Below are 450185 nucleotides of genomic sequence, written 5' to 3' on the forward strand. Positions count from 1 at the left end.
GTCCTGGTCGTCAAACCCGCTGGCCTGTTCGGCCGGCACATCGTCAAGCGAGTTTGATCATGAGCGCTGCAGAAGAAGTCGTTGCAGAAGGCCACCAGGCGGTCGAGGCGGTTCCGAAGCGGGCCATGACCTTGGGCACCGGCACCTCGCTGGTGGTGCTCGCGGCGCTTTTGATCGTGCCGATGTTCGTCAAGAACTTCGTCATCTTCCAGATGACGATGCTCCTGATCTACGGGCTCGCCGTGCTGGCGCTGAACATCCTGACCGGCGGCTCCGGCCAGTTCTCGCTCGGCCAGAGCGCCTTCTACGCCGTCGGCGCCTATACGTCGGCGGTGCTGATGGAGCACGCCAACATCAACTACGCGCTGACCATTCCGATCTCCGCCGTGGTCTGCTTCGGCTTCGGGTACTTGTTCGGCAAACCGGCGCTGCGGCTCTCGGGCGTCTATCTCGCGCTCGCGACCTTCGCACTCGCGACCGCGATGCCACAGCTGCTGAAGCTGAACTTCCTGGAACACTGGACCGGCGGTGTGCAGGGCCTCGTCGTCACCAAGCCGGACGCGCCGTTCGGCCTGCCGATGTCGCAGGACACGTGGCTGTACTACTTCACGCTCATCGTCACGCTCGCGATCTACATCTTCTCGGTGAACCTGTTGCGCTCGCGCTCCGGCCGCGCCTTCATGGCGATCCGCGACAACGAGATCGCGGCGTCCTCGATGGGTGTCAACGTGGCGCTGTACAAGACGCTGGCGTTCGGCGTGTCCGCCGGCATCACCGGCGTTGCCGGCTCGCTCGGCGCCATCGCGGTGCAGTTCGTCGCGCCCGACAGCTACACCATCACACTCGCGATCTCGCTGTTCCTCGGCATGGTCGTCGGCGGCGTCGGCTGGCTGCCCGGCTCGTTCGTCGGCGCGGCCTTCATCATCTTCGTGCCGAACATGGCGGAGAGCATCTCCAAGGGCCTCTCCGGGGCGGTGTTCGGGGTGCTGCTGTTCCTCGTCATCTACCTCGTGCCGCACGGCGCCAGGCAGATCGCGATCCTGGGCCAGCAATTCGCCGGCAAACTCAAGAAAAACTGAAGATTGTTGGACTAAAGAAGGAGATCGAATTGTATTTTGGAAGAACACTGCGAGCCGCCGCGCTGGTCACGGCAACGGCGGCCATTGCCCTCACCTCCGGCGCTGCACTGGCCCAAAAGAAATACGACACCGGCGCGTCCGATACCGAGATCAAGATCGGCAACATCATGCCGTACAGCGGTCCGGCGTCGGCCTATGGCATCATCGGCAAGACCGAAGAAGCCTATTTCAAGATGATCAACGACAAGGGCGGCATCAACGGCCGCAAGATCAACTTCGTCACCTATGACGACGGCTATTCACCGCCGAAGGCAGTCGAGCAGGTCCGCAAGCTGGTCGAGAGCGACGAGGTACTGGCCGTGTTCAATCCGCTCGGCACGCCCTCGAACAGCGCGATCCAGAAGTACCTCAACGCCAAAAAGATCCCGCAGCTGTTCGTCGCCACCGGCGCCACCAAGTGGAACGATCCGAAGAACTTCCCCTGGACCATCGGCTGGCAGCCGTCCTACCAGAGCGAAGCCCAGATCTACGCGAAATGGCTGATGAAGGAGAAGCCCGACGCCAAGGTCGCGATCCTCTATCAGAACGACGATTTCGGCAAAGACTACCTCAAGGGCACCAAGGACGGTCTCGGCGCCAAGGGCGCGTCCATGATCATCATGGAAGAGAGCTATGAGGTGTCCGAGCCGTCGATCGACGGCCATATCGTCAAGATCAAGGCCGCCAATCCCGACGTGCTGCTGATCTATGCGACGCCCAAATTCGCGGCCCAGACCATCAAGAAGACGGCCGAGCTCAGCTGGAAGCCGCTCCAGATCCTCACCAACGTCTCGATCTCGGTCGGTAGCGTGATGAAGCCCGCCGGCTTCGAGAATGCACAGGGCGTGCTGTCGGCGGCCTATGCCAAGGACTCCACCGATCCGCAGTGGGCCAACGACCCCGGCATGAAGAAGTGGAACGAGTTCGTCGACAAGTACATGCCGGGTGCCGACAAGTCCGACACCAGCATGGTCTATGGCTACGGCGCGGCCTCGACCCTGGCCAAGGTCCTGGAGATGTGCGGTGACGATCTCACCCGCGCCAATCTCATGAAGCAGGCGGCTTCGCTGAAGGATTTTGCGCCGGATACGCTCCTGCCCGGCGTCAAGATCAACACCGGCGCTACCGACTTCGCCCCCATTGCGCAGCTGCAGATGCAGCGCTTCAAGGGTGAGAAGTGGGAACTGTTCGGCGAGATCATCAGCGGCGACGTCGCCTCTGAGTGACACGCTGACGCAATAGTCCGACCCTCGAGAAGCCCCCGCGAGCGATCGCGGGGGCTTTTTGTTGACGGCAGGCGCCAATCTTGTTCAATGCGGCGCCGATCCAACTCGGGGCAGGAGAACAATGTCCGCCGTTCGTTTTCAGGTTGCGGCCCTCTGGACCGCGCTCGCTTTGTGCACTGCGATGAGCAGCCCGGCACTGGCGCAGAAGAAGTACGACAGCGGCGCATCCGATACCGAGATCAGAATAGGCAACATCATGCCCTATAGCGGCCCGGCCTCGGCCTACGCCGCGATCGGCAAGGCCGAAGAAGCCTATTTCCGCAAGGTCAATGCCGAGGGCGGCATCAACGGGCGCAAGATCAAGTTCATCTCCTATGATGACGCCTATTCACCGCCGAAGACGGTGGAGCAGGCGCGCAAGCTGGTCGAGAGCGACGGGGTGCTGCTGATCTTCGGCTCGCTCGGCACGTCCACCAACGGCGCCATCCGCAAATACATGAACGAGAAGAAGGTGCCGCAATTGTTCGTGGCGAGCGGCGCCTCGAAGTGGAACGATCCCAGGCAATATCCCTGGACCATGGGCTGGCAGCCGAGCTACGCGAGCGAGGCGCGCATCTACGCCAAATACATCATGAAAGAGAAGCCGGACGGAAAGATCGGCGTGCTCTACCAGAACGACGATTTCGGCAAGGACTATCTGAAGGGGCTAAAAGATGGCCTCGGGCCCAAGGCCTCGATGATCGTGCTGGAAGAGGCCTACGACACGTCGGAGCCCGCCATCGACGAGCACGTCGTGAAGCTGAAGGCCTCGGGCGCCGACGTGTTCATCAGCATCACCACGCCGAAATTCGCCGCGCAGGCGATCAAGAAGGCGGCGGAGATCAACTGGCATCCGGTCCACATCATCTCCAACGTCTCGGCTTCGGTCGGCGGCGTGATCGAGCCCGCAGGGCTCGAGGTCTCGCAGGGCGTCCTGTCGGCGAGCTACACCAAGGACGGCTCCGATCCGCAGTGGAATGCCGACGACGGCATGAAGAAATTCTATAACTTCCTCGCGCAATATGATCCCAAGGCCAACAAGCTCGATGCCGGCGTCGTGTTCGGCTATGCCGCCGCGCAGACCATAGTGAAAGTGCTGCAGATGTGCGGCGACGACCTCACCCGCGAGAACGTCATGAGGCAGGCAGCCTCCTTGAAGGATTTCGAGCCCGACACGCTGCTGCCCGGCATCAGGATCAACACCGCGCCGGACAATTTCGCGCCGATCGAGCAGCTGCAGATGATGCGCTTCAAGGGCCGGAAATGGGAGCTGTTCGGCGACATCATCTCCAGCGAGATGGGCCACTGAAGCGGCGCAACCCAAAATCGTTCGCTGATTGGTTAAACAACCCAAGACAGCCGGACCTTCTCGCAGTCGCACACGGGCGCCGGCGGCCCCTGACTACTAAAGACGCAGCCCCTGCGACGCCGTCGCTGGGGCTTTCTGTTGAAGGCACCAGCCAAATCGTATTGAATTGCGGCAGCGTCGCCAAAAAAATCGAGACAAGAAAAGGGGCGCACACACATCAAGAAAATAGGGAGATAGGAATGCCCGCTGTCACCGGCAAGCTTGCAGCCGCATCACTGGCGCTTGCGCTCATTGCGGCCTCGGCCTCCACTGCATCGGCCCAGAAGAAATACGATACCGGCGCGACCGACACCGAGATCAAGATCGGCAACATCATGCCCTACAGCGGACCGGCCTCCGCCTACGGCATCATCGGGCGGACCGAAGCCGCCTATTTCAAGAAGATCAACGAAGAGGGCGGCATCAACGGCCGCAAGATCAATTTCGTCTCCTACGACGACGCCTATTCGCCGCCGAAGACGGTGGAGCAGGCACGCAAGCTGGTCGAGAGCGACGAGGTCCTGCTGATCTTCAATTCACTCGGCACGCCGCCGAACTCGGCCATTCAGAAATACATGAACTCAAAGAAGGTGCCGCAGCTGTTCGTCGCGACCGGCGCCACCAAATGGAATGATCCGCAGAACTTCCCCTGGACCATGGGCTGGCAGCCCAATTACCAGAGCGAGACGCAGATCTACGCGAAATACATCCTGAAGGAGATGCCGAATGCCAAGATCGGCGTGCTCTACCAGAACGACGATTACGGCAAGGACTACCTGAAGGGCCTGAAAGACGGGCTCGGCGCCAAGGCCGCGAGCATGATCGTGCTGGAGGAAAGCTACGAGACCTCCGAGCCGACGATCGACAATCACATCGTGAAGATGAAGGCGACCGGCGCCGACGTCTTCATCAACATCACCACACCGAAGTTCGCGGCACAGGCGATCAAGAAGATCTCCGAAATCGGCTGGAAGCCGACCCACTTCCTCAACAACGTCTCGGCCTCGGTCGGCAGCGTGATCAAGCCCGCCGGCTTCGAGAATTCGCAGGACATCATTTCGGCTGCCTACCTGAAGGACGTGTCGGATCCTCAGTGGAAGGACGACGCCGGCATGAAGGCTTTCCTGGAGTTCATGACGAAATACTTCCCTGAAGGTGACAAGCTCGACGGCGGCACCATCGTCGGTTACGGCGTGGCGCAGACGCTGGTGGAAGCGCTGAAGAAGTGCGGCGACAATCTCACGCGCGAGAACGTCATGAAGCAGGCGGCGAGCCTGAAGGACTTCCGCACCGAGGTGCTGCTGCCCGGCATCAAGATCAACACCGGCGCGAACGACTTCGCACCGATCAGCTCGCTTCAGCTCATGAAGTTCAAGGGCGAGAAGTGGGATCTGTTCGGCGACGTCATCAGCGCTGACGCCGGCGGCTAGCCTCCAGTCGGATCGCAATGTTCAAAAGGGCCCTCCGCGAAATCATCGCGGAGGGCTTTTTGCTACGCGGCGATTATGATCACGCGATTGCATATTCGAATGATGACACAGCCGGCTTACGCTTTGGCCGCCGATGCGCTAGGCAGGGGGAACGGCGGCGTGTGTCGCCAGTTTGTTCCGTCTGCCGAAGGCCATCGTCATGACCGACCGCCGTCCCCTGCTCCGCGCGCTGTACGACGCCGCCGTTGCCGCCGCCCATCCCAATGTGGTGCTGGCGCCGCACCTGGGGCCCGCGCCGAAAGGACGCGTGATCTGCCTCGCCGCCGGCAAGGGCGCCGGCGCCATGGCCGCAGCGGCCGAACGGCATTATCTCGACACGCTCAAGCTGGCGCCGGAGCGGCTCGTCGGCATCGCCACCACGCGCCACGGCTACGGCGTGCCGACGCGCAGCATCCGCGTGGTCGAGGCCGGGCATCCCGTGCCGGATGAGGCTGGCCTCAAGGGCGCGGCCGACACGCTCGCGCTCGCAGGCGAGGCCGGGCCGGACGATCTGCTCCTGGTGCTGCTCACCGGCGGCGGCTCGGCGAACTGGATCGCGCCCAGCAACGGTATCAGCTTTGCGCAGAAGCAGGCGGTCAACAAGGCGCTGCTGCGCTCGGGCGCGCCGATCGGCGAGATGAACGTCGTGCGCAAACACCTGTCGCGGATCAAGGGCGGCCGTCTCGCACGCGCCGGCAAGAATGCCGCCAAGATCGTGACGCTCGCGATCTCGGACGTACCGCATGACGATCCTTCCGCGATCGCCTCCGGTCCGACCGTGCCTGATCCGACCACGCTGGCCGATGCGCGCGCCATCGTCGCGAAATACCAGCTCGACATCGACGATGCCGTGCGCCGCGCGCTCGACGATCCCGCCAATGAAAGCTGCAAGCCCGGCGATGCCGCCTTCGCGCGCGCGCATTTCGAATTGATCGCGCGGCCCAAGCAGTCGCTCGACGCCGCGGTGAAGCTCGCGCGCGAATCCGGTTACGAGACCATCGACCTCGGCGCCGATCTCGAAGGCGAGGCACGCGAGGTCGCGGCCGCTCACGCCAGGCTGGCGCTGCAAGCGCGCGCGCAAGGCAAGCGCCTCGCGATTCTCTCCGGCGGCGAGCTCACGGTGACCGTGCGCGGCAATGGGCGCGGCGGGCCGAACCAGGAATACGCGCTGGCGCTCGCCGCCCTGCTCAAGGACACGCCTGACATCTCGGCGCTGGCCGGCGACACCGACGGCGCCGACGGCGGCGCCGGCAACCCCACCGACCCCGCCGGCGCGCTGATCGACGCGACGACGTTCGCGAAGATGAAGGCGCAGGGGCTTCAGCCGCAAGCGTACCTGGACAACAACGACGCCACGACGTTCTTCGAGGCGACCGGCGACCTGCTGCTGCCGGGCCCGACGCTGACCAACGTGAACGACATCAGGGTGATTTTGGTGGATTGAGGCGCCTGCCCCAGCAACGGTGTCATTCCCCGCGAAAGCGGGGAATCCAGTACGCCGCGGCTTCTCGATTCCAGCCGCGCCGTCTCTGGAATACTGGATCGCCCGGTCAAGCCGGGCGATGACAGCCGAGTTCAGAACTCGCTCGCGACCTTCGCGAGCATCGCGATCAGGGCTTCGCGATTGGCCTGCCCGAGCAGCTCGTTCAGCCGGGCCTCGTGCTTGGTGGCGACCAGCTTCTTGGCGCGGGCCAGCACCGCCTTGCCCTTGTCGGTCAGCACCAGGATGTGCGAGCGGCGGTCGTTGGTGGAGCGGATCCGCGCGCAAAGGTCGCGGCTCTCGAGATTGTCGAGCATGGCCACGAAGTTCGGCCTGAGGATGCCGAGGGTGGAGGCGATCTCGGTCTGGTTACGGCCCGGATTCTTCTCGACGAGCAGCAGCACGGAGAACTGCGCCGGCGTGAGCTGGAGCGAGGCCATGCAGCGCAGGAAGTTCTCGAACACCTTGAGCTGCGCCCGCTTCAGCACATAGCCGAGCTGTTCCGAGAGCTCGCCGAGCTGGAGCGCTTCGCCGGCCCCCTGACCTTGCACCTCGGCCGCGTCCTTGCGGCCCTTGGCCGTGTCGGCAGGCTTTTCAGCGGACTTTTCAGCGGCTTTGGAAACGGTCATCGCCTCGTGCTCATAATCCCGCTAAATTCGGGAGGGATCGTTCCCGCCCTTGATGTTATATTTGATAATTGTTATGGACCATATCAAATATCGCATGCGGTTTTCAATGGCTGTGAGCGGACCGTCCACCGCGATCGAGGGGACCGGTCCGTAATCTTAAGGGGGAGCGTCCGGTCTTGAATACCACCATCATGCTGTTCCTGGTGCAGGACGGCATCACCAATGGCGCGATCTATGCGCTGCTCGGCCTGGCGCTGGTGCTGGTGTTCGCCGTCACCCGCGTCATCCTCATTCCCCAGGGCGAATTCGTCACCTACGGCGCGTTGACCTATGCCTCGCTGGCCGCAGGCCAGATGCCGGGCACGGCAAAGCTCGCGCTGGCGCTCGGCATCGGCGCTTTCGCCTTCGACCTGTTCGTCGCACGCAAGGCGCTGCACGGCCGTCTGATCGCTCGCAGCGCCCTCACCAATATCGTGCTGCCGGCCATCGTGCTGGCGCTGACGATTTACTTCGCCGCCCAGAAGCCGCCGGTTGCAGTTTCAATCGCGCTGTCGCTGGTGATCGTGGCGATGATCGGCCTCTATCTCTACCGCGTCGCATTCCAGCCGCTGGCACACACCTCCGTGCTGGTGCTGCTGATCGCATCCGTGGGCGTCCATCTGGCACTGCAGGGCCTCGGCCTGCTGTTCTTCGGCGCCGAAGGCCAGCGCGGACCTGCCGTACTGTCCGGCGCGTTCACCGCGGGCTCGCTGCGCTTCACCGGCCAGAGCCTTACCGTCTACGGCATCACCATCGCCTTCATCGTCGCCCTCTGGCTGTTCTTCGGCCTGACCCTCTACGGCAAGGCGCTGCGCGCGACCGCCGTGAACCGGCTAGGAGCGCGACTCGTCGGCATCCGCACCACGCTGTCGGGGCAGATCGCCTTTCTGCTGGCATCCGTCATCGGCGCGCTGTCGGGCATCATGATCGTGCCGATCACGACGCTCTACTATGACAGCGGCTTCCTGATCGGCCTGAAGGGCTTCGTCGCCGCGATCATCGGCGGCCTCGTCAGCTACCCCCTCACCGCCGCCGCGGCGCTGGTCGTCGGCCTCGTCGAGGCGTTCTCGTCCTTCTATGCCTCCAACTACAAGGAGGTGATCGTTTTCATGCTGCTGATCCCTGTGTTGCTGCTGCGCTCGCTCGCCGCGCCCGCCGTCGAAGAAGAGAAGGACTGAGGCTGAAATGCAGAGCCGCCTTCCCATCATCGTCTTCGCAGCCGTCATGGCCGTGATCCCGTTCGTCCCCGGCATGCCTCCGTTCTGGATCGTGCTGCTCGACAATATCGGCCTGGCCGCCCTCGTCGCGATGGGCCTCGTGCTGCTGACCGGCGTCGGCGGCCTGACCTCGTTCGGACAGGCAGCCTTCGTCGGCTTCGGCGCCTATACCACCGCGGTGCTGTCGACGGCCTACGGCCTGTCGCCCTGGCTGACGCTGCCGCTGTCGCTATTGGTCAGCGGATCGCTGGCAGTGCTGCTCGGGCTGATCACCGTCCGCCTCTCCGGCCATTATCTGCCGCTGGGCACGCTCGCCTGGGGGCTCGGGCTGTTCTATCTCTTCAGCAAGCTGGAGTTCCTCGGCCGTAACGACGGCATCTCGGCGATCCCGCCGCTGTCGATCGGCACGTTCAAGATGCTCTCGCCCGGCTCGATCTATTACGCGATCTGGGTCGCCGTGATCCTCTCGGCCCTGCTCACCATGAACCTGCTGGATTCCCGCACCGGCCGCGCCATCCGTGCGCTCCGGCGCGGCCATGTCGCCGCCGAGGCGTTCGGCGTGCACACGCCGCGCGCCAAATTGCTGGTGTTCATCCATGCCGCAGTGCTCGCGGGCCTCTCGGGGTGGCTCTACGCCCATCTCCAGCGCGCGGTGAACCCGACGCCGTTCGGCGCACAAGCCGGCATCGAATATCTCTTCATCGCGGTGGTCGGCGGCGCCGGCTATGTCTGGGGCGGCGTGCTCGGCGCGGCGATCGTCGTGGTGCTGAAAGAGGTGCTGCAGAGCTATCTGCCGCTGATCCTGCCCGGCTCCGGACAGGTCGAGACCATCGTGTTCGGCATCATGCTGGTGGCGCTGCTGCAACTCGCGCCCGGCGGCCTCTGGCCCTGGCTGATGTCCTTCCTGCCCGAGCGCTCCGGTGGCAAGAAGCCCGACACCTCGCTGAAGCTGGAACAGCGTCCCCGCGCTCCCGGCCACTCCAGCATCCTGCTCCAGGTCGACAAGGCACGAAAGCAGTTCGGCGGCGTGGTCGCGGTCAACAACGTCTCCTTCGACGTGCAGGCCCGTGAGATCGTCGCGCTGATCGGCCCGAACGGCGCCGGCAAGAGCACGACCTTCAACCTGATCACCGGCGTGCTGTCGGCCACGTCAGGCTCGGTCTCGGTGCTCGGCAAGAAGGTCGACAAGGCGCCGCCGCAGGAGATCGTCAAGCTCGGCATCAGCAGGACCTTCCAGCATGTGAAGCTGGTCCCTGACATGACCGTGCTGGAGAACGTCGCGATCGGCGCGCATCTGCGCGGCCATTCCGGCCCGATCGCCTCGATGCTGCGGCTCGACCGCGCCGACGAGGCCAAATTGCTCGCCGAGGCCGCCCGCCAGATCGAGCGTGTCGGCCTTGCCGACCAGATGCATCAGCTCGCAGGCAGCCTTTCGCTCGGCCAGCAGCGCATCGTCGAGATCGCCCGCGCGCTCTGCGTCGACCCGATGCTGCTGCTGCTCGACGAACCGGCCGCCGGCCTGCGCCACATGGAGAAGCAGCAGCTCGCCAAGCTGCTGCGTGACTTGCGCGATGGCGGCATGAGCGTCCTCCTGGTCGAGCACGACATGGGCTTCGTCATGAACCTCGCCGACCGCATCGTGGTGCTCGATTTCGGCACCAAGATCGCCGAGGGCACGCCCGCCACGATCAAGACCAATCCCGAAGTGATCAAGGCCTATCTCGGAGTGGCGGCATGAGCGCGCTGTTGTCCGTCACCGACGCCCATGTCGCCTATGGCAAGGTCGAGGCGGTGCGCTCGGTCTCGCTCGAGGTCGGCGCGAATGAGATCGTCACCATTGTCGGCGCCAACGGCGCCGGCAAGACCACGCTGCTGTCCGCCATCATGGGCATCCTGCCGCTGAAAGGCCGCGTCACCTTTGCCGGCCAGGATCTCGCCCGGCTCGACATCGAGGATCGTGTCGCGATGGGGCTTGGCCTCGTGCCGGAGCACCGCGAATTGTTCGTGACCATGAATGTCGAGGACAATCTCGAATTGGGTGCGTTCCGCATCGACCGGAGCAAGGCGAAGGCCTCGATGGAGCGCGTCTACACGCTGTTCCCGCGGCTGAAGGAGCGGCGCAAGCAGTTCGCCGGCACGCTTTCGGGCGGCGAGCAGCAGATGCTCGCGATGGGCCGCGCGCTTATGGGCGAGCCGAAGCTCCTCATGCTGGACGAGCCGAGCCTCGGCCTCGCGCCGATCATCGTCGCCGACATCTTCCGCATCGTCACCGAACTCCGCGCCAGCGGCGTCTCCGTGCTGCTGGTCGAGCAGAACGCCCAGGCCGCGCTGAAGATCGCGGACCAGGCCTATGTGATGGAGCTCGGCGAGTTCGTGCTCTCCGGCAAGGCCAGCGACATCGCCGCGAACGAGCGGGTTGCGGCGAGCTATCTTGGCTTCCAGCATGAAGGCGAGAGCGCGATCTGATTTCTCTTACCCTCCCCTGGAGGGGGAGGGTCGCTTCGCCACGAGCGTAGCGATGTGCGAAGCGGGTGGGATGACGGTCCCTCCGCGTAGAACACTGCCCGTGTTGAGAGATCACCCCACCCCGCTCGCGCTCCACGCGATCGACCCTCCCCCTCCAGGGGAGGGTAAGCAAGCGCCGCGTTTACGAAGCTACCCCGCCTTCTCCTTCAGCATCGCGACCTCCGCCTCCAGCTCCGCGATCCTCGCATCCCTCGCCGCCAGCGCGGCCGCCACATCACCCGCATCGAATTTCTGCGGAATGTGCTGTGGGCAGTTGGTGTCCCAGGCTGCGATCTTGAACATAATCACCTGCTCCGGACGGGCGCGGTAGCCCTTCGGCATCAGTGACGTGGTCAACGCCTCGTCGTCCTCGACCACGCGCGCCTCGCCCCAGATCTTCACGCGGCGGCGATGGGCGTAGTCCATCACGAAAATGTAGGCCTTGGGATTCTCCGACAGGTTACCCTGGGTGATGTACTGCCGGTTGCCGGCATAATCGGTGAAAGCCAGCGTCTGCTTGTCCAGCACCTTCAAGAGGCCCTTCGGGCCGCCGCGGTGTTGGATGTAAGGCTGGCCATCGGCCGAGGCGGTCGCAAAGTAGAAGCTGCTGGCGTCAGCCAGGAATGCGGCGAGGTTCTCGTCGACCTCAGTGCGCCATCCACGCTGCTCGGCGTGGGCATAACCCCCGCGCGAGCCCTTGCGGGCCTGGATCGTCTTCACCGCCGGCGAGAACGCGACATCGCTGGCATAGGTGTGAACTGCAGTCATCGGAACATCTCCTGAAGATTCCGGCGCATTGCTGCGTCTTTCGACGACTAAAGTGGACCTCACGGCAGCTAAAACAATCTACGCGCTTGACACTTCATCATTGCGATATATGCAATAATGACATGGACCGCCTCGAAGCCATGCACGCCTTCGTCACCGTCGCCGATCTCAGCGGCTTCGCGCCGGCGGCGCGCAAGCTACACCTGTCGCCCTCGGCGATAACGCGGCTGATCGCGGCGCTGGAGGAGCACCTCGGCGCCCGGCTGCTGCAGCGGACCACCCGGCAGGTGAGATTGACCGACGTCGGCACGCGCTATCTGGAGCGCGCGCGGCGCATCCTCGCCGATGTCGAGGAGGCCGACGGCTCCGCGCGGGAGGAGCGCAATCGGCCGAGCGGACGGTTGGTGGTATCGGCGCCGGTCGGCTTCGGCCGGCTGCATGTCGGGCCGGTGATGACCGACTATCTCAAGCGCTATCCCGAGGTCAGCGGGGAATTGCGCTTGTCCGACCATCTCGTCAATCTCGTGGAGGACGCCGTCGATGTCGCGGTGCGGATCGGTCATCTCGCCGATTCCTCGCTGGTGGCGCGCCAGGTCGGCGAGATGCGACGGATCGTGGTGGCGACGCCGGGCTATCTGAAGCGCCACGGCGAGCCGAAGGCGCCGGACGCGTTGCTCGAACACCAGACCATCCAGTTCGGCCCCTCCGCCAGCTGGCACTTCGTGCAGGACGGCCGCGACATCGAGGTCACGCCATCGCCCCGCTTCATCAGCAACAGCGCCGACGCCGCCCTGCAATACGCGGAAGCCGGCGGCGGGGTGACGCGCGTGCTGGCCTATCAGGCCGCCGAGGGGCTGAAGCGCGGACGGCTGAAAATCGTGCTGGCGAAGTATGAGCAGCCGGTGCTGCCGATCCACATCATCTACCCGACTTCGCGCCTGCTCTCGGCCAAGGTGCGCGCGTTCGTCGATCTCGTGGTGGAGACGGCGGAGTGGAGGTTTGCCTAGACGTGTCCCGGACGCGCCGCGGAGCGGCGCAGAGCCGGGACCCAGAAGGCGGCAGATGTCGAGACATGGGTCCCGGCTCTGCGCAGCAGCGTTGCACGCTGCAGCGCGTCCGGGACACGGAGAGATCACCCCTTCTTCGGCACCACCCGGAACGTGCCGCTCGCCCGCGCGATCACGGTGTCGTCGGCTTTGACAAGGCACTGCCCAAAGCAGATCGTCTTGCCGGTCTTGATCACGTCGCTCTCGATCGAACACCACTGGCCGATCTCGGCGGAGCCGGCAAAATCGACCGAAAGCGAGACCGTCACGAACGACGTGGTCCAGTTGGTCACCAGCGCACAACTATAGCCCATGGCATTGTCGGCGAGCGCCGCGATGAGGCCGCCATGAATCAGGCCGCGGCCGTTGGTGTGGGGCCTGGCCAGCCGGAGGCCTATGATGACGGCCTTGTCGGTGTTCTTGGAGTAAAGCGGCTCCCAGGGTTCGGTGAGAGGACTCTTGCGAAAGAGCGGCTCGAAGCCGGCGGGAATGTCGGTGGCGGTCATGGTTGTCTCGCGTTGCCGTGTCGTCAGCATTGAACGCGATCGCGATGACGGTTGCATCAATTACAAAGTTTTAAACGGGATTTGCTCGCGTGTTTGAAACACGGGTGGCGCCATAATGACCGAGCCGTAGGGTGGGCAAAGCGAAGCGTGCCCACGCCCTTTCGCAATTATGGGAAGATGGTGGGCACGGCGCAAAGGCGCCTTTGCCCACCCTACGGCACCGTCGGCGCCGTCTTAAAACGGCAGCCCGACATAATTCTCCGACAGCGACGTCATCGCGGCCTGCGACTGCGTGACGTAGTCGAGCTCGGCGAGCTGAATGCGCGCGCCGATGGTGCCGGTGTCCGGGAATTTGTGCAGCATCGAGGTCATCCACCAGGAGAACCGCACCGCCTTCCAGACCCGCGCCAGCGCCGTGGTGGAATAGGCGTCGATCCCGGCGCTGGATTTCTCGTCGTAGAATTCGCGCAGCGCGCCCGACAGATAATGCGCATCGCTGGCGGCGAGGTTCAGTCCCTTGGCGCCGGTCGGCGGCACGATATGGGCGGCGTCGCCGCACAGGAACAGCCGGCCGAAGCGCATCGGCTCGGCGACGAAGCTGCGCAGGGGCGCGATGCTTTTCTCGATCGAGAGGCCGGTGACGAGGCTATCGGCCGCCTCCTGGTCGAGCCGGCGCTTCAATTCGTCCCAGAAGCGGTCGTCCGGCCATTGGTCGACATGGTCGTCGAGCGAACACTGCACATAGTAGCGGCTGCGTTTGGTCGAGCGCATGGTGCAAAGCGCAAAGCCGCGGGCGTGGTTGGAGTAGATCAGCTCATGGCTGACCGGCGGCGTCTCCGACAGGATGCCAAGCCAGCCGAACGGATAGACCCGCTCGAACTCCTCGATCGCCCCGGCCGGGACGCTGGCGCGGCTGACGCCGTGAAAGCCGTCGCAGCCGGCGATGAAGTCGCAATCGAGCGTGTGGGTGACGCCGTCCTTCTCCCAGGTTACGCGCGGGTGACTACCGTCGAAATCATGCGGCTGAACGTCCTTGGCCTCATAAACCGAGATCAGACCGGCGGCTTTGCGCGCGTTCATCAGATCGAGCGTGACCTCAGTCTGGCCGTAGATCATAACCGTCTTGCCGGTCGCCGCCTTCATGTCGATGCGGTGACGGCGGCCGGAAAAGGCCAGCTCGATGCCTTCATGGACCAGGCCCTCGGCATGCGCCCGCGCCCCGGCGCCGATCTGGTCGAGCAGCGCGACGGTTCCCTCCTCGAGCAGACCGGCGCGGATGCGACCGAGCACGTAATCCGGGCTCTGCCGCTCCAGAATGACATTGTCGATGCCGTATGCGTGCAGCAGTTGCCCAAGCAACAATCCGGCCGGTCCGGCCCCGATGATTGCGACTTTTGTCCGCAATACTTGCTCCTTCCGATCCTGTAGGCTTTGCTCGTGGCTCGCTTGTCGCGTTGCTCCGCGCACGATAATTATATCATATAACGGTTGGGCAAAAGGGGAGGGCCGTCGCCGGGCAGCGACAAATCCATGCAGCATGGCTGACGCAGACGGCGCGGCGAAGTGCGCGCCAGTTCCGGCTTGAACGCGCCGGCCGATTAGATAACATGTTAATTAACGAGACCGGGCCATCGAAGCCCGCCGTCGAAAACAGGGAGAGACGTGTGATGAGGAAAGCCTGTCTGGCGTTGCTGCTGGCCGCAAGCGTGACGCCTGCCTTCGCGCAGGACAAGACCTTCGATTTGAAGATCTCGCACTGGGTGCCGGCTTCGCATCCGCTGCAGAAGTCGCTGGAAGACTGGGCTGCCGCGGTCGAGAAGGATTCCGGCGGCACCATCAAAGGCAAAGTGTTTCCGGCCCAGCAACTCGGCAAGGCGTTCGACCATTACGACATGGCGCGCGACGGCATCGCCGACGTCACCTACGTCAATCCCGGCTACCAGCCCGGCCGCTTCCCGATCGTCGGCGCCGGCGAACTGCCGTTCCTGATCTCGGACGCCAAGGGCGGCTCGATGGGGCTGGACGCCTGGTATCGCAAATATGCCGAGAAGGAGATGAAGGACGTCAAATACTGCCTCGCCTTCGTCCACTCACCCTCCTCCTTCCATTCCAAGACCAAGAAGATCGTGCTGCCCGAAGATGTGAAGGGCATGAAGATCCGCCCGGCGCACGCCACCATGGCGAACTTCGTGACGTCGCTCGGCGGCACCAATGTGCAGTCCTCGGCGCCTGAGGTCCGCGACATCATCGAGCGCGGCGTCGCCGACGGCGTCACCTTTCCCTGGGGGTCGCTGGTGCTGTTCGGCATCGACAAGGTGACCAAATACGACATGGAGGCGCCGCTCTACACCACGACCTTCGTGTTCGTGATCAACAAGGACAAGTACAACGCGATGTCCGACAAGCAGAAGGCCGCGATCGACAAGAACTGCTCGGTCGAAATGGCGGGCGTGGTCGGCGAGCACTGGGGCAAGTTCGAGGATGCCGGCATCGACAAGGTGAAGGCGGAATCCGGTCACGAGGTCTACAAGCTGACATCCGAGCAGACCGCTGCCTGGAAGAAGGCCGCCGAGCCGCTGGTGAAGACCTGGTCCGAGGGCGCCAAGAAGGCCGGAGCCGATCCGGACGCCGCACTCGCGGATCTCAAGGCCTCGCTGAAGAAGTACAACGCGCTAGCGGAGTGAGGCCCAACGGCGCCCGCACACTCGCTCCACCTCTCCCGCTTGCGGGAGAGGTCGGCGCGTCCGGGCGATGCGAAGCATCGTCCCGCGCGCAGGGTGAGGGCTCTCTCCCCTTGGGGAGTCTCTCTGGAGGCACCCCCACCCCTCCCCCGCAAGCGGGAGAGGGAGCCCAGCACCGTCGTGGATGCAACGCACTCATCTTGAACAGGACCACCCCATGAAGCGCTCCTGGATGGACCGCATCATCGACACGATCGAATGGATCGCGGCCGGCTTCGTCGGCATCGTCGCGCTCGACATCTTCTTGTCGGTGCTGCTGCGCAACACGCTGAATTATTCGATCCCCGATTCGTTCGACATCGGCCGCATGTTGCTCGGCATCCTCATCTTCTGGGGCATCGCCGCGACCTCCTATCGCGGCACCCATATCACCGTGGACCTCGTCTGGGGCAATGTCGGACCGCGCCATCAGCGCTGGATCGACGTGTTCGCAACCCTCGTGCTGCTGTTCGTCGTGACGGTGCAGACCTGGACGCTGTTCGACAAGGTACGCGGCACCTACAACGACAATGTCCTGACCTTCGACATGCACATGCCGACATGGCCGTTCTTCGCGATCGCCTGGGTCGGTGACGTCTGCGCCGTGCTGCTGATCGCGATCCGCACCTACCGCCTGATCTTCCACCCCGAAGACATGCACGATCCCAAATTGAAGGCGACGGAGTAATCATGAGCACCGATGCCGTCGCCGTAATCGGCTTCGTCTCCCTGTTTGTCCTGATGCTGCTGCGCGTGCCCGTCGGCATGGCCATGGGCCTCGTCGGCGTCTCCGGCTTCGCCTATCTCGTCAACGGGACGGCGGCCCTGAAGCTGGTCGGCCAGACCTCGATGCGCACGGTGACCGACTACACCTTCGGCGTCATCCCGATGTTCCTGCTGATGGGCTCGTTCGTGTCCAATTCCGGCATGAGCCGCGAGCTGTTCCGCGCCGCCAACGGGTTCGTCGGACATTTGCGCGGCGGCCTCGGCATCGCCACCGTTGGGGCCTGCGGCGGCTTTGCCGCGATCTGCGGCTCCTCGGTCGCGACCGCCGCGACGTTCTCCGCCGTCGCTTACCCGGAGATGCGCCGCTTCGGCTATCCGCAATCGTTCGCCACCGGCGTGATCGCCGCCGGCGGCACGCTAGGCGCGATGCTGCCGCCCTCCACGGTGCTCGCGGTCTACGGCATCATCACCGAGCAGGACATCGGAAAGCTCTTCATCGCCGGCATCATCCCGGGCCTGCTGGCGATGAGCATGTACATGATCACGATCTTCCTGATCGGTTATTTCCGCCCCGACTTCCTGCCCAAGGGCAAGGTGACGCCGTGGCGCGAGCGCTTTGCCGGCCTGAAGGAGATCTGGGCGCCGGTGCTGCTGTTCGTGTTCGTAATCGGCGGCCTCTACGGCCTGCCCTATTTGCCGCGCTTCACGCCGACGGAAGCCGGCGGCGTCGGCGCCGCCGGCGCGTTCATCATCGGCGTGCTGACGGGCCGGCTCGACCGCGAGAAGATCCTGGCCTCGCTGCTCCAGGCGACGCGCACCGCCGCGGCGGTGTTCACGGTGCTGATCGGCGCGCTGATCTTCGGCTATTTCCTCACGGTGACGCAGACGCCACAGAAAGTGACCGAATTCCTCACCGGCCTCGGTCTCGGCAGCTACGGCGTGCTGGCACTGATCATGGTGATGTATCTCGTGCTCGGCTGCCTGATGGATGCCATGGCGATGATCATCCTCACGGTGCCGATCATCTTCCCCGTCATCACGCATCTCGGCTTCGACCCGATCTGGTTCGGCGTCATCATCGTCATGACCGTCGAGCTCGGCCTGATTCACCCGCCGGTCGGGATGAACGTCTTCGTCATCAAGAGCGTGGTGAAGGACGTCTCCTTCTCCACGATCTTCAAGGGCGTGATTCCGTTCGTGGTCACCGACCTGATCCGCCTCGTGATCCTGATCGCCTTCCCGCTGCTCGCGACCTGGCTGCCGACGCGGATGATGGCGCATTGACAGGGGGAAGCATGACGACACCGACGCTCAAGACGAAGTACGTCTTCACCATCACCGCGTGCATCGGCGACGTCGTCACCGCCGGCGAGACCGGCATCGGTGTCCGCCGCATCATCCCGATCATCGGCGGTGAGGTCACGGGTGCGATATCAGGCAAGGTGCTGCCGTTCGGCGCCGACTTCCAGACCATCCGACCCAACGAGCTGATCGACCTGGAAGCGAAATACGCCTTCGAGACCGACGACGGCGCCATTGTCTATGTCGAGAACAAGGGCATGCGTTTCGGACCGGTCGAGCTGCTGCAGAAGCTCAAGCGCGGCGAGCCGGTCGATCCCAAGCTGATCTATTTCCGCACCGTGCCGCGGTTCGAGACCGGGCACGACAAGTATCGCTGGCTGATGGAGCACATTTTCGTCGGCTCAGCCGCGCGCCACGCCGACCGCGTCGTGATCGACGTGCATCAGGTGATGTGACCATACGCTCTGCTGTCGTCCCTGCGAACGCAGGGACCCATACCGCGGAATCTATCGATTGCGGGCGGTGGGAGTACCGAACGGCAAGTCTTCGCCAAACTCCTCCCTGGGGTTATTGGTCCCTGCGTTCGCAGGGACGACATCGAATTTGGGGAAGGATTTTGCCCCTAACCGGTTAACTCCACGCGTCAGCCCAAGCTTGACTCCCCCAAAATTCGTTATACAACATAACTATTCTGACAAGGACGCAAATGACACAGGGAAACGCCGAGACCGCTGACGCGGGTGCCTCCGGGCTACTCCGGATCGAGAGGGCGGACCGGGTTCTGACCGTGGGTCTGAACCGGCCGGCCAAGCGCAATGCGCTCAACGATGGCATCATCCTGGAAATCGGCGAGTGTTTTGCGTCCCTGCCCGAGGATATCGGCGCGGTCGTCATTCACGGCATTGGCGATCATTTCTCCAGCGGCCTCGACCTCTCCGAGCTGACCGAGCATGACGCGACCGGCGGCCTGCTCCATTCCCAGATGTGGCACCGCGTGTTCGACCGCATCCAGTACAGCCGCGTGCCCGTGATCGCGGCGCTGAAGGGCGCTGTGATCGGCGGCGGGCTGGAGCTTGCCTGCTCGGCGCATATCCGCGTCGCCGAGCCCTCGACCTATTTCGCGCTTCCGGAGGGCCAGCGCGGCATCTTCGTCGGCGGCGGCGGCTCGGTGCGTCTGCCGCGATTGATCGGCGTCGCCCGGATGATGGACATGATGCTGACGGGCCGCGTCTACAGCGCCACCGAAGGCGCCTCCTACGGCTTCGCGCAATATGTCACGGAGGCCGGCAACGGGCTCGGCAAGGCGATGGAGCTTGCGACCAAGGTCGCCTCCAACGCTCCGCTGACGAACTTCGCCGTGCTCCAGGCGCTGCCGATGATCGCGGAGGCCAATCCGCAGACCGGCCTGCTGATGGAATCGCTGATGGCGACCGTCGCGCAGAGCGACAAAGAGGCAAAGCGCCGGATCCGCGAATTCCTCGAACACAAGACCGCAAAGGTAAAGCCCAAGTCATGAGCGCGCAGCCGTCCTCTTCCAGCATGGAGCGCGGCGCGAGCACTTTCCCGCTGCGGCCCATTTCGTTCGGCGATCCCGTCGTCGACATCGAACGCCGCGACGACGGCACGATCTACCTCAGGCCGAAGCAGCCGCTCGGCGACTATCCCGTCCGCATCACCGATCGCCTGCATCATTGGGCGGCGACGACGCCGGACCGCGTCTTCATGGCCGAGCGCGAAGGCGGCCGCGGCTGGCGCAAGATCACTTACGCCGAGTTGCTCGTCGCCAGCCGTCACATTGCGTCCGGCCTGATTGCGCGCGGCCTGTCGGCGGAGCGGCCGGTCGTCATCCTCTCCGGCAATTCGATCGATCACGCATTGCTGGCGTTCGGCGCGTTCTATGCCGGCATTCCGTTCTGCCCGGTGTCGCCGGCCTATTCGCTGGTGTCGAAGGACTACGGCAAGCTTTCTTACCTGATGAAGCTGCTGACGCCCGGCCTCGTCTTCGCCGAGGACGCCGACAAGTTCGCCGATGCGCTTGCCGCCAACGTCTCGCTCGGCACCGAGATAGCCGCGTCCTACGGCCAGGTGCCGGGCCGCGACGTCACCACGCTCGCCGACCTCATAGCGACGCCGATCCGCAGCGATCTCGACGAGGTCCACGGCAAGATCGGCCCCGACACGATCGCGAAATTCCTGCTGACGTCGGGCTCGACCGGCAATCCCAAGGCCGTCATCAACACCCAGCGCATGATCTGCGCCAACCAGGTGATGTTGCGCGAGACGCTCGCCTTTCTGAAAGACGAGCCGCCGGTCATCATCGACTGGCTGCCCTGGAATCACACCTTCGGCGGCAACCACAATATCGGCCTGACGCTCTACAATGGCGGCTCGATGTATCTGGACGCCGGCAAGCCGATGCCCGGCGGCATCGAGGAGACCGTGCGCAATCTCCAGGAGATCTCGCCGACGGTCTATTTCAACGTGCCGAAGGGCTATGAATCGCTGCTGCCCTATTTGCGCGACGACCAGGGCCTGCGCGCAAAATTCTTCGACCGGCTGCATGCGATGTTCTTCTCCGGCGCCGCGCTGTCGCCATTCATTTGGGACAGCCTCGACGAGCTCGCGGTGAAGGAAAAAGGTTATCGGGTGCCGATGCTGACCGGGCTCGGTGCGACCGAGACCGCGCCGTTCTTCATGTCGGTCAATCCGCGCACCAGCCGCTCCGGCCATGTCGGTCTGCCTGTGTCAGGCAACGACGCCAAGCTGGTGCCGAACAACGGCAAGCTGGAAGTGCGCGCCAAGGGGCCGAACGTGATGCCCGGCTACTGGCGCCAACCCGACATCAGCGCGAAATCCTTCGACGAGGAGGGATTTTACAAGATGGGGGATGCGCTCAAGCCCGCCGATCCCGATGATCTCAACGCAGGCTTCGATTTCGACGGCCGTGTCGGTGAAGACTTCAAGCTCGCCAGCGGTACCTGGGTCAGCGTCGGCCCGCTGCGCGCGCGCCTCACGGCGGCCTGCGCCCCGCTGGTGCGCGACGTCGTTATTGCCGGCATCAATCGCGACGAGGTCTCGGCGCTGGTTGTGCTCGACCTCGACGGTTGCCGGCTGATCAATCCGACGCTGCCGACCGACGATCTCGTCGTCGCGACACGCGACCGGCTGGTGCGCGAGGCGTTTCGCGAGCGCCTGGCCGGTTTCCTCAGCCAAGCCACGGGTTCCTCGACCCGGATCACGCGCGCGATCCTGATGGACGCGCCGCTCTCGATCGACAAGGGCGAAGTCACCGACAAGGGCTCGATCAACCAGCGCGCCGTGCTCGAGCATCGCACCGAATTGATCGAGGAGCTCTACGCTGCCAATCCGTCGGACCGTGTGATATCGGTCGGGTAACCCGGACATAAGCTACAGGAGAACGCCATGTTGTTGAAAGATCAGGCAGCCATCGTCACCGGCGGCGCATCGGGACTGGGCGCTGCAACCGCGCGAAAACTGGCGGCGCAGGGCGCCAAGGTCGCGGTGTGCGATCTCAATGCCAAGCTCGCGGAGACGGTTGCCGCCGAGATCAAGGGCGTGGCAATCACCTGCGACGTCTCCGATGCCGCTTCCGCTGAGGCTGCGATCGCGCAGGCGACCAAGGCTCTTGGCGCGCCGCGCGTGCTGGTCAATTGCGCCGGCATCGGCGTTGCCAAGCGCGTCGTCGGCCGCGACGGCCCGATGGCGCTCGCCGATTTCGACAAGGTGATCAAGGTCAATCTGATCGGCACCTTCAACATGCTGCGCCTGGCCGCGACCGAGATGTCCAAGCTGGAGCCGCAGGCGACCGGCGAGCGCGGCGTCATCATCAACACCGCCTCCGTTGCCGCTTATGACGGCCAGATCGGGCAATCAGCCTATTCGGCTTCCAAGGGCGGCATCGTCGGCATGACGCTTCCGATCGCGCGCGAGCTGGCGCAGTTCGGCATCCGCGTGCTGACCATCGCGCCCGGCCTGTTCCTGACCCCGCTGCTCGCGAACCTGCCGCAGGAAGCCCAGGACTCGCTCGCCGCCGCCATCCCCTTCCCGCGCCGGCTCGGCCACGCCGACGAGTTCGCCGCGCTCGCGCTGCATATGGTCGAGAACTCCTACCTGAACGGCGAAGTGGTGCGCCTCGACGGCTCGCTGCGCATGGCGCCGAAATAAGGCGCGCGACACATGTTCGTGAACCGGCGCGACGTACAGATCCAGTGGGGCGATTGCGACCCCGCCAACATCGTCTACTACCCGCGCTATTTCGCGATGTTCGACGATTCGACCTCGACCCTGTTCGAGGTCGCCGGATTCTCCAAGCAGGACCTGGTCCGCAAATACGGCCTGGTGGGAATCCCCATGGTCGACACGCGATCCAAGTTCTACATCCCCTCGACCTATGGCGACTGGATCACCATCGAGACGAAGATCGAGAGCATCAGGCGCTCGAGCTTCGAGGTGAAGCACAACGTCTACAAGGGTGACGCGCTGGCTATCGAGGGTTTTGAGACCCGCGTCCTCGTCGGTCGCGATCCCGTTAACCCCGACAAGCTGAAATCGGCACCGTTCCCGGCGGAAATGGTAGCCAAATTCACGGGGAGTTAAGTCCGGAGCTAATCGCCGCATCGCCAAAAGAGGGGGCTGAATTACCCCCCGATTTCTGCTTTCAAAGAAACACGTAAAGGGAGGAATAGATGAAACGCTTTTACTTGACCGCCGCCATCACCGCGGCGACGCTTGCCCTGCCGGCGCTGCCCGCGCTGGCCCAGACCAGCGAAATCACCATCGGCATCACCACCACCACGACCGGCCCCGGCGCCGCGCTGGGCATTCCCGAGCGCAACGCACTGGAATTCGTGCCGAAGGAGATCGGCGGCGTGCCGCTGAAGGTGATCGTGCTCGACGACGGCGGCGATCCCACCACCGCAACCACCAACGCGCGCCGTTTCGTGACCGAATCCAAGGCCGACATCATCATGGGCTCGGCGCTGACGCCGCCGACGATCGCGGTCTCCAACGTCGCCAACGAAGCCGGCATTCCGCATTTCGGCCTGGCACCGTTCCCGATCACGCCCGAGCGCATGAAGTGGTCGGTGGCGATGCCGCAGCCGATCCCGATCGTGGGCAAGGTGCTGTACGAGCACATGAAGAGCAAGGGCGTGAAGACGCTCGGCTATATCGGCTATTCCGACTCCTATGGCGACCTCTGGTTCAACGATTTGAAAGCCCAGGCCGTGCCGATGGGCATGACCATCGTCGACGAGGAGCGCTTCGCCCGTCCCGATACGTCGGTGACCGGACAGGTCCTGAAGCTCGTTGCCGCCAATCCCGACGCGATCCTGGTCGGCGCGTCCGGCACCGCAGCCGCGCTGCCGCAGACCGAGCTGCGCGAGCGCGGCTATCAGGGCCTGATCTACCAGACCCATGGCGCAGCCAGCATGGACTTCATCCGCATCGCCGGCAAAGCGGCCGAGGGCGTGCTGATGGCGTCGGGTCCGGTGATGGACCCCGAGGACCAGCCGGACGAAGCCGCCACCAAGAAGCCGGGTCTCGCGCTCAACGCCGCGTATGAGGCAAAGTACGGCCCGAACAGCCGCAGCCAGTTCGCTGGCCATTCCTACGACGCCTTTGAGATCCTCAAGCGCATCATCCCGACCGCGCTGAAGACCGCAAAACCCGGTACGCCGGAATTCCGCGAAGCGATCCGCCAGGCCTTGCTGACGGAGAAGGAACTGGCGGCAAGCCAGGGCGTCTACAACTTCACCGAAAAGGACCGCTACGGCCTCGACGAGCGCTCGCGCATCCTGTTGACGGTGAAGAACGGCAAGTACTCGCTGGTGAAATAGACGCAGCGAGAGCCGAGAGACGACGAGAGCCGGCCCGATGGGCCGGCTCTTTTGTTTGGGCGTTTGAGATCGAGTGCCGCGAGCGGGAGATCAAATCGTATCCAGGCCAACAACACCGCTCTCACCCTTCCCTCCCCCCTTGTGGGGGAGGGGCAGGGAGGGGGGTGCCACACGGGGATTCCTTCCGTCGTGCGCCGGCCTCCATGCACCATCACCAAGCAGCACCTTTTGCTGGGCTACCCCTCTCCCTAACCCTCCCCCACAAGGGGGGAGGGAACGCACCTCCTTCGGAGCACGAGAGGAGATTCATCACATCAGGCCCTAAGCCGCCTGCCGCAGCGGGGTCCAGGCGAACTCCGGATAGTAATTGTCCATCATGCGATCGACATAGGCGGTGAGGTTCGGAAAGCCCTCGGCGCGCTCGCGCAGGGCCGATTCGAAGAACGGCGAGAGAATGCCGGCGAGCATCCCGAAGGCGGTGGCATCGACGCCGCAGGGCTTTTTGCCCATCAGATAGGACTTGTCGCCGAGCTGCACCGAGAGCGCGAACAGCGAGCGCACGGCGAGCTCGACATCGTCATCGGGACCATGGCGGCCGAGGCCCGAGAGCAGATAGTTCTCGGCGACGCGGAATTGCGCGTCCTCGCGCAGCTTCTCGCGGTTGTGCTCCGGCGCGCCGTCGAAGAAATGCGCAGGCCCCTTGGCGAAATTGACGGGATCGACCCAGCGCGCCCCGACCAGCCCCCAGTAGATGTGGTGCTCGATCATGCGCTCGAACGCCCAGGCCTGCGCACGCTCGGTGAGCGACAGCCCGGCATCGAAATCGAAGCCGTAGCGGCGCTCGATATGGGCGCGAATGAAGGTGGAATCGGCCACCGCCTCGCCGCCATCGTCGATGAAGGGCAACTGCCCCTTCGGCGAGGCCGGCGGCATCGCCCGCTCCTTCCGGTAGGGCAGTCCCGCCATCTTGAGCTGCACTTCCGTCTTGGTGACGAAGGGGCTGATTTCCGGCAGGCCGAAGCCGGTGCCAAATCCGTAGAGCGTGATCATGAAAGCTTCTCCTGAACCACCGAAAAAGTTGACGGAACCTAGTGCCGGGCTGCTGCCACCATGGTGGCAGCAGCCGTGATATCTTCTGCGAAACGGGCCCCCCGCCAGGCACGGCCCATCACATGGCGGACCAGCGCGTCCGCGGCCTGGATCAGCGGGCGTGCCACCACGCTTGCGAGGGCAAACCGGAGGTCGACGGCCATGAGATCGAGCGAAACGAGGCGACCGAACGCCGACGCGGACCACGCCTGTGCCCGCAACATCGGAATAGCCGGGCCGAAATGGGTCGGAATGATCATGGACAAATCCTCTTCAGTCGATGTGTTGTCCCGGTATAGAACCCCCCTGCTGCCAACATCCTGTCAGCAGCCGCGCGCCGCTTTCTGAAAAGACCACAACAAGAGACCCGTCATGAGACGCGCCGACCGGCTGTTTCAAATCATCCAGGTGCTGAGGCGCACGCGTAAGCCGCTGACGGCGGACGCCATCGCGGCCGAGCTCGAGACCTCGAAGCGCACGATCTATCGCGACATCGCAACGCTGATCGGCCAGCGCGTGCCGATCCGCGGTGAAGCCGGCATGGGCTACATCCTGGAAAAGGGATTTGATCTTCCGCCGCTGATGCTGACGCCCGACGAGATCGAGGCGGCGGTGCTGGGCGCACAGTGGGTCGCCGGCCATGCCGATTCGGCACTGGCGCGCGCGGCCGAGGATCTGATGGCCAAGATCGCGGACACCGTGCCCGAGCGGCTGCGTCCGTTCGTGCTGGAGCCCGCGAGCCGGGCACGGCCGAGCTGGAACAGGGAGCCGGACCGCCTGGACATGGTGCGCACGCGCACCCAGATCCATGAAGGCAAGAAGATCATGCTGCGCTATCGCGACGAGCAGGGCCGCGCCAGCGAGCGCATGATCTGGCCGATCTCGGTCGGCTATCTCGAAGCCGTGCGCCTGCTGGCAGCCTGGTGCGAGCTACGTGGCGACTTCCGCAGCTTCCGCACCGACCGCGTGGTCGATGCCAACTATCTCGACGAGAGATATCCGGAGCGGCGCGACGTGCTGCGCGCGAGATGGCGGCAGAGCCTGGTCTGGGGCCCGCCCAAAGACACCTGACAAGGACATTTGAGGACGATGGAAGAGAGCTCCCCCGTCGATCTGTCGAGCTGTTGCCAGAGTTGCGGCGCCTGCTGCGGCTATTCGGCCAACTGGCCGCGCTTCTCGATCGAGAGCGACGAAGAGCTTGCCGCGATTCCGGAGGCGCTGGTCAACGACCGCCAATCCGGCATGCGTTGCGAGGGCGACCGCTGCTCAGCCTTGCAGGGGGATATTGGAAGAGCGACCGCGTGCGGCATCTATGCGGTACGGCCGGAGGTGTGTCGCACCTGCATGCCGGGCGACACCGAATGCGCGATGGCGCGGCGGAAGTTCGGGCTTCCGGCTATCGAAGCTAGTTAGGCCGGAACGGCTTCGCCGATTTCGTCGTCGATCTCGTCGTCCAGCGGTGCGAGCACCGAGAGCGGCTTGGTCGACAGCGTGATCGGCTTGCGTCCGCCCGACAGCGACGGCGAGGATTTCGCCGTGCCTTCGCGCGACAGCGCATAGAGCGTCGAGCCGACGCGGCCGCCGTTTTCGATCAGGTCGCGCTCGTTGCAGCTCGCTGCGATCGCGACCGCCAGCGAGTGCAGATGGCTGCGGCGATAGCAGAACAGCGCCAGCCTGGCGCGCGCGTCAGGGGAAACACTCTCAACCAGCCTCGGCAGGCCACTCTCGCTGGCGCGATACATCTCGCCAAGGAGCTCGTCGCGAACCGGGCAGAAATCGCTTTCAAAAGTATCGCGGCTTGAAAACATTGCAGTTCTCCCTCGTGTGCGGAAGATGCAGCGCAATTCTCTAATGAAAGGTTAACCACGCTGCCCGGTAGTCACCCGGGGTGCTTGCGCGCTCGCGGCGAATCGGAAGGTGGCGGTGGGACCGGGAATTACCGCGCTGGCTGGAGAACGGGCGGCAGCGCCTCCACGGCGTCATGGCCGGGCTTGTCCCAGCCATCCACGAACGGCCAAGACGCAGGAAGAACGTGGATGCCCGGGACAAGCCCGGGCATGACGACCTTTAGTGCCGATGAAGGCTTGCCCACTCAGAGGGCCGTCAGCCCTCAGTTCGCCGCCATGAAGATGGACAGACCGAAGCCGGTGAGATGGTGCAGCGCCTGGTCGACGCCGATCAGGGTCCAGAACCAGGGATGTGCAAGGTCGACGCCGAAATTGGCCGAGACGAACCCCTTGGCGCGGTCGATGGTGATGTGGATCACGAAGTCGATGAAGGCGACGAACCAGAATTTCGGCGCGACGATCATTATCAACGGTAGCGCAACCGCAAGGTGAATCAGGCAATGCACCAGCAGCGGCAGGGCCCAGCCGTGCTTCTGGTCCTTGCCGTGCGCCATCCAGGCGGTCTGAAGAACGAAATCGGCGATGATGTGCTTGAAGGTGAGCAGCAGCATCCAGCCAATGAGCGCTTCGACCGGAACCGCCGATGACATGGGTGGAAACGACAAAGCCGACGCCCTCATTGAGGTGACAAGAAAAATTGGAGCGTTCAGCGCAACTTCTTCTTGGACCGGTCAAATCGCCGGGACCTTCGATTTATGACATCTCCCGCGGCGGAATGCAGCCGGGGGAACCGGAAAATCGCCAAGTGTGGCTAACTGGTGATAGGATGACCTTTCGCCGCGGCCACGTCGAGTAAAGGTTACCCTCGGCTCGAAATTTGCTTTCCGGTCCCGGCGCGTTATCATTGCCGGCACAGAATATCGTTCTTTTTTCAGATGTTTAGGAATTGCAGGGCGCCCGCCGCGATCACGTCCGCGAGCCGCCCGTGACCCGGGAATAAGGCCAGAGTGCTGCCATGAGTACTGAAGGCCCCACCACATCCCCGATCGAGCCGCCGCCGCGGCGCCCGAAGGTGATCAAGACCAATCAGCAGCAGGTCTTCCTCTACGTCGTGCTGACCCTGCTGCTGTCGCTCGCCACCGTCTGGGGCGGCCGTGCCATGCTGCACAATTCGGAGACGCTGACCTTTGCCGTCGGCGCTCCCAACAGCGACGAGGCGCTGTTCGCGGCCAAGCTTGCTGCCGTGCTTAAGACCAACGCCTCGCGCTTCCGGATCAAGATCGTCAACAACGCAGACAATGCCAAGGCGCTCGCCCAGTTCGACCGCAAGCAGGCCGATCTGGCCGTGCTGCGCACCGACGCCAAGGTGCCACTGCGGGCGCGCACGCTCGCGATCCTCGAGCACGATCTCGTGCTTCTGCTCGGTCCCGGCAACAAGAAGATCAAGTCGATCGCCGAGCTGAAGAAAAAGAAGGTCGCCGTTCTCGCCGAGAACGAATCCTCCCTCGCCTTCGTCCGCAGCATCCTCGATATCCCCGACGGTCCGGACGCGGCCAAGATCCAGATGGCGCCGCAGGGCACGACGCTCGACAAGCTGTTCGCGCCGTCAAACGGCTTTGGCGCGGTGATCGCCATCGTTCATGCCTCCAGGGCAGTGCGCGACAAGGCCTATGAGCAGGTCGCCAAGCGTGGCGGCTTCACGCTCAACACGATCGACGAGGCCAAGGCGCTGGCGCGCAAGCTCCCGGGCATTTCCAGCGAGACGCTGACGGCGGGCACGCTGTCGACGTCGCCGCAAATCCCCGATGACGATCTCGACACGATCGGACTCGAATGGTTGCTGGTCGCGCAATCCAGGATGTCGCCATCCACGGCGGGCGAGCTGGCGCGCACCATCTACGAGAACAAATCCGCGCTCGGCCTCGACAACGGCTTTGCCAGCAGGATCGAGCCGGCCTCCGTCGAGAAGGACGCCTTTGTGATGGCGCACCAGGGGGCGGCCGATTACATCAATGACGACACCAAGTCGTTCATGGATAAGTACAGCGACTTGATGTATCTGGGCGCCGCCGCGCTCAGCGTCATCGGCTCGATCTTCGCGGCGATCTACGCCAAGATCACCCGGATCGCGCCGGAGAAGGCCAGCGAGCTCTCCACCGCCATCCTCGACATCGGCGAGCGGATCGAGCACGCCCACTCTCTGGATCAGCTCGAATGTCTCCAGGACGAACTGGAGGGCATTTTACGCGGGGCGGTCATCGGGCTCAGAGACGGCACGATCAGCACCGACGGCCTCGACACCTTCAAGCTCGGCTACGAATTCGTCCGCGACGAGATCGGCATGCGTCGCGACTATCTGAAACGCCATGCCGGCGAAACCGAGAAGACGGTGCAGGACGGCGGCCCTGCCCAGCACGACGACAGCAATGTCGTGGTGGTGAAGACCGCCCAGAGTGCCTGACGGCCGCCCGATTGGGCCGCCCATCAATCTCTTGTCCCGGACAAGCCGCAATGCCGAAGGCGTTTGCGGCGCCGAGCCGGGACCCAGGAACCGCAGCTTGCGCTGCTGGATGGGCCCCGGCTCTGCAGCGCATCACTCGGTGCTGCGCTGCGTCCGGGGCACAAGAGGGAGATCGTGACGGCCGGCCGTCTGGAACCCAGCCCACCTGCAACCGTTGGTTCGCGACTACAACCGGAGACCGCAGCATGCGTGCACTCCTCATCATCCTCCTTCTGGGAATGCTGGCGGCGGCCGGCTACTTCGCCTATTCCGCAATGGCGGTCGAAGGTGAGCCGATCCCGACGGAAGGCTATGTGGCGCTGGCACTGGGCGCAGGGTTTTCCGTCATTGTCGGCGTCGGGTTGATGGTGCTGCTGTTCTTCAGCAGCCGCCGTGGCTACGACGAGCCGCCGCATTTCAGGTAAGGCATTCCGCCAACGATGGCGGCACGGACCGGCCGCCCGGCGCAGCAGCGCCGATCACGCCGCCTGCCTGTCGTTGACGGCCCTCGCCCAGGCGGGCACTTTGGCGCCGGCGTCCCGCCGGGACCCGAAGACTTGTCTCAACACCGAGCCGCCTGCCCGCATGTCCAAGCCGCTGATTTCCGCTCTGGCCCAGTTCGCGGCCGCCACGGCCGGCCGCAACATGACCAAGGCGGCCTATGTGGCTGTGACCGTCGGCGTGCTCAGCATGGTGTTGCTGTCGGACAAGCGCGCCCAGGAGGCGCATGGCTGGATCAACACCCTGCTCTGGACCTGCCTCGCCTATTTCGTGTTCGAATGGCTGGTGCGGCTGCGCCACATGACGCAGCAGGGGCGGCTCTCGCTGTACATGTCCTCCTCCGCCGGGCTGGTCGACGCGATAGGGGCGCTGGCGGTGCCGGTCGCGCTTCTCCTCGGTGCCGAGCCGAAGACGGCCTGGCTGCTCAGCGTGCTCTGGGTGTTGAAGGTGGTCCCCGGCATCCCCGGTCTTCGGCAGCTTCGCCGCGTGCTGGTGCTGGAATCGGGCCCGCTGCTCAGCGTGCTCGTGATCTTCCTGATGGTGGTCTTCCTCGCCTCCGTCGCCGAATATTTCCTGGAGCGGGACGTGCAGCCGCAGACTTTTGGCAGCGTCCCCGCTGCGCTGTGGTGGGCCGTCGTCACACTCACGACCACCGGCTACGGCGACGTCGTGCCGGTTACGCCGCTCGGCCGCATCGTGGCGGCCGCGGTGATGATCTCCGGCCTCGGCGTGTTCGGCCTCTGGACCGGTATTTTGGCGACCGGATTTGCCGCCGAGACGCGGCGCGACAATTTCCTCAAGACCTGGGAATCCGTCAGCAAGGTACCGTTCTTCGCGGCGCTCGGCCCCGCCGCGATTGCCGACGTCACCCACATGCTGCGGACCATGGAGCTGCCGGCGCGCACCATGATCATCCGCAAGGGCGCGCAGGGCGACTGCATGTATTTCATCGCCGCCGGCGAGGTCGAGGTCGAGCTGCCCGGCAAGAAGGTGCAGCTCGGCGAAGGCGCCTTCTTCGGCGAGATGGCGCTGCTCGGCAACAACATGCGCGGCGCCAACGTCTCGACCACGAAAGTGTCGCGGCTTCTGGTGCTCGACCTCGTCGACTTCCGCGTGTTGATGGCACGACATCCAGATCTCGCCGAGACCATTGACGCCGAGGCGAAACGACGCGCACTCGAAAACAGATAAAAGGAGACAAGATGTCGGACATCACCGACGCAGCCACCGGCCCCGTGCTCGAACGCGACGGCGCCCGCGCCACCATCCGCCTCAATCGGCCGAAGCATCTCAACCGGCTCCAGGCCGAGGACCTCGACGAGCTCGTCAGACTGTTCGATCTGGTCGAAGCCGATCCAGCCATCCGTGTGCTGGTGCTGACCGGCACCGGACGCGCCTTCTCAGCCGGGTATGACCTCAATTCGGTCGCCGAGCGCGCCGTCAGCGCCAACGAGCAGCAGAGCGCGGGCTCTGCATTTGAGGTGGTCGTCAACCGGCTGGAGGATCTGGGCGTGCCGACGATCTGCCGGCTCAACGGCGGCGTCTATGGCGGCTCGACCGACCTCGCGCTCGCCTGCGATTTCCGCATCGGCGTCGACACCGCCGAGATGTTCATGCCGGCAGCGCGCCTCGGACTGCATTATTACAGGAGCGGCATCAAACGCTACGTCACCCGGCTTGGCGTCGACAACGCGAAGAAGCTGTTCCTGACGGCGCAGAAGATCAGCGCGCCGGAGATGCTGCGCATCGGCTATCTCACTGCGATGGTACCGGTGGAATTCCTCGACGAGGAGGTCGACAAGCTCGCCGGAATCCTCGCCGGCAACGCGCCGGAGGCGATGCGCGGCATGAAGCGCGCGATCAACGAATTCGCCCGCGGCGAGCTCGATGACCGCGCCGCCGACCAGCGCCACCGCGACAGCATGCGCGGCGACGAGATCAAGGAAGGCATCAAGGCGTTCGCGGAGAAGCGAGCGCCGAGGTTTTGAAATTTCTCTCGCTGTCGTCCCGGGACGACACCGAGTGTGGGGCTGACCTACACTCCCGCCGCCTTCGCATGCAGCGCCGCCATCTCGTCGTCCGCCGCATTGATGCGCTGGAACGCAGGCCGCGCGGTCATGCGCTCGGCATAGCGGACGAAGACGTCCTTCTTCGGCACGATGCCGAACATCATGGTCCAGCTGAACGCCACGCCCCACAACACATCGGCAGCCGTCATCCGCTCGCCAAGCAAATAGGGCCCCTTCGACAGCTGCGCTTCGAGCGCACCTAACATGGTGTCGTAGTCGGCATAGGGCGACTGCGTGATCGGCGCCGGCTCACGCTGCATGAACTTGTCGATCAGCGCCGGCTCGAAGGATGAGCCGTAATAGGCGATCCAGCGCAGATAAGGACCGCGCAGCGGATCGTTCAGCGCGGGCGTCAGACCGGCCTGCGGGAAGAGATCGGCGAGATGGATGGTGATCGCGACCTGCTCGGTCACCAGGGCATCGCCGTGGCGGATCGCCGGGACCTTGCCGAGCGGATTGATGGCGAGATAAGCGGGCTGACGCTGCTCGCCGGCCTTCATGTTGAGGACATGCAGGTCGTAGGGCGCACCCAGCTCCTCCAGCAGCACCCGCGTGCCGGTGGCACGGCTTTGCGGCGAGTAATACAGCGTGATGCGGTTCGGATCGGTCATGGCAGGTCTCCATCGGGCCAGCGGGCGGTGGCGCAGCTTGTAGCGGGCCATACCTGACATCCTGTGTCAGGTATGGTTTAAGCAATCATGCGCGCGAGCCGAATGTTGTCGATCCTCACCACCCTCCAGGCCAGGGGGCAAGTCACCGCGCCCGAGCTCGCGGAGGCCTGCGAGGTCTCGGTCCGCACGATCTATCGCGACATCGACGCGCTCGCGGCATCAGGCGTTCCCGTTTACGCCGACCGTGGCGCGGAGGGCGGCTATCGGCTGCTCGACGGCTATCGCGTGCGGCTGAACGGCCTGTCGCAGAGCGAGGCCGAGACGCTGTTCCTGGCGGGCTTGCCGGGCCCGGCGGCGGCGCTGGGGCTGGATGCGGCAATGATCGCCGCGCAGAACAAGCTGATGGCGGCGCTGCCCGTCCATCTGCGCCAGGACGCCAGCCGGATGCAGGAACGCTTTCATCTGGACGCGCCGGGCTGGTTCGGCGAGGCCGAAGAGCCGAGGCATCTGCGCACGATTGCCGGCGCCGTGCTGCGCGGAACACTGATCAAGATCCGCTACCAGAGCTGGCGCGCGGAAAAGCAGCGTCGCCTCGCGCCGCTAGGTCTCGTGCTGAAGGGCGGGAGCTGGTATTTCGCCGGCCAAGTCGACGCCAGCGTGCGCACCTATCGCGTCGCGCGCGTGCTCGACTGCACGGCGCTCGACGACGGCTTCGATCGGCCGGCCGATTTCGATCTTGCCGCCTATTGGCAGGCCGCGACGCTGCGTCTCGAGGCGGAGATGCATCCCAATGTCGCGATCGTCCGGTTGTCGCCGTTCGGCGTCAAGCTGCTCGATGCGCTGAGCCAGCCCTACATCAAGGCGCGTACGGAGATTGAAGAGGCCAGCGATGCAGACGGCTGGCGCATTGCGCGCGTGCCTGTCGGCAAGACGTCCTGGCACGCCGCGGCCGAATTGTTGCGGCTCGGCCCCGAGGCCGAAGTGCTGGAGCCCGCCGACCTCCGCGACAAGATGGCGGAGCTGACGCAGGCGATGGCCGCGCGCTATCGCGCGGCGCGGAAAACATAAGGCCGGCATATTTCGCCGCAGCCCACGAAACACTCCTGAAACACGATTCTCCTCCTCCCGGGTGAACTCATTCGCGTCTCGGCCCGACCGAGATGCAGGGACACAACAACGGCCTTAGCGCCACACTGGAGAATGAAGATGTTTCGTAAGCTTGCTCTCGGTCTGATCGCCGCCGGTTCGCTCGGCGTTGCCGCTCTCGCGCCCACCGCCGCCTCGGCTGGCGGTTTCCACCATCACCATTGGGGTCATGGCTGGGGTCCGGGCTGGGGCTTCGGCGGCGTCTACGTCAACACTGGCGTCAGCAACTGCTACCAGGAGCGCCTCGTTCAGACCCGTCACGGCATGCGCGTCCGCATCGTGAATGTCTGCGCGTACGGGATCTACTGATATCCCGCCTTCCGACAAAGCTCCGGTCGCGCCGCGACCGGAGCTTTTGCGTTGAGTTAGCCGGCCTGCCGCTGCCGGCGAAACCAGGCCCAGGTTTCGCGCGTCGTCTGGATGTAGCCGCGGCCGCGATAAACGATCTCACCGTCGACGATCTCGTTCAGCTTCGGCAGCGCGTGAAACGGGATCGAGGGATAGGCGTGGTGCTCGACGTGGTAGGGCATGTTCCACGCGAACCATTTGACCACCGCAGCGGTGTAGGTGGTGCGGGTGTTCTGAAAAGCGCTGCGAGTGCGCTCGCAGCCGGTATGCTCGGCATAGAGATAGGGCCGCAGGAACAACTGTCCGATGACGAGCGGGACGAGCCAGACCCAGAGCAACAGCGCTGACGAGAACCACAGCGAGAGCGCGAGCAGCAGGACATAGACCGCGACATAGGCACGCGCCTCTCTCACGATGACGGCGCGTCTGTTTTCGGGGATCCATGGCACGGTGACCTTTCCGGTGACGGCATGGCCGAGCATCAGCCGAAGCCGGCCGGCGACCTGGAGCAGGCCGCTATAGGCGATCGCGAGCTGCGTGTCGGAGGCCGGCTTCACGCCGACGATCAGCTCCGGGTCCTTGTCCGGATCCTGGGTGTAGCGGTGATGGTCCCAATGAAACAGGCAGTAATATTCGTAAGGCAATCCGATCAGGAAGGCCGAGAGATGACCGACGACGAGATTGAGGCTGCGGCTCCTGAACGCGGTCTTGTGCGCGGTCTCGTGCACCGCCATGAACAGGAAGGCGACGACATAACCCTGCACCACCATCAGCGGCAGCGTCCAGAGCACGCCCCACGTCGAAGAGACCTTCCAGATCAGCGCGCCCACCAGCACGATCACGCCATAATGGCCAAGGCTCTGCGCCGCGCCTCTGAGATCGGAGCGGGCCGACAATTCGCGCAGCAGGGCCGGCGTCAACGGCTTCAAGCGATGGCCGGACTCGGAAACGGCTGTGTCGGTCATGATCGGTTGCCTGCCTGCTCGCCGAGTAATTCCGCGATTTCGGCCTTGATGAAGGCCTGGTCGCGCGCATTGCCGACGGGGTTGCCGGCGCGATGGCCATGTAGCGACGGGATCGGATGCAGCACCGCGGATTTCGCGTTGACCAGCCGGCCGAGCTCGTCCTCGTTGTCGCGGACGTCGAAATAACGGTCGGTCGCCCCGGGCATCAGCAGCATGTGCGCCTTGATCGCCGCCAGCGCGCGATTGAGATCGCCACCGAACGCCTCGCAGCGGCTGATGTCACCCCGCTGCCAGATGCCGATCTGCGCCAAGAGATCATTGGCGTCGCGCCGGGCAAACGTCGCGTCCCAGACGCGGACGAGATAATCCTCCAGCGAGGTGAAGCCGGCCTCGCGCCAGAGCTCGTCGCGATAGAAGCCGTGCGACATCGCCCAGCCGGCATAGACGCGCCCCATGGCGCGATAGCCGGCAACGGGCTTGTCTGCGAAGCGGCCGTCGCGGAAGGCGGGATCGGCGGTCAACGCGGCCTTCACGCTCTCCAGGAAGACATGGTTATAGGGCGCGCAGCGGGCACTGCCGCAGACCACGGCTGCACGCTCGACCATATCATGGTGCAGCGCCGCCCAGTGATAGGCCTGCATGCCACCCATCGACCAGCCATAGACGAGGGCCAGCTTTGAAATGCCGAAACGCTCGGTGAGGAGCCGATGCTGGACCGCAATCGCATCGTGATAGGTCACCTCGGGAAACGGCGCTGCGGTATTCGACGGCGAGGACGACAGGCCGTTGCCGAACAGGTTCGGGATGACGATGAAGTAGCGCGTGGGATCGAGCACGCCGTCGGGCCCGATCAGCCACTCGGTGTCAAAATGCTGCGCGCTGAACGAGGTCGGATAGAGGATGACGTTGTCCTTTGCAGCGCTCAGCGTGCCATAGGTCTTGTAGGCAAGCTTCAGCGAAGGAAAAACGGTCCCGGACTGGAGGACAACGTCGCCAGCCTCGAAGATCTCGTAATGCGCCGTCATGAACCGAACTCCGTTTACGCGGCCGCACAGCGCCGCAGCTTCCACGATGCATCGATCATGCCCGGCCTGCAGCTGCGTCACTGCAGCAGATTTATAACTGTACTTATAGTACAGTTATTCGAGGCCGGCAAGATAAATCAGATCCGCTCGCCGGCTCAGCTGATGGCCGCGATGTAGCGCTCCACCGACGCCGCAAAGGCGGCCTTGGCGCCGCCAGCGATGTTGCGGCCCCACCAGGCGCCATAGATGCGATCGAAGGCAAGCGGCTCGACAGCGGCCGCAATCCGCCGCACCGCGGCGGCGTTGAGCGGCATGTAGTTGGGGTAGGAATACATGAAGCTGACGAAGCGGCGGTCCATCGTCACCTGGGCGATGTCGCCGGTGAGCAGCGCGCCCCTGCCCTCGGCACCGCGTTGCCAATGCAGCATGGTGGCGCCGGCGAAATGACCGCCGGTGCGTAGCAGCAGCACATCGTCTGAGATGCGGTGGCTCTCGCCGGTCCAGTGCACGATCGAGGGATGCGGCCGCGTGACGAAAGCGCGATCGTCGGCATGCAGATAGACCGGCACGCCGCCAAAGGTATCGCTCCAGTCGGCGACCGCGCCGTAGTAATGCGGATGCGAGATCGCGATCGCCTTCAGTCCGCCGAGCGCTGCGACGTATTCGATGGCCTCATCGGTTGCGAGCGGAATGCAATCCCACATCACGCAGCCGTCGCCCTGAGGCACCAGCAGCGCGCGCTGTCCGATGGCGAAGCTCGGCTCCAGGGCGATCCCGGTGAGGCCAAGATCGTCGCGTCCCACCAGTCGGTGCCCCCGCGCCAGCTCCTCGCGCGTGAGAAAGGTCTGCCCTTTCCAGTTCACGAACTGCCGCTCGTCCTCGCAGATCACGCAGGAGGCGGGCGGATTTCCGCCGTTCGGGAATTGCGCACCGCAGGTTTCGCAGGTCCAGAGAGGCATGACCAGAGCTCCGTGGGAAGATCGCAGGATGACATTGCGACCGCGCTTTCGGCAAGATCGATGAGCGCAAGGACAGACTGGAACCAACGCGGCGAGCGCCCGTTACGTTCAGGTCCACGCCGGAAGGATTGGTCAAGAGGATCGCGACACACGAAGAGCATGTTTGGGTATCGATGACATCGCGGCCTTCCTCCTCGTCCCGTATCTGGCCTCTGTTCGCGCTCAACTTCTTCATGGCCGACATGCAGTCGGGCATTGGGCCGTTCGTCGGGGTCTTCCTCCAGGAGCGCGGCTGGGCGACCGGGCTGATCGGCACCGCAATGACGATCGGCAATGTCGCGGGCATGCTGGTCACGACGCCGATCGGCGGCTTCATCGATTCCAGCCGCAACAAACGGCTATGGGTCGTCATTCCCGGCATCTGCGTCGTTCTTGCCTCCGCGATCATCCTGATCTCGCAGAACTTCTGGGCGGTGACGTTCTCGCAAGTGGCGCAATCGCTGGCGAGCGCCGCCATCGTACCGGCGGTAACGGGCATCACGCTCGGCATCGCCAAGCAGAAGGGATTCAACGCGCTGAACGGCCGCAACCAGGCGTTCAACCACGCCGGCAACATGGTCGGCGCGGCATTGTCTGGCTATCTCGGCTACAGGTTCGGCTATGTCGCCGTGTTCGTGCTGGCGGCCGTGTTCGGCGCCATCGCGATCGCCTGTGTGATGATGATCCCCGCCAAGGCGATCGACGACCGTGCCGCGCGCGGCAGCAAGGAGGACGATTCCAAGGCTCCGCCGGATGCGATGACGATGCTGCTCAAGCACAAGCCGCTGCTCGTCCTGGCACTTGCTCTCGCCCTTTTCCATCTCGGCAATGCCGCCATCGTTCCGCTCTACGGGCTTGCGGCGGTGGCCGAGGGACAGGCCAACGGCCCGAGCTTCGTCGCGACCACCGTGGTGATCGCGCAAGGCGTCATGATCGTGACGTCGCTGATCGCGATGAAGGCCGCGAGCAAGCGCAACTACTGGCCGGTGATCCTGGTGTCCTTCATGTTCTTGCCCATCCGCGGCGTGCTGGCCTTCTTCGTGACGGGATGGTGGGGCGTCATACCGATGCAGGTGCTCGACGGTATCGGCACCGGCCTGCAGACGGTCGCCGTTCCCGGCATGGTCGCGCGCGCGCTGAACGGCAGCGGCCGCATCAATCTCGGCCAGGGCGCCGTGATTACGGTGCAGGGCATCGGCGCCAGCCTCAGTCCGGCGCTCGGCGGCTGGATCGCGCAATGGATTGGCTACGGGCCGACCTTCCTGCTGCTCGGCGGCTTCGGCCTCGCATCGATGGCGCTGTGGTTCGCGTTCGGGTCGACGGTAAAGAAGTATTGAGCTTCATCGCCGTGGCCGACCTCACGGCGTAAATTGCCGGTTCAGGCCGACCCTGAAGGTGTGAAGCTCGATGTCGCCGGCGGGCATGCTGCTCGCAGGGATAGACAAGGAGAGCTGGCGGCCAAGGTTGAGATACAGATACTCCGCCTTGAACGACCAGTGCGGCGCGAACGCCCATTCGCCGCCGCCGCCGACCGCATAGCCGATATTGTAGCCGCTTGCGGAGGCATGACCGTCCAGTGCGCCGGGAAAACCGGGAATCGGGAAATTATTGGTCAATCTGACATGAGAACTGTCGAGGCTTGCCTTGACGTGGGCCCAGGCGAGACCGCCCGTGGCATAGAGCAGCCAGTTGTTGCTGGCATAGCCGATACGTCCGCGCAGCGTACCGAGATAATCGATGTCCTGGGTCACCCTCACGGTGCCGGTGTAATTGTCGAAATCGCCGACCAGGAAAACGGGACGAAACGCATATGAGCCCGATGCCCGCTCGCCGAACCCGGCAGCGCTCACATCGGCTTCGACGCCGGCGACCAGATGCCCGCTCTGCCAGTTGTAGCCTGCCTGCAGTCCGCCCAGCCAGCCGGACTGATCGACCCCCAGCGTGAACGACGCCGATGCCGTCGACGTGAGATTGTTCACGCCGGGAAACAGCGCCGGCAGCGCACCGGGATCGACCCTCGCGGCGTTGCCATCGCCGGTGCCATAGCCGGCGTGAACACCCGCATAGAACCCCGTCCAGGTGAAGCCGACCGGCGGAGGCGCAGGCGGAGCCTTGAGCGCGATGTCGGCAGCCGTTGCATCAATGGCACAAGCCGCGCCAAGGCCAAGCACCAGCAGAGCCGGCAGCAGATCGCGCACACGAGGTGTCATCCGGTCATTCCCTTCCAATCGGTCGATCACTCGCTGGCCACGATAGGCGGGAAGCGATCCGCGTTCGTGGCAGGGCGCGAACCACCGAATGGACTGAGCTGAAACGCAGCGACAGCGGCTGCGCCTGTTGCGATCCGGGCACACCGGACTGCGGCACCTGGTCGCGGTCGCAGCGCGTCATCGCAAGTGGCTTATCACGCAATTTCCCGCTTTTGCCGTTGCGGAGCAGCAGCGTGACGATACAACCTGCCGTAATCGCCAACAGACCTGCCCTTCCCGATCGATGATCCAGCCTCAACTCTCCTTTGATGGCGACCCGAATGGCCCGGCCTATGAAAGATGGCGCGAGCAGTTTTGCCGTCAGGTGGCCAACGTCGATTTCGTGCCGGTCGGGGAAGGGCGAGTCCACCGAACCATTGCGCCGGCCATTCTTCCCCGCATCAGGCTCTCGGCCTCGTTCGGCTCGCCGATATCTTTCGTGTCGTTGGGGACGAACGACGAATTGGTGATTACGACGTCGCCCAATTCGGCATTGAGCGGGACCATGGGAAAACGCCCGCTGGAGATCGCGGCGGGGGACGTCACAATTGGCGATCCCTCGATCAAAGGCGCCTACATCACTCAGACCGGGAATGGCAATTTTCGGACCGCGCTGCTGCCGCGCAAGGCGCTGCTACGCGTTTGCCCGAATGCCGAGGACCTGATTGCGCGGTCGATCCCCGGCGCCAATCCGATCACGTCGATGTACCTGCGATATTACGATCTCGCGCATGCCTATGCCGACAAACTCGCCCCGGCGGAACTTGACGCGGTCTCGCAGCACCTGTTCGACCTTTCGGTGCTGATGATCGGAGCGCGCGGCGATGTCGCCGAGCAGGCTCGAATGCGCGGCCTGGCGGCAGCGCGTCTCGAAACCCTCAAGTCCGACATCCTGGCGCAGCTCGACAGCCCTGCACTGTCGCTCACCCTGCTTTCAGCCGCGCACCGCGTCAGCCCGCGCACGATCCAGCTGCTGTTCGAGCAGGCCGGCATCACCTATAGCGGCTTCGTGCTGGAGCAGCGCCTGCTGCGTGCCGAACGTCTCCTTCGAAATCCGAGCCTGCGCACACGCAAGATCATCGAGATCGCGCATCTCGCCGGTTTCCACGACGTCTCCTACTTCCATCGCGCGTTTCGCCGCCGGTTCGGGCAGACGCCGGACGACGTCAGGAAGCTGGCCGGCGACGCCGGCTAGCGAACTCGATCACGACGCAGCCAAAAGCCGCCCGGCCTTACGCGCCAAAATTCTTCTGGATCGCCTTGTCGAGCGTCTCGCCGCCGACGAAGCGCTGGCGCAGCTCGCGCTTGAGCAGCTTGCCGCTCGGATTCTTCGGCAAGGCATCCACGAAGATGACGCGCTTGGGCACCTTGAAATGCGCCATCTGGCCGGCGCAGTGCTTGATGACGGCGTCCTCGTCCAGCTTTTCGCCGCTCTTGACCACGACGATGGCGGTGACCGCCTCGATCCAGCGCGGATCGGGCAGGCCGACGACGGCGACCTCGGAAACCGCCGGGATACGATACACCATCTCCTCGACCTCGCGGCTGGCGACGTTCTCGCCGCCGGTCTTGATCATATCCTTGACCCGGTCGACCACGGTGATGTGGCCCTCTTCGTCGACGGTGGCGAGATCGCCGGAGTGAAACCAGCCGCCGGCAAACGCTGCCGCAGTCTTCACGGGATCGTTGTAATAGCCGGACAACAGATGCGGCGAACGGTGCACGATCTCGCCGACCTCGCCGACCTCAACGTCTTCCATTGACGTGTTGACGACGCGCGTCTCGACATTGAGCACGGGCTTGCCCGCCGATCCAGCCTTGCGCAGCTGGTCCTCCGGCCGCAGCACGGTCGCGAGCGGCGCGATCTCGGTCTGGCCGTAGAAGTTCCAGAATTTTACGGCGGGCAGGCGACGCTGAAGCTCGAGCAGAACTTCCACCGGCATGATCGAGGCGCCGTAATAGCCCTTCTGCAGGGACGACAGGTCGGACTTGTCAAAATTCGGCGAGCGCAGCATCGCGATCCAGATCGTCGGCGGCGCGAAGAAGGAGGTAATCTTGTGGGCCTGGATCAGGGCCAGGATGTTGTCGGCGGTCGGCTTGCCCGTGATGACGCCGGAGGCGCCGAGATAGATCTGTGGCCCGAGGAACACGTCCAACTGGGCGCAGTGATACAGCGGCAGCGCGTGCAGGAACTTGTCGTCCACGCTCATGCCGCCGTCGATGATACAGCTGACATACTGCCACATCACGGCTTCGTGGGTCAGCATCGCACCCTTGGGCAGCGATTCGGTGCCTGAGGTGTAGACGATCTGCGCGAGATCGCGGCTATCGACCGAGGCATCCAGGAACGAGCCCTCGGAATGAAGCAGATCGTCGAAGGTGGTGAGGCCCGCCGGCGCCGACGCGGGATCCTCGCCCGGCAGCCAGATCATTTTTTCGACCGCACAGTCTTTCGCGCTGGCGGCCTTCGCCGGCTCGACGAAATCGGGACCGGTCGCGAGCAACTTTGCGCCGGAGCTTTTCAGGATGAAATTGATCTCGTCCGGATTGAGCATGAAGTTGATCGGCACCAGAACCGCGCCAATCCGCGCCACCGCGAAGCGCAGCGCGGCGAACGCGTGCGAATTGCGCGACAGCACCGCGAGGCGGTCGCCCTTCTTCACGCCGAGCCCGAGCAGACCACGGCCGAGCCGGTTGCAGATCGCGTCCATCTCGGCAAAGGTCCAGCTCACATTGCCGCAACTCACCGCGAGCTTGTTCGGTTCGCGCCCTGCCGAGCGGCGCAGGAGATCGCCGATGGAATGTTCGCGTGCCTTCGCGATGGTGGCTGCGGTCTCGCTCATGTGTCCCTCCGGGTGATGTCTTTGTTTGTTGGATTTCTTGCTTGATATCTTGCGTCTTCTCTTTTGCGCATGATCTTGCCGGAAAACCGCTTCACACTTTTCCGGATCATGCGGCGTTATCTTCGCCGGGCCGCCTGCGCGTGCTCCATGTACATGTGCTCGACCGAGCGATCGAGCGAGGCGATCTTCTCGAAGCCGCGGCGCCAGTCCTGTAAATGCCGGCGCGTCCAGAGCACGCCAGCCTCGCGATCGCGGCGGCGGATCGCGTCGATGAGATGGCGGTGCGCCGCGACGAGACGCGGGCCGCCCTCGGCGACACCCGTCACGATCATCTCGGTGGTCGGATAGAACAGCTGCGCCGCGGGCTCGCGCGCGAGCTGGAGCACGCGGTTCTGCGAGGCTTTTGCGACCAGCACGTGGAATTCGGCGTCACATTCGGCCAGCATCGCGGGATCGCCGACCACGGCCTCGCTGCGCAGCAGATTGGCGTCGAGCTCGGCGAGGTTCTCGTCCGTCGCGCGCTCCACGGCGCCCTCGATGCTGGCGACCTCCAGCGTCATCGAGGCTTCATAGAGCTCGCGGAAGGTGACCTCATGCAGCACCAGCGCGCGGCTGAGACGGCTTGCGAGCTTGCTGTAGCGCGGCAGGCAGGCGTGCAAGCGGCGCGAGGAATCGCGCCGGATCAGCCCGCCCTCCTCCAGCACACGGATGCCCTCGCGAATGGTCGAGCGATTGACGCCGAACTGGCGGACCAGATCGTGCTCGGTGCCGATGGGATCGCCGGGCTTGATGCGGCCATTGACGATCTCGCGCTCGATGGCGTCGGCGACCTTCTGATAGGCCGGCGCGACATCGATCGGTCGGAACAGCGGCGCGATGGGCAAACCGGCCTCCAATGGCGATTGTCGGACAAAGTATAGGCACCGACGATGGGTGCGTCAAACTACATCATTCATAACATCCGCCGAGGAAATTGACTCCGCCGGAACCCCACTCTAGCTTTGTCGGACAAAGGGACAGAATAGTCCCGCTCAAGAGGAAACGTATCCATGAGACCCATCGCAGCACTCGTGTCTGCGGCCGGCTTGCTGTCGGCTGCCCTGATCACCCCTGCCTCGGCCCAGCAGGCGCCGCTCAAGATCGGCGTGCTCTCCGACTTCTCCTCCGTCTATTCCGACATCGGCGGCATGGGGAATGTCGAGGCGACCAAAATGGCAATCGAGGATTTCGGCGGTCAGATGTTCGGCAAGCCGATCGACATGGTCTCGGCCGACGTGCTCAACAAGCCCGACGTCGCCTCCACCATCGCGCGCAAATGGTGGGAGACCGAAGGCGTCGACATGATCATCGACCTGCCGACCTCGGCGACCGCGCTCGCGGTGATGGAGCTGTCGAAGCAGTACGAGAAGATCATGATCGTGACGGATGCGGCCAGCTCCGACATCACCGGAAAATCCTGCTCGCCCTACACCGCGCACTGGACCTACGACACCTATGCCAACGCGCACACCGTCGGCAGCGCCATCGTCAAGAACGGCGGCGACACCTGGTTCTTCCTCACCGCCGACTACGTGTTCGGCCATTCGGTCGAGCGCGATACCGGCGATGTCGTAAAGGCTGCGGGCGGCAAGGTACTGGGCAGCGTCAAGCATCCGCTCAACACCGCCGATTTCTCCTCGTTCCTGCTCCAGGCCCAGGCTTCCAAGGCCAAGATCATCGGCCTCGCCAACGGCGGCGGCGACACCATCAACGCGATCAAGCAGGCCGGTGAGTTCGGCATCGTCGCCGGCGGACAGAACCTGGCGGCGATCGTGATGTTCATCTCCGACGTGCACAGCCTGGGCCTCAAGCTCGCGCAAGGCCTGATCATCACCGAGGCCTATTACTGGGATCTCAACGACAAGACCCGCGCCTTCGGCAAGCGCTTCCTCGAGCGCGTCAAGCGCATGCCGACGATGAACCAGGCCGCGACCTACAGCGCGACGCTGCATTACCTCAAGGCCGTGCAGGCGGCCGGCACCAGGGACACCAAGACGGTGATGGCGAAGATGCGCGAGCTGCCGGTGAAGGACGCCTTCACCGACAACGGCGTGCTGCGCGAGGACGGCCGCATGGTGCACAGCATGTACCTGTTCCAGGTGAAGAAGCCGGAGGAATCGAAGGGGCCGTGGGATTATTACAAGCTGCTCGCCGAGGTGCCCGCCGATCAGGCGTTTCGGCCCCTGAAGGATGGCGGCTGCCCGCTGGTGAAGTGAAGCGGCCTGGATCGCGGATGGTCATCTGTTCAGCAAGCCTCGCTCGTCCGCTTGGGCAATCTGTGCGGACGAGCGGCGACGATGGCGCGCCGCCCAAACATGAGGCACGGGTGCAGCGCGCCGCCGTCTGATCTGCATCAAGTTGCGATGCAAAATTCGCTGCAATGTTGGGCTCGCCCTTCCGCGCCTTCGGCGGCCGGGCGTTCGTGTCTCAACAGTGGGCGCCGCCTCACGGCGTTTTGAACAGATGAACTTCACCCCGGGTCGCGTCATCGCCGCGATCGCCGTGCTCGTTGCTGGCGGCGGCTATTACTATTGGCAGCACCGCGATACCAACACACTGCCGGCAGGCTTCGCCCGCGGCAACGGCCGCATCGAGGCGGTCGAGATCGACATCGCGACCAAGACGCCGGGCCGGATTCGCGAGATCCTGGTCAACGAAGGTGACTTCGTGCGCGCGGGCCAGGTTCTGGCGCGTATGGACACCGAGCAATTGCAGGCCCAGCGCCGCCAGGCCGACGCGCAGCTCAAGCGCGCGACGATCAATGTCGAGACCGCGAAGAGCCTGGTGAACCAGCGTGAAGCCGAACGCAGGGCCGCCGAGGCCGTGGTCGACCAGCGCATCGCTCAGCTCGACACCACGAGCCGCAAGCTCGATCGTTCCGAGCAACTGATCAGAACCAGTGCGGTATCGCAGCAGGTGCTGGACGACGACCGTTCCGCCAACGCCACGGCCAAGGCGGCGCTCGCCGCGTCCCACGCTCAGGTCGCCGCATCCGAGGCCGCGATCAGCTCCGCCCGCGCCATGGTGATCGATGCCGGCGCCTCGGTCGACGCCGCGAAGGCCGCGATCGAAAGCATCAATGCCGACCTCAACGACAGCGTCCTGAAGGCGCCGCGCGACGGCCGCGTGCAGTATCGCGTGTCGCAGCCCGGCGAAGTGCTCGCCGCCGGCGGCCGCGTCCTCAACATGGTCGATCTCGGCGACGTCTACATGACGTTCTTCCTGCCGACGGCCGATGCCGGGCGCGTCGCGATGGGCGCCGAGGTTCGCCTCGTGCTCGACGCCATCCCGCAATATGTGATCCCTGCCAAGGCCACCTTCGTCGCCGACGTCGCACAGTTCACGCCCAAGACCGTCGAGACCGAGGAGGAACGCCAGAAGCTGATGTTCCGCATCAAGGCACATATCGCACCCGAGCTGCTGCGCCAGCACATCGAGCATGTGAAGACCGGCCTGCCCGGCATGGCGTATGTGCAGCTCGATCCGGCCGCGCAATGGCCCGGCAATCTCAACATCAAGCTGACGAGATGAGCACGACGGCCGCAGCCGAGCTGCCTGCCGGGCGCGGCAGCGTGGTGCATCTCGAAGGCGTGGGCCTGAGCTATGGCAAGGCCCGGGCGCTCGATGCCATCACGCTCGACCTGCCGTCCGGCTGCATGGTCGGACTGATCGGCCCCGACGGCGTCGGCAAATCGAGCCTGCTCTCGCTGATCGCCGGGGCCCGCGCGATCCAGCAGGGGCGCATCAACGTCCTCGGCGGCGATATGGCGAGTTCGCGCCATCGCCGCAACGTGTGCCCCGACATCGCCTACATGCCGCAAGGCCTCGGTAAGAATCTGTATCCGACGCTGTCGGTGTTCGAGAACATCGACTTCTTCGGCCGCCTGTTCGGACACGACAAGGCCGAGCGGCACCGGCGGATCGCCGGCCTGCTGCGCGACACCGGGCTCACGGCTTTCGCTGACCGGCCCGCAGCAAAACTCTCCGGCGGCATGAAGCAGAAGGTCGGCCTGTGCTGCGCGCTGATCCACGATCCCGAGCTCTTGATCCTGGACGAGCCGACCACCGGCGTCGATCCGCTGTCGCGCCGCCAGTTCTGGGAATTGATCAGCTCGATCCGCGACAGCCGGCCCGGCATGAGCGTGATCGTCTCGACCGCCTATATGGAAGAGGCCGCGCAGTTCGATGTCCTGATCGCGATGAACGCTGGCCGCGTGCTGGCGACCGGAACGCCCGCCGAGCTCAAGCGGCAGACCGGGGCCGACACGCTCGATGACGCGTTCATCCGCCTCTTGCCCGAAGCGGATCGCGGCGACCATACCGATGTCGTGATCCCGCCGCGGAGTGAAGGCCACGACGAGACAGCGATCGAGGCCGACCACCTGACCCGACGGTTCAACGGCTTCGTCGCCGTCGACGACGTCAGCTTCCGCATCAGGAAGGGCGAGATCTTCGGCTTTCTCGGCTCGAACGGGTGCGGCAAGACCACGACCATGAAGATGCTCACCGGCCTCCTGCCCGTAAGCGAAGGCACCGCGCGGCTGTTCGGCAAGACCATCGATGCCGGCGACATGTCGGTGCGGCGGCGCATCGGCTACATGTCGCAGGGCTTCTCGCTCTATTCGGAGCTCACGGTCGCGCAAAATCTCGACCTGCATGCGCGGCTGTTCGAGCTGCCGGCGGACACCGTCGCCGCGCGCATCAAAGAGATGATCGGCCGGTTCGACCTCGCCGACGTCGCCGACGCCCTGCCCGATGCGTTGCCGCTCGGGCTGCGGCAGCGATTGTCGCTGGCGGTGGCCATGATCCATGCGCCCGACATCCTCATCCTCGACGAGCCGACCTCCGGCGTGGACCCGGTCGCCCGCGACCGCTTCTGGCAGATCCTCGCCGAGCTCTCCCGCAAGGACAACGTCACCATCTTCGTCTCGACCCATTTCATGAACGAGGCCGAGCGCTGCGACCGGGTCTCGCTGATGCATGCGGGCAAGGTGCTGACGTCGGACACCCCCGCCGCGATCGTGGCGGCGCGCGGCACCGCGACGCTGGAGCAGGCCTTCATCGCCTGCCTGGAGGAGGCGATCGCGGATACGGCGGAGCCGGCCGGCCAGCCTGCGATCGCATCGCCTCTACCGGCCGCGACAGCGGAGCCGCCGCGCAAGCGCGGTGCGAGGTTCAATCCGACGCGCATGCTCGCCTATTCCCGGCGCGAGGCGCTCGAACTGCGGCGCGACCCGATCCGCGCCACGCTCGCAATCCTCGGCAGCGTGCTGCTGCTGTTCGTGCTGGGCTATGGCATCAGCATGGACGTCGAGAACCTGACCTTCGCCGTGCTCGACCGCGACGACAGCGCGATCAGCCGCGACTACAGCCTCCAGATCGCGGGCTCGCGCTATTTTACCGAAAAATCCCCTATCACCGATTACGCCGATCTCGACCGCCGCATGCGCGCCGGCGAGATCGGGCTCGCCATCGAGCTGCCGGCGGGCTTCGGCCGCGACGTCAGCCGCGGCCGCCATGTCGAGATCGGCGCCTGGGTCGACGGCGCCAATCCGACCAGGGCCGAAACGCTGCGCTCCTATGCCCAGGCGATCCACGCCACCTGGCTCGCGCAGAAGGGCCGCGAGCTCTATGGCGAGGCGGCAATCGCCGGCTCCTATCAGCTCCAGCTGCGCTATCGCTACAATCCCGATGTCATCAGCGTCGTCGCCATGGCGCCGGGCATTATTCCGCTGCTGCTGGTGATGATCCCGGCGGTGCTCGCGGCGCTCGCGGTCGTGCGCGAGAAGGAGCTCGGCTCGATCGTCAATTTCTACGTGACGCCGGTGACGCGGATGGAATTCCTGCTCGGCACGCAGCTGCCCTATGTCGTGCTGGCGTTCGGAAACTTCCTCCTCCTGGTCGGCTTTGCCCTCGTCGTCTTCCGCGTGCCCTTCACTGGGAGCTTTCCGACCTACGCGCTCGCCGCGCTGCTTTACGTCACGGCGACGACCGGCATGGGGCTGGTGATCTCGGCCTTCATGAACAGCCAGATCGCGGCCCTGTTCGGCACGGTGCTGATCACGCTGATTCCGGCCATCCAGTATTCCGGGCTGATCGACCCGGTGTCGTCGCTGCAGGGGGCCGGCGCGCTGATTGGACGGCTCTATCCCGCCACCTATTTCGTCACGATCTCGCGCGGCACCTTCTCCAAGGGCCTGGCGTTCGACACCCTCCACAACGATCTCCTGGCGCTCGCAGTCATGGTGCCCGTCCTGGTGATCGCCGGCGCGATGCTGCTGAAGAAACAGGCCCGCTGACCATGCGCTTCGACAACGTATTCCAGCTCGGCATCAAGGAATTGCGCGGCCTGGTGCGTGACCCCACGCTGCTCGTGCTCATCGTCTATTCCTTCACGCTGGCGGTTTATGCCGGCGCGAAGGCGCTGCCGGAAACGTTGAACCGCGCCGCGATCGCGGTCGTCGACGAGGACCATTCGCCGATCTCGACCCGCATCGAGATGGCGTTCACCGCGCCCTATTTCTCCGCGCCGCGCCTGATCTCGCAATATGAGATGGACCGGAGGATGGACGCCGGCCTCGACACTTTCGCACTCGACATCCCGCCCGACTTCCAACGCGACCTGCTGGCGCGCAAATCGCCCACGATCCAGCTCAACGTCGATGCGACACGCATCTCGCAGGCGTTCAACGGCGGCGGCTATGTCGAGCAGATCGTCAGCGCGGAAGTCGCGGAGTTTTTGGCGCATACGCGCGATGCCCAGGCCGCGCCGATCGAGCTGGCGCTGCGGGCGCGGTTCAATCCGGAGCTGAAGAAATCCTGGTTCGGCGCCATCGACCACGTGATCACCTCGATCACGATGCTCTCGATCATCCTGACGGGTGCGGCGCTGATCCGCGAGCGCGAGCACGGCACCATCGAGCACCTCCTGGTGATGCCGGTCACGCCGCTGGAGATCATGGTGAGCAAGGTCTGGTCGATGGGGGCCGTGGTGCTGGTCGCCTCTGGGCTGTCGATCGCCTTCGTCGTCAAGGGATGGCTAGAGGTGACGATCGACGGCTCGCTGGCGCTGTTCCTCGTCGGCGCCGCGCTGCAGCTGTTTGCCACCACCAGCATGGGCATCTTCCTCGCCACCGTCGCCGGCTCGATGCCGCAGTTCGGGCTGCTGCTGATCATGATCCTGCTGCCGCTGCAGACCCTGTCGGGCAGCATGACGCCGCGGGAGAGTATGCCGCAATTCGTCCAGGACATCATGCTGGCGGCGCCCAACACGCATTTCGTGATGCTCGCCCAGGCGATCCTGTTCCGCGGCGCGGGCCTGGAGGCGGTGTGGCCGCAGCTGGTCGCGCTCGCCGTGATCGGCGGCATCTTCTTCCTGATCGCGCTGCGGCGGTTCCGCGCATTCCTGGCTTAGCGCGCGACTCTACAGCTTGTGCCCCTTCTGGCGCAGCGCCTCGATCAGGCGCTGCTTCAGTTCGTCGGCGGCCTTCTGGCTGACGTCCTGGCCGATTTGCGCACTCGCCTGCGCCAGCGCATCCGACTTCTCCAAAAACTTCTTCCCGGCCGGCTGGGCATAGAACGCCTCGATCTGGCGCAGCTCATCCACCGTGAAGCTCTGGGCATAGAACGCCGCGATCTGCTCGACCATGGACGCTACGAACGGAGCATAGATCTCTGAGCCGGGTGCCGTCACCGCATCGTAGTCGCGCTCGATCTCCGGCCTGTCCTGCGCGACCACGGGCCGAAGCTTGAGCAGGAGCTGCGGCAGCAATGCGCGGTACTGATCGGCGATCTTCAAGGTGACGACGAGCTTGCGTGCCGCGCTCATCGCCTCCGGCGACGGCGCCTGTGCCGATGCACCGCAGGCGAGAAACAGGAGAGTGCCGGCGATCGTCAACAAACGTTTGGACATTGGGCTCTCCCGGAAATGCGGACGATGCTTCAGCGGCTCGCGGGAGCCGCGCCGGCGGTCGCGGCCTGCGCGCTCTCGACCATCTCCGGCTCCTCGACCTCGGTCACCTTCACGAACAGGTTCGGCACGCGCTCGGCGCGGTTGAGCAGCCAGGCCGCGCCGACCATGATGACGATGCCGACGATGGAGACGGCGAACTGCTCCCAGACGCCCTTGGTGTATTGCGTCAGGATCCAGTGCGCCGAGAACGACAGGAACACACCGAGACAGAAGATCGGCAGCGAGTGCTGGCCGCAGAGGATCACGGGGCGCAGCCAGACCCCATGCAGCGCCCGCCATTTGCGCGAGAGGAAGTGGGTGACCCAGATTGCCAATGCCAGGAAATGCGTGAAGCGCAGCATGTCGAGGTCGGTCTTGTCGATCGGGTAGATCGCCTTGATCATCCATTTCGGGATCAGCGCCTCGAGCGCGGGGACGTGCCAGGTCATCACGATCAGCAGCGCGAACACCAGCCAGGCCGCGGCCAGACCCATCGCCGCCCTCGACCACACCCATCTGGCGACCTTGTCGATCTGGCCGACGCCGCACCAGGCCGCGAACACGAACATCAACTGCCAGCAGAACGGATTGAAGTACCAGGTCGTGCCGGGCGGGTAGGAAGCGATGTTCCAGTTGAACCAGCGCGCCAGCACGTAGAGCACGACCGAGGCGGCGAGCGTCAGGTTCGGCCGGCGCACCAGGCACCAGACGATGAAAGGTGAGGCGAGCACCAGCGTGATGTAGAGCGGCAGCACGTCGAGATTGACCGGCTTGTATTTCAGCACGATCGCCTGCCCGATCAGCTCGTCCGGATGCGCCAGGAAGTTGAACACGTTGAACTCATGCTGGTACATCGGATTGTCGAAGCGGCGCGCGGTGCGGGCGATCTGCGCGGTGAACAGAAGGAACAGCATGATGTGCGCGACATACAGCTCGGCCGCACGCCGCCACAGCCGCTTCATCGCGGCGAGAAACCAGCCGCCGGCGACGATCGGTCCGTAGATCCAGCCGACCAGATAGCCGGAGATGAAGACGAAGAATTCGGCCGCATCGCTGAAGCCGTAATTGCGCAGCGTCAGCCAGGCCACGACGTCGTGCGGGATGTGATCGAGGAAGATCATCCACAGGCCGATGCCGCGGAAGAGATCGAGCCTGAGGTCGCGCTCGACCGGCGCCAACAAAGCTGACTGGTCCCGTGTGATCATGGCCCCGCCTCATCCGGTAGGCGTCGCGCCATGGCGGCGCCGGCAAAATGCGATGCTAAAAAATCGAGATCAAAAGTCACCTGGCCCTGCGGCTAGTCAACGACGGTAGCCCACCTTGGCGTCGGTGCAAGGGGTTCGTCACTGCGGTGAGCGAGGCTGCCTCTCGCAGCCGTCTGGAGGCAGCGCCCGACCAATTATGTCGAAAACAACCCCATGCACAGTAGCTAACCCCTTGTGCTGCCTACGAGATTCGTTCGGCATTTTGGGCCGGCGGTTTGGTGAGGCGCAGACCTTGCCGGGCGCGGCGTCAGATCAGCTCGCTGCCCTGGGCGAGCACCTCGGTCAGCATCGCCTCGGCCTTGCGCTGGAGCGGCCCCGCGCCGCTTTCGGAGGCGATCGCGATGGCGGCGCGCAGCGCGGTAAGGATGGCCGCCCTGCTCTCGGTACTCGAGGCGGGCGTCACAACGGCTTCGCCGAACAGGGCCTCGGCCTCAAGGCCCGAAAACCCCTGCTGGCGGGCGGTGTTGCGCGCCTCGCGCAGCATGTTCTGCGCGGTCCTGACATCGCCGAGGCGGCAGGTCGCGAGTGCAAGGTAGATCGAGCTGCGCAGCACCGCCGAGGTGTAGCCGACCGCCTTGGCCTCCTCGCGCGCCTCGGTCAGCATGCCGCGCGCCCGGTCGAACAGCCCCTGCTCCAGATAGGCCATGCCGAGGTGGCAGGCGAGCACCGGCACGAACAGGCGGATGCCGTGCTTCTGCGCCAGCACAAACCCGTCTTCGAGAATGGCGGCGGCCGCCGCCGGGTCGCCCCGGCCGAGCATCAGGCAGCCGCCGCTATAGGCGGCGGCGACGCGGTCGTAGGGACGTCCGGTCTCCTCCGCGATCGCAGCCGCCTGTTGCTGAAGCTGCTCGGCGGTGTCGAGCTCGCCCATGACGGTGTGAGTGATGGCGTTCATCATGCAGCAGAGGAGGAGCAAGGATCGTGGAGTCGTGCCGATCGGGGCACTCGATGCCGAACCCACGAGACCGGCACGTGCCGCGGCCAGCATCTTCTCGGCGCTATGATAGCGGCCGCAGAGAAAATAGGCCTGCCCAAGACCATATTGTGCGAGATTACGCCAGCCGGGATTGCCTGAGCTTTCCGCCAGACGCACGACCTCTTCCCCGATCGCGACAGCTTCGACCGGCGTTCCGTAGAAGTTCTGCGCGCCCGCTCTCACGGTCATGGCCGCGATCTTGCGCCCGATGTCGTCGATTGCATCGGCGCGCCGTTCGGCTTCGCGTCCCAGATCCAGGGCTTCGGCGACGCGCCCCGATCCGGCAAAGGCCAAACGCGCCTCCATCCGGAGATCGATGGCGTCTGCTTCTCGCGCTTGCGTCACCGGGGTCTTGTCGAGAGACCCCATCGCGATCTCGAAATAGTCGACCGCGTCGGCATAGGCTGAGCGCACCAGACATTTTCGAGCGGCGCTTCTGCCATGGTGAAACGCCTTCTGCCAATCCTTCGCCCTCGTCGCGTGATAGCAGAGCGCGTCCGGCCCGTCGTTCGATGCCTCGTCGTCCTCGAGCGCTGCGAGGATGCTGGCATGGATGCTTTCGCGCACCTTTTCGACCATGGAATCGTAGGTCACCTGCCGGACCATCTCGTGCCGAAATTCGAGCGAGTCCTCCAACTCGCTATCGATCCTGACGAGCAGTTCGGCCCGGTCGAGCGCGGTGAGGCAATCCTGCAGCACGCCTTCCGGCAAGGCCGCGATCTTCCGAAGCAGGGCCTGGTTTGTCCGGGGACCAAACGCCGCGGCGATCTGCAGGAGCGACCGTTCCTGTCGTGACACGCGATCGAGCCGCGCCGCGATCACACCTTGAATGCTGGTGGGAATGCCGAGCTCTTCCACGGGACGCGCAAGAGACAGGTCGCCCCACTGACCGAGGAGCAAGCCGCTGTCCTTCAGACTGCGGCAGACTTCCTCGATGAACAGCGGGACGTTTGCGGTGTGGGAGATGATCCGGTTCTTCAGGTCCGCGTTGGTGGTGGCGGGGCCGAGCATTTCCGCGAGCATGGCCAGGCCCGAATCGTCGTCGAGGGGCCGCATCGCCACGATCTCTGCGTGACAGCGCGCAATCCACACCGGCATCCCGTTGGGCCGCGTGGTCAGCAGCACGAGCAAATCGGGACATTGCAGCGCGGAGAGAGTGGCCATGACCGTATCGCTGGCCCGATCGATCCAATGCAGGTCTTCGATCAGAAGGATCGTGCGCTGACGACGGGCGATGCTCTCGACGATCGCGCAGCTCGCATCCGAAATCGCGCGACCGCGCGCGTGCGGCTCCAGTTCGTCCCATTGCGGATCGGAGATCGGCAGGTCCAGGACCGCGTCGATGGCTCGCTGCTGCACGGCCGGCAACGCCCCTCTGGGATCATCCGTCCTGACCTGATCCCTTGCGGCCAAGTCGAAGATCGACAGCAACAATCGCTTGAGGGCGCTGTACGGCGCGCCCTGGAGATTCGGGCTGCACTCGGCATCGATCAGCCGCCAGCCGCTGGCGCGAAGATCCTGCGCGAACTCGTGCGCAAGCCGCGACTTTCCGATGCCGGCGTCACCCATGAGCAGAACGGTCTGGCGGCTGGCGCTGACCCTTTCGGCCGCACGCCACAGCAAGGCCCGCTCCGTCGTGCGGTCGACAAATCGGGAAACACTGCGCGCACGCCGGACCCGCCAGCTCGAAAGATCGCTCGCGCCCATGACCCGGTACACGGGCATCGGCTCGCCGAAACCGCGGAGCGTCTTGCGACCCAGGAATTCGAAGCGGACATGCCCGTCCGCCAGCTTCTGACAGGCCTCAGAGACGTAGACCTGGTTCGCCTCGGCCGCCGCTTCCAGCCGCGCGGCCAGATGCTGGGCGGCCCCGCCGATCTCATAAACCTTGGAAAATTCGCTGGCGACCATGTAGGCGACCACATGCCCCGAGTGGAGCCCGACCCGGACCTGAAGGCCGGGATCGCCCAGGCTGCCAACACGCCGAACGAGCTCGATGGCCGCGTGGCAGGCGAGCGGCGCGTGGTTGTCGTCGGCGATCGGGGCACCGAACACCGCGGCCAGCCCGTCCCCGAGCTCCTTGCTGACGATGCCGCCAAACTGGCGCACCGCGCCTCTCATCGCCGCGAGAGCCGGCTCAAGGCGCGACACCGCCGCCTCCGGCTCCAGCTCGGCAACAAGTCCAGTGGAATCGACGACGTCGGCGCGCAAAATGGTCACGAACCGCCGTTCGCTGTCGGGCTCAGCGCGCTCGCGGACCGCCGCTCCGCATTTGGAGCACCAGCTATCGCCCGGACCGATCGCCGACTGACACGCGAAGCAATGCATTCCAGCGCCTTCAAACGACTGCCTCAGCAGTCTTCGCTACCCGCGCCCGCGAGACCTTCAGCTTACATTACCAATAGAGGACTACATGGCAATTAGGCTTGCGGGATACGCGACCTTACCGGATGGTAGCTCGCTGGACGAAGTGCAGTCGTGGATGGTAGCGTGCCTGCACACAACAAATTGTGTGATCGGCCGCCGCATCGCGCGTATTTGCGGCCAGACGCTACGGTTTTTGACAATCAGACATATCGAGGAAAGAGGCGATGGCCGGACTGGTATATAGCGGCAAGGCATTTCGAGACTTGATGAACGCCAATTACTATCCCCTGGCGAACATGAAAAAGAGTGTCGCCAAGCTCAAGGCATCCGATGACATCGACCTGCCGACCCTGGAATACGGCCAATACCATTTGATCTTGAACCCGCCGTCGATATGGCCGCAGGGCAGCGCCAAGTACTGGCACAAGGAGAAGGGCCGGGCTCGGGTCGACCTGAGCACCCAGCCGAACACGGTCCCGCTCTCCAAGGACGAGCCCGGCGTCATCCCGCTGACACGATGTGACCTGCTCGATGCCTGCGTGCGGAAATGCTTCAACTCGGAGCCGCCGATCCCGATGAAGACGAAGATCATCAGCCACGCGGCAAGCGATGCCTATGCCCATCGGCACGAGATCCGGTTGGAGTGGGAGTACAAGAAGGGCTCGGACAAGCCGACGCTGCTGAATCTGACGATGGTCTGTCCGCACAGGTCTTGATCTGCAGACGCAACCGGCTTCGATCGTCGCCCGCGCACTTGAGGTGCGCGGGCGTTTTGTTTGCCAGGGTCGCGCGCGCGGCGCGCCCGTCCCCACGCGGGGGGCGCCGCCTCAAGGGAGCGACCGCGCCGGTTTGAGAGGAGCGGTCGATGCCCCGTTGGACTCTTGGAGGTCGAAGGCACCATCGTGGTCGGCCAGTTTTGGCCGGAGGGGCGGTCGGATGCCGACAGCACCAAGATCGTGGCGAGCATCGCGCCGGATGCGAGCGAGCCATCTTCGCAGGTTGCGAACGCGCAACTAGCTATCGCTCCCGAAGAACCGATTCAGCTCAAGGGCCGTCTGCTGCGGAATATCCTCCGGAAAGAAATGTCCTCCATCGAGCGGCTTTCCTTGCACGTCATCGGCCCAGGTCCGCCATAGCCCCAAGGGGCCGCCCTCGCTCGCATACCAGGAATTCAACGGGCCGCGGCGGCTCCAGAGGATCAGGACAGGGCAATCAATCCGGCGGCCGGAATTGCGATCCGCCAGATCATGCTCATGATCGATCGTCGCCGCCGCGCGATATTCCTCGCAGATCGCGTGAACATGCGCCTCATCGCGCAACGCCTCGACATAGGACGTCCGGACGGACTGACTGAAACTGTCTGCTCGCGACCCCCAGCCATGGAGCGCATTGTCGATGACGGCATCGGGGGCTGCGGACAATAGCCGCTCAGGGAGAGGTTCAGGCTGCGCGAGCAACGACCAGGGCCAATAGCCGACCGCCAGTTCTTTGTCGGCACGCTCCCAGGCATCGGCGATCGGAACGACGTCGAGGACGGCGAGCCGCTCCACGCGGTCGCCATGGTCGAGCGCGAGCCGGTAAGCGACACGGCCACCGCGATCATGGCCCGCAACCGAGAAGCGATCGAAGCCAAGCTTCGTCATGACGGACACCATGTCCCTCGCCATCGCCCGCTTCGAATAGGGCGCGTGGTCCGGGCTCGAAGGCGGACAAGCGCTGCGACCATATCCGCGAAGATCGGCGCAGACGACGGTGAAGTCTTGCGCGAGCAACGGCGCAACGTCTCGCCACATCAGATGCGTCTGGGGAAATCCGTGCAGCAGGAGAATCGCCGGCCCCGAACCGGCCCGACGGATGAAAATCCGCGCTTCCTCCGCCTGAACATCGGCGGCCTCGAAATCCTCGAACTTCATTGGACCAGCCCTTCCGAGCGACGGCGAACCAAGCAAGTCCGCAATTGCATATCGACGCCCGGATCCAAATTGGGTTCCGGCCGTAACGGCGTGTCGTTCGGGCTATGTCAAATAAGTGAGCGTAGGTGTCGGAACGAGGGGCCGCCGGACGTCTTCACGGAGAGGCCCCAACCAGAGGTCACGCCATGAATAGTTCCATACTGAAGCCTGCTTCCGAGCTCGCTCGCACGAACAAAGCTCATTTTCCCAACGAAAGCGCCGACTACCGCCGCACCCGCCAAAGCCTCCTGGCCGAGGAGATCGAACTGCGTCGTCATATCGAGCGTGTCGCTGAACTGCGCCGGTCCCTGCCGCCCGGGGGCGAGGTGAAGAAGGACTACGTGTTCGAAGGCGAGAACGGCAAAGCGAGTTTCGCCGATTTGTTTGACGGCAAGCAGACGCTCGCGATCTACAGCTACATGTTCGGGCCGCAGCGGCAGACGCCCTGCCCGATGTGCACCTCATTCATGAGCACGTGGGAACATAAATTGCCCGACATCGAGCAGCGTATCGCCTTCGTCTTCATCGCGCGATCGCCGATCGCGCGGTTGATCGAGGCAAAGAAGGCGCGCGGCTGGACACGACACAAGATCTTCTCCGACCTCTCCGGCGATTACACGCGCGACTACGTCAGCGCCGAGGACGCCGACGTGCCCGGCTACAGCGTGTTCACGCAGCGCGACGGCACGATCCAGCATTTCTGGTCCGGCGAGATGGGTGCCACGATGGCTGACCCCCAACAGGATCCCCGCGGCGCGCCCGACTTCGATCCGCTCTGGACCATCTTAGACACCACGCCAGAGGGGCGCGGCACCGACTGGTATCCAAAGCTCGCTTACTGAAGGCTTCTGTTGTCATTGATCATGCGTGCTCGCGGCTTCGCGGGCATGTCGCAATTGTTCATGGCAGTCGGCGGCCTCGGCCGTGCACGATCGCTCGATGCGGATTGACCTCGATCGCTGGCGCCCCTTGCGCGGGGCGCTCCCATCACCAGGAGTACCGCAGCGCCACTGTGCCGGCGTAGAGGTCCGAGCGCTTGGCAAATTCACCATCGAATTTGGCAAGCAGTTTCCAGTTCTGGTTCAGATACCAATCCGCACCGATCGAGGCGAGGCCGGAGTCGTGCGGGATCGGTGCGCCGAACACCGTGAAATTCGAGAGCGGCAGCGTCTGAAACGCCGCATTGAGCGAAGACGTGTCAACGAAATCGTGTGCCCAGGCCAGCCGCGCGCGCACGATCAGCGGCGTGCCGCCGAGCAGTGTCGGATGATCAAAACGGGCCCCGAGCTCGGTGCGGACATCGGTGGCTTGCTTGGCTGCATAGGTCAGGCCGAAGCCCAGATTATTCACGTCGGTCTCGCTGTAGGCGCCGGAGCGAAATGCCTGCGCCTGCGCCGCCGCATAGGGCGTGATCCCGAAGTTGGGCGTCACGGCAAGACGGTAACCTCCTTCGATGCGCGCGCCGATGCTCTGGCCGGTGAAGGTCGCGCGCAGATTGCCGCCGAGCGCGGTTCGGTCGGTCGTGAACCAGTGATTGGCAAAGGCGATCGACTCGGCGATGTAGGCCGGACCGATCACCGTCCTTGCATAGGCGCCGATTTGCGCGGACTCGCTGCGGCCGCTGCCCAGGCTATCGGACAATCCCCAATTGGTGCCGCCGCCGGCCGCAGCCAGGCCGATCACCGTCGAGGGCGAGAGGCGATAATCGATACCGCCGGCGACCCCATAGGTGCTGAGCCTGGTGTCGGTCGAACCGATCACGGGATCGCCGCTGGTCTTGCCGCTGCCGCCGAACGCAGCATTCCACAGGCTCCAGCGCTGCGCGAAGCTTGCAGGTGGCGGCGCCTTGAACACCGATGCGTAGGCCTGCGCCAAGTCCGGCGGCAGGTTGGCCTGCTCCTCCGGCGCAAAGCCGGTGACACCACCGCCCGTGGCGGCGCCGAAATGGCCGTCGACAAAGGGGTTGAGCATTAAATTGAGAAACTGGTCCATGAAGCGGAAGGAGGCGCGCTGCGCCCCTGTCGCCGCTTCGCCGTCAAGGGACGTGAATGCGGCACGCGCCTGCACAGCGGAAAGGCCCACAAGGGCGTTGAAGAGCGGTCCGCTGAAGCCATTGGCGTTGCCCGCCGCGTTCAGCGCGGACGCGACGTTGAACTGATTGACCGTCTGCGTGACCGTCGTGAAGTCCACATTACCGCCAGCGCCGTTGCCGGTAATGTTCAGGTAGACGTGCGTCGCATCGTACGACAGCGATTCCTGCAGGAAGGCTGACGTCGATGACGCGGAGAACGAGGCGAACGTGCCGCTGATCGCGCTGGCCGTGATGATGGTGTGCTGGCCGAAAGGACTGCCCGAACCGCCGGAGATCGTCGCCGACACGGTTGCGCCGGACACCGTCGCAACGCCGGTTGCGGTGATGGAATCGTTGGCTGCGCCACTGAGGCGGATGGTGTAGGCCGAACCTGGCGCCAGGAACGTCGGACCGTTGACGTTCAGCGTTGCGCCAACCGTCGAGCCGGGCAGCGCCGGCATCAGCGAACCAGCCTGCAATTGGATTCCGCCGGTGATAGTGCCGCCCGGACTGATGGCATTGGAGCCACCGGTCAGCTCGATCGCAAATTGCCTGACCGTTCCGCCGCCATCGAGACCGCCGCTGATCGTGCCGCTGTTGGTGATCGTGAGGCCCGAGCCGATGACGCCGGCGCCGCCCGCACCTTTGTTGACGCCGAATGAGGCACCGCCATTGCCGCCGGAAATCTGGCCGGAATTGATGAATGTGGCTCCGGAAGCTGCAAATTGCACGCCCGCCCCGCCTTGCCCCCCGGCGCCGCTCGCCAAACCGCCTGCGCCACCTGCGCCTCCCGCGCCGCCGGCGACCGACCCTGCGTTGTTGAAGAGCGAGTTCGTGCTGCCAAACAGAACACCTGTTCCGCCGGCGCCGCCAGTGCCCCCGGCGCCTACGTACCACGAACTGGATCTGATGAGACCAGCTATCGTATACGCGCCCCCGCCGCCGTTTCTGCCAGCACCACCGCTTCCGGCGATCACGCTACCGAGATTGGTGAAGCTGACGCTCGAACCGGTAAACACTGCACCGGCGCCGCCGATGCCTCCTTTGCCACCGTTTCCGCCGGTTGAGACAACAGTGGCGAATTCGCCCGATGCAGTGGCATCAGCGTCACCGCCATTACCTCCAGCGCCGCCGTTGCCGCCGGTTGAGGTCGCCGCATTGAGCACGGTCGCATTCGAGCCCGTGACTTCAAGCCCTGCACCGCCGTTGCCTCCGGTGCCGCCCATCGCACCAGTCGCTATCGAGAGTGCGCCACCGTCGATCAGGTTGGCAGTCGCCGTCGCGGTGGCGTTGCCGCCGGTCCCGCCCGCGCCGCCGGCGCCGCCGATGCTGTTGGCGTTGAAGGTAAAGGACCCGGCTTGCAGATTTCCGATCCCGCCATCGCCGCCGTCGGCGCCGTTGCCTCCAGTTCCGGTCGCATTCGCAGTTGCTCCCGAACCGGTCACCGTAACATCAGCGATGCCCTGGCCGCCTACTCCGCCCGCGCCTCCAGCGCCACCGACGCTGCTGGTGCTGAACGATCCGCCATGCAGATTGCCCACACCGCCGTCGCCGCCGTTTCCGCCACCGCCACCGCCGACGATGATAGTCACAACATCGCCGGCACCGTTGGACGTCGTGAAGGCCTCCGTGGCGGCGCCTGCACCGCCTGCACCGCCTGAACCGCCTGTGCCGAGGCCGAAGCCACCGCCCCCGCCACCGCCGCCGCCGGCTCCGCCCAAGGTGGTCGTACCAGACCCCGCTCCGACGCTGACGCCAGCCGCATCGCCACCGGCCCCGCCGTTACCCGCCACCGCGCCGTTAAAGCCGCCGCCACCGCCGCCACCAAGGACCCCCGCGGCTCCATCTGGAGAGCCGGCCGTGCCCCCCGCACCGCCGCCGCCTACCGATGCTCCGCCCCGGTTACCGCCATTGCCGCCACCACCCGCACCTCCGCCTCCCCCGCTGCCCCATAGGCCGAGGAAGCCAGTAGCGGTGTTCGTCGTCCCATCAGCTCCAGCCGCACCAGAATCACCGATGCCCCCCGCGCCGCCTGCAACCGGCCCGGACGCACCGCCGGTACCGCCGTCGGCGCGTGCCGCCGTCGTGAGGCCGCTTGCCAGAATCAAGCCGAGAGCCGCGCCGGCCAGCAATGCGTTTCGCCTGCGATCGAACAACGTGCTGAAATTCATGACCCCCTCCGAGGGAAACGCATTGGCGTCCCATTCCCTGCTGTCAGCGCGGCGTGCTGCGCTGCCGACAAACCCGTAACTGCGGCGCGCTCGGCGTTGAATCGAGCGCTCGGGACAATCTGGCATGGTTGGCGCGGGTGGGCTGTCGTCGAGGCGCAACATCGCTTTCCGCACGCTTGATCTAAGGCGCGACGGGCTTTGCAAATTGCGAGTCGGCGAGGGACGGGCGGCGCCGTCTCAACAGCATTGCAACCCATGAGACGAGGATGTCCACGCTTGTGCACGCGCGTCGCATGAGGAGTCGGGCGTTCGGCGCGATGGCTGGTCGTTGATCTATTGCGAACTCGCTCTTTTCTTTTTGCGAACACTTCCCCGCGCCAGCGCCGAAAAAAGCAGCATAACACCGTCGCTATGCACGTTGCCGTACTTAAGCCGAATGGTTACGGTTGCCGAAATTTCCCGGTGCCAATCGCCATGCATGTCGATGACATTGACCCAAAGCCGACGCGGTTTACGACGGACGAGCTTCCCGAACGTGACAGGCTGACCCGCTGGCGGGAGGAGTTCGGCAGGACCATCGTCAGTGTCGATATTGCGCCGTTGGCGCCGGAGGTCCCGTTCCGCGCCGAGGCCATGTTGCAGAGATTGCCGGGCGTGCGAATGGCGCTGTGCGACGGCACAGCGGCGGCGCTCGAGCGGACGCGCGCGCAGGCGGCGGCCAGTGACGACTCCGTCGGAATGATCGTCAATCTCGGTACGTCGGCACTGGCGTTTCAGCGTGGTACCGAGGTGACGCTGAACCTCGGCGACGCGGTACTCGTACGTCCGGACGAGCCCGGCCGGCTGTGCGGGACAACTCACCTCGCGCTGCTCTTTCCGCGAACGCCGCTCGCCGAGCGCCTGCATGATGTGAGCAGCGTTTTCATGAAGCCGGTGTCCGGCCGCCAGCAGGCGCTGCAGCTGTTTCTGCGCTATCTCCGGATGATCCAGGCCGATATGGAGCCGACCGATCCTGCCTTGCAGCAGGTGATCGTCAATCACATCCACGACCTTGCCGCGCTCGCCATCGGCGCGAACCGCGGCACGCTCGAGCAAGGCAAGGGCGCCGTTGCCGCGGCGCGACTTGCATCGGCCATCGAGCATATCGGCAAGCACTTCGCCGATCCTGCGCTTTCGGTCGCAAGCGTCGCGCGCCAACAGGACATTTCGCCGCGCTACCTGCAGGAATTGCTCGAGCAGTCCGGCGCATCATTCGTCGCGCGCGTCAACGAGCTGCGGTTGAAGCGCGCCTTCGCGCTGCTCACACGGTTTCCGAACCGGCCCATCGCCGAGATCGCCGCGCAAGTCGGATTCTCCAGCGTGTCGCATTTCAACCGCCTGTTCCGGTTGCGGTTCGGCGACAGTCCGAGCGGAGTGCGCAGCCGGGACTAAAGCGCGATGAGCCTGGAATGAATCGTCATTGCGCTGACGGCCCGAGACAGTTCGACGATCCGTCGCCCAAAACAAAAATGGCCCGCTTTTCGCGGGCCATTTTCGTATCGGATCCGGTGAAATCCGAATTTGGTTGCGGGGATAGGATTTGAACCTATGACCTTCAGGTTATGAGCCTGACGAGCTACCGGGCTGCTCCACCCCGCGTTAAACACTTGCTTTGCCTTCAGTTGGATCCCGGGGACGGTCGGTTGAGGCCTGCGCTGTTCGCGTGGCTTTTCTCGTCCGTCCCAAAGGCTTCCTTGGAAGGCAACCCGGGGCAAAGCCCGTCGGGTGCGGGGCGTATGTATCAAGGCGAGCTGCCTTTGGAAAGGGCTGCGGGAACGTTTTTTTCGACTTTATGACAGGGGAAGCGACCGATTTTGGCTGCGTTCCCTGTGCTCTTGCCAGAAGTTCCACAAAGGGCCAGCTTGCGGCAACAAGATTAAGGCTGAAACGCCGGTGAGGGAGGATCGCCGTGGACAAATCCCTGACGAGCGCCCCGGTCGGAGCGCTGGAGGAGGCCTTCCACAACATGGTCGTGCCGTCGCGGGACGAGCCGCCGGCCGGCCTTGCCGAGCGGCTTGACCGGCTGGCGCGGCTGCGCGCCGTGATCGCCGACAATGAGGAGCGCTTCCGGCAGGCGATCTCGGCCGATTTCGGCCACCGCTCGGCGGTCGAGACCACCATCGCCGAGACGATGTTGCTGTTTTCCGAGATCCGGCACGCCACAAAGTACCTCAAGAGCTGGATGGCGCCGCAGCGCGTCGCGACCGCGCTGCAATTCCTGCCGGCGCGCAACCGGCTGATGCCGCAGCCGCTCGGCGTCGTCGGCATCATCGCGCCCTGGAATTATCCGCTCCAGCTCACGCTCGCGCCCGCGATCGGCGCGCTAGCCGCCGGCAACCGCGTCCTGATCAAGCCGAGCGAGCTCACGCCGCACTTCGCAGGCCTGCTGAAGGAGACGGTCGCCGCGCGATTCGATGCGACCGAGCTGCTCGTCACCGGCATCGAGGGCGAGATCGCAGAGGCGTTTGCGCGCCTGCCGTTCGATCACCTCGTGTTCACCGGCTCGACCCGGGTCGGGCGGCTGGTCGCGGAGGCCGCGGGGCGTAACCTGACGCCGGTTACCCTCGAGCTCGGCGGCAAGTCGCCTGCGATCATCGACGCCTCGGCCGACCTCGATGAAGCGGCCGAGCGCATCGCCTACGGCAAGTTGCTCAATGCAGGGCAAACCTGCATCGCGCCGGACTATGTGCTGGTGCCGGAGCGCTCGTTGCAGGCCTTCGCCGAGAACGTGCGCGCCCAGATGCGGCGGATGTTCGGCACCGATCCGGCGAACAAGGACTACACCTCGATCATCTCGGACCGGCATTACACCCGGCTCGAAGGCCTCGTCGCGGACGCGGCAGAGCGCGGCGCCAAAATCCTGCAGCCGGCGAAAGCGGACGATCCGAACTGGAAGGCGCACCGCAAATTCCCGCCGACGCTGATCGTCGGGGCGACCGACGCGATGGCGGCGATGCAGGAGGAGATTTTTGGGCCGGTGCTCCCGATTCTCGGCTATCGCGATCCCACTGACGCCATCGCCTTCATCAACCATCGCGACCGGCCGCTGGCGCTGTACTGGTTCGGCAAGGACGGCACCGCGCGCGACGAGGTGCTGGCCCGCACCATCTCCGGCGGCGTCACCATCAACGACTGCCTGTTTCACTTCACGCAAATCAACCAGCCGATGGGCGGCGTCGGCGCATCCGGCACCGGCGCCTATCACGGCGAATGGGGCTTTCGCACGTTCAGCAAGTTGAAGCCGGTATTCTATCGCTCCAAGTTCAACCGCCTCGCCGATCTCTATCCGCCCTATGGCGGCAAGATCGCGCGGTTGGAGAAGTTGATGCGGTTCATGTCGTAGGGGCAGTCGTTCCGGGGCGCGAAGCGCGAACCCGGAATGACGATAGGGGGAAACAAGTGACCGATACATTCGATTTCGTCGTCGTGGGCGCGGGCTCCGGCGGCTGCACAATTGCGGGGCGGCTGTCGGAGGATGCGGCGACGTCCGTGGCGTTGCTCGATGCGGGCGGGACGAACGACAATTGGCGCATCACCACACCGTTTGGGATTGCTCTGCCCTACAAAACGGCCAACTGGGCCTTCGACACCGTGCCGCAGAAGGGACTGAACGGCCGCATCGGCTATCAGCCGCGCGGCAAGGGCCTCGGCGGCTCCTCGGCGATCAACGCCATGGTCTACATTCGCGGCCACAAATGGGACTACGACCACTGGGCTTCGCTCGGCAATGCCGGCTGGTCGTATGCGGACGTGCTGCCGTATTTCAAGCGCTCGGAGAACAACTCCGATTTCGACGGCGAGTATCACGGCAAGGGCGGCCCGCTGCATGTCAACCGACTGCGCGCGGACAATCCGATCCATGATGTCTTCCATCAGGCCGCACGCGAGGCGCAGTTCCGCATTCGCGAGGACTTCAATGGTGAGGATCACGAAGGGCTCGGCAGCTATCAGGTGACGCAGCACAATGGCGAACGCTGGAGCGCAGCGCGCGCCTATGTGCATCCCCACATCGACAAGCGCACAAATCTGCGCGTCGAGACGGGGGCACACGCCACGAAAATCCTGTTCGAAGGAGGGCGCGCAGTCGGCGTCGAATATGTGCAGGGCAAGCAGACGAAGCAGCTGCGCGCGCGCCGCGAGGTGATCCTTGCCGGCGGCGCCTTCCAGTCACCGCAATTGCTGATGCTGTCGGGCATCGGCGATGGCGATGCGCTTCGAACGCACGGCATTGGCGTGCTCCATCATCTGCCCGGCGTCGGGCGCAATCTGCAGGACCACCCGGATTTCGTGTTCGTCTACGCCTCCGACTATCCGCACTTCGTTCATGCCTCGCTCGGCCGCTTGCCGTCCCTGCTCCGTGCCATCCAGCGCTATCGCCGTGAACGGCGCGGCCTGATGACCACCAATTTCGCCGAGTGCGGCGGCTTTTTGAAAACCCGGCCTGACCTCGACGTACCGGACATCCAACTTCACTTCGTCATCGCGATGCTCGACGACCACGGCCGCAAGAAGCACAAGGAGGCGGGCTTCTCGTGTCACGTCTGCCTGTTGCGGCCGAAGAGCCGCGGCAGCGTGTCGCTGAAGAGCGCCGATCCGCTCGCAGCGCCCATGATCGATCCGGATTTTTTGGGCGAAGCGGAGGATCTCGAGGCGATGGTCGCGGGCTTCAAGACCACGCGGCGGCTGATAGAGACGCCGGCGCTGCGCGCGCTGCAGAAGAAGGACATGTTCACGTCCGACGTGAGAACCGACGACGACATCCGCAACATTTTGCGCAATCGCGTCGACACCGTCTATCACCCCGTCGGCACCTGCAAGATGGGGACGGATGCGATGGCCGTGGTCGATCCGGCACTGAAGGTACACGGCGTCGAGGCCTTGCGCGTCGTCGACGCCTCGATCATGCCGACGCTGATCGGCGGCAATACCAACGCGCCGACCATCATGATCGGGGAGAAGGCGGCGGATATGATCCGGGCGGGTTAGTCGGCCGCTGCGGTTATGTATCCCGGATCTGCGCGCGCTTGAGGCGCGCTTGTCCGGGACGCCAGTGAGACTTAGTTCAACAGGAAACCACCGTCGACGGTAATCACACTCCCCGTCATGTACCGCGACGCCTGTGACGCCAGCAGCAGAATCGCGCCGTCGAGATCGGACTCGGCGCCGACACGACGCTGCGGGATGCGCTTGGCCAGGCGCTCGCCTGCGGGGGTCGACCAGAAGGCGTGGTTCATCTCGGTGTCGATATAGCCGGGCGCGAGCGCGTTGATACGGATGTTCTGGCCGGCGAGCTCCAGCGCCATCGCCTTGGTGGCCTGGATGATGCCGGCCTTGGAGATCGCGTAAGGCGACACCGCCTTCAGGACGCCGGTGCCGAGCACGGAGGCGATGTTGACGATGTTGCCTGACTGCTTGCGCGCGATCATGCGCCGCGCGACTTCCGTCGCGAGGAAATAGGCGCCCTTGAGATTTGCGCCAATCACCGCGTCCCAATCCGCTTCGGTCTGCTCGGTGGCGAGCTTCTCGATGGCGATGCCGGCATTGTTGATCAGCACCGTGACGGGACCGAGCGCAGCCTCTGCCGCATCGACGGCCCGCGCGATCGAGGCCATGTCGGTGACGTCGAGCGCGACCGCGGCGGCGCGGCCGCCCTTGCCGCGGATTTCCTCCTCAAGACTCTTCAGCTTGTCGGCCTGACGCGCCGCGAGCGCGACGGCCGCCCCGTGGGCGGCGAGCACCCGGGCAAATTGCCGCCCCAGCCCCTGGCTCGCGCCCGTGACGAGGATGGTTTCTTTACTGACGTCGAATAGGCCTGACATTGGCGTAACCCTCGAGCTTTTGGAGCCATCAATACAGACGATTTTAGCGATCTGAAACCGGAATGATCGGTCCGGCGTTCATTCGTTCCATTGAGGCAGTTTGCTCATGAACAATTTCGATCTCGCCGTCTATGCCGCGCTCGCCATCGCGGCCGGCTTCGGCTTCAGGACCGGCCTGCTCCGCAGCGCCATGACCATCCTCGCCTATCTCCTCGCTGCGCCGATCGCGGTCGCGCTGATGCCGCTGATCGCGCCGCAAATCGCCGGCAATCCGAATGCGCCTCTGCTGCAGAACTGGATCTGGCTGTTCGGCATCTTCGTGGTGGTCGGCATGCTGTTCGGCTATATCGGCCGCCTGGCGCTGAACGACACCATCCGCGACGCCGGTATCGGCGACCGGCTCGGCGGTGCCGCGCTCGGCGCCGTCAGGGTCGGTCTCGTCGCCACCACGCTGGTCCTGGTGTTCGACCAGATCGTGCCGGCCAACAAACAGCCGCCGTTTCTCGCCGGCTCGCATCTGCGGCCGCTGTTCTCGACGGCGGGTCAGATGGGCTTCAAATCGCTGCCCCCGGAAGCGAGCTCCGCGATCGACCGCCTCAAGCAGGAGCGGCGCATCTGACGCGCGAGAAGATCGCGCCTTTGTTGTTTGGGCATGAACTTTTCGGAAAACCGATACGCACTTTTCCGGATCATGCCTGCGCATTTGCATCGCCGCGCGGACGCGCCATGCATTTTGATGCGAGCCCATGCCTTATCAGCGGCACCGATGTTGGCTAGAATAGCGGCATCCAAAACCTGCCTGACATTACGGGAGTGAAACAGTGGATCTTGGGATCAAAGGTCGCCGCGCCATCGTCTGCGCATCCAGCAAGGGTCTCGGGCGCGCCTGCGCCATCTCGCTGGCTGATGCCGGCGTTGACGTCACGCTGACCGCGCGCGGCGCGGAAGCTTTGAAGAAAACGGCGGACGAGATCCGGAAGGCCTATCCTGATGTGAAGGTCACCGAGATCGTCGGCGACATCACGACGCCGGCCGGGCGCGAAGCCGTGCTGAAGGCCTGCCCCGAGCCCGACATCCTGATCAACAATGCCGGCGGTCCACCGCCCGGCGATTTCCGCAACTGGACCCGCGACGACTGGATCAAGGCGATCGACGCCAACATGCTGACGCCGATCGAGCTGATCAAGGCGACCGTGGACGGCATGATGGCGCGCAAGTTCGGCCGCATCGTCAACATCACCTCGGCCGCGGTGAAGGCGCCGATCGACATCCTCGGCCTCTCCAACGGCGCGCGCGCCGGCCTCACCGGCTTCATCGCCGGCCTGTCGCGCAAGACCGTGATCAACAACGTCACCATCAACGGCCTGCTGCCCGGCCCGTTCGAGACGGATCGCCTGACCGGCACCGCAAAGGCCGAGGCCGACAAGCGCGGCGTCTCGGCCGAGCAGATCCTGACCGAGCGCGCCAAGCTCAACCCCGCCGGCCGCTTCGGCCAGCCCGACGAATTCGGCTATGCCTGCGCCTTCCTGTGCGGCGCCAAGGCCGGCTTCATTACGGGGCAGAACATCCTGCTGGATGGCGGCGCGTTCCCGGGGACGTTGTAACCCATCATCGCATCCGCAACGGCGCATTCCACGAAAGATCGTCATGCCCGGGCTTGTCCCGGGCATCCACGTTCTTTGTGCGGCAAAGTACGACGTGGATGGCCGGGTCAAGCCCGGCCATGACGATGCGGAGGCGTCAGAGCCCGATCATCACCGCTGCTTCGTCGGCTCGTCTTCGTCCTGCTGGCTCGGACCAGACGAGTCGGCCGTCGTGCGCTCGTCGGTCCAGTCGATGCCGAATTCGTCGAGACCATCGGCGAGCAGATCGCCCAGCATCGGCTCGCCAAGCAGATAATGCACGGTTTCGCGGCGCGGGCTGCGATATTCGGTGCGCGCCTCCACCGCGCGGGCGCGCAAATCGTCCCACTCGTCGATCGTGCCGTCACCGCGACCGAGCCATGTCAGCGCGACGAGATCGAGCTGCTCGTCCTCGTTCAGGGCGATCATGAAGCTTCCGAGTTCTTGGACGACAGGATCGGAGCCGTCATCCTCGAGAACATCGAGCGCGTCGTCATCGCTCGCGTTCGAGCCGGAATCCGGATCGGAATCGCCCTCCTTGACGTCGAATTCACGCGCCTTCTCGATGATGAAGGCGACCTTCTCCGCGGAAATCGCAAGCTCTGGCATGGCTTCCTCTTCGGCTTTTTCCTGGGGTTCCCGCGATAACGCCGCACCGCGTCAGATGATCCATTGCGCTTGATGGCGGAAACGGCGCATCTTTCGGCATCAAGGCAAAAACATGGGAAGGCGCCGGATGCAGTGGAAGGTCGGCCAAGTCAAAATCACCAAGATTGTGGAGCTGGAGACGGTCGGCTCGACCCGCTTCATCCTGCCGCTCGCGAGCAACGCAGAGGTTCAGAAGCTACCCTGGCTGATCCCGCATTTTGCCACCGAAGAGGGCCGGCTGAAAATGTCGATCCATTCGCTGGTGGTGGAGACGCCTTCGCGCCGCATCGTTGTCGATACGGGCCTCGGCAACGACAAGCAGGGCCGCAATGTTCCGACCTGGAACAACCGCACCACGCCGTTCCTGGCGACGATGATGGCGGCGGGCTTTGCGCCCGACAGCATCGACACGGTGCTATGCACGCATCTTCATGTCGATCATGTCGGCTGGAATACGCGCCTGGTCGACGGCCGATGGGTGCCGACATTTGCCAAGGCACGCTACGTCTTCGGCAAGACCGAATACGAGCATTGGCTGGAACATTCGACCGAGCCGGACAAGCGGGCCGTGTTCGAGGATTCCGTGAAGCCGATCGTCGATGCCGGCCGGGCCGATCTGATCCCGAGCGATCACCAGCTGTGCGAGGAGATCAGCATGGTCCCGACCCCCGGCCACAGTCCCGGCCATATGAGCATTCTCATCCGATCGGACGGCGAGCAGGGTCTGCTCACGGGCGACGTCGCCCATCACCCTTGCCAGATGGCGCATCTCGACTGGTCCTCGACCGCGGATTCCGACCAGAGCCAATCCGCAAAGACACGGCGCGAATTGTTCGGCCGCTTTGCCGACACGCCGACGCTGGTGATCGGCGGGCACTTTTCGGCCGGGCATATCAGGCGGGATGGAGAGGCATTCAGGTTTGTGGCGCTAGCCTAAGTCTCGTGCCCCAGATGCTGCGCAGCACGAAGTGATGCGCTGCTAAGCCGGGGCCCATGTATCTGGATCCCGGCTCTGCGCCGCGTCATTTCATGCCGGGCCGCGTCCGGGACACAAGAGCGCCGTCCGCCCATCGAATCCAGAGGGCTGCAATGCGCCCCGCTCTGGGCGGTTGAATTTCCCGCCGCCCTGTTCCATGAAGCTGTTTAACCGATCGGTCCATTCCTAGGGAGAAACGAGAATGAAGCTTGTTCGTTATGGCGAAAAGGGCGCGGAAAAGCCCGGCCTGATCGACAAATCCGGCCAGTTGCGCGACTTGTCGGCGCATCTGAAGGACCTCACCGGCGAGGCCTATTCGCCCGAGAACCTGAAGAAGCTGGCAGGCCTCGACCCCGCCTCGCTCCCGGCGGTCTCCGGCAAGCCGCGGTTCGGCGCGCCCGTCACCGGCATCTCGAAATTCGTCGCGATCGGCCTCAACTACTCCGACCATGCCAAGGAGACCGGCGCCGATATCCCGAGCGAGCCGATCATCTTCATGAAGGCAAACACATCGCTGTCCGGCCCGAACGATGCGGTCGAAAAGCCGCGCGGCTCGACCAAGCTCGACTGGGAGGTCGAGATCGCCGCGATCATCGGCACCCGTGCGAAATATGTCTCGGAAGCCGACGCGCTGAATCACGTCGCCGGCTACTGCGTCTGCAACGACGTCTCCGAGCGCGCCTTCCAGATCGAGCGCCTCGGACAGTGGACCAAGGGCAAGTCGCACGACACATTCGGCCCGCTCGGTCCGTGGCTCGCCACCAAGGACGAAATCAAGGACGTTCAGAACCTGTCGATGTGGCTGGATGTCAACGGCCAGCGCCGCCAGACCGGCTCGACCAAGACCATGATCTTCTCCATGGCCAAGTGCATCTCCTATGTCTCGCAGTTCATGACGCTGCTGCCGGGCGACGTCATCACCACGGGCACCCCGCCCGGCGTCGGCCTCGGCATGAAGCCGCCGACCTTCCTCAATGTCGGCGACGTCGTCAGCCTCGGCATCGAGGGTCTCGGCGAGCAGAGGCAGGAGATTATCGCGGCGTAAGCCGCCGCCCTCATCCTGAGGAGCGCGCAACGCGCGCGTCTCGAAGGATGCGCCACAAGCACGGTTGCCCGGCGTTCGCGCCGGGCGACGAAGAGAGCGTCCCTCGTTGTCCATCCTTCGAGACGCGCGCCAAGAGGCGCGCTCCTCAGGATGAGGACTGTGTGCCTGGATAGAGGTTATTTCCAATGAAACTCACCTTCTCCCCCGCCTCGCCCTTCGCCCGCAAGGTGCGCATCGCCGCGATCGAGCTCGGGCTGATCGACAAGATCGAGCTCGTGCCCGCAAGCGTCGCACCGGGCACGGCCAATGAGGACTATTCGAAGATCACGCCGCTGAAGAAGCTGCCGGTGCTGATCACCAATGATGGCGACGTCATCCTGGATTCCTACGTCATCGTCGAATATCTCAACGAGATCGCCGGCGGCAGCCTGATCCCGGATTACGGCCCGCGGCGCTGGAAGGCCAAGACCAATCACTCCCTGATCAACGGCATGCTCGATTCCATGCTGCTGTGCCGCTACGAGAAGATGGTGCGGCCGCAGGGCCTGCAATGGCAGGCGTGGTCGGACGACCATTGGAACCGCGCCTGGACCGGCATGGCGCGCTTCGAGAACATGCCCGAAGTCCTCAATGGTCCCTTCGACATCTCGCAGATCGGCCTCGTTTGCGTGCTCGGCTATGCCGATTTCCGCTTCGCCGATTGCGGCTGGCGCAAGGCCTATCCGAAGCTCGACGCTTTCCACCAGAAGATGTTGGAGCGGCCCTCCGTGAAAATCTCGGTGCCGCCGGCCAGCTAAAGCGCGATGATCGTCATCGCGCTTTAGCTTGATTGTCTGAGCATGATCCTGTCGGAAAACCGCTGCACACTTTTCCGGAATCATGCTGTACAACCGGAGTTCTCATGAGCCTGAAGTTCTCGGTCGGCGATCTCACCATCCATCGCGTCATTGAGCAGGAAACCTCGTTCGTCCCGGCGCTGGAGATGCTGCCGGGATTGACGGCGGAGGTGCTGGCCGAGAACCGGGCATGGATGCGCGAGAGCAAGGCGCTGGATGACCAGGACGTGCTGCTCCTGTGCTTTCAGTCCTATGTGGTGAAGACGCCCCATCACACCATCCTGGTCGACAGCTGCATCGGCAACGACAAGCCGAGGCCGCGGCCGAAATGGAACATGAAGACCGACGACACCTATCTGCGCGGGCTGGGCGCCGCCGGATTTGCGGTCGAGGACATCGACTTCGTGATGTGCACGCATCTGCATGTCGATCACGTCGGCTGGAACACGCGGCTGGAAAACGGCCGCTGGGTGCCGACCTTCCCCAAGGCGCGCTACGTCTTCGCCAGGCAGGAATACGACCACTGGTTCGCGGAGAATGCGAAGACGGAGATTCCGCCCTTCGCCGACAGCGTGCTGCCGGTGGTCGAGGCTAACAGGCACGAGCTCGTCGGCAACGATCATGAGATCGGCGATCACGTCCGCATCCTGCCGACGCCGGGCCATACGCCGGGTCATATCGCCATCACGATGGGCCGCGGCAAGGACGATGCCGTGTTCTCCGGCGATCTCATGCACTCGCCGCTGCAGACGCTTTATCCGGAGCTGTCGATCAAGTTCGACGTCGATCCGGTCGCGGCAGCGAAAACGCGCCGCAGCTTCCTGGAACGCTATTGCGACACCGACACGCTGTGCTGTACCGCGCATTTCCCCTCGCCTTCGGTGGGGAAGATCCGGCGCAAGGGCAGTGCATTCGTGTGCGCGGCTGTTTAGCGAGATGCCGTAGGGTGGGCAAAGGCGCGCGCTTCGCGCGCCGTGCCCACCACTCTTTATGGTGGGCCCGCTCCGCTTTGCCCACCCTGCGATTCCACCCGAGTGGAGAGACACGATGCCCGCACTCCCCGACATCCCCCTGCCCGCCGGAATCCGCTCGCGTTATGTCGACGGCATCAACGGCTTGCGCATGCATGTGCTGGAGGCCGGGTTCGAGACCAAGGGGCGGCCATGCGTCCTCTTGCTGCACGGTTTTCCCGAGCTCGCCTTCTCCTGGCGCAAGGTGATGCCGACGCTGGCTGCGGCCGGCTATCACGTGATCGCGCCGGACCAGCGCGGCTATGGCCGCACGACGGGATGGCGCGCGGAATACGACGGCGATCTCGCGCCCTTCTCGCTCTTCAACCTGGTGCGCGATGCGCTCGGACTGGTGTCGGCGTTCGGTTACAAGCAGGTCGATCTGGTCGGGCACGATTTCGGCAGCCCGGTCGCATCCTGGTGCGCGCTGATAAGGCCTGATGTGTTTCGTTCGGTGACGATGATGAGCGCGCCGTTCGGCGGGCCGCCGCCCCTGCCCTTCAATACCGTCGACACACCAGCAAAGCCGCCCGCCGAAGACTCCGTGCATCGCGAGCTCGCCGCGCTGCCGCGGCCGCGCAAGCACTATCAATGGTACTATTCGATACGCGAGGCGAACGCCGACATGCAGCACGCGCCGCAGGGCGTCCATGATTTCCTGCGCGCCTATTATCATCACAAGAGCGCGGACTGGACCGACAACAAGCCGTATCCGCTGAAGTCCTGGTCGGCGGATGAACTCGCGAAACTGCCGACCTACTATGTGATGGACCTGAACCAGACCATGGCCGAGACGGTGGCGAAGGAAATGCCCTCACCCGCCGCGATCGCCGCCAACCAATGGCTGCCGGACAGCGACCTCGCCTATTACAGCGCCGAATATGGCCGCACCGGATTCCAGGGCGGGCTGCAATGGTATCGCTACGGCACGTCGGGCATGCTCAACAGCGAGATGCAGCTGTTTGCAGGACGCAGCATCGACGTGCCCTCATGCTTCATCTCAGGCAAGCAGGATTGGGGCACTTACCAGCGTCCGGGCGTGTTCGAGACGATGCAGGGGCGCGGCTGCACAAGGATGCTCGGCTGCCATCTCGTCGACGGCGCCGGACATTGGGTGCAGCAGGAGCAAGCCGCGGAGGTGAGCGGGCTGCTGCTGGAATTCCTCGCCAGAACCCGCACCGCGTGATTTGACCCGGGAACCCCGGCCCCTTATATAGTTTAGAATAGTTCTAAACTATCGATACAGGGCCACCGTGAAGAATTTTGCCGATCTGACCGAGCGCGAGGTGCTTGCGGTCGCGATCTCCTCCGAGGAGGAGGACAGCCGCATCTACATGACCTTCGCCGAGGACCTCCGCGAGCGTTACCCGGACACGGCAAAAGTCTTCGAGGAGATGGCCGAGGAAGAGCGCGGCCACCGGCACATGCTGCTGGAATTATACGAGCAGCGCTTCGGCAAGCATCTGCCGCCGATCCGGCGCGAGGACGTCAAGGGATTCCTGCGCCGCCGCCCGGTCTGGCTGACCAAGAACCTGTCGCTCGACGCCATCCGCAGGGAAGTCGAGACCATGGAGATGCAGGCGGAGCGCTTCTATGTGAAGGCCGCCGAGCAGGCCCAGGACGTCGGCGTGCGCCGGTTGCTCGGCGATCTCGCCGAAGCCGAGAAAGGTCACGAGGAGACCGCCGCAAAGCTGACGGGCGAGATCCTGAATTCCGACGTCCGCGCCGAGGAGGATCGCACCAACCGCCGCATGTTCGTGCTGCAATATGTGCAGCCGGGCCTCGCCGGATTGATGGACGGCTCGGTCTCGACGCTGGCGCCGCTGTTCGCGGCGGCCTTCGCCACCCACCAGAACTGGCAAACGTTTCTTGTGGGCCTCGCCGCATCGATCGGCGCCGGCATCAGCATGGGCTTTGCCGAGGCGCTGTCCGACGACGGATCGCTCACGGGGCGCGGCTCGCCCTGGCTGCGCGGCATCACCTGCGGCGCGATGACGACGCTCGGCGGGCTCGGCCATACCGCGCCCTATCTGGTGCCGGATCATTGGGCCAATGCGTTCTGGATCGCAACCGCGGTCGCCTGCGTCGTCGTGTTCTTCGAATTGTGGGCGATCGCCTTCATTCGCTCCCGCTATATGGACACGCCGTTCCTCCAGGCGGTGTTCCAGATCGTGCTCGGCGGCGCGATCGTGCTCGCGGTCGGCGTGTTGATCGGGGCGGCGTAAGCCCCCACCCTCGCTGTCATGCCCCGGCTCGACCGGGCATCAATCGCGATCAAACGGCGGTTGCAGCATTCGGGCAAACTGCGCATCATCCTCCGACAACAAGAGCAGGAGAAGCGCCGTGGCCAGATCGGAATGGAGTTTCAAGAGCGCGGTCGAGCTGTCGGCCGCATTGACCGCAAAGAAGGTCTCCGCGGTCGAGCTTACACAGGATGCCATCGACCGCATCGAGCGTCACGACGGCAAGGTCAATGCGATCTGCGTGCGGGATTTTGATCGCGCCCGCAGTGCGGCACGCGAGGCGGATGTGGCGCTGGCGCGCGGCGAGAAAAAACCGCTGCTCGGAATTCCGGTGACGGTGAAAGAATCCTTCAACATCGCGGGCCTGCCCACAACTTGGGGCTGGACGCCGCAAAAGGATTTCAAGCCAACGGAGGACGCGCTGTCGATCTCCCGGGTGAAGAACGCCGGCGGCGTCATTCTCGGCAAGACCAATGTTCCCGTGGGCCTGGGGGACTGGCAGAGCTACAACGACATCTACGGCACGACGAACAATCCATACGATCTCGGCCGCACGCCCGGCGGCTCATCAGGCGGCTCGTCGGCAGCGCTTGCGGCCGGCTACGGACCGCTCTCGCTCGGATCCGACATCGGCGGCTCGCTGCGCGTGCCGGCATTCCATTGCGGCGTCTATGCGCACAAGCCGACATACAATCTCTGTCCCACGCGCGGCCATACGCCGCCGCCATTTCCGGCGGTCCCGATGGAACGCGATATGGCGGTGATCGGCCCGATGGCCCGCAGTGCAGCCGACCTGACGCTGTTGCTGGACGTGATGGCCGGTCCCGATCCGGTCGACCTCGGCATCGGATACAAGCTGGCGCTGCCGGACGCACGCCACGACAGGCTGAGGGATTTCCGCCTGCTCGTGATCGACAGCCATCCGCTGCTGCCTGCGAATTCCGACATTCGCGGCGCGATCGAGACGCTGGCCGGGCGATTGACGGGCGCCGGCGCGAACGTCGCGCGCGAAAGCCCGCTGTTTCCGGACTTCCGGGAGGCCTCGCGTCTCTACATGCGCATGCTGATGAGCTTCCTTGGCGCCTTCCTTCCGCCGGACATTCTCGCCGGCGCGCGGGCCGGCGCGGCGCAACTCTCGCCCGACGACAAGAGTCTTGCGGCCGAGCGCCTGCGCGGCATGACCTCAAGCCATCAGGCCTGGGTGTTCGACGAAGGCGCGCGCGCCGGGCTGCGTGCGCAGTGGCGGCAATTGTTCAGGTCATTCGATGCGCTGATCTGCCCGATCATGCCGACCCCCGCCTATCCGCATGATCATTCGCCGGAGCAGGAGAAGCGCCGGATCAATATCGACGGCAAGGACCATGTCTATCCGGACCAGCTTGCCTGGCCCGGCATCGCCACGCTGACGGGCTTGCCGGCCACGGCCGTTCCGCTCGGCCTGTCGAAGGATGGTCTGCCGGTCGGCGTCCAGATCATCGGCCCTTTCCTCGAAGATCGCACGCCGCTCAGGCTCGCTGAACTGATTGAGCGTGAGTTCGGCGGGTTCCAGCCGCCGCCATTATTCAATGACTAGTTCTTCCCGTCATTGCGAGCGAAGCGAAGCAATTCAGGATTTTTCGAGGCGACAGTCCGGATTGCTTCGTCGCCAGCGCAAAATTGCTTCGCAATCTTGTCGCGGGCTCCTCGCGATGACAGAGGACGACAACGTCGCGATTTCTGGGCTCGCGCGTCGGGCGCCACGGAATGACGGAAAGGAAGCGGCATGAGCCAGGACCTCGACCAACTCACCGCCCTCAACCGTGACTACGTTGCCTCCGTGCAGAACTGCGACGTCAAGCGTTTCGACGAAATCCTGGCGGCGGAGTTTTATTGCTCCAATCCCGACAAGACGCTGGTCGACCGTGCCGCCTTCCTGGAGCAGACGGCGCGGCCGATCGCTATCCGGAACTTGAAAGAGCGCGACGTCATCATCCGCATCATGGGCGACTTCGCCGTCATCCACGCCGCGACGAGCTACACCACGGCGGATGGCCAGCAGGCGACGGGGCGCTACACCGATTGCTGGGCGAAGCAAAATGGCAAGTGGCTCGCGGTGTCGGCACACGTGTCGCGGTGAGGAGGGGACGCTGCCGTTCCCCCCTCGCACCGCGGGATTCGACGACTGCCATAAAGCAATCGCTAACCAAACAATCTTTTCCCGAGCAATGGGCAAACCGCTCATCTGAGATTTATCCAGCTGGCAATCGTTCGCCCGTCAAAATTGCAGGCGACGAGAGGTCCCCTCAGGGCATCGATCTCGAGCATGTCACGAGGACGCGTTGCGAAGCTCGGGGTGCTTCTGGGCCCCGGCGAGGGTACTGCTCAAATCCGGCGAGAGTGATTGCGTGACAAACGATACAATTGAGATAGGCGCGCTCCGCGACACCTATCGTCGCGTCAATCAAGAGGAGACGCTGCCTCAGAGATGGCGGATTCCGATTGCGGTAGCGGTCGGGTGCGGGCTCGTGGGCCTTGTGCTCCGTTACCTCGCGCGGGAACACGCGACCGCCGACGCCGCCGAGTACATCACCTGGTATAGCTTTGCGCGAGATCACGGCATTGGCGGGCTGGCCGAGGCTTTCACCAACTACACGCCGTTCTACAGCTACCTGCTGCTGATCGCCACGCAGTTCGATTGGCTAGGCCAGCCGCTTTCTCTCGTGAAGATGATCTCGGCCATATTCGAGTTCGGCTGCGCGATCGTCGTGGCCCAGATGGTCTGGCGCGTGACAAGTGTGCCGTTGCGCGCCTCCCTGGCCTTCTGCGCGGTGTGGCTTGCGCCGACAGTGCTCTTCAATGGCGCAATGTGGGGACAGGCCGATTCGATCTGGACCTTCTTCGCGCTGATTTCCGTGGCGATGTTCATGCGGGACCGAAACGGCGTTGTGCCGTTCGCAGTGGCCTGCTCGGTGAAAGCCCAAGGCGTCTTCCTGGGGCCGTTCGTGCTTGGAATGATCCTGCGCCGCAGGATCCACCTGGCATGGCTTGCCGCTATTCCGGCAGCCTATGCGATCCTCGCCATTCCGGTTCTCATCGCCGGCAGGTCCCTGGTCTCCGTATTCGGGATCTATCTCGGCCAAGCCAACACATTTCATCACCTGACCATGAATGCAGCGAATATCTGGGTGTTCGCGGGAGGAACGCCGTACACGGTCGGCGTCGCCGCCGGCCTCGTGCTCGCGGCGGCGAGCGGGCTTGCCCTATCGATCTTCATCGCACAGTCCAGGCGGACGGGGCCGGAGTTCATTCTGCTCGTCGCGTGCGTATCGCTCATCCTCATGCCGTATTTGCTTCCGAAGATGCACGAGCGCTATTTCTACGGGTTCGAGCTTGCGGCGATCGCCCTGGCCTGCCTCAATCTGCGCTATCTGCCGTTCGCGGTGATTGCCCAAGTCGATGGCGTGCTATCCTACCTCGCATTCGAGAGCGAGATCGTCATGGGCCTGTTGCCGGCGGCGCTCTGCAACACCCTTCTCGTGTTCTACCTCGTGCTCGATCTCCGCCACGGCGAACGTGGATTTCGCCTTCCGAGGTCTGCCTGGCTTGGCTTCACCGCGTCGACTGCGGGATTGTTCTCCTATCTGCTGTTCGCGGGTCCCGGCTTGAACGTATCCCTCGCGTATATGCTCGTCGCGGGTCTCGCCACGGCCATGACGCTGCTTCTCGTCAAGGAGACACGTTGCGCCTCGGCCGATGGGCCGGCCGCGTCGCGTTGACTTGATTTTCGAGCGACGACGGCGTCCGTGGCGCTAGCTGTCGAACACGATCACGCTGCGCAACGTCTTGCCGGCTTTCATGTTGGCAAAACCCTCGTTGATCTCGGACAGCTTCAATTTCGCCGAGATCCAGTCCTCCAGATGCAGCCGTCCGCGCAGGTAGAAGTCGACCAAGCGCGGCATGTCGACGCGAAAATGGTTCGAACCCATCGAGGAGCCCTGGATCCTGCGCTCGCGCAGGAAATCGAAACCGTGCAACTCGATCTTCTGGCCGAACGGGATCATGCCGACGATGGTGGCGGTGCCGCCGGAGGCGAGCATGCCGAACGCCTGCTCGGCGGTCTCCTTGCGGCCGAGCACCTCGAAGGAATGATGCACGCCGCCATTGGTGAGATCGCGCACCTGCTTCACGACGTCGCCGTCGGCGGGGTTGATGATGTCGGTCGCACCCAGCTTGGTCGCCAGCTGGAGCTTGGCCGGATTGGTGTCGATGGCGATGATGCGGCCGGCCCCGGCGATCTGCGCACCATTGATTGCGGCCATGCCGACGCCGCCGCAACCGATCACCGCCACGGTCTCGCCGGCCGTCACCTTCGCGGTATTCACCACCGCGCCATAGCCGGTGATGACGCCGCAGCCGATCAGCGCGGCGAGATCGAGCGGCATCTCCTTGCGGATTTTGACGATGGCGTTCTCGTGCACCAGCATCTGTTCGGCAAAGGACGAGAGATTGAGGAACTGGTGCAGCTTCTCAGGCTTGGACCACTGCATCCGGTTTGAGGCGCCCGGCAGCAACTTCACGGTGGTGTCGGTGCAGAGCACCGTGCGGCCCGTGGTGCAGTTGTCGCAGGTGCCGCAGAACACCGACAGGCAGGTGACGACGTGGTCACCCGGCTTGACGTAAGTGACATCGGAGCCGACCTGCTCGACGACGCCGGCGGACTCGTGGCCGAGCACCGCGGGCAGCGGATGCGGATAGAGCCCTTCCATGAAATGCAGGTCGGAGTGACAGAGCCCGGCGACCGTGGTGCGGATCAAGACCTCGCGCGGGCCCGGCTTCGGCAGGCTGACGTCCTCGATGACGAGCGGCTGGTTGACTTCATAGAGGACGGCGGCCTTCATCGAGCTCTCCCTGTCGCGTTTCTTGGTTTGATCGTGGCGTGCAGCCTACGCTGCCAGAACCAGTTCGCCAACCTCGCTCATGCCGGCGGAGCTGTCGCCGAGCAGCAGCGCGGCGATCCTGGCTTGCGTCGCATTTTCCGTCAGCCGGAACGGATCGCTTGGCGCCACCCGATGATCGATGACGAGCCGCGACAACAGCAACCGGCGCGCATCGCCGCGCATCTCGTGGATGCGATGTGCCTCCCAGGCGAGCGCGACGGCGCTGGCGACATGATAGAGCAGGCTCGTCGCACGACGCGCATCGGCCTCGTTCTCGGATTTCGCCGCGACCTCACGCGCGAAGCCGACGGCGCGATCGACGAGGCCACGTAGATTGTTGCGCCAGGCCTGCGGCACGGATGCACTGTCATCGAGCCGCGCATGCAGATCGGCCGCCAACGCGGACTCCGCACCGTGGCGGCCGACCGCGCGCCGGAGCGCATCGATCGCGACGATGTTGCCGGTGCCTTCCCAGACCGAGCCGAGATGCGCATCGCGCAGCAGGCGCGGCGTCGCGAATTCCTCGATATAGCCGATGCCGCCGCGCATCTCGAGCGCATCGCCGCAGACCTTACGCGCATCGCGCGTGGCGCGGAACTTCAGCGTCGGGGTGAGGATGCGCAGCAGCGCCGCGGCATCCTGGCTGCCGGCCTCGGCGCGGTCGAGCGCGTCCGCAGTGAGAAAGCTCATCGACAGCGCCTGCTCGACCGGCAGCATGATCTTCAGCATCTGCCGTCGGCCGAGCGGCAGGTCGATGATGCGATTTCCGAACACGACCCGATTTGTCGCAACCGTCATCGCGTCGTGATAGGCGCGGCGCATCAGCGCGGTCGACTTGACGCCGTTGGAGAGCCGCGACGAATTCACCATCTCGGCCATCTGCACGAAGCCGCGGTCGAGCTTGCCGACCGCATAGGCGATCGCGCCTTCGAGCTTGATCTCGCCCGAGGCCATCGAGCGTGTGCCGAGCTTGTCCTTCAGACGCACGATCCGGTAGTGGTTCTGCGAGCCGTCGTCGAGGAAGCGCGGCATCAGGAACAGGCCGACGCCGCGCGTGCCGGGGCCGGCGCCTTCGGGGCGCGCCAGCAGCATCACGACTTTGGCGTCGGCATTCGAGCAGAACCATTTCTCGCCATAGAGGCGCCAATGGTCGCCCTCCTGCACCGCGCGCGTGGTCAGCGTGCCGACGTCGGAGCCGCCCTCCTTCTCGGTCATGAACTGGCCGCCTTGCGTCAGCTTGCTCATGTCGGTCTGGGTCAGGCCGTCCAGATATTTCGCCTTCAGCGCCTCGCTGCCGAAATTCGCCAGCAGCTTTGCGCAGCCGTCGGTGACGTTGATCGGACAACCCATGCCGAATTCGGTCTGGTTGAACAGGAAAGTAAAGGCGTGTTTGGCCACCACGGGATATTTGTCCGGCCAGCCCATGATGCCCTTGCGGATCGAGAGCGCATGGATGCCGAACTCGCCGAACGCCGCGTTCTCCAATTCGCGATAGGCCGGGTGATATTCGATCCACTGCACGTCGCGGCCGAACTTGTCGCGCTGGTGCAGCACCGGTGTATGACGGTCGGCGAGCCGCGCGCAGTCGTCGAGCCGGCCGCCGGCGAGTTCGCCGAGACGATCGAGATGCGGCTCGATATGGCGGAACAGATTTTCCGGGAGATGGATGCGGAGCAGGTCGGTCAGCGCGGGATCGGCGCGGTAGAAGTTCATCCCCGTGGTGTCGGGCGCCAGCAGTCCGGATGATGCGGCCACGACATTCTTCGGCTGCGCTGGGGCCGGCTTGGGCATAATCGTCCTCTTGGTTTCCGTCGTGCGGACATTTTGCGCTGATTTGGCGCTTGCCGCTTGGGTTGATGTCGATCATGCTCCAGCGGCGGATGCGGATAAAGCCGCAAATCGTCAGGGCGGCATGATCGCCGCGAGGGAGCAAACTCGCCCTGCGGAATTGTGAACGTCCCGGCTGGTTGTCCGCGCGGACCATGCATAGATCAACGGCTTCCCGTCTGCGAGAGATCACGCCATGGAACATCCGAAATACAAGATCGCCCTCATCGTCGGTGCCGGCGAAGGCCTGAGCGCTTCGCTGGCGCGCTTGCTGGCTGCGCAAGGCATTCGGGTCGCGCTGGCGGCGCGCAAGATCGAGAAGCTGGGCGCGCTCTGTAGCGAGACCGGTGCGAAGGCCTATGCCTGCAACGCGGCGGATCCGGAGGAGGTCGAGCGGCTGTTCGGCCTCGTCGAGCGCGAGATCGGCACTCCCGACCTCGTGGTCTACAATGCCAGCGGCCGCACGCGCGGGCCGTTCGTCGACCTCGTCCCTGCCGACGTCGCCAACGCGATCGCGGTCAGCGCCTATGGCGGTTTTCTGGTTGCGCAACAGGCTGCAAAACGCATGCTGCCGAACAAGCACGGCGCGATCCTGTTCACCGGCGCCTCCGCCAGCGTCAAGGGCTACGCGCAGTCGGCCTCGTTCGCGATGGGCAAGTTTGCGCTACGCGGCCTCGCGCAGAGCCTGGCGCGCGAATTGTCGCCGCAAGGCATTCATGTCGCGCATTTCGTGATCGACGGCGGCATCCGTAGCGCGGCGCGGACGGAAGCCGAAGACAAGCCGGATTCGATGCTCGATCCCGACGCGATCGCGCAGAGCTATTGGAACGTGTTGCAGCAGCCGCGCAGCGCCTGGAGCTGGGAGCTCGAGCTGCGGCCCTGGGTGGAGAAGTTCTGAGGCGAGATGCCGTAGGGAGGGCAAAGGCGCAACGCGCCGTGCCCACCATCTCGGACGCGAAAAGCAATGGTGGGCACGCTTCGCTTTGCCCACCCTACGAGAGTGGGGAGGAATAATGAGCAGTGAAACCACCATCGACACCGGCACCAACGAGCTCCTCTGCGTCATCCGCGACCGCGTCGCTGTCATCACACTTAACCGGCCGGAGGCGCGCAATTCGCTGTCGGATACGCTGACACCGGCGCTGCGCACGATGATCCGCAGCTGCGGCGAGAACCCCGGCGTCGGCGCGCTGCTGATCACCGGCGCGGGCGAAGCGTTCTGCGCCGGCGGCAACGTCAAGGGCATGGGCGCCCATCGCGACAAGGCAAAGCTCGAGATGCCGCTGGAAGATCGCATCGCCGATCTGCAGGAACGGCAACGGCTGCTCACCGGCGCGCTGGTGTCGGTGCGCAAGCCGACCATCGCCGCCCTGCCCGGGCCCGCGGTTGGCGCCGGACTCGCCATCGCCATGGCCTGCGATATCCGCATCGCCGCGCAATCGGCCTTCGTCGCCACCGGCTATGCCCGCATCGCACTGAGTGGTGACTACGGCATCGCCTGGCTGCTCACCCGCCTCGTCGGCACCGCGCGGGCGCGCGAGCTGATGTTCACCGGCGACCGTGTCGATGCCGCGCGCGCCGAGGCCATCGGCCTCGTCAACCGCGTCGTGCCCGATGACAAATTGCAAGCCGAGGCCTTCGCGCTGGCCAAATCGCTCGCCGAAGGCCCCCGCCTCGCGCTGCGCTACATGAAGGATAATCTCGACGAAGCCGTGCTGTTCGACTTCGAAACCGCGCGCGACCACGAAGCCGAACGGCTGATCCGCCTTACCACGACCGCCGATCACAAGGAGGCGGTGCAGGCCTTCATCGAGAAGCGGAAAGCGGTGTTCACGGGGAAGTAGGCGCCGTAGCCCGGATGGAGCGCAAGCGTATCCGGGGAAGCCTGCCGAGCGCGAAAAGAATCCCGGATTGCGCTTTGCTCCATCCAGGCTACGAAGAAAAAAAGCCCGGCGCTGGATGACCAGGCCGGGCTTGCAGTGTTGTCAAACCGAGGCTGAGGGGCTTTCGGCCTGACGGGAAAGGGCGGCAAGGCGCCAGCTCGCGCAGGGAATATCCTTTGCTGCGACGCTGATCTCCTTGTCGAAGCGCACCAGCTTCCAATCATCAGGGTGATTGACGAAGGCGAAACCGGATTTGCGGGCGAGCGAGACCATGGCCTCGTTGGAGCGTAGCGTGTCGCCAAAGATGTGCTCGGCGCCAAGCGCGGCCGCGCGGCATTCGAGATTCTTCAAAAGCGCTGTGGCGATGCCGTGGCCCTGCCAGCGATCATGAACCGACAGGCCGAATTCAAGCGTCGCGGTTTCGGCCTGCAGCGCATAGCGCGCCTCGGCGACGATGGTCTCGAAGCCGTCGACCATCATGGTCGCGACCACGGTGAAACGTTCGCGCTCGCCGATCTGAAGGAAGTCGTGCAGCAGTCCGTTCGGCAGCTCGCTGATCGCGCCGAAGAAACGGTTGTAGCGGGAGGGGGTCGAGAGCGAGCGGAAATAGTGCTGAAGCTCGTCGGTATCGCGCGGCTCGACGAAGCGGACATTGAGCGCCTCACCCCGCCGGGTGCGCAGCGTGTCCGAATATTGCTTCAAATCTTCGAGGCGAAGAGCGGTCATGACACATGCTCGAGACAAAAAGGGACCGCCGGCGCCCCAACAGTCAGGCGGCGCCGGCCTGGCGGCCAATCAGGCCCGCCAGAAGGGTTTGTCGGCCTCGTAGGCGATGTCACTCCAGGACAACCCGACGTCCTGAAGGTCGCGCGCGGTCCATTGGGTGAGTTCGCGCCTGTTACGGTAGCGCTCGTGCCAGACATGGAGGGTCTCGCCGATCTGCTGGACCAGGCCGGGCGCATGATGATTTGTCATCGAATTGTCAGTCAAAGTAGACATTTTCAGCTCCTGGAGCTAAGTTGACTGCTAATATCTGCTTCCTGGTGCAGTGCGACAAACGACAATTTGTACCTTTTCGCATGAATTAACGTCATGTATCCTGCTGCCAAATGACTGCCAGATTGCCGTCCCTGAACGGATTGCGGGCGTTTGAGGCCGCCGCGCGCCATCTCAGCTTCACGCTGGCGGCGGCCGAGCTGAACGTGACGCAGACCGCGATCAGCCATCAGATCCGAAGGCTCGAGGAGGAGCTCGGCATCCGCCTGTTCATCCGGCAGAACCGTGCGCTGGCCCTGACCCCGGAGGCGCGCGACTACCTCCCCGGCGTCCGCGCTGCCTTCAACGACCTCCGGCTTGCGACCGACCGGTTGCTGCGCAAGGACGACGACAAGGTGCTGACGGTCTCAACGCTGGCCTCGCTCGCCGCAAAATGGCTGTTGCCGCGGCTGACGGATTTCCAGGAGCAGCATCCCGGCATCGACGTTCGTATCACCACCTCGACCAGCTTCGTCGACTTCCAACGCGACAATGTCGATGCCGCGATCCGCTACGGCCGCGGCCAATGGCCGGGCCTGCGCGCCGACTGGCTGATGGCGGATGAGCTGTTTCCGGTGTGCAGTCCGTCGCTATTGCGTGGCGACAAGCCACTGCGCCGGCCCGAAGATCTGGGAAACCATCCGCTGTTGCACACCTCAAGCGCCAACAGCGACGATTGGCGGCTTTGGCTGACCGCGGCAGGCCTGCCGGCCGACATCGCGAGGCACCCCGGTATCACCTTCGACATGATCTTCATGACCATCCAGGCCGCGATCGACGGCATTGGCGTCGCGATGGGACGGACCTCCTACGTCCAGGACGACATCGCCAAGGGCCGCCTCGTGGTGCCCTTCAAGATCGCGCTACCGGCCGACGCCGGCTTCTACCTGGTCGCGCCCGAGGGGCGCCGCGAAGCACCGAAGCTAACCGCATTCCGCCATTGGCTGCTTGCTGCAACGCAAAATAAAGCCTGAAAAATCAGCAGCTTCCTCCGCAAAACGGATTGACTCGCCCCGCCTCGCGCGGGAAGAGGCGTGGCAGATTGTCGCAGTCTCTGTCGCCTTGCCGTGGGATGATTTCCCGGTCCGGCCAGACCTTTCCAAGGGGAGCAACGCCATGGCTGGACCAGCCGCATCGACCAATCCACCCGCGATCAAATCCCGCATCGGCGCCATCCTGCGCGCCACGTCAGGCAATTTTCTCGAGCAGTTCGACTTCTTCCTGTTCGGCTTCTATGCCGCCGCGATCGGCAAGGCGTTCTTCCCCTCCTCTGATGAGACCGCATCGCTGCTCAACACCTTCGGCGTGTTCTGGCTCGGCGCGTTGATGCGGCCGGTCGGCGCGATCGTGCTCGGCGCTTACATCGACCGCATCGGCCGCCGCCAGGGCCTGATCGTCACGCTCGCCATCATGGCTTTCGGCACCGTCGTCATCGCATTCTGCCCGAGCTATGCGACCATCGGCATCGCCGCGCCCATCATCGTGCTGGTCGGACGTCTGCTGCAGGGCTTCTCCGCCGGCGTCGAGCTCGGCGGCGTGTCGGTCTATCTCTCGGAGATCTCCACGCCGGGCAATCGCGGTTTCTACACCTCCTTCCAGTCGTCGAGCCAGCAGGTCGCAATCTTCGTCGCCTCGATCCTCGGCTACATCCTTTCGGAGGTGATGCCGGCCGACACCGTCGCCGCCTGGGGCTGGCGCATTCCCTTCTTCGTGGGCTGCCTGATCATCCCCCTGATCTTTGTCCTGCGGCGGACGCTGGAGGAGACGCCGGCCTTCCTCGCCATGAAAAAGCATCCGACGGCCAGCGAGGTGTTCGCCTCCGCGCTCGCCAACTGGCGCATCGTCATCCTCGGCATGATGATCGCGATCCTGACCACGACGACGTTCTACTTCGTCACCGTCTACACGCCGACCTTCGGCAAGACCGTGCTGAAGCTGTCGACGCAGGACGCGTTGCTGGTCACGTTGCTCGTCGCCGTGACCAACTTCTTCTGGAACCCGGTCGGCGGCGCGCTGTCCGACCGGATCGGCCGCAAGCCGGTGCTGATCGCGATCGCCTGCATGTCGCTCGCCACCGCCTACCCGGCGCTGCACTGGCTGGTGACGGCCCCGAGCTTCGGCAAGCTGCTCGCGGTCGAGATGATGTTCTCGTTCTATTTCGGCGTCTACAGCGGCACCATGCTGGGCGCGCTGGTCGAGATCGTGCCGGCGCATGTGCGCACCACCTGCTTCTCGCTCGCCTTCGCGCTCGCCGCCGCCCTGTTCGGCACCTTCACGCCGTTCGCCTCGACCTTGCTGATCGAGCATACCGGCGACAAGGCCTCGCCCGGCTTCTGGCTGATGCTCGCTGCACTGCTCGGCATCATCGCGGCCTCGACGGTGTACCGCGGCGGCGGCAAGGCGGTGCCGACATATGATGCGGTGGCCGAGCCTGTGGCGGGGCGTTGATGGTCGCTTCGATCATCGCCGCCTCTTACCCTCCCCTGGAGGGGGAGGGTCGGCTCACATTGAGCGCAGCGATAATGTGAGACGGGGTGGGGTGAAGGTCCCTCCGCATCGAACGCTGCCCCTGGGGAGAGATCACCCCACCCCGCTCGCGCTCCGCGCGATCGACCCTCCCCCTCCAGGGGAGGGTAAAGAGATGGGGCTACAGCTCCACCACCACGTAATCGCTCTCGACTTTCACCGGGATCGTCTCGGCCACATATGGCCCCTTCACCACGCTCGCGCCCGGCTCGACATGCGCCGGATAGGCCTTCACGCGGAAGCGGCGGGGATCGCAATAGGACTGGCCGGTGCGGATGTCGAACTCCCAGCCGTGCCAGGGGCAGCGGATGATCTCGCCGAGCCTGGTGTATTCGATTTCGCCGGGCTCCTTCGACTGCGCAAGACCGATCAGCGGGCCCTCGCACAGCGCCGCGCCCTGATGCGGGCAACGGTTCATCAGGCCGAAATATTCACCCTTGATGTTGAAGACCGCAATCGGCCGCCCGTCGATCTCCAGAAATTTTCGCGTCCCCGGCGGCAGTTCATCGACCGGCGCGATCACATGCCGCGCCATCAACCAATCCCGTACAGCGCGCGCGCATTGCCGAGATAGAACGCCTCGCGATTGGCCTCGCTGACGCCTGGAGGCAAGACGCGGGAGGGCTCGTCATAGTCCCAATGCGGATAGTCGGTGGCAAACAACAGGCGATCCCAGCCGATCCAGTTGATGACATCGAACAGATCCTCGCGGCTTTCAGGATCCTCCATCGGCTGCGTCGTCCACCATACCTGCTCGCGGATATATTCCGACGGCGGCCGCTTCACATGCGGCACCTCGCTGCGCAGGCGCTGCCAGGTCTTGTCGAGCCGCCAGGCCAGCGACGGCGCCCAGCCGAAGCCAGCCTCGATCATCACCATCTTCAGTTTCGGGAAGCGCTCGAACACCCCCTCCAGCACGAGACTCGCCAGCGCCGATTGCTGGCATTGCGAGTGCCCCACCATCTCCTCGATATAATAGGACGGCCAGCCGGACGGCGTAATCGGATTGCCGCCGAAGCCGAAGGCGTGGACGCCGACGGGAAGGCCGGCTTCCTCCGCGGCCTGGTAGATCGGCCAGTAACGGCGCTGGCCGAGCGGCTCGACATTGCGGCTGAGCAGCAGCACCTGCACGAAGTTCTTGTCGCCGGCGCGCTCGCGGATTTCGGCGGCGGCCGACAGCCCGTCCTCATTGCCGACGACGATCGAGGCTTTGAGCCGCTTGTCCTTGCTGGTCCATTTGTCGATCTGCCAGTCGTTGATCGCCGAACACAAAGCGGCCGAGAGTTCGTGATTGCGGATGCCCTGCCCGGTGTTGAGCGGATTGAGCACGCCCAGCTGCACGTTGTTGGGATCAAGCAGCTGCTTCTGCATGAACGACAGCGAGGAGCCCTGCGGGCCGCCTTCGGGCGGATAGGCATCGCGGCGCGAGGCGTTGGGCTGGGCCTTCGGATAGGGCGGGCCTTCCATCATGCCCTGATAGGCATGGACGCCGTAGACTTCGAGATGATGCTGCCAACGTTTGGCGAGATAGGGATAAAGCTCGGTGCGGGTGGCGCGTGCCGGATGGATGTCGCAGTCCGCGATCGCGGTTTTGACGGTCAGTGGGGAAGCGGCTTCTTGGCTCTCGCGGAATTGGATATTCATCGCCTTGCCTCCTTTGGCAGCGGGCTCATTTCAGGCGGGGATAGGTCGCATGTGGATTTTCGATCATGATCTTGCGCACGAGATCGGGGGTGAGACCTTCGGGCAGCGCGTCCTGGCCGTCGAACTGCCAGTGCGGATAGTCCGTGGAGAATAGGACCAATTCGTCGGACTGCATATGATCAAACAGGCGAATTAATGTCGCCTCGTCTGGCGGCGCATCAAATGGCTGTAAGGAGAAGCGGATGTTGCTGCGCACAATATCCAGCGGCGCGCGATCAACCCAGGGCGTCTCCATCCGCACCCCGCGCCAGAACTTGTGCAGGCGCCAGAGATAGGGAGAGATCCAGGAGACGCCGGATTCCAGCATCACCATTTTCAGCCGCGGATATTTGGCGAACACGCCCTCGACGATCAGGCTGGTGAGCTGGGCCTGGAACGCCTGGGCCTGCCCGACATAGTCCTCGATGTGGTAGGAACCCCATCCCACGGCGGTCGGCGGATTGTGATAGGCGGAACCCGCGTGAATGCCGACGGGTAGTTCCAGCCGTTCCGCGGCTTCATAGATCGGCCACAGCGCGCGCTTGCCGAGCGGCGAGTCGCCCATCACCAGCATCAGCACCTGGACGAAGCGCTTATCTTGCGCGCAGCGCTCGATTTCTGCCACGGCCTTCTCGACGCTTTGCGTCGGGATCACGATCGAGCCGCGCAGCCTCTTGTCGCGATCGAGCCACTCCTTCAGCAGCCAGTCGTTCAGCGCGCGGCAGAAGGCGGCCTGCAAATCTTCCGAAAACACCATCTGCACGCCGTAGAGTGGATTGCAGATGGCGTAGCTGAGCTGAAACGGATCGAGCACATGGCGCTGCATGTCGTCGAGGCTCTCGCCCGGCTTGCCGCTCTCGGGGCGCCAATCAGGGCGCGCCACGATCGGCGAGTTCTGCGGGTAGGATTGCGAGACGAGATCGACCATGCCGCGCGTCGTCACCTGATCGCGCCAATAGTCATTCAGGTAGGGCAGCAGGCTGGTCAGATGCGGCACGGCCGGATGCACGTCGCAATCCACCCCGCCGGCGATCAGGGACGCCATGACGTCTCCCTTCTCACGTTCCCTCGCATGTCTCTTCTTGTACCCGCCATTCAAGCAGGCCTGCCCGTCGCCCGCAACTCAGCCAAGCGTCCTGTCATATGCTAGGAAGGCTGAGCTCGGTTGCGAAGGAATGAGGGGTTGCGGAATGAAAGAGCTCGTCGGCATTGCGGAACAGGTCGCAGCCAAACTGATCGCGCGCAAACAGACCATTGCTGTCGCGGAATCTTCGACCGGCGGCCTAATCGCGGCCAGCCTGCTCGCGGTGCCCGGCGCGTCCGCCTATTTCCTCGGCGGCGCGGTCGTCTACACCCGCGATGCCCGGCGCGTGCTGATGGATATTTCGGACGAAGGCATGAAGGGCTTTCGCTCCTCGTCGGAGCCCTACGCGCAACTGCTGGCGAAGCAGATGCGAACGCGCTTTGGCAGCGACTGGGGCCTGTCCGAGACCGGCGCAGCCGGCCCCACCGGCAACCGCTACGGCGACGCCGCCGGCCATAGCTGCATGGCGGTGAGCGGACCTGTGGCGGAGGTCATGACGCTGGAGACCGGCAACAACGACCGGCTCGGCAACATGCAAATGTTCGCGGCGACGGCGCTGAAACTGTTGTTGAGAAAATTGGAGGGGTGAGCTGCTTCTCGAATGAGTAAGAATAGTCTCGCCGCAAATACCGCTGTCATGCCCCGCGGAAGCGGGGCATCCAGTACGCCGCGGCCCATCGATTTAATATAACTGTCTCGGAGTGCTGGATCGCCCGCCTGCGCGGGCGATGACACCGGAGTATGTGGCATCACCGCCCCAGATGCCGCATGAAGATCCGCACCACATATCCCTGGAATCGCGGTGCTTCGTCGTAAAGATCTGACGCGATCCGCTCGATGGTCTCGCGCAACGACAGGAACTGCGCCTGCCGCGCGCTGCTTTCGGTGCCCTGCATGCCCGCGAGCTCGTCCATCGCGGCGTCGCTGATCTGGCACTGCACGACCTCGTCGCCGCTCAGCATGGTAAAGCGAAAGGCCAGCCGTTCGAGGTCATGGCCGATGATCTTGTCGCGCGTCAGCGGCATCCAATTGTCCCGTTCGCGCCCCCGAACGGGACAATGCTGAAAATCTGACGCCTTGTCACTATCCGCGCCGAAGGACGTGGCGGTCATCCGACGCCCATCAGCAGCGGCTCGACGAACCGGCTGCTCTCCAGCTTCAGTAGACGAGCGCCGTGCCGGTCGGCCTGTCGAGCGCCGCGGCCAGCGACCGATACTCCTCGCAACCGGTCCCGCAGATGGAGGCAATCCGGCTCAAATGATAAAGCGCCTGCTCGCGATTGCCCCGCTCGAGCTGCCACAGCCCGTAATATTGCCACGTCAGCACGTGGTTCGGATCGGCCTTCAATGCGCGCTCATACCAGACCTGCGATTGCTCGTAGTCGCCGAGCTTGCGATAGGAGTAGCCGATGAGGTTGGCGACATTCGGATGATCGTCATGCCCGAGCGACTTCAATTGCGCGATCGCGGCCGCGTAGTCGTTGCGCTCGTAGATCGTGTCATAGGCCACGCGGTAGCCGGCCGCGAATGCGGGATCGCCGATGCTGGACTGATTGTTCGGCTTCTTGCCTTTCTGGGTCGCCTTGGCGCCCGGGCGCTTCGGATAGGTCGGCTGCGACTTCTGATCCGAATAAGCGCCGGCGTAGGGATCCGTGGAACTGACGCCGCCCCCGCCTCCGCCACCGCCGCCTCCGCCCGCGGCAAATGCCGGCGAGCACAATAGGGCTGCCGCGAACGTACCCAACACGACGCGCCTGATCATCGCTGCGCTCATGTCTGCCTCCTGTGTTTCAAGCGGCCCCGGACCAATTGATAACCCTGCCTCGGCGGCAATATTCCGGGACGCTGCGCTCACGGAGGCGTCAGCATGCGTACGACAGTTCCAGTGTCCTTTACTGGAAGGCCACCTCGGCAAAGCTGCGCAGCTTTCGCGAATGCAGCCGCTCCGATTCCTGCTGCTTGAGCCGTTCCAGCGCCTTCAGGCCGATCTCGAGATGCTGGCCGACGCGGCGGCGGTAGAATTCGCTGGCCATGCCCGCGAGCTTGATCTCGCCGTGCAGCGGCTTGTCGGAGACGCAGAGCAGCGTGCCGTAGGGAACGCGGAAGCGATAGCCGTTGGCGGCGATCGCGGCCGATTCCATGTCGAGCGCGACCGCGCGCGACTGCGACATGCGTCGGATCACCTCAGGCCCGGAGATCTCCCAATTGCGGTTGTCGACGCTCGCCACCGTCCCCGTGCGCATCAGGCGCTTGAGCTCGAAACCTTCGAGGCCGGTAACGTCCTCAACCGCCTCTTCCAGCGCGACTTGCATCTCGGCCAGCGCCGGGATCGGGACCCATAGCGGCAATTCGCGATCGAGCACATGGTCCTCGCGCACATAGCCGTGCGCGAGCACGTAATCGCCGAGCCGCTGCGTGTTGCGCAGGCCCGCGCAATGGCCGAGCATCAGCCAGGCATGCGGGCGCAGCACCGCGACATGGTCGGTGACGTTGCGCGCGTTGGACGGACCAGTGCCGATGTTGATCAGCGTGATGCCGCGGTAGTCCGGCATGACCAGGTGGAAGGCCGGCATCTGCGGCATGCGCGCGGGCGCAACGCCACCGGTTGCGCCGCCGCTGCGCGTGATGACATTGCCCGGCGCGACAAAGGCTTCAAGGCCGGCCTCGCCGGACTGGAGCCGCTGCTGACAGAGCTGCGCGAAGGCGTCGACATAGAACTGGTAGTTGGTGAAAATGACAAAATTCTGGAAATGTTCGGGGTCGGTGCCGGTGTAGTGATAGAGCCGGCGCAGCGAGTAATCGACGCGGGCAGCACGGAACAGCGACAGCGGCTCGGGCGCGCCGGGCCGAAGCTCGAAGGTGCCGTCGGCAATCGAATCGTCCATGGTGGCGAGATCGGGCACGTCGAACGCGTCGCGCAGCGATCGCGCGACAGGGGAATTCTCGCTCGTGGTGATCGCAGCTTCGATGTTGATGTCGCGGCGATAGGCGAAGTGGATCGGGATCGGCTCGGCGGACTCGCCGATCTCGACGGGCACGCCGTGATTCTGGATCAGGAGGCCGATCTGCTCGATAAGGTAGCTCCGGAACAAATCCGGCCGCGTCACGCTGGTTTCATGCACGCCGGGCCCGGCGACGAAGCCGTAGGCGAGACGCGAATCCAGCCGCGCATGCGTCGCGGTGGTGAGGCGGACGAAGGGATAATAGGCGCGCACCCGCGTCGTGATCGCTTCGCCGCCGACATACGCCTCGAACCGGTCGCGCAGGAACTTGGTGTTGCGCTCATAGATCTCTTCGAGCCGCGCGACGGCGAGGGAGGCGTCGGAGAAGGATTCGGTGGCGATGGAGGATGGGGATTGCATTGTTCGACCGCCGGGTTGCTGGGGCTTTGAGTCGAACTATAGCAAAGAAGGCGGTGCCGTAGGGTGGGCAAAGCGACTTGTCCGCCGTAGCTCGAAGAGCGAAGGCGGAAGCGTGCCCACCAACTTGTTCGTGGGAAAGATGGTGGGCACGGCGCGTTGCGCCTTTGCCCACCCTACGAGACCGCGTGTGCCGCACGAGAACCCGGATGCGCGCTAAGCGCGCTCCGGGATGACGCGCTTTCGCGCGTCACTTCTCCCGGAACGCCCGCATCAGCTGGTCGTGCAGCGGCTTCATCAGATAGGACAGCATGGTGCGGTCGCCGGTCTGGACGAAGGCTTCCACCGGCATGCCCGGGATCATCTTGACCTCGCCGAGACGGGCGATCTCCTCGGCCGGCATCGAGACGCGGATGGTGTAGTAGCTCTGGCCGGTGCGCTGATCGGTGGTGACGTCGGGTGAGACACGGCTGACGAGGCCGTTGAGCTCCGGCGTGGTGCGTTGATTGAAGGCGGAGAGGCGCAGCAGCGTCTTCTGGCCGATCTGGAGCTTGTCGATGTCGACCGGATTGACCTTGGCCTCGACCTGGAGATCGTCGGCTTGCGGCACGATCAGCATGAGCGCGTCGCCGGCGGTGATGACGCCGCCGACCGTGTGCACCGTGGATTGCAGCACCATGCCGTCCTGCGGCGCGCGGATGTCGATGCGGCGAAGCTGGTCTTCGGCGGCGACCTTGCGCTCGATCAGCTCGCCGATCTTGTCGTTGGTCTCGCGCAGATCCTTGGAGACCTCGCTCACAACGTCCTTGTCGACCTGGATGATCTGCAGCTCGGTCTCGGTGATCTTGCCCTTGGCCTGGGCGCGCGAAGCGATGTATTGCGCGCGTTCGCCGTTGAGACGGGCCGAGTCGCGTTCGAGCTGGGTCAGGCGCGATATCTGCACCAGACGCTTGTCGTAGAGCTCGCGCACGCCGGTGAGCTCGTTCTGCACCAGCGCGATCTCCTGATCCTTGGCCTTCTCCTGGGCGCTGAGGCCCGCGATCTCCTCGTTGAGCTGCGTGATGCGCTCGCGAAGCTGGGCCTTCTGTCCGGTGCGGCCGTTGACGCGGACGTCGAACAGCTTGGTTTCGGCGGAGAGCAGCAGCTTGACGTCGGGATCGCTGGCCCGCTCGAGCAGGGATGGCGGAAATTCGATCCTGTCGACCCCGCGCTGCTCGGCCTGCAAGCGTGCGGCACGCGCCTGCGCGGCGTCGAGATTCTTGGTGACGATGGCAAGGTTGGCCTTGGTGACGGTGTCGTCGAGCCGCACCACGATATCGCCGGCCTTGACCAGGTCGCCGTCGCGGGCGCGCACCTCGCCGACCACGCCGCCGGTCGGATGCTGCACCTTCTTGACGTTGGATTCGACCACGATCTGGCCCGGCGCGATCAGCGCACCCGAGATCAGCACGGTCGAGGCCCAGCCGCCGAGACCGACGACAAGGACCAGCACGATCACGAAGCCGAGGATCAGGTGAAACTTGATGGATTCGCGTACGGTCTTGTTCGCGGCCGGCTTCGGGCCGCCGATGGCCATCGTGCTCATGGCTTGGCAACTCCGCCTTCGCTGACGATCTTGATCGGGGCCGGCGGCGTCACACGCGGCTGCAGAACCTGGGCGAGCACCTGCTCCTTGGGTCCGAACGCCTGCATGCGGCCGTCGCGCAGTACCAGGACCTGGTCGACCGCCTCGACGCCGATCGGGCGGTGCGCGACCACGACGACGATGGCGCCGCGCTCGCGGGCGGCGCGGACGGCGCGGGTCAACGCCTCGTCGCCTTCGGTGTCGAGGTTGGAGTTGGGCTCATCGAGCACGATCAGGAAGGGGTTGCCATAGAGTGCGCGCGCCAGCGCCACGCGCTGCGCCTGGCCGGCGGAAAGCGCCGTGCCCTGCTCGCCGACTTGCGTGTTGTAGCCCTCGCGCATCTTGATGATCATCTCGTGCACGCCGGCTTCTTTCGCCGCCGCGATGATGCCCTCGGATGTCGCCTCGGGATCGAACCGGCTGATGTTCTGGGCGATGGTGCCGCCGAACAATTCGACGTCCTGCGGCAGATAGCCGATGTGCCGACCGAGCATGTCGGACGACCATTGGTCGAGCGCCGCGCCGTCGAGCCTCACCTTGCCGCGCACCGGCTGCCAGACCCCGACCAGCGCGCGGATCAGCGACGACTTGCCGGAGCCGCTCGGGCCGATCACGCCGAGGCCGTTGCCCGCGGCGAGCGCGAAGGTGATGTCCTGCACGATGAGGCGCTGGTCGCCGGGCGGCACCATGGCGACGCCTTCGACCGAGAGCCGGCTCGTGGGCGCCTGCAGCTGGGTCGGCATCGTCTGCGCCGGCATCTGCTCCAGCAGGCGCGTGAGGCGGTGCCAGCTCTGGCGCGCCGCGACGAAGGATTTCCAGTGCGCAATGGCGAGATCGACCGGCGCGAGCGCGCGGGCGGACAGGATCGAGCCGGCGATGATGATGCCGGCGGTCGCCTCCTGGTGGATGACGAGATAGGCGCCGACCGCCAGCACGGCCGATTGCAGCATCATGCGCAGCACCTTTGCGACCGCGCCGAGACCGCCGGCGACGTCGCTCGCGCGCTGATTGCCGGCGAGATATTTTTCGTTGGCCTCGCTCCAGCGCTGGTTCATCCGGCCGGCCATGCCCATCGCCACCATGACTTCGGCGTTGCGGCGGCTGGCCTGGGCGAGATCGTTGCGCTGGGCGGCAAGCCCCATCGCCTCGCGCGCCGGCTGGCGGGACATGAACTCGGTGACCAGCGTCAGCCCGACCAGGATGATGGCGCCGGCCAGGGCGGTGACGCCGATCATGACGTGGAAGGCGAAGCAGATGGCGAGATAGAGCGGCAGCCAGGGCAGGTCGAAGAACGCGCTCGGGCCCATGCCGCCGAGGAAGGAGCGGACGTTGTCGAGATCGCGCAGCGGCTGCAGGCCCTCGTTGCGGCTGCCGACCAGCAGCGGCAGGCGCACGATGGTGTCGAACACGCGCTTGTTGAGGGCTTCATCGAGCGCGGTGCCGATCCGCCCCAGGATCCGGTTGCGGATCATGTCGAGCACACCCTGCGCCATGTAGAGGAAGCTGGCGAGGATGATCAGGCCGACCAGGGTAGGGACGCTGCGGCTCGGCAGCACCCGGTCGTAAACCTCCAGCATGAAGATCGACCCGGTCAGATAGAGCAGGTTGATCATGCAGCTCATCAAGCCGACGCCGATGAACGCCGTGCGACAAGCGCGCAAGGCGTCACCGAGTTCTGAACGGCGGACGCCAGGACCGGCTGCCATCAGTCTGATCTCTTTCAGGTGGGGGCCAAGGCCCCTGATTTCACGGGCAATTCAGGATACTCGCCCCGGATTAACATCATGTTCGCGCTGCGTCCAACGCAGCCGGGTTCATCCAAAACCCTGATAGCCCACATCTACCCCTGATGGCCCCGCACGCAAGTCCGGTAATTCACAGTCTTTGCGGCTTTTTGGTGCAGTGGCCGCCGCCGCCTCCCCGGTCCTGGAGAGGCGGCTAGTTCCGATCGATCGAACCGGGCGGTTGCTAGAACCGGCCGCCGCCCCGCACCAGCCGCACCACCAGCAGCAGGATGACCGCGCCGATGGCGGAATAGACGATCTCCGAGACCAGGCCTGTGCCGAGGCGAATGCCGAGCTTCGGAAACAGGAAGCTCGCCACCAGCGCGCCGGCGATGCCGACCACGATGTCGCCGATGATCCCGAACCCCGTTCCGCGCACCACCTTGCCGGCGAGCCAGCCGGCCACCAGGCCGACGAACAGGATGACGAGCAGGCCTTCGTTGGAAATGTACATAAGTCTGGTCCCTCTCCATGAACGGCCGCATGGAACGGGAACCGGGATGAATGGGGTGTGAATGCTAGCCGCTTCACCCGCTCCGGCAAAAAGTCGAAAACAACCCCATGCAAAGTAGAACGGCTCTTGCCTGCGGTCCCCGGTGAACTGTGACAACTAGGTGTTGCCGTGGAGGAATTTCAAAGGAAGGAGCGCTGCTGCAGCGCCGCTCGAATATTATGACAGCGCCGCCGCGTGCTCCGCCAGCACACATCGCGCCGCCCGGCCCGGCCCGACCGGCACATTGGCAGGCAATTGCTCCAGGCAACGGGGCTGCGCCACGGCGCAGCGCGGGGCGAAGGAGCAGTTGTGGGGTTTCTCGGCCAGCGAGGGCGGCGTGCCGGGGATGGTTTCGAGCCGGGCGCCACGCTTGGCGCCGTGAATAGTCGAGGCGAGCAGGCCCTTGGCATAGGGATGCACCGGGCTGCGGACGATGTCGCGCAGCGTGCCCTGCTCCACGATCTGGCCGGCATACATCACTGCGACACGGTCGCAGATCTCGATGGCGACGCCGATATCGTGGGTGACGAAGATGACGGACATGCCGAACTCGCGCTGCAGCTCGCGCAGCAAGAGCAGTATCTGGATCTGCACGGTGGCATCGAGCGCGGTGGTCGGCTCGTCCGCGAGCAGGATTTTTGGCCGGCAGGCGAGCGCCAGTGCGATCATGGCACGCTGACGCATGCCGCCGGACATCTCGTGCGGATAGGCGTCGAGCCGGCGTTTTGCGGAGGGAATGCGCACAACCTCGAGCATTTCGAGTGCGCGTGCCCTGCCCTCAGCGTAGCTTTTGCCCTCGTGGCGCACGACGCTTTCGGCGATCTGCGCACCGATGGTGTAGACCGGATCCAGCGCCAATGCCGGCTCCTGGAAGATCATCGACACGGTCTGGCCGCGGAAGGACGACAGCTCCTCGTCGTTCATGGCGAGCACGTCGCGGCCCATGACGTTGACGGCGCCGGAAATCTGCGTGCGCTTCTTCGGCAACAGCCGCATCAGCGCACGCAGTGTGACGCTCTTGCCCGAACCGGACTCGCCGAGCAGGCCCAATACCTCACTGTTACCGAGCGAGAGACTGAGATCGTTTACGGCATAAACCGTGCGCTCCCCGGTGAAGCGGATGTTGAGGCCTGAAATCTCGACGAGCTTTGTCATGACGGCAGTTTCGGCAATCGATCGTGATAGTCAGTGACGCGCTGGAAGGCGGCGCCGATGGTGAGCAGGGTCGCTTCGTCGAAGGAGCGGCCGATCAGCTGCATGCCGACCGGCAGGCCGCTCTTCGTGAAGCCTGAGGGCACGGTAAGCGACGGCAGGCCGAGGAAGTTGACCGGGCGGGTGAACAGCGTCAGCCGCTGCACCATGGCCGGTGCGTTCGGCCCACCGCCGACATCGCTCTCTTCGATCGTCGGCGCCGGCACTGGTGAGGCCGGTGCGATCACCGCATCGACGCCGGCGGTGGCCGCATGGTGCGCAGCGAGCGCGGGGCCGCGCCAGCGCATTGCCTCGAGATAGGTGATGGCGGGAACCGCGAGACCGTTCTGCAGCCGCATCAGGACCTGCGGGCCATAATCCTGCGGACGCTCGATCATCCAGCGCTTGTGGAATGCCGCAGCTTCTGCGGCGAGCACGAGCTGGCTCGCCGAGGACAATTGGCGCTGGTCCGGCAGCTCAACCGTGACGATGTCGGCGCCCTCGCGCTTGAGCACGGCGATAGTCTCGTCCAGCACGCGCGCGACCTCGCTGTCGAGATCGTCGACATAGAACGAGCTGGGCACGCCGATCTTCAGGCCCTTCAGCGAGCCCTTGGTCGCGCCGACATAGTCCGACAGCGGCTCGTGGCTGCAGGTGGAGTCCGCAGGGTCCGCGCCGGCCATCAGCGCCAGCAGTAGCGCACAATCCTCGGCGGTGCGGGCGAGAGGGCCGACGGTGTCGAGCGACTGCGACAGCGGCATCGCGCCGGCCCGGCTGACGCGACCGACCGTGGTCTTCAATCCCGTGACGCCGCAGAAATGCGCGGGCATGCGGATCGAGCCGCCGGTGTCGGAGCCGAGCGCCGCATAGGTCAGCCGCGCCGCGACCGCCGAGCCGGAGCCGGACGAGGAGCCGCCGGTGATGTGCGCGACGTTCCAGGGATTGCGCACCGGACCGTAATGGGCGTTATGCCCGGTCGGGCCATAGGCGAATTCGGCCAGATGCAGCGTGCCGAGGCGGACCTGGCCGGCGTCCTTCAACCGCTGCAACGCCGTGGAGGTCACGGTCGGCACGAAATCACGGCGGATCAGCGAGCCGCAGGTCGCGACGTGGCCGGCATCGTAATACATGTCCTTGTGCGCGAGCGGCACGCCATGCAGGGGACCACGGACATTGCCCTTGGCGAGCTCGGAATCGGCGGCCTCCGCCGCTTTCAATGCAGCCTCGGCCTCGATCGACATGAAGGCGTTGAGATGCGGCTGCCACTGCGCGACGCGCTGCAGCAGCGCGCGCGTCACCTCTTGCGAGGATAGCTGCTTCATCGCGATCGCGCGCGCGACCTCGGTGAGCGTCATCAATGCAGGCTCAGCGCTCATTTCGACACCTTCTGCGTCTGCGCAATCGGATAGAGCGCGGGCTCGAGGTCGAACGGCAGCGTGCCGGCAATGGCTGAGAAGCCTTCGAAGGCAGGCCCAATGGAATTGGAGATACGCGTCGCGATCTCGTCGTCCACGGGGACGCCGGCGATTTGCGCGATGGGCTTGATCTCTTTCGGTGTCGGTCTCGTCATGCGGTCTTCTCCCTGGGCGCGCGGCTATGGCCTGAACCCGGAATCGCCATGTAGCACGCGGCCTCGTGGCCCATATTATCGAGCGCGGTGAGCTTTGGTGTCGCATTTGCGCAGAGCGGCTCCGCAAACGGGCAACGGGTGTGGAAGCGGCAGCCCGGGGGCGGGTCGATCGGATTGGGCGGATCGCCGGTGATCGGCGGCTGCTCGGTGCGCCGGTCGGGGTCGGACGACGGCATCGCCGCAAGGAGCGCGCGCGTGTAGGGATGCGCAGGACTATCCCAGACCTGGTCGACCGGGCCGAGCTCGACGACTTCGCCGAGATACATCACCAGCACGCGATCCGAGATGTAGCGCACGACGTTGAGGTCGTGGCTGATGAAGAGATAGGTCAGCCCGAACTCGCGCTTGAGGTCGGCGAGCAGGTTGAGCACCTGCGCCTCGACGGATTTGTCGAGCGCGGAGACCGCTTCGTCCAAGATCACAAGTCGCGGCGACAGCGCCAGCGCGCGTGCGATATTCACGCGCTGGCGCTGGCCGCCGGAGATCTCGTGCGGATAGCGGTTGGCGAAGTTCTCCGGGCGCAAGCCCACCTTGCCGAGCAGCTCGCGCGCCAATGCGCGTGCCGCGCCATCGGCCATGCCGTGCACCTTCGGGCCGAAGGCGATCGATTCCTCGATCGTCAGGCGCGGGTTGAGAGAAGCGTAGGAGTCCTGGAACACCATCTGCATGCCGCGGCGCAATTCACGCAGCGACAGCGACTGACCGACGGTCATGCCGTCATAGATGATGTCGCCGGTGTCGCGCGGCATCAGATGCATCAGCAGGCGCGCGGTGGTGGACTTGCCGCAGCCGGATTCACCGACGATGCCGACGGTCTCGCCCTTGGCAACGGCGAAGGAGACGTTGTCAACGGCGCGCACGGTGCGCTTGGCGGCGAACAGGCCGCCGCGTACAGGGAAGTGCTTGGTCAGCCCGTTGACCTGCAGCAGCGGCTGCGCGACGCCGCCGCGGTCTTCGACCGGCTCCAACTTTTCGACGGATGTGTTGGTTTCGCTCATGGCCTAGTTCCTGATGTCCATGGCGCTGCGCAGGCCGTCCGAGAGCAGGTTGAAGCAGATCGAGACCGCGAAGATCATCGCGCCCGGCAATGCGGCGACCCAGGGATTGACGTAGATCGCGGTGCGTAATGTGTTGAGCATCAGGCCCCATTCCGGCTCCGGCGGTTTTGTGCCGAGACCGAGGAAGGAGAGACCGGCGGCGAGGATCATCGAGACCGAGATCAGGCTGGTGGCATAGACGAAGATCGCGCCGAGAACATTGCCGAGGATGTGCACGCGCATGATGGTGATGGGTCCGGCGCCCGAGGCACGCGCGGCCTCGACGAAGTCCATGTTGCGCACGCCCGTGGTGACGCTTTCGGCGACGCGGGTGATCTGCGGCACGAACACGACCGTCAACGACACGATGGAATTGAGGATGCCGGCCCCCAGCGCGCCGGAGATCGCGATCGCCAGCAGCACCGAAGGAAAGGCGTAGAACACGTCGATCGTGCGCATGATCGCGGTGTTGAGCCTGCCGCCGACATAGCCGGCGACGAGGCCGAGCGAGGTGCCGATGCAGAAGGCAAGGATCACGGGCAGAATGCCGATGACCAGCGACAGCCGCCCACCATAGATCAGCCGCGCCAGCATGTCGCGGCCGAGCTCGTCGGTGCCGAGCGGGTAGCCAACGGTGCCGATGTGGCGCAGGCGGCGGATCATGGAGCCCTTGTAGGGATCTTCCAGACCCAGCCAGGGCGCGAGGATCGCGGACAGGAAGATCAACAGCAGCACCAGCGCGCAGGCCATGCTGACCTTGTCACGCCGGATGCGGCGGCCGACGGTCGCCCAATAACCCCGCGCCTTGGTCGCGGGCGCGGCCTGCAGCGCGGCATCGGCGGTGGCGGACAACGGAAGCTCGCTCATTGGCTGGCTCCCAGTCGTTGGTACGATCGATGCGAGCCAAGGAGGTGGTGCACCTCTCCCGCTTGCGGGAGAGGTCGGCGCTCCGGGCGATGCTAAGCATCGTCCCGCGCGCCGGGTGAGGGTTCTCTCCTCTTGGGGGTCCTCGATTGCGGAGACACCCCCACCCCGCCCCTCCCCCGCAAGCGGGAGAGGAGGAGCACCTTTTGCGTGGCGACAGCTGAACTCATTATCAGCCCCGCTTGATGCGCGGATCGATCGCGGCTTGCGCGATGTCGACCATGAGATTGAGGAAGACGAAGAACAGCGCCAGGATCAGGATCGTGCCCTGCAGCAGCGGCAAATCGCGCTGGAAGATCGCCGAGTTGAGCAGGAAGCCCGAGCCCGGCCAGGAGAACACGGTCTCGATCAGGATCGAGCCGCCGAGCATGTAACCCAATTGCAGCCCCATTACCGCGAGCGCGGTGGGCGCGGCGTTCTTGATGACGTGGCGGAACACGCCGCGCTCGTGCAGACCTTTGGCGCGCAAGGCCTCGACGAAATCCTGGCTCAGGATGTCGCCGGTCAGCGCGCGCACGGTGCGGGTGACGATGCCCATGGGAATTACCGATGTCGTGATCGCGGGCAGCACGAGGTATTGCAGGTGTGCCCAGTCCCAGGCCCAGGTGGCGGAGCCGCCGGGCCCGGCGCCGACCGCGGGCAGCCAGTTCAGCTGCACCGAGAAGATGATGACCATCACCATGCCGAGCCAGTAGTGCGGCACGGAGACGCCCGCAATGGCAAAGGACGTCGCGACCTTGTCGATCCAGGTCTCGCGGAAGTAGCCGGCGATCAGGCCGAGCAGGATGCCCATGGTGAAGCCGATGATGGCGGCGGCAATCGCCAGCGTGACGGTATTGCTGACGGCGCGCATGACTTCGGCGAGCACGGGGCGCCCCGTCGCAATGGAATTGCCGAGATCGCCGTGCATGGCGCGCATCAACCACAAGCCGAACTGCACCGGCAGCGGGCGATCAAAACCATAGGCGGCACGGAGCTGCGCGGCGAGCTCCTGCGAGGCATCTGCGGGGAGCACGGCAACGAGCGGATCGCCCGGTGTAATGTGCACGAGCAGGAAACACACCAGCGCGACGCTGATGACGATCGGAACGACGTAGACGATGCGTCTGGCGATATAGGCGAGCACGTTTGGTTCTTTCTTCCTTCTCCCCTTGTGGGAGAAGGTGGCATAGGCCACCTCCGGCGGCCGTTTTTAAGTCGACGCCGAAGCGAAGCTTCGGCTACGGCGCCGGATGAGGGGTTCTACCCGCGGATACAGCGTTATCGAATGAGAGAAAGGGTCACTCGCGGAGAGAGTCCCCTCACCCGGCTTCGCTGTCGCGAAGCCCCCTCTCCCGCAAGGGGAGAGGTGCACTGTTCGTGTGATGCGAACTACTTCATCGACACCAGCGAGAAGTCGATGAACCAGCTCTTCGGCTGCACGACGCCCGTCACCTTCGGGCTCATCGCGCGGGGGCCGACGTCGTGGGCGACATAGAGGAAGGCGGCATCGTCGACCGAGGCCGCGTGCAGCTCGGCGAGCGCGGCGTCACGCGCGGCGGGATCGAAGGTCTGTCGCGCCTTCTTCACCAGCTCGTCGAACTTGGGATTGTTGATGAAACCCCAATTGTTCGAGACCGGCGGCGCCATGCCCGATTGCAGGAAGCGCACCAGCGCGAAGAACGGATCCATCGCCGCATAGGTCACGTTGGTCGCGTGCGAACCGTTGGCCGACGGATCCTTGGCGCCGCGGCGCCAGTTGGTGAACAGCGTATTCCATTCGATGACGTCGAGCTGCACATCGAAGTAGCATTCGGCAAGGGCCTGCTGGAGATACTCGTTCATCGGCAAGGGCTGCATCTGGCCCGAACCCGAGGCGGAGGTCTGCGTCTTCACCGTCAGCTTCTTGTTGGGGCCGAAGCCGGCCTCCTGCATCAGCTTTTGCGCAGCCGCCTTGTCATACTTGATCTCGAAGCTCGGCTTGCCGCGCCAGGGATGGCCGGGCTCGAAGGTGCCGGTCGCCGGCACCATCAGGCCGGCGAGCAGGCCGTCCTTGAGGCCTTCGCGATCGACGCAAAGGTTGGCGGCCTTGCGCACGCGGATGTCGTTCCAGGGCGAACCCTCGACGCGGGAGAACTGCCACGGCCAGACATGCGGCTGCTCGTTGGCGTAGAGCTTGAAGCCGCGCTGCTTCAGTTCGGGCAGCGCGTCCGGCGCCGGCGCCTCGACCCAGTCGACCTGCCCGGAGAGCAGCGCCGCGGTGCGTGCGTTGGCCTCCGGCATAGGCAACAGCACCATCTTGTCGACCTTGGGCACGCGCGCCTTGTCCCAATAGCTCGCGTTCTTCACCAGCTCGAGCCGCTCGCGCGGCGTGAAGCTAGCCATTTTCCACGGGCCGGTGCCTGCGGCGTCCTTGGCGAAGGCCGTCCACGCCGCCTGCGATTTGGCCTTGGCGTCGGCGCCTTCGGCCTTGTCGTAGAAATGCTGCCACTTCGCCGGGCTCGCCATGAAGAGATTGGTGAGGTTGATCGGCAGGAAGCTGTCGGGCTCCTTGGTGGTGAGCTCGACCGTCATGTCGTCGATCTTCTTCGCAGAAGCCAGCGTCGGCATGCGCGAAGCCGTGACGCCGACCTGGCTGGCGTCGAACTGCGGCGCGTCCTGCTTCAACACCTTCTCGACGTTCCACACCACGGCATCCGCATTGAACGGGGAGCCGTCATGGAAGGTCACGCCAGGGCGCAGCTTGAAAACCCACTTGGTCTTGTCGGCATCGTCGACCTTCCACTCGGTGGCAAGGCCGGGAATCACCACGCTCGCCTTCTCGGCGGAGGACAGGTCCCAGCCGGTCAGCGCGTCGTACATGGTGAGGCCGGTGAAGCGGTTGCCTTCGAAACCCTGATCCGGCTGGCCCAACGTGCGCGGAATATCGGCAGCGGTCATGCCGATGCGCAGCACGGTTTCGGCACTGGCCTCACGCGGCCATGCGGCCGCCGTCGTTAGAGCGAGCACCGCGATCAATGCCGCGCGCGTGTTCTTCTTCTTAGTAAGCATCGCCTCAATCCTTTTCCGGCTTCGATGACTATTTTTGATGCAATCGTATGCAATGGCTATGCCAAAGAGAAACTTATTCTGCGATTTGGCCCTGCGACGACAAGTCCTTGTAGGCCGCGGGCGGGTGCACGCGCCGCGCTGCCTATTCTGGCATCAAGATTGCAAGTTCGGTCCCGAAATCCCCTGGGAGCTTTGGGCCATGCGTGTTCGTCTATCGATTTGTCTCGCCGTGCTTGCGCTGGCGTTGTCCGCAATCTCGGCGCGCGCCGAAACGGTGGTGCGCTACGGCATCTCGATGGCCGACATTCCGCTCACCACGGGTCAGCCCGATCGCGGCGCCGGCGCCTATCAGTTCATGGCTTACACGATCTACGATCCCTTGGTCGCCTGGGAGATGGATGTCGCCGACCGGCCTGGCAAGCTGGTGCCGGGGCTCGCCACCGAGTGGAAGGTCGACGATGCCGACAAGACCAAATGGCGCTTCACGCTTCGCAAGGGCGTCAAGTTTCACGACGGCAGCGAGTTCAACGCCGACGCCGTGATCTGGAATCTGGACAAGGTGCTCAACGACAAGGCGCCGCAATTCGACAAGCGGCAGAGCGCGCAGGTGAAGACCCGCCTTCCCTCCGTTGCGAGCTACGCCAAGGTCGACGATTTCACCGTGGAGATCACCACGAAGACGGTCGATTCCTTCTTTCCCTATCAGATGCTGTGGTTTCTGGTGTCGAGCCCTGCGCAGTACGACAAGCTCGGCAAGGATTGGGACAAGTTCGCCAGCCAGCCCTCCGGCACCGGCCCGTTCAAGCTGACCAAGCTGGTGCCGCGCGAGCTCGCAGAACTCAGCAAGAACCCGGACTATTGGAATAGGAAGCGCATCCCGAAGGCCGACAAGATCGTGCTGGTGCCGATGCCGGAAGCACTGACCCGCACCAACGCGCTGCTTGCGGGACAGGTCGATCTGATCGAGACGCCGGCGCCGGATGCCGTGCCGCAGCTGAAAGCGGCCGGCATGAAGCTCGTCGACAACGTTACGCCGCATGTCTGGAATTATCATCTCAGCGTGCTGCCGGGCTCGCCCTGGACCGATATCCGCCTGCGCAAGGCGCTGAACCTCGCGATCGACCGTGACGCCGTGGTCGGGCTGATGAATGGCCTTGCCAAGCCTGCCAAGGGCCAGGTCGACCCGTCGAGCCCGTGGTTCGGCAAGCCGGGCTTCGAGCTGAAATACGATCTGGCTGCAGCGAAGAAGCTGGTCGAGGAGGCCGGCTACTCCAAGGCCAAGCCACTGAAGGCCACCTTCATCATCGCGCAAGGAGGCACCGGCCAGATGCTGTCGCTGCCGATGAACGAATTCCTGCAGCAGTGTTTTAAAGAGATCGGCATCGACATCGACTTCAAGGTGGTCGAGCTTGAGACGCTCTACACGCACTGGCGCAAGGGCGCGGCCGACGAGATCAACGCCGGCATCACCGCCAACAACATCGCCTACGTCACGTCAGACCCGCTTTACGCTATCGTCCGCTTCTTCCATTCGGGCCAGATCGCGCCTGTCGGCGTCAACTGGGGCGGCTACAAGAATCCGAAGGTGGATGCTCTGATCGACGAGGCCAAGCAGACGTTCGACAGCGCCAAGCAGGACGAGCTGCTGGCACAGGCACACGCGCTGATCGTGGACGACGCCACGCTGGTCTGGGTCGTGCACGATACCAACCCGCACGCGCTGTCGCCGAAGATCAAGCAGTTCGTGCAGGCCCAGCACTGGTTTCAGGATCTGACGACCATCGGGATGGAGTGAGGGGAACACAGGTGTCGCAGGGTGGGCAAAGCGCAAGCGTGCCCACCATTTCTACATTGCCGAGCAAGATCGTGGGCACGGCGCTACCGCGCCTTTGCCCACCCTACGAGAGTTGATATTTGGTGCTCACGCATCAAAACTCAGCTGTCGTCCCGGGCAAGCGCAGCGCAGACCCGGGACCTATAACCACAGGGAGTGGTTTGGCGAAGACTCGGAGTTACCCGCTCGCTGCCGTAACCACTCCCTGTGGTTATGGGTCCCTGCGTTCGCAGGGACGACAGCGAATGTGAGGCGTTAGCCGGGACTACACGCTCGAAACACTACTTCGTCAGCAGCGCATAGGCCCCGGTCCAGCCTTCCGGCGGCGGGTTGAACTGGAAATCCTTGATCCTCGCCTCGTAGAGCCCGAACAGCTTCTCCAGCGTATCGGCGTCTTCGCTGTGACGGCCGCGTTCGATCGCATCGAGTGCGCCCTGCCAGTCGCGGCCGCGATAGCAGCTGAGCATCTCGATGGTGATGTTGCGCAGGCGCTGGAAGGCGCCTGAGTGCATCACGTCCTCGCGCCCGGCGATGGCGTAGATCACCTCCGGCTCGGTCTTGCCCTTGACCATGATGAAGTCGAGCTCGAGGATCGCGAACCTGTCCTTGGCGGCGAGCGCGGTGCGAGAGCCGACGATGATGGGAAAGCCGTATTCCTTGGTTTGCCCTTCGAGACGCGATGCCAGGTTTACGCTGTCGCCGAGCACCGAGTAGTTCTTCTTCAGGTCGGAGCCCATGTTGCCGACCACGCCGATGCCGGTGTTGAGGCCGATGCCGACATTGAGCGGGATGTAGACGCGGCCGCCCTCGGCGGCTTCCTGCTCGCGCTCCTTGTTGACCGTGTCGATCTGCTCCAGCATCTGGATCGCGGCCTCACAGGCGTTGATCTGGTGCTCGGCATCGTCGAGTGGCGCGTTCCAGAACGCCATGATGGCGTCGCCCATATATTTGTCGATGTAGCCCTTCCGCTCGATGATGACGTCGGTCAGCGGCGTCAGGAAGCGGTTCATCAGCTCGATGAGCCCTTGTGGATCGTGCTTGTAGCTCTCCGAGATCGTCGTGAAGCCGCGCACATCGGAGAACATGATCGTCATCTCGCGCTCCTCGCCGCCGAGCACGAGCTTCTCCGGCGATTGCACGAGTTGCTCGACCAGCACCGGCGACATGTATTGCGCAAATTGCCCGCGAATCTGCACGCGCTGCCGCTGTTCGCGCACGAAGCTCGCAAAGATCAGCGTCAGGTAGACTGCGGTGGTCGACAGCAACGGGTAGGTAAAGTCGATGAGATAGCGGTATTGTGCGTAGAAGAACCAGGATACGCCGACCAGGATCGCGGCGAAGGCCCCACCCGCAAGCACCAGCCGCACCGGTCCGAGATTCGGCGTGAATATGATCACCAGCAGGCCGATGATGAGCGCGGCGAGCAGCTCGACGCCGAGTGCGTAATTTGGCTGCGAGATCGCCGCGCCGCTCAGCACGCTCTCCAGTACCTGGGCGTGGATCTCCACGCCCGGCATGGTCGAGGATACCGGCGTGGTCTTGATGTCGTTGAGCCCGGCCGCGGAGGTCCCGACTAGTACCAGCTTGCCGGCGAATTTGCTCGGCGACGCGCTGTTGTCGAGCACGTCGGCCGCGGAGACGTAGATCGAGGGATCCCGGCGGGCGTAGTGCACCCAGAACTGGCCGTTCTTGTCAGTGGGGATCTCGACGCCCTTGAGGCGCACGGCCCGCACGCCAGTCTTGTCGGTCCTGACCAGCAGCGTCGGCGTGCCCGTGACGACCCGCAGGATCTCGAGGCTGAGCGAGGGCATGATGTTGCCCTGGGCGCGCATGATCATCGGCACGCGGCGGATGAACCCGTCCCGCTCTTTCCTGATCGAAAATAGGCCGCGGCCGGCAGCAACCCTCTCGATGATCGGCACGTTGCGCAGCAAGCCTGGAAATTCGAACAGGAAGCGTTCGGCGCCCTCCTCGCCGACGGTCGCCACCCCCGTGAGCGGAAGTGATTTATCAAGCTCGGTCAAAACCTCGGGAAGCCCGGTCTCGCCCAGCACCACGCGCGAGCGCTTGATCGCATCGGAGAGTATCTGGTCGTTGCTCGGCAGCTCGCGCAGCTTGGCGCGGGTGGCATCGTCCAGATAGCGCATGTGGCTCGCGACCAGGTCCGGGTTGAGCCGGTCGGGTTCCGAGAACACGACGTCGAAGCCGATCGCCACCGCGCCATTGTTGGTGAGGTTCTGGATCAGGTCGGCGATGCGCGTGCGCGGCCACGGCCATTGTCCGAGCCTGGCGAGGCTCTTGTCGTCGATGTCGACGATGGTAACCGGCCGCGCCGTCTTATGGCGAGGATCGATCAGCTGGAACATGTCGAAGGTGCGCAGCCGCAATTCCTGGATCGGCGGCGGGTCCCACAGCCGCGCGCCGGCGAACACGACCAGCAGCGCAAGGCACATCAGCCGCGCAAAGCCGAACTTTCGCGCAAACCACCGTCGCAGGATCTTGAGACGTTTCATGCTGGTGGAATATCACGCTTTGACGACGAGCGGCAGCTCCGACCTGGTGTGCCAACGATCGGCTTCGCCCAGGGGTGTCAGGAATGCACTATGAAGTCGCTCGCCTGAAGACTGACACCCTTGACGAGGATGGTGTTCGCCGCATCGAGCGTGATCAGAGTATCCGTTCCAGACGCAGCTACGTGCTGAGCCATCCAGTCGGACACGCTGGCGGTGGTCACGACGGCCGACAGGTCGATGTGGTCCTGATTGTGCGTGAAATCCAGAATGATGTCGCGATTCGAATTGGCCGCGAACACGAATTGATCCTGATAGCCCGTCCCGAACAACACATCCTTGCCATCTGTGCTGGCGAGGGTCACCGGGCCTTGTTCGGCCAGATTGAAGATCAGGTTGACCGTATCGCTCGCACCGTGGCTGTCGGTGACGGTGATCGTCAGCTTATCCGTCGCAGGCGCACCCTGGCTCGGCTCGGCGTATGTCAGATATTGAAGGGCCGAATTGACGCTCGCCAAGGTATCGGACGCCGATGCTGGCTCCACATATGTGCCCGAATCCGCCGCCGCAGTGAGTATGAAGGTTTCATCGGGAGCAGCGTCGGCGTCGGCGACGGTGATGCCATGGACGAACACCATGTCGCCTTCCTGCGTGACGTAAATCTGGTCGACGTCGATCACCGGAGCGTCGCTCTCGTCCGCGCCGGTCACGTCCACGGTGAGCGTGGCCGTGCCGGTTGCACCGTGCACATCTGTGGTCTGGACCGTGAAAATATCCGCGTAGGAGCCGTCGGCCAGCGCGTTGATCGCGGCGGCGTTCGGAACGTAGCTGTAGCTGCCATCGGGATTGACCGTCAGCGTCCCGTAGAGTCCGCCAGCTGTCGTCGCCGCGTGGTGATCCGCGTTGATGACGGCATAGGTCAGCGTCGCCGTCTCGCCGGCATCGACATCGTTGCCCGCCAACGTCCCGGTCAGATCGCAGAAGGTGTCGTCGGCCGTCGTATCCTCGAGCGGTCCGATGTGGAGATCGGCCAGCGTCGGCGCGTCGTTGCTGCCGGCGATGTTGACGGTAACGACTGCGCTCGTGCCAGCGCCCTCGGCATCCGACGGAACGATCGTGTATTGCAGCGACAGCGTCTGGCCGGCGGCGAGGAAATCGAACGCCTGCCCGTGCGAATTGAAGGTCCAGGTGAACTGCGTATGAGTCGCGGTGCCGTCGAGGATATCACCCGAGGGGACAGTGAGATCCGCGAGGAGGTCGGCATTCGACAACCCGCCGACGCTGCCCGTTTGCAGCACGCCGTCGAGCGTAACCTGCACCTCGCTAACCGCCACCGTGACGTGATCGGTCGCATCGACGTCGGAGACCACCAGCACGCCATGCGCAAGCTGGCCGGCATTGGTTTCCACCAAATCGGCAACGGCGCCGCCCGGCCCGGAGGTGCTGCTTGCCCAGTCCGGATCGCCCGCGATGGCGAGGCTCTTGGCGGGGTTGACCGCATTGGAGGCCGTGGTCCCACCGCCGTCGGCGAGCTGGTAATACGCGGCCAGATTGGCCTCGTTGCCGGTGAGCGCGGTGAAGTCGATCGACTGGATCTGAGCTTGCGTCAGCGCGGTGGTCCAGACGCTGACATCGGCGATCGAGCCGGTGAAGCCCTGCGCCCCGAAGCCGGGGGCGTACCTGTCGCTTGCGGCCCCGATCATCATGTAGGACGGATCCTGGCCGCTGCCGACCGCGTTCACGCCTCCACTGTGGGAGTAGACGGCGTTCCCATCGACAAAAAGCGTGAAGGTACCCTGATCGCGCGTCAAGGCGAGGTTATGCCATTGCCCTGCAGTGAGCGCGAAGCCGGTATCAAGGATATCGACGCCTCCCTCGAGAATTTCGATCTCCAGATTGCCGCTGACGACGGTACCGATAAGACCGAAGCCGGCTGTCGAGGTATTGCCGTTGTAGAACAAGACCTGGCCGTCGGGCGCAGCGGCTCCGTTCCAGTTTACCCAGCCATCCAGCGTAACCCCATCGGACGCGACGGTCGGCACCTCGCCGACCGCGATGGTCTGGCCGTCGAAGTTCATGTAGTCCGACGTGACATAGGACACCGCCGGCGCATCATTGGTGCCGGTGATCGTGACGGTAACGTCCTGGCTGATCTTGCCGCCATGCTGGTCGTCGAGCGTAACGGTGTAGACCTGGATGATGGTCTGCCCTTCCGCCAGCGACTGCAGCACGGGATCGTTGTTGTCGAGCGTGAAGTGCCAGCCCAACGTCGCACCGTCGTCGTTGTCGCTGCCGGATTCGGACACCGCATCGATCGTGAAGGTGCCGATATGCGAGCTGGCTCCGAAGCCCGGCAGGTCCGAGCTGACGGACGAAGATTTGAACGACCATGCCGCCGTGTGGGTGTCGGTCAGGTCCAGATCCTGGATCGCCAGCGTGCCGTCCGCCGTGAGCGAGGCGCACTCATCCTCGGTCACCGCGCCCGTCGCTGCGGCGGCATCGCTCGTGATCGTCGGTGCATCATTGACGCCCGTGATCGTGACGGTGACGTCTTGGCTGACGATACCGCCATGATGATCGTCGAACGTAACTGTATAGACCTGCGTGATGGTCTGGCCCTGCGCCAGCGACTGCAGCATTGCATTGCTGTTGTCGAGGCTGAAATGCCAACCCAGCGTCGCGCCATTGCTCGTGTCGGTATTGTACTCGAGCACCGACTGATCGATCGTGAACGTGCCGATGTGCGTGCTGTCGGCATCGAAGCCCGGCAGAGCCGAGCTGATGGACGACGACTTGAACACCGCCTGCGCCGCATGGGTGTCGATCAGATCGAGGTCTTGAATCGCCAGCGTGCCGTCGATCGACAGCGTCAGGCCCGCGTCCTCGACGACATGACCTGTCGCCGCCGCGGCACCGCTGGTGACGGTCGGCGCGTCGTTCTTGCCGGTGATGACGACCGTGACGTCCCGCGTGACGGTCCCACCGTGATGGTCGTCGATCCTGACGGTATAGACCTGCGTGATGGTCTGCCCTTCCGCCAGCGACTGCAGCACCGGGTCGTTGTCGTCGAGCGTGAAGGTCCAGCCCACTGACCCGCGGGAGCTGGCGCCCGGGCTTTCATTCACTGAGCCGAGGCTGAACGTGCCGATATGCGAGGTGCCGTCGCTGAAGCCCGGCAGATGCACGCTCGAAATCGTCGACTTCAGCGAAAAACTCGCGGTGTGGGTGTCCGTGAGATCAGGGTCGTTGAATGTGATGGTGCCGTTGGCGGCGAGCGTGGCCGCCGTATCCTCGGTCACCGCACCGGTCGGCGTGGTCAGATCTTCGACGATCGTCGGCACGTCGTTGGTGCCCTCGACATTGACGTCCGCACCGTCGATGGACACGGTAACCGGCGTGCTGACGACACCGCCATGCCCGTCATCGACTTGCACCACGTAGTTGAGGGTCAGCTTCTCGCCTTTGGCGAGGAAATCGAACAGATGGTCGGGAACGCTGTAGGTCCAGGTGGCCGAACCGTTATTGCTGTTTCCCGCGCCCTGTACCACGGTCAGCGGCACCTCGACGGCGGCGATCGCCGCGAGCTGCTGCGGCGTCAGCGTCGACGTGATGTCGTGGCCTTGCGCATCGAGATATTTGAACGGCTGGGTCGACGAGAGCGCCGCGCTCACGATCGGGCGGTCGGTCAGATCGACGTCGGTGAAGGTGACGGTGCCCGTGATGGTATCCAGAGTCTCGTTGCCGGTCCCGACCTTCTCGATGACGGTTCCGCCCAACGTCGTGACGGTGGGCTTGTCGTTCGTTCCCGTGACCGTGATGGTGATCGGGATGAACTTGGACTCGGGATTGACTGCGAAATTGGTGTCGACGCGGACCATATAGGTCAGCGTCAGCGTTTCGCCGGCCGCGAGGAAGTCGAAGACTTTGTCCGGGATCGTGTACGTCCAGACCGCCGAGCCGTTGTTATTGTTGCCGGCGTCGGGGGCGACGTTGATCTGGATCTGGGTCGCCGCGATGTCCTGCTTCTGGAGCGCCGAGAGCGAGCCGGTGACGTCGTGCTGGCCGGCGTCCTTGTAGACATAGTTCGGCGCTTCGGCGAGGCTGATGCTCACCGTCGGCCGGTCGCCGAGGTTTTGATCGACGAATCTGATCAAGCCGGAAATCGTATCGGAATGCGTGTCGCCGGTCGCGTCAGCACGCTCGGTCAGCGCGAACGCCGACTTCACATTGCCGCCGGCGTCGAAGCTCTGCACAATCGGCTGGCCGGGGATACGCACGATGGGCGGCGTGGACGTGCTGGGCGCCTCCGATCCCTGCGGATTGAGATTGACGAATGTCGCGGTCGCGACGGCGCCGCCGCCCGACTTGAACACCACGTCCAGGCTCATCGGCGTGAGCGTGTCGGTGAAGTTCGTGGTCAGCTTGGTGTTGGTGTTGTTGTCGGTGAACTTCAGCGTGAAAACGTCCGTGATCAGCTTCTGAACGTCCGGCGACATCAGCGCATTGGAGATCGAGACGTTGCCGCCGCTGATCTGGATCATCTGGCCGGCCTGGTTGACCGTCGCGATCGGCAGCAGCGTGACCTTGTCAAACAGGATGTAGGAGCCCGTCGTGCCGTTCGGTTCGACCAGCACCTGGAAGCTCGCCTGCGGCTGCGGATCGCCGCCACCGGCGGGAACGACGAAGTTGATCTGGGTCAGCACGGCGGTGCCGCGGATGCCCATGGTGGCAACCGGCGTGTCGATCTTCATGTCACCGTGCTTGGCGGTCTCGCCGGCGACGAAGGTGATGGTGCCGGCGACGAGGCTCAGCAGCGAGGAATTGCTCGACCCGTTGGGGTCGTAGACCATCTCGTTCAACACCATCCGCGCATTCGAGGACAGGCCGAACACGGTGCCGTCGATGAAGGTGATGCCGAGCGTGGAATCCGCGCCGGTCGAGACCACGTCACCCTTCTCGACATTGTCGCCGTTGTTCAGGATGACCGAGACGCCGTTGCGGATCGCCGTCGCGCTGCCCACGAGCTTGGTGACATGGCCGATGACCTGGGCTGCGGCCGCGCCGCCGGGCGCGGCTTGAGCAACCTGGACATGGCCCGTGAGCGCGTTGACGATTTCGCCGGTGAGATGGGCGCCGTCGGGGGAGGCGAGCGCGGCGCGCTTGTCGCCCCTGAAATAATCGTGAACGACGAACTCGTGCCCCTCGTGGGACAGCACGAGATCGAGACCCGCGCGCTTGAATTCGCCGTTGAAGATCAGGTTGGGGTCGGGAACAACGAACGCGCCCTCGGGCACGTGGCCCTGCGCTTTCGCCGTAAAGGAATCGACATGAGCGCCGCCGGGCGAACGGGAACCCTGGCCGTCCAAAGGAATCGCGGCGTCAAATTGGCCAGCGTAATTCAACCGGTCACCGTATAAAGGGTTAAAATTTAGGTAAGTATCAACTGCCTAAGCTTGCATAGCATTAGCCAGTCCTTAGCGATACCATCTATTGCTTGTGTGATTTCGCATCACTTGGCCCCAGGAGGCCCCACCGCCTGGCGCTGCTGCAGAGAAACGAAAGTAATCGTTGAAATACTCGGAAGTCGAATCTGGCCTGTTTCCACGCATTTCCAGTCATCCAAAGTAATCTGCCGTATAGTGACGGAACAGATACTTGCGCTATCTTTCCTTCGCGAGGTCCCGCTGCATCCTGCGGCAAATACGGAGTTAAATCTGTGACCTAACTAACAGAACCCCATGAAATAGGGGGTCGGTAAAGCCATAGGGCCCAGATTCGGCACTGCCACAACTTGTGTCTGCAATTGGCTCGATTTCGCGGCGGCCGGACACCTCTAGCCGGCGAATCGTAAAATTTTACGCAATTTGGACGGGCCCGTTTCAGCCTGTTCCCCGGTTTTGGAACCCCAGCCGGGCGCGTTAAGCAGAACAAAACGGCCCGTCTCGCACTATCTCCGCGAAAGCAACAAAGCCCGGCACGTTCAGGTCGAGGGGGATCTGGCGAAGCTGGAAGGGGATGTCAGATGGAGACCGCTGCTCGCTCGCGCGCCTGGCGCGCAATCCTTGTCCTGTGCGGATTGGTCCTGTGTGGGTCGGCCGCCGAGCTTCGCGCCGGCACGCTGCTGTCGCCGGGCGCAGGCCTACTCGTGCGCAAATCCGCCGAGCCGTTCGGCGTGTTCGCCTTCGCCATCTCCGCCGGCAGCCTGCAACAGAAATGGCTCCTGCTGAAGGACAAGCTCGACGGCGACATGGTGCAGCTCGCGCTATGCGACGGTGACCGCGACAATTGCGCTTCGCCCGCGGCCCTGAAGCTGCTTGCCATCGTCGACCAGGCCCGCGCCCGCGACGGCCGCGCCCGGCTCGGCGAGACCAACCGCGCCATCAACCTTGCCATCCGGCCCGCCAATGATGGCATCGACGACGTCTGGAGCTCGCCGCTGGCGACCTTCGCGCGCGGCGCGGGAGATTGCGAAGACTATGCCATCGCCAAGCTGGCCGCGCTGCGGCTGGCGGGCGTGGCCGCCGAGGATCTCCGCATCGTCGTGGTGCGCGACGTCAGGGCCGGCGAGGAGCATGCGGTTGTCGCCGCGCGCCTCGATGGCCGCTGGCTGATGCTCGACAACCGCCGCATGGCGATGGTCGAGGACGACGCTGCGCGGAGCTACCAGCCGCTGTTCGCGCTCCATCGGTCGGCCGTGATGAAATATGTCGACGAACCGATGCAGGTCTCGATGATGGCCGTCGAGGCGCGCTGAGCCATCTTGTAGTGCGGATGGAGCGCAGCGAAATCCGGGGCGCGGTCGCTTATCGCTCGAATCCCGGATTACGCTTCAGCCGGGCTACGAACCTCGGTTCACCAAAAACCCATTCCACGACGCGATCCGGACGGCTAGCATGGCCACGGCTTTGCGGGGGCGACGGGAATGCGGTTCATCGTGCTGACTGTGATTGCGTTGCTGGCGCTCGCCTCACCCGCGTCAGCGCAGTCCGACCGCTCCATCGCCGATCGGCTGCCGCTGTTCGCCAAGAACAATTGCCAGCAGATTCGCGACCCCGGCAATCAATTGTTCTGCGGTGATGCCGCGCTTGCCACCGCCGCCGAGAAGCTGAACACCGCGATCGAGGCGCGGCTCGCCCGGCTGCCCGATCGCCTTCCCGCGATCGAGGAGAATGCGATCTGGATCCGCCAGCGCAATCTCGGCTGCGGCATCGTCGGCCAGGCCGCGATCCGCCCCGACGATTTCGAGCGGGTAAAGGCGTGCCTGCTCAAGGTGACAGAGGAGCGCGCCGCGATCCTGCGCGATCCGGATTTCGACTGCCTCGCTGCCAACACCGCGGCGGGCGCGGTGATCTGTGCGGACCCGTCGCTGGCACTCGCCGAAACGGAGCTCAATGGCCAGGTGCTCGGCCTGATCGGCAAGCTGGACCCGACCGCAGCGCGCTTTGCCTTCGCCGAATATGGCAGGTGGACACGAGAGCGCGATCGCAAATGCAATCTGGTCGGCAAGGAGAACGTGCCGCTCCAGGAGCTCGAATCCGCAGAGGATTGTCTCTCCGACCATCTAAAGCACAAGGCCGACGAGATCCGCACGGCAAAGGGCGACCCCAGAAAGGTGTTCGGCCGGCAGGTCGCGGCCCGCATCCCCGACACCGACGCGGTCGACTTCTGCGCGGCGCGGATCCATGCGGCCAATTCGTGCGGCAGCTTCCTCCGCATCAACCGCGTCTACGCGCTCGACAGCCAGGTGACCGAACAGGAGGCGCAGGTCACCGGCGAAATCGAGATGGCGGTGCTGGCGCCCTTCACCATGTGCAGCAAGGTCGCATCCAGCTGCACCGGCACCTGCTGGGACGCTAGGACGGGCCTCCCGCAGCCGAGCGCCGCCAACAAGGAGCGTTCGGCAGAAGCCTTCAACGTGACGCGCCGCCTGAGGATCCAGCGCACTTTTGCGTTCGTCAAAGCCGCCGACGGCTGGCGCTGCCGCGAGGACGAGTTGGCACCGGTGAATTCGGGGACGGCGAGCGGGGGATCTTGAGTTTCGCTCAGCTTGGCGAGCTTCTTCCTTCTCCTCTTGCGGGAGAAAACGCCGAAGCCAAGCTTCGGCTCTGGCGCCGGATGAGTTGTTTTTCCGCTCGCTAGGCTATTCGTGAGGATAGAGACCCCTCACCCGGCTCGCCGCTTTGCGGCGATCCACCCTCTCCCGCAAGGGAAGAGGGTGCACCGTTCGTGTCGCGAGAGCCGCCCTTCATCAAAACATCAGATTGTCCTTCACCAGCACCCAACGGCCGTTCTTCACCTGCTGCACCTGGGTGACGGTGGTGGCGAGATGGTTGGTCTTCGAGAACACGGTCGGCGGCGAATTGAAGATATCCTGGAACTTGTCGCCGGACTCCAGCGCGTCGAGCATCTTCTGGCCAGTGAGATCCTTGCCAGCCTTGTTGGCATAATGCGCGAACGTCATCACCGCATTGTAGCCGATGATCGCCTGAGTGTTGGCGTCGGCGTTGAACATCTTCTTGTAATTGACGAGCCAGTCCTTCACCTTTCCCTTCGCGGTGTCTTCGTAGGGGATTTCGAAGTTCGAAGCGGCATACAAGCCTTCCACCACTTCCTTGCCGAGCGCCGGCACTTCGAGCACGTTGACGGGCGTGGCACCGAGGAAGGTGACCTCCCAGCCAAGCTTCCTGGCCTCGGTCATGGTGCCGATAGGCTCACGGAGGACCGCGCCGAGCACGACGAGGTCGCAGCCGTCGGACTTCATCTTGGCGACCTGCGCCGAGAAGTCGGAGGCGCCGCGCTTGTAGCTCGTGATCGAGGCCGGCTGCACCTTCATGGCGGCGAGCTGCTGGTTAAAACCATCGAGCACGTTTTTTCCGTACTCGTCGTCCTGATGCATGATGCACGGCTTCTTGAAATTCTTTGCCTCAATCATGTATTTGAGCGCTGCGCGCGTGCTCTCGACATAGGGCAGGAGGTTGTTGAACTTCAGCCGCTCCTGCGGCTTGGCCGCATCGAACTTGAAGGTGAACTCGGCCGCCGTCAGCGGGAAGAGCTGAAGCACGCCGGCGTCGAGCAGGATATCCTGCGCAGCGAGCACGGTCGGCGATCCCATTGGTCCCACCATCGCGAAAATCTTGTCGCGCTCGATCAGCTTTTGCGAAGCCAGCACAGCTTTCTTCGGATCGTAGCCGCTATCCTCGACGACAAGCTTGATCTTGCGACCCTGGACACCGCCCGCCGCGTTGATCTCCTCGACCGCCATCTTCATGCCGTTGGAGACCGGCACGCCCCAGCCCTTGATCGGGCCCGACAGGTCCTGATGCGTGCCGATGACGATCTCGGATGCCGAGATGCCTTCATTGGTGACCTTGGTTTGAGCGGCGGCCGGCAGACAGGTCAGCGCAAGGGCGCTCACCGCCAGGCCCAGCGCCTTCAGCGATTTCGACATTGCAGTCCTCCTTCAGTGGCCCGTGTTGAGCGAAGGATCGGGCCTCTCAAGCCTTCGCCGTTTTCTCAAATCCATCTCTCTTGAGCATGATCCTCCGGATCTTGCTCAAGCAACCGCGCGCTCGCGATACATCGCCTCGATCTCGGCGGCGTAGCGCTTGTTCACGAAGCCGCGCTTCAGCTTCATGGTCGGCGTCAGCTCCTCGTCCTCCGGTGTGAGCTGGCGTTCGATCAGGTAGAACTTCTTGATGGTCTCGACGCGGGCAAAATTGCCGTTGACCTGCTCGATCTCGCGCCCGATCAGGTCCTGAATCTCGGTCGCCCGGCACAGGCTCGCGTAATTGGTGAAGGGAATGTCGTGGTCCTGGGCGAACTTCTCGACGTTCTCCTGGTCGATCATCACGAGGCAGGTCAGATACGGCCGCTTGTCGCCGATCACGACCGCATCGGAGATGTAGGGCGAGAATTTGAGTTGGTTCTCGATCTCGGACGGCGTGATGTTCTTGCCGCCGGAGGTGATGATGATGTCCTTCATCCGGTCGGTGATGCGGACAAAGCCTTCATTGTCGATGGTGCCGACGTCGCCGGTGTGCAGCCAGCCGCGCTGATCGATTGTCTCGGCGGTCTTCTCCGGCTGGTTCAGGTAACCCATGAACAGGAAGTCGCCCTTGATCAGGATCTCACCCTCGGGCGACAGCGTGACCTCGCCCCAGGGCACGGCGGTGCCGACCGAACCGAGCTTGATCCGCTCCGCCGGCATCATGGTGGCGACACCGCAATTCTCGGTCTGGCCGTAGAGCTCGTGCATGTCGATGCCGAGCGCGAGATACCAGCGGATCAGCTCCGGCGCGATCGGCGCTGCGCCGGTGAAGGCGACGCGGCAGCGATCGAGCCCGATCATGCGGCGGATGTTGCGGAATGCGAGCCGGTAGGCGATCCGGCTTGCGAGGTGCAACGACAGCGGCGGCGGCTTGCCTTCGATCCGGTAATCGACCATGCGGTAGCCGATGCCGATGGCGCGGCGATAGACCCATTGCTGCAGCGGGGTCGCATCCTTCAGCGCGATGGTGATGGCGGAGTAGAATTTTTCCCAGATGCGTGGGACCGCGAGGAAGACGGTTGGCTGCACCTCGCGCAAATTGTCCGGCACGGTTTCCGGGCTCTCGGCGAAATTCATCACCGAGCCGAGTGCGACCGAGATGTAGTAGCCGCCGATGCGCTCGGCGACGTGGCACAGCGGCAGGAAGATCAGCCTGTCCTCGTCCTCCTGCGCCGGAATGAAGTCATTGGCGTGACGCATCTGGTGCGTGACGCTGCGGTTGGCGTGCATCGCGCCCTTGGGGGGACCGGTGGTGCCGGACGTATAGACCAGGATCGCGAGATCGCCGGCGCCGCGACTGTCGATCATCTCCTGCCACAGCGCCTCGCGGCCGACCATGTGATTGCGGCCGAGCGCGCGAAACTCGTCGAGCGACATCACCATGTCGTCGGAGAAGCCGCTGAGGCCCTCCATGTCGAACACGATGATCCTCTGCAGGCTCGCGCAGCGCGAGCGGCAGGCGAGGATCTTGTCGAGCTGCTCCTCGTCCTCGGCGAAGATCACTTTGGTCCGGGAATCGTTGATGAGATATTCGACCTGGGACGACGCGTCGGTCGGGTAGATGCCCGAAGCGACGCCGCCGGCGCACAGGATGCCCATGTCGGCATGGACCCATTCCGGCACGGCGTTGGCGATGATGGAGGCGACGTCGCCGGGCATGAAGCCGGTCGCATGAAGCGCGTAGGCGATCTCTTTCGATATCGCCAGCCATTCGCGCCAGCTGGTCGGCTGCCAGATGCCGAATTTCTTCTCGCGGATGGCCGGCCGATCGCCCCGCGTCTCCGCAGCGCGCAAGAAGCTCTTCGCGATCGTATCAGCGACCGTCAGCACCGCCGGTCGGGCCATGCACGTCTCCTCCTTGTCGCCTGCCTCCGCTGCCTGCCTTGCCGGCGGTCTTGATTGCGGATGGCAAGCTCATCTTACTGCCAGCTCTTCCTCACCGCCACGTCTTCTTCTTTTTCCAGCGCCGCTCGCCTCGCGCACCCGCTTCCTTGGCGCCAAGGTAGAACTCCTGGATGTCCTGGGAATGCATCAAGCGGTCGCAGGTGTCGTTCATCACGATACGGCCGATCTCCAGCACATAGCCGTAATGCGCCGTCTCCAGCGCCACCTTGGCGTTCTGCTCGACCAGCAGGATCGACATGCCCTGCTCCTCATTGACGCGGCGGATGATGGTGAAGATCTCCTTCACCAGCAGCGGCGACAGGCCGAGCGAGGGCTCGTCGAGCAGCAGCAGCGTCGGCCGGTTCATCAAGGCGCGGCCGATCGCCAGCATCTGCTGCTCGCCGCCCGAGAGCTGGCCGGCCGGCTGGTTGATGCGCTCCTTCAGCCGCGGAAAGTAACCATAGACGCGCTCGAGATCCTCCGCGACACCGGCGCGGTCCTTGCGCGGATAGGCCCCCATCATCAGGTTCTCGCGCACGGACAGGAACGGAAACACCTCGCGTCCCTCCGGCACATGGCTGAGGCCGAGCCGCACGATCCGGTCGGCCTCCATGCGCTGGATCGGCTTGCCCAGGAATTCGATCGAGCCCTTCTGTGGGTCGAGAATGCCCGAGATGGTCTTCAGCACCGTGGTCTTGCCGGCGCCATTGGCCCCCAGCAGGGTGACGATGCGCCCGCGCGGCACTTCCAGCGAGATGCCGCGGATCGCCATGATCGGCCCGTAATAGCTCTCGATGTTGGAGAGTTTTAAGATGATCTCGGGCGTGACGGCGGCAACCATGCGTCAAGCTCCCAGATACGCAGCGACGACGTCGGGATGCTGCTGGACTTCGGCGGGCGAGCCCATCGCCAGCACGCGGCCGTAGTTGAGTGCGATGACGCGATCGGAGACGCGGTTGACCAGCGACATGTCGTGCTCGACCATCAATACGGTGACGCCGAGCTCGCTTTTCATGTCGCGGATCCAGAACGACATGTCGTCGGTTTCCTCGACATTGAGGCCGGACGATGGCTCGTCGAGCAGGATCAGCTTCGGCTCCGAGCACAGCGCGCGCGCCAGCTCGATCACCTTGCGCACGCCGTAAGGCAGGCCGGAGATCAGCTTGTCGCGATAGGGTTCGAGGTCGAGGAATTCGATGACCTGCTCGACCCTGCGGCGATGAACCTTCTCGTTGGCGCGCACGCTCGGCAGGAACAAGAGCTCCTGCCAGAGCTGCGTGGTCGAGTGCCGGTGACGGCCGACCAGGAGGTTCGACAGCACGGTCGCATTCTCGAACAGCTCGATGTTCTGGAAGGTGCGGGCAATGCCGAGCTTGGCGATATCGTAGGGCGGCTCTTCGGTGATATCCTGATCCTCGAAGAAGATGCGGCCCGAGGTCGGCCGGTAGATCCGCGAGATCAGGTTGAAGATCGAGCTTTTGCCCGCACCGTTCGGCCCGATGATCGAGAGGATCTCGCCCTTCTCGACCGCGAAGGACACCGCATCGACGGCCTTGAGGCCCCCGAAATGCAGCGACAGATTCTCGGCGCGGAAATAGCTCATCGATTCCGCTCCGACTTCACGTAGATCTTCTGCCGCTTGAAGGTGGCGCGCTTGTAGAGCGGGAACAGCTGGAAGAAGAGTTTTATCTTCAGCCAGCGGCCGTAGAGACCGAGCGGCTCGAACAACACGAACAGCACGATGATGATGCCGTAGATCGCGCCTTTCAGGCCGTTGAGCGAGGCAAAGGCCGCGACCTTCGACTGGATGTTGCCGGCGGTGGCCGGGCCGGCGCCGAACGTCGCCGCAATGCCCGCGATCAGGCCGGGCATGTCGTCCTTGAGATAGGTCAGGAACGGATCGATCATCACGATGAAGATCGCGCCGAGCACCGCGCCGTGCAGGCTGAAGGTGCCGCCGATCAGGATCACGATGATGAATTCGATCGAGAGCTGCAGCGTGAACATCTCCGGCGAGATGAAGGAGAGCTTGTGCGCGAACAGCACGCCGGCAAAGCCGGTGATTGCCGCCGAGATCGCAAAGGACTTCACCTTATAGAGCGCGACATTGACGCCCATGCTGCGCGCCGCCGTCTCGCTGTCGCGGATCGCGACGAAGGCGCGGCCCGTCGGCGAGCGCAGCAAATTGAGCGTGCCGACGATGGTCAGCACCAGCACTGAGAGGCAGAGGAAATAGAAGGTGGGGCTGTCGCGCGGGACGGTGACGCCGAGCAGCGACAACGTCTTCACCCGCATGCCCTCGTTGCCGTGGGTGACGCTTTCCCAGCGCGCCAGGATCTCCTCGACGATCAGGGCAAAGGAGATGGTGGCGATGACGAGATAGATGCCGGTCAGGCGCAAAGCGGGAAAGCCGACCATCGCGCCGATGATGCCGGTCAAACCTCCGGCGGCGAGGAAGTAGATTGGGAACGGCACGTTGTACTTCTGCAAATATGCCGCCGTGTAGGCCCCGATGGCGAGGAATGCAGCGTGGCCGAGCGAGGCCTGGCCGGTAAAGCCGGTCAGGATCAGCAGCGCGACGCCGACGATCGCATAGATGCAGACGAAGACGAGCTGGCTCATCAAATAGCTGGAGAGCACATAGGGCGCGATCAGCAGCAGCGCGAGCAGGATGCCGTACGAGACCAGATAGCCCGAATGCGGGAACAGCTTGATGTCGTCCTCATAGTCGGTCTTGAACAGGAAGCGCATGGCGTTCAGACCTTCTTGCGGACGTGGTGGCCGAACAGGCCTTCGGGCTTCAAGAGCAGCACCGCGAGCAGCACGAGATACGGCGCGACATCCTTCCAGCCTTCGGGCAGGTAGAAGCCGGCCATGCTCTCGATCACGCCGATCAGGACGCCGCCGACCACGGCGCCCGGGATCGAGCCGAAGCCGCCGAGGACCGCAGCGGGAAATGCCTTGAGGCCAAGCACGAGGCCGACATTGGAATGGATGAAGGTGATCGGCGCCAGCAGCACGCCGGCGCAGGTCGCCACCGCCGCGCTGATCGCCCAGACGATCGACACCACGCGCTTGACCGGAATGCCCATGTAGTAGGCCGCGAGCATGTTCTCGGAACTGGCGCGCATCGCGGTGCCGAGCGTGGTCTTGTTGAAGAACAGATAGAGCAGCGTGCACAGGATCATCGTCGCCGCGATCACCGACAGCTTGTCGTAGGCGAGCACCAGCGAGCCGATGCGGAGCACGCCCTGGCTGAACGGCGTTTCGATCTTCAGATCATCGGTGCCCCAGATCATGCCGGCGACCGAGCGCAGGAAATAGCCGAGGCCGATGGTGGCCATGATGATGGAGAATTGCGGATAGCCGAGGATCGGCCGCACCACCACGCGCTCTGCCAGCATGCCGAACAGCGCCATCGCGGCCACCGCACCGGCAAAGCCGATCCAGTAGTTCAGGCCCATCATGCCGATGAAGGTGAAGGCGAAGAAGCCGCCGAGCATCATCAGATCGCCCTGGGCGAAATTGACGACCTCGGTGGCCTTGTAGACGAGCACGAAGCCGAGCGCGATCAGGCCGTAGACGCAGCCGAGCGCAACACCGCTGACCAGCTGCTGAACGAAATCCAGCATTGACGCGCGTCCTCCCGATACAGCCGGCGGCTCTTCCCGACCGCCTTGCCGCATCTTGTGTCCAGTCACTACGCAGTCGTTTCGCTGCGTTAGCGCCCTTTGTCCGGAACCAATTCAGCCTGAACCGCTCCGTACTGTCAACAAACGGTGACTTGCCATTAGTCGAAACCGGATGGCGGAATTTGTGGGCCGTAGATTCACGGTGCCGAAACATCTTGGGATCATGGTCGCGAGCGATGCAAAACCGGATAGTGTGGGCGTCATGAAGCGGGACAAGTCGGCGCTGGAAGTCCTGGGGTTAACGAAGCGTTTTGACCGTCTGGCGGTCGACAGCCTCGATCTCACCATCCACGCCGGCGAATTCTATGCGCTGGTCGGTCCCAACGGCGCCGGCAAGACCACCACTTTGCGCATGGTCGCGGGCCTGCTGCGGCCCGATGCCGGCGCGGTCTCGATCTTCGGCATCGATGCGCTCGAAAATCCCGTCGCCGCCAAGCAGGTGATGGCGTGGGTCTCCGACGAGCCGATGATCTACGACAAGCTGACCCCGCTCGAATATCTCGAATTCGTCGCCGGCCTCTGGGGTATCGCGCCGTCGGTCTCGGAGCCGGTCGCGCAGGACCTGCTCGGCTCGCTCGGCCTGGAGCCACATCGGCACGAGCGCTGCGAGGGCTTTTCCAAAGGCATGCGCCAGAAGGTCGCGCTCGCCGGTGCGCTGGTGCACGATCCCCGCCTCATCATTCTCGACGAACCGCTGACGGGGCTCGATGCCGTCTCCGCCCGCCACGTCAAGGGCCTGCTCGGCGAACGTGTCCGCGCCGGCTGCACCGTCATCATGACCACGCATATTCTCGAAGTCGCCGAGCGCATGGCCGACCGCATCGGCGTGATCGCCTCGGGCCGCCTGGTGGCCGAGGGCACGCTGACCGAGCTGCGCCAGCAGAATGGCCATGCCGATACCAGCCTGGAGGATCTCTTCATCGCGCTGGTGACGCTTCCGGAAGCCGCATGAGCTCGGCCACCGCGCTCTCCTGGTTCGCACGCCACGAGCTCCGGCTCGCCTGGCGCGAATGGTTCGCCATGATGACCGGCGGACGGCGCAAGCGGGCGCGCGCCGCCGTCATCGGCCTCATCTGCTTCGCCGCGCTGCTGCACCTGCCGGCCTGGGCGGTGATCGGCCGTTTCGCCGATCTGCAGCTGCCGCTCGACAAATCCTCGCTGATCGTGATCTCGGCGACGATCTTTCTCGCCTGGACCTTGATGCTGTCGCAGGCGATCGAATCGGTGACGCGGGTGTTCTACGCCCGCGCCGATCTCGACCTGATCATGTCCTCGCCGGCGACGCTCGCCAATCTGTTCTCGGTCCGCATCGCCGCGATCGCGCTGACCGTCACCGCGATCGCGCTGCTGTTCTCGACGCCCTTCATCGACGTGCTCGTGATCGGCGGCGGGGCGCGTTGGCTCAGCGCATTCGGGGTGGTCGTCGTCATGGGCCTGTCGGCCGCGGCGGTCGCGATCGCCGTCACCATCCTGTTGTTTCGCCTGATCGGCCCGGCGCGCACGCGCCTGATCGCCCAGATCCTCGCCGCGATCATCGGCGCCGGCTTCGTGATCGCGCTCCAGATCGCGGCGATCATGTCCTACGGCACGCTGTCGCGCTTCACCATCCTGACCTCAGGCAGCGTGGCCGCCCATGCCCCCGATGTCGAGAGCATCTGGTGGTGGCCGGCGCGGGCGGCGATGGGCGACAGCGAAGCGCTGCTGCCGCTCCTGGCGCTCGCTTTGGTGCTGCTCGGAAGCGTCATGGCGATCTTCTCGCACCGCTTTGCCGACACGGCGATCGATGCCGCCGCTTACGGCACCTCCGGCAACAGGCGCGCGAAGGAGCGCCCGTTCCGCGCCGGGTCGCGGCAGCAGGCGCTGCGGCGCAAGGAGTTCTCGCTGCTCTGGCGCGATCCCTGGCTGATCTCGCAGACCCTGATGCAGCTGCTCTATCTGGTGCCGCCGGCGCTGCTGCTCTGGCGCAATTTTGCCGACAGCTCCGCGGCGCTGACGCTGATCACGCCGGTCGTGGTGATGGCGGCCGGACAGCTTGCCGGCGGACTGGCCTGGCTGACCATCTCGGGCGAGGACGCCCCCGACCTGGTCGCGACTGCGCCGCTGACGCCATCCGCCGTTATCCGCGCCAAGATCGAGGTGGTGCTGATCGCGATCGCCGTCATCTTCTGCCCGCTGATTGCCGCACTGGCCTTCGCCGCACCGATCCAGGCAGCAGTGAGTGCCGGCGCGATCATCCTCAGCGCGGCCTCCGCGACCGCGATCCAGCTCTGGTTCCGGGTGCAGGCCCGGCGCAGCCAATTCCGCCGCCGTCAGACCTCGTCGCGGCTCGCGACCTTCGCGGAGGCGTTCTCCTCGATTGGCTGGGCCGCAACCGCGGCACTGCTGCTTGCCCTCCCCATCGCCGGCCTCATCAGTGGCCTGATCACCGCCAGCCTCGTTGCGATCACCTGGAAGTTCAGCCCAAGGCGGGACAAGAAGGCGTGAGAGGCGCCTTGCCTGCCTCACTTGAAAGTAAGGCTAAATTACCTTACCTATCGGCTATCAAGAATTGAGGATCCCATGGGCACGCTTACTGTCACGGCAAAGGGGCAGGTTACGCTGCGGAAGGATCTCCTGGAGCACCTCGGTGTGCATCCCGGCGACAAGATCTCGATAGAGAAGCTTCCTGGAGGGCGGGTTGAGGTGAAGGCAGCTCGGCCCGTCGGAAAGATTTCGGACGCCTTCGGTTTCCTGAGAGGAAAAACGAACGGTCGATCATTGTCGATCGAGGAGATGAACGAAATCATCGCTGACGGCTGGACCGGCAAGCGATGAAGATAACGCCCGACACCAACGTGTTGGTGCGCGTTCTGGTCGGGGATGACGCCGAACAGAGCAAGGTGGCCGAAGCCCTTCTCAAGAAGGCAGACCTCATAGCCATCTCGATTCCCGCACTGTGCGAACTGGCCTGGGTTCTCTCTCGAGGCTACAAAACTTCGGCTGAGAATATCTCGGCTTCGATCCGGCATTTGATCAATGCCTCCAATGCGGTCGTCGATCGGCCGGCAGCCGAGGCTGGATTGTCGTTCCTCGATGCCGGGGGCGATTTCGCCGATGGCGTCATCGCCCATGAAGGCAATTGGCTTGGAGCCGACACTTTCGTGTCCTTCGACAGGAAAGCCGTGAAACTGATCGAGGCAAGCGGCGGATTGGCGCGGCTGGCCGGCACCACATGACGCGAGGATGATTCGTCGATACACTCAGCAGATCGTCGATGAGCGGCGGACGGTTCTGCATGTTTCGACCATTGCTGACGGCTCTTGCGTTTCTCAGTTGGCTGGCCGCCCCTGCCCTCGCCCAGCAGCCACAGCGCAGCGAATGCCTGGCGATGGCCAACGCGGCCCCGCGTATCCTGCCGGTGGCGTTCCGGCCGGCGGCCGGCACAGGCGGGGTCGAGATCACCTATGCCGGCCATTCCACCTATTTCATCGACACCCCCGGCGGCCTGCGCATCGCGACCGATTATAGCGGCGCCTATCAGGTCGGACGACTGCCCGACGTCGTGACCATGAACCGGGCCCACAGCACGCACTACTCGCTGTTTCCCGATAAGCGCATTCCTCACGTGCTGCATGGTTGGGGCGAGGACGGCAAGCCGGCGATCGTGTCGGAGCGCATCAGTGACGCCTTCATCCGCAATGTCACGACCGACATCCGCCGCTATTTCGGCGATGATGCCGGCGCCGACATGATCCGCGACGGCAATTCGATCTTCATCTTCGAGGTCGCGGGGCTCTGTATCGGCCATCTCGGCCACCTCCATCACAAGCTCGACGACAGCCATTTCGCCCAGATCGGACGGCTCGATATCGTGATGGTGCCGATCGACGGCACTTACACCATGTCGCTCGAAGGGATTTCTGACATCACCAAGCGCCTGCGCGCCTCCGTCGTGCTGCCGATGCATCGCTTCGCTACCCCGCTCGACGATTTCATGCGCCGGATCGGCCAGCAGTTCGAGATCGACCGGCGCTCCGAGCGGTCGTTCCGGATGTCGCGGGATGCGCTGCCGTCGAAGCCGACGGTGATCATCCTCGACGGGGTCTGACGCGCAATTTTCTCCAAGCCGGCGATCGGCCGGTCGTGCTGATCTGTCTGAAACAGGAGATCGACATGACCGACTTTGCCAGACTCTTGCACGCGGATGGACCGAACCCCGAGCACGCGGCGGCGCTGCAGCTCTATGGCCGCTTCGTCGGGGATTGGGTTGCCGAGATCACCGCCCATGGGCCCGGCGCAGCGAAACACACGGCAGCCGGCGAGATCCATTTTGGCTGGGTGCTGGAGGGCCGCGCCGTCCAGGACGTCTGGATCATCCCGCGCCCCGCAGGCAGCCCCGACTTTCCGATTGCGGGCAATTGGTACGGCACGACGCTGCGCGTCTACGATCCGACCATCGCTGCGTGGCGGATTTCCTGGTTCGATCCCGGACGCAGCGTCTTCCGCCAGCAGATCGGCCGGCCGCGCGGCGCCGACATCGTGCAGGAAGGCACAACGGAGGCCGGCGAGCTGACGCGCTGGAGCTTTACGGAAATCACCGACGATTCCTTCCACTGGCTCGGCGAGGCCAAGCCGGCCGATGCAAGTGATTGGCGGCTAATGGTCGATGTGAAGGCGAAGCGGCGGAAGGGCTTAGGCCGATTGGATTTTGATTGAAACGATCCGGCGTCAAACTCGCTGCAACCTCTCCCGCTTGCGGGGGAGGTCGGCGCGTAGCGCGGGTGGGGGCTTTCTCCGCATCGGGAATGTCCCATTGCGGAAGCTCCCCCACCCCAGCCCTCCCCGCAAGCGGGAGAGGGAGCGCACCTGCTCCACCGCTGCGTGGGGCTCTGAGCAATGCGCGCTGCTGTGCGTGCGCGTGAGATGCTAGGCTCCCGACACAAAATTTAGAGGGAGCGAACACGCGATGGCTGCAAGCAGTGTGCCCGCGAATACGAGCGGGCTGTTCGTCGAGCCGCGCGAGGACTGGCTCGCGCTGCATCAAGAGGAGATCATTGATCCCTTGCGGCCGATCGTCGATCCCCATCACCATCTCTGGAATCGCGGCCACCGCTATCTGATCGAGGAAATGGTGGCCGACATCGCCTCCGGCCACAACGTCATTGCCACGGTCTATGTCGATTGCCGCTCGATGTATCGCGCGCACGGGCCGGAGGCGTTCCGGCCCGTCGGCGAAGTCGAATTCGCCAACGGCGTCGCCGCGATGAGCGCGAGCGGCGCTTACGGCAAGGCGGCGATCTGTGCCGGCATCGTCAGCCACGCCAATCTGCTGCTCGGCGACGCCGCAAGGACGGTGCTGGAAGCCGAGATCGCCGCCGGCAATGGCCGCTTCCGCGGCATCCGGCATTCCTCGGCCTGGGACGAGGATCCTGTCGTCGCCGGCATGTATGCGAACCGACCGAAGGGCCTGTTGCAGGATCCCGCTTTCCGCAAAGGCTTTGCCTGCCTGGCACCACTCAACCTCAGCTTCGATGCCTGGCTGTTCCATCCACAGATCGGCGAACTGACCGAATTGGCGCGCGCCTTCCCCGACACCAGGATCGTGCTCGACCATTGCGGCGGCCCGGCCGGCGTCGGCCGCTTTGCGGGGCGGCGCGAAGAGGTGTTTGCGCAATGGCGCGCCTCGATCCGCGAGATCGCGACATGTGAGAACGTGGTGGTGAAGCTCGGCGGCCTCGCTATGTGCCTGCTCGGCTACGACTTCCACATGCGCGACAAGCCGTCGTCATCCGAGGAGCTTGCTGCGGCCTGGCGCCCTTACGTCGAAACCTGCATCGAGGCGTTCGGACCCAAGCGCGCGATGTTCGAGAGCAACTTCCCGCCGGACAAGGGCCAGTGCAGCTACCAGGTGATCTTCAACGCCTTCAAGCGCATCGCCGCACCCCTGAGCGAGGCCGAGAAGACCGCGCTGTTCTCGCAGACCGCCATCGACGTTTATCGGCTCGAGCTGCCGTCATGACGAGAAAAGGGGCCGGGATGTTGATCCCGACCCCTCTTCCGTCGTGGCCGCTGGGAAGCGTTCTTGAACTGAGACTATTGTTTGAGCATGATCTTTTCGGAAAACCGCTGCACACTTTTCCGGATCATGCTCTAGCCGGCGCCCATCAGCGAGGCCGGACGGCGCTCGCCGGTGGAGGTAAAGATCTTCTTCAGCTTGTTGACGACGCGGATCAGGAAACCGATCATCACGGGATTGGTCTTGCGGCAGAAGGCGATCTTCTTGACGTGGCCTTCGACATGCCATTTGGCATGCGCGCCGTCGCGGAAGAAGATCACGTCGCCGGGTCCGTAGCGCTTGGGCGGCATGCCGTCGCTTTCAAGCACGATCGATCCTTCCATGATCATGATCGTCTCGTCGATATCGTAGTACCAGTTGAAGCGGCCTTCGGTGCACTGCCAGATAATGGTCGAGGCGGTGCCGTCGGCGCTGGTGGACAGGATATGCGAGCGCGACACGGGATTGCCTTCGATGATCCAGGATGGCTCGATCGGCCGGAGCTCGAGATCCACGTTACAACTACCGATTTCAATCAATGAGCGCGACATCTTCTTCCCCAGGGGATATAATTAAGTATGGCCGGGTCTCGGCCCGCATTGTTTCGAAAGATGTCGGGAACGCTAGTCATCCGTTTTTAATTCTTTCTTACGCAGGCCTCGAAAATCAGCCGCAAGTTGCAGGCGCGAAACGGTTAACGTCGGGATTTCCCTGCAAATTCGCGCACATGAACCGATCCTTTTTGGGGTGCGACAAAGTGCGCGGAAGCATAAAACGGAGCCACGCCGATGCCCCTCACGCCCGAGGTTCTGACAGCCAATCGTGAGGCCGTCGCCTGGCTGTTCAGCCTCGATGTCTCCTTCGCGCCCGACGAGGAGCCCTGGTTCACCATCGACGGCATCGAAAGCCCCCGGCAGGTCGGCAGTGACGGCTCCGGCGGCACCTTCGTGCTGCTGCCGTCGCAGAACGTGCTCTACGTCTCATCGGAGGGCCGCGCGGGAATTATCGCCGATACGTTCGAGGCGTTCGTCCAGCTCGTCGTCGCCCGCCCCTATTGGCTCGACATCCTCAAGTTTTCCGGCGGCGGCGACCTCGCGGAGATGCGGCGTGCGGCGGAGGCGCTGGAGGCGACACTCGACGACGAGGACGAGATCAACGAGGCCCGCGAGGAGATCCGCATGAACCTCGCCCTGGGCGAGGCGGACGATCCCGTCGGCGCGCTCTACGAGGCGATCGCCGCTTCCGACGCCATCGTGCGGGCCACGGACGGCAGCCCGTTCACGACATTGTTCAACCGCTTCAGCATCGACAACAATCCGATGCTGCGCAACGCGGCTGCGTGAGGCGGTTCGTCAGAGGCCTGAGCGCGCGCCTCGTCCTTCGAGACGACCGCTTCGCGGTCTCCTCAGGATGAGGCCGATCGACTTCGGTGCCCGCTGGAGCGACGGCCGCGCACTCCGTCCTCATCCTGAGGAGCCCGCCAGCGGCGGGCGTCTCGAAGGATGGCCGCAAGACGCGCTACTTCGCCCACTCGCCCTTGCGGAATACGGGTACCTTGCTGCCATCGGGCAAGATGCCGTCGATATCGGTCTCGGCCGAGCCGATCATCCAGTCGATATGGATCAGGCTCTGGTTGCCGCCTTGCGCGGCGATCTGCTGCGGGGTGAGCTGCGCGCCGTTGACGAAGCATTTCGAATAGCACTGGCCGAGCGCGATGTGGGAGGCTGCGTTCTCGTCAAACAGCGTGTTGTAGAACAACAGCCCGCTCTGCGAGATCGGCGAGGAATGCGGCACCAACGCTACTTCGCCGAGGCGGCGGGCGCCCTCATCGGTGTCGAGCACCTTGTTCAGCACCTCCGCGCCGCGCGAGGCTTTTGCATCGACGATCTTGCCGTCCTCGAAGCGCACCGCGATGTTGTCGATCAGCGTGCCCTGATAGGACAGCGGCTTCGAGCTCACGACATGGCCGTAGACGCGTCGGCAATGCGGCGTGGTGAAGACCTCTTCGGTCGGGATGTTGGCGTTGCAGCTGATGCCGTTCTTGGAGAGCGAGGCGCCGCCCTCCCATTCATGGCCGTCGGCAAGGCCAATGGTGAGGTCGACCCCCGGTCCGTTGTACTGGAGCGCACGGAAGCGCTGGCCGTTGAGCCAGTTGGTACGCTCGCGCAGCACCGCATTGTGGCTCGCCCAATTGCCCATCGCATCCTCGCGATCGACGCGCGAGGCCGCGAAGATCGCATCCGCGAGCTTGCCGATCGCAACGTCCTCGGGATCATCAGGGAATACCTGCCTGGCCCAGGACGGGCTTGGGTAGGCGATGATGTTCCAGTTGGTGTCGAAATTGACGATCTTTTCCAGGGCGGGCTGATAGGCCATCGAGTTCGCCTTGCTGGCGCGCGCCACCTTGGAAGGATCCTCGCCCGACAGCAGCATCGGATTGTCGCCGACGATGGCGAGCCGCGCGGTGTTGTCGGAGAACGCCTTGGCCATGCCCTCGTAGAGCCAGCCGGCGGCACGATCGAAACTGCTGTCGTGACCGTGGCGGTAGCGCGCCAGCGTCATCTCCTCGTCCGACAGGATCGGTGTCACGATGCCGGCGCCGGCCTTGTAGGCATGCACGGCGATCCGCCGCACCAGCGGCAGCGCGATCGCGGGCGCCGTCAGAAGCAGATCCTGTCCCGGCCGCAAGCCCAGGCCCACCTTCACCGCCACCTCGGCCAGCCGGTCGAGCTTCACGGGATCGATGGAAGTGGCGGAATTGCGGTGATCAGTCATGCGGGGCCCTCTGCCGAAGTCTGTCGTTCAATCTAAGTCTAGCATCGCGGGACGCAAGTGCGCGAGCACCTTGCGACATGGAGAAGATACGCAGTTTCACGCATTTTGGTTTTCAACGCGTTGCCGATTTCAGCACCCGGTCAACCATGGCGGGCGCGAGCCCGAGGTAATTTTTCGGTGAGGTGAGCGCCTCGATTGTGGCGCGATCGATGCGGCTCGATATCCGGGAGTCCACGGACAGCGCGTCGGCCAGGCTCATGCCCTTCTCGTTGGCCTGACGGCAGGCGTCATAGACCACATCATGGGCCTCCTGCCGGCCGAGCTGCGGCGCGAGCCCCATCATGACCGCTTCGGCCACGATCAGGCCGCGGCTGATCGCGAGATTATCGTTCATCTTCGCCTCGTCGACGATGAGACCTGCGAGTGCGAACTTCGCCTGGTGCAGCGCGCCGGCGGTCAGCACGAAGCTTTCGGGAATCGCCATCCATTCGGCGTGCCAGGGGCCCGTGGCGCGCTCGAAATCCTGTACCATGGCGTCGAGCATCAGGCCGGCGTGCTGGCGCACCGCCTTGGACGCCGCCAGCATCAGCTCCGACGAGATCGGGTTGCGCTTCTGCGGCATGGTCGAGGAGGCGCCGCGTCCCTTGACGAAAGGCTCATAGACCTCGGCGAACTCGGTCGAGGCCATGATCATGATGTCGAGCGCGATCTTGCCGAGCGAGCCGGTGACGAGCGCGAGGAAGTTCACGGCCTCCGCAAAGCCGTCGCGCGCGACGTGCCAGGTCGAGGCGGGAACGCCGAGCTTCAGCTCAGCACACAGCGCCTCCTGGACCTCAAAGCCCTTGTCGCCGAGCGAGGCCAGCGTGCCGGCGGCGCCGGCGAACTGGCCGACCAGCACGCGCGGCTTCAATTGCGTCAGCCGCTCGGCGTGGCGGTCGAACATGGCGAGCCAGATCGCGGTCTTGTAGCCGAAGGTCACCGGCAGCGCCTGCTGGAGATGGGTGCGGCCCGCCATCGGCGTGTCGCGGTAACGCTTCGAGAGGTCGGCGAGGATACGGCGAAGTTCGGCGATGTCGCGCTCGACGATCCCGAGCGCGGCGCGCAGCTGCAGCACCACGGCGGTGTCCATGATGTCCTGCGTGGTCGCGCCCCAATGCACGTAGCGGCCGGCCTCACCGCACTGCTTCACCATCTGGTGCACCAAAGGGAGGATCGGATAGCCGACGATGTCGGTCTCCTGCCTGAGCAGATCGAAATCGAGCGCGGCGACGTCCGTCCGCGCCGCGATCTGCTCGGCCGCCTCCCGCGGGATCACGCCGCGATTCGCCTCGGCCTTTGCCAGCGCCACCTCGACCTCGGCATAGCGCGCCACCAGCGCGACGTCGGAAAACACCTCCCGCATCTCGGGCGTACCGAAGGCGTCGCGGAACAGCATGGAATCGAGCACGGTGGTGGAGGCAGGAAAAGCAGGCATCGGCGTTTCTTCGTGGTTGGTGTTTGTGTGGGCGACAGCTTACGCAGGGCACACGGTCCGGCAAAGGACATTCGCGGCTCGTCGCACATTCGTCCCGCACGACGACATACGGCGCACTCGCACGATCGCCCCTCATCCGCAGGTGCCGGAGCGAAGCGGAGGCCTCGAAGGATGACGGGTCGATTGCGGAGGGAGATATCCGGTCAACACGTCACCCCCAGCGATCTGACCCCAATCGCACGGCATGGCTGCCATCACGCGATCGCGATGAACCAAACGTCCCCTTCGGCAGACTCACAGTTTTCGACCCAAATTTTCATTTTGTCGTTTGCTACCCAAATTCGTAATGAGGCCTGAGTTTCGACGTGCAGTTTCTGTTCCGGGATCACCTTCTCGATACCGACCGGCGCGAGCTGAGCCGCGAGCAGGTTCCCATTGCCGTGGAGCCACAGGTTTTCGATCTCGTCGTCCACCTCATGCAGAACCGCGACCGGGTGGTCAGCAAGGACGAGCTGATCGACAAGATCTGGCACGGGCGCAGCGTCTCCGAATCCACCTTGACCAGTCGGATCAACGCGGCACGCAAGGCCGTCGGCGACAGTGGCGCGAACCAGGCCCTGATCCGCACCATCGCCCGCAAGGGCTTTCGCTTCGTCGGCGATGTCGAGGCCAAAGGTAGCACGATGGGTGGCGCGATCGCGCCGGAGCCTGGCTACGCCGCACGGGTGCAGCGCGCCGCACTCGCGCTTCCCGAGCGGCCCGCGATCGCCGTGCTGCCCTTCACCAATATGAGCGGCGCGGCCGAGCAGGACTATTTCTCCGACGGCATCAGCGAGGACATCATCACCGCGCTGTCGAAGCTGCGCTGGTTCTTCGTCATCGCGCGCAATTCCTCCTTCGTCTACAAGGGCCGCGCCGTGCACATCCGCGAGGTCGCGCAGGAGCTCGGGGTTCGCTATGTGGTCGAAGGCAGCGTGCGGCGGAGCGGCGAACGGGTGCGCATCTCGGCTCAACTCAACGACGTCTCGACCGGCAGCCATCTCTGGGCCGAGCGCTACGACCGCGAGCTCGCCGACATCTTCGCCGTGCAGGACGAGATCACCGAGGCGATCGTCGCCGCGATCGAGCCGCAGCTCTACGCCGCCGAAAGTTTTCGCGCCGAGCAGAAGCCGCCGGGCAGCCTGGATGCCTGGGACCTCGTGATGCGCGCGCTGTCGCATCACTGGCGCAGCACGCGCGAGGACAATGCCGCTGCGCAAGGGCTGCTCGAAAAGGCCGTCGCGATCGATCCCGCCTATGGCAAGGCGCTGGGCCTGCTCGCGACCAGCCATATCTTCGGCGCGCATATGGGCTGGGCCGACATGGCCGCGACAGTGCCGATCGCCGAACGCGCGGCGCTCGCGGCGGTGGAGGCCGATCGCGAGGATGCCTGGGCCCATCACGGCCTTGCCTACACCTACCTGTTCCGCCGCCGCTTCGACGACGCACTGGCGGAGTTCGAGCTGGCGCTGACGCTCAACCCGAACTTCGCGATGGCGCATGCCTTTTACGGTGTGACGCTGTGCTACGCCGGACGATGGCAAGAGGGCGATGCCGCCGCACGTCGCGCACTGCGGCTGAGCCCGCGCGATCCGCTCGCAGCGATCTATTGCGGGGTTGCGGCCTATGCCCGGTTCGTCGGCCGCGACTATGACGGAGCCGTGCAGATGGCGCGGGAATCGATGCGACAGCGCGGCGATTTCGTCGGCGCGCACCGTGTCTTGACGGCGGCGGCCGGAATGTCAGGAAATCCGGCGCTCGCAGCGTCCGCCCTGGAAGGCCTGCGCCGCGCCCAGCCCGAGGTCTCGCTCGGCTGGATCACGCGCGAGCTGCCGATGCTGCGGGATGAGGATCGTGCGCATTATCTCGAAGGATTGCGGCGCGCCGGAATGACGTGACGATGCGCGCGGACATTCTCCCAGCGCAAGCCGCGATCGCGGGCTCGGCGCTAGTCGTCGTCGGGCCCGAACAACCTGATCTGCGGGAAGCCGCCGCGCGGCCGGCTGGCGTAATCACGCACATCGGAATCTTCGCGAATGTTGCGCGCGACGTCGTCCCAATCGGTGCGGTCGCGCAAGCCGCGCTGCTCGCGGGAATCGTAGTGGCGGCGCTCGGTCCAGCGCTCGCGGCGCTCCATCCGGCGCCGCTCGGACGCAGCGCGCTTCGCGTCGGAGTCCCTCGCCTTGGCATAGGCGTTCTCGGGTGAAGAGGCCGGCTCGGTCGAGGCCTGCTGCTCAGCCGGCTTTGCGGCTTGCGGAGGCGATGCGATTGCTGACCTCGACTGTTCCTTGGACTGTTCCTTGGGCGGCTCAACCGCGGCCGCTTGCGAAGGCGGCGGCGCCGGCGGTCCGGCATTCGCCTGAGTGGTCTGCGTGTCGGGCTTTACAGCTTCCGGCTTCGCTTCGGCTTGCGCCGGCGCGGCAATCATTGCGCCGAAGGCTTGCGAGCCGGTGAGATAATTGACGCGTTCCGACGGCGCGCTCGTCTGTGCCGGCGCGCCCGCGGACTCCGCGCGCTGCGCCATCTTGCTGGTGTCCGGGCCCTGTTTGGACGCGACCGGATTCATGATGTTGCCGGCAACGATGCCGCCGCCCAAACCAATGGCAATGGCCGCGACAATGGTTCCGGCACCGACGAAATAAGCTGTCGTGGCGCGCATTAACCCACTCCCTGTTTGGAGCGAGCAACGCCGTGGGATTACCGGATGTTCCTGATGGCGAGCGGTTCCTGGGAAGGAACGCCGCGTCAGATCTGCTGCGCGACTTTTTCGAGCCCGATGAGGCGGGCGAGCTTGCGCACTTCTTCCTTCTGATCGTCACGCAGCTGGAACAGCAGCGGCATGGCGGCCGACTTCAATTGCTGGACCTCGTCGCAGTTCGGATCGATCTGCGCGCTGGGTGGCGCGTTCGGATTGGAGAGCTTGTTGGCCGAGATCTTGCGGACAACGTTGCGCAGCGCGGTCTCGACCGAAGGCCAGTAATATTCCTGCGATGAGGACAGCTTCAGGCGATCCCGGATGCCGGAGATCTGTGCGTCCGACAGCAGGGTATAGTGTTTCTGCGGCTGCGGCTTGGCCACGACCTTCGGCTTGGCCGGAACTTCGACGGCAGGAACTTCAGCCGCCGCGGGCGCTTCGGAGAGGCTCGACGCCTTGGGCATCGGGAAATCGGATGGCGTGGCGGCGGCAAAGGCCTGGCGCAGCGGCTCGGCCAGCACGGGCGCCCGCGAAAGCCTGTCGGCCGGCACCTGGACCGGCTCGAACGCGGCCGAAGCCAGGGCCAGGGTCGGAACCAGACGGTCGGCCTTGGCGGCGCGGTTGGTGGAGAGCGGCTTGGCCGGAGGCGTCTGCGCGATCATCTCTTCGCTGACGCTGGGCACGCTGTCCCGGCCAAGAATGGCGGTGGTGGCGGCGCCCAGGACGAGGAAACAGGTCAGCACAACGATGGTGATGGCTTTGGACAAACGTCTCTCCGCGCCCAACTTCAAGTCCACGTGATCACTGCCCGACAACTGGGCGATAATTAAGGCTTAACCGTGCCATCGCGGCGGCAATCGCGCGGACTGCGGCGACATCGCCCGGAAAGTTCAAGGAAATCAGGCAGCTGCCGAAAGGTCGTAGGCGTCCTGGATATCGGCGACGATCTCCGAGGCCTCCCATACCGCGCGCGGCTCGACCGATTGCAGCGTCACCGTCCAGTTGCCGCCCCGACGGGTGCGGGGGACGCTGACGATGTCGAAACGGACGTTGCGGCACAGCGGGTGTCGCGCCAGGGCATGAGCGACGCGGACGCGGATTTCGTCCAGCGAAGCCGCTGTCTTGCTGTTGAGAAAATCGAAGTCCATCGCCTGTCCCTCTCGGCCCTGATTGGCGGCCGTGAGGGGATTCTTGGCCGGCGATGGTTAATCTGCCGTTAAATAAGGGGGGCGGACGAGCCCGGGATTAACCGTGACCCACACCGTCGTGGCCGGGCTCGACGGGCTGCGCCTACGGCCCGCCCGCCGCACGATATTCGGCGAGCGTCCGCGCAACCAGCTCGTCAACCGCCGGCACGTCCGTCACCCCCGAGGTCGAGTGCCCGCCGCTCCAGATGTCGCGCCAGCGCTTTGGCCGGCTCTCGCGCGCGGCAACGTCGATATCCTCAGCGATGTCGATCGCCCCGCGTGCCGGGAGATCGTCGGGATCGAGGCCGGCGGCCACGATCGACGGCCTCAGCATGCTGGTCTGCAGACCCGTGAACGCAGTGGCGAGCAGAATGTCGTCGGCGCAGCTCTCGACCAGCATCCGCTTGTAGCGATCGTCCGCCATGCTCTCGCGCGTCGCGATGAATTTCGTGCCCATATAGGCGAGATCGCAGCCGAGCACTTCGGTCGCGTGCAGCGCACGGCCATCGCTGATGCCGCCGGCGAGCACGATGATGCCGTCGTAGAATGCACGCACCGCGCGAACGAAGGCAAACGGGTTGAGCCAGCCGGTCTGCCCGCCCGCCCCCGCCGTGAGCAGCACGAGCCCATCGGCACCTGCCTCCGCCGCCCGTTCGGCGTGGCGGATGGAGGCGACGTCCGCCAGCACCAGCGCACCGGCGTCATGCAGCGGCTTCAGCACGGGCGCTGGCGAGCCGACCGAGGTGATGACGATCTCCGGCCTGTGCCGCAGCAGCACGGCGAGATCCTGCGCCAGCCTTGCATTGGAGCGGTGCACGATCAGGTTCGGGCAGAGCGGCGCGACCTTGCGGCCGGTTTGGTCTTCGTGCTGCCGCAGCCGCATCGCGATCGCGGAGAGCCATTCATCGAGCTGCTCCGTGCTGCGGCAATTCGCGGTGGGGAAGCTGCCGATCACGCCGTTGCGGCAGGCCGCGACCATGAGCTCGACGCCCGATACCAGGAACATCGGCGCTGCGATCAGCGGCAGAGCGAGACGATCGCCGAAGCGTTGCAGTCGATCTGATGGCACGCAAATCTCCTCGTCACGCTTGCCTCCCGTGCGGGCTTTGTCGTTTCCTCCCGCAGTCTCTGTGCTAGCGTCATCGGCAAACATTGGCACGCCAGAAGCCGGTGACAAAGCAACGAGGAAACATATGTCCGATCCGCTCCACGCATCGTCCCCGACTTGTGCGCAGACGCTACGGGCGCTGTCGCGCTATCCCGGCCGCACTGCTTTCGCATGGCCCGAGGGATCGCTGAGCTATCAGGGCACTATCGACCTGATCGGACGCATCCAGGGCGTGTTCATGCGGCTTGGCCTGCAGCCCGGTGCGCGCGTCGCTTTCCTCACCGCGAACCGCGCCGACACCTGGTGCGCCGGCGTCGCCGCGCAATTGTCGCGGCTGTGCATCACCTGGCTTCATCCGCTGGGATCGCTGGAGGACCAGCTGTTCCAGCTCGAGGACTCCGAGGCCGAGATGCTGGTGGTCGATGCGGCCGCCTTCCGCGACCGCGGCGGCGAGCTTTCCGCAAGGGCGACCCGGCTGAAGGCGATCTTCACGACGGGACCAGCCGGCTACGGTGTCAATCTGCTGGCGGCCATCGAGAGCGCGGGACACGCCAGCGCGCAGTGCCTCGCCGGCCTCGATGATCTCTCCACGCTGAACTACACCGGCGGCACCACCGGCAAATCCAAGGGCGCGCTGCGCTATCACCGCGAGAATGCCGGAGCAGCCGCCGCGATCCTCGCCGATTTCGAGATCCCCGACGCCGCCCGCTACCTCACGGTCGCCCCGATCAGCCATGTCGCCGGCACGAAAGTGCTGCCGACCCTGATGCGCGGAGGCACCGTGCACATGCTGAAGGGATTCGATCCCGAGGCCGTTCTGACCACGATCGCGCGCGAGCGCATCAACTTCACGCTGTTCGTGCCGACCATGATTTACGTGCTGCTCGACCATCCTGCGCTTGATAAGACCGACCTGTCCTCGCTCGAGCTCGTGCTCTATGGGGCGTCGGCGATGTCGCCGAGCCGGCTGGTCGAGGGCATCGAGCGCATCGGACCGGTGTTCTCGCAGCTTTACGGGCAGACCGAATGCTATCCGGTCTCGGTGCTGCGCAAGGCCGATCACGATCCCAAGACGCCGGAGCTGTTTTTGTCCTGCGGCTTCCCGATCGCGGCCTGCGAGGTCAGGATCCTCGACGACGACGATCAGGAGGTGAAGACCGGCGAGGCCGGCGAGATCTGCGTGCGCGCCCCGCATGTGATGGCGGAATACTGGAAGCGGCCCGACATCACCGCCGAGACGCTGAAGAACGGCTGGGTCCACACCGGCGACATCGCGCGCAAGGACGAACGCGGCTACATGTTCATCCTCGACCGCAAGAAGGACATGATCGTGTCCGGCGGCTTCAACATCTTTCCGCGCGAGGTCGAGGACGTGCTGTCGCAGCACGCCGACGTCGCCATGGTCGCGGTCGTCGGCATCCCCGACGAGAAATGGGGCGAGGCCGTCACCGCCATCGTCGTGCCGCGCGAGGGCGCAAGGCCCGATCCGGACGAGCTGATCAACATGGTGAGAACGCGAAAGGGTTCTGCCCATGCCCCGAAGCAGATCCAGTTCGTCAAGCAATTGCCGATGACCGGCGTCGGCAAGGTCGACAAAAAGGTATTGCGTGCGGGGTTCTGGAGCGGGCGGGACCGGATGGTGGGGTAAAACCCCGGGATTTTACGGTGTGATTGTGGCCCCGGCACCACAACGAGCAACGGAGTATGCGCCGGCGATAGCCGCCCGATTGCCGGCGAATCAGGGAATCACCTAGACCGCTGATGGGGCTGGGAAGCGGAGTAAGACATGCGAGTCGCTTCCCTGGAAAGTGCAGTCGCCGCGGTCACGTTGATCACGGCTATCATCGTGGTGCTGTGGGAGATCAAGATCTTCTACGGAATGTGAACTGGCAGGATGCTCTGGTCGACACGACCAAACATCCCTTCCGCGGCGGCGGAAGCCTGCCGTTCATTCGGAAGGAGCCATCGCGGCCCCGCCGTCACGCTTGCCGCTTCTCGATCACCAGGCTCTGCACCGCGCGGCCGAAATAGCCTTGCCGGTCCGCCAGCCGCGACATCGCGAGCCCCGCGCCGTCGGGGCCGATCCAGGAATCGCCGTCGAGCAGAATCCAATCACCGATGGGCTGGCGCGAAAAGTTCACGGTGAGATCGGCGTTGATGTAGGTCCAGGCGCGGAAGTCGAGCGTCGAGGCGGTGCCGTTGGAGAAATCGGCGGCGACCACGGCACGCATGGCCTGTGAGATTGCTTCGCCGGCAATCAGCGGATGGTCGACGCGAAACCAGATCGCGCCGGCGCCGGCCTGGCCGAAGCGGCCGCGCGCGGCGCGCATCGAGACCGAACGCACGAACGGGCTGGTGGCGGCGTGGCCATCCTCGGCCAGCGAGTCCTCCGGCATGGGCAGCGTCACCGGCAGCGCCTTGACGTCGTCGGGCAACGACAGCGCCTGGCGCCTGATCTTGAGCACGGTGGCGCCGACGACCTGCACACCGTCGGCGAGCAGCTTGATTTCGCAGAGCTGAATCTTGCGGCCCTCACGCAAGACCGCAGTCTCAATCGTCAGCGGCGCCACCGGCACCGGGCGCATGAGATCGATGGTGACGCGCGCGATATCCATCGGAGCAGGCGTCGGAATGCGCTCGGCCGCCCATGTCACCAGCGACGCCGGCGCCGAGCCGTGCTGCATGCGCCGGTCCCAGGGACCGGCGGCATCCGGGCTGGTGACGACGCTGTTGCCGTCGACGCGGTAGATGGGGGGCATCGCTCAAATCTCTGTTGGCTTGGACAATCGGAATTCAGCAAAAAGTGTCGTCCCTGCGAAAGCAGGGACCCATAACCCCAGGAAGAAGTTTTGACGCGAGACTTACTACGAGTTCTTCGCCAAACTGCTCCCTGTGGTTATGGGTCCCAGATCTGCGCTTCGCTTGTCCGGGACGACGGATGAGGGATTCGCGCGCTACGATAACCGCCGCTTACAACGGCGGATCGATCGCCTCGTCGTATTCCTTCTTGAAGCGCGCGATCAATTCGGCGGCGGGCAGGATGGCCTCGACGCTGCCGATGCCCTGGCCCGAGCCCCAGATTTCCTTCCAGGCCTTCGGCTTGGCGCGCTCGCCGGAAGCGTCGGTCCCGAAATTCATCTTGGAGGGATCGGAGGTCGGCAGGTTTTCCGGATCCATGCCGGCGGCGAGGATCGAGGGTTTCAGATAATTGCCGTGCACTCCGGTGAAGAGGTTGGAATAGACGATGTCGTCGGCGGTCGATCCCGCGATCATCTCCTTGTACTTCTCCACCGCGTTGGCTTCCTTGGTCGCGATGAAGGCCGAGCCGATATAGGCGAAGTCGGCCCCGAGGATGCGCGCGGCGCGGATCGCCTTGCCGTTGCCGATCGCCCCCGACAGCGCGATCGGGCCATCGAACCATTTTCGTGTCTCGGCGACGAAAGCCAGCGGCGAAATGGTACCGGCATGGCCGCCGGCGCCGGCCGCGACCAGGATCAGGCCATCGGCGCCCTTCTCGATCGCCTTGTGGGCGAATTTCTGGTTGATCACGTCGTGGAAGACGATGCCGCCCCAGCCGTGCACGGCCTGGTTCAGCTCCTCGCGCGCGCCGAGCGAGGAGATGATCATCGGCACCTTGTACTTGGCGCAGAGCTGCATGTCGTGATCGAGCCGGTTGTTCGACTTGTGCACGATCTGGTTGACCGCAAACGGCGCCGACGGCTTGTCGGGATGGGCGCAGTCGTAGGCCGCGAGCTCCTCGGTGATCCGCGCCAGCCATTCGTCGAGCAGCTCCGGCGGCCGCGCGTTCAATGACGGAAACGAGCCGACCACCCCCGCCTTGCACTGCGCGATCACGAGATCGGGCACCGAGATGATGAAGAGCGGCGAGCCGATCACGGGGATCGACAGGCGTCCTTTGAACAAGGCAGGCATGGACATTGCGGGACGATCCTCTGTTGGCAAGTCAATGGAAGGTTGACCGCCATACCAACAAGGCAATCTTTCCACTGTCAAGTATTGCGTTTTGTCGCCGTGGCGGATGCCTGGGCAGCAATTTCCAAGCAGCGGAATTCCTTCCCATCTTCTCCGTCATTGCGAGCGCAGCGAAGCAATGCAGGCTGTCTCCGCGAAGGTCCTCTGGATTGCTTCGACGCAAGAGCTCCTCGCAATGACGAGGCGAGAGTTGCGGATGACGGCCGCCTACCCGATCAGATCCGGATTGATCAGCCGCTCGAACGAGAACATCTCGTCCCACTTCTCCTGCATCAGCAGCTTGCGCTCGACCACCACGATCTGATGCAGCGACTTGCCGCTCTTGTAGCCCTCGCGCGCGATCTCGGCGCATTGCTTGTAGCCGAGCAGCGGCTTCAGCACCGTGACGATGCCGAGCGAGTTGAGCACCATGTTGCGGGTGTGCTCCTCGTTGGCGGTGATGCCGACCACGCAATTCTCGCGCAGGCTGTTGACCGCGCGCTCCATGGTGCGGATCGAGAAGAACAGCGCGAACGAGATCACCGGCTCCATCACGTTGAGCTGGAGCTGGCCGGCGGATGCCGCGAGCGTCACCGTGGTGTCGAGCCCGATGACGAGGAAGCTGGTCTGGTTGACGACCTCGGGGATCACGGGATTGACCTTGCCCGGCATGATCGAGGAGCCCGGCTGCAGCTGCGGCAGGTTGATCTCGTTGAAGCCGGCACGCGGCCCGGAGGCGAGCAGGCGGATGTCGTTGCAGATCTTGGTCAGCTTGCTCGCGGTGCGCTTCAGCACGCCCGAGAGCTGCACATAGGCGCCGGTGTCCGAGGTCGCCTCGACGAGATCGCCGGCGAGGATGAAGTCGACGCCGGTCAGCGCGCTGAGGTGCCGGACCGCGAGCTTGGGATAGCCGATCGCAGCAGTGACGGAGGTGCCGATCGCGGTGGCGCCGAGATTGATCTCGCGCAGCAGCGCACGCGCTTCCGAGATGCGATCGACCTCCTCGCCGATCGTGGTGCCCCAGCCCCGGAATTCGGCCCCGAGCGACATCGGCACGGCATCTTGCAGATGCGTGCGGCCCATCTTCAGCACACGGTCGAACTCGCGACCCTTGGCGAAGAAAGCTTCCTGGAGCTGACGCAGCGCGGTCATGTAGCTCTCGAGCCGCAGGATCAGCGCGAGACGAAAGGCGGTCGGATAGGTGTCGTTGGTCGACTGACCGTAATTGACGTGATCGTTCGGGCTGACGTGCTGATAGTCGCCCTTGCCGAAGCCGAGCGATTCCAGCGCGAGGTTCGCGATCACCTCGTTGGCGTTCATGTTGGTGGAGGTGCCGGCGCCGCCCTGGATGAAGTCGGTGACGAACTGGTCCATCATGTCGCCGGCGATGACGCGATCGCAGCCGAGGATGATCGCGTCCGCGACCTTGGCATCGATCGCGCCGAGATCGCGATTGGCCATGGCGGCTGCCTTCTTGACGTAACCGAGCGCCTTCACGAAGTAAGGCTCCTGGTTCATCGGAATGCCGGTGATGTGGAAGTTTTCCTTACCCCGGATGGTCTGGACGCCGTAATAGATGTCGTCGGCGATCTCACGCTGTCCGAGGAAGTCCTGCTCCGTACGGCTCATGGGCGCTCCTTGTTGCTGCGCGACGTCCTTTAGTTCTGGCACAGCGCGCTGGTCACGAAAGTATCGGTGCGGCAGTCGTCCGGCTTGCGAGCCCTGCCGGGAATCAGGACCTTGGCCGAGCATTTTTCCGCGGAGTCGGCATTCAGGCTCTTGCCGTCCTTGTAACCCTTGCTCTGGCAGAGCTGGTCGGCGGCCTGCTTGCAATCGGGCGCACCGTTGGACGAGGCCGGACAGGCCACCCGGCCCGACACCATGGTCGAGGGCTTCGCCAGCCGCGACAGATCGTTCATGGTCTCGTTCGGGCTTTTGATCGGCGGCAGGATCGAGGGCAGCTTGTCGAACAGCTTGCCCATTTCATTGATCAGCCCGGGATTTTCCGCTGCCGCCGGCGGCGCCGATGGAGCGGGTGTCGACGGCTGAGGCGCAGCCTGCGGCCCCTGCTCCTGCAAGCCAAGCGCCGGCGGAGCGGATTTCGGCCATCCGGTCCCGGCGGCACCGAGCAGGACCAGCAGCACTGCTGATATCAGCGTCCCGAGCCGCAAGGCCGGATTGCCGGATCGAACCATCATGGCGGCAACCGTAGCCGAACCCGGCCCGGCGGCAAAGCGCGGGTTACCAAGTGAGCATGATCTTCTCGGAAAACCGCATCACACTTTTCCGGATCATGCTCTAGATCAGCTTGATCGCCACCACGAAGCCGAGCACCAGCAGCGCAGCACCGATCGCCACCCACAATCCAAGACGCTCTTCGAGCTTGTGCCGGATCCAGTCGCCATAACGGTTGAGCAGGATCGCAACGACGAAGAATCGTCCGCCGCGCGCGACGATCGAGCAGATCGTGAACAACAGAATGTTGTAGCCGGCAAAGCCCGAGGTGATCGTGACGAGCTTGTAGGGGATCGGCGTCAAACCCTTGAGCAGGATGATCAACGCGCCCCACTCCGCATAGGAGGCACGGAAGGCGTCGACCTTGTCGCCGAGGCCGTAGACCTGGATCAGCCAATGACCGACCGAGTCGAACAGCAGCGCGCCGATGGCGTAGCCCAGAATGCCGCCGAGCACCGAGGTGATGGTGCAGACGGCCGCGTAGAGCCAGGCGCGCTGCGGGCGCGCCAGCGACATCGGGATCAGCATCACATCCGGCGGCACCGGAAAGAAGGAGCTTTCGGCGAAAGACACCGCTCCCATGATCCAGAGCGCGTAGGGCTTGTGAGCGGCGTCGATGCACCAGTCGTAGATACGTTTCAGCATGGCGCCGCGATGAAGCACCATGGGACGGATTTGTCCATGCCGAGATTGAGGCGAATTATGACGTTTCGAGCATGATCCGGAAAAGTGTGCGGCGGTTTTCCGGAAAGATCATGCTCAAACAAGAGGCTAAAGCGCGATGAACCATTCACCGCGATCCCATCGCGCTTTAGTGGCGCTTGCGCGCGGCACGCCCCTCGAGCGCGACAATTGGCCGCCTGGCGGCCACGCGCGGTGACGCGACTTTGGGCAGCTTCATCGACGATTTCGGCAGCTTCTCGGCGATGCCGAGCATGTCTTCCCGCCGCGCCATCTCGCGCCAGACGTCCTCGGGACGCACGCCCGCAGAGGCCCAGAGCACGGTGAGATTGTACAGGAGATCCGCGCTTTCCCGGATCACGGCGTCGGCGTCGCCATTGACGGCGTCGATCACGACCTCGATGGCCTCTTCGGCGAGCTTCTTTGCCATTTTCGAGGGCCCGCGCTGAAACAGCCGGGCCGTACGCGATGTTGCCGGATCAAGATCCCTGGCCGCGAGCACAGCCAGATATAGCCGCTCAAGCGAATCACTCATGGTACTCAAAACTACTCTAAACAAATGGCGGGCGTGTTAACGCGCGGCAATAAAAGCAAAAAACAGGCCGGCGCAGCAAGCGCGACGGCCTGTCATGGTGAACTCCAGCTGCCAGAGCTAGTAGCAGTTCTGGTAGTAACCCTGGCCGCAGAACTCGGACGGAGCGGTGCCGCCATAGCGCTGATATTGGAAGTTCGGGCCTGGACCATAATAGGGCCCGTAGGCTGGGCCGCTGTAATAGGCGGGACCGCCGTAATAGCCATAGCCCGGACCGTAGTCATAGGCATAGGAGTCACGGGTCGCGGCGATGGCAAGACCGGTGCCGATGGCCGCGAAAGCCGCAGCTGCGGCCGCGCCGCCTCCACCACCATGCCAGTGACGGCCGCCTGCATAGGACGCGGTCGGGGCAAGCGCGGTCAGCGCCAGCACCGCGGCGGTGGCCAGAACGGCCTTTCGGCCCGCAAACTTGGAGAATCGCTCGAACATGTCTTGGGCCCTCCTTGGGACCTGGAATGGACGCCTGCGGACAGGCTCATGCCTTTAAAACCCGCACAGCCTAAGTTGGGTTCCCCAACCCCAACACAAGCTGAACGGGGTTGCGTAATCGTGCCGCAACCGCCGCTCATCTGCCGTTCATGTTGGCGCGGAGAGACTGGCCGCAGCCGGGCGCCGCGAAGCGTCACGAAACCATAACAATGCGGAACCGGCGCGATCGATGTCAGGATTTAAGACGACCGCCCTCCGTTGCCTGCTGGCTCTCTCGATCTCGCTTGCAACGCTCGTTGCAGGCGATGTCAGTGCGGCCGAGACCGCTGCGCCGTCCGTTGCGATTCACTTCACCTTCGACCGCCCGTTGGACGCGAGCATGGCGCCGTTCTTCCTTGCGGCGAAGGACGGCAGGTTCAGCGCCGAACGTCTCAACGTGTCCTTCAACAGTGCAGCCGGATCGCCGGAGGCGCTCGCACGCGTCGCCAAGGGCGACAGCGAGCTTGCGCTGGTCGACATCAACGAGCTGATCCGCCTTCGCGACAAGGAGGACTCGGCGCCGGTCAAGGCGGCGTTCGTGCTGTTCAACCGCGCGCCCTACGCGATCGTCGCGCGCAGGAGCCGCGGCATCCATGTCTTGCCCGATCTCGACGGCAAGACCGTCGGCGTTGCCGACGGCGATCTGTCGATGCGACTGTGGCCGGCGCTGGCGCAGCAGAACGGTATCAAGGCATCGCGCGTCAAATTCCACAAGATTGGCGCTGCGGTCCGCGAGCCGATCCTGTCCGCGGGACAGGTCGATGCGGTCGCAGGCTTCAACTATCTCTCCGCGGTGAACCTGCGCGACCGCGGCGTGCCCGGCGCCGATCTCGTCGTGCTGCGTTATGCCGACTATGGCTGCGAGGCCTATGGCTTCGCCGTGGTGGTCAATCCCGCCTTCGCCGCGGCGAAGCCGGACGCCGTGAAGGGCTTCATCCGCGCCTTGATCGCCGGCATCAATGCGACCATCAAGGAGCCGGCACGCGCGGCGGACGAGGCCGCGGGCCGCATCGACGACGGCGACCGCGACCTGGAGCTGGAGCGCCTGCGCACCGTCCTCGTCGACAACATCCTGACCGATGAGGTCAAGCGCAACGGCCTCGGCGGCGTCGAGCCCGCGCGCCTGGAGCGCTCGATCGACCAGATCGCGCAGGACTTCAAATTCCGCAAACGGCCCACGGCTGGCGACATCTTCGACGACCGGTTCCTGCCGCCGGTGGCGGGGCGGCTGATCAACTGAGAAAAACTGACAGCTTCCGCTATATCTCCCGCGCGATCCCTGCTTAAAATACGGGCTCCGTTATCCGCTCGAGTTCGTCGCCCGCATGCCCATCCTCCGTCTCTATACCCGCGTTCTCGAGCTGCTCGGCAAGGAGGCGCGGCTGGGCTGGCTGCTTGCGGTCGCCAACCTCCTGCTGGCGGGCTCGCAGTTCGCCGAGCCCGTGCTGTTCGGGCGGATCGTCGACGTGCTGTCGGGCAAGACCGTGGCCGGGTCGAGCTCGGCCTGGCCGTTCCTGGTAGCCTGGGTCGCGTTCGGGCTGTTCACCATTCTCTGCAGCGCGCTCGTGGCCTTGCAGGCCGACCGGCTCTCGCACCGCCAGCGCCAGGCGGTGCTGACCGACTATTTCGAGCACATCCTGCAATTGCCGCTGACCTTCCACTCCGGAACCCATTCGGGCCGGCTGATGAAGGTGATGCTCAACGGCACCGACGCCTTGTGGCGACTGTGGCTCGGCTTCTTCCGCGAGCACTTTGCCGCGATCCTCTCGGTCGTGGTGCTGCTGCCGCTGTCGCTCTACTTGAACTGGCGATTGGCGATCCTGCTGTTCGTGCTCTGCATCGTCTTCACGGCATTGACGACCTTCGTGGTGCGCAAGACCTTCGGCATGCAGATGGCGGTCGAGGAGCAATATAGCGAGCTGTCCGCGCGCGCCTCCGATGCGCTCGGCAATGTCGCGCTGGTGCAGAGCTTCGTCCGCGTCGAATCCGAGGTGAAGGGACTGCGCTCCGTCGCCGACGAGCTGCTCGCCGCGCAAATGCCGGTGCTGTCGTGGTGGGCGCTCGTCACCGTCATCACGCGCGCCTCCACCACCATCACCGTGCTCGCAATCTTCACGCTCGGCATCGCGCTGCACGACCAGGGGCTGACCTCGGTCGGCGAGATCGTGATGTTCGTGAGCTTTGCGACGCTGCTGATCCAGAAGCTCGAGCAGGTGGTGAGCTTCATCAACAACGTGTTCATGGAAGCGCCCCGCCTGCGCGAGTTCTTCAATGTGCTCGACGCCGTGCCCGCGGTGCATGACCGGCCCGACGCGATCGACGCCGGCAGGCTGTCCGGTCTCGTCGAGTTCAACGACGTCACCTTTTCCTATGACGGCAAGCGGCCGGCGATCGAGGACCTCACCTTCACCGCACTGCCCGGCCAGACCATCGCGCTGGTCGGCCCCACCGGCGCCGGCAAATCCACCGCGATCGCGCTGTTGCATCGCGCCTTCGACCCGCAGTCGGGTTTCATCAAGATCGACGGCATGGACGTGCGCGGCGTCACGCTGACCTCGCTGCGCCGGAATATCGGCGTCGTGTTCCAGGAGGCGCTGCTGTTCAACCGCTCGATCGAGGAGAATCTGCGCGTCGGCAAGCCGGACGCGACCGAGGCCGAGATGCGCAAGGCGGCCGAGCGGGCGCAGGCGCTCGATTTCATCGAGCGCAGCGGCGGCTTCGAGACCAATGCCGGCGAGCGCGGCCGCATGCTGTCCGGCGGCGAGCGGCAGCGGCTGTCGATCGCCCGCGCGCTGTTGAAGGACCCGCCGATCCTGATCCTGGACGAGGCGACCAGCGCGCTCGACGCCGTCACCGAGGCCAAGGTGAATGCCGCTCTCGACGAAGTGATGAAGGGCCGCACCACCTTCGTGATCGCCCACCGGCTCTCCACCATCCGCAACGCCACGCGGATCCTGGTGTTCGAGAACGGACGGGTGATCGAAAGTGGAACTTTCGATGAACTGGTGGCCAAGAGCGGCCATTTCGCCGAGCTCGCCAGGGCCCAGTTCATGGTCCACGAGACCACACGGGCCAGTGTGACAGCCGCTGAGGCTGCTGCGACTGCTGCCAAATCCCCCTAGCAAGTCCCCACAGGATCGTCGAAATTCGGCCTATTTCATTGCGGAATACCCCGTTCATGCCCCTGTTCTCGACGCACCAGCCGGTATAGGTTTGCGGCGCCGCAAGCGGCGGCGCTGGATTTCAGAACCGACACTCAGATCACGAGCACCGCCCGGAACTGGCGGGTCTCCAAGGACCGGAATCGGATAGTGCACGCCCTACGCCCGCTGCTTCGCAAATCCCTGTTCAACCTGTTCGCTGCAAGCCTCGCATGTGCCGCGCTGCTGGCGCCGCGCGCGGTGAGCGCCGAAGCGCTGCTGCTGATCGAGGCCGACACTGGCAAGGTGTTGCAGGCCGAGAACGCGACCATTCCCTGGTATCCGGCCTCCGTCACCAAGATCATGACAGCGTATGTGACGTTGAGGGCGGTCAAGGACGGCAGGCTGACGCTCGACACGCTGCTCACGGTTTCGCCGACGGCGGCCTCGCAGTCGCCCTCGAAGATGGGGTTCCGTCCGGGAACGCAGCTCACCGTCGACAACGCTCTGAAGATGATGATGGTCAAGTCGGCGAACGACATGGCCGTGGTGCTCGCCGAAGGCGTCGGCGGTTCGATCGACGGCTTCTCCGCGATGATGAACGACACCGCGAAGAAGCTCGGCATGACGCAGACCAGCTACGTCAATCCGAACGGCCTGCCTGCCGACGGCCAGATCACGTCGGCGCGCGACCTCGGCATCCTCGCCCGCTCGTTCCTGCGCGACCTGCCGGAATACGAATACTTCGTGCACATCCCGGCGATCCGCTTCGGCAAGCGTACCACCGGCAATTTCAACAAGCTGATCGGCCGCTATCCCGGCGCCGACGGTTTCAAGACCGGCTTCATCTGTGCCTCCGGCTACAACCTCGTCGCCTCGGCCACGCGCAACGGCCGCCGGCTGATCGCGGTGGTGCTCGGCGCCAATTCCGGCACTGCGCGCGCGGTGAAGGCGGCGCAGTTGCTGGAGCGCGGCTTCGGCCAGGACAATCTGACGTGGCTGCGCCCCTCGCTCGGCACGGTCGATAACCTCGTGCCGGTCGACGCCTCGCCGCCGAACCTGCGCGACGAGATGTGCGGCGGCCATCGCAAGCGGCCGGCCAGCGACGACGACGATGCGCTGATTGCGGCCAATGGCGGCACCAGCGGATCGGCCTCGGCCACCGGCGGCGAAGCCCAGGTGACCTTCTTCACCGCCGGCCTCCAGCCGCCCCTGATGAAGGCCTCCGAGCTGATGGCCTCGGCTCCGGCGGCGACCGAGCCCGTGCTGGTCTATACCGGCCCGACCCGCACCGGCACCGCCCTGATCGCGGCGGTCGCGGCCGATGCCGACCAGCAGACGGCGTCTAAGCCGCGTGGCAAGAAGTCGCGCGTGGCCAAGAAGCCTGACGCGGCCGACAAGCCGAAAGACGTGGGCAAGGACGCCGCGAAGGACACCAAGACGGCGGCCGTGAAGCCTGTTGCCAAGCCGGCTGAGGCCAAGAAAAACGATAAGAGCAACGATAAGAGCGACACGAAGACTGCGGCTAAGCCGGCGGCGCCCAAGCATGCCGCCGCCAAGCACGATGCGGCAGCAAAACCCGCCGAGAAGCCTGCGGCAAGCAGCGAACCGAAGCCCGCCAAGCCCAAGGCCGCAACCAAGCCCGCGGCCAAGCCGGCCAACAACAGTTAACGGCGCGCCGAACCGGGCCCCCCCGCGCTTCGCACCTGCGGCAGCGCGGTATCGACGATTCCAGTAGCCACTTCCTGACCTATGTCTTAAGCCTCGACGACTTGCCACCCGTTCCGGCAGGCTCGATACTGGCGGCAATGAGGCAAGCCCGAGACACAACGGGCTCTGGTAGATGAGGGGAGTTTTCCATGGAGCGCATCTGGCTCAAGCAATATCCGCCCGGCGTGCCCGCCGATATCGAGCCGACCCAATACGCATCGCTGGTCGATCTGCTGGAGGAGAGCTTCACCAAGTTCGCCGACCGCAAGGCGTTCATCTGCATGGACAAGTCCATCAGCTACCGCGACCTCGACCAGATGTCGGTCGCGCTCGGCGCCTATTTGCAGGGCCGCGGACTGCAGCGCGGCGCCCGCGTCGCCATCATGATGCCGAACGTGCTGCAATATCCGATCGCGACCGCCGCGGTGCTGCGCGCCGGCTTCGCGGTGGTCAACGTCAATCCGCTCTACACGCCGCGTGAGCTCGAGCACCAGCTCAAGGATTCCGGCGCCGAAGCCATCATCGTGCTGGAGAATTTCGCCCACACCGTCGAGCAGGTGATCGCCAAGACGCAGGTCAAGCACGTCATCGTCGGCAGCATGGGCGATCTGCTCGGCTTCAAGGGCGTGATCGTCAATCTCGTCGTCCGCCGCGTCAAGAAGATGGTACCGGCATGGTCGCTGCCGGGCTCGGTCTCTTTCAACGATGCGGTGTCGGCCGGCCGCGGCATGACCTTCAACAAGCCAAAACTCTCGCCGGGCGACGTCGCCTTCCTGCAATATACCGGCGGCACCACCGGCGTCTCCAAGGGCGCCACCCTGCTCCACCGCAACATCGTCGCCAACGTCCTGCAGAACGACGCCTGGCTCCAGCCGGCGCTCGCCGCGCCGCCGCATGTCGACCAGCTCATGATCGTCTGCGCGCTGCCGCTCTATCACATCTTCGCGCTGACGGCCTGCTACCTGCTCGCGGTGCGCGCCGGCGGCTGCAATCTCCTGATCCCCAACCCGCGCGACATCGCCGGCTTCGTCAAGGAGCTGGCGAAATACCAGGTCAACAGCTTCCCGGCCGTGAACACGCTCTACAACGGCCTGATGCACCACCCTGATTTCAAGAAGCTCGACTTCTCCAAGCTGAAGATCTCCAACGGCGGCGGCATGGCGGTGCAGCGCCCCGTGGCCGACCAATGGAAGGCGATCACCGGCTGCTTCATCGCCGAGGGTTACGGCCTGTCGGAGACTTCGCCGACGCTGACCTGCAATCCGGCAACGGCAACCGAGTTCACGGGGACGATCGGCATTCCCGTGCCGTCGACCTACATCTCGATCCGCGACGACGACGGCAACGAAGTGCCGCTCGGCCAGGCCGGCGAGATCTGTGCCAAGGGTCCGCAGGTGATGTCGGGCTACTGGAACAGGCCCGAGGAGACCGCGAAGGTGATGACCGCGGACGGCTATTTCCGTACCGGCGACATCGGCATCATGGACGAGAAGGGCTACACCAAGATCGTCGACCGCAAGAAGGACATGATCCTGGTCTCAGGCTTCAACGTCTATCCCAACGAGATCGAGGAAGTGATCGCGAGCCATCCGGGCGTGCTCGAATGCGCCGTGATCGGCATCCCCGATTCCAAGTCGGGCGAAGCGGTGAAGGCTTTCGTTGTGAAGAAGGATCAAAATCTCACTGCCGAGGCCGTGATCAAATTCTGTCACGAACAGCTCACCGGCTACAAGGTGCCCAAGCACATCGAATTCCGCAGCGACCTGCCCAAGACCAATGTCGGCAAGATCCTGCGACGCGAACTGCGCGACGAGAAGAAAGCTCAGGCGGCGTAAGCGCGTCTGCGGTTCATGACTGTCGTCGACGATATCGCGCCATCAGGCATTCTCGCCTTCTGGCGCGAGGCCGGCCGCGAGCGCTGGTACAAGCGCAACGACGCCTTCGATGCCGAGGTCAGGCGCCGCTTCCTTGCTTTGTGGCAGAAGGCGGTCGCCGGCGAGCTCGCGTCATGGGAGGCAAGCGATGACGGCGCACTCGCGCTGGTCATCGTGCTCGACCAATTCCCCCGCAACATGTTCCGCGGCACGCCCCAGGCCTTTGCCAGCGATGCCCAGGCCCGCGATGTCGCCCGCCGGGCGATCGATCGCGGGGTCGATGGCAGGATCGATCCGGTCCTGCTCGAATTCCTTTATTTGCCCTTCATGCATTCCGAGCACCTGCCCGACCAGCTGCGTTGCGTCGCGCTGTTTCAGAACACCGAGAATGCCGAAAACCTGAAATACGCCCGGGAGCACGCCGACATCATCCAGCGGTTCGGCCGGTTTCCCCACCGCAACCGCCTGCTCGGCCGCGACAGCACCGAGGAAGAGCAGGCCTTTCTCGACAAGGGCGGCTTCGCCGGCTGATGACATCACGGTGAAAGGGGCCCACCCTCACCGCTTCGCCCGCCGGCAATATTGTGCAGGCCCTCCGCACGGTCTAATAAGCGGGATCGATATTCAGGGAGACCGACAATGGCGATCCAGACTGGCGACAAGCTGCCCGAGGCGAAATTCCGCGTGATGACGGCGGAAGGCCCGCAAGTGAAGACCACCGACGATATCTTCAAGGGCAAGAAGGTGGCGCTGTTCGCGGTGCCCGGCGCTTATACCGGCACCTGCCACAAGATGCATCTGCCGAGCATCTTCCTCAACGCCTATGCCCTGAAGGACAAGGGCGTCGACAGCATCGCAATCGTCTCCGTCAACGACGCCTTCGTCATGAACGCCTGGAAGCGCGACACCGACCAGCGCGACGAGGCCATCTTCCTCGCTGATGGCAACGCCGATTTCACCAAGGCGATCGGCATGGAGCTGGACGCCTCCGCCAACGGCCTCGGCATCCGCTCCAAGCGCTATTCGATGCTGGTCGAGGACGGCGTGGTCAAGAAGCTGAACCTCGAGGCAATGCCCGGCAAGGTCGAGGTCTCCGGCGGCGATACGCTGCTCGGGCAGCTCTGAGCCGCGGCGAAAGTGCCGTAGTGCCGTAGGGTGGGCAAAGCGAAGCGTGCCCACCGACTTCCCATGAGAGAAAGGTGGTGGGCACGGCGCTGACGCGCCTTAGCCCACCCTACGAAACCTGAGAATGGAGCGCCGACAACGCGTCGCTACTCCGCCAGCCGCTGCTGCAACCGCGCCTTCACGATCCCGTCGCGCGCCAGCTGGTCCGCGCGCTCGTTCTCGGGATGGCCGGCATGGCCCTTGACCCAGTGCCAGCGGACCTCGTGCTGCTTCAGCGCAGCATCCAGGCGCTGCCATAGCTCGACATTCTTCACGGGCTTCTTGTCGGCGGTGCGCCAGCCGTTGCGCTTCCAGCCGAAGATCCAGCCGGTGATGCCCTGCCGGACATACTGGCTGTCGGTGTAGAGATCGACCGTGCACGGCTTCTTCAGCGCCTCGAGCGCGGAGATCGCCGCCATCAGCTCCATCTGGTTGTTGGTGGTGTGGCGCTCGCCGCCGTTCAGCTCTTTTTCCTTGTCGCCGAACTTCAGGATCGCGCCCCAGCCGCCCGGCCCGGGGTTTCCCGAGCAGGCGCCATCGGTATAGATCGTGACGATGGGCTTTTCGCTCACGCGACCAATCCTGACGGCATCAGCCCGTAATCGCGTACGCTCGTCACGCTCTGGTGGAAGCGCAGCTTGCGAAAATATTCCAGCGGGTCCTTCGGCTTGACCAGCGCGCCGGGCGGCACGTTGAGCCAGTCCACCAGCCGCGTCAGCAGGAAGCGGATCGCAGCGCCGCGCGCCAAGAGCGGCAGCGCGGCCTCTTCCCCCTCCGAGAGCTTTCGCACGCGGCCATAGGCGTTGAGGAAGGCACGCGCCTTGGTGACGTTGAAGGAATGATCCGGCTCGAAGCACCAGGCGTTGAGGCAGATCGCGACGTCATAGGCCAGCATGTCGTTGCAGGCGAAGGTGAAGTCGATGATCCCCGAGAGCTGGTCGCCAAGGAAGAAGACGTTGTCGTTGAAGAGGTCGGCGTGGATCACGCCCTCAGGCAGATTATCCGGCCAGATCCCGCTCGAGAGATGGTCGAGTTCGGTCGCGAGAAAGGCGCGCAGGCCCGGCTGCACCTCATCGGCACGGTTCGAGGCCGCATCGAACAGCGGCCGCCAGCCCGCGACCGACAGCGCGTTGGCGCGCCGAACCGCAAAGTTCGCGCCGGCCAGATGCATCTTCGCCAGCGCCGCACCGACGCCGGCGCAATGGGCGACGTTCGGCTTGCGCGGCCACATGCCTTCGAGAAAGGTGATGATCGCCGCGGGACGCCCCGACAGCTCGCGCAGCGCCTCGCCGTCTCTTCCCTTCACCGGCAGTGGGCAGTTGATGCCGTGCTCGGCCAGATGCGTCATCAGCGCGAGGAAGAACGGCAAATCGTTCTTCGCCACGCGCTTCTCGTAGAGCGTGAGGATGAACGACCCCTGGCTGGTATGCAGCAGGAAGTTGGTGTTCTCGACGCCCTCGGCGATGCCCTTGTAGGAGAGCAATTCGCCGAGCTCGTATTGCTTCAGGAAATCCGCAAGCTCGTCGGCGGCAACGTCGGTGTAGACCGCCATAAAAGTCTACTCGGCGGCGGCTTCGGGGCGCACCTGACGCGGCAGCGGGAAGAACTCGTTCTCCTCAGCGGCCGAGACCGTCTCCACATGCAGCGTGTAGCGCTCGGCGAAGGCGTCCATGATCTCTTCGACGATCACTTCCGGCGCGGAGGCGCCCGCAGTGATGCCAAGGCTCGAAATGTTGCCGAACTTGTCCCAGTCGATGTCGGTGGCGCGTTGCGCCAGCACCGCGATCCGGCAGCCCTCGCGCTCGGCGACCTCGCGCAGGCGCTGCGAGTTCGACGAATTGGGAGCACCGACGACGATGAGCGCGTCGACCACCGGCGCCACCTTCTTCACCGCGAGCTGGCGGTTGGTGGTGGCGTAGCAGATGTCTTCCTTGTGCGGCCCGTTGATGTTCGGGAAGCGCTCCTTCAGCAGCGCCACGATCTCCGCGGTGTCGTCGATCGACAGCGTGGTCTGGGTCACGAAGGCGAGGTTGTTGGGGTCCTTCGGGGAGATCGTCTTGGCATCCTCGGCGGTTTCGATCAGGGTCACGGCGCCGGTCGGAAGCTGGCCGAGCGTGCCGACCACCTCGGGATGATGGGAGTGGCCGATCAGGAAGATCTCGCGGCCACGCTTGAAGTGGATCGCGGCCTCGCGGTGCACCTTGGTGACCAGCGGGCAGGTCGCATCCAGCGAGAACAAATTGCGGGACTGGGCGTCGGCCGGAACCGATTTCGGCACGCCGTGGGCCGAGAATACCACCGGCGCGGTGGTGTTTTCCGGGATTTCGGCGAGCTCCTCAACGAAGATGGCGCCCTTTTTCTTCAACCCGTCGACGACATATTTGTTGTGCACAATCTCATGGCGAACATAGACGGGGGCGCCGTACTTATCGAGCGCCCGTTCCACGGTGTCGATCGCCCGGACCACCCCGGCGCAGAAGCCACGGGGAGAACAAAGCACGATCTTGAGGTCTGGTTTGGCTGACATTGAGCGATCTCGGGACCGAATCACCTCGCCAAATGGGCGGGAAGCGGTCGATGAATGGAATAGGGCTTGGGTACGGGCTTACAGGGAATTGGGCCCCCTTTCGGGCGCTGTCAAGGCACTATCTATAGCAGAACCATTGCGTGGCTACCCCCTCCGGGCTTATATAGCGCGAATTCCCAGTCATCGCTGATGACCACCGGTTTCGCCTCCAGAGGGGTGGGCGAAGCACAAAGGAGATTTGCCATGAGCAACGCACCTCTGATGCCCAAGGCGACCGCCGTCTGGCTGCTCGACAACACCGCGCTGACCTTCGATCAGGTCGCCGATTTCACCAAGATGCATCCCCTCGAGGTGCGCGCGATCGCCGACGGCGATGCTGCCCAGGGCATCAAGGGCATGGATCCCCTCTCCAACGGCCAGCTGACCCGCGAGGAGATCGAGAAGGGCGAGCGGAATCCGGATTATCGGCTCCGCCTCCAGGAGAGCAAGGTGGTGCTGCCGCCCCAGCCCAAGCGCAAGGGCCCGCGCTACACCCCGGTCTCGCGCCGCCATGAGCGTCCGAGCGCTATCCTCTGGCTGCTGCGCAACCATGCCGAGCTCAAGGACGCCCAGATCATGCGCCTGGTCGGCACCACCAAGAGCACCATCGCGAGCGTACGGGACCGCACCCACTGGAACACCTCCCAGCTGACCCCGATCGACCCCGTCACCCTCGGCCTCTGCTCGCAGATCGAGCTCGATTTCGAGGTGGCGCGCGCCGCCAAGGAGAAGCCGATCGACGCAGCCTATGGCGGCGCCACGCTGCTGCCGGCTTCCGAGACCACCAAGAAGGACGAGTTCGAGCCGGCCGAGCGATCGAGCGACGACCTCAACCTCGACGCCGTGTTCGCCAAGCTGAAGACGCTCGGCGGCAAGAAGCAGGAAGACGAGGAGGAGTAAGGCTCCGCGCCTCGCGCCGAACGTCCAAATCGATTCGAACGCGGCGGAGCCATCCGCCGCGTTTTTGCTTGATGGCGGGACGACCCGGCCCGGACAGTCGAGCCCCAGGACGAAAATCAGAAGGGACGTGGAGCGGATGGCACGCAGGAGCTCAGCCGAGCTCGATCACGTCGTCGACTTCGTGGACGAGTCCGACGCCATCGATGGTCAGCACCATCTTCGTCTTGAGCTTCTCGTGTCCCTTGATCCGGCCGGCGGCGATCGCATCGCGCACGGCCTTCTCGATCTCGCGCTGAGAGGTGACCCCGACCTGCTTGAGGAATTTGCGCAAAGACGTGTTGAACTGGTCCTCGTTCATGAATCCCTCCGTTAACCGGGCGACCTACGGCCGCTCGGGATGGTTCAACATGTATTCGCCGAGGTCGCGCTGGCGGCGATCGGCACGGGCGGTGGCGGCGTTGCGCTGCACGTCGCGATCCTTGCGGCAGGCCACGTATTCCGGCGAGCCCTGCGCATTGCCCCGGCTCAGGCAGACCGCATCGTCATCGTCGCCGCCCACCGCCACCGGCGTCTGGTAGCGCGCGGAGCAGGCGGAGAGAGCGATGGCGAGAGCTAAGGCTGCAAGCAGGCGCGGCGCGGCGGCGAGTGGCATACGAGGTCCCCTGTTGGCCGGCCCTGTTTAGCGCGGAATGAGGAGATTGTAAGTCGGCAACACCGTCATTCCGGGGCGGTCCGCAGGACCGGAATCTCGAGATCCCGGGTTCGGTCCTGCGGACCGCCCCGGGATGACGCTTCGCGTCACACCCGCCCCTTCAGCGCCTCCCCGATCTCGTCGAGCGTCTTGGGATCCTCGATCGTCGCCGGCATGGTCCAGGACTCGCCGTCGGCGATCTTCTTGATGGTGCCGCGCAGAATCTTGCCGGAGCGCGTCTTGGGCAGGCGGCCGACGGTGATGGCGAGCTTGAAGGCCGCGACCGGGCCGAGCTTGTCGCGCACCAGCGCGACGATCTCCTTCTCGATCTCGGCGGGCGCACGCTTCACGCCGGCCTTGAGCACCAGGAAACCGCAGGGCACCTCGCCCTTGATCGCATCCTTGACGCCAAGCACGGCACATTCGGCAACATCGGGATGCGAGGCCAGGATCTCCTCCATGCCGCCGGTGGAGAGCCGATGGCCGGCGACGTTGATGATGTCGTCAGTGCGGCCCATGACGAAGACATAGCCGTCCTCGTCCTTGTAGCCGGCATCCGAGGTTTTGTAATAGCCGGGGAATTCGCTGAGATAAGCCTCCCTGAAGCGCGCATCCTGATTCCACAGCGTCGGCAGACACCCCGGCGGCATCGGCAGCTTGATGACGATCGAGCCCATGATGTTGGGCCCGACCGGCTTTGCCGCCTCGTCGACCACGTCGACCTGGTAGCCCGGCATCGGCACCGTCGGCGAGCCGTGCTTCACCGGCAGCATGCCGAGCCCGACCGGATTGCCGGCGATGCACCAGCCGGTCTCGGTCTGCCACCAATGGTCGATCACCGGCACCTTCAGCTGCTGCTCCGCCCATTCGACCGTCGGCGGATCGGCACGCTCGCCGGCGAGGAACAGGGTGCGGAATTTCGACAGGTCGTATTGCCGGATGAACTTTCCTTCCGGGTCCTCCTTGCGGATCGCGCGGAACGCGGTCGGCGCGGTGAAGAACGCGACCGCCTTGTGCTCGGCGATCACGCGCCAGAATGCGCCGGCGTCGGGCGTGCCGACCGGCTTGCCCTCATACATGATGGTCGTCGCGCCGTGCAGCAGCGGGCCGTAGACGATGTAGCTGTGGCCGACCACCCAGCCGATGTCGGAGCCGCACCACCACACCTCGCCGGGCTTGACGCCGTAGAGGTTGAACATCGACCATTTCACCGCGACGAGATGGCCGCCATTGTCGCGCACGACGCCCTTCGGGATGCCCGTCGTTCCCGAGGTGTAGAGGATGTAGAGCGGATCGGTCGCGGCAACAGCCGCGCATGCGGCCTTCTTGCCGTCGTTCATCGCCTTGCGGCGCAGGCTCGCCCAATCGTAGTCCCGCCCCGGGGTCAGGTCGCAAGTGAGCTGCGGACGTTGCAGCACGATGCAGGCCTTCGGCTTGCTGCCGGCAAGCCTGATCGCCTCGTCAAGCAGCGGTTTGTACTGCACGATGCGGCCGGGCTCGATGCCGCAGCTTGCGGAGAGAATGAGTTTCGGCTGCGCATCGTCGATGCGGGTGGCAAGCTCCTTCGCGGCAAAGCCGCCGAACACCACGGAGTGCACCGCACCGATCCGCGCGCAGGCGAGCATGGCGACCACGGCCTCCGGCACCATCGGCATATAAAGGATGACGCGATCGCCCTTGGCGACGCCGAAATCCTGCATGATGGCGGCGAGCGCCTGCACCTCGTTCAGCAGTTCGGCATACGTGAATTTGGTGACGCTGCCCGCCAGCGGGGAATCATGGATCAGCGCGACCTGGTCAGCGCGGCCGCCTTCGACATGGCGGTCGAGCGCGTTGTAGCAGGTATTGACGACGCCCCCCGTGAACCAGCGGCCATAGGTTCCCTGCGAGGGGTCGAAGATCAATTTGGGCGGCTCGATCCAGTCGATCTCCTTCGCCGCCTCGGCCCAGAAGCCTTCGGGGTCGGCCAGCGAGCGGGCATGGACCTCGTCGTAATTGCTCTTGCCCTGGATGTTCATTCCCGCGCTCCCGTTACCTTTATCAGCCTGACCTTGAACCTTGCGGCAGGACGGGTTGTCCCGCCATGACCCGGATCAAGTGCCAGCCTTGTTTGAGAGGTATTTTCCCGGGAACGGGCTGCGGTTCAAGCTGAAAAGGATGGGCCTCGTCGAAGCGACAAGCGAGCCGTGGAGATCGAGGCAAACTAGCGCGACAGCATAGGTGGGCTCTCTCCCCCTTGTGGGGGAGAGCCGGAGAGGGGGGTAGCCACGAACTCCGCTCCGAGTTCGTGGCTACCCCCCTCCCTAACCCTCCCCCACAAGGGGGGAGGGAACGTCTTGTGGGCGTGGCAACGACTAGCTCTCCATCGCGTTCAGCTTCTGCAACCGGTCCTGCATGACCTTCCTCAGATCATAGCCCGGCCGGCCGAAGCTGACGTTGCGGAGGCTAAGGAAATCGCGCTGGGTCTTGCGCAGCTCGCCGGCCGAGCGCTTGCCCGCCGACTTCAGCACGCGCTCGTAGGTCTCGGCGATCTGGCGGTCGAGCACGCCCAGCTGCGGATCGGCGCAGATCACCTTCTCGACCTCGCGCCTGGCCGTCGCGCATTCGAAGGACGGACCATTGCCGGACGCCGCATTCAGCGCCCGCGGCGGCTCACCGCCGAATTTCGCGATCTCCGCGATCGTGCTGCGGCGGCCGTTGGCAGCATTCTCGTTACCGGGATCGAGCTTGAGCGCCGTCTCGTAATCGGCCAGCGCCTTCGTGCGCTCGCCCATCTTCTTGTAGAGCACGGCGCGGTTGTTGTAGGTCTGCGCGAAATTCGGATCGAGCTTCAGCGCAGCGTCGTAGTCGCTGAGCGCCGCTCCGAACTCACCCTTGGACTGATAGGAATCGCCACGGTTGGTGAAGAAGTTCGGCCGGGGCGCCAGGCGCAGCGCCTGGTCGTAATCGGCGATCGCCTTGTCGTACTCTTTCATGGCGGCATAGGTGAGCCCGCGATTGTCAAAATATTCGGGCACCTTCGGATCGAGCCTGATCGCCTCGCCGTCGTCGGCCACTGCCTTGTCGAGCTGGCCGAGCTTCTTGTATGCCGCGCCGCGGTTGGTGTAGGTGCGCGGACGGTTGGGATCGAGCCGCAGCGCCTCGCTGAGATCCTTGATCGCCTTCTCGTTGTCGCCGCCGAGATAGTAGTTCACGCCGCGGTCGGACCATGCCTGTGCATCATCCGGCTTCAGCTTGATCGCCTGGTCGTAATCGGCGAGCGCACGGTCAAGCCTGCGCTGGGTGGTGTACACGACACCGCGCAGCTCGTAAGCCTCCGCATCGTGCGGATCGAGCTCGATCGCCTTGCTCAGATCCGCCGCCGCGCGGTTGAGATCGCCGCCGGCCTCGCGCAAGAGGTCGCCGCGCAGGCGCCAGGCCCTTGCATTCTTGCCGTCTATTGCGATGGCGCGGTCGATGTCCCGCAGGGCTTGGGTGAGGCCGCCCGAAGTCCGCGCATTGGCGTCGGCACGAACCAGCAGCGCCGCGGCGCGGTCGGACGCGGGGCTTGCGCTCTGGTCGATGATGACGGTGCAGGCCGGGATCAGCTCCGCGGGAGCAGCCTTGCTGCCCATCACGCAATCGGTGCCCGCCGAGGCAGGGGCTGCAAGGACGAGGCTCATCGCCGCCCCGAGAAGAAGGGCGCGAAGCGAGGTTTTGGGAAGCGAAGGCGCTTGCGCGGAAGAATGCGTGCCGCACATGGCATAGGGCTCCGTGGCGTCGGGTTCTCACCGTTGTCGCGGCAGAAAGAGGGTGGGTTCAAATCGGGCCTGTCAGGGACGCACGGGCCCGTGTACTCCCTCGCCCCGTTCTTACGGGAGAGGGTGGGGTGAGGGTGACGCAAATTCCGGCCTCTTCCCGTACGCGGGGAAAGGCGAAGAATCGTCAATGCCCGTCCACGCCATTCAGTCGCTGCAGTCGCTCCTGCATCGCCTTCTTCAGATCGTATCCTGGCCGGCCGTACCCTGCATTGCGGCGGGCGATAAACTCGTCCTGCTCGCGCTGGAGGTTCTTTGCTTCCGCCGGATTGCGCGCCTCCCGGATCACCCGGGCATTGGAGGCAAAGATCTCGCGGTCGAGATCGGCGAGCTCGCGGTTGCCGCAGATCGCCTTCTCCACGGCACGGGCCGCACGCCTGCAATTGAAGCTGGGCTTGCCGGCGACCGCCATCTGCGCGCCGATCCGCTCCAGCTCGCGCGCCATCGCCTTGTGATTGGCCTTGGCCTTCTCGTGGTTCGGGTCGATCTTCAGCGCCGCGCCGAAATCCTGCACCGCCTTGGGCTTGTCGCCCTTCTTCAGCCAGAGCTCGCCGCGCGCATTCCAGATGTCCGCGAGCCCGGGGTCGAGCAAAAGTGCGCGGCTGTCGTCGGCGATGGCGCGGTCGACCTGATCGTGCCGCGCATAGAGCGCCGCGCGCGCGATCAGTGCCTTGATCAGATCGCCCTTCGCCGTCTTCTCATTGTCGATCACGGCGGCACAGGCCGTGGCGGCCTTGTCCATGTCGTCCGCCGCGGTCGCCGCGAGGCATGAGGCGACATCGACCTGTATCACCGCAGCCGGCTCACCGCCGGTCGCAGCCCGGGCGGCATTGAGCGACAGCGCGCAAAACAATACGGCACCTGACGATTGAATGAGTTTTCGAAAACGCATGCTCGTTGCTGTCGGACGTCTGCTTTCGGTCTTGCCCTGAGCCTTGCCTTAAGTCTTGCCTTAAGTCTTGCCTTAAGTCTTGCCTCGCGGCCGTACTATCCGTCATACGGCCGGATTGGTGCTAGCTTGTGGCGCCGCGCAAACCGGCTTCGGGGATCATCGTGTCGACATTCGAATGGATCATCGCGCTTCTGCTCGGCGCCGTTGCCTTATCGGCGCTGGCGCGGCGGATCAAGGTCCCCTACCCGACCTTTCTCGCCATCGGCGGCGCGCTCATCGCCTTCGTGCCGTCCAGCCCGTCCTGGACACTGGAGCCGGACCTGGCCTTGGCGCTTTTTGTCGCACCGGTGCTGCTCGATGCCGCCTTCGACACCTCGCTGCGCGATCTGCGCAACAATTGGGTTCCGGTCTCGACCCTGGTCGTCGCCGCGGTCGGCCTGACCACGGCCGGCGTCGCCTTCGTCGCGCACCGGCTGATGCCCGATATGCCGTGGGCCGCCGCGGTCGCGCTCGGCGCCATCGTGGCGCCGCCCGATGCGGCCGCTGCGGTCGCGATCCTGAGCCAGGTCAAGCTGCCCCACCGCATGGTGAAAGTCCTGGAGGGCGAAAGCCTGCTCAACGACGCGAGTGCGCTTCTGATCTACCGCATCGCGGTCGGTGCCATCGCCACCGAGCATCTGACATGGAGCCAGGTCGCGCCGACGATGGCGCTGGCACTGGTCGGCAGCGTCGTCGCCGGCCTGCTCGCGGGCTACATCATCCCGCTGCTCCTGGAGCGGGTCAAGGAAGCACCGAGCGCGATCATCGTGCAATTCGCCACAACCTTCATGGTCTGGATCGCCGCGGAGCATCTCGGCCTGTCCGGCATTCTCACCATCGTCGTCTACGCCATCACCATGGCGCGTACGGCGGGGGCGCGCATGCCGGCACGTTTGCGGGTGCCGTCTTATGCGGTGTGGGAAACCATGGTGTTCGTGCTCAACGTGCTCGCCTTCATGCTGATCGGCATGCAGATGCGGCCGATCTGGACGCGGCTCGATGCGGACGTGCGCTGGGAATATTGCGTGGCCGCGGCCTGGATCCTGCTGACGGTGATCCTGGTGCGCCTCGCCTGGGTGACGTTCTATCGCACGACCCTGCGAGTGCTGGTCGCGCAGGGGATCTATCATCCGAACGATCCCAGGGCCGTCGCCTCGCCCAAAGGCGGCCTCATCATCTCCTGGTGCGGCATGCGCGGCCTCGTCACGCTCGCCACCGCTTTCGCCTTGCCGGAGAACTTCCCGTATCGCGACTTCATCGTCTTCATCGCCTTTGCGGTGGTGCTGGGATCGCTGGTGATCCAGGGCCTGACGCTGCGGCCGCTGATCCTGGCGTTCGGCCTCAGGGACGACGATCCCGTCGGCACCGAGGTTGCGCGCGCTCGCGCCGTCGCCTATCGCGCCGCGCTCGATGCGATCGAGAGCGATCCCTCGGAGGAGGCGGAGATCCTGCGGCTCGAATATCGCGCCATCCTGATGCAGGCCGGGAGCGATCCCAACGGCGGCATCGCCAATGGCGAGCTGCCCGCCGATCCCCTGCGCCGCCGCGCCATCGCGGCCGCGCGCAAATCGATCTTCGACCTCCGCGCCACCGAAGTGATCGGCGACGATGCCTTCCACCGGCTCGAAGAGGAGCTCGATCGCGCAGAATTGAGCGCGGGGGGATGAGGCTAGCGGAAGCTACAAACTCCGGTGTCGTCCCGGACAAGCGCGCTTAGATCGAGCTTGTCCGGTACGACGACGGTTTGAACCAAACCCCACCTTCCCAGACTCATTCCTGATGACGACTCTGACCGACGACCGTCGTGTACGCGCGCGAGATGCGTCGCCTGCGCGATATTTTTATCTGCATATGGCCCTGGCCTGCGCGGCCACCGCATTTCTCGGCTTCGCACCGACCTATTGGGTTCCGCTCGCCAACCGGACGCTGTCCGCAAGCCCCGTCATTCACTTTCACGGACTGTTGTTCTTCACCTGGTCTGTCTATTTCGTGCTTCAGACCTGGCTCGCGGCCTCGGGGCGCGTGGTCAATCACCGTTCACTCGGCATCGCCGGCGTGTCGCTCGCCACCGCGATGACGATCTTCGGCTTCCTCGCCTCCGTGCACGTGATGCAGCACTCCGCCGCGCTCGGGCAGAAAGAGGCCGGCATCGGCTTCTCGATCGTGCCGATGAGCGGGATTGCGTTCTTCGCCATCGTGTTCGTGCTGGGGATCGTGAACACGCGCAGGCCCGAGATTCACAAGCGCCTGATGCTGCTCGCCGCGGTCTCGATCCTCGATGCCGCGATCGCGCGCTGGTTCCTGACGTTCCTGGCGCCTCCGGGACCGCCCGGCCCGCCGCCGGTGCCGGTGACGATCGCGCCGGCCGTCGTCGCATCGCTTCTGCTCGTCGTCGCCATGGTGCGCGACTGGCGCAGCGAAGGCCGCGTGCATCCGGTCTACATCTACGGCACACTGGCCCTGCTGGCGGTGAAGGTCCTGAACTGGCCGATCAGCGAGAGCGCCGCGTGGCATTCGTTCGCCGGCGGAATTCTGGCACTGGCGCAGTAGGCGCTTTAGCCGCAACATCCATGTAACCCCGTCACCCTGAGGTGGCCGCTTCTTCAGCGGCCCTCGAAGGGCGACGGCCCGGCTGCAGCGGGGCCGCTCATCCTTCGAGGCTCCCGGCGCGATGCTTTTGCATCGCGCCACTCGCACCTCAGGATGACGGGGCTAGCCGGAATAAAATCACGCCCCCGCCTTGCACGTGATCCCGCCATCGACCACGAGCTCGATCCCCGTCACATATTTCGACTCGTCGGACGCCAGGAACAGCGCGGCGTTGGCGACGTCGAAGGCATCGCCCATGTGACCCATCGGCACCTGCGCATCGCGCGCGCGCCACATCGCCTCGACATCGCCCTTGGCGTAGCTGGCGGCAAGGCCGGCAGAGTGTTCGACCATCGGCGTCTTCATCAGGCCGGGCAGGATCGCGTTGACGCGCACATGGTGGCGCGCAAACTCGATCGCGGTGGTGCGCGTCATCTGGTTCATCGCCGCCTTCGAGGTGCCGTAGGTGACGTAGGAGATGCCCATGTGGCGGATCGAAGCGATCGAGGAGATGTTGATGATGGAGCCGCCGCCCTGTTTCACCATGACAGGGATGACATGCTTCATGGCGAAATAGGCGCTCTTGAGGTTGACGCTGAAGACGCGGTCCCAGCTCTCTTCGGTCACCTCGACCACGCTGCCCATCTCGGCGATGCCGACATTGTTGTCGAGCACGTCGATGCGGCCATAGGCCTTCAGGCACGCCGCCACCATCGCCTCGATCTCGGCAGACCGGGACACGTCGGCCGTGAACGCCGTCGCCTTGCCGCCTTCGCCGGTGATGATCTTCGCGGTCTCCTCCGCGGCAGCACCGTTACGGTCGACGCAAAACACCTGCGCGCCCTCGCGCGCAAAGGTCACGGCGGTCGCCTTGCCGTTGCCCCAGCCGGGTCCGATCGAGCCGGCGCCCACCACCATCGCAACCTTGCCCTTGAGCCGATCCATCGTGTGTCTCCTTTATTGTTGTTCTTGTTGTAGCCCGGATGGAGCGTAAGCGTAATCCGGGGCCACTGTCCCGGATTACGCTGCGCTCCATCCGGGCTACGGATCGTTGCAAATCTTCATCGTGGTGACGTTAGCACCAATGGGATGCCCGACAATCTCCGACAGCGTCTGGCATTGCCCATCATGGCACAGCCGCCATTCGCCGGCCGCGCCCGAATTGCCGAGCACGACTTCCTGCATCGGTGCCTGCGCGGGCTGCCACTGAAACCAGCCGTCGATCAGCCGCGCCTCGGGCGGCGGCTCCATGCCGGGGCCGGTGCCCTTGACGCGGGCCTGCACCAGTTCGAGACCGGCGGGGGTGACGCGCCAATCCTCCTGCCAGTCGACTTTCGCGATCGAATGCGTCCATGCAAGCGTGAACGCGGACAGCGCCAGCGCCTTCACGCCGAAAGCCGTTGCGAAGCAGAGGCTCACGCCGCCTCGACCGTTACAGGCGGGCGCTGCCGCCATTGCCACAGCACGACCCCCGCGGCGAGCACGAAGCCGGCGGTGTCGCTGAACGCGAATTCGCCGAGCAGGCAGAATGCAGCGCCGAGTGCGACCAGGCGCTCGATCAACGTCAGCCGCGTGAACAGGAAGCCGATCGCCACCATGCCGAACAGGCCGATCGCCACCAATGCCTTCAGGCTCGCCAGCGCCACCGCACCGTAGAAGCCGAGCTTTGCCGCCATGGGGTCGCCGGCCTGGAGCATCAGGGCTGGCGAGTAGACGAAGATGAACGGAATGACATAGCCGGCGAGCGCGATGCGCATCGCCTCCCAGCCGATCTTGTCCGGGTTCTCCTTGGCGATCGGCGCCGCCGCGAGCGCGGCGAGCGCCACCGGCGGCGAGAGGTCGGCCATGATGCCGTAGTAGAACGCGAACATGTGGCTCGCGATCAAGGGCACCCCTAACTTGGCCAGCGCCGGCGCGGCAAGCGCGGCGGTGATGATGTAGGTCGGGATGGTCGGGATGCCGGTGCCGAGCAGGATCGACAGCAGCATGGTCATGATCAGCGCCAGGAACAGGCTCTTCTCGCCGAGACCGATCACCCAGCCGCCGAAGATGGTGCCGACGCCGGTCTGCGACATCATGCCGATGATGACGCCGACGATGGCGCAGGCCATGCCGACGGTGATCGCGGATTTGGCGCTCTCGGCCAGCGCATCGCGGCAGGCGCGCAACGCCGCAAAGCCGCCGCGCACGAAGGCGGTGATCACGATCAATCCGACCACGACGCTGGCGACCGGCACGATCTTGAGGCCGTCACGCGAGAGCGCGGCGACGACGAGCGCAAGGCCGATCCAGAAGATGGTGCGGATCACATTCGAGGAGGCGCCGGTGGTGATGGCGGTGCCGAGAATCAACGCCACCGTCAGCGCGAGGCCCATGCTGCCGGCATAGAGCGGCGTAAAACCCTCGAACAGCATGTAGACGAGGGCGGCAAGCGGCAGCACGAGGTACCAGCGCGTCACCAGCGCCCTCCAGGCGCTCGGGATCTCCGAGCGCTTCATGCCGACGAGGCCGTGCTTGCCGGCCTCCAGATGCACCATCCAGAAGGCGGACGCGAAATAGAGGATGGCGGGAATCGCGGCCGCCTTGACGATCTCGGAATATTGCACGCCGAGCGTCTCGGCCATGATGAAGGCGACCGCGCCCATCACCGGGGGCATGATCTGCCCGCCCATCGAGGCCGTGGCCTCGACGCCGGCGGCGAAGGCGCGGCGATAGCCGAACCGGATCATCAAGGGAATCGTGAACTGGCCAACGGTCACGACATTGGCGACGCCCGAGCCGGAGATCGTGCCCATCATGCCCGAGGCGAACACCGCGACTTTCGCAGGTCCCCCGCGGGTGCGGCCGAACAGGCCGAGCGAAACGTCGGTGAACAGCTGGATCATGCCGGCTCGCTCCAGGAACGAGCCGAACAGGATGAACAGGAAGATGTAGGTCGCCGACACGTAGATCGGCACGCCGTAAAAACCTTCGGTGCCGAACGACAGATGCGTGATGATCTGGTCGAAGTCGTAGCCGCGATGATTGAGCGGCGACGGCAGGTACTGGCCGAAGAACCAGTAGACGAGGCACGCGCCGCACATCAGCGGCAGCGCCGCGCCCATCAGGCGCCGCGTGCCCTCGAAGATCAGCACCGCCAGCACCGTGCCGACCACGAGATCAAGCCGCGTCGGATCGCCGTCGCGCGCGATCAGGTCGGCGTAGAAGATCCACTGGTAGAGCCCGCACAGGAAGCCGGCGCCGCCGATCACCCAGCCGAGCGCGCGGCCGGCGTTGCTCTTCGCGGTGAAATTGGCGATCAGGCCGAAGGTGAGCAGGACGAGGAAGCCGACATGGACGCCGCGCACCACCTGGCTCGGCAGATAGTTGAAGGCGGCGACATAGAGCTGGAAGGTGGCGAAGGCGATGCCGATCCAATAGGCGAGCTGTCCCCACCAGCGAGGGCCGAAACCTTCCGGGAAACCGTGCTCGAAATTGTCGAACTCGACCTTGACCTTGTCGGGCGCCGTCGCCGTGCCCTCTGCCTTTTCCAGCATCTTATTCGTCCTCAGCCCTGTGGCTTATAACATCGAGGCATTGCTCACCACACCGTCATGGCCGGGCTTGTCCCGGCCATCCACGTCTTACGGTGTCTCCAAGAACGTGGATGCCCGGGACAAGCCCGGGCATGACGTTCGCGGATAGAGCGCGTCTTACTTGATCAGCCCTTTTTCCTTGTAATAGCGGATCGCGCCGGGGTGCAGCGGAACCGGGCTGCCGCTGGCCGCGGTCTCGAGCTTGATCTCCTTGCCGGCCGCATGCGCGTTCTGCAATTCCGGCAGCGATTCGAAGACCAGCTTGGTCATCTGATAGGCGAGATCGTCCGATACGGCGGAGCTCGTGACGAGATAGTTGATCACGGCCGCCGTCGGCACGTCCTTGTCCTGGCCGGTATAGGTGTTGGCCGGAATGATCGCGGAGACGAAGGGCGGGCCGATCTTGTCGACGGTTTCCTTCGGCACCGAAACCACCGTGATCGGGCTCGAGGTCGACAGATCCTTCAGCGAGGCGACGCCGAGGCCGGCCGATTGCAGCGTGGCGTTGAGCTGGCGGTTCTTCATGAGGTCGACGGATTCGGCGAACGGCAGATATTCGACCTTGCCGAGGTCCTTGTAGCTCATGCCGGCGGCGGCCAGGATCGCACGCGAATTCAGCTCGGTGCCCGACTTCGGCGCGCCGACAGAGAGGCTCTTGCCCTTGAGGTCGGCCAGCGTCTTGATGCCGGACTCGGTGGTCGCGACGATCTGGATGTAGTTCGGATAGATCGCGCCGATGGTCCTGAGCTTGTCGAGCTTGGTCTTGAAGCCCGCTTCCTCCTCGCCGTCCCAGGCGGCCTTGAGCGAATCGCCCAGCGTGAACGCCAGCTCGCCGCGGCCCTGCTGCAGCAGGATCAAATTCTCGACCGACGCCTTGGTGGCCTGCACCTGCGTCTTCACGTTCGGAATCTTGTCGCCATAGATCTTCCCGATCGCGACCCCGAGCGGATAATAGACGCCGGAGGTGCCGCCGGTCAGCACGTTGATGAAGGATTGCGCCTGCGCGCAAGGTGCCGACGCCGCCAGAGCAAGAGCCGCGGCCGCGCCGAAAATGGTCCGTTTCATGGTTGTTGTTCTCCCCAAACCGGCGGCGAAATTGGCCGGATGAGGGATGCGGGTCAACCCATCCAAAAGACAAAACAGGACTGCGGTAAACGGCCGATCCGGCTGGGTTTTTGGGAACCTGTGGGTGCGGCGAGGTGGCGCAGCCGTAGTCCGGAGCGGCGCCATCGCCATCGACGTTTCACTGGAACGTCATGTCCAGGCACTTGGAGATGTCGGAACCGAGGCCGGAGGAGATGATGATGCAGCCGCGCACCTTCTGCGCGCTGACATCGGCCGCCCACACCGAATAGCCGCCGGGGCCGAAGAACGAGTTGGTGTTCGGCGGCTCGGTCTCGGTCGCGTCGAAATCATACTTCCCATCGGTCTCGAAGATGCGCGGCTTCTTGATGCAGCCACCGTCGGTCTGGACGTTGATGACCTCCTTGTTGTCGCGGGTCAGCGCCAGCGAGACCTGGCAGCGGAAATATTCCGAGGTCTTGGTGTTGAACAGATAGGTGTAGGACTTGCAGGTCGCCGTGTTCAGCTTGCCCGGGGCAAGGCCGCGGCTGCACGAAATGCGCTGGTTGTGGCTGAGCTGATAATCATCGGCCCGGGCTGCCGGCGCCAACGCCGTCAACGACAATACAGCAGCCCAGCAAAGTTTAATCACATGGCGCATCCGAATCATCCCCACCAATAATTTTGTCGAGTTGCGTTCTAGACGGAAAGCGGAACATAGTCGCGAGGGGACGAAGGGAAAATCACAAACTGCTGGGCAAGACGTGATGCGCTGCGGCGCTTTCGCAAATTGACCCGGATACGCCGTTCGTGATTTGTTCAAGCCGGGTACCCCAGCGACGGGGAGGATGGATGATGGCATTTTCAACCAAGACATTTGCACTTGTTTCGGCTGCACTCGTAACGGTGCTCGGCGCATTCGCCGCGCCCGCATGCGCACAAACCCCGGCAACGCCGTGGGAGCTCAAGCCCGACACGGGCTACGCCTATGACAGGGAGGGCAAGACCTTTTCCTACAAGATGGGCACCAGCAACGCCGGCGAGCTCTTGAAGGGCGCCAAGAAGGTCCCGAAGGGCACGCTGTTCTTCATCGGCCATAACGGCCAGCTCTACATGCGCAGCGGCCCCTATCTGGAAGGCGACGGCAAGTTCAAGTTCGGCCCGGATCAGTAGGAGCGGCGGCTCTCGCCACGAACGAAGCTGCCGTAGGGTGGGCAAAGGCGCGTTAGTGCCGTGCCCACCATCTCTCCCTATCGCAAAAGGTGCGTGGGCACGCTTCCGCCGCCGCTCTTCGAGCTATGGCGGACAGGTCGCTTTGCCCACCCTGCGGCAGCTCGCCAGCTCCCTAAAACGCCCCCGCCAATTCCCTTGCGCCGGGTTTGCTGCTGTTCGAATCCATCCGATCGTCCGTCACCGCCAGCAGCTTGGCCACCGTGTTGTGGCGGATCGCGACCGGGTTGCGCTCGTAGCCGCCGCGCTGGAAGAAGTTCGAGGTCGGCACCTGCTCGCGCATCGCCTGCGGCATCGTCACCATGTCGAGCCCGGTGCCGTCGCCGGTGAGGTTCATCATCTCGAGCTCTGCCGCGGTCAGCGGACGGGTGTAGCCCTTGGCGCGGGCGAACAGCACCGAGGTCAGGAGCTTGTGGGTCTGCAGCATCGGACCGACGTCGATGTCGAGCACCATCGCGTGCATGGCCCAGCCCTGCGCGGTGTTGCCGATCTTCTCGTGCTCCGACCAGGTGTCGGGCACCGACTTCGCATGCGCCACCATTTTCTTCAGCACGACGAGCTTGTGCTCGAGCGACTGGCGCGCCGATCCTGATGTCCGCGCCACCTTCTCGGAGAGCGCGCGAATGAGTTCGTGGCCCTGCTCGGCCAGCAGCTCGACGCTGTTGGTGGTCAGGAGCTGGTTGTAGCCCATCGCGGTCGAGATCGCGCGCTTGCCGCCATGCTCGATTCCCGCCTGCACGTCGTGGCTGCCGGTGCCGCCGGTCTCGAACGAATAGACCCGTACGGCCTGCTCGCGCGTCAGCCCGGAGGCGAGCGCATAGCGCGCATAGGCGCGCTTGAATTCGATCTCGCTCGCCGGGCGCTGCGGTGTGAACTGGTAGAGCTCCTGCGCCGCGCGCAGGAAATCGGCAACCACGGGAATCGGTTTTCTGGGGGGGCGGTCCGGCGTTTCCTCCGGCTCCGGATTCACCGGCTTCTTCGGCCCGTTATAGAGCGGCGGATGCTCCAGCACGTAGTCGTCGAGCGTCACCTGCTGCCCGCTGCGCCGCTTGGCATTGCGGCCTTTCCGCTTCTCGGAGATTTGGCTCCAATAGGCGCCAGCCTCGGCGTCGAAGGCCGCGCGCGCCGCCTGATATTCTGCGAGCTTGCGGCGATATTCGAGCACCGCCGGGGACACGCCGCCTTGCGCGAAGAATTGCGACAGCAACTGGGCGTTGGCATCGCGGACGGCAGGCGGCAGCGCGTCGATCTCGCCGCCACGCGCGGCGGGCGCGAGCAGGACGAGTGCGAGTGGAACCAGCGCAAGGCAATTTCGAGAGAGGCTGTTTCGAATCGAATGATGCATGCTGCCCTCTTAGCAGGCATCCGGTAACCGTCACGTTAACGCGCCGTTTACCATCGTCACTTCCAGGCGAACACCGGTTGTTCCAGCTCCGCCACGCGGGTGTGCCGGCCCGCAAGCACCTCGCGGAACTGGTAGATCAGGGCCGCGGTCGGCGCGTGGATCAGGCTTTCCTGATGATGGAAACGGATCACGCGGCGCGCGCTTTCGGGGATGGCGACGAAATCGAAGGCGTCGTCGCGCTCGATGGTGTCGAGCGCAATGCGATGGACCGAAGCCACCTCGTCCGGGTTCGGCCTGATCGCGGCACTGTCGGCGGCCCAGACCACGACGGGCGTGATCAGATAGCCGGAGCGGGTCGGGTAATCGTCGAGCGTACCGAGCACCTGCGCGCCGGTGAGGCGAAGGCCAAGCTCCTCGTCGAGCTCGCGCAGCGTCGCCTCGACCGGCGTCTCGCCGGCATCGCAGCGGCCGCCCGGCAGCGCCCATTGGCCGCGATGGGCGCGCAGATGCGATGCGCGCAGCGTGAGCAGGAATGCGGTGTCATCGCCCTCGCTCGCGGTCAGCACAACTGACACCGCGGCACGCTTCAGCGTCGTCGGCACTTCACCCGCCGGCAGCCGCATGAAGGCCGCGCAGGCATTCGCGATATTCCGCCGTGTGGCATCATCGAACGGTCTCATGATGCTTGACTACACCACGTCCGGCCTCGATGAAACGGGATCGCAAGGCCCGCACCGGAATGGACGACGAGATGACCAACAAGGCCGCCGCAAGGCTGAAATCAGACGGCTGGAGCATCCTGGAGACCACGGGCTTCATGCACCTGATCGGCCCCCTGTGGGAGCGCAAGGTCGACGGTCATTACGAATTCGCGCTCGCGACCGAGGACAAGCACCACAATCGTCGCGGCATGGTCCAGGGCGGCGTGATGATGACCTTTGCCGACCGCACCTGCGGCATGACCGCCCGCTATGTCTCCGGCAAGGAGTTCATGGCCACGGTGCAGCTCGACACCCATTTCGTCGAGGCCGGCCAGATCGGCGACATCCTGATCTCCCGCCCGCGCGTCGTGCGCTCGACGCGCAGCCTGATCTTCATGAGCACGGAAGTGACGGTGGATGGTCGCTGCATCGTGATGGCGAATGGCGTGTTCAAAATCTTGAAGGGGCCGGGGTAGCGCGCCGTCGGGCCGCCCCCGCAGCCCTCCACACACTCCGCCGTCGTCGCCCGGCTTGACCAGGCGACCCAGTACGCCGCAGCCTCTCGGCTCAACCATAGCCGTCTCTGGAATACTGGATCGCCCGATCAAGTCGGGCGATGACAGTTGTGAGGATGGCGGGCAGTTTCCGCCACGCGTCATTGCGACGAGCTCTTGCGACGAAGCAATCCAGCATCTATCCGCGGACGCATCTCTGGATTGCTTCGCTGCGCTCGCAATGACGACTGTAGCTGGCTATGCTGATCTCCATAAAGAAATCGAGGACCCGCCCATGCAATACCGTCAGCTCGGCCGCAGCGGCCTGAAAGTGTCGCCGATCTGTCTGGGCACCATGATGTTCGGCGGCCCCACCGATGAAGCCACGTCAAAGCGGATCATCGACAAAGCGCATGGCGCCGGCATCAACTTCATCGACACCGCCGACGCTTACTCGAAGGGCGGCTCCGAGGAGGTCGTCGGCCGCGCGATCGCGGGCAACCGTCACGCCTGGGTGCTCGCCACCAAACTCGCCAACCCCATGGGCGACGATCCCAACCGCAGCGGGCTGTCACGGCGCTGGGTACTGCAGGCCGTAGACGAAAGCTTAGCGCGGCTCGGCACCGACCACATCGACATCTACTATCTGCACAAGGAAGACCATTCGACACCGCTGGAAGAGACGGTGCGCGCGATGGGCGATTTGATCCGCGTCGGCAAGGTGCGCTATTTCGGCGTCTCGAACTACCGCGCCTGGCGGGTCGCCGAGATCTGCAACATCTGCGACCGTCTCGGCATCGACCGTCCCGCGGTGAGCCAGCCCTATTACAATGCGATGAATCGCATGCCCGAGGTCGAGCACTTTCCGGCCTGCTCCTATTACGGTCTCGGCATCGTGCCCTACAGCCCGCTGGCGCGCGGCGTGCTCACCGGCAAGTACAAGCCCGATTCCGCCCCGGACAAGGAGACGCGCGCCGGCCGCAACGACACCCGCATGATGCAGACCGAATGGCGGCCGGAATCGCTCCAGCTTGCGCAGGAGATCAAGACTCACGCCGAGAAAAAGGGCATCACCGCCGGCCAGTTCGCGGTTGCCTGGGTACTCAACTCCGCCTTCGTCTCCTCGATCGTCGCAGGTCCCCGCACCGAGGAGCAATGGGACGGCTACATCAGCGCGCTCGACTACCGCTTCACTGGGGATGACGAGGCGCTGATCGACCGGCTGGTCGTGCCGGGCCACCCCTCGACGCCGGGCTACAACGATCCCGCCTACCCGATCGAAGGCCGCCGCGCGCGGACGGCGTGAAACCGGGAGACGACGATGGCGCTCGAAGACCGCTACGGCCTGCCGCTCTCCACCACATCCGATGCGGCTGCATCCGCCTATCGCGAAGGCGTCGATCTCATGCTCGCGGGCTGGACCGGCATGGCGGAGATGCTGGAGCGCGCGATTGCGACTGATCCGGATTTCGCGCTTCCCCATATCGCCCGCGCCCGCGTGCACGCCTTCTACCAGCAGGGCGATCTGGCACGGCAAAAAGCGGCGCTAGCACGCGAGCTGGTCGCAAAGCGCGGCACCGAGCGCGAGCGCTCGCATGTCGAGACGCTGGCGCGGGCGATCGAAGGCCGGCTGCTAGAAGCCATCGCGTCGACGCTGAGGCATATCGAGAGCTGGCCGCGCGATGCACTGGTGCTGTCGCTGCCGCTCGGCGCGTTCGGCCTGTTCGCCTTCTCCGGCATGGCCGACCACGACCGCGCCCGGCACGAGCTGTGCGAGCCGCTTGCGCAGCATTATGGCGAGGATTGGTGGTTCCTGACCATGGCCGGCTGGGCGATGACCGAGAACGGCGACGTCGCACGCGGTCGCGCCATGACCGAGCGCGGCTTCAATTTACGCCGTCAGAATGCCCACGCCGCACACGCGGTGCTGCATGCAATGTTTGAGGACGGCTCGATCGAGGCGGCCGACCGCCTCGTCGACGACTGGATCCCCTCTTACGACCGCGCCGGAATTCTGCACGGCCATATCAGCTGGCACCAGGCGCTCGGCGCGCTCGAGCATGGCGATGCGGCTCGCGCGCTCGCGATCTATGCCGACGTGCTTCAGCCATCAGTCACGCAGGCGCCGCCGCTCAACGTCATCACCGATGCCGCCTCGCTGCTGTGGCGCCTGTCGGCTTACGGCCATTCCGTGCCGAGGGAGCTGTGGCTCGACGCCGACGCCAGCGCGCAAAAGCTGTTTCCGAAGTCGAGCCTGTCTTTCGCCGACATCCACATGGCGCTGTTCGCGGCAGCGACGCAGAATCACGCGGCGCTCACCACGCGCCTTGCGGCCATCGAGCAGCGCCTCGCCGAGGGCAAGCTGCCGGCCGGCCCCGTGGTGCCGGCGATCTTCCGCGCGCTGGCGGCCTTTGCGGATGAGGATTACGCCTCATGCGCGCAAACGCTGGCGCCGGTCCTCGGCGAGGTCGTACGGATCGGCGGCAGCCATGCCCAGCGCGAGCTGGTCGAGGACACCTACATCGTCGCCCTGATGCGCAGCGGCGAGCTGGCCCGCGCCCGCGCCGTGCTGGACGCCCGCCTGCACCGCCGACCCTCACTTCGCGATGCGCGCTGGCAGGCGGCAATGGCCTGAGTTCCGCCACGAAAAAAACACCGGCCTGACGGCAAGTGCCTGCGGGACGGTTTGGGCGATGTGGACGCCGTCGGGGGTGGCGCGGTGGTATTCCTTACGGGACTTGCAGGACAAACGGGATCGCAACCAATTTGCGGTTCGATCGTTATGGTGCGGAACCCGACCGTGGTTCCCTGGCACGTGAGCCTTCCGATGCGCCTCTGCCGACCGCTTCTGGCCGCCACGCTAGTCTTCGCCGCGCCCCTTGCCGCGTTGGCAAGCCCTTGTTTTGCCGAAACTTCCAAGCCGATCCCGGTCAACAACCCGCCGGCGCCGCAGAATGCCTTCATCGACCTGCTGGCGCTGATGTCCGGCCACTGCAAGACCTTCAAGGTTGCCGGGCGCACCTTCGCCTGCAAGACGGTGGCCTACGCCCACGGCGACAAGGGCCGGGTCAATTTCGCGGTCGCGGTCGACGATCCCTCCGACGACAGCCACGTCGTGTCGTTCTCCGGCGAGAACGGCAAGCGCGCCGACGACAATTCCTACGAGCTGCCGATCGACCGCATGCTGCTCAACTCCAAGGACCGGCCCAGGGTCGACGGCCTGCCGGTGCCGGCCGAGCAGACCTCCACCGGCCTCTGCCGCCAGACCGGCAATTTCGCCGCCAGGAAGGTGACCGACGTCACTTGCTCAGCCACCGACAGTGAGGGCCGGCGATATGAACTGCTGTTCGTCTCCGACGGTACGCCGGTGAGCGTGCGCCGCATCCGGCAATCGCTGCCCTCGATCCAGGACCCGTTCAAGTAGCGGCACTTCGTCTCGCCTGCTGTGTCAGCGAAGTGAAAGCGCATCCTTCCGTTTGAAACTCCAGGTCCGGCTTGTATGCTCTCGCGCGCGTCCTCACCGAGGAAGCCCGATTGCAACTGGAGGCGGGGCCGAGAGCCCGGCAATGCGTATGATCACCGGGCTCATGCGCATCCTGTTCATCTTCCTCCTCGCAAGCCTGTCGCGTGAATGCATCGCGGCCGACGGCAAGCGGCAGCGTTCGATCCTGGTTCTGGAAGAGGCTGATTTTCGCTCACCCTTCTATTCCGAGATATTTGCCGGCATCCGCGCCGTCGCAAAGCCGAACGGGACGAGTCACACGGTGACGTACGGCGAGAGCCTCGATCTCGCCCGCTTCCCGGGACCGGACTACGAAGAGAGCCTGGTCGGTCACTTCAAGACCAAATATGCGCGGCAGCCGATCGACGTCATCGTTTCGATCGGAGTTTCATCGGCGAAATTCCTTCGGAAGCGCAAGCAGGAGATCTGGCCAGATGCGCCGGTCGTCTACGGCTTCGTGCCCGATCTGCCCGAGACGCGCGCGCTGTTCCTGCCCAACACGACGACCGTCTTCACACGGGTGAGACCGGCGCAGCTGCTGACCGCAGCCCGCGCTGTCGTTCCCGACCTCAACCGGGTCGTTCTCGTCGGCGAGGCCTGGAAGAATCCGCTGACATACGGACACTGGAAGCAGGACTTCGCGGCGGCAATGCCCGACCTCGAAGTCACCGATCTGTCGGGCGCGGTGCTGCGCGAGGTCCGCGCTCACGTCGCGTCCCTGCCCGCCCGCTCCGCGATCTTGACCTCGGCGATGTATTCCGACGGCGAAGGCACCTATTATTCCCCGGCCGCCGCGCTCGCACGCATCGCCGAGAGCGCCAACCGCCCGATCATCATCACGTCCGATACGTTCCTCGGACGCTCGGGCGTGGGCGGCTTCCTGCTGCTGCCCGAAATGATCGGACGGGAAGCCGGCGAGGTCGCCATGCGGATTCTCGGCGGCGAGGCCCCGTCGAGCATCGTCCCCTTCGGCGGGAATAACGTGAAGCCGATCTTCGACTGGCGGGAGCTGAAACGCTGGAACGTGGACGAGGCCCATCTGCCTCCCGGCAGCGAGGTGCGTTTCCGTGAACCAACCTTCTGGGAGAGGTATCACTGGCACGCCACCATTGTCGCCAGTGTCGTTCTGGTGCAGGCGCTGATGATCGCCATTCTGCTGCGCGAGCGCCGCTTGCGCTTCGTGGCCGAGGTCGAGGCGCGGCAACGCATGTCGGAACTCGCCCACATGAATCGCCGCGCCACCGCGGGTGAGATGTCCGCCTCGCTCGCCCACGAGCTGAACCAGCCGCTCGCCGCCATCCTGATCAATGCCGAGACGGCCCAGCAGATCTTGCGGAATCCGGCGCCCGACCTCGGCGAGATCGGGGACTTATTGGACCACATTCGCCGGGACGATCAGCGGGCCGCCGACGTCATCAGCCGGCTGCGCTCGTTTCTGAAGCGAGACCCGACCGAACGGCGCGAGCTCGATCTCAATGCGATGGTTGGCGAGGTGTTTCGATTCCTCTCCGTGCAGGCCCTGACCCACGACGTCGAACTCATGACCGAACCCTCATCCGCGGATATCCGCGTTAAGGGCGATAAGGTTCAGCTCCAGCAGGCCATCCTGAATCTCGTCGTGAACGGCATCGATGCCGTGGCGCATCTCCCGGACAAGCGGCGCCGCGTCATCGGCCGAACCAGTCTTGCCGACGGTAATGTGGCCCTCGTCTCGGTCGCCGATGCCGGCGACGGGATCCTGGCGGAGAAGATGACGGAGATCTTCGAGCCGTTCTTCACGACCAAGACCCAAGGCATGGGCATCGGCCTCTCGATCGCCCATACCATCGTCGAGGCGCATGGCGGGCGCATCTGGGCAGAGAACGCGCCGTCAGGGGGCGCCGTCTTTCACGTTAGCCTGCCGCTGGCAGCGTTGCGATAGCTCCTATCGCAGGCGCCAGCGACGCTGGCCAGCCGTCACGCGAACGCCTTTTCCAGCGTCGCGAAGATCACCGCGAGCGATTTGTCGTGACGCGTGACCGGCGGTACCGGGCGATCGATCTTCATGAGCTGATAGACCGCCATCTGCGCCGCGCGCACCGAATATTCGACCGTGAACACGACGTCGTCGGGGATTTCGACGAACTGGCTGACGAAAGCGAGGTTGACCGAATTCTTCGGCACCGGCAGCGGCCGGTCGGCCAGATTGCGCGGCATGAACATGCTGGTGATGTAGGGCATGCGGCAGGGAACGCAGATCGCATCCGCGAACACGCTCGAATCGAAATTCAAATGGCCGCACAGCTCCTTCAGGATCTCCGCGCCGCCGCAATCGGACATCGGCTTGGCAACGAAATTGCCGACGCGGTCGGGATGTAGCGCATAGCCCCAGAACACCTGCACATTCTTCGGCTGTCCGGCGAAATGCGGCTGGTGATAGAGCACGACCGACATCAGCCAGTTGGAATCCTTGAACGTGACGAGGCCGCCGGTGCCCGCCCGGTTGCCGGAGAACGCCTCCATCTTCTCGAAGAAGAGTGGATCGCGGCAGGTGACGGTGAAGGACAGCCAATAGGATTCGGGGATCGAGCTGTTGAACGCGGCGGGATTGCCGAATTCGGGACGCTCCTTCGCGATCGTCTCCCACAGCGCCCACCCCTGGCTGTCTTTCTTGGTCAGATGCGGCGGCGGCTCGGTCATGGTGCCGAGGCTCGAGGCGTCCGTCATCGAGCCGTTCTGGAAAAACACGAGATCGCCGTCCTCGAGCCGAACGTTGGCGATGCGGCCGTCGCGATCGAGCACGAGCTGGCGCACCCGCAACCGTCCGTCCACGCTCTCGATCGCCATGTCGGTGACGCGGGTGCCGCGCACGAATTGCACGCCCTGCCGCTTCAGCCAGTCGGCAAGCGGCCGCACGATCGCATCATATTGATTGTAGACGGTGCGCTTGACGCCGGCGAGCGTCTCGATGCGCGGAAATTCGTTCATGAAGCGGTGCAGATAGCGCTTCAGCTCGACCGCACTGTGCCAGGGCTGGAACGCGAAGGTGGTCTGCCACATGTACCAGAAATTGGACTCGAAGAATTTTGGCGAGAGCCAGTCGGTGATGCGGCTGTTGCCGAGCGTCTCCTCCGAAGCCTCGGTGAGCCGCAACAGCTCGAGCCGGTCGCGCGCGGAAAAGCCCATATGCGAGACGTCGACCTTGAAACGGTTGCGATCGACCAGCCGCGCCTGCGAGTGCGCCGGGTTCTCCAGGTTGAACGCGATGGTCTCGTCGCGCACGCTGCGGCCGGGATGCTCGAGCGAAGGGATGCTGGAGAGCAGATCCCAGGTGCATTCGTAATGGTCGGTGGTCAGCATGCGTCCGCCGCGCAGCGAATAGGCGCCGTTCGCGAGCAGCGCGCCGTCGAGGCTGCCGCCGACCAGCGGCTGCGCCTCGTAGATCACGATGTCGCGCCCGGCCTGTTGCGCGTCGCGGATCAGGAACGCCGCGCCCGCGAGCGACCCAATGCCACCGCCGATGAAATACGCCTTCATGACTTGCCTCGACTGCCGTTCGAATTCACGAGCGACATTGCATTGCGAGGCAGCGGCCGAAGTTGCGCTGGATCAAGCGGGGGAGGAGACGAAATCACGTCGGCGTTATCGCCGCGGGCTTCTTCGCATAGACGTGTTCGATCTCGTCTGCGAAGCGGCGTTCGAGTGCGGGCCGCTTGTTCTTCAGTGTCGGCGTGAGCAGGCCGCTCGCGATGGTCCACGGATCCAGCGTCCACCACACCGCGCGCGGTGTCGCGTAGGACGGATAGGCCTTCACGGCCGCGGCGATCCTGGCCAGCAGGGCGGCCCGTTCCGCCGCGCCGCCTTGCTTGCCGCTGGCAGCTAACCGTTCCTTCTCCTGCACCCAGGCCTTGGCATTCAGCACGACCAGCGCGGTAAGGAACGGCCGCTGCTCGCCGACCACCAGCGCCTGCTCGAACAGGGGATCGGCGAGGATCGCGGTCTCCAGATCCACCGGCGCGATCTTCTCGCCGGTCGACGTGACCAGGATGTCCTTGATGCGGCCGGTGATGGTGATACGCCCGTTCTCAATGCGGGCCTGGTCGCCGGTGTGCAGCCAGCCGTCGGCGTCCTTGACGCGGCGCGTCTCGTCCGGCTTGTGCCAATAGCCGAGCATCACACTGGGGCCGCGCACCAACAATTCGTCGTTCTCGCCTAGCCTCGCCTCGACGCCGTCGAGGACGTGGCCGACCGAGTGCGGATCATTGTCATCGATGGTGTTGACCGACACCACCGGCGAGGTCTCCGTCATGCCGTAGCCCTGGAGGACGTCGAGCCCGAGCGCGAGAAACAGGCGAATGACGGGCTGCGCGATCGGCGCCCCGCCCGAGACCGCGACGCGCAGGCGGCCGCCGAGCCGCGCCAGCACCTTATCGGCGACGAGCCGCTTGAGCAGCGGCCAGGCCAGCCGGTCCAGCAGCGACGGCACGCCATGCCGCTGCCGTGCATCGAAACGGCGCCCGCCGACGGCTATGGTGAGGTCGAGCAGCGCGCGTTCGATACTTCCAGCTGATGCGCGATGCTGCATGATCAGCGCGTAGATGCGCTCGTAGATCCGCGGCACCGAGATCAGCACCGTCGGCCGCACACGCTTCAGGTCCTCCGAGAGTTGCGGCACCGAGCGGGCATAGGCGACGCAGGCGCCGGCCGCGATCGGATAATAATAGCCGCCGGTGCGCTCGAAGGTGTGCGAGAGCGGCAGGAAGGACAGGAAGACGTCGTGCGGTTCGGCGGCGATGCGATGCGCGATCGCCTTCACATTGGCGACGACATTGCCGTGCGACAGCATCACGCCCTTCGGCCGCCCGGTCGTGCCCGAGGTGTAGACGATGGCGGCGAGATCGTCCGGCTGGATCACGACATCGGGCAGCGGCGCGGTCGCGCCGGCTGCTTGTGCGAGCCAGTGGTCGAGCCCGACGATGCGCGCGTCCGGCGTGATGAGCCCGCCTGCGTCCGCGCAGACGACGCGCTTGAGATGGTCGAGCGGCTGGCCGGTCGCCACGATCGCCTGCCAGCGCTCCAGTGTATCGACGAACAGGAGCAGCGCACCGGAATCGACGAGGACGTAGGCGATGCTGTCGGGGTTGTCGACGGCATGCATCGGCACCGGCACGAGGCCGCGCGACAGCGCGGCCTGGTCCATGGCGATATGCGCAATGCCGTTCGGCATCAGGATGGCGACACGCTCGCCCGGCGCGAACTCCTCCGCGGCGAGCGCGCGCCGCCACAGCTCGAATCCCGCATCGATCTCGCGCCAGGACTGGCTGACCCAGCGCTGCGCGGTCGCATCGAAATGGCGGTAAGCCTCCGCCGCCGGCGTCGCCTTGACGCGCCAGCGCAGCAGCTGCGGCAGCGTCCTGATCCCGGCAAGTCCGTCCGGTTGACTCGTCGGCCCCGGCATGGCGTCCTCTCGCATCTCATCGATTCCCAACCATTTGGTGCCTCGACACTAGGCCGGCCAGCCCTTGCCGCTTTGATCCTCAGCAAGGCGGCCATGCAAGGACGCGTTCCTCGCGGCGCTCTCCGAACGCCACGGCTTTCCCAATCCGCATCCGGGCTACGGGGCTCGAAACGAGGGAAGATTGACATTGCCCGTCGTCGTCTTCGCCTCGCATAATTGACTCAGCAATAGAAACCGAAAGCACCTCCATGCCTCGCTCCCTCCCCGCCCTCATCGTCGTCGACGTCCAGCGCGCGTTCGACGAATGGGAGGCGGCGGGACAGCGGCGCAACAATCCGGATGCGGTGGCGCGGATCGCCAGTCTGCCGCAGGCATTCAGAGCGCGCGGCGCGCCGATCTTTCATATCCGCCATGAAGGCACCAAGCCGAATTCATCGTTTCTGCCATCGCGTTCCGGCTACGCCGTCAAGGACGAGGCGCGCGAGCAACCGGGCGAGACTGTCATCATCAAGCGCGTCAACAGCGCCTTCATCGGCACCGACCTGGAACAGCGCCTGCGCGCGGCCGGCATCGGCACGCTCGTGATCTGCGGCGCCACCACCAATCATTGCGTGGAGACGACGACGCGGATGGCCGGCAATCTCGGGTTCGACGCGCACCTCGTGCGCGATGCGACATGGACGTTCGACCGCGTCGGGCCCGACGGCGACAAGCATTCCGCCGAGCAAATCCATGCAATGACGTTGTCGAACCTCAACGGCGAGTTCGCGCGCATCGTCACCAGCGACGACGTGCTCGCCTCGTTCGCGGCCAAGTGATGGCAGCAATGCGATCAATGCGGATGTTGCGACAATAAATCTCACGATGTGCGTTCACGCGCGCGAATCGGACGTCGCGATACTGCGTCGTTTCGACGCCCGCACTGGCCGGAACGCAGCCGACGCCCATCTGTTGTCACACGACATTCAACTGGAGTGATGACACCATGAAGTATCTCATTGTCGCGATGGCGGTCGGTGCTGCGGCGCTTGCCGGCGGATCGGCGGCGAACGCGGCCAATAATCCAGGCGCGAAGCAGAACGCGCCAGCCGGCCAGTCGACCGACATCAGCGCGCAGCACCGGCACCATGGCCACCGCCATCACCATCACTGGCGCCATCATCACCACCATCACGGCTACTATCGTCCGCACTACCGGAGCTACGGTTATTACCCGCGGCACCACGGCTATTACGGCGGCGGGCCGTACGGATATTACGGCGGCGGCGGTCCGGGCGTGACGTTCAGCTTCGGCGGCGGACGCTGGTAAAAGGAAAGGCCCGCGATGCGCGCCTTTTACTTACCCCCGCAAAATCATCTCTGCCGTCTCCTGGCCGCTCGCCAGTGCCGCTTCCACCGTGCCCATGTCACGGCCGCGATAGAGAGCTTCGCCGGAGAACAGCACCAGGCCATCGGCACGCGCGAGGACCACTTGTGCCGCGCGCGTCCGCGGCGTCGCCCAGGAATAGGCGCCGCGGGCAAAGGGATCATGCGCCCAGTTGGTCGCCGTGGCCGCCACAAGCTCGCGCGCGACGTCCTCGCGCGGCAGCTTGAAGATGGCAGCGAGCGAATCGAGCCCGGCGGCGATCAGTCCTTGTGGATCGAGGCTTTCCAGCTCCGCCGTGCGCGGGCCGCCGAACCAGCCGGTGAGCACGGCCTGCCCGCTCGGATATTGCGTCCACCACACCGGGATGGTCCGGTCGGACAACAGAAAGGTCATGGCTGAGAGATCCTGGTGCCGCTCGCGCCACCACGGCCGCGCAAACCGCAGCAGGATCTTGATGACGTTGCCGAAGCCGATGTCATCAGCAGCAGCAAGCTTCGCGCGCGCACTCGCCGGCAGAGCCATCTCGCGCAGCAGCGGCAGGGGCACGGTGAGGATCACGCGATCGCAGGCGTGTACATCGCCGCCGCCGCAGCGAACCGCCGCCGTGTCACCGTCCTCCTCGATCGCCGACACGACGGCGCCGAGATGGATGGTCACGCCAGACTTGCGGCAATCGGCGGCCAGAAAGTCGATCAGCGCGCCATAGCCGCCATCGATGCGCGCCTGCGGCGCGTGTCCGCCATCCATCCATTCCTCGCGCAGCGCCAGCGTCGAGGCGCGCTCGGGGTCGGCCGCGTCATAGCCCTCGACCATCCGTTCGATCGATTGGCGCATCGGCGCATAGTCGTCCCCGGCGAAATGCCGGCGCAGGAATTCGGCGACCGAAAGATCGTCCTTCAAGTCCTTCAGCACGGCCTGAAGCTCCGCCTCGTGCGGATCGTCGCGCTCCTCGCGCAAGAGCGCCGTGCCGTCAAAGCTCCACTGCTCGCCTGCGATCTCGTGAAGGGACAGCCCGGCCTCGCGCAGCAATCCGCGCGTGACGGGCGCCTCGCCATGGACAAATTCGGCGCCGCCCGCGGCGGGGTAGCCGAACTCCGAGACCGGCAGCGGAAGGATGCGGCCGCCGCAGCGCTCGCGCGCCTCCAGCACCGTCACCCTGCGGCCGGCCCGCGCCAGCTCGCGCGCCGCCATCAGGCCGGCCGCGCCGGCGCCGACGATGACGATATGCTCTGTTGTCTCGGGCATGGCCGCGCGTTACCGGCTCGCGGCTTGCGGATCGTTCGTGATCAGATAGCGCAGCAACAGGACGCCGCCGCCGAGCTGGCGCGTACTCTCCAGCGTCATCGCCGTGATCGGTGCGCGCTTGTCGCTGTCCGCCTCGGTCGAAGAGAACACGAAGGGCGCGCCCTCTGCGCCATCGATCGCTGGGCTGAGAATCAGGTTGAACTCGTCGATCAGACCGGCACGCAGGAACGCGCCATTGGCGACGCCGCCGCCCTCCACCAGCAGCCGCTTCACCCCGAACTCGCGGCTGAGAATGTCCAGCGCCAGCGCCAGATCGAGCTCGGACTTGCCGGCGAAAATGTAGGACACGCCCTCGCCGCGCAGGCCGGCGAGATGCGAATCCGGCACGCTCTCGGTCAGCACGACGACGATGGGATCGCCACCGATGTCCGAGCGGCCCCAGCCGATCTTGCCCTGCGCATCGAGAACGATTCCATAGGTTTTCGCATCACGCCGCGCGAACCAGTTTTCACGCGGCAGCTTCGCATTCGTCGCGGGATAGGGCTGGCCCTTGGCGAACTCCGAGCCGGTAACGCGGCCAATCACCCAGGCATCGCCGCCGAGCTCGTCATGGATCTTCTCGAACCAATCCGTGCCCGCCCCCTTCGGGCGCCAGCGGCTGGGATGCGTGCGGCCGTCGAGGCTGGAGTGCATCAGACAGATGACATAGGGCTTCATGCGATTCTCCGACGCCGCGCTTCACACTGCCGACCCATCGCCCTTCTCATCGCTCCTGGCGCGATCGTTGACGATCACCGCGAGCGGATTGAGCTTCGGCGGCGCGACGAGCTGCAGCGTGTTGGTGTCGCGATGGTCGAACGGCGCGCCGCGGACGAACAACTCGGTCTGGATCAGATAGGTCCAGCTGCCGTCGTCGTTGAAGGTGATGTCGCAGCGATAGGAGTCGGTGCGGAAGGCCTGTTCCAGAAAGTCGGTCGAGCAGATCCCGTAGGCGGTGTCGCCGCGCTTTGCGGTGACCGAGATCGTCTTGTCGTCGAGCCCGGCCTTGCCCGAGGCCAGCAGCACCTGCCCGCGCGGAATCGCCAGCGTCTGCATGATCAGCCCGGTCGCGGGCTCCCACAGCCAATAGCCGACCTGGTCGTGGAAGGTGATGTCTTCCTCGGGCGTGTTGATGTGGATGTGATAGCGCAGCCCGTACAACAGCTGCGGCCCGTTGGCCTGCGGATCGATCGGATCCATGCGGATGCGCTCGATGAAGGTCCGCCGCTCCGGCCCCTCCGCCTTCGGATTGATGTCGATGCCCTTGTCCGCCTGCCAATGCCCTGCGAGACGGCGGAGCGGGCCGAGATTGGCGAGGCCGTCGGGCGAGACGTCCTCGGGCTCGGTGAAGATATCGGCGGGAATGGGGAGCATGGCGGCCTCGCGGGAAGTTGCGGAGGCAGCAATAGCATGGGAGCGCGGGCGTGGCTCGTGCTCAGGCCTCACAATCGCGAATGGACACCGGCGTTGTGCGCGGGACGATTGTCGGGCTTTTCGACAAGACGACGAAGCCGAACCCGTTCGGTTCGGCTCCGCCGCCGGAACGTTAGTGGCGATGATCGCGGACCTCGGGTTGAGTGCGGTGGTCCCTGACGATGGTCTGATTGCGATGGTCGCGCACGATGGGCGGGTCGCGATGATCGCGGACGATGGTCAGCGCGCTCGCGGGTGTCACCACGCTTGCCAAGGTGATCGCTGCGAAGGCCACAAGGATGGTATTGCGCATAAGTCTTGTCCTCTTCCCGGTGGATCACTGCGAACCACCTGACCGCAAGCTAGATCGACCCGCGAGGAAGATATGTGTCACCGGTCACGCGATGATCATCGCTCCTGCTGGTGACCGTGCGTCGTTCGATCGGAGGAAGAGGCACGAGAGGAGCCGCCGCGACTTCAACGCCGGCCCGCAGCGAGTGCCACGCTGCTGCAATACGCTGGGCGTGTCCGTCAGCACGGTGCGAGCCACCTTCTTCATTTCTTCGAGAAGACCGGCTGCCAGCGCTCGGTCGACCGGGAGAGGCTGGCGAAGTCGCTGACGTTTCCGGTGAAGCGCGAATCCTTGTCGGAGGCCGCTATGGAGCTTCCCCTCCTCGATGTCGGCGCGTCTCCGCCTCAACCCAGCGCTTCAGTTGCGCGGTCGAAGAGGGTCGGATCGCCCTGTGCGCTGGCCATCAGGATCGCGCCTTCGAGCGTCGCGAGCACCTGGGTCGCACGCTGTTCGGTGAGGCCGCCGGCGACGAGGCTGGCGATGCCCGCCTGGAAAAACTGCCGAACCTCATGAGCCACGTCCGGCGCCAGGTCGGGGACGGTAGCGCCGAGCGATCCGCAGAGGCACATCTTGGCGCCATCATCGAGGGCGCTGCGAAACACCGCCCGCCAGGCCTGGACCACATTCTGTCCGGTGGCGACCCCGGCATCGGCGGCCGCGACCACGCGTTGGTTGTAACGTCGAGCCACAGCGGCCGCGAGCGCGCTCTTGGTTGGGAAATGATAGTAGATGCTCGCGCTCTTCACCCCGACGTCGGCGGCGACCTCTCGAAAACTGAAGCCGCTATAGCCAGCCTCCCGGATTCGTCGCTCCGTCGCGTCCATGATTGCTTCCACCGTGTCGGTCATAGCCTTCCAGTCTGCCAAGTCGTTCACCTACCTGTTAACAGGTAGATCTTGCTATCGGGCCTGACAAGCTGTATGTGCGTGATCCATTATCTACCTGTCGACAGGTAGATATCGCAATCTCTGATCACCCTGAAGGAAAATTTATGGGCACTGGCAACCGACAAAAGCGCATCCTCCTCATCATGTCGTCGGTCGACGAGATGGGGATCAGCGGCAAGCAGACGGGCACCTGGTTCCACGAACTGGCGGCCCCCTATTACATCCTCACCAAGGCCGGCTTTGAGGTCGTCTTTGCTTCCCCACGGGGCGGCGAAGCGCCGATCGACCTCCTCAGCATGAAGTCGCCGTTCACCACCGAATATACCGAGCGCTTCCTCGCTGATCCGGTCGCAATGTTCGCTGCCCGCAACACCCGGAAGCTGCGCAATATCGACTACCGCACGTACGATGCCGTGTTCTTCCCCGGTGGCTATGGCCTGCTCTGGGATCTCGCGTCGGATTCCTACGCGATCAAGCTGATCCGTGACTTCCACAATGCGCAGCGTCCTATCGCGATGGTCTGCCACGCGCCCGCTATCCTGCGCGACGTCAAGAAGGACGATGGCCAATATCTCGTCAACGGCCTGAACCTGACCGGCTTCAAGAACGCGGAAGACACCGAAATCGAGCTGTTGCACCATCTTCTGTTCTCGCTCGAGGACGAGCTCAGGAATCGCGGTGCCAAATATCAGAGCAAGGCCAATTGGGAGCCGAACGTGGTCGTCGATGGCGTGCTGATGACAGGTCAGAGCCCCGCCTCCGCCGTGCCGCTTGCGGAAGCTCTCGCGAACCGCCTCGCCTGAATCATCGAAGGGTGCTCTCGGGAGCACCCTTCAACATGATCGTCACAGCGACACACGTGGACCGCACACGAGTTGCGAAAAATGAGCATGCGAACCAAGGTAGCCATTGTGGGCGGCGGTCTTGCCGGCCTTTACGCCGCGCGTCTGCTCGATGCGGCCGGCATCGACTTCCATCTGCTGGAGGCGAGAGATCGCTTTGGCGGGCGCATCCTCTCCGTCGACAGTGCGGGAGCGATCTCTGACGATGGCTTCGATCTCGGCCCGTCCTGGTTCTGGCCCGGCTTGCAGCCGGCGATGGCAGAGCTGATCCATGAGCTTGGACTGAGCGCTTTTCCGCAAAACGGCGACGGCGACGCTCTGTTCGAACGCATGTCGAAGGAGACAGTCCAGCGCTTCAGCGCGATGAGACAGGAGCCGCAATCGATGCGGCTGACTGGCGGCACCGGAGCGCTGATCCGTGCGCTGGTCGCGGCCCTGCCGCCGCGGCGCCTCCAGCTTCGATCGGCAGTGACCAGTATCGCACTGACGCGCGACGGGGTGACCTTGGCGATGAAAGCGGCGGATGCGTCTTCTGCCATACTGGTTGCCGATCAGGTGATCCTCGCGCTGCCGCCCCGTCTCTTGGCACGGACGGTTTCGTTTCAGCCAGGCCTCGAGCCTGCGACCGCATTACTTTGGCAGAGTACCGCGACCTGGATGGCGCCGCACGCCAAATTCTTCGCGCTGTACGATCGACCATTCTGGCGAGAGAGGAGTCTCTCCGGCACCGTGCAGAGCATGGTCGGCCCGATGGCGGAGATCCATGATGCGACGACCGCGTTCGGATCGGCCGCGCTGTTCGGCTTTCTCGGTGTCGCCGCGGATCAGCGCCTCGCCGTTGGCGAGGATGTGCTGGTGCAGGCCTGCATTACCCAGCTCGAGCGTCTGTTTGGACCTGAAGCGGCGCAGCCTCGTGCCACCTTGTTCAAGGATTGGGCCACCGATCCGCTGACCGCAACCGACGCCGACCGCATCGGCGGAGCGCATTTGCCTCCCGTCCGAACGTCCTGGGTGAGCGGCGCCTGGGCCGACCGGATCTCGCTCGGCGGTAGCGAGACTAGTGCGACCGAACCCGGGTATCTCGCCGGCGCGATCGATGCTGCGGCTCGCGCCGTCGCCGAGGTCCTCGCCCGATTGATCGATGCACAGGAGACCATCACATGCTGAACGGAAAGACCGCGCTCATCACTGGCGGCAATAGTGGCATCGGCCTTGCCACGGCCAAGCGGCTTCGCGCTGAGGGCGTCCGCATCGCCATCACCGGCACTGATGCGGCCAAGCTGGAGGCCGCGCGTCAGGAAGTCGGCGGCGATACGCTCACGATCAGCGCCGACGTGCGCTCCCTTGCCGATCTGAAGGCGATGGTGCAGATCGTCGGCCACGCCTTCGGCAAGCTCGACATCCCCTTCGCCAATGCCGGCGTCGCCTATGGAACGCCGATTGAAACGACCGACGAAGAGAGCTTCGACCGCCTGATGGACATCAATGTGAAGGGCGTATTCTTCACGGTCCAGGCAGTGCTTCCGATCATGGCCGATGGCGGCTCGATCATTCTCAATACCTCATGGCTGGGTCAGGTCGGCACGCCGGGCCGGGCGGTCTTGTCTGCCTCTAAAGCGGCCGTACGGTCCTTCACACGCGTGTTGGCGGCGGAGCTTGTCGCCCGAAAAATCCGCGTCAATGCAGTCAGCCCAGGTCCGATCGACACGCCGATCCATCGCGCACCCGGGCAGACCGAAGAGGAGTTCAGGGCTTATGCTGATAAGGTCGGCTCCAAGGTTCCAGCCGGCCGCATGGGTAAACCGGAGGAGATCGCGGCGGCGGTGACATTCCTGGCCGGCGACGATTCGCGCTACCTGCTTGGAGCCGAGATCAATGTCGACGGCGGATTTGCGGAGATCTGATCATGCGCATCAATGACGACCTTTCTCGCCCTGTCATCGCCCACGCCTCGCAGGAGGACTGGATCCCGAGTCCGGCGCCCGGCGTCGACCGCCGCATGCTGTTTCGGATCGGCGAGGAGAAGGCGCGCGCCACCTCGATCGTCCGCTATGCGCCCGGCAGCGCCTTTGCGCGCCATGTGCATAGCGGCGGGGAGGAGTTTCTGGTGCTGGAAGGCGTCTTCCAGGACGACGAGGGCGATTATCCAACCGGGACCTATGTGCGCAATCCGCCGGGCACCTCGCATGCACCCGCATCACAGGGCGGCTGCACGATCTTCGTGCGGCTATGGCAGTTCCGCGCTGACGACAGGGCGCAGACCGTCCGCCTGCCGGGCGAAGGTCAGCCCGCGGAGCCGCGCCCCGGCGCAAGCGCCGCAACAGTGTTGTTCGATGATGGCCATGAAACGGTTCTGCTGGAGGACTGGCGGGCGACCGCGACCGTCATAGTGGAGAATTCGGGCGGCTTGGAGTTTCTGTTGGTGTCGGGCGGCCTCACGGTCGACGGCGAGGCGATGAGCCCGCAGGATTGGGGGCGTCTGCCGGCGGGCGTGAATCTGCATGCGCAGGTTGGCGCGGAGGGCGCCCGCGTTTGGATCAAGCGGGGACCGCTATTGCATCCTGACGTGTGCGAATTCTAGATCATGATCCGGAAAAGTGTGCAGCGGTTTTCCAAAAAGATCATGCTCAAACAATAAACTGAAGCGCGATGATGTTTCATCCTAATCTCATCGCGCTTTAGCACGGCCGTCGCGATGAGCTTGCGGCGGAGAACGGCGGAAGCACTTCGCCCCATCATTACGATGGCGAGGAGGTGTCGATCGCCCGGCTGATGCCGTCGCGATCGATCGCCGCCATCAATTGGTGGCCGCTCTCAAGCCGCTTCCGACACCGACTTCGCACGCTGCTCGAGCACGCCGATCGTGGAGACCAGATTGTCGCGCCGCGCTCGGAGGTTGAGTGCAAGCAGCGGATAGGTCGGCTGCTGCACGTCAAACACCCCGGCTTTGGCTTCCTCCTCGAGAATGTCGGTATTCAACAGCCGAACGCGCCACCACAAATCGGCGATCAGCGCATCGAGCCGGAGTTCTCCGGCAGTACCAGAACGGGACATTTCTTGCATCGCATGCCTCAACCTGAAACGGGCCTCCCTGCCGAGGCCCGGCTTTGGTCATGACTCAGCAAGTGGAGTGCCAGGATCGGCGGGTGCGATTGGGCTCGGGAATTGGTTCCGCGCGGTGCGGTCCTTCGCCTCTCAGCGGAAGCTTAACGTGCCAGGGAACCACCAAATCTTCCCCCTTCCAAGCTATTCAAAGGGAGCCTTCACCTGCTCAGCTTTCCTGCTCTTGGGCGGCGGGCGATGATGGCAAACGCCGGAGGCATTCAGCTCACGCCGCCCGCCGTTTCCGTCGCGCCGGGGGGCTTTGCCACGAGAGGCCGGCGAACGGCACGGGCTTGCTGAAGTGAAATCCCTGGCCGAGCGGGATGCCGAGTGACTGGAGCCGTTTGACCTGCTCGAAGGACTCGACCCCCTCGGCGACGATCGAGAGCTTCAACGTCTTCGCGAGCTGCACGATGGACTTCAGCACGGCGACGGTCTCGCAGCGATCGATCCTGTCGATGAACGATTTGTCGATCTTGACCTTGTCGAAAGGAAAGGCCGTCAAATAGGACAAAGACGAGTATCCGACACCGAAATCGTCGAGGGCAATTGAGACGCCGAGCGCCTTGAGGCGCTGGAGCGTCTTGAGGTTCTCCTCGGTGTCGGCGAGAAATACGCTCTCGGTGATCTCGAGCTCGAGCCGGGTTTGCGGAAGGCCGCTCTGCGCCAACGCAAACGTCACGGTGTCGACGAGATTGGTGCCGGCAAATTGCAGGGCAGAGAGATTGACAGCGACCTTGACGTCGGCCGGCATGCTCATCGCATCGCGACAGGCCCGGGCCAGCACCTGATTGCCGAGCTCGACGATCAAGCCCCCCGCCTCCGCAACCGCAATGAACTCAGCCGGAGGAATGTAGCCCCTGGTGCCGTGATGCCAGCGCGCCAGGGCTTCGACCGATTTTACCCGACCGGTGCCGAGCTCGATCACGGGCTGATAAAACACCTCCAGCTCCTCGCGCCAGATCGCTTCGCGCAGCTCGATCTCGAGCACGTTGCGCTGATCCGCTTCCGCCTTGAGCTCCGCTGAATAAAGGTGGAAGCAGCTTCGGCCGGCATTCTTCGACCTGTAGAGCGCAAGATCGGCGTTGCGAAGGATCTCATCGACCCGCGTGCCGTGCTCGGGCACGAGCGCAAGGCCAATGCTACAGCCGATCACGACGGGATGGCCATCGATGTGATAGGGCTCGGCAATGGCCTGGACCAGCCGCTCTGCCAGGCTTGCAGCGCCGTCGCGCATCGCGGCCACGATCACGGCAAACTCGTCGCCGCCAATTCGCGCCGCCGTATCGGCATCACGAATCTGCGCCTTGATCCGGTCGGCGACCTGCTTCAGCAACGCGTCGCCGCATTGATGGCCGAGCGCATCATTGACGGACTTGAACTTGTCGAGATCGAGCAGGAGTACGGCGAACCCAGGCTCCAGCCGGCGCGAGCTGGCCAGCGCCTCGTCGATGCGCTCCTTGAACAGGTTGCGGTTGGCAAGGCCGGTCAGGCTGTCGTAATGCGCCAGCCGCTCGATGCGGTCCGCCGACGCCTTGCGCTCGGTGATGTCCTCATGAGTAGCGACCCAGCCGCCACCCTCGCGCCGGCCGTAGGAGATGTAGACGACCCGTCCATCGGGAAACTGCACGGTGTTCGAGATCTGCTCCGACCGGGCGAGCCGGTTCTTCAAATCGACGAGATAGGTCTCGACGTCGAGCACGGCGGTCTGTTTTGCGAATATATCCCGGAAATGCATGCCGATCCGAATGTCTTCCGGCAGGAGGCCATAGAGTTCGAGCCATTGCGGGTTGAATGCGATCAGGCGGTCGCGGCCATCGAACATGCTCAAGCCCTGGGGAAGGTTCCGGAGCGCATCCTCGAACTTGCTGGCAAAATCGCGCCGCTCGCGGTGAGCGCGATCCAGCGCCTGCTGCCGTCGCCAATGGAATGTCGTCGCGGCGAGGATAATGAACGTCAGCAGCAGCGCGCCGCCGAGATAAACCTTCTGCCGGACGGCGGAGCGGGAATAAATCTCCTGCCCCGAAATGCCGACGGTGAAGATGAGCGGAAACGCACGCGACCTGCGCGCCGTGGTCAACCGGTCGCTGCGGTTTGGTCGGTTCTCGTTCCAGTATTGCACATAGAAGCCGTCACCCAGCTCGCCCTCGACGCGGCTGGGTGCGTGTTGTCCCAGCACGGAGCCCTGGTCCACGCCCCGGGCGGCGAGCACGACGTAATTGGCATTTCTGAGCACCAGCGTTCCGCCGACGCCGAGCTTTGCCGTGTCGTAGAACCTGCCGACCACGTCGACGCTGATCGAGCCGACGACCACCCCGGCCGGATTCCGCGCGAGGTCGAACACCTTTCTTGCGAGCTGGATCGTCCATTTGTTCGAGGCCCTTCCCAGCACCGGCTTGGCGACGTAGAGGCGATCGTCGGCTTGCGCCATGACATTGATGAAGTGCTCGCGATCGCCAAGATAAAGCGGCGGGCCGGAATAGCCCGCGGTCGTCTCGGTCATGTATCCGTTCGATCCGATCAGTGCGAACTGAACCACGTCGCCGGTCGCAATGCGGGCTTTGTCCGACCATGACTTCAAGCTGAAGGTGAGCGGATCCTGGGCGTAGAGCGCTCGCACCACCAGCAATGACTGATCGACGCGCTCGAAGATGCGTTCGGTGTTTTCCTCGAACAGTTCGGCGACGCTGTTGCCGTGCGACCGCGCCTGCTCGACCGCGTCCATCCGCTCCGACGCGGTGATTGCGAAATAGCCGATCCAGACCAGGGGCAGAAAGAACAACGCGATCTGCAGCGGACCATTCCGCAGGATCGTTCTTCCGGCTTTGCGGACTGCCCCTGCGGGAATCACGACGCGCACCCCCGCTTCGGCCGCCAGGGCAGAACTGCGCTCGCCCGCAGTATTGGCATCGCCTTGTCTCCGCCTCGACTGCACAGGGACACCCGCGGCCGAAAGCGGCGCGCGGGTGCTGTTCATAGCGCAAAGGTAGCTGAAACAGCCTTAAGTTTGTGTTTGGGTAAAGCTCAATTCTTCAGATTAAACCATCCGTATCATCACGGAGGTCGGCTGGCCTTGAGCAATCAGGCACATGGGCATGTCGAAAGCCGCACATTTTTGGCCGCCTTTGGGCCTTTTCAGATTGCGCGCGCAAGAACGATCGCGCCGGACAGGATGAGGACCCCGCCTGCCGCATAGCTCAATCTTCGGCCGAACGGCAGCAGCTTCTCGCCGGCGACATAGAGCGCGATGCCGATGATCCAGGCCGGGTTCATCACGCCGCCGACGAACAGCAATACCATCAGAAACCAGCAGCAGCCGACGCAGTAGCTGCCGTGGCGAAGTCCCATTCGCAATGCGCCGCGCGTGCCGGGCCGCCAATGTCGGCTGAGAAACAACAGCGGGCTCTCGCAGTAGCGCAGGCACGCCTGTTTGAAAGGTGTGAACTGATATACCCCTGCTGCAATCAGAATGCCGCCACCCAGAATCGCGCTGGTGCTTGCCATCGCCATCGACAGCAATCCGAAGCGTTCGAACGCTCCCTGCACCACCACCGCCGCGAGACTGAACCCCGCCCACGTCACGAGATAGCCGGCGAGAAAGATCCAGGTATCGATTGCGGCGCGGGAGGCAGTCTCCTGTTTGCGCTTGACGGTCGCATACAGGAGAACGGTGGGCACCGCGCTCGGCGCCATCATCGCGACCATCATCACCCACCACATCACGAACAGCAGCACGCCATAGAATGGCGTCCACGGCATCGGCGCCATGTCCGGCATGTCGGCCATCATCTCGGTGTCCATGCCGGCGCCCGCGGCGAGATAGGCCCAGGCGAGCGCCACCACTGCGGCGGTCCCGATCGCGACGATCAGCCGGTCGCGGTGGAGCAAATGTTCCAGTATCGAGCGCCCCTGCATCGACTTGTCCATGGCGATGAGGAGCTGACACCGAGGTTTTGTCTCGGTGTCAGCGCCGCATCATGCCGCTACGCCCTCGGGCGTCTGCACGACATTGGCGAGCGAGCTATGCGTACCGCGGGTCTCGAACGGGATCGCGCCGGTCGAGCGGATGTTGGCGGATGCGACCTCGGCCGCCCGATGTTCGAACCCCTCGGGCATGACCACTTGGATGCGGTGCGGATCACCGGTCACCGGATTCTTGATCGGCTCGACATCGGTCTCGAGCACGCCCCTGGCGATGAGTTTTGCGACGCGTCCTTCTTTGTCGAAGGAAAACTCGAACGGCGCAAACACCGGATCGTGGATCTTGGTCACGATCATGCTGACGATCTGAAAAAGCGTGCCTTCGGCCGAATGCTTGCCGGAAAAGATATCGAACAACGCCTGCCGCTGCTCCGCCGTGGCGCGTTCGTCGATGATGGGCTGGATTGTCCCGTTGCCCTCATGAAGTGGCCCAGGGAAATCGACCGTGATCGCAAAGCAGAGACCATCGAGCCTGGTCCCTTCGAAATGTCCCTTGGCGATCCGCATGGCGACCATTCCCTTGCAATAGCCTTGGGTCGGCCGTGCGTTGAAATCGCAGGGGCAGCCAAACGCGCAGGTGCAGTTCTTCATCCATTCGCCTTCGAGACGCCAGTCCGATGCAGCCATGGCACATCTCCCAATGTGAGCGGGGACGCGGCAGCCGTTGACAAATTTGTTCAGCGTTCTTGTCGAAGCAAGGCGAAAAGGCGCGAGCGGGATCGAGGTCCGATCAGAAGGCCGGCATCGCAGAAAAAGTATGGTGGCGAGCTGCCGTTTACCCAATGGCGAAAAGCATATCAGCTGTGGCCCTACGCGTACAGCGAACGCATGCGGCGAAGCTAGGGGGCGTCCGAAACTGAGAGGGATGGTGCGCCACTCCGAACAAAACTGAGAACTCGTATGCCATTGAATACACTTATGATTTCTCGTGGCATCTGCGACCCGGCCGTGTCGTAGGCCTTTTTGCCGCGGTTCCGCGCGCCTTGGCCGCCGGAGTGGTAAGATCAGGTGCCGAGGGCAGATTTCGCGGCGCCGGATCTCGGTCAAGATAACGGCGCTCGAAGCGATGAAACTCCAGAAGCAAACTGATGATCGCGGTTGCGATCGGACGATGCGAGAGATGGAGGACGTTATGGAAGCGTGGCGTGACGACAAGGCCCGGTCGACCCTGATTCGCAATGCTGCGGCCAACGTGCAGCTAGGCAACGCGCCCCGGACTTTTGCCGAACTCCTGTTCGGCCACACCAATAGCGAGGATCTCGCCAACCACGACGCCGCTTCGCTGGCCTTCCTGGCCGAGCAGGCCTGGGAACATGTACAGCGGCGCACGGCGGGGCACGCCGATATCCGCATCGTCAATCCGACGATGCCGGATGGCCGCGAGATCTCCGTGCTCGAAATTCTCAACGACAACATGCCCTTCCTGTTCGACTCCACTTTGGCCGAGCTAGCCGAGCAGGGCATCGAGGTCGCCCTGGTCGCCCATCCGATCATCGCCGTGGAGCGCGACGAGCAAGGCAAGCTGATGCGCTTCCATGGCGAAACCCTGCCGGCGGGAGCAAGGGGCACGCGCGAAAGCCTCATCCATCTCCACATCGCCCGCATGGACGTCGACGCCGACCGCCAAAAGCTGGTCGATGGGTTGACCATGGCGTTGAACGACGCGCGTGCCTGCGTCACCGACTGGAAGCCCATGCGCGCCCGCATCGAGGAGGCGATCAAGATCTTCTCCACCAATCCGCCGCCGCTGCCGATCGACGAGATCGCCGAAGCCAGCCAGTTCCTGCATTGGCTATGCCTGGACAATTTCACCTTCCTGGGCGTGCGCGAATATCGCTTCTCCCCCGACGGCGATGCGTCGGATGACATCACGACCGGCGAGGGCCTCGGCATCCTGCGCGATCCCGAGGTGAAGGTCCTGCGCCGCGGTCGCGAAATGGTGGTGATGACGTCGGAAATTCGCGAGTTCATGCGGGAGCCGAGCCTTCTCATCGTGATCAAGGCCAACGTGTCCAGCCGCGTTCATCGCCGCATCCGGATGGATTATGTGGGCATCAAGCTCTATAGCCCCGACGGCCGGCTCGAAGGAGAATTGCGCCTCGTCGGTCTGTTCACGTCCGGCGCCTATACCCGATCGGTCAAGCAAATCCCTTACGCCCGCCACAAGGTGGCGCAGGTGCTACAGCGCGCCGGCTTCGACCCGAACAGCCATTCGGGCAAGGCGCTGACGCATATTCTCGAAGATTATCCGCGCGACGATCTGTTCCAGATCGACGTCGACACGCTCTACAATTTCGTCATGGAGATCCTGATCCTCTATGAGCGCCCCCGGGTCCGGGCGCTGGCACGCGTGGACAAGTTCGATCGCTTCGTCTCCATCCTCTGCTTCATTCCGCGCGACAAATACGATACCGACGTGCGCACGCGCGTCGGCGCCTTCCTCTCGCAGGTCTACAAGGGGACCCTGTCGGCCTCCTACGTGTCCTTCCCCGAAGGATCACTGGCGCGCGTCCACTACATCATCGGGCGATATGAAGGTAAGACCCCGGTCGTCGAGCGCGAGACACTCGAAGCCGGGATCAGCGCCATTGCCGAGACCTGGGCCGACAAGTTGAAGGTCGCGCTCGCAGCGTCTGCCGACGGCATGCGGGCGCGCATGCTCGCAAGCCGCTATGCCCAGGCCTTTTCCGGCGGCTACACCGAGATATTCAGCGCCGAACAGGCGATCGCCGACATCACCACCATCGAAAAGCTCACCTCAGCCCGACCGGTGACGATTTCGGTTTACCGCCTCGCGGGGGACGACGATCCCAGACGATTCGGCCTGAAGGTCTTCTCGGATGCCGCACCGCTGTCGCTATCCTATCGCGTACCGGTGATTGAAAATCACGGCTTGAACGTGGTCAACGAACGCACCTATCAGATCGTGCCGCGCACCAGGCAGGCGCCGGTATGGCTGCACGATATGACAATCGAGACCAGCGACGGCAAGCCGATCGCAATCAGCCGTGAATTCAACCACCGTCTGGAAGCCTCGATCATGGCGGTGGTCCGCGATCGCGCCGAATCCGACGGGTTCAACGCACTGATCCTGCGCACAGCCCTGAGTTGGCGGGAAGTATCGACGATCCGCGCGCTGTCGCGCTACCTCCATCAGATCCGCGCTCCGTTCACCCAGGACTATATGTGGGAGACCCTGCGCAGGAACGCCGCGATTACCGCCAACGTCGTCGCCCTGTTCCAGGGCCGCCTCGATCCGCGCCTTGGACTCACGATTGCGGAGCGCTCGGCGCGCGAGATGGCTCTCGTCGCCGAGATCGAGGAGCAGCTCAAATCCGTCGCCTCGCTCGATGAAGATCGCATCCTACGCCGCTTCACCAATCTCGTGCAGGCAACCATCCGCACCAATTTGTGGCAGGTCGGTCAGGATGGACATCCGCATCCGGTGATCTCCTTCAAGTTCGACGCCCGCAAGATCGAGGCCCTGCCGGCACCGCGACCACTGTACGAGATTTTCGTCTACTCGCCCCGCGTCGAAGGCATTCATCTGCGCTTTGGCAAGGTCGCGCGCGGCGGTCTGCGCTGGTCCGACCGGCCGCAGGATTTCCGTACCGAGATCCTGGGCCTCGTGAAGGCACAACAGGTGAAGAATGCCGTGATCGTGCCGGTCGGCGCGAAGGGCGGCTTCGTGCCCAAGCGCCTGCCGTCACCCTCGGGTCGCGACCACTTCATGGCGGAAGGCACCGAAGCCTATCGTATCTTCGTTCGCACGCTGCTCGAACTCACCGACAATCTCGACGGCGACACCATCGTGCCGTCCGACTCGACTGTGCGGCATGACGGCGACGACCCCTACCTGGTCGTCGCCGCCGACAAGGGCACCGCCACCTTCTCCGACATCGCTAATGCGATCTCGGCCGAGAAGCACCATTGGCTCGCCGATGCCTTCGCCTCCGGCGGCAGTCAGGGCTATGACCACAAGAAGATGGGGATCACGGCGCGAGGCGCCTGGGAGGCGGTCAAGCGTCACTTCCGCGAGCTTGGCGCCGACATCCAGACCAAGCCGTTCACGGTTGCCGGCGTAGGCGATATGTCGGGCGATGTCTTCGGCAACGGCATGCTGCTATCGCCGGCGACGAAGCTCGTCGCGGCGTTCGATCACCGCGACATCTTCATCGATCCCTCGCCTGATCCGGCGGTCAGCCTCGCCGAACGCAAGCGCCTGTTCAGCCTGTCGCGATCGAGCTGGCAGGACTACGACAAGTCCCTGATCTCGCAAGGCGGCGGCGTGTTCTCGCGCTCGCTCAAGGCGATCCCGCTTGCGCCGGAAGTGCGCACACTGCTTGATCTCGACAAGCCGCAGGCCACGCCTTTCGAGGTGATGACAGCGATCCTCAAGGCCCGCGTGGACCTCCTGTGGTTTGGCGGCATCGGCACGTATATCCGCTCGTCCTCGGAAAGCGATGATCAGGCCGGCGATCGCGCCAACGATCCGATCCGCATCACAGGCGCCGATGTCCGCGCCCGGGTGATCGGCGAAGGCGCCAATCTCGGCGTCACCCAGCGCGGCCGTATCGAGGCGGCACAGAAGGGCGTGAAGCTCAACACCGACGCCATCGACAATTCGGCCGGCGTGAACACGTCCGACGTCGAGGTCAATATCAAGATCGCGCTGGCGCGCCCCGAGCGCGAGGGGCGCCTCAGTCCAGGCGACCGCAACAGCCTGCTCGCCGCGATGACCGAGGAGGTCGGCGCGCTGGTGCTGCGCAACAATTATCTTCAGACGCTGGCGCTTTCGCTGGCCGAACGGAAAGGGGTGGCCGAGATCAGCTTCCTCACCCGACTGATGCAGTCGCTAGAGCAGCGCGGCCTGCTCAGCCGCGCCGTGGAGTTCTTGCCCGACGATGCGGCGATCACTGAGCGTACGAGACGCAGCCAGCTCCTGACGCGGCCCGAGCTTGCCGTGTTGCTCGCTTACGCCAAGCTGACGCTGTACGACGACCTGCTTGCGACTGGCGTACCCGACGATCCCTATCTCGCCCGCGAACTATCCCAATATTTTCCGCGCCAGGTGCAGGAGCAATTCCCGACAGCGGTACAATTGCATCGGCTCCGGCGGGAGATCATCGCCACCAGTCTCGCCAATGCCGTGATCAACCGGGGCGGCCCGGCCTGTGTCGTGCGCCTGACCGACGAGACCGACGCCGATATCGCCACCATCGTCATGGCCTTCGTGGCGGTGGACGAATCCTACGGCCTCAAGCGGCTCAATGCCGGGATCGATGCACTCGACACCCGCATCGACGGGCAATTGCAACTCGGCCTCTACGCGGCGATCCAGGATCTCCTGCTCTCACGCATGGTCTGGTATGTGCGCAATGCTGATTTCAAGGCCGGTCTGGACGCCGTGATCGCACGCTTCGGCCCCGGAATCCAAGAGATCGCCGCCGGGCTCGACAAGACCCTGCCGCAGGATTCGCAGGCTGGGCGCACCAGGCGGCGGCAGGATCTGATCGATGCCGGTGTCCCGGCGGGCCTTGCCGCAGAACTCGCCGATCTCGATGCGCTCCTCTCCGCACCGGATATCGTCACCGTCGCGGAGCGCACCAACCGGGCCATCGGTGACGCCGCCACGACCTTCTTCGCCGCCGAGGCCGAATTCAGACTCGATCGGATCATCGCCGCCGCGCGCAGCGTGCCGGCCAACGATAATTACGAACGTCTCGCCATCGATCGTGCCGTTGGCCAGATCGCGGCCGCGGAAAGAGCACTGGTCGCCAACATGCTGGCAAACGGCGAATCCGGCCAGCAGGCCACCGGCGACTGGCTTGCGGCTCATCCTGAGGCGATGCGCGTTCGCCGCTTGGTCGAGGAGATCGCGGCCAGCGGCTTGACGCTCGCCAAGCTGACGGTGGCAGCCAATTTGCTGGGAGACCTCGTCCAGGCCTGAGTCCCGACGGCCGACCTCACTCGAAGTGATAGTCTGTGATGTCGACGCCAACGAGGCCGCCATGGGCCTCGATTGCCTGCTGCTGAAGATCACGCGTCTGTCCCCTCCCTCACTCGTCCAGGGTCGCGATCTCTGCCGGAAATCGCACCGCAAGGCGGCGCCAGTCGCCGCTATCGGTCGGCCAGGGCTCCAGTTCCTCGGTCTCAACTCTCGGTCAGGCGAGCAGGAACGGCATGTTCAGATAGGTCTACATGGCGCAGCCGGCGAAGTAGGCGAGTTGCAGTTCCGTCCACGGCGTTTGCAACTCATGGCCGGCAAAGCTCGCCCGCGGTTCAAGCAGCTCTTCGAGCACCGTTCCGTCGTCAGCTTCCAGAGCCACCCGGCTTGGCTCAAAGCGCGAGCGCCGATTGTCAGCGCCGAACGGAGCGTGTGACGCCCACTCCCTCTTCAGACCCGCGGTGACCTTGGTCCGCTCGAGGGTGACAGCCTGTCCCTTCAAGGACCACAGGACGCCGCCCTGCACGAGATCCGCCGACACCTGCTCGAACTGCCGCCACCGATCGAGGCCTCCATGAGCTTCGATGGCAATATCTTTGAGTTGCTTCATTATTGGGCTCCTGCGGAAGCCGCGCGCGATCGCGCGGCCTTTGTGGCGGGAGCCTAGGCGGTCGGCCAAGCCTGCCGAACGACTTAGATGCCTTGATTCCAGACACCGCCGCGAGCCGCGGTTTTCCAAATGCCTCTTCCACGCGTCGCTGCTTTGAAGGCGCCGGTACGATGCCGTTTCGAGCTGGTCGACGGTCAACAGATAGTGTCGATCGCGGAGGCCGGCGTGGAAGGGCGTGCGGAAGCGTGGTCCTGAACGCTGGATTTGACGTACATAGACTTAGCGAGCCCTAGGAAGAGAAATACGCGAGCGCGCTTCGCGCCGATCATCTGGCGAGGCGCAATCGTACAAGATCGTGCTCCAGCGTGGAAAAGCGTAGATTTGGTGCGCCACTCAGAATAAAATTACGAACTCCTATGCCGTTGAAATTGCTATATAATGCCAACAGTCAGGCCTTTGGCTATCCGCCGATGTCCGCAAGTTGCCCTCGCCGCTCACCATGCGTACCGCACCACGCCCTTGCCGGCATAGGAGTGGGTAACGGTGGAGAACTCACCTTCGAAGGTGCCACCCAGCGAAAAGCCATTCAGCCATTTGAGTTCGGCGGACGCCGTGGTGAGCGTGCTGTCATGCGCCGGCGCGGCGCCATTGACCACGAACGATGCACCCGGCAGGGTCTGGAATGTCGCGGCGACGCCGCGCTCGGTATTGAAGTCATGTGCCCAGGCGGCGCGACCGCGCAGGGTCAGGATTGCATCCTGCATCGCGAAGGATTTGTCGGCGCGAAGGCCCAGTTCGGTGCGGGTTGCAGTCACATCCTTCGCAGCATAGCCCAGCGCAAATGTGCCGGCCCCGGTTGACGCTCGTTCGGCATAGGTCGGCAGATCGAACCGTGTCACTTGTGCCGCAGCATAGGGGGTCAGCCCCATCCAGGGAGCCACAAAATGCCAGCCGCCCTCGAGACGGCCCGAGAGCGCGTTAGCGTTGAACTTCGCGCGCAGTTGATCGGTGCCGATGGCTCGATCAGTCGAGACGTCCTGCCAGCCATAGGCAAGCGCGCCGGAGAGATAGGCATTGCCGGCATTGTGTCGCACGAACGCACCGGCCTGAAACAGATCCGATGACCCCCGACCGAGGCCATTGGCAATGCTGAATGAAGTTCCGCCGCCAGCGAGCGCGAAGCCGACGAGCGTCTCGGGGGAGAGTCGGTAATCCGCGCCGACTGCGGTGCCGTAAATGCGATTGGTCGCGGTATTCGATCCGGTACTCACGCTGCCGTTCGTGGTCTGCGATCCGCCGTAGCCTGCGGCCCAGACACTCCAGCGGTTGACGGGCTGAGCCGACAAATATGGGTTGCCCGCCCCCGCCTTGACCGCCGCTGCATAAGCGTCTGCATTCGACCTCGGGCGTGTCGGATTCGGGGCTGGCTCCTCCGCAAACGAATTTGCGCCGGCGTGCGACGCGATGGCGGGACGGCGACCCTCGATGAACGGGTCACTCAACACGCCCATGAACTGGTTCATTGCATTGAATGTGCTCTGTTGCGCACCGGTCGCCACCTCGCCGGAGACCCGCGTCAAGCCGGCCGGATCCAGCGCACCGAACATCATCGGAATGCCGCCGCTCGTGTTGAAGAACGTGGTCAGCGCATTGGCGACGTTGCGCTGGTTGACGTTGAGGCCGGATGACGGCGAACTGAAGTTCAGCGCCAGATCGAGATAGACGTTGCTGGTATCGTAACTCAGGCTGGATCGAAAGCCAGACGGCAGATTGGTGTTGGCGAGCGCGCCGAACGTACCGCTAACACCACCCGCTGCGTTAAGGATCGTATACCGCTTGGCGACATAGGTCCCCGAGGCGAACGACGCATTCACCGTGGCGCTGCCCAGCGTCGCCGTTCCCGTGACGTTGGTCCGGTCCGCCGAAGCAGGCGACACCTCGACCATGTAGCTTGATGCAGCGGCGAAGGTAAGACTGCCCGCAACCTTCAGCGTTCCGATCGAGTTGCCTGGCGCCAGCGCGCCGCCGCCGTTGATAACCGTGTTTCCCACGGTGCCGGTGCCGCCGAGTGTGCCGCCGGCATTGACCGTCGTCAGCAACGACGATGCGATCGAGCCGTTCACCGACAATGTGCCGGCACTTACTGTCGTTGTGCCGGTATAGGTGTTGACACCGCCGAGGATGAGCGTACCGAGGCCCTGCTTGATAAGGCCGACCTGTCCGGCATCGTCTACGATGCGGCCCGCGAAATTACCCTCGCTTCCGACGGTCACATAGGAGGTCGTGTCGCCCGCGGTATTGGTGATGACGCCCCCGCCGAACAGAGAGAGGGCGCTGGCGCCGGCACTGTTGCCGTTAAGGTCGTAGGTGGCGCCCGGATCGACCTCCAACCCGCCGCGGCTGCTGGAGAGACCGAATTCGCTGGAGCGCGCCAAACGCACCGTGCCTGCCCGAACGTTAGTCGTGGACTTTTCGCCGACGAACGCCGCCGAGTCGATTTCGATCGTACCGCCGAAGCCATTGACGCCGAGGTACAGTATAGACCCTTTCCCCGCTCCGAAGGAGCCGCCATTGGCGATCTTCAGGCGCAAGGTCTCGCCGTTACTGACCATGAACCGGCTGATTATCCTATCATCCTGGCTCATGCCGCTGATGGTCAGGCTGCCCCCGGCCTTGAAGCCGACGTCTCCTCCGGAGAGAATAAGCTTGCCGCGGCCCAGCGCACCTTGCGCGCCGAACAGGAGGAACCCACCGGCTAGCCGAGTGTCACCAACGTAGTCGCTTACGCCGGACAGCACTAGGGTCCCAGACCCGGTCTTGTTGATGCCGTTAGCGCCAATCACGTCGCCGGATTGAAATGCGGGGTTCCCGGGGGCGACGTTGAGTGTGACGTCGCCCCCATCCAGGTCGATCGGAATACCGCGGACCTCGCCGCTCGCATAATCGATCGTCTGGGCGCGCGCTGCGGGGCTGGAGCTCAGCGCGGCGGTAACGAGTGAGCTCGTGGCCAAGAGAAATCGCACGAAGGTCTTTGGTCTGAGCACGGCTGTCCTCGCAATTTGCAAATCGCAGGCACAGGCATGCTCATCCGGTCGCGCGAAAGCGCGCTCGGGTTCACAGCGAACCTTGCGGTGGATCTGGGACCTCTCAATGAGGTCTGGTGTTGTCCTATACCGAAGACAGGACGCGACCAGCAGCCTGGATCAATTGCAATTTTTTGGTCGACTCACGTTCTGGACGCAAAGACGCAATGGCGATGACCGGCGCCACGATCAGACGGCAAGCGGTCTAGTCGCACGTTGCTTCGTCGTGGTCGATCGCCTCGGTCGGGCAGAAGACGAATCCATGCTGGCGCGCGATGTCGACCCGTGCCTGCAGAAAGGTGCGGCCGATCTCGGCGAGGCGCTCCGTAGGCACCAGCAGCAACCGCCGCCGATCCTTTGCGTCGGGAATACGCCGCAACGTCCCCGCTGCCTCCATGTCGTCGATATGGCGGCTTACGGTCGCCTCGGTGGCGAACAGCTGGAAATGGGTCGCCAGTTCTTTCAGCGTGATGGGATGGTTCTCGAGCCAACGAACAGCGACCATGCTGAAGATCATGTCGGCTTCGAAAACGCTGCGCCAAGGGTGTTTCAGCACGCCTTCCCGGATCATGCGCCGGCGAGCTCGGTGCGCCAGGCTAACCAGGCAACATCGAGGGCGAGTGCTGCCCGCTGCTCCCGCGTTAACGCGGTGTCGGGGTCCTGCACCAGAGCCGTATCCTCGTCCTGACCAACACGCTTCGGAGACTTCACGACGCCGCCGTCGGTTGTAAGATTCGGTTCAGGCCGATCCGCAGAGCCCTCGATCATATCGTCTTATTACCGGCCAACGGGACGCCATTTCTTGGCTGGGAGGGACCGCCCCCTTTGCCGAGAGCGACAATAATGGTTTCGGCCTCCTCTCGGCTCTGCGATATTGGCCTCGCAAACGACAATCATGGCTTTCATGACCACACCCGATGACATTGGCCCGTTGCGCCTCTCCACCGCTGACATACCTGAGCGCGACCGGTTCGCGATCTGGCGCGAGGTCTATGGGCGCTTGATCCACCAAGTCGAGATTGAGCCACTGGACGGCGAACCTTTTTGCGCCGACCTCACGCTGAGGCTGTTACCTGGCCTCGGTGTCGCTTCCGGCCCCTGCTCGGCTGCCAATTATCGCTCGACGCCGCAACTAATCGCACAGAGCACGGACAGTATTGGCCTGCCTATTCTGTTGAGTGGCTTCGGAGTGATCCAGCAGTGCGGCCGCGAGACCAAGATCGGTCCCGGCGAAACTGTTGTCAGCACGACGGTCGACCCAGGCGTGTGGGCACTGCCGGAAGGAGGCTCATTCACCGTCATTCGCATTGCCCGTGACCTGATCGCGCCGCTGGTGCCCGATTTGGACGCAGCCGTCGGCCGCCCCATTCCGCATGATACGGATGCCCTCCGATTGCTGATCAATTATCTGAGCCTGTTTCGGGACCACGCCACCATCACCGACCTCGCGGTCCAGCGCGTCGTCACAACGCACATCGTCGATCTTGCAGCACTCGTGATCGGGGCTCGCCGTGATGCCGCGGAGGTCGCCGGGCATCGCGGCATGCGAGCGGCGCGATTGCGGGCGATCAAGGCCGACGTCATGGAGAACATCGGACAGCTCGACTTTTCGGTCACTGCGGTAGCAGCACGCCACCACGTCACGCCGCGTCACATCCACAGGCTGTTCGAAAGCGAAGGAGCCAGTTTCACCGAATTCGTCAACGGCCAGAAGCTTGCACGCGCGTATCGCATGCTGGTCGATTGGCGCTATCGCGCGAACCGCATCAGCGACATTGCCTACGATGCCGGATTCACGGACCTTTCGGCCTTCAATCGCATGTTCCGCCGACGCTATGCCACCACGCCGTCTGATGTCCGAAACCGGTCGCGCAAACCGTGAGACGGACCGGCTACAGCATGATCCGAAAAAGTGTGAAGCGGTTTTCCGAAAAGATCATGCTCAAAACAATAACCTAAAGCGCGATGACGATTCATCCCAATCTCATCGCGCTTTGGAGCATCAGCTCAGTTTCGTACAAATCGCCACGTGATTGCCGCTGCAACAGGCGCGACCACCGATCCGGAATTATGAGAGACGCTGCCTGCCTTTTCGATGCGCCCAGCACCTTGCCATGAGCGGGCCTGCGGATCGATCTTCTGATCCAGTATCTCCAAGTCGCCACCACCTTCGCGGAACGGTACCGAAGTCTCGTTGGTAAAGGCCTGGCCTTCGAGGCGGACAGGCACAGGTATCGCACCTGCCCCCACTCTCAGACTCAATAGGCCGCTCTGGCGGTCGACAGTGACATCGGCGCGGCAGAGTCTTTCGATCACCACGGCGGTCTCGACGGGCAGGGTAAGCTTGCCGCTGCGCCTGAAGCGATAGGGTGCAGCAGGTGCGGGAGGCGCAATGTTGACGCCGTCGCCCTCGTCTTCCACCGTGATTGTGCCAGTGGCGCAGACGCCGCGACGGTCGGGTATCCAGTTCTCGTAGCGTGTATCGTCCTGCTTCAGCTCGCCAAGCGCGCCGGGATTTCCTTTCAACCGTTGGCCGATCACCGTCATTGCCCGCGCGCGACAAGACTCATCCTCCCCGCACGCTGCGATAACTTTCCCGATCGCTTGCATACCGACGGGTATTTGTACGTCATCCCTCGTTATGCCGCCGACCTTGACCGCGGGTACCGTGCTCGCCCCTGGGACCAGCATGGCGAGTTCCACCTCGAGCTTGCGGCCGACCTTGAGGCGCGACCATTCAACCTTGTTCGGCAAGTCGCGGCGGCCTGCCCCCTTGAGCTCCACGGAAATCGAGAGGCGCCCCGTTGGGGCATTGGCAAACGGGTCTCGCATCTTCTCCTGCGAAAATGCTGATCCGACCGAGATGCCAATCGAAATGGCGAGTGCAATAGCGGTGGCAGAACATCGACAGACGCTCCGCTGCAATAGTTTCTTCGACATCTCGTTGCGTCCCGCCCACGCGCATTCGGGCTTGTCTCGAAAAATTTCCTCGGATCTTTTCGAGCTATCTCGTTCCGCAGGCCAGACAAATCGGTTGCAAAAATGAGGTCAATCTCCAGGTAGCTTCGGAACCTTTCGATGAGACCGAACACGATGGCCTTATGAGATTCGCAACCTTCCCCGTAATTGCCGCTTGGGAGGAAGGATCGGCGGGGCGCCCGATTCTGAAGGGCTTTTCAGAGGACGTCGACGTCCAGCGGATGGCAGGAACGGCGGACTGACGTTCAAGAGGCTATAGGCGCTCAAGCCAGGTATTCGGACCTAGCGTCGCGATTCGCGCTTCTCGCTCTGAATAAGAACAATTGGTGCCCAGGGGCGGAATCGAACCACCGACACTGCGATTTTCAGTCGCATGCTCTACCAACTGAGCTACCTGGGCGTGCTCCAAGAGAGGGGCCAAAGCCCATCGAGCGGGCGGTTTATAGTGGGCCGGAAGCGGCCTGTCCACCCGGCTTCGCCAAGAGGCTTCGCCGGGCGCGGCCCGGCTGTGCACAAGCTGCCGCCGCTGGCGCGCGGCGCGTCGACCGGCCGCATAAGCCCATGAAATTATTTACTTATTCCACGTCATCCACGTCGTCGTCGCGGCCGGGGATGACGTAGGAGCCTTTCAGCCAGCGGTTCAGGTCGACGTCGCGGCATCGCGAGGAGCAGAACGGACGGGTGGCCTCGGACTGCGGCTTGCCGCAGATCGGGCAGGTTTTGAGCGGGCTGGCGGGCTTTTTGACGTGGTCGTCCATGATGTCGGCGGCTTGCACGGGGTGAAGGGGTTCAAGAGCCTGTCGGCACACGGGTTCCTCGTACCGGCGGCGCATGCGCCCCGTCAGGCCATTCTACTGTGCATGGGGTTGTTTTCGCGATTTTGTTGGGCCGCGGCTGGTCGGCTCACACCGCGGTGGCGTTGAGCCAGCCGAAGCGGATCGGAAAGCCCTCGCCGCCGAGCAGCGTGGTGGTCTCGTAGAGCGGCAGGCCGACGACGTTGCTGTAGGACCCCACCATCTTCACCACGAAGGAGCCGGCGATGCCCTGCACGGCGTAGCCGCCGGCTTTGCCGCGCCATTCGCCGGAGCCGATATAGGCCTGGATGTCGTCTTCCGAGAGGCGCTTGAAGCGGACGCGGGTCTCGACCAACCGCTGGCGGAACGCCTCGCGCGGCGTCACCAGGGTGATCGCGGTGTAGACGCGGTGGTTGCGGCCCGACAGCAGCCGCAGGCACTGCGCCGCCTCGTCCACGAGATTCGCCTTGGGCAGGATGCGGCGGCCAACCGCCACCACCGTGTCGGCGGAGAGGATGAAGGCGCCGCGCAGCTCGTCATCCAGCTGCACCGATTTGAGCGCTGCGTCCGCCTTGGCCCTTGCGAGGCGATTGGCACAGGCGCGCGGCAGCTCGCCCCGCTTCGGCGTCTCGTCGACGTCGGCCGGCCGGAGCGCGTCCGGCTCGATGCCGGCCTGGTTGAGCAGCGACAGGCGCCGCGGCGAACCGGAGGCAAGTACGAATTTGGGGCGGCCAAGCATCAGGTGATTTGGGGGATGAGCAGGGGGTGAATTGCGCGCGGAACCTATCGGAAGGGGGCTGATTTCACAACCCGGGAACCCGAGCTTTGGTGATTCGAGGCTTCCGACAGCATGTGCCCACGGTGTGTGCCGGCGGTGTTACGGGTGCCGAATGCTACCCGCTCGCCGCGCCCACCTTGGCAAAACGCCGGCGGATGCGCATCAACAGCTGGTCGCAGACGTCGCGATAGGCTGCCAGCTTCTGGTCGCGGCTGCCCTCGATGGTGGTGGGATCCTGCGTCGGCCAATATTCGACGTCGGCCGCCAGCGTCCGCGTCAGCTCCAGCGCCTTGTGGTGCGCCTCGGGCGAGAGCGTGATGATGAGATCGAAATTCAGCCCCTCCCAATCCTCCAGCTCCTCGAAGGTCTGCGGCTTGTGGGCGGAGATGTCCTGGCCGAGCTCGGCCATCACGGACACCGCGAACGGATCGAGCTCGCCGCGCCTCGCGCCGGCCGATTTCACGTAGAGGCCCTGCGGAAACATGTGCTGCAACAGGCTCTCGGCCATCGGCGAGCGCACGCTGTTCATCGCGCAGGCGAACAGCACCGATTGCGGATCGCGTGCGCGTGGCGGACCCGCCATCGCGCTTAGCCCTTCCAGTGCAGGACAGTAATGAGCGTGAACAGCCGGCGCGAGGTCTCGAAGTCGACCCGCACCTTGCCCTTCAGCCGCTCCTGCAGCGTACGCGATCCCTCGTCATGGATGCCGCGCCGACCCATGTCGATGGCCTCGATCTTGTCGGGGGTCGCGGTGCGGATCGCCTGGTAGTAGCTGTCGCAGATCATGAAATAGTCCTTCACGATCCGCCGGAACGGCGTCAGCGACAACAGATGCGCGACGACAGGCGTGCCGTCGTCGCGGCGGATGTCGAACATCAGCCGGTTGCCGGTGATGCCGATATGCAGCGTGAACGGGCCCTTCCCGTCGGCGCCATCGGGCGCGAACAGGTTCTGCTCGATCAGGTCGTAGATCGCGATCGCGCGCTCATGCTCGATATCAGGCCCGGAACGGCCGATCGATTCTTCGTCGAGCGTGACGCCGACGATGCGATTGGTCGAGTCGTCCTGTTCGGGCAGCACTGTCATGACAGATTGAGACGCAATCCAATCGAACGCGAATGGGCGTCCAGCCCCTCCGCTTGTCCGAGCGTCATCGCGGCAGGTCCGAGCGCGCGCAGCTGATCCGGGCCGCACTTCAGGATCGAGGTGCGCTTCGTGAAGTCGTGCACCGACAGCCCTGAGGAGAATCGCGCCGAGCGCGCCGTCGGCAGCACATGATTGGAGCCGCCGACATAGTCGCCGATCGCCTCCGGCGTGTGGGGCCCGAGGAACACCGCGCCGGCATTGCGGATCTTCGCAGCGAGCGCATCGGGATCAGCCGTCATGATCTCGAGATGCTCGGCGGCAATCGCATCCGCGAGCGGAATACTGTCGCTTAAGTTCTTCACCATGATGATGGCGCCGAAATCGGCCCAGGACGCGCCGGCAATCGCGGCGCGCGGTAGCGTCTTCAACTGCGCCTCGACCGCCCTTTCGACGTCGGCGGCAAGGCGCGCCGAATCGGTGATCAGGATCGACTGCGCGCTGGCATCGTGCTCGGCCTGCGCCAGGAGATCGGCGGCGATCCAGTCGGCATTGCCGGTGTCGTCGGCGATCACCAGCACCTCGGAGGGGCCGGCGATCATGTCGATGCCGACCTTGCCGAACACCAGCCGCTTGGCGGCGGCGACATAGGCATTGCCGGGGCCGACGATCTTTGCGACCGGCGCGATCGTCGCGGTGCCGTGCGCCAGCGCCGCCACGGCCTGCGCGCCGCCGACGCGGTAGATCTCGGTGACGCCGCCGAGCGAGGCCGCCGCCAGCACCAGCGGATTGAGCTTGCCGTCCGGCGACGGCACCACCATCACCAGGCGCGAGACGCCGGCGACTTTTGCAGGCACCGCGTTCATCAGCACCGAGGACGGATAGGCCGCGGTGCCGCCGGGCACGTAGAGGCCGGCCGATTCGATCGCGGTATAGCGCCAGCCGAGCTCGACGCCGAGCGGGTCGGTGAAGCGCTCGTCCTTCGGCAACTGCCGGCGGTGATAGATTTCGATGCGGTCACGCGCGAGCTTGAGCGCATCCAGCGTCGCAGGCTCACAGGCCTTGTTCGCGGCCTCGACTTCGGCGGCCGAGACGCGCAAGGAGGCCGCATCCAGCGTCAAGCGGTCGAACTTTGCGGTGGCCTCGAGCAGCGCGGCATCGCCCCGCTTTGCCACGTCGTCGACGATGGCGCGCGCGGCGGCTTCGACGTCGGCCGAGACCTCGCGTTTGGCGGCGAGGAAGGCCGCGAATCGCTGGTCAAAATCGGCGCTGCTGCGGTCGAGGCGAACGGGCATATCTGGCTTGGCTTCTGGCTGGTCTTTGGGGCGGATTGGCGCACCAGGTCCCCTGCTCAATGGCGCGGCGGGGAAGCGGCGTCAACCCTCGCAAGCCGCCGTTCTGGCGCAGGCGTGAGCCGGTGCGGCTGGTATACAGGTCACCTCATCCCTCCCCTTCGATCTCCAACCCCGTTCCCAGCGTATCGGCGCCGAGGTCGGTCAGCTCACATTCCAGGCATTCGACGTCGAGCCGGATGGCGCCGCCCTCGGCGAACAAGAGCAGGGCGCTGCCGCCGGGCTCCTCGTCACGCCCGTCCCGGGGATGAAATTCGATGCCGACGAGGTCCAGGACCTTGTCGGGAGCCGCGAGCTCGATGTTGCGCGACTTGCAGGCGAGCACGCGGTCGAAGCGGAGCGCGGCGACCAGCCGGCGCGGCTCGGCCTCGCCCTCCAGCGTCTGCTCCCAGTCCAGCCGGCTCATCCCGACCACAAGCCGCTTCTCGCTCTGCCGCCAGATGATGTCAGAGGCCTGGACACGGGCGTCCTGGACATGGGTCGAGATCACGGCGAGATCGTCGGCGTCGAGGGCGATCAGTTTGAGCTGGGGCGACATCGCCGACGCTTCTCCTTCGAAATGGACAGGGTTTAACGCGCACAGGCCCCGAAATTTCCGCTCAAACTAACGGGCAGGCAGGCTAGAGGCTATTGATATCCTCCATCTCGAGAACCTTCCGCGGATACCCCTCCCGGGCGACGCGGATCATGGCGCGGCCGATCTGCTCGGTCGAGGTGACGAGCCGCGGCGAGAGCCGGCGCAGCACCGACCAGAGCGGCCAGGTTGCGGTATAGACCGCCTGCACCCAGGCGGTCTTGGAACGGGCGCCGTGCAGCGGCTGGATCGCGCCGGGCCGGAACATGTAGGCGGCCCGGAACGGCAGCTTCAAGAGATCGTTCTCGGTCTTGCCCTTGATCCGTGCCCACATCCGCGAACCCTGCTCGGTGGAATCGGTGCCGGCGCCGGTGACGTAGGTGAAGACCATCTGCGGATTGAGGCGCGCCAGCGTCGTCGCAGCCGCAAGCGTGAGGTCATAGGTGAGATGGCGGTAGCGATCTTCGCTCATGCCGATCGAGGACACGCCGAGGCAGAAAAAGCAGGCATCAAAGCCGGTGAGCTGGGGCTCGATCGTCGAATAGTCCAGAAAATTGTCGTGGATGATCTCGGTGAGCTTGGCGTTGCGCACGCCGGTTGGGCTGCGGCCGACCACGAGCACGCGGGCGATGCCGGTGTCGACCAGGCATTCGCGCAGAACGCCCTGCCCGACCATGCCGGTCGCACCGAAGATGATGACTTGCATCGGGATGTCCCTGGCGGGCTCGCGGCTCATGCCGCGGCCGCGATCTCGTCGAAGGATACACCGGTCAACGTCGCCGAGACATCCCACAGCATGGCAGCGGTGGCGAAATCCTTCGCGTATGGCATCATCCGCGCTGGCGCTGGCGCCCCCTTCATTTCGTAGAATCCGTTCGGGCCGTAATAGCTGCCAGGCTCTGCCGCGGGCGAAGTCGCGGCGAGCAGCGTCGGCAGCGCACCCTCGGCGGCGGACTGGCTGAACAGCGGCTGGAGCAGCCGGCCGATCCGCCACTGGAACGTGTTGGCGCCCGGCCCGTTCGCAATCAGGTCGGTGCGCGCAAAGCCGGGATGCGCGGCAATGCTGCTCACGCCCCAGCCGGCCGCGTCGCTGCGACGTTGCAATTCGAGGGAAAATATCAGCATCGCCAGCTTGGACTGGCAATAGGCGCGCCACGGACGATAGGAATGCTTGCTCTGCAGATCGTCGAAATTGATCGTGCCGGAGCGGTGCGCAAGGCTCGAGAGATTGACGACACGAGGCGCCTTCGCGCGGCGAAGCTGCGGCAACAGTTGCGCCGTCAACGCGTAGTGACCGAGATAATTGGTGCCGAGCTGCATCTCGAAACCATCCTCGGTCTGCTGCCGCTTCGGCAGCGCCATCACGCCGGCATTGTTGACGAGGAGGTCGAGCTGCTCGTTGCCGGCGGCAAAGCGCCTGGCGAAATCGGCGACGGAGGCGAGGCTGGCGAGATCGAGAGGCTCAAAGGCGATCAACGCATTGGGAAACCGCTCGCAGATGCCTTCGATCGCCCGCAGGCCCTTTGCGTCGTTGCGTCCGGTGAGTATGACAATGGCACCGGCGCCTGCCAGCGCTATCGCCGTCTCGTAACCGAGGCCACCCGTCGCCCCCGTCACGACGGCCGTCTTGCCGGCGAGAGAGGGGATGTCTGCCGTGGTCCAGTCGGTCATGCCATGTCTCCGTTCGGGGCTGGAACGAGGCCCGCGACCGGTCTAAATGTGCACTTAGTGCAATTTTGCAAGAGGTGAACCGATTTGAAGGCTTCGAAGGTGGTCCGGAAACGCGTCAAGTCATTGTCCGGGGGCGGAAAATCCCCGGCCGCGCCCGGCCTGCGCCAGCGCAAGCGGCAACAGACCCGCGAGCGGTTGACCCGCGCGGCGATGGCGCTGTTCCTGGAGCGCGGTTTCGAGGCCACGACCATCGACGATATCGCGGCAGCGGCGGACGTGTCGCGCCGGAGCTTCTTCCACTATTTCGCGTCCAAGGAGGACGTGGTGGCGGCCTGGCAGGAGAATGCCGCCAGCGCTCTGGTCGCCGAGGTCGTCGCGCGGCCCGCGGACGAATCCATGCTGACGGCGGCGGAGAATGCGATCGCGGCGGCGGTCAAGCGGCTCGATCCGGCGGAAGCGGCGGCGATGTCGCGGCTCAAGCGCGACAATCCCGCGCTGCAGGCGCGCGATCAGCTCAAATACGAGAAGCTCGAGCGCGCGCTGGCCGAGGGCCTTGCCCAGCGCGGGCGAACCAAATCCGACCGGCTGCAGGCCCGGCTCGTCGCCATGATCGCCACCGGCGCGATGCGCGTCGGCGGCGAGAGCTGGATCGGCGAAGGCGCGCGGGAGAAGCCGGAGGCTTTCGTCAAGCGCACCTTCGATGCGATCAGGGCGATCCTGAAGTGAGTGATGCGTTCACCCTCCAGTATCGTAGCGTGGGCAAAGCGACTTGTCCGCCGTAGCTCGTAGAGCGAAGGCGGAAGCGTGCCCACGTTTTCTTCGTAATCGATGGCAGGTGGTGGGCACGGCGCAATTGCGCCTTTGCCCACCCTACGTTTTCGGACTTGCGAAGAGAGACCCCTCACCCGTCTCCGCAAGGAGAGGGGGTAGGAGTCATCCTGCTCACTCCCTGAAAAACGCCAGCAGGTCCGCGTTGATGGTTTCGGCGTGCGTGGTCGGCATGCCGTGCGGGAAACCCTTGTAGGTTTTCAGCGTGCCCTTCTTGAGCAGCTTGGCCGACAGCGGCGCAGAATCGGCATAGGGCACGATCTGGTCATCGTCGCCGTGCATCACCAGCACGGGCACGTTGATCTTCTTCAGGTCCTCGGTGAAGTCGGTCTGCGAGAACGCGACGATGCCGTCGTAGTGGGCCTTGGCGCCGCCCATCATGCCCTGGCGCCACCAGTTCTGGATCACCGCTTCCGAGGGTTTTGCGCCGGGACGGTTGTAGCCGTAGAACGGGCCGGCGGGGAGGTCGCGATAGAATTGCGTGCGGCTGGCCGCGAGCTGCTTCTGGAGATCGTCGAACACGCTCTTGGGCAGGCCACCGGGATTGGCCGCGGTCTGCACCATTAGAGGCGGCACCGCGGACAGGATCGCCGCCTTCGCCACCCGGCTCTCGCCATGGCGCGCGATGTAGTGCACGACTTCGCCGCCGCCGGTGGAATGGCCGACATGGATGGCGTTCTTGAGGTCGAGATGCGCGGTGACGGCCGCGAGATCGTCGGCATAGTGATCCATGTCGTGACCGTCGGAAACCTGCGACGAGCGGCCATGGCCGCGGCGGTCATGGGCGATGACGCGATAGCCGTTATTGACAAAGAAAATCATCTGCGCGTCCCAGTCGTCCGCCGACAACGGCCAACCATGGCTGAACACGATCGGCTGGCCACTTCCCCAATCCTTGTAGAAGATCTCGACGCCGTCTTTGGTGGTGATGGTGGGCATGGATTGCTCTCTTTCGGTGAGGATCAGTGACGCTGCACGTGCGCAAGCACGCGCCGGTGATGCGCAGATAGTCGCGCGAGACCGCGAATGCGATGCCGGGCATCAACAGGGAATGTTGAGAATCCTGTGATCAGGCAAACGCCATCGGCTTGAAGCGGCGCCAGGCGCCGATGGTGAGCACGACGAAGAACACCAGCACGATGCCCTGCACCGCCGCGAACACGGGGCCCGACGGCGGCGCCGGCGCTACGGCCGGCGCGAGCGCGGCAAGCGCCGGCACCTTGAGGAACGACTGGATCACCAGCACGAAAACGTTGAAGTAGAGCGAGATCATCGCGGTCACGACATAGACCGGGCGCCACGCGCCCGCGAGCTTCATGCCGTACAGCGCGAAGCAGGCGATGGCGAGCAGCACCAGCGAGATGATGCCGATGATGTGCGAGGGCAGCAGCTTCTCGAACGGAAACAGGAAGCCGGTGGCGCTGGTCAGGATCGTGAACAACAGGAAGATCGCGGTGAGGCCCGGCATCGACTTCGACCCGAGGAGGCCGAACATCACGACGAGGCCGGCGGCGATGGCGATCAGGCTGATGACGACATGGACCAACGTGAGGGCGGGCAAGCTCAAGCCGAGGACCATGACATCTCTCCTACTCGTCTGGCGTCAAGATTCAGGAGAGTAGTATTACGACCCTCATGGGATTGCCACCTGCGTTGTCGTCACATGCATGTGCGAAGCCATGCGTCATCGTGCGAATCGACAAACGCATGGCTGAATTTTTTGCACCGCTGTCACAAGCGGCGGCAGTTTGTGGTTCGTAGCGCGAATTTTGTAGCCCGGATGGAGCGCAGCGTAATCCGGGAATCGTGCCACAGGAAAGCAGGTCCCGGATTACGCTTCGCTCCATCCGGGCTACGAGATCTTCAACGAAAGTCGAATCGAGTCTCACACTTCCTTGGTGTCGAAGATCAAGAGATCGGCACCTCCGCTGGCGAATTTCGGCACGTCGGCGCCGGTGGCCTTGCCTTCCGGACTGCCGAAGGCCGCCTGGATGTCGCCCACGCTGTCGAAGGTGAGAATGGCAACGAGATGGATTCCGGAAGGACCTGCGGGAGATGCGACCGGTCCCTTGCTGACGGCGTATTTCTTCAGGCCGGGAAGTTTCTTGGCGAGCGGAATGTGCGTCTCGGCGTAGTACTTGTCGAAAGCCGCAGCATCCTTGGGTGTCTTGTAGAGCACGACGACTTCAGCCATTTAGTCCTCCCGATTGATCTCTTGTTCGTTCCGCGGGCGATACGCCTCGCGGGTGCCGCGATAGTCCGCAGGACGCGGCACGATGGCAAGCCTCATTCGACTTGCCATTCGCTTGTCTTGTCCTTGACTAAAGCGCCGGTTTTGCGGCGTCGCCGAGATAGCCGTGCAGGGAGGCCACCACCTGGGCGCCCTCGCCGATGGCGCCGCCGACGCGCTTGACCGAGCCGGAGCGGACGTCACCGACGGCATAGACGCCGGGCACGGAGGTCTCCAGCGGCGCCACCAGCTTGCCCTGGTTCTGCTCGGACTGCGCGCCCGTGACGACGAAGCCGCCGCGATCGAGCGTCACGCCGCAGCCGTCGAGCCAGGCGGTGGCGGGATCGGCGCCGACGAACAGAAACAGATTGCGGATGTCGGCAGAATCCTCGTCATCGGACAGCCGGCTCTTCCAGCGGATGCGCCGCAGCAGCGCGGCCTCGTCGCCCTCCAGCGCGGTGATCTCGGTGTTGAACATCAACTCGATGTTCGGCGTCGCTTCGATGCGCTCGATGAGATAGCGCGACATGCTGGCCCCTAAGCCACCGCCGCGGATGATCATCAAGACTTTCTTGGCGTGCCCCGACAGGAACACGGCCGCCTGGCCTGCCGAATTGCCGGCGCCGACCAGCGCCACCTCCTCGCCGGCACACAGCCGCGCCTCGACCGGCGAGGCCCAATACCAGACGCCGCGCCCTTCGAACTTGTCGAGGTTCGCGATCTCCGGCCGGCGATAGCGCGCGCCGCTCGCAACCACCACCGCGCGCGAGCGCAGGGGATCGCAGCCGTCGAGCGCCACCGCGAATGCGCCGTCCTTGCGCGTGCAATCGAGCGACTTCACCGTCACGGGAATCATGATGTCGGCGCCGAATTTCTGCGCCTGGGTGAAAGCGCGCGCTGTCAGGGCCTGGCCCGAGATGCCGGTCGGAAAGCCCAGATAATTTTCGATGCGCGCGCTGGCGCCGGCCTGGCCGCCGAAGGCGCGGATGTCGAGCACCGCGACGGACAACCCTTCGGACGCCGCATACACGGCGGTGGCAAGCCCGGCCGGCCCGCAGCCGACGACCGCAACGTCGTAGATGCGGCCGTCCTTGGCGCCGCCGATCATACCGATGGCGCGGGCAAGCTCGGTCTCGCTGGGGTTGCGTAGCACCGCACCGCTTGCGGCGACGACCAGCGGCCAGTCTTCGGGTTTGGGCGAATAGCGCGCGATCAATTCGGCCGCGTCGGAATCACGATCGGGATCGAGCAGATGATGCGGCTGACCGTTGCGAGTGAGAAAGCCCTGCAACCGCACCACGCCGGCGGAGTTCGACGGCCCGATCAGCACGGGGCCGCCGATGCCGCCCTGGATCAGATTGACCCGGCGCAGGATCAGCGCGCGCATGATGCGCTCGCCGAGATCAGCCTCGGCGACCAGCAGCGCGCGCAGCCGGTCCGGCGGCAACAGCAGCGTCTCGACATCACCCTCGGCGCGGCCGTCGACCAGCGCCGGCTGGCCCGAGAGCTGGCTGAGCTCGGCCAGAAATTGCCCCGGCCCCTGGTCGATCACAGGGGTGACGTGGCCGAGGCCATCGCGCTGGGTGATGGCGACATGGCCCTTCAGCACGACGAACATGCCGGGCCCGGGCTTGCCGGTCTCGAACAGGAACTCACCGTCCGCATAGCTGCGGACCTCGCCGAAATGCCTGATCCGCTCGATCTCGGCCGGCGTCAGCGTCGGAAAGGTCTGCTCGGGGCGGGTGAAGCGCGACATCAGCGCCTCATCACCGGTTGGTTGCTGTCCGTTCTGCCCCATCGTCATGCTCACTCATTCCAAATTCTTAAGTGCCGGCTTTCCCGGCGGCCCCCTCATTTAGGGAACCATCGTCGTTCTGCGAGGGGTCCGTGCTTGCGGCGCGTTCGCGCGCCTGCAGCTTCCGCCGCTTCAGGTTTTCGCGCAGCGCCGATTTCAGGCGGTCATCCCGGGACGTCCTCGCCTCGTTCGTGCTCTTGTCGGTCTCGTTAGCCATCACGGGTCCATCACATCGATCGGCGGCAGGATGCCACCGAATGGCGACAGCTCAAGAGGCGAGCGCGATCCATTCGTGCGAAACGCGAAATGGATCGAATCCGAGGCCTGGGGCAACTGGCCAGTTGGCGGGGGATATCGGGGCCCGATTCGGCGGGAAGTCGGTGATTTTGCGTCAAAATGGGCATTTTGGCCGCGATATCGGCCCGATTTTCTCGGTTTGACGGGCCTAGCAAGCTTGCACAGGAGGGGGGCTTGTGGCAGATATCGGCCCGCTTGGTAGCGCCCCTCGGGCGCCCGATTCTTCACCAGCACATGCTGCCGTAGCTCAGTGGTAGAGCACTCCATTGGTAATGGAGAGGTCGACAGTTCAATCCTGTCTGGCAGCACCATCCATCCTATTGGATGCATTGATTTTCTTGGAAATTCGGTCCTGAGTGCCACACGAAAGTGCCACACAGACCATGGTTTCTCTGAAGTTTGCAATGTCCAAGCGTGCCGGTTCGACCGTTCCCCAATTCCGAATTCGTGTTCCCACCAAGATCGTCGATCGACTACGCGGCAAGCGCGTGTTGCTTAGCATCAGCACACCAGACGACTATCCATTCGTCCGGACGGTGACGATCGGAAACGACGTAGCGTTTAGCCTCGGGACGAACGACAGGACCATTGCCGAGGCGCGACAGGCCAACGCTCTAGATCATCTTCGCCGGTTGTTTGATCTGACCGAAGCGGCTCCGATCAGCCTCAGTCACAAGGACATGGTCGCGCTGAGCGGCGAGACGTACCGGCTGTATCAGGAAATCCACCGCGACAACCCCGGCGAACCGGACGCATGGATGTATCACAAGGCGCTCAGTCGCGCGGCGCTTGAGGGTCGCATCAAGAGTCCACCGCCGGCAGCCTTGATGCCGAACGAGGCGAGCACCGCGACGGAGCTGTTTGGGACTGGTGATCTGACTGCGGCTGTCAACGCCTTCCCGGCCGATCAGTATGACGTGCTCGAAGATCGGTTCGGGCTTCTCGCGGATTGGGTTCTGATCCGACAGCGCATCCACCTAAACCCAAGTGATCGGCGACGCTTCCTGCGCTTTGTCGGAACGGCCAGCCTCGATGCGGGCTGGCAGCTACGGCGCAATGCGGAGGGTGACTACAGCCCTGATCCGAAGGCGCAACGCTTCCCGGCGATCGAAAGCGTAGCAGCGATCAAGCCGCGGCAGACGATCACCGGCCTGCTCGACCTGTGGTGGGCTGAAGCCAAAGCAACTGGCCGGAGTCGGACCACCTATGACACTTACAAGGGCGCCGTTGATCGACTGGTCAAGCATCTTGGTCATGACGATGCCAACCGCGTGACCGAGCAGGACATGCTTGCATTCAAGGATGCCCGTCTGAAGGTCGTGACCGCCAAGACCTTGAAGGATGGCGATCTGCCGGGGATCAAATCCATTTTCGGCTGGGCCGTAGACAATCGGAGGCTGACGAAAAATCCGGCCGACGCAGTCAAGGTCAAGACAGAGAAGAAAATCCGGACCCGTCCGAAGGGCTTTACAGATCAGGAAGCCGGCTCGATCCTCGAGGCCTGCCGTTCATACGTGCAGAAGCCGAAAGAGGACCCGATGACTGCCGCCGCCAAGCGGTGGGCTCCGCTGATCGCCTGCTACACCGGCTGCCGTATTGCGGAGGCTCTACAGCTTCGGAAAGAGGATATTCGCACCGAGTCAGGCCACCATGTTTTTGATCTCAATCCACTTGCCGGGAGCATCAAAACAGGCACTTACCGGCTGGTCCCTGTTCACCCACACCTGATCGAATTGGGGTTGTTGCGCTTCGTCGCTAACTCGGGAGACGGCCCGCTGTTCGCGAGAAGCAGCTACAAACGTGTTCTTGATTTTGTTCGGGCAGTGGTAACCGACGAACGGGTCCAGCCGAACCACGCATGGCGGCACCGCCTCAAGTCAGTCAGTCGTAACCTTGGATTCGATCCACGAGTCGTCGATGCCATTCAGGGCCACGCGGCCCGAACATCTGGCGAGGACTATGGCGACGTGTCGGTGTTCGCTATGGCCCGCGTGATTAATGCCATTCCACCAGTTACGCTTCCCGCACCCTCAAACGGATCCCACGATGGATGATCGCGCGGGACCGTCAGGTCCTACTGCGAGTGGAGCGCCTGCGTGTCGATGAGGCTCGACGATCAGGATCATGCTTTCCCGTGAGATTTCGGCGAGGAACTCTTCGGTTTTGTTTTGAGGCTTCGCTCGAGTCTCGCCCGCAACACTTCCCGAGGAGACCAGCCTGCCACTGTCACACCTCTCACCGTCACGCATGACACAGACGGCGCGCGGACCTTAGCCTCGATGCGACACCGCTTTCTCATTTCGTCGATATCAGCAAGCGTGGTGTATTGTTTTCCGGCGATGACTTCGTAGGCGAGGCGGCCACGGGCAATTTGTCGGCGCAGCCCGCGTATCGTTATCGACCCATCGGGAAACGCCAACCTTGCAGCGACCTCAAGCCGAAGCGGTGACGTTGGCGAAATGTTGCGTAAGTCATCGTTTGCTGGCTTGAGAGCTCTCTTACCACTTTTAGCCATGTTCCGCTTATACCGACTGAGTGGGTGCGGTTGAAGCCGATAGGATGGAAACACCAGCGTGTCGGTTTCGGTACGCGAGATGAATGTGAAGAAGTCCGCGTTTGCTTTCAAGGCTCTTGCATTTTTGCAGTCGAGCAAACGAGAAGCCGGCCCGCGAAGGCCGGCTAATGCTTACGTGTACTCTGACTCGCTGTCGTGAGCGCGCCAGTTCATAGACTCGTCGACGCGGCGCTGGACCAACGTGGCGAGGGCTTCCGGATCGTGGCTGTTGCCGTTGATGTGGATCGCGACAGAGCCGCGGCCACCGCCGCCGAAGTCGCCCCTCATCGGGACGCCGGACTGCGGAGCAGCAGGTACGTTCCTGATCGTGTCGGCCTGCGCGGGGACCTGACCGATGGGATTGCCGCGGCGAACCATCAAGTTCCTGTCCGCGTCGATCCAGTGCTCTCGCACGGAGTCGTCGTCGTTGCCGGCCAGCATCTTGATTTGCAGCCGGCCGTTGACCATGCGCGTCTCTCCGGTCGCGAAGCCAACATGACCACCGGTCTGCATGTAGCCTTTACCGCCCGTCTGGAGCAGAACGTCATTGCGCATGACGTCGGGCGGTTTGATCGCGGAGCCCCACTTCTGGAAGCTGTTCGCCACCGCGCTGCCCGAGCCCTTACCTCCGGCCGCGTCCAACGCCTTGTTGACGAAGCGAGCACACCAAGCATTCGACTTGCCGCGCACGTCGCCGCCAAGGGCTGCCGCCAACACATGGTTGTCGGTATATTCGTTCATGCCCTTGTACTTTTCGGCCCACGCCACAGCATCGCCGCTGCCGGCTGATCCACCGCCGGACAGCGCGCTCATCTGCTTGCGCACGCCGGCGGGCCAGCCACCGTTCAACCTACGTGGATCATTCGCGGCACCGACCGGTGCATAGCGCTCTCCCATCTTGTCGAGGTCTCCACCGGCCAGACGGTAGTTCTTCGCGACCACTTGGCCCGCCCGGCTGATCCCCCCATCGAGGCTGGCGAATTGCATCTTCTTCGCCATACCGGTTGCGGGGTCCATCAGGCCGGCCACGTTGTTCCCCGACAGCACATGACCGTTGCCGGTTTCGTGTGCGATCACGCCCGCCAGCAGCGCAGGCGAGATGCCGTTGGCTGTGGCTGCCGCCACGATCTGATCGTACTTGCCTGCGAGAGGAGTGCCGGCGAACTTCTTATCGAAGGCCGACCTGCTCATTTCGTCAACGCTGCCACCTCCGCCGTTGAAGGAAGGGATGTTGCTGCGCTTGATGATGCCGCCAGAGCCAACACCGAAGTTCGGAAGGGTGCCGCCCGGTGTTACGTTCTTCCACAGAGCATCGGGAGTGCCGACGCCGCTGACGATCCGGTTCATGTTGGCGCCGATCGCCGTGCTGCCGCTCAGTCCTCCGCCGCTGTAGGTGCGACCGCGGGAGCTGAAGTCAGTGCTCATGAACGAGGCGCGTTCGATCTTCCCACCGAGATTGTCCAGCTTGTTCCCGATGAAGCTCATCGGGTGAACGTCCGCGGGGTTGAAACCATCGCCACTCTGCTTTTGGTACAGGTCTTTCCTGTGCTGGCGTTGACGCTCTCGCCATTGGCTTGTCGTCTCGCCCGGTCGTTTCTTTGCGGCATCCGATAAGCCGGTGTCGTTGTTCTCCGCGAGGAGCCACGCGAGGGCAGCAGCGGTGCCAACAGGGTTGGCGCTGGCGGCACCGAGTAAAGCCCGACCACCGAGCAGGCCCGCGATGCGGCGGATGATGCCCACCAAGCCGGCGAACACGGCCATGACCGGGGCGAGTGTTCCGAGCGCGACGGACAAGGCAACAATCTGCCCGGTCAGCCTCCCCAGGACTTCAGCGCTGTTGCCGTCCTTGCCCATCGCGGTGGCCACGCCCTTCAGCAGCGTGGTGATGGTATCGAAGACAGACCTGAGCCCGCCCGCGAAGCCCGACACGAAGCCGATGATCTTGTCCACGTCTACGAACGACAGTTTCGCGGCGATCTTGTCGAGTGCGTCGCCCATGTTGGCGACGCCAAAGGCCTTCTTCAGCCGATCGACAAGGTCTCTGGACTTTTCCGCGATCTTGCTGGAGGTGAAGATGCCGGTATGTCGATCGAACCAATCGGAGACCTCTATGAAGCTCTGCTCAAAGCCGCTCCCGAATTTCTCCCATGCGAGCCCGAACATGGCCTTGATGCGGTCCCAGCGCTTCTGAAGCGAGTTCAATTTCGTCGCTGAGAACGCGGACGCCGCGTTGCTCTTTTCGTCGATCTCCTTCAGCGTCTCCCGGATTTGAACGCCGGCCTTTGCCATCTGGACCAGTTCATCGCGCCACTCGCGCATGCCGGCCAAGTTTGCAAACTTCGCGCGGGTCTGCTCGGTCATGTTCCGCATCTTCTCGAACATGCTCAACATGAACTCGGTGGGTGCAGATGCCATGCTCTGAGCCATCTGCGCTCGGCCGCCGTACCCGATCATCCGCGCAGCCTGATCCAAATCTTTCCCGCGCTGCCCGCGAGCGTTGCCGGCGTTTGCAAATTCGGAGGTCAGGAAGCCTAGGAACGTTCCGGCCTTGTTGCTTTGCAGGCCTGCCGAGATGCCGACCGACGTGAACGCGGACAGGTCGGTTTCCTTGATTTTTGTGGTGCTCAAGGCGGACAGAGCGCGCTTGTTCGCTTCCACCACTTCGTTCGGGTCAGCGGCGGTCGCAGCGGCGGCCACAGCGACCGAGGTCATCATTCGCGCCACGCGGGCAGGATCGGCGTTGCGGACGTTGCCATAGAGAGCGGTTGCGGTCTTACCGGCCAACTTCATCAGTCCGCCGATGTTCATTTCGAGCGCCGATGACGCTTCCAAGGCGTTCTCTGTGACCTTTTTTGCTGCCGTGGGATCGAAGCCTTGCTTGAGCGCCTCGGTGTAGCTGTCCAGCACCGCGGCTGCGGACTCGCCGAACTTGATCGCGACTTGGTCAGACCAGTCACCACGCAGCCGCTTCACCTCAGCCTGCGACAGCCCGCCGAAGATTTGGGCCTTGGTCTCGGCGACGTCGGCTTCCATCCGTTTCTTAAAGGCAGATGCGACGCCTGAAATGGTGATGCCCCCCGCTATGAGCGCGGTGGTTGGCGACGTGCCACGGGGCAGCGCGCCCCGACCGCCGGAGCTGACACCACGACCAACGGTGCGTTGCTCAGCCTGCCGGGAGGTCTGCCGGTCGAGGCGGTCCAGCTCACGATGGAATGCCCGCGCGTCACGCAGGCTGTCTGCGTAGGCCGACTTCCATTCAGTGCGATAGGTCGCAGCGGCCTTCCGAGCGTCGTCGGTGATCTTCTGGAGGCCGGCTGAGACACTGTCGGGAAGCAGCTTGGATGCTGAGATGCCGTTGATGGACTTAACTGCGGCCTCAAGCTTACGAACGTTCCGGAGGAGTCCGGCGATGACGGGGCTCGCGCTGTCGGTCGCCGTCAATGATGCGTGGACGCTGATGATCTCTGACATGTTTCTCTTCTTGTTGGCGCGGCTGGCGCGCGGACCGTGACGGCTTAAGCCGCCTTTTGGAAAATGCGCTCATACGGCGCGGAAAATGGTGACGCCCGATTATTTCGGGGGGTGGGGTCATGATGATGCGTGAACCTCCCGAACCGAGTGGGGTACATCGCAAAGGGCGGGGGTCGGAAGTCCGCTTTTTGTTGGTGGCTGCGGAGCTGGCGCCTCTCACCCGAGTCCCATGCCGCATAAAAAATCACGGCTTCACCCCTCCCGCGCTCGCGACCGCTAGGAAACCTTCGCTGCCGGTGGCAACAGGATGATGCTGAGACCGATGATGCAGGCGGTGGCGGCGTCCTGCCGTCCTGATTCGTTGACCTAGATCAACGTGGCTGTGCAACCCGTCGGAGCGCCAACCTCAACCAGTCCAGACCGGAGCACTGCCGACGCAAGAGCCTGCGCCCTCGGAAGAGATGCTGCGAACGATCCATGAGTATGCAGAGGACTTGCGGGTGATCATCAGGAGGCTCCGCCGCCTGAACTAGGGCCGCCAGCGGCGCCTCTTGGTTCACATTTCATTCGCTCAAGGCCAGAGGACGCAGGCGACGCAGCCGCCACGAAAACGCCGCTTGCGATCAGGTGCGACCCCCCTGTATAAGATCAATACGTTCGATTTGAACTTATATTTGAGGCACTGAGATGACCGAAGCCCCCGCAAAAGCCCCCCTGATCGGTTACGTTCGCGTGAGCACCGGTAAGCAGGCCAAGAGCGGTCTCGGCAAGGCGGCACAGGTCGCGGCGATCCAGCGCTTTGCTGACGCCGAAGGATTCGAGATTATCGGCTGGCGTGAAGAGACAGAGACCGGCAAGGGTCATGACGCTCTTGAGCGCCGTCCGCAGCTTGCGGCTGCCCTGCGTGATGCACGGCGCGCCAAGGCGATGGTCTGCGTCGCGAAGCTGTGCCGGCTGTCACGCGACGTTGCCTTTGTGAGCGGCCTGATGGCTCAGCGGGTCTCGTTCGTGGTCGCTGAACTGGGGAAGGACGTCGACCCATTCATGCTACACGTCTACGCCGCCCTCGCGGAAAAAGAGCGCAACATGATCGCTATGCGGACCCGTGAGGCCTTGCAGGCGAAGAAGGCGGGCGGAGCCAAGCTTGGCGGCCCCAAGCTGGCAGAGGCCCGCGTGGCCGCGATGGCTGCGAAGAAGGAGGAAGCGGACCGGTTCGCTGTGAACATCCTTCCGAACATCGAGGCAATTCGGAAGGCTGGCGCAAAGACCTTGCGCGAGATCGCGGAAGCGCTCAACGCCAAAGGGATTCACACCGCGAACGGCGGTGATTGGCATCCGACGACGGTCAAGAACATCCTAGACCGCGCGGCGTAGGATCATCGGAGCGCTTTGCAGTAGTCCCCGCTGGCGAATGTGGCAGCCGGACAGGGAGCTCCCTTGATCTTTGGGTAGGCCCGCGGTGTGTCCTGGTGGAGCGCCTCGCACTTGTTGCCCAGGCCGACGTACCCGGTCGGGCAAGCCCCCGTGCGCTGGATGCGTTCACGGCCATCGCGGGTCGGCGTTGTATAGGAGCTATCAGCCTTAGCCAGCCAGAGGGATGGAGGCGTGGCGGAGAGAGCCGCGAACGCCATGATCAGGGCTATTCGAGCATCAATCATCCACCACGCCTCCAATGGACCGCAGGACTCAGGGAAAAGCTGAAACCGCGGTTCCGAACATCTAAGCAGCCGGCGTCGCCGCTGCTACCTCCCTTTCGACTGCGTCGAACTTTGCGCGGGCGGCCTTGAGATCGGCCTCGGCCGCCGGCACACTGGCCAGGGCTCGCTCATGCGCCTCAAGCGCGGCTGCCACGGCGGCCTGAGCGGCGGCAAGTCGCTGGCCTCGTTCGCGGGCCACGAGATGCTGAGCCCGTTGCTCCCGCGCATCGGGCGGAATCGCTTCGATGGCTTCCCTGGTGGCAACTGCACTTCGTAGTCTTCGATAGGTCATGCGCGGCTCCTCGCGATTTCGTCCATATGTTGTGCGGTGACGCCAGAGACTTTGGCGCGGCGGTCATGCCAGGCGGCGTCGAGCGGTCGCTTCCGGCGAAGCTCCGCGACGGTCCGTTCGGCGACCTGTTTGTCTGGCTGTTGCAGTCGGCTGAACCCGGAAGGTGCACGGTCACGCAAGTCGCGAACATAGTCCTGGACGGACAGCGAGCCCTTGCCGGGGATCGTGATGAGGTCACCGTCCAACTTGCTTCCGGCGAGGTCAATCGCGACCGTCGCCATGGTCGTGGAGTTGATCGCGTAGCCCTTGGCGCGTGCGGCAGAGACGACGGCGTCCTCAATTGGGTCGGTGGTCATTTCAGGCTGCCTCATGTTCGCGGCGAAGGCCGGCGATCAGATATCGGCGCATCTTCGAACTTCGGTTCGCGCATGACGGATCGTCTTGCCGGGCGGCGGCATCGATTTTCTCGAGCAGAATCTTGGGCAGCTTCAGGGCAACGTGCACCATCGGCGAGCATACAAGCTCGTCCGGGGCGAACGGGTCGGTTTTCTTCATGGTGTTCTCCAAAGAAAAACCCGCCGCGCCAGCGAAGGCGACGACGGGTGTTGGCAGATATGACAAAGGGCCCGCTGGGGGGCCCTTCTGGCAAATGCTAGGATCAAACCCAGCGTTTAATCGTATGGCATTCTGTTGGATTTAGTACTCCCATATGGCCTGGACGTCAACGAATTTTAGGTTGTGTTTTCCGATTCTGTCGATAAGTAATTGCGTCTTTTATGGACCGTGTAATCCGCGAGACGACGGACGTTTTCATACTCCGACGGCAGTCGGGTACAGCGGCTCCGTACAGCGCGCTTCCCCAGCGAGAGCTACGCGGTACCTCCCTCTAGAAAAATGCACCAGCGATCGTTACCCGCTACGTCTGGTCACGGCTCTGCGGTGGTGGTCGCCACTCAGAAACCGGTCCCTTTGTTTGGTCTTCCCGAACGTCGAGTTTTGGGAGTGCGCCCACCCTGCCGATGCGGCGAAGGCATCAGTTAGATCCGCGTGACGCATCTCGACAACGGCGGAAGGGTTCGCACCTTCACTGGGCAGGTACCGAGCCGTGGATAGGAGAGGCATACTAGAAGCCGGCAGGGTCGATCCATCTGACAGAGTGGCTTCGGCCATGCCGGTCATCAGCCTCGCGGATGGTGATGTGGTGGCCAGCGAGTTTCCCTGAACGCCGGGAAAAGGTGACGCGGCCGGTGGGCTGGTCAAGTGAAGTCATCATCACAAACGCCTTCGGCCGGTGACGCGCTCTGGCGACCCAGCACGGAGATGACGGGGATAGGGAGCCGGCGGCGGCACCGGCTGAGGGACCACGAAGGGACCGGCAGAGTGCCGTTGTGCTGCTGCCGGTCGCTAAGCTGAAGCTAGATCGCCATCGCCATCTCTGGTCGGCGTCGGTTGTCGTGCTGGAAGCCAGTCCAGAGTCGATTTCTCAGGAAGTTTTCCGGGTTCTTGATCCACTGTGGATCGGTGCTGGCATTCTCGCGTTTGTAGTTGCTCGCTCCCCTCAGTATGTCCCGAAACTCAGTTTTTCCTTCCCGCCGGATCTCCTCTAAGGCTTGGGCGATTTTGGTACGGTCGCCTCCCTTCGGGTAGTACGACAGGAATTTGTCCACCATGACGTTGATATCATCCGGCCATGGCTCGATCTTGGCATCCTCGGTCGCTGGCTTGGACTGACGATCATCATCAAGCGAACCAACAGGCCCGCGCTCGCCGGACGCGGCCGCAGCTTGAGGCGTGTCTTTCGGTGGGGTCTTTGAGAAGGGTGCATCAGCAGAGTCGTGTGCAGCGGGCGCACCCTTTTCCGGTGCCGGCTGCACCGTTTCCGGAGCTGACTGCACCGTTTCCGGAGCCGGCTGCACCCTTTCCGATTTACCAGAGGGTGCACCGCGCTCACCATTTTCCGACTCATCCACCGCGCCAAACTTGTTCCAGCCGGGCAGCCAGTATTCATTGACATTGGACCGACCTCCCTTCGGCCGGCCATCATCCGTCAAGTCGCGCCTCACCTTCACGATGCCGGCGGCTTCAAGCAAAGGCATGTTGTTCTGCACCGCCCTCTCAGAACAGCCGGATTCTTTTGCCAGCGTCTCGACCTTCATCCAGGCCTTTCCCCACAGTTCTGAGTCCTCGTGCGTGCCTTCATTCGACATGTCGACCAAGGGCACCAGCATTCGAAATTGAACGTGGGTGATCTTTTCATTCCGGCATAAATCTCGGATGAACTGCATCTTATTGCCGCCTCGATTGATCTGAATGAGGTCTCCATCCGGCGACTTGAAAGCCGGATTGTCTTGCTTGTTTTTTTTGAACGGACGCTTCATATTGTGACTGTCATATCTAGAGTGAATCTCTCTCTCAGCCCCGGCGCTCCAACGCTGGGACTCTCGCTTTATGGTGCTAGTTACTTCGCAGCGGCTTAGAGACGTTGCAGACGCTCCTCGATGGCCTGCCTCACGAACTTCGACCTGCCCTGACCTAGGCTCAGGCGTGCGTCATCCAGCGCGGCCAGTTGGTGCGCTGACAACCGGAAGCCGACGTATGGCCGTGCGGTGTTAGGGTCGTAGAAAGGCGGTTGCTCATGGCTCCTCCAAAAAAAAAGCCCCGGCGGAATTGCCGAGGCGCGGATAGGATCACGCAAAAAACCCCACCTACGGCGGGGCTTTTCTCTGCGAAATAATCGACGATGTAGGGCTTTGTTGCACAAAACGAGAACGACGTCAAATGTTTGAGCAGTGTGGCGGACTGCCGATAGAGCAGACCGATATTTTCCCGGGTGCGTGAAGCCCGAGTCCTTCTGCCCTTACCCCATCATAGACCAATGTCTCACTTCAGCAGGCTTCAACTCAACGAGACCGTGCAGTATGCAGGAAGCACAGGAGTAAGTGGCGATGTAGGTTTGGTAGGGCTGCGCTATAGAATAAATTTGCTGGTGCTCGACAAGGCCGCAAACGGCTTGCTCGGCACCTGAGGATAGCAATTCTTGCAAGTGGTATTCCGAGCGGGCTGATGCCTTCAGGCAGCGCAGATGCGCAGACCCAAAGTGATCTCGAGGCGGAGATCAGCGAGCTTTCAGCTGCTATTTCTCGCAATCCACGTGACGCCAAGGCCCATCGCCGCCGAGGCCTCCTCAAAGCCCGATGTCAGAGATACGACGACGCGCTGGTGGACTTGGAGCGAGCGCTGAAGCTCGCGCCCGACGACGGTCACGCGTATGGCCTCAGAGCGCTGGTCTGGGAAAAGAAAGGCGACCGTGAGCGCGCGCTCCGCGACTTCGACGAGGCGATCCGGCTCGCCCCGCGCGACGCGATCCTGTTCCGGTCCCATCGCGAACGCGTGCTGTCGGAGGGGCGCGGCGGGCCGATCGCGGGAGGCGACTTCAATCTCCTCAAGAATCCCTTCGTCCTCCTCGGACTGCCGCCCGACGCCAAGCCCGCGGCGGTCAAGGAAGCGTACGAAGACGCGGTCGAGGATGAGGCGGACGAGCCGGACGTCCTGATGCGCGCGCAGCAGACGCTCCTGACGCCGAGGCTCCGGATCGAAGCTGAAGTCGGCGGCTTCCTCGACGTCGATCCGAGCCTGGCGACCCAGATCGTGTCCGATATCCGCACCGGAAGGCCGATCGGCGAGATCAAGGAGCGTCTGACGCGCCTCCACTCCCTCCCGAGATCGAACGTCATCGCCCATTACGGGTCGGCCGGGCCGCTCGGCCTCGATCACCTCCGTGATCTGATCGAGGCTCAGGCCGCCGTCGCGCCGGGCGCCGTGTGCGACGCCATCAACGACGTGCGCCAGGAGATCGCATTGGGCCGCGTGGACCGCGACGCTGTCAGCGATGCGCTGTCCAAGCTGTTCGACCAGCAGACCAAAGCGGTGATCGAGGCCTTGGGCTTCGGCGACCAGGCGGTAGCACTCTTCGATCTGTTCGTCTCGAGGATTGTCGCCGGCGGCGACAGTGCGGCGGTCTTCAGGCTCGACGTCTACGTCTCGATGTTCCGCCAGGCCGTGGCAGCCGAGCTCTCCAAACGCAGCGAGGCCGTGGTCGCGGCTTGCGACGAGATCCGCAAGAATCAGAAGCCAGATGCAGCGTACCGCAAACTCGACAAGGCACTGCGCTTCTGGATGGCGCTGGTTCGGCCCGTCCAAACCTACGAAACGCACCGCCAGCGCGAGGACACCGCGACTCGGGAGATGTACGGGACCGTCCGGCAGCTTGCTCTCGATCTTTCAAACGATCAGCGCGAGTTTGAAGGCGCGGAAAAGGTGGTTTCCATCGCGTCCGGGGTGTTCGGCCATCTGCCGCGCGCCGCAGACCAGATGGCCGAAGACACGAAACAACTCGCCGAGCTCCGCAACGACAAGCTGGCCGACGAGCTGCTCACGCCGCTGCTGCAGGCCTGCGAGCAGGCCAACAATTCGCACCGCGCGATCGAAGGCGAATTGCTCAAGGGCGGTTTCGGCCCCGGGTCCGTCGGAAGCGTGAGGTCCATCTTCGACAAGTTCGCAGCCGCGGTCGATGCGTGCGCCAAATTGCCATTCTCGGATGCACCTTGGCGCCTGATCCGCTCGATCGCCATTTCGCTGAACAACGACTCGTCGTCGCCGCAAGCTGCGGACAGGATCGTCCAGGGACTTCTCGACCACGCGATGCATAAGCCGCCCTCGCCGGATATGCTCGCGATGCTCCGGGAAGACCAGCGCGCGGCCCGCAAGATCCTTGTCGAGAACGACCTGACGAAGAATTTGCAGGCGCAAAAGTGGAAGGAGACGGAGCAGCTCGCGGAGAGGCTTCTCACGCTGGAAACGGACGAAGAGAACCTGAGCGCCGTGCGGACCATTCGGGATGCCGCGGCCGCCAAGCGCAAAGCCAATACCCGAGTCATGTGGTTCTGGGGCATCGTGGTCGTAGGCGGCGGGCTCTGGGCGATTCTGGCCAACGGGGGAAGCAACTCGGGATCCCAGACGACCCAGTATCGGCCGCCATCCTCTTCCAATACGCAGACGTGGCCGCAAACCCCGGCCCCGTCTCAGACGACTACCCCGGCTCCACAAAGGACCGAAAGCTTCGATACCGGCGAGACGATGCCGTCGGTCGGCACCGGTCTGGCGCTGACCCGGGCGAACATCCGTTACTGCGCCTTCCAGCGCGTCCGGATCGAGGCCGCCCGGCCCCTGATTCAAGCCGGCGTGCAGGGCCAGCGCTTCAGCGCGGCGGTCGACGACTACAATACGCGCTGCAGCGACTATCGCTATCGGCAGAGCGACAAGGATGCCGTCGATGCCGAGCTGATCGGCAAGCGGTACTCGCTGGAATCCGAGGGACGCGCTCTCGCGGCGTCATGGCGACCATCCGGTCCGCCGGCGACGCGGCGATGAGCGAGCAGGAAAGCAATGCGCGCGAACGAGGGGCGATCATGACGGACGGCGAAGATACGATGGCGCGGCTCGCGGTCGAGTATTGGAAGCTGCTGCGCGTACTTGAGAGGGCCCTCGACAGCGTTCCCGAGGACCGGCGCGAGAGATACGCCTCGCAGGGGCGCTACGCGGCCGACCGCCTCGACGAGCTTCTCCGAGATCGAAAGATGTTGGTTCAGTCGTTCGATGGGATGGACTTCGAAGTCAACCTGCCCGTATCCCCCGTCAACGGGGACGAGTTTCAGGGACGCACCGACGTCGTGGTGGCCCGCACCATCGAGCCCGCCGTCATCGCGGACATGCGTCCGGTTCTGATGGGCAAGGTCTATCTGGCGAGCAAGGAGTGAGCATGTATCTCGGCATCGATTTGGGAACGTCCAATTCGGCCATCGTCGGCAACGACGGTCGGGAATTGCGCCTCTACAAGACGGTGGACGGATCGGACGTGCTTCCCAGCGCGATCATGATCGACCGGCGGGGCGGATTGTTCGTCGGCAAGCGGGCCTACGAGCAGGATGCCTTCTCGCCGGAAAATGTAGGCAAGAAGTTCAAGCGCCTCATGGGGACCTCGAGCCCCATCGAGTTCAGAAGCGCGGACCGGTCGATGAGCGCCGAAGAGGCGAGCGCCGAACTGCTCAAGACGCTCCTGGCGCAGGCCAAGCTGGCGGCAGGTCAGTTCGATCTTGAGGGCACCGTCATCACGATCCCGGCGGCGTTCAACCAGATGCAGTGCGAAGCGACCATGCGGGCGGCGCAGGCCGCCGGCATCGGCCGCGTCGGCCTGGTCCAGGAACCGATCGCAGCCGCGATGGCGTCGATCGCCGATCGTCAACGACGCAATTCGGCGCTGAAGGACGGTCAATTCCTCGTCTACGATCTGGGAGGGGGTACGTTCGACGTCGCCATCGTGCAGAGCGTCGGCAGTACGATCAACGTCGTGGGTCACGGCGGCATCAACATGCTGGGCGGCACCGATTTCGACCGCCGCGTCGTGAACGAGATCGTCCGGCCCTGGCTCATGGACCAGTTCGATCTTCCGGACGACCTGCAGAAGGATCCGACCTATCAGCGCGTGCTCAGGATCGCGGCCTTCTATGCGGAGAAGGCCAAGATCGAATTGTCGGCGCAGCCCGCCACGCGCATTTCCGCCGACGAAAGCCAACTCGCGTCCCGCGACATGGCCGGGAAGGAAATCTACCTCGACATTCCGTTCGACCGACGGCAGCTCGAGGATCTGGTCTCCGATCAGGTCGACCGATCGATCGACGCGTGCCGGAAGCTACTCAAGGAGAACGGCTACCAGAGCGGCGACATCGATCGCGTCGTGTTCATCGGCGGTCCGACGCGCATGCCGATCGTGCGTTCGCGCGTGCCGGATCAACTGGGCATCACCGGAGACCTCGATTCCGATCCGATGACCGCGGTCGCGTTCGGTGCCGCGATCTTCGCCGAGAGCCGCGACTGGTCCGGCGAAACCGTGACAGCCAAACCGACGCGGGCGACGGCCAAGGCGGGTGGGGCGGTCAAGATCGAATACGGCTATCCGGAGCGCACTTCGGATGCGCGGATTCGGATAAGGGTCAGGCCGCAGCCGGAAGCGCAAGGCCAAGGCTATCGCCTCCAAATCGACAGCGACATGGGTTGGACCAGCGGGCAGCTGCCTCTCGACGGCACCACTTCCGTCAACGACGTGCCCGTCGCGCGCCGGGGCGACAACCAGTTCCGGGTGATGGTGTTCGACCGATCCGGAAATCCCGTGCAGGAGGCCGAAACCAGGCTCGTGGTGAAACGCACGGACGCGTCGTCTTCAGGCACGCCGATCACCCACACCATCGCCGTCAAGGTGGTGGTCGAGGAAGGGGGTCTCCCCAAGAATACGCTCCACGAACTGGTGGCGAAGGGACAATCGATTCCGGCGTCCGGCACCGAGACCTACCGAGCCGCGAACGATCTGAAGGGTGGAGAGAAGGCAGGGCTCGATTTCGAGGTCTACCAGATGGAGGCGGGCGTGACAGATCCGGCCCTCAATCTCCATGTCGGAAGCTTCCGGGTCGAGGGCTCCCAGCTGGAAATCGGCGATATCATCCGTCGCGGCGACGTCGTCCGCGTGCACTGGAATCTCGACGAAAACGGCCTCCTGAACTGCGCGCTCGAAGTGCCCTCGATCGGTCGTCGCTTCGACACCGGCAAGATGTTCACGGACCACGGGGCCAGAAAGAGCTTCGAAGGGCAGGAAGGCGAGGAGCTCGCCAACTCCGTCCTCGACACGACCGCGACCGAACTGGAAGAACTCGAGCGCGCCCTCGGTGCGAAGCGCAGCGCCGAGACGCAGGAACTGAACCGGCGGCTGGACGAGCAACGCGAGAATCTGAGGACGTCCTTCGAAGCGGATACGCGGCGGTCGATCGCCGAGGAGGGCCGCGCCATCAGGCAGGAAATCTCCCGCATCAAGAACCGTCCCGAAAACGTAGGCGCCGTTGTGACGGAAGAGACGGATCGTCTGGTCCAGGACTACGATTCCATCGTCCGGCCCCACGCGCCCAAATCCACGAACGATCGGTTCGACGCGCTGCTCGCGCAGGTTCGGGAGGCGCTCCGCCATGGCCGGCCCGACGACGCGCGAAAGTCTCACTCCGAAATGTTCGCGATCTTCATCAATGGCGCCAAGGAGCATCCTGGCTTTCAGGTCGACTTGTTCCTCGCCTTCTCCCGCGAACGCCACCTGGCCATCGACAAGGCGCTGCACGACAGGCTGGTCGCCGACGGACAGGCAAGCATCGACCGAAACGATCTGGACGGATTGCGCCGGACCATCGGACGAATTCTCGAGAACCAGATACCGACCACCGCCAAGAACGCGGCAAGCGCGGCTCTGGCCGGCCTGATGAAGTAGCATGTCCGGCTTTCCTTGGTTTCCGATCGGTCACAAGCTCGTATCCGGAACGGTCGGCAGGCTGCGGGCGGAAGGGCCGGGCTATCAGGTGCTGCAGGAACAGACGGGCGACGCCCTCATCCTCGTTCTCGCCGGCGGTGAGCCGCCCGCGGATGACGCGGCCCGGATCGACGGTGCCTCGCAGTTCGCCGAGTTCGAGTTCGGCGGCCGCCGCTTCCTGACCATGCCGGTAACGAAGTCCTCCGAGCCCGTGCCGTTGCTTCACTGGCCGAAGCGTTTTGGACTTCCCACGACCAGCGACGTCAGAGCCCTCGGCAAGGCAATCGCCGACATGCGCCGGCGCGCTCCGTCGGCCGAGGTGGCGAGCGCCCTGTTTCTGCCGGCGCTGGAAGCGTGCCTGCCGGTGAAGGACGCCGAGGCAGCGGAAGACATGAGGCAGGTAGCCGGGCAGATACTTACGGCTTCGCGGGCATCCGCCCTGGACGTCGGATCGGTGCGCGGCGCCAATCCTTGGGTCTCCGCCGACGACATCTCCTTCTTCCTGTCGGCACTCGGTGTTTCCGAACTCGCGGAGCCGGTCGCGCCAGAAGCCTTCGCCTTACCCGGTCGCCCTTCCCTCGAGGCTTTCTTTCGCGAGTACGTCATCGAGCCGAGCGCCGATCCCGATAGGTATCAGGCGCTGAGGGTGCAGTTGCCGAACGGAATTCTGCTCTACGGACCACCCGGATCAGGCAAGACCCACGCGGTGGATACGCTGGTCGCCGCGCTGCGGCGGCCGACCTTCAGGCTGGATCTCGGCGAGATCGGAAGCCCCTTCATCCATCAGACGACCGTCGCGATGCGGCAGGCCTTCGAACAGGCCAAACGCAGCGCCCCGTCGCTGCTCGTCCTGGAGGAGATTGACGCTGTCGCGTCGGCGCGTGGGCCGATGTCTCAGGACCACAAGGTCGAGGAACTGACCGAGATCCTCAGAATGATCGAAGCGGCCGCCAAGAACGGCGTCCTGGTCCTGGCAACGACGAACAGGAAGGAAGCGCTCGATCCCGCCGTCTTGAGAACTGGACGGTTCGACCACTCGGTGCTTGTCGACTACCCCACGAAGGAGGAAGTCGAACTTGCCCTGAAGGGCATGCTGAAGGAGCGGCCGCACGACGCGCTGGATCTGTCAAAAACCAGCCAGGCGTTGGCGGGGCGCCCGATGAGCGACGCCGCCTGGGTCGTGAACGAAGCCGCACGGCTGGCTGCCCGCGCTAAACAAGATAGGATCAGCGGCGTCTTTTTGAGCGAAGCACTCACCCGTCTTCGCTTCAGCACTTCGATCACGTAAATGTCTGGCGCACCACCGTCGGTCGATAGCAGCCAATCCTACCCGAGCACGCGCTTGACACAATGCCTTTCCGAGCTGACTTGCAGCATGGTCGCCCAGCAGGTCCCTCTTTTCACCTGCCTATTGCCCGTTTAGGCTAGGGTGATGGGGCTTTTCAAAAACCTTGGACTTTCAATCAAAACGTCGGCTGGCCGATCACTTTCGCGCGCCGACATCTACAGCTATTGCGACGGTTTCATAAAAGAGCCGCCCGTACCTCCAGAGTTGCTTGCTACCATGGGCCGAACGCTCTGCAACGTGAACGGCGTGCCGACGACTGTCACGGAGTATTATCGCGAGCAATTCCTCAAGCCATCTCTCGACAGGATCGCCGAGGGCGCAACTGTCTCAATGCAGCGCGCGGCCTGCCTCACCGAGATCATGAACCAGATCATTTGGCGCACTATGTATGTCTGCCTTCACAAGGCGAAGACCGACATCGGCGCTCAGATGATCCGCAACCGCTACCTCCAAATATTTCCCGAGGCCACAAACGATCATCTTGCGTTCCTGTCTGTTGGCTTTTACGTCGTCTCAGTAACGACAGACGCTTGTCTCTCTACGCTTGGAAAGAGCTTGCTTGGTATTGGCGAACAAACAGAGAAACAGATCGATCTCTGCCGCTCGTACGCTGAAGACATCATGATGCTCGACGTGAACATCATGGACTACATTTGGGATAACCATAAAGACAACCCAGAGTATGCAAATGACCTCGCGGGTTGGAAGGACGATAATTTAAATCCGATCACTTCCCGCATGAGCCAGCTCCTCGAAGCGTCCAAGAACCACGTTGTCTATGGGACGTTCGATCTTGCCGACTTCAAGCGCAAGTCGAAGGAGCTAGATGACGAACGCGCCGAGCTGGTTGGGCTGCTACCATAGGGCAACCAAGCCGCTCGATCAGCTCCGTCAGCACGTACGGTGCGAGCGTGTTGATCGACAGCGTGCTGCATGGTCTTTCGGAGTCGAGGCACTGCCTGGCTGCGTGTATACACCGGCGTAATAGATCACTGCATCATGCGCTACTGGCGTTGACCTGATCCGCCACGCTTTTCCCGCCCAGCGGCTCCCGGGAGCTCATGCGCCGCGCAATCGGCCTTCACTTCCTTCGCCTGTAAGACCACGAGGTATCCTTCTCCTCCATCATCTCCGCATCCGTGAAGGTGAGCAGGGTGAGAATTTCGTCGTTCGGCAAAGGAAATGTGTGCTCGAGCATTTGATAGCGCTCCGCGCCGCGGCGGTCGAACCAGGCATCGGCATCGATCTTTCTCGGATGGGTTTGCTCGACCTTGGAGCCGTAGAGCGTCTCGAACGCGTAACTTTCTCGATCGAGTTCGTCGCGCGGAAACCAGTGATCGGGAACGCAGGGAGGTCTGAGAAACCAGCGCCGCCCCTTCTGGCCATGACACACAAGCATGGCGTGAAATTTGTTGCTCTGAACTAGGCGAATGGCGGTGGCGGTGCGGCTCGCGCCGAAGGCGGTCGAAATTTCGCCGACGGTCTTGAGGTTCAGGGTCTTATACTGAGCTATGATTGGCCGGAGTATGTAGGCGGGCAGAAGCAACTCAGAAGCAAACTGATCGGCTACGAATTCCGGATCGGTCGCCCCCTTACGGAACCCACCGAAGCTCCCGATGTCTCTCGTCCTACAGACCAGAAGCTGACCGCGGTGGTAGGTCCAATGCCCGATCTCGTGAGCGACCGAGAATCGTCGCCGCTGCGGAATCTTCGTGTCGTCGACGGAGATGATCGCCTTGTCGCCGCACCCGCAGATGCGCGCCTCGCACGATTTCAGGGGACGATATTTGACTTTCGCGCCGATGCTCCAGGCGACGGCCTCCAAGTCAATTTCTTCGGGTTTTTCTATCCCCAATGACCGCAACAAGCGCTCGGGCGCCGAGTAACTCATTATGTCTCTCCTTCGCCCTCCCCGGTAACGGCTCCCAATTCTATGAAGTCGGCCAATATTCCTTCGGCGTCGTCGTCCAACGAACCTGATTCGTTGCGGGCCGCCATGGTCAACTTGCTGGCGGCTTCCCGGTTGCGCGCTAGGATGCCCTGAAGATCGGCTTGGGACGCGCCACGTACGGGCTTTAACGCGGGCTTCCGGGCGTCGAGCTCCATCTCTCGCCTTATGACCGCCATGCGCCGCTTTCCGACCATCAGCTGCGCCCGCTCCAGCGATGCAAGTCCGGCCTCGCCCACCGCAGTCAGGTCGACACCGTCTTCCATCGCTTCCTTCAGCAGATCCTCGTCCGAAATAGAAAAGATATCCTCCAACACGAAGTCGTCCATCCGTTCGACCCGAACTCTCGCCTTCTTGGTCCCGTCATCCGACATGGGGATTCCTTTCGGCATAGTTGTTCAAACGGCGCCGTACGAGACGCCTTTTGGAATCGAAGTCCTTTTGCGGAAGCTCCAAAAGCTCCCTAAGTTCCTGTCCTTCAATTCCATCGATCATCCCCTCGAATAGCATCTCGCTCGTTACGTCTCCGTCAAAGACCGAGATCACTTCGGCGAGGATCTTCTGGGCATCCATGGTCGAGGCGGCAGGATCGGCCGGCTTGGTCAAATCCGTCAATCCCGACGGACCACTCTGCTGCGCCTCCAACTCTTCGGACAGGTGCACGTGGCCGTCGGCTCCATGGACCTCGGACGCGATGCTGCGGATGACATTCCCGAGAAATGTCGTCACCGCGACGTCCCTAGGACAATTTCGACGGCCGTCCAGGCTTCTGACCAGTGCCTCGTTCTGAAGTTCGCTCCATTCGACGCGGCAGCGCTTGGAGAAGTACATCGCGGCCTTCCTGACGCGCAGCCAGTCCAGAGGGGTGAAAGCGGCAATCAACGCCCGAAGCTCGTCCGGCGAATAGGTCTCGCCGGCGGGCCGATCTTCCGTCGATTCCTCCGTCACGCTCGTCGTCATCCAGTCCCCGGCATGTCGTCACACTGGCTTAGGCGCGGCTCGCCGCCCACGCGGACACGGAAAATTCGTGTCCGCGTGGGCGGGCAGGGTGCGCCTAAGTGGATGATGACACAGTTCCCGCCGCCTACAACCAGGGAGTTCAAATGACCGCGAAAATTACTTTCTTTCCTCTCGGCAATGCCGATACCACCAGGATCGACCTGGCCAACGGCCAGACGATCCTGGTCGACTATGCCAACATGCGCTGCGCCGAAGACGATACGGACCGCCGGTGCGATCTGCCGGCGCTTCTCCGGCAGGCCCTCAAGGATACGAACCGGGACGATTACGACGCCGTCTGCTTCTCACATCTCGACAGCGACCATGTGAAGGGGGCCGCGGACTTCTTCTGGTTCAGGCACGCGTCGAAATACCAGGGCTCCGACCGTATCAAGATGAACGAGATGTGGGTCCCCGCGGCGGTGATCACCGAGGAGGGGCTCGACGGCGATGCCCGCATCATCCGGCAGGAGGCCCGGTACAGGCTGGAAAAAGGCGAAGGTATCAAAGTCTTTTCCCGCCCGGCGCGCCTTCACGATTTCCTTGCCTCCCGCGGGCTGACCGTCGCCGACCGCGCCCATTGCATCGTCGACGCTGGCCAGTTGGTGCCGGGCTTCAGCAAGGTAGGCAGCGCAAAGGCCGAATTCTTCGTGCACTCGCCGTTCGCCTGGCGGGTCAACGACCGGGAAGTCGAAGACCGCAACCAGGATTCGATCGTGTTTCAGGTCACCTTCGACGAGGGCGGCAACGAGACGTATGCGATCTGCGGATCCGACGTCGACTACGACACCCTGTCGAAGATCGTCCAGACCACGAAGCGGCACAGCCGCGAAGATCGTCTGCTCTGGGACATCCTAAAGCTGTTCCACCATTGCTCCTACCTGTCCCTCGGACCGGATCGCGGTATCGACGAAACGGTCGCCGTGCCCGACGTGAAGTGGCTGTTCGAGAGCCAGAGCCGCGAAGGATGCATCATCGTGTCGCCGAGCTACCCGATCCCGGCCAAGGGCACGAGCGAGGACAAGGATGTGCAGCCGCCCCATCGTCAGGCCGCCAATCATCACCGCCGGGTCGTCGACGACAAGGCAGGCGACTTCAAGGTCACGATGGAGTCGCCGAATGCGGCATCTCCCAAGCCCCTCGAAGTCGAGATCACCAGCCGGGGCACCCGGCTGAGCATCGTGGCGCCGACGGTTATCGGCACCATCACCTCGACCTCCGCGCGGGCCGGCTGACATGTTCCACCCGTGGCTCGGTCAGTGGGGCGAGGCCTGCGATCCGGCCGATCTGCAGATACTGGTCGCGTCGCAGCTCGTCCGCCTGCTTTCGACCCACGGCGCCGGCGTCGCCGGGATCCTCGGCGCGCGCCGAGGCGGCGCCGCCGAGGTGCTGGTGCTCGAGGTGCAGACCGCGCGACCCCAGCGTCCTGCCTATCCCCTGAACCGGTCGGAGCCCGTCGCGATCCTCTTTCCGCAAGAATGCGCAGCGCCGATCGTGCTGGCGTTGCGGCCCGACTTTCCGGACACCCCCCATCAGAACTGGGTGCCTGAGCAAATCCCCGCCTGCCTGTGCGTCGACGACCGTCCTTGGGTGGAGGCCAGACTGACCTACACCGCGGGACAGCTGCTCTTCCGGATCCTGAACTGGTTCAAACTGGCCGGGATGGGCGAGCTGCACGAGACCGGACGCGCGCTCGATCCGCACTTCACCGGCGTAACCTTCGAGATCATCCTGCCTGCGTCGGTGTTCGCTCAGGGGCCGGCCGGCAGGGCCGATCTCGTCGGCTTCATCCAGGCCGGCAAACGGCATCCCGTCATCATCGCCGAGACATACTCGCCCGAGCGCCACGGCGCGGCCTCCGTCGGCGGCATCGTCATGACGACCTACGAGCTACCGCCCCAGAACATGAGGCGGCTCCGTCACGTCCCGACCACGCTCGCCGAACTGGTGCGCGAATTGGCCGATCACGGCATCGACCTCGTGGCCGATCTCGGCGGCAAGATCGACAGTTGGGCGGGCATCCAGCGAAGGGACGTCTTCCGCCTCACGTCGCGGCTCGCGGTCGCGCTGAAGGTGCCGGTCATCGACCCGGCGACCGGCACCGTCACGCGAACGGACAACCTGGCATTCGTGACCGATCAGTCTCTCGGCGAGGTCGGCGTCGCACTGGGCCGCCTGCTCGAGAACCGGTCAGACGTCGGCATCCAGCAAGGGTTCGTGCGCCAGATCGTGCCGGCCGCGCCCGACCCGCTGCGGCTCGCCTCGATCTCGCTCGGTACGGCAATCGCCCACGTCGAATTCGATGCGGAAACGGCCGCCACGATGTCCGGCCTCGCCGCGCCCGACCGGCGCAAGGCCGTGATCGTGGGGGCCGGATCCATCGGATCGAATCTCTCGGAGGCGCTCGTCCGCGAGGGGCGCTTCGATTGGACCGTTGTCGACAAGGACTATCTGCTGCCGCACAACCTGGCGCGGCACACGCTGACTCTGCAATCGGCCGGCGCGTTCAAGGCGGATCACGTCGCCGCAAGGCTGCGGACGCTGCGATCGGGCGTTTCATGCGAGGCGATCGTGGCGGATTTTCTGGACGTCCACGACGACGAGATGGCCGCCGCTCTTCGCGCAGCCGACGTCATCATCGACACTTCCGCCTCCATCCCCGTGGCCCGGGCGATCGCCGACCTGGACATCGGCGCGCGCCGGGTCAGCGCGTTCTTCAATCCGGCCGGCACAGCGGCCGTGCTTCTCGTTCAGGACCGGGAAGGGAAGACCGATCTTCGCGCGCTGGAGGCGGCATATTACGCGCAGATCCTGACGAAGGAGGAACTCGCCGACCATCTCTCCCAGTCGGCCAACGCGATCCCCTATGCGGGTGCCTGCCGCTCAGTGACCAATCGCATTCCGGCGGCAAGGGCCGTAGCCTTGAGCGGGCTGGTCGGGATGGGGCTGTCGAAAGCGATCGATCGCGACGAAGCGCTCGTTCAAATCTGGTCGCTCGCGGAAAGCGGTGCGGTCGGAGTCTGCGCCCGGCACGTGGAGCCGCCACGGGTCCACCCTTCGCTGTGGCGCGTCTTCATCGATCCCGGCGTCGAACGTCGTCTCAAAGGCATGCGGGCCGAGCACCTTCCGAACGAGACCGGCGGCGTGCTGATGGGCGTGGTCGACGTCGCGGCCATGCGGATCGACGTCGTCGATGCGTGGGACCAGCCGCCGGACAGCCGCGGCTCGCCCGCGATGTTCGAGCGCGGGACAGGCGGCCTCAAGCAGCGCGTGTTCGACGCGATGGAGCGCACGCTCGACCAGGTCAGGTACGTGGGCGAGTGGCATTCCCACCCCCGGAACCATTCCACCAACCCTAGCCACATCGACGTCGCCCAGATCGCCTGGCTGACGGACAGCCTTGCATCCGACGGCTGCCCCGCGTTGATGATCATCGTCGGAGACGACGACATCCGCGTCTGCATGGGTACGACGGTGGAAGCCCTCAAGGCGGATCTGTCGAAATAGGCCGCATCTGGGCTCAGCGCGGCCAGGACCTCTTGGCGCCGTAGCGCTGGCGAAGCGTGTCGCCGTTGGCGTCGAGGATGCCGCTCTTCTTGGAGTACAGGCCTTCGACCCGCGACGATTCCTTGGTCGACCTCCCGATCAGATTGATCACCTCGTACCCGCCGGTGTGTTCTCCCGTGGATCGGATGATGACGTCGCCGGTCTTCGTCGTCTTCAGGTGGATGCCCTGCTCGTGCAGCAGTTCGCAAATCTCCTCGCGGGGATGATCGTACATGTTGTCGTGGTCCGACGAGCAGATCGCCACGTCCGGTTCGATGTGATTCAAGAATTTCTTGGTCGTGAACCCGTTGTCGGCGCCGTGATGAGCCAGGATCATTACGTCGACCTCGCTTCTCAGCACGCGCTGCCGGCGAAGCCTCGCGCCGATGAGCGGCGACTCCACGTCGCCCAGACTGAGCACGTTGAAGCTGCCCTTGCGGAACAGCTTGACGGTCGAGTTGTCGTTGGCGTTGTCGCTGATGTGCAGGGGGTTGTACAGCGTGTCCCGGAAGGCCTTCTCCGACGCATGCTCGAGGCCTTGGATGTATTTCGGAGTGATGTGCCGGATGATCGGGGTGCTGCCCGTGTTGCGGCGCCTCGCCCGGTATTCGGCGATCATCTCCAGGCATTCCTCTCCATGACCGTAGTCCTTGTGCGGGTCGTAGCCGGGGCACTCGATCTTCATCGGCCTAATCAGGTTCAGCAGGTCGGGGAGCTCGAACTTGTTGCAGTGGTCCGCATCCCAACTGGTGATGTGCAGGACGTCGGCGTGTTCGACGCCGCACTTCTCGAACATCTCGCGTTCGACCTGTGCTCGGCTCTCGTCCGTCAATCGCGCCTCGATCATCGTGAAATGACCGTCGGCGAAATATGAGAACGACGACCCCGGATTTCCGAGATGATATGCGCGGAAGCGCGTCCTGATTCCTCTCATGCGCGGTCACCCCAGCAGTGCGATTTCGGAAAGCCTGTCGCGGCGTAGGTCGTGAGCGTTGCGTCGGCGATCTCGAAGCCGTGCCGCGCCAGATCGTCGAAGGCAGTGAAGGAAAGGGCCTTCAGGTCGGTGGGGTGCCGCAGCGCCATCGTCGCCTGCTCGTCAGTCTGAAAGCGGTCGTAATAGCCGACGGGCCGGACAAGATCGTTCTTGACGTCAACCGCGCGTACCGAGTTGCCCATGCGCAGCAACACGCCGTCGATCGTCTTCGATGCGATGTCGGCGATCAGCACCCTCGAGCGCAGCGCGCGGATCTGGTCGCCTGCGACGTCGAACAGGCGCGGACTGGTCAGCCCGCCGCCGAACAAGGCCGCCAGCGGCGAACGGCCTGGCGCAGCGAGCGGGCCGGAGGCGTCGCTGCAGATCAGGAAATCGCAATGCCGCAGACCCTTGCCGGGCTTGGTGACGGCCTCAAGTCCCATGTTGTCATAGGCGCCCCCATCCCAAAGCCGCACCTCGCGTCTGGCAGGTTCGCGAGAGCGTACCTGCCTGCCGGTCGCCGGATCGGTTTCCCACCAGCCGGCGGCCGGCAACGACAGCCGCATCGCGCCGATCACGTAAGGGACTGCCGCGGAGGCGGCCGCCGCGACCGACAGCGCGACCTCGGGTGCATAGTGTCGCCCGAAGCTCCAATCTCCCATCTCGCGCTTGGCAAACCGCCAGTTCTTGCCGGTGTCGAAACAGGTCGTGTTGATCAGCCAATGCGGGGCATCCGGCAAGTCGGCAAGCGTGCCCGAGACGCCCCAATTCCGCTCCAACAGCCTGGCGAGCACGGACGCCCGATTGCGGGCGAGATCCATGTTGAACTCGGCAAGCCCGCGCCAACCGATGGCCTCGAGGCTGAACAGGTCGCGCGACGTCATCCTGCTCCTCATCGCAGGATAGACATCCTCCATGAAATCTTTCGAGGACGGCCATTTCATTCCGGCTGCCGCCACGACCGCAGCCGTCACGAGGCTTCCGCCGGAAACCGTTGACACCACGGAAACCCGTTCCAGCGCACCTTCCGCAGCGAGACGTCTGAGGACACCAAGGTGGAAGGTTGCGGCGCGGACGCCGCCGCCGGACAAAGCGAGACCGATGCGCCGCGCGCCACCATCCGGAACGATCGACGTTACCGTGCCATCGCCAACCCTATTCGTGCTCACAACGGACGTTCTCCACGGCTCCAAAATCGTCAAAGGCTTAGGCGCGCGGCGTGGGCGACGCGGACGAGAAATCTCTCGCCAGGCCCGGAAACGACTCGACATATGTTCTTGATATGTTCTAATTCGACATGACCGACCGCCCCGCCAGCTGGCGCATGCCGACCCGACGACAGATGGAACAGATGGCCTCCGCCGTCGGCAGGAGGGCCCCTCCCGCGCCCGGACTGGCTCCGGACGCCGACCTGCCGCCGGAATACTGGCAGGCACTCCTGGATGACCCCCGCGCCGACGCTGGGGAGGCGGGCCCCGGCGCGTCCGGACGCCTACAGCAGCTAAGCCAAGTTCCGCAGCATTTACTGAGGGTGTCCTGCCGACGCTGCGCCCGGACCGTCGAGATCCAGAAGGTCGACGTGATCAGACTGTACGGTCAGAACGCGATCTGGCGGGACGTCGGCCAGCGCCTGCTGAACAACACCTGCATCAACCGGACCGGGCGGCATGAGGAAGACGGCTGCTGGCCGTCGTACGAGACGCCGTAGTCGATGGGACCGGCCGTGGCCCCAAAGCACCACCCGACCCCTCTCTCTGGCGGCGACCGCAAGGCGCTGCATAAGGAATTGGGGAAGGCCCGCGCGATGACGACGATCCTCGCCACTCAGGCAGCCGAAGCCCGGGCCAAGGGCGAGGCCCTGATCAAGCAGGCCGACCGTCTCCTGTGCGAGTCCTGGAACGAACGCATGTGGGCCGACGGCGAGCCCATCGACCCGTCTCCGACGATCGACGAGGCGATCAATGGCGGCTACGCATGGCTCGAGATCGAATGCTCGCGCTGCAAGACACGGCGCGACGTCGATCTCGCAGCCTTGCGGCACCCTCCGACGACCGCAGTCCATGACCTGGCGAGCCGGCTCCGCTGCAGCAAGTGCGCCAAGGCCAATCGCAGGCCGGCGGCCACGCTGCTACAGTTGGTGCAGCGCCCTCGCCAGGCCGCTCCGGAGACCTGACGATGTGCAATCTCTATTCGATCACGACCAACCAGGTCGCCATCAGTGCGCTGTTTCGCGTCGTCAACCAGTACGTCGGCAACCTCGCCCCGATGCCCGGCGTGTTTCCGGATTACAAGGCGCCGATCATCCGGACCGGCGCCGACGGCCGGGAGCTCGCGCTTGCCCGCTGGGGCATGCCGTCGTCGTCGAAAGCGCTCATGGACGCGACGAAGAAGCGGGCCGAGAAGCTACAGGCCAAGGGCAAGACCGTCGATTTCAAGGAATTGCTCCGGATGGAGCCGGACAGCGGCACGACTAACATCCGGAACGTGAAGTCGAAGCATTGGACCCGCTGGCTGGGTACGGAGCACCGCTGCGTGGTGCCGTTCAGCTCGTTCAGCGAGTTCAACAAGGCCGAGGGTGGCGACATCTGGTTCGCGCTCGACGAGGCCCGCCCGCTCGCCTGCTTCGCCGGCATCTGGGCCAACTGGACGTCGGTCCGAAAGGTCAAGGAAGGCGAGACCACCAACGACCTCTTCGCGTTCCTGACGACGGAAGCGAACGCGGAGGTTGGCGCGATACATCCGAGGGCGATGCCGGTGATCCTGACGACGCCAGAAGAGGTCGAGACCTGGATGACCGCGCCCCCGGACGAGGCCCTGAAGCTGCAACGGCCGCTACCCGACGGGACGCTTCGCATCGTCGCCCGCGGCGTGAAGGAAGACACGGCTGTCGCGGCCTAGGTCTCAGTCGCTGTCTTGGCACTGCTTGAGCTTGTCCACGACCGCCGAACTCTCGACCACCTTGCCGTCGCGGCTGAGCGGCACGTATGCGGCCTTCCGGCCCTCGGCGTCGGTGACTTCGATGACTTGCGGCATCGTGTCGGGGTACTCGCCGGCGTGCTCTTTGGTCTCCACACGGAAGCCCTCGAAGCGCATGTCGCTGCCGTCCATGCCCGGATCCTGCGGCCGCTTCTCGGGTGGCATCGGCGGCAGGTCGGGATCGGCCGCATTCCGGGGCGGAGAACTCCATGAAGGCGGACTTCGGTCGAGAAGGCGCCGAAGCTCGTTGACGGCCTCCCCGCGCCGTTCGAGCTCCTCCACCGCGGCGACGACCTCGTCGCGATCGAGAACGTCGAGCAGGTCGTTGATCGTGCGCTCGCAGTCCCGCTCGCCCGGTTCCACGTAGCGCGCCAGGATGGCCTGGGCCCGCTCGACGGCGTCCTGCACCAGCTTCTCGGCGGTCATCGACCAACTCCACGCAACTCGCACTCGCCGATTCAATGGGCGCGCCGGGCGCCTTGTTCCTCGGTCAGCACCGGGGGAACACGTGGAAAAGCGCGGTGCCGCGATTTCGAATCCCTGGGCTGTGGTAGCAGCGCGGAACGCACGGTGGCTGACAAGGATTCGGTCGAAGGCCAAGGAGCGATTTCGATGCTGATGTTCAAGGAGAGGCGGCCTACGATCCGGACGCTGCGCGGCTGGGCGATCTCGGTGCTGCAGGAGGCAGGCGCCATCCGCGAATGCGAGGAGCACGGCTGGATGCAGGACCGCGCCGACCCCCATGCCCGCCAGAGAGCAGTCGACCTCGCCTGCAAATATCCGCCGGCAGGCATCTCGACCGATCATGCCGTCGCGGCGATCCTCGAAGTGCTCGATTCCATCGGGGACACGTGCCCGGAGTGCCCCGCGAGCGAAAGGGGTCCGGAGGACTGAGCGAAGCGGTTCCGACAACTCGGAACGACTTCACCTTAGCGCCGGCGCGCGACCCAGACTCCAACCAAAAAGGCGGCCAAGAGCGACCGCAGCGGGGCATTCATCGCTGTCTCGCGCAAGCGATCCGCCAAGCGCAGGGCGACGTCTTGAGATGGGCGCGGTCGTCGCAAGTCGGCGGCCGTTTTCGCTTCGGCATTCAGCCTGGCCGCAACAGCCAACTCCGCGCCTTCTGGGTCGTTCACCAGGCCGGAGGCTTCCGTCATCGCTGAGGCTTCCTTCATGTCCATGCGAACCTCCTACCACTAGTTTCAGGCCGACTTCTGCTGCGGCCTGGCGGCGGGTTTCTTCGCGGCCGCCTCCTTCGCAGGCTTCTTGCCGGCGATGGGCATCAGCATCTCCTTCTGGCCCGCGGACGCCTTCTTCGGCTTCTTGGCGGGCTTGGCCGCGTTCGCAGGCGCGGCCTCCTTGCCGACTGACCGGCGCAGCGCCTCCATCAGATCGACGACGTTGCCCGCCGCCGGCTTGGACTTTGGCGTGATCGGCTTGCCGGCGCGCTTCTGGTTGATGAGATCGATCAGCGCGCTCTCGTAGTGGTCCTCGAACTTCTCGGGATCGAACTGCCCCGCCTTCTGGTTCACGATGTGCCTGGCGAGGTCCAGCATGTCCTTGGTGACTTTGACATCCTGGATCTCGTCGAAATATTCCTGCTCGCTGCGTACCTCGTACGGATAGCGAAGCAGCGTGCCGACGAGTCCCTTGTCCATCGGCTCGAGCGCAATGATGTGCTCGCGGTTGGTTAGCACGACCCGACCGATCGCGACCTTGTCCATCTCGCGGATGGTCTCGCGGATCACCGCGAAGGCGTCATGCCCAACCTTGCCATCGGGCCGGAGATAATAGGGCCGGATCAGGTAGCGCGGGTCGATGTCGGATTTGTCGACGAATTCGTCGATCTCGATGGTTCGCGTCGATTCCAGCGCGATCTCCTCGAGCTCCTCCTTCGTGACCTCGATGAACTGGTCCTTCTCGAACTGGTAGCCCTTGACGATGTCCTCGTTGGGCACCTCGTCGCCGGTGTCCGCGTCGACCTTCAGGTACTTGATGCGATGGCCCGTCGCCCGGTTGAGCTGGTTGAACGAAATTTTTTCGCTCTCCGACGTGGCCGGGTAGAGAGCGACGGGGCAGGTCACGAGGGACAGACGCAGGAAGCCTTTCCAGTTGGCACGCGGCGCCATGGTACGCAGAACTCCGTTTGGGTTGGCCTGGATTCAAGACGAACGGCAGATGCCAGTTCCGACAGGCCAGCCTTTCCGGGCGAAGATTCATCCGCACGGTCCCTCGCAACAAGCGGAATCCAACGGAGAGCCATTGACTCATTGGAACAAATGAAGAACATGGAAGCATGTCCGCCGCTTCCGAACCTGCTGCGCCCGCCGAGGGCGATCTTGAGCTCGCCGCCGATCAGGCCATCGAAGCCTGCGGCGGAGATCCCCGGGAGGCGGTCAAGGCGTTGTTGATCGCCATCGACTTTCTCGAGGCCGAGGCCAACGAGCTACGCGCGGCGGTCTCGAAAGGATATTCACGCGGGCGGCATAGCCCGCAGCGCGAACGCAAGGAGTGACTGCGATGGACGTCACCTACTACGTGGCATTGCCGTTCGTCATGGCCGACGACGGGGTCGCGCCCGGCGAGGCGATAGAGTGCCTCAGCGCCAACGCCGCCGTCATGCGCGCCGAAGCGCTCTCGCGGAAACCAGGCTGCGCCGGCGCCGTCGCGTTTTCGCGGACAGGAGACCCGTCCAGCGGCGATTTCAGCGACGCCAAGCTGATCCGGAAGTTCGGCGAGGTGCCGGACGATCTCAGCGCCCTATGAAACTCCACTGGATCCGGAACGAGATCGCCCGCATGCGCGGCCAGATACCCGCCCAGGAGCGCGAACCCAGATGCTGCAGCGCGCGGGCATCGGGACGGCGTCGGCCGAGCTCATGCTCACCCGGAGGCGGGTCAGGGCCGCGAGCTTTGGCATGAGCTGGATCGGAGCAGGCCTCGCCGGCTACCCTCCGATCTTGCTTCCTACCCGTTTCGTTGCGCGGTCCAATATCCCGAGCAGCGCCCCCCTGCTGCGTGGCCACTCCAGCTCCCGCGACCGGCGTCTCGCGTCAGTCTCCCGGACCCTGCTGCGTATTTGTCGTGGACCGTAACCGACGCGTGAACCGCGCCCGAACGTCCGACGTGGCCGGCAAACTTCACCAGATTGGGATGCGTGACGAATCCGTCGTTTATGTTCACGGAAAAGCTGTAGGTCGGATCACAGCTGCCGCGCTGCGTCACGAAAAGAAGATTCCAGGATCCATCGTAAGAGGTTCGGGCCTCGGCGGCCGTCGCCAAGGTAAGGCAGGCACAGCCAACGACAGTCGCGAGTAGTCGCTTGTTCATGATCTTCTCTCCAGATGTTGGTTGATGTTCGGTACTAGGGGGTCGCAGCTGGGAGCACCGTCGCTTGATCTAGCGCAGGTGTTCGCGAGCAATTCTTTCGCGGTCCGCTTCCCAGTGTCTGATGTTTCGGCGACTACGCGGCCGTCCAGCCGCCGTCGACGGAAAGGTTGGCGCCGGTGATCTGGGCGGCGTCCTGGCTGCACAGGAACAGCGCCAGCGAAGCTACCTGTTCCACGGTGACGAATTCCTTCGTCGGTTGGGCCGCGAGCAGGACCTCGCTGATCACCTCATCCCTCCTCATGTTGCGCGCCACCATCGTGTTCGGGATCTGCTTCTCCACCAGCGGCGTCCAGACGTATCCGGGGCTGATGCAGTTGCAGGTGATCTTGGACCGGGCGAGCTCCAGCGCCACCGTCTTGGTGAGTCCCACGATGCCGTGCTTGGCGGCGACGTAGGCCGACTTGAAGGGCGAAGCGACTATCGAATGCGCCGAGGCCGTGGTGATGATCCGGCCCCAGCCGCGCTTCTTCATGCCGGGCACGGCTGCACGGATGGCGTGGAAGGCGGACGACAGGTTGATCCCGATGATCGCATTCCACTTGTCGACCGGAAACTCCTCGACAGGGGCGACGTGCTGGACGCCGGCATTGTTCACGAGGACATCGACGCTGCCGAAGGTGCTTTCCGCCAGCGCGATGAGCTCGGCGATCTGGTCCGGGCTGTCCATGTCCGCAGCCGAATAGACCGCCTTGACGCCAAATTCCCTCTCGATCGCAGAGCGCTCGTTCTCGACATCGGCCCGCGCCCCCATTCCATTGAGCACGACGTTGGCCCCGGCGCCCGCGAAAGCACGAGCATAGCCTAGACCGATGCCGCTGGTTGAGCCGGTCACGACTGCGACTTTACCTTTCAGTATACTCATTTGGTCTTTCCTTCTTGTGAGGTGCTGCGGCTCCACGCCGCGGTGTTTCCGGACCTACGCAGCCCGTCGAGACCGTCACTCAGGTGACAAGGGCTCGCTCGTAGCTCCCGACCGGGCGCCGGATCGACTGCTGCAGATAGTCGTGAACGACCTTGCCCAATCCCAGCGTAAGGTCTGCGCGGATGTGAACCGCGGACACGATCTCGAGCACCGGCAAATCGGACACGGGAGCGAGGGCGTGAGGCGTCAAGGAGAGCGCGGCGGGGCCGGTCCACGCGCCCTTCAGGACGAGTTGCTCGAGGTGATATTCGACGAGCTCGCAAATCCGCGGAGTGCCGTCCACGTGCGGGATGATCTTGAGCAGGAAGTTCGGCTCCTCCAGAGCGGCCTTGACCTGCGCCAGGTCGGCTTCGCGGTGCTTGTATCCCATCGTGCCGGTCGCCACCCGCAACGGACCGTAATCCAGCGTGCCGATGAGCGTATCGAGTTCGGTCCGCAGCGTCGGCTGGCCGAGCTTTTTCGGAAAGCCCCAGAGCTCCCGGCCGCCCGCGATCGGTCCCTCATCGTTCAAGAACATGCAGTGGGTGTAGCCGCCCTTGCGCCCGCGGAACGACACGGGGATCACCTGGCCGCTCTCGGTATAGTCGCCGAATCCGTTGGAATCCGGCATGCGGATGAATTCGTACTTGACCAGCGCTTCGTGCTCGTCAAGTTCGAGCGGAGCCGGGATGACCGATCGCAGCTTCGCCGGATCGGTACGATAGGTGATGATCAGGTATTCGCGGTCGACGAAACGATACGGTCCCGGCGGATATGCCGGATTCGTCAGCGGCATGGCGAACGCACGCCTCACGACTTCACTCTCGCGCATTTGAATTGTCCTGTGATTGGGAAGAGCCGGCCTATTCGCGACCGTCGTGCTCAAGATCGAACGTGGAGACGCCGTCCGCACTCGTCGGGCGGGCCAGCACCTCGGGATGCCGAAGGGTGCGCAAGGCGTCGTGATAGCCGGCGCGCCAATGATCCTGCATCGACAGACGGGAAAACTCGTAGTCCTTGGAGTGGCCTTCGTAGTCCCGCGCGCGATAGATCAGGTGGACCAGGCTATGCACGTTATTAGAGGCGGCGGTCCTGAGCAGCTTGACGTCCTCCTGATCGCGCAGGTCTTCCGGCAGCCTGCTCAAGAGAGCCGCCAGGTCTCGCTGCAACCGGTGCAGGCTCTTGAACTGGTCCGTGCTCGCCCGCGTGCGACTGGAGTATTGGATTTCCTTCTGGCGAGTGATCACTTCCGCCATGTTGCCCGGAATCTGGCCGCGCGCGCTCCAGAGATCGACCTGAAACACAAGCGTGTCCTGTCGGGCGCCGCACTCGATCACCCACTGCAACGGAGTGTTGGATACGAGCCCGCCATCCCAATACTGTTCGCCATCGATTTCGACGGCCGGAAAGCCCGGCGGCAGCGCACCGCTCGCCAGGATGTGCTCCGGCCGGATGGTATGGGTGGCAGTGTCGAAATAGACCATATTGCCGGTCCTCACGTTCACGGCCCCTGCGCTGAACCGCGTCAGACCGGCGTTGATGCGATCGAAATCGACCAGGCGCTCCAGCGTCGTCTTCAGCGCGCTGGTGTCGTAGATGCTGGTGGCGGCAAGCGTTCCACCCGCTTGCAGCCAAGGCGCGAACGGCCGCGCGGAAAAAAATCCGTTCGCCCCGAACACCGCCGCAAAGCCCGCATTCACCTGATTGAGAAAATTGCGGTTGTGATCGCCGTTCATCAGATCGGTGAACGGCGCGTCCAGCGTCACCTGCGTCCAAAATTCGCGGAGCCGGTCGACCCGGGCGTTCGGCGGATTGCCGGCGATGATCGCGGCATTGATCGCCCCGATCGAAATGCCGGCGATCCAGTCTGGATGGATGTCGGCTTCGGCCAAGGCCTCGTAGACGCCTCCCTGGTATGCCCCCAAGGCGCCGCCGCCCTGCAGCAGCAGGGCGATGCAATCGAACGGCAGATGCCGGTCGGCGGTCGCGAGATTTTGTCGAGGCTGAAAGTTCATGGTTCTTGCCCTTGATTTGCGGTTGTTCAAGCCGGCGGCTCGTTCCGCCGGCCGGCCCGCATAACCAACTATTTAATGAACTATACGGTATAGTTTATTAAATAGTCAAGACACTCGCGTTCACATGCGCGTGCTGCAGCTGATAGGTCCCGGGTGCGGAGTCGTCAGCCACGCCGATCTGTTCGGCGGGCCGACGCGACCCCAAAGGACGGACTTTCGTGGTCGTCAGTCGCAGACCAGAACGCGACGGTGGCGCGTGTAGGTGTAGTAGCAGTCGCTATCGGACGAGTAGCCGCGTCCATACGCGTAACCCGCAGCGGCTCCCGCGTAAGCGCTCGCCGCATACGCACCGCGATAGCCGTACCGCGATCCATCGTAACGGGCGTAGCCGCCGAAGCGGCCGTTACCGACCGACGCGCCTCGGGTGGCGTTCGCCGGTCCGCCCCTTCCGACCCCTGCGAGATCGCCGCGCGCCGCGGGTCCGGCACCGAGACGAGGCGCCCCGCCGGCGAGGCCGGCACGCGGCGCACCGCCGCCGGGTCCCATCGCAGGACGAGCCGCAAAGGCCGGAGGGCCCCCGCCTGCGAGCGGCGGCTGACCGCCGGCTACAATCGGCGGAGGTCCGGCCATCGGAGGCGGCGGCGGAAACTGCGCGAATGCGGCATGCGGCGACAGCGTCGCTGTTGCGAGCGTCGCGGTGAGCGACAGCATCAGTGTCTTTCGTGTCATGGTGTTCTCTCTCTCAGGACTGGGTTTCGAGGACGGGCGTCGGCTTGGACGCGGGAACGTGTGCCGGCGTCGGCGCCTCCGGACGGGGGGCGTCGTGCGCTGTCACGGCAGGCTCCTCCGCGGATGTTTCATGGTCGAGATCGGGCTGAATGCGGAACCAGGCCACATACAGCGCCGGCAGGAACAACAGCGTCAGCAGCGTGCCGACGATGATGCCGCCCATCATTGCGTAGGCCATCGGGCCCCAGAAGATCTCGCGCGCGATCGGAATCAGAGCGAGACTTGCGGCGGCGGCCGTCAGCAGAATCGGTCGCATGCGATGCTCGGTCGCCTCCACCACGGCGTTCCAGGCCGGGCGTCCCTCCTTCCTGAGGTCCTCGATCTGGACGATCAAGATCACGGAGTTTCGGACCAGGATGCCGATCAGGGCCAGCACGCCGAGGATGGCGACGAAGCCGAGGGGCGCTCCGCTCGGCAACAGAGCCATGACGACGCCGATCACGGCGAGCGGGGCGACCGCGAACACCAGGAACAGGCGATGGAAGCTCTGCAGCTGGATCATCAGCACCGTCGCCATGACGAACAGCATGAGCGGAACGATGGCCACGATCGGCGCCTGGCTCTTGGCGCTCTCCTCCACCGAGCCGCCGATATTCACCGAGTATCCCGCCGGCAGCTCCTTCATGAACTCCGCCACCTTCGGCGCGAGCTGATCGACCACGGTCTTGGGCTGCGCGGTGCCGACGATGCCCGCCTTCAAGGTGATGGTCGGGATCCGCGCGCGCCGCCAGATCGTCGGCTGCTCGAGCTCGTAGCGCAGATTGGCCACGGCCCCGAGGGGCACGGACTGACCACCGACGCCCGTCAACTGCAGATCGCGCAGAGTATCGATGGACGCTCGTTCCGCCGCGGTCGCCCGTCCCGTGACATTGACCAGGTAGATGCTGTCGCGCACCTGGGTGATCGGCGTGCCCTCGAGCACCGAATTCAGGGTGGTGGCGATGTCCTCGGAGGTCACGCCGAGTTGGCGCGCCTTGTCCTGGAGAACGTCGACCTTGACGACCCGCGCCGGCTCCATCCAGTCGAACACGACGTTGCCCAAATCGGGGCTGCTCCGGACGATCCCGGCAAGCTTCTGCGAAAGATCCCGCAGCTTGCCAATGTCAGGCCCGCTCAAGCGGTACTGCACGGGACGCCCCACCGGAGGACCGACCTCGAGCAGCTTGACGTAGGTGTCGGTGCCGGGGAACGTCTTCTTCAGGTACGCCTCGAACTGCGCCTTGACCTGGTCACGCGCCTTGATGCCGCCCTTGGTCACGACCACCATCTGGCCGAACCAGGTGTTCGCCGTCTGCACGTCGAAAGACAGGACGAAACGCGGCGAGCCGGTCCCGACATAGGTCGACCAGTGATCGACCGAATGGTTGTCCTGAAGCTGTTCGCGCTCGAACCGGGCCATCTGGACGTTCGTGTCGGCGATGGAGGCGTTCTGCGGCAAGTTCCAGTCGATCACGAGCTCGGCGCGGTCCGAGGACGGGAAGAACTGCTGCTGCACGAATTGAAGACCGAACAAGGCGACGAGGAAGGCTGCGGCCGTCACCGAGATGGTCGTCCAGCGATGATGCATGCAGAACAGAAGCAGACGCGCAAACAACTGCGCCACGCGGCCCTTCTCTCCATGATGGCCCTTCATTTTGGCGGGCAGGATCGTGACGCCGAGCAGCGGCGTGAACAGCACCGCGACGATCCAGGACACGATCAGGGAGACGGCGATCACCACGAATAGCGTGAAGGTGAACTCACCGGCATTGCTGCTGTTGAGCCCGATGGGGATGAACCCCGCCACCGTGACCAGCGTGCCCGTCAGCATCGGAAACGCGGTCGACGTATAGACGTGGGTCGCGGCCTTCTCCAGGGGTTCGCCGATCTCTAGCCGCGCCACCATCATTTCGACGGCGATCATGGCGTCGTCGACCAGCAGGCCCAGCGCGATGATCAGCGCGCCAAGCGAAATCCGCTGAAGCGAGATCCCGGCATAGGCCATCACGACGAAGGTGATGGCGAGCACCAGCGGGATCGCAACGGCAACCACCAGGCCTGCGCGCAAGCCCAGGCTGAGAAAGCTGATGCCGAGCACGATGATCACGGCCTCGAACAGCGCTTCCGTGAAGCCGGAAACGGCATGCTCGACGATGACGGGCTGATCGGCGACCTGGTGAACGCCGACGCCGACCGGCAGGTCGGCGATGATCTTGGTCATTTCCTCCTTCAAGCCCTCGCCGAAGTGAAGCAGGTTTGCGCCGGACTTCATGCCGATGGCCAGCGCGATCGCCGGCTCGCCGCTGTACCTGAACAGCGTGCTTGGCGGATCGGCATAGCCCCGCGTGATGGTTGCGACGTCGGTGAGGGGAAAGAAGCGATCGTTGATGCGAAGGTTGACCGCCTTCAGGCTTGCCTCCGAGGTGAACTGGCCGTTCACCCGCACGCTGATCCGCTCCGGCCCTTCCTGGAACACACCGGAGGGCGCGACCGCATTCTGCCCCTGCAGCGAGGCCATGATGGCGTGGACGTCGAGGCCAAGGGCCGCGATCTTCCGGGTCGAGAATTCGAGATAGATCACCTCGTCCTGCGCACCGAGAATGTCGACCTTGCCGACGTCCGGCACGGTCAGCACCTTGGCGCGGATGTCTTCGACGTGATCGCGCAGCTGACGCTGGCTCAAGCCGTCGCTGGTGAAGGCGTAGATGTTGCCGAACACGTCGCCGAAGCGATCATTGAAGCCCGGGCCGATCACCCCTTGCGGAAACTCGCCCTTGATGTCCGCGATCATGTTGCGGACCCGGATCCAGGTCGGCTTCACGTCGGCGGCCTTGGTGGTGTCACGCAGATAGACGAAGACGGTGGTCTGGCCGGCGACGGTGACGCTCTTGGTGTAGTCGAGCGATTCCAGCTCCTCGAGCTTCTTCTCTATCCTGTCGGTGACCTGCCGGGTCATTTCCGCGGGCGAGACGCCCGGCCACTGCGCCTGGATCACCATGGTTTTGATGGTGAAGTCTGGGTCTTCCTGCCGGCCCAGCTGAAGGTAGGCAAACAGGCCCGCCGCCATGAAGGCGATCATGAAATACCAGACGAGCGAACGATGACCGAGCGCCCAGTCGGAGAGGTTGAACGACTTCATGGCTTCTGATCCTGTTCGATGCGGACTTGCTGTCCTTGCTTGAGGCTGTGGATTCCGGCGGTGACGACGCGGGCGCCGGGGGCGAGACCGCCGACGACGCGGAGACCGGTTGGATCGGCAACGACGTCGACTTTTTGCAGCGAGGCCGTGTTGGCGGTCTGATCGACCACCCAGACGAAATTTGCGTCTTCCTTGGCGAGCAGCGCCGAAGCAGGCACGTGCAGGGCCCGGGGTTGAGCCCTGTCGAGCTTGGCGGTCACGGTCGCGCCAAGCCGAAAGCTGTCGGGCGGATTGTCGAGGGCAATCCGGACGCGCCGCAGTCGGGTGACCGCATCGGCTTGGGGCGCAATCTCCCGGACGGTCCCCTGCACCTGAACAGCGGGAAGAAGCTGCAGCGTGACCGTGAACGGGAGCCCGATCTCCAGCGCTAGAGGAAAGTCCTCGCCGATATCGACGACGGCTTCGCGAACGTCCGGCCTTGCGATCGTCACCACCGTTTGACCAGGGGACACCACCTGGCCGACTTCCGCGCCGATCGCGGTGACCACGCCGGCGAAGTCGGCCTTGATCTGCGAATAGCCGAGCTGCTCCATCGCTTTGGTTAGATTTGCCTGTTCGCGCGCTACCGTTGCTTCGCCGCCGGCGCGCGCCTGCTCGGCATTGTCCAGAGTCTGCTTCGTGGTGGCGTCGGTGGTGATGAGCGTCCGCTGCCGTTCCTCCGTCGCTCGAACCGTCGCGAACTGCGCCTCGGCCTTGGCCAGCTGCCCTTTGGCGGCGCGAACGGCCAGTTCGAGGGCCGTCGCGTCGATGGTGCCGATCGTCTGTCCCTCATTGACGAGATCACCGACGTAGACGGGACGGCTCGTCAGGCGTCCCAGCACGCGGAAGCCGAGATTGGTCTTGTAGCGCGGCTCGATGACGCCCACCGCGACCGTATCGGCGGAATGATCGGCCTGGAGAAGCATCGATTGGACGGGACGCGTGGGCTGAGGCGCGTTCGCCTCCGGCTGACATCCGGCAAGCGCAAGCGCGCATGCCAGCGTGCCGGCGATGGTCACGGGGCTCGTCATGAATGATCTCCTTCGTAAGTCACGGGCTGGCCCACGCTCAGGAGTTTGCCGCCGTCCACCACCACGCGCTCGCCGGGCTCGAGACCCGCCTTGATCAACACTTCCCCGGCCTCGTAGCCACCGACGATCACTGGCTTCAGGGAGGCGATCCGCGTCGCCGGATCGACGGTCCAGACCGCGGGTCTGGTGCCCGCCGCCATCAAGGCGCTCCATGGCAGGGCGACCTGCCGCTCGGCCTTTACTTTCACCGTTCCCGCGACGGCGCTTCCAAGCGTCATCGTGGGGGGCGGAGCCTTGATCGCCACCTTCACCCGAATGGTCGAACTCCTCGGATCGACGGCCGGAGAGATCTCTCGAACCTCGCCGTTCGCGGTCACGCCCGAGTCGGCCACCAGCCTCAACGAAACGTCGCCGCCGTCGGCATCTCCAAGAAACATCGACTCGTACACATCGAAGACCGCGTCCCGTTCGCCGTCTTGCGCCAGCGAAAAGACCGGCTGCGCCGCCTGTACGACTTGACCGGTTTCGAGGTTGCGGGCGGTGACGACGCCGTCTGCCTCGGCCCGCAGCGCGGTGTAGCCGAGGGCGTCTTTCGACGTCCCCAGCAACGCTCGCGCCGATTCAAGCGCACCTTCAGCGGTTCGCAATCCTTCCTGCGCCTGGTCGTAGGCCGTGCGCGTGGTGAAGCCGCTTGCGATCAGCGACTTCTGGCGCTCGAAAGTCGTCTTCGCCACACGAAGCTGGGCTTCGGCCGCCAGCACTGCGGCCGTCGCGGCATCGACATCGGCCTCCTGTTCGGCCGGGTCGAGCAGTGCCAACACTTCGCCCGCCTCGACGTGGGTCCCGACTTCGACGAAGCGCGCGATCACACGTCCGCTGACACGGAACGACAGATCGGCGCGGAAGCGAGGCTGGACCTCACCAGTCAAGGTGATCGAGGCTTGCCGATCCTTCGGCTGCACGATTTCCGTGCGCACGAAGGCGGCGCGGGCAGCGGGAGCGGCCGCGTGATCGTCGCAGCCTGCGAGCGCGGCGGCAACGAGCGCGAGTGTCAGTCCGCTGACGGGCCTCATCAAGCGCTTGTCACGGACGAATTTGGGACAGGGAGGTTTCATAGCGCGACCATGCGGTTGGGGGATGCGAACAGCTGACCCAAGGCATCGGACGGTTTCGGATCCGGCTTGGCTGCAACGGGTTGATTGGCTTGGTGCGAGACGGGGGCAGGCGAAGGAACAGGCGCGGGGTCGGCCGCCTTGGCCTTGACGGGCCGAGTCAATCTCATGCGCCGCGTCGCCATCCCCCAATTCGTCTGCCGCTCGCGTTCGGTCAGCGGAAACGAGAGAACGATCGACGTGAACTCGCTGCCAAAACCCTGTTCGATCCGACCGCCCAGGCTCCTGGCCAGGTCGTTGTCGGTCCGAACGCGCCGTCCGGCATCCGACCGCACCGAACGCGAGCCGTTGTCCAGCACGACGCAGTTCACCAGTGCGCCGCGACGGGTCAGCTTGACCTTGATCTCACCGGCACGCGCATCGAAACAGGCGTGTTTGGCCGCCGTCGCGATCAGGTCATGGACGATCAGACCAAGCCGCCAGCACCGCTCCGACTGAAGGGGGACGCACTCGGTGTCGAAGATCAGCTGGATCTTCATGCCGTCCAGTCGAGACCGGCGCATCGCGCAGCCCAACTTGCGGACGTGCGCTGCGGCATCGACGAGGGCTTCGCCTTGAGGCCGCGCGAGCATCAGATGCACTTCGGCATGTCCGTGCAGCAGGGAGGCCACATCGCTCAAGGCGGCCTTCGCTTCGGCCCCCTCGGCCCGGACGATCGCAGCCGAGACCAGATCGAGCGCCGAGGCGACGCCGTCCGAGACCCTGTGATGCGACTCCCGCAACAGGACGCCTTCCGGCAGACGATGCGAATCTTGGCTCAAAAACGGCACTGCGTTCTCCTGAAGTGGATCGGATGATCGGCCGCGGCGCGAAGGCTCTTGCGGCCCCGATCACCCGAAGGCGCTGCAAAGCGTTAATCAAACTATACCGTATATTTTCTTTTTCTTGCCTTTCCGTGCCGCCTATGTCAAGTGGCTTCTGCGTACGCACAGACTCGTGATTGGGAGACCGTCGATGACGAAGAAGACCACCCCGAAACGGGGCCGGCCGCCGAAGGAATTCGCCGGCGACGTCCAGGCCCGGATCCTCGATGCGGCCCAGCAGCTTTTTCTCGACAAGGGCTATCGCAGCGCCAGCATCGACGACATCTCCGAGCTGGCCCCTGCGAGCAAGCCGACGATCTATGCGCATTTCCAGGGCAAGGAGGCGCTGTTCGCGGCGGTGGTGGCCCGGACCATCAGCGGCCTGTCGGATTTCGAAGGCTTCGAGCCGGAGGGCCGCACCCTGCAGGACAAGCTCATGAGCCTGGGCACCGCGATCGTGGAGAAGGTAATCGAAGAATCTCTGGGGATGGTTCGCGCCACCATCGCGGAAGCGCAGCGTTTCCCGGAGTTGAGCCGCAACGTCCACGACGCCGCGCGGGATCGTTCCGTCGGCGCCATTTCTCAGCTGCTGAACGAGACGACCCAGAAGGTCGCGCGCGCACCGAAAGGTCCCTTCACCGGAAAGCGCAGCATCGCCACCGCTCAGATCTTCCTGGATCTGATCCTGCTACCGATGCTTTTCCGTTCGCTGGTGGGGGAAACGCCGAAAGACCTGCGACGGGAGTTGCCGTCTTTCGTGCGGGAACGCGTCCGGTTTTTCCTGTCAGCGTGCGAGGCGGATTGGACGCCTTGAAGCGGGCCTCCGCCGGACGCTAGGCCCGGCACGTCGCGCGGTAGTGCAGCGGCTGGCTGGCGACCTGCGCCGGCGCGGCGCTGCGGAGCGCGCCCGAGCAGAAGCTCATCATCTCTTCGAAGGCCGTCCTACCAGCCACCGTTCTCATGCGCGACGGATCGAGGTATGCACCCATTGCCTCGCACGTGCAGCGAGCCAGCGCCGTCGCGCTTCCTGCCCGGAATTCGCCACTCGCCTGCCCGGCCGCGATGATCGACCCGACGAGGCCGCGGACCCTCTCGCCGTAGGACAAGACGACCGGCCAATTCGCTTGTCCTGCGGCAACCACCAGTTCGTGCAGCCTCGAATCGTGCGCCAGCCTATGTTCATGCCGCTGGCAGATCGTCCAAAAAGCGGCGTCCAGGCGCTCTTCGCCCGAGACATTACTGCGGGCCTCGATTCCCGCGCCGGCGCACACCTCGCCGAGGAGTCCTGCCACCACGGCCTCCTCGACCGCTTGGCGGGAAGGAAAGAACCGATAGATATTCGCCGGGGACATGGAGGCGCTGCGGGCAATGTCCGCAACGGTCGTCTTCCGATAGCCGATGGCCCGGTACAGTCGAATGGCGGCCTGCACGATTCTTTCGCGAGGGCACGGCGATCCGCCCGGGGATACCTGGGTCTTGTTCATCTTCGGGCTCAATGCGGCGGAATTGCCTGCACCTCGCGCCGGCAAGCCTCGCCGAATTCACGCAGCGGATCCATCTCCTCGAGGAAGCCCGGCAGGTCGACGAACGAGGTGTTCGGTGCCAGGTAGGTCTCGATGATCAGCCGTCCCGCCCGCTCTGCGGCATGGACCACCTCGTCGTCCGACAGTATCCGCATGCGCCCGATCAGCGCATAGAGATTCACCAGTGCCGGAATCTCCGATTTGTCGCTGGTCAGCGCGTCCGCATACAGCCGGGACGCCTCCTCGATGAAGCATCGATACAGCTTTTCACGTTTGACGAACGCGTGAGCATGATGGCGTTCGCGGACCCTCCGACGGCGGGTCGCCCACCCCGTCACGATCGTGGAAATCGCTCCGAAGGCCGAGCCTCCGAACGCGGCGAAAGCGGGGAAATAGATCGTGTTCATGCGATCACTCCTCATCTTTTGCGCCGCGATGCCGACGCGCTTCCATCGTTCTGATCGAGGCTGCGGCGGCGGCTGCCTGGTCGAAGACGGCCCCGCAAGCTTCGCTCAGGTCCGACCTTCTTTGCCGGAGACAGGCTTCCACACCGGTGGGGTCGGGAATGTAGCCGATGCACAGGCGAAACGCGTCAGGCGCGCAGGCGGCCCTCTGCTCGGCCGTGCCCCGGCCCTCCTGCGCGAACGCCGCACTGGCCACTGAAACTAGCGTCACACCGACGAGCGCTGCTCGCTTCCTAAACATATCCGATCCCTTTCACCGGTTGATTCATTCGACGGCGCAGCGTCGCTCGGCCCGAAGTCCCGCGGCCGAGCAGCGCGAACACGCGCTTGTGAGTCTCTGCACTTGACACTTTCGCGACCCATGCGGTATGCGAAATATACGGTATAGTTTATTTAATGGTGGAACGATGTCAAGCCTGCTGTTGACGCTCGCAAGGGAAAATCCCTGGCCCGGAATCGCACTCGCATCTCTCAATTTCATGGTCGCCTTGTCGCTCGTGGGCATGAGCCTGCTGCTGACGGTGACCATCGGGGCACTCGCCTGGCTTCACGAGCTTGCCGACCGGGAGCCCGCGCCCCTGCGATGTGGCGAGCCGACCGGGCTCCGGATGCCTTCGACGACGCTCGGTTGCACCCCACGACAATCCTGGCGGAAATTCTGACATGCTCGGCGTGATCGAAGTCTTCGACGTCATGCACCCGGATCCGGCCACCGGCCATCCAGTGTGGACCGGCCTCACGGGCACGCGCACAGCCCTCAAGCGGGACGGGCACGAGATCGATCCGAAAGCCATGGCCTATTGCCCGGTCGAATGGATCGACGAGCGCGGGTATCTCGATGCCCAGCTCGCGCGCCGGCATCCGCGACCCTGGGGCATCTGACAATGAGAAGGTCTCGTGCCATGTCCAGGATCGAGGTGCCATGAGCAGGCAATCCATGCTGCCACGAAGTGCGAGCGGCCTCGTCGAACCGGAGCTACCCCTGCGGGGCTATTTTCTCTGGGTCGGAGGCGCGCTGCTCTTGCTGCTTCTCGCAGCCGGTTGGGCGCTGCCTGCTCCTGCGCCGAGCCCACTCACGGACTCGCGTTCTGCGCTGCCGCCGATCCGGATCCGCTCCGACACCAAGGCACCGGAGGCGGTCGTCATCGATACCAGCGGGTTCGGACTGCGCGCGAGGGCTGCCGAGCATGACATCGCTGCCGAAGCTCCATCCCGGCTGCCCGAAACTCACCTCGAAAGTAGTGACGGCAGTCCTACACAGCCGACTGATCTGCGCCTTCGGCAAAGCCTAGCGCAGTCGCAGCCCGACGTTCACGACCACGCAGGCCAAACCGCCGGTCGAGAGGAGATCGGGGCGCGAGAGCGTAAACTCGCTCGAGCGCATCCCGTAAAGCGGCGGCACGATCTGCATCCTGCTTTCGCAAACGGGCTTGGTGCCTGCGGTTCATCGATCCGCGAGCGCCGCCATTGCCGAACCGCATGGTCGCGGAACTATCACCCAGCCATTTTTGAATGAACACGAAAGGACTATCCGATGCCAAAGATGCAGTTACTTGCCCTCATGGTTTGCTCCGCCGCCCTGACCGGGACGGGAGCGATGGCCGACATCACCCAAGCTACCCAAGCTCCTTCCGACGCTGCACAGCAAAGCGCTGCCGCGCAGGACGATGTCGACGAAGCGGCCATCCGCCGAGTGATCGAGCAGTTCCATACCACCCGCGTGCCGCTGGATCAGGCGATGACGATCGCCGAGCGCTTGCACGACGGCTCAAGGACCGCTGACGTCAACTTCGAGATATCCGGTCCGCCCGTCTACCGCGTACGCACGGTCAAGAACGAGCATATCTACGAGAACGTGATTGATGCGAGCACCGGGAGCGTGTCGCAGCGCGAGATTGCATCGTCATTGAAGGAACTCGATCGAGAAGATCTCGCCAAGGTCGTCGCCCTGAAGTGGATCAAGCAGGAGCTGTCGGATGCGGTGCGGGTCGCGGAGAAAGCGGCGGAGGGAAAAGCGCTCGCTGGCGGACTGGTGAAGCAGGACGGCAAACTCAATTTCGTTGTCGTCGTCGCCACCGGGGACCGCTTGAAGGAAGTGCTGCTCGAGCCGCCCAAGATCGGGCGCCGGGAGTCAACGCACCGCTAGGCCGCTGCACCGGGGTGGCATGCGATCGTCGACGGCGCGCCTGCGCCTCGCGCGGCTTGTACTTACTGATCGCTTTCGCCTTCGCCTCAGTAGCCGTCGCGAGGCCGCTCTCGCTTCGCAAATCACCCCGAGGGTAGGGGTAGCGATTTCGCCTTCGATGGAGTAGCCTTCGGCGCGCGGCGCCACTCAAGAGTGCCACACAAAAACAGATCATCGGACTGAAAAACGAAGTAAAATCAATACCATTTAGGATTGATGCCTCAGTTCAATCCTGTCTGGCAGCACCATTTTTTCCCATTGCAGCGAGCCCGCAACACCCACGGATACGATCGTGATCACACGTTCCCTGCCCTATGAAGGATTGCTCCACGAGATCGTCGAGCATAATGGCGTGCTTTATCTCGGCGGCATCGTCCCCGAAGATGCGGGGCTCGATATGACGGGCCAGGCCGACGATGTGCTGCGCCAGATGAAGACCCTGCTCGAGGGGGCCGGCTCCGATCTCTCCCGCGTTCTGCAGGTGACGATCTTTGTGGCTGATCTCGCCGACAAGGCGGCGTTCAACCAGGTGTGGAAGCGCTATTTCCCCGCGGACCATCTGCCGGCGCGTGCGGCCGTTGGCGTTGCGGATCTCGGCCCGGGCGTCAAGCTGGAGCTGACGGCGATCGCCGCCCGCCGCTGACTGGAGCGACACGGGCGAGGCGAGAGCGCGCGGTCATTCCAGTGTTCACACATCGAGCAGCGTTCTCGCGGCGCGAAGCGTCCGAGTTTTGCTGTTTTCCTTGACCCTCTTCCTTGAAGAGGGCGCAGGGAAGACCGGGTGCCGGCTGGCACCCATGACCCGCTGCGCGAAGAATTTGCACACGCAAATGCGCAAGCGGACAACAGGTGGGCCGGAAAACACCCGGCCTTCCCTGCGCGATGGGTTGACGGCCTATGCCTGCTCTCCCCGGAGCCGAATTCCTTCTGGCCTCCGTCACCTCGCGAAAACCGATGCACCGCGTCCGGTCGGCCGATGCATCTTCGCGAAAGCTTGGCTGTAGCAACGACAGCCAGGACCACATGGTTTAGCCGTACGCGACTGCTTCGTTCGTCACACGGAGAAGGACCTCACGAGGTTCACCCGCCCTGGTCCCGCCTTCCCGTGCCCGACGCAGCCGCGTCCACCGCACCCCGGCCCACGTTCGTTGCGACGTACGATCGCCCCTCTCCTCGGGCCGGGATGGCGGGAATATGCCGCAATTCCGAATTTCGGTAAAGTGGAATCTATTTGCGGGAAGGGGTTGACGGGATTTGGGGTGTTTTGCCCGACGGGTCAGAAGCGTTGCGGTCAATATCGGGTTTTGACCCGATGCAGGAATCCCAACCACCGGCCATGGCGTCCTAGATCACGTGGTATTTAGACCATTGTTGGGGTAAATTTCTGTTGCGACTGATAACCGCGAGCGGTTCTTCGCCGCGACATCGAGGGAGGACGATCATGACCTTCCGCGCACGAAGCCATCTGGCTCTCTTCGCTTCATTCCTGCTCCTGACTACGGCTGACGCGGTTTGCGCGGGCAGCGAGGACGAGGTGAAGGCTCTTTTCGCAAGATTTGTTGCCGCACAAAACGCTCATGACCTCAAGGAGGTTGGTGAGCTTTTGCAAGATTCAGCTCAGTTCTTGTGGATCACCCGTGGCGCCCCTGTCTGGGGTCACGCCGCAGCCATCAAGCGCTTTGAGACCCTGTATCAAGGCACTTGGTCCCTCGACCCGAAAATGGACGAACTGAAGGTCATCGAATTGCAGACGGGGGTGGCGCAACTCTATGTGCCGGTGACCTTTATGATTTCACCGCCTGGGCAGGCTGCGCAGCCGACACGGTTCCTGATGAATCAAGTGCTGGTGAAAACGGGCGACGGTTGGAAGATAACAAGCATCTTTCCAATTCCTGCGCCTCAGCCATAGACCAAATTCATTTGCCGAATGCTTCGGAACAATGGCGCCAGTTGGTTCGCATCGCATCAAGCGAGCCACAAGAGCTGATGGCTCTGCGTCCGATTGGGCGCGGCCGCTCGGGGTGAACCGGGCGGCTTATAAGATGCCGTTGCACTGCACGTTGACCCCTCGTTTCATGGTGATAATCTTTGGCTCGCAGCCTGTCCGGGAGGACACAATGGGATGGTTCGACCGCCTGTTTGTAAGGATGTCGGAGCCGACGACCCCTCTCTTTGCGAGATTTCGGCGGAAATCGAAGGCACCGACCGACCCTGATCTTCTGAAAATCGCCAAGGACCGGAAGGGACATATTTCCCGCAGAGCCGTCAGGGACGAGTATAATCGGCTGGTCTTGGAGAAGTACGCGCACGACAAGTCGTGACTGCCAAGATCCGTCGAGGCCGATCTCAGCGGCGAAACATGATGGTTTCGCAACGGCTCTGCCCCCTGCGCACCATCCATTTTCGGCCATTCATCTGCAGTGCCGCGAACCGCTCATCCGCCCGCGCAGCCGTTTGTTCGGGCCAAGGCACGATGGGTTTCGCTGCGCCCCGCCCATCCTGCGCGCTGATACCGGGCTCCGGCCGGTTTGGCTGCGCTGGTAAGGTTAATCCTTCCTTTCGATTGTCGGTAAAGTTTTATCTATTATCGTCTTTGTCGTGGATGACGAACCAGAGGCTTCGATAGTGTTTGCGTGCTGCCTGATCGTGACCGGGATTGCGTTGCTTCTCTCCGGCATTGTTGCCTTCGGCTTTCATAGAAACTCACTGCACGCGATGGCGTTGCTGTAGCCGTATCAGGGCATACCCATCCGACGCACCATCAATTGTCGTTACCCGCTGCACGTCGGGCAAACCGCTCATCCGCCCGGCGCAAGCGCCGGCATAGCTCACGATTGATGTTCTGCAGGACGATCACATAGGAGTGGATGTCGGCCTTGTAGCAGGCGTAGAGATTTTGGGCGGTCAACTCGTACAGCACCGTCGGCACCTCCGCGACCACCGTTGCCGAGCGGTTTTGCATTTCGATCAGCGTCATCTCACCGAAGAAGTCGCCGCGCTCCAGTACCGAAATCGGGATGACGCTGCCCGCATTCGCCCGCTTGCTCACCGCGAGCCGGCCGGATTTGACGATGAACATCGAGCGCCCCGGCTCGCCTTCCGCCACGACGGTTGCGCCGGCGTCGAAGCTGCGCTCGACCAGCATGGACATCAGGAGGTCGAGACCTGGCTCCGGAAGACCGCCGAAGAACGGCGTCGCGAGCAGGAACGCTTCCAGATCGGGAGCACTGACAGCCATTGCGCAAGGATACGCCCCGTCGCCATCAGCGGCAAGCAGAGCGCCGTAGCCGAATAGAGCGTTAGAGTAATCCGGGGCCCTCGGCCGCGGACCGCGCGCCACTCTCCCCGCGCAGCGTCCGTCGCTTTCGCCAAACCTGCAGGTCGATCATGACTTTCACAGTCACCGCAAGGACCAACACGCACAGCACGACCTTCGAGATCGTCTCCATCGTTCCCTCGATCAGGAGGCAATGGACCACGCTGCCCGCGACGATGACGATCGCCAGCGGAATATGAATGATGCGCCAGGTTCGCGGTCGCAGCTCCAACCGCCGGCGCAGGGACGCCAGCAGCGCAACAATGAAGATGGCCCACATGGCGATCACGCCGAAGGGGGAGAAAGGCGTCGGCGATGAGAAGGTGAGAGCGTCGATCATGTCGGGCGGGCTGGTGATCCAGAGGCCGGCAACGTGGATCACCACCGCGAAGGCGAGCGTGCCGCCGATCCAGTGATGGGCACGCCGCCCGCGATAGGCCGACAGCGGCGCCAGATATCCGCCGATCAGCAGCGGCTGAACCAGCACGAGACCGAGCGCGATAATCCCGGCGAATCCGGCGAGGATATAGACCGGTCCACGCCATGCGAGTTGCTCGCTCGTCGCAGCAGCTGCGATCGGAACGCCGATGGCCAGGGCGAGGGCAACCCAGATCAGGATCGCCCGGGCCAATCTCCACCCCGTCATTCGCTGGCCCGATCAGGCCGGCTGCAGGACGAAATGCGCTTCGAGGCTGGTTTCCTTGGCGCTGCGCATCACCGGCCGCAGGAAGACGGTTTTGAACTCGCCGCTGTCATAGGCGAGGTGTCCATGCGGCTGGCCGAAGATCGGAATGATCTGCGGCATCTCGAGCCGGAACTTGCCGTCCTTGTCGGTGAGGGTGGCGCCGTGGCTCTGCGGCTCATGCTCCTGGCCTTCGACCGTGTGCGCCCAGATCTGGATGCGCTGCCCGGCGAGCGGCGCGCCGTCGCCGGCGCGGCGGACGGTGCCGCTCATCCAGAATCCACCCTTGCCGATGCGATCCACGATCGCCGCGCCCTTGCGGTAGTTGTTCGCACCACCCGACATCGTTTCAGTCGGCGCGAGGCCTGCCGCACGGGCCGGCAGCAGGAGGCCGGACACGCCGGTTGCCAGAACGGCGCCGCCGGCGGCGAGAAGATTGCGGCGGTTGAATACGACCGTGGTCATGTCAGTTCCTCCGGGCGGTCGGCGCGATGGCGCGCCTTACGATGATTTCTCTGCCCCGGACGCGGTGCAGCACGCAGTGATGAGCTGCAGAGCCGGGGCCTAGCCTGATGGGTTCCGGCTCTGCGGAGCAGCGTTTCACGCTGCACCGCGTCCGGGACACGCGACTACCGGGCAATTGCTGCTTCAACGATACAACAACAGGCCTGAAACGCCCAGTTACGACGCAGGGCGCAACGGGTCGCAATAACAGTGTTGTGAACGGGTGCGCGGCCGCTCGAACAGCTTCGTAGCATGGGTCAAGCGGAGCGAAACTCATCTGGCTCGTTCGGCGGCGAAGGATGATGGGGTTCGCAAGTGCTCTACCCTTCCTGCGCACGGACACTACATGTGGTGGAACAGCTCCTTCTCGCCGGTACCCTCCTCATGATCCCCTTCTCCGTGCTCGACCTCGCGCCGATTTGCCAGGGCGGCGACGCCGCGCAGGCGTTCCGCAACTCGCTGGATCTCGCCCGGCACGCGGAAGGCTGGGGCTTCAAGCGGTTCTGGCTGGCCGAGCATCACAACATGACGGGCATCGCGAGCGCGGCGACGTCGGTGGTGATCGGGCATATCGCGGGCGGAACGAAGACGATCCGCGTCGGCTCTGGCGGGATCATGCTGCCGAACCACTCGCCGCTGGTCATTGCCGAGCAGTTCGGCACGCTGGAATCGCTCTATCCCGGGCGGATCGATCTCGGGCTTGGGCGCGCGCCCGGCACCGACCAGTTCACCGCGCGGGCGCTGCGGCGCGACCTCGCCACCAGCTCCGAGAACTTTCCGCATGACGTGCTGGAGCTGCAGGCGCTGCTTGGCGACGTGCAACCGAACCAGGCGATCCGCGCCGTGCCCGGCATGGGGACCAGGGTGCCGCTCTGGATTTTAGGATCGAGCACCTTTGGCGCGCAGCTTGCCGCGATGCTGGGCCTGCCGTTCGCCTTCGCCTCGCATTTCGCGCCGCAGATGATGATGCCGGCGCTGCGCGAATATCGCGCGCGCTTCGAGCCATCGGCGCAGCTCGACAAGCCCTATGCGATGATCGGCGTCAATTTGTTCGCGGCCGATAGCGACGCCGAGGCGCAGCGGATGTTCTCCTCGCTGCAGCAGGCATTCATCAACTTACGCCGCGGCACGCCGGGGCCGCTGCCTCCGCCGGTGGACGACATGGACGCGCTGTGGTCGCCGGCGGAAAAGGCCATGGTCGGCCAGTCGCTGTCCTGCTCCGCGGTCGGCTCCCCCGATGTGATTGAGGCGAAGCTGAAGGCGTTGATCACTGATACCGGCGCGGACGAGCTGATCACCACCGGGCAGATCTACGACCACACCGCGCGGCTGCGCTCGTTCGAGATCGCGGCCGAGGTGCGGGACCGGCTGGCGAAGCAGCCGGCGGCGTGAGCCCTGCGCGCCGCGAGCGTCGCGGCGGCTTAAGGGACCGCGCAGGTGAAGTTCTCGGCCTGCTCGATGCTGCCAGTGCCGAGATAGCGCGCCTGGCGCGGATAGGGGCACAGCGGCCGGCTGCGCTCCGGCCAGGGCGTCTTCGCGCCCGCGCGAGCTTGGATGCGCTCCGGCGCGCGGCCCTGCTCGACCCAATTCACCAGCGGGGTCAGCACGTCGAAGCTGTCGGTGGCAGGCCCTCCCGAACAATGGTTCATGCCGGGCACGAGGAAGAGGCGGGCGAAGTCGGCCGTTTCTTTTTCTCCGCCCACCGCATTCGTGAGGCGCTTGTACCAATCGAGCGTATCCAGCGCGGAGAACGTGGGATCGCTGACGCCGTGATAAAGCAGCAGCTTGCCGCGCCGCGCACGGAAGCCGGAGAGATCGACTGCGTTCGCCGAGATCGTCTGCACGGAGCTTTCCGGCATCGCCGCGCTCGTGCCGAAGATTTTCGCGTGGGCTTCCGTCACATCCACGGAGCGATAGAAATCGTAGACGGCGTCCGCTTCGCTCGCCAAGGGCGCGTGGGGCGGCGTCATGTAGAGATAGGCCAGCGTCGCGCCAAAGGAGACGTTGAAGGCGTTGACGCGGCTGTCGGGTGCGTTGCCGAGAATCCAGCGCCGCCATCCCTCCGTGGCGATGCCGGAATCATAGGGATAGGGCGCATAGATCCGGCGGCCCTGTGCCGTGGCCGGTCCCTCGAAATAGTTCTCGACCGCTGTGACCTGCGCGGCGGAGAGACAGCTCGCGGTCTTCTCGGCGGAACACTGCAGCGTGCGCGGCGAAAAACGACAGGCCGGCACATTGTCGATGATGCCGTCGGCAAGCCCGTCGGCTGCATCGCAGGACTGAACGATCGCCTTGGAGAGCAAGTCCATATCGGCCTGGGACAAGGCCTGCGCCAGGATGGGGCGGCCGTCCGGCGCCTTCGGTGCGATCGCCGCAAAGGCTTGCGTCACGGCGGCGCCCGAGAGCCCCTTCTCGGGCATTCGAAACGCCGGCGCACCGGCCGCCACGCCATCGAAATGGTCGGGGAAGCGCTGCGTGATCGCCATGCCGTGCCGTCCGCCATTGGAGCAGCCCAGGAAATAGGAGTATTTTGGCAAGCGGCCGTAGTAAGCCTGGATGAAGTGCTTCGCCCGCCGTGTCACGACATCGTCGGCGCGGTAGCCGAAATCGATCCGCGCCTGCGGATCGAGGCCGAAGCTGGCGCCGCCGAGAGGGCCCGGCGCGTTGCTGTGTCCGGCGTCGGTCGTAACCGTCGCGTAGCCCTGATTGAGCGCACTCGGCTGTCCGCCGCCGGGCTGTGCATCGCCGCTGCCGAGAATGCCGTCGGTGCCGCCCTGCCCCTGGAACACGAAGCGGCCGTTCCATGCGTCCGGCAATCGGAGATGCAGGCCGATCGCAAACTTCTGGCCGTCGGCGCCGGTTCGCTCGTCGAGATAAGCGATCACCTCGCAATGCGCGGCGAGGCCGCCGGCCGCTGGACGTGATTGCGCCTCGCTGACGCGCATCGTCGGACCGGACTCCTGGTGGAGCCGATCGCATGCGGTCACGGGCGGGATAGTGTCGCTTGCTGCTGCGATTGCGGTGGCGGCAATGCTCGCGATGCAAGCAAGCGCTGCCTGCCAGACCGGCCGACGCAGCCTACGTGCCGAAACGATCAACATGCGGTCCCCCGACCGTGAATGCTCCGACTAGTCCGGAAAGCCGAACAGCTTGGCCGGATTGTGGACGAGAATCTTCTCCAGCTCCGCCTGGTCCGGGGCGTAGCGGTACATCAGCTCGAGCAGATCGGCGTCGTTGGGCGGCTGCTTGACGGAGACCGGGTGCGGCCAGTCGCTGGCCCAGACACAGCGGTCGACGGCGGCCTCGATATAGGCGCGCGCGATCGGGATGACGTCGTCATAGGGCGGGCCGGCCTTCGAGGTCTTCTCGCCGAGCGACAGCATCACCCAGAAATTGCCCTTGGCCAGCAGCTCGAGCATCTTGCGCAAATTCGGATCGTTCCTGCCGGCCTCGGGATCGGGGCGCGCCATGTGATCGATCAGCACGGGGACGTCGAGATTCTCGTACTTGGCGACGCTGGAGACGATGCCGTCCTTCTCCGGCTGGATCTTGACGTACCAGCCGAGCTCACGGATGCGGGCGATGGCGCGGGCGAAATCGGCATCCGAGAGCACGGCGCCAAGCTCCTGGCGGAAGCTGAAGCGCGCGCCGCGCACGCCGGCGTCATGCAGCTTGGCGAGATAGGCGTCGTTCGCCTCCGCGAACACCAGTGCGTTGGCGCAGCCGCGATAGTTCGGGCCCATCGCGGCGAGGCCGTCAAGCACGACGGCATGGTCGGCGCCGTAGGTCGTGGTCTGCACGATGATGCCGCGCTCGATGCCGAGCGCCTTGTGGACGCGCAGCGCGGCCTCCCAGGTCGCGGTCGGCATGCGGTAGGCCGCGCCGGGTCGTTCCGGATATTTGTCGATCGGACCCAGCACGTGAAACTGGCTGTCGACCGTCTTCGGCGGCGGCGCCTTGATGGGGCGGCGCGGATTGGGATCGAACGGCAGATAGGTCGGCATGCGCTAAAACTCCTTCAGTCGATCACGGCGGTGAAGTCGCACTGCACCAGCGCGCCGCCGTCCATATTGTCCATCGGCAGCGCGTGGCGCGCCGGGCGCGAATGCTCGTCCGGAAACATCTTCAGCCATTCGACATTGACCGGGCCGCGCTGCGTGCGGTCCTTCAGCCATACCGTCATCTTGATGATGTCGTCGGTGGTGCCGCCGGCAGCTTCCACCGTCGCCTTCATGTGCGCGAACATGTTGGCGCATTGCGCATCGAGACTCTCCGGCATGACGCCGGCGTTATCGCGGCCGAGGATGACGCCCGACATCACGAGATTGCCGATGCGGCAGGCGTTCGGAATCGGATTGACGTGCTTGAAGCCGCCGATATGAATGCTCTTGCGTCGCGTGTGACCACTCATGGTGCGCTCCCTCCTTGTTATTGATTCAGACGAACTGGCACGACACCGAGCCGAAGGCGCCATAGTCGGCATGGAACGTGTCGCCGCGCCGGATGTCCACGGGGCGCGTGAACGAGCCCGCCAGCACGATTTCGCCGGCCTTCAGATGCTCGTCATGCGGCGCGAGGCGGTTGGCGAGCCAGGCGATGCCGTTGGCGGGATGATTGAGCACGCCGGCCGCGAGCCCGGTCTCCTCGACCTCGCCGTTGCGGAACAAGAGCGCGCCGATCCAGCGCAAATCCGCATCGAGGGGACGAAACGGCCGGCCGCCGAGCACCAGCGCGGCATTGGCCGCATTGTCCGAGATCGTATCCATCACTTTTCGCGTCTTGCCGGTCTCGGGGTCGACGCGGTGCATGCGCGTTTCCAGAATCTCCAGCGCCGGCGTCACATAATCGGTGGCGTTGAGCACGTCGAAGATGGTGCAATCGGGCCCGCGCAGCGGCGCCTTCAGCACGAAGGCGAGCTCGACCTCGATCCGCGGCGCGTGGAAACGATCGAACGGAACAGGCGTGGCGTCGGCATAGAACATGTCGGCGAACAGCACGCCGTAATCGGGCTCGTTGATGCCGACCGCGTTCTGCATCGCCTTCGAGGTCAGGCCGATCTTGTGGCCCTTGATGATTCGGCCGCGGCCAAGCTGGAGCTTGGTCCAGGCGCGCTGGACGGCGTAGGCATCCTCGATGCTGAAATCGGGATATTCCTTCGTGAACATCGGGATCAGCGACTTGGTGCGCTCGGCCTCATCCAGGCGCGCGGCGAGGCGCTCGATCGTGGCGGCATCCAGCATGATCTATTGCTCCGCCGCCACGGTGTTCCGGAGCACGCCGATGCGGCTCGACTCGACCTCGACGACGTCGCCGACCTTCAGCCAGCGCGGCGGATCGAAGCGAACGCCCGCCCCCGTCGGCGTGCCCGTGACGATCATGTCGCCGGGCTTCAGCGTCGCGAAGGTCGAGAGATAGGAGATCAGATAATCGAACGGGAACATCAGCCGCTCGGTCGTGTCCTGCTGCCGCACCTCGCCGTTGACGCGCGTGACGATGTCGTGCGGGCCGCGCGGGTCGAGCTCGTCCGACGTGACGACCCACGGACCAATGCTGCCGGAGCGATCGAAATTCTTGCCTTGCGTGACGTTGAACTTGCCGTGACGCAGCCAGTCGCGAATGGTGCCCTCGTTGCACAACGTCATGCCGAAGATGTGCGACCATGCTTTTTCGCGCGGAATGTGACGGCCGCCCTGCCCGATCACGATGACGAGCTCGCCCTCATAGTCGAGCTGCTCCGAAACTTTGGGCTTCTCGAGCGGCTGGCCGGAGCCTGTCATCGACGACATGCTGCGCACGAACAGGCTCGGATATTTGGGCAGGTCCGAATTGTCTTTATATTCCGCATTGCGCTCGGCGTAGTTGACGCCGATGCACCAGAGCTTTTCCGGCGCCAGCACCGGCGGCAGCAGGACGAGATCGTCGAGCGCATAGTCCGGCTTCGCGCCCGCGATCGCTTCCTGCGCGTCGGACAGCGCGTTGGCCGCGATCAGCGCCTTGACGTCGGAGAAGTCGCGGCCGATCCGCCTGGTCAGATCGATCACGCCGCCTTCGACGGCCGTGCCGTAGCGCGGTTCTCCGTCCACGAGATAGCTCAGGAGTCGCATGGTGGTTCTCCAATTTGTGTCGGGCAGCGCGGCGGGCGGCGCGCTCAGTCTTTCGATTTGGGCGTCTGAAATACGGTGTTCAGCGTCACGATCTCGCCGAGGCGGGCATAACGGGGCCCGCCGATGCGCGCGATCGGGTCGAGCGCCTTGGTCTCGACCTTGCCGTCGTTCACGAGGCCGTCGCGCAAATGGAACATCACGACTTCACCGACGATCAGCCGGCTCTTGGCCTCACCGAATTCAAGGCACTGCCGGAAGCGGCATTCCATCGCCACAGGCGCGGCGGCGAGCCGCGGCACCTTGATACGCTCGCTCGGAATCGTCTCCAGGCCAAGATGCTCGACCTCGCTGATTTCAGGCGGATGCTCGACGGAACTGTCGTGCACCGCCGACATCAGCGGCGTATCGGCGATGTGGATGACGTATTCCTCGGTGTCGAGGATGTTGTGCGCGGTGTCCTTGTAGTCGGCGCCCTTGCGGCCGACGCTGATGGCCAGCATCGGCGGCTTCTGCGAGACGAAGGTGAAGGCGCTGAACGGCGCGAGGTTGAGCACGCCCTTGCTCGACAGGCTGGTGACCCAGGCGATCGGACGCGGCACCACGATGCCGGTCATCAGGCGGTAGATGCGCTCGGCGCCGAGTTCGGTCGGATCGATCCGCATCGATCAATCCGCCCTGATGTTGGCCTTGCGCACCACCGGAATCCACTTGGCGTCCTCGCGCTCGAGGTAGGCCTTGAACTCGTCCGGCGTCATCGGCGTGGCTTCGCCGCCGAGCTTTTCGAATTTGTCGACCACGGCAGGATCCTTCAGGATCGCAACCAGCGTCTCGTGCAGCTTGTCCATGATCGGCGCCGGCGTGCCGGCAGGCGCGAACAGGCCGGTGAAGGTCTGGCCGTCAAAATCCTTGTAGCCGAGCTCGGCGAAGGTCGGCACGTCGGGCAGCGACTTCAGCCGATGCGGGCTGGTCACGGCGAGCGCGCGGAACAGGCCGGCCTTGATGTGCTGGAGGCTGACCGTGAGCTGGTCGAATGCGAACTGCACCTGGCCGCCGAGCAGATCGTTGATCGCCGGCGCGTTGCCGCGGTAATGCGCGGTGACCCATTGCAGCTCGAGGTTCGACTGCATCAGCTCGCTGAGCAGATGGTTGGTGGTGCCGGGGCCGGGCGAGGCCATCGTCAGCTTGCCGGGCTCGCGCTTGGCGAGATCGAGGAATTCCTTCAGCGTCGTCGCCTGCACCGACGGATGCACCTCGAGCACCAGCGGCGTCATCGAGATGGTCGAGATCGGCATGAAGTCCTTTTTCCAGTTATAGGCTTCACGCTTGTTGATCTCGGTTGCGAACAGCACCGGACCGTTGGCACCGACGAACAGCGTGTAGCCGTCGGGCGCGGACTTCGCGAAGGCTTCGCCCGCGATCATGCCGCCGGCGCCGGCCTTGTTCTCGATGATGAAGGGCTGGCCGAGCTTTTCCTGCAGCTTGTCGGCGACGATGCGCGCGGCGCTGTCGACATTGCCGCCGGCCGGATAAGGCACGATCAGCTTGACGCTGCGGGCCGGCCATTGCTGGCCCGACGCGGGCCCTGCCAGCATCGCGGTGGCGGCAGCTATGGCAATCCAGATTAATCTCATGTTAACCTCCCGGCAGCGCTTCCAAATTCACGTCGAGTGCGGCGATGCGCGCGGCAGATCGACCGGGGCGCAATCTCCAGACGCGCGCTTGTCCTGTCGAGTGAATTGTGGCGTTCTTGTCCATATTATGGACAAGACGAAAATCGCCAGCAACGCGACATCACCCCGACAGGGCGCGCAGGCGATCCGGCGCGCGCTCGCAGTGCTGCGCATTCTTGCCGCAGGCCGCGAGGACGGTGTGCCATTGGCCGAAGTGATCCGGGCGACCGGCCTCACCCGTCCGACCGTGCACCGCATCGTCCACGTGCTGATCGAGGAAGGCATCGTCGAGCGGCACGAGCGGACCGGCCGCTACGCGATCGGCAACCAGGTGCCGGAGCTGGCGCTGGCACGGCCACGGCCGTCGCGGCTGCTGATCGCTGCCAATCCATCGCTGCAACGTGCCTCCACCGAAATCGGCGACACGATGTTCCTGACGGTGCGCACCGGCAACGACACGCTGTGCGTCGATCGCAGGATCGGAATCTATCCGATCCAGGTGCTGTCGATCGAGATCGGCGCGCGCCGCCCGCTCGGCGTCTCCAGTGCCGGCGTCGCCATCCTCGCGGCGATGCCGGCGCCGGAGGCGCGAAAGATCGTCGCAGCGAACGAGAAGCGGTTCGAGGCTTACAAGACCGATATGGCGACGGTCCTCGGCGAGGTCACCGCCGCGCGACGGCTGGGATATGGCCTGAGGGAGATCGGCCTCGTGCAGGGCACGAAATCGATCTCGACCTGGATCAAGACCCCGGACGGGCGACCGGCTGCAGCCATCACCGTCTCCGCGGTGCGAACGAGGCTCGGCCCCCGCCGCGAGCAGGAGGTCGCGGAGATCTTGTTACGGGAGGCGCGGAGTATCGAGCAAGCGATCGGGGGTTAGGCGCGGACGGTGCTAGTTCTTCGTCTCTCCCGCCTGCGGGAGAGGCCGACGCGCGAAGCGCGGCGGGTGAGGGCTCTCGCCACGCAGGGACATTCTCCGCAATCAGCAACAATCCCGACGCGGAGACACCCCCTCCCCAGCCCTCCCCCGCAAGCGGGAGAGGGAGCGCACCGTCATCGCGGCCATCAATGGGCTAACTTCGTGTGCATTTTTATGGCACAACGCCTCCTCCGCCGACCGACAACGAGGCCCCCGCATGCCCGCGCCGAAACCGCCCGCCTTCGAGACCCTGAGCCTGCATGCGGGCCAGCATCCGGATCCCGTGACCGGGGCCCGCGCGGTGCCGATCTACCAGACCACGTCGTACGTGTTCCAGGATTCCGATCACGCCGCCGCACTGTTCAATCTGGAGCGCGCCGGCCACATCTATACGCGCATCTCCAACCCGACCACCGGCGTGCTGGAGGAGCGGCTCGCGGCGCTGGAGGGCGGCGTCGGAGCGATCTGCACCGCGAGCGGCATGGCCGCGCTGCATCTGGCCATCGCGACGCTGCTCAATGCCAGCGACCACATCGTGGCGTCGAGCTCGCTCTATGGCGGCACCATCAACCTGCTGGCGCACACGCTGCCGCGCTTCGGCATCACCACCACTTTCGTGAAGCCGCGCGATCTCGATGCGTTCCGCGCGGCGATCAAGCCGAACACCAAGCTCGTGATCGGCGAGACCATCGGCAATCCCGGGCTGGAAGTGCTCGACATTCCCAAGGTCGCTCAGATCGCACATGACGCAAAGATTCCACTGCTGATCGACAACACCTTTGCCACGCCCTATCTCAGCCGCCCGATCGAGCTGGGCGCGGACATCGTCATGCATTCGGCGACCAAATGGATCGGCGGCCACGGCATCGCGATCGGCGGCGCGATCATTGACGGCGGCCGCTTCGACTGGCGCGCTTCGGGCAAGTTCGGCGTGCTGACCGAGCCCTATGGCGGCTATCACGGCATCGTCTTCGACGAGCAGTTCGGCACTGCCGCCTTCATCATGCGCGCGCGGACCGAGGGCTTGCGCGATTTCGGCGCCTGCCTGTCGCCGACCAACGCGTTCCAGCTGTTGCAGGGCGTCGAAACACTCGGCGTGCGCATGGACCGCCACATGCAGAACACGCATCTCGTGCTGGAAGCCCTGAAGTCCAACAAGGCCGTCGACTGGGTGCTGCATCCCTCGCTGGAGACGCACACGGACTATCAGCTCGCCAAGCAGCTCCTGCCGCGCGGCGCCGGCTCGATCATCTCCTTCGGCATCAAGGGCGGCCGCCCTGCGGGCCGCAAGTTCATCGAATCGCTGCGCATGATCAGTCATCTCGCCAATGTCGGCGATGCCAAGACGCTGGTCATTCATCCCGCCTCGACCACGCATCAGCAGATGGATGCCGAGCAGCTCAAGGCGGCCGGCATCGGCGAGGAGCTGGTGCGGCTGTCGGTCGGCATTGAGGCCGCCAGCGACATCATCGACGATCTCGCGCAGGCGCTGCGCATCTCGCAGAAGGTCTGACACCATGAAGCTCTCCGTCAACGGCGCTGATGTGTTCGTCGCAACCGGCGGCCGCGACTTCGACAAGTCCCTGCCCGCGGTCGTCTTCCTCCACGGCGCCGGCTTCGACCATTCGACCTGGGCGCTGCATACGCGCTGGTTCGCCCATCACGGTTTTGGCGTGCTGGCGCCGGATCTTCCCGCTCACGGCCGCTCCAGCGGACCTTCGCTCGGCAGCATCGCCGAGATGGCCGACTGGACCGCAGCACTGCTCGATGCGGCAGGCGCCGCGAAGGCGCATCTGATCGGCCATTCCATGGGATCGCTGATCTCGCTGGAGACGGCGGCGCGTCACCCCGACAAGGTTTCCGCGCTGAGCCTGATCGGCACCGCCGCGACCATGACGGTCGGCCCGGATCTTCTGAAGGCCGCCGAGGCCAACTCGCAGGATGCCAACGACATGGTCTCGATCTGGGGCCTCGGCTTCAACGCCGAGCTCGGCGGCAGCCTCGCGCCGGGCCTGTGGATGCATGGCGGCGCGCAGGCGGTGCTGAAGTCTTGCGAGCCCGGCGTGCTGTTCAGGGATCTGTCGGCCTGCAATGCCTACGCGAATGCGCTGACCGCCGCAGCGAGCGTGAAGGTGCCGACGACATTAATTCTCGGCGAACGGGACATGATGACCCCGGCGAAGGCGGGCAAGGCTCTTGCGGCCGCCATCCCGCATGCAAAGACCGTCATGGTGCCGGGCGCCGGGCATATGATCATGGCAGAGCGGCCGGACGAATTGCTTGCGGCCTTGCGGAACTGAGAAGGATCAATCGATCATTCTGCGCGTTGCGGTGAGACATCCCTGTACATCTTGAGGGAACTCACCCATGCCAAGACAAGAAGTGATCCGCAAAGCGAAGCGGGACAAGCGCGCGGGCAAATCGGCAAGCACGCAGGCCGGCGAATTCGTCAAGGACGAGATCGACAGGATCCGGAAAGGCAAGCACGGCGCACGGTCGACCAAGCAGGCCATTGCGATCGGCCTGTCCGAGGCGCGCCGCGCCGGCGTCGATCTGCCGCCGCCGCGCAAAGGACGAACCAAGAAATCGACACGCCGCAGCGCCAAATATGCTTACGAGGTCGGCCAAGGCAAACGCACACCGAAGCGCCGGCCGAAAGTGTCGCGCGCGGTCGAGAACGTCCTGAAGAAAGAGCCGCGCTCGACCGCATCGCGCAGCGCGCTGTCGAAGCAGGGCAAGCGCGCCGCGAGCCGGCGAACCGCGGCGTCGCGTTCAGCTGCCGCGCGGAAGGCGAGCCAGACCAAGGGCGCCAAGACCCGCTCCGCTGCCGCGAAGAAAGCGGCCCGCACCAGGGCACGCCGCCGGAGCTGATCAGCTCAGGCGATTGCGACGCTCCGAGAACACGGCGCGGGCCGCGCGCTCCGCCTCGCGCGCCGAGCGGAACTGGCGGCCTTCGAGACTGTCGAACAGGCGCTCGGAGGAGAAGAAGCGGAAGCCGCGGGCATCCCTCGTGATGATGCCGGCGGCACGATCGTGGATCTCGATGATGTAGGCGTTGGACTGGGTGTGGGACATGACTGCTCGTTCGCCGGAATTCCGGCGCTCCTGTCTGGCAATTGCGATGTGGATGCTGCTAGGATGCGGTCAGCAACAACAACAGGCACCCGTCGCCGCCGAGAAACAGCGCCGCGTCATGCATGCGAGCATGTCGTTCTGATTGCGCTGGCGATCGGTTCTCATGGTGCGGCTTTGACTCGAGGAGCAGTTTCGATGTGCGACTATCGAGCGATTGCCGCGATTGGTCAATGAAATGGCTATCCATATTTGCCGTGAGCGCGCTGAAGCGCTTCTCCCGCGGTGAGCAGTGGCAGCCGGATTTACCTCGCGCGGCTTCGCTCCTCTTCCTTCTCCCCTTGTGGGCCTGTTGCGCTACGGCCTTTTGAGGCAGGAGACGTAAGGAGAGAGGGCTGTGTTGACGCCGATCGTCAGGCCGAGATCTGTAGTTGGTGCCCTTGGCGGGCGTCTCAGGCGGCGATCGCAGCCCACCGCCTCATGTTGAACGCGATGGAGGCAAGCAGGACTTGCCCGCTTGCCTTGGCGAGACCGACGTAGCGAATGCAGGTAAGCCGCATCCGGCGTTTGAGGGTGGCAAAGGTGGTCTCCACCGTTGCTCGTCGTCGTGCGATGAGGAGATTGTAGCGTTTGAGCCTTGGCGGCAGTTCCGGGTGATGCCTGTTGGGACGACGGGCGATGCGGGGCTTTTTGCCTTCCGCCTTCAGCCGGGCTCGTCTGGCATGGGTGTCGTAGGCCGCATCGGCCCACACCACGGCTTCGTCGCCGCGGATTAGCTCATCAGCCGGCGTTGTATCGTTGACATTGGCAGGCGTGGTCAACACCGCGCGGATCAGGCCGGACCCCTCGTCGACCCCCACATGCGCCTTGTAACCGAAGGTCGAGCCGCTCTTGCCCTGCCGCTTGGTGAAGCGGGCGTCGGGATCGTTTGAGGGACGATCCTCCCTCGGAGGAGCTGACACCGCCTGGATCAAGGTTGCATCCAGCATCGTGCCGCGCTTGAGGATGACGCCGGCATTCTCAAGCTGGCGATCCAGTTCGCCAAACAGCTTCTCCAGCAGGCCTTGTTCAACGAGGTGGTTCCGGAAGCGGTTCAGGACCGTATGATCGGGCGCGGCATCCTCGAGGCTCAAACCAACGAAGCGCTTGAATGACAATCGGTCGCCCAGCGCCTCCTCCAGTTCGCGCTCCGAAAGACCGTAGAGCGACTGCAGCAGTACCGCGCGAAACAGCACAAGCACCGGATAGCCTGGACGACCGGGGCTCCCTTCATCCCGCAAATGGCCGATCAGCTTCTCGAACCGGTACCACTTGACCAGGCCAGCCAACCGATCCAGCGCCGCATTGGCGCCGGCGCCCTTCGGCATCAGCGCTTCCACAAAGCTCGGCTGTCCTGTCCGCTTCACCGCCATCGATACCTCCAAGGCTTTGCCCTAGGGAATCACAACTGGTGGATTACGCAACAGGCCCCTTGTGGGAGAAGAAGGTGGCGCGAAGCGCCGGATGAGGGGTTCGTTCCGCAGGTTCAAATGAGAGAGACTAGCGCGCGGAGAGAACCCCTCACCCGTCTCGCCGCTATGCGGCGAGCCACCCTCTCCCACAAGGGGAGAGGGGAAGAAAGTCTCACCACATCGTCGCAGCGGCGCGCTCGGGCCAGATGCGATCGTACTCTGCGCCGCCGACCTTGTTGTCGCTCATCTCGGCGAGGATCTGACCGGGCGTCGGCAGCGTCTTGGGATCGATACGCTTGTCGGGATTCCAGAGGTCGGACCGGACGATGGCGCGAGCGCACTGGAAGTAAATCTCGGCCACCTTCATCACCATCACGCTGCGCGGCGCCTTGCCCTCGACCTTGAACGAGGCCAGCAGCTCGGGATCGACCGAGAGATGGGCGCGGCCGTTGGCGCGAACCGCATTGCCGGAGCCGGGGATCAGGAACATCAGCGACACCCTGGGATCGCGCACGATGTTGCGCAGGGAATCGACCCGGTTGTTGCCGCGACGATCCGGCAGCATCAGCGTCTTGGGATCATGGATACGGACGAAGCCGGGCAAGTCACCACGCGGCGAGCAGTCGATGCCCTCGGGGCCGATGGTGGCAAGCGCGGCGAACGGCGCCTTCTCGATGAAGACGCGGTAGAGCGGCGTGACGTGGTCGGCGACTTTCACGGTCGAGGCGTCGTTGGTGGCGCCGTAGATGGCCTCCAGCTGTTCGATCGTTTCAATCACCGACATTCCGTTCTCCTTGCTGTACTGGCTAATCGTGCCAGCCTTCATTCCTGATCACGCGCACGAGCTGGCGGGCGTGATAGTCCGCGCTGCCGGCATTGAGGATGGTGACATCAGCCTGCGCCGACCTGTCGTCGACGCTGCGGGTGAGGCGCTCGGCGATGTTGCCGTCGCTTTGTCGCGCGCGCGCAGCCAGCCGCGCGGCCAGCACATCCGGCGGCGCCGTGATCGCGACCACCACGATGTCAGCGTAGGTCTGGCGCAGCGCGCCGATCACCGTGCGCGAGACGTTGGCGACGACCGTACGGCCGGCGCGGATATCGTCGTTGACGTCGAGCGGCAGCGCATAGGAATGCCCGTGCGCGTCCCAATGCACGGCGAAATCGCCATGCTCGCAGGCGCGGCGGAATTCGTCGGGACCGAGCGCGACATTGTCTTCGTCGGCGGAGGATTCGCGCGTCACGATTCGGCGCGGGAAGACAATGTCGTGATCATCAGCGCAGGCCGCTTGCGCCAGCCGCAGCAGCGTGTCCTTGCCCGCGCCACTGGGACCGACCACCAGCACGAGCCGTCCGGGCCCGATCGCGCCGGTCCGCCCGCCCGCCATGGTTGCGCTCTCGCTCATGCGACACGGATTCCTTCGCGCCAGACACTGCGGACGACGGGAACGTGGCCCGCGACATGCACGCGAATGAGGTCGGCACGCTTGCCGATCGCGACCTCGCCGCGGTCGGTGAGGCCAACCGCCTCCGCAGGTGCCTTGGTCACGGTGCGGATCGCCGCGGCAAGGCCGATCGCAGGCACATGCTCGGGCAATTGCAACGCCCCCATCAGGAGGCTCGACGGGATGTAGTCCGACGACAGAATGTCGAGTAGGCCCTCGCGGGCGAGATCGACCGCGGCGATGTTGCCGGAATGCGAGCCGCCGCGCACGACGTTCGGCGCGCCCATCAGGATGTCGATGCCGGCCTCATGCAAGCTGCGCGCGGCCTCGAGCGTGGTCGGGAACTCCGCCACCGAGACGCGATCGCGCACGGCATCCGCGACGTTCTCCTCGGTGGTGTCGTCGTGGCTTGCGAGCGGGATCTTGTACTGATGCGCCAGCGCCACGATCTCGCGCATGTTGCTCGCGGCATAGAGCTTCTGATATTCGAAGCGCTTGGCGAACAGCTCGTCGAGCTCGGCATCGGTCTTGCCGCCGCCCTTGCCGCGATAATAGTCGCGCAACTTGACCTCGTCACGGAACTGACGCTGGCCGGGCGTGTGGTCCATCAACGACATCAGCTTGACGTCGGGACGGTCGATCAGCTCCCTGGCCTCCTCGACCACGCTCGGCATCGGGATCTCGCAGCGCAGGTGCAGGAAGTGGTCGGCGCGCAGCAGGCTGGCGTCGCGCGCGGTCGTGATCGCGGCGGCGAGCACGCCGGCGCGGCCGTCGACCTCCTCGGCGCCGTCCTCGCGCCAGACCCGGAGCGAATCGAACACGGTGGTGATGCCCGAAGTCGCGAGCTGGCCGTCATAGGAGATCACGGCCGCGACCGGATTCCAGAACACCTTTGGCCGCGGCACGTAATGGGCTTCGAGATGGTCGGTGTGAAGCTCGATCAGGCCCGGCATGATCAAATCGCCGCCGGCATCCTCGGCGCCCGCAGGCGCAGTCCCATCGCCGATCTCGGCGATGCGCCCGTCGGCAAGAGCGAGCCAGCCCTGCTCGATCACCCGGTCAGCCAGCACGATCCTGGCGTTGGCGATCACAATGTCCTTCGGCTTGGCGTTCATTTCCATTTCCTTCAGGCCGCGGCGGCAAAGCTGGTGACGTCGACGATGCGGTCGGCAATCAGATGACGGATTTCGTCGTCATGGACAATGGCAACCATGGCGACGCCCTGGCGCTTCTTCTCGGCGACCAGCTCGACCACGACCGCGCGGTTGGCGGCATCCAGCGAGGCGGTCGGCTCGTCCAGCAGCAGTATCGGCAGGTCCGAGATGAAGCCGCGCGCGATGTTGACGCGCTGCTGCTCGCCGCCGGAGAAGGTCGCGGGCGGAAGCTGCCACAGACGCTCGGGGATGTTGAGGCGGTGCAGCAGATCGCCGGCGCGGGCTTGCGCGTCGGCGCGTGGCATGCCGTTCACGATCAGCGGCTCGGCGACGACGTCGATAGTGGCCACCCGCGGCACCGCGCGCAGGAACTGGCTGACATAGCCGATGGTGGCGCGACGGACGTTGAGCACCTGGCGCGGCTCGGCGCTGGCGAGATCGATCAGCGCGCCGCGGTGGCGGATGCCGATGCGGCCGCTATCGCAGCGGTAATTGCCGAAGATCATTTTCAGGATCGAGGACTTGCCGGCGCCTGACGGCCCCGACAGCACGACGCATTCGCTCGCGTTGACCTGGAAGCTCACGCCGCTGACGACAGGCAACTCGATGCCGCCCTGCAGGTGCATGGTGAAGGTCTTGTTGGCATCGGTGACGTCGATCATGGCGGTCATTGGAAAGCTCATATTGAAAGGTTCATGGCGGCAGGATCGAGGAGACGAGAAGTTGCGTATAGGGCTCGCGGGGATCGTCGAGAACCTGGTCGGTGAGACCGGTCTCGATGACGCGGCCGCCCTTCATCACCATCACGCGGTGCGAGAGCAGCCGCGCCACCGCGAGGTCGTGGGTGACGATGATGACGGCGAGGTGCAGCTCGGCGACGAGATTGCGCAGGAGGTCGAGCAGGCGCGCCTGCACGGACACGTCGAGGCCGCCGGTCGGCTCGTCCATGAACACCAACCGCGGTTCGGTGACGAGGTTGCGCGCAATCTGGAGACGCTGGCGCATACCGCCGGAATAGGTCCGCGGCGCATCGTCGATGCGGGCGGTGTCGATCTCGACGCGGGTGAGCCAGTCGGACGCGGTCTCGCGGATGCGGCCATAGTGATTCCAACCAACCGCCATCAGCCGCTCGCCGACATTGGCGCCGGCCGAGACCGCCATGCGCAGGCCCTGGGCGGGATCCTGATGCACAAAACCCCAATCGGTGCGGTACAGGAAGCGCCGCTCGGCTTCGCCGAGCGTGGCGAGATCGCGGGCGACACCGTCGCGCATCCGATAGGACACGTGTCCGCCGCTGGCTGCGAGCTGACCCGACAGGAGCTGCAGCAGCGTCGACTTGCCCGAACCGGATTCGCCGACGATCGCCACCACCTCGCCGGGATAGAGCGAGAACGAGACGTCGCGGCAGGCTTTGATGCGGCCGAAGGATTTGCTGAGGGATTTTGCGATCAGCAGCGGCTCGTCGTTGTCGAGCAGGTCTTGATCAGCCATTTGACGTCTCCTGCGCCTTCTCCTTGTACGGCGCGGCGCTGAGGCTGCCGTGATGGCCGGCGGCCTGGCGGCTCTCGCAATAGTCAGTGTCCGAGCACACGAACATCCGTCCGCCCTTGTCGTCGGTGACGATCTCGTCGAGATAGGAATTCTCCGCGCCGCACAGCGCGCAGGGCGCGTTGAAGCGATAGGGCTCGAACGGATGATCCTCGAAATCGAGCGACACCACCTTCGTGTAAGGCGGGATCGCATAGATGCGCTTCTCGCGGCCGGCGCCGAACAATTGCAACGCCGGGCAATTGTCCATCTTGGGATTGTCGAATTTCGGCGTCGGCGACGGATCCATCACGTAGCGCGCGTTGACCTTGACCGGATAGGCGTAGGCGGTGGCGATGTGGCCGAAGCGGGCGATGTCCTCATAGAGCTTCACATGCATCAGGCCGTATTCGGCCAGCGCATGCATCCGCCGCGTCTCGGTCTCGCGCGGCTCGAGGAAACGCAGCGGCTCCGGGATCGGCACCTGATAGACCAGCACCTGGTTTGCGTGCAGCGTCGCCTCGGGGATGCGGTGGCGGGTCTGGATCACCGTCGCTTCGTCAGTTGCGGTCGTCGTGGCAACGCCCGCGGTCTTGGCGAAGAATTTCCGGATCGAGATCGCGTTCGTGGTGTCGTCGGAGCCCTGGTCGATCACCTTCAGCACGTCGGCGGGACCGAGGATCGCGGCGGTGACCTGCACGCCGCCGGTGCCCCAGCCATAGGGCATCGGCATCTCGCGGCTGGCGAACGGCACCTGATAACCGGGAATCGCGATCGCCTTCAGGATCGCACGGCGGATCATCCGCTTGGTCTGCTCGTCGAGATAGGCGAAATTGTAGGCGGGCGCGTTCATTCCGCGGCCTCCTTCATGGCATCAGGCGCCTGGGCGTCAGTGAATTCCTTGCGCAGCTTGCGGAGCAGGCCGAGCTCGGACTGGAAGTCGACATAATGCGGCAGCTTCAGATGCTCGACGAAGCCGGTGGCCTGGACATTGTCCGAATGCGACATCACGAATTCTTCATCTTGCGCGGGGGCGAGTGCCTCCTCGCCGAGCTCGCGGGCGCGCAACGCGCGGTCGACCAGGGCCATCGACATGGTCTTGCGCTCGCTCTGGCCGAAGGCGAGGCCATAGCCGCGGGTGAAGCACGGCGCTTCCGTCGCGGAGCCCTTGAACTGGTTGACCATCTGGCACTCGGTGAGCTCGATCGAACCGAGCGGCACGGCGAAGCCGACATCTTCCGCCGAAAATTCCACCTCGACCTCGCCGAAGCGGATCTCGCCGGCGAAGGGATGGTTGCGGCCATAGCCGCGCTGGGTGGAATAGCCCATCGCCAGCAAGAATCCTTCGTCACCGCGTGCGAGATTCTGAAGGCGCAAATCACGGTCCGCAGGGAAGTTCAGCGGCTCGCGGGTGAGGTCGCCGACGCTCGCGCCCTCCTCGGCCTGCGGCGAGGATTCGATCAGCCCGTCGCGGCCGAGGATGTCGGTCACGCGCGGCGTCGGCGCCGTCGAGGCCTCCGCCGTTGCCGGCGCCTCCGGCACGAAGCCTTGCGCGAGCGCGGGATCGAGCAGGCGATGGGTGTAGTCGAAGGTCGGCCCGAGGATCTGGCCGCCGGGAATATCCTTGAAGGTCGAGGACACCCGCCGCTGCACGCGCATCGCACCGGTGTCGACCGGCTCGCTCGCGCCGAAACGCGGCATCGTGGCGCGGAAGGCGCGAACCAGGAAGATCGCCTCGATCAAATCGCCGCGCGCCTGCTTGATCGCGAGGGCCGCGAGCTCGCGATCATAGAGCGAGCCTTCGCTCATGACGCGGTCCACGGCGAGGCCAAGCTGCTCCGAGATCTGGTCGAGCGTGACCTCCGGAACGCCTCGGTCGCCGCGCCGCTTGCCTGCGAGCAGGCGATGGGCGTTCTCGATGGCGCGTTCGCCGCCTTTGACTGCGACATACATGCTTCTAGCTTCCCTTGCTCACGATTCGCGTGGTGCGGGGGATCGCGACCACGGCATCATCGGCCACCAGCACCACATCGATGCCGCGCGGAAACAGCGCCTCGTTGATGTGCATACGCTCGAACAGATCGAACGGCTTGATCGACGCATTGAGCATGGCGGCGCCGTCGATGCCGGGACCGCGCAGCTCGAAGCTCCGTCCGGAGTCGAGGCTATCGACCTGCAGGATCACCGTGGTGGACCGATCCGGATATTCGCTGGTTCCGAGCGCGAAGCGTTCGAGCGGCGGCAGCGCACCGCCGTCGCTGATCAGCGCAAAACTCGCGATCGAGGAATCCTGCACCACGGGCGCGCCGGTGTGAAACTTCAGCCATTTCACCACGTTCGGGCTCTCCGCCAGCCGCGCGTCGAGCCAGAGCGGCGTGTCGTGGTCGAACAGCGTCAGCGCGATCGCGGCCGTGCCGCGCATCATCCTGTCGGGCGCCCCCGCCCCCGGTACGATGCGCTGGACCGAGCCCGGCCGCGCCATCGCGTCCATGACCGAGCGAAAGGTCGATTGCGCCGACAGCACCTTGTCGGCGAAGCCCGGCGGCAGTTCCGCAATCGTGGTCATGATCTCACCCCTCACCGCGCACCATGGTGTAGAAATCAACCTTCGTCGCAGCGGTCTCAGCCGCCGCCTGCTTGCGGCCAGCCATAAGCTGTTCACGCAACGGGGCGATAACGTCCCGCTCCACCACTCCGCCAAAATCCCTCGACTGCACCAGGGCGTCGCACAAAGCGATCAGCCGCGCTTTCTCGCCGTCGCGCCCGAGCGTGTAGCCGAATCCCACCTCGCCGCTCGCAAGCCGCACCGCGGCGCGCGACACCGTGGCTTCACCGAGATTGAACGGCGCGCCGTCGCCGCCGACCCGGCCGCGCAGCATGACGAGACCGTTTTCGGGCGCGCGCAAATCCTGATGTGCCGGGAGCGCCAAGTTGCGGAGGCGGGCGGCGATCTCGCCCGCCTCCGCGTGCGCCAGCACGGCCATGGCGGCCTGGCGCTGGGCTTGCTGGTTGTTGTGCAGGGTCACCTGATCCACCGAACCTTTGACAGAACTTGCCGCGCTGAAGTTGTCTATGATAATAGACAACTTCATACGGGAGCGCCATGACTGTTTCGTGACAAAGCTGTGATTTCTGGGCTAGGCTGGCCGGCGATATGAGCATGCAAGACACTGCGTCGTCCGGCGTCGCGCTATGGCGCCTCGTTGCCGACGGCATCGAGCGCGGCATCGCCGACGGCCGTTTCGCGGCCGGCGACAAATTGCCGGGCGAGATGGAGATCGCCGAAACCTATCGGGTGAACCGCCACACCGTGCGGCGCGCGCTGGCAGCGCTTGCCGAGCGCGGCCTGGTGCGCGCCGAGCGCGGCAGCGGAACTTATGTCGAAGCGCAGAAGCTCGCTTATCCCCTGCGCTCGCGCACGCGCTTCTCCGAGATCGTCGGCGCCGGTGGCCGCGAGCCGCGCGGTCAGTTGATCGAGGCGACCGACGATGTCGCGACCCACGAGCTGGCGCGTGAGCTCGGATTGAAGGCCGGCGCGCCCTTGGTGCGGATCGAGGCGATTCGCCTTGCCGACCGCACGCCGATCTGCGTCTCCACCACATGGCTGTCGGCGGAATTGTTTCCCGGCGCCGGTGCCGTGTTCGCGGCGACGCGCTCGATGACGAAGCTGCTGGAGCATTACGGGGTGCGCGACTATCGCCGCGGCGCGACCCGGATCACCGCCGGCATCGTCGACGCCACCGATGCGGCCCGGCTCGATCTCGCGCTCGGACGGCCGATCCTGGTGGTCGATGCCACCGACCACGATCTTGACGGCAAGCCGCTGATGACCAAGCATTCGCGCTTCGCCGCGGAGCGCGTGGAGTTTCTGGTGGAGTCGTAGGGGCTCTCTCCAAGAAACCGGAGCCGTAGGATGGGCAAAGGCGCACTTCGCGCCGTGCCCACGATCTTTCTCGATCGTTAAAAATCGTGGGCACGCTGCGTTTTGCCCACCCTACGGCACTTTTGATCAGGCCACGGCCCTGCGCCCAATGATCGCAAAGCGCAGCTTGCCCGAGATGAAATCGATCGCGGCGACGGCGACCAGGATCATCAGGATCAGGAACGACACCTTCTGCCATTCCAGCACGCGGATCTGCTCGGCGAGCTGCAGGCCGATGCCGCCGGCGCCGACGATGCCGATGATGGTGGCCGAGCGGGTGTTGGATTCGATGAAATAGAGCACCTGGCCAGCGATCACGGGCAGCACCTGCGGCAACAGCCCGAAACGGATCTCGTGCAGCGCACTGCCGCCGGAGGCGCGGATGCCCTCGACCTGCTTCTGGTCGGCGCCCTCGATCGCCTCCGAGAACAGCTTGCCGAAGGCGCCGAAATCCGACACCGCAATGGCGAGCACGCCGGCGAACGGGCCGAGCCCGACGACGTTGATCCACACCAGCGCCCAGATCAGCGTGTCGACACCGCGGATCGAATCCAGGACGCGGCGGACAGGAAAACGCAGGAGCTTCGACGGCACCACGTTGCGTGCCGCGAGCAGGCTGACCGGAAGCGCGAACACAGCGGCCAGCGTCGTGCCGAGCAGCGCGATCGACAGCGTCTCGCCGAGCGCCTTCAGATAGATCGGCAGTGAGGAGCCGGGATCGGGCGGGATCATCATCAAGGTGATCCAGCCGAGCTGGCTGAGACCTGCGAAGAAGCGCGACGGCGAGAAGTCGAGATCGACCAGGCCGTAAACGAGGATCGCGAACGCCGCGACGATCATCGCGGGTGTGGCAAGCCGCGCCGAGGCCGGCCGGTCGAACACATCCGGATAGCGCGCGCGAAGCTCTCGCGTGTCGACCGTTTGCCGCCTCGTCACGTCCGCGCCTCCTTGCCGAACAGGCGGCCGCGCAGCCAACCGGTGCTGATATCGATGATGAACACGGTGACGATGATGGTCAGCAGGATCGCGCTGACGTCCGAATAGTAGAATTTGCGGATCGCGACGACGAGCTCCTGGCCGATGCCGCCGGCACCGACGAAGCCCATCACGGAGGCTTCACGGACGTTGATCTCGAAGCGCAGCAGCGCGTAGCTCGCATAACCCGCGGTCACCTGCGGCACGACGGCGAAGCGCATGCAGGACAGCCAGCTCGCGCCGGTCGAGCGGATGCCTTCGACCGGCTTCATGTCGGCGTTCTCGACGATTTCCGAGAACAGCTTTCCGAGCGCGCCGGTGGAGTGGATCGCGATCGCGAGCACACCCGCCATCGGCCCGAGCCCGAACGCGATCACGAAGATCAGCGCGAAGACGATGCCCGGAACGGTGCGGGCGAACTCGAGCAGGCGCCGGACGACGAAGCGCAGCCAGGGTGCGGGCGAGGTGTTTTCAGCGGCGAAGAAGTTCAGGCAAAATGCCAAGGTCGCGCCGATCAGCGTGCCGACATAGGAGATCAGCAGCGTTTCGCCGAGCATCTTCAGCCATTTGCGCCAGCCCCAGAGCCATTCGCCGACATCGGTCCAGACGCGCTGGCCGTTGTCGAGCGTGAGGATGCGATCGAAATAGCTGATGAAATTGCCGAAATAGGTGAAGAGCGTGCGCAGATTCACTTCCGCGCCGATTCCCGCGAGAGCCAGCGCGGCGGCGAAGACCGCGATCCCCAACAGCAGGCGGAGCCGCCTGCGCCCGACCGCCTGGCGATAAGCGGCGTTGAGCACGGCAAGCTGCTGCTCGGGGAGGATCGAAACCGCTGTTGTCATCGGCCTGAGATGAGTTCCGTCAAAGAAAGAGCCGGGTCCAGGGACCCGGCTCCAGTTGCATCGCCCTGAGATCAGGACGCCTTCTTCTTACGCAGCGCATCGACGAACTTGATCAGCTCGATCGTGCCATCCCAGTCCTTGGTGGTGGCGGGATGAAAGCCCTTCTTCTGACCGTCGGAGAGGCGGTCGAACGCGGCCTTGTCCTTGGCCGGGGCGTCGAAGAACGCTTTCGCAATGGCAGCCTTGGCGTCTTCCGGCAGGTCGGAATTGTAGGCATAGGGGCCGTTGATGATCGGCGCCGACTTGTGGATGATGCGGAAGTCGTCCTTCTTCATCGCCGAACCGTCGGCATTCTTCAGCATGCCCTTGGTCAACATCTGCGCCAGCGTGGAATCGTCGTCGCTGGTCCACTGGTTGGCGGCAACGTCGACCGTGCCCTGCGACAGCGCCAGCATCGCGTTCTCGTGACTGCCGGTGAAGACGACCTTGCCGAAATAGCCGTCGGCATCGGGGATGCCCATCTTGTCCAGCTCGAAGCGCGGCACGTTGTTGCCGGAGGTCGAGTTCGGATCGACGAGGCCGAGGTTCTTGCCCTTGAGATCGTCGACCTTCTTGTAGGCGCTGCTCGCCTTGACGAAGAACACCGAGTAATAGCCGGTCGAGCCGTCGGCGTTGATGTCGTTGGCGAAGGCGTCGGACTTGACGCCGGTCAGGCGGGCGCGGGCGAACGAGGCCGAACCGTAGCTGGCGATGTGGATGTTGCCGGCGCGCTGGCCCTCGATGACGGCGGCGTAGTCGTTGGCGATGCGCAGCGTGACCTTCACGCCCAGTTCCTTGGAGAGATAGTTCACGAAAGGCGCCCAGCGCTCGGTGACGCCGGAGGCGTTCTCGGCCGGGACGACCGCAAAGGTCAGCTCGGGATATTTCGCCTTCCAATCGTCGGCGGAGGCGGAGGCGGTGAACGCGAGCGCGGCGGCGCCGGCAAGAATTAATCTGCGAGTGATCATGATACCCTCTTCATCCGTTGGGGTCGGTGGACGCAAAACTGGCAACAAAAGATGTGGCGCGGCTCAGGCGGCCGCGGCGGTTCCGAGCGCCGGAACGCCCTCGGGCGCCGGGACGGGCACGGTGCCCATGACGTCGGCGGCTTCGAGATCGTAGAGCTCGCGCGCGACGTGGTCGGTCAGCGCGGACGGCGCGCCGTCGAACACCACGCGGCCCGCAGCCATGCCGATCAGGCGGTCGCAATAGCTGCGGGCGAGATCCAGCGAATGCAGATTGCAGAGCACGGTGATGCCGAAATGCTTGTTGATGCGCAGCAGCGCATCCATCACGATCTTGGTGTTGCGCGGATCGAGCGATGCGATCGGCTCGTCGGCGAGGATGATGTCGGGCTGCTGCACCAGCGCACGCGCGATCGCGACGCGCTGCTGCTGGCCGCCGGAAAGCTGGTCGGCACGCTGGGCGGCGAGCGACGCGATGTCGAACTGTTCGAGCGCCGACATCGCCAGCGCCTTGTCCTGCTCGGGCCACACTTGCGACAGCGAGCGCCAGGCCGGCATCGTCGCCAAGCGCCCCATCAGAACGTTGGTGAGGACATCGAGCCGGCCGACCAGGTTGAACTGCTGGAAGATCATGGCCGACCGCGCTCGCCACTGCCGCAGCTCCTTGCCGCGCAGCGCGGTGACGTCAATGCCGTCAAACAGGATGCGGCCCTGCGTCGGCGTCGCGAGACGATTGATGGTTCGCAGCAGCGTCGACTTGCCGGCGCCGGACCGTCCGATCACACCGACGAAGCCGCCGGGGGAAATTTGAAACGAAGCGTCGTCCACCGCGGCTTTCGCGCCGAAGCGACACGTCAGACCTTCCACCACCAGCATGCGGGACTCCAGATTAGCTGGAGCCAACCGCTAACGCCCGCGCTTGACACTTGTGTGACACGGGCGTTGCGGTGCGGCGATCCTACACAGCTCATCCCCTGTCATCGCCGTGTCATGACATCGTCATCAAGCCGCTCGAAGAGGAACGCCCGCCCTCGCGCTTCGGATGCAACATGGCCGCCAAGATTCTCTCGGTCCAGCCGACCGTCGACCCCTCGGCCAAGCTGCACGAGACCAGGCTCGGCGCCTATACCGAGGTCGGCGCGCGCACCATCCTGCACGACGTCGCGATGGGCGATTACTCTTATGTCGTGAACGATTCCCAGATCACCTACACCACCGTCGGAAAATTCTGCTCGATCGCGGCGATGACGCGCATCAATCCCGGCAATCACCCGATGCACCGCGCGACGCAGGCGCATTTCACCTATCGCTCCAGCGCCTACTTCGACGGCGAGAGCGACGATGCCGAGTTCTTCGACTGGCGGCGGCAGCACCACGTCCATATCGGCCACGACGTCTGGATCGGTCACGGCGCGATCGTGCTGCCGGGCCGCAACATCGGCACCGGCGCGGTGATCGCGGCCGGCGCCATCGTCACCAAGGACGTGCCGGCCTACACCATCGTCGCCGGCAATCCCGCCCGCATCGTGCGGCGGCGATTCTCCGAGGAGATCGCCGGACGGCTCGCGAAGCTCGCCTGGTGGGACTGGGATCACGACAAATTGCGCGAAGCGCTGCCCGATTTCCGCAAGCTCGGGATTGAAGATTTTCTCGCGACATACGAAGCACGGGCGACTCCCCAGACCAGATCCCTTACCAGCAAACGAAACGCGGTCGCGTGACAGACATTTTCCTTGAAGGCGGCCGGGCCCTGATCGGCACTGAGGTCGTCGAATCGTCATTGGCGGTGTCCGGACAGGACATCGCCCAGATCGATGCTTCACGGGGCCGGGCGCGGCTGGCGATCGATGCGCGCAACCTGCTGGTGCTCCCCGGCATCGTTGACCTGCATGGCGATGCTTTCGAGCGGCAGATGATGCCGCGCGCCGGCGTCGACTTCCCGATCGATGTCGCGCTCGCCGACAGCGACCGCCAGGCGATCAGCAACGGCATCACCACGGTGTTTCACGCCACGACTTGCTCGTGGGAGCCGGGCCTGCGCAGCGCCGACAATGCGCGCGGCCTAATGGAGGCCATCGAGCGGCAGCGCCCGCAATTCGCCGCCGACACCCGCTTCCATCTGCGGCACGAAACCTACAATCTCGACGCCGAGGCCGAGATCAGCCAATGGCTCACCGAGGGCCGCGTCGATCTGTTCGCTTTCAACGACCACATGGATGGCACCGTCGCCGACATGGCCAAGCCGCGCAAGCGCAACCGCATGGTGGAGCGCACGGGGCTTTCAGCTGAGGAATTCGACCGGCTGGTCGAACGCGTGGTCTCGCGCGCCGACGAGGTGCCGGCTTCGGTTGCGCGTCTGGCCGCCGCGGCGCGCGCGGCCGAGGTGCGGATGCTCTCACACGATGATGCGACGCCGGCGATGCGCCAGGAGTTTCGCGATCTCGGCGCTGACATCGCGGAGTTTCCGATCAACGAGGAGACGGCGCGGGCGGCAGCAAGCCACGGCGACGCCATCGTCTACGGCGCGCCCAACGTCGTGCGCGGCGGCAGCCACACTGGCTGGACCAAGGCCTCCGACATGATTGCCAAGGGGCTCTGTTCCGTGCTGGCCTCGGACTATTATTATCCTGCGCAGCTGCTCGCAGCGTTCCGCCTCGCCGCCGACGGCGTGCTGCCGCTGACGGACGCCTGGAATCTGGTCTCCGCCGGCCCGGCGCGCGCCACCGGTCTTGCCGATCGCGGCGTGCTCGCGGAAGGACGCCGCGCCGATATTCTGCTGGTCGACGACACCGTGCCGCTGCGGCCACGGCTGATTGCGGTGATCGCGGGCGGAAGGCTTGTTCATCTCACCGATGCTACGCGGGTGCTCACTGCTATGGCGACGCCGCGCGAGACTGTCGTCGCGGCCTAAATTGGTTATGCTGAGGCGATGACAGGTTTCCCCCGCTACGCGATCTATTTTGCCGCCGGCAGTGATAGCGCCCTCTCCCGCTTCGGTGCCGAACTGCTCGGCTACGATGCCTACACCGGCAACGAACTGGCCTTTCCCGCCGACGCATTGCGCGTCGCGCCGGACTGGCGTGACGTCAGCGCCGATCCCCGCAAATACGGCTTTCACGCCACGCTGAAGGCGCCGATGGCGCTCGTATCAGGCAGGACCGAAGCTGAGCTGATGGCCGCCTGCGCCGCATTCGCCGGCAAGCCTCGGCCGCTTCCCGTGATCCTGCCGGTGGTCGATTCCATCAGCGGCTTCATCGCCGTCATTCCAGCCGAGCCGGTCGAGGCGCTCCAGCAACTCGCCGCCGATTGCGCCCGCGATTTCGATTCCTTCCGAGCCGCGCTGTCGGCGGACGACCGCGCGCGACGCAAACCCGAGAAGCTGAGCGAACGGCAGCGCGACTATCTCGACCGCTGGGGCTACCCTTACGTGATGGAAGAATTCCGCTTCCACATGACGCTGACCGGGCGGCTGGATGCCGAGCGCCGCGGGCCGATCCTGGAGATGCTGCGGACGCGGTTTGCAGCGCTGGGGATCGAGACGCTGGCGATCGACCGCATCGCGCTGTTTCGGCAGGATGATGCATCGGCAAGATTCCACATCGTCGACGAGTGGCCGCTGGCGCGATAGACCTCAGCGCCAGCTCGCAAGATTCAAGCCGAGCGCCACCGCGCCAACCAGAACGAGGCTGGCCGCCCAGACTGCATCCAGATTGAACCAGCTTCGCGAGACGAACTTCAATCCAAGATGGCGGTAGACCAGCCACGCCAGACATCCGCCGGCGCCGACCATGGCGGCGACGTGCACCAGGGACACCAGCAGCGCCATCCCGAGACTTGTCTTAAAAAGACTTGTCTTCATCAGCGCGCCGGCCGCCTCATGGCCGGCATCGAATTCGAAAGCCTGGCAGAGCCCGAGATAGATCGGCACGAGCATCAAGGCGGCGCCGTGAGCAATGGCGACGGCAAATGACCAGAGCGCCAATTGCGTCGGCGGAATTCGTGCCAGCGCGCGTGGATGACGCCGCGCGATCAGCCGATAAACGCCGAAGCCGACGACGAGAAGGCTCGCGCCAATCTGGATCGAACGCTGCCACTCGACCAGCACCAGCAGGAACGCGAACGGCAGCAGCACGAGAAATGTTGCCAGGAGATGCCCGGCCGCCAGAGCCCACAGCGCACGGAAGAGTGCGGATGGACTCTTGTCCATGAGCCCGGCCGAAACGGCGAGCGGCCATCCCATCCCCGGATTGACGCCGTGGTAGAGACCGCTCGCAACAAGCGCGAGCCACAGCCAGCCAAGCGCCGGGCTCGCGTGCCCCCAATCTAGACCGACGGGTAGCAAAAGGAGTCCGTCGAACAATCGCCGCCCTCCAGCCTGATCTGGTGCGCGCGATAGCCGTCGGGGAAACTCACGAAATAGTCCTTGTGGAGCTCGAGGCCGCCGTTGCGACCGACATTGGCCATGACCTCCACGCCCGGAACCCCATCGGGATAGAACTGGTCGTCCCAGGTGGAATAGAGCGAGTTGGTCCAGTACACGCGCCTGCCGTCGCGGCTGATCTCGACCATTTGCGGGCCGGCCGCAAAGGCCTTGCCATTCGGATGCGCTGTACGGCGTGCGATGCCGCCGATGTGGACCGAGCCCGCAAGCTTCGGCTTCCTGGGATCGCTGACGTCGTACTGGCGCATTTCACCGGTGCCCCAGCAAGAGACGTAGAGAAACCGGTCATCCATCGACAGGTCGATGTCGGTGACCAGCGGTGGCACGGCGCCAAATCCCTGCAGCAGCGGCGGGAGCTTCTCCTTTGGTGCGGGTTCGGGCGGGATCGTTGCCGTCTTCTCGGCATGGAATTTCCCGCCTTCGCGCCACCAGGTCCAGATCGATGCTTCGAGATTGGTGGTGTCGACCACGACGCCCACGAAACCGTATTCGCGAACCGGATCGTGCGCAGGCCGCACCTCCAGCGCCATCTGATGATTGGCGCCAAGGTCAATGGTCTGCACATTGCGCCGGGCGCGGAGATCCCAGAAGTGGAGACGATGGCCGTATTTATTCGACAGCAGATCCTCCGGGACGATCCCGTTCTCGAACTGCGGCGGCAACGCCCATTCGCTCGTTACCATGTAATCGCGCGGCAGGTTCCACCAGAAGTCATAATGCAGCGTCTGCGGGCCACGGTCGATCTCCCATCGTCCGAGGACCTCGAACGTCTCGCAATCCATGATGAAGACGCCGGGAGGCCCGTTGGTGCCGTCCTTGCCGCCGCCACCCAGCGTGCTCACGTAAATGCCGTCCGGCCCGCAATGGATGGTGTGCGGCCGCGAGTAGCCGGTCTTCTTGAATATTTCCTCGGGCTCGATGACTTTGTGGATCTTGGCTTTGGTGGGATCGGGCTTGGTATCGATGATGTAGATCCGCGACGAGCGGATTCCGGGGATGATGAGATAGCGCCGCTCGATAAAGGCATGTCCGGCGAGCGGCGACAGGGCGGAGGAGCAGGCATTCCAGCCGAAGTGATGAAATTCGTCGCCCTTGTTGGGCATCGTCACGGTGTGGACGATCTGGCTGTAGGTCGGCGATCCCGGCTTGACGTCGATGACCGCGAGAGCATCCGGCTTCGAAAAATCCGGACTGAGCAGCAACGTGTAGGCAAAGTTCTCCGCAGGTGCTTCCATCGCAAGCCTGGGCGATGCGTGAAAGGTGGGGTCCGGCCTCATCGTCATGGCACTGCCTCCCTGATCTGTCGGTTCGCGCCAACCTGGCTCGGGATAACGGCATTATGAAGAGGTGTTACACGATGGCTCGAGATGCTCCGCGGGGCTTGGTTGGCGACGTATATTACTTCATCGCCGGGCCGCGGGAAACGGCTCGAATCGCGCAAATTCGACGCCGTCAGGCGAAAGGGGCGGATGAGATGAAGCGAGCGCGCAACTCCCCTTCGGGGTCGTTCCGGCAAAGGCCGGGACGACAGCTGAAATATTCAGCCTTCGTAGGGTGGGCAAAGCGGAGCGTACCCACCACCTGTCGCCGTCAGTAAAGATGGTGGGCACGGCGCTCCGCGCCTTTGCCCACCCTACGACAGCGACGCGTTTGGCCCGTTACTTCCCCCACCGCAGCGCCAGCGCGTCGCGTTCCTTGGCGAGTTCCAGCAGGCCCGCGCGCGTGGCCGGATGCAGCGGCTGGAGCGGATGGCGCACCGCGTCCGACTTGATCACGCCGCCGGCCTGCATCATCGCCTTGCAGGCGATCAGGCCGCATTGACGGTTCTCGTAATTGATCAGCGGCAACCAGCGCTCATAGGCGGCCTTCGCTTCCTCGCGCTTGCCGGCGAAATAGGGATCGATGATCTGGCGGATGCCGTCGGGATAGCCGCCGCCGGTCATCGCACCGGTGGCACCGGCATCGAGATCGGCGAGCAGCGTGATCGCCTCCTCGCCGTCCCAGGGTCCCTCGATGTCCTTGCCGCCCGCCTCGATCAGGCTGCGGAGCTTTGAGGCCGCGCCCGGCACCTCGATCTTGAAATAACGGATGTTGGCGAAGTCGCGCGCCAGCCGCGCCAGCAGGTCGACCGACAGCGGCGTGCCCGCGACCGGCGCATCCTGGATCATGATCGGAATGGAGATGGCGTCCGAGAGCACCTTGAAGAATTCGACGATGCCCTTCTCAGGGACCCGGAAGGTCGCGCCATGATAGGGCGGCATCACCATCACCATGGCGGCGCCGGCGGCTTCGGCTTGCTTGCTGCGTGCGGCGCAGACCGCCGAGCTGAAATGCGTGGTGGTGACGATCACGGGAACCCGGCCCGCGACATGCTCCAGCACCGCATGCATCACGGTCTCGCGCTCGGCATCGGTGAGCACGAACTGCTCGGAGAAATTGGCGAGAATGCAGAGGCCGTTCGAGCCGGCATCGATCATGAAATCGATGCAGCGGCGCTGTCCCTCGAGGTCGAGCTCACCGCGCTCGTCGAAGATGGTGGGCGCGACCGGGAACACGCCGCGATAGGGGCGCTGGGCCTTGTGTGGGGTGACCGGCATCGAACTCTCCATCCCTGATCTGTCTTACGTCTGGCGCTGCGCTCACGGAGCGAGGCGGCACAGATGTAGCCGCCGCGCGGACCGGCGGCAATGCCGAACCCACGACGTCAGGTTGGAAGAATGAGGCGAAACTACGCGATCTTGACCGCGCCCAAAAAGCCCTCGACCGCGACGCGGAGGCGGTCGGCGTCGGCTGACATCTTCATGACGGATTCCGACAACACCGTGCCGGCGTTGCCGGTCTCCTGGTTGAGCCTGGCGACGCTGCCGATGGTATCGGTGACTTCGCGCGTACCCTGCGCGGCCTGCTGGAAATTGCGCGAGATCTCGGTGGTGGCCGCGCGCTGCTGCTCGACGGCGGCGGCAATCGCCGTCATCTTCTCGTCGATGCCGCTGATGGCGCCGCCGATGGCGCGGATCGCGGTCACGGCCTGGCCAGTGGCGCCCTGGATCTCCTCGACCTGACGCGAGATCTCTTCCGTCGCCGTCGCCGTCTGTGCGGCGAGGTTCTTGACCTCGCCCGCGACCACGGCAAAGCCCCGGCCCGCTTCGCCGGCGCGCGCGGCTTCGATGGTGGCGTTCAAGGCCAGGAGGTTGGTCTGGCCGGCGATGGCGTTGATCATCTTGACGACTTCGCCGATGCGGCTTGCAGTCTGGTCGAGGATCTCGACCGTCGCGTTGGTCTGCTCGGCCTGCGACACGGCTTCGCGAGCCTCGCGGGCGCTCGACTGCACCTGCGCGGAGATCTCGCCGACCGATGCGGAGAGTTCTTCGGTCGCCGCCGCGATGGTCTCCAGATTGTTGGTGGCCTGCTCGGCGGCGGAAGAGACCGCCGCGGTCTGGCTGCTCGATTCCGACACCAGCGAGCGCACGCCGGCTGCGGTGTCATCGAGCTCCCGCGTCGAGGCCACAACGCTGTGGATCACCGCCTGCACGGTGTCATCAAAACTGCGGCAGGCCTCGTCGACGGTACCGGAGCGGGCCAGCTGCAAGGCCTGCTGCGATTCGCGCTCCCGGCCCAGGCGCTCGGCTGTCGCCGCGCTCTCGCGCAGGCTTTCGAGCGCCGCGGCCATGGTGCCGAATTCGTCGGGATGCCGGGATTGCGGCACCGGCGTCGCATAGTCGCGCGCGCTGATGCGGGCGATGGCGTCGAGAATGGCGCGCACCGGGCGCATCAGGCGATTGCGCACCACGTATACGCCGGTCAGGGTCACCGCGAGCGCGAGCAGGAAGGCGAGCGACTGTACCATGAGGTTGGTGAGAGCCTTGGCCTGAACGGCCTCGGCACGCGCGATCGACTGATCCAGCGCCTTGGTCGCGACGCCGACAATGAGCGCGAACGGTGACTGGCAGAGCGTATTCCATTCTGCCGCAGGGAGCGCCGGTTTGCCGCTGCCGTCAAAATTTTTGGTGAGCTCGTTGATCTGCTTGAGGACGCCATCGGTCTTGGCCTTCGCGTCCGTCGCTGCCGTGACCAGCTCCGCCGACACACCGGGCGCAGCCAGCAGCTCGGCCATGCCGGCCCATGCGGAGGTGATGATGCCGTCCCATTGCGCCACCGACCGCTTCTGGGCGTCGTCGAGCGGCTTGCTGCTGTTGACGTTCGAGCGCAGTGACGAACAATGGATGCCATAGCGGTCGCGCACCTGCCAGGCGAAGCGGCGGACCTGGATCATGCGTGCGATATAGGGATCGTTCATCCAGGCGCGGTTCGACACCGCCGTGGAGGCGAGGTTCGCGGTGTCGATGACCTTGGTGACGGAATCGTACCAGGAGTTGGTTCGCTCAAGCTTGCGCTCGGCGCGCGGACGCTTGGCCTCGTCGTAGAACAGCTGGAATTGCGGCGCGGTCTCGCTCCAGCGCTGCTTCAGCGTGCCGGCGAGCTCGTCGCGGCGGGCGAAGTCGACGGTCGAGAGCGCAGCGCCGACGGCCTCATAGCCGGCCTGCTCGGCCTTCTCCGCCGCTTCGAGCTTGGCGCGCGGATCGTCCTCGCCGAGCAGCGCACTCTGGGCATCGCCGCGATTGGTCCGCAGCGACAGCACGCCCTGGAAGATCGCCTTATCGGCAGCGGCAAGCCGCTCGGTCTCGAGACTTTCGCTGTAGCGGCCAAAAGCCCCGGCCATCTGGAACGCCGTCGAGGCCAGCGCGCCGGCAGCAAGGAGGGCCATCAGCGTCAGGAGAAGCGAGCTTACCGATTTCTTAAACATTGCCATGGGTCGGGGGCCTACTCTTCACGAGCGGCCACCTTGCATCGCGACATGCCAAGGTTTGGTTAAGACTTTAATCAAGTACCTGCGGTTGTGCCCGCCGCGCCTCCTGGCGGGCCGCGTCCCTCACGCGACCTTGGTGAAATCCGGCGGACGGCGCTCGGCAAAAGCCGTAAACGCCTCGCGCGCCTCGGCGGTGCGCAGGCGCTGCGCGAACTGCTCGCCTTCGGCCTGCATCTGCGCGAGCAGTGCTTCGCCGCTGCGCATCAAGCGCTTGGTGGCGGTGAGGGCGCCGGCTGGCTGGCGGGCGAGACGTTGCGCCAGCGCGAGCGCCTCGGCATCGAGCTTGTCGAGCGGCACCACACGATTGGCGAGGCCCCATTCCAGCGCCGACTTGGCGGGAACGGTCTCGCCGAGCGCGAACATCTCATAAGCGCGGGCATGGCCGATGCGCGCCGGCATCAACAGGCTGGAGGCGGCTTCCGGCACCAGCGCGAGGCTGACGAAAGGCGTCGACAATTGCGCGTTGTCGGCGAGCACGACGAGATCGCAATGCAGCAGCATCGTGGTGCCGACACCGACGGCGCGGCCTTGCACCGCGGCGACCAGCGGCCTTGTGCAGCGTGCCAGCGACTGGATGAAGCGCCATACGTTGCGGCTGCCTTCGGACTTGCCGGTTGCGACCGCGGCAAATTCGCCGACGTCGTTGCCGGCGGTGAACATGTCGCCCTCGCCACGGATCAGGATTACGCGGGCCGACGGATCGAACTCGGCGGATTCGATGCTGTCAGCAAGCTTGCCGTACATCGCATCGGTCAGCGCGTTCTTCTTGTCGGGACGCGCCAGCGTGAGGGTGAGAATTCCGCCATTGTTCTCGATCCGGACGTGCTCGGTCATCGCTCTCTCCTTTTATTCGTCTGAATGTCTTGTTTCTGAAGATCTTGTATCTGAAGGCCTTGGAAACTTGTCCTGAATGCTCGTCAGCCAGCGCGCGACGATGTCGATCTCCGCCGCCGTGAATCCATCCGTCAGGGCGGCGTTGACCTCGGCCGCCCCGGCTTTCGCCTGCGCCAGGGCGGTGCGCCCCTTCGGCGTCAGAAAGATGCGCCAGGCGCGCCCGTCCTCGCGATCGGCCCGTCGCTCGATCAATTTCGCCGCCTCGGTGCGGTCGACGAGGCCGGAAATGCCCGCCGGCCCCATGTCGAGCGCCGCGCCCGCCTCGCCCATCAGCACGCCATCCTGCTTGCCGAGGATGAACAGCAGCCCTGCCTGCGCCGGCGTCACCGCGTTCTCCGGCCGCGCCGCCATCCAGCGCTGCAGCCGGCGCTGCGCGACGCTCAGCAGGTAGATCAGCCGATGATGCCGCGCGTCGGCCGGTTTATTTCGCATGCGAAGCAAATAGCGCCTGTCGGTCTCTTTGTCAAAGCGCTTGACGTTCTCGCGCGTTCATGTTCCTTATTTGTTCCAAACTCGTTCTAGTTGCAACAGAAAGGTGAGCCGTGGCGCAGAAGCTGGAGCAAGCGGAAGAGCAAGACCAAGAACACGAAACGGAAGACGAACTCGCCTATGGGTTCGGGGTTCTGGACGCGTACTTCCATGGCGTTCCGCTCAGCAAGCTCGTCACGACCACCCGGCAGTTTCCCGGCCACATGCGAGTGGACGTCCAAGCCGCCCTCGACAAGCTGCTGGCAGCGCACGTCGACTTGTTCGGACTTGCCGAGGAACACTACGAAACGCTGTCGTTTGCGCGCCTGCTCCGCGACGATCGGAGCGCCGTGGCGATCGCCCCGCTGCAATATTCCGACGTCGATGTCGGCGAGAGCAGTCCGTCGCGGTGCCTCGACAACGGCTTGTGGCTCTGCGAGCACGACGGCTTGCGCCATGCCGTCCTGCTCTGCGCCGACCGCGACACCCGTCGCGAGCCCGGCATCCGGATCGAAATCATGGTGTCCGCGGGAAGCACGGGGGCGGCCGTGGTTCAGCATTGCTTCGGCGCGCTCGAAGACGCCGTGCAGGCCGCGCGCACCTATCGCGGCAAGATCCTGTCGCTCGAGGAATCTTCCGACTACCGCGGCCAATCCCGCGGCATCAATGTGCACCGGCTACCGACCGTTCGACGCGACGAGGTGATCCTGCCGGAGCGGACTCTGCGGCTGCTCGATCGCAACGTGCTCAATTTCGTTGGGACGCGCGAGCAACTGCGGCGGCTCGGACAATCGACGCGCAAAGGCATCCTGCTTTACGGACCGCCCGGCACAGGCAAGACCCATACGATCCGCTATCTCGCAACGCATCTGCCTGGACATACGACCCTGATCATCACGGCCGGGCAGATCGGCCTTCTCAGCGCCTATATGGGCCTGGCACGGCTGCTGCAGCCCGCGATGGTGGTGATCGAGGACGTCGACCTGATCGCGCGCGACCGCCGCAACATGGGGCCGTGCGAAGAAACCATGCTCAACAGGCTGCTCAACGAGATGGACGGATTGAAGCCGGATGCCGACATCCTTTTCGTTCTCACCACCAATCGGCCACAGGACCTGGAAGCTGCCCTGGCCGGTCGCCCCGGTCGCGTCGACCAGGCCATCGAAGTGCCGCTCCCGGATGAAAATGGCCGCAGCAAGCTGGTGCGCCTCTATGGCAAGGGATTGCCGCTCGACGACGCGATCGTCATCGAGGCTGCCCGCCGCAGCGAGGGGACGAGTTGCGCCTTCATCAAGGAACTGATGCGGCGGCTGGCGCAAGCCAGCTTGGCGCGCAACGGCGGCAAGTCGATCGTCTCGGCCGATATCGACGAAGCCCTCGACGACATGCTGTTCTCTGGCGGCCGGCTCAATGCGCGTCTGCTCGGCGGGGCGCAGGCGATGGCAGCGGAGTGACTTCGCGGTCATCCATCCGGCCTGTGCCGCCTTACGGCGCGCAGGTGAAGCTTGCCGCCTCCGTTACCGGTCCCGCTTTGTAGTGCGGCCAGGCCGGCCAGCGGCACAGCGGCAGCGCGCGCAGCGTCGCGAATGAGGGCGCCTCGATCTTCGGCTCGCTGACTTCGAGATCGCCGGGCGCCTTGCCTTTCTCGACCCAGTCGACCAGCATGCTCAGCATGTCGACATTGGCCGGCGCACCGGAGCCGACATGATCGACGCCGGGTGCGGTGTAGAGCCGCGCGAACTCTGCCGTTTCGGCCTTGCCGAGCTTGCGCTCGACGCTCTCGAAATAACGGATGCCGGCATAGGGGCTCTGCGCGTAGTCGGCCATGTGCTCGAGCATGATCAGCCGGCCGCCACGCGCGCGGAAGCGGCTGAGATCGGGATCGGTCGAATCCATCAGCTTCGAAACCTCGAGCAGCCGCGCCTTGTGCTCCTCAACCTTGTAGGTGGTGACATCGAGCTTGGGATCGCGCGCGAAGACATATTGAATGCCGCCGGCGCCGTAGATCCAGGCGATGCCGTTGTTGGGTGCAGGCGGCTGCGTCGGCGGCGCGGTGCCGAGCCACCACGCCACCCAGCCGCCGGTCGGGCCGATCGCCGGCGTATCCTCGCCCGACACGCCCCAGCCGGGATAATCGTCGAGACCGTTGGCGAGCGCGAACGGGAATTTGTAGGTCCCGTGCAGGGTATCGATCGCCTTGATCTGCGCATCGGTCAGGCACTGATCGCCGCTCTTTCCGGCCTCACAGCGCAGCGTCTCGACCTTGAAGGCCGCCTTGCAGGCGACGGGATCCTGCACCAGCGCATCGTCGGAGCCATCGGCCTTGTCGCAAGCCGCCCGCACGGCATCGCCGACGAGCTTAACCTGCGCCGGATTGATCCAGCCCGCGCCCATGGTGACGAGACCCGAACGCGTGCCGGCATGCTGCAGGCCGACCCAGTTGATCACGGGCACGCGTGCGAAGATCCCATCGAAGTCATCCGGGTAGCGCTGCGCCATGGTCAGGCCTTCACGGCCGCCCTCGGACGAACCCATGAAGTACATCTTCTCAGGTCTCTTGCCGTAGGCGCGCTCCATCAGCCCAACGGCCACATCGCGCACTTTCTTGTAGGCGCGGTGAGCAAAATTCTCGAAGGCTTCGTCGTTGAGCGCGAAGACCTGCGGCGGCTCACCTTGCTTGGTCTCGTGACCCGAGTCGGTGCCATAGGTGACGAAGCCGCGCGCCAGCGGCGACGGCTTGTCGAAGGGATAGGCCGGCGGCAGCGCAAGGCCGGTGATCAGCACACCGTTGAAACCACCGCCGCCATATTGCAGCGAGCGGCCGTTCCATTCGACGGGAAGGTTGACCTGGAATCTGATCGGCGGCGCCTTGGGATCGACAGGGTCGATATGACCGAGCACCTTGCAGAAGGCCGGATTGGCCGGCGTGACGCGCCCTGACGGCGTCGGTCCGCGTTCGGCAACGGCGATCGGCGAGGGCGCCTGCAAGGTTGCGGAGTCGATCTTCACGGCATCGGCCCCGCCGACGAGACCCTTGCAGACCACATCGGCGTCTTCCGCCAGCGTTGCCGCCGATGCCGTGCCCGCATCCAGTGCCGCCATCGAGCTTACAAGCAGCGCACACAGCTTCGCTCTCTTTCGCGTCATCGTTTCCACCCGGCTTTCTCGATTTGTTGCGTCGACGGCTGGCCGCATTCAATGCAACCTTCGTCCTCCCGTCAATCACTCACGCCAAGCCGCCCATCAGAATGATCCGAGCGCGCTCCCCAAGGCGATCACGGCCACCAGCGCCAATAGCGACGTCACGATGCCCACCATCACAATGTCGAGATAGCTGTCGCGATGGGTCAGGCCGCAGATCGCGAGCAGGCTGACCACCGCACCGTTGTGGGGCAGGATGTCCAGCGTCCCCGAACCGATCACCGCGACGCGATGCATCAGCGCAAGGTCGATGCCGTTGCGCGCGGCGATCTCGACATAGGTCTGGCCAAGCGCGTCGAGCGCGATCGTCAAGCCGCCGGATGCCGAGCCGGTCAGCGCGGCCAGAATATTGGTCGCAACCGCGAGCGAGACCAACGGGCCACCTTCGATCGCAAGCACCCAGTCGCGCACCGTTTCGAAAGCCGGTAGCGCCGCGATGACCGCGCCGAATCCGACGAGGCTGGCGACGCTGAGCGCCGGCAGAACCGATGCATTGGCACCGGCGTCCATGGTCTGCCGCAGAGAGGGAAGCCGGGCCCAATTGAGGAAGATGGTCGTGACGATGGCAGCACCCAGCGCGGTGCTGACCGACCACACACCAGCGACCGCCGCCAACGATGTACCGCCGAAGCGCTGCTCGCTCAGATACGAGACATCGAGCCGCGGCAACACCAGCAGCGACATCACGAGATTGACAGCCACGACGACGGCCAACGGCAGGATGGCACTCACCACCGGAGCAGACATTTCACCGCGCCGTCCATGCCGGATCTCGGCCGGATCGAATTCCCGTGCGGTGGTCGCGTATTCGCGGACCAGTTCGTCGTCGACGGCACGTTCGGCCGCACCCTCCATGTCCTCGCCATAGCCTTCCCCCGCTCGTCGAGCCGCGGCCTCGGCGCGGCGCAACCACCACAATCCCGCGCCAACCATGATCAGGGAGGCGATGATGCCGAGTCCGGGCGCGGCAAAAGGCGTCGTGCCGAAGAACGGCATCGGGATCGCGTTCTGGATCGATGGCGTGCCCGGCAAGGCCGACATCGTGAAGGTGGATGTGCCCAGCACGATCGCGGCCGGAATCAATCGCCGCGGAATCGCGGCGGCACGAAACAGCGAGCGGGCCATGGGGACGATCACGAAGAACGCAACGAACAGGCTGACGCCGCCATAGGTGACCATCGCACCGGCGAGCACGACCGCCAGGATCACGCGGCGCTGGCCGAGACGTCTCGCCATGAAGGCGGCAACCGAGGTGACCGCCCCGCTGTCGTCCATCAGTTTCCCGAATACGGCGCCAAGCAGAAAGATCGGGAAGAACTGCGCCAGGAATGCAGCAGCATTCACCATGAAGATCTGCGTCAGGTTCGCAAGCAGCGGCTCGCCGCCGAACAGCGCCGCGACGAGCGCGGCGAACGGCGCCAGCAGGAGGACGCTCCAGCCGCGAAAGGCGAATAGGACGAGAAGGCCAAGCCCGACGAGAATGCCGAGAAGCCCCACTTCTCAGCACTCCGACAGCAGGATGTCGAGATCGGCGGTCGAGCGCCGACCGATATCCGGGCCGTGCTCGTCGAGGAACGTTTCGGCCGCCCGACGTCCTTCGCCGTGCAGCATCGAGACGAACTCCCATTCGGCGTTGAGCTTGGACGAGGCGCCGAACTTCGCCAGCATGTCGCTCTTGACGCGGTGGGTCCGCATCTTCGCCCAGCGCGCGCCCTCGCCGCTTCCCGGGTCGGCCGCCTGACGCAGCAACGCGATCATACGCAACTCCTTCATCAGCGGCGAGTTGAACGAAATCTCGTTCAGCCGATTGAGTATCTCCGCAGCCGTCCGCGGCTCTTCCGGCTTTTCAGTCGGATTGATCTGCACCAGGATGGTGTCGTGCGCGTCGCTTTCGCGAATGAGCGGTGTGATGGTCGGGTTGCCGGCATAGCCGCCATCCCAATACGGTTCGCCATCGATCTCGATCGCGCGGAACATGGTTGGCAGGCAGGCCGACGCGAGCAACACGTCAGCCGTGATCTCCGCGTTGCGGAAGATGCGTCCTCGCCCGGTGCGCACCCGCGTCGCAGTAATGAACAGCTTGATCGGCGAGCGCGCGAGGCGCTCGAAATCGATGCTCTCAGCCAGCACCGCATGCAGCGGATTGTAGCCGGTCGGATTGAGGTCGTAGGGAGAGAGCACCCGCGACATCAGGTCGGTCAGGATGTAGGCCGGCGAGGTATCGAGCGTCCAGCGCCCCATCAGCCGGTCGAGCGGCGAGCGCTGGAGCGGGCTGAAGGCCGCCGCCTTCGAAACGCGGCGCCAGTATCGTTCGAGCGCGTCACGCGCACCCTCGGCGCCACCGGCGGTCCACCCATCCGCCAGCACCGCTGCGTTCATCGCGCCCGCGGACGTCCCGGAGATCGCGGCGATCGTAAGCCGCTTCTCTTCCAGCAGGCGATCGAGCACGCCCCAGGTGAAGGCGCCGTGCGAACCGCCGCCTTGAAGCGCGAGATCAATCAGTACGGTGTCCGGTTCCATCGCGGCACTCTCGCAACTGAAGCTCAAATCCGACGCGATTTGTCACGTGCGCGTCGAAGTCGATGGCGTAGTGTAGAGAGCCTTGCCGAAGAAATGCAACCGGAACGTGGGCCCCGCGCCGTCTAGAGCGCGATGCGATGAGGATGAATTGTCATCGCGCTTTAGGTCGTTGTTTAAGCATGATCTTTTCGGAAAACCGCTGCGCGCTTCTCCGGATCATGCTTTAGTGCTCGAACACCAGCCGCGCGCCGACCGTGCCGTCGAGGGCGCGGATCTGCTGGAGCAACGCCGCGGAATCCTGCCCGCCGAGATCGGCGTCGAGCACGACGTAGCCGAGGTCGCCCGCCGTCTCCAGATATTGCGCGGCGATGTTGATGTCGCGCTGGAGGAAGACCTCGTTGAGCCGCCGTAGCATGCCGGGGACGTTGCGATGGACATGGCTGAAGCGCGCGCCGGAGGGGCGCAAATGCAGCTGCACTTCCGGGAAATTCACCGCGCCCATGGTCGAGCCCGTGATGAAATAGTCGACCAGCTTGCGCGCGACCTCGCCGCCGATGCGCTCCTGCGCCTCCTCGGTCGAGCCGCCGATATGCGGGGTGAGGATGACGTTCTCGAGGCCCTGAATGGGGCTCTTGAAGCGATCGGAATTCGACGACGGCTCGACCGGAAACACGTCGACGGCCGCGCCGGCAAGATGGCCGTCGCGCAAAGAGCGCGCGAGCGCGTCGAGATCGACCACGGTGCCGCGGCTGTTGTTGATCAGGAACGAGCCAGGCTTCATCGCCCGCAGCTCCTTCTCGCCGATCATGCCCGCGGTCTCCGGCGTCTCCGGCACGTGCAGGCTGACGACGTCGCTCTGCGCCAGCAGCTCTTCGAGCCTCTCGACCGGCTCGGTGTTGCCGTGGCGGAGCTTGTCGGTGCGATCGAAATAGATCACGCGCATGCCGATGGCTTCGGCGAGCGTCGACAGCTGCGAGCCGATATTGCCGTAGCCGACGATGCCGAGCGTGCGGCCGCGCACCTCGCGGCTGCCGGTCGCGGACTTGTCCCAGCCGCCGTCATGGGCCGACACCGAGCGCGGAAAAATCCGCCGCAGCAGCATCACGATCTCGCCGATCACGAGCTCGGCGACGCTGCGCGTGTTGGAGAACGGCGCGTTGAAGACGGGAATGCCGCGCTTGCGCGCCGCCATGAGATCGACCTGGTTGGTGCCGACGCTGAAGCAGCCGACGGCGAGAAGCTGATCGGCGGCTCCGAGCACATCATCGGTGATCTGGGTGCGCGAGCGGATGCCAAGCAGCGACACGCCTTTGAGCGCGCGCCGCAGATCCTCGCCGTCCAGCGCCTTGGTCAGCCGCTCGACATTGGTGAAGCCCGCGCTCTTGAAAAGGTCGACAGCGCTGTCATTGACGCCTTCGAGCAGCAGCGCCTTGGCACTCCGCTCAGGGCTTTGGCCTGGGGCTGGCATGGTATCTCCATAGATGATGAGCTTTTGTCGCAGCTCATAGACCGCGGACGGTGCGCGGCACAATAGGGGTCGGATACGGGGAGAAAATGGCGGGTGGCCCATCATGCTCGCATCAGCCACTCCGTCATCCTGAGGCGTGAGCCCTGCGGTGCGAATGCACCGCTGGGCGAGCCTCGAAGGATGCACGGCCCCGATGCAGCCGCGCGGAGAGGTTGGGCCGTCGCCCTTCGAGGGCCGCTAAGAAGCGGCCACCTCAGGGTGACGGATAATCCACCCGTTCAAGGTCAAATCACATAAAACCCGTGCGAGCCGTCACGGCGGAGTTGCTCGACCAGCCCATATTCCCAATCGAGATAGGCCTGCATCGCGGCTTGCGCGACGTCGGTGCCTTCATAGGGTCGGCGGTAGCGGTGGGCCGGATCGGGCTTGGGCAGCACGCGCGGCGGGCCGATTTCGAGCGCGGCGTCATATCCCCCTTCCAGCACATAGACCTCCCAGCCCATCTGCGCCAGCCACGACGCCGTCATGTCGGCACGGACACCCCTGTCGTCGCTCAGCACAATGCGAGCGCCACGCACGGGCGCGGCCATGTCGGTCTCCTGGACCAGCTGGCCGCCGGGATAATGGCGGAAGCCCGCGAGGTGACCTGCCGCATACTCATCGGCATCGCGAACGTCGAAGCGATAGAGCGTGCGATCGGTCTGCGCGACGAGCGCGGCCATCTCGCTTGCGCCGATATGGCGAACACCGGCGCGATAGGCGACGTCGCGCGCATTGGCCGGGCCGCTCTCGAACGAGCCGATCGCGCCGCGCCTGTCCGCACCGTGATTGAGCGTGTGCCGCGCCAGCGTCCAGCCGATGGTGCCGTTGCGCAGCGCCCGCACCTTGTTGGGCATGCCGGCATTGATCAGCGACTGCGTGCCGATGATCGAGCGGGTGCGGCCCGCGCAATTGACGATGATGGTGGTCTCAGGATCGGGCGCGGCCTGCCCTGCCCGCAGCACCAGCTCCGCGCCGGGCACGCTGATCGAGCCCGGAATGTTCATGGTGGCATATTCGTCGAAACGGCGGACGTCGAGGATGGCGATGTTGGCCTTGTCCGCGATGAGCTTTGCCACCTCGTCGGCGCTGAACGATGGCGTGTGCCGCCGCGCTTCGACCAATTCGCCGAACGCCTTCGAATAGGAGTTGACGTCCTCGAAGACTTGATAGCCCGCGTCGCGCCAGGCCTTCAGGCCGCCATCGAGCGCGCTGATACGGGTGTAGCCGAGCGCGGCGAGACGTTCGGCGCCGGCCTCGACCAGCCCCTCGCCGTCATCGTAAAGCACGATCGCCACGTCCTTGCGCGGCAGCCGCACCTCGGCTTCGACCTCGATCCGGTCCACGGCCATGTTGGCTGCGAACAGCGGATGTCCGGTCGCAAAACCTGCCTCGTATCGGAGATCGAGCAGCGCGATTTCTTCGCGCAGCAGCAGTGTGCGGCGGATATCGGCGGGGGTGACGGTCGGAAGCTTCATGGCACGGACCTTGAGAAGAGGGCCAGAAGCTTTTGACCGATTAGAAGCGCGTTGGCTAGCCTCGTCCGCTCACTCGCCAGGAACGAGCCGCCCGAGCGGCTGCTGTGCCGGACGGCGCAGCTTGCGGCGCGACAGGTAGAGCAGGATGCCGGTGATCGCGAACAACGGCATCGACATCGCCGCAATCATGAACGCGAGCTTGCCCGGCCAGCCCAGGATCTCGCCGCGATGGATGTCGTAGATGGCCGCGATGATCTTTTCGCCGAACGTCTTGTCAGCAAAGCGCTCCGCAGAGACCAGCTGCCCGGTCACGGCGTCGATGCGGAATTCGTCCCGCGTGGTCTCCAGCAACGAGGCTTTCCCCCACGACCGGATCCGCAACGTCGTACCCTGCGCCGGCAGCGTCAGCAAAGCCCTGGAGAACCGATCGCCCTCCTCACGCTGGAACGTCATCCAGGCCTGATCGAATCCAATTGGCGCCGCCGGTTCGGAGTTGGCCGCACGCGGCAGCTTTGCGGGCATTTTCGCTGCTGTGACGTGCGGACGCGCGAGCAGCCAGGTCACGCCGTCCTTGTACCATTCGAAGGAGAAATACAGACCGGTGAGCGTCATCGTCAGATAGACCGGAAGGACCCAGGTGCCGATCACGGTGTGCAACGACCGGTGCAGGGCGCGGCCACCGAGCCCAAGATTCGGCTTCAGCCACATCTTCACGCTGCCTGCACGGCGCGGCCAGCGCAGCACGAGGCCCGAGACCAGCATGACGATCAGGCCGAGCGCGACCGTGCCGGTGATCGGACGTCCCCAGCCCTTGCCATCGCCGGGAATGAGCAGCCAGCGATGCAGCCGGCGCACGGTCGCGAAAAACGCTTCGCCGCGCGGCGAGCCGAGCACGCTAGCGTCATAGGGATCGACATAGAGCGAAGTCGGCCGGTCGCCCCGGCCGTCACGCGCAAAGCGGACATGAACCGCCGCAGACGGATCGCTCGACAGTGTGACGGCGGCGACCTTGCCGAGATCCTGCGAAGCCTTCAGCCGCGCAACCAGCTCATCAGGCATCAGCACCGGCGCCTGACGCGGCGCGACCTGCATGATGCCGGCGTTGAGATGATCGACGATCTCGTCCTCGAAACTCATGATCGCGCCGGTCAGCGCGATCAGGGACACCAGCAGAGCAAGGACCAGACCCGCGATGGAATGGACCTGGAACAGGACCGCCTTGATGGTGTGTCCGAGCCGCGCGGCCATGGCTAGAACTTCACCGTGGCCGACAGCGAGATGCGCCGCGCATCGCCGATCGCGACGTTGAGATTGTTGACGGCTGAGGGATAGTAGACGGTGTCGAACAGGTTCTTGACGTTGAACTGATAGATCACCGGCGTGTCCTGGTATCTCGTCTCATAGGTCGCAAAAATGTCGGCGACCACATAGGACGGCAAGAAGAAGGTGTTGGTGGAATCGCCGGGACGGTCGCCGACATAGCGCGCACCGCCGCCGAGGCGGAGCTGACCGGGCAATGCGGTGCCGAAGTCATACACCAGATAGAGCGATGCGGTGTTCAGCGCGACGTTCTGCAGCTTCCTGCCGAGCAGGGTCGCATCCTCGGACGCCGTCACGCGGGCATCAGTATAGCCATAACTGCCGATCAGGGCCCAGCTATCGGTGAGCCTGCCGGTGACGTCCAGCTCGACGCCGCGCGAGTGAGCCCGGCCGACGGTGTGGAGCTCCACGTTGCCCGCGCTGTTCGTCTTCGTCGTCTGCACGTTCTTCTTGTCGAGATCGTAGAGCGCCAGCGTACCGGAGATGCGCTTGTTCAGATCGAATTTGACGCCGGCCTCGTATGACACGCCCTCTTCCGGAGCGATGTTGGAATCGATCACCACGCCGATCGGCGCAATGGTCGAGTTCGGCTTCAAGGACTGGGTGTAGCTCGCATAGAGCGAGATCTGGTCGGTCAGCTTGAAGATGGCGCCGCCGAGCGGAAGTACCTTGTCCTGTGACACATTGGTATTGGTGTTGAACGGCTTCCCGCGGCCGGCGATCTGCTCATAGTCCATGTAGCGCGCGCCGCCGACCAGCGCGAAGCGCTCGGTCAGATGCAGCGTGTCCTGGACAAACAGAGACCACTGGCCGAGCTTGTCGGTCTGGGCGCTATCGCTGTTCGACGCCGTCGTCCCGGGCCCGATCAGCCCATAGACAGGATTGTAGACATTGAAGGCGGGCGTCGTCTGCCGGATCAGGGTGTCGCGGTAGATGGTGCGATACTGACCATCGCCGCCGAACACGACGTCATTGCGCATGTCGCCGAGCCAGAAGCTGCCGGAAATATACGACGTTCCGTAGCTGACGTTGCTGAGCGAGCTTCCCGTGCCATCGTTGCTGCGCGTCTCCCTGCCGGTCGTGAAGTCAATACCGGTGATACGGAGCTGGTTGGCGCTGAAGGTCTCGGTGTTGTAGCTGTAGCCAGCGTAGAGCTTCCAGTCCTGGTTGAAGCGATGCTCGACCGAGGCCTGCATCAGGTCGGACGTACCCCACGTGTTGTTGAAGGGCTCATCTAACCGGCGCGTGGCGGGCACCGCGAGCGGCGCCTTGGTCACCGGGTTGAACGCCGTGCCGCGATCGAACGGGTAGATGAACTCGCGATGCTCGTAGTTGAGCTGGACCGTGGTGTCCTGGCCGTACCAGGCCAGTGACGGCGCGATCAACATCTCGCGGTGGCGACCGAAATTGCGCCAATAGTCCTCGCTGACACCGTAGCCGATAAATCGATAGGCGAGACCTTGGTCGCCGATCGGGCCGGTGACGTCGAGCAGGCCGTCGGCGCCGGTCTTGGAGGCGTTGAAGGCCGAGCCGAGCAGCGTGACCGAGCCGTGCTGGTAGAGTTCGGGGCGCTTGCTGATGGTATTGACGATGCCGCCGGGGTCCATGATGCCGTAGAGCAGCGAGGCTGGTCCCTTCAGCACCTCGACACTTTCGACGGCGGCATTGAGGCTGCGGCCCTGCACCAGCGGCATGCCGTTGCGCATGATCGAGCCGTCGCGATTATCGCCGAAGCCGCGCCGGATCACCGCGTCCTGGCTGCCGGCAAGCGTGTTGGTCTGGGTGACGCCGGAGACGTTGATGAGCGCATCGTCGATGTTGCGCGGGAGCTGGTCCTTGAGCACCTGCTCGGGCACGACGTTGACGGCTTGCGACGTATTGAGCGGCGAGGCGCCGCTGCGCAACGTGGTCGCGCTCGGCATCGCGCGATAGCCGAGCTTGGCGGCCTGCTGCGCGGCCGCGTCCGCTGCGGCCCGCTCCGAGAGCGTCGGCGCGGCGGGGGCAGGATTGCGGTTGCGCTGGCGCGCGGCGGCCTGCGTGCGGCGTGACGTCTGATCCGATGCACGCACCGGCTTCGGCCGCTGCGCCGGCGCCTCCACCGTCACCGGCGGCAGGGCCGATTGCGCCTGCGCGGTCGTCGTGTTGGAGGGGCATTCGGCGAGCAGCACGGCCGCTCCGATGAGAAGACCTGCACGGCTCTTGCCGGCATGAGTTCGATGGCCGCAGACACGCTGGCCATCCAGATGGGCACGCACGTTCGATTCACTTCCAGGTCAGACGCAGCATTGAAGCTGGCGCGTCTAACAGCCGCGGTGCCTGAAGAGAACCGCAGGCAGAGTTGAATCGCTCTAGTGTTGAATCGTTCTAAGAAGGAGCGACATCGAACGGCAATCTCCAATTGCCGTCGTGCCGGTCGCAACACGCAACACGCGAATTCGCGGCGTATCACGATTCTGTGCGGTCTCAGGCGATGGCAGGAGCCGTCAACTCGTCGAGCTTCCGCTTGAACGCGGAGCCGTCGGACGAGGCGCGGAGCGGCGCGCGCACGCGCTGCCAGGCCGCATCGCCGGTCTGTGCCGCCAGGATTGCTTTCAGCGTCGCAGTGAACGAGGGCGTCTTCAGCACGACGTCGATCGCAGCCTGCATGCGCGCTTCGACATCCTTGCCCTCGACCATGCCTTTGACCAGCTCGGGCACGACATTGGCCATGCCGCAGATGGTGCCGGCACCGCCGGCGGCGATCGCTCGGGTGATATCGGCTTCATTGCCGACGGTGATGGCGAGCTCGGGAGCCGCGGCACGGAACGCCTGGAACTGCTTGAAGTCGCCGCTGGAGTCCTTCAGGCCGGCAATCACCTTGCCGTAACGCTTGCGCAAGTTCGCGGCGACGGCGGTTGGGATCGCAACGCCCGACGTCTGCGGGATGTGATAGAGATAGGCGCGGAGCCGATCGTCGGCGACGCCGTCGATGATCGCGGCAAAGGCATCCTCGATGCCTTCGGCCGTGACGCTGCGATCGAAGTAAGGCGGCAGCACCAGCACGTGGCGCAGGCCGAGGCCGAGCGCGGCGCGCGTCAGCGCGATGCCGTCGGTGATGGCGGGGAAGCCGCCGCCGATGCCGATGCGTTCCGGCGCGACACCGGCCTTGAGCACGGCTTCGATGGCCGCAACGCGCTCGGTGACATTAAACGAGGTGCCTTCGCCGGTGGTGCCGAACAGCACGACGCCGTCGACCCCCTTGCCGAACAGCTGCTTGGCGTGCGCGGCGAGCTTGGCGGAGTCCACGTTGCCGTCGGCCGCCAGCGGCGTCGCCGATGCCACCCAGAACCCGCGAATTGCCTCTGTCATCACACCGCCCTCTAAGCTGCGATTTCGGACCAAGCCCCTGATCTCCCAATGGTCTTTAAGGGGCTTCCGAGCCTTGTTTTTGCTTTACTTTCCGTCTTGTACCTTACATACAAGAAAGAGGCAAATCCTTTCCACCGTCACGGCGCGCATGGGCGCAGCCAGATTCAGGAAGGTCTCGCATGAACATGGTGACCCCGGTGAAGCGTCCCGATCAATTGCTCGGCGCCCTGCGCGACAAGCTCGGCGCAGCCGCCGTACTGATCGGCACCGACGTGCCGGCGCGCAATTGCAACGACTGGAGCGCGAGCCTGCCGCAGACGCCGCTTGCGGTGATCCGTCCCATCGATGCGCAGGGCGTGGCCGATGCGATTGCGACCTGCCGGCAGGCGCAGCTGCCGTTCGTGCCGCAGGGCGGACTGACCGGGCTGTGCCGCGGCGCTTCGCCCGAAGCCGGCTGGGTCGCGATCTCGCTCGAGCGCATGAGCGGCATCGAGGAGATCGACCGCGCTTCCGCGACGATGACGGTGAAAGCAGGCACGCCGCTGGAGACGATCCAGAAGGCCGCGGACGAAGCCGGCTTCTTCTTTCCGCTCGATCTCGGCTCGCGCGGCTCCTGCGCCATCGGCGGCAATCTCTCGACCAATGCCGGCGGCAACCGCGTGATCCGCTACGGCATGACGCGCGAGCTGGTGCTCGGTCTCGAAGTCGTGCTGCCCGACGGCACCATCATCACTAGCCTCAACAAGCTGATGAAGAACAATGCCGGCTACGATCTGAAGCATCTGTTCATCGGCTCGGAAGGCACGCTCGGCATCATCACCCGCGTGGTGCTAAGACTGTTCCCGAAGCCGCGCTCGACCATGGCGGCGCTCTGCGCGCTGCAGGATTACGCCGCGGTGATCGCGCTGCTCGATGCGGCGCGCAGCGGGCTCGGGCCGCTGCTGTCGGCGTTCGAGGTGATGTGGCCGGACTATTGGGACGTGATCACGACTCGCGCCGGCGTGAAGCCGCCGGTCGCCGCAGGTCACGGCCTCTATGTGCTGGTCGAGGCGCAAGGCACCGACGAGAGCCTGGACGCGCCGCGCTTCCAGGCCTGGCTCGAAGAGCTGATGGAACGCGGGCTGCTGGCCGATGCCGCGGTGGCGCAATCGCTGGCGCAGACGCAGGCCTTCTGGCGGGTGCGCGACATCTGCGCCGAGTTCGGCCAGGTGCTGGGCCCGCATATCTCCTACGACATCGGCCTTGCGGTTGCGCGGATGGACGAGTTCGTCACGCGCTGCAAGGCGGCGCTTGCTTCCGGCATCGCGGGCTGCGAGAGCGTCTATTACGGCCATATCGGCGACGGCAATCTGCATCTGGTCTCCTGGGTCACCGGCCTCTCCGTCGAGCAGCAGCCGAAGGAAGAGATGGACACGATCATCTATGGTCTGGTCCGCGAGCTCGGCGGCAGCATCTCGGCCGAGCACGGCATCGGCACGCTGAAGAAGAAATGGCTGGGCCACGCCAGGAGCGACGCCGAGATCGCGCTGATGCGGACGCTGAAAGCGGCGCTCGACCCCGACCATCTGCTCAATCCCGGCAAGGTGGTCTGAGAAACGCAGATGCGATCACTCAAGCTCGATACGCCGAAATCGCTGTCGCAGCGCGTGATGCAGCGGCTGCGGCAGGCGATCATTGACGGCGAGTTCGCGCTCGGCGCTGCGATCTCCGAGGAGATGGTGGCCAATTCCTTCGGCGTCAGCCGCACGCCGGTGCGCGAGGCGATGGGCCAGTTGCAGGCGCAAGGCCTTGTGGTGATCCGCCCGCAGGTTGGCAGCTTTGTCTTTACGCCGAGCGCGGACGACATCAACGCGCTCTGCACCTTCCGCATCGCGCTCGAACCCAAGGCTGCCGAGCTCGCCTATCGTCACGATCGTGACGGTGCAATCGCCACAATGAGCGAGGCCATCGCGGCGATGGAGCCGGCGGTTACGGCAAAGGACAACATCGCCTATGGCCGCGCCGATGCCGCGTTTCACGAGGCGCTGTTCACCCATTGCGGCAACCGCTATCTCGCCGAATCCTATCAGCTGGTCTCCGGCCGCGTCGCCGCGCTCCGCACCAATCTGACCTCGCCGATCGACGTGCGGACCCGCACCTCGTTCGACGAGCATCGCAGGCTGCTCGATTTGTTCGCGCGCGGCGAGTTCACCGCCTTCGAAGAATTGACGACCACGCATATTACCAATTCGGGCGTGGTCTATGCCAAGGCCTTGAAGGTGGAGGCGCTGAAGGTGGAATGAGCGCCTCTAGCGCCCTTCCCTCGGTCCCGGCCTGTCCAGAAAATCCAGCGCGGTATTGATCTGCTCGAGCTGGTGCTCGATCCTGTCGCGGTCCTCGACCGATGGCGCCTCTTCGAGCTGCTCCACGAGCTTCTGCTTTCGCAACAGCAGGTTCTCTATGACTGTACTCACAGCTCCCCCATCGCCAGAGGCGAACATCGCGAGTGCGCGCGAGCCGGGCTCGCGGCAACCCCTCATCAGAATGTCCGCGAAGGCCGATGGTTCCTGCGGGTGAACCCGGACCCATGCGGATGGAACTAGCGGCGCAAACTGGCCCAGACGCCGCTCAAAATCAGCAAACCACCGAAAAGATGGATCAGCTGCGGCGGTTCGCCGAGGATAGCGAAAGACAGCAGCGCGCTGGCGATCGGCCCGAGATAGAGCACGAGCGAGGTCCGCACCGAGCCGAACTTGCCGCCGAGCCAGGCAAAGCCGGCATAGGCGAGCAGACCGGGAACGATCCCGGCGAAGACATAGGCCGACAGCGCCTTGGTGCTGAAGACCTGCCCCGGCATCGCCCACATCTCCATGGCCGCGAGCGGCAGCGAGAACAGGGCGCCGGCGCCCGAGAACAGGCTGATGCGTGCCAGCAGCGACGCCTTCGGCGCGGCGCGCGATTGCAGCAGCGTGTAGCCGGACCAGCCGAGCATCGCGATCACGACGAGGCCGTCGCCGGCCGCAGTCTGAAGTTCGATCAGTGTCTGCGGATGGCCGCCGGAGATGATGAGCAGCGCGCCTGCGAGCGCCAGCGCCGTGCCGAGCCATTGCAGCGGACCGACATTCTCCATGCCGCGCAAGGCGGAAATCAGCAGCACCGTGATCGGCGACAGCGCCATGATCAGCGCGATGTGGATCGCCGTCGTCGAGACGCCCGCGGCATAGACCGGACCGCCGCACAGGAACATGCCCATGAAGCCGGCGGCGAGGATCGGCCAGACGTTTCGGCCGAGCGGCACGCGGCGGCCCTGGATCTCCTTGAGCGCGATTGGCGCGAGCCCGATTGCGACGATGCTCCAGCGGAAGAAGGCGAGCGCGAAGGGCGGGACGGAGCCCGCGAGTCCGCGCGCCAGAATTTGATTGGAGGCCTGCGCGGTCGCCACCAGGATGAAGCCCACCAGCGCAATCACGCCGAGCCAGGCATTCGCGGACGGCGATACGCCGGCCACTGCGTCATGACCGCCGTCAGAGGTTTCCTTGCCCATGGGGCAACCGGATATCCGATGTCGGCCGCGGTGAGAACCCTGACGACGCCCCGGCTGCGGCCCGGGAACCTCAACTTTCACGCGCCCGTCGGTTGAATTCGGAGGCGTGGGGACTTATCCCTTGGCGCCATGGACACCCAGATGATCACCGCCGCAAAGCCGCTGATGGCCCGGGCGCAGCCGCGCAAGCCGGCACCGTTCCTCCCGATGAGCCGCGCCGAGATGGACGCGCTCGGCTGGGACGCCTGCGACATCGTGCTGGTGACCGGGGACGCCTATGTCGACCATCCGAGCTTCGGCATGGCGATCATCGGCCGGCTGCTGGAGGCGCAGGGCTTTCGGGTCGGCATCATCTCGCAGCCGGACTGGCATTCGGCCGAGCCGTTCAAGGCCCTCGGCAAGCCAAAAGTGTTCTTCGGCGTCACCGGCGGCAACATGGATTCCATGGTGAACCGCTACACAGCGGACCGGCGCCTGCGCAGCGACGATGCCTATACGGCCGGCGGCGAAGGCGGCAAGCGGCCGGACCGCTGCACCGTCGTCTACGCCCAACGCTGCCGCGAGGCGTTCAAGGACGTGCCGATCGTGCTCGGCGGCATCGAGGCCTCGCTGCGCCGGATCGCGCATTACGATTACTGGTCGGACAAGGTGCGCCGCTCGGTGCTGGCCGACGCCAAGGCCGACCTGCTGCTCTACGGCAATGCCGAGCGCGCCGTCGTCGAGGTGGCGCAGCGGCTCGCCGCCGGCGAAGCGCCGCGCGCGCTCGACGACATCAGGGGTGTCGCGCTGTTCCGCAAGGTCCCCGAGGACTACACCGAGCTGCACGCCGACGATCTCGATTCCGCCGACGAGGGCGCGACGCGCCAGAAGGGAGCGACCGTCATCCGCCTGCCGGCGCTGGAGCAGGTCGAGCAGGACAAGGAAGCTTATGCCCGCGCATCGCGCGTGCTGCACCGGGAGAGCAATCCCGGCAATGCGCGGCCGCTGGTGCAGCGTCACGGCGATCGCGATCTCTGGCTCAACCCGCCGCCAATCCCGCTGACCAGCGAAGAGATGGACGCGGTCTACGACCTCCCCTACGCGCGCGCGCCGCATCCGTCCTACGGCGAAGCAAAAATCCCCGCCTGGGACATGATCAAGTTCTCGGTGACGATCATGCGCGGCTGCTTTGGCGGCTGCACCTTCTGCTCGATCACCGAGCACGAGGGCCGCATCATCCAGAACCGCTCGGAAGGATCGATCCTGCGCGAGATCGAGAAGATCCGCGACAAGACCCCGGGCTTCACCGGCGTGATCTCCGACATCGGCGGCCCCACCGCCAACATGTACCGGATGGCGTGCAAGGACCCGAAGGTCGAGGCGGCGTGCCGGCGGCCGTCCTGCGTCTTCCCCGAGATCTGCCCGAACCTCAACACCTCGCATGACGACCTGATCCGCCTCTATCGCAAGGTGCGCGAGACCCGCGGCATCAAGAAGGTGATGGTCGCTTCCGGCGTGCGCTACGATCTTGCAGTGGAGAGCCCGGAATACATCAAGGAGCTCGTCACCCATCACGTCGGCGGATACTTGAAGATTGCCCCCGAACATACCGAGCGCGGGCCGCTCGACAAGATGATGAAGCCGGGCATCGGCGCCTACAACAAGTTCAAGCGGATGTTCGACGAAGCGGCCGAACGGGCCGGCAAGAAATATTACCTGATCCCCTATTTCATCGCGGCGCATCCGGGTACGACCGACGAGGACATGATGAACCTCGCGCTGTGGCTCAAGAAGAACCGCTATCGCGCCGATCAGGTGCAGACCTTCCTGCCCTCGCCGATGGCGACCGCGACCGCGATGTACCACACCGGCGTCAATCCGCTGCGCGGCGTCCGCCACGGCGGCAGCGACAAGGTCGAGGCGATCAAGGGCCTGCGCCAGCGCCGCCTGCACAAGGCGTTCCTGCGCTACCACGATCCCGACAATTGGCCGGTGCTGCGCGAGGCCTTGATCGAGATGGGCCGCCGCGATCTGATCGGCTCGCAGCCCCACCAGCTTGTGCCCGCGCACCAGCCCCCCGGCACCGGCAAAGCCGCCGGCACGCGCCGCCCGGTGCGGCCGGGCGGCAAGATGCAGCGCTTCACGACCAAGGGGCTGCGGGTGATGAAGTGAACGCGCGCGGCAGCGTTCCTAGAGATCGAGCACAACCGGCCCCGACACCGCGTCCGTCACGCCGCGTCCGTTGCCCTGGTCCTCGAGCACGGACCTGAAACTGTCGAGCGTCTTGATCATCGCCGATCGTGCCGCGACCAACGCGTCCTGACTGGCCCATGTGCCGATGAGGCAAAAGGTCTGCTCGCCGGTCTTGATGATGACGCCGTGCTCCAGCCCCGGCCATTTGGCCTTGCCGTTCCGATGCGCGTCGAGGAAGGCAGCTTCCTCACCCGGTTTCACCTTGAACCTGACCACATTATAAACCTGCATGATGCGCCTCCGAAAAATGGACTGATGAAAAACGGGCGCCGCGCGAGGTGAGGACGAAAAGTCCTTACGGTCGCCCTGGCCGATTGTTGTCCCCGCGCGCGACGGCGTCACCGTGACAAATCAGCATGGTCTATCCCGGCCTTCCTGATCGCAGGACAGAAATGTGCGAAAACAACCCCATGCACAGTAGCCGGGGATAGCAAAATCAACAGCATAGGACGCGGCAAGAGAGCATGATCCTCGGAATTCGCGGCGAGAGTTCCTGATTTTACGAGACGATCATTGATCCGTCGGGCAAAACAGGAGCAGGATGACATCATCGGCGCGCCCGGTGTTGCGTGTCGGCCCTGACGGCTTCAGCGCGGCGCCCCGCCCAGAATGCGTAGATCGCCAATCCCTGCACCAACGCCGTGGCAACATAGAAGCCTGGCGCGGCACCAGAGGCGGCGGCCGAAAACCATTCGCGGATCAAGCCAAAGACCGCCGGCGCGAATGAATAGGCGCCTTGCGACATCGCAACGATCAGCGCGACGACACGCGGTACGTCCTCTGGTGCAAATTCGACCTGGGCGATCAACGGCGGCAGGAACGTGCCGTTGCCGAATCCGACACCGAACAGGACGACGCCAAGAATCAACAGCGGAACGTTCGTTCCAGCCGCGGCGATGAAGATCATCGAGCCCATGATTTGAACCGTGTAGCTGGCGCAGGCAATCAGCCGCCGGTCGGTGCGCTCCGGCATGAGCCAGCCCAGCAGCGTTCGACCCATGATCGCCATAGCGCCGATCAACCCGACCACCAGTCCGGCCCATTGCGTGCCGAGCGCGGGCAGCAGCAGCGAGAACAGGTGCGCGGTCAGGCCGATCTGCGCAAACAGCCCGAGGCTCATGCCGGCCGCGAGCGTCAGGAATTTTCGGTCTCGCCAGATCAGCGATCCCGGCAGCCGCCGCGCAGCGTCGGCAGGCCCGGTCGCCGCGGCTGGCGCCGCTCCGTCCGGCAGCGATCCGATCTGCGCAGGCGTGCGTGACAGCACGGTGCTTGCGAGCATCCACACCAGGATAACCATGATAACGCCGAGGACGGCCGCTGCGATGGCGAAGCCGTACATTGCAATAGCCGCGGCCCAGAGCGGCGGAAAGATGATCCCTCCGACGTTCGCGCCGTTATACGCGACGGCGAGCGCCGCAGGGCGGCGGCGGACGAACCAGGGCGACACGATGGCGTTGACGGCGGCGACGCCCATCGTCACCCAGCCCGCGCCGCTCAGCAACGTCGCGCCGAACAGCTGCCAATGCGTCGTCGCGCTCGCCCATCCCAAGATGCCGGCGGCCAGCGAGAGAGCGCCGGCCTTCGTCACGGCCGCAATGCCGAAGCGCCGATAAAGCGCCGGCAGATTGGCGGTCACGATCGATCCAATCAGGAAGTGCACGGTGACGGCCATCGAGACCAACGCCAGCGGCCAACCCCTGGCTTCACAAACCGCGTTCAGGAAGATCGGCGGACCATAGAAGCCGAAACCAAGGCCGAGAACAGCGAGACCAAAACTCGCCGCGACGACTCGCCAACCATAAAACGTGCCGTTCTGCATCTTTGTCGACAGCCTGCGCCCCGCGACGCGATTGTGCACAAGCCTGACGGCGGGTCCTTCGCTCGCGGTCGAATTATGGGATCGGAAAGACCTGCGTCGGGCCCGCTTGACGTCGCCGCCATCATGTAACATATAAAGTTACATGAAGCGAGATTCCCGCCTCTCCGGCGTTCTGCACGTGCTGCTGCACATGGCGCAGCAGCCTGGGCCGTTCACGTCCGAGACGCTGGCCAAGGCCATGGACACCAACCCGGTGGTGATCCGCCGCATCATGGCGGGCCTCAGGGAAATCGGTTACGTGCGCTCCGAGAAGGGGCACGGCGGCGGCTGGACGATCGCCTGCGACCTGTCGAATGTGACGCTGCGCGACGTCTATGCAGCGCTCGGCAATCCCCCGCTTCTGGCGATGGGCAACCGGACCGAGGCGCCCGGCTGTCTGGTCGAGCAGGCCGTCAATGCCGCCCTCGATCAGGCCTTTGACGATGCGGAGGCGCTGCTGCTGGCGCGGCTCGGCGAGGTGACGCTGGCGATGCTGGGCGAGGACCTGCGCAAGCGGCTCGGGTCTCGAAAGATCCACGACATCAGCGCGCATCGCGCGTGAACGGCTCCATTCACGGGGACAACATCATGACCGACATGCAAGCCGCATTTTCCGATCCGCAATTCGTGGCGAGATACACCGAGGGGCCGCGGCGCTTCGTGCCGGGCTATGACGCCATGCAATCCATGACGGCGATTCTGCTCGCCGAAAGGGTCCCAAGCGATGGGCAGGTGCTCGTCCTCGGCGCGGGTGGCGGCCTGGAGCTCAAAGCGTTTGCGCAAGCACATCCCGGCTGGCGCTTCGACGGCGTCGATCCGTCCGCGGCGATGCTGGCGCTGGCCGGGCAAACCCTGGGATCGCTCGCATCCCGTGCACGCCTGCATCAAGGCTATATCGACGATGCCCCGGAGGGACCGTTCGACGGTGCCACCTGCCTCTTGACCCTGCACTTCGTCGATGTCGCCGAGCGGTGCCGCATTGCCTCGGAGGTCCGCCGCCGCCTCAAGCCGCGCGCGCCGTTCGTGGTCGCGCATTTGAGCGCGCCCAATGGCGAGCAGGAGCGCCCGCTGTGGCTGTCGCGGTACTCGGCGTTCCTGGCCGCATCCGGCGTCGAGCCCGAGCAGGCGGCAGCCGCGCGGAATGCCGTCACCAACCATCTGGAGATTCTCGCCCCCGCGCAGGATGAGGTGATCTTGCGCGAGGCCGGCTTCTCCGACCCAACCCTGTTCTATACCGGCTTCGCCTTCCGCGGCTGGGTCGCCTATGCGTGAGGTCGCAATTCGTCGTTCGGCATCACGGGATGCTTCAACCGCGCTTGGCTCTCGATACGTAACCGGCGGTCACCTCATCTTTGTGGCTGGCGAACGCAGCTAGTACTTCGGTCTTCTCGCGCTTCGGGACCTTGGCGAAGTCAAGTGTCCGTCCGAGTTCAGCTGCGACCTCATCGAATTCCGCCGGGGAGATCCGCAATGTCCGGTGCGCCTCCTCAAGGCCAAGGGGCGTCGTCCCCGGCCTGGTGGCTTTGAACTGGAACGGCCCACCCGAAACGTCACAGACCCAAAGTGTTCGCATGAACTTGAGACCAGGCAAGCGTTTCAGATTTTTGGTGTGCCATTCCCTCAACTGCGGATTTTTTGACTTCTGACCGACAACGGCGTTCTTTACGACAGCGTCGCTGAAGTGATCCACGACCGCTGCAATGGCGAAGACGCCGCCAAGTCGTTCATACAGGCTTTGATCCGGAGTGGTTTGCTGGGCCTGCGCACGCGCTTGATTGGCTCCAGCCAAAGCCACGGGGGCGGCTGTCAGCGCCAGTCCTGCGACCACACTTCGTCTGCTGATGGAAGTCGAACGAAGCCTTGCCATGGGCACCTCCTTACATCGGTTTCCTGAGGCATTGCAGCCAGCATATCCCGTGCAACTGCCGCCGTGCGCGTTGCCGTCCGGAGGCCCTGTCGGTGATTGCCGCGCACCCATTGGATGGTTCGGATCGGAAATGGTTCCTGGAAATTTTGAGCTGGACGCCGACCCATGCCCGCCGAACTGCGAAGAAACTTGGTATGAGCAAATCTAGCCCGCCGCGCCCCTGAGAGCTGGCGTCGAGCCAAGCGTCGAACGCTGACGAAAAGGCACAGGCCCCGGACTCTTGCGCGCAAAAAGGAAGTAGCAACACTACGTCCTTGCAGGGCGGGCTATGGTGGAACTAGGGGGCTGTGTGAGAAGCGACGTTCGATTGTGATGGGTCCGGACGACGAGGCTGTGCTGATGTCGGAGGTGTTACGCGACCCCGTGGTTCTTCTCGTCGATGGTCCGCGGTGGAAGTCGGCCGCGCCTTCCACAACTCGAAATATCGCTTCTGTCGGTTACCACTGCGTCATCTGGTCCCCGGAGGACCTGCCAAAGCTACCAGCCGAATTCATCCCGCGTCGTTGGATCAAGAAAACCTGCGTCAACTCCGTCGTCCGTTGCCGCAATCCTGGGATTCCGGAAGCCCCGGCTGGACCAAACAGATCCGGCAATCCAAGCAGCCCAGACCGATCGCTATGGGTTGGACCCTCTGCGATGAACTGGCTGACCGCCGATGCAACACGGCGGATCAAAATCTCGCCGGAGACTCTGGTAGAAGGGTTTACCAGCCAACGATCGATCTGACCTCGTGCCCTGCGGTCAACTAAGCTCCGCGACGAGAGGGACTTGGCGAGGCTTCGCTGCCGTCGAAGGGGAGCTTGTCTGCATTGGGTCAAAAGCAGCGGTCGCCCAATCGGTCAGGCGGTGCCCAGCTGTACGGTCTGTTCTCAGCGGCCGCAGAAGCAGCACCGGCGTTAACCCTGTCGGCAAATGATTCGCCGTAGGTCGGCAATCGCCGACAAGTTGCCTTATTGGCGCGGAGAATTTTCAGCGGCACTAACTTAGGTTAGAGGCGCTTTATGCTGAAAATGGCGTTGTTGGGCCTCCTCATCCTGTTGAGCGCAGGCGTGCTGTCGGCAATGGAGCTGAGCGCTCCACCGCGTCGCGCCGTCGCGATCGCCCCGCCGCTTGCCGAGCAGAGCGCTAGCGTCTCTGCGTCACATGACGCGTTGCCCAAGGCCGATCGCCTCGAGGTTGCCGCTGTGAGCAGCGCGATGCCGACACAGGACGCTCCGGTCGAGAACCGCGTTGCTCCGCGAGACATCCAAGTCGGTTCGACCGCACCGGAACCAATCGTCCGTCATCGGCGCGATACGAAGAAGATCGCGACCGCTGAACGTCCCAGGCCGAAACCAAAGGCAATTGTTGCCAAGCGAACTGCCAATGCGCAGCGTGCAAAGGCCGCCAGCGAGACCGAGCCCTGTCGACTCAAGGCGTTCGGCGGCCTGCTCAAGGCATTGAATTTGACCGGTTGCGAAATCTGAGGCCGCTTTCCGGGCACGACGGATCAAAGTCGAACGACCTGACGTCGTGGTGCGAACCCGGGCCTGCTTCCTCCTGGAGGCACTTACGGGCACACGCCTTGCCGCCACTTTTCCCTCGGCCAACGTCTCGCAAATTCTTCCGGTCATGCATACCTAGCCCTCATGAAAAAGATCGGCTTCCTCTCCTTCGGACACTGGACCCCCTCACCGCAATCGCAGACCCGCTCGGCCGCAGACACGCTGTTGCAATCGATCGAGCTTGCGGTCGCGGCCGAGCAGTTAGGGGCCGACGGCGCCTATTTCCGCGTGCATCATTTCGCGCGCCAGCTCGCCTCGCCGTTTCCGCTGCTCGCGGCGGTCGGCGCCAGAACCAGCACAATCGAGATCGGCACGGCCGTGATCGACATGCGCTACGAGAACCCCCTCTACATGGTGGAGGACGCCGGAAGCGCCGATCTCATCGCCGGCGGCCGGCTGCAGCTCGGCATCAGCCGCGGCTCGCCCGAGCAGGTGATCGACGGCTGGCGCTACTTTGGTTATCGCCCGGCCGACGGCCAGAGCGATGCGGACATGGGCCGGCGCCACGCCGAGGTGTTTCTCGACCTGCTTCGCGGTGAAGGCTTTGCCGAGCCCAATCCGCAGCCGATGTTTCCCAACCCGCCGGGGCTGCTGCGCCTGGAGCCGCATGCGCAAGGCCTGCGCGAGCGGATCTGGTGGGGCGCCGGCTCGAACGCCACCGCGGTGTGGGCGGCAAAGCTCGGCATGAATCTGCAGAGCTCGACGCTGAAGAACGACGAGACCGGCGAAGCCTTCCATGTGCAGCAGGCCGCGCAGATCCGCGCCTATCGTGCGGCGTGGAAAGAGGCCGGCCACACCCGTGAGCCCCGCGTGTCCGTCAGCCGCAGCATCTTTGCGCTGATTGACGATCGCGACCGCGCCTATTTCGGCAGGGGCGGCGAAGGCGAGGACCAGATCGGCTTCATCGACCCGCAGACCCGGGCGATCTTCGGCCGGAGTTATGCCGCCGAGCCCGATGCGCTGATCGAGCAGCTACGCCAGGACGAGGCGATCGCGGAGGCGGACACGCTGCTGTTGACGATCCCGAACCAGTTAGGGGTCGATTACTGCGCGCATGCGATCGAGGCGATCCTGAAGCACGTCGCACCGGCGCTGGGGTGGCGGTGACATGAGCTGGCGCGGCACGACCAGAAGTCGCGATTGACTTCGTCCACCACCCCCGCCAATGATCCCCCGGGGACTGTTGGACTGAATCAGGGGGTTGGAATGGGCTTGCGTCCGGGGATTTTCGTTGCGGCTTTCCTGCTTGCGGGGTGTGCGTCAGGGCCGATGGGGAGCACGGCTCTGACGGATAACGTCAAGGCAAATACTGCGCGGCTGGTGGTCTATCGCTCATCCGCCCTGGGTTTCGCGATCCAGCCAAGCTATTCGGTCGATGGACGCTCCGTTGGAGGCAGTCAGGCTGCAGGTTTCTTGGCCTGCGACCTGCCTCCGGGCCGCCACGAGGTTGCGGTCAATAATCTTCCGCTGAGCAGCAATCTGTTCGGACAGGGAAGCGAGAAAGTGAGCCTCGATCTGCGCGCCGGCAGCACCACCTACCTCTCCGCCCAGCCACAGATGGGAATCATCACGCCCGGTGCAATCACGTTGATCCAGGTCGCGGAAAGCCAAGGCCGTGCCGATGTCGCCAGCTTGCATCAGAGCAACAGCTCATGTGGCAAGGCGTGATCTGAGGCGCTCCGCGTTCTCCCGAGAGCCCGCCTAAGCGGGCGTCTCGAAGGATGACCGCACGAGACTGCTCTCGAATCTGGTTTGCCAGCCGCCTCCGCCTCACCCCGTTTTCGTCCCCGTGATCACCGCTAGCGCCTCGACGAGACGGTCGAGATCGGCCTCATCGGTAAAGAGCGACGGCGTCACGCGGATGCATTGGCCCCTGGCGACGCCGGCCCGGCGCACCGTCATGACCTTGTGGCTGTCCCGCAGCTTCACCACGATGGCCTCGTTGTCGGCCTTGCTGGTCTTGCCGGTGAGACGGAACGACGTGATCGCGCCGTATGAGCCGACTTCGTCCGGCGTCAGGATCTCGATGTCCTTGAATCCGCGGGCGCGGCTCACCCAATAGTCGCGCAAATGGCGCAAGCGGGCCTGCTTTGCCGCGGCGCCGATCTGCTGATGCAACGCCACGGCCGTCGGCACCGTCAGCACCGTGGCGAAATTGACTGTGCCGGTGTGAACCCGCGAGCGGATATCGGCCTCCGCAAAATCCTCGTCACCCATGTCGCGGTCGATGGCGGCGAGGCGGTCCTTCCTGATGTAGAGGAAGCCCACGCCGAGCGGCGCGCCGATCCATTTGTGCAGATTGAAGCCGACGAAATCGGCCTCGAGTTCACCGACCCGGAAGTCGATCTGCCCCCAGGAATGCGCGGCGTCGACGATGGTGTCGATGCCCTTGGCCTTCGCCATGCGGGCGATCTCGGCGATCGGCATGACGAAGCCGGTGCGGTGGCTGACATGGGTCAGGAGCAGAAGTCGCGTCTTCGGGTTCGCCTCGATGGCGCGGGCATAGGCGTCGAGCACCGCCTGGCGGGTGGCGGGCTCCGGCACGTCGAACTTGACCACGTCGACGCCGCGGCGCCCCTTCAGCGCGTTCATCGCATACTGCATCGAATCATAGTCGAGATCGGCATAGAGCACGGCATCGCCGGGCTTCAGCCGGTTGTAGCCGCCGATGAGGAGCTGCAGCGCTTCGGTCGCACCGCGGGTGAGCGCGATCTCCTCGGTCGCCGCGCCGACCGCCTCCGCCACCTTGGCGCGCACTGCCTCGAAATCCGCACCCGCGCGCTGCCGCGCGTAATAGGTGTTCTGAAAGTTGATCATGTCGGACTGGCGGATGAATTCGCGCCGCACGGGCTCGGCCATGATGCCCCAATAGCCGTTCTCGAAATTGACGACATCGGGCGTCACGGCGTAGAGCCCCTTCACCGCCGCCCAATAGGCCTTGTCGGCGGCGATTGCGGCGGCCGAACCGGTCGGCTGCGCCGGCAGGCCCTCGGCCGCCATCGCCGGCGCAGCCATCGGCGCCATGGCTGCGGCGGCGAGGCCCTTCAGGATCGACCGGCGGTCGGACGAAATAGTCTTGATCAGATGCATATATCAGCCTCCACGATGCGCGGCGAAAGGAGCAGCGCTCAGTAGAGCGCGAATGACAAGGCGGTGACAGTTCGATGATGCCGGCCCCTGAAGGCCGCGGCGCGAGCGGGCTAAGCGCGTGGCTGGTGCCGTTTGCGAAGGGACGGTCGGCGTGCCGCCGGGCTACGTCACCGGCTGGTAGCGCGGGAGAGACTCGACTGCCGCGTCCTCGCGGGCGACGGCCTGCATTCTCACATGGCTGCCGATGACGAGGCCCGTGAGCGAGAGCATGAGCCCGAGCGCGAGTGGCGCGAACAGGGCCTCTTCCTGGAACAATCCGTTGAGCAGCACGACCATGACGCCGAAGCCGGCGAGACCCTGCGTCAGATAGCCCGATGAGGCGTAGAGGCGCCATGCCCTAAGCGCCATCGCGAAATAGAAGGCCAGCAGCACGAAGGCGCCAACGCCCATCTGGTACAAGAGCACGCCGATCGCGCTCTCGACGGCGCCGTCGATCGTCCCGGCCGCCTGTGCGGCACTCCAGTCGATGGAGAAATAGCTCTCCGACAAATTGCCACCAATGCCGAGGCCCCGGCCGAAAGGTCTCTGCACGAAGCCGTCCAGACCACCCATCAGTCCGATGACGTGATAGTCGCCGATCTGCAGCCCGAGGCGGATCGCCAGAACCGCGAAGGCGGCCATGCCGAGGAAGCCGAGCAACAACGTCACGACGGCGCCGATCAGACGGGTCGCGATCCAGGCCGCGACCACGAAGATCACCACGATGAGCGCGCCCTTCACGCTGCAAAAGATCAGCAGCGGCAATGCTGCGAGGGCCAGCAGCGGTCGTCCCACCGAGAACAGGAACAGGGCGAGAAACCCGACGCCGTAAGCGAAGCTGATCGGATGCATGTTCGGACCATTGATGCGCAGCATCTTCGACAGGCCGAACCCTTCGAGCAAGGGCGTGTTCAGAAAATCGAAGCTGAAGCGGTCCTTGAGGTCGACGGGCACGTTGCCGGTGGCCCGCATCTGGGCTTCCCAGACACCCGAATGGGTCGCCTTGAGCTCGTCGAACCCCCAGAACGTATAGCTGTTGGTGATGGCCAGCCAGAGATCGCGGAAGACGAGCTCGACATAGCCGCACAGCAGAAGGATGACCGCGAGCATCACCAGGAACGGCGTGATGCGCACCTCATAGGTCGCGGCCGTCAGAAGCGAGAGCTGGAACAGGAACAGCGGCAGCACGATATTGCGCAGATAGACCGCCGCCGGCTGTCCGTCCTGGATGAAGCCGATCGCGAAATACAGCGACACCACGGCGAGGGTGACGACACCCCAGCGCATGATCTGGTTCACCTCGGCCGATTGATTCCTCTGGCCCAGCACGTAAAGGCCGAACGTCGCCAGCCACATCACGGAGCAGACGAGGAAATTGTAGCCCTTGATGAAGTCGAGATCGGACGGCAGCGGGACCAGCGGCGACAGGATCGAGACGAACAGGTTCTGGAAGAACAGGACGAAGATCGCGATGGCCGGCGCATAGGTCGGGACCGCCAGCACGATGGCGATGCCGATGAGGACCTCGACCACGATGGCCAGGGCCGGATAGGCCAAATGCAGGACCGGAGCAAAGCCGATCGCGGCCACGGCGATGCAGAGGGTCGGAACCAGCTCGCGCCAGGCCGGCGGCGATGGCTCGGCCGGCACGGTCTGAACCTGGGTCAAGTCCCCGGCACCCATCAATCGTCCTTTGGCAGCGCGCGTCGAGCACGATAGCGGGGCGATGTGTAAGGATTCCTTAACGATAGCGAACCCGTGCGATGTCAGCGCCGGGCGGGACGAGTCGCGCCGCCAAGCAGCGCCCGCATCACGTCGGGATCGGGCCTGCCGGTGGTGCGGTCGACGAGGCCAAAGCCTTGCGCCAGCTCCCAATGCGTCCAGCCCCAGCAATGCTCCCTGGCATAAGCGGTGACGTCCGCCAGCCAGCGCAACCGGCTTTGTCTCGGCGCGCCGGCTTTCAGCACGCCGAATTCGTTGACTATGATCGGCCGCTTGAACTGCTGCTGCCATGCGAGCGCGGGCGCGAGCCAGCGATCGGCGCCTGGCTTGTCCTTGGCGGCGGCAATTGCAGTGTCGAGCATGCCGAGCGCCTTGGTCGCGCCCCTCGCCTGCAGATCCTGGCGCAGCGCCTGCACTTTGGGATCGCCGGCGTTGATCGGATAAGGCAGATCCATGATGTCGTGCAGCGGATCCTGCGCATCCCAGTGACCCTGATGGGTGAACACCATGGGATCATAGAAGTGGATGGCATAGACGATGTCGGGATCGTCCAGCGGACGAAACCGCGGCAGCGAGTCCGCGCGCTGCCAGTTGACGGGGCCGACAATGAGAGTGGTGGCGGGAAGCAATTTGCGGACGAAGCCGGCGAGCGTATCGACCTGCCTTTGCCATGTGTCAGCGTCGATATCGGGCTCGTTGAGCAGCTCGGCGAAGACGCGATCGGCCGGATAGGAGCGAATGACTCCCGCGAGGCTGCCCCAGGCGTCCTGCATTTCACGCAGCGCCGCGTCCTGATCTTCCTTGTGCAGGCGATTGAAGCGCTCGCCGGGATGAAGATCGACGGACGTGGCATAGCCGAGCGCGGTGAGCTGCTTCAGCGCCTTCTCGAGCGCGCGCAGCGTCTCGTCGCGTTCGGCCTTCTCAGCGAACCGGGGCATCACGCGCTCGGCCGGCACCGGCAGCCGGACGTGAGTCATTCCAGCGCTGCGCAGTTGCTGCAGCAACTCGCGGCTTGGCACCTCGCCGTTGATCCAGCCGTCGGCATTGAAGCCGCGCGACAGTGCGGCGAGCCTCGCCGGCGCCACCGTCTGCGGCACGGGCACGCAAGTGTCGGCGAAGGCCGGCGCTCCGAACGAGATCGACAGCAGCATCGCAGCAGTCAGCAGACGACGGCGCGCCGCTTTCACCGTCAAACCGCAAGGCCCAATGCGCCGCCCTCGGGGTGCGGCGCCGTCGAGCCCGCAGGCGCGTGATTGACGACCAAACCCGTCGGCACGGTCTCATACCTCGACAGCGCGGCGGTCACCCGGCGCATCGCCGCCGAACCGAGCTCGCCGGCGCGCGTCACCAGGACGATCAGGTCCGCATGCGCCGCCAGCGCGATGGCGTCGGGCTGCAAGGCGAGATTGCCGGCATGGACGATGATCAGATCGAACTCCGAACGAATATCGTCCTCGGGCCTCGCATCGGCCTTTCGGCCGGCACTGAGGAGCTCGTCGATCGATTGAAGTCCTGCCGTGGTCGAGCCGTCGTTCCATTCGGTCACCGGCGGCTGGTGACCTGCGAATTCGCCCTGCAGCCGGATCAAGACGCTCATCATACCGCTGTTCACCGCGGCGCGATTGAGCGAACGCGCAACGGTGTTGCCGCCGGCGCTCTTGCCGACCGACAGCACGAGGGCGACCTTGCAACCGCGCACCGGCACGCGATCGATCCGCTCGAGCAGCGGCCGCAGATAGGCGCCGAGATCGAGCTCCACTGAGGCAGCGATCGGTCTTTGCCAGACGGTGTTGGTGTTGGTCCCGGCTCCGGACGAAAGATCGGGGATGCGGGCCCAGACAGGAAGGCGCGGCATCGCCTCGGGCCGGGGCGCGGCAGCGGCGGGCTGCTGGACTTGCGGCTGGAGCTGCTGCTGGACTTGCCCGCCTTGCGTATCCTGCGCCGCCGCGCGCACGGCAGCCTCGGCAGGCGCAGGCCCGCCCGACATGCTTGTCATCGCCGCAGTGGCGGCGGTCGATGTCAGCAGCGAGCCGATCGCCAGCGCCGCCAGCAGCAAAGCGAGCGGCGGACGGGTCGAGCGCAGCGGCGGAATGGCGGGCGAAGCGATCTTGGTCTGGGAGTTCTGCAGCTGACGCTGCTCATTGGTCGTCTTGAACCGCGACAGGAACTGCTCGTAGATGTTCCTGTTGGCATCGGCGTCCCGTTGCAGCTCCTGCAGCTTCACCAGCGCCTGGCCGTCGACCAGCATCTGCGTCTCGACCGCCTTGAGCTGCTTCTCCAGCGCGTTCTGCTGCTCCAGCTGGGCCTCATATTCGGACTTCGCCGTGTCGATGTTCTTTTTCCGCTCGATCTCGATCTGCCGGTTGATATCGGCCAGCTGGCTGTAGGAGATCGCGAGGTCGGGATGGCGGTCGCCGTACACCGCCTTCTTTTGCGCAATCTGGTCGTTCAGGGTCGAGCGCTGCGCACGCAGCATGCTCAACAGGTCCTGCTTCACGGGACCTTCGACATTGGCCTTGAGATCGCGCTGCACCTGCTCGTAGCGCGCCTTGGCTTCCTCGGTGCGAAGACGAGCGGCGGAGACCTGCTGATTGAGATCGGTCACCCGCAATTGCTGCGTGGTCGAATCCTTGCCGGCATTGAGGATCTTGTGCTCGAGCCTGAAGGCAGCGACGGCGTCTTCCGATGCGCGCAGCCGCTCGTTCAACGTGTTCAGCCGGTTCTTGAGCCAGTCGGCCGCCTCGTCCGTGGCCTCGGTGCGGACGCGGCCCTGGCTGGCAACGAACGCCTCAGCAATGGCGTTGGCGTAGTAAGCGGCCCGCTCGGGGCGGTTCGAGGTGAAGGAAATCGCAATGACGTAGGTGAGCCCGCGCCGCGTGATCTCGAGGCGGTTGCGGAATTTCTCGAGCAGGCGCGTCATGTCGGTATAGCCGCCCGCGATATCATCGTCATCGGCGATCTTGAGCTGCTCGATCAGGGGGCGGAGAAAGCCGTCCGATTTGGCGATCTCGATCTGGCTCTGAAGCGCCGCGGCGTCCTGGCCGATGCCCGGCAGCACCTCCTGATCCGAGGTCACGCGCAGCTCCCGGGGATCGAGCACGACCAGGGCGGTCGCGGCGTACCGGACCGGCAGAATCATCAGAACGACGACGCCGAGGGCGAACAGCGCCAGCGCCAGCGTCAGAATGCGCCGGCCGTTCTCGCGCAGGAAAGACAGCACTCCGGTGACGGTCAGCGATCCCTTGATCAGCGCCGGCGCGGCGCCGTCAGGTTTGGTCCGCGCAGCCCGCGGCGCTTCCCACGAAGCCGCAGGCTCCGTCGGGGCGATGCTTCGCGGAGTTGCGCGGCTACCGAACGCCATGGGCTCGACTCGAAATCAACTGACAGTCACAGTTCAGAGGCTTTCGACACCGTAAATATCCATGGTTAACCGCCGGTTACGGCCGGCGCGCGAAGCCGTCATGGCAAAACCTGAGAACAGGCCCGTTCAGGCGGAAAAGAACGGCTTGGATGGTCTGCGTCCCGGACCTGCCGCACTGGCGGCCAGCGGCGCCCTCGGCGTGGCCGGCCGCGCGCGCTCGACATCGCCAAGCAGGCAGGACCGCAGGCTTTCGATCTCCGGACAATCGGCAGTGCCCAGCGGCCCGATCAGGAAGCCGCTCTCCAGGGGCTCGCATTTGTAGCCGGGACAGCGTTGCACCCTGTCCGCGATCACGACGTCGACCTTGCCTTCGAGCAGCTCGTGCAGCCCTGCCGGCTGACTGATGCGAATGGCGAGCTGGGGCTGGGCCCGGCGGAACTGCGCCAGGCGCGCCCGCAACGCATCGACGGCAAAACTGGCGTGGAGCCCGATATGTAGCAGGCTCGTGACGCCCTCGGGCTTGAGCTCGGCGGTGGCCTCGGCAAGGCAACGAAAGGCGTCACGGACCCGCGCCAGATAGGTTTCGCCGGCAGAGGTCAGAATGATCTGCCGTGTCCGTCGCTCGAACAGCTGCACGCCCAGCCGCTCCTCCAGCAGGCGGACTTGCTGGCTGACGGCACCGGCCGTGACGTGCAGCTCTTGAGCGGCTTGCTTGAAGCTGAGATGGCGGGCGGCGGCCTCGAAGGCGCGCAGGGCATTGAGTGGCGGCAGCAGATACGTCATGGCCGGCTCCGGGCGATGCGGGAATGCCGGGAGGATGCATGAGTTTCGCTCGCTCGACAAAAGAGAAATCCTGCTTTGTCGCCGCTGAAGGCGAGCGATACCCAAGGGCCGATCCTAGCCCAGCCCGAGGAAACCTGTCGCAGTGCCACCCGAAACGTCGATCGAAAACTCCTATTCCTGGATTCGCCTCACTGTCTCCATGGCACTCAGCACGCTGGGCTGCGTCGGCATGTGGTCGCTGGTCGTAGCATTGCCGGCGGTGCAGGCCGATTTCAACGCGCCCCGCGCCGAGGCAACGCTGCCCTACACGCTCGCCATCATCGGCTTCATGATCGGCGGCATCGTTATCGGCCGCCTGACAGATCGCTTCGGCATCCTGCCGCCGCTGGCCGGCGGCACGGTCCTGATGAGTCTCGGCTACGTCCTCACCGCCTTCGCACCAAGTCTGTTCGTGTTCGCGCTGATCTCAGGTCTCACGATCGGCCTCGGCGGCGCGGCCAGCTTCGCGCCTTTGGTCGCCGACGTCTCGCTGTGGTTCGACAAGCACCGCGGCCTTGCCATTTCCCTGGCGATGGCCGGCAGCTCTCTGGCCGGCGTGGTCTGGCCACCGATCGTCCAGCACGCCATCGCCGCGTATGGCTGGCGGCAGACCCATATCGGCATCGGCCTGTTCTGCCTGGCGACGATGCTGCCGCTGTCTCTGGTTTTGCTGCGGCGACCCGTCGTCCGCATGGCCGCACGCGAAGTAGCGGGCAGCGGCAGCACGATGCAGACCATCGGCCTGCCCCCTTCCGTCACCCAGGGCCTGCTGGCGTTAGCCGGCATCTGCTGCTGCGTCGCCATGGCGATGCCGCAGGTCCACCTGGTCGCCTATTGCGGCGACCTCGGCTACGGCTCTGCGCGCGGCGCCGAGATGCTGGCGGTGATGCTCGGCTTCAGTGTGGCGAGCCGGTTTGCCTTCGGCTGGCTGTTGAACCTCATCGGCGGCCTGCCGACCTTGCTGCTGGGCTCGGCGATGCAGGCCATGGCACTCGCGCTCTATCTGCCGTTCAACGGGCTGGTCTCGCTCTACGTCGTGTCCGCCATTTTCGGCCTGGCGCAGGGCGGCATCGTGCCGAGTTATGCGGTGATCATCCGTGAGCTGTTCCCGGCAAGGGAGGCCGGCTTTCGCGTCAGCCTCGCCATCTCGGTCACGCTCGCCGGCATGGCGCTGGGGGCCTGGATGGCCGGCGCGATCTACGACTGGACCGGCTCCTACGCTTCGGCGCTGGTCAATGGCATCGCCTGGAATATCGTGAACATGGCGATCACAGCCTGGCTGCTGCAGCGCCAGCGTCGATGTGCTGTCGGCGCCTTCGCCGCGGCCTAGCTGATGTTCAGCAGGATCCGCCCCGATGTGCCGCTGCGCATCAAATCCAGTGCGTCGTTGACGTCGTCGAGCGCGAACTCGTGGGTCACGATCCCGCGGTAGCTCACCTTGCCGGCGTCGCTCAGGCGAACGAGACGCGGGATATCGCGCGCCGGCTGGCATTGCCCGCCTTCCGAGCCCTTCAGCACCTTCTCGAAGTGCAGCGGCAGCGTGTAGATCTCGGCCTTCTCGCGGGGAACGCCGACGAGGATGCAACGGCCTTTCTTCGCCGTGATCTCGTAGGCGAGCTCGATCAGATTCTTGACGCCGGTGGTCTCGACGACCTTGTCGGGTCCCTCAGTGCCGGTGATGGAGCGAACCTCGGCAGCGACATCCTTGACCGCTTCGGAATTGATGGTGTGGGTGGCGCCGAAATCCTTCGCCATCGCCAGCTTGTTGTCGAGGCGGTCGATCGCAATGACAGGATAGGCGCCGACCATCGCGGCGAATTGCACGATGTTCAACCCGACGCCGCCGACGCCGAACACGACGACGGCCTCGCCGATGGCGATCTGCGCGTCGTTGTTGACGACGCCGAGCGCGGTCGTCACCGCGCAGCCGAGCAGCGGCGCGCTTGTACGATCGATCGAAGCGGGAACGGGCGTGACGCGGTTCTCCGAGACCACGGCATATTCATTGAAGGTGGTGACCCAGCCGGCATTGAGGCGCTTGCCGCGCCAGGAATAGGCCGGCGTATTGGCCTGAATGCCCTTGCCGGGCCTCCAATGCATGACGACGGTGTCGCCCTGCTTGCAGGAGACGACGCCGGGTCCGGTTTCGATGATCGTTGCCAGCGCTTCGTGCCCCAGAAGATGCGGCAGGAACTTGTCGACGCCCTTGACGGCGTCGATCTCGTTGATCTGCGCACCACAGATGCTCGACGTGTGCACATGCGCGAGCACCTGGCCGTGTTCGAGCCTATCGGGCAAGGTGAACTCGTCGACGATCAGCGGCTTGCCGGATTCGACGAGAATGGCCGCCTTGGCGGTCTTGATATCCATGAGGCGCGCCCGATCACTCGAAATAGATGAATTCGTAATCGCCGGTGTAACCGAGCTTGCCGTAGAGCCAGATCCATTCTGACGTGTGCAGGATGGACTCCGCCGTCAGCGCCCAGCATTCGAGGTTGTGCAACTCGGCGACGTTCCGGTAGCCCTCGACCATGACGTATTTGTTCTTGCCGACCCGCTCGACCTCCTTGAGCGCCGCTTCGAGCTCATAGAGCCGGAGATTGTGCAGCGTGCCGAGCGAGATGACGAGATCGAAACTGTCGTCGCCATAGGGATAGATGTCCTGGGCACGGTAATTGAAGAGGTACGGCTTCACCTGCTCGTGCGCATTTTCGAGGCCGTGCTTGGAAATATCGAAGCCGACGACCTTCAAGCCCGGCAGGATCTTCTGCATCTCATACAGCAGGAAGCCCTTGCCGCAGCCGACGTCGAGCACGCTCGAGCCGTCCTTCAGGCCATAGGTCTCGATCAGCGCCTTGGCGACCGGCGCCCAGCGCCCCTCGATGAAGCGATAGCCGCCATAGCCGAAGCGGCGGTCGCCATCCCAATAGTCGGCCTCGTATTCCCGCGCTTTCAGCGAGCAGCCGATCTTGTCGTCGTTCATGCGGCCCATGTAGTCGCGCTTGGTCGCCGTATGCAGCGGCGTCACGATATTCAGTAATCGTCCCATTGAGCCCTCGGATTCCAACACGCGCTGCGATGGTCGCGACCGGCTGGGGAGCCCTGAGTCGCGACTTGCGAGTCGTTCTAGCATTGGTGGTCGGGATCATCATTGCTTCAGATCAATGATGGGGAATTCCGAGACGGGACCGTCAGCAGCCGGCACAGGTTCCGCCGCCGGCAGCGACAGGGAGGCGCATGGAACGGGACTGCGAAGCACGGCGTTTCGCCCGGAAGGAGTCCACCATGCCGACCAAGCCGACCATCGCTCGCATCTGGCGCGGTCGCACCCGCCGCGATCTCGCCGATGCCTACCAAGCCTATCTGCAGTCCGAGGGCATTCCGCCGCTGCTCAAGACCGCGCTCGGTGTGCAGCAATTGCGCGAGGACCGCGACGAGGAGACGTGGTTCACGACCATTTCCTATTGGGCGGACATCAAGGCCATGACGGCCTTCACCAAGGGCGAGCCGACCAAGGTCCATCATCTCGCGCGCGACGCGGAATTCCTGATCGAGCTGCCGGAGCGCATCGAGATCCACCGCATCCTGATCGACGAGCAGGGGCTGCGGTGAAAGGCCAGTGTCAAAACTGAAGCTCATATCACCGTCGAATTATGGCCGTTGCAGCGATTCGATCGCTCGCGACTGTGCGGTTTAGCCGCAATGTTGCTGGCGAAATGAATCACTATAGTCAGAATGTCATGGCATATGTCGTCGACATAGATGCGCGCACCGCGCGCTTCGGTCTTCACGCCGGCCGCCTCCAAGCAGGCGGTTAGCCGGACGGTGCTTGCACCGTCCGGGCTCTTTTCCAGCTTTCGTGACCTCGCCCTGAGAGGTCGTCTTGAAGCAGAAGGAGTGTGCCGTGCTGCCTCTTCCAAGAATCGCGCTCGCCGCATCGGACTATCCGCGACTCGAACGGCTTGCCCGCCTTGCCGCCCAAAAAGGCGATTTGGACGGGATATTTCTCATCAGTGAGATCAACCGCGCTGACATCGTACCGAACGATTGGGACGATCTCCGTTCGCGGGTGACCGTTGGATCATGGGTCACCTATTGCACGAATTGGGGCGTTCCGCGTCGCGTCGTGCAATTGGTCTGGCCCGAGGAGTGTGGGTCGGATCCCGCCCGCATTTCGGTTCTGACACCTTTGGGGGCGGCCTTGATCGGCCTGCAGGTCGGCGACCAAATGCCATACATCCTCGCCGGCTGCCTGAACGTCGTCAGGGTTCAGAACGTGACCCAATCAAGCCCCAACGTCGTCCCGCTCTTCCGGGCTCATCGGCGCAAGCCGCTCGATGACGATCCCGGACCAACTGCAGCATAGGAGACATCAAATGCACAACTTCGAAACCGAGATTCGGCGAGACCAGCCGGCGTTGCCGCCGATCAAGATCACTGAAGACGAATCGCGGCGTCTCAGCTCGCTGGCGAATTCGACCATGGATCTGTTCCCTCGTGTCGCCCAGTTTCTGGCGCGCGAACTGGAACGGGCGTCGGTCGCCGCAGAGAACGATTTGCGCGGCGTGGTCAGGATGGGCTCCAAAGTAACCTATCGCGATGACGGGACAGGTGCGAGCCGGGAGATCGTGCTGGTCTATCCGCACGAGGCGAACATCGAACTCAACCGGGTCTCGATCCTAACGCCCGTTGGAGCGGCCCTGATTGGCCTCTCGGTGGGGCAGCGGATCGAGTTCGAGACGCCGGACAAGCGCACCAGGGGGCTGACCGTTCTCGCCGTCTCCGAATGAGGGCTGTCATCCGACCGAGCAGAACACTCTGGTGAGGACAGATAGAAGCGGAGCGTGCTTGCGCAATGTTTCGCAATGCGCAGGCGCCCTCCTGCTGTCCTATTGCACCTCGATGTTGGCGTCCTTGACCAGCTTGCGCCAGCGTTCCTCCTCCTGCCCGACATAGCGATCGAGCTGTTCCGGAGCGCCGCCGACCATGATGAGGCCTTCGTTGGCCTCCAGCTTCTTGAAAGCGCCGGACTGAACCGCCTTTGCGATTGCCTGATTGAGACGCGCAATCACCGGCGCGGGCGTCTTGGCCGGAGCGTACAATCCGTACCAGGATTCGGCGGCATAGCCGGGCACCCCGGCCTCGGCGACAGCAGGCAATTGCGGAAATGCCGCCGAACGTTCGGCGGACGTGACAGCCAGCGCCCGGAGCTGGCCTGCAGCCACCAGCGAGGCCGCGCTTGCCACGGTGGTGAACATCACGTCGATCTGGCCGCCCAAGAGATCGCTGATCGCGGGTGCCGCACCCTTGTATGGCACCGCCGTCATCTTGACCTTGGCCATCGCATTGAACAGCTCGCCGGCGAGATGGGCCGAGGTGCCGGTGCCGAATGTCCCGAAATTGAGCTTGCCCGGATTGGCCTTGGCTTCTGCGATCAAATCGGAGATCGAGTTGATCTTGGAGGCCGGGTTGACGACGACGATATTGAAGGATCGCGCGATCAGCGAGACCGCCGCGAAATCCTTGTGCGGATCGAACGGCAGCTTTTTGTACAGGCTCGGATTGACCGCGTGCGCGAAGGTCGCCATCAGGAGCGAATAGCCGTCGGGCTCGCTGGTCGCCACCGTCTGGGTCCCGATGATGGTCCCGGCGCCCGGCTTGTTCTCGATGATGACGGACTTGCCGAGATCCGTCTGGATCTCCTGCGCCGTCGTTCGCGCCATGATGTCGGTCCCGCCGCCGGCTGCGAAGGGCACCACGATCTTGATGATCTTGTCGGGATATTCGGCGCGCGCCGGCGTCAGTCCGAGCCCCGAGACGACAGCACAGGCGAGCACGACGAGACCTCGCCGGCGCCGCACGACGACACCCTTTCCGCGCGCGCGATCATGATTGATGATTTCGCCACTGGCCATAAGAAGCTCCATCCGATCTTGTTCAGACATTGAGAACAACCAATCCGTCTGCCGCCTTCACGCCCCGACCCGCCGGCAGCACGAAGACCGGATTGATTTCGGCCTCGACGAGGCGATCACCGAACTGCGCAACCATGCGCGAGAAAGCGACGACCGCTTCTGCGAGCGCTTCGACATCGCATTTCGGCCGGCCCCGAAAACCGTCCAGCAACGGCCAGGTGACGAGATCACGCACCATCGCGAGGGCCTCGGCCTGGCCGAGGCCGCCATCCGGTGGCAGCAGGCGCATCGTCGTGTCCTTGAACAGTTCGGCCGCGACGCCGCCCATTCCGAGGAGGATGGCCGTTCCCAGAGGATCGCGATGCATTCCGAGAATGATCTCGACGCCATCGGAAACCATCTCCTGAACCAGGAATTGGTCGGGCCGCGTCCCGACCCTGGTCTCGACCTCGTCTGCCATCGCCGTCAGGCGGCCGCCGACCGTCTCGGCAGTCAGGTTGACCGCGACGCCGCCGACATCGCTCTTGTGCGCGATCTCGCGAGAGAGAATCTTGAGCACGACCCGGCCGCCGAAGTCTCGTGCGGCCTGTTCCGCTTCGCTCGCCGTTGCGACCACTTTCTCTGCTACGACCGGAACACCAAAGCGGGCGAACAACGCCTTGGCTTGAGCCTCATCCAGCGATCCCGCCGGGAAGTCGCCGATGTCGACCGTCGTCTCGATCGCACCGGAGGTCTGGACCTGCTCCGGCACTCCGGCTCGCAAGAGCCCGTCGAGCGCAGCCGTACAGCTCTCGGCCGACGTGTAAGCAGGGACGCCTCGGCGCGTGAGGACGGAAACCACCTCGGGCGCGTAGGGGCTCACATAGGCAATGACGGGCTTGTCGCTCAGCGGCAGGCAGTCGTGGATGGCATCGGCCATCAGGCTCGGCGATCCCACGGCCGACGAGCCGGCAATGACGACCAGCGCGTCGTAAGAGGGACTTGCGAGCAGGATGCGGATTGCGGCGCGCAGCAGATCCGGCTGCAGGCCGGCGAGGGTCACATCGATCGGGTTGCGATCGAGGTTGGCTTGCGGTCCCGACTGCAGCGCGCGCAATTGCGCGGCCGTCTCAGCATCGGGGGCGGGTGTCACAAAGCCGGCGACGCCGAGACTGTCTGATACGATCGTGCCGGCGCCGCCGGTCGAGGTGAGGATCGCAACACGCCGGCCGGACAGCTTCCGTCCCGCACCAAGGGCTGCGGGAATATCGAGCAGGTCTTCGAACGTTTTGGCGCGGATCACGCCGAGCTGCCTGAACAGGGCGTCATACATGCGATCGGAGCCGGCCAGCGCGCCGGTGTGCGAGACCGCCGCCTGTGCGCCCGCTTCCGATCGACCGATCTTGAAGGCGACGATGGGTTTGCCGGCGCGTCGCGCCTTCAGAACCGACTCGCGAAAGCGAGCCGGTTTGCGGATCGCCTCGACATAGAGCGCGATGACCTTGGTTGCGCTGTCGTCGGCGAGAAAATCGATGAAATCGGCGAGGTCGAGATCGGCCTCGTTGCTGGTCGACACCAGCTTGGACAGACCGACCCCGCGCGCCGCGGCGCGCGACAGCAAGGCGCCGAGAATGCCCCCGCTTTGCGAGATCAATCCGATGGACCCCGCCGGGAAGTCATCCATCGCCAGCGCGCCCGACGCCGACAGCACGATATTGTCGGTGAGATTGACGAGGCCGATCGTGTTCGGCCCGAGGATCCGCATGGAGCCGGCGGCCTGCATGAGCTGCTTCTGCCGCTCGGCGCCTTCCGCCCCTGTTTCAGTGAAGCCACTGGCAAGGACGATCGCCGCGACGGCCCCCCGCTCGGACAATTCGCGCACCGCGACGTGCGCGCGCTCGGCACCGAGCAGGACAAGGCCGACGTCAGGCACATCGGGCAGCGAGGCGATGTCGGGGTAGCAAGTCAGACCGCCGATGCTCGCGACATTCGGATTGACGGGATAGATCGCGCCCGCAAAGCCATGCTTCCGGAGATAGGACACCGGCCGCCCCGACGTCTTGCTCGGGTCCGCTGAAGCGCCGATGATGGCGACGCTGCGGGGCCGGATCAGGCGTTCGATCGCATCCATGGCTCAATCCTTCGACGCGGATTGCGCAAGGAACGCGGTCACCGCATCCCGATGCTCCGCGCTGGTGTAGCAGATGGCCTGCGCCTGGCTGCCGAGACTGAAGATGTCGTTGGCGGAATGCTCGAACGTCTCGTTCAGGATCTTCTTGCCCAGCGCCAGCGCGGTGGGAGAGCCTTGAGCCAGTTCGGCCGCCCAGGCCTGCGCGGCCGGCAGGAGCTCGCTCGAGGCCACCTTGCGATCGACGATGCCGAGCGCGAGCGCTTCGTCGGCGTCGACGACGCGTCCGGTGAAGATCAGCTCCTTGGCCTTGGGAAGCCCGACCCGGCGCGGCAGGAAATACAGGCCGCCGCCGTCGGGGATCAAACCGCGCTTGATGTAGGACCAGGTGAATTTCGATCGCTCCGTTGCCATGACGAAGTCGCAGGCGAGCGCAGTGTCCGCGCCGAGACCCGCCGCGGCGCCGTTGACGGCGGCGATCGTCGGTTTCGGCAGGCCCAGCAGCAGCGACTGCACGTGATGCACGCCCTGCTGACGGCTCCATCCGTTGAATGCGACTTCGCCCTGCGGCGCCTCGAGCCGGCGCTTCATTCCGCTGATGTCGCCGCCGGCGCAGAACGCACTGCCGCGCCCCGTCAGCACCAGAGCCTTGATCGCTTTGTCCCGAGCCACGATTTCGAGCGCAGCGACGAACTCGGCGCGCATGTCGTCGCTCATGGCGTTGCGTCGGTCCGGCCGGTTGAATGCAATCGTCGCGACACCCGCCGCGACTGAAAATTCGATGAGCTGATAGGACATGGCAAGCTCCTTGGTTCGAGTCGGATCGATCACCGCGACGCATTGCGGATGTCGAATGCCGATTTCGGCGGTGCCGTTTCCTCGTTGAGCCCCAGCACGGCCGGGCATTCTTCTTCCCGGTGCTGATAGCGGCTTGCGCCCGCCCGAACATCCCCCTAATTCCACTTAGTGGAAACGCTGGACGGAGGCTGGATGTGGCGCAGGCGCGCAGATATGCGGGCGGGGTGGACGGCAACCGCTCGCTCGAACGGGGCATCGAGATCCTCCGGGCGTTCCGGCCCGGCGTCGACACGCTGGGCAACGGCGAGATTGCGGAGCGAACAGGACTGCCGCGATCGACGGTCAGCCGGCTGACGCGAACGCTGGTCAATTCCGGGATGCTCGACGAAGTTCGCGCGAAGCGGACCTACCGGCTTGCCGCGTCCGTCATCAGCATCGGTCACGCGATGCGGACGGGATCACCGGTGCTCAACGCGATCGGACCGATAATGCGGGCCGAATCGGCCAAGCGCCGGCTCAACGTGGGCCTCGCGACGGCGGATCGAGCCATGATGGTTTACCTGGAGTCGATCCGCTACAGCCCCCGAGCGGCACTGCGGAACGTCGTCGCGGGTCAGCAGGTCCCGATGGAGTTGACGTCGCTCGGGCGCGCTTATCTGGCCGGCATTGCCGAGGCCGAGCGCGAGCGATTGCTGAGGCAGTTCAAGCGGCGTAGCGCGGCGGCCACGAAGGCGCTGCTTGCGGACGTCAGGGCATCGATACGCTCAGTCGAACGCAACGGTTATTGCGCAGTGTCGTGGCAACCCGGCGTTCTCGCCGTTGCCACACCCATCGTGCTGGCCGGGCTTCCGGTATACGCCCTCAACATGAGCCTGCAAAATGTCGAGCGGTCCGATGCGCTGGCCGGCGAACTTGGCGCGTACCTCAACGCGTTTGCGGCAAAGTGCAAGGAGGTGCTGGCGGGCCAGTGAAGCCGATTGGCCGCCGCTTCGCTACCGACTGGCCCTACGCGCCCTTGGCTTAAGCTCGCGGCAACTTTCTGTTTCAAGATGCGTTGAGCTTCAACACGATCCGGAGAAGACGGCGGCAACGTCAAGATCGGGGACCTCTAGCTGCGATCGCCGTCGGTGAGTGCTGACCCGCCGGGACGGCAAATGGCTGATCAAGGCGCTCGACAACGTAACCTTGACGAACCCACGCACGGCGAGCTGGTCCTGCGAAAGTGACGTCAGCGGAGACTTCCGATCCCGACACGCGTTGGAGGCGACTATGAAGACGATGGAGACGAACGTCAGGAAGCTGTTCGAGCGATATGAGAGTATCTCCAAGGCGTCTCTGCGCGGCGACGTCGACATGGATGAAGTCGCCGCGCTCTACGCCTCGGAGTTCATCGCGGCCACACCCGCCGGCGTGATGACTGGGAAGAACGACGAGCATCTCAAGCAGGTCCTTGCTAAGGGCTATGCCCACTACCGCGCTATCGGAACAAAGGCGATGGAGATGCGGGGGCTCCGCATCGCGCCATTGGACGAACACCATTGCGTCGTCCACGTCTCCTGGAGAGCGATGTATGTCCGCAAGAACCAATCCGACGTCGTGATTGATTTCGACGTCCACTACCTCGTCCAGCATTTGGGCGCAGAGCCCAAGGTCTTCGGATGGGTGTCGGGGGACGAGCAGACCCTTCTGAGGGAGCGCGGCGTCATTTGACGCTGGCCAGCGTCCTACGGGCTAATCTAGGACGGTGAGCCAAAGGCGCATCTCTCGCCGGCAATGTCGTACGCCGCAGTTACAATTTCCCATAGACCCGCCCGGCGACCGCCTTCAGGCGCTCGACCGAGCCGGATTCCGGATGCGGCTTGACCGGGGCAAACACGATCGAAGCCTGCCTGCCGTTCTTCCAGACATAGATGGTGACGGCGTTGCCGTTGCCCTTGGTGCAGGAATGCTCGCCGAACGCTTCGCTGCCGAGCTCTTGTATCGCCACGTGCTTGCAGGGACCTGCGCGCTTCATCATGCCGATGGCGGTGTCCCGCGAGGTCGCGATCACCGCGACGATCATGGTGTTGGCCTCGCGATCGAACATCATGCAGCTGCCCGCGCCGGTGCGCTGGACCGTCAGCGTGCTCTTGTCGAGAAAGCCGTCGGCATCCGCGTCCGTGAGCCACTCGCAATTGCCGAACCGCTCGCTGCTCTTGCTCACGCTGGCGATGGCCACGCGCGCGGCTTCGGTGACCGGCCCGAGCAGCGCGTCGTCGGCACGCCGGCCGACCGGATAGACGGTGATCTGCAGAATGTAATCGCCGGACAAGGCGACGACCGAGGCCTCCTGGCGCTCTGCGCCGGCCGCGCTCGTTCCGCCCTGGCCTTCGTCGCCGATCCCCGCGACTGCGTTAAGCGGCATGCGCTCGCCAAGCGTCTTGACGAAGGTCGCGTACAATTCCCTGGCGCGGTCCTTGTCCGGGTTGCGGAACACGGAGAGCATCATCGTGTCGCCGCGCCCGGCCTGGTAGATGCAGCCGCGGCCGTCCTGATTTGAAATCAGCGACCATTTGAGCGCCGGCATCGCGGCGGCGAGATCCTTGGCGCTGATGAACGGGCAGGTTTCGGCCGCGCGCACGGGAAGCGCGGGGACGGCTGCGATTGCAAGGAACAGAACGAGGCAGGAGAACAGGCGATCGATGGTACGCATGGGACGTACTTACTACCGAAACGGTGCGCCCGGAACAATTCGAACGTCCGCCCTGAGATCCGTCGTGATGCTCTATCCAGCCGAGCCAAGGACGGCCCGCGCCGGATCAGCGCAGGGCCATCGCTACTGCCCGTTATATTCGGCCCAGCAGTCCGCCGTTTCATAGACCCGGACCGCCGACAGCTGTCGAAGGCTCGGCTTCAACCGGTCCCAGATCCAGATCGCGATATTCTCGGCGGTCGGGTTCTCGAGGCCTTCGACCTCGTTCAGGCAGTGGTGATCCAGCGCGCCCAGGATGTCGGCGAAGCTTTTTTCGATGTCGAAGAAATCCGCGACGAAGCCGGTGTGCGGATCGACCGGCCCGTCCAGCAGGACCTCGACCCGGTAGGAATGACCATGCAGCCGGCGGCATCGATGGGTCTCGGGCACGTTCGGCAGCCGATGCGCCGCCTCGAACTTGAACGCCTGCGATATCTTCATTCCGCTCCTCACACGGCGTCGCCATCCGGTCTCGGGCCCGTCTGGCGACCAGATGCTGCTAGGTCCTGACCTTTCGGCGAAGAATGGCGCGCCCGGAACGATTCGAACGTCCGACCCTCAGATTCGTAGTCTGATGCTCTATCCAGCTGAGCTACGGGCGCGTTTTTCGCAAACAGCGCGGGCTTGGCCCGCAGGCAGCCCCCGGCAAAGCCGGAGGGGGTGCGAAAGAGCGCTCTGACTAACCGCTCTTGCCCCGATTGGCAAGGTCCGGGATGGGGAGATTTTGCAGGGAGATGACGGTTTGGATGTCATTCCGGGGCGATGCGCAGCGTCGAACCCGGAATCTCGCGCCAATGCTCGGGATTCCGGGTTCTCGCTACGCGAGCCCCGGAATGACGGGAGATTATGGGCCTCTGGCCGACTACGCCCTCTGCCGCTCGTTGCGGATGGAAAGGAGCTCGACGGGCCGGTCGGGGATGACGATGCGGAAGGTGGCGCCGATGGTGCCTTCGACCAGGTGGATATCGCCGCCATGGGCGCGGACCAGCTCGGCGGCGATGGCGAGGCCAAGGCCGCTGCCGCCGGGGCGGCCGGAGGTCTGGAACGCCTCGAACAGGTGCTCCCGGGTCTTCGGGGGGACACCGGGGCCGGTATCGGAAACCTCGAGAATTGCGACCGCGCCCTCGCGTTTTCCCGTGATCCGGATCTGCTGCACCCCGCCCTCGCCGGAGGCGTGACTTTCCAGCGCCTGGGCGGCGTTGCGGACGAGGTTGAGCAGCACCCGGAACAGCTGATCGGGATCGGCATCGACCGCAAGCCCGCGATCGATCGCGGCGACCCAGGCGATCGAGGCGTCGGAGGCGAGGCCCGCGGTCTCGCGCACCTCCAGCACGACAGGCTCGATCAGGATCATGCGCCGGTCCGGTGCGGCCTCCTGGGCGCGGCCGTAGGACAGCGTCGACTGGCAGAAGGCGATGGCGCGCTCGAGCGAGCGCACCAGCTTTGGCGCGAAGCGCTGCACCCGCGGGTCCGGCACGCTGGCGAGCTGGTCCGACAGGAGCTGGGCCGAGGCCAGCAGATTGCGCAGATCGTGGTTGATCTTGGACACGGCGAGGCCAAGGGCGGCGAGCCGGCTCTTCTGATGCAGCATCGACATCAAATCGCGCTGCATGTCCGACAATTCGCGCTCGGCGACCCCGATCTCGTCGCTGCGCTGGCTCGGCACGATGATCCCCGCTGAGCTTTCGGGGTTCTCGTGGAAGCCGACCAGGCTCGCGGTCAGCCGCCGCATCGGGCGCACGAAGAGATAATGAAGCGCGAGGTAGACGAGGCCCGCGGTCAGCGCCGCGATGATCAGCGCGACCACCACGACGTTGCGGGAGAACCGGTACATCTGCTGCCGCAGCGGCAGCTCGTCGGTGACGATCTCGATGAACTGGGCATTGCCGACGCCGGGCCCGACGATGCGGATGGCCTGATTGCCGGTCTCCAGCATCATCCGGAACGAGCCGGTGATCGCCTCCCACGCCGTCATGTCGCGCAGGTCGATGTCATGCTCGATGGCGGCCGGAATGTTGTCGCTGGCGAGCAGCCGGCGCTGCTGGCCCATCTTGATGGCGACGGCGCGGGCATTGATGCTCTTCAGGATCTGCCGCGACAGCGAATCAGGAACCATGCCGAGCGGCGCCGCATCGAGCACCAGCGCCGCGGTGTTGGCGGCGGCGACGCGGTCGTTCAGCCGATTGACCCAGAAGTTGGCGATGGCGGGCACATAGAGCAGGCTGGCCGCGATCATCACCAGGGGAACGGTGAGCAACAACAGCTTGCCTGACAGCCCGAGGCCGCGCGTCCCGCGGGGGCGCATCGCCGGCTGGTCCGGCTGATCCTGATCCTGGATCGGCTGGAGGTCTGTCGCTGCCACGAAAGTCGCCCTCGCTGCCTTTGGCCGGTAAAGGATTGGCGGTATGAAGATGCGACCCGACCCCGGTCCGGTCAAATTACGGATCGCTAATCTGCCGAGGTGGGATGTAAGCGCTGATATCGCGAGTCGCCACCTCAAGGGTTAAAAACCCCGCACAAACAGCGATATTCACCGGAATCGTGCGCTTGTGCGGCGTTGACGAAAAGAAGGCACTCCCTTATAAGCCGCGCAAATTGTCCGCGATGACCCGGTGCGACACCGGGAGCGGCTCTCTTGGGGCCGGAAACGGCTCGTTTTGGGCCGCATCTTCCGGACTTTACCATCAATTCTACAGGCAAATTGCCCGGTCAGCGGAGAAAAACCCGTGAAGCGGACTTATCAACCCAGCAAACTGGTGCGCAAGCGCCGTCACGGCTTCCGTGCTCGTCTCGCCACTGCCGGCGGCCGCAAGGTTCTCGCCGCCCGCCGCGCCCGCGGCCGCAAGCGTCTGAGCGCCTGAGCCGGACCCCCTTTTCCGGGATTTCATCATGGATCGGCTGAGGCAGCGGGCGGATTTCCTCGCCGTTGCCAATGGCGCGCGGGTGAACAGTCCCGCGTTCGTCCTGCAAAGCCGCCCCCGCGATGACGGCGGCCCGATCCGGATTGGCTTCACCGTTACCAAAAAGAACGGCAATGCCCCCGCGCGCAATCGTATCCGGCGCCGGCTTCGCGAATTGGTGAAGCGGCTCGATCCGGTGTCGATGCAGCCCCATCATGATTATGTCCTGGTCGGACGAAGCGCCGCGCTCTCGCGCGACTTCGCCACCATGCTCGACGATCTGCGCATGGCGTTCACGAAGCCGGCGCGGCATACGGCCAAGGGACCTGCGAAGGGACGCGGCCCGAGGACTGACCGTACCGGGCCCCGCCCCGCTCCTGCTGCCAGCCGCAAACCGGATTGATGACGAGACCCCAGAGATGACCGACAATCGCAATACCATCCTCGCCGTCATTCTGTCGGGCCTCGTCCTGATCGCCTGGCAATATTTCTACAATGTTCCGCAGATGGAGAAGCAGCGCGCCCAGCAGCAGACCCAGGCCGAGCTCCAGAAGACCACGCCGCAGCCGTCGGCCTCCGCGACGCCGGGCGCGGCGCCGCAGCAGCCGGGTAACGCCGCTCAGCCGGCAACGCCGGGCGCGAACCAGCAGGCCCAGCCCGTGGTGGCGCGCGAGGCCGCCATTGCAGCCAGCCCGCGCGTGAAGATCGACACGCCGCGGATTGCCGGCAGCATCGCGCTGAAGGGCGGCCGCATCGACGACATCGCGCTGGTGCAATTCCGCGAAACGGTCGATCCGAAATCGCCGCCGATCATCCTCTATTCGCCCTCGGGCACCGCGGAGCCCTATTACGCCGAATTCGGCTGGGTGGCGGCGACAGGCGTGACGGCGAAGATGCCTGATGCCCAGACCGTCTGGCAGCAGGACGGCAGCGGCAGCCTGACGCCGACGACGCCGGTGGTGCTGAAATGGGAGAATGGCGATGGCCTCACCTTCCGCCGCACCATTGCGGTCGACGACCATTATCTCTTCACCATCAAGGACGAGGTGAGCAATGTCGGCAATGCGCCGGTTACGCTCTATCCGTTCGCGCTGATCTCGCGCCACGGTGCGCCGCAGGTCTCCGGCTACTACATCCTGCATGAAGGCCTGATCGGCTATCTCGGCGACCAGGGCCTGCAGGAATATGCCTACAAGAAGATCGACGAAAGCAAGAAGGTGGACTTCAAGGTCACCAACGGTTGGCTCGGCATCACCGACAAGTACTGGGCCTCGGCGCTGTTGCCCGATACCAATGCCCAGCTGCAGGCGCGCTTCTCGTCGAACCCATCCGGCAACGTCCACACCTACCAGACCGACTACCTGCTCGACCCCGTCACCGTCGCGATCGGCGGCACTGCGACCGCGAACGCGCGGCTGTTCGCCGGCGCCAAGGAAGCCGGCGTGGTCGGCGTGTTCCCGTTCGCCGGCCTCGGCGGCTACAACAAGGAGCTGGGGCTGAACCATTTCGATCTCTTGATCGACTGGGGCTGGTTCTACTTCATCACCAAGCCGATGTTCCTCGGCCTCGACTTCTTCTACCGCTTCTTCGGCAATTTCGGCATCTCGATCCTGCTCGTGACCGTGATCGTGAAGTTGCTGTTCTTCCCGCTGGCGAACAAGTCCTACGCCTCGATGGCGAAGATGAAGTCGGTTCAGCCGCAGCTGCAGGCGCTCAAGGAGCGCTACCCCGACGACAAGGTGAAGCAGCAGCAGGAGATGATGGAGATCTACCGCAAGGAGAAGATCAATCCGGTCGCCGGCTGTCTTCCCGTGCTGATCCAGATCCCCGTGTTCTTCTCGCTCTACAAGGTGCTGTTCGTCACCATCGAGATGCGGCACGCGCCGTTCTACGGCTGGATCAAGGACCTCTCGGCGCCGGATCCGACCAACCTGTTCAACCTGTTCGGGCTGATCCCGTTCGATCCGACCACGATCCCGGTGTTCGGCCATTACCTCGCGCTCGGCATCTGGCCGATCATCATGGGCATCACGATGTGGTTCCAGATGAAGCTGAACCCGACGCCGCCGGATCCGACGCAGCAGATCATCTTCAACTGGATGCCGCTGATCTTCACCTTCATGCTGGCGGGCTTCCCGGCGGGCCTCGTGATCTACTGGGCCTGGAACAACCTGCTCTCGGTGGTTCAGCAGAGCTACATCATGCGCCGCAACGGGGTGAAGGTGGAGCTGTTCGACAATCTCAAGGCGACGTTCGCGAAGAAGGCGACGTAAGTCTCACACTCTGTCATTCCGGGATGGTGCGAAGCACCAGACCCGGAATCTCGAGATTCTCAAGTGCGCAATAGCGCACCAGAGCTCGATGCTTCGCATCGCCCCGGAATGACAGGAAGCAAAGAGCTTCGCATGACCGACGACAAAGATGCGAAGCTGATCGAGGCCGGACGGAAGCTGTTCGCACGCGACTGGCAGTTCATCTGGGCCTCGCCCTCGATCCAGACGCTGCCGCCGATGGCGGGGCTGGAAGTCGCCTTTGCCGGGCGCTCCAATGTCGGCAAGTCGAGCCTGATCAACGCGCTGACGGGGCGCAACGCGCTGGCGCGCACCTCGCATACGCCGGGACGCACCCAGGAGCTGATCTTCTTCGAGGTGCCCGGCAAGACCGACCTGCGCCTGGTCGACATGCCCGGCTACGGCTATGCCAAAGCGCCCAAGAGCCAGGTCGCGTCCTGGACCGAGCTGATCCACAAATTCCTGCTGGGACGCGCCTCGCTTGCGCGCGTCTACGTGCTGATCGACGCGCGGCATGGCCTCAAGGAGGTCGACCTCGAGATCCTCAAGACGCTCGACCGCTCGGCGGTCAGCTACCAGATCGTGCTGACCAAGGCCGACCAGGTGAAGGCCTCCGAGCTGCAATCGCGCATTGCCGAGACCGAGGCGGCGCTGGCCAAGCATCCGGCCGCGTTCCCGAACGTGCTCGCGACCTCGTCACGCAGCTCGACCGGCATGGAGAGCTTGCGCGCCGCGATGGCCAAGCTGCTGGAAGAGCGGGCCTCGTGATGGTGGCGCAGCGCCTGCTGATCGGGCTTGCCGGCTTGATGGGCGCCGCCGGCGTCGCGCTGGCCGCGGCCTCGGCGCATGGCGGCGATGCGAGCCGGCTGGCCTCGGCCAGCGCGATGCTGCTGTTTCACGCAACTGCCATACTTGCAGCTGTCGCCTTGCTCGCGCGCGGCCTTCTGCACGGCGGAATTGGCCTGATCGGCGCATTCGGCTTCGTGATCGGCGCCATGCTGTTCGCGGGCGACCTCACCTTGCGGCAATTTGCCGGGCACTCGCTGTTTCCGATGGCGGCGCCGACGGGCGGGACGGTGATGATTTTGGGCTGGCTGGCGGTGAGTGCGGCGACGGTGGTGGCGAGGAAGTGATACGCCTTCTTACCCTCCCCTGGAGGGGGAGGGTCGCTAGGCATGCAGCGAAGCGAAATGCGTAGCGGGGTGGGGTGACAGTCTCTCCATAGAAGTAGTGCCCGTGTGGAGAGATCACCCCACCCCGCTCGCGCTACGCGCGATCGACCCTCCCCCTCCAGGGGAGGGTAAGAACGAACACCACACTTTGCGCCACGCCCGCCAATCGGATAGAACGCAGGCCGCTCCAGTCCCGCCAGCGAGATCCGCGACATGACCGACATCTCCCCGCTCGACCAGGCCCGCATCCTGTCGGAAGCGCTGCCGCATATGCAGCAGTATGACGAGGAAACCATCGTCATCAAATATGGCGGCCATGCCATGGGCGACGAGGAGACCGCGAAGAATTTTGCCCGCGACATCGTGCTGCTGGAGCAGACCGCGATCAATCCGGTGGTGGTGCATGGCGGCGGGCCGCAGATCGCGACCATGCTCAAGCGCCTCGGCATCGTCTCGGAATTCGCCGCCGGCCTGCGCATCACCGATGCGGCGACCATCGAGATCGTCGAGATGGTGCTCGCCGGCTCCGTCAACAAGCAGATCGTCGGCTACATCAATGAGGCCGGCGGCAAGGCCGTGGGGCTGTCCGGCAAGGACGGCAATATGGTGAAGGCGTCGAAGACGACGCGCACCATCATCGATCCGGGCTCGAACATCGAGAAGGCAATCGATCTCGGCTTCGTCGGCGACCCCGAGAAGGTCGACCTCACGCTGCTCAACCAGCTGATCGGCTACGAGCTGATCCCGGTGCTGGCGCCGCTCGCAACCTCGAAGGAAGGCCAGACGCTGAACATCAACGCCGACACTTTTGCCGGTGCGGTTGCCGGCGCGCTGAAGGCCAAGCGGCTGTTGCTGCTCACCGACGTGCCCGGCGTGCTCGACAAGTCGAAGAAGCTGATCCCGCAATTGTCGGTGAAGGATGCCCGCAAGCTGATCGCCGACGGCACCATTTCCGGCGGCATGATCCCGAAGGTCGAGACCTGCATCTATGCGCTCGAGCAGGGCGTCGAGGGCGTCGTCATCATCGACGGCAAGATGCAGCACGCCGTGCTGCTCGAGCTCTTCACCAACCAGGGCACGGGAACACTGATCCACAAGTGAGAGACGAGCGGACAAAGAAAACCGTCATGGCCGGGCTTGTCCCGGCCATCCACGATCTTTCGATCCGCGCCAAGAACGTGGATGGCCGGGACAAGCCCGGCCATGACGAGCGGAGAGAGCGGAGAAATCGCCGCTCGCCCCTGACCCGCTTCCTGATGGCGTTGCCGGCGGCGGCCGTCTCGTTCGTGTTCTCCTCGGTGCCGGCCTTCGCCGATCTGAAGATCTGCAACCGCATGTCCTACGTCGTCGAGGCCGCGATCGGCATCGACGACAAGGCGGCGACCGCGACGCGCGGCTGGTTCAGGGTCGATCCCGCCACCTGCCGCGTGGTCGTGCAGGGCACGCTGACCGCCGACCGCATCCTGCTCAATGCCCGCGCGCTCGGCGTCTATGGCGCCTCGCCGATTCCGCAGAACGGCAGCGACATGCTCTGTGTCGCGCAGGACAATTTCGTCATTGCTGCGGCCCGGCAATGCCGCAGCGGCCAGACCCAGGCCGCATTTACGCAAGTCACCCCGACGCAAAGCGCAGACGGCAACCTCATTGCCTATCTCGCCGAGGATTCCGAATATGACGACGAGCAGGCCCGCCTCGCCGGCATCCAGCGGCTTTTGGTCATTGCGGGCTACGACGCCGCGCCGATCGACGGCGTCGACGGGCCGAAGACGCAGGCAGCCCTGGCCGCGTTCCTGAAGAGCCGCGGATTGTCCTCGGACATCGTGGGCTCGCAAAACTTCTTCAAGACCATGGTCGATGCGGTGCAGACGCCGTCCGCGACCGGCCTCACCTGGTGCAACGATACGCCGCACAAGGTGATGGCGGCGATCGCGACCGACGACGGCAAGTCCGTGACCAGCCGCGGCTGGTATCGCATCGATCCCAAGACGTGCCTGCATCCTGATGTGACCGGCCAGCCGAAGCAGATCTTCAGCTTCGCGGAAGCCGTCGACGCCGACAACCGCGCCGTCAAGCTGAAGGACCGGCCACTGAACTGGGGCGGCGACAGGCAGCTCTGCACGCGCGAGACCAAGTTCGAGACCGTTGAGCAGACCGATTGCGGCGCGCGCGGTTTCGGGGCGACGGGATTTGGCGCGGTGGACATGTCGAGCGGCGGCAAGACGCTCCGCTTTGCGGTGCCGTGATGGTGTTGCTGTGATGGTGGCGTCGCCACAAACTCCGCTGTCGTCCCTGCGAATGCAGGGACCCATAACCACAGGGAGTGGTTGTGGCGCGAAGCTGGTCACCCCGAATCTTCGCCAAACCACTCCCTGTGGTGATGGGTCCCGGATCTTCGCTGCGCTCGTCCGGGACGACAGCGGAGGGTGGAGCTGCGCTCGGGCCTAACGGATAGAGAGTTGCGATGAACCAACCCCGCACCTTTGCCCATGTCGACACCTGGGTATTCGACCTCGACAACACGCTGTATCCGCATCACGTCAATCTGTGGCAGCAGGTCGATGTGCGGATCACCGAGTTCGTGTCGAGCTGGCTGCAGGTGACGCCGACGGAAGCGCGAAAACTGCAGAAGGATTATTACCTGCGTTTCGGCACCACGATGCGCGGCATGATGACCCTGCATGGCGTGTCCGCCGACGACTATCTCGCCTACGTCCACAAGATCGACCATTCGCCACTGGAGCCGAACCCTGCGCTCGGCGAGGCCATCGCAAAATTAACGGGGCGCAAGCTGATCCTGACCAATGGCTCGGTCGACCATGTCGATGCCGTGCTGGCGCGTCTCGGCCTGGCAACGCATTTCGACGGCGTGTTCGACATCATCGCCGCCCAGTTCGAGCCGAAGCCGGCGGCGCAGACCTATCAGAAATTCCTCGCCGACCACGCGGTCGATCCGACCCGCGCCGCCATGTTCGAGGACCTCGCCCGCAACCTCACCGTCCCGCACCAGCTCGGCATGACCACCGTGCTGGTGGTGCCGGACGGAACGAAGGAGGTGGTGCGGGAGGACTGGGAACTGGAAGGCCGGGATGCTGCCCATGTCGACCACGTCACGGATGATCTGACGGGGTTTTTGGCGGGGTTGTCGCCCAAATAACCGCTGTCGTCCCGAGCTCGCTTCGCGCCCCGGGACGACAGCGGAGTATGCCTTGACTCTCCCCCGCCAAATCCCGAAAAAGCGCTCCAATTCACACGAAACCACGCCTTCCCCCAGAGGAAATCCCGATGTCTCTTGCAGCCCTCGAATCCACCATCAACAGTGCCTTCGACGCGCGTGACGGCATCTCGACGTCGACCAGGGGTGAGGTGCGCGAAGCCGTGGACCAGGCGCTGGAGACCCTGGACAGGGGTGAGGCACGCGTTGCCGAGCGCGGGGCCGACGGCAAGTGGAAGGTCAATCAATGGCTGAAGAAGGCGGTGCTGCTATCGTTCCGCCTCAACGACATGGACGTCATTCCCGGCGGCCCCGGCCAGGCGAGCTGGTGGGACAAGGTGCCCTCGAAGTTCGAAGGTTGGGGCCCGAACCGCTTTCGCGACGCCGGTTTTCGCGCGGTGCCTGGCGCCGTCGTCCGCCGCTCGGCCTTCATCGCCAAGAACGTCGTGCTGATGCCGTCCTTCGTCAATCTCGGCGCCTATGTCGATGAGAGCACCATGGTCGACACCTGGGCCACGGTCGGCTCCTGCGCCCAGATCGGCAAGCGCGTGCACATCTCCGGCGGCGCCGGCATCGGCGGCGTGCTCGAGCCGCTCCAGGCCGAGCCCGTGATCATCGAGGACGATTGCTTCATCGGCGCGCGCTCCGAGGTCGCCGAGGGCGTGATCGTGCGCAAGGGCGCGGTGCTGGCGATGGGCGTGTTCCTGGGCGCCTCGACCAAGATCGTCGACCGCGAGACCGGCGAGGTCTTCATCGGCGAAGTGCCAGAATATTCGGTGGTGGTGCCCGGCGCGCTGCCCGGCAAGCCGATGAAGAACGGCCAGATCGGCCCGAGCACCGCCTGCGCCGTCATCGTCAAGCGCGTCGACGAGCGCACGCGCTCCAAGACCAGCATCAACGAGCTGCTGCGGGATTGAGCTAGAGCGACGATCCCAGACCCATCCCCGTCACCCTGAGGTGGCCGCTCCTTCAGCGGCCCTCGAAGGGCGACGGCCCGGCTGGCGGCGACATCGCGGGCCGTTCATCCTTCGAGGCTCACCATGGGACGCGTCGCGTCCCATGCTTCGCACCTCCAGCGACAACGGCTTCGCCGTTGCGCGGGGACGACGGGTCTTAGAGCCCTATCGAACCCACCCTTCTTCCATCGCGACCAATCTTCGGGCGGCTCCTCCCGCCCGGAGCCGTTCGCATGGACTGGACCTGGTATCTGTTCCGCTTCGACGGTCGCATCAACCGCGCTCTGCTGTGGCAGGCGCTGCTGATCGTCGCGCTGCTGGCGGGCTTGCTGGAGATTGCCGGTCAGGCCATCGGAATCGTCGGAGGGACGAGGTCCACCCTAAAGCTCGGAATTGAACTCGATTTCGACTTCGGACTCGACGGCCTCTTCAAGCTTATCGACCCCCGCGTCTCCCACGCGCTGGCATCAGCTGATCTCGCGGGCTCGATCCTCAAGGCGTCCGGCATGGCGCTGTTCTTCTGGATCTATCTCGCGACGGCGATCAAGCGACTCCATGACCGCGACAAGAGCGGCTGGTGGATCGTTCCGTTCTTCTTCCTGCCCGGCCTGTTCAGCCAGTTCGCCGACCTGCTGCCCAAATCAAGCTGGATATTTTCGCTCAACCTGACTGCCGCACTGCTATGGCTGTGGGGCCTCGTCGAAATGTTCTGCCGGTCCGGCACTGCGGGCCACAACCGGTTCGGCCGCGATCCGCTCGCCGACTTCGACGATGGCTCCGCATCCGCCGCTCCCCCTGCGAAAAGCTGGGACCAGAGCCGCGAGATCGAAATTGTCCCGCCCCGCGCTAGCCCACCCGGCGGCATGCATGTTAAGCGGGGCGCATGACCGATGCTCTGTCCATTGCCCGCGATCTGATCCGCTGCCCCTCGGTAACCCCTGAAGATGCCGGTGCGCTCGGGGTGCTCGAAAAAGCCCTCACCGCCGCCGGGTTCACTTGCCACCGCGTGACCTTCAGCGAGGAAGGCACTGCCGACGTCGACAATCTCTATGCGCGGATCGGCACTGAAGGCCCGCACATCACCTTTGCCGGCCACACCGACGTGGTACCAGCAGGTGACGAGAGCGCCTGGAGCGTCGGTGCGTTCTCCGGTGAGGTGAGGGACGGCGTCCTGCACGGCCGCGGCGCGGTCGACATGAAGGGCGGCATCGCCTGCTCGGTCGCGGCTGTCCTGGAGCATCTCGCCGCCAACGGCGGCCAGCCGCGCAGCGACGGAAAGGGCTCAATCTCGTTCCTGATTACGGGCGACGAGGAAGACGTCTCCATCAACGGCACCATCAAGCTGTTGAAATGGACGGCCGAGCGCGGCGAAAAATTCGACCATTGCGTGCTGGGCGAGCCCTCCAATGTCGAGACGCTCGGCGACACCATCAAGGTCGGCCGCCGCGGCTCGCAATCCGGCACGCTGTACGTGGACGGCGTGCAGGGCCATGTCGCCTATCCGCACCGCGCCTCCAATCCGGTGCCTGACATCGCAAGGCTGATCGTGGCGATCTCCGACGAGCCGCTCGACCATGGCAGCGCGCAATTCCAGGCCTCCAATCTCGAGTTCACCTCGGTCGACGTCGGGAACAAAGCCAACAACGTCATCCCCGGCGAGGCCCGCGCCAAGTTCAATATCCGCTACAACGACAACCACACCCAGGCCTCCTTGCGCGAGTTGGTCGAGACGCGGCTGACAAAAGCCTGCGGCAACCGCATCAAGGCCCGCATCGTCTGGGAGCCCTCGAACTCCAACGTGTTCGTGACCAAGCCGGGGCCGTTCACCGATCTCGCGGTCTCCGCGATCGAGGAGGTGACGGGGCGGAAGCCCGAGCTGTCGACGTCAGGCGGCACGTCGGACGCGCGCTTCATCTCGAGCTATTGCCCGGTGATCGAGTTCGGGCTGGTCGGCCAGACCATGCACCAGGTCGACGAGCGGGTGCCGGTTAAGGATCTGGAGAAGCTGACGCAGGTCTACCGCGGGATTTTGACGCGGTATTTTGCTTAATACTCCGCTGTCATCGCCCGGCCAGTGCGCAATTGCGCACTAGGACCGGGCGATCCAGTATTCCAGAGACGATAGTGATCGAACCGAAAGGCCGCGGCGTACTGGATGCCCCGGTCAAGCCGGGGCATGACAGCGAGGGTGTGGAGAGAGCGCGCAGTCTCTGTGCTCTCACACCTCTAATAATCCACCTTCATCAGATACAGCCCATCCGGCGGGGCGACGATGCCGCAGGCGACGCGGTTGCGCGCCTCCAGCGCTGCGGAGAGATCGTCGGCGGTCCAGCGGCCCTCGCCGACCCAGACCAGCGAGCCCACCATCGAGCGCACTTGGCTGTGCAGGAACGAGCGCGCCGAGGTGACAATGGTGATGTCGCGGCCGTCACGCAGCACGTCGAGCTGGTCGAGCGTCTTCTCCGGCGACTTGGCCTGGCACTCGGTGTCGCGGAACGTGGTGAAATCGTGCTTGCCGAGCAGGCGCAGTGCCGCCGCATGCATCGCATCGGCATCGAGCCGGCGCGGCACGCGCCAGGCGTGGCCGATGTCGAGCGCGAGATTGGCGCGGGTGTTGACGATGCGGTAGCGGTAGTGGCGCTTCACCGCCGAGAAGCGCGCTTCGAAGGTGTCAGGCACGATCTCCGCCTCCAGCACCCCGATCGGATGCGGGCGCAGATGCGCGTTGAGCCCGTCGCGAAACCGGCCCGGCGGAAACTGCTTGTCGATGTCGACATGCGCGACCTGGCCGCGCGCGTGCACGCCGGCATCGGTGCGGCCGGCGCCATGCACGCGCAAATCCGCGCCGGTCATCGCCTTCACGGCCGCCTCCAGCGCGCCCTGCACCGAGGGCAGCGTGTCCTGCACCTGCCAGCCGAAAAACGGCGCGCCGTCATATTCGATGGTGAGCTTGTAGCGGGGCATCGCTGATTAGTTGAACCTCGCTCCCGCCTTCAACGGCACGCCGCGCAGGAAGTCCGCGGCCTGCATCCGGCCCTTGCCCTCGCGCTGGAGCTCGATGATGCGGATGGCGCCCTCGCCGCAGGCGATGGTGAGCTTGTCATCGAGCACTTCGCCCGGCGCGCCCGACCCCTTTGCCAATTCACACCGCAGGATCTTGACGCGCGCATTCTCGCTGACGCCGGCAAGCTCGGCCCATGCGCCGGGAAACGGCGACAAGCCGTGGATGTGGCGCAGCACGGCGCGCGCCGGCCCCGTCCAGTCGATCCGCGCCTCGGCCTTGTCGATCTTGGCGGCGTAGGTGACGCCGTCCTCGCTCTGCTTCTTGAGCTGGAGCCCATCGCGGGCGAGTGCGGCCATCGCGCGCACCATGAGATCGGCGCCGAGGCGGGAGAGACGATCGTGCAAATCGAGTGCAGTCATATTGTCGGTGATCGCGAGGCGCTCGGCCATGGCGACATCGCCGGTGTCGAGGCCGACATCCATCCTCATCACCATCACGCCGCTCTCGGCATCATCAGCCATGATCGCACGGTTGATCGGCGCTGCGCCGCGCCAGCGCGGCAGCAGCGAGGCGTGCAGATTGTAGCAGCCGAGTTTTGGCGCATCGAGGATCGCCTGCGGCAGGATCATGCCGTAGGCGACGACCACGGCGGCATCGGCAACGAGCGCGCTGAACTCGTCGAGCGCTTCCTGGGTCTTCAGCGTCTTCGGCGTCAGCACGGGAATGCCGAGCTTTCGCGCGGCCTCCTCGACCGGCGTCGGCTGCAATTGCAGGCCGCGCCGCCCGCCGGGCTTCGGCGCGCGGGTGTAGACGGCGACGATCTCGTGGCCGTGCGCGACCAGCTCGAGCAGCGTCGGCACGGAGAAATCGGGCGTGCCCATGAAGATCAGGCGGAGGGGCATGACAAGGACTCGATGCGTTCCCTCCCCCTTGTGGGGGAGGGCTAGGGAGAGGGGTGCCACACGACGCGCTCTTTCGGCACGAGCGTTCGCGGCACGCACTCGATTCAGATGACGGATAGACTTCCGCCTGGGCTACCCCTCTCCCCCGCCCTCCCCCACAAGGGGGGAGGGAGCGCAGGGGAATGCGGGCAGCACCAAAACTCACTCCGCGCGCTTGGCGGCTTTCTCGAACTTCTTCATGACGCGGTCGCGCTTGAGCTTCGACAGATAGTCGACGAACAGGACGCCGTTGAGGTGGTCGATCTCGTGCTGGATGCAGGTGGCATAGAGGCCTTCTGCGTCCTCCTCGTGCACCTTGCCGTCGAGATCGGTGAAGCGGACGCGCACCTTCGCAGGGCGCTCGACCTCCTCGTAGTATTCGGGGATCGAGAGGCAGCCTTCCTCGTAGACCGAGAGTTCCTCGGACGAGGCGATGATCTCGGGGTTGATGAAGACGCGCGGAAGCGGCGTGGTCTCGCCGTTCTCGTCGCGCTTGGCGAGGTCCATGGTGATCAGCCGCAGCGGCTGCGCGATCTGGATCGCGGCGAGGCCAATGCCGGGCGCGTCGTACATGGTCTCGAACATGTCGTCGGCAAGCTTGCGGATCTCCGAGGTGACCTTCTCGATCGGCTTGGAGACCAGACGCAGCTGCCTGTCGGGCAGGATGATGATTTCTCTGAGGGCCATGGCCGCGATTTAAGCCCCGCGCCGGGTGCGGTCAATGCGGCCGGGAACCCCGTTAACTCTCCGCTAACCATAAAACTTCGCTTTTCATTAACCATGAAAATTAGGGGACCATTAACCGTCAATGTTCCCTCTTCGTTCGCGGGAGCCAGCGAATCGGCCAGAAGGGCGGCATGAATGAGATCATTTTCATGTTGGGCGACTGGCCGGTGCGCACGATCGATGCGCTGATCGGCTTCGGCGCGCTCGTCCTCATCCTCCTGGTGGTCATCGCCATCGTGATCGCCCGCTCGGGCCGGCGCGGCGCGGAACTGGCGATGGCGCACGCGATCCGGGCCGACGAGCTCGAGGAGCGCCTCAGCGAGGTGCTGCGCGCCCAGAGCGAATCCTCAGGGCGGGTCGACGCCATGACCCAGGCGCTGGCGGGACGCCAGGCCGAGATGGCGCGCGCGGTCAACGAGCGGCTGGATTCGGTGACCCATCGCGTCGGCCAGTCGATGGAACATTCGACCCGCAACACCATGGAGAGCCTGCGCGCACTGCACGAGCGGCTCGGCATCATCGACAGCGCCCACAAGAACCTCACCGATCTCACCACCCAGGTGACGACCCTGCGCGACGTGCTCGCCAACAAGCAGTCGCGCGGCGCCTTCGGCCAGGCGCGGATGGAGGCGATCGTCCAGGACGGTCTGCCGAAGGGCGCCTACGAGTTCCAGTTCACGCTCTCGACGGGAAAGCGGCCGGACTGCGTCGTGTTCCTGCCCGACCAGCGCCCGCTCTGCATCGACGCAAAGTTTCCGCTGGAGGCGATGACGGCGCTGCACGACGCCCGCACCGACGAGGAGCGGCGCGTCGCCACGCAGCGGCTGCGCGGCGACGTGATGAAGCATGTCAGCGACATCGCGGAAAAATATCTCGTCACCGGCGAGACCCAGGAGATGGCGCTGATGTTCGTGCCGTCGGAATCGGTCTACGCCGAGATCCACGACGGTTTCGACGACGTGATCCAGAAGGCCTATCGCGCCCGCGTGGTGCTGGTGTCGCCCTCGCTCTTGATGCTCGCGATCCAGGTGATGCAGCAGATCATGAAGGACGCGCGCATGCGCGATGCCGCCGACCAGATTCAGACTGAAGTGATCAAGCTCGGCGACGATCTGGGACGCCTCAGGGATCGCGTGGTCAAATTGCAGAAACACTTTTCCGATGCGAACGAGGACGTCCGCCAGATCCTGATCTCCGCCGACAAGATCGAGAAGCGTGCCGGAAGGATTGAGGAGCTCGATTTCAGCAAGAGTGATGCGGAAGGGCCGCGGCTGGTGGCGACGGGCGCGGGTGAGCTGTTCCCGCGGAAGCTCCAGGCGGGGGAGTGATTCTCTTCTGAGATCAGGTACGCTGCCAGTCCAATTTCACTGGCGTCGCCCGGCTTGACCGGGCGACCCAGTATCCCAGAGACGGCAGATGAGCCCTCGCTGCTACTACGTGTACATTCTCGCCAGCAAGATTGGCGGAACACTCTACATTGGCATCACCAACGACCTCATCCGCCGGGTCGCACAACACAAGCTGAAGCTCATCGAGAGCTTCACGAAAGACTACGGCGTCGTGAGGCTGGTCTACTTCGAGCAGTTCGATGACCCCGAGAATGCGATCAAGCGGGAAAAGCGCCTGAAGAAGTGGAAGCGTGATTGGAAGATCGCGCTGATCGAGAAGGACAATCCGGACTGGAACGATCTCTATCCGGAGATTGCAGGTCCTCCATAACTCCGGCCTCTGGAATACTGGGTCGCCCGGTCAAGCCGGGCGACGACACCTCACTTGTGGCCCCCAGAATCTGCTAACACCGCCCCATGACCGCTCCCGACGCGACCTCCGCCCCCGCCGCCTCCTGGCGCGACAGCCTTGCCGTGTACCTGCAGCCGCGGGTGCTGATCGTGCTGTTTCTCGGCTTTTCCTCCGGCCTGCCGCTGGCGTTGTCGGGCTCGACGCTGCTGGTGTGGATGCGCGAGGCCGGGGTCGATCTGAAGACGATCGGGCTGTTCGCGCTGGTCGGCACGCCCTACACGCTGAAATTCTTGTGGGCGCCGCTGGTGGATGCGCTGCATGTGCCGCTGTTCACCCGGGCGTTCGGGCGGCGGCGCGGCTGGCTGGTGTTTTCGCAACTACTGCTGATCGTCGCGATCCTGCTGCTGGCGATGACCGACCCGGCCAGCTCGCCGTTCTACGTCGCGCTGGGCGCGCTGCTGGTGGCGACGACGTCGTCGACGCAGGACATCGTGGTCGACGCCTTCCGCGTCGAGAGCTTGCCGGAGAGCGAGCAGGCCGCCGGCATGGCGGCTTACGTTGCGGCCTACCGCATCGGAATGCTGGTCTCGACCGCGGGCGCGCTGTTCATCGTCTCGGGCTTCGAAGGCACCGGCATAGCCCGCACCTCGGCGTGGATGTGGGGCTATGTGGTGATGGCCGCGATGGTGCTGATCGGCACGATCACCGCGCTGGCGGCGACCGAGCCGGCGCAATCCGCACAGGCGGAAGCTGCGACACAAACCGAGACCGCATTTGCGCGTGTGTTGAGCGCGGCGATCGGCGCGTTCTCCGAATTCCTGTCGCGCAAGGACGCACTCGCCGCGCTCGCCTTCGTCGTGCTGTTCAAGTTCACCGATGCCTTCTCGGGCACGATGACGGCGCCGTTCGTGATCGACCTCGGCTTCACCCGCAACGATTATGCGGCGATCGTGAAGGGCGTCGGCCTCGCCGCCACCCTGATCGGCGGGTTTGCCGGCGGCTTCGTCGCGCGGCGTTATTCGCTCGCGACCAGCCTCTGGATCGGCGGCGTGGTGCAGGCGCTGGCCAATTTGTCCTTTGCCTGGCTCGCAATGGTCGGCACCAATCAATGGGCGCTGGCGCTCGCGATCTGCGCCGAGAATTTCACCAGCGCCATCGGCACCGTGATCTTCGTCGCCTACCTCTCCGCGCTCTGCCAGAACCCGCTGCACACGGCGACGCAATATGCGCTGCTCACCGCGCTCGCGGCGGTGGGGCGGACCTATCTGTCGTCGAGTGCGGGCTATGTCGCGGAGACGACGGGCTGGCCGCTGTTCTTCGTGATCTGCGTGCTGGTGGCGATCCCGAGCCTGCTGCTGCTCGCCTGGTTGCAGAAGCGCGGGCATTTTGAGGCGCTGGGGCCAGTCAGGGTGTGATGGTCTCGTAGTTTGAAGGTCTCGTAGGGTGGGCAAGGGCGCGACGCGCCGTGCCCACCATCGCGCCAGGAATTCGAAAGAGGTGGTGGGCACGCTTCGCTTTGCCCACCCTACGGCATCTCGCCTCGCCGCCCCTACTGCTTCTTGATCAGGCTCCACTTCGTGATCACGGCTTCGCTCATCTGGCCGGGGTCGCTGGCGCAGGCGACTTCGTCGACCTTGACCGAGATTTCCTTGCCGACGAACGTCTTCAGCTGCGCCGCTTGCGCATCGCCGCTCGGAACGAGCTGGAAGGTCTCGGGCCCGGTCTCGAGATTGCACAATCCGTTCGGCGGCGGCAGGCGGCGCGGCTCGGACGTGATCTGGTAGGTCGCAACCCGCTTGCCGGCATTCTTGACGTCGCGCACTTTCAAGGCGTTCAACTCGCCGGACAACACCTCGCCGGCGTTGATCGGCTTGCCGGGCTTGGACGGCGGCGGCGCCCCGTCGTCCTGCTGCGCGGAGATGGCCGGGCTCGCCAGCAGCATCATCGTCGCGACCAAAGCCAAGCGTGTGGCGAAAAGTTTCGTCATGTCGTCCGTTCCGTAAAGTCTGGATGGCTAGAACAGGGTACGCTGCCGCATCGCGGCCGATAGCGTACCTTCATCGAGATAATCAAGCTCGCCACCGACAGGCACACCATGGGCCAGCCGGGTTACTTTTACGTTGGCGTCCTGAAGCAGGTCGGTGATGTAGTGCGCCGTGGTCTGGCCGTCTACCGTCGCATTCAGCGCCAGGATGATTTCATGCACCCGAGAATCATGTGCGCGCGCGACCAGCGCGTCGATGGTCAGATCCTGCGGGCCGACGCCGTCGAGCGGCGACAATGTCGCGCCCAGCACATGATAGCGACCCTGGGTCGCATTGGCGCGCTCCAGCGCCCAGAGATCGGCGACGTCGGCGACGACGACGATGATGGCGTCATCGCGCTTCGGATCGGTACAGACCGTGCAGGGATTTTGCGTATCGATGTTGCCGCAGGTCTTGCAGACCTGGACCTTGTCGAGCGCGACCTGCATGGCCGAGGCCAGCGGCATCATCAGCGCTTCGCGCTTCTTGATCAGATGCAGCGCGGCGCGCCGCGCCGAGCGCGGACCGAGGCCCGGCAGCCGCGCGAGAAGCTGCACCAGCCGCTCGATTTCGGGACCTGCAACCGCGCCCATCTTATTGGCCGAACAACCCCGGCGGCAGGCCGAGCCCGCCGGTCAGCGACTGCATCTTCTCCTGCATCGCGGTCTCCGCCTTGCGGCGGGCATCACTGAGCGCGGTGACGAGCAGATCTTCGAGCACTTCGCGCTCTTCCGGCTTCATCAGCGAGGGGTCGATCTTGATGCCCTTGACGTCCATCTTCGCGGTCATGCGCACGGCGACGAGGCCGCCGCCGGAGATGCCCTCGACTTCCACGTTGCCCAGCTGCTCCTGCATCTCCTGCATCTTGGATTGCAGCTGCGCCGCCTGCTTCATCATGCCGAGAAAATCAGCCATCGGTGCTCGTCCTTGGAAAAAGATGGGCTCAGAGATCGTCGCCGTCGGAACCGTCGGGCGGATCGTCACTGCCATAGTCAGCGTTTATATTGGCTTCCGGCGTCTCGGGGGCAAGCCTGCGGACCTCGACAACCTTCGCGCCGGGGAAACGCGACAGCACCTCCCGCACGCGCGGATCGGCCTCCGCGGTACGGGCATGCTCCTGCTTCGCCGCCTGGTTCACCGAGCGCAGCGTCGGCTGGCCCTGCTCGTTGGAGACGATCACCGTCCAGCGGCGGCCGGTCCACAGCTCGAATTTCTTCGCGAGCTCTGAGATCATGGTCTTGGAGGCGTTCGGCTCGAGCGCGACCTCCAGCCGGCCTTCCTCGAAACGGACGAGGCGCATGTCGCCTTCGAGCGCGCTCTTGGTCATGATGTCGCGCTTCTGCCCGGCCAGCGCGACGAGCTGGGTGAAACTCGTGATGCGCAACGCCGGCGCCGCGCCTTGCGGATCCGGCGCAGGTGCGGCCATCTGCGGCCGCGCACCACCACCGCCAAATGAAGGCGACGAGGTCGGCATGCGAACAGGTGCTGCGGAGGCCGTCGGCGCGGCCGGTACGCTGCGTGCAGCGCCGCCGCCGCTCGCGACCGGCGAGCCGCCGCCGTTCTGCTCCAGCATCCTGATCGCTTCGTCCGGCGTCGGCAGGTCGGCGACATAGGCGATGCGCACCAGCACCATCTCGGCGGCCGCAGCCGGGCGCGTTGCGGCCTGCACCTCGGTGATGCCCTTGAGCAGCATCTGCCACATCCGCGACAGAACGCGCATCGAGATTTTCGAGGCGAACTCCTTGGCGCGAACCCGCTCGGTCTCGCCATAGGCGACGTTGTCGGCAATCGCCGGAATGACCTTCACGCGGGTGACGAAATTGACGAATTCGGCAAGGTCCGAGAGCACGACGATGGGATCGGCGCCGACGTCGTACTGGTCGCGGAACTCCTTGAAGGCGGCGGCGATATCGCCGCGCGCCAGCGAATCGAAGAGGTCGATGACGCGGGTGCGGTCGGCGAGCCCCAGCATCTGCCTGACCGCGTCGGCCTTCACCGTGCCTGCCGCATGGGCAATGGCTTGATCGAGCAGCGACAGCGAATCCCGCACCGAGCCTTCCGCGGCGCGCGCGATGATGCCGAGCGCCTCCGGCTCGATCTCGACGCTTTCCTTCGCGGCGATATTGGCGAGGTGCTTCATCAGCACGTCGGCCTCGACGCGGCGCAGGTCGAAACGCTGGCAGCGCGACAGCACGGTGACGGGAACCTTGCGGATCTCGGTCGTCGCGAACACGAATTTGGCGTGCTCCGGCGGTTCCTCCAGCGTCTTCAGGAAGGCGTTGAACGCCGCCGTCGACAGCATGTGGACTTCGTCGATGATGTAGACCTTGTAGCGCGCGCTGGCCGGCGCGTAGCGCACGCTGTCATTGATTTGGCGGACGTCGTCAACGCCTGTGTGCGAGGCCGCGTCCATCTCCAGCACGTCCATGTGCCGGCTTTCCATGATCGCCTGGCAATGCACGCCCAGGGTCGGCATGTGGATGGTCGGGCCCTTCACCGAACCGTCAGGCATCTCGTAGTTGAGTGCACGGGCCAGAATGCGCGCGGTGGTGGTCTTGCCGACACCGCGGACGCCGGTGAGGATCCAGGCCTGCGGAATTCGCCCGGTCTCGAACGCATTGGAGACGGTGCGGACCACCGCTTCCTGGCCGATCAGATCGTCGAAACTGGAGGGACGGTATTTGCGCGCCAGCACCCGGTAGGGCGCGTTGCCCGGGCCGGCGCTGTCGGGGTTGGGAGGGGCGCCAGCGTCGGTCATCGGTCGATCCGCAATGAAATGTCTCTTGGCCGGCTTTTGCGGAAAGGAGCGCGCTGGCGGCTGGTGCCGCCGGCGCTGGTTCGCTCGAAAAACAGGTAGGAGACTGACGAGCGACCCGATCCGGACCTCGTTAGGGCTGCTTCCTTCCGGACCTGACCCGGTTGGCGAGTGGCTCGTCCACCGCCAATCTCCCGGTCCCTATTTGGGGCCAAAAGGGGCGGAAAGCAAGCGGCGATCGCCCTTGATCGACGACGCCTGCCCAGCATCCGGGCAATTGCCGATCTGCCCAGCCGATAGGCTGTGCTTTCACTGAAAGTGCGACCTTGGTATGAACCTGCCGGAACCTGCCCCAACCAGAAAAGCGATTGATCCCAATGGTTACACGTCGTGATGTTGCATCGATTGTCGGACTTGGCGCGATGACCGCGGCCGCGCTGGCTTCGCCCGCCGTGGCCCAGACCGCCGATCCGAACGAATCGACCTTCGCCCGGATCCGCCGGACCAAGAAGATGCGGATCGGCGCGGTCGGCGGCGGCGCGCCCTATTACATGAAGGATCTCTCCAGCGGTCAGTGGAAGGGCTTTTACATCGACATCGCCAAGGGGCTCGCCGACGACATGGAGGCCGAGCTCGAGATCACCGAGACCACCTGGGGCAATTCGGTGCTCGATCTGCAGGCCAACAAGATCGACATCTTCTTCGGCCTCAACCCGACCCCGAAGCGCGCGCTGGTGGTCGACTTCTCGGTGCCGGTGTTCAACAACGCCTTCGCCATCCTCTGCAAGAAGGACTTCAAGCCGAAGAGCTGGGCCGAGCTGAACTCACCCGACATCAAGATCGCGGTCGACCAGGGCTCCTCGCACGATCAGGTCGTCAGCCGCCTGACACCGAAGGCGCAGATCACGCGGCTGAAGACCGCGGACGACGCCACCGCCGCGCTGCAGACCGGCCGCGTCGACGCGCAGTGTCTGATCACCATGCTGTCCTTGACCGTGCTGAAGAAGAACCCCTCGCTCGGCCAGCTCGTGTTGCCGACGCCGATCTTCGCGACGACGTCGAATGCCGGCTTCCGCCGCGAGACCGACAAGACCTGGCGCGACTACGTCAACACCTGGATCGACTTCAACAAGGGCCTCGGCTTCATCCGCAACGCGATCATCACAAACATGGAGCTGGTGGGCGTGACCGAAGCGGACATTCCGCCGGGCGTTTCGCTGTAACAACCGGTAAGGTTAGGCTGGCGATCTCCGCGCACTCCACTCTGCCCCCTCTCCCGCTTGCGGGGGAGGGTTGGGGTGGGGGTCTCTCCACAAAGAGACTCCCCCAGAGGAGAGAGCCCCCACCCGCCGCGCTCTGGCGCGCAAGTGCGCTGCCGAGCGCGTCGACCTCCCCCGCAAGCGGGAGAGGTGCACCGGGAAACGACGCGACACCGTTCCAAGCTTTTCGTCGGCTGAGTAAGAACACGCATGTATCAGTGGGACTTCGGCATCCTCTGGAGCTATCGCTGGCTCTTTCTCAACGGGCTCGGCGTCACCGTCGGCTTTACCGTGGTCATCGTCGTGTGCGGGCTGCTGTTCGGCCTGTTTGGGGCGTTCGGCACCCTGTCGCGCTTTAGGGCGTTGCGTCTTCTCGCGCTCACCTTCATCGAGGCGTTTCGCTGCACGCCGATCCTGGTGCAGCTGATCTGGTTCTATTATGCGCTGCCGATCCTCGCCGGCGTCGAGATGACGCCGATCACGGCCTCGGCGCTCGCGCTCTCGCTCTATGGCGGCTCGTTCTATTCGGAAATCATCCGCGGCGGCATCATCTCGATCGACCGCGGGCAGTCCGAAGCCGGCGCCGCGCTGGGCATGACGCCGATCCAGACCATGCGGCGCATCGTGCTGCCGCAGGCGATCAAGCGCATGATCCCGGCGCTGATGAACCAGTCGATCATCCAGTTCAAGAACACCTCGCTGGTCTCGGTGCTGGCGGTGCCTGACCTCGTCTATCAGAGCCAGGTCGCCGCCCATGACAGCTACCGGCCGCTGGAGACCTACACCGCGGTCGCGGTCGCCTATGCGGCGATCCTGATCCCACTCACCATCCTCGTCCGCCGCGGCGAGAAGCGATTGGCGGTCAGCGAATGAGCGAGGCATCAAAAATCGAGATCCGCAGCCTGCGCAAGAGCTTCGGCAGCAACGAGGTTTTGAAGAACATCAATCTCGACGTCGCCAAGGGCGGCGTGGTCGCGCTGATCGGGCCATCAGGTTCGGGCAAATCGACGCTGCTCCGCTGCATCAATCTGCTGGTCGTGCCCGACGGCGGCAGCGTTCGTGTCGGCGACACGCGCTTTGAGTTCGGTGAAGGTGCGAAACTGCCCGACGTGAAGGCGCTGGCAAAATTCCGCGCCACCACCGGCATGGTGTTCCAGCACTTCAATCTGTTCCCGCACATGACGACGCTTGAGAACGTGATGGAGGGACCGGTCACGGTGCGGCGCATGGCCAAGGCCGACGCCGAAAAGCTTGCGCGGACGCAGCTCGCCAAGGTGGGGCTTGCGGAGAAGGCCGACCAATATCCGGCGACGCTGTCCGGCGGACAGAAGCAGCGCGTCGCGATTGCGCGCGCGCTCGCGATGGAGCCTGACGTGATGCTGTTCGACGAGGCGACCTCGGCGCTCGATCCCGAACTGGTCGGCGAGGTGCTGAGCGTGATCCAGCAACTGGCCTCCGAGGGCATGACCATGGTGATCGTGACGCATGAGATCGCCTTTGCCCGCGAGGTCGCCGACCGCCTCATCTTCATGCGCGATGGCGTCGTGGTCGAGGAAGGCCCGGCGCGGCAGGTGATCGACAACCCAAAGGAAGCCGCCACCCGCGCTTTCCTCAGCCATTTCCACCGCACCGGCGCGCTGCCGCCAGCCACAACGGCATCGTGATGTCCGATATCAACCGCGTCTATCTCGTCACCGGGGCCGCCAGCGGCATCGGCCGCGCCACCGCCAAACTGCTCGCCGCGCCGGGCGTAGGGCTTCTGCTCCAGACGCGATCGAACGCAGAAGGTCTTCAAGCCACCGCGGCGGACATTGAAGCGAAGGGCGCCGTGGCAGCAAGTTGCCTTGGCGATCTCGCCGAGGAGAGCGCGGCCACCGACGCCATCGCCGCTGCGAAAGCCGCCTTCGGCCGGCTCGACGGATTGATCCTGGTCGGCGGCCATGCCCGCCGCGGCAGCGCGATCGGCACGCCGGCCGATCAATTCCGGCAGGCGATGGATGAGTCAGCGCTGGCCTTCACGCGAATGGTCGAAGCGGCGCTCCCACTGTTGCGCGCAGGGCAAGATGCACGGATCGTCGCCGTGTCCTCCTTCGTTGCGCACGCGATCCGGCCCGAATTCGCGCCGTTCGCGGCAACGGCCGCAAGCCGTTCCGCGCTGGAAGCGCTGCTGCGACTGACCGCGATCGAGCTCGCCAGCGACGGCATCACCGTCAACGCGGTGTCGCCCGGCCTCATCGTCAAGGACAAGCCGAGCGAGAGCCGGCTGTCGCCCGAGCAGATCGCCGCGACCGAAGCGCTGATCCCGATGCGCCGCCGTGGGCGACCGGAAGAAGTCGCCGAGATCATCGCCTTCCTGGCATCCCCAAAAGCAGCCTACGTCACCGGCCAGGTCTGGCACGTCAATGGAGGCCTGACATGAGCGAAGCAACCGTCGAACGTCTCAGGCTGTTCCTGATCGAAAGCCCGATCAAGATGGCGCGCCTGCAGGGCGTCGGCAACGTCAAGGGCACGGTGAAGCGCGTGCTGATCGAGCTCACTGCGAGCGACGGCGTGGTCGGCTGGGGCGAGGCTGCGCCGTGGGAGGTCTTTACGGGAACACCGGAAGCCGCGTTCGCCGCGCTCGACATCTACTTAAGGCCCATCGTGCTCGGCAAGCCGGTGCGCCGCATTCGCGCGCTGATGGCCGAGCTCGACCGCGCGTTGGTCGGTCACGCCGAAGCAAAAGTCGCCATCGAGATGGCGCTGCTCGACATCGTCGGCAAATCATCGGGGCTCTCGGTCGCCGACCTACTCGGTGGCCGCGTGCGCGACACGATTCCCCTCTCCTTCTCCATCGCCGATCCGGATTTCGCCGCCGATCTCGAGCGCATGCGAAAGATGGTTCCGGACGGCAACGTCATCTACAAGGTCAAGACCGGCGTGAAGCCGCATCGCGAGGATCTCGACCATCTCGAAGCGATCCGAAAGGAGTTCGGCGACAAGGTCGATCTGCGCGTCGACTACAACCAGGCTCTCGCGCCGTTCGGCGCCATCAAGATTTTGCGCGACGTCGAAGAGTTCGCGCCGACCTTCATCGAGCAGCCGGTGCCGCGCAAATATCTCGACGTGATGGCCCAGCTCACCGCGGCGCTGGAAACGCCCGTGCTTGCCGACGAAAGCTGCTTCGACCGCCGCGACATGATGGAAGTGGTGCGCCGCGAGGCGGCCGACGCCGTCTCGATCAAGCTGATGAAGGCCGGCGGCCTGTTCGAGGCGCAGGCGATCATGGCCATCGCCGACATCGCCGGCCTGCCCGGCTATGGCGGCACGCTGTGGGAAGGCGGCATTGGCCTAGCCGCCGGCACGCAGCTGATCGCGGCAACGCCGGGCATTTCGCTCGGCTGCGAATTCTACATGCCCCATCATGTGCTGACCGAGGACGTGCTGGAGGAGCGCGTCGCCAACCGCGCCGGCCATGTCGTGGTGCCCGACGGTCCCGGCCTCGGCATTCGCGTCAGCGAGGCCTCGATCCGCGCCAATGCGCGGGTGCTGGCGGAGGTGTGAGCCTGCGGTCGCAGCTACAAACTCCGCTGTCGTCCCGGCGAACGCCGGGACCCTTACCGCGTGATCTAACGATGAACACAGGTCGTTGTACTGCGGAACGACGCTTCAAACGACGACCGTGTATGCAGCAAGAGCGGGGCGCCATCCTTCCCCTTGCCAACTCCCTATCGTATGGTCGGGCCAAACACGCCCGACTCCATCGGGCCATCCGGAAACCTTCATGCCCGAACCCGCCTGGACGCTGCACTCCCGCCTGAAAGAGGACACCATCGACATCGGCGATCTGCCGCTGTCGAAGGTGCTGGTCATCAAGGACGCGCATTATCCCTGGCTGCTGCTGGTGCCGCGGCGCACTGATGCGGTCGAGATCATCGATCTCGACGAGGTGCAGCAGGCGCAGCTGATGACGGAGATCTCCCGCGTCTCGCGCGCGCTGAAGGAGATCACCAGATGCGACAAGCTCAATGTCGCCGCGCTCGGCAACCTCGTGCCGCAGCTTCACGTTCACATCATCGCGCGGCGCACCAGCGACGCGGCCTGGCCGCGGCCGGTCTGGGGCGTGATGCCGCCATTGGCGCATGACGCCGCAGAGGTTCAGAATTTCATCAGCGCGCTTCGCCGCAAGATCTGGTTGGGTTGAAAGAACGATAATGTCAGCATTCAACGCATTTCCGCTGGGACAGCCGGCCTTCGTCACCAACATCCTCGATCGCGCCGCGCATCTGCGCCGCGACGACCAAAAGCTGTTCGCGATGGAGCAGAAGCCGACCTCGCGCGCCTATGTCGTTTACCGTGACTCGCTCCTGGTCAAGCGCGAGGGCGACAAGATTCGCGCGCTGCTCTCGATCGACGAGGCGCTGAAGTGCGGCGCCAATCCCGGCACGATCTTCTTAGGCTTACGCGACGGCGCCGCGATGTTCGGCATGGGGCTGTCGCAGGCCGCCGCCGAGAAGCTGGTCGGACGCGAGGATTACACCGTGACCGAGCTGCGCGGCATGGCGATGCAGGGCGCGATCCCCCCCGAGGAGCTGTCGGCGATCGCGATGGCGAAGTCGATGGTCGGTTGGCACCAGCGCCACGGCTATTGCGCCAATTGCGGCTCTCGCAGCGCGATGAAGGAAGGCGGCTGGAAGCGCGAATGCCCGGCTTGCAAGGCCGAGCATTTTCCCCGGACTGACCCTGTCGTGATCATGCACGTCGCCTCCGGCGACAAGTGCCTGCTCGGCCGCCAGAAGCAGTTTCCGGCAGGGATGTATTCCTGCCTCGCCGGCTTCGTCGAGGCCGCCGAGACCATCGAGGACGCGGTGCGCCGCGAGATCCTGGAAGAATCCGGGATCCGCTGCACCGACGTGCAATATTACATGACGCAGCCCTGGCCCTATCCGTCGTCGCTGATGATCGGATGCAGCGCGCGGGCTGTGAGCGAGGACATCGTCGTCGATCACTCGGAGCTGGAGGATGCGCGCTGGTTCACGCGCGAGGAGGCCGCCCTGATGCTGACGCGGACGCATCCGGACGGGCTCGCCGGCCCGCATCCCTTCGCCATCGCCCATCATTTGCTCGGCCGCTGGGTGCACGACAAGAGCTGACCGCCGATGGCTGCAACCGGGATCGCGCCGCGCATCCTCTGCATCGGCATTCCCGTGCGCGACCTCACCTTTCGGGTCGAGGCCGTGCCGGCGCGCGGCAGCAAGGCCAACGCCAGCCATCTCGCCGAGATCTGCGGCGGCAACGCGCTCAATGCCGCCATCGCGATTGCGCGACTTGGTGGCCGTGTCTTTTTCGCAGGTCCCATTGGCGATGCGCGGGAGACGTCGAGCGGCTTCATCCTCGACCAAATGGCGCAGGAGGGCGTCGACACCACGCACATCGTGCGCATGCCTGATGTGACCACGCCGGTCTCGGCGATCATGATCGAGCCCTCGGGCGAACGGACGCTCACGATCTATCGCGATCCCGGCCTGTGGAGCGTGACGCTGCCTGATGCCGACGAATTGCTGGCCGATTGCCGCGCCGTCCTCGTCGAAAGCCGCTGTGCCTCATTCTGCATTGATCTCTGCGCCGAGGCGAGGCGACGCGGCATTCCCGTCATCGTCGGCGTCGATCGCGCGATGTCGTTGCAGGACGGCCTGCTGACCGCCGGCTCGCATCTGCTGTTCGCCAGCGAGCAGGTGCAGGAGACCGCCGGCATCGCCGACGACGCCGAAGCGTTGCAACGCCTGGCCAGGCTGACGCCTGCCTTCCTTGCCGCGACCCGCGGTCCGCTCGGTACCATCTGGCTGAACGAGAGAGGCGAGCTGGAAGAGACCGCGGCCTTCCCGGTCCAGGCGGTCGATACGCTCGGCGCCGGCGACGTCTTTCATGGCGCCTTCGCGCTCGGCCTCACTGAGAGCGGCGACGTGCGGCAGGCGCTGCGATTCGCCGCGGCAGCGGCAGCACTGAAATGCACCCGCCACGGCGGTGGCATGGCTGCACCCCAACGCATTGAAGTTGAAGAGTTTTTGCGAGGAAGGCCCTAGAGCAATTCCATGGATGAGCCGAGATTATGGGCTTGCTGGGGAAAGATTTTCTCTATATCAGGGAAATCGGCCCCTGAAATGGAACAAAGTTCTTCAAATGACCGACGTCGCCGTCCAGATCCCCGAGACCAGCCGCCGCCTCGATGCCATCGACCGCAAGATCCTGATGGTTCTGCAGGAGGATGCCTCCCTGTCCGTCGCCGAGATCGGCGACCGCGTCGGACTGTCCTCGACCCCCTGCTGGAAGCGCATCCAGCGCCTGGAGGCTGACGGCGTGATCCTGAAGCGGGTGGCCCTGGTCGACCAGAACAAGATCGGGCTCGGCATCTCCGTGTTTGTCTCGGTGGAAAGCTCCGATCATTCCGACGCCTGGCTGAAGAAATTCGCCGAAGCCGTCAGCGCCATGCCCGAGGTGATGGAGTTCTATCGCATGGCCGGCGACGTCGACTACATGCTGCGCGTCGTGGTCGCGGACATGCAGGCCTATGACGTGTTCTACAAGAAGCTGATCAGCGCCGTGCCGCTGAAGAACGTCACCTCGCGTTTCGCAATGGAGAAGATCAAGTCCGTGACGGCGCTGCCGATTCCGGCGGTGGTGGCGGCGTAGGTCGCGCCACACAGACGCTGTCATCGCCCGGCGAAGACCGGGCGATCCAGTATTCCAGAGACAGCGATTGGATACGGAGAAGCTGCGGCGTACTGGATTCCCCCCTTCGCGGGGAATGACAGCGGAGAGACAGGCACGGATCGTGCCTCACTCGAGTAACCTCAAATCTTCTGATTGTACTCGCCGACCTCGGGATGCGTGCGCAGCACGCTGTTCACCATCTCGAACATGTCGTGCATGCGCTGCTCGGATACCGGGCTCTCGACCACGACGACGAGCTCGGGCTTGTTGGAGGAGGCGCGCACCAGGCCCCAGCTGCCGTCCTCGACCGTGACGCGCACGCCATTGACGGTGACGAGATCGCGGATTGCCTGCCCGCCGATCTTGGCGCCCTTGGCCTGCAAGCCCTCAAAATGCTTCACCACCTGGTCGATGACGCCGTATTTGGTCTCGTCGGCGCAATGTGGCGACATGGTCGGCGACGACCATGTCTTCGGCAGCGCGTTCTTCAGGTCCGCCATCGACTTGCCGGGCGCGCGGTCGAGCATGTCGCAGATCGCGATCGCCGACACCAGGCCGTCGTCATAGCCGCGTCCATACGGCTTGTTGAAGAAGAAGTGGCCGGACTTCTCGAAGCCCGCCAGCGCGCCGGTCTCGTTGGTGCGGCGCTTCATGTAGGAATGGCCGGTCTTCCAATAGGCGACCTTCGCGCCCTGCTTCTGCAGCACCGGATCGGTGACGAACAGGCCGGTCGATTTCACGTCGACGATGAACTGCGCGTCCTTGTGAATCGCCGACATGTCGCGCGCCAGCATCACGCCGACCTTGTCGGCAAAGATCTCCTCGCCGGTATTGTCGACGACGCCGCAGCGGTCGCCGTCGCCGTCGAAGCCGAGGCCGACATCGGCCTTGTGATGCAGCACCGCATCGCGGATCGCGTGCAACATCTCCATGTCTTCGGGGTTTGGATTGTATTTCGGGAAGGTGTGGTCGAGCTCGGTGTCGAGCGGGATCACCTCGCAGCCGATCGCCTCCAGCACCTGCGGCGCGAAGGCGCCGGCGGTGCCGTTGCCGCAGGCCGCAACGACCTTGAGCTTGCGCTTCAGCTTCGGACGAGAGGTGAGATCGGCGATGTAGCGCGCCGGATAGTTCTCGTGGAATTGGTAGGAGCCGCCGGCCTTGTTCTTGAATTCGGCGCCCAGCACGATCTCCTTCAGCCGCGTCATCTCGTCAGGGCCAAAGGTCAGCGGACGGTTGGCGCCCATCTTCACACCGGTCCAGCCGTTGTCATTGTGCGAGGCCGTCACCATGGCGACAGCGGGCACGTCGAGATCGAACTGGGCGAAATAGGCCATCGGCGTCACGGCGAGGCCGATGTCGTGCACCTTGCAGCCCGCCGCCATCAGGCCGGAGATCAGCGCGTATTTGATCGAGGCCGAATAGCCACGGAAATCGTGGCCGGTGACGATCTCCTGCTTGATGCCGAGTTCGGCGATCAGCGCGCCCAGCCCCATGCCGAGCGCCTGCACACCCATCAGGTTGATTTCCTTCTGGAACAACCAGCGCGCGTCGTATTCGCGAAAGCCCGTGGGCTTCACCATCGGCTCGGATTCGAAGGCGTAGGTGTTGGGCAGCAATACGGATTTCGGCTTGGGGAACATTGAGACGGTCTCGTGAAAAAGGGCAGGAATTGATGCAGCCTTAGCGAATGCCAGGCCGCAGCGGAAGGCGGGAATGAAGGCTTATGGCCGATAATTGCGGCAGTTTGGTAACGAAGAAACGTTACCGCGAGGGCGGTCGAGGCAAATAGCTATCTTGAAATGGACCGCGCTTGATCGCGAAAGGCTCCGCCTATTGCTCCAGCACCATCTGGCCGTTGGAATATTCGAAGCGCTTCAGGCGAGAGAGGAAGGAGAGGCCGAGCAGGTTTTCCGACAGCGCCTCGTCGGGCAGCACCATGGCATCGACGTCGCGCACGACCAGACCGCCGACCTCGAGCATCGCAATGCGGGTGCGCGCGGCCTTGATGGTGCCGTTGGCGGTGGAGACGGTGGCGTTGTAATCGCCGCGCGAGGGACGCAGGCCGAAGCGGGCGGCCGAGGTCTCATTCAGCGCAACCACGGAGGCGCCGGTGTCGAGCATGAAGCCGATGCGCTGACCGTCGATCCGGCCCTCGGTCTGGAAATGACCGCGGCCATCGCGGGAAATTGCGAGGCTGCGGCCCCCGGCAGGCGCGGCTGCCGCGACGGCGACCGTGGTGCGCGGCACCGAGCTTGCGGAGGCGGAGCTCATCTTGTCCGCCATCTGCGCCATGAAGGTGCCGAGGCCGATCATGACGGCTGCGATGATCATAATGTTACGCATCACACCACTTCCGAGCCGGAAAGCCCGATTTCAACACGCGACACGCCAGGCCGCGAGCATTGCTGCGGCCAGAGCGATGCTATTTTGACGAAAAGGATGAGCGGACGGTTAACGCGCCCTCACGTCCCGCGCGGCTTGGCGCGTCGGGTCGGCGCTGCGCTGGCCGGATCGTCCGGCCAGGGATGACGGGGATAGCGGCCGCGCAGGTCGGAACGGACCGCGGCGTAGCTGCCGCGCCAGAAACCGGGAAGATCGCGCGTCACCTGCACCGGGCGCTGCGCCGGCGACAGCAATTCCAGCACCAGCGGCACCTTGCCGGCCGCGATCGAGGGATGGCTGTTGAGGCCGAACAATTCCTGCAGCCGCACCGCGATGGTCGGCCCCTGCTCGGCCTCGTAGTCGATCGCGAGCACGCTTCCTGTCGGCGCCTCGAAATGCGTCGGCGCCTCGCGCTCGAGCCGCGCGCGCATCTCCCATGGCAGCAGCGCCATCAGCGCGTCGGAGAGATCACCGGGCGAAATGTCCTTGAGTGCGATCTTGTCGTAGAGCGCCGGCACCAGCCAGTCGTCGCGGCGCGCGATCAATCCGTCGTCGGACAGATCGGGCCAGCTGTCGCCCTCGGCCTTGCGCAGGAACATCACCCGGTCGCGCCATTGCTTTGCGGCCTTCGACCAGGGCAACCGATCAAGGCCGGCGGCGATCAATCCTTCCGCGAAAATGCGCGCGGTGTCCTCGGAGGGCGACACGGCCCGTGTCGCCTCGGACAGCGTGATCGCGTGCAGCACGCGCTTGCGCCGCGCGCGCAGCGCCATCGCCCCGCGATCGAACGAGATCTCGTCGGCGCTCTCGATATGCTCGGCGAAATGCCGCTCGATCTCGCTCTCAGTGATCTGCGCAGCGAGCAGGATGCGCCCGCTCGCCGCCGTTCCCGTCATCTCGCCAATCGCGATATAGGGCGCGCGGGCGAGCGAGGAGGTCTGCTCGACGGCGGCGCCACGGCCGTTGGCCAGCACGAAACTGCCATTGCCGCGATTGCGCGCGACGCGGTCCGGGAACGCATAGGCGAGCATCAAACCGGTCGAGAGATCATCCTGCGGTCCCGCCTTCTCCGAAGCCGCCACTTGCGAGGCCCAGCGCCGTGCCAGATCGCGGGCGCTGCCGGCGCGCGGCGAGCGGTCGCGGCGGAATTGATCGCGCCGGTGCTCGAGATCGACGCTGTCGCCACCGAGCCCGCGCTCGGTGATGATGGCCGCGATCTCGGCGGCGGCTTCGCCCTCGCCTGCGCGATGCGAATCCACGATCATGCGCGCCAGCCGCGGCGGCAGCGCCAGTGCACGCAGGCTTTTTCCCTCTGCGGTGATGCGGCCATCGCCATCGAGTGCGTTGAGCTCGGAGAGCAGGCTTTTTGCCTCCTTCCAAGCGGGCGCCGGCGGCGGATCGAGGAACGACAGCGCGGCGGGATCGCTGACGCCCCATTGCGCGAGATCGAGCACCAGCGAGGAGAGATCCGCGCTGAGGATTTCCGGTTGCGTGTACGGCGCGAGTGAAGCCGTCTGCGGCTCGTCCCAGAGCCGGTAGCAGATACCTGGCTCGGTACGGCCGGCGCGACCGCGGCGCTGATCCACTGCCGCGCGCGCGGCGCGCACGGTCTCGAGCCGCGTCAACCCGATGTCCGGCTCGTAGCGCGGCACGCGGGCAAGCCCGGAATCGACCACGATGCGCACGCCTTCGATCGTCAGCGAGGTCTCCGCGATCGACGTCGCCAGCACCACCTTGCGCGTGCCCTTGGGCGCGGGCGCGATGGCGCGATCCTGCACGGCGGCATCGAGCGCGCCGAACAGCGGCACGATCTCGATGCTGGCGTCCTGCACGCGCTCGCTGAGGAAATTCTGGGTGCGACGGATTTCGGCGGCGCCGGGCAGGAACGCCAGCACGGAGCCGCTGTCGGCACGCAGCGCCGATGCAATCGCATCCGCCATCTGCCGCTCGATCGGCACATCCGCCTTGCGGCCGAGATAGCGCGTCTCGACGGGGAAGGCCCGACCCTCGCTCTCGACGACGGGCGCATCGCCAAGCAGCTTTGCAACGCGCGCGCCATCGAGCGTGGCCGACATCACGAGGATGCGCAAGTCCTCGCGCAGGCCGGTTTGGGCGTCACGGGCGAGCGCCAGGCCCATGTCGGCATCGAGCGAGCGCTCGTGGAATTCGTCGAACAGGACGGCGGCAACGCCTGACAGCTCGGGATCGTCGAGGATCTGGCGGGTGAAGATGCCCTCGGTCACCACCTCGATGCGCGTGGTGCGCGAGATCTTCGAGCCGAACCGGACGCGGTAGCCGACGGTCTCGCCGGCGCGTTCGCCCAGCGATTTGGCCATGCGGTCGGCGCTGGCCCGCGCCGCGATGCGCCGCGGCTCCAGCACGATGATCTTCTTGTCCTTCGCCCAGGGCGCATCGAGCAGCGCCAGCGGCACGCGCGTGGTCTTGCCGGCGCCGGGCGGCGCCACCAGCACGGCGGCATTGTTGGCCTCCAGCGTGCGCGACAAATCGTCGAGCACGGCATCGATCGGGAGGGGCGTGTCGAAACTGCGGGGCAAGATCTCGCATCCGTCATCACCCGCCTTGCGCGCCGGGCGGGTGATCCAGTCAACTCAGATCCCGATCATCACGAAGATCGGGATTACTGGATACCCCGCCTTCGCGGGGTATGACAATCGTGTGTGGCGATCAGCCCTGCACAGGCGGCCGGCCGATGCTGTCATAGGTAAAGCCGGCGGCTTCCATGTCCTCGGGGCGGTAGATGTTGCGCAGGTCGACGACCACGGGCTGCGCCATGACGCTCTTCAGCCGGTCGAGATCGAGCGCACGGAACTGCACCCATTCGGTGACGATGACGAGCGCGTCAGCGCCTTGCGCGCAGGAATAGGCGTCCTCGCAATAGGTGATGTCGGGCAACTCGCCCTTGGCCTGCTCCATGCCGACGGGATCGAACGCCTTGACCTTCGCGCCCATGTCGATCAGGCCCGTCACCAGCGGGATCGACGGCGCATCGCGCATGTCGTCGGTGTCGGGCTTGAAGGTGAGGCCGAGCACCGCAATGGTCTTGCCGCGCAGCGAGCCGCCGAGCGCCTGGCTCACCTTGCGCGCCATCGCGCGTTTGCGATTTTCGTTCACGGCCAGCACGGATTCGACGATGCGCAAGGAGACGTCGTAATCCTGAGCGATCTTGATCAGGGCCTTGGTGTCCTTCGGGAAGCACGAGCCGCCAAAACCGGGACCGGCATGTAGGAATTTGGTGCCGATGCGGTTGTCGAGGCCAATGCCGCGCGCGACCTCCTGGACGTTGGCGCCGGCCTTCTCGGAGAGATCGGCGATCTCGTTGATGAAGGTGATCTTGGTCGCGAGGAATGCGTTCGCGGCGTATTTGATCATTTCGGCGGTGCGACGCTCCGTGAACATCAGCGGCGCCTGGTTCAGCGACAGCGGACGGTAGATGTCGCCCATCACCTTGCGGCCCCGCTCGTCGGAGGTGCCGACCACGACGCGATCGGGAAACTTGAAGTCGCGGATCGCCGCGCCTTCGCGCAGGAACTCGGGGTTCGAAGCGACCACGACGTCGGCGTTGGGATTGGCCTCGCGGATGATGCGCTCGACCTCGTCGCCGGTGCCGACCGGCACGGTCGACTTCGTCACCACGACGGTGAAACCGGTGAGCGACCGCGCGATCTCTTTCGCTGCGGCGTAGACATAGGAGAGGTCGGCGTGGCCGTCACCGCGGCGCGACGGCGTGCCGACCGCGATGAACACGGCATCGGCATCGGCGACCGGCCTGGACAAATCGGTGGTGAAGTCGAGCCGCTTGGCCTTGACGTTGGTCGCAACCAGCTCGTCGAGCCCGGGCTCGTAGATCGGGATCTCGCCGCGATGGAGCGCCGCGATCTTCTTCTCGTCCTTGTCGACGCAGGTGACGTCGTGACCGAAATCAGCAAAGCAGGCTCCGGACACCAGTCCCACATAACCCGTGCCGATCATCGCGATGCGCATGAAAATCCCTGTTTTAGATTGGTTAACGAAACCCCGACACGGGGCGGTTTAGCATTTTCCCGAGGGGAGGGAACAGTCCGCAGGCAAAAAAGCGGCATGGGAATTGAACCGGTAAAGAAGTCGGAAACCGTGCAGGCCCCACACTGCCCCGCCCCCGAACAGGACGGGCGGAACGCGCCTCGAAAAGAGACACCATGGCACCATCTGGCACAATCGCAGGGAGCGGAGGCAGCCAAGCCCCTTCTGCCGCGCGTGTCGACTGGATCGACTACGCTAAAGGCATTTGCATCATCATGGTCGTGATGATGCATTCGGTGCTGGGGGTCGAGCTCGCCGCCGGCGAGACCGGTTTCATGCATGTCGCCGTGGCCTTCGCAAAGCCGTTCCGGATGCCGGATTTCTTCCTGATCTCGGGCCTGTTCCTGCCGCTGGTGATCGACCGGGACTGGCGAACCTATCTCGACCGCAAGGTGGTGCATTTCGCCTATTTCTATGTCGTCTGGGTGACGATCCAGTTCGGCTTCAAGGCGCCGGCTTTCGCGGCGGAGTCGAGCTGGCACCACGTTGGCCTCCTGTATCTTGAATCCTTCATCGAGCCGTTCGGCACGCTGTGGTTCATTTATCTGCTGCCGGTCTTCTTCGTCGTCACAAAACTGACACGCAAATTCCCGCCGCTCGCGATCTGGCTGGTCGCCGCCGCCCTGGAGACGGCCCGGATCTCGACCGGCTGGACCGCCATCGACGAGTTCTGCTCACGCTTCGTCTATTTCTATTCGGGCTATCTGTTCGCACCTTACGTGTTCGCGCTGTCGGATCGCGCGCGGAAACATCCCGCCCTTGCGCTCGCAGCGCTCGCGACCTGGGTGCTGGTCAATGCCGGCCTGGTCGGGTCGGGGGCCAGCGAATGGAAGATCGTCTCGCTCGTGCTCGGCTTTGCCGGTGCCTGCGCCATCATCACGATGGGCACGCTGCTCGCGCGCGCGCAATGGCTAAACTTTTTCCGCTTCTGCGGCGAGCATTCGATCGTGATCTATCTCGCCTTCTTCCTGCCGATGGCCGCGACGCGGACGCTGCTGCTGCGCACCGGCATCATTCCCGATATCGGCACGGTGTCGCTAATCGTCACCATTGTCGGCGTGGTCGGAGCGCTCGCGATCTGGCGGGGCGCCTTGCTGTTCAATGCCCGCTTCCTGTTCGAACGGCCGGACGCGTTCTGGATCGCGCCAAAGAAGGCTGGCGTGCGATTGCAGGCGGCGGAGTAGTCACGCTCTCGCTGTCGTCGCCCGGCTTGACCGGACGACCCAGTATTCCAGAAGCAGTCGTTGTCGACCGATAGGCCGCGGCGTACTGGACTCCCGCTTCCGCGGGGAATGACAGCGGGGGATAGTGGCACCAGCAAGCCAAAAATCCCCGTTCCAAGGCTGTCAAAACCCGCAAAAATTCATACATTGCGGCCATGCCCAAAACATCCCCGAAGACGACCGCCAAAGCTGACACCAAGGCTGCCGCGCCCAAGGCCGCCGACACCAAGCCCGCCGCGCCAGCTGCTGCCAAACCGGTTGCAGCGAAAGCGGCCGGCAAGGGCGACCACATCTTCCTGGTCGACGGTTCCGGCTACATCTTCCGCGCCTATCACGCGCTGCCGCCGCTGAACCGCAAGTCCGACGGCCTGCAGGTCAACGCCGTGCTCGGTTTCTGCAACATGCTGTGGAAACTGCTGCGCGACATGCCGGAAGACAACCGGCCGACGCACCTCGCGATCATCTTCGACAAGTCGGAGGTCACGTTCCGCAACAAGATCTACCCGGAGTACAAGGCCCACCGGGCGCCGGCGCCTGACGATCTCATCCCGCAATTTGCGCTGATCCGCGAGGCGGTCCGCGCCTTCGACCTGCCCTGCCTGGAACAAGTGGGCTTCGAGGCCGATGACCTGATCGCAACCTATGTGCGACAGGCCTGCGAGCGCGGCGCCAGCGCGACCATCGTGTCCTCCGACAAGGATTTGATGCAGCTCGTCACCGATTGCGTCACCATGTACGACACCATGAAGGATCGCCGCATCGGCATCCCCGAGGTGATCGAGAAATTCGGCGTGCCGCCGAACAAGGTCGTCGAGGTGCAGGCTTTGGCCGGCGATTCCACCGACAACGTGCCCGGCGTGCCCGGCATCGGCATCAAGACGGCGGCGCAGCTGATCACCGAATATGGCGACCTCGATCAACTGTTGTTCCGCGCCGGCGAGATCAAGCAGCCCAAGCGGCGCGAGGCGCTGCTCGAGAATGCCGAGAAAGCGCGGATCTCGCGGCAGCTCGTGCTACTCGACGACAAGGTCGACCTCGAGGTGCCGCTGGACGACCTCGTGGTCCATGAGCCCGACGCACGCAAGCTGGTCGCCTTCCTGAAAGCCATGGAATTCACGACGCTGACGCGGCGCGTCGCCGAATATTCGCAAATCGATCCCGCCAATGTCGATGCCGACCCTGGCTATGCCAGCGGCGCCAGCGTGTTCACGACGCTGCCGCCCTCGGATGTCGTGCCTGCGCCGGGCGGCGATACGTCGGCGCAAGCCCGGGCGAAAGAGCCCAACAAGTCAGCGGGCAAGGAGGACAAGGCTGCGAGCGCGAAGGGCGCCCCGATCTCGCTGGCCGCCGCGCGCGAAGAGGCGCTGCGCAAGCTTCCGGTCGATCGCGCCAAATATCAAACGATCAAGTCGCTCAAGGAGCTCAACGCCTTCATCGCGCGCATCCACGATACCGGTCATGTCGCGGTCGAAATCCGCGGAAACTCGATCGATCCGATGCAGGCCGATTTCTGCGGCATCGCGCTGGCGCTGGCGCCGAACGAGGCCTGCTATCTGCCGCTGGCGCACAAGCAGTCCGGCGGCGGCGCCGGCCTGTTCGACGCCGGCCTTGCGCCGGATCAGATCAAGCACACGGATGCGATCGAAGCGCTGCGGCCGGTGCTGGAATCGGCGGGCATTATCAAGATCGGCTTCGACCTCAAATTCACCGCCGTCATGCTGGCGCAGCACGGCATCACCTTGCGCAACACCGACGATGCGCAGCTGATCTCCTACGTGCTCGATGCCGGCCGCGGCTCGCATGCGATCGAATCGCTGTCCGAGCGCTGGTTCGGACACGCCATGCTGAAGGAGAGCGAGCTGCTCGGCAGCGGCAAGGGCAAGATCACCTTCGACCAGGTGCCGATCGACAAGGCCGCGGCGCTGTCGGCCGAAAGCGCCGACGTCGCCTTGCGCGTCTGGCGCGTGCTGAAGCCGCGCCTCGTCGCCGAGCACATGACCGCGGTCTACGAGACGCTGGAGCGGCCGCTGGTCGCGGTGCTTGCGCGCATGGAGCGGCGCGGCATCTCGATCGACCGCCAGGTGCTGTCGCGCCTGTCCGGCGACTTTGCCCAGACCGCAGCGCGCGTCGAGGCCGAGATCCAGGAGATCGCGGGCGAGCCGGTCAATGTCGGCAGCCCGAAGCAGATCGGCGACATCCTGTTCGGCAAGATGGGACTGTCAGGCGGCACCAAGACCAAGACCGGGGCCTGGTCGACCACCGCGCAGGTGCTCGACGAGCTCGCCGAGCAGGGCCACGACTTCCCGAAGAAGATCCTGGAGTGGCGCCAGGTCTCGAAGCTGAAATCGACCTACACCGACGCGCTGCCGACCTACGTCAATCCGCAGACCCATCGCGTGCACACGACTTACGCGCTGGCTGCGACGACGACGGGCCGGTTGTCGTCGAACGAGCCGAATTTGCAGAACATTCCGGTGCGCACCGAGGATGGCAGAAAAATCCGCCGCGCCTTCATTGCGACACCGGGGCACAAGCTGGTGTCCGCCGATTATTCGCAGATCGAGCTGCGGCTGTTGGCGGAGATCGCCGACATTCCCGTGCTGAAGCAGGCGTTCCGCGACGGTCTCGACATTCACGCCATGACGGCGTCGGAGATGTTCGGCGTGCCGATCAAGGGCATGCCGAGCGAGATCCGCCGCCGCGCCAAGGCGATCAATTTCGGTATCATCTACGGCATCTCGGCCTTTGGCCTCGCCAACCAGCTCGGCATCGCCCGCGAGGAAGCCTCGGCCTACATCAAGAAATATTTCGAGCGCTTCCCCGGCATCCGCGCCTATATGGACGAGACGCGCGATTTCTGCCGGCAGAATGGCTACGTCACGACGCTGTTCGGCCGCAAATGCCACTACCCCGACATCAAGGCCTCAAACGCCTCGGTGCGCGCCTTCAACGAGCGCGCCGCGATCAACGCGCGGCTGCAGGGCACCGCGGCCGACATCATCCGCCGCGCCATGACGCGGGTGGAGGATGCCCTCGCCGAGAAGAAGCTGTCGGCGCAAATGCTGCTGCAGGTGCATGACGAATTGATCTTCGAGGTCCCCGACGCCGAGGTCGAGGCGACGCTGCCGGTCGTGCAGCACGTGATGCAGGACGCGCCGTTCCCGGCGGTGCTGCTGTCGGTGCCGCTGCATGTCGATGCGCGCGCCGCGAATAATTGGGACGAGGCGCATTAGTTCTTCTTTTACTTCTCCCCGCTTGCGCTCGCTGACGCCACACGGTCGGTGTCGTCCCCGCGAAAGCGGGGACGACGTTGGAGTGACATGCGAGAATTTGAATTGTCCTCCGAGCAATTGCGCGATGGCCCCACCTCGCCTCGCATATTAGAACCGTCGCATCTCCCGCACCGGTTCACCCATGCCCCACACCTCTGCCCTGCTCGGCTTCGCCCTCGTCTGCCTTGGCCTCGTGCTCACGCCGGGGCCGAACATGATCTACCTGATCTCGCGCTCGATCACGCAAGGACCGGCGGCCGGCATCGTTTCGCTTGGCGGCGTCGCGCTCGGCTTCGTGTTCTACATGCTGTGCGCGGCGTTCGGCATCACGGCGCTGCTGCTCGCGATTCCCTTCGCCTATGACGCGCTGCGCTTCGCCGGCGCGGGTTATCTGTTGTGGCTTGCCTGGCAGGCGGTGAAGCCGGGCGGACGTTCGCCATTCCAGGTGAAGCAGCTCGCGATCGACAGCCCGCGCAAATTGTTCGCGATGGGTTTTGTCACCAACCTGCTCAACCCGAAGATCGCGATGCTGTATCTCGCGCTGCTGCCGCAGTTCATCGATCCCACCGCCGGCAGCGTGCTGACGCAGTCGGTCGTGCTCGGCGCAATCCAGATTGCGATCAGCGTCAGCGTCAACGCGATGATCGCGCTCGCGGCGGGATCGATCGCGCTATTCCTGGCGAACCGGCCAAGCTGGATGCTGGTGCAGCGCTGGCTGATGGGCACGGTGCTGGCCGGCCTCGCGGTGCGGATGGCGGTCGAAGCGAAGAAAAGGTGTGATGTTCTTCACCCTCCCCTGGAGGGGGAGGGTCGGCTCACGTGGAGCGGAGCGAAAACGTGAGACGGGGTGGGGTGACGGTCTCTCCCCATCCAACGGTGCCCGAGCGGAGAGACTGCCCCACCCCGCTCGCGCTGCGAGCGATCGACCCTCCCCCTCCAGGGGAGGGTAAGCGAAGATCAATCCAGCTTCGCGTCCATGCCCCGCTTCACCGCCGGGCGGGCCATCAGGGTCTCGTACCAGCGCTTGACGTTGGGGAAGTCCGCCAGCTCAACCTTGTGGCGAGGGTGGCGCCAGGCCCAGCCCAGGATGGCAAAATCGGCAATCGAGAGCTCGCCGGCGACGAAGTCGCGGCCGTCCAGCTGGCGGTCGAGCACGCCGTAGAGCCGGCGCGTCTCCGCCATGAAGCGCTTCAGGCCGTAGGCACGGTCCTGCTCGTTCTCGAGTGCGATGAAATGGTGCACCTGGCCCGGCATCGGGCCGAAGCCGCCCATCTGCCACATCAGCCATTCATAGACCGGGATGCGGGCGCCCAGCGATTTCGGCAGGAATTTGCCGGTCTTTTCACCGAGATAGAGCAGGATCGCGCCTGATTCGAAGATGCTGACGGGCTTGCCGTCCGGGCCTTCAGGATCGACGATCGCCGGGATCTTGTTGTTCGGGGAGAGCTTGAGGAACCCCGGTGCCATCTGCTCGCCCTTGGTGATGTTCACCGGGATCACCTTGTAGGGCAGCCCCATCTCCTCCAGCGCGACTGAGATCTTGCGGCCGTTCGGCGTGTTCCAGGTGTGCAGCTCAATGGTCATTCCCATGTCCTTCCCCAACAGATTGGCATTCCACCTACTCCAGAAGGTCGCACCCCCACAACCGGCGGTCCGGGATGGCCGATCCCTGTTGACTAGGGACGCCCCCTCTGGAATGTCGCGGCCGTCGCGGATAAATTCCGCCTCCTCCAAAAACGCTCCCGAGGGACCGCCGTGTCGAAATCAGCCTCCCGCGCCCGCCTGTTCGAAATCATCCGCCGGCGCTCATTCGGTCGCGGCGAGGTGACGCTCGCGTCGGGCCGCAAGAGCGATTTCTACTTCAACCTCAAGCCGACCATGCTCGACCCCGAGGGGGCGACCTTGCTCGCCGAGCTGACCTATGAGGCACTGAAGGACGACAATCTCGATTTCATCGGCGGCCTCGAGATGGGCGCGGTGCCGCTCGCCGGCGCGCTGGCGCAGATCTCCTGGATCAAGGGCCATCCGATCGCGGCGTTCTTCGTGCGCAAGAAGCCGAAGGAGCATGGCGCGAAACTCGCGATCGAGGGCCTGCCCAAGGGCGAGACGCTCGCCGGCAAGCGCGTCGTGATCGTCGAGGACGTCACCACGACAGGCGGCTCGGCGATGAAGGCGGTGGAATCGGTGCGCGAGACCGGCGCCGAGGTGGTGCTGGTGCTGACCATGGTCGACCGCGAGGAAGGCGCCACCGACACGTTCGGTGCGGCCGGCCTGCCGTTCCGCTCGCTGTACAAGGCCTCGGAATTCTTGAAGGCCTGACGCGGCGAAACATCCCTTGCCGTCATGCCTCAGTGTGCCCCGGAAGCAACCATCCGTCCAAAGCTGCGCCCGGCCCTAAAGAGGCCACCGCCTCGTCTTGAAACCGCCTCCGCTCAACTGCTCATTTACCATCGCGCCTTATGGTGAATCATGTGCTGAGACCCCTTGAGGTCCCAGCCGGTTCGGAAGCGTCGGGTGGAGTAAGCGTTTGCGTACAGTCCTGTCCCATGCGCGCCGGCGGCGTCGCGCGATGCTTGTGGCCGCCACCCTTGGAGCACTTGCGGCTCCGGCCCCGGTTTCGGCCGAGGGCCTGTTCGATTTCTTCTTCGGCGGCATGCAGCAGCAGCGGCCGCAGCGCGAGGTGCCGCAGCAGGCGAGCCCCTACGCCGATCCCTTCACCGGGCAGCAAAATGCCGCAACCCCGCAATATGTGCCGCCGACCCGCGCGGCGGCGGCCGGCGGCTCCGGTCCGGCCTTCTGCGTACGCAGCTGCGACGGCAAATATTTTCCGCTGATGCGCGGCCTCGCCTCGCCGGCCCAGATGTGTCAGGCGTTCTGTCCTGCCAGCGCGACCAAGGTCTATTTCGGTTCCTCGATCGACGGTGCCGCCTCGCAAACCGGCGAGCGCTACGCCGACAGCGAGAACGCGTTCGCCTATCGCAAGGCGCTGCGCGCCGACTGCACCTGCAACGGCCGCGAACCGGTCGGCCTTGCCCCGGTCGATCTCGCGCTGGACTCCTCGCTGAAGGCCGGCGACGTGATTGCCACCACTGACGGCCTCGTCGCCTATACCGGCATCCGCGTCGGCAACGACCAGGCTGCGGACTTCACCCCGGTCGCCTCCTATCCCGGCCTCACCGCGCAAGTCCGCGCCCGCCTCGGCGAGATGAAGGTGGCCCCGGTGCGGGCGGAGACGGTGTCGGCAGATGCGCCGGCTGCGGAGATCGTGCGTGAGACGCTGCCCGATGTGACGGTGCCGAAGACGGCGGCGCAGAAGCCGGCGAAGCGGGCGGGGCTGGATTAAAGTCGCTTTCGTGTCCCGGACGCGCTGCAACGCTCTTTGGCGTTGCTGCGCAGAGCCGGGACCCAGAATGCCGCGAGCATGGGCCCCGGCGCTGCAGCACACCGCTGAACCGGACGATGCTTCGCATCGCCGGGAGAGCGTTGCACTGCGTCCGGGGCACGAGACTATCGTCCGATGATCACCCCGATCACGTTCGGCGCTGCCAGATATTTCTCCTCGATCGCCGCGCGCGCGGCGGCTCGGTTTTCCGCCGTCAGCAGCCCGCGCTTCTCGGCCAGGATCATCCAGCAGAAGCCCCACCAATCCGTCAGCATGCCCTGATCGCCGACGAGGTCGTAGCCCTGCTCGGCAGCGAAGATGCGCGCCTGCGCTTCGTCCAGCGTGTCCAGAAACAGATGATCCTCGGCCGAGAACAGATCGTCGCTGACGTCGTCGATGGTGTAGCCCCAGATCGACTGGCACACCGCGTTGAACTCGCGGTCGAACTGGTCGTCGTCGACCCTCTGGCGTCGTGCCGCCTGATGCAGCCGCGACAGCGAGCGCGCGAAATCAGCGATCCGGGTGAGGGCAAATTGATCGAAGGCGATGGTGGACATGTAGTCCTCGCAAAGTCTGACAGACGCTAGATATTGTGTCGGCGACGCGCCGAATCACAATGATATATCAAAGACTTGCTAAAGTGTTCTTAATTCGTTCTATGGCGGAGCGGGAGACGGCCCCGAAGCCGGCTACGGGCTGCCAGAATCGAAAGGGGCCGCTTCGCAGCGGCCCCTCGCCGGTTACAATTCTTGTTCGGGATGAGAAATTCCAGCCCCGGCAAGCGCAACGTTAGAACCGGCAACGGGCTTGGGCGATTCCGGAAAACTACTGAACGTAGTGCTGTCCCAATTTTTGGCGTCAGAAGCAGCGTGAAGCCGCAATGGCGTGGACGCGGCGGTCGCCCAGCAAATGGGCGACAAAACCATTGGCCGGAAAGATCTTCGCGAAGGCGACGTCGCGGATGCTGAGGCCGCCGGCATAGGCGCCGAACGCCGGCATCACCGCACGCATCCCATCGGAGGCGAAGCAGCGGCGCTCCAACGAGCGGCCGCGCGCGGAGACGCGCGCCTTGGGATGGAGATGGCCGGCGATCTCGCCGCACGCACCGGTCGGCTCGTGACGGAAGGTGATCGGGCCGATCGCGACCTCGTCCGCGACGGTGCCGCCGAGATCGCGCGGCAGCATGGGATCGTGATTGCCGGAGATCCAGATCCAGTCGCGGCCGGTCTGGAGGGCGGCGACGGCATCGCGATCGTCGGCCGACAACCGCTCATGCGCCGTGCGGTCGTGAAAGCTGTCGCCGAGTGCGATGACGGTGCGCGGATCATGGCGGGAGATGACAGCAGCGAGACGGCTCAGGGTCGCGAGCGTATCGTAAGGCGGCAGCAGCACGCCGCGGGTGGCGAAGCTGGAGCCTTTTTCCAGATGCAGGTCGGAGACCACGAGCAGACGCTGCTCGTCCCAGAACAGCGCGCCGGAGAGATCGGCGGCGAAGGTTACATCGCTGATGGTGACTGTGGACACGCGCATGTCGTCGACATCTCCTGAAACCTGCGCGCCAATCGTCACGTCTTACCCGCTTCTATCCATCGCCTCTTTGACGAGCTCATCGGCGGCTTCGGCCAAGAGTTCGTCTGCAGCTTCGCCATAAACTGACTCGCGGCCGATTTCCAGCATCACGGGCACGGCGAGCGGAGAGACGCGGTCGAGTTCCCGGTGCGTGATGCGGCCGTGGATGCGCATCAGCATGTCGCTGAGGCGGCGCAGATCGAGCAGGCCGGTGGCGGCATCGGCGCGGGCGGCGCGCAGCAGGACGTGATCGGCCTGGTGCTTGCGCAGCACGTCGTAGACCAGATCGGTCGAGAACAGCACCTGGCGGCGGCTCTTCTCCTCGCCGGTATGCCGGCGCGCGATCAGCCCGGAGATGATCGCGCAGTTGCGGAACGTGCGCTTCATCAGTGCTGACTCGGCAAGCCAGGCCTCGAGATCGTCACCGAGCATATCAGGGTCGAACAGCGCGTTGAGATCGATCCGACCGTCGCGGACCATGAAGGAGAGATCACCGAGCGCCCAGATCGCGACCGCATATTCGTTGGCGACGAAGCCGAGCGGCCGGGCGCGGGCGCGCTCCAGCCGGCGCGTCAGCAGCATGCCGAGGGTCTGATGCGCGAGACGGCCCTCGAACGGATAGCAAACGATGTAATGCTTGTTGGCGCGCGGAAAACTCTCGACCAGCAGCTCGCGCACCGCCGGCACGCGCGAGACGTCCTTTTGCAGCGACAGCCAGTCGCGCACCTGCTCCGGCAAGCCGCCCCAGGCGCGGCCGTCATCGAGCAGCCGGCGCACGCGCTCGGCGAGATAGGTCGAGAGCGGAAACTTGCCGCCCATATAGGACGGCACTTTCGGGTCCTTGTCGTTGGCGCGGGAGACATAGACCTGGTCCTCGACCAGCGTTTCATAGCGCACCACCTCGCCTGAGAACACGAAGGTGTCGCCGGGGCTCAAGCCCTCGATGAAGGCCTCCTCGATCTCGCCGAGCAACCGCCCCCCGCGCGCGATGACGCCGGTCGAGCCCGCTCCGCCGCCGCGCGAGCGCACCAGGCGCACCTTCAGCATGTCATCCTCGACGATGGTGCCGACATTCATCCGGTAGCTCTGCCGCACCTTGGGATTGGCGACGCGCCAGCGCCCCTCCTTGTCCTGCTTGATGCGGGCAAAGCGTTCATAGGTCTTCAGCGCGTAGCCGCCGGAGGCGACGAAATCGACGACGTCGTCGAAATCCGGCCGCGACAAGCCGGCGTATGGCGCTGCGGTGCGCACTTCGGCATAGAGTTCATCGGAGAGGAACGGCTCGCCGCAGGCACAGCCGAGCACGTGCTGGGCCAGCACGTCGAGCGCACCGGTGCGCAGGGGCGGCGTGTCCTGCGCGTTCTCGGCAATGGCATCGATAGCGACGCGGCACTCCAGCACTTCGAAACGATTGGCCGGCACCAGCACCGCGCGCGAAGCTTCGTCGAGACGGTGATTGGCGCGGCCGATCCGCTGCATCAGGCGCGAGGAGCCCTTTGGCGCGCCGATATTGACGACGAGATCGACATCCCCCCAGTCGACGCCGAGGTCGAGCGAAGAGGTGCAGACCACGCCACGCAGGCGCCCCGCCGACATCGCGTCCTCGACCTTGCGGCGCTGCGCGACGTCGAGCGAGCCGTGATGCAGCGCGATCGCGAGGCCGTCGTCGTTCATGCTCCAGAGATTCTGGAACAGCATCTCGGCCTGGCTGCGGGTGTTGACGAAGACCAGCGTGGTCTTGTTCGCCTTGATCAGCTCGTAGATCTCAGGGAGCGCGTGGCGCGCGCTGTGGCCGGCCCAGGGCAGGCGCTCGCGCGTATCCAGCATCTCGACCAGCGGCGGCGCCGCGCCGCCGGCGATGACGATGTCGGCTGCTCGCTCCGTGCCATCGGGCTGCGGCACCAGGAAGCGCGCGAGCTGATCCGGCTCGGCGACCGTCGCCGACAGGCCGATCGCGCGCATTTGCGGGGCCAGCCGCCACAGCCGCGCCAGCCCGAGCGAGAGCAGATCGCCGCGCTTGGACGTCACCAGCGCGTGCAGCTCGTCGAGCACGATCCGCTTCAGCGAGGAGAACAGGAACGGCGCGTCATCCGAGGACAGCAGCAGGGCAAGCTGCTCGGGCGTCGTCAGCAACACATCAGGCGGATAGCGCCGCTGCCGCTGCCGCCGCGACACCGGCGTGTCGCCGGTGCGGGTCTCGACCTTGATCGGCAGCGCCATCTCCGCGATCGGCCGCTCCAGATTGCGCGCGATGTCGACAGCGAGCGCCTTGAGCGGTGAGATATAGAGCGTATGCAGGCCGCCGGTGCGCTGCACGCTCCGGCCGGTGGATACGAGGCTTTTGTTACCTCCCCCCTTGTGGGGGAGGTCGGCAGCCGCAGGCTGACGGGAGGGGGGTAGCCCCATGAGCGGTGCGTGTGGCCACCCCCCTCCCCGCCCCTCCCCCACAAGGGGGGAGGGAGAAGAAAGCTCCACCAGCGTCGGCAGGAATCCCGCCAGCGTCTTGCCGGCGCCGGTCGGCGCGATCAGCAGCGCGCTAGCGTCCTCGCGCGCCTTCTCCAGCAGCGCCAATTGATGCGCGCGCGGCGACCAGCCGCGGGCCGCGAACCATTGCTGGAAGCGGCTCGGCAGCAGCGTGGCCGGCTCGGCCGATGTTTGGAGGATACGGGGCGGCACGGCATGACAGGTAAGCCGTGAAGATCGCTTCGTCGAGGGGTGCCGCCCTCCCCGCCTGCGCGAGGAGGGCCAGCGGTCTCACGCCCCGGCCGGCACCTGATCCAGAAATCCGGTCACGCTTCTGATGCGGCCGTCCTTCAGCACGGCGAAATCCGTGCCCTTGATCGGGCTGTCGGTGCCATCGGGACCAAGTCCCCATGAAAAGCGGATGTGATCGCCGTAGCCGTTGGGCTCGCCGATCAGCTTGAACCTGAAATCGGGAAAGCGCTGCTGCACGCCTGCGATCAGCGCCTCGATGCCGTCGCGGCCGTCGCCCTTCATCAGGGGATCGACATAGCTCGCATCGCTCGTCCAGTTTTCGCTGAGCAGCTCGCGGCGCCGGCCGGCGGCGCGCTCGTTCCAGAGCTCGATGTAGCGGCGGGCGATGGTGATGGGGTCGGTCATGGTGCTCTCCTTCGATGACGCCGTGGTTGGCTGTCCCTGACTATCGAAGGATCGCGCGCGCCGATCGATTACCTCGCAGGTCATGCGCATGATCCGGAAAAGTGTAGAGCGGTTTTCCGGCCAGATCATGCGCAAAAAGAACTGAGTCGCGCGAAAAAAATGGAGCGCGATGATGTTGTCATCGCGCTCCATTCGCATGCGAATTGATCGTGAAGATTACTTCGCGGCCGTGACCATGATCTCGACGGTGTATTGCGGCGCCGCCAGCTTGGCTTCGACGGTGGCGCGGGCGGGGGTATTGCCGGCCGAGACCCAAGCGTCCCACACTGCGTTCATCTCGCCGAACGTCTTCATGTCGGTGATGTAGATCGTGGCCGAGAGCAGCTTCGACTTGTCGGTGCCGGCCTTGGCGAGATGGCCGTCGATGGTCGCCAGGATGTCCTGGGTCTGCTTCGTCACGCTTTCGCCGGCGGCCTTGTTGGCGACGACGCCGGCGAGATAGACGGTGTTGCCATGCACGACGACCTGGCTCATGCGCGGGCCGGTTTCGAAACGCTGAATGCTCATTTACGGATCTCCTCACTGGAATGGCGGCCCTGTCTAGCCCAGCACCTCGCGCCGTGCCACCCCGGGCACGCATGCGTTGCCTGCGGCGCATGCGTTGCCGGGCACGCATGCCGTCAACGCCGAGCATGTGCGCCTCATGGAAACTGACTGAAAAAAGCCCAGATCGTCTCGGCGCCATCGATGTCGCCGTTCTGCGGCCCGAGCAGGCCGGCTGCGACCCTCGGGAAGCGGGCATCCGGAGAAAATCCAGGCATGCGGTGGCCGCCATGGTTGATGCGATAGAGCACGACGTCGTGTCCCCTCGGGCAGCGCGATGAGATCCGGGTCACTGTCGATTGGTCTGCAGGCGCCTTGTCGGGCAAGTCGGTCACGCTGGCATCGTCGGTCTCACAACCATTGAGCTTGCGCCAGAACGCCAGCGTCTCCTCGGTCGACCAGAACCCGTCCGCGGCAAAATAGCTCGATCCGCGACCGCCCTCATACGGGACCAGCTGGTCGGCCGTTCCGTTCATGAGCAGCATCGGCAGAGGCCTTGACGGATGGCAGGTGACGGCGGCCTCGTCGGTGAGATTCATGATCACGCTCGCGCCGGCCGCAAACAGATCGGCGCGGGCGCAGACCATGGTCATCGCCATGGCGCCGCCATTGGAGACGCCCGCGACGAAGACGCGCTTTGCATCGGCCGTGCCGTCGGCCACCAGCTTCTCGACGAGCTTTGCGAGGAAGGCGACGTCGTCGGTGCCCGCGGGCGGTCCGCGCAGCGCAGGCCCCGCCTTGGTTCGCGCGTCCGCCCAGGCATTGTTGAGCCCGTCCGGAAAAATCACGGCCAGGCCCTCGCGCTTTGCGACCTGCGGCCAGGCCGTCCGTGTGACCATGTCGGCGCCGCGCTGGGTCTTGCCGTGCAGCACGATCACGAGCGGTGCCGGCTTCTTCGCGGGAAGCTGCGCGGTGTAGGACCGCTTCACGCCGTTGACGTCGACCGTCTCGGCGGATGCGACTGACGCGGCGGCCAATGCCGCGACCAGCGCGCCGATGCGCAGCATCCACCGCCGCATGACCTACCCCACCGCTTTCGCCGCGGCCCGGCCGGCATTGCGGCCCGAGAACAGGCAGCCGCCGAGGAAGGTGCCTTCCAGCGAGCGATAACCATGCACGCCGCCGCCGCCGAAGCCGGCGGCCTCGCCGACCGCATAGAGGCCGGGAATGACGGCGCCCTCGCCGCCGAACACACGCGAGTCGAGATCGGTCTCGAAGCCGCCCAGCGTCTTGCGGGTGAGGATGTTGAGCTTGACCGCGATCAGCGGCCCTTGCGCGGGATCCAGGATCCTGTGCGGGGAGGCGGTGCGGATCAGCCTGTCGCCGATATAGCGGCGCGCATTGTGGATGTTCATCACCTGCGCGTCCTTGACGTAAGCGTTGGCGATCTCGCGATCGCGCGCCTCGATCTGCATCCTGATGTGCTCGAGCTTGAGAAGGTCGCTGCCGGCAAGCCTGTTCATCTCCGCAACAAGGTCCTCGATCTTGTCGCGCACGATGAAGTCGACACCATGGCTTTTGAATGCTTCGACCGGCGCGGGGGCGCCCTTGTTGGTGGCGCGGCGCAAGGTCATGCGCCAGCTCTTGCCGGTGAGGTCGGGATTCTGCTCCGAGCCCGACAGCGCAAACTCCTTCTTGATGATGCTCTGGGTCAGGATGAACCAGGAATAATCATAGCCGGTCGACATGATGTATTTGAGCTGGCCGAGCGTGTCGGAGCCCGGGAACAGCGGCGCCGGCAGCCGCGTGCCTGTGGCGTCGAACCACATCGAGGACGGGCCGGGCAGGATGCGGATGCCATGGCGCGGCCAGATGGGATTCCAGTTCTGGATACCCTCGACATAATGCCACATGCGGTCGCGATTGATCAGCCGCGCGCCTGATTTCTCGGTGATACCGATCATGCGGCCGTCGACATGTTCGGGCACGCCGGAGATCATGAACTTCGGGGGATCACCGAGCCGCTTCGGCCAGTTCTGCCGCACCAGCTCGTGATTGCCGCCGATGCCGCCGGACGCCACGATCACGGCCTGCGCCCTCAGCGCAAACTCACCGACGACGTTGCGCGAGGAGCTCTTGCCGCGCTCGACGTTGTCAGGCGCGAGGACGGCGCCGCTGACGCCATCCACGGTGCCGTTGGTGATCGAGAGCGCGTCGACGCGGTGGCGGAACCTGAAGCTCAGCCGGCCGCTCTTCATCGCCTCGCGCGCACGGCGCTCGAACGGCTCGACGATCCCGGGCCCGGTGCCCCAGGTGACGTGAAAGCGCGGCACCGAATTGCCGTGGCCCATCGCGTCATAGCCGCCGCGTTCGGCCCAGCCGACCACCGGGAAGATGCGATGGCCCATCGCCCGCAGCCAGGCGCGCTTCTCGCCGGCCGCGAATGCCACATAGGCCTCGGCCCATTGCCGCGGCCAGAAGTCCTCGTCGCGGTCGAAGCCGGCGGCCCCGATCCAGTCCTGCATGGCCAGGTCGAAGGAATCCTTGATGCCGAGCCGGCGCTGCTCCGGCGATTCGACCAGGAACAATCCGCCGAACGACCAGAACGCCTGGCCGCCGATCGACTGCTCGCCTTCCTGGTCGACCACGATCACGCGCTTGCCCGCATCCGCGATCTCGGTTGCGGCAACCAGTCCCGATAGGCCCGCGCCGACAACGATGACGTCAGTCTCTTCAGCCATGTGTTTCCCCCTCCATGATTCCCCCGCCACAGGTTCCTCCCTGTAGTCGCCCGGATTGAAGCCAGCGGTTGTAACTGAGATCAAGGGTGTGGCGCATAAGACATCATTAACTTGTTCCACTTTGGGATAGAGACCCATCGGGTGCAGCGCGGACGCAACACTGGATTTGAATTTGTTTTGAGCGAGCCGGCCTGCCTAGACAAAACCGCGGTTACGACAGACGCTAGTCGCGCATCACCACCGAACACGCAGATTCGAATTCGACTGGGGCGGGGGACAATGAAGTTTCTGACGGGGTTGCTTGCGGCGGTTCTCCTGATCGCTTGCATGGGGGCTTCTCACGCGGTGGTTCGGATCGCGGATGACCGCGGTGGCCGGATCGGAACCTATGTCGACAAATACCAGGACCTGCGGCAGTCAGGTGACACCGTCATCATCGACGGCCTCTGCGCCTCGGCCTGCACCATCGTCCTCGGCGCCATCCCGCACGACCGCATCTGCGTGACCTCGCACGCGACGCTCGGCTTCCACGCCGCGTGGGATTTCGGCACCAACGGCCGCGCCGTCACCAATGCCGAAGCCACCCAGATGCTCTACGCGATGTATCCGTCGCAGGTGAAACGCTGGATCACCCAGCGCGGCGGCCTCACCCCGCACATGCTGTTCCTGAAGGGCAAGCAGCTCCAGGCCATGTACAAGCCCTGCTACCTGGACGCGCAAGCCTCGGCCAACAAGCCGTCGTCGCGGTAGGCGCACATTCGTCCCTTCCAGCGCTGCTCTTTCGTCATGGCCGGGCTTGTCCCGGCCATCGACGTTTTTGGGCTCGGTGAAAAGCGCATGGATGCCCGGCCCTTCGCCGCGCCGAAGCGGCTTCGGACGCGCAGGCGGGACAAGCCCGGGCATGACGAGAATGGGACGTACTTCCGCACCCCGTGATCCCCCCTCCCGGCCGCCGCGCTTGCCCGGCCACGCCCCAGCGCCTATTTGAAAGGCAGGGAACCCCGACCTTCGCCCCGATCGTTGTCATGGCTCAACCGCTGCACCCCTCGCATCCGCTACAGGACAATTCGCCCACTGCCGGCCGCACGCCGTTCGTGCTGCTGTTGGCGGGCGCGGGGCTCGGCGGATTGCTCGTGCTCGGCGCGCTTGCGCTGTGGTTCCACTACGGCACGCAGATGTTCTTCGAAATGATCAGGACCGGTTTCACCGCCTGCTTCTGATCCGCCACAGGAAGTTTTCCGTTCATGAGTTCCGCCGCCCGTCCGCTGGTGATTGCGACCGCCTTCGCTGCAAGCCTCGTTGTCGGCCTCCTGATCATGTTCTGGGCCATGGGCGGTGTCAGCAAGGTGGCGCAGCCGGCCGCGATCGGCGGCCCGTTCCAGCTGACCGACCAGAACGGCAAGGCCGTCACCGACAAGAGCCTGAAGGGCAAGCCCACCCTGATCTTCTTCGGCTACACCCATTGCCCAGATGTTTGCCCGACCTCGCTGTTCGAGATCTCGGAGGTGCTGCGCGCGATGGGCAAGGACGCCGACAAGGTCAATGCCGTCTTCATCTCGGTCGATCCCGAGCGCGATACCCCGGCGACCATGAAGGAGTATCTGTCGAGCTTCGATCCGCACCTCGAAGGCCTGTCCGGCGATCCCGCCGAGACCGCCAAGGTCATCACCTCCTACCGGGTCTACGCCAAGAAGGTCCCGACCAAGGACGGCGACTACACCATGGACCACACCGCGCTGATCTATCTGATGGACTGCGACGGCCGCTTCGTGTCGCCGTTCAATTTGAAGCGGACGCCGGACGAGGCGGCGGCGGATTTGAAGAAGTATCTCTGAGAAGAGCGCAGGATCGAGCGGCATTCTCGGTGCAACCTCTCCCGCTTGCGGGGGAGGTCGGCGCGCACAGCGCGCCGGGTGGGGGCTCTCTCCACATTGGGGCTCTCGCCCGCGGAGATACCCCACCCCGGCCCTCCCCCGCAAGCGGGAGAGGGAGCGCACCTCGACTTGGCTGCATTCCATGCTCGCGTTCCCGTCGGGATCGTCTATAACGCCCTCCGATCCCAATGAAATTCGTTCATTTCCGGCCGATGGCTCCATCGCAACAGGCGAAATCGCCCAAATCTGCCCGTAGCTTGCTGGCGGGGCTGGCCGTCGGCGCCTGCCTGCTCATGGGCTTGCCCGACGCCCAGGCCCAGGCGCCCGCCAAGCGGCCCCCGGCGGCGCCTCAAGCCACGCCGCAGGTCGCGCCCCAGGCCGCCCCGCAGGCCGTGCCCGGGTTCTGGGACCCGCGGCGGCGACCGGAGCGGCCGGACTTGTCGCGCCTGACCGTGATCCGCTTCCTGACCGAGACCGACTATCCGCCGTTCAATTTCACCGGCGCCGACGGCAACCCGGCCGGCTTCAACGTCGATCTGGCCCGCGCGCTGTGCGAGGAGATCAAGGTCACCTGCACCGTGCAGATGCGGCGCTTCGAGACGCTGGTCGACGCGCTCTCCTCCAACCGCGGCGATGCCATCATCGCCTCTATGGCGGTCAGCCCGCAGCTGCGCGCCCGCGTCGACTTCACCGACCCCTATTACCGCGTGCCGGCGCGCTTCGCCTCGCGCAAGGACGCGGTGATGCCGGAGATCCGCCCCGAATATCTCGAGGGCAAGAAGGTCGGTGTCATCGCCGGCTCCGCGCACGAGGCCTATCTCAAGGCGATGTTCACCGACGCCGAGCTGCACCCGTATCCCAACGACGACGCGATGCGCGCCGCCCTTCGCAAGGGTGAGGTCGATTTCATCTTCGGCGACGCCATCTCGCTGGCGTTCTGGATCAACGGCACCGATTCCGGCGATTGCTGCGCCTTCTCCGGCGGCCCCTTCGTCGAGAGCCGCTTCTTCGGCGAAGGCATCGGCATCGCCGTGCGCAAGGGCAACGACGTGCTGCGCCAGGCCCTGAACTGGGCCCTGTTCCGCGTCTGGGAAAAGGGCCGCTACACCGATCTGTGGCTGCGGTATTTCTCGGTGAGCCCGTTTTAGCCCTGCGCCCGCGACGAGCAAACTGCCGTTGGGTGGGCAAAGGCGCGTCAGCGCCGTGCCCTACGTCTTTGAGGTGGTTGGCACGCTTCGCTTTGCCCACCTACGATCCCCGCGATAGTTGCTCCGCAACTTTTGCATTCTGCCCGGAAATCGCTATTTTCCGCGGCCCGGAGGCCCCCTTGATGTCCGTTATCGATCCCAACATGAGCCCGAGCGATTTGCGCGCGCTCGCCGAACAATCCAACGCCTGGCCGTTCGAACAGGCGAAGGCCATTGTCGCGCGGCTGAAGAAAAGCCCGAAGGACGAGGTGCTGTTCGAGACCGGCTACGGACCATCAGGCCTGCCGCATATCGGCACGTTCGGCGAGGTCGCGCGCACCTCGATGGTGCGCCATGCCTTCCGCGTGCTGACCGAGGACAAGGTCAAGACGCGCCTCCTGGCGTTCTCCGACGACATGGACGGGTTTCGGAAGGTGCCGGACAACGTTCCCAACAAGGAGATGCTGGCCGCGCATCTCGGCAAGCCGCTGACGCGGGTGCCGGATCCGTTCTCCAACGAGTACCCCTCGTTCGGTGCGCACAACAACGCGCGCCTGCGCGCGTTTCTGGATCATTTCGGCTTCGACTATGAGTTCGCGAGCTCGACCGACTATTATACGTCCGGCCGCTTCGACGCGACGCTGCTCAAGATGTTGGCTGCCTACGACAAGGTGATGGCGATCATCCTGCCGACGCTGGGACCCGATCGCCGCGCGACCTATTCGCCGTTCCTGCCGATCAGCAAGACCAATGGGGTCGTGCTGCAAGTGCCGATGATCCGCCGCGACGTCGCCGCCGGCACCGTGACCTATGTCGACCCCGACACGAACCAGGAAGTGGAGACGCCCGTCACCGGCGGCAACGTCAAGTGTCAGTGGAAGGCCGACTGGGCGATGCGCTGGGTCGCGCTCGGCGTCGATTACGAGATGGCGGGCAAGGATTTGATCGATTCGGTGAAGCTCTCGGGCGCGATCGCCAGGGCGCTCGGCGGCACGCCGCCCGAAGGTTTCAACTACGAGCTCTTCCTCGACGAGCAGGGCCAGAAGATCTCGAAGTCGAAGGGCAACGGCCTCACCATCGACGAGTGGCTGCGCTACGCCTCGCCGGAATCGCTGTCGCTGTTCATGTATCGCGAGCCCAAGGCGGCCAAGCGGCTGTATTTCGACGTCATCCCGCGCAACGTCGACGATTATCAGCAGTTCATCGACGGCTTCGCCAGGCAGGATGGCAAGCAGCAGCTCGGCAATCCGGTCTGGCACATCCACAACGGCAAGCCGCCGCAGGGCGACATGCCCGTCACCTTCCAGCTCCTGCTGACGCTGGTGTCGTCGTCGAACGCGGAGAATGCCGAGACGCTGTGGGGTTTCATCGGCCGTTATCGTCCGGGCGTCTCGCCGCAGACGCATCCCAAGCTCGATGCGATGGTCGGCTACGCCATCAATTACTACCGCGACTTCGTTGCGCCGACGAAGCAGTTCCGCGTGCCGACGGACAGCGAGCGCGCGGCGCTGCAGGACCTGCGCGATGCGCTGTCACAGCTTGCGCAGGACGCATCGGCCGAGGACATCCAGAACGTCGTCTACGAGATCGGCCGCCGCGAGCCGTTCCTCGATCAGGTCAAGAAGGGCAAGGACGGCCGTCCCGGCGTCACGCTGGACTGGTTCAACATGCTCTATCAGGTCCTGCTCGGCCAGGAGAAGGGCCCGCGCTTCGGCTCCTTCGTCGCGGTGTACGGCGTGCAGAACGCGGTCAACATGATCGACGGCGCGCTGGCGCGGAGCGCGTGAGGCAAGAGGTAGCCCGGATGGAGCGAAGCGCAATCCGGGGTTCTCGCAAATTGCACGCCTGGTCCCGGATTACGCTGCGCTCCATCCGGGCTACGGACCGTTTGCTTCAGCTCAAATCGATTTCAGCACGTAGCGCCGGTTGTCCTTCTGCACTGGGCGCGCGTTCATCGGATAGAGTTTTGCGAACGCGGCGACGTCAGCGGCGGACACCTGAATCGGCGTGGTCAACAGCAGCCATTCGACCACTTCCGAACAGGGCGGAGTCGTCAGCGAGCCGGGATAGCGGAAGTAGCTCAGCTTTTGCGGCAGCATGGCGTGCGGATCGATGCTCGCATCCGCCTTCACCGCCGGGCCTTCCGCCGCCGGCATGGTCTTGACGATCTTGCCGAACGCCGGGTTCGGCCTGCCCTCGGCCATCAGCACGCCGACCACAGCGAGGCCGCCGGCTTCGTTGCGATGGACGAAATGCGCCTCCATCGGAAAATTCTTGCCGCCGATCATGTGCTCGCTCGGCCGGTGGAAGTGCACCTGAAGCAGCTTGTACTTGACGTCGCCGAGCATCAACGTGCTGCCCTCGGCGAAGTTGAGCTGGATCGTGTGTCCGTTGTTGACGATCGTGTCGGCGCTCTTGCCCCAGTTCAGCTTCAGAACCGGCAATTGCGACTTGATCGTCCCCTCGATGTCGATCGGCGACTGCTGCAGGCCGACCGCGCAGGCCTTGTTGGCCGCATCGAGATCGCCCCATTTGGCCGGTCCGCCGACGCCCTCATAGCTCCAATGCGCGCCTTCGGCTGCGAAGGCCGGCTTGCAGAGCGGACAAAGCGCAAGACCCGCGAGAGCCTTCAATGCGTGACGGCGATTCATCGTATTCCCCCAGAGATGAATCTGACTGGCAATATCGGCCGCAACCTATGCGAGAGCGGCGGTGAGTCGCAATGGCGATGCAAGAGTGACGCGAGCCGGAAGCGGATTCAGACCTTCTGGCGAAAGGTCTCCAGCACGGCCGCGACGATCTTCTGTCCGTTTCTGCGCAGCTTCCTGGAATCCTCGGCGTGGGGCAGCAGCAATCCGATCTTGCAGATCATGGCGTCGATCATCCGGCTGAGCAGATCGACATCGTCCGCGTGCAACTCGCCATCGCGCTTCAGCGCCCGCAGCGTCGCGATCAGGAGCGCGGTCGGATAGGTCTCCTCGATCTCGCGATAGCGCGGCTCGCCGAGCACGGCCTGCGCTTCCTGGATGACGATGCGCGCATAGTCCGGCTCTTCGCAGGCGTCGAGATAGGCGTCGATGCCGGCGCTGAGACGATCCCAAATCTTGCGCTCATTGCGCGCCGCGATCTCGATTCTGCCGGCCGCCTCGCGCTGCATGGCGACGACGACGGCATCGAACAGCGCCTTCTTGTCCTCGAAGTGATGGTAGAACGCGCCGCGCGTGACCCGCGCCGCCCGTGAGATCGCCTCCATGCCGGCGGCCTGAAATCCGTGGGCCGCAAACGCTTCGCGGCCGGCATCGAGCAGCGCCTGCCTGGTGGCCTCGCTGTACTCTTCCCGACGACTTCTCGGAGGATCCTTCGCCCGCATCGCGCGCAACCTAACGCTTGACGCGTCGGTATCAAACCGCATATAACATACATGATGTATGTATTAGACGCACAGAATGTAAAAATTGTCGAGGTAGCCATGGACGGCAAACGCATGTTCGAGCTGGCGGAAGGGCTGGCGATCGCGAAGAGCCGGCAGGATGTCGCTGCGGCGCTGGAGGTTCTGCATCCCGACATGGTGCTGGAGACGCCGGCCTTCGGCACGAGGGCGCAGGGTCTCGCCGAAAACGAGCGCATCCTGACAAGCTTTTTCAAGTCCTTCCCGGACTATCACGTCACCCTCGACGGCCACGCCAATTCCGCCGGCACGCTGGTCTGCTGGGGCACCGCGCGGATGACGATGACGGGGGATCGCTTCGGGGCCGTGCCGAACGGCCGTCGCGCCGAGCTGCCGGTGTTCATCGCCTTCGCCTTTCGCGACGACAAGATCGCGTATGAGCGCTTCGTCTTCGATCTCTCCGAGCTCTGCGCCCAATCCGGCGTCTCGACCGACGCGGTCAGGCGCAAGCTGTTCGGCGAAGCGACGCAGGCGGCATAACTCCATCCACGCAACAGGAGCGTCAGACCATGGCCGATCCCCGCATCAAGCCCGTCGGTGACCTCGCGACCAGACTTCTCTTCGACATCGTTGTCGACCTCGATCCGCGCCTTAATTTCGGCGCCGGGCCGGTCGGGCAGCGCGTGCTGTTCGGGGCGGCCAAGGGCTCGTTCGAAGGCCCGCGCCTGCGCGGCGAGGTGCTGCGGGGCGGCGGCGACTGGGCCTTGTTCCGCGCCGATGGCACCATGACGCTCGATGTCCGCCTGTCGCTGCGGACGCATGATGGCGAGCTGATCTACATGACCTATGGCGGCCGCTGGGTGACGCCGCAGGCTTTGCGCGCCGAGATGGCGGATCCCGCGCAACGTACCAAGGTCGATCCCGCCGGATATTACTTCCGCACCAATCCGCTGTTTGAGACTGGCTCGCAGACCTACGCTTGGCTCAACGACGTCGTCTGCATCGGCAAGGGTTATCTCGTCGAGGGCGCCGTCGCCTACAAGGTCTTCGAAGTGCTGTGAGAGCTTCCGTGGATGCGTTGAGTGCGGTGCACGTGAGTAACCCCCTCGCCTTCACTGGCTCGCCCACGTGATGCGCGCCATCCACGCCACATCGCTCGTCGCCATGGTGCGCCCGGCCTGCGACGCATCGAGCGATTGAAGCTCCAGCGCCTTCGCGGTGCGGCGCCCCAGCGTCGCGACCATCACCTCGCCCGCCCTGGTTTTCACCACCACGCGATCGCCTTTGCGGATCGGCGCGCCTGGTGAGACCAGGATGAGGTCGCCATCGCGATAGGCAGGTAGCAGCGCATCGCCGGAAATCTCCAGCGCAAAGGTGTGGCTGTCCTCGGTGGGAAGCGCGATTTCGGTCCAGCCCTTGCCGGATGGAAAGCCGGCCTCATCGAAAGCGCCGCTCGCGCCGGCCAGCGCGAAGCCGAGCAGCGGTACCGAGCGGCCGTCGCTGGCGTCATCGTCGATCAGCCGCACAAAGCTCTCGATCGAGGACTCGGCCGCGGCCAGCGCCTTTGCGATCGATTCGGTCGAGGGCCAGCGCTCGCGGCCGTCGGAGGTGACGCGCTTGGACCTGTTGAAGGTGGTGGGATCGAGCCCGGCGCGCTTGGCAAGACCGGACGGCGACAGACCGGCGCGCGCCGCCAACCGATCCAGGGCGACCCAGATCTGGTCGTGCGTCAGTATCCTCTGCGCTTTGGCCTGCCTGACCATGCAAGGTCCAGCCCGTCGCAACTCAGGAAAACTATCCTCAAATCAACCGGTTTTCCGTTTTTCGCGCAAGAGGCAGCGGGGCAGCCGCCCTCAAGCGAAATGGATACCGGCTGGCCCCAGGAAAACGCCGCAAGAAAACGCACCAAAACAGGAATTTAGAGACCCGTTCCGATTTCATCGGAGCGGAATAGGCTCTAAGCCTTGAGTTCGGAAGGGGCGGCCTTTACGGTCGCGCCCGGGTTTCGGGGACCCGCACGCGGCGAAAAAACCCAAGAAACTCAAAGAGCTGACTCAAAGAACAAACAGGGCTGCGCAAGCGGTGGTCAAGATCTACAAAATCTGTCCGGCCTCGGCCTGGCGTGAGGCGGAACGGCAGGGTGTCTACCGGGGCAGCGCGGACGATGCGCGCGACGGCTTCATCCATTTCTCGACCGCTGCCCAGGTTCCCGAGACCTTGCGCAAGCACTATGTCGGACAGCGCGCGCTGTTCCTGGTCGAGGTCGACGGCGACGCGCTCGGCAGCGAATTGCGCTGGGAGCGCTCGCGCAATGACGAGCTGTTTCCACATCTCTATGGCGAGCTCGACCTCGGCGCGGTGCTGTCGGTGATGAACCTCAACATCCGCTCGGACGGCGGCCACGACACTCCGGAGCTGCTGCCGTGATCCGCGCTTTCGACGCCTTTTCGCTGCCGGTGCTGCGCTGGCTCGATCCGGAAGACGCCCATCGCCTCGCGATCCAGGGCCTGCGCTTCCTGCCGCCGGTCAAGCCGCGCGCTGACGATCCCAAGCTTGCGATGCGCGCTTTCGGGCTCAACTTTCCCAATCCGATCGGCATGGCCGCGGGCTTCGACAAGAGCGCCGAGGTGCCGGACGCGTTGCTGCGGCTCGGCTTCGGCTTCGTCGAGATCGGCTCGGTGACGCCGAGGCCGCAGAGCGGCAATCCGCGGCCGCGGCTGTTTCGTTTGGAGCGCGACGAGGCCGTCATCAACCGCATGGGGTTCAACAATGACGGCGCGGACGTCGCCTTGCGCCGGCTCGCCGCGCGCGCGCAGCATGGCGGCATCGTCGGCGTCAATGTCGGCGCCAACAAGGATTCGCCGGACCGCGTCGCCGATTACGTCAAGCTGATCGAGACCTTTGCGCCGGTCGCGAGCTATTTCACCGTCAACGTCTCCTCGCCGAACACGCCGGGCCTGCGCAATTTGCAGGAAGGCGCCCTGCTCGACGATCTCCTCGCCAGGGTGATCGACGCGCGCGAGCGGGTGCGCCAGAAGGCCGGTGACACGCCGGTGCTGCTCAAGATCGCCCCGGATCTGAGCCTCGCCCAGCTCGACGATGTCGTGCAGGTCGCGCGTTCGCGCCGGGTCGACGGCATGATTGTGTCGAACACGACGATTGCGCGGCCGAGCACGCTGCGCGAGGAGCTGCGCGCCAAGGAGCAAGGCGGTCTGTCCGGCCGGCCGCTGTTCCGCCTGTCGACGCGGATGGTCGCGGAGACCTATGTGCGCGTCGAGGGCGCATTCCCGCTGATCGGCGTCGGCGGCGTGGATTCAGGCGGTGCCGCGCTGACCAAGATCCGTGCCGGCGCGAGCCTGATCCAGCTCTATTCGTCGCTGATCTACAAGGGCCTCGGCCTCGTCGACGAGATCAAGCGCGACCTCACCTCGACGCTGCTCCGCACCGGCCGGGATTCGCTGTCCGAGATCGTTGGCGCCGATGCGGCGACTCTCACGGCGGAAGACTGGCCGGGGATGTAGGAAAGTCTCGTGCCCCGAACGCAGTCATCGTCCGGGCTACGGTTCTTCTACGATTTCGAAAACGTCGCCCTGAACTGCGCGGGATAGCGTGCGGCCTGCAAGCCGCCGCGCGAGAGGTAGGAGGCCATCAGCGCCGACCACAGCCCGGCATTGCCGAGCGATTGCAGCGCCCACCAGGCGGCGAGGAAGATCAGCAGCGAAGCCAGCATCAGATTGCGCATCTCGCGCGCCCAGGTCGCGCCGATATAGATGCCGTCGAAGCCGAAGGCGAACACGCCGGGGATGGGCACGAGCACGACGAACGGCAGGAATTCGCGCGCGGCACGGCGGACGTCGTCACTCGCCGTCATGAAATCGATCAAGGCGGGCCCGAACAGCGCGAACAGTCCCGACACCACCAGCGCGAAGCCGAGCCCCCATAGCAGCACCAGCCGGGTCGAATCCGCAAAGCCCTTTGCATCGCGCGCGCCAACGGCGCGGCCGCAGAGCTGCTGCGCTGCGTTGGCGAGACCGTCAAGGAAGAAAGCGCTGACCAGCAGGAAATTGTTGAGCACGGAGTTGGCGGCCAGCGTGACGTCGCCGGCCTGCGCGCCCTTGGCGGTGAAGAACAGGAATACGGCGATCAACGCCGCGGTGCGGATCAGGATGTCGGTGTTCACCGCCAGCATCCGCAACAGCTTGTCGCGGTCGAGCAGGGTCGCGTACGGCACGGCGAAGCCGCCATCGGCATAATGGCGGCAGACGATCACGCCGAGGGCGAACCCGACCGCTTCCGACAACAGCGCGGCGATCGCGGCACCGGCGATGCCGGTGTCGTAGACCAGCACCAGCAGGATCGTCGCCGCCATGTTGACGAGGTTGATGACGACCTGAAGCATCAAGGCCGAATTGGCGCGCGCCTGGCCGATCAGCCAGCCGAGGATGACGTAATTGGCGAGCGCGAACGGTGACGACCAGATCCGGATCTTGAAGTAGGTCTTCGCGGCCTGCGTCACACCCTCGCTGCCGCCCATGAGATCGAACAGCAATGCGGCCAGCGGCAGTTGCAGCACGATCAGCGCGGCGCCGATCAGGCCGGCAACGATGAAGCCGCGCGTCAGGATCGCGGTCGGCTCGCGCGTGTCGCCCGCGCCCAGCGATTGCGCGGTGAAGGCGAGCGTGCTCATCCGCAGGAAGCCGAACAGCCAGAACAGGCAGTCGAAGATCACCGAGGCCATCGCGACGCCGCCAAGCAGCGCGGCATCGTCGAGGCGACCGATCGCCGTGGTCGAGACAATGCCGATCAGTGGCGTGGTCAGGTTCGCGACCATCGCCGGCCCGGCGATGGCGAACACTTCACGTGTGCCGACTTTGGGATGGACGGGCGCGTGCATGGTTCAGAACACGACGACCATGCCGTCCTCGGCCGCCATATGGGGCAGCGTGTCGAGGCGCGACAGCATGTCGTCGCTCATATGGGTGAGGACGAGCCGCTTGGCGCCGATGTCGGGCAGATGCTGTTCCAAGGTCTTCAGGCTGAGATGGTTCTTCACCACCTTCTCGTACATATAGGCCTCGGCAATGAAAAGATCCGCGCCATGCGCCAGCGGAATGAGCGTCTCCGTCCATTCGGTATCGGCGCTATAGGCGAGTGTGCGGCCCTCGGCCTCGACGCGGTAGGCGAGGAAGGGGCCGCCGGATTCGCCGTGCACGACCGGATAGGGCGTCACCGTCACGGCACCGAAAGTCCGGTTTTGCTCGGGCGAGAGCTCGACGACGGAGAGCTCGAAGCGCTGCTTCGTCTTTGAGGAATGCTCGAACAACACATCCATCACCTCGCCGAGCCGCGTCTCGATGCCTTGCGGGCCCGCGATCGTCAGCGGCCGCGTCCGCCGCGAGAATTGCGCGTCGAGCAGGACAAACGGCAGCCCGGCAAAATGATCACCGTGGAAATGCGTGATCAGGATGAGATCGATGTCCTCGCACGCGATCTCGAGCCGCTTCAGCGCCGGCAGAGCCGACGCACCGCAGTCGATCAGGAAGTTGGCCTCGCGCCCCGAGACATGGAAGCAGGTATTGAGCCTGCCGCCGGAGCCGAAAGCATCGCCGCAGCCGACAAAACGCAATTGCATCGGCTGCGGACCTTCAAAATCTCACCGGCCGCGCGGCGTGCCGAACACGCGCGAGAGCAGCCAGATCGGGATCACGATGACTGCGCCGAGCAGGAAGTAGCGCCACAGCCAGTTGATGGTGTCGAAGCCGAGATCCCAGAGACGCTGGAACAAGAGGCGAATGCTGGTGAGGATGTTCCAGGGATCGAAGCCGATCGCGGCGAGCACGACGCCGACCAGGATCGAGAGCAGGACCAGGCGAAACGCGACCGCCAGCGGCGAGCCGCCGAGAAAGCGGTTCAGCCCGTCGTTGCGGCCGGCCGGCAAATCTCTGACGTCTTGGACCATCTCAAACTCCTGTAGGCGGATTCGACCCATTATAGGGCACGGCGAGGCACATGGGGAACCCGTGACGGACCGTCAATCGGGTTACGGGAGTTTAATTCGGGTAGCCTCGGTTTGGGAGCGCTGCCGGCCGCGGGCGCCAACCTCTCCCGCTTGCGGGAGAGGTCGCGCCGAAGGCGCGGGTGAGGGCTTTCTCCTCTAGGGGATTGTCCCATCGCGGAGACAGCCCTCTCCCCAACCCTCTCCCGCAGGCGGGAGAGGGAGCGCATCTCCGCCTCGGCGACAATCGAGCGCTCTCATAAAACGCACTCACATCTCAATCTCCGCCGCCTCCGCCTTCAGCATCCTCTCCAGCGTCTCCAGCCGATCGGCCTCGCGCGGCGGCTTGTCCCAGCGCAGGCGGCTGATGCGGGGGAAGCGCATGGCGACGCCGGATTTATGGCGCGGCGAGCGCTGCAGGCCCTCGAACGCCACCTCCAGCACCAACCCCTTGTCGCCTTCGTGCACGACGTGGCGGACGGGGCCGAACTTTTCCGTGGTATTACGGCGGACGAAGCGGTCGATCTGCAAGAGCTCCTCGTCGGTGAAGCCAAAATAGGCCTTGCCGACCGGCACCAGCTCGTCGCCGCCCTCGCCCGCGGTCCAGACGCCGAAGGTGTAGTCGGAATAATAGGACGAGCGCTTGCCGTGGCCGCGCTGCGCATACATCAGCACGGCATCGATGATGTGCGGATCGCGTTTCCACTTCCACCATTGCCCCTTCGGCCGGCCCGGCAGATAAGGCGCATCTCGCCGCTTCAGCATCACGCCTTCGACGGCGTCCGCGTCTTCGCCGGCACCTGCGCTTGCAGGATCGGCGCGGGCGGCAGTCAAAGCTTCCCAGCTTGAGAAGGCAACGGTGGGCGACAGATCGATGCGGGGATCGTCGAGCTTCCTCACGAACGTCTCCAACCGCTCGCGCCGTTCCGCGAACGGCAGCTCACGCAGATCATTCTCGTCGTCGCCGAGCAGATCGTAAGCGCGCAGGTGAATCGGAAATTCCTTGATCAGCTTTGGCGAGACGACCTTGCGATTCAGCCGCTGCTGCAGGACGTTGAAGCTCTGCACACGGCCCTCGCGCAGGATTAAGAGCTCTCCGTCGATCGCGCCGGGCAGGCGCAGCGACGGCACGAGATCGGGAAAGCTCCCGGTGATGTCCTCGCCGGTGCGTGAATAGAGCCGCGCCGTGATGTGGCCGCGATCATCGCGGCCTGCCACCGCCTGCACGCGGATGCCGTCCCATTTCCATTCGGCGATGTAGTCGGCGGGATCGAGGCTTTGGAAATCGCTGTCCTCGATCGCATGCGCCAGCATCACGGGCCGGAACGGCGCGGGATCGCGGTTGACCGGCTTTTCGGCACGGCCTTCCAGCCATGCGAACAGGTCGAGATAGGGTGGCGCAAGGCCAGGCCAGATCAGCTCGACCTCATGCGGATCCTTGTCGCCGAGCGCGGCCGCCGCGGTCTTCGCCAGCCGCGCGGAGATACCAATCCGAAGCGCGCCCGTGACGAGCTTCAGCAGCGCCCAGCGGCCGGTCTCATCAAGCTCGTCGAGCCAGCGCTCGAGCTGCTTCGGCAGCTCGGTCTTGCCGAGCGTGCGCAACGTGGTGACGACCTCGGTCAGAGTCGGCGGCGGCGGGTTGTTGTGGTTGCGGGCGTGAGGGGACTCATCAGCATCTCGCCCGCGGGACCCCCCTCCCTGACCCTCCCCCACAAGTGGGGAGGGAACGGAGAGGCTCGTGCGTCCCTCACTTTGGAAATCGCTGAGAGATGTTGTGCTCGCTGACAACGCCGCACTGCGCTGCGCTCCCTCCCCCCTTGTGGGGGAGGGCGGGGGAGAGGGGTGGCCCGGAAAAGACTGCGAATTGTTTTGCGCCTTCGGCCACATCAGCGCCACCGTCTCCGAGAGATCGCCGACATAGTCGTAGCTCAAACCGAACAGCACCGGATCGGTGCGCGCGGCGATGAGATCGCGGATCAGGGCGGGCTTGGCGTGCTTGAAGCTGAGCGCGCCGGTGAGCGCGGCCAGCGCGTAGCCGCGGTCGGGGTCTCCAACCTCGCGGAAATAGCCGGTGAGCAGCCGCAGCTTGTTGTTGCGGCCGGGCTCATAGGCGAGACGGTCCAGGAGTTCGGCGAAGCGGTTCATGCCTCGGCCTCGTCTGTGGCCGGCGTCTCGGCCTCCTCCTCGTCGCCGTAACCGACGAGATCGAGCGGCTGCGCTTTCAGGCCTTTGCTCTGGCACCAATGCACCAGCGCATCTTCCTGGCCGTGCGTAACCCAGATCTCGCCGGCGCCGGTCGCGGCGATGGTGGCGGTGAGGCCGTCCCAGTCAGCATGGTCGGAGATCACCAGCGGCAGCTCGATGCCGCGCTGCCGCGCCCGGGCGCGCACGCGCATCCAGCCCGATGCGAACGCGGTGACGGGATCGGGAAACCGCCGCGTCCAGAGATCGGAAGTGGCCGAGGGCGGCGCCAGCGTGATGGTCCCGGCGAGCGCCGCCTTCTTCACGCCCTTCACTGGCCTGAGCTCGCCGAGATCGATGCCGCGGCTTTGGTAGTACTCGGTGATCTTCTCCATCGCGCCATGCAGATAGATCGGGGCGTCATAGCCGGCCGCGCGCAGCAGCGCGATCACGCGCTGCGCCTTGCCGAGCGAATAGGCCCCGACGAGATGCGCGCGCTCCGGAAACAGCGTGACCGAGGCGAGCAGCTTCTTCACCTCGTCGCTCGCATCGCCATGCCGGAATACCGGCAACCCGAACGTCGCCTCGGTGATGAAGACGTCGCAGGGCACCAGCTCGAACGGCGTGCAGGTCGGATCGGGCGCGTCCTTGTAGTCGCCGGAAGCGACGATGCAGGTGTCCTTGCAGGTCACCGCGATCTGCGCCGATCCCAGCACATGGCCGGCCGGGTGGAATTTCACGCAGACGTCGCCGAGCCGGATCTCCTCGCCATAGTTGATAGCTTGCGTCGATCCGGCAAAATTCTCGCCGTAGCGCAGCCGCATCATGTCCAGCGTTTCCTGCGTCGCCAGCACCGCACCATGGCCGGCGCGGGCATGGTCGGAATGGCCGTGGGTGATCACGGCCCGCTCGACCGGGCGGACGGGGTCGATATGGAAGCCGCCGGGCTTGCAGCACAGGCCGGCAGCAACTGGCAGCAGGATGTCTTGGGGGCGCATGGTGGTCATATAGGAAGCGAGCGCCTCCAATTCACCCGTCATGCGCGGACTTGACCCGCGCCTCCATCCACTTAAACAGTTGCTTTTTTGATGGATTGCCGGCGAGCCGGCACGACGAGTGTTGGTTCCCAATGCCCCTCCGCCTGTTCCAGACCTCCGGCGATCTCATGGCCGACCGCCGCTTCGAGTTCGCGCGCGACCTCCAGCTCAAGGGCGACCTGCCCGCCGCCGCTGACCTCATAGAGCAGGCGATCGAGCTTGCGCCGAACTTCACCTCGGCCTGGTTCACGCTCGGCGAGATCCGTCAGCAGCTCGGCGAGCGCGACAAGGCGATCGAGGCTTTCCGCAAGGCGCGCGATTCCGATCCTGATGACCAGCACGGCGCCGGCCTGCATCTGATGCGGCTCGGCGACGCCGAGATGTCTGAGATGCCCAAGGCTTACGTGCAGGCGCTGTTCGATCAATACGCGCCACGCTTCGAGCATGCGCTGATCAACGATCTCGGCTACCGCGCCCCCGCCTTGATCTTCAAGGCGGTGCTGGCCACGCGCGTCGCGGCGAAGAAGCCAGCCTTCTTCAAGCGCACCATCGATCTCGGCTGCGGCACCGGCCTCGCGGCCGCCGCCTTCGCCAAACAGGTCGACCATTTCATCGGCATTGATCTGTCGCCCGGCATGATCAAGGAGGCGCGCGCCACTAACCTCTATGCCGAGCTCGAAGTCGCCGACATGATCGAAGGGTTGCAGAGCAAGGGCGATGGATGCGCGAACCTGGTCGTCGCCGCGGATGCGTTCGTCTATCTCTCCGATCTCGCGCCGGTGCTGAGCGAAGCCAGGCGCGTGCTCGTATCCGGCGGCGTGCTCGCCTTCACGCTGGAGACGCATGACGGCAGCGGCATCGTTCTCGGCGAAGGCCTGCGCTATGCCCATTCGGCGGAATATGTGCGCGGCGCGATCGCCAAGGCCGGCCTCAAGCTCCTGACACTGGAGCCGGCCTCGCCGCGGATCGAGAACAACGAGCCGGTGCGCGGCCTTGTGATCGTTGCCGAAAAAACTTGAGTTTAGGCGCTAACGCCCCGTGATTTGAGCGTCATTGCGTCGCAAAGCCGTGACTTCCCACTTGCGAGCCGTGCTGCGTTCCCAGCACAATGCGCGCATCAGGGAGAAAACAACAATGACCAAGAATCCATCGCGGCGCGATTTCAGCGCCGCCGCGCTCGCCACCATCGCCGCATCGACCTTGCCCGCGCCTTACGTCTGGGCTGCGGAGAAGAAATATGATGCGGGCGCCAGCGACACCGAGATCAAGATCGGCCAGACCGTGCCGCATTCCGGCCCCGGCTCGCTCTACGGCGTGCTCGGGCGCATCGGCGAAGCCTATTTCCAGATGCTGAACGAGAAGGGCGGCATCAACGGGCGCAAGGTCAAGTTTCTCACCATGGACGATGCCTATAGCGCCCCGAAATGCGTCGAGGCGACGCGGCGCCTGGTCGAGCAGGAGGAAGTGCTCGCGCTGTACGGCTCGCTCGGCACCGCGCCGCAGACCGCCGTGCACAAATACCTGAACTCCAAGGGCGTGCCGCAGCTGCTGCTCAACACCGGCGCGTCGAAGTGGAATAACCCGAAAGAGTTCAAATGGACGATGGCGGGCCTGCCACTCTATCCGACCGAGGCGCGCATCCTGGCGCGGCACGTCGTCAGCGTGAAGCCGAATGCCAAGATCGGCATCCTCTACCAGAACGACGACTTTGGTCGCGACTTCCTCGGTCCCTTCAAGAAGGTTTTGGAAGACGCCGGCGGCACCGCAAAGGTGATCATGGAGCAAACCTACGATCTCACCGAGCCGACCGTGGATTCCCAGCTGATCAATCTCTCCAAGTCGGGCGCTGACGTCTTCTACAACATCTCGACCGGCAAGGCGTCGTCGCAGTCGATCCGCAAGGTCGCCGAGCTCGGCTGGAAGCCGCTGCAGCTTCTTTCCGCCGGCTCGACCGGCCGCTCGATCCTCAATGCCGCGGGCCTCGAGAATGCCACCGGCATCGTCGCCATCCGCTACAACAAGGAGGTCGGCCTGCCCAAATGGGAGAAGGACCCCGACGTGATGGCGTTCGAGGAATTGCGCAAGAAATACACGCCGGCCATCGACCCCGACAACACCATCGCCTTCGCCGGCTATGGACAAGCCGTGACCATGGGCGAGATCCTGCGTCGCTGCGGCGACGACCTCACCCGCGCCAACGTGCTGAAGCAAGCCTCGACGCTGGCGGGCTTCCACTCGCCCTACTTCCTCGACGGCGTTACCTACAGCTACACGCCCGGGGACTACACGCCGATGAAGACGCTCTTCATCTCCACCTTCACCGGCAAGGACTGGGACATCTCCGACAAGCCGATGTCGGAGTAGGCTGGGGCGCACGCCGCTGCTTCCCCTCTCCTGCTTTGCCAGGAGAGGCAGGAAGCAAGAGCGCGCTCAGACGCTAAGGCGCGATCGCCAGCCGATACGCCCGCGTCGCATTCGCACCAAACGCCTTGTCCCGCAGCTGCGGGCCAAGCTGCGCCAGACAGGCTTCCAGCGCGCTCTTGATCTCGCCATAGCTCCCCGCAAGCAGGCACACCGGCCAGTCCGAGCCGAAGATCAGCCTGTCTTCGCCAAAACACCTCGCGGCGTGCGCGACGAACGGAAACAGGCGTTCCGCATCCCAGTCGTTCCAGACCGCTTCGGTCGCAAGCCCTGAGATCTTGCACCAGACATTGCCGCAAGCTCCAAGCGCGGCGATGCGATCGGCCCACTCGGCGCTGCCGCCGTCGGCGATCGGCGGTTTGGCCGCGTGGTCGAGCACGAACCGCGCTTGCGGAAAGGCCTGCGCGGTTGCGATCGCCGACGGCAGCTCGCGGGCGCGGACGAGGAAATCGTAGGTGAGGTCGCGGGCGAACAATGCGGTGAGGCCGCGCTGGACGTCCTCGCGCAGCAGCCAATCGGGATCGGCTTCATCGTGGACTTGGTGGCGAATGCCGACCAGCTTGCCGCCGCCGGGTGAAGCGCGAAGCCGATCAAGCGTTTCGCCAAGCGTACCATCCGTCAGATCAGCCCAGCCGACCACACCAACGACGAAGGGATTTTCGTGCGCAATGCGCAAGAATTCCTCGGTCTCCTCCAGCGCGGAGCGGCATTGCACCACGATGCTGGCGCCGATGCCGTTCGCTTTCAACAGCGGGGCGAGATCGGCCGGACCGAAGGCACGGCGGATCGGCGCCAGCTCGTCCGCTGCCATCCAGGGATAATCGGCGCGCGCCGGGTCCCAGAAGTGCTGATGGGCGTCGATGATCATGCCTTACGCCCCGCCCGGCAGCGGCGAGCGCGCATCGACGAGGTTCCGTGCCCGCAGCTCCTGCCAGAACGCGCCCGGCACCGCACTCTCCGACATCGCGATGTTGTCGGAAACTTCCGCGGCGTTGCGCGCGCCCATCACGGCGACCGTGACGGCCGGATGCGCCATGCAGAACTGGAGCGCGGCGGCTTTCAGCTCGGTGCCATGCTTGCGGCAGAGCGCGTCGAGCTCCAGCGCTCGCGCCACCAGCGTTGCGTCGGCGTCCTGATAATTGAACTTCGCACTGGTGTGCGGATTGGCCAAAATGCCGCTGTTGTAGATGCCGCCGAGCAGGATGCCGATGTTCTTGGCGGTGCACAGCGGAAACAACGCGTCCAGCGCCCCCTGGTCGAGCAGCGTGTAGCGCCCGGCCAGCAGGAAGCAGTCGACCGGCACGGCCTCGGCGAAACGGACCTGCATCTCCGACTGGTTCATGCCGGCGCCGATCGCCTTGACGGTGCCGTCCTCGCGCAAGCGCTGGAGCGCGCGAAAGGCACCATTGACCGCCTCGTCATAGTGATCGTCGGGATCGTGCACCAGGAGGACGTCGACACGGTCGAGGCCGAGCCGGCCCAGGCTCTCCTCCACCGATCGCAGCACGCCGTCATGACTGAAATCGAACACGGGCCGCTCGCGCGGCGTACCCTTATAGTGCTCGTCCTCGGCGGCGCCGCCATCGGGCGCGCGCAGCAGGCGGCCGACCTTGGTCGAGATGGCGTAAGAGTCGCGCTTCTGCTGTCGCAGGAAGGCCCCTAATCGCCGCTCGGCGAGGCCGAAGCCGTAGAGCGGCGCGGTATCGAAGAAGCGCACCCCGAGCGACCAGGCGCGCGCGATCGTCGCTTCCGCATCGGCATCGCTGACCGGGCTGAACAATCCGCCGAGCGGGGCGGAACCGAGACCGATTGAAGTGACGTCGAGCGAGCCGAGCCGCGACCGTTTCATTCCCATCGCCTTGTCTTCATTCCAACAGTCCAGATCATCTCCCCCGCTTGCAAAAATCGCAAGCGGGGGAGGCATGCAGGAGCGCGGGGCTGGCGGACGCTCCTACTTCAACATCTGCGCGACGTTGTCCTTGGTGACGAGGTCGAGGCCGGTGTAGACGATCTCCGGCACCTTCTCGCCCTTCTTGATGGCGAGCAGCGTGTCCATCGCCTTCTCGCCCATCTCGAACGGACGCTGGCCGACCAGCGCGTTGGCGTAGCCGTCGCGCAGCAGCTCGAGCTGCATCTTCAGCGTATCGGCGACGACAAGCGTGAACTTGCCGGAATCGATGTCCTTCTTGTTCCTCGACGCGAAGGCCTTGAAGCCTTCAGGGGCGAACATCGGCCAGCCGCCGATCGGAACGATCGCGGCGAGATCCGGCGTTGCGGTGCGCATATCCGTCATCTGCTGAACCGCGAGTGCCGGATCGTCGTTGCAGAAGGTCGGGGAGCCCGCGACCTCCGTCCATTTCGAGCCCTTCAGCGCCTCACGCACGCCGTCGACACGCTCGGCGAGGTTCTTGGCGCCGGGGCCGCCCGAGACCATGGCGTATTTGCCGCCATCGGGCCGCATCTTCACGAGCTGCTTGCCGAGCGCGACGCCGAACTCCTTGTTGTTGGTGCCGATATAGGCGATGCGTTTGGAGCCCGGCGCATCGGCATCGAAGGTGATGACCGGAATGCCGGCAGCCGTCGCCGCCTCGATCGACTTGGTCATGGCCGCGACGTCGGCGACCGAGATGGCGAGACCGTCGACCTTCTGCGTGACGAAGTCCTGGATGATCTGGGCCTGCGTCGCCGGCTCATGCTCGACCGGTCCCTTGTAGATGCACTCGATATTGCCGAGTTCCTTGGCGCGCTTCAGGCAGCCGTCGCGCGCGAAGTCGAAGAACGGATTGTTCATCGCCTTGGGCACGATGACGAAGCGGTAGTTCGCGGCCAACGCCGGCGTTGCCATCATTGCGACGGCGATGCCGGCAAGAAGAAGTTTCCTCATTGTCTCCTCCACCCTTCTCTGGCGCCCGTCCTCTTTGAAACGTCCGGGAAGCGGACAGGCGGCATCTTCGTTGTTTTCCCGGAACGACGTCACCTTCAGCTCATCCGCGAGCGGATCCGGTCGACCAGCACGGCCAGGATGATGATCACGCCCACCAGCGTCTGCTGCCAGTAGGAGGAGACCTGCGCCAGCACGAGGCCGTTTCGGATCACCTCCAGCAGCACGCAGCCGACGATGGCCCCGAGCGGACCGCCGATGCCGCCGGCGAGGTTGGCGCCGCCGATCACGGCCGCCGCGATCACGTTGAGCTCGTAGGACGTCGCCATGTTGGCGGGCGCCGATCCGAGCCAGCCGGAGATGATGATGCCCTGGAGGCCTGCGGCGAGGGCGCAGATCACATAGACCTCGATCTTCACCCGCACGACCGGGATGCCGGTCAGCTCCGCCGCCTTCTCGTTGCCGCCGAGTGCGAAGACGTGGCGGCCGAACGAGGTGTGATGCAGGACCACGGCCATCGTCAGTGCGAGGATCACGAGATAAATGAAAGGCACGGGCACGCCGAGCACGTCGCCCGAGGTGAGCGCGTAGAAACGATCGGCATCGGGCCCGCCCGGAAAGCTGCCGCGGCCGTTGGAGACGACATAGCCGAGCCCGCGCACGATCGAGAGCATGCCGAGCGTGGTGACGAAGGGCGACAGGCCGAGCACGGCGATGCAGAAGCCGTTGACGAGGCCGGCGATCAGCGCGACGCCGAGGCCGGCGAGGATCGAGATCAGCAGGATCAGGCCCGGCACGTTGGCAATTACGGTCTTGCCGTCGGCCGCCAGATGCACGAACAGCGCGCCCGCCGGCGAGCCGGGCGCCGACAGCTCGGTCATCACCATCGAGGTGATCATGGCCGAGAAGCACATCATCGATCCCACCGACAGATCGATGCCGCCGGTGATGATGACGAAGGTGACGCCGAGCGTCGCAATGGCGATGAAGGAAAAATTCTTCGCCACGTTCTGCATATTGCCTTCGGTGAAGAAATAGGGGCTGGCGAAATGCATGATCACCAGCAGCACCGCGAGCGCGAGCAGCACGTAGCCGGTCTGGGAGGCGAAGATGCCGCGCTGCCACCATCTGATTCGGCCGACATTGGTGAAGCTGATCGGGGATTCCATGGGCATGGCCATCACGCCGCCTCCTTCGCGCCGGTGATGAGCGCGGTGACTTCCTCTGGCGAGGTCCGGTGGATCGGCTTGTCGGCCCGCTTCTCGCCGCGGCGCATGACGATGACGCGGTCGCAGACCGCGAACACGTCGGGCATGCGGTGCGAGATCAGCATCACGGCGACACCCTGCTCCTTGAGCCGGTGGATCAGGCCGAGCACTTGCTCGACCTGGCGCACAGAGATCGCGGCGGTCGGCTCGTCCATCATCACCAGCCGCGCATTGGAGAGCCGCGTCCGCGCGATCGCGACCGCCTGGCGCTGGCCGCCCGACATCTGCTTGACGAGATCGTCGGGGCGCGTCTCCGAGCGCAGCTCGCCGAACAGCTCCAGCGCGCGCGCCGCCATCGCCTTGTGGTCGAGCAATGCGATGGGCCCGAACCTGCGCTTCAGCTCGCGGCCGAGGAACACGTTGGCCGCCGCCGTGAGATTGTCCGATAGCGCGAGGTCCTGGTAGACGACCTCGATGCCGACGGCGCGGGCATCGACCGGCCGGTTGAAATGAACCGCGTTGCCGGCAAAGCGGATCTCGCCGTGGCTGGGGCGGAAATTGCCGGCGATGATCTTGACTAGGGTCGACTTGCCGGCACCGTTGTCGCCCATCAGGCCGACCACCTCGCCCGGCATGACCTGCATGTCGACGCCATGCAGCGCGCGGATCGCGCCGAACTCCTTGCCGATGCCGGTCAGCTCGAGGACCGGTGTCGCGTCAGCGTTTGCCATCAGCAGCCTCGCTCAGACATAGCGGTTGACCAGGGATTCCAGATATTCCTGCCGGCCCGAGCGCGGCTGCGGGTCGAAGCCGGGACGGAGCGCGCGATCGGCGAGATCGGCGAGCGAACGCTGACCGCCGAGAATGGCCCGGCCCTCAGTGCCGGCCCATCCCTCGTATCGCTCGGTGAGCGGCGCCGTGAGGGCGCCGGCATCGAGCATGTCGGCGGCGGCGAGGAACGCGCGCGCGCAGGCATCCATCGAGCCGACATGGGCGTGGATCAGATCGTCCGGGTCGATCGACTGCCGCCGGATCTTGGCGTCGAAATTGAGCCCGCCGGTGGTGAAGCCGCCACGGTTCAGGATCTCGTGAAACACCAGCGCCAGCTCCGGGACGTTCATCGCGAACTGGTCGGTATCCCAGCCGAGCAGATCGTCGCCGCGGTTGACGTCGAGCGAGCCGAACACGCCGAGCGCCTCGGCCAGCGCGACCTCGTGATGGAAGGAATGGCCGGCGAGGATGGCGTGGTTCTGCTCGATGTTGAGCTTGACGTCCTTCAAGAGATCGTAGCGCGCAAGGAAGCCGTAGCAGGTGGCGACGTCGAAATCATATTGATGCTTGGTCGGCTCCTTGGGCTTCGGCTCGATCAGGATCGGCCCCTTGAAGCCTATTCTGTGCTTGTGCTCGACCACCAGCGAGATGAAGCGGCCGAGCTGGTCGAGCTCGCGCTTGAGATCGGTGTTGAGCAGCGTCTCATAGCCCTCACGCCCGCCCCACAGCACGTAGTTCTGGCCGCCGAGCCGGTGCGTCACCTCCAGCGCGGCGCGGACCTGGCCGGCGGCATAGGTGAATATCTCCGGGTCCGGATTGGTCGCCGCGCCCGCCATGTAGCGGCGATGCGTGAACAGATTGGCGGTGCCCCAGAGCAGGCGCACCTTGCTCGCGGCCATCTTCGCTTCGAACAGATCGGCAATCGCATTGAGATTGGCGACGGACTCGGCGAGCGAGCCACCTTCCGGCGCGGCATCGACGTCGTGGAAGGTGAAGAACGGCACGTCGAGCAGGCGAAACAGCTCGAAGGCGATATCGGCCTTGGCCCGCGCCTGCGCCATCGCGTCACCGCCCTGGTGCCACGGCCTCAGGAAGGTCTCGCCGCCGAAGGGATCGCCGCCCGGCCAGCAGAACGAATGCCAATAGCAGACCGCAAAGCGCAGATGATCTTCCAGCCTGCGGCCGTGCACGAGGCGGTCCTTGTCGTACCAGCGGAACGCGGGCGCCTGTCCCGCGTCCTTGCCGGCGAAGGCGACAGGTGTGGTTGCATCGAAGAATTTGGCTGACGCGTTCACTTAAGGAGACTCCTTCAATGCGGGATAAAGCTCGCGCCATCGCCGGTAGGCCTCGTCATAGGCCTCCGTGACGGATGCGCGGGGCGTGAAGCTCGCGAGCCGCCGCGGGCGGGTGCAGACCGCTGCGGGTCTCTCGCCGGTCACAGCGAGCCGGCCCAGCCTGGAGGCACCGAGGGCCGCCCCCACCTCGCCTTCCTCGACGCGGTGAACGGGAATGCCGAGCACGTCGGCACAGATCTGCGCCCACAGCGGGGAGCGCGAGCCGCCACCGACGAGATCGAGCGCGGCAACAGGTCCGCTCGCCGCGCTCAGCGCCGCCAGATTGTCGCGCGCGGCGAAGGCCACGCCTTCGAGCACGGCCTGCACGATCTGCGCTCGCCCGGTCGCACCGCGCAGGCCGACGAAGGCGCCGCTGGCGGCGGCATCGTTGTGCGGCGTGCGCTCGCCGTCGAGATAGGGCAGGAATTTGATCGGGCTCGGCCCATCGACGCGCTCGCCGAGCGGCGCCAGCAGCGCTGGGGCCGGCGTCTCCATCACACCGGCAAGCCAGGCCAGCGAGGCCGCCGCCGAGAGCATCACGCCCATCTGATGCCAGAGGCCGGGCAGCGCATGACAGAACGCATGCACCGCCGAGGCCGGTGCCGGCGCGAAGCGGTCGGTGACGCGGAACACCACGCCGGACGTTCCCAGCGACAGGAACGCATCGCCCGGCGCGATCGCGCCGAGCCCGATCGCGCTCGCGGCATTGTCGCCGGCGCCACCGGCGATGACGACATCCTTCGCCATGCCCCAGCGCTGCGTGAATTCCGGCGCGAGCATCGCGCTCACCTCGCTGCCCTCGACGAGGCGCGGCATGTGGTGAAGATCGAGCCCGGTGGCATGCAGCAACAGCGGCGACCAGCGGCGCAGTCCGACATCGAGCCACAGCGTGCCGGCCGCATCCGACATATCCTCGATCATCTCGCCGGTCAGGCGATAGCGTACATAGGCCTTGGGCAGCAGCACCTTTGCGACGCGCGCGAAGATTTTTGGCTCATGCCGCGCGAGCCACAACAGCTTCGGCGCGGTGAAACCGGGCATCGCGAGATTGCCGGCAATCGCATGCAGCGAGGGGCACCGCTGCTCCAGCACGGCGCATTCGGCCTGCGAGCGGCCGTCGTTCCAGAGGATCGCCGGACGCAGCGGCCGTCCATCCTCGTCGAGCAGCGTCGCGCCATGCATCTGGCCCGACAGGCCGATGCCGCGCACCCGCGCCACCTCGCGTTGATGGCGGGCGGCGAGATCGTCGACAGCACCGATGGCAGCATCGACCCAGGAATCGGGATCCTGCTCGGACCACAGCGGCGCCGGATGCGACAGCGCGAGCTCGCGCGCCGCCGTCGCGAGGATCGCGCCGGCTTCGCTCACGAGCACCGCTTTCACGCCGGACGTGCCGATGTCCAGTCCGAGATACAAATCGTCCTCCTCTTTGCCCTTTTGCGAGGCGCGATCTTGACGTCACGCTCTCCGTCACGGCCCGTTCGATATCCACCTGCCGCTAAGGCAGATTGTCCCGCATCACGATGTCGATCCTGATCTTCTCCTGTTCGCGCAAGATCGGCTCGCCGCGGGCGAGCGCGAGCAGCACGCGCACGGCGGCGCGCGCTTCGTGTCCGGGGTTCTGCGAGATCGCGGCATCCATCACGCCCTGCAGCAGCAGCCGGCGGGTCAGCACGGTGACGTCATGACCGACAAACACGACCTTGTCGCGGCCGGCCTCGCTCAACGCCTCGTTACTCAACGCCTTGGCGACGCCTTGGGTGCCGGCGCCGACGTTATAGAGGCCGACGATGTCGGCATGCTTGCCGAGCAGCCGCGCCAGCACCTGTTCGGAACGATCGTCCTCGTCGCGCCCTTCCAGCACCGGCAGCACGCTGAGGCCGGAAAATTCCGACGCCATCACCTGGTTGAAGCCGAAAATGCGCTCGGCATGGTCGCGCAGGCCCTGCGAGCCCGCGACGATCGCAACCTTGCCGGATCTTTGGCCGACCAGCCGTCCGACCAGCGCGCCGGCGGTGCGGCCCGCCGCGATGTTGTCGATGCCGACATAATGATGGCGGCGCGACGACGGCACGTCCGAAACCAGCGTCACCACCTTGGTGCCGGCATCGACGAGATCGTTGATCGCGGCGCGGACGCCCGGATGATCCAGCGCCACCACGGCGACGCCGTCGTAATCGCCCGACAGCGCCTCCAATGAGGCCGCGAGCACGGAGGGGTCAAACACGTCGGTCGCGACCATCTCGACGCTGAGCCGGCGGGCCGACAGCCAGGCGGACATCTCGCCGAGATAGGCCTCGATCTGCTGCATGAACGGGTTCGGCCCCGAGGGCATCACGAAGGCAAAGCGGCGGGCGCGGCCACGGGCAAGCTCGGCGGCGGCGACGTGCGGCTGGAACGCGTTGCGCTCAATGGCCGCCTGGACGCGCCGCACCGTGTCCGGCCGCACCCCCGGGCGGTTGTGCAGCACGCGATCGACCGTCGCGAGACTGACGCCCGCCTCGCGGGCGATGTCCTTCAGCGTCAGCGCGGTCGCGGTGAGGGTCTCGGCCATCGCTGAAGGTTAGCAGAGGTGTTTTGAGGTACGCAACTCATTTTGAGGATCGTCGCCGCAGCGCCTCGAGTTGCGGTTGTAACCACAGAGGTAAACACGCCCCCAGCCCGAGCCGCGTCTCGCTCGAACCCTGGACGCGCGGCCACCACCGCCTTGCCTGGGTCGGCAAGCGGGTCCAGCCGCTCCCGCAGCCGGCCAGAGCGTTGACCGGACCTGTCGACAGCTACAGGGCCTGCCCTGATCTCACATCTTCCCGTAGGAGGCGCCGCGCCGCGTGATGATGACGTAGCGCGCGTCCTGCCTGGTTTCGTTCTCGAAGATCACCGCGCGCATCACGTCGAAATCCAGGCAATCGCCTTCGCGCAGCCGCACCGCCTTGGCATCGATGTGCACGGCGATCGCACCCTCCAGCATCAGCAGTTGCTGGGTAAAGGCGTTGCGGCCCCAGGGGCTGTACGGCACCCGCGCGCCGGCCGGCAGATCGACGACGATGATCTCGATGCCGCTCGCCGCATCCGTCGGCGAGGCGTGCCGCCTTCGATAGCCGCTGTCGGGATCGCGCCAGTGCGGCTGGTCGGCAAGCCGCACCAGCCGCTCCGGCGGCTTCTCGGCGAGCGCGACGACATCGCTGAGCGACACGTCGAGCGCCGCGCAGAGTCGTCCCAGCAGCGCAGCCGTCGCGCTGCTCTGCGCCCGCTCCACCCGCCCGATCATGGCGCGGCTGACGCCGGAGCGCGCGGCGAGCTCGTTCAAGGTCATGCCGGCCTGCGTCCTCAGCGTCTTCAAGCGGCGACCTATCGCGCGGTCGAGTTTCTGCTGGTCCATTTTTTCCGGTCTTGGCCTTCATCCGAACATGGCCCGGCACAAGGACCACAAGCCGCCGGGCGAGAGCAGCTTAGGGCGAGTAAGCAGTCAACGCCGGGAGCGAGGAGCTAAGATATTGGAATCTCATGCACCGCGAATGCGCGCATTGTCAGGTTGTCGAACGGGACATTTCAATCGGGGAAGCTTGGAGCGGGCGAAGGGAATCGAACCCTCGTATGCAGCTTGGGAAGCTGCCGTTCTACCATTGAACTACGCCCGCTTATGCGCGGCTTGCGCGCCCGTCCTGATTAGCCGAGACGGCGCCTCCCGCCAAGCGGTTTGGCGCAGCCAGCCGGCCGGTTATTAACGTCTTGGCAAGATTTTGGGTGCGTCGGATTGTGGCGGTGTTATGATCGCGTGTCTGGGGAGAGACGTGCACTGAGTGGGGCGTGTGCATGGTGGGGCGTGGCTACGCGATATTCGACACGGCGATCGGACGCTGCGGCATCATCTGGAGCGACACCGGCGTGGTGGCCGTGCAATTGCCGGAGGCGCGGGAGATCGACACCCGCCGCCGCATTTTTGCGATCCATCCCGAGGCGCGCGAGCAGCGCCCTTCCAACAATGCCGAGCTTGCGATCGAGGGCATCGTGAGCCTGCTGCAGGGCAATGATCCCGATTTTTCCGAGGTCAGCCTGGATGCCGGCGGGGTGCCCGGCTTCAACCGGCGCGTCTATGAGTTCGCCTGCTCCATTCCGCGCGGGGAGACGCGGACCTATCACGAGGTCGCCAAGGCGCTGGGCGCTTCAGGCGCGGCACATTCGGTGGCACAGGCGATCGCCAAAAATCCCTACATGCTGATCGTGCCCTGCCACCGGGTACTGGAGGCCGGCAATTACACCGACCGGCTCTCGCCGTATGGCGGGGTGATCTCCAAGCGGCGGCTGCTGGCGCTCGAGGGCGCCCAACCGGTCGCCAGCAAGACGCTGTTCGAGGTGCTGCTCCCCGTTGCTCCGCCGCGCGCGCCTAGCTAGGGCGCGATCATGGTCGCACCCTAGCTTTTTTGAGCATGATCTTATCGGACAACCGCTACACACTTGTCCGGATCATGCCTAGATAGGCGGGATGGACGCGACCACACTGCTGACGTCACAATCGATGATCGTTTCCGAGTTTCGCTGCGACGCGGGACCGGACGACACGCCATTTGCCGAATGCCGCACCGGGCATTCCATTGCCTATGTACGCTCGGGCAGCTTCGGCTGCCATTGCCGCGCCGGCTTCTTCGATCTGGTGGCGGGCTCGATGCTGGTCGGGGCGCCCGGCGAGGAATACACCTGCACGCATGAGCATGTCAGCGGCGATGTCTGCCTGTCGTTCTTCCTCAGCGCGGACATGGTCGATGCCCTCGGCGGGAGGCGCGAGATCTGGCAGGTCGGTGCTACGCCGCCGCTGCCCGAATTGATGGTGCTGGGCGAGCTCGCCCAGACGGCGGCAGATGGCAACAGCGATATCGGCCTCGACGAAGTCGGCCAGATCCTGGCCGGCCGTTTTATCGACGTCGTTTCGGGCAGGGCGCGCAAGCCGGCCACCCCCACCGCCCGCGACCGCCGCCGCGCGGTCGAGGCCGCGCTGTGGATCGACGACAACTCGCATGCCGAGGTCGATCTCGAACAGGCCGCCAAGCAGGCGGGCCTCAGCCCGTTCCATTTCCTGCGGCTGTTCTCGAGCGTGCTCGGAGTCACCCCGCATCAATATCTGGTGCGCTCGCGGCTGCGGCACGCAGCGCGGCTGCTCACCGATGACGACATCGCGGTCACTGATGTCGCCTACGACGTCGGCTTCGGCGATCTCTCCAACTTCGTCCGCACCTTCCACCGCGCTGCCGGCGTATCGCCGACCAAGTTCCGCCAGGCCTCGCGCGGGGAGCGCAGCGTCTTCGCCGAACGCCTCGTCCTCAACTGAGACAGGTCGGCGGAATGGCGGGGTAATAGTCTGTTGACCAGACGGGCGCGTCGTACTGGGCTTACGGCACGCCGCGCGATATTACAACCAAAGAGCGAATCAACGCTCTTTGAGTGCGGCGACCCGGCAGATGAACAGTGCCCCGAGTGATGTGATTGCGGCCACACTGATCGCGCTTGCCGTCGGCCTCGCTTTCATCGCCGGCTGTGCCGTCTATTATGGCCGCCAGATCACCTCGCGCAGGATTCCGATGCAATGGGGCACCGACGGTCAGCCGGCCTGGTTTGCACCACGCCTCATCGGGCTCTGGTTCAGCTTCGGCGTCACGGCCGCCCTCTCCGCGTTCCTGCTCGTCCTCGCCCTTCATGACCCGCAGAAGCTCACGGCCCTGATCGTCGCAACGGTCAGCGTGATCGGAACGAACATGTGGGTTCACGTCTATCACCTGAAACGGGTGATCCGGTGGCAGTCGGAGGTGCCGGCGAGCTAAAGCGCGATGCGATGAGGATGAATCGTCATCGCGCTTTAGTCTATTGTTTGAGCATGATCTTTTCGGAAACCGCTGCGCACTTTTCCGGATCATGCTTTAGCCGGCTACCGAGCGCAAGATTCTCCAAGAGTCGCCCGCCTCACCCCGACTAGGGTTGTCTCCGGCGCGCGCCATTTTCGGCGCGCTTTGCAAATGGAGACGATCATGTACGACCACATCGGACTTCGCGTTGCCGATCTCGACGCCGCCACGCGCTTCTATACCGCGGTGCTGGCGCCGCTCGGTTACGTCCTGTGCTCCAGCGGCGACGGCTATGCCGGCTTCGGGCCGAAGGGCGAGCCGGCGCTGTGGCTGCACCTGAACAAGGGCCGCAAGGCTGACGGCGCACACATTGCGTTCCGCGCCGGGAATCATGACGCGGTCAAGGCGTTCCACAGCGAAGGCCTGAAGAGCGGCGGCCGCGACAATGGCGGCGCCGGGCCGCGCAAGGATTACAGCCCGACCTATTACGCGGCGTTCCTGATCGACCCTGATGGCAACAATGTCGAGGCGGTCTGTGTGTAGAAGCCGCCGCGCACGAGCACTCGTAGGTGGGCAAAACGACTTGTGCGACGTAGTTCGAAGAGCGAAGGCGGAAGCGTGCCCACCAACTGTCCCCGTCAATCCAAATGGTGGGCACTGCGCTACGCGCCTTTGCCCGCCCTACAAAACTGCTTTTGAGGAAACTCCATGGCCTCCATCCACAACGACATCTCCATCAATGCCCCGGCGCGCGACGTCTGGGATGCGGTGCGCGATTTCGGCGCGCTGCATGAACGGCTGGCGCCCGGCTTCGTCACCGCCTGCACGCTCGACGGCGATGCGCGTATCGTCACCTTCGCCAACGGTTCGGTGGCGCGCGAAGTGCTGGTCGATTGCGACGACGCGCGGCGGCGCCTCGTCTATGCCATCAACAATGAGCGGCTGAAGCATTACAGCGCCTCGGTGCAGGTGATCGCCGACGGCGAGCGGAGAAGCCGCCTGCTGTGGATCATCGACATGCTGCCGAACGAGCTTGCAGCCTACGTCCAGGACCAGACCAAGGACGCCGTCGTTGCGATACATAAAGCGTTCCCGCCCGCTGCAGCCTAGCGGCGGCCCACGCGGCTCTGTGAGTTTTTTCACAGAGCTCCGCCCTCGTCAGCCGTAACCATCGCGGCGTGCGTCCGGTTGGCTCCGCTCTCCCGGCGGCGCCGCGAGACGCGAGGAGCATACCATGCGAGGTGCGGACAAGGTGATTTGCCAGGCGGCCGCCGTGCTGCTGCTGTTTTCAGTCGCGAGCTCGCCGGCGAAGGCGCAGTTCTTCGGCGGCGGAGGTGCCGGCGGCGAGGACATGATGACCCAGATGGCCCCGATGCTGGAGATGATGAAGGCGAAGATGGGCAAGCGCCGCTTCGCCATGATGATGCAGACCATGGGCCCAATGATGGGCCGCATGATGGAGAATGGCGGCGGAGGGCTTGGTGGCATGATGGGCGGCGGCGGCCTCGGTGGCCTCGGCGGCGGCAATCTCGGCGGCGGCTTCGGCGCAACCAATTACGGCGGCTACACCCCGATGGCTGGCGGCACCATGCCGGCCGGTTATGGCGGCGTTGGTGGCGGCGACGTCATGGGCATGCTCGGTGGTGCCGGAGGCGGCGACATGATGGCGATGATCCCGCAATTGATGCGGCTCGTCAATGTCGGCGGTGGCGGCCATCGCCGCCACAAACATCGCTAGTCGGCAGCGCCCGAGAGAGCCGGCCTGATCGCAGCCTTGCTCGCGCGCGGGTCCCAACGCGTCAGCACCACGCTGGAGAATGAGAGCAGGCCGAGCACGACCATCGAGCTCGCGGCCAGCCAGAAAAAGCTCTGTGCGGTGGCTTCGTGCGTCGACAGCCACCAGCCGGCCGCCGAGATGTAGATCAGCCGCGCCGTCTGCGCCAGCACCGGCCCGATCACCTTGGCCGCGCCTTGCGATGAGAAATACATCGTCGTGGCAATGCCGAAAAAGGCGTAGAACGGTCCGACCGTCGAGAGATATTGATGGCTCGCCGCGCGCACGGCCGCGCTATCGGTGAAGATGTTGATCCAGAGATCGGGGAACATCGCAACGACGCATGCCGGCGCGCCGACGGCCACGAAGGCGGCAGCACTGGCGATCCAGGCGACGCGCCGTGCGCGCGCGATGTTGCCTGCGCCGATTGCCATGCCTACCATCGGCACGCAGGCGATGCCGAACGAGAACGCGATCGAGGTCAGCAGGAATTCCAGCCGCGCGCCGATGCCGTAGCCGGCGAGGATCGTGGTGCCGAACTTCGCCAGCATGTGGGTGAAGATCGAGATCGTCAGCACCGATTGCAGCGGCGAGAAGCAGGCGATCGCGCCGACCTTCAGGATGTCGAAAAACATCGCCCACTGAATGCGCAGGCCACGCAGCTTTGGTGTAACCCGGGCGCGGCCGGAGAACAGGTACCAGCCCATGATGCAGATATTCATGGAATAGGCGATCAGCGCGCCGGCCGCGACGCCGCGCATGCCGAACTGCGGCACCGGCCCGAGCCCAAGGCCCAGCGTGCCGCCGAGCACGATCTGCCAGGCCGCCGAATTGAGGATCAGGAACGACGGCAGCTTCATGTTGCCGGTGCCACGCAGCACGCCCGCCATGGTGTTGAGCAGCCAGGGCAGCACGGCGCCGCCGAAAAATACCTGCGTGTAGGCGACCGCATGAGTCAGCACATCGCCGCGGCCACCAAGCATTTCCAGCACCCGCGGCCCGAAGATCAGCATGCCCAGCATGAAGACGAGACCGAAGCTGATGCCGATCAAAATCGCATGCATGGCAAGCGTGCCGGCGCGCTCGCGATCGCCGGCACCGAGCGCGCGTGCAATGGCGGACGCCACCGCCCCGCCCATGGCGCCGCCCGACATCGTCATGGTCAGAATGATTGTCGGAAACACCAGCGCCATCGCCGCCAATGCCTCGACGCCGAGCCGGCCGATATAGGAGGTCTCCGCGATCACCGTACAGGTGCCGGCCGAGAGCGCGATCACGTTGGGCCAGGCGAGGGAGAGCAGCGTGCGCAGGATCGGCCCGTCTACAAGCGCGCTTCGCACCGGCCGCGGGGGCGGCGGCAGCGGACGCTCTTGCTCATCGACCGGGATTTCGGCGATGTCGGACATGTCCTCTCCGGGGCACGGGGCGCCATTTGCGGCGCGGCAATGCGTAGCTGTGCCAATTATTTTCTTCGCGCAGAAGGCGCGGCGAGAGGCTTGTTAGCACGGCCCGCAGCGATTTCTCCTGCGCCAGTTGCAGGCGTGCCCTGCGGCAGCGCATTTCAGCCCGTGAAATTGCGGCTGTTGTTCTCCCTCTCCCCGCACGCGGGGAGAGGCGAAGCGCGCGGCGGCGCCATCGCCTATTCCACGGTCCAGACCAGCGGCGGACGGCCGCCAGCAGCAGTGCGCATGTGCACGCCGGTGTACCGCCCGCATCCCGCAGCCAGGCCTTCGAACAATCCCTCCAGGACCTTAGCGCAGGCGCCGTGATAGTCGGCGACGTCGTCCATCAGCTTCCAGCTCTGCTGGCGGATTTCGAACGTGCCTTCGGATTGCGAGGTCTCGGCCGTGTCATCCTGCGCCGCGAACAGCGCGTTCAGGAACGACGCGAATTCGCTCGCGCCGCCGCGGCTCATCGCCAGTGCCGTCGCGACCTCTTCGAAATATTGCATGCCGATCAGCTTGCCGGTGAGGTGCAGCAGATAGCCGGCGTCTTCCGGGCCAAACAGCTGCACCATCACGGGCGCGGCGGTGCGGACATATTCCATCGCGTAATTGCGGTAGGCTTTTTCGAGGCGCGGTTTCGGCCAGCTCGCAACCGGCAAAGCCGGCGCAGTCTTCGCATCGAACAGCGGCGCTTCGAGGTGGCGCGCGAACACCAGGCGCTGATCAAGTTCTAGCGGATGATCGTATTGGCAATAATAGCCTTCCAGCCCATCCTGGCCGTCGACGCTCTGCTTGGTGCAGACGAAGCCGAGCCTGAGATCGCCGAAGGCAACGCCATTATTGGCGTGCCATCCCCGCAGCATCGCGCGGGAGACCTCGCCCGGCACGCCGCAGATCGCCGTGCCTTTCCAGATCCAGCGCGGCGGCGGATAGCGGATCCAGGCCTTGGCGTCGCTCTCATACATGTATTCGACGTGCACGCCGCCGATCCAGTTGGAGAGATAGTGATATTGCGCGGCCGCCACCGCCGGCGGCAGATGATCGATCCCGAGCTTCCTAAGCCCGGGCAGGAAGCGCTCCTGCTGCTGGCGGCGGAATACGCGGAAGACGAACTCCGCTGCATCCGCAGTGCCGCGCCGCGTGACGACGGTGAGGATGAGGCCGGTGAAATAGGCGTGGTAGAGGTCGGCGACCGCCCGCCAGCGCTTCCATTGGGCTTCCTGCGCTGCGTCAGCTGCGGCGGTCATTCGTTTCGCTCCCGATCGTTGTTGCGATCGAGTGTGTCACCGCGCCTTCCGGCAGGCAACATGACGCCCGTGCAGAGCGCCCTGCGCGGCCACCCGTCAATTCCGCATCACGAAGTTTGCTGCGGTGGCGTCTTGGCCGCGCGCTCTCGCTCGACCCGTTCGGTGACATCGCGCGCCATCGCGACCGATCCCAGGACGGTGCCGCCGAAATCCCGCACCAGTGCGAACGTCATCTCGATGTAGAGCTTGCGCCCGCTCTTGTGCAGCGCGCGGGTCAGGGTCGGCCTGCCCGCAAGCTTCATGCTGCCGCTGGCCAGCGCAGCTTCAAAGCCCTTCCAGTGCGCGGCGCGCAGATGCTCGGGAATGATCAGGTCGAGATTCTGGCCGAGCGCTTCCGTCGCGGAGAAGCCGAACAGCGCCGCCGCTGCACGGTTCCACCGCATGATCGTGCCGGAGCGATCCGAATAGATCAGCGCATCCGCGACGTCGTTGAGGATGTTTGCGTCGACCTCGGATTGATCGGTCATGTCACCACCTCGTGTGGACTGTAGCCCGGATGGAGCGAAGCGTAATCCGGGATCGTGCCACAAGCGAGGGTGTCCCGGATTGCGCTTCGCTCCATCCGGGCTACGGAATTACACCCGAAAATGCTTGCTCAGCTTCAGGCCCTGGGCCTGGTAGTTCGAGCCGATGCGCTGGCCGTACATCGCGTCGGGACGGGCCAGCATCTTCTCGTAGACGAGGCGGCCGACGATCTGGCCGTGCTCGAGGATGAACGGCACTTCGCGCGAGCGCACTTCCAGCACGGCGCGCGCGCCTTGCCCGCCCGCGCCGGCATAGCCGAAGCCGGGATCGAAGAATCCGGCATAGTGCACGCGGAATTCGCCGACCAGCGGATCGAACGGCACCATCTCTGCGGCGTAATCGGGCGGCACCTGCACGGCTTCCTTGGACGCCAGGATGTAGAACTCGCCGGGATCGAGGATCAGGCTGCCGTCGGGGCGGGCCGAGATCGGCTCCCAGAAATCTTCCACCGCGTAGCCGGAGCGACGATCGACGTCGACGACGCCGGTGTGGCGCTTGGCGCGGTAGCCGACGAAGCCGTTTGCCTTCTCGCCGGAGAGATCGACGGAGACGGCGACGCCGCCCGAGAGATCAGCATCGTCGATGTCGACGAGGCGCTCGGCGGCATGCAGGCCATCGAGCTCGTCGGCGTTGAGGATGGCGTCACCGGTGCGGAAGCGCACCTGCGACAGACGCGAGCCCTCGCTGACCAGCACCGGAAACGTCTTCGGGCTGATCTCGGCATAGAGCGGGCCGTGATAGCCGGCGCCGATCATGTCGAAGCGGCGGGTGCCGTCGGCGATGACGCGGGTGAAGACGTCGAGCCGGCCGGTCGAACTCTTCGGGTTCGCCGCCGCGACGATCTCCGGCGGCAGCGCGAGGCTCTCCAGCAGCGGCACGATGTAGACGCAGTTGGTCTCCAGCACGGCGCCGTCGGCGAGGCTGAACTCGTGCAGCTTCAATTCGTCGATGCGCTCGGCGACGGTGGCGCCGGGACCGGGCAGGAAGCTGGCGCGGACGCGATAGGCAATGTCGCCGAGACGCAGATCAAGGCTCGCCGGCTGGATCTGGCTCTCGACGAAGTCATAGGCGGGCAGGATGAGCCCCGCCGCCGCCATCGCCGCGATCATGCGGTCGGGCAGGATACCATTGGCGTCGGGCGCAACCGTGAACGTCAACCGGGGGTCCTCATGGGGTCAGATGCATCCGGACATGCCGGAAATACAAGTCTTTTACGGCTATCCGATGGACGCCTTGACGGAAAGGGCATTGCGGAATATGAGCATCACTTATCCCGTGGTGATTTGAGCCGGCCGGCTTGCAGCCACGTTAAATAAGTCGCTAAACAGGCCGGGGACCTCTGTGATCCCGGCCCGTGGATATATCCAGGCCGGTTTTTTTGTGACCGTTTTCGACGAGACGGTCATGTCGGAGGTACCTATGTCGAAGTCGACCACCAACTACCGTCCCGAAACCCGCCTGGTCCATTCCGGCACCCTGCGCTCGCAATATGGCGAGACGTCGGAGGCGCTGTTCCTGACCCAGGGCTACGTCTACAACAGCGCCGAGGAGTGCGAGGCGCGGTTCAAGGGCGAGGATCCCGGCTTCATCTATTCGCGCTACTCCAATCCCACCATCGCGATGTTCGAGCGCCGCATGATCGAGCTCGAAGGCGCCGAAGCCGCACGCTCGGCGGCGACCGGCATGGCCGCGGTGACGACGGCGATCCTGGCGCCACTCAAGGCCGGCGACCACGTGGTGGCCTCGCGCGCCCTGTTCGGCTCGTGCCTCTACGTCGTCCAGGACCTGCTGCCGCGCTACGGCATCGAGACCACGCTGGTCGACGGAGCCAATCTCGATGAATGGCAACGCGCGGTGAAGCCCAACACCAAGACGTTCTTCCTGGAGAGCCCGACCAACCCGACGCTGGACGTGCTCGACATTCCCGGGATTGCCGAGATCGCGCACAAGGGCGGCGCGCGACTCGTCGTCGACAACGTGTTCGCGACCCCGATCTGGCAAAGCCCGCTCGCGCTCGGGGCCGACGTCGTGGTCTATTCCGCGACCAAGCATATCGACGGCCAGGGGCGCTGCCTCGGCGGCATCATCCTGTCGTCGGAAGCCTTCATCGCCGAGCACATCCACAATTTCATGCGCCAGACCGGTCCGTCGATCTCGCCGTTCAACGCCTGGGTCCTGCTCAAGGGCCTGGAGACGCTGGGCGTGCGCGTGCGCGCGCAGACCGATACCGCCGCGCGCATCGCCGACGTGCTGGCGAGCCATCCGAAGATCTCGCGACTGGTTTTCCCGGGCCGCGCCGATCATCCGCAGGCAGCATTGGTGAAAAAGCAGATGCGCGGCGGCTCGACGCTGGTCGGCTTCGAGGTGAAGGGCGGCAAGGCCGCGGCGTTCCGCGTGCTCAATGAATTGAAGCTGGCGAAGATCTCCAACAATCTCGGCGACGCCAAGAGCCTCGTCACGCATCCGGCGACCACGACGCATCAGCGTCTGAAGCCGGAGGACCGCGCCGCGCTCGGCATCAGCGAAGGGTTCATCCGCTTCTCGGCGGGGCTCGAGCATGCCGACGACCTGATCGAGGATCTGACTGCGGCGCTGGAGAAGGCGTGAGGCGAAGCGAGATCTCGTAGGGTGGGCAAAGCGAAAGCGTGCCCACGTCTTCTTCCTTCGTATCACTGAGCGATAGTGGGCACGGCGCTTTGCGCCTTTGCCCACCCTACGGCAGCGTGCCTACATCGGCCGATACGTCCGCACATCCCCCGGCACGTTCACGCCCAGCTTGATCTGCCCCACCGAGCGGATGATGTCGTCGCCGAGCAGCTGGGCGAAGCAGGCATAGCCCCAATCGTTCATGTGCAGACCGTCGGCGATGACGAAGCTCTCGACCGGAATCGACTGGTTCTCGTGCCAGTCGCGCATCACCTCGAAGCGCGGGAAGATGCCGACGTGACGAAGCTCGGCGACCTTGCCGAGCAGCTTCACCATCTTGCCGGCGCTTTCGCCGCGCTGGTTGACGGCCGGCGAATATTGCGGATCGACCAGCACGATGTCGGCGCCGCCGGCGGCCTGGATGCGGCTGATGCCGTCCTCGACCAGTTTGGCGGTGTCGCCGGGATCGAGATTGCGCAGCACCGCGTTGGTGCCGACCTGCCAGATCACGAGATCCGGATGCACGTCGATCACCTGGGTCTGGAGGCGCTTCATCATCTCGGGCGCATCCTCGCCGCCGACGCCGGCATTGACGACGGTGATGTCGGCGGTCGGATAGTGTCGGCGCAGCTGGGCGGCGAGACGGTTCGGATAATTGAACTCCGGCGAGCTCGCGCCGAATCCTGCGGTCGACGACGAGCCGAACGCGACGATGAGGACGGGCTGGCCGGCGACGAGCTTGCCCGCGACATGCGGCAGCGAGCCCATCGCCTTCGAGCCGCCCTTCGGCGGCAGGCAGGGCACGCGGTTGAAGACGTCGCCGGCGGATTTGGCGACCTGCTTCACCTTGTCGATGGCGCGCGCGGTGATGCCGCGCTGCTCGGGCGAAGTCACGGCAACGGTGGTCTGGGACGGCGAAGCGGGAGCGGGATCAGCCGACTGCGCCGGTGCTTGTGTCGCCTGCGCGGCTTGGGTCTGCGCATGGGACTGCGGGGCCGGCGCCAGCAACAACAGCACTGCTGCTGCAGGCGCGGTCAGCCATGCCGTCAGGCAAAAAGGGCGGAGAGAACTCATTAACACTAGACCTCAATTTTGCTGCTGGGCCGGCTCCAGATGGGCTGCGTCGATCACGAACTGTGCCAACGCCCGGCCAAGGCAATCATGAACCTGCTTCGCCAGTTCGGGCCCGCGGGACGGGCTGAACAGGTCGAACTGACCCTGATCATTCCACTGCCGCATGATCGTGAAACGATCGAACAGCGGAATATCATGCTCCTGCGCCACGACGCGCATATTATCGAGAAACGGTTGGGCCGAGATCATCGTTTCGGTACGCGGGCTGTACTGCAAATTCATCAAGACGACGTCGGCCCCTGCCTTTTGCAACGCAACAACCCCCTCGGTGACGGCGCTGCGAAATTCGTCGGGATCGATGGATCGGATGGCATCCACGGTCCCGGTCTGCCAGACGACCAAAGTAGGCGTTTTTGCTTCCATCAGCTTAACGAAGGTCGAGGCGGCCTCCTCCGCCGTTCGCTTGCTCTGTATTTCTACGGAGACGTGCACCGCTTCCGACGGCGGCAGCTTTTCCTTCAGAATCGCTTCCATGCGCGCCGGATAGGAGCTGCCCTCCGAGGATGGAATCGTGGTCGAGCGGCTGCCGATGACCAGGATCTCGAGCGGCTTGCCGGCCTTGACGGCCTCGGCGACCTTGGGAAGCTGGCTTTCACTGGTAAGCAGATAAGACGGCAATTCGCACGCAGGCGCGGTGGCAGCGCCAGACGCAGCATCGCCCGCGCGCGCCACAGGCGCGGCGAGGCTACCGCATAGCAGGACCAGGCTCAGGAGAACCTTCGCCGTCATCAGCCCCCTCCCGCCAGATCGGCGTTGCCGACGGCGTTTTTGGTTTTCGCACCGCTCTTGTCAGCCACGCGCTTGTACCACGAAATCACCCAGGCCACGCCCCACATGATCAGGACCCCGGAGAGACTAATCAGCGCATGCATGGCTGCGCCGCCGGAGACTTCGGCGAGAATGAAATGCCCGGCGAAGGCCAGGAAGACGCCGAGGCAGAAGATCTCGAGAGAATGCTGGCCACATAGAATCAATGGTCGTAACCAGCGCGATTTCAAGCCCGGCCAATCCCGGGGTAGGAAGCGTACGGTGAGCGCGGCCAGCGCCAGGAAATGCGTGAAGCGCAGCACGTCGAGATCGGTCTTGTCGATCGGATACATCCACTTCTCGACCCGCTTCGGCATGAATTGGGAGAGCTGCGGCACGTACCAGGTCAGCGTCACGTAGAACGCCGCGGCGAGGTATGCGATCGCGATCCACATTGTCACGGGCGAAGCCAGGATACGCGACATCCGTCGCGCACCTCCGAGCGCGCACCATGCACCGAAGACGAACAGCAATTGCCAGGCGAAGGGATTGAAGGCCCAGAAGCCGTTAGGATAGGCCGACAGGTAAAGATCGTATTCCCAGGTGACCGCGTAGAGCGCGACCGAGAGGCCGAGCGTGACGTCGGGACGCCATTTCATCGACCACAGGATCAGCGGCAGCGCCAGCATCAGCACGATGTAGAGCGGCAGCACGTCCATATTGACGGGGCGGAAACGCAGCAACAGCGCCTGCACGATGGTGACGTCGGGCTGCTTGAGGAAATCCATGATGCCCATCTCTTCGGTGTAGAGCGGGTTCTCGAACCTGGTCGCGACATAGGAGATTTCGGCGAGGAAGATCGTGAACAGGAAGACGTGGGCGACGTAGATCTGCCAGACCCGGCGCAGGATGCGCGCGGTGGCGATGACGACGCCGCTCTCCAGCATCGCCCTTCCGTAGACGAAAGCGGCGGTGTAGCCGGAGATGAAGATGAAGATCTCGGTGGCGTCGCTGAAGCCGTAATTGCGGATCGTGAACCAGGTCAGCAGGCTCGGCGGCAGATGGTCGATGAAGATCAGCCACAGCGCCAGCCCGCGAAACAGGTCGAGCCGGAGCTCGCGCTCGCCGATGGCAGGCAGCGTGATGGCCGGCGCGGTCGCGCGCGGCTTCGCCCCCGCGGGCTTGCTGTCCCCAGGCGTGCTGTCTACAGACTTGCTGTCTACAGGCTTGGCGTCTGCAGGCTTGGCGGTTCCCGCGATCGTCGATCCCGTCACATGGTCGGCAATGGTCATCGGGGCCTAGAAACCCTTCCGCAAATCGCGACGTTGAGGAGTGTACCGGTCCGGTCGTCATCTCGCAAAGCGGCCGGATCACGTCCGGGTGTCATTCCCCTCGAATTCTGGCGGGACGATGTCGCCAAAGCCGTCTCCGGCGTTTGGTTCCAGCGCCGGATTTCGGTATGATAGCAACCATGTACCGCGCCGTGACCCGCCAGATCGAAGTGACCGTCGAGCCGAACTTTGTTCCGGAGCAGTCGTCGGCCGACCGCTCCCGTTACTTCTGGTCTTACACCATCGTCATCGTCAATTCGGGCGAGGAGACCGTGCAGCTCAAGACGCGGCACTGGATCATCACCGACGCCTCCGGGCGCCAGCAGGAGGTGAAGGGCGAGGGCGTGGTCGGCGAGCAGCCGATCCTGGCCCCCGGCGAGCGCTTCGAATACACCTCCGGCGTCCCGCTCTCCACCGCCTCCGGCTTCATGACCGGCCGCTACCAGATGGTCACCGAAAGCGGCGAGCGCTTCGAGATCGACGTGCCGGCGTTTTCGCTGGACAGCCCGGACAATAAGAGGGTGTTGAATTAGGGCCTCGCTCTCGTGTCCCGGACGCGCTGCGGCACTAGTGACGCTGCGCAGCGTCCGGGGCACGAGATCGGAGGGGCGCACGCATTGCGATGCTCCGATGCAGATCCCAGCGGCGCTGCCGTAGGGTGGGCAAAGGCGCATAGCGCCGTGCCCACGATCTCTTTCCATCAACAACAAGGCGTGGGCACGCTGCGCTTTGCCCACCCTACGATATCGAGTTTGTGGCACGCAGCTCAGCTCACGGACATGCCTCTTCGGCCTCGCGGCTTCATTCGCCCGAGCTTTGCTTGGTCTCGCTGCCCTCTAATCCAAGAGGGCGCAGGGAAGGCCGGGTGCCGGCTCGCACCCGCGGTCCGCTGCGCGAAATGCACACGCAGGAAGAACCGCACAGCAGCATACAGGTGGTGCCGATCACTCGGCCTTCCCTGCGCGATGGCTGGACGGCTTATGCCGTGATCTCCCGGGAGCCGACCATTCCTTCTGGCCTCCCTCGCCCCGCGAATTTGGATGATGCAGTCTGCCCGGTTGGGCTCGCTCGCACCTTCGCAAGGACTTGACCGTGGCAACGACGGCCTGGACCACACGGTTTTGCCGTACGCGCGTTCGCTGGTCACCACATTATCTCCCGGCCTTGTCGACGTTGCCGAAAGAATGTGGCGAGACGAACTGAACAGCGCCGCTCATCTACACGCGGTTTCGGGCTCACAGGGACTACCCGCCCTGCCCGCACCTCTCGTGCCGACGCTGCCGCGTCCACCGCAAGCCCGGCTCGCGACAGTGACGACCACATAGTCGCCCCTCTTGGGTGAGCCGGGATGGACGGCACATACGCCGAAACCGAATTTCGGTAAAGTGGAATATTTTTAGCGAAGCGGATTGACAGAGCGCGACACAGGGCAGGCGCCGTAGGGTGGGCAAAGCGAAGCGTGCCCACGTCTTTCGCCGCCGTCGAGCGCTCGTGGGCACGGCGCAAGTAGGCCTTTGCCCACCCTACGAGAGCTCGCTACGCGCCTTCGACGCCCGCCTCGTCCGGCGTGAAATCATACACCGAGCTGCAGAACTCGCAGGTGACGACGACCTTGTCGTCCTTGACCATGGCGGCGCGGTCGTCGGGCGAGAAGCTCTTCAGCATCGCGGCGACCGCATCGCGCGAGCAGGAGCATTGCGCCTTGAGGACCATCGGATTGAACACGCGCACGCCGCGCTCGTGAAACAGGCGGAACAACAGCCGCTCGCCGGAGAGCTCGGGATCGATCAGCTCGACGTCCTCGACGGTCTCGATCAGCGAACGCGCCTCGACCCAGGCGTCGTCTTCGGCAACGCTGTGCACCTCGACGCCATCGGGGGCATCGCCGGGATGCAGATCGGCCTGCCGCGCGCGCTCCGCCGCCTTGGGCAGAAACTGCATCAGCATGCCGCCGGCGCGCCAGCGATGCTTGCCGCCGTCGTTGGAGCGCCACTCCTCGCCAACCGCGAGGCGCACGCGCGTCGGGATCTGCTCGGAGCGCAGGAAATATTCGTGGGCGGCGTCTTCGAGGCTGCCGCCGTCGAGCGCGACCAGACCCTGGTAGCGGCTCATGTCGGGGCCCTGGTCGATGGTCATGGCGAGATGGCCGCGGCCGAGCAGCGTGCCGGAATCTTTGGTATCGCCGAGACGCGCGGCATCGAAGCGCGCATAGGCCCGCAGGCGATCCGGCGCCATGTAGTCGACGACCAGGAACGACACCGGGCCGTCGGTCTGGGCCTGCAGGATGAAGCGCCCCTCGAATTTCAGCGCCGAGCCGAGCAGCGTCGTCAGCACGATGGCCTCGCCGAGCAGCTTGCCGACCGGCGCGGGGTAATCGTGCTTGGTCAGGATCTCGTCGAGCGCCGGGCCAAGCCGCACCAGGCGCCCGCGCACGTCGAGCGCGTCGACCTCGTAGGGCAACACGGCGTCATCGATCGGAACCGCTGATGGCGCGCGAACCGGGCCTTCGGGGCCGGCTTTCATCTGAGGGGATTGGGAAACCATGGGGCGTTATCTGGGGTCGGTCGGTGGGAAATGGAAGGGGCGCGGGGTGGTGGGTTCGGGGGCGATAAGGTTGCACAACGTTGCGGCAAATTCGATGTCGTCCCCGACAAGCGTAAGCGCAGCTCCGGGGCCCATAACCACAGGATGCGGTTTGGCGAAGACCGCTCGCCTCCGCCAGCCTGCCACAAGAGAGATTCCGCGGTATGGGTCCCTGCGTTCGCAGGGACGACAGTTGTGTGTGAGGCGACCGTCGGGCTTGCAGCGCCCTTACTTCACCGCATCGAAGCACCAGGCCAGAATGCCCTTCTGCGCGTGCAGGCGGTTTTCGGCCTCGTCGAACACGACCGATTGCGGACCGTCGATCACGTCGTCGGTGACCTCCTCGCCGCGATGGGCGGGCAGGCAGTGCATGAACAGCGCATCGGGCTTGGCCAGCGACATCAGCTTGCCGTTGACCTGATAGGGCTTGAGCACGTTGTGGCGGTGCTCGCCTTCCTTGTCGCCCATCGACACCCAGGTGTCGGTGACGACACAGTCGGCGCCGCGCACGGCGGCTTCCGGATCGGTGCCGAGCATGATCGGCGCGCCGGTCGCCTTGATGAAGTCGCGCATCACTTTTTTCGGCGCGAGCTCCGGCGGCGTCGCGACATTGAGCTGGAACTTGAAGCGCTCGGCGGCGTGAGCCCAGGACGCCAGCACGTTGTTGTCGTCGCCGGTCCAGGCCACCGTCTTGCCCTCGATCGGGCCGCGATGCTCCTCATAGGTCATGAGATCGGCCATCACCTGGCAGGGGTGCGAGCGCCGCGTCAGGCCGTTGATGACGGGTACCGTCGCGTTGGCCGCAAGCTCCAGCAGCGCGTCATGGTTGAGAATACGGATCATGATGGCATCGACATAGCGCGACAGCACGCGCGCGGTGTCGGCGATGGTCTCACCGCGGCCGAGCTGCATCTCGGCACCGGTGAGCATGATGGGCTCGCCGCCGAGCTGACGCATCGCGACGTCGAACGACACGCGTGTCCGGGTCGACGGGCGCTCGAAGATCATCGCCAGCGTCTTGCCTTCGAGCGGCCGCACCGGCTGCTGCGCCTTCTGCTTCGCCTTCATGGCGGAGGACGCCGCGAGCATGGTCTTGAGCTCCGACAGCGGCAGCTCGTTGATATCGAGGAAGTGCTTCGGGGACTTGCTCATCAGCTTGCCGCCCGCTTGGTCTGGCTGGACGAGATCGCGGCGCAGGCGCGCTCTAACCGCCCGACGCTGTCCTCGATCTCGGCTTCGGTCACGATCAGCGGTGGCAGGAAACGCACGACATTGTCGCCGGCCCCGACCGTGAGCAGTTTTTCATTGCGCAGCGCCGCGACGAGATCGCCGGAGGGCACCACGGCCTTGATGCCGATCAGAAGGCCCTCGCCGCGCACTTCGCTGACGACATCGCCATGACGGTCGATCACGGAGGCGAGCTTCTGCTTCAGCAGCAGCGACATCTTCTGCACGTGGTCGAAGAAGCCGGGCTGGAGCATGACGTCGAGCACCGCGTTGGCCGCGGAGATCGCCAGCGGATTGCCGCCGAAGGTCGAGCCGTGCGAGCCGGGCCCCATGCCGGCTGCCGCATCCGCGGTCGCCAGCACTGCGCCGATCGGGAAGCCGCCGCCGAGCGCCTTTGCCAGCGACATCACGTCAGGCGTGACGCCGGTGCGCCGATAGGCGAACAGATCGCCGCTGCGGCCCATGCCGGTCTGCACCTCGTCGAAGGCGAGCAGCAGGCCCTTCTCGTCGCAAAGCTGGCGCAACGCCTTGAGGAAGGTCGGCGTTGCCGAGCGCACGCCGCCCTCGCCCTGGATCGGCTCGATCAGGATGCCGGCGGTGTGCGGGCCGATCGCCTTCTTGACGGCCTCGATATCGCCATGCGGCACCTGGTCGAAGCCTTCCATGGGCGGGCCGAAGCCTTCGAGATATTTTGCAGAGCCGGTCGCGGCGAGCGTTGCCAGCGTACGGCCGTGAAAGGCGCCTTCGAAGGTGATGATGCGATAACGTTCCGGATGCCCCTTGGAGAAGTGATGATGGCGGACCAGCTTGATCACACCTTCCAGCGCTTCGGCGCCCGAATTGCAGAAGAACACGAAGTCGGCAAAGCTTTCGTTGCAAAGCCGGCTCGCGAGCTTCTCGCCGTCCGGGCTCTGGAACAGGTTCGACATGTGCCAGAGCTTGGTCGCCTGCTCCTGCAGCGCCTTGATCAGATGCGGGTGGCAATGGCCGAGCGCATTCACTGCCACGCCCGAGGTGAAATCGAGATAGCGATCGCCATTGGTCGCGATCAGCCAGCAGCCTTCGCCGCGCTCGAAGCCGAGGTCGGCTCTGGCGAAAACGGGGAGCAAATGCGGCGCTGCGCTGTTAGTCATGATGTCACTTGAATGTTGCGGACGGTGTGACGCGTGCATTGCGCAACGCACCATCGACCGGCCCGGAAAACGAAACGTGCCGCCTTTTAAGGGCGGCACGCGGGACTATCTTATGCTTGGCAAGACGGGTGTCAATGCCGCCCGGAAAGCCTCAGGAAACGCTGAATCCGTAGTCTTGCGGTGCCGATTTTGCGGGTTTTCACCACGGAACATGTGGAAGCGAGTCGGCGGACTCTTGCGCGGGAGTCACGCCATATTGTAGCGTTTGGATTGTCAGATACGACATCTCGTGCAGCGGTTCTGATCCCAAGAGTCCTCTTGTACCGGCGTAAACGTTCGGGCGTCAGTCACGCGCCCGGCGAGCCTTAAGGGATTCTGACGGCAC

General features: G+C 64.6%; 418 protein-coding genes, 5 tRNA genes, 1 other RNA gene, 2 pseudogenes and 1 riboswitch. Of the genes and pseudogenes, 184 read left to right on the top strand and 242 right to left on the bottom strand.

Annotated features, from left to right (window positions below; all coding sequences use genetic code 11):
* Positions 1–59 precede the first annotated feature (59 nt).
* The 5 genes from GGD66_RS23880 (at position 60) to GGD66_RS23900 (ending at position 6644) form a co-directional block, all read left to right on the top strand.
* Positions 60–1079, top strand: coding sequence for a branched-chain amino acid ABC transporter permease (locus GGD66_RS23880; RefSeq protein ID WP_183259158.1), 1020 nt, complete (start codon positions 60–62; stop codon positions 1077–1079).
* A gap of 29 nt (positions 1080–1108) precedes the next feature.
* A complete protein-coding gene (locus GGD66_RS23885; RefSeq protein WP_018318827.1) occupies positions 1109–2344 on the top strand; it encodes an ABC transporter substrate-binding protein in 1236 nt (411 codons plus the stop codon).
* Positions 2345–2465: 121 nt separating this feature from the next.
* The gene (locus GGD66_RS23890) at positions 2466–3692 is read left to right on the top strand and encodes an ABC transporter substrate-binding protein (RefSeq protein ID WP_183259159.1); all 1227 of its coding nucleotides are present in this window, start codon (positions 2466–2468) and stop codon (positions 3690–3692) included.
* A gap of 239 nt (positions 3693–3931) precedes the next feature.
* Positions 3932–5161: an ABC transporter substrate-binding protein gene (locus GGD66_RS23895; RefSeq protein ID WP_092254319.1), complete on the top strand. Its 1230-nt coding sequence runs from the start codon at positions 3932–3934 to the stop codon at positions 5159–5161.
* A 199-nt stretch (positions 5162–5360) separates the two neighbouring features.
* Positions 5361–6644: a glycerate kinase gene (locus GGD66_RS23900; RefSeq protein ID WP_183259160.1), complete on the top strand. Its 1284-nt coding sequence runs from the start codon at positions 5361–5363 to the stop codon at positions 6642–6644.
* Between the two features lie 131 nt (positions 6645–6775).
* On the opposite strand, the gene GGD66_RS23905 is transcribed toward GGD66_RS23900, so the two are convergent.
* Positions 6776–7309 carry a MarR family winged helix-turn-helix transcriptional regulator gene (locus tag GGD66_RS23905; protein WP_092254317.1) on the bottom strand — a complete coding sequence of 178 codons (534 nt, stop codon included), beginning with the start codon at positions 7307–7309 and terminating at the stop codon, positions 6776–6778.
* Between the two features lie 176 nt (positions 7310–7485).
* Here GGD66_RS23905 and GGD66_RS23910 point away from each other — a divergent pair, with 176 nt between their 5' ends.
* From GGD66_RS23910 to GGD66_RS23920, 3 genes are read left to right on the top strand one after another with little or no spacing between them, the layout of a single operon-like run.
* On the top strand, positions 7486–8526 hold the full coding sequence (locus tag GGD66_RS23910; protein WP_183259161.1) for a branched-chain amino acid ABC transporter permease: 1041 nt from the start codon (positions 7486–7488) through the stop codon (positions 8524–8526).
* Positions 8527–8533: 7 nt separating this feature from the next.
* On the top strand, positions 8534–10303 hold the full coding sequence (locus GGD66_RS23915) for an ABC transporter permease subunit (protein WP_092254315.1): 1770 nt from the start codon (positions 8534–8536) through the stop codon (positions 10301–10303).
* The gene (locus GGD66_RS23920) at positions 10300–11031 is read left to right on the top strand and encodes an ABC transporter ATP-binding protein (protein WP_183259162.1); all 732 of its coding nucleotides are present in this window, start codon (positions 10300–10302) and stop codon (positions 11029–11031) included. The genes GGD66_RS23915 and GGD66_RS23920 overlap by 4 nt, the downstream gene beginning before the upstream one ends.
* A gap of 189 nt (positions 11032–11220) precedes the next feature.
* Here the strand turns inward: GGD66_RS23920 and GGD66_RS23925 are convergent, their stop codons facing one another.
* Positions 11221–11838: a pyridoxamine 5'-phosphate oxidase family protein gene (locus GGD66_RS23925; protein WP_183259163.1), complete on the bottom strand. Its 618-nt coding sequence runs from the start codon at positions 11836–11838 to the stop codon at positions 11221–11223.
* Between the two features lie 122 nt (positions 11839–11960).
* Here GGD66_RS23925 and GGD66_RS23930 point away from each other — a divergent pair, with 122 nt between their 5' ends.
* Positions 11961–12845 carry a LysR family transcriptional regulator gene (locus GGD66_RS23930; protein ID WP_183259164.1) on the top strand — a complete coding sequence of 295 codons (885 nt, stop codon included), beginning with the start codon at positions 11961–11963 and terminating at the stop codon, positions 12843–12845.
* A 125-nt stretch (positions 12846–12970) separates the two neighbouring features.
* Here the strand turns inward: GGD66_RS23930 and GGD66_RS23935 are convergent, their stop codons facing one another.
* Together GGD66_RS23935 and pobA are read right to left on the bottom strand one after the other, a co-directional pair.
* Positions 12971–13390: a PaaI family thioesterase gene (locus tag GGD66_RS23935; protein ID WP_183259165.1), complete on the bottom strand. Its 420-nt coding sequence runs from the start codon at positions 13388–13390 to the stop codon at positions 12971–12973.
* A 234-nt stretch (positions 13391–13624) separates the two neighbouring features.
* On the bottom strand, positions 13625–14794 hold the full coding sequence (gene pobA / locus GGD66_RS23940) for a 4-hydroxybenzoate 3-monooxygenase (protein WP_183259166.1): 1170 nt from the start codon (positions 14792–14794) through the stop codon (positions 13625–13627).
* Between the two features lie 263 nt (positions 14795–15057).
* Between pobA and GGD66_RS23945 the strand changes: the two genes are divergently transcribed.
* The 9 genes from GGD66_RS23945 to GGD66_RS23985 all read left to right on the top strand — a co-directional run bounded on the left by GGD66_RS23945 (position 15058) and on the right by GGD66_RS23985 (position 23996).
* Positions 15058–16074 (top strand): TRAP transporter substrate-binding protein, encoded by a 1017-nt coding sequence (locus GGD66_RS23945; protein ID WP_183259167.1) that lies wholly within the window; start codon positions 15058–15060, stop codon positions 16072–16074.
* Between the two features lie 214 nt (positions 16075–16288).
* Complete coding sequence (locus GGD66_RS23950; RefSeq protein WP_018321429.1) at positions 16289–16798, top strand: TRAP transporter small permease; 510 nt, start codon at positions 16289–16291, stop codon at positions 16796–16798.
* Between the two features lie 2 nt (positions 16799–16800).
* The gene (locus tag GGD66_RS23955) at positions 16801–18120 is read left to right on the top strand and encodes a TRAP transporter large permease (RefSeq protein ID WP_018321428.1); all 1320 of its coding nucleotides are present in this window, start codon (positions 16801–16803) and stop codon (positions 18118–18120) included.
* Positions 18121–18131: 11 nt separating this feature from the next.
* Entirely contained in the window at positions 18132–18593 is a 462-nt protein-coding gene (locus GGD66_RS23960; RefSeq protein WP_183259168.1) for a DUF3237 domain-containing protein, read from the top strand.
* 251 nt (positions 18594–18844) lie between these two features.
* Entirely contained in the window at positions 18845–19654 is an 810-nt protein-coding gene (locus GGD66_RS23965) for a crotonase/enoyl-CoA hydratase family protein (RefSeq protein WP_028142148.1), read from the top strand.
* Entirely contained in the window at positions 19651–21534 is a 1884-nt protein-coding gene (locus GGD66_RS23970; RefSeq protein ID WP_183259169.1) for a feruloyl-CoA synthase, read from the top strand. The genes GGD66_RS23965 and GGD66_RS23970 overlap by 4 nt, the downstream gene beginning before the upstream one ends.
* A gap of 27 nt (positions 21535–21561) precedes the next feature.
* A complete protein-coding gene (locus tag GGD66_RS23975) occupies positions 21562–22323 on the top strand; it encodes an SDR family NAD(P)-dependent oxidoreductase (RefSeq protein WP_018321424.1) in 762 nt (253 codons plus the stop codon).
* 12 nt (positions 22324–22335) lie between these two features.
* On the top strand, positions 22336–22755 hold the full coding sequence (locus tag GGD66_RS23980; protein WP_018321423.1) for a thioesterase family protein: 420 nt from the start codon (positions 22336–22338) through the stop codon (positions 22753–22755).
* An 89-nt stretch (positions 22756–22844) separates the two neighbouring features.
* Positions 22845–23996, top strand: coding sequence for an ABC transporter substrate-binding protein (locus tag GGD66_RS23985; protein ID WP_091955892.1), 1152 nt, complete (start codon positions 22845–22847; stop codon positions 23994–23996).
* 321 nt (positions 23997–24317) lie between these two features.
* Here GGD66_RS23985 and GGD66_RS23990 read toward each other — a convergent pair whose 3' ends face one another.
* Together GGD66_RS23990 and GGD66_RS23995 are read right to left on the bottom strand one after the other, a co-directional pair.
* On the bottom strand, positions 24318–25046 hold the full coding sequence (locus GGD66_RS23990) for a glutathione S-transferase family protein (RefSeq protein WP_183259170.1): 729 nt from the start codon (positions 25044–25046) through the stop codon (positions 24318–24320).
* Positions 25047–25084: 38 nt separating this feature from the next.
* Positions 25085–25345 (bottom strand): hypothetical protein, encoded by a 261-nt coding sequence (locus GGD66_RS23995; protein WP_018321420.1) that lies wholly within the window; start codon positions 25343–25345, stop codon positions 25085–25087.
* A gap of 112 nt (positions 25346–25457) precedes the next feature.
* Between GGD66_RS23995 and GGD66_RS24000 the strand changes: the two genes are divergently transcribed.
* On the top strand, positions 25458–26156 hold the full coding sequence (locus tag GGD66_RS24000; RefSeq protein ID WP_026202551.1) for a YafY family protein: 699 nt from the start codon (positions 25458–25460) through the stop codon (positions 26154–26156).
* An 18-nt stretch (positions 26157–26174) separates the two neighbouring features.
* The gene (locus GGD66_RS24005) at positions 26175–26498 is read left to right on the top strand and encodes a YkgJ family cysteine cluster protein (protein WP_183259171.1); all 324 of its coding nucleotides are present in this window, start codon (positions 26175–26177) and stop codon (positions 26496–26498) included.
* Here the strand turns inward: GGD66_RS24005 and GGD66_RS24010 are convergent.
* Together GGD66_RS24010 and GGD66_RS24015 are read right to left on the bottom strand one after the other, a co-directional pair.
* Entirely contained in the window at positions 26495–26893 is a 399-nt protein-coding gene (locus GGD66_RS24010; protein WP_026202549.1) for a hypothetical protein, read from the bottom strand. The genes GGD66_RS24005 and GGD66_RS24010 overlap by 4 nt on opposite strands.
* Positions 26894–27195: 302 nt before the next feature.
* On the bottom strand, positions 27196–27543 hold the full coding sequence (locus GGD66_RS24015) for a DUF3307 domain-containing protein (RefSeq protein WP_049815038.1): 348 nt from the start codon (positions 27541–27543) through the stop codon (positions 27196–27198).
* A gap of 404 nt (positions 27544–27947) precedes the next feature.
* Between GGD66_RS24015 and GGD66_RS24020 the strand changes: the two genes are divergently transcribed.
* The 4 genes from GGD66_RS24020 (at position 27948) to GGD66_RS24035 (ending at position 31921) form a co-directional block, all read left to right on the top strand.
* Positions 27948–29393 (top strand): TAXI family TRAP transporter solute-binding subunit, encoded by a 1446-nt coding sequence (locus GGD66_RS24020; RefSeq protein WP_092254289.1) that lies wholly within the window; start codon positions 27948–27950, stop codon positions 29391–29393.
* 245 nt (positions 29394–29638) lie between these two features.
* Positions 29639–29857, top strand: a complete 219-nt coding sequence (locus GGD66_RS24025; protein ID WP_018321417.1) for a hypothetical protein — start codon at positions 29639–29641, stop codon at positions 29855–29857.
* A gap of 160 nt (positions 29858–30017) precedes the next feature.
* Positions 30018–31124: a cyclic nucleotide-gated ion channel gene (locus tag GGD66_RS24030; RefSeq protein ID WP_018321416.1), complete on the top strand. Its 1107-nt coding sequence runs from the start codon at positions 30018–30020 to the stop codon at positions 31122–31124.
* An 11-nt stretch (positions 31125–31135) separates the two neighbouring features.
* Positions 31136–31921: an enoyl-CoA hydratase/isomerase family protein gene (locus tag GGD66_RS24035; protein ID WP_183259172.1), complete on the top strand. Its 786-nt coding sequence runs from the start codon at positions 31136–31138 to the stop codon at positions 31919–31921.
* Positions 31922–31968: 47 nt separating this feature from the next.
* On the opposite strand, the gene GGD66_RS24040 is transcribed toward GGD66_RS24035, so the two are convergent.
* Positions 31969–32613: a glutathione S-transferase family protein gene (locus GGD66_RS24040; protein WP_183259173.1), complete on the bottom strand. Its 645-nt coding sequence runs from the start codon at positions 32611–32613 to the stop codon at positions 31969–31971.
* A gap of 87 nt (positions 32614–32700) precedes the next feature.
* On the opposite strand from GGD66_RS24040, the gene GGD66_RS24045 reads away from it, so the two are divergent.
* Both GGD66_RS24045 and GGD66_RS24050 read left to right on the top strand, forming a co-directional pair.
* The gene (locus GGD66_RS24045; protein WP_183259174.1) at positions 32701–33681 is read left to right on the top strand and encodes a YafY family protein; all 981 of its coding nucleotides are present in this window, start codon (positions 32701–32703) and stop codon (positions 33679–33681) included.
* 138 nt (positions 33682–33819) lie between these two features.
* Entirely contained in the window at positions 33820–34068 is a 249-nt protein-coding gene (locus GGD66_RS24050) for a hypothetical protein (RefSeq protein ID WP_026202545.1), read from the top strand.
* 56 nt (positions 34069–34124) lie between these two features.
* Here the strand turns inward: GGD66_RS24050 and GGD66_RS24055 are convergent, their stop codons facing one another.
* The 3 genes from GGD66_RS24055 to GGD66_RS24065 form a co-directional block, all read right to left on the bottom strand.
* Positions 34125–35072 carry a fatty acid desaturase gene (locus GGD66_RS24055; protein ID WP_183259175.1) on the bottom strand — a complete coding sequence of 316 codons (948 nt, stop codon included), beginning with the start codon at positions 35070–35072 and terminating at the stop codon, positions 34125–34127.
* The gene (locus tag GGD66_RS24060; protein ID WP_183259176.1) at positions 35069–36097 is read right to left on the bottom strand and encodes an alpha/beta fold hydrolase; all 1029 of its coding nucleotides are present in this window, start codon (positions 36095–36097) and stop codon (positions 35069–35071) included. Before GGD66_RS24060 ends, GGD66_RS24055 begins: the two co-directional genes overlap by 4 nt.
* 155 nt (positions 36098–36252) lie before the next feature.
* Positions 36253–37056 (bottom strand): MBL fold metallo-hydrolase, encoded by an 804-nt coding sequence (locus GGD66_RS24065; protein WP_183259177.1) that lies wholly within the window; start codon positions 37054–37056, stop codon positions 36253–36255.
* Positions 37057–37229: 173 nt separating this feature from the next.
* Between GGD66_RS24065 and GGD66_RS24070 the strand changes: the two genes are divergently transcribed.
* Positions 37230–38432 carry an MFS transporter gene (locus tag GGD66_RS24070; RefSeq protein ID WP_183259178.1) on the top strand — a complete coding sequence of 401 codons (1203 nt, stop codon included), beginning with the start codon at positions 37230–37232 and terminating at the stop codon, positions 38430–38432.
* Between the two features lie 21 nt (positions 38433–38453).
* On the opposite strand, the gene GGD66_RS24075 is transcribed toward GGD66_RS24070, so the two are convergent.
* Complete coding sequence (locus tag GGD66_RS24075; protein ID WP_092254277.1) at positions 38454–39305, bottom strand: outer membrane protein; 852 nt, start codon at positions 39303–39305, stop codon at positions 38454–38456.
* A 360-nt stretch (positions 39306–39665) separates the two neighbouring features.
* Positions 39666–39851, bottom strand: a complete 186-nt coding sequence (locus tag GGD66_RS41615) for a hypothetical protein (protein ID WP_244550636.1) — start codon at positions 39849–39851, stop codon at positions 39666–39668.
* Here GGD66_RS41615 and GGD66_RS24080 point away from each other — a divergent pair.
* Entirely contained in the window at positions 39850–40539 is a 690-nt protein-coding gene (locus GGD66_RS24080) for an AraC family transcriptional regulator (protein ID WP_246788965.1), read from the top strand. The two genes, GGD66_RS41615 and GGD66_RS24080, sit on opposite strands and share 2 nt — an antisense overlap.
* Positions 40540–40576: 37 nt before the next feature.
* Here the strand turns inward: GGD66_RS24080 and GGD66_RS24085 are convergent, their stop codons facing one another.
* Complete coding sequence (locus GGD66_RS24085) at positions 40577–42187, bottom strand: acyl-CoA synthetase (RefSeq protein ID WP_183259180.1); 1611 nt, start codon at positions 42185–42187, stop codon at positions 40577–40579.
* A gap of 116 nt (positions 42188–42303) precedes the next feature.
* Positions 42304–43071, bottom strand: a complete 768-nt coding sequence (locus GGD66_RS24090) for a FadR/GntR family transcriptional regulator (RefSeq protein WP_183259181.1) — start codon at positions 43069–43071, stop codon at positions 42304–42306.
* Positions 43072–43236: 165 nt separating this feature from the next.
* Between GGD66_RS24090 and GGD66_RS24095 the strand changes: the two genes are divergently transcribed.
* The 4 genes from GGD66_RS24095 (at position 43237) to GGD66_RS24110 (ending at position 49640) form a co-directional block, all read left to right on the top strand.
* A complete protein-coding gene (locus tag GGD66_RS24095; protein WP_091955879.1) occupies positions 43237–44442 on the top strand; it encodes an ABC transporter substrate-binding protein in 1206 nt (401 codons plus the stop codon).
* A gap of 247 nt (positions 44443–44689) precedes the next feature.
* The gene (locus tag GGD66_RS24100; protein ID WP_183238120.1) at positions 44690–45757 is read left to right on the top strand and encodes an HlyD family secretion protein; all 1068 of its coding nucleotides are present in this window, start codon (positions 44690–44692) and stop codon (positions 45755–45757) included.
* Positions 45754–48525: a ribosome-associated ATPase/putative transporter RbbA gene (rbbA, locus tag GGD66_RS24105; RefSeq protein ID WP_183259182.1), complete on the top strand. Its 2772-nt coding sequence runs from the start codon at positions 45754–45756 to the stop codon at positions 48523–48525. Before GGD66_RS24100 ends, rbbA begins: the two co-directional genes overlap by 4 nt.
* A gap of 2 nt (positions 48526–48527) precedes the next feature.
* Positions 48528–49640 carry an ABC transporter permease gene (locus GGD66_RS24110; protein ID WP_018321401.1) on the top strand — a complete coding sequence of 371 codons (1113 nt, stop codon included), beginning with the start codon at positions 48528–48530 and terminating at the stop codon, positions 49638–49640.
* Between the two features lie 9 nt (positions 49641–49649).
* Here GGD66_RS24110 and GGD66_RS24115 read toward each other — a convergent pair whose 3' ends face one another.
* The 3 genes from GGD66_RS24115 to GGD66_RS24125 form a co-directional block, all read right to left on the bottom strand.
* The gene (locus GGD66_RS24115; RefSeq protein ID WP_018321400.1) at positions 49650–50138 is read right to left on the bottom strand and encodes a DUF2059 domain-containing protein; all 489 of its coding nucleotides are present in this window, start codon (positions 50136–50138) and stop codon (positions 49650–49652) included.
* 29 nt (positions 50139–50167) lie between these two features.
* Positions 50168–51382: an OpgC domain-containing protein gene (locus GGD66_RS24120; protein WP_018321399.1), complete on the bottom strand. Its 1215-nt coding sequence runs from the start codon at positions 51380–51382 to the stop codon at positions 50168–50170.
* A 307-nt stretch (positions 51383–51689) separates the two neighbouring features.
* Positions 51690–54746 carry an AAA family ATPase gene (locus GGD66_RS24125; RefSeq protein ID WP_183259183.1) on the bottom strand — a complete coding sequence of 1019 codons (3057 nt, stop codon included), beginning with the start codon at positions 54744–54746 and terminating at the stop codon, positions 51690–51692.
* Between the two features lie 263 nt (positions 54747–55009).
* Here GGD66_RS24125 and GGD66_RS24130 point away from each other — a divergent pair, with 263 nt between their 5' ends.
* On the top strand, positions 55010–55501 hold the full coding sequence (locus GGD66_RS24130; protein WP_018321397.1) for a hypothetical protein: 492 nt from the start codon (positions 55010–55012) through the stop codon (positions 55499–55501).
* A gap of 297 nt (positions 55502–55798) precedes the next feature.
* On the opposite strand, the gene GGD66_RS24135 is transcribed toward GGD66_RS24130, so the two are convergent.
* A complete protein-coding gene (locus GGD66_RS24135; protein WP_183259184.1) occupies positions 55799–56698 on the bottom strand; it encodes an alpha/beta fold hydrolase in 900 nt (299 codons plus the stop codon).
* A gap of 185 nt (positions 56699–56883) precedes the next feature.
* On the opposite strand from GGD66_RS24135, the gene GGD66_RS24140 reads away from it, so the two are divergent.
* Complete coding sequence (locus GGD66_RS24140; RefSeq protein WP_183259185.1) at positions 56884–57579, top strand: DUF899 family protein; 696 nt, start codon at positions 56884–56886, stop codon at positions 57577–57579.
* Positions 57580–57724: 145 nt separating this feature from the next.
* Here GGD66_RS24140 and GGD66_RS42070 read toward each other — a convergent pair whose 3' ends face one another.
* On the bottom strand, positions 57725–60979 hold the full coding sequence (locus GGD66_RS42070) for an autotransporter outer membrane beta-barrel domain-containing protein (RefSeq protein WP_183259186.1): 3255 nt from the start codon (positions 60977–60979) through the stop codon (positions 57725–57727).
* A 474-nt stretch (positions 60980–61453) separates the two neighbouring features.
* On the opposite strand from GGD66_RS42070, the gene GGD66_RS24150 reads away from it, so the two are divergent.
* Positions 61454–62410: an AraC family transcriptional regulator gene (locus tag GGD66_RS24150; protein ID WP_177237028.1), complete on the top strand. Its 957-nt coding sequence runs from the start codon at positions 61454–61456 to the stop codon at positions 62408–62410.
* Between the two features lie 130 nt (positions 62411–62540).
* Here the strand turns inward: GGD66_RS24150 and GGD66_RS24155 are convergent.
* A tRNA-Met gene (locus tag GGD66_RS24155) sits at positions 62541–62617 on the bottom strand.
* A 367-nt stretch (positions 62618–62984) separates the two neighbouring features.
* On the opposite strand from GGD66_RS24155, the gene GGD66_RS24160 reads away from it, so the two are divergent.
* Entirely contained in the window at positions 62985–64361 is a 1377-nt protein-coding gene (locus tag GGD66_RS24160; RefSeq protein ID WP_246788977.1) for a coniferyl aldehyde dehydrogenase, read from the top strand.
* Positions 64362–64417: 56 nt separating this feature from the next.
* On the top strand, positions 64418–66004 hold the full coding sequence (locus tag GGD66_RS24165; RefSeq protein ID WP_183259188.1) for a GMC family oxidoreductase: 1587 nt from the start codon (positions 64418–64420) through the stop codon (positions 66002–66004).
* A 71-nt stretch (positions 66005–66075) separates the two neighbouring features.
* Here the strand turns inward: GGD66_RS24165 and GGD66_RS24170 are convergent, their stop codons facing one another.
* Positions 66076–66837 carry an SDR family NAD(P)-dependent oxidoreductase gene (locus tag GGD66_RS24170; protein WP_183259189.1) on the bottom strand — a complete coding sequence of 254 codons (762 nt, stop codon included), beginning with the start codon at positions 66835–66837 and terminating at the stop codon, positions 66076–66078.
* Between the two features lie 106 nt (positions 66838–66943).
* Between GGD66_RS24170 and GGD66_RS24175 the strand changes: the two genes are divergently transcribed.
* Entirely contained in the window at positions 66944–67456 is a 513-nt protein-coding gene (locus GGD66_RS24175; RefSeq protein ID WP_183259190.1) for a CvpA family protein, read from the top strand.
* A 202-nt stretch (positions 67457–67658) separates the two neighbouring features.
* On the top strand, positions 67659–68441 hold the full coding sequence (locus GGD66_RS24180; RefSeq protein WP_018321389.1) for an SDR family oxidoreductase: 783 nt from the start codon (positions 67659–67661) through the stop codon (positions 68439–68441).
* Positions 68442–68591: 150 nt separating this feature from the next.
* Here GGD66_RS24180 and GGD66_RS24185 read toward each other — a convergent pair whose 3' ends face one another.
* Positions 68592–69068, bottom strand: coding sequence for a DUF3775 domain-containing protein (locus tag GGD66_RS24185; protein ID WP_026202540.1), 477 nt, complete (start codon positions 69066–69068; stop codon positions 68592–68594).
* Positions 69069–69195: 127 nt separating this feature from the next.
* Between GGD66_RS24185 and GGD66_RS24190 the strand changes: the two genes are divergently transcribed.
* The 9 genes from GGD66_RS24190 (at position 69196) to GGD66_RS24230 (ending at position 78972) form a co-directional block, all read left to right on the top strand.
* Positions 69196–70044, top strand: a complete 849-nt coding sequence (locus tag GGD66_RS24190; RefSeq protein WP_183259191.1) for an MBL fold metallo-hydrolase — start codon at positions 69196–69198, stop codon at positions 70042–70044.
* A 241-nt stretch (positions 70045–70285) separates the two neighbouring features.
* Complete coding sequence (locus GGD66_RS24195) at positions 70286–71128, top strand: fumarylacetoacetate hydrolase family protein (RefSeq protein WP_183259192.1); 843 nt, start codon at positions 70286–70288, stop codon at positions 71126–71128.
* 185 nt (positions 71129–71313) lie between these two features.
* Complete coding sequence (locus GGD66_RS24200) at positions 71314–71925, top strand: glutathione S-transferase family protein (RefSeq protein WP_092254243.1); 612 nt, start codon at positions 71314–71316, stop codon at positions 71923–71925.
* 104 nt (positions 71926–72029) lie between these two features.
* On the top strand, positions 72030–72896 hold the full coding sequence (locus tag GGD66_RS24205; RefSeq protein WP_183259193.1) for an MBL fold metallo-hydrolase: 867 nt from the start codon (positions 72030–72032) through the stop codon (positions 72894–72896).
* A 115-nt stretch (positions 72897–73011) separates the two neighbouring features.
* Positions 73012–74160 carry an alpha/beta hydrolase gene (locus GGD66_RS24210; protein ID WP_183259194.1) on the top strand — a complete coding sequence of 383 codons (1149 nt, stop codon included), beginning with the start codon at positions 73012–73014 and terminating at the stop codon, positions 74158–74160.
* 67 nt (positions 74161–74227) lie between these two features.
* Entirely contained in the window at positions 74228–75199 is a 972-nt protein-coding gene (gene mbfA / locus GGD66_RS24215) for an iron exporter MbfA (protein WP_183259195.1), read from the top strand.
* Positions 75200–75317: 118 nt separating this feature from the next.
* Entirely contained in the window at positions 75318–76790 is a 1473-nt protein-coding gene (locus GGD66_RS24220) for an amidase (RefSeq protein WP_183259196.1), read from the top strand.
* A 189-nt stretch (positions 76791–76979) separates the two neighbouring features.
* Entirely contained in the window at positions 76980–77333 is a 354-nt protein-coding gene (locus GGD66_RS24225) for a nuclear transport factor 2 family protein (protein WP_092254233.1), read from the top strand.
* A 268-nt stretch (positions 77334–77601) separates the two neighbouring features.
* The gene (locus tag GGD66_RS24230; protein WP_183259197.1) at positions 77602–78972 is read left to right on the top strand and encodes a hypothetical protein; all 1371 of its coding nucleotides are present in this window, start codon (positions 77602–77604) and stop codon (positions 78970–78972) included.
* A gap of 33 nt (positions 78973–79005) precedes the next feature.
* Here GGD66_RS24230 and GGD66_RS24235 read toward each other — a convergent pair whose 3' ends face one another.
* Together GGD66_RS24235 and GGD66_RS24240 are read right to left on the bottom strand one after the other, a co-directional pair.
* On the bottom strand, positions 79006–80094 hold the full coding sequence (locus GGD66_RS24235; protein WP_028140641.1) for a Zn-dependent alcohol dehydrogenase: 1089 nt from the start codon (positions 80092–80094) through the stop codon (positions 79006–79008).
* Between the two features lie 45 nt (positions 80095–80139).
* Positions 80140–81924 (bottom strand): acyl-CoA dehydrogenase family protein, encoded by a 1785-nt coding sequence (locus tag GGD66_RS24240; RefSeq protein WP_183259198.1) that lies wholly within the window; start codon positions 81922–81924, stop codon positions 80140–80142.
* Between the two features lie 232 nt (positions 81925–82156).
* On the opposite strand from GGD66_RS24240, the gene GGD66_RS24245 reads away from it, so the two are divergent.
* Together GGD66_RS24245 and GGD66_RS24250 are read left to right on the top strand one after the other, a co-directional pair.
* Positions 82157–82858, top strand: coding sequence for an SDR family NAD(P)-dependent oxidoreductase (locus GGD66_RS24245; protein ID WP_092254227.1), 702 nt, complete (start codon positions 82157–82159; stop codon positions 82856–82858).
* A gap of 115 nt (positions 82859–82973) precedes the next feature.
* Positions 82974–83804, top strand: coding sequence for an enoyl-CoA hydratase (locus tag GGD66_RS24250; protein WP_183259199.1), 831 nt, complete (start codon positions 82974–82976; stop codon positions 83802–83804).
* Positions 83805–83945: 141 nt separating this feature from the next.
* On the opposite strand, the gene GGD66_RS24255 is transcribed toward GGD66_RS24250, so the two are convergent.
* Entirely contained in the window at positions 83946–84569 is a 624-nt protein-coding gene (locus GGD66_RS24255) for a GNAT family N-acetyltransferase (RefSeq protein ID WP_183259200.1), read from the bottom strand.
* 69 nt (positions 84570–84638) lie between these two features.
* Positions 84639–84842 (bottom strand): DUF1127 domain-containing protein, encoded by a 204-nt coding sequence (locus GGD66_RS24260; RefSeq protein WP_018321374.1) that lies wholly within the window; start codon positions 84840–84842, stop codon positions 84639–84641.
* 110 nt (positions 84843–84952) lie between these two features.
* Between GGD66_RS24260 and GGD66_RS24265 the strand changes: the two genes are divergently transcribed.
* Positions 84953–85852 (top strand): transcriptional regulator GcvA, encoded by a 900-nt coding sequence (locus GGD66_RS24265; protein WP_183259201.1) that lies wholly within the window; start codon positions 84953–84955, stop codon positions 85850–85852.
* A gap of 142 nt (positions 85853–85994) precedes the next feature.
* Positions 85995–87326 carry an MFS transporter gene (locus tag GGD66_RS24270; protein ID WP_183259202.1) on the top strand — a complete coding sequence of 444 codons (1332 nt, stop codon included), beginning with the start codon at positions 85995–85997 and terminating at the stop codon, positions 87324–87326.
* A 199-nt stretch (positions 87327–87525) separates the two neighbouring features.
* Here the strand turns inward: GGD66_RS24270 and GGD66_RS24275 are convergent, their stop codons facing one another.
* Genes GGD66_RS24275 through GGD66_RS24285 form a run of 3 tightly spaced genes read right to left on the bottom strand, consistent with a single transcriptional unit; the run spans position 87526 to position 90132 of the window.
* The gene (locus tag GGD66_RS24275; protein ID WP_018321371.1) at positions 87526–87939 is read right to left on the bottom strand and encodes a Rieske (2Fe-2S) protein; all 414 of its coding nucleotides are present in this window, start codon (positions 87937–87939) and stop codon (positions 87526–87528) included.
* A complete protein-coding gene (locus tag GGD66_RS24280; protein ID WP_018321370.1) occupies positions 87939–89048 on the bottom strand; it encodes an amidohydrolase family protein in 1110 nt (369 codons plus the stop codon). The genes GGD66_RS24275 and GGD66_RS24280 overlap by 1 nt, the downstream gene beginning before the upstream one ends.
* Positions 89049–89073: 25 nt before the next feature.
* Positions 89074–90132, bottom strand: a complete 1059-nt coding sequence (locus tag GGD66_RS24285) for an amidohydrolase family protein (protein WP_183259203.1) — start codon at positions 90130–90132, stop codon at positions 89074–89076.
* Positions 90133–90277: 145 nt separating this feature from the next.
* Between GGD66_RS24285 and GGD66_RS24290 the strand changes: the two genes are divergently transcribed.
* Positions 90278–90760, top strand: a complete 483-nt coding sequence (locus GGD66_RS24290) for a CinA family protein (RefSeq protein ID WP_183259204.1) — start codon at positions 90278–90280, stop codon at positions 90758–90760.
* A gap of 160 nt (positions 90761–90920) precedes the next feature.
* Here GGD66_RS24290 and GGD66_RS24295 read toward each other — a convergent pair whose 3' ends face one another.
* The 13 genes from GGD66_RS24295 to GGD66_RS24355 form a co-directional block, all read right to left on the bottom strand.
* On the bottom strand, positions 90921–91196 hold the full coding sequence (locus GGD66_RS24295; RefSeq protein WP_020508771.1) for a DUF1488 family protein: 276 nt from the start codon (positions 91194–91196) through the stop codon (positions 90921–90923).
* A 133-nt stretch (positions 91197–91329) separates the two neighbouring features.
* Positions 91330–91944 (bottom strand): lipopolysaccharide assembly protein LapB, encoded by a 615-nt coding sequence (locus GGD66_RS24300; protein WP_183259205.1) that lies wholly within the window; start codon positions 91942–91944, stop codon positions 91330–91332.
* 118 nt (positions 91945–92062) lie between these two features.
* On the bottom strand, positions 92063–93532 hold the full coding sequence (locus tag GGD66_RS24305; RefSeq protein WP_092254211.1) for an AMP nucleosidase: 1470 nt from the start codon (positions 93530–93532) through the stop codon (positions 92063–92065).
* A gap of 247 nt (positions 93533–93779) precedes the next feature.
* Positions 93780–95114, bottom strand: coding sequence for an HlyD family type I secretion periplasmic adaptor subunit (locus tag GGD66_RS24310; protein ID WP_018321364.1), 1335 nt, complete (start codon positions 95112–95114; stop codon positions 93780–93782).
* Positions 95111–96859: a type I secretion system permease/ATPase gene (locus tag GGD66_RS24315; protein ID WP_183259206.1), complete on the bottom strand. Its 1749-nt coding sequence runs from the start codon at positions 96857–96859 to the stop codon at positions 95111–95113. The genes GGD66_RS24310 and GGD66_RS24315 overlap by 4 nt, the downstream gene beginning before the upstream one ends.
* Before the next feature lie 262 nt (positions 96860–97121).
* Positions 97122–97391 carry a GlsB/YeaQ/YmgE family stress response membrane protein gene (locus GGD66_RS24320; protein ID WP_018321362.1) on the bottom strand — a complete coding sequence of 90 codons (270 nt, stop codon included), beginning with the start codon at positions 97389–97391 and terminating at the stop codon, positions 97122–97124.
* Between the two features lie 216 nt (positions 97392–97607).
* A complete protein-coding gene (locus GGD66_RS24325; RefSeq protein ID WP_183259207.1) occupies positions 97608–98585 on the bottom strand; it encodes an ABC transporter ATP-binding protein in 978 nt (325 codons plus the stop codon).
* Positions 98582–99997, bottom strand: a complete 1416-nt coding sequence (locus GGD66_RS24330) for an Asp-tRNA(Asn)/Glu-tRNA(Gln) amidotransferase GatCAB subunit A (protein ID WP_018321360.1) — start codon at positions 99995–99997, stop codon at positions 98582–98584. Before GGD66_RS24330 ends, GGD66_RS24325 begins: the two co-directional genes overlap by 4 nt.
* Complete coding sequence (locus GGD66_RS24335) at positions 99994–100191, bottom strand: hypothetical protein (RefSeq protein ID WP_183259208.1); 198 nt, start codon at positions 100189–100191, stop codon at positions 99994–99996. Before GGD66_RS24335 ends, GGD66_RS24330 begins: the two co-directional genes overlap by 4 nt.
* Positions 100188–101249 (bottom strand): ABC transporter ATP-binding protein, encoded by a 1062-nt coding sequence (locus GGD66_RS24340; RefSeq protein ID WP_183259209.1) that lies wholly within the window; start codon positions 101247–101249, stop codon positions 100188–100190. The genes GGD66_RS24335 and GGD66_RS24340 overlap by 4 nt, the downstream gene beginning before the upstream one ends.
* A gap of 3 nt (positions 101250–101252) precedes the next feature.
* Positions 101253–102155, bottom strand: coding sequence for an ABC transporter permease (locus GGD66_RS24345; protein WP_018321357.1), 903 nt, complete (start codon positions 102153–102155; stop codon positions 101253–101255).
* A 229-nt stretch (positions 102156–102384) separates the two neighbouring features.
* Positions 102385–103338, bottom strand: coding sequence for an ABC transporter permease (locus GGD66_RS24350; protein WP_183259210.1), 954 nt, complete (start codon positions 103336–103338; stop codon positions 102385–102387).
* A gap of 245 nt (positions 103339–103583) precedes the next feature.
* On the bottom strand, positions 103584–105242 hold the full coding sequence (locus GGD66_RS24355) for an ABC transporter substrate-binding protein (RefSeq protein WP_018321355.1): 1659 nt from the start codon (positions 105240–105242) through the stop codon (positions 103584–103586).
* A 199-nt stretch (positions 105243–105441) separates the two neighbouring features.
* Here GGD66_RS24355 and GGD66_RS24360 point away from each other — a divergent pair, with 199 nt between their 5' ends.
* Positions 105442–107037: an ABC transporter substrate-binding protein gene (locus GGD66_RS24360; protein WP_183259211.1), complete on the top strand. Its 1596-nt coding sequence runs from the start codon at positions 105442–105444 to the stop codon at positions 107035–107037.
* 320 nt (positions 107038–107357) lie between these two features.
* Here GGD66_RS24360 and GGD66_RS24365 read toward each other — a convergent pair whose 3' ends face one another.
* Both GGD66_RS24365 and GGD66_RS24370 read right to left on the bottom strand, forming a co-directional pair.
* Positions 107358–109589: a CHASE2 domain-containing protein gene (locus GGD66_RS24365; RefSeq protein WP_183259212.1), complete on the bottom strand. Its 2232-nt coding sequence runs from the start codon at positions 109587–109589 to the stop codon at positions 107358–107360.
* 77 nt (positions 109590–109666) lie between these two features.
* Positions 109667–114952 carry a VCBS domain-containing protein gene (locus tag GGD66_RS24370; protein ID WP_246788966.1) on the bottom strand — a complete coding sequence of 1762 codons (5286 nt, stop codon included), beginning with the start codon at positions 114950–114952 and terminating at the stop codon, positions 109667–109669.
* Between the two features lie 656 nt (positions 114953–115608).
* Here GGD66_RS24370 and GGD66_RS24375 point away from each other — a divergent pair.
* Both GGD66_RS24375 and GGD66_RS24380 read left to right on the top strand, forming a co-directional pair.
* Complete coding sequence (locus GGD66_RS24375; RefSeq protein WP_092254194.1) at positions 115609–116340, top strand: transglutaminase-like cysteine peptidase; 732 nt, start codon at positions 115609–115611, stop codon at positions 116338–116340.
* Between the two features lie 168 nt (positions 116341–116508).
* The gene (locus GGD66_RS24380; RefSeq protein WP_183259214.1) at positions 116509–117621 is read left to right on the top strand and encodes a lysozyme inhibitor LprI family protein; all 1113 of its coding nucleotides are present in this window, start codon (positions 116509–116511) and stop codon (positions 117619–117621) included.
* Positions 117622–117834: 213 nt separating this feature from the next.
* On the opposite strand, the gene GGD66_RS24385 is transcribed toward GGD66_RS24380, so the two are convergent.
* The 6 genes from GGD66_RS24385 to GGD66_RS24410 form a co-directional block, all read right to left on the bottom strand.
* Positions 117835–119034: an ABC transporter substrate-binding protein gene (locus GGD66_RS24385; RefSeq protein WP_018321349.1), complete on the bottom strand. Its 1200-nt coding sequence runs from the start codon at positions 119032–119034 to the stop codon at positions 117835–117837.
* 105 nt (positions 119035–119139) lie between these two features.
* Positions 119140–120978, bottom strand: coding sequence for a long-chain fatty acid--CoA ligase (locus tag GGD66_RS24390; protein WP_183259215.1), 1839 nt, complete (start codon positions 120976–120978; stop codon positions 119140–119142).
* Between the two features lie 91 nt (positions 120979–121069).
* Complete coding sequence (locus tag GGD66_RS24395; RefSeq protein ID WP_092254188.1) at positions 121070–121858, bottom strand: ABC transporter ATP-binding protein; 789 nt, start codon at positions 121856–121858, stop codon at positions 121070–121072.
* Positions 121859–121861: 3 nt separating this feature from the next.
* Positions 121862–122620, bottom strand: a complete 759-nt coding sequence (locus GGD66_RS24400; RefSeq protein WP_018321346.1) for an ABC transporter ATP-binding protein — start codon at positions 122618–122620, stop codon at positions 121862–121864.
* Positions 122617–123768 (bottom strand): branched-chain amino acid ABC transporter permease, encoded by a 1152-nt coding sequence (locus GGD66_RS24405; protein ID WP_183238088.1) that lies wholly within the window; start codon positions 123766–123768, stop codon positions 122617–122619. Before GGD66_RS24405 ends, GGD66_RS24400 begins: the two co-directional genes overlap by 4 nt.
* Before the next feature lie 5 nt (positions 123769–123773).
* The gene (locus tag GGD66_RS24410) at positions 123774–124649 is read right to left on the bottom strand and encodes a branched-chain amino acid ABC transporter permease (protein ID WP_018321344.1); all 876 of its coding nucleotides are present in this window, start codon (positions 124647–124649) and stop codon (positions 123774–123776) included.
* 262 nt (positions 124650–124911) lie between these two features.
* On the opposite strand from GGD66_RS24410, the gene GGD66_RS24415 reads away from it, so the two are divergent.
* From GGD66_RS24415 to GGD66_RS24445, 7 genes are all read left to right on the top strand, one after another.
* A complete protein-coding gene (locus GGD66_RS24415; protein ID WP_183259216.1) occupies positions 124912–125661 on the top strand; it encodes an ABC transporter ATP-binding protein in 750 nt (249 codons plus the stop codon).
* Entirely contained in the window at positions 125658–127193 is a 1536-nt protein-coding gene (locus GGD66_RS24420; protein WP_183259217.1) for a permease, read from the top strand. The genes GGD66_RS24415 and GGD66_RS24420 overlap by 4 nt, the downstream gene beginning before the upstream one ends.
* A gap of 75 nt (positions 127194–127268) precedes the next feature.
* Positions 127269–127523 carry an AbrB/MazE/SpoVT family DNA-binding domain-containing protein gene (locus GGD66_RS24425; RefSeq protein ID WP_183259218.1) on the top strand — a complete coding sequence of 85 codons (255 nt, stop codon included), beginning with the start codon at positions 127269–127271 and terminating at the stop codon, positions 127521–127523.
* Positions 127520–127924, top strand: coding sequence for a type II toxin-antitoxin system VapC family toxin (locus GGD66_RS24430; RefSeq protein ID WP_018321340.1), 405 nt, complete (start codon positions 127520–127522; stop codon positions 127922–127924). Before GGD66_RS24425 ends, GGD66_RS24430 begins: the two co-directional genes overlap by 4 nt.
* A 59-nt stretch (positions 127925–127983) precedes the next feature.
* Positions 127984–128796, top strand: coding sequence for an MBL fold metallo-hydrolase (locus tag GGD66_RS24435; protein WP_179737894.1), 813 nt, complete (start codon positions 127984–127986; stop codon positions 128794–128796).
* Positions 128797–128861: 65 nt separating this feature from the next.
* Complete coding sequence (locus tag GGD66_RS24440; RefSeq protein WP_183259219.1) at positions 128862–129404, top strand: hypothetical protein; 543 nt, start codon at positions 128862–128864, stop codon at positions 129402–129404.
* 250 nt (positions 129405–129654) lie between these two features.
* Entirely contained in the window at positions 129655–130707 is a 1053-nt protein-coding gene (locus GGD66_RS24445) for an amidohydrolase (RefSeq protein ID WP_183259220.1), read from the top strand.
* A gap of 131 nt (positions 130708–130838) precedes the next feature.
* Here the strand turns inward: GGD66_RS24445 and GGD66_RS24450 are convergent, their stop codons facing one another.
* Positions 130839–131294 (bottom strand): cupin domain-containing protein, encoded by a 456-nt coding sequence (locus GGD66_RS24450; RefSeq protein ID WP_018321336.1) that lies wholly within the window; start codon positions 131292–131294, stop codon positions 130839–130841.
* Positions 131295–131531: 237 nt separating this feature from the next.
* On the opposite strand from GGD66_RS24450, the gene GGD66_RS24455 reads away from it, so the two are divergent.
* Entirely contained in the window at positions 131532–132086 is a 555-nt protein-coding gene (locus GGD66_RS24455; RefSeq protein ID WP_183259221.1) for a hypothetical protein, read from the top strand.
* Positions 132087–132261: 175 nt separating this feature from the next.
* Here GGD66_RS24455 and GGD66_RS24460 read toward each other — a convergent pair whose 3' ends face one another.
* Together GGD66_RS24460 and pcaB are read right to left on the bottom strand one after the other, a co-directional pair.
* Positions 132262–133518, bottom strand: a complete 1257-nt coding sequence (locus GGD66_RS24460) for an aminopeptidase (RefSeq protein ID WP_092254174.1) — start codon at positions 133516–133518, stop codon at positions 132262–132264.
* Between the two features lie 112 nt (positions 133519–133630).
* A complete protein-coding gene (gene pcaB / locus GGD66_RS24465; protein ID WP_183259222.1) occupies positions 133631–134992 on the bottom strand; it encodes a 3-carboxy-cis,cis-muconate cycloisomerase in 1362 nt (453 codons plus the stop codon).
* Between the two features lie 365 nt (positions 134993–135357).
* Between pcaB and GGD66_RS24470 the strand changes: the two genes are divergently transcribed.
* Entirely contained in the window at positions 135358–136929 is a 1572-nt protein-coding gene (locus GGD66_RS24470) for a winged helix-turn-helix domain-containing protein (RefSeq protein ID WP_092254170.1), read from the top strand.
* 50 nt (positions 136930–136979) lie between these two features.
* Here GGD66_RS24470 and GGD66_RS24475 read toward each other — a convergent pair whose 3' ends face one another.
* The 4 genes from GGD66_RS24475 to GGD66_RS24490 all read right to left on the bottom strand — a co-directional run bounded on the left by GGD66_RS24475 (position 136980) and on the right by GGD66_RS24490 (position 139982).
* The gene (locus GGD66_RS24475) at positions 136980–137690 is read right to left on the bottom strand and encodes a hypothetical protein (RefSeq protein WP_018321332.1); all 711 of its coding nucleotides are present in this window, start codon (positions 137688–137690) and stop codon (positions 136980–136982) included.
* Positions 137691–137776: 86 nt separating this feature from the next.
* Complete coding sequence (locus GGD66_RS24480) at positions 137777–138493, bottom strand: hypothetical protein (RefSeq protein WP_183259223.1); 717 nt, start codon at positions 138491–138493, stop codon at positions 137777–137779.
* Positions 138494–138625: 132 nt separating this feature from the next.
* Entirely contained in the window at positions 138626–138874 is a 249-nt protein-coding gene (locus GGD66_RS24485) for a hypothetical protein (protein WP_028140683.1), read from the bottom strand.
* Between the two features lie 142 nt (positions 138875–139016).
* Positions 139017–139982, bottom strand: a complete 966-nt coding sequence (locus GGD66_RS24490; RefSeq protein ID WP_183259224.1) for a nitronate monooxygenase family protein — start codon at positions 139980–139982, stop codon at positions 139017–139019.
* A gap of 124 nt (positions 139983–140106) precedes the next feature.
* On the opposite strand from GGD66_RS24490, the gene GGD66_RS24495 reads away from it, so the two are divergent.
* The gene (locus tag GGD66_RS24495) at positions 140107–141669 is read left to right on the top strand and encodes an AMP-binding protein (protein WP_183259225.1); all 1563 of its coding nucleotides are present in this window, start codon (positions 140107–140109) and stop codon (positions 141667–141669) included.
* A gap of 331 nt (positions 141670–142000) precedes the next feature.
* Here GGD66_RS24495 and GGD66_RS24500 read toward each other — a convergent pair whose 3' ends face one another.
* The 7 genes from GGD66_RS24500 to GGD66_RS24530 all read right to left on the bottom strand — a co-directional run bounded on the left by GGD66_RS24500 (position 142001) and on the right by GGD66_RS24530 (position 147930).
* Positions 142001–142780 carry a thioesterase family protein gene (locus GGD66_RS24500; protein WP_183259226.1) on the bottom strand — a complete coding sequence of 260 codons (780 nt, stop codon included), beginning with the start codon at positions 142778–142780 and terminating at the stop codon, positions 142001–142003.
* A gap of 211 nt (positions 142781–142991) precedes the next feature.
* Positions 142992–143960 carry a nitronate monooxygenase family protein gene (locus tag GGD66_RS24505; RefSeq protein ID WP_183259227.1) on the bottom strand — a complete coding sequence of 323 codons (969 nt, stop codon included), beginning with the start codon at positions 143958–143960 and terminating at the stop codon, positions 142992–142994.
* A gap of 261 nt (positions 143961–144221) precedes the next feature.
* Entirely contained in the window at positions 144222–145622 is a 1401-nt protein-coding gene (locus GGD66_RS24510; protein WP_183231212.1) for an aspartate ammonia-lyase, read from the bottom strand.
* Positions 145623–145651: 29 nt separating this feature from the next.
* Complete coding sequence (locus GGD66_RS24515) at positions 145652–146191, bottom strand: hypothetical protein (protein WP_183259228.1); 540 nt, start codon at positions 146189–146191, stop codon at positions 145652–145654.
* 100 nt (positions 146192–146291) lie between these two features.
* Positions 146292–146894 carry a YqaA family protein gene (locus GGD66_RS24520; RefSeq protein ID WP_183259229.1) on the bottom strand — a complete coding sequence of 201 codons (603 nt, stop codon included), beginning with the start codon at positions 146892–146894 and terminating at the stop codon, positions 146292–146294.
* Positions 146895–147039: 145 nt separating this feature from the next.
* The gene (gene hisE, locus GGD66_RS24525) at positions 147040–147444 is read right to left on the bottom strand and encodes a phosphoribosyl-ATP diphosphatase (RefSeq protein ID WP_018321321.1); all 405 of its coding nucleotides are present in this window, start codon (positions 147442–147444) and stop codon (positions 147040–147042) included.
* A gap of 117 nt (positions 147445–147561) precedes the next feature.
* On the bottom strand, positions 147562–147930 hold the full coding sequence (locus GGD66_RS24530; protein ID WP_018321320.1) for a hypothetical protein: 369 nt from the start codon (positions 147928–147930) through the stop codon (positions 147562–147564).
* Between the two features lie 229 nt (positions 147931–148159).
* Between GGD66_RS24530 and GGD66_RS24535 the strand changes: the two genes are divergently transcribed.
* The 6 genes from GGD66_RS24535 to GGD66_RS24560 all read left to right on the top strand — a co-directional run bounded on the left by GGD66_RS24535 (position 148160) and on the right by GGD66_RS24560 (position 155818).
* Positions 148160–149209, top strand: a complete 1050-nt coding sequence (locus GGD66_RS24535) for an ABC transporter substrate-binding protein (RefSeq protein WP_183259230.1) — start codon at positions 148160–148162, stop codon at positions 149207–149209.
* An 85-nt stretch (positions 149210–149294) separates the two neighbouring features.
* Positions 149295–151091, top strand: coding sequence for a glucan ABC transporter ATP-binding protein/ permease (locus GGD66_RS24540; protein ID WP_018321318.1), 1797 nt, complete (start codon positions 149295–149297; stop codon positions 151089–151091).
* A gap of 189 nt (positions 151092–151280) precedes the next feature.
* Positions 151281–152780: a D-alanyl-D-alanine carboxypeptidase family protein gene (locus tag GGD66_RS24545; RefSeq protein WP_183259231.1), complete on the top strand. Its 1500-nt coding sequence runs from the start codon at positions 151281–151283 to the stop codon at positions 152778–152780.
* Between the two features lie 188 nt (positions 152781–152968).
* Positions 152969–154654, top strand: a complete 1686-nt coding sequence (locus GGD66_RS24550; RefSeq protein WP_018321316.1) for a long-chain fatty acid--CoA ligase — start codon at positions 152969–152971, stop codon at positions 154652–154654.
* A gap of 15 nt (positions 154655–154669) precedes the next feature.
* The gene (locus GGD66_RS24555; RefSeq protein WP_018321315.1) at positions 154670–155224 is read left to right on the top strand and encodes a DUF924 family protein; all 555 of its coding nucleotides are present in this window, start codon (positions 154670–154672) and stop codon (positions 155222–155224) included.
* Positions 155225–155332: 108 nt separating this feature from the next.
* Entirely contained in the window at positions 155333–155818 is a 486-nt protein-coding gene (locus GGD66_RS24560) for a peroxiredoxin (protein WP_018321314.1), read from the top strand.
* Positions 155819–155964: 146 nt separating this feature from the next.
* Here the strand turns inward: GGD66_RS24560 and rnhA are convergent, their stop codons facing one another.
* The 3 genes from rnhA to ispH are packed head-to-tail and all read right to left on the bottom strand — an operon-like array spanning position 155965 to position 158384.
* Positions 155965–156429, bottom strand: a complete 465-nt coding sequence (gene rnhA / locus GGD66_RS24565; protein WP_183259232.1) for a ribonuclease HI — start codon at positions 156427–156429, stop codon at positions 155965–155967.
* On the bottom strand, positions 156426–157409 hold the full coding sequence (locus GGD66_RS24570; RefSeq protein WP_183235529.1) for a homoserine kinase: 984 nt from the start codon (positions 157407–157409) through the stop codon (positions 156426–156428). Before GGD66_RS24570 ends, rnhA begins: the two co-directional genes overlap by 4 nt.
* 6 nt (positions 157410–157415) lie before the next feature.
* Positions 157416–158384: a 4-hydroxy-3-methylbut-2-enyl diphosphate reductase gene (gene ispH / locus GGD66_RS24575; RefSeq protein ID WP_092254145.1), complete on the bottom strand. Its 969-nt coding sequence runs from the start codon at positions 158382–158384 to the stop codon at positions 157416–157418.
* Between the two features lie 243 nt (positions 158385–158627).
* Between ispH and GGD66_RS24580 the strand changes: the two genes are divergently transcribed.
* Positions 158628–159323, top strand: coding sequence for a DUF1013 domain-containing protein (locus tag GGD66_RS24580; RefSeq protein ID WP_026202531.1), 696 nt, complete (start codon positions 158628–158630; stop codon positions 159321–159323).
* A 151-nt stretch (positions 159324–159474) separates the two neighbouring features.
* Here GGD66_RS24580 and GGD66_RS24585 read toward each other — a convergent pair whose 3' ends face one another.
* The 5 genes from GGD66_RS24585 to GGD66_RS24605 all read right to left on the bottom strand — a co-directional run bounded on the left by GGD66_RS24585 (position 159475) and on the right by GGD66_RS24605 (position 164703).
* A complete protein-coding gene (locus GGD66_RS24585) occupies positions 159475–159681 on the bottom strand; it encodes a DUF6494 family protein (protein ID WP_091955782.1) in 207 nt (68 codons plus the stop codon).
* A gap of 24 nt (positions 159682–159705) precedes the next feature.
* Positions 159706–159975 (bottom strand): hypothetical protein, encoded by a 270-nt coding sequence (locus GGD66_RS24590; protein ID WP_092254141.1) that lies wholly within the window; start codon positions 159973–159975, stop codon positions 159706–159708.
* Positions 159976–160121: 146 nt separating this feature from the next.
* The gene (locus tag GGD66_RS24595; RefSeq protein ID WP_183259233.1) at positions 160122–162032 is read right to left on the bottom strand and encodes a propionyl-CoA synthetase; all 1911 of its coding nucleotides are present in this window, start codon (positions 162030–162032) and stop codon (positions 160122–160124) included.
* Positions 162033–162368: 336 nt separating this feature from the next.
* Complete coding sequence (locus tag GGD66_RS24600; protein WP_183259234.1) at positions 162369–163754, bottom strand: tetratricopeptide repeat protein; 1386 nt, start codon at positions 163752–163754, stop codon at positions 162369–162371.
* 184 nt (positions 163755–163938) lie between these two features.
* Positions 163939–164703, bottom strand: a complete 765-nt coding sequence (locus GGD66_RS24605; RefSeq protein WP_183259235.1) for a tetratricopeptide repeat protein — start codon at positions 164701–164703, stop codon at positions 163939–163941.
* Between the two features lie 161 nt (positions 164704–164864).
* Here GGD66_RS24605 and GGD66_RS24610 point away from each other — a divergent pair, with 161 nt between their 5' ends.
* Both GGD66_RS24610 and GGD66_RS24615 read left to right on the top strand, forming a co-directional pair.
* The gene (locus GGD66_RS24610; RefSeq protein WP_312014180.1) at positions 164865–166409 is read left to right on the top strand and encodes a sodium:proton antiporter; all 1545 of its coding nucleotides are present in this window, start codon (positions 164865–164867) and stop codon (positions 166407–166409) included.
* 112 nt (positions 166410–166521) lie between these two features.
* A complete protein-coding gene (locus GGD66_RS24615; protein ID WP_092254130.1) occupies positions 166522–167292 on the top strand; it encodes a hypothetical protein in 771 nt (256 codons plus the stop codon).
* Between the two features lie 177 nt (positions 167293–167469).
* Here the strand turns inward: GGD66_RS24615 and GGD66_RS24620 are convergent, their stop codons facing one another.
* The 5 genes from GGD66_RS24620 to GGD66_RS24640 all read right to left on the bottom strand — a co-directional run bounded on the left by GGD66_RS24620 (position 167470) and on the right by GGD66_RS24640 (position 172629).
* Positions 167470–168276 carry an SDR family NAD(P)-dependent oxidoreductase gene (locus tag GGD66_RS24620; protein WP_104464937.1) on the bottom strand — a complete coding sequence of 269 codons (807 nt, stop codon included), beginning with the start codon at positions 168274–168276 and terminating at the stop codon, positions 167470–167472.
* Between the two features lie 96 nt (positions 168277–168372).
* A complete protein-coding gene (locus GGD66_RS24625) occupies positions 168373–168786 on the bottom strand; it encodes a DUF1850 domain-containing protein (protein ID WP_183259237.1) in 414 nt (137 codons plus the stop codon).
* Positions 168747–170867: a TRAP transporter permease gene (locus tag GGD66_RS24630; RefSeq protein WP_183259238.1), complete on the bottom strand. Its 2121-nt coding sequence runs from the start codon at positions 170865–170867 to the stop codon at positions 168747–168749. Before GGD66_RS24630 ends, GGD66_RS24625 begins: the two co-directional genes overlap by 40 nt.
* Positions 170868–171023: 156 nt before the next feature.
* Positions 171024–171971, bottom strand: coding sequence for a TAXI family TRAP transporter solute-binding subunit (locus GGD66_RS24635; RefSeq protein ID WP_018321299.1), 948 nt, complete (start codon positions 171969–171971; stop codon positions 171024–171026).
* Positions 171972–172149: 178 nt separating this feature from the next.
* Positions 172150–172629, bottom strand: a complete 480-nt coding sequence (locus GGD66_RS24640; protein ID WP_177237020.1) for a hypothetical protein — start codon at positions 172627–172629, stop codon at positions 172150–172152.
* Positions 172630–172823: 194 nt separating this feature from the next.
* Between GGD66_RS24640 and GGD66_RS24645 the strand changes: the two genes are divergently transcribed.
* The gene (locus tag GGD66_RS24645; protein WP_026202526.1) at positions 172824–173141 is read left to right on the top strand and encodes a hypothetical protein; all 318 of its coding nucleotides are present in this window, start codon (positions 172824–172826) and stop codon (positions 173139–173141) included.
* Positions 173142–173313: 172 nt separating this feature from the next.
* Here the strand turns inward: GGD66_RS24645 and GGD66_RS24650 are convergent, their stop codons facing one another.
* Positions 173314–174543, bottom strand: coding sequence for a hypothetical protein (locus GGD66_RS24650; RefSeq protein ID WP_183259239.1), 1230 nt, complete (start codon positions 174541–174543; stop codon positions 173314–173316).
* A 56-nt stretch (positions 174544–174599) separates the two neighbouring features.
* Positions 174600–175226: an NUDIX hydrolase gene (locus tag GGD66_RS24655; protein ID WP_409362382.1), complete on the bottom strand. Its 627-nt coding sequence runs from the start codon at positions 175224–175226 to the stop codon at positions 174600–174602.
* A 68-nt stretch (positions 175227–175294) separates the two neighbouring features.
* On the opposite strand from GGD66_RS24655, the gene GGD66_RS24660 reads away from it, so the two are divergent.
* From GGD66_RS24660 to GGD66_RS24680, 5 genes are all read left to right on the top strand, one after another.
* The gene (locus GGD66_RS24660; RefSeq protein WP_028140718.1) at positions 175295–175720 is read left to right on the top strand and encodes a PaaI family thioesterase; all 426 of its coding nucleotides are present in this window, start codon (positions 175295–175297) and stop codon (positions 175718–175720) included.
* A 313-nt stretch (positions 175721–176033) separates the two neighbouring features.
* Positions 176034–177044 (top strand): aldo/keto reductase, encoded by a 1011-nt coding sequence (locus GGD66_RS24665; protein ID WP_183259241.1) that lies wholly within the window; start codon positions 176034–176036, stop codon positions 177042–177044.
* Between the two features lie 15 nt (positions 177045–177059).
* On the top strand, positions 177060–178373 hold the full coding sequence (locus tag GGD66_RS24670) for a tetratricopeptide repeat protein (protein WP_183259242.1): 1314 nt from the start codon (positions 177060–177062) through the stop codon (positions 178371–178373).
* Positions 178374–178565: 192 nt separating this feature from the next.
* Positions 178566–179162 (top strand): hypothetical protein, encoded by a 597-nt coding sequence (locus GGD66_RS24675; RefSeq protein ID WP_183259243.1) that lies wholly within the window; start codon positions 178566–178568, stop codon positions 179160–179162.
* A gap of 142 nt (positions 179163–179304) precedes the next feature.
* On the top strand, positions 179305–181161 hold the full coding sequence (locus GGD66_RS24680; protein WP_183259244.1) for a sensor histidine kinase: 1857 nt from the start codon (positions 179305–179307) through the stop codon (positions 181159–181161).
* 35 nt (positions 181162–181196) lie between these two features.
* Here the strand turns inward: GGD66_RS24680 and GGD66_RS24685 are convergent.
* Positions 181197–182786: pseudogene (locus GGD66_RS24685) on the bottom strand (oleate hydratase); the annotation flags it as partial.
* A gap of 64 nt (positions 182787–182850) precedes the next feature.
* On the bottom strand, positions 182851–184677 hold the full coding sequence (locus tag GGD66_RS24690) for a long-chain fatty acid--CoA ligase (RefSeq protein ID WP_183259246.1): 1827 nt from the start codon (positions 184675–184677) through the stop codon (positions 182851–182853).
* Positions 184678–184925: 248 nt separating this feature from the next.
* On the opposite strand from GGD66_RS24690, the gene GGD66_RS24695 reads away from it, so the two are divergent.
* Both GGD66_RS24695 and GGD66_RS24700 read left to right on the top strand, forming a co-directional pair.
* Positions 184926–185495 (top strand): cysteine hydrolase family protein, encoded by a 570-nt coding sequence (locus tag GGD66_RS24695; protein WP_183259247.1) that lies wholly within the window; start codon positions 184926–184928, stop codon positions 185493–185495.
* A 167-nt stretch (positions 185496–185662) separates the two neighbouring features.
* On the top strand, positions 185663–185986 hold the full coding sequence (locus GGD66_RS24700) for a hypothetical protein (protein WP_183259248.1): 324 nt from the start codon (positions 185663–185665) through the stop codon (positions 185984–185986).
* Positions 185987–186016: 30 nt separating this feature from the next.
* On the opposite strand, the gene GGD66_RS24705 is transcribed toward GGD66_RS24700, so the two are convergent.
* From GGD66_RS24705 to GGD66_RS24725, 5 genes are all read right to left on the bottom strand, one after another.
* A complete protein-coding gene (locus GGD66_RS24705; RefSeq protein WP_183259249.1) occupies positions 186017–187288 on the bottom strand; it encodes an NAD(P)/FAD-dependent oxidoreductase in 1272 nt (423 codons plus the stop codon).
* Between the two features lie 9 nt (positions 187289–187297).
* A complete protein-coding gene (locus tag GGD66_RS24710) occupies positions 187298–188005 on the bottom strand; it encodes a dihydrofolate reductase family protein (RefSeq protein WP_183259250.1) in 708 nt (235 codons plus the stop codon).
* Positions 188006–188026: 21 nt separating this feature from the next.
* Entirely contained in the window at positions 188027–188701 is a 675-nt protein-coding gene (locus tag GGD66_RS24715) for an FABP family protein (RefSeq protein ID WP_183259251.1), read from the bottom strand.
* A gap of 172 nt (positions 188702–188873) precedes the next feature.
* Positions 188874–189053, bottom strand: a complete 180-nt coding sequence (locus GGD66_RS24720) for a hypothetical protein (protein ID WP_018321282.1) — start codon at positions 189051–189053, stop codon at positions 188874–188876.
* Between the two features lie 383 nt (positions 189054–189436).
* Positions 189437–189940 carry a TetR/AcrR family transcriptional regulator gene (locus GGD66_RS24725; RefSeq protein WP_183259252.1) on the bottom strand — a complete coding sequence of 168 codons (504 nt, stop codon included), beginning with the start codon at positions 189938–189940 and terminating at the stop codon, positions 189437–189439.
* Between the two features lie 143 nt (positions 189941–190083).
* Here GGD66_RS24725 and GGD66_RS24730 point away from each other — a divergent pair, with 143 nt between their 5' ends.
* From GGD66_RS24730 to GGD66_RS24745, 4 genes are all read left to right on the top strand, one after another.
* Positions 190084–190782 carry a type 1 glutamine amidotransferase domain-containing protein gene (locus GGD66_RS24730; protein ID WP_018321280.1) on the top strand — a complete coding sequence of 233 codons (699 nt, stop codon included), beginning with the start codon at positions 190084–190086 and terminating at the stop codon, positions 190780–190782.
* Between the two features lie 87 nt (positions 190783–190869).
* Positions 190870–191988: an FAD-dependent oxidoreductase gene (locus tag GGD66_RS24735; protein ID WP_183259414.1), complete on the top strand. Its 1119-nt coding sequence runs from the start codon at positions 190870–190872 to the stop codon at positions 191986–191988.
* A complete protein-coding gene (locus GGD66_RS24740; RefSeq protein WP_183259253.1) occupies positions 191982–192725 on the top strand; it encodes an SDR family oxidoreductase in 744 nt (247 codons plus the stop codon). The genes GGD66_RS24735 and GGD66_RS24740 overlap by 7 nt, the downstream gene beginning before the upstream one ends.
* 2 nt (positions 192726–192727) lie before the next feature.
* Positions 192728–193402 (top strand): cupin domain-containing protein, encoded by a 675-nt coding sequence (locus GGD66_RS24745; protein WP_092254090.1) that lies wholly within the window; start codon positions 192728–192730, stop codon positions 193400–193402.
* Between the two features lie 233 nt (positions 193403–193635).
* On the opposite strand, the gene GGD66_RS24750 is transcribed toward GGD66_RS24745, so the two are convergent.
* The 4 genes from GGD66_RS24750 to GGD66_RS24765 all read right to left on the bottom strand — a co-directional run bounded on the left by GGD66_RS24750 (position 193636) and on the right by GGD66_RS24765 (position 198531).
* Positions 193636–193884 carry a hypothetical protein gene (locus tag GGD66_RS24750; protein ID WP_026202521.1) on the bottom strand — a complete coding sequence of 83 codons (249 nt, stop codon included), beginning with the start codon at positions 193882–193884 and terminating at the stop codon, positions 193636–193638.
* A 265-nt stretch (positions 193885–194149) separates the two neighbouring features.
* Positions 194150–196705 (bottom strand): EAL domain-containing protein, encoded by a 2556-nt coding sequence (locus GGD66_RS24755; protein ID WP_183235549.1) that lies wholly within the window; start codon positions 196703–196705, stop codon positions 194150–194152.
* A gap of 353 nt (positions 196706–197058) precedes the next feature.
* Positions 197059–197838: a DUF2182 domain-containing protein gene (locus GGD66_RS24760; protein WP_246788967.1), complete on the bottom strand. Its 780-nt coding sequence runs from the start codon at positions 197836–197838 to the stop codon at positions 197059–197061.
* Positions 197839–197898: 60 nt separating this feature from the next.
* Positions 197899–198531 (bottom strand): DUF1326 domain-containing protein, encoded by a 633-nt coding sequence (locus GGD66_RS24765; RefSeq protein WP_183259255.1) that lies wholly within the window; start codon positions 198529–198531, stop codon positions 197899–197901.
* A gap of 493 nt (positions 198532–199024) precedes the next feature.
* Here GGD66_RS24765 and GGD66_RS24770 point away from each other — a divergent pair, with 493 nt between their 5' ends.
* A complete protein-coding gene (locus GGD66_RS24770; RefSeq protein ID WP_183259256.1) occupies positions 199025–203854 on the top strand; it encodes an NAD-glutamate dehydrogenase in 4830 nt (1609 codons plus the stop codon).
* Between the two features lie 247 nt (positions 203855–204101).
* Here the strand turns inward: GGD66_RS24770 and GGD66_RS24775 are convergent, their stop codons facing one another.
* From GGD66_RS24775 to GGD66_RS41630, 4 genes are all read right to left on the bottom strand, one after another.
* On the bottom strand, positions 204102–204461 hold the full coding sequence (locus tag GGD66_RS24775) for a hypothetical protein (protein ID WP_246785938.1): 360 nt from the start codon (positions 204459–204461) through the stop codon (positions 204102–204104).
* Between the two features lie 494 nt (positions 204462–204955).
* Entirely contained in the window at positions 204956–207505 is a 2550-nt protein-coding gene (locus GGD66_RS24780) for an autotransporter outer membrane beta-barrel domain-containing protein (protein ID WP_183259257.1), read from the bottom strand.
* A gap of 244 nt (positions 207506–207749) precedes the next feature.
* On the bottom strand, positions 207750–208115 hold the full coding sequence (locus tag GGD66_RS24785; RefSeq protein WP_246788968.1) for a MarR family winged helix-turn-helix transcriptional regulator: 366 nt from the start codon (positions 208113–208115) through the stop codon (positions 207750–207752).
* The gene (locus tag GGD66_RS41630; protein ID WP_246788969.1) at positions 208112–208255 is read right to left on the bottom strand and encodes a hypothetical protein; all 144 of its coding nucleotides are present in this window, start codon (positions 208253–208255) and stop codon (positions 208112–208114) included. Before GGD66_RS41630 ends, GGD66_RS24785 begins: the two co-directional genes overlap by 4 nt.
* Before the next feature lie 184 nt (positions 208256–208439).
* Between GGD66_RS41630 and GGD66_RS24790 the strand changes: the two genes are divergently transcribed.
* Positions 208440–209426: an AraC family transcriptional regulator gene (locus GGD66_RS24790; protein ID WP_183259258.1), complete on the top strand. Its 987-nt coding sequence runs from the start codon at positions 208440–208442 to the stop codon at positions 209424–209426.
* A 125-nt stretch (positions 209427–209551) separates the two neighbouring features.
* On the opposite strand, the gene GGD66_RS24795 is transcribed toward GGD66_RS24790, so the two are convergent.
* From GGD66_RS24795 to GGD66_RS24840, 10 genes are all read right to left on the bottom strand, one after another.
* The gene (locus GGD66_RS24795) at positions 209552–210484 is read right to left on the bottom strand and encodes a hypothetical protein (protein ID WP_143109033.1); all 933 of its coding nucleotides are present in this window, start codon (positions 210482–210484) and stop codon (positions 209552–209554) included.
* Positions 210485–210847: 363 nt separating this feature from the next.
* A tRNA-Phe gene (locus GGD66_RS24800) sits at positions 210848–210923 on the bottom strand.
* Between the two features lie 175 nt (positions 210924–211098).
* Positions 211099–211281, bottom strand: coding sequence for a DNA gyrase inhibitor YacG (gene yacG, locus GGD66_RS24805; RefSeq protein WP_026202520.1), 183 nt, complete (start codon positions 211279–211281; stop codon positions 211099–211101).
* A 145-nt stretch (positions 211282–211426) separates the two neighbouring features.
* Positions 211427–212056 (bottom strand): Maf-like protein, encoded by a 630-nt coding sequence (locus tag GGD66_RS24810; RefSeq protein ID WP_018321268.1) that lies wholly within the window; start codon positions 212054–212056, stop codon positions 211427–211429.
* Between the two features lie 154 nt (positions 212057–212210).
* Entirely contained in the window at positions 212211–212678 is a 468-nt protein-coding gene (locus tag GGD66_RS24815; RefSeq protein ID WP_018321267.1) for a low molecular weight phosphatase family protein, read from the bottom strand.
* Between the two features lie 5 nt (positions 212679–212683).
* On the bottom strand, positions 212684–213181 hold the full coding sequence (locus GGD66_RS24820; RefSeq protein WP_018321266.1) for a UPF0262 family protein: 498 nt from the start codon (positions 213179–213181) through the stop codon (positions 212684–212686).
* Positions 213178–214473, bottom strand: a complete 1296-nt coding sequence (hisD, locus tag GGD66_RS24825) for a histidinol dehydrogenase (RefSeq protein WP_183259259.1) — start codon at positions 214471–214473, stop codon at positions 213178–213180. The genes GGD66_RS24820 and hisD overlap by 4 nt, the downstream gene beginning before the upstream one ends.
* A gap of 145 nt (positions 214474–214618) precedes the next feature.
* Positions 214619–215068 (bottom strand): DUF2948 family protein, encoded by a 450-nt coding sequence (locus GGD66_RS24830; protein ID WP_104463564.1) that lies wholly within the window; start codon positions 215066–215068, stop codon positions 214619–214621.
* Between the two features lie 82 nt (positions 215069–215150).
* Positions 215151–215810: an epimerase gene (locus GGD66_RS24835; protein WP_183259260.1), complete on the bottom strand. Its 660-nt coding sequence runs from the start codon at positions 215808–215810 to the stop codon at positions 215151–215153.
* A 26-nt stretch (positions 215811–215836) separates the two neighbouring features.
* On the bottom strand, positions 215837–216775 hold the full coding sequence (locus GGD66_RS24840; protein ID WP_183259261.1) for an SDR family oxidoreductase: 939 nt from the start codon (positions 216773–216775) through the stop codon (positions 215837–215839).
* A gap of 84 nt (positions 216776–216859) precedes the next feature.
* On the opposite strand from GGD66_RS24840, the gene GGD66_RS24845 reads away from it, so the two are divergent.
* On the top strand, positions 216860–217501 hold the full coding sequence (locus GGD66_RS24845) for a TetR/AcrR family transcriptional regulator (protein WP_183259262.1): 642 nt from the start codon (positions 216860–216862) through the stop codon (positions 217499–217501).
* Between the two features lie 216 nt (positions 217502–217717).
* Here the strand turns inward: GGD66_RS24845 and GGD66_RS24850 are convergent, their stop codons facing one another.
* The 5 genes from GGD66_RS24850 to GGD66_RS24870 all read right to left on the bottom strand — a co-directional run bounded on the left by GGD66_RS24850 (position 217718) and on the right by GGD66_RS24870 (position 221845).
* Positions 217718–218542 (bottom strand): alpha/beta fold hydrolase, encoded by an 825-nt coding sequence (locus GGD66_RS24850; RefSeq protein ID WP_092254063.1) that lies wholly within the window; start codon positions 218540–218542, stop codon positions 217718–217720.
* Positions 218543–218672: 130 nt separating this feature from the next.
* Positions 218673–219182, bottom strand: coding sequence for a hypothetical protein (locus GGD66_RS24855; protein WP_092254061.1), 510 nt, complete (start codon positions 219180–219182; stop codon positions 218673–218675).
* Positions 219183–219488: 306 nt separating this feature from the next.
* Complete coding sequence (locus GGD66_RS24860; RefSeq protein WP_026202518.1) at positions 219489–219797, bottom strand: EthD family reductase; 309 nt, start codon at positions 219795–219797, stop codon at positions 219489–219491.
* 127 nt (positions 219798–219924) lie between these two features.
* Positions 219925–221631, bottom strand: a complete 1707-nt coding sequence (locus GGD66_RS24865) for a cyclic nucleotide-binding domain-containing thioredoxin-disulfide reductase (RefSeq protein ID WP_092254865.1) — start codon at positions 221629–221631, stop codon at positions 219925–219927.
* A gap of 25 nt (positions 221632–221656) precedes the next feature.
* Positions 221657–221845: a hypothetical protein gene (locus tag GGD66_RS24870; protein ID WP_092254059.1), complete on the bottom strand. Its 189-nt coding sequence runs from the start codon at positions 221843–221845 to the stop codon at positions 221657–221659.
* Between the two features lie 316 nt (positions 221846–222161).
* Here GGD66_RS24870 and GGD66_RS24875 point away from each other — a divergent pair.
* Together GGD66_RS24875 and GGD66_RS24880 are read left to right on the top strand one after the other, a co-directional pair.
* Positions 222162–222236, top strand: a tRNA-Thr gene (locus tag GGD66_RS24875).
* Positions 222237–222329: 93 nt separating this feature from the next.
* Complete coding sequence (locus tag GGD66_RS24880) at positions 222330–223979, top strand: tyrosine-type recombinase/integrase (protein WP_183259263.1); 1650 nt, start codon at positions 222330–222332, stop codon at positions 223977–223979.
* A gap of 632 nt (positions 223980–224611) precedes the next feature.
* Here the strand turns inward: GGD66_RS24880 and GGD66_RS24885 are convergent.
* Complete coding sequence (locus GGD66_RS24885; RefSeq protein ID WP_183259264.1) at positions 224612–227950, bottom strand: phage tail tape measure protein; 3339 nt, start codon at positions 227948–227950, stop codon at positions 224612–224614.
* Between the two features lie 687 nt (positions 227951–228637).
* Here GGD66_RS24885 and GGD66_RS24890 point away from each other — a divergent pair.
* Positions 228638–229324 carry a recombinase family protein gene (locus tag GGD66_RS24890; protein WP_183259265.1) on the top strand — a complete coding sequence of 229 codons (687 nt, stop codon included), beginning with the start codon at positions 228638–228640 and terminating at the stop codon, positions 229322–229324.
* 345 nt (positions 229325–229669) lie between these two features.
* On the opposite strand, the gene GGD66_RS24895 is transcribed toward GGD66_RS24890, so the two are convergent.
* From GGD66_RS24895 to GGD66_RS42445, 5 genes are all read right to left on the bottom strand, one after another.
* Positions 229670–229939 (bottom strand): hypothetical protein, encoded by a 270-nt coding sequence (locus GGD66_RS24895; protein WP_183259266.1) that lies wholly within the window; start codon positions 229937–229939, stop codon positions 229670–229672.
* On the bottom strand, positions 229936–230295 hold the full coding sequence (locus GGD66_RS24900) for a hypothetical protein (protein ID WP_183259267.1): 360 nt from the start codon (positions 230293–230295) through the stop codon (positions 229936–229938). The genes GGD66_RS24895 and GGD66_RS24900 overlap by 4 nt, the downstream gene beginning before the upstream one ends.
* A gap of 1 nt (position 230296) precedes the next feature.
* On the bottom strand, positions 230297–230494 hold the full coding sequence (locus GGD66_RS24905; RefSeq protein WP_183259268.1) for a hypothetical protein: 198 nt from the start codon (positions 230492–230494) through the stop codon (positions 230297–230299).
* 860 nt (positions 230495–231354) lie between these two features.
* On the bottom strand, positions 231355–232317 hold the full coding sequence (locus GGD66_RS24910) for a hypothetical protein (RefSeq protein ID WP_183259269.1): 963 nt from the start codon (positions 232315–232317) through the stop codon (positions 231355–231357).
* Between the two features lie 95 nt (positions 232318–232412).
* Complete coding sequence (locus GGD66_RS42445; protein WP_409362381.1) at positions 232413–232700, bottom strand: ribbon-helix-helix protein, CopG family; 288 nt, start codon at positions 232698–232700, stop codon at positions 232413–232415.
* A gap of 302 nt (positions 232701–233002) precedes the next feature.
* On the opposite strand from GGD66_RS42445, the gene GGD66_RS24920 reads away from it, so the two are divergent.
* The 5 genes from GGD66_RS24920 to GGD66_RS24940 all read left to right on the top strand — a co-directional run bounded on the left by GGD66_RS24920 (position 233003) and on the right by GGD66_RS24940 (position 240552).
* Positions 233003–235369 carry a tetratricopeptide repeat protein gene (locus tag GGD66_RS24920; RefSeq protein ID WP_183259271.1) on the top strand — a complete coding sequence of 789 codons (2367 nt, stop codon included), beginning with the start codon at positions 233003–233005 and terminating at the stop codon, positions 235367–235369.
* The gene (locus tag GGD66_RS24925; RefSeq protein WP_183259272.1) at positions 235366–235755 is read left to right on the top strand and encodes a hypothetical protein; all 390 of its coding nucleotides are present in this window, start codon (positions 235366–235368) and stop codon (positions 235753–235755) included. Before GGD66_RS24920 ends, GGD66_RS24925 begins: the two co-directional genes overlap by 4 nt.
* Positions 235756–235757: 2 nt before the next feature.
* Entirely contained in the window at positions 235758–238301 is a 2544-nt protein-coding gene (locus tag GGD66_RS24930; protein WP_246788980.1) for an Hsp70 family protein, read from the top strand.
* A gap of 1 nt (position 238302) precedes the next feature.
* On the top strand, positions 238303–239628 hold the full coding sequence (locus GGD66_RS24935; protein ID WP_183259274.1) for an AAA family ATPase: 1326 nt from the start codon (positions 238303–238305) through the stop codon (positions 239626–239628).
* A gap of 144 nt (positions 239629–239772) precedes the next feature.
* A complete protein-coding gene (locus GGD66_RS24940) occupies positions 239773–240552 on the top strand; it encodes a hypothetical protein (protein WP_183259275.1) in 780 nt (259 codons plus the stop codon).
* Between the two features lie 217 nt (positions 240553–240769).
* Here the strand turns inward: GGD66_RS24940 and GGD66_RS24945 are convergent, their stop codons facing one another.
* From GGD66_RS24945 to GGD66_RS24955, 3 genes are read right to left on the bottom strand one after another with little or no spacing between them, the layout of a single operon-like run.
* The gene (locus tag GGD66_RS24945) at positions 240770–241579 is read right to left on the bottom strand and encodes an ImmA/IrrE family metallo-endopeptidase (protein WP_183259276.1); all 810 of its coding nucleotides are present in this window, start codon (positions 241577–241579) and stop codon (positions 240770–240772) included.
* Positions 241579–242010: a hypothetical protein gene (locus tag GGD66_RS24950; protein ID WP_183259277.1), complete on the bottom strand. Its 432-nt coding sequence runs from the start codon at positions 242008–242010 to the stop codon at positions 241579–241581. The genes GGD66_RS24945 and GGD66_RS24950 overlap by 1 nt, the downstream gene beginning before the upstream one ends.
* A complete protein-coding gene (locus GGD66_RS24955; RefSeq protein WP_183259278.1) occupies positions 242000–242596 on the bottom strand; it encodes a hypothetical protein in 597 nt (198 codons plus the stop codon). The genes GGD66_RS24950 and GGD66_RS24955 overlap by 11 nt, the downstream gene beginning before the upstream one ends.
* Positions 242597–242739: 143 nt before the next feature.
* Here GGD66_RS24955 and GGD66_RS24960 point away from each other — a divergent pair, with 143 nt between their 5' ends.
* Both GGD66_RS24960 and GGD66_RS24965 read left to right on the top strand, forming a co-directional pair.
* Complete coding sequence (locus GGD66_RS24960) at positions 242740–243870, top strand: hypothetical protein (RefSeq protein ID WP_183259279.1); 1131 nt, start codon at positions 242740–242742, stop codon at positions 243868–243870.
* Position 243871: 1 nt separating this feature from the next.
* On the top strand, positions 243872–246142 hold the full coding sequence (locus tag GGD66_RS24965) for a ThiF family adenylyltransferase (protein WP_183259280.1): 2271 nt from the start codon (positions 243872–243874) through the stop codon (positions 246140–246142).
* A gap of 13 nt (positions 246143–246155) precedes the next feature.
* On the opposite strand, the gene GGD66_RS24970 is transcribed toward GGD66_RS24965, so the two are convergent.
* Both GGD66_RS24970 and GGD66_RS24975 read right to left on the bottom strand, forming a co-directional pair.
* Entirely contained in the window at positions 246156–247115 is a 960-nt protein-coding gene (locus GGD66_RS24970) for a hypothetical protein (RefSeq protein ID WP_183259281.1), read from the bottom strand.
* Positions 247112–248323 carry a patatin-like phospholipase family protein gene (locus GGD66_RS24975; RefSeq protein ID WP_210321658.1) on the bottom strand — a complete coding sequence of 404 codons (1212 nt, stop codon included), beginning with the start codon at positions 248321–248323 and terminating at the stop codon, positions 247112–247114. The genes GGD66_RS24970 and GGD66_RS24975 overlap by 4 nt, the downstream gene beginning before the upstream one ends.
* A 128-nt stretch (positions 248324–248451) precedes the next feature.
* Between GGD66_RS24975 and GGD66_RS24980 the strand changes: the two genes are divergently transcribed.
* Genes GGD66_RS24980 through GGD66_RS24990 form a run of 3 tightly spaced genes read left to right on the top strand, consistent with a single transcriptional unit; the run spans position 248452 to position 250052 of the window.
* Complete coding sequence (locus GGD66_RS24980) at positions 248452–248862, top strand: hypothetical protein (protein ID WP_183259283.1); 411 nt, start codon at positions 248452–248454, stop codon at positions 248860–248862.
* A gap of 15 nt (positions 248863–248877) precedes the next feature.
* Positions 248878–249327: a hypothetical protein gene (locus GGD66_RS24985; RefSeq protein WP_183259415.1), complete on the top strand. Its 450-nt coding sequence runs from the start codon at positions 248878–248880 to the stop codon at positions 249325–249327.
* Positions 249328–249329: 2 nt separating this feature from the next.
* Positions 249330–250052, top strand: a complete 723-nt coding sequence (locus GGD66_RS24990) for an SOS response-associated peptidase (protein ID WP_183259284.1) — start codon at positions 249330–249332, stop codon at positions 250050–250052.
* Between the two features lie 3 nt (positions 250053–250055).
* Here GGD66_RS24990 and GGD66_RS24995 read toward each other — a convergent pair whose 3' ends face one another.
* On the bottom strand, positions 250056–250556 hold the full coding sequence (locus GGD66_RS24995) for a hypothetical protein (protein ID WP_183259285.1): 501 nt from the start codon (positions 250554–250556) through the stop codon (positions 250056–250058).
* A 186-nt stretch (positions 250557–250742) separates the two neighbouring features.
* Here GGD66_RS24995 and GGD66_RS25000 point away from each other — a divergent pair, with 186 nt between their 5' ends.
* Complete coding sequence (locus GGD66_RS25000; RefSeq protein ID WP_183259286.1) at positions 250743–251024, top strand: hypothetical protein; 282 nt, start codon at positions 250743–250745, stop codon at positions 251022–251024.
* Between the two features lie 35 nt (positions 251025–251059).
* Here the strand turns inward: GGD66_RS25000 and GGD66_RS25005 are convergent, their stop codons facing one another.
* A complete protein-coding gene (locus GGD66_RS25005) occupies positions 251060–251311 on the bottom strand; it encodes a hypothetical protein (protein WP_183259287.1) in 252 nt (83 codons plus the stop codon).
* A 21-nt stretch (positions 251312–251332) separates the two neighbouring features.
* Complete coding sequence (locus GGD66_RS25010; RefSeq protein WP_183259288.1) at positions 251333–252259, bottom strand: Ku protein; 927 nt, start codon at positions 252257–252259, stop codon at positions 251333–251335.
* A gap of 167 nt (positions 252260–252426) precedes the next feature.
* On the opposite strand from GGD66_RS25010, the gene GGD66_RS25015 reads away from it, so the two are divergent.
* Both GGD66_RS25015 and GGD66_RS25020 read left to right on the top strand, forming a co-directional pair.
* Entirely contained in the window at positions 252427–252645 is a 219-nt protein-coding gene (locus GGD66_RS25015; protein ID WP_183259289.1) for a hypothetical protein, read from the top strand.
* A gap of 5 nt (positions 252646–252650) precedes the next feature.
* Entirely contained in the window at positions 252651–252896 is a 246-nt protein-coding gene (locus GGD66_RS25020) for a hypothetical protein (RefSeq protein WP_183259290.1), read from the top strand.
* A gap of 696 nt (positions 252897–253592) precedes the next feature.
* On the opposite strand, the gene GGD66_RS25025 is transcribed toward GGD66_RS25020, so the two are convergent.
* From GGD66_RS25025 to GGD66_RS25060, 8 genes are all read right to left on the bottom strand, one after another.
* A complete protein-coding gene (locus GGD66_RS25025) occupies positions 253593–254381 on the bottom strand; it encodes a 3-hydroxybutyrate dehydrogenase (RefSeq protein WP_183259291.1) in 789 nt (262 codons plus the stop codon).
* Positions 254382–254460: 79 nt separating this feature from the next.
* Positions 254461–255252 carry an acetoacetate decarboxylase gene (locus tag GGD66_RS25030; protein ID WP_183259292.1) on the bottom strand — a complete coding sequence of 264 codons (792 nt, stop codon included), beginning with the start codon at positions 255250–255252 and terminating at the stop codon, positions 254461–254463.
* A 31-nt stretch (positions 255253–255283) separates the two neighbouring features.
* Positions 255284–256435: a DUF3734 domain-containing protein gene (locus tag GGD66_RS25035; protein WP_183259416.1), complete on the bottom strand. Its 1152-nt coding sequence runs from the start codon at positions 256433–256435 to the stop codon at positions 255284–255286.
* A gap of 225 nt (positions 256436–256660) precedes the next feature.
* Positions 256661–257164: a hypothetical protein gene (locus GGD66_RS25040; protein WP_183259293.1), complete on the bottom strand. Its 504-nt coding sequence runs from the start codon at positions 257162–257164 to the stop codon at positions 256661–256663.
* A 13-nt stretch (positions 257165–257177) separates the two neighbouring features.
* Positions 257178–260342 carry an efflux RND transporter permease subunit gene (locus tag GGD66_RS25045; protein WP_183259294.1) on the bottom strand — a complete coding sequence of 1055 codons (3165 nt, stop codon included), beginning with the start codon at positions 260340–260342 and terminating at the stop codon, positions 257178–257180.
* Entirely contained in the window at positions 260339–261412 is a 1074-nt protein-coding gene (locus GGD66_RS25050) for an efflux RND transporter periplasmic adaptor subunit (RefSeq protein ID WP_183259295.1), read from the bottom strand. The genes GGD66_RS25045 and GGD66_RS25050 overlap by 4 nt, the downstream gene beginning before the upstream one ends.
* A complete protein-coding gene (locus tag GGD66_RS25055) occupies positions 261409–262485 on the bottom strand; it encodes an efflux RND transporter periplasmic adaptor subunit (RefSeq protein WP_246788970.1) in 1077 nt (358 codons plus the stop codon). The genes GGD66_RS25050 and GGD66_RS25055 overlap by 4 nt, the downstream gene beginning before the upstream one ends.
* A 38-nt stretch (positions 262486–262523) precedes the next feature.
* Positions 262524–263354: a sensor histidine kinase gene (locus GGD66_RS25060; RefSeq protein ID WP_312014181.1), complete on the bottom strand. Its 831-nt coding sequence runs from the start codon at positions 263352–263354 to the stop codon at positions 262524–262526.
* A 184-nt stretch (positions 263355–263538) separates the two neighbouring features.
* On the opposite strand from GGD66_RS25060, the gene GGD66_RS25065 reads away from it, so the two are divergent.
* Complete coding sequence (locus GGD66_RS25065; protein WP_183259297.1) at positions 263539–264201, top strand: TetR/AcrR family transcriptional regulator; 663 nt, start codon at positions 263539–263541, stop codon at positions 264199–264201.
* A gap of 19 nt (positions 264202–264220) precedes the next feature.
* Here GGD66_RS25065 and GGD66_RS25070 read toward each other — a convergent pair whose 3' ends face one another.
* Both GGD66_RS25070 and GGD66_RS25075 read right to left on the bottom strand, forming a co-directional pair.
* Entirely contained in the window at positions 264221–264871 is a 651-nt protein-coding gene (locus GGD66_RS25070) for a TetR/AcrR family transcriptional regulator (protein WP_183259298.1), read from the bottom strand.
* Between the two features lie 8 nt (positions 264872–264879).
* Positions 264880–265317: a hypothetical protein gene (locus GGD66_RS25075; RefSeq protein ID WP_245289054.1), complete on the bottom strand. Its 438-nt coding sequence runs from the start codon at positions 265315–265317 to the stop codon at positions 264880–264882.
* A 464-nt stretch (positions 265318–265781) separates the two neighbouring features.
* Between GGD66_RS25075 and GGD66_RS25080 the strand changes: the two genes are divergently transcribed.
* Together GGD66_RS25080 and GGD66_RS25085 are read left to right on the top strand one after the other, a co-directional pair.
* Complete coding sequence (locus GGD66_RS25080; protein ID WP_183259299.1) at positions 265782–266036, top strand: hypothetical protein; 255 nt, start codon at positions 265782–265784, stop codon at positions 266034–266036.
* 1 nt (position 266037) lies between these two features.
* Positions 266038–266256 (top strand): hypothetical protein, encoded by a 219-nt coding sequence (locus tag GGD66_RS25085; protein WP_183259300.1) that lies wholly within the window; start codon positions 266038–266040, stop codon positions 266254–266256.
* 406 nt (positions 266257–266662) lie between these two features.
* On the opposite strand, the gene GGD66_RS42075 is transcribed toward GGD66_RS25085, so the two are convergent.
* The gene (locus GGD66_RS42075; protein ID WP_283814490.1) at positions 266663–266785 is read right to left on the bottom strand and encodes a hypothetical protein; all 123 of its coding nucleotides are present in this window, start codon (positions 266783–266785) and stop codon (positions 266663–266665) included.
* Between the two features lie 186 nt (positions 266786–266971).
* Between GGD66_RS42075 and GGD66_RS25090 the strand changes: the two genes are divergently transcribed.
* From GGD66_RS25090 to GGD66_RS25100, 3 genes are all read left to right on the top strand, one after another.
* Positions 266972–267520 (top strand): PepSY domain-containing protein, encoded by a 549-nt coding sequence (locus GGD66_RS25090; RefSeq protein WP_246788972.1) that lies wholly within the window; start codon positions 266972–266974, stop codon positions 267518–267520.
* A 331-nt stretch (positions 267521–267851) separates the two neighbouring features.
* The gene (locus GGD66_RS25095; protein ID WP_092254057.1) at positions 267852–268202 is read left to right on the top strand and encodes a RidA family protein; all 351 of its coding nucleotides are present in this window, start codon (positions 267852–267854) and stop codon (positions 268200–268202) included.
* Between the two features lie 798 nt (positions 268203–269000).
* Positions 269001–269468 (top strand): DUF4440 domain-containing protein, encoded by a 468-nt coding sequence (locus GGD66_RS25100; RefSeq protein WP_183259302.1) that lies wholly within the window; start codon positions 269001–269003, stop codon positions 269466–269468.
* 852 nt (positions 269469–270320) lie between these two features.
* Here the strand turns inward: GGD66_RS25100 and GGD66_RS25105 are convergent.
* The 3 genes from GGD66_RS25105 to GGD66_RS25115 all read right to left on the bottom strand — a co-directional run bounded on the left by GGD66_RS25105 (position 270321) and on the right by GGD66_RS25115 (position 272022).
* Positions 270321–270797, bottom strand: coding sequence for a cyclic nucleotide-binding domain-containing protein (locus GGD66_RS25105; protein ID WP_183259303.1), 477 nt, complete (start codon positions 270795–270797; stop codon positions 270321–270323).
* A gap of 61 nt (positions 270798–270858) precedes the next feature.
* The gene (locus GGD66_RS25110) at positions 270859–271521 is read right to left on the bottom strand and encodes a ferric reductase-like transmembrane domain-containing protein (RefSeq protein WP_183259304.1); all 663 of its coding nucleotides are present in this window, start codon (positions 271519–271521) and stop codon (positions 270859–270861) included.
* Positions 271522–271533: 12 nt separating this feature from the next.
* Positions 271534–272022, bottom strand: a complete 489-nt coding sequence (locus GGD66_RS25115; protein ID WP_018321247.1) for a twin-arginine translocation pathway signal — start codon at positions 272020–272022, stop codon at positions 271534–271536.
* 423 nt (positions 272023–272445) lie between these two features.
* Between GGD66_RS25115 and GGD66_RS25120 the strand changes: the two genes are divergently transcribed.
* Complete coding sequence (locus GGD66_RS25120) at positions 272446–273453, top strand: LLM class flavin-dependent oxidoreductase (protein ID WP_183259418.1); 1008 nt, start codon at positions 272446–272448, stop codon at positions 273451–273453.
* Between the two features lie 29 nt (positions 273454–273482).
* Here GGD66_RS25120 and GGD66_RS25125 read toward each other — a convergent pair whose 3' ends face one another.
* The 7 genes from GGD66_RS25125 to GGD66_RS25155 form a co-directional block, all read right to left on the bottom strand.
* On the bottom strand, positions 273483–275006 hold the full coding sequence (locus GGD66_RS25125; RefSeq protein ID WP_246788973.1) for a tannase/feruloyl esterase family alpha/beta hydrolase: 1524 nt from the start codon (positions 275004–275006) through the stop codon (positions 273483–273485).
* 183 nt (positions 275007–275189) lie between these two features.
* Entirely contained in the window at positions 275190–276065 is an 876-nt protein-coding gene (locus tag GGD66_RS25130) for an amidohydrolase (RefSeq protein ID WP_183259306.1), read from the bottom strand.
* Between the two features lie 14 nt (positions 276066–276079).
* Positions 276080–276472 carry a RidA family protein gene (locus GGD66_RS25135; protein WP_092254045.1) on the bottom strand — a complete coding sequence of 131 codons (393 nt, stop codon included), beginning with the start codon at positions 276470–276472 and terminating at the stop codon, positions 276080–276082.
* Between the two features lie 25 nt (positions 276473–276497).
* Entirely contained in the window at positions 276498–277301 is an 804-nt protein-coding gene (hpaH, locus tag GGD66_RS25140; RefSeq protein WP_183259307.1) for a 2-oxo-hept-4-ene-1,7-dioate hydratase, read from the bottom strand.
* Positions 277302–277304: 3 nt separating this feature from the next.
* Positions 277305–278165 carry a fumarylacetoacetate hydrolase family protein gene (locus tag GGD66_RS25145; RefSeq protein ID WP_183259308.1) on the bottom strand — a complete coding sequence of 287 codons (861 nt, stop codon included), beginning with the start codon at positions 278163–278165 and terminating at the stop codon, positions 277305–277307.
* A 44-nt stretch (positions 278166–278209) separates the two neighbouring features.
* The gene (locus GGD66_RS25150) at positions 278210–278827 is read right to left on the bottom strand and encodes a flavin reductase family protein (protein ID WP_183259309.1); all 618 of its coding nucleotides are present in this window, start codon (positions 278825–278827) and stop codon (positions 278210–278212) included.
* 3 nt (positions 278828–278830) lie between these two features.
* Positions 278831–279796, bottom strand: a complete 966-nt coding sequence (locus GGD66_RS25155; RefSeq protein WP_092254037.1) for a tripartite tricarboxylate transporter substrate binding protein — start codon at positions 279794–279796, stop codon at positions 278831–278833.
* A 127-nt stretch (positions 279797–279923) separates the two neighbouring features.
* Between GGD66_RS25155 and GGD66_RS25160 the strand changes: the two genes are divergently transcribed.
* The 4 genes from GGD66_RS25160 (at position 279924) to GGD66_RS25175 (ending at position 283625) form a co-directional block, all read left to right on the top strand.
* The gene (locus tag GGD66_RS25160) at positions 279924–280715 is read left to right on the top strand and encodes an IclR family transcriptional regulator (protein ID WP_177237012.1); all 792 of its coding nucleotides are present in this window, start codon (positions 279924–279926) and stop codon (positions 280713–280715) included.
* A gap of 256 nt (positions 280716–280971) precedes the next feature.
* Entirely contained in the window at positions 280972–282267 is a 1296-nt protein-coding gene (locus tag GGD66_RS25165) for an O-acetylhomoserine aminocarboxypropyltransferase (RefSeq protein ID WP_092254033.1), read from the top strand.
* Between the two features lie 4 nt (positions 282268–282271).
* The gene (locus GGD66_RS25170; protein ID WP_018321236.1) at positions 282272–283054 is read left to right on the top strand and encodes an alpha/beta fold hydrolase; all 783 of its coding nucleotides are present in this window, start codon (positions 282272–282274) and stop codon (positions 283052–283054) included.
* 67 nt (positions 283055–283121) lie between these two features.
* Positions 283122–283625 carry a DUF6496 domain-containing protein gene (locus GGD66_RS25175; RefSeq protein ID WP_179738318.1) on the top strand — a complete coding sequence of 168 codons (504 nt, stop codon included), beginning with the start codon at positions 283122–283124 and terminating at the stop codon, positions 283623–283625.
* On the opposite strand, the gene GGD66_RS25180 is transcribed toward GGD66_RS25175, so the two are convergent.
* Entirely contained in the window at positions 283626–283829 is a 204-nt protein-coding gene (locus tag GGD66_RS25180) for a hypothetical protein (RefSeq protein WP_183235573.1), read from the bottom strand.
* On the opposite strand from GGD66_RS25180, the gene GGD66_RS25185 reads away from it, so the two are divergent.
* The gene (locus GGD66_RS25185) at positions 283828–283971 is read left to right on the top strand and encodes a hypothetical protein (RefSeq protein ID WP_183259310.1); all 144 of its coding nucleotides are present in this window, start codon (positions 283828–283830) and stop codon (positions 283969–283971) included. The two genes, GGD66_RS25180 and GGD66_RS25185, sit on opposite strands and share 2 nt — an antisense overlap.
* A gap of 307 nt (positions 283972–284278) precedes the next feature.
* Here GGD66_RS25185 and GGD66_RS25190 read toward each other — a convergent pair whose 3' ends face one another.
* From GGD66_RS25190 to phnG, 10 genes are all read right to left on the bottom strand, one after another.
* Positions 284279–285238, bottom strand: coding sequence for an IS5 family transposase (locus GGD66_RS25190; protein ID WP_183259311.1), 960 nt, complete (start codon positions 285236–285238; stop codon positions 284279–284281).
* Positions 285239–285449: 211 nt separating this feature from the next.
* On the bottom strand, positions 285450–286061 hold the full coding sequence (locus tag GGD66_RS25195) for a pyridoxamine 5'-phosphate oxidase family protein (protein WP_092251890.1): 612 nt from the start codon (positions 286059–286061) through the stop codon (positions 285450–285452).
* A 22-nt stretch (positions 286062–286083) separates the two neighbouring features.
* On the bottom strand, positions 286084–286680 hold the full coding sequence (gene phnN, locus GGD66_RS25200) for a phosphonate metabolism protein/1,5-bisphosphokinase (PRPP-forming) PhnN (protein WP_183259312.1): 597 nt from the start codon (positions 286678–286680) through the stop codon (positions 286084–286086).
* On the bottom strand, positions 286677–287834 hold the full coding sequence (locus GGD66_RS25205) for an alpha-D-ribose 1-methylphosphonate 5-triphosphate diphosphatase (protein ID WP_183259313.1): 1158 nt from the start codon (positions 287832–287834) through the stop codon (positions 286677–286679). Before GGD66_RS25205 ends, phnN begins: the two co-directional genes overlap by 4 nt.
* Positions 287835–287845: 11 nt before the next feature.
* Positions 287846–288544: a phosphonate C-P lyase system protein PhnL gene (gene phnL / locus GGD66_RS25210; RefSeq protein ID WP_177236880.1), complete on the bottom strand. Its 699-nt coding sequence runs from the start codon at positions 288542–288544 to the stop codon at positions 287846–287848.
* 22 nt (positions 288545–288566) lie between these two features.
* A complete protein-coding gene (gene phnK / locus GGD66_RS25215; RefSeq protein WP_183259314.1) occupies positions 288567–289364 on the bottom strand; it encodes a phosphonate C-P lyase system protein PhnK in 798 nt (265 codons plus the stop codon).
* On the bottom strand, positions 289357–290253 hold the full coding sequence (locus GGD66_RS25220; RefSeq protein ID WP_183259315.1) for an alpha-D-ribose 1-methylphosphonate 5-phosphate C-P-lyase PhnJ: 897 nt from the start codon (positions 290251–290253) through the stop codon (positions 289357–289359). The genes phnK and GGD66_RS25220 overlap by 8 nt, the downstream gene beginning before the upstream one ends.
* Complete coding sequence (locus tag GGD66_RS25225) at positions 290250–291353, bottom strand: carbon-phosphorus lyase complex subunit PhnI (RefSeq protein ID WP_183259316.1); 1104 nt, start codon at positions 291351–291353, stop codon at positions 290250–290252. The genes GGD66_RS25220 and GGD66_RS25225 overlap by 4 nt, the downstream gene beginning before the upstream one ends.
* Before the next feature lie 4 nt (positions 291354–291357).
* Positions 291358–291966 (bottom strand): phosphonate C-P lyase system protein PhnH, encoded by a 609-nt coding sequence (gene phnH / locus GGD66_RS25230; RefSeq protein WP_018321225.1) that lies wholly within the window; start codon positions 291964–291966, stop codon positions 291358–291360.
* A 4-nt stretch (positions 291967–291970) separates the two neighbouring features.
* Positions 291971–292435: a phosphonate C-P lyase system protein PhnG gene (phnG, locus tag GGD66_RS25235; protein WP_183259419.1), complete on the bottom strand. Its 465-nt coding sequence runs from the start codon at positions 292433–292435 to the stop codon at positions 291971–291973.
* Positions 292436–292554: 119 nt separating this feature from the next.
* Here phnG and phnF point away from each other — a divergent pair, with 119 nt between their 5' ends.
* A complete protein-coding gene (gene phnF, locus GGD66_RS25240) occupies positions 292555–293283 on the top strand; it encodes a phosphonate metabolism transcriptional regulator PhnF (protein ID WP_183259317.1) in 729 nt (242 codons plus the stop codon).
* Between the two features lie 126 nt (positions 293284–293409).
* Here phnF and phnE (GGD66_RS25245) read toward each other — a convergent pair whose 3' ends face one another.
* From phnE (GGD66_RS25245) to phnC, 4 genes are all read right to left on the bottom strand, one after another.
* Positions 293410–294258, bottom strand: coding sequence for a phosphonate ABC transporter, permease protein PhnE (phnE, locus tag GGD66_RS25245; protein WP_183259318.1), 849 nt, complete (start codon positions 294256–294258; stop codon positions 293410–293412).
* Positions 294255–295139 carry a phosphonate ABC transporter, permease protein PhnE gene (gene phnE / locus GGD66_RS25250; RefSeq protein ID WP_092251874.1) on the bottom strand — a complete coding sequence of 295 codons (885 nt, stop codon included), beginning with the start codon at positions 295137–295139 and terminating at the stop codon, positions 294255–294257. The genes phnE (GGD66_RS25245) and phnE (GGD66_RS25250) overlap by 4 nt, the downstream gene beginning before the upstream one ends.
* 71 nt (positions 295140–295210) lie before the next feature.
* Positions 295211–296146 (bottom strand): phosphonate ABC transporter substrate-binding protein, encoded by a 936-nt coding sequence (gene phnD / locus GGD66_RS25255; RefSeq protein ID WP_018321220.1) that lies wholly within the window; start codon positions 296144–296146, stop codon positions 295211–295213.
* 63 nt (positions 296147–296209) lie between these two features.
* Positions 296210–297019, bottom strand: coding sequence for a phosphonate ABC transporter ATP-binding protein (gene phnC, locus GGD66_RS25260; RefSeq protein ID WP_183259319.1), 810 nt, complete (start codon positions 297017–297019; stop codon positions 296210–296212).
* Positions 297020–297192: 173 nt separating this feature from the next.
* Between phnC and GGD66_RS25265 the strand changes: the two genes are divergently transcribed.
* From GGD66_RS25265 to GGD66_RS25275, 3 genes are read left to right on the top strand one after another with little or no spacing between them, the layout of a single operon-like run.
* Positions 297193–297864, top strand: coding sequence for a chloramphenicol acetyltransferase (locus GGD66_RS25265; RefSeq protein ID WP_183259320.1), 672 nt, complete (start codon positions 297193–297195; stop codon positions 297862–297864).
* Positions 297861–299054 carry an alpha-D-ribose 1-methylphosphonate 5-triphosphate diphosphatase gene (locus GGD66_RS25270; RefSeq protein ID WP_183259321.1) on the top strand — a complete coding sequence of 398 codons (1194 nt, stop codon included), beginning with the start codon at positions 297861–297863 and terminating at the stop codon, positions 299052–299054. Before GGD66_RS25265 ends, GGD66_RS25270 begins: the two co-directional genes overlap by 4 nt.
* 18 nt (positions 299055–299072) lie before the next feature.
* A complete protein-coding gene (locus tag GGD66_RS25275) occupies positions 299073–299771 on the top strand; it encodes a DUF1045 domain-containing protein (RefSeq protein WP_183259322.1) in 699 nt (232 codons plus the stop codon).
* A 3-nt stretch (positions 299772–299774) separates the two neighbouring features.
* Here the strand turns inward: GGD66_RS25275 and GGD66_RS25280 are convergent, their stop codons facing one another.
* The 6 genes from GGD66_RS25280 to GGD66_RS25305 all read right to left on the bottom strand — a co-directional run bounded on the left by GGD66_RS25280 (position 299775) and on the right by GGD66_RS25305 (position 306777).
* Positions 299775–300383 (bottom strand): hypothetical protein, encoded by a 609-nt coding sequence (locus GGD66_RS25280; RefSeq protein WP_246788983.1) that lies wholly within the window; start codon positions 300381–300383, stop codon positions 299775–299777.
* Positions 300384–300466: 83 nt separating this feature from the next.
* Positions 300467–301867, bottom strand: coding sequence for a selenium-binding family protein (locus GGD66_RS25285; RefSeq protein WP_183259324.1), 1401 nt, complete (start codon positions 301865–301867; stop codon positions 300467–300469).
* Between the two features lie 375 nt (positions 301868–302242).
* The gene (locus tag GGD66_RS25290) at positions 302243–303181 is read right to left on the bottom strand and encodes a dihydrodipicolinate synthase family protein (RefSeq protein ID WP_183259325.1); all 939 of its coding nucleotides are present in this window, start codon (positions 303179–303181) and stop codon (positions 302243–302245) included.
* 131 nt (positions 303182–303312) lie between these two features.
* A complete protein-coding gene (locus tag GGD66_RS25295; RefSeq protein WP_183259326.1) occupies positions 303313–305394 on the bottom strand; it encodes a methyl-accepting chemotaxis protein in 2082 nt (693 codons plus the stop codon).
* Between the two features lie 120 nt (positions 305395–305514).
* On the bottom strand, positions 305515–306285 hold the full coding sequence (locus GGD66_RS25300) for an enoyl-CoA hydratase (protein WP_183259327.1): 771 nt from the start codon (positions 306283–306285) through the stop codon (positions 305515–305517).
* Positions 306286–306297: 12 nt separating this feature from the next.
* A complete protein-coding gene (locus tag GGD66_RS25305) occupies positions 306298–306777 on the bottom strand; it encodes a MarR family winged helix-turn-helix transcriptional regulator (protein WP_092251857.1) in 480 nt (159 codons plus the stop codon).
* Positions 306778–306887: 110 nt separating this feature from the next.
* On the opposite strand from GGD66_RS25305, the gene GGD66_RS25310 reads away from it, so the two are divergent.
* Positions 306888–308267 carry an ATP-binding protein gene (locus GGD66_RS25310; RefSeq protein ID WP_312014182.1) on the top strand — a complete coding sequence of 460 codons (1380 nt, stop codon included), beginning with the start codon at positions 306888–306890 and terminating at the stop codon, positions 308265–308267.
* 31 nt (positions 308268–308298) lie between these two features.
* On the opposite strand, the gene GGD66_RS25315 is transcribed toward GGD66_RS25310, so the two are convergent.
* The 8 genes from GGD66_RS25315 to GGD66_RS25350 all read right to left on the bottom strand — a co-directional run bounded on the left by GGD66_RS25315 (position 308299) and on the right by GGD66_RS25350 (position 320187).
* Positions 308299–309960, bottom strand: coding sequence for a tannase/feruloyl esterase family alpha/beta hydrolase (locus tag GGD66_RS25315; protein WP_183259328.1), 1662 nt, complete (start codon positions 309958–309960; stop codon positions 308299–308301).
* Between the two features lie 96 nt (positions 309961–310056).
* Positions 310057–311511: a GntP family permease gene (locus GGD66_RS25320; protein ID WP_183259329.1), complete on the bottom strand. Its 1455-nt coding sequence runs from the start codon at positions 311509–311511 to the stop codon at positions 310057–310059.
* A 3-nt stretch (positions 311512–311514) separates the two neighbouring features.
* The gene (locus GGD66_RS25325; RefSeq protein WP_026202509.1) at positions 311515–312534 is read right to left on the bottom strand and encodes a patatin-like phospholipase family protein; all 1020 of its coding nucleotides are present in this window, start codon (positions 312532–312534) and stop codon (positions 311515–311517) included.
* Between the two features lie 223 nt (positions 312535–312757).
* On the bottom strand, positions 312758–314002 hold the full coding sequence (gene serA, locus GGD66_RS25330; protein ID WP_183259330.1) for a phosphoglycerate dehydrogenase: 1245 nt from the start codon (positions 314000–314002) through the stop codon (positions 312758–312760).
* A gap of 284 nt (positions 314003–314286) precedes the next feature.
* A complete protein-coding gene (locus GGD66_RS25335) occupies positions 314287–315519 on the bottom strand; it encodes a rhodanese-like domain-containing protein (protein WP_183259331.1) in 1233 nt (410 codons plus the stop codon).
* A 69-nt stretch (positions 315520–315588) separates the two neighbouring features.
* On the bottom strand, positions 315589–316767 hold the full coding sequence (locus tag GGD66_RS25340; RefSeq protein ID WP_092251847.1) for a PepSY domain-containing protein: 1179 nt from the start codon (positions 316765–316767) through the stop codon (positions 315589–315591).
* A gap of 2 nt (positions 316768–316769) precedes the next feature.
* Positions 316770–319094 (bottom strand): TonB-dependent siderophore receptor, encoded by a 2325-nt coding sequence (locus GGD66_RS25345; protein WP_183259332.1) that lies wholly within the window; start codon positions 319092–319094, stop codon positions 316770–316772.
* Between the two features lie 208 nt (positions 319095–319302).
* The gene (locus GGD66_RS25350; RefSeq protein WP_183259333.1) at positions 319303–320187 is read right to left on the bottom strand and encodes a dihydrodipicolinate synthase family protein; all 885 of its coding nucleotides are present in this window, start codon (positions 320185–320187) and stop codon (positions 319303–319305) included.
* A gap of 179 nt (positions 320188–320366) precedes the next feature.
* On the opposite strand from GGD66_RS25350, the gene GGD66_RS25355 reads away from it, so the two are divergent.
* Together GGD66_RS25355 and GGD66_RS25360 are read left to right on the top strand one after the other, a co-directional pair.
* On the top strand, positions 320367–321779 hold the full coding sequence (locus GGD66_RS25355; protein WP_183259334.1) for an FAD-binding oxidoreductase: 1413 nt from the start codon (positions 320367–320369) through the stop codon (positions 321777–321779).
* Between the two features lie 9 nt (positions 321780–321788).
* Positions 321789–322469, top strand: coding sequence for a GntR family transcriptional regulator (locus tag GGD66_RS25360; protein WP_183259335.1), 681 nt, complete (start codon positions 321789–321791; stop codon positions 322467–322469).
* Between the two features lie 6 nt (positions 322470–322475).
* Here the strand turns inward: GGD66_RS25360 and GGD66_RS25365 are convergent, their stop codons facing one another.
* Together GGD66_RS25365 and GGD66_RS25370 are read right to left on the bottom strand one after the other, a co-directional pair.
* A complete protein-coding gene (locus GGD66_RS25365; protein ID WP_177236875.1) occupies positions 322476–322640 on the bottom strand; it encodes a hypothetical protein in 165 nt (54 codons plus the stop codon).
* A 125-nt stretch (positions 322641–322765) separates the two neighbouring features.
* Positions 322766–323710: a DMT family transporter gene (locus tag GGD66_RS25370; RefSeq protein WP_183259336.1), complete on the bottom strand. Its 945-nt coding sequence runs from the start codon at positions 323708–323710 to the stop codon at positions 322766–322768.
* A gap of 129 nt (positions 323711–323839) precedes the next feature.
* On the opposite strand from GGD66_RS25370, the gene GGD66_RS25375 reads away from it, so the two are divergent.
* Complete coding sequence (locus tag GGD66_RS25375) at positions 323840–325861, top strand: YgiQ family radical SAM protein (protein WP_183259337.1); 2022 nt, start codon at positions 323840–323842, stop codon at positions 325859–325861.
* Between the two features lie 18 nt (positions 325862–325879).
* On the opposite strand, the gene GGD66_RS25380 is transcribed toward GGD66_RS25375, so the two are convergent.
* Complete coding sequence (locus GGD66_RS25380; RefSeq protein WP_018321194.1) at positions 325880–326173, bottom strand: hypothetical protein; 294 nt, start codon at positions 326171–326173, stop codon at positions 325880–325882.
* A gap of 316 nt (positions 326174–326489) precedes the next feature.
* Positions 326490–327761: an MFS transporter gene (locus GGD66_RS25385; RefSeq protein WP_183259338.1), complete on the bottom strand. Its 1272-nt coding sequence runs from the start codon at positions 327759–327761 to the stop codon at positions 326490–326492.
* Between the two features lie 142 nt (positions 327762–327903).
* Here GGD66_RS25385 and GGD66_RS25390 point away from each other — a divergent pair, with 142 nt between their 5' ends.
* Together GGD66_RS25390 and GGD66_RS25395 are read left to right on the top strand one after the other, a co-directional pair.
* Complete coding sequence (locus GGD66_RS25390) at positions 327904–328362, top strand: Rrf2 family transcriptional regulator (RefSeq protein ID WP_183259339.1); 459 nt, start codon at positions 327904–327906, stop codon at positions 328360–328362.
* 26 nt (positions 328363–328388) lie between these two features.
* The gene (locus tag GGD66_RS25395; protein WP_183259340.1) at positions 328389–329072 is read left to right on the top strand and encodes a class I SAM-dependent methyltransferase; all 684 of its coding nucleotides are present in this window, start codon (positions 328389–328391) and stop codon (positions 329070–329072) included.
* Positions 329073–329106: 34 nt separating this feature from the next.
* Here the strand turns inward: GGD66_RS25395 and GGD66_RS25400 are convergent, their stop codons facing one another.
* Positions 329107–329667 (bottom strand): group 1 truncated hemoglobin, encoded by a 561-nt coding sequence (locus tag GGD66_RS25400; RefSeq protein ID WP_183259341.1) that lies wholly within the window; start codon positions 329665–329667, stop codon positions 329107–329109.
* A gap of 1061 nt (positions 329668–330728) precedes the next feature.
* On the opposite strand from GGD66_RS25400, the gene GGD66_RS25405 reads away from it, so the two are divergent.
* The 3 genes from GGD66_RS25405 to GGD66_RS25415 all read left to right on the top strand — a co-directional run bounded on the left by GGD66_RS25405 (position 330729) and on the right by GGD66_RS25415 (position 332939).
* Positions 330729–331193, top strand: a complete 465-nt coding sequence (locus GGD66_RS25405; RefSeq protein WP_183259342.1) for a hypothetical protein — start codon at positions 330729–330731, stop codon at positions 331191–331193.
* Positions 331194–331355: 162 nt separating this feature from the next.
* Entirely contained in the window at positions 331356–332378 is a 1023-nt protein-coding gene (locus tag GGD66_RS25410; protein ID WP_183259343.1) for an LLM class flavin-dependent oxidoreductase, read from the top strand.
* 99 nt (positions 332379–332477) lie between these two features.
* On the top strand, positions 332478–332939 hold the full coding sequence (locus GGD66_RS25415) for a DUF2846 domain-containing protein (RefSeq protein WP_104465015.1): 462 nt from the start codon (positions 332478–332480) through the stop codon (positions 332937–332939).
* 102 nt (positions 332940–333041) lie between these two features.
* On the opposite strand, the gene GGD66_RS25420 is transcribed toward GGD66_RS25415, so the two are convergent.
* The 5 genes from GGD66_RS25420 to GGD66_RS25440 form a co-directional block, all read right to left on the bottom strand.
* Complete coding sequence (locus GGD66_RS25420; RefSeq protein ID WP_183259344.1) at positions 333042–334361, bottom strand: aminotransferase class V-fold PLP-dependent enzyme; 1320 nt, start codon at positions 334359–334361, stop codon at positions 333042–333044.
* Between the two features lie 162 nt (positions 334362–334523).
* Positions 334524–336068: a hypothetical protein gene (locus GGD66_RS25425; protein WP_246788974.1), complete on the bottom strand. Its 1545-nt coding sequence runs from the start codon at positions 336066–336068 to the stop codon at positions 334524–334526.
* Positions 336069–336166: 98 nt separating this feature from the next.
* Positions 336167–337309, bottom strand: coding sequence for a cellulase family glycosylhydrolase (locus tag GGD66_RS25430; RefSeq protein WP_312014185.1), 1143 nt, complete (start codon positions 337307–337309; stop codon positions 336167–336169).
* Positions 337310–337311: 2 nt separating this feature from the next.
* A complete protein-coding gene (locus tag GGD66_RS25435) occupies positions 337312–339483 on the bottom strand; it encodes an exopolysaccharide transport family protein (protein WP_183259346.1) in 2172 nt (723 codons plus the stop codon).
* A gap of 126 nt (positions 339484–339609) precedes the next feature.
* Positions 339610–340266: a LysR family transcriptional regulator gene (locus GGD66_RS25440; protein ID WP_183259347.1), complete on the bottom strand. Its 657-nt coding sequence runs from the start codon at positions 340264–340266 to the stop codon at positions 339610–339612.
* 142 nt (positions 340267–340408) lie between these two features.
* On the opposite strand from GGD66_RS25440, the gene GGD66_RS25445 reads away from it, so the two are divergent.
* A complete protein-coding gene (locus GGD66_RS25445) occupies positions 340409–341635 on the top strand; it encodes an MFS transporter (protein WP_312014183.1) in 1227 nt (408 codons plus the stop codon).
* Here GGD66_RS25445 and GGD66_RS25450 read toward each other — a convergent pair.
* Entirely contained in the window at positions 341632–342675 is a 1044-nt protein-coding gene (locus GGD66_RS25450; protein ID WP_018321179.1) for a zinc-binding dehydrogenase, read from the bottom strand. The two genes, GGD66_RS25445 and GGD66_RS25450, sit on opposite strands and share 4 nt — an antisense overlap.
* 13 nt (positions 342676–342688) lie before the next feature.
* Complete coding sequence (locus tag GGD66_RS25455) at positions 342689–343354, bottom strand: class I SAM-dependent methyltransferase (RefSeq protein ID WP_177236872.1); 666 nt, start codon at positions 343352–343354, stop codon at positions 342689–342691.
* 236 nt (positions 343355–343590) lie between these two features.
* Between GGD66_RS25455 and GGD66_RS25460 the strand changes: the two genes are divergently transcribed.
* From GGD66_RS25460 to rnk, 3 genes are all read left to right on the top strand, one after another.
* Positions 343591–343917: a hypothetical protein gene (locus GGD66_RS25460; protein WP_018321177.1), complete on the top strand. Its 327-nt coding sequence runs from the start codon at positions 343591–343593 to the stop codon at positions 343915–343917.
* 271 nt (positions 343918–344188) lie between these two features.
* Entirely contained in the window at positions 344189–344671 is a 483-nt protein-coding gene (locus tag GGD66_RS25465; protein ID WP_183259348.1) for a GreA/GreB family elongation factor, read from the top strand.
* A 10-nt stretch (positions 344672–344681) separates the two neighbouring features.
* Positions 344682–345095 carry a nucleoside diphosphate kinase regulator gene (gene rnk, locus GGD66_RS25470; RefSeq protein WP_018321175.1) on the top strand — a complete coding sequence of 138 codons (414 nt, stop codon included), beginning with the start codon at positions 344682–344684 and terminating at the stop codon, positions 345093–345095.
* A gap of 99 nt (positions 345096–345194) precedes the next feature.
* Here rnk and GGD66_RS25475 read toward each other — a convergent pair whose 3' ends face one another.
* The 3 genes from GGD66_RS25475 to GGD66_RS25485 are packed head-to-tail and all read right to left on the bottom strand — an operon-like array spanning position 345195 to position 349125.
* Positions 345195–346220: a tripartite tricarboxylate transporter substrate binding protein gene (locus tag GGD66_RS25475; protein WP_183230880.1), complete on the bottom strand. Its 1026-nt coding sequence runs from the start codon at positions 346218–346220 to the stop codon at positions 345195–345197.
* 22 nt (positions 346221–346242) lie between these two features.
* A complete protein-coding gene (locus GGD66_RS25480) occupies positions 346243–348330 on the bottom strand; it encodes an acetate--CoA ligase family protein (RefSeq protein ID WP_183259349.1) in 2088 nt (695 codons plus the stop codon).
* Positions 348331–348333: 3 nt separating this feature from the next.
* Entirely contained in the window at positions 348334–349125 is a 792-nt protein-coding gene (locus GGD66_RS25485) for an enoyl-CoA hydratase/isomerase family protein (RefSeq protein ID WP_183259350.1), read from the bottom strand.
* 194 nt (positions 349126–349319) lie between these two features.
* Here GGD66_RS25485 and GGD66_RS25490 point away from each other — a divergent pair, with 194 nt between their 5' ends.
* Positions 349320–350096: an IclR family transcriptional regulator gene (locus tag GGD66_RS25490; protein ID WP_183259351.1), complete on the top strand. Its 777-nt coding sequence runs from the start codon at positions 349320–349322 to the stop codon at positions 350094–350096.
* Between the two features lie 307 nt (positions 350097–350403).
* Positions 350404–350835, top strand: a complete 432-nt coding sequence (locus tag GGD66_RS25495; protein WP_183259423.1) for a nuclear transport factor 2 family protein — start codon at positions 350404–350406, stop codon at positions 350833–350835.
* 79 nt (positions 350836–350914) lie between these two features.
* Here the strand turns inward: GGD66_RS25495 and GGD66_RS25500 are convergent, their stop codons facing one another.
* The 4 genes from GGD66_RS25500 to GGD66_RS25515 form a co-directional block, all read right to left on the bottom strand.
* Entirely contained in the window at positions 350915–351817 is a 903-nt protein-coding gene (locus GGD66_RS25500) for a hypothetical protein (RefSeq protein WP_183259352.1), read from the bottom strand.
* Between the two features lie 123 nt (positions 351818–351940).
* Positions 351941–352297 carry a 6-carboxytetrahydropterin synthase QueD gene (gene queD, locus GGD66_RS25505; RefSeq protein WP_183259353.1) on the bottom strand — a complete coding sequence of 119 codons (357 nt, stop codon included), beginning with the start codon at positions 352295–352297 and terminating at the stop codon, positions 351941–351943.
* An 84-nt stretch (positions 352298–352381) separates the two neighbouring features.
* Positions 352382–352458, bottom strand: a tRNA-Arg gene (locus GGD66_RS25510).
* Positions 352459–352718: 260 nt separating this feature from the next.
* Complete coding sequence (locus GGD66_RS25515) at positions 352719–354218, bottom strand: HAMP domain-containing sensor histidine kinase (protein ID WP_092251795.1); 1500 nt, start codon at positions 354216–354218, stop codon at positions 352719–352721.
* A 364-nt stretch (positions 354219–354582) separates the two neighbouring features.
* On the opposite strand from GGD66_RS25515, the gene rpmH reads away from it, so the two are divergent.
* The 11 genes from rpmH (at position 354583) to dapE (ending at position 364436) form a co-directional block, all read left to right on the top strand.
* A complete protein-coding gene (gene rpmH, locus GGD66_RS25520) occupies positions 354583–354717 on the top strand; it encodes a 50S ribosomal protein L34 (RefSeq protein WP_008542748.1) in 135 nt (44 codons plus the stop codon).
* A gap of 28 nt (positions 354718–354745) precedes the next feature.
* Positions 354746–355159, top strand: a complete 414-nt coding sequence (gene rnpA / locus GGD66_RS25525; RefSeq protein ID WP_183259354.1) for a ribonuclease P protein component — start codon at positions 354746–354748, stop codon at positions 355157–355159.
* A gap of 16 nt (positions 355160–355175) precedes the next feature.
* Positions 355176–357029, top strand: a complete 1854-nt coding sequence (gene yidC, locus GGD66_RS25530; RefSeq protein WP_183259355.1) for a membrane protein insertase YidC — start codon at positions 355176–355178, stop codon at positions 357027–357029.
* Positions 357030–357161: 132 nt separating this feature from the next.
* Positions 357162–357815: a ribosome biogenesis GTP-binding protein YihA/YsxC gene (gene yihA, locus GGD66_RS25535; protein ID WP_183259356.1), complete on the top strand. Its 654-nt coding sequence runs from the start codon at positions 357162–357164 to the stop codon at positions 357813–357815.
* Positions 357815–358180, top strand: a complete 366-nt coding sequence (locus tag GGD66_RS25540; RefSeq protein WP_183259424.1) for a DUF423 domain-containing protein — start codon at positions 357815–357817, stop codon at positions 358178–358180. The genes yihA and GGD66_RS25540 overlap by 1 nt, the downstream gene beginning before the upstream one ends.
* Positions 358181–358432: 252 nt before the next feature.
* Positions 358433–359320, top strand: coding sequence for an acetylglutamate kinase (argB, locus tag GGD66_RS25545; protein ID WP_018320775.1), 888 nt, complete (start codon positions 358433–358435; stop codon positions 359318–359320).
* Between the two features lie 155 nt (positions 359321–359475).
* Positions 359476–360462, top strand: coding sequence for a DUF1036 domain-containing protein (locus GGD66_RS25550; RefSeq protein WP_183259425.1), 987 nt, complete (start codon positions 359476–359478; stop codon positions 360460–360462).
* Positions 360463–360680: 218 nt separating this feature from the next.
* On the top strand, positions 360681–361373 hold the full coding sequence (locus tag GGD66_RS25555; RefSeq protein WP_092251787.1) for a pyrimidine 5'-nucleotidase: 693 nt from the start codon (positions 360681–360683) through the stop codon (positions 361371–361373).
* A gap of 128 nt (positions 361374–361501) precedes the next feature.
* Positions 361502–362347, top strand: coding sequence for a 2,3,4,5-tetrahydropyridine-2,6-dicarboxylate N-succinyltransferase (gene dapD / locus GGD66_RS25560; protein WP_018320778.1), 846 nt, complete (start codon positions 361502–361504; stop codon positions 362345–362347).
* Between the two features lie 272 nt (positions 362348–362619).
* Entirely contained in the window at positions 362620–363273 is a 654-nt protein-coding gene (locus GGD66_RS25565) for a DUF805 domain-containing protein (protein WP_183259357.1), read from the top strand.
* Positions 363270–364436 carry a succinyl-diaminopimelate desuccinylase gene (gene dapE / locus GGD66_RS25570; RefSeq protein WP_183259358.1) on the top strand — a complete coding sequence of 389 codons (1167 nt, stop codon included), beginning with the start codon at positions 363270–363272 and terminating at the stop codon, positions 364434–364436. Before GGD66_RS25565 ends, dapE begins: the two co-directional genes overlap by 4 nt.
* A 176-nt stretch (positions 364437–364612) precedes the next feature.
* Here the strand turns inward: dapE and truA are convergent, their stop codons facing one another.
* The 3 genes from truA to def all read right to left on the bottom strand — a co-directional run bounded on the left by truA (position 364613) and on the right by def (position 367018).
* A complete protein-coding gene (gene truA, locus GGD66_RS25575; protein WP_183259359.1) occupies positions 364613–365350 on the bottom strand; it encodes a tRNA pseudouridine(38-40) synthase TruA in 738 nt (245 codons plus the stop codon).
* Between the two features lie 6 nt (positions 365351–365356).
* Positions 365357–366292 carry a methionyl-tRNA formyltransferase gene (fmt, locus tag GGD66_RS25580; RefSeq protein WP_183259360.1) on the bottom strand — a complete coding sequence of 312 codons (936 nt, stop codon included), beginning with the start codon at positions 366290–366292 and terminating at the stop codon, positions 365357–365359.
* Positions 366293–366493: 201 nt separating this feature from the next.
* Entirely contained in the window at positions 366494–367018 is a 525-nt protein-coding gene (def, locus tag GGD66_RS25585) for a peptide deformylase (RefSeq protein WP_092251777.1), read from the bottom strand.
* 170 nt (positions 367019–367188) lie between these two features.
* Here def and GGD66_RS25590 point away from each other — a divergent pair, with 170 nt between their 5' ends.
* The 3 genes from GGD66_RS25590 (at position 367189) to GGD66_RS25600 (ending at position 370212) form a co-directional block, all read left to right on the top strand.
* Positions 367189–368385 carry a DNA recombination protein RmuC gene (locus tag GGD66_RS25590; RefSeq protein ID WP_183259361.1) on the top strand — a complete coding sequence of 399 codons (1197 nt, stop codon included), beginning with the start codon at positions 367189–367191 and terminating at the stop codon, positions 368383–368385.
* An 88-nt stretch (positions 368386–368473) separates the two neighbouring features.
* The gene (locus tag GGD66_RS25595) at positions 368474–368776 is read left to right on the top strand and encodes a GIY-YIG nuclease family protein (RefSeq protein WP_018320785.1); all 303 of its coding nucleotides are present in this window, start codon (positions 368474–368476) and stop codon (positions 368774–368776) included.
* 86 nt (positions 368777–368862) lie between these two features.
* On the top strand, positions 368863–370212 hold the full coding sequence (locus tag GGD66_RS25600) for an AmpG family muropeptide MFS transporter (protein WP_183259362.1): 1350 nt from the start codon (positions 368863–368865) through the stop codon (positions 370210–370212).
* Positions 370213–370346: 134 nt separating this feature from the next.
* Here GGD66_RS25600 and GGD66_RS25605 read toward each other — a convergent pair whose 3' ends face one another.
* The 5 genes from GGD66_RS25605 to ffs form a co-directional block, all read right to left on the bottom strand.
* On the bottom strand, positions 370347–370784 hold the full coding sequence (locus GGD66_RS25605) for a hypothetical protein (protein WP_018320787.1): 438 nt from the start codon (positions 370782–370784) through the stop codon (positions 370347–370349).
* 27 nt (positions 370785–370811) lie between these two features.
* Positions 370812–371414 (bottom strand): recombination mediator RecR, encoded by a 603-nt coding sequence (recR, locus tag GGD66_RS25610; RefSeq protein ID WP_018320788.1) that lies wholly within the window; start codon positions 371412–371414, stop codon positions 370812–370814.
* Position 371415: 1 nt separating this feature from the next.
* On the bottom strand, positions 371416–371736 hold the full coding sequence (locus tag GGD66_RS25615) for a YbaB/EbfC family nucleoid-associated protein (protein WP_018320789.1): 321 nt from the start codon (positions 371734–371736) through the stop codon (positions 371416–371418).
* Between the two features lie 28 nt (positions 371737–371764).
* Positions 371765–373579 carry a DNA polymerase III subunit gamma/tau gene (locus GGD66_RS25620; RefSeq protein ID WP_183259363.1) on the bottom strand — a complete coding sequence of 605 codons (1815 nt, stop codon included), beginning with the start codon at positions 373577–373579 and terminating at the stop codon, positions 371765–371767.
* Positions 373580–373674: 95 nt separating this feature from the next.
* An RNA gene (ffs, locus tag GGD66_RS25625) (signal recognition particle sRNA small type) lies at positions 373675–373771 on the bottom strand.
* Positions 373772–373953: 182 nt separating this feature from the next.
* Between ffs and GGD66_RS25630 the strand changes: the two genes are divergently transcribed.
* The 9 genes from GGD66_RS25630 (at position 373954) to GGD66_RS25670 (ending at position 381504) form a co-directional block, all read left to right on the top strand.
* Positions 373954–374799: a transporter substrate-binding domain-containing protein gene (locus tag GGD66_RS25630; protein ID WP_028140845.1), complete on the top strand. Its 846-nt coding sequence runs from the start codon at positions 373954–373956 to the stop codon at positions 374797–374799.
* Between the two features lie 246 nt (positions 374800–375045).
* Complete coding sequence (locus tag GGD66_RS25635) at positions 375046–375708, top strand: amino acid ABC transporter permease (RefSeq protein ID WP_183259364.1); 663 nt, start codon at positions 375046–375048, stop codon at positions 375706–375708.
* A complete protein-coding gene (locus GGD66_RS25640) occupies positions 375705–376499 on the top strand; it encodes an amino acid ABC transporter ATP-binding protein (RefSeq protein WP_183259365.1) in 795 nt (264 codons plus the stop codon). Before GGD66_RS25635 ends, GGD66_RS25640 begins: the two co-directional genes overlap by 4 nt.
* The gene (locus GGD66_RS25645; protein ID WP_183259366.1) at positions 376499–377254 is read left to right on the top strand and encodes an SDR family NAD(P)-dependent oxidoreductase; all 756 of its coding nucleotides are present in this window, start codon (positions 376499–376501) and stop codon (positions 377252–377254) included. The genes GGD66_RS25640 and GGD66_RS25645 overlap by 1 nt, the downstream gene beginning before the upstream one ends.
* Complete coding sequence (locus GGD66_RS25650) at positions 377251–378378, top strand: muconate cycloisomerase family protein (RefSeq protein WP_183259367.1); 1128 nt, start codon at positions 377251–377253, stop codon at positions 378376–378378. The genes GGD66_RS25645 and GGD66_RS25650 overlap by 4 nt, the downstream gene beginning before the upstream one ends.
* Positions 378379–378598: 220 nt before the next feature.
* Positions 378599–379018, top strand: a complete 420-nt coding sequence (locus GGD66_RS25655; protein WP_026202423.1) for an HIT domain-containing protein — start codon at positions 378599–378601, stop codon at positions 379016–379018.
* Positions 379019–379028: 10 nt separating this feature from the next.
* Positions 379029–379967: an NAD(+) diphosphatase gene (gene nudC, locus GGD66_RS25660; RefSeq protein WP_183259368.1), complete on the top strand. Its 939-nt coding sequence runs from the start codon at positions 379029–379031 to the stop codon at positions 379965–379967.
* Between the two features lie 6 nt (positions 379968–379973).
* Positions 379974–380897, top strand: coding sequence for a sugar kinase (locus GGD66_RS25665; protein ID WP_183259370.1), 924 nt, complete (start codon positions 379974–379976; stop codon positions 380895–380897).
* Positions 380898–380994: 97 nt separating this feature from the next.
* Positions 380995–381504, top strand: a complete 510-nt coding sequence (locus GGD66_RS25670; RefSeq protein ID WP_018320799.1) for an Lrp/AsnC family transcriptional regulator — start codon at positions 380995–380997, stop codon at positions 381502–381504.
* Between the two features lie 161 nt (positions 381505–381665).
* Here the strand turns inward: GGD66_RS25670 and GGD66_RS25675 are convergent, their stop codons facing one another.
* The 4 genes from GGD66_RS25675 to GGD66_RS25690 form a co-directional block, all read right to left on the bottom strand.
* Entirely contained in the window at positions 381666–383165 is a 1500-nt protein-coding gene (locus tag GGD66_RS25675) for a phosphomannomutase/phosphoglucomutase (RefSeq protein WP_183259372.1), read from the bottom strand.
* A gap of 190 nt (positions 383166–383355) precedes the next feature.
* Positions 383356–383868 carry a TIGR02281 family clan AA aspartic protease gene (locus tag GGD66_RS25680; protein WP_183259373.1) on the bottom strand — a complete coding sequence of 171 codons (513 nt, stop codon included), beginning with the start codon at positions 383866–383868 and terminating at the stop codon, positions 383356–383358.
* 119 nt (positions 383869–383987) lie between these two features.
* Entirely contained in the window at positions 383988–386462 is a 2475-nt protein-coding gene (hrpB, locus tag GGD66_RS25685; protein ID WP_183259374.1) for an ATP-dependent helicase HrpB, read from the bottom strand.
* A gap of 130 nt (positions 386463–386592) precedes the next feature.
* A complete protein-coding gene (locus GGD66_RS25690) occupies positions 386593–387909 on the bottom strand; it encodes a UDP-glucose/GDP-mannose dehydrogenase family protein (RefSeq protein ID WP_183259376.1) in 1317 nt (438 codons plus the stop codon).
* Positions 387910–388103: 194 nt separating this feature from the next.
* Here GGD66_RS25690 and GGD66_RS25695 point away from each other — a divergent pair, with 194 nt between their 5' ends.
* From GGD66_RS25695 to GGD66_RS25705, 3 genes and pseudogenes are all read left to right on the top strand, one after another.
* A complete protein-coding gene (locus GGD66_RS25695; protein ID WP_183259377.1) occupies positions 388104–389171 on the top strand; it encodes an acyltransferase family protein in 1068 nt (355 codons plus the stop codon).
* Between the two features lie 194 nt (positions 389172–389365).
* The gene (polA, locus tag GGD66_RS25700; protein ID WP_183259378.1) at positions 389366–392443 is read left to right on the top strand and encodes a DNA polymerase I; all 3078 of its coding nucleotides are present in this window, start codon (positions 389366–389368) and stop codon (positions 392441–392443) included.
* A gap of 181 nt (positions 392444–392624) precedes the next feature.
* Positions 392625–393254: pseudogene (locus GGD66_RS25705) on the top strand (LysE family translocator); the annotation flags it as partial.
* Positions 393255–393439: 185 nt separating this feature from the next.
* Here the strand turns inward: GGD66_RS25705 and GGD66_RS25710 are convergent.
* Positions 393440–394066: a glutathione S-transferase family protein gene (locus GGD66_RS25710; RefSeq protein WP_183259379.1), complete on the bottom strand. Its 627-nt coding sequence runs from the start codon at positions 394064–394066 to the stop codon at positions 393440–393442.
* A gap of 171 nt (positions 394067–394237) precedes the next feature.
* On the opposite strand from GGD66_RS25710, the gene pyrE reads away from it, so the two are divergent.
* Together pyrE and GGD66_RS25720 are read left to right on the top strand one after the other, a co-directional pair.
* Complete coding sequence (gene pyrE, locus GGD66_RS25715) at positions 394238–394801, top strand: orotate phosphoribosyltransferase (RefSeq protein ID WP_018320808.1); 564 nt, start codon at positions 394238–394240, stop codon at positions 394799–394801.
* A gap of 250 nt (positions 394802–395051) precedes the next feature.
* Positions 395052–395825: a DUF2865 domain-containing protein gene (locus GGD66_RS25720; protein WP_183259380.1), complete on the top strand. Its 774-nt coding sequence runs from the start codon at positions 395052–395054 to the stop codon at positions 395823–395825.
* A 164-nt stretch (positions 395826–395989) separates the two neighbouring features.
* Here GGD66_RS25720 and GGD66_RS25725 read toward each other — a convergent pair whose 3' ends face one another.
* The 7 genes from GGD66_RS25725 to GGD66_RS25755 all read right to left on the bottom strand — a co-directional run bounded on the left by GGD66_RS25725 (position 395990) and on the right by GGD66_RS25755 (position 403837).
* Complete coding sequence (locus GGD66_RS25725; RefSeq protein WP_018320810.1) at positions 395990–396421, bottom strand: hypothetical protein; 432 nt, start codon at positions 396419–396421, stop codon at positions 395990–395992.
* 301 nt (positions 396422–396722) lie between these two features.
* Positions 396723–397394 carry a ligase-associated DNA damage response endonuclease PdeM gene (gene pdeM, locus GGD66_RS25730; RefSeq protein ID WP_049815010.1) on the bottom strand — a complete coding sequence of 224 codons (672 nt, stop codon included), beginning with the start codon at positions 397392–397394 and terminating at the stop codon, positions 396723–396725.
* A 42-nt stretch (positions 397395–397436) separates the two neighbouring features.
* Positions 397437–400109, bottom strand: a complete 2673-nt coding sequence (locus GGD66_RS25735) for a ligase-associated DNA damage response DEXH box helicase (protein ID WP_312014184.1) — start codon at positions 400107–400109, stop codon at positions 397437–397439.
* 78 nt (positions 400110–400187) lie between these two features.
* Positions 400188–400553: a nuclear transport factor 2 family protein gene (locus tag GGD66_RS25740; RefSeq protein ID WP_183259381.1), complete on the bottom strand. Its 366-nt coding sequence runs from the start codon at positions 400551–400553 to the stop codon at positions 400188–400190.
* A 216-nt stretch (positions 400554–400769) separates the two neighbouring features.
* Positions 400770–401120: a RidA family protein gene (locus tag GGD66_RS25745; protein WP_018320814.1), complete on the bottom strand. Its 351-nt coding sequence runs from the start codon at positions 401118–401120 to the stop codon at positions 400770–400772.
* Between the two features lie 134 nt (positions 401121–401254).
* Complete coding sequence (locus GGD66_RS25750; protein ID WP_092251745.1) at positions 401255–402175, bottom strand: PHB depolymerase family esterase; 921 nt, start codon at positions 402173–402175, stop codon at positions 401255–401257.
* A 3-nt stretch (positions 402176–402178) separates the two neighbouring features.
* Entirely contained in the window at positions 402179–403837 is a 1659-nt protein-coding gene (locus tag GGD66_RS25755; RefSeq protein WP_183259383.1) for an FAD-binding dehydrogenase, read from the bottom strand.
* Positions 403838–404116: 279 nt separating this feature from the next.
* Between GGD66_RS25755 and GGD66_RS25760 the strand changes: the two genes are divergently transcribed.
* From GGD66_RS25760 to GGD66_RS25780, 5 genes are all read left to right on the top strand, one after another.
* Positions 404117–404587, top strand: a complete 471-nt coding sequence (locus GGD66_RS25760; protein WP_018320817.1) for a hypothetical protein — start codon at positions 404117–404119, stop codon at positions 404585–404587.
* A gap of 275 nt (positions 404588–404862) precedes the next feature.
* The gene (locus tag GGD66_RS25765) at positions 404863–405057 is read left to right on the top strand and encodes a hypothetical protein (protein ID WP_183259384.1); all 195 of its coding nucleotides are present in this window, start codon (positions 404863–404865) and stop codon (positions 405055–405057) included.
* 24 nt (positions 405058–405081) lie between these two features.
* The gene (locus GGD66_RS25770; protein WP_183259385.1) at positions 405082–405672 is read left to right on the top strand and encodes an SCO family protein; all 591 of its coding nucleotides are present in this window, start codon (positions 405082–405084) and stop codon (positions 405670–405672) included.
* 251 nt (positions 405673–405923) lie between these two features.
* Positions 405924–406859: a transporter substrate-binding domain-containing protein gene (locus GGD66_RS25775; RefSeq protein ID WP_092251981.1), complete on the top strand. Its 936-nt coding sequence runs from the start codon at positions 405924–405926 to the stop codon at positions 406857–406859.
* Positions 406860–407041: 182 nt separating this feature from the next.
* On the top strand, positions 407042–408685 hold the full coding sequence (locus GGD66_RS25780) for a lysine--tRNA ligase (RefSeq protein ID WP_183259386.1): 1644 nt from the start codon (positions 407042–407044) through the stop codon (positions 408683–408685).
* A 111-nt stretch (positions 408686–408796) separates the two neighbouring features.
* On the opposite strand, the gene GGD66_RS25785 is transcribed toward GGD66_RS25780, so the two are convergent.
* Both GGD66_RS25785 and GGD66_RS25790 read right to left on the bottom strand, forming a co-directional pair.
* On the bottom strand, positions 408797–409549 hold the full coding sequence (locus GGD66_RS25785) for a carbonic anhydrase (protein WP_018320822.1): 753 nt from the start codon (positions 409547–409549) through the stop codon (positions 408797–408799).
* Positions 409550–409656: 107 nt separating this feature from the next.
* On the bottom strand, positions 409657–410268 hold the full coding sequence (locus tag GGD66_RS25790; protein WP_179740023.1) for a TetR/AcrR family transcriptional regulator: 612 nt from the start codon (positions 410266–410268) through the stop codon (positions 409657–409659).
* Between the two features lie 99 nt (positions 410269–410367).
* Here GGD66_RS25790 and GGD66_RS25795 point away from each other — a divergent pair, with 99 nt between their 5' ends.
* A complete protein-coding gene (locus GGD66_RS25795) occupies positions 410368–410826 on the top strand; it encodes an ester cyclase (protein ID WP_183259387.1) in 459 nt (152 codons plus the stop codon).
* A gap of 29 nt (positions 410827–410855) precedes the next feature.
* Complete coding sequence (locus GGD66_RS25800; protein ID WP_183259389.1) at positions 410856–411347, top strand: DUF3237 domain-containing protein; 492 nt, start codon at positions 410856–410858, stop codon at positions 411345–411347.
* A gap of 51 nt (positions 411348–411398) precedes the next feature.
* On the opposite strand, the gene GGD66_RS25805 is transcribed toward GGD66_RS25800, so the two are convergent.
* Positions 411399–412049 (bottom strand): helix-turn-helix transcriptional regulator, encoded by a 651-nt coding sequence (locus tag GGD66_RS25805; RefSeq protein WP_183259390.1) that lies wholly within the window; start codon positions 412047–412049, stop codon positions 411399–411401.
* 319 nt (positions 412050–412368) lie between these two features.
* Here GGD66_RS25805 and GGD66_RS25810 point away from each other — a divergent pair, with 319 nt between their 5' ends.
* Complete coding sequence (locus GGD66_RS25810; protein ID WP_018320827.1) at positions 412369–412713, top strand: DUF952 domain-containing protein; 345 nt, start codon at positions 412369–412371, stop codon at positions 412711–412713.
* Complete coding sequence (locus GGD66_RS25815) at positions 412710–413807, top strand: quinone-dependent dihydroorotate dehydrogenase (RefSeq protein WP_183259391.1); 1098 nt, start codon at positions 412710–412712, stop codon at positions 413805–413807. The genes GGD66_RS25810 and GGD66_RS25815 overlap by 4 nt, the downstream gene beginning before the upstream one ends.
* A gap of 47 nt (positions 413808–413854) precedes the next feature.
* Here the strand turns inward: GGD66_RS25815 and GGD66_RS25820 are convergent, their stop codons facing one another.
* From GGD66_RS25820 to GGD66_RS25840, 5 genes are all read right to left on the bottom strand, one after another.
* Positions 413855–415180, bottom strand: a complete 1326-nt coding sequence (locus tag GGD66_RS25820) for an MATE family efflux transporter (protein ID WP_183259392.1) — start codon at positions 415178–415180, stop codon at positions 413855–413857.
* 3 nt (positions 415181–415183) lie between these two features.
* Positions 415184–415918 carry an MBL fold metallo-hydrolase gene (locus tag GGD66_RS25825; protein WP_092251725.1) on the bottom strand — a complete coding sequence of 245 codons (735 nt, stop codon included), beginning with the start codon at positions 415916–415918 and terminating at the stop codon, positions 415184–415186.
* Positions 415919–415939: 21 nt separating this feature from the next.
* Positions 415940–416245: a DUF6460 domain-containing protein gene (locus GGD66_RS25830; protein ID WP_018320831.1), complete on the bottom strand. Its 306-nt coding sequence runs from the start codon at positions 416243–416245 to the stop codon at positions 415940–415942.
* A 306-nt stretch (positions 416246–416551) separates the two neighbouring features.
* A complete protein-coding gene (locus tag GGD66_RS25835; RefSeq protein ID WP_183259394.1) occupies positions 416552–418426 on the bottom strand; it encodes an ATP-dependent DNA ligase in 1875 nt (624 codons plus the stop codon).
* Positions 418423–419460 carry a ligase-associated DNA damage response exonuclease gene (locus GGD66_RS25840; RefSeq protein ID WP_183259427.1) on the bottom strand — a complete coding sequence of 346 codons (1038 nt, stop codon included), beginning with the start codon at positions 419458–419460 and terminating at the stop codon, positions 418423–418425. The genes GGD66_RS25835 and GGD66_RS25840 overlap by 4 nt, the downstream gene beginning before the upstream one ends.
* A 131-nt stretch (positions 419461–419591) precedes the next feature.
* Between GGD66_RS25840 and GGD66_RS25845 the strand changes: the two genes are divergently transcribed.
* Complete coding sequence (locus GGD66_RS25845; RefSeq protein WP_183259395.1) at positions 419592–420518, top strand: class I SAM-dependent methyltransferase; 927 nt, start codon at positions 419592–419594, stop codon at positions 420516–420518.
* 115 nt (positions 420519–420633) lie between these two features.
* Complete coding sequence (locus GGD66_RS25850) at positions 420634–421863, top strand: ABC transporter substrate-binding protein (protein ID WP_092251721.1); 1230 nt, start codon at positions 420634–420636, stop codon at positions 421861–421863.
* Positions 421864–421936: 73 nt separating this feature from the next.
* Here the strand turns inward: GGD66_RS25850 and GGD66_RS25855 are convergent, their stop codons facing one another.
* The 10 genes from GGD66_RS25855 to GGD66_RS25900 form a co-directional block, all read right to left on the bottom strand.
* The gene (locus GGD66_RS25855) at positions 421937–422788 is read right to left on the bottom strand and encodes an amidohydrolase (protein ID WP_183259397.1); all 852 of its coding nucleotides are present in this window, start codon (positions 422786–422788) and stop codon (positions 421937–421939) included.
* A 3-nt stretch (positions 422789–422791) separates the two neighbouring features.
* Positions 422792–423769, bottom strand: a complete 978-nt coding sequence (locus tag GGD66_RS25860; RefSeq protein WP_183259398.1) for an aldo/keto reductase — start codon at positions 423767–423769, stop codon at positions 422792–422794.
* A gap of 102 nt (positions 423770–423871) precedes the next feature.
* Positions 423872–424804, bottom strand: a complete 933-nt coding sequence (locus GGD66_RS25865; RefSeq protein ID WP_038973213.1) for a sugar-binding protein — start codon at positions 424802–424804, stop codon at positions 423872–423874.
* 95 nt (positions 424805–424899) lie between these two features.
* Positions 424900–425982, bottom strand: a complete 1083-nt coding sequence (locus GGD66_RS25870; RefSeq protein ID WP_018320839.1) for an ABC transporter permease — start codon at positions 425980–425982, stop codon at positions 424900–424902.
* Complete coding sequence (locus tag GGD66_RS25875) at positions 425982–426740, bottom strand: ATP-binding cassette domain-containing protein (protein ID WP_183259400.1); 759 nt, start codon at positions 426738–426740, stop codon at positions 425982–425984. The genes GGD66_RS25870 and GGD66_RS25875 overlap by 1 nt, the downstream gene beginning before the upstream one ends.
* Positions 426741–426752: 12 nt before the next feature.
* Positions 426753–428075, bottom strand: a complete 1323-nt coding sequence (xylA, locus tag GGD66_RS25880; RefSeq protein ID WP_183259401.1) for a xylose isomerase — start codon at positions 428073–428075, stop codon at positions 426753–426755.
* The gene (xylB, locus tag GGD66_RS25885; RefSeq protein WP_183259402.1) at positions 428076–429530 is read right to left on the bottom strand and encodes a xylulokinase; all 1455 of its coding nucleotides are present in this window, start codon (positions 429528–429530) and stop codon (positions 428076–428078) included. It abuts the gene before it with no gap.
* A gap of 82 nt (positions 429531–429612) precedes the next feature.
* Entirely contained in the window at positions 429613–430668 is a 1056-nt protein-coding gene (locus GGD66_RS25890) for a LacI family DNA-binding transcriptional regulator (protein WP_183259403.1), read from the bottom strand.
* A 243-nt stretch (positions 430669–430911) separates the two neighbouring features.
* Positions 430912–431493 (bottom strand): helix-turn-helix domain-containing protein, encoded by a 582-nt coding sequence (locus tag GGD66_RS25895; protein ID WP_092251714.1) that lies wholly within the window; start codon positions 431491–431493, stop codon positions 430912–430914.
* Positions 431494–431678: 185 nt separating this feature from the next.
* A tRNA-Gly gene (locus GGD66_RS25900) sits at positions 431679–431752 on the bottom strand.
* Positions 431753–431927: 175 nt separating this feature from the next.
* Between GGD66_RS25900 and GGD66_RS25905 the strand changes: the two genes are divergently transcribed.
* From GGD66_RS25905 to GGD66_RS25930, 6 genes are all read left to right on the top strand, one after another.
* On the top strand, positions 431928–432506 hold the full coding sequence (locus tag GGD66_RS25905) for a methylated-DNA--[protein]-cysteine S-methyltransferase (RefSeq protein ID WP_092251977.1): 579 nt from the start codon (positions 431928–431930) through the stop codon (positions 432504–432506).
* Between the two features lie 91 nt (positions 432507–432597).
* Positions 432598–433437 (top strand): helix-turn-helix transcriptional regulator, encoded by an 840-nt coding sequence (locus GGD66_RS25910; protein ID WP_092251713.1) that lies wholly within the window; start codon positions 432598–432600, stop codon positions 433435–433437.
* Positions 433438–433567: 130 nt separating this feature from the next.
* Positions 433568–433927 (top strand): hypothetical protein, encoded by a 360-nt coding sequence (locus GGD66_RS25915; protein WP_018320847.1) that lies wholly within the window; start codon positions 433568–433570, stop codon positions 433925–433927.
* Positions 433928–434131: 204 nt separating this feature from the next.
* A complete protein-coding gene (locus tag GGD66_RS25920; protein ID WP_026202432.1) occupies positions 434132–434491 on the top strand; it encodes a VOC family protein in 360 nt (119 codons plus the stop codon).
* Between the two features lie 165 nt (positions 434492–434656).
* Positions 434657–435058, top strand: a complete 402-nt coding sequence (locus tag GGD66_RS25925) for an SRPBCC family protein (protein WP_092251712.1) — start codon at positions 434657–434659, stop codon at positions 435056–435058.
* Positions 435059–435182: 124 nt separating this feature from the next.
* On the top strand, positions 435183–435686 hold the full coding sequence (locus tag GGD66_RS25930) for a hypothetical protein (protein ID WP_183259405.1): 504 nt from the start codon (positions 435183–435185) through the stop codon (positions 435684–435686).
* On the opposite strand, the gene GGD66_RS25935 is transcribed toward GGD66_RS25930, so the two are convergent.
* The 4 genes from GGD66_RS25935 to GGD66_RS25950 all read right to left on the bottom strand — a co-directional run bounded on the left by GGD66_RS25935 (position 435683) and on the right by GGD66_RS25950 (position 440156).
* Positions 435683–437128, bottom strand: a complete 1446-nt coding sequence (locus tag GGD66_RS25935) for an MATE family efflux transporter (RefSeq protein ID WP_092251710.1) — start codon at positions 437126–437128, stop codon at positions 435683–435685. The genes GGD66_RS25930 and GGD66_RS25935 overlap by 4 nt on opposite strands.
* A gap of 233 nt (positions 437129–437361) precedes the next feature.
* Positions 437362–438414, bottom strand: a complete 1053-nt coding sequence (locus GGD66_RS25940) for a hypothetical protein (RefSeq protein ID WP_183259406.1) — start codon at positions 438412–438414, stop codon at positions 437362–437364.
* Between the two features lie 107 nt (positions 438415–438521).
* Complete coding sequence (locus tag GGD66_RS25945; protein WP_092251708.1) at positions 438522–438941, bottom strand: PAS domain S-box protein; 420 nt, start codon at positions 438939–438941, stop codon at positions 438522–438524.
* A gap of 108 nt (positions 438942–439049) precedes the next feature.
* Positions 439050–440156, bottom strand: coding sequence for a 2'-deoxycytidine 5'-triphosphate deaminase (locus GGD66_RS25950; protein WP_183235660.1), 1107 nt, complete (start codon positions 440154–440156; stop codon positions 439050–439052).
* Between the two features lie 108 nt (positions 440157–440264).
* Positions 440265–440344: riboswitch (SAM riboswitch) on the top strand.
* A 74-nt stretch (positions 440345–440418) separates the two neighbouring features.
* Between GGD66_RS25950 and GGD66_RS25955 the strand changes: the two genes are divergently transcribed.
* Positions 440419–441606 carry an O-succinylhomoserine sulfhydrylase gene (locus GGD66_RS25955; RefSeq protein ID WP_183259428.1) on the top strand — a complete coding sequence of 396 codons (1188 nt, stop codon included), beginning with the start codon at positions 440419–440421 and terminating at the stop codon, positions 441604–441606.
* A 120-nt stretch (positions 441607–441726) separates the two neighbouring features.
* On the opposite strand, the gene GGD66_RS25960 is transcribed toward GGD66_RS25955, so the two are convergent.
* From GGD66_RS25960 to GGD66_RS25970, 3 genes are read right to left on the bottom strand one after another with little or no spacing between them, the layout of a single operon-like run.
* Positions 441727–442719 (bottom strand): SGNH/GDSL hydrolase family protein, encoded by a 993-nt coding sequence (locus tag GGD66_RS25960; RefSeq protein ID WP_183259407.1) that lies wholly within the window; start codon positions 442717–442719, stop codon positions 441727–441729.
* A gap of 12 nt (positions 442720–442731) precedes the next feature.
* On the bottom strand, positions 442732–443508 hold the full coding sequence (locus tag GGD66_RS25965) for an SGNH/GDSL hydrolase family protein (protein WP_183259408.1): 777 nt from the start codon (positions 443506–443508) through the stop codon (positions 442732–442734).
* Positions 443508–444818, bottom strand: a complete 1311-nt coding sequence (locus GGD66_RS25970) for an OpgC domain-containing protein (RefSeq protein WP_183259409.1) — start codon at positions 444816–444818, stop codon at positions 443508–443510. The genes GGD66_RS25965 and GGD66_RS25970 overlap by 1 nt, the downstream gene beginning before the upstream one ends.
* A 179-nt stretch (positions 444819–444997) precedes the next feature.
* Here GGD66_RS25970 and apaG point away from each other — a divergent pair, with 179 nt between their 5' ends.
* The gene (apaG, locus tag GGD66_RS25975; RefSeq protein ID WP_026202434.1) at positions 444998–445390 is read left to right on the top strand and encodes a Co2+/Mg2+ efflux protein ApaG; all 393 of its coding nucleotides are present in this window, start codon (positions 444998–445000) and stop codon (positions 445388–445390) included.
* A 1003-nt stretch (positions 445391–446393) separates the two neighbouring features.
* Here apaG and GGD66_RS25980 read toward each other — a convergent pair.
* From GGD66_RS25980 to GGD66_RS25990, 3 genes are all read right to left on the bottom strand, one after another.
* Positions 446394–447401 (bottom strand): Hsp33 family molecular chaperone, encoded by a 1008-nt coding sequence (locus tag GGD66_RS25980; RefSeq protein ID WP_018316917.1) that lies wholly within the window; start codon positions 447399–447401, stop codon positions 446394–446396.
* A gap of 267 nt (positions 447402–447668) precedes the next feature.
* Positions 447669–448592, bottom strand: coding sequence for an ornithine carbamoyltransferase (argF, locus tag GGD66_RS25985; protein WP_179739976.1), 924 nt, complete (start codon positions 448590–448592; stop codon positions 447669–447671).
* Positions 448592–449800, bottom strand: a complete 1209-nt coding sequence (locus GGD66_RS25990; protein ID WP_179739974.1) for an aspartate aminotransferase family protein — start codon at positions 449798–449800, stop codon at positions 448592–448594. The genes argF and GGD66_RS25990 overlap by 1 nt, the downstream gene beginning before the upstream one ends.
* Positions 449801–450185 lie beyond the last annotated feature (385 nt).

The organism is Bradyrhizobium sp. CIR48 (assembly GCF_014198315.1).
Lineage (GTDB): Bacteria > Pseudomonadota > Alphaproteobacteria > Rhizobiales > Xanthobacteraceae > Bradyrhizobium.

Excerpts from the sequence above, each read along its gene's own strand:
- GGD66_RS25390 (WP_183259339.1), top strand. The coding sequence starts at position 327,904 with ATGAAGCGAGATTCCCGCCTCTCCGGCGTTCTGCACGTGCTGCTGCAC.
- GGD66_RS24345 (WP_018321357.1), bottom strand. The coding sequence starts at position 102,155 with ATGAGCGAGCTTCCGTTGTCCGCCACCGCCGATGCCGCGCTGCAGGCC.
- GGD66_RS24675 (WP_183259243.1), top strand. The coding sequence starts at position 178,566 with ATGCGCCTCTGCCGACCGCTTCTGGCCGCCACGCTAGTCTTCGCCGCG.
- GGD66_RS41615 (WP_244550636.1), bottom strand. The coding sequence starts at position 39,851 with ATGGTCCCGCTCAATGCCGAATTGGGCGACGTCGTAATCACCAATTCG.
- GGD66_RS25485 (WP_183259350.1), bottom strand. The coding sequence starts at position 349,125 with ATGTCCTATCAGCTCATCGAATTTTCAGTCGCGGCGGGTGTCGCGACG.
- GGD66_RS25380 (WP_018321194.1), bottom strand. The coding sequence starts at position 326,173 with ATGCAGGTTTATAATGTGGTCAGGTTCAAGGTGAAACCGGGTGAGGAA.
- GGD66_RS24305 (WP_092254211.1), bottom strand. The coding sequence starts at position 93,532 with ATGCAATCCCCATCCTCCATCGCCACCGAATCCTTCTCCGACGCCTCC.
- GGD66_RS25195 (WP_092251890.1), bottom strand. The coding sequence starts at position 286,061 with ATGTCGGTGATTGAAACGATCGAACAGCTGGAGGCCATCTACGGCGCC.
- GGD66_RS24020 (WP_092254289.1), top strand. The coding sequence starts at position 27,948 with ATGAGTACTGAAGGCCCCACCACATCCCCGATCGAGCCGCCGCCGCGG.
- phnN (WP_183259312.1), bottom strand. The coding sequence starts at position 286,680 with ATGAGCGAGAGCGCAACCATGGCGGGCGGGCGGACCGGCGCGATCGGG.
- dapE (WP_183259358.1), top strand. The coding sequence starts at position 363,270 with ATGACCGATGCTCTGTCCATTGCCCGCGATCTGATCCGCTGCCCCTCG.
- GGD66_RS25565 (WP_183259357.1), top strand. The coding sequence starts at position 362,620 with ATGGACTGGACCTGGTATCTGTTCCGCTTCGACGGTCGCATCAACCGC.
- GGD66_RS25555 (WP_092251787.1), top strand. The coding sequence starts at position 360,681 with ATGAACCAACCCCGCACCTTTGCCCATGTCGACACCTGGGTATTCGAC.
- GGD66_RS25840 (WP_183259427.1), bottom strand. The coding sequence starts at position 419,460 with ATGCGCCCCCAAGACATCCTGCTGCCAGTTGCTGCCGGCCTGTGCTGC.
- GGD66_RS25065 (WP_183259297.1), top strand. The coding sequence starts at position 263,539 with ATGACGAAGAAGACCACCCCGAAACGGGGCCGGCCGCCGAAGGAATTC.
- GGD66_RS24785 (WP_246788968.1), bottom strand. The coding sequence starts at position 208,115 with ATGATCCGGGAAGGCGTGCTGAAACACCCTTGGCGCAGCGTTTTCGAA.
- GGD66_RS24265 (WP_183259201.1), top strand. The coding sequence starts at position 84,953 with ATGACTGCCAGATTGCCGTCCCTGAACGGATTGCGGGCGTTTGAGGCC.
- GGD66_RS24560 (WP_018321314.1), top strand. The coding sequence starts at position 155,333 with ATGGCGATCCAGACTGGCGACAAGCTGCCCGAGGCGAAATTCCGCGTG.
- GGD66_RS25495 (WP_183259423.1), top strand. The coding sequence starts at position 350,404 with ATGGAGACGAACGTCAGGAAGCTGTTCGAGCGATATGAGAGTATCTCC.
- GGD66_RS24570 (WP_183235529.1), bottom strand. The coding sequence starts at position 157,409 with ATGGCGGTCTACACCGACGTTGCCGCCGACGAGCTTGCGGATTTCCTG.
- GGD66_RS25910 (WP_092251713.1), top strand. The coding sequence starts at position 432,598 with ATGGACGCGACCACACTGCTGACGTCACAATCGATGATCGTTTCCGAG.
- GGD66_RS24870 (WP_092254059.1), bottom strand. The coding sequence starts at position 221,845 with ATGGCTAACGAGACCGACAAGAGCACGAACGAGGCGAGGACGTCCCGG.
- GGD66_RS25290 (WP_183259325.1), bottom strand. The coding sequence starts at position 303,181 with ATGCCGGTCACCCCACACAAGGCCCAGCGCCCCTATCGCGGCGTGTTC.
- GGD66_RS24640 (WP_177237020.1), bottom strand. The coding sequence starts at position 172,629 with ATGCGCCATGTGATTAAACTTTGCTGGGCTGCTGTATTGTCGTTGACG.
- GGD66_RS24730 (WP_018321280.1), top strand. The coding sequence starts at position 190,084 with ATGGGCACTGGCAACCGACAAAAGCGCATCCTCCTCATCATGTCGTCG.
- GGD66_RS23930 (WP_183259164.1), top strand. The coding sequence starts at position 11,961 with ATGGACCGCCTCGAAGCCATGCACGCCTTCGTCACCGTCGCCGATCTC.
- GGD66_RS25180 (WP_183235573.1), bottom strand. The coding sequence starts at position 283,829 with ATGTCCCACACCCAGTCCAACGCCTACATCATCGAGATCCACGATCGT.
- GGD66_RS25740 (WP_183259381.1), bottom strand. The coding sequence starts at position 400,553 with ATGACCGACCCCATCACCATCGCCCGCCGCTACATCGAGCTCTGGAAC.
- GGD66_RS24140 (WP_183259185.1), top strand. The coding sequence starts at position 56,884 with ATGAATAGTTCCATACTGAAGCCTGCTTCCGAGCTCGCTCGCACGAAC.
- GGD66_RS25870 (WP_018320839.1), bottom strand. The coding sequence starts at position 425,982 with ATGGCCATGCCCATGGAATCCCCGATCAGCTTCACCAATGTCGGCCGA.
- GGD66_RS25920 (WP_026202432.1), top strand. The coding sequence starts at position 434,132 with ATGTACGACCACATCGGACTTCGCGTTGCCGATCTCGACGCCGCCACG.
- GGD66_RS24075 (WP_092254277.1), bottom strand. The coding sequence starts at position 39,305 with ATGACACCTCGTGTGCGCGATCTGCTGCCGGCTCTGCTGGTGCTTGGC.
- GGD66_RS25670 (WP_018320799.1), top strand. The coding sequence starts at position 380,995 with ATGACCGACGTCGCCGTCCAGATCCCCGAGACCAGCCGCCGCCTCGAT.
- GGD66_RS24330 (WP_018321360.1), bottom strand. The coding sequence starts at position 99,997 with ATGAGCGCTGAGCCTGCATTGATGACGCTCACCGAGGTCGCGCGCGCG.
- GGD66_RS25090 (WP_246788972.1), top strand. The coding sequence starts at position 266,972 with ATGGCCGACATCACCCAAGCTACCCAAGCTCCTTCCGACGCTGCACAG.
- GGD66_RS24840 (WP_183259261.1), bottom strand. The coding sequence starts at position 216,775 with ATGACCGACTGGACCACGGCAGACATCCCCTCTCTCGCCGGCAAGACG.
- GGD66_RS25315 (WP_183259328.1), bottom strand. The coding sequence starts at position 309,960 with ATGACGCGAAAGAGAGCGAAGCTGTGTGCGCTGCTTGTAAGCTCGATG.
- GGD66_RS25930 (WP_183259405.1), top strand. The coding sequence starts at position 435,183 with ATGCGAGGTGCGGACAAGGTGATTTGCCAGGCGGCCGCCGTGCTGCTG.
- GGD66_RS42075 (WP_283814490.1), bottom strand. The coding sequence starts at position 266,785 with ATGCAGATCGTGCCGCCGCTTTACGGGATGCGCTCGAGCGAGTTTACG.
- GGD66_RS24025 (WP_018321417.1), top strand. The coding sequence starts at position 29,639 with ATGCGTGCACTCCTCATCATCCTCCTTCTGGGAATGCTGGCGGCGGCC.
- GGD66_RS24920 (WP_183259271.1), top strand. The coding sequence starts at position 233,003 with ATGCCTTCAGGCAGCGCAGATGCGCAGACCCAAAGTGATCTCGAGGCG.
- GGD66_RS25695 (WP_183259377.1), top strand. The coding sequence starts at position 388,104 with ATGGCACCATCTGGCACAATCGCAGGGAGCGGAGGCAGCCAAGCCCCT.
- GGD66_RS25350 (WP_183259333.1), bottom strand. The coding sequence starts at position 320,187 with ATGACAGAGGCAATTCGCGGGTTCTGGGTGGCATCGGCGACGCCGCTG.
- polA (WP_183259378.1), top strand. The coding sequence starts at position 389,366 with ATGCCCAAAACATCCCCGAAGACGACCGCCAAAGCTGACACCAAGGCT.
- GGD66_RS24695 (WP_183259247.1), top strand. The coding sequence starts at position 184,926 with ATGCCTCGCTCCCTCCCCGCCCTCATCGTCGTCGACGTCCAGCGCGCG.
- GGD66_RS24380 (WP_183259214.1), top strand. The coding sequence starts at position 116,509 with ATGCGGTTCATCGTGCTGACTGTGATTGCGTTGCTGGCGCTCGCCTCA.
- GGD66_RS25480 (WP_183259349.1), bottom strand. The coding sequence starts at position 348,330 with ATGGATGCGATCGAACGCCTGATCCGGCCCCGCAGCGTCGCCATCATC.
- GGD66_RS25015 (WP_183259289.1), top strand. The coding sequence starts at position 252,427 with ATGTCCGCCGCTTCCGAACCTGCTGCGCCCGCCGAGGGCGATCTTGAG.
- GGD66_RS24990 (WP_183259284.1), top strand. The coding sequence starts at position 249,330 with ATGTGCAATCTCTATTCGATCACGACCAACCAGGTCGCCATCAGTGCG.
- GGD66_RS25760 (WP_018320817.1), top strand. The coding sequence starts at position 404,117 with ATGAAGTTTCTGACGGGGTTGCTTGCGGCGGTTCTCCTGATCGCTTGC.
- GGD66_RS25805 (WP_183259390.1), bottom strand. The coding sequence starts at position 412,049 with ATGGTCAGGCAGGCCAAAGCGCAGAGGATACTGACGCACGACCAGATC.
- GGD66_RS24980 (WP_183259283.1), top strand. The coding sequence starts at position 248,452 with ATGACCGACCGCCCCGCCAGCTGGCGCATGCCGACCCGACGACAGATG.
- GGD66_RS25640 (WP_183259365.1), top strand. The coding sequence starts at position 375,705 with ATGAGCGAGGCATCAAAAATCGAGATCCGCAGCCTGCGCAAGAGCTTC.
- yacG (WP_026202520.1), bottom strand. The coding sequence starts at position 211,281 with ATGGACGACCACGTCAAAAAGCCCGCCAGCCCGCTCAAAACCTGCCCG.
- GGD66_RS25160 (WP_177237012.1), top strand. The coding sequence starts at position 279,924 with ATGGACAAGACGAAAATCGCCAGCAACGCGACATCACCCCGACAGGGC.
- GGD66_RS24325 (WP_183259207.1), bottom strand. The coding sequence starts at position 98,585 with ATGACAAAGCTCGTCGAGATTTCAGGCCTCAACATCCGCTTCACCGGG.
- GGD66_RS25275 (WP_183259322.1), top strand. The coding sequence starts at position 299,073 with ATGACAGGTTTCCCCCGCTACGCGATCTATTTTGCCGCCGGCAGTGAT.
- GGD66_RS25030 (WP_183259292.1), bottom strand. The coding sequence starts at position 255,252 with ATGCGCGAGAGTGAAGTCGTGAGGCGTGCGTTCGCCATGCCGCTGACG.
- GGD66_RS25475 (WP_183230880.1), bottom strand. The coding sequence starts at position 346,220 with ATGGCCAGTGGCGAAATCATCAATCATGATCGCGCGCGCGGAAAGGGT.
- GGD66_RS25165 (WP_092254033.1), top strand. The coding sequence starts at position 280,972 with ATGCCCGCGCCGAAACCGCCCGCCTTCGAGACCCTGAGCCTGCATGCG.
- GGD66_RS25005 (WP_183259287.1), bottom strand. The coding sequence starts at position 251,311 with ATGGACATGAAGGAAGCCTCAGCGATGACGGAAGCCTCCGGCCTGGTG.
- GGD66_RS24955 (WP_183259278.1), bottom strand. The coding sequence starts at position 242,596 with ATGACGACGAGCGTGACGGAGGAATCGACGGAAGATCGGCCCGCCGGC.
- GGD66_RS25190 (WP_183259311.1), bottom strand. The coding sequence starts at position 285,238 with ATGGCGGTGAAGCGGACAGGACAGCCGAGCTTTGTGGAAGCGCTGATG.
- GGD66_RS24900 (WP_183259267.1), bottom strand. The coding sequence starts at position 230,295 with ATGACCACCGACCCAATTGAGGACGCCGTCGTCTCTGCCGCACGCGCC.
- GGD66_RS24910 (WP_183259269.1), bottom strand. The coding sequence starts at position 232,317 with ATGAAGCGTCCGTTCAAAAAAAACAAGCAAGACAATCCGGCTTTCAAG.
- GGD66_RS25220 (WP_183259315.1), bottom strand. The coding sequence starts at position 290,253 with ATGAACGCGCCCGCCTACAATTTCGCCTATCTCGACGAGCAGACCAAG.
- GGD66_RS23980 (WP_018321423.1), top strand. The coding sequence starts at position 22,336 with ATGTTCGTGAACCGGCGCGACGTACAGATCCAGTGGGGCGATTGCGAC.
- GGD66_RS25185 (WP_183259310.1), top strand. The coding sequence starts at position 283,828 with ATGACTGCTCGTTCGCCGGAATTCCGGCGCTCCTGTCTGGCAATTGCG.
- GGD66_RS25010 (WP_183259288.1), bottom strand. The coding sequence starts at position 252,259 with ATGGCGCCGCGTGCCAACTGGAAAGGCTTCCTGCGTCTGTCCCTCGTG.
- GGD66_RS24495 (WP_183259225.1), top strand. The coding sequence starts at position 140,107 with ATGTCCGATCCGCTCCACGCATCGTCCCCGACTTGTGCGCAGACGCTA.
- GGD66_RS25145 (WP_183259308.1), bottom strand. The coding sequence starts at position 278,165 with ATGCGACTCCTGAGCTATCTCGTGGACGGAGAACCGCGCTACGGCACG.
- GGD66_RS25460 (WP_018321177.1), top strand. The coding sequence starts at position 343,591 with ATGCCGACCAAGCCGACCATCGCTCGCATCTGGCGCGGTCGCACCCGC.
- GGD66_RS24005 (WP_183259171.1), top strand. The coding sequence starts at position 26,175 with ATGGAAGAGAGCTCCCCCGTCGATCTGTCGAGCTGTTGCCAGAGTTGC.
- GGD66_RS25710 (WP_183259379.1), bottom strand. The coding sequence starts at position 394,066 with ATGACCATTGAGCTGCACACCTGGAACACGCCGAACGGCCGCAAGATC.
- GGD66_RS24605 (WP_183259235.1), bottom strand. The coding sequence starts at position 164,703 with ATGCGTTTTCGAAAACTCATTCAATCGTCAGGTGCCGTATTGTTTTGC.
- GGD66_RS23895 (WP_092254319.1), top strand. The coding sequence starts at position 3,932 with ATGCCCGCTGTCACCGGCAAGCTTGCAGCCGCATCACTGGCGCTTGCG.
- GGD66_RS24270 (WP_183259202.1), top strand. The coding sequence starts at position 85,995 with ATGGCTGGACCAGCCGCATCGACCAATCCACCCGCGATCAAATCCCGC.
- GGD66_RS25630 (WP_028140845.1), top strand. The coding sequence starts at position 373,954 with ATGGTTACACGTCGTGATGTTGCATCGATTGTCGGACTTGGCGCGATG.
- GGD66_RS25400 (WP_183259341.1), bottom strand. The coding sequence starts at position 329,667 with ATGGCAAGGCTTCGTTCGACTTCCATCAGCAGACGAAGTGTGGTCGCA.
- GGD66_RS24170 (WP_183259189.1), bottom strand. The coding sequence starts at position 66,837 with ATGTCAGGCCTATTCGACGTCAGTAAAGAAACCATCCTCGTCACGGGC.
- GGD66_RS24645 (WP_026202526.1), top strand. The coding sequence starts at position 172,824 with ATGGCATTTTCAACCAAGACATTTGCACTTGTTTCGGCTGCACTCGTA.
- GGD66_RS25965 (WP_183259408.1), bottom strand. The coding sequence starts at position 443,508 with ATGACGGCGAAGGTTCTCCTGAGCCTGGTCCTGCTATGCGGTAGCCTC.
- GGD66_RS25300 (WP_183259327.1), bottom strand. The coding sequence starts at position 306,285 with ATGACCGAGCACGTCCGGATCGAGAACAATGGCGGAATTCTCACCCTC.
- rnpA (WP_183259354.1), top strand. The coding sequence starts at position 354,746 with ATGGATCGGCTGAGGCAGCGGGCGGATTTCCTCGCCGTTGCCAATGGC.
- GGD66_RS24720 (WP_018321282.1), bottom strand. The coding sequence starts at position 189,053 with ATGCGCAATACCATCCTTGTGGCCTTCGCAGCGATCACCTTGGCAAGC.
- GGD66_RS24400 (WP_018321346.1), bottom strand. The coding sequence starts at position 122,620 with ATGAGCTATTTCCGCGCCGAGAATCTGTCGCTGCATTTCGGGGGCCTC.
- GGD66_RS25680 (WP_183259373.1), bottom strand. The coding sequence starts at position 383,868 with ATGCGTAACATTATGATCATCGCAGCCGTCATGATCGGCCTCGGCACC.
- GGD66_RS25115 (WP_018321247.1), bottom strand. The coding sequence starts at position 272,022 with ATGACCACGGTCGTATTCAACCGCCGCAATCTTCTCGCCGCCGGCGGC.
- GGD66_RS25595 (WP_018320785.1), top strand. The coding sequence starts at position 368,474 with ATGAGCCCTCGCTGCTACTACGTGTACATTCTCGCCAGCAAGATTGGC.
- GGD66_RS24815 (WP_018321267.1), bottom strand. The coding sequence starts at position 212,678 with ATGGCGGGTCCGCCACGCGCACGCGATCCGCAATCGGTGCTGTTCGCC.
- GGD66_RS24510 (WP_183231212.1), bottom strand. The coding sequence starts at position 145,622 with ATGAGCCGTACGGAGCAGGACTTCCTCGGACAGCGTGAGATCGCCGAC.
- GGD66_RS25725 (WP_018320810.1), bottom strand. The coding sequence starts at position 396,421 with ATGTCCACCATCGCCTTCGATCAATTTGCCCTCACCCGGATCGCTGAT.
- GGD66_RS25225 (WP_183259316.1), bottom strand. The coding sequence starts at position 291,353 with ATGTATGTCGCAGTCAAAGGCGGCGAACGCGCCATCGAGAACGCCCAT.
- GGD66_RS25375 (WP_183259337.1), top strand. The coding sequence starts at position 323,840 with ATGGACACCCAGATGATCACCGCCGCAAAGCCGCTGATGGCCCGGGCG.
- GGD66_RS25450 (WP_018321179.1), bottom strand. The coding sequence starts at position 342,675 with ATGGATATCAAGACCGCCAAGGCGGCCATTCTCGTCGAATCCGGCAAG.
- GGD66_RS24135 (WP_183259184.1), bottom strand. The coding sequence starts at position 56,698 with ATGAAGTTCGAGGATTTCGAGGCCGCCGATGTTCAGGCGGAGGAAGCG.
- GGD66_RS24420 (WP_183259217.1), top strand. The coding sequence starts at position 125,658 with ATGAGCTCGGCCACCGCGCTCTCCTGGTTCGCACGCCACGAGCTCCGG.
- GGD66_RS24410 (WP_018321344.1), bottom strand. The coding sequence starts at position 124,649 with ATGCTGGATTTCGTTCAGCAGCTGGTCAGCGGTGTTGCGCTCGGCTGC.
- GGD66_RS25830 (WP_018320831.1), bottom strand. The coding sequence starts at position 416,245 with ATGGTCCAAGACGTCAGAGATTTGCCGGCCGGCCGCAACGACGGGCTG.
- GGD66_RS24855 (WP_092254061.1), bottom strand. The coding sequence starts at position 219,182 with ATGGTCCTCGGCTTGAGCTTGCCCGCCCTCACGTTGGTCCATGTCGTC.
- GGD66_RS25020 (WP_183259290.1), top strand. The coding sequence starts at position 252,651 with ATGGACGTCACCTACTACGTGGCATTGCCGTTCGTCATGGCCGACGAC.
- GGD66_RS24070 (WP_183259178.1), top strand. The coding sequence starts at position 37,230 with ATGACATCGCGGCCTTCCTCCTCGTCCCGTATCTGGCCTCTGTTCGCG.
- GGD66_RS24160 (WP_246788977.1), top strand. The coding sequence starts at position 62,985 with ATGGTCGTGCCGTCGCGGGACGAGCCGCCGGCCGGCCTTGCCGAGCGG.
- GGD66_RS24625 (WP_183259237.1), bottom strand. The coding sequence starts at position 168,786 with ATGGCGGCAGCGCCCGCCTGTAACGGTCGAGGCGGCGTGAGCCTCTGC.
- GGD66_RS24680 (WP_183259244.1), top strand. The coding sequence starts at position 179,305 with ATGCGTATGATCACCGGGCTCATGCGCATCCTGTTCATCTTCCTCCTC.
- GGD66_RS23965 (WP_028142148.1), top strand. The coding sequence starts at position 18,845 with ATGACACAGGGAAACGCCGAGACCGCTGACGCGGGTGCCTCCGGGCTA.
- GGD66_RS25155 (WP_092254037.1), bottom strand. The coding sequence starts at position 279,796 with ATGAGATTAATCTGGATTGCCATAGCTGCCGCCACCGCGATGCTGGCA.
- GGD66_RS24000 (WP_026202551.1), top strand. The coding sequence starts at position 25,458 with ATGAGACGCGCCGACCGGCTGTTTCAAATCATCCAGGTGCTGAGGCGC.
- GGD66_RS24010 (WP_026202549.1), bottom strand. The coding sequence starts at position 26,893 with ATGTTTTCAAGCCGCGATACTTTTGAAAGCGATTTCTGCCCGGTTCGC.
- GGD66_RS24860 (WP_026202518.1), bottom strand. The coding sequence starts at position 219,797 with ATGGCTGAAGTCGTCGTGCTCTACAAGACACCCAAGGATGCTGCGGCT.
- GGD66_RS25125 (WP_246788973.1), bottom strand. The coding sequence starts at position 275,006 with ATGCGCGTCAGCGAGGCGCAATCACGTCCAGCGGCCGGCGGCCTCGCC.
- GGD66_RS25845 (WP_183259395.1), top strand. The coding sequence starts at position 419,592 with ATGCCCCTCCGCCTGTTCCAGACCTCCGGCGATCTCATGGCCGACCGC.
- GGD66_RS24200 (WP_092254243.1), top strand. The coding sequence starts at position 71,314 with ATGAAACTCACCTTCTCCCCCGCCTCGCCCTTCGCCCGCAAGGTGCGC.
- GGD66_RS24930 (WP_246788980.1), top strand. The coding sequence starts at position 235,758 with ATGTATCTCGGCATCGATTTGGGAACGTCCAATTCGGCCATCGTCGGC.
- GGD66_RS24880 (WP_183259263.1), top strand. The coding sequence starts at position 222,330 with ATGTCCAAGCGTGCCGGTTCGACCGTTCCCCAATTCCGAATTCGTGTT.
- GGD66_RS24670 (WP_183259242.1), top strand. The coding sequence starts at position 177,060 with ATGGCGCTCGAAGACCGCTACGGCCTGCCGCTCTCCACCACATCCGAT.
- GGD66_RS25280 (WP_246788983.1), bottom strand. The coding sequence starts at position 300,383 with ATGGGATGGCCGCTCGCCGTTTCGGCCGGGCTCATGGACAAGAGTCCA.
- GGD66_RS24030 (WP_018321416.1), top strand. The coding sequence starts at position 30,018 with ATGTCCAAGCCGCTGATTTCCGCTCTGGCCCAGTTCGCGGCCGCCACG.
- argB (WP_018320775.1), top strand. The coding sequence starts at position 358,433 with ATGACCGACATCTCCCCGCTCGACCAGGCCCGCATCCTGTCGGAAGCG.
- GGD66_RS24705 (WP_183259249.1), bottom strand. The coding sequence starts at position 187,288 with ATGCCCGAGACAACAGAGCATATCGTCATCGTCGGCGCCGGCGCGGCC.
- GGD66_RS25750 (WP_092251745.1), bottom strand. The coding sequence starts at position 402,175 with ATGCGGCGGTGGATGCTGCGCATCGGCGCGCTGGTCGCGGCATTGGCC.
- GGD66_RS25655 (WP_026202423.1), top strand. The coding sequence starts at position 378,599 with ATGCCCGAACCCGCCTGGACGCTGCACTCCCGCCTGAAAGAGGACACC.
- GGD66_RS25925 (WP_092251712.1), top strand. The coding sequence starts at position 434,657 with ATGGCCTCCATCCACAACGACATCTCCATCAATGCCCCGGCGCGCGAC.
- phnC (WP_183259319.1), bottom strand. The coding sequence starts at position 297,019 with ATGCTGGTGGTGGAAGGTCTGACGTGTCGCTTCGGCGCGAAAGCCGCG.
- GGD66_RS25990 (WP_179739974.1), bottom strand. The coding sequence starts at position 449,800 with ATGACTAACAGCGCAGCGCCGCATTTGCTCCCCGTTTTCGCCAGAGCC.
- GGD66_RS25980 (WP_018316917.1), bottom strand. The coding sequence starts at position 447,401 with ATGGTTTCCCAATCCCCTCAGATGAAAGCCGGCCCCGAAGGCCCGGTT.
- GGD66_RS24095 (WP_091955879.1), top strand. The coding sequence starts at position 43,237 with ATGAGACCCATCGCAGCACTCGTGTCTGCGGCCGGCTTGCTGTCGGCT.
- GGD66_RS24035 (WP_183259172.1), top strand. The coding sequence starts at position 31,136 with ATGTCGGACATCACCGACGCAGCCACCGGCCCCGTGCTCGAACGCGAC.
- GGD66_RS24790 (WP_183259258.1), top strand. The coding sequence starts at position 208,440 with ATGGCTTTCATGACCACACCCGATGACATTGGCCCGTTGCGCCTCTCC.
- GGD66_RS24600 (WP_183259234.1), bottom strand. The coding sequence starts at position 163,754 with ATGTGCGGCACGCATTCTTCCGCGCAAGCGCCTTCGCTTCCCAAAACC.
- GGD66_RS25265 (WP_183259320.1), top strand. The coding sequence starts at position 297,193 with ATGGCCGCCAAGATTCTCTCGGTCCAGCCGACCGTCGACCCCTCGGCC.
- argF (WP_179739976.1), bottom strand. The coding sequence starts at position 448,592 with ATGAGCAAGTCCCCGAAGCACTTCCTCGATATCAACGAGCTGCCGCTG.
- GGD66_RS25860 (WP_183259398.1), bottom strand. The coding sequence starts at position 423,769 with ATGAAACGGTCGCGGCTCGGCTCGCTCGACGTCACTTCAATCGGTCTC.
- GGD66_RS24475 (WP_018321332.1), bottom strand. The coding sequence starts at position 137,690 with ATGCGCGCCACGACAGCTTATTTCGTCGGTGCCGGAACCATTGTCGCG.
- GGD66_RS24555 (WP_018321315.1), top strand. The coding sequence starts at position 154,670 with ATGACTGTCGTCGACGATATCGCGCCATCAGGCATTCTCGCCTTCTGG.
- GGD66_RS25340 (WP_092251847.1), bottom strand. The coding sequence starts at position 316,767 with ATGGCCGCGCGGCTCGGACACACCATCAAGGCGGTCCTGTTCCAGGTC.
- GGD66_RS25720 (WP_183259380.1), top strand. The coding sequence starts at position 395,052 with ATGCTTGTGGCCGCCACCCTTGGAGCACTTGCGGCTCCGGCCCCGGTT.
- GGD66_RS24050 (WP_026202545.1), top strand. The coding sequence starts at position 33,820 with ATGTTTCGTAAGCTTGCTCTCGGTCTGATCGCCGCCGGTTCGCTCGGC.
- GGD66_RS25675 (WP_183259372.1), bottom strand. The coding sequence starts at position 383,165 with ATGTTCCCCAAGCCGAAATCCGTATTGCTGCCCAACACCTACGCCTTC.
- GGD66_RS25785 (WP_018320822.1), bottom strand. The coding sequence starts at position 409,549 with ATGAATCGCCGTCACGCATTGAAGGCTCTCGCGGGTCTTGCGCTTTGT.
- GGD66_RS24660 (WP_028140718.1), top strand. The coding sequence starts at position 175,295 with ATGACCAACAAGGCCGCCGCAAGGCTGAAATCAGACGGCTGGAGCATC.
- GGD66_RS24255 (WP_183259200.1), bottom strand. The coding sequence starts at position 84,569 with ATGACCGCTCTTCGCCTCGAAGATTTGAAGCAATATTCGGACACGCTG.
- GGD66_RS25605 (WP_018320787.1), bottom strand. The coding sequence starts at position 370,784 with ATGACGAAACTTTTCGCCACACGCTTGGCTTTGGTCGCGACGATGATG.
- GGD66_RS25000 (WP_183259286.1), top strand. The coding sequence starts at position 250,743 with ATGCTGATGTTCAAGGAGAGGCGGCCTACGATCCGGACGCTGCGCGGC.
- GGD66_RS25590 (WP_183259361.1), top strand. The coding sequence starts at position 367,189 with ATGAATGAGATCATTTTCATGTTGGGCGACTGGCCGGTGCGCACGATC.
- yihA (WP_183259356.1), top strand. The coding sequence starts at position 357,162 with ATGACCGACGACAAAGATGCGAAGCTGATCGAGGCCGGACGGAAGCTG.
- pcaB (WP_183259222.1), bottom strand. The coding sequence starts at position 134,992 with ATGCCTGCTTTTCCTGCCTCCACCACCGTGCTCGATTCCATGCTGTTC.
- GGD66_RS24295 (WP_020508771.1), bottom strand. The coding sequence starts at position 91,196 with ATGCCGCTGACGCGCGACAAGATCATCGGCCATGACCTCGAACGGCTG.
- GGD66_RS25395 (WP_183259340.1), top strand. The coding sequence starts at position 328,389 with ATGACCGACATGCAAGCCGCATTTTCCGATCCGCAATTCGTGGCGAGA.
- GGD66_RS23890 (WP_183259159.1), top strand. The coding sequence starts at position 2,466 with ATGTCCGCCGTTCGTTTTCAGGTTGCGGCCCTCTGGACCGCGCTCGCT.
- GGD66_RS24240 (WP_183259198.1), bottom strand. The coding sequence starts at position 81,924 with ATGCCCAAGCCGGCCCCAGCGCAGCCGAAGAATGTCGTGGCCGCATCA.
- GGD66_RS24060 (WP_183259176.1), bottom strand. The coding sequence starts at position 36,097 with ATGACGGCGCATTACGAGATCTTCGAGGCTGGCGACGTTGTCCTCCAG.
- GGD66_RS25055 (WP_246788970.1), bottom strand. The coding sequence starts at position 262,485 with ATGAGGCCCGTCAGCGGACTGACACTCGCGCTCGTTGCCGCCGCGCTC.
- GGD66_RS24745 (WP_092254090.1), top strand. The coding sequence starts at position 192,728 with ATGCGCATCAATGACGACCTTTCTCGCCCTGTCATCGCCCACGCCTCG.
- GGD66_RS24205 (WP_183259193.1), top strand. The coding sequence starts at position 72,030 with ATGAGCCTGAAGTTCTCGGTCGGCGATCTCACCATCCATCGCGTCATT.
- GGD66_RS24945 (WP_183259276.1), bottom strand. The coding sequence starts at position 241,579 with ATGAGTTACTCGGCGCCCGAGCGCTTGTTGCGGTCATTGGGGATAGAA.
- GGD66_RS24150 (WP_177237028.1), top strand. The coding sequence starts at position 61,454 with ATGCATGTCGATGACATTGACCCAAAGCCGACGCGGTTTACGACGGAC.
- GGD66_RS24260 (WP_018321374.1), bottom strand. The coding sequence starts at position 84,842 with ATGTCTACTTTGACTGACAATTCGATGACAAATCATCATGCGCCCGGC.
- GGD66_RS24425 (WP_183259218.1), top strand. The coding sequence starts at position 127,269 with ATGGGCACGCTTACTGTCACGGCAAAGGGGCAGGTTACGCTGCGGAAG.
- GGD66_RS24430 (WP_018321340.1), top strand. The coding sequence starts at position 127,520 with ATGAAGATAACGCCCGACACCAACGTGTTGGTGCGCGTTCTGGTCGGG.
- GGD66_RS25755 (WP_183259383.1), bottom strand. The coding sequence starts at position 403,837 with ATGGCTGAAGAGACTGACGTCATCGTTGTCGGCGCGGGCCTATCGGGA.
- GGD66_RS25410 (WP_183259343.1), top strand. The coding sequence starts at position 331,356 with ATGAAAAAGATCGGCTTCCTCTCCTTCGGACACTGGACCCCCTCACCG.
- GGD66_RS25440 (WP_183259347.1), bottom strand. The coding sequence starts at position 340,266 with ATGACGTATCTGCTGCCGCCACTCAATGCCCTGCGCGCCTTCGAGGCC.
- GGD66_RS23975 (WP_018321424.1), top strand. The coding sequence starts at position 21,562 with ATGTTGTTGAAAGATCAGGCAGCCATCGTCACCGGCGGCGCATCGGGA.
- GGD66_RS24810 (WP_018321268.1), bottom strand. The coding sequence starts at position 212,056 with ATGCTTGGCCGCCCCAAATTCGTACTTGCCTCCGGTTCGCCGCGGCGC.
- GGD66_RS24450 (WP_018321336.1), bottom strand. The coding sequence starts at position 131,294 with ATGTCGCGCTCATTGATTGAAATCGGTAGTTGTAACGTGGATCTCGAG.
- GGD66_RS24335 (WP_183259208.1), bottom strand. The coding sequence starts at position 100,191 with ATGACGAGACCGACACCGAAAGAGATCAAGCCCATCGCGCAAATCGCC.
- GGD66_RS24690 (WP_183259246.1), bottom strand. The coding sequence starts at position 184,677 with ATGCCGGGGCCGACGAGTCAACCGGACGGACTTGCCGGGATCAGGACG.
- GGD66_RS25765 (WP_183259384.1), top strand. The coding sequence starts at position 404,863 with ATGGCTCAACCGCTGCACCCCTCGCATCCGCTACAGGACAATTCGCCC.
- GGD66_RS24750 (WP_026202521.1), bottom strand. The coding sequence starts at position 193,884 with ATGCAAGAAATGTCCCGTTCTGGTACTGCCGGAGAACTCCGGCTCGAT.
- GGD66_RS24385 (WP_018321349.1), bottom strand. The coding sequence starts at position 119,034 with ATGTCGAAATCGCTGAAGGCGCTGGGCCTGGCGGTGAGCGCCCTTGCG.
- GGD66_RS24235 (WP_028140641.1), bottom strand. The coding sequence starts at position 80,094 with ATGAAGGCCGCCGTCCTCTATGAAGTCAACCAGCCGCTCGTCATCGAG.
- GGD66_RS24115 (WP_018321400.1), bottom strand. The coding sequence starts at position 50,138 with ATGTCCAAACGTTTGTTGACGATCGCCGGCACTCTCCTGTTTCTCGCC.
- GGD66_RS25415 (WP_104465015.1), top strand. The coding sequence starts at position 332,478 with ATGGGCTTGCGTCCGGGGATTTTCGTTGCGGCTTTCCTGCTTGCGGGG.
- GGD66_RS23905 (WP_092254317.1), bottom strand. The coding sequence starts at position 7,309 with ATGACCGTTTCCAAAGCCGCTGAAAAGTCCGCTGAAAAGCCTGCCGAC.
- GGD66_RS25970 (WP_183259409.1), bottom strand. The coding sequence starts at position 444,818 with ATGACCATTGCCGACCATGTGACGGGATCGACGATCGCGGGAACCGCC.
- GGD66_RS24775 (WP_246785938.1), bottom strand. The coding sequence starts at position 204,461 with ATGAAGCAACTCAAAGATATTGCCATCGAAGCTCATGGAGGCCTCGAT.
- GGD66_RS24055 (WP_183259175.1), bottom strand. The coding sequence starts at position 35,072 with ATGACCGACACAGCCGTTTCCGAGTCCGGCCATCGCTTGAAGCCGTTG.
- GGD66_RS25285 (WP_183259324.1), bottom strand. The coding sequence starts at position 301,867 with ATGACGATGAGGCCGGACCCCACCTTTCACGCATCGCCCAGGCTTGCG.
- GGD66_RS24760 (WP_246788967.1), bottom strand. The coding sequence starts at position 197,838 with ATGCAGGGGCGCTCGATACTGGAACATTTGCTCCACCGCGACCGGCTG.
- GGD66_RS25850 (WP_092251721.1), top strand. The coding sequence starts at position 420,634 with ATGACCAAGAATCCATCGCGGCGCGATTTCAGCGCCGCCGCGCTCGCC.
- GGD66_RS23955 (WP_018321428.1), top strand. The coding sequence starts at position 16,801 with ATGAGCACCGATGCCGTCGCCGTAATCGGCTTCGTCTCCCTGTTTGTC.
- GGD66_RS23985 (WP_091955892.1), top strand. The coding sequence starts at position 22,845 with ATGAAACGCTTTTACTTGACCGCCGCCATCACCGCGGCGACGCTTGCC.
- GGD66_RS25905 (WP_092251977.1), top strand. The coding sequence starts at position 431,928 with ATGGTGGGGCGTGGCTACGCGATATTCGACACGGCGATCGGACGCTGC.
- GGD66_RS25895 (WP_092251714.1), bottom strand. The coding sequence starts at position 431,493 with ATGGACCAGCAGAAACTCGACCGCGCGATAGGTCGCCGCTTGAAGACG.
- GGD66_RS25600 (WP_183259362.1), top strand. The coding sequence starts at position 368,863 with ATGACCGCTCCCGACGCGACCTCCGCCCCCGCCGCCTCCTGGCGCGAC.
- phnK (WP_183259314.1), bottom strand. The coding sequence starts at position 289,364 with ATGGCTGATCAAGACCTGCTCGACAACGACGAGCCGCTGCTGATCGCA.
- GGD66_RS25370 (WP_183259336.1), bottom strand. The coding sequence starts at position 323,710 with ATGGGCAAGGAAACCTCTGACGGCGGTCATGACGCAGTGGCCGGCGTA.
- GGD66_RS25835 (WP_183259394.1), bottom strand. The coding sequence starts at position 418,426 with ATGAACCGCTTCGCCGAACTCCTGGACCGTCTCGCCTATGAGCCCGGC.
- GGD66_RS25360 (WP_183259335.1), top strand. The coding sequence starts at position 321,789 with ATGCGATCACTCAAGCTCGATACGCCGAAATCGCTGTCGCAGCGCGTG.
- GGD66_RS25305 (WP_092251857.1), bottom strand. The coding sequence starts at position 306,777 with ATGCGAAATAAACCGGCCGACGCGCGGCATCATCGGCTGATCTACCTG.
- GGD66_RS24865 (WP_092254865.1), bottom strand. The coding sequence starts at position 221,631 with ATGGGGCAGAACGGACAGCAACCAACCGGTGATGAGGCGCTGATGTCG.
- GGD66_RS25110 (WP_183259304.1), bottom strand. The coding sequence starts at position 271,521 with ATGACGGGGTGGAGATTGGCCCGGGCGATCCTGATCTGGGTTGCCCTC.
- GGD66_RS24970 (WP_183259281.1), bottom strand. The coding sequence starts at position 247,115 with ATGAGAGGAATCAGGACGCGCTTCCGCGCATATCATCTCGGAAATCCG.
- GGD66_RS25915 (WP_018320847.1), top strand. The coding sequence starts at position 433,568 with ATGAACAGTGCCCCGAGTGATGTGATTGCGGCCACACTGATCGCGCTT.
- GGD66_RS25550 (WP_183259425.1), top strand. The coding sequence starts at position 359,476 with ATGGCGTTGCCGGCGGCGGCCGTCTCGTTCGTGTTCTCCTCGGTGCCG.
- GGD66_RS25135 (WP_092254045.1), bottom strand. The coding sequence starts at position 276,472 with ATGAGTGGTCACACGCGACGCAAGAGCATTCATATCGGCGGCTTCAAG.
- GGD66_RS24190 (WP_183259191.1), top strand. The coding sequence starts at position 69,196 with ATGCAGTGGAAGGTCGGCCAAGTCAAAATCACCAAGATTGTGGAGCTG.
- GGD66_RS25795 (WP_183259387.1), top strand. The coding sequence starts at position 410,368 with ATGGACGGCAAACGCATGTTCGAGCTGGCGGAAGGGCTGGCGATCGCG.
- GGD66_RS24500 (WP_183259226.1), bottom strand. The coding sequence starts at position 142,780 with ATGCCCCCCATCTACCGCGTCGACGGCAACAGCGTCGTCACCAGCCCG.
- GGD66_RS23995 (WP_018321420.1), bottom strand. The coding sequence starts at position 25,345 with ATGATCATTCCGACCCATTTCGGCCCGGCTATTCCGATGTTGCGGGCA.
- GGD66_RS24040 (WP_183259173.1), bottom strand. The coding sequence starts at position 32,613 with ATGACCGATCCGAACCGCATCACGCTGTATTACTCGCCGCAAAGCCGT.
- GGD66_RS24445 (WP_183259220.1), top strand. The coding sequence starts at position 129,655 with ATGGCTGCAAGCAGTGTGCCCGCGAATACGAGCGGGCTGTTCGTCGAG.
- GGD66_RS23920 (WP_183259162.1), top strand. The coding sequence starts at position 10,300 with ATGAGCGCGCTGTTGTCCGTCACCGACGCCCATGTCGCCTATGGCAAG.
- GGD66_RS24620 (WP_104464937.1), bottom strand. The coding sequence starts at position 168,276 with ATGGATCGGCTCAAGGGCAAGGTTGCGATGGTGGTGGGCGCCGGCTCG.
- fmt (WP_183259360.1), bottom strand. The coding sequence starts at position 366,292 with ATGCCCCTCCGCCTGATCTTCATGGGCACGCCCGATTTCTCCGTGCCG.
- GGD66_RS24280 (WP_018321370.1), bottom strand. The coding sequence starts at position 89,048 with ATGAATATCCAATTCCGCGAGAGCCAAGAAGCCGCTTCCCCACTGACC.
- GGD66_RS23900 (WP_183259160.1), top strand. The coding sequence starts at position 5,361 with ATGACCGACCGCCGTCCCCTGCTCCGCGCGCTGTACGACGCCGCCGTT.
- GGD66_RS24365 (WP_183259212.1), bottom strand. The coding sequence starts at position 109,589 with ATGAAACGTCTCAAGATCCTGCGACGGTGGTTTGCGCGAAAGTTCGGC.
- GGD66_RS24455 (WP_183259221.1), top strand. The coding sequence starts at position 131,532 with ATGCCCCTCACGCCCGAGGTTCTGACAGCCAATCGTGAGGCCGTCGCC.
- GGD66_RS24580 (WP_026202531.1), top strand. The coding sequence starts at position 158,628 with ATGAGCAACGCACCTCTGATGCCCAAGGCGACCGCCGTCTGGCTGCTC.
- GGD66_RS25800 (WP_183259389.1), top strand. The coding sequence starts at position 410,856 with ATGGCCGATCCCCGCATCAAGCCCGTCGGTGACCTCGCGACCAGACTT.
- GGD66_RS25120 (WP_183259418.1), top strand. The coding sequence starts at position 272,446 with ATGATCCCCTTCTCCGTGCTCGACCTCGCGCCGATTTGCCAGGGCGGC.
- GGD66_RS24735 (WP_183259414.1), top strand. The coding sequence starts at position 190,870 with ATGCGAACCAAGGTAGCCATTGTGGGCGGCGGTCTTGCCGGCCTTTAC.
- apaG (WP_026202434.1), top strand. The coding sequence starts at position 444,998 with ATGTACCGCGCCGTGACCCGCCAGATCGAAGTGACCGTCGAGCCGAAC.
- GGD66_RS24715 (WP_183259251.1), bottom strand. The coding sequence starts at position 188,701 with ATGCTCCCCATTCCCGCCGATATCTTCACCGAGCCCGAGGACGTCTCG.
- GGD66_RS24460 (WP_092254174.1), bottom strand. The coding sequence starts at position 133,518 with ATGACTGATCACCGCAATTCCGCCACTTCCATCGATCCCGTGAAGCTC.
- GGD66_RS24320 (WP_018321362.1), bottom strand. The coding sequence starts at position 97,391 with ATGTACATTTCCAACGAAGGCCTGCTCGTCATCCTGTTCGTCGGCCTG.
- GGD66_RS25175 (WP_179738318.1), top strand. The coding sequence starts at position 283,122 with ATGCCAAGACAAGAAGTGATCCGCAAAGCGAAGCGGGACAAGCGCGCG.
- GGD66_RS25540 (WP_183259424.1), top strand. The coding sequence starts at position 357,815 with ATGGTGGCGCAGCGCCTGCTGATCGGGCTTGCCGGCTTGATGGGCGCC.
- GGD66_RS24850 (WP_092254063.1), bottom strand. The coding sequence starts at position 218,542 with ATGCCCACCATCACCACCAAAGACGGCGTCGAGATCTTCTACAAGGAT.
- GGD66_RS25325 (WP_026202509.1), bottom strand. The coding sequence starts at position 312,534 with ATGGAACCGGACACCGTACTGATTGATCTCGCGCTTCAAGGCGGCGGT.
- GGD66_RS24830 (WP_104463564.1), bottom strand. The coding sequence starts at position 215,068 with ATGTCGCCCCAGCTCAAACTGATCGCCCTCGACGCCGACGATCTCGCC.
- GGD66_RS24820 (WP_018321266.1), bottom strand. The coding sequence starts at position 213,181 with ATGACAGTGCTGCCCGAACAGGACGACTCGACCAATCGCATCGTCGGC.
- GGD66_RS24405 (WP_183238088.1), bottom strand. The coding sequence starts at position 123,768 with ATGCGCTTCCTGTTCAAGACCGACTATGAGGACGACATCAAGCTGTTC.
- serA (WP_183259330.1), bottom strand. The coding sequence starts at position 314,002 with ATGCCAGCCCCAGGCCAAAGCCCTGAGCGGAGTGCCAAGGCGCTGCTG.
- GGD66_RS24710 (WP_183259250.1), bottom strand. The coding sequence starts at position 188,005 with ATGAAGCCCTATGTCATCTGTCTGATGCACTCCAGCCTCGACGGCCGC.
- GGD66_RS23880 (WP_183259158.1), top strand. The coding sequence starts at position 60 with ATGAGCGCTGCAGAAGAAGTCGTTGCAGAAGGCCACCAGGCGGTCGAG.
- phnE (WP_092251874.1), bottom strand. The coding sequence starts at position 295,139 with ATGACAACAGCGGTTTCGATCCTCCCCGAGCAGCAGCTTGCCGTGCTC.
- GGD66_RS25105 (WP_183259303.1), bottom strand. The coding sequence starts at position 270,797 with ATGGCTGTCAGTGCTCCCGATCTGGAAGCGTTCCTGCTCGCGACGCCG.
- GGD66_RS24065 (WP_183259177.1), bottom strand. The coding sequence starts at position 37,056 with ATGCCTCTCTGGACCTGCGAAACCTGCGGTGCGCAATTCCCGAACGGC.
- GGD66_RS25130 (WP_183259306.1), bottom strand. The coding sequence starts at position 276,065 with ATGCCGACCTATCTGCCGTTCGATCCCAATCCGCGCCGCCCCATCAAG.
- GGD66_RS25080 (WP_183259299.1), top strand. The coding sequence starts at position 265,782 with ATGTCAAGCCTGCTGTTGACGCTCGCAAGGGAAAATCCCTGGCCCGGA.
- GGD66_RS25420 (WP_183259344.1), bottom strand. The coding sequence starts at position 334,361 with ATGCATCTGATCAAGACTATTTCGTCCGACCGCCGGTCGATCCTGAAG.
- def (WP_092251777.1), bottom strand. The coding sequence starts at position 367,018 with ATGGCCCTCAGAGAAATCATCATCCTGCCCGACAGGCAGCTGCGTCTG.
- GGD66_RS24550 (WP_018321316.1), top strand. The coding sequence starts at position 152,969 with ATGGAGCGCATCTGGCTCAAGCAATATCCGCCCGGCGTGCCCGCCGAT.
- GGD66_RS24130 (WP_018321397.1), top strand. The coding sequence starts at position 55,010 with ATGGCCGGACTGGTATATAGCGGCAAGGCATTTCGAGACTTGATGAAC.
- GGD66_RS25035 (WP_183259416.1), bottom strand. The coding sequence starts at position 256,435 with ATGAACTTTCAGCCTCGACAAAATCTCGCGACCGCCGACCGGCATCTG.
- GGD66_RS24355 (WP_018321355.1), bottom strand. The coding sequence starts at position 105,242 with ATGCTTACTAAGAAGAAGAACACGCGCGCGGCATTGATCGCGGTGCTC.
- GGD66_RS25790 (WP_179740023.1), bottom strand. The coding sequence starts at position 410,268 with ATGCGGGCGAAGGATCCTCCGAGAAGTCGTCGGGAAGAGTACAGCGAG.
- GGD66_RS24195 (WP_183259192.1), top strand. The coding sequence starts at position 70,286 with ATGAAGCTTGTTCGTTATGGCGAAAAGGGCGCGGAAAAGCCCGGCCTG.
- ispH (WP_092254145.1), bottom strand. The coding sequence starts at position 158,384 with ATGTCAGCCAAACCAGACCTCAAGATCGTGCTTTGTTCTCCCCGTGGC.
- GGD66_RS25635 (WP_183259364.1), top strand. The coding sequence starts at position 375,046 with ATGTATCAGTGGGACTTCGGCATCCTCTGGAGCTATCGCTGGCTCTTT.
- GGD66_RS24275 (WP_018321371.1), bottom strand. The coding sequence starts at position 87,939 with ATGGCGCGGCATGTGATCGCGCCGGTCGATGAACTGCCGCCGGGGACG.
- GGD66_RS25645 (WP_183259366.1), top strand. The coding sequence starts at position 376,499 with ATGTCCGATATCAACCGCGTCTATCTCGTCACCGGGGCCGCCAGCGGC.
- GGD66_RS25025 (WP_183259291.1), bottom strand. The coding sequence starts at position 254,381 with ATGAGTATACTGAAAGGTAAAGTCGCAGTCGTGACCGGCTCAACCAGC.
- GGD66_RS24665 (WP_183259241.1), top strand. The coding sequence starts at position 176,034 with ATGCAATACCGTCAGCTCGGCCGCAGCGGCCTGAAAGTGTCGCCGATC.
- GGD66_RS24250 (WP_183259199.1), top strand. The coding sequence starts at position 82,974 with ATGAGCAGTGAAACCACCATCGACACCGGCACCAACGAGCTCCTCTGC.
- nudC (WP_183259368.1), top strand. The coding sequence starts at position 379,029 with ATGTCAGCATTCAACGCATTTCCGCTGGGACAGCCGGCCTTCGTCACC.
- GGD66_RS25050 (WP_183259295.1), bottom strand. The coding sequence starts at position 261,412 with ATGACGAGCCCCGTGACCATCGCCGGCACGCTGGCATGCGCGCTTGCG.
- GGD66_RS25945 (WP_092251708.1), bottom strand. The coding sequence starts at position 438,941 with ATGACCGATCAATCCGAGGTCGACGCAAACATCCTCAACGACGTCGCG.
- GGD66_RS24515 (WP_183259228.1), bottom strand. The coding sequence starts at position 146,191 with ATGATGGTTCGATCCGGCAATCCGGCCTTGCGGCTCGGGACGCTGATA.
- hisD (WP_183259259.1), bottom strand. The coding sequence starts at position 214,473 with ATGCCCGTTCGCCTCGACCGCAGCAGCGCCGATTTTGACCAGCGATTC.
- GGD66_RS24360 (WP_183259211.1), top strand. The coding sequence starts at position 105,442 with ATGCGTGTTCGTCTATCGATTTGTCTCGCCGTGCTTGCGCTGGCGTTG.
- GGD66_RS25650 (WP_183259367.1), top strand. The coding sequence starts at position 377,251 with ATGAGCGAAGCAACCGTCGAACGTCTCAGGCTGTTCCTGATCGAAAGC.
- GGD66_RS24290 (WP_183259204.1), top strand. The coding sequence starts at position 90,278 with ATGAAAGAGCTCGTCGGCATTGCGGAACAGGTCGCAGCCAAACTGATC.
- GGD66_RS24085 (WP_183259180.1), bottom strand. The coding sequence starts at position 42,187 with ATGAGCGAGACCGCAGCCACCATCGCGAAGGCACGCGAACATTCCATC.
- GGD66_RS24725 (WP_183259252.1), bottom strand. The coding sequence starts at position 189,940 with ATGACCGACACGGTGGAAGCAATCATGGACGCGACGGAGCGACGAATC.
- GGD66_RS24700 (WP_183259248.1), top strand. The coding sequence starts at position 185,663 with ATGAAGTATCTCATTGTCGCGATGGCGGTCGGTGCTGCGGCGCTTGCC.
- GGD66_RS24310 (WP_018321364.1), bottom strand. The coding sequence starts at position 95,114 with ATGAGCACGATGGCCATCGGCGGCCCGAAGCCGGCCGCGAACAAGACC.
- GGD66_RS24210 (WP_183259194.1), top strand. The coding sequence starts at position 73,012 with ATGCCCGCACTCCCCGACATCCCCCTGCCCGCCGGAATCCGCTCGCGT.
- GGD66_RS24740 (WP_183259253.1), top strand. The coding sequence starts at position 191,982 with ATGCTGAACGGAAAGACCGCGCTCATCACTGGCGGCAATAGTGGCATC.
- GGD66_RS24630 (WP_183259238.1), bottom strand. The coding sequence starts at position 170,867 with ATGCTGGAAAAGGCAGAGGGCACGGCGACGGCGCCCGACAAGGTCAAG.
- GGD66_RS25620 (WP_183259363.1), bottom strand. The coding sequence starts at position 373,579 with ATGACCGACGCTGGCGCCCCTCCCAACCCCGACAGCGCCGGCCCGGGC.
- GGD66_RS25855 (WP_183259397.1), bottom strand. The coding sequence starts at position 422,788 with ATGATCATCGACGCCCATCAGCACTTCTGGGACCCGGCGCGCGCCGAT.
- GGD66_RS24110 (WP_018321401.1), top strand. The coding sequence starts at position 48,528 with ATGCGCTTCGACAACGTATTCCAGCTCGGCATCAAGGAATTGCGCGGC.
- GGD66_RS24950 (WP_183259277.1), bottom strand. The coding sequence starts at position 242,010 with ATGTCGGATGACGGGACCAAGAAGGCGAGAGTTCGGGTCGAACGGATG.
- GGD66_RS23935 (WP_183259165.1), bottom strand. The coding sequence starts at position 13,390 with ATGACCGCCACCGACATTCCCGCCGGCTTCGAGCCGCTCTTTCGCAAG.
- GGD66_RS25150 (WP_183259309.1), bottom strand. The coding sequence starts at position 278,827 with ATGCGGATCGATCCGACCGAACTCGGCGCCGAGCGCATCTACCGCCTG.
- GGD66_RS25825 (WP_092251725.1), bottom strand. The coding sequence starts at position 415,918 with ATGCAATTGCGTTTTGTCGGCTGCGGCGATGCTTTCGGCTCCGGCGGC.
- phnH (WP_018321225.1), bottom strand. The coding sequence starts at position 291,966 with ATGACCACGATTGCGGAACTGCCGCCGGGCTTCGCCGACAAGGTGCTG.
- GGD66_RS25455 (WP_177236872.1), bottom strand. The coding sequence starts at position 343,354 with ATGGGACGATTACTGAATATCGTGACGCCGCTGCATACGGCGACCAAG.
- GGD66_RS24540 (WP_018321318.1), top strand. The coding sequence starts at position 149,295 with ATGCCCATCCTCCGTCTCTATACCCGCGTTCTCGAGCTGCTCGGCAAG.
- GGD66_RS25935 (WP_092251710.1), bottom strand. The coding sequence starts at position 437,128 with ATGTCCGACATCGCCGAAATCCCGGTCGATGAGCAAGAGCGTCCGCTG.
- GGD66_RS25385 (WP_183259338.1), bottom strand. The coding sequence starts at position 327,761 with ATGCAGAACGGCACGTTTTATGGTTGGCGAGTCGTCGCGGCGAGTTTT.
- GGD66_RS24530 (WP_018321320.1), bottom strand. The coding sequence starts at position 147,930 with ATGTTCGAGCGATTCTCCAAGTTTGCGGGCCGAAAGGCCGTTCTGGCC.
- GGD66_RS25100 (WP_183259302.1), top strand. The coding sequence starts at position 269,001 with ATGACCTTCCGCGCACGAAGCCATCTGGCTCTCTTCGCTTCATTCCTG.
- GGD66_RS24045 (WP_183259174.1), top strand. The coding sequence starts at position 32,701 with ATGCGCGCGAGCCGAATGTTGTCGATCCTCACCACCCTCCAGGCCAGG.
- GGD66_RS24080 (WP_246788965.1), top strand. The coding sequence starts at position 39,850 with ATGGGAAAACGCCCGCTGGAGATCGCGGCGGGGGACGTCACAATTGGC.
- GGD66_RS24520 (WP_183259229.1), bottom strand. The coding sequence starts at position 146,894 with ATGGTGCTTCATCGCGGCGCCATGCTGAAACGTATCTACGACTGGTGC.
- GGD66_RS23950 (WP_018321429.1), top strand. The coding sequence starts at position 16,289 with ATGAAGCGCTCCTGGATGGACCGCATCATCGACACGATCGAATGGATC.
- GGD66_RS24440 (WP_183259219.1), top strand. The coding sequence starts at position 128,862 with ATGACCGACTTTGCCAGACTCTTGCACGCGGATGGACCGAACCCCGAG.
- GGD66_RS24650 (WP_183259239.1), bottom strand. The coding sequence starts at position 174,543 with ATGCATCATTCGATTCGAAACAGCCTCTCTCGAAATTGCCTTGCGCTG.
- GGD66_RS24635 (WP_018321299.1), bottom strand. The coding sequence starts at position 171,971 with ATGAAACGGACCATTTTCGGCGCGGCCGCGGCTCTTGCTCTGGCGGCG.
- GGD66_RS24185 (WP_026202540.1), bottom strand. The coding sequence starts at position 69,068 with ATGCCAGAGCTTGCGATTTCCGCGGAGAAGGTCGCCTTCATCATCGAG.
- GGD66_RS25500 (WP_183259352.1), bottom strand. The coding sequence starts at position 351,817 with ATGCGTACCATCGATCGCCTGTTCTCCTGCCTCGTTCTGTTCCTTGCA.
- GGD66_RS23960 (WP_183259168.1), top strand. The coding sequence starts at position 18,132 with ATGACGACACCGACGCTCAAGACGAAGTACGTCTTCACCATCACCGCG.
- GGD66_RS23990 (WP_183259170.1), bottom strand. The coding sequence starts at position 25,046 with ATGATCACGCTCTACGGATTTGGCACCGGCTTCGGCCTGCCGGAAATC.
- GGD66_RS24835 (WP_183259260.1), bottom strand. The coding sequence starts at position 215,810 with ATGCAAGTCATCATCTTCGGTGCGACCGGCATGGTCGGGCAGGGCGTT.
- GGD66_RS24225 (WP_092254233.1), top strand. The coding sequence starts at position 76,980 with ATGAGCCAGGACCTCGACCAACTCACCGCCCTCAACCGTGACTACGTT.
- GGD66_RS25170 (WP_018321236.1), top strand. The coding sequence starts at position 282,272 with ATGAAGCTCTCCGTCAACGGCGCTGATGTGTTCGTCGCAACCGGCGGC.
- GGD66_RS24120 (WP_018321399.1), bottom strand. The coding sequence starts at position 51,382 with ATGATCACACGGGACCAGTCAGCTTTGTTGGCGCCGGTCGAGCGCGAC.
- GGD66_RS25085 (WP_183259300.1), top strand. The coding sequence starts at position 266,038 with ATGCTCGGCGTGATCGAAGTCTTCGACGTCATGCACCCGGATCCGGCC.
- GGD66_RS24315 (WP_183259206.1), bottom strand. The coding sequence starts at position 96,859 with ATGGCAGCCGGTCCTGGCGTCCGCCGTTCAGAACTCGGTGACGCCTTG.
- GGD66_RS23915 (WP_092254315.1), top strand. The coding sequence starts at position 8,534 with ATGCAGAGCCGCCTTCCCATCATCGTCTTCGCAGCCGTCATGGCCGTG.
- GGD66_RS25775 (WP_092251981.1), top strand. The coding sequence starts at position 405,924 with ATGGCTCCATCGCAACAGGCGAAATCGCCCAAATCTGCCCGTAGCTTG.
- GGD66_RS25295 (WP_183259326.1), bottom strand. The coding sequence starts at position 305,394 with ATGGCAATGTTTAAGAAATCGGTAAGCTCGCTTCTCCTGACGCTGATG.
- GGD66_RS25960 (WP_183259407.1), bottom strand. The coding sequence starts at position 442,719 with ATGAGTTCTCTCCGCCCTTTTTGCCTGACGGCATGGCTGACCGCGCCT.
- GGD66_RS25045 (WP_183259294.1), bottom strand. The coding sequence starts at position 260,342 with ATGAAGTCGTTCAACCTCTCCGACTGGGCGCTCGGTCATCGTTCGCTC.
- GGD66_RS24770 (WP_183259256.1), top strand. The coding sequence starts at position 199,025 with ATGGAGGACGTTATGGAAGCGTGGCGTGACGACAAGGCCCGGTCGACC.
- GGD66_RS24485 (WP_028140683.1), bottom strand. The coding sequence starts at position 138,874 with ATGGACTTCGATTTTCTCAACAGCAAGACAGCGGCTTCGCTGGACGAA.
- GGD66_RS25405 (WP_183259342.1), top strand. The coding sequence starts at position 330,729 with ATGCTGAAAATGGCGTTGTTGGGCCTCCTCATCCTGTTGAGCGCAGGC.
- GGD66_RS24285 (WP_183259203.1), bottom strand. The coding sequence starts at position 90,132 with ATGGCGTCCCTGATCGCCGGCGGGGTGGATTGCGACGTGCATCCGGCC.
- GGD66_RS23970 (WP_183259169.1), top strand. The coding sequence starts at position 19,651 with ATGAGCGCGCAGCCGTCCTCTTCCAGCATGGAGCGCGGCGCGAGCACT.
- GGD66_RS25865 (WP_038973213.1), bottom strand. The coding sequence starts at position 424,804 with ATGAGGAAACTTCTTCTTGCCGGCATCGCCGTCGCAATGATGGCAACG.
- GGD66_RS25075 (WP_245289054.1), bottom strand. The coding sequence starts at position 265,317 with ATGAACACGATCTATTTCCCCGCTTTCGCCGCGTTCGGAGGCTCGGCC.
- GGD66_RS24585 (WP_091955782.1), bottom strand. The coding sequence starts at position 159,681 with ATGAACGAGGACCAGTTCAACACGTCTTTGCGCAAATTCCTCAAGCAG.
- hisE (WP_018321321.1), bottom strand. The coding sequence starts at position 147,444 with ATGAGTGATTCGCTTGAGCGGCTATATCTGGCTGTGCTCGCGGCCAGG.
- GGD66_RS25770 (WP_183259385.1), top strand. The coding sequence starts at position 405,082 with ATGAGTTCCGCCGCCCGTCCGCTGGTGATTGCGACCGCCTTCGCTGCA.
- GGD66_RS24940 (WP_183259275.1), top strand. The coding sequence starts at position 239,773 with ATGGGGCTTTTCAAAAACCTTGGACTTTCAATCAAAACGTCGGCTGGC.
- GGD66_RS25745 (WP_018320814.1), bottom strand. The coding sequence starts at position 401,120 with ATGAGCATTCAGCGTTTCGAAACCGGCCCGCGCATGAGCCAGGTCGTC.
- GGD66_RS24300 (WP_183259205.1), bottom strand. The coding sequence starts at position 91,944 with ATGAGCGCAGCGATGATCAGGCGCGTCGTGTTGGGTACGTTCGCGGCA.
- GGD66_RS24435 (WP_179737894.1), top strand. The coding sequence starts at position 127,984 with ATGTTTCGACCATTGCTGACGGCTCTTGCGTTTCTCAGTTGGCTGGCC.
- GGD66_RS24125 (WP_183259183.1), bottom strand. The coding sequence starts at position 54,746 with ATGCATTGCTTCGCGTGTCAGTCGGCGATCGGTCCGGGCGATAGCTGG.
- GGD66_RS25040 (WP_183259293.1), bottom strand. The coding sequence starts at position 257,164 with ATGACACGAAAGACACTGATGCTGTCGCTCACCGCGACGCTCGCAACA.
- GGD66_RS25890 (WP_183259403.1), bottom strand. The coding sequence starts at position 430,668 with ATGGCCGAGACCCTCACCGCGACCGCGCTGACGCTGAAGGACATCGCC.
- GGD66_RS24795 (WP_143109033.1), bottom strand. The coding sequence starts at position 210,484 with ATGTCGAAGAAACTATTGCAGCGGAGCGTCTGTCGATGTTCTGCCACC.
- GGD66_RS25940 (WP_183259406.1), bottom strand. The coding sequence starts at position 438,414 with ATGACCGCCGCAGCTGACGCAGCGCAGGAAGCCCAATGGAAGCGCTGG.
- GGD66_RS24765 (WP_183259255.1), bottom strand. The coding sequence starts at position 198,531 with ATGGCTGCATCGGACTGGCGTCTCGAAGGCGAATGGATGAAGAACTGC.
- pdeM (WP_049815010.1), bottom strand. The coding sequence starts at position 397,394 with ATGCGCGTGTCCACAGTCACCATCAGCGATGTAACCTTCGCCGCCGAT.
- GGD66_RS23925 (WP_183259163.1), bottom strand. The coding sequence starts at position 11,838 with ATGACTGCAGTTCACACCTATGCCAGCGATGTCGCGTTCTCGCCGGCG.
- GGD66_RS24245 (WP_092254227.1), top strand. The coding sequence starts at position 82,157 with ATGGAACATCCGAAATACAAGATCGCCCTCATCGTCGGTGCCGGCGAA.
- GGD66_RS25820 (WP_183259392.1), bottom strand. The coding sequence starts at position 415,180 with ATGCACGCGCCCGTCCATCCCAAAGTCGGCACACGTGAAGTGTTCGCC.
- GGD66_RS25690 (WP_183259376.1), bottom strand. The coding sequence starts at position 387,909 with ATGCGCATCGCGATGATCGGCACGGGTTATGTGGGACTGGTGTCCGGA.
- phnF (WP_183259317.1), top strand. The coding sequence starts at position 292,555 with ATGAGCATGCAAGACACTGCGTCGTCCGGCGTCGCGCTATGGCGCCTC.
- GGD66_RS24375 (WP_092254194.1), top strand. The coding sequence starts at position 115,609 with ATGGAGACCGCTGCTCGCTCGCGCGCCTGGCGCGCAATCCTTGTCCTG.
- GGD66_RS24595 (WP_183259233.1), bottom strand. The coding sequence starts at position 162,032 with ATGAACATCCAGGGCAAGAGCAATTACGACGAGGTCCATGCCCGCTCG.
- GGD66_RS25780 (WP_183259386.1), top strand. The coding sequence starts at position 407,042 with ATGTCCGTTATCGATCCCAACATGAGCCCGAGCGATTTGCGCGCGCTC.
- GGD66_RS25070 (WP_183259298.1), bottom strand. The coding sequence starts at position 264,871 with ATGAACAAGACCCAGGTATCCCCGGGCGGATCGCCGTGCCCTCGCGAA.
- GGD66_RS24340 (WP_183259209.1), bottom strand. The coding sequence starts at position 101,249 with ATGAGCGAAACCAACACATCCGTCGAAAAGTTGGAGCCGGTCGAAGAC.
- hpaH (WP_183259307.1), bottom strand. The coding sequence starts at position 277,301 with ATGCTGGATGCCGCCACGATCGAGCGCCTCGCCGCGCGCCTGGATGAG.
- GGD66_RS24505 (WP_183259227.1), bottom strand. The coding sequence starts at position 143,960 with ATGTCCATGCCTGCCTTGTTCAAAGGACGCCTGTCGATCCCCGTGATC.
- GGD66_RS25615 (WP_018320789.1), bottom strand. The coding sequence starts at position 371,736 with ATGGCTGATTTTCTCGGCATGATGAAGCAGGCGGCGCAGCTGCAATCC.
- GGD66_RS24895 (WP_183259266.1), bottom strand. The coding sequence starts at position 229,939 with ATGACCTATCGAAGACTACGAAGTGCAGTTGCCACCAGGGAAGCCATC.
- GGD66_RS25355 (WP_183259334.1), top strand. The coding sequence starts at position 320,367 with ATGAACATGGTGACCCCGGTGAAGCGTCCCGATCAATTGCTCGGCGCC.
- GGD66_RS24905 (WP_183259268.1), bottom strand. The coding sequence starts at position 230,494 with ATGAAGAAAACCGACCCGTTCGCCCCGGACGAGCTTGTATGCTCGCCG.
- GGD66_RS25205 (WP_183259313.1), bottom strand. The coding sequence starts at position 287,834 with ATGAACGCCAAGCCGAAGGACATTGTGATCGCCAACGCCAGGATCGTG.
- GGD66_RS25875 (WP_183259400.1), bottom strand. The coding sequence starts at position 426,740 with ATGGCAAACGCTGACGCGACACCGGTCCTCGAGCTGACCGGCATCGGC.
- phnD (WP_018321220.1), bottom strand. The coding sequence starts at position 296,146 with ATGATCACTCGCAGATTAATTCTTGCCGGCGCCGCCGCGCTCGCGTTC.
- GGD66_RS24615 (WP_092254130.1), top strand. The coding sequence starts at position 166,522 with ATGACGACTCTGACCGACGACCGTCGTGTACGCGCGCGAGATGCGTCG.
- GGD66_RS24885 (WP_183259264.1), bottom strand. The coding sequence starts at position 227,950 with ATGTCAGAGATCATCAGCGTCCACGCATCATTGACGGCGACCGACAGC.
- phnL (WP_177236880.1), bottom strand. The coding sequence starts at position 288,544 with ATGACCGCCATGATCGACGTCACCGATGCCAACAAGACCTTCACCATG.
- recR (WP_018320788.1), bottom strand. The coding sequence starts at position 371,414 with ATGGGCGCGGTTGCAGGTCCCGAAATCGAGCGGCTGGTGCAGCTTCTC.
- GGD66_RS24535 (WP_183259230.1), top strand. The coding sequence starts at position 148,160 with ATGTCAGGATTTAAGACGACCGCCCTCCGTTGCCTGCTGGCTCTCTCG.
- GGD66_RS24925 (WP_183259272.1), top strand. The coding sequence starts at position 235,366 with ATGAGCGAGCAGGAAAGCAATGCGCGCGAACGAGGGGCGATCATGACG.
- GGD66_RS24965 (WP_183259280.1), top strand. The coding sequence starts at position 243,872 with ATGTTCCACCCGTGGCTCGGTCAGTGGGGCGAGGCCTGCGATCCGGCC.
- GGD66_RS24100 (WP_183238120.1), top strand. The coding sequence starts at position 44,690 with ATGAACTTCACCCCGGGTCGCGTCATCGCCGCGATCGCCGTGCTCGTT.
- GGD66_RS25955 (WP_183259428.1), top strand. The coding sequence starts at position 440,419 with ATGTCGAAGTCGACCACCAACTACCGTCCCGAAACCCGCCTGGTCCAT.
- rnk (WP_018321175.1), top strand. The coding sequence starts at position 344,682 with ATGCACAACTTCGAAACCGAGATTCGGCGAGACCAGCCGGCGTTGCCG.
- GGD66_RS24390 (WP_183259215.1), bottom strand. The coding sequence starts at position 120,978 with ATGGCCCGACCGGCGGTGCTGACGGTCGCTGATACGATCGCGAAGAGC.
- GGD66_RS24175 (WP_183259190.1), top strand. The coding sequence starts at position 66,944 with ATGAACAATTTCGATCTCGCCGTCTATGCCGCGCTCGCCATCGCGGCC.
- rbbA (WP_183259182.1), top strand. The coding sequence starts at position 45,754 with ATGAGCACGACGGCCGCAGCCGAGCTGCCTGCCGGGCGCGGCAGCGTG.
- dapD (WP_018320778.1), top strand. The coding sequence starts at position 361,502 with ATGTCTCTTGCAGCCCTCGAATCCACCATCAACAGTGCCTTCGACGCG.
- GGD66_RS24890 (WP_183259265.1), top strand. The coding sequence starts at position 228,638 with ATGACCGAAGCCCCCGCAAAAGCCCCCCTGATCGGTTACGTTCGCGTG.
- GGD66_RS24590 (WP_092254141.1), bottom strand. The coding sequence starts at position 159,975 with ATGCCACTCGCCGCCGCGCCGCGCCTGCTTGCAGCCTTAGCTCTCGCC.
- queD (WP_183259353.1), bottom strand. The coding sequence starts at position 352,297 with ATGAAGATATCGCAGGCGTTCAAGTTCGAGGCGGCGCATCGGCTGCCG.
- GGD66_RS42070 (WP_183259186.1), bottom strand. The coding sequence starts at position 60,979 with ATGAATTTCAGCACGTTGTTCGATCGCAGGCGAAACGCATTGCTGGCC.
- GGD66_RS24015 (WP_049815038.1), bottom strand. The coding sequence starts at position 27,543 with ATGCTGCTGCTCACCTTCAAGCACATCATCGCCGATTTCGTTCTTCAG.
- GGD66_RS24960 (WP_183259279.1), top strand. The coding sequence starts at position 242,740 with ATGACCGCGAAAATTACTTTCTTTCCTCTCGGCAATGCCGATACCACC.
- GGD66_RS23945 (WP_183259167.1), top strand. The coding sequence starts at position 15,058 with ATGAGGAAAGCCTGTCTGGCGTTGCTGCTGGCCGCAAGCGTGACGCCT.
- GGD66_RS24415 (WP_183259216.1), top strand. The coding sequence starts at position 124,912 with ATGAAGCGGGACAAGTCGGCGCTGGAAGTCCTGGGGTTAACGAAGCGT.
- GGD66_RS25665 (WP_183259370.1), top strand. The coding sequence starts at position 379,974 with ATGGCTGCAACCGGGATCGCGCCGCGCATCCTCTGCATCGGCATTCCC.
- truA (WP_183259359.1), bottom strand. The coding sequence starts at position 365,350 with ATGCCCCGCTACAAGCTCACCATCGAATATGACGGCGCGCCGTTTTTC.
- GGD66_RS25335 (WP_183259331.1), bottom strand. The coding sequence starts at position 315,519 with ATGAAGCTTCCGACCGTCACCCCCGCCGATATCCGCCGCACACTGCTG.
- GGD66_RS24935 (WP_183259274.1), top strand. The coding sequence starts at position 238,303 with ATGTCCGGCTTTCCTTGGTTTCCGATCGGTCACAAGCTCGTATCCGGA.
- GGD66_RS25435 (WP_183259346.1), bottom strand. The coding sequence starts at position 339,483 with ATGGCGTTCGGTAGCCGCGCAACTCCGCGAAGCATCGCCCCGACGGAG.
- GGD66_RS24995 (WP_183259285.1), bottom strand. The coding sequence starts at position 250,556 with ATGACCGCCGAGAAGCTGGTGCAGGACGCCGTCGAGCGGGCCCAGGCC.
- yidC (WP_183259355.1), top strand. The coding sequence starts at position 355,176 with ATGACCGACAATCGCAATACCATCCTCGCCGTCATTCTGTCGGGCCTC.
- GGD66_RS24395 (WP_092254188.1), bottom strand. The coding sequence starts at position 121,858 with ATGGTTGCCGCCGTCACGCCCGAGATCATCTTAAAACTCTCCAACATC.